The organism is Gimesia aquarii (assembly GCF_007748175.1).
GTDB classification, from domain to species: domain Bacteria; phylum Planctomycetota; class Planctomycetia; order Planctomycetales; family Planctomycetaceae; genus Gimesia; species Gimesia aquarii_A.
This window is the reverse complement of the sequence record NZ_CP037422.1, coordinates 288358-749730: the sequence shown is the minus strand read 5'-3', so window position 1 is coordinate 749730 and position 461373 is coordinate 288358. Positions and strand designations below refer to the sequence as shown.

Sequence of the window (461373 nt, the reverse complement as noted above, 5' to 3'; positions counted from 1 at the left end):
AAATCTCGTAAAACCGTAACACTATTATATCAAATGCTTTACGATTTTTTAAACTTGAAATACCCACTTAAATAAGAGAGAAAAACTGTATTATTTTGCTACACTCTCTCTAAAATACTACGAAAGGTCATTCAACAGTTTAATCAAGGGCATAAAGAGCGCAATTACAATAAAGCCCACGATTAAACCAAGAACAATTACCATCAGCGGCTCCAGCAAACTCACTAAAGCGTCCACGAGAACGGCAACCTCTTCATCATAGACGTCGGCAACTTTGTAGAGCATATTATCGAGTGCCCCTGTTTCTTCACCCACGTCTACCATATTGACCACGATATCATCGACAATCCGCGCTTCTCTTAGAGGAACCGCCATTGTTTCCCCTTCGCGGATCGCTGCATAAATTGTGTCGAATGCTTTTTGAAATACCATATTTCCGGCCGTATCACGGGCGATGATAATCGCCTCTAGAATCGGCACCCCGGAGGCAATGAGCGTTCCCAAGGTACGACACGTTCGCGCGGTCACCGACTTACTGATAATCTTCCCCAATAACGGTATGCGCAGGGCGATCCAGTCAATAACGAACGCGCCTTTTTTATTCTTCTTGACAATTTTGATAAAGATCCACAAGGCAAGAGGAATCGCCGGAAAGAGGTAAAAGTAGGAAACCACAATATCACTCATGCTCATCAACAAAAGCGTAATACCAGGCAATTCTGTACCGAAATCGAGGAAGATCTTTTTGAATTTCGGAATAATCCAATACATAATGAAACCGACGATCAAACTGGCAACGGTGATCACCGCCACCGGGTAGATCATGGCTCCCTGGACTTTCTTCTTTAAACTTTGGGCACGTTCTTTAAACTCAGCCAGTCGCTGAAGGATGACTTCCAAAGCACCACCGGCTTCACCGGCTTTCACCATGTTGACATAAAGGTTGTCAAAACACTTAGGTTGTTTACCCATCGCTTCGGAAAGCGTATTTCCAGATTCAATGTCTTCAATCACCCCATCCAGAGATGCTTTTAAGGGTCCCGGTTTTGCCTGCGCTTCTAGAATACGAAGACTTCTCAAAATCGGCAGACCTGCATCCTGGAGAGTAGAAAGCTGTCGCGTAAAGGTAGTCAACTGCTTCGGACGAACACCACCAATGGAAAAACCACCTTTTTTGGGACTGGCTTTCTTACCCCCTCCACCCTTTGCGGCACCGCCTTTTTTCTGTTTCTTGCCACGGCCTTTTTCGGCGATTTTCGTAACGAAAAACCCCTTCTCTTTAATGAGAGTCTGGGCATCTGCTTCAGTAGGCGCTTCGATGGTGTCTTTCACCTCGAGTCCTGTATTATCCATTGCCTCATATTGATAAACCGGCATGGCGTTACTCCATCAAAAATCATCTAAAAAAGTGTTTGTGTTCTGTAGCAAGCCTTAAAGCTCGACGTTACTCAATATCTTCCATCACAGTTTCTCGAACGACTTCGTCGATCGTGGTAACTCCGTCAAAAATCAATTTCAATCCTGCTTCTCGCAATGTGGTCATCCCCTGACTACGAGCCACATTGCGAATGTCATCTGTTGAAGCATCAGCGGTAATCAAATCGCGAATTTCATCAGTCACATCCATCAATTCATAGAGACCAGTTCGGCCCTTATACCCTGAGTTATTACAGGTCGCACAACCTTTCCCGTAGTAGAAACTGTATTGACGAGCCTGTTCGATCGGGAGCTGCAATTCCATTAACAATTCGTCACTAGGTTCAAACTCGGTACGACATTCCTTGCAAATGGTTCGCACCAGACGTTGTGCCTGAATGGCTTCCACTGTCGCCGTAATCAGGAAGGTTGGAACACCCATATCACGCAAACGTGTGATCGCCGAAGGTGCATCGTTGGTGTGCAATGTGCTAAATACCAAGTGCCCGGTCAGTGCACTCTGGACTGCAATTTCAGCGGTCTCGTAATCGCGAATTTCGCCAATCAAGATTTGATCGGGATCGTGACGCAAAATTGCCCGCAATACCGAAGCGAACGTGACGTCAATATCAGGATTTACAGGAACCTGAATCAGACCATCAATGTCATATTCAATCGGATCTTCCGTCGTGATGATTTTTTCCTCGATCACGTTCAACTCATTCAATGCGGAATACAAGGTTGTCGTTTTTCCACTTCCGGTCGGGCCGGTAACCAGCACAATTCCATTGGGTCGGTGAATCATTTCACGGAATCGTGTGAGCGTAACAGGATCCATACCGATCTTGTTTAAGTCCAACTGCACGACAGTTCGGTCAAGAACCCGCATAACTACGGCCTCACCAAACAGTGTAGGCAACACACTCACGCGCAAGTCGACGGGATTCCCACCCACGTTTAGTTCAATACGACCATCCTGAGGCAAACGTCGTTCTGCAATATCCAGATCCGCCATAATTTTAACACGCGAGACAATCGCGTTGGCCAAGTGACGAGGGGGGGGCACCATTTCATACAAGACGCCATCTGCGCGAACACGAATTTTGAATTCATCCTCAAACGGTTCCAAATGAATGTCACTCGCCTGATCTTTAATGGCCAACAACATGACCATATTCAGCAGTTTCCGAATGGGCGCGGCATCGGCAATTTCTTCAGAAGACGAAAGATCATAAACGTTCTTACCATCTTCTTCACCAAGTTCATCTTCAATGGTTCCAATTACATCTTCGATGCTATCTTCATGCTCAGAATAGTGACGGGCGATTGCTTCTTCGACATCATGCAGATTCGATACAGCCCCGCGAACGTCGTAACCCAGAAAATTTCTCAAGTCATCCAAGGCTGCCACGTTTTGAGGATCAGCCATAGCGACTGTCAGCACATCGTCTTTCAACGAGACAGGCATAATTTTATAAATCGATGCCATTGTTTCGGGAACAAGTTCAAGTACTTTGGGTGAGATATTCGTTTCTGCCAACTCGACGACCGGCATGCCCCACTGCTCGGCCAGAGCCTGCGTAACTTGCTCTTCGGTAACCAGTCCCATCCGAATCCCGACCTGGCCAATGACTTCACCCGGACTCTGTTTTTGTTCTTCCAGAATATCCCATAACTGATCTTCTGAGATGTATCCCAGATCAACCATGATTTGACCAAGGCGTCTTGCTGCCATGTGTGTCTACCTTCTTTACGCTTTCGCTTCGTTCTAAAATGAAGGATCAAATATTATTGCTGTGGTTATATTTTTCGACTAATCTTCAAAATCATCTTCGTCTTCATCTTCATCTTCCAATAAGCCTTTCTTGGCCATCGCAATCTTGGCTTTGAGTTCACCGGGATTGTTGGATCGCATGACAACATCTTTTTCCTCACATAGGCCGTCACGCCAAAGATTGAACAGGGCATCATCCAATAGTTGCATTCCAAATTTTCGCCCGGTCTGAATACTCGAATTAATTCGATAGGTCTTGGCTTCACGAATCAAGTTGGCAATCGCCGGCGTAACCACCAGCATCTCGTAAGCGGCCACGAGGCCCTTTGGCTTTTTAGGCATTAGTGCCTGACTGAGAATACCGATAATGGACGTCGACAACTGAGTCCGAATCTGGTCTTGCTGGTTAGTAGGAAACACGTCGATAATTCGATCCACTGTTCCTTGCGCCCCCGTTGTATGCAAAGTTCCAAATACAACGTGCCCTGTTTCCGCAGCTGTAATCGCGGCAGAAATTGTTTCGAGATCACGCATTTCCCCCACTAGAATCACATCGGGGTCTTGCCGTAAGGCACGTCGTAGTGCTTCGGGGAAAGTGGGAACATCGACCCCAATTTCGCGTTGGTTAATAGTCGACAATTTGTGGTCGTGATAATATTCAATGGGATCTTCCATCGTGATGATGTGGTGATCCATAGTATCATTCATATGATTGATCATACTGGCCAGACTGGTCGTTTTACCGCTACCTGTAGGACCTGTCACCAGAAAAAGACCACGAGGGCGCTCTAGCAGATCACCAATGACTGTGGGCAGTCCGAGCTGCTCAAAAGTGAGGAACTCATTCGGAATACGCCTAAGCACCATCGCAATATGACCACGCTGCTTGAACACAGACACACGAAATCGTGCTTTGTCACCAAATGCAAATCCGAAGTCGGTCCCTCCAACCTCCTGCAGTTCCTGCTGATTTCGCTCAGGAGTGATACTCTTCATCAATGCAACAGTATCGTCTGGCTCGAGGCTTTTCGTCTCCAGTCGGACCATACGCCCCCCAACTCGAACAACGGGTGGCTGGCCTGTCGTGATATGTAAGTCGCTCACTCTCTCTTTAACTACCGTCTCCAGTAGCTTATCAATCTGAACTGTTGCCATCCAAAGTACTTTCTGAAAACTTTTTATCTGAAAAGTGAGCTAGAACCAATTGCGATCCAAACTGAAGTCTGACACAGAAGTATTGATCATCCTTTGATTTACTTTGTTCCCTCTCCTTGAACAACCATTAACTTCTGAGTCTTCTTTTGTGATACAACTGGCCCGAATTAGGAATCTGAAAATTAAAACGATTAAACTTTAGATAAGACAGTTTAGATATGTAAAATGAAATCGCACGCCAAATCAGCGAACGTCAATGAATTATCCGGTAAACAAACTCAAAACTCAACAAAAGCCCTTAAAATAGATCAAGATCTTCACATGAGAGCTTGCATGCTTTTCGAACGAAAAACTGACAAAACGCACAAAACGGTCTACCCAAATTTGCAGCAAGAGCCCCAATTGATTATTCTAACCCTTTGGCTAATTTCATTGCCTCTGAAAGTGTGGTAATGCCCAGCAAGGCTTTATCAGCCGCGTCTTCTGCTAATGATTTCATACCGAACAAACGTGCCTGTCTTCTAATATTCTGAGAAGGCTCACTGCGAAAAGTCATTTCACGTATAGCAGAATTCATCATCATTAATTCAAAAACCGCTTTACGGCCTTTGTAGCCAGTATGTGAACATGTGTTGCATCCTTTGCCTCGATTGAAGATCGCTGATTCAAGCTGACTGGGGCTCAAACCGAGGTACTCCAATTCACCAGGATCCGGGGTATATGTCTCCACACATTTACCACAGACAACACGAACCAACCGCTGAGCCATGACCGCCATGACGCTCGAAGCAACAAGGAACGGTTGTACCCCCATGTCGATCAATCGTGTAATAGAACCGGGCGCATCGTTCGTATGAAGAGTACTGAATACCAAGTGTCCTGTCAAAGAAGCTTGAATTGCCATCTCAGCTGTCTCAACATCCCGAATCTCACCCACTAGAATCACATTAGGGGCCTGACGCAACATCGCACGAATGATTCGGGAAAAGTCCAAGCCGATATTATGTTTCACTTCCACCTGATTGATCCCTGGGAGGTAGTATTCTACTGGATCTTCTGCAGTAATGATCTTTCGGTCGGGCCGATTTAATTCACCCAAAGCACTATACAAAGTTGTAGTTTTCCCACTCCCCGTAGGACCTGTCACCAGAAAAATTCCATTGGGTCTACGAATGATGGTTTGAAATCGTCGATAGTTCTCTTCTGAAAATCCAAGATTCCGAATCCCCACTTTAATATTGTCTCGATCCAAAATACGCATCACAACAGCCTGTCCGTGATTCGTGGGAAGAATACTCACACGCAAGTCAAAGTCTTTTCCTCCAAAGGACGTTTTAATTCGACCGTCCTGTGGACGACGTTTTTCGGCGATATCCATGGAAGCCATAATCTTGAAACGGGAAACCAACGCCATCAACAATCGCCGAGGAGGGCTATCCCGCTCAATCAGAACTCCATCAATTCGGTATCGAATGCGAATGCGATCTTCGAAAGGTTCGACATGGATATCACTGGCTCGCATGTTTACCGCTTCGCTGATAATCAGATTCGCCAACCGAATTACAGGGGCGCTATCATCTTCTTCCTCTACATTGGCAGAGGTGGCCAACTCTGTGGCTGTGATATCAATGGCTGTTTCTGTAAACTCTTTCAACATCGTATCAACAGACTCAGTTTCACTTTGTCCGTAGTGTCTGTTGATCGCTGCCTGAATCGACTCGATGGGAGCCATCACAACATCGATGTCACGATTAATGATAAAACGCAGCTTGTCCAAAACCTCGTATTTCATAGGATCATGCAGCGCTATTTGCAGCGAATCTCCCTTCATTCCAACAGGAATGACCGTATTTTCCCGTGCCATTGATTCGGGAACCAATTCAATCACTGATTGGGGAATCTCAACTGACTCCAAATCGACAAATTCGTATCCATACAGGGAGGCTTGTGCCTGCGCAATGACCTCCGCACCGACGTATCCCAGCTTGACCAGAGCTTCTCCGGGAGAAATTCCCATTGAGCTGGCTAGACTTGAGGCTTCATCCAACTGAGCTGGACCTAGAAACCCATCATCTACTAACTGTTGCATCCAATCATCGGACATTCAATTTCTCCACGGAATAGAATCAGTTTCAACCCCAATAGAATCTGTTTTCCCATATCAAAGCCAGGGAATCAATTCTCAGGTTAAATCTGGTTGATAAAATTAATAGGAACTGAGGGCTGTTGGCAAACCTTCAGTAAGCTCCTCCTGCCTAATGAAAATACTTGTTACTCCTATCTCTATTGAGTTGACTGATCTCCGAATTTTCAAATAATCATTAGTGAAAGAGACTTAAGATATGTAGAGCAAGAATTGCCTATTTTTAATTTTGAGGTAGATCTCAAAGAGTGTCAAGGATGTAAATCGATATACAAAAAATACTTGAGAGAGTTTTCTCAGATCAAAGAAAAATGCCCCGGTAACGAGATCAAGACCTCTGAACATGAGCATTGTTCAAATTCGAAAGGAATGAAGCAAATCTTGCATAGCGGAAATGGTGGATTCAATTTGTGAGAGAGAATTAAAAGCCCCGGGACTGAACCGTAATGTCCCCCCATAATCCAACGACTGAATTGCACGATGGATTCGTGGTGCACAGTGTAAACCTGCTCTCGTCTGGATGCCGAAGTTTTCATCCAGGACTGATGCCAGTATCTGTGGTTCAACTATTTGACTCACTAAACTGACGACCCCCACTCGCGACTCAACCTGTTCAGGCCCCGGCACCTCGAAGTCAGGAAGCTGGCGAAAACCTTCCAGAAGGCGAGACGTTAATTCTTGTTCATGCTGGCGTAGTTGTATGACACCTTTTTCCAGAATGTATTCGAGAGCGGCCTTTAATCCAACCAGACCGGGGGCATTATGATTTCCTGATTCAAATTTATCAGATAAACTGAGTGGTTGTGTTTCTTCCTCGCTACGAGTCCCCGTACCTCCCTGGCGGAAGCTCCTCACTCGCTCAGCACTATCGGAACGAAGATAAATTAACCCTGTTCCTAATGGCCCCATCAACCCCTTATGGCCCGAGCAAGCTAGAAAATCAATCGGCATCTGGGAAACGTCCATTGGTAGATGTCCTGCTGTTTGTGCGGCATCTACAAGAAATAAAACTCCCGCTTTTTGAGCGAGCTCTCCGACTTCGCATACCGGTTGTATGGAACCGATCACATTAGAGGCATGATTCAGAATCATCAACCGCGTGTTCTCTCGGATCGCTTCACGAAAAGAAACCGCGTCCACTATGCCTTGTTGATTTGCCGGGACATAGGTCGTTTCCAACCCCCATCGTTCTTTGAGCGTCTGCAGGGGTCTGAGAACAGAATTGTGTTCCACATCTGACGTAATCACATGATCGCCGGGCTTGAGAACTCCATGAATAATAATATTCAGACTGTCCGTTCCATTAAAACTGAACGCCACTTCTTCAGGCCGAGATGCTCCCAATACCTGGGCTGCTAACTTTCGACACTGATCAATCGAGGACTGTAACTCGATTGAAGCCCGATAAGCACTACGACCAACGGGTGCTCCTACACACCGGTTATAGTGATCTACGGCTGAATAGACAGATTCCGGTTTGGGAAAACTGGTTGCTGCGTTATCTAAATAAATCGACTGCTGCTCACTCATTTTAATTTTACCAACCAGACTCTAAACAACACGTTAGCCTGTACCAGGTTTATTGTAGCGTCTCCAGGACTGTTTGAACCTCGAATCATCGCTTTGAAGCCGCTATGCTCAAATTAGACGTGATATAGAGCTTAACCGCCGATAGAGTACATTGGGCGATCTGGCTGAATAAATCGTGCCGTATTGATCTCATGTCCTTCTTTTTTAGCGGCAATGCTATTTCGTATCGCTTCAATTATTTGTTCATCGGAAGCATTCGATTGGAACAACTCCCGTATGTCTGTCTCTTCCAGGCTGAATAAACAATTCCGAAGCTTACCATCGGCGGTCAAACGAAAACGATTGCAACTCATGCAGAAGGGATTACTGATGGAGGCAATAAAACCGATTCGTCCCACTCCATCTTCAAAGACGAAATTAGAAGCGGGTGCACTTTGATCGGACTGCTTCTCTGCAACCAGAGGCATAATTCCCTGTGTGAGAATTTCTTGAATCTCATGTGCAAATAAGACCTTTTCTCGCTCCCACTGATTGTCTGCATCCAGGGGCATAAATTCAATAAAACGAATTTCTGCACCGGTTTCACGTGCCAAACGTCCAAACGGAACAATTTCCTCTTCCGACATATTACGAATCGAAACCGCATTGATTTTTACTGGATCAAAGCCAGCTGCGTGAGCTGATTGAATCCCCTCTATTACCTTCTCAAAGTCGTCACGACGAGTAATCTCTTCGAATTTCTTCGCATTTAAGGCGTCCAAGCTAATATTAATGCGCCTTAATCCAGCATCGTATAATTCTTGTGCGTATTGTGGCAGAAGAATTCCGTTTGTCGTAATCCCAATATCATCGATACCCGGGATTTCTGAAAGCATTTTAACCAGTTCGGGAATCTGTCTTCTGACTAGAGGTTCGCCGCCAGTTAAACGTATTTTATTCACTCCCATGGGGACCACGAGACGCACAAATCTGATAATCTCTTCAAATGATAAAATCTTGCTCCGATGCACAAATTGAACATTTTCAGAGGGCATACAGTAAAAACAGCGAATATTACAACGATCCGTGACGCTAATTCGCAAATTATTGTGCACACGTCCGAACGAATCGATAAGCTGATTTTGGTTTTCCATTAAAGCCTCACAAACTAAACGCACTCACTACGTCTCTCAAATCTCTACTTTCAGCCAGATCTCATATTTATTATAGCCAGTTGAAGGTATCTTCACTGCCTAATTCGTCTTGAATTCTCGATGTTCCCATTCAGATGTTCCATCTGACCAATTTTCTTTCTTCCAAATGGGTACGATTTCCTTCAAACGATCAATCAAGAAGCGACCTGCTTCAAACGCCTGTTTTCGATGAGCCGAACTAACGGCAATCGCCACACTGATCTCTCCTAAAGGCAGGTGACCGACTCGATGTTCGATGGCAACCGCATGCACGGGCCATTGTGTGCGTGCTTCTGTAATTAATTGTTGCATTGTCTTTTGTGCCATTTCGGGATAAGCCTCGTAATCCAGAGCAACCGTCTGACGACCGGCTGTCATTTCACGGACTGTGCCCAGGAATAACACCACAGCCCCACACTCATTGGAACGAACCCGTTCGGTCGTCGCGGTATAATCGATAGGCTGATCTGAAATGGAAATATAATCTGGAGTCATCATTTTTGAATTTACTAATCTGGAGTCAGTAATAAGAGAGTTCAACCACCACTAACCGGAGGAAAACAGGCGACTTCCTGCTCTGGATTCAGAATCTGACTTTCCCCTGCATAGGCATTGTCGATGGCAATCAGTAACTGGTTACTCAATGGTTGAAGCTCTGGATATTGTTCTGCAATCGCCAGCCGTAACTGTTCTACGGTCATTCCTTCAGAAATCGTCACAGATATTAATTCGCTGTTTACCAACTCCTTAGCACGGGCAAATAACTTAACATGAATCTGTTGTACTGTCATGAAACGACCAGTTTTTTCTTCTGTGGTTGCAGCTTCCACTCAATTTCCGGCATCAGGCCATACGAAAGTGCCAGCAGCTTGATCGGATGAATGGTCGGAATCCGAGTTTCCTGTTCCATCTGCATTTTGCAACTACTACACTCAGTAGCACCCGCTCTCACTCTTGTTATCTTCATATGATCGATCAACTCTCGACCGATCTGCTTTGATGTTTCAAAGGTGTCCCTGGCAAGACCATAAGTTCCCGCCATTCCCGAACAACCTTTCTCAATTGTATTCACCCTAAGCTCAGGAATCAAAGCGAGCAGATCCATAAGCGGGGATCGGGACGATAATGCCCTGGTGTGACAGGGTGTATGATAGTCCAATTCAAAATCGAGCGGCCCAAAATCCGTCCGTAAACGCCCCGATTTATGCAATTGCAGCAAAAAGTCTCCTGCTTCTGTCACTTGAGATGCAATGGCTGTACTTTCTTCATTCCGAACTAACATCGGATATTCCTGTTTGAGGCATATGGCAGCAGCGGGCTCCGAACAGATAATTTGATGCCCTTCCTTGGCAAATTCATTCAGAATTTGAATATTTTCCCTCGCCAGACTACGAGCCGCTATCAAATCCCCGGCAGAAACCATTGCCATGCCGGAAGCCAATTGATCTAAAGGCACATAAACGGAAATTTGATTATGTTGCAAGATTGCCAATAACGCATGCGCTAATTCGGGATCATGATAGTTGGCAAAATAGTCGACAAAAAAGATCACTAAATCAGGGTCTCCACCGGGCCGGGGACGTTTTGTGAATCGTTTCGGCACGGATCGCAAGAATGAGCGCCTCGAAAATAAAGGCAACTTTCGATCACGATGAATGCCCATCATTTTTTCCATCACCCAGCGTGCAGTAGAATTATTGATGGCCCAGTTCGCTGCCATCGACAGCGTACTGCCTAAGGCTCCAAAGGAATGTGCACGTGATAAAATCCAATCGGTTCGATCCAAGCCATTAGTTGATACATAAGCTGCTTTTGCCTCAATCGCCATTTGAGGTATATTGACCGTGGAAGGACAATCCAGCTGGCACTGCTTGCAGTTAAAACAGGTATCGGCCACCCTTTTGGTTTCTGTGGAAGTGAGCTGATTGGGTTGAATTTCGCCAGACAACAACCCTCGAAACAGATTCGCCTTCGCGCGAGGGGATGCTTCTTCTAATGGCTCTATGCGAAAAACTGGGCACATCCGAGATCCCGGATCCTGTCTGCGGCATGATCCACAACCGTTGCAACGGGAAGCCTCAATTTGTAGTTCTTGTGGCGACCAGTCCAGTTGTAAATCAATCAGTTCCGGAAATGTTTCAGGGACTGGTCTTAGATTTCGGATCGTCACATGGGGATCATCATTAATAATTTTTCCGGGATTGAGGAGATTATGTGGATCGAATGTATCTTTGATTTGGCGAAATACTCGATACAAATCGCCATACTGCGAACGGATAAAGGCGGTTCTGGCCAAACCGTCTCCGTGTTCGCCACTGATTGTACCATTTACAGCAAAGACGGTCTGATATAAGTCACGAGCAATACTCTCCAGGATCGGTGCGTTCTGTTGAGTCAACGCGGGAAGAAAAGGTCGCAGATGAATTTGCCCTGAAGCCGCGTGCGCATATAACGTGGCTGTGACCTGGTGACGTTGAAATACTTTCTGCGCTTTCTGTGAAAATTCATAAAGGCAATCCGGAGGAACAGCGATATCTTCGACAAAGGGCTGAGGACGTGCTTCGCCTGGTAATCGACTTAATGAAGGCACCACCTTTTGAGGTAATGACCAGAGAAAATCCACTTCATCAGCCTGATGTGTCTCCATCGCTACAACAACGCGCGAGTTCACGTTTTTCACAGCCAGGACCACGTTATGCAATCGACTCTGGACTTGTGAATCACTAAAGCCTACCTGCTCCACTAATAAAGCGGCTTCTGCTGCAGTTGAAATTAGTGAGGTAAAACGAGGGTCGGCTTCTCTTGCTAATGACAACAAGCGTCGATCCAGCAAATCACAGGCGGAAGGCTGTAAGTAAGTAATCGTTTGCACGGCACGAATTGCTGATGCCAAATCTCCAAATAACAACAGCGCAACACCACGGTGAGCCGGTAAAGGTGAAACATGCAATACCGCAGAAGAAAAAAATCCCAATGTACCTTCTGAGCCGACCAGTAAGCGCGCCAGATTCAGATGATTTCGTGTCTTGATTCCTTTTAAAAAATACCCACTGCAATTAGGAATACCGGAATTTTGTTTTTCCTGAATCAAATGTCGATTTTCAGTCAGGAGTTGGGAAAGCTTACTCAAAATCGTTCGTTTGACTTGCTCTGCACGCGCTTCAGCAGGTACTTCACCCAATAAAGGGGTACTGGTTGAAGAAGTTGTGTGAGGCTGGTTGAGAATCGAAAGACTTTCATTTCCTGCTTCAAAGCAGGTTCCATCTGAAAGCACTACTTCTAGTTGGTTAACATGATCACGGGTGGAACCAACACGTATGGCGCGCGAACCAGCGGCATCAATCGCCAACATACTGCCAATGGTTGTGACTTCCGTGTTGGAAGGATCTGGTGGAAAATACAATCCAAGTGGTTTTAAAAAACGATTGAGTTGCGCATGTACGACTCCCGGTTGAACACGCACCAGGTTATCATCCATCAACTCAAAGCCTGTCAGATAGCGTGAACAATCGACAACAATACCACTGCCTATGGCGTCACCAACTAATCCTGTTCCTGCTCCTCGCGGAATGAGAGGAACATTCATCTCATTAGCATATCTGGCGATCGCAATGATATCGTCGCGCTCGCGGGGATAAGTAATACATAAAGGAGGAACCTGATAGAGACTTGCATCACTGGCATAAATAGACAACGCCACCGGATCGCATCGCACATCACCTGTAATCAGGCTGGAAAGATCTTCTGCAATTCTTTGCTGTTGGCGGTCCAAAGTGATTCACTCTCGGGTTGAATTTCTTGCACGCGTATTGGTGAGGCTTGGCTTTGCTTCTATTCTATGCGATCAAAGTACATGGTTTGAACTGTCAATTCACCGAATCAGGCTTTGTATAATGAAATCAGGAACTCCTATGAAAGAACCCCTATAATATGAGCATTCGATAATCTTCCCCAAAACTGCCATTTCAGCTCAATTTGACCACAAAGCGAATCTCTGAGACCCTGGGAATCCAAAACACATTCAACATATCGACCGATTCAACGCTTCATCGATAGATTTCTGATCCTCTAATCTTTTTGAAAATCTGAAGTATCACGTCTCTGTTTCGATAACCATTCGCAGGCAGGTTGAGGCAAGCCTTCATGCCCTCCTTCGAAGATGGTGACACGTGCTAAACCGGAATTCCTTCTTAAATGAATGTCTCGACCATAGATTTTATCTGTCGCCTGATCAGTAGGCTGAGGAGTTTTCAATTTACTATAGTCCCAAAGTTGTTGCATCTCCTCTTTTGTAATCTGTGTCGTTCGATTTTTTTTTGCAATCGCATTAAACGCACGCAAGGTATGTGCAAAGGGTACAGAACCGGTCTTGCCATCGGTAACTCCTGCGTTCAGATCGAGAGGCAAGTCCGTTGCGTTCTCAATCCAATACAGGGGAGAACGATCGTGGTACTCTGCATCTATTTCAGACGAAGTGCCCGGTTTAGCAGTAAGCGACTTCAAAATCATGCGCGCATAGTTCTGAGGAACTCCCTCCTTAACATGAAAATGGTACCAGTCTGCTAAGTCACTGATACCAACCCAAGCCGAAGCCGCTGAAAACCGACCAGGATGATGCCCGGCCATTAACATCGTCATGTGGCCCCCTCCTGATGAACCCGCCAGATAAATCCGCGATTGATCGACTTGGTAATGCTCAATCATATAATCAATTGCATCCAGAATATCCTGCCGTGCCAATTTAGAACCGCAGGCTTCCGGCTGCTGATTTACACCTCGGAAATTGGGATGCAGATAAATCCAACCGCGCTTCACGGCTTGATCCTGCCACTTCGTATTACTCTGCTTATAGTTTCCGCTCCAGGAGTGTAGAAACACGAAGAGGGGAGTCGGAGTTGTCTTGGCCGAATCCGGTAACCAGATCAGAGACGGTTGCAGACTTTGATCCAAAGTGCTTTTGACTTTGATCAAACTCAGTGGAGGTCTATTGCTTGTCTGTGGTTTCTTGATTTGAGAATTTTTCTCAGACGCAATGAGATTCCCATTGTTTGCAACACACAGAATGAGGCAACATAGACTGACATTTAATCTCTGAATCATAAATCTACTCCGCAAATTTTGAATACTGATTATCTCTTACTTTTCTGGGGACTCATCGGTCTTCTGCTTTGCATATTCAATTTTTCCCCAGAGGTTTCCGCCCACTTTACCGTGCTGCCAGGTACCTGCATAACGCCCTTCAAAAAACATCACGCGAGAAGTAAAAGCTTTTCCCAATCCAGGAATGGTTAAATTTGTCAATGAAATAACCGGAGTGTCTCCCGCCCAATACACATTTAAAGGCATTGGTACACTGACGTCATGTTCGCCATACTTAATGCGTGCGGTAATCATCCATTGATCGCCGGATATTTTTTTTGCTGAGGCAATCTCATAACGTTCCTCACGTGGTGGCTTCCCATTATTTTTGCCATCAACGGAAAAATGTCCTACCAGAGTGGCACCAGACATTTGCTGTTCAAATTTCTTTTCGAGCATTTCCCGCTGAGTGGAATCCGCAGCCATTCCCGAGCCCAGGGACAACAATAAGACCATACTGCACATTAAACTTTTCTTTAGAAAACTCATCTTTTATGCCTCATGAATTACGTGTGAATTTTCAGAGCGAATTGAATTCGCTACGATACAACTATCCTACACCATTATTGCTTACAGGTGAATCATACGGTAGTACAATGACAGACTCTGATTTTCAATCTCTTTCTGAACCATCTGAAACTGATTCAGCCCGCCCTTCCGGTGTTCCCCCTGATTATAGTGTATTAACCCCTGCTTTTGAAAAGCTTTGTGATGTGATTGCCCGCCTACGGTCGCCCGAGGGTTGTCCCTGGGATCGTGAACAGACACTGGAATCCATCAAACCGTATACACTGGAAGAAACCTACGAGCTTTTAGAAGCCATCGATTCTGGCAATGATCAGCATATTATTGAAGAACTGGGAGATCTTCTGTTGCAAATCGTGCTCGATGCTCAGATCGCCGCTGATGAAGGCCGCTTTGATTTGACACATGTTGTCAATCGTCTGACTCAAAAGATGATCGATCGCCACCCTCATGTATTCGGTGATGTGACTGCAGAATCCCCGGCAGAGGTCCGCAAGAACTGGGATCAAATCAAAGAACAGGAAAAACAGCGCCGATCTATTTTTGATGGCCTGCCTCAAGATTTACCTGCGCTTGCACGCGCAGCACGGATAGCAGAGAAAGCAGCAAAAGTCGGATATGATTTTCCCCATCGGGATATGTTGTTTGATAAACTTCGTGAAGAGATTCAGGAATTGGCAGACGAAATTTATCCCGAGGGAAAAATACCCGATACCCCTGCAACGGTCGAAGCAGAAATTATCACAGACACGCAAATTGATGATCCAAAACTACGCGAGCGGGTCGAAGGCGAATTAGGCGATATCTTATTTGTGGTGGCCAACATCTCACGACGCTGGAAGATCAATCCGGAAGAAGCACTGCGTAAAAGTAATCGTAAATTTCAACAACGCGTACAAAAAATTGAACAGGAACTGGAAAAAGCGGGCCGCTCGATTCAGAGCGCTTCATTGCAGGAAATGGAAACCATCTACCAAAATATTAAGGTACAGGAAAAGCAAACTTCATAGAAGGATTTTGTCTCTCTCTCCTGATCTTAAAAAGGTAATTCGACACCCAGGCCTTCTTCGAGTGCCAATTGGTAAATCTCAGCTCCCATTGCCACATCTTCTACAGCCAAACCAACTGATTTGAATAATGTCACCTGATCGTCGGTCGCGCGTCCTGTCTGGCGTTCTGCCACGATTTCACACAAATCATGCATCAATCGCCAATCGGTAATCCCTTCCTCTACAGGCTGAATGAAATCTCCTGCTTCTTGCCTGCACTGCGTTATATCATCACAGACAATCACGTCAGCACGTTTGATTGTAGTACGATCAATTTCCCGCTTCGAACGGTGGTTCGAGCCAATGACATTCAAATGTGTTCCCTCATCGAGGACACGACCATCAAACAAAGGAGTTTTACTTGTGGAAGCACAAATAACAATATCTTTCTCAGCTGCTGTTTCATCTGGAGAATGGGAGGCTTTGACTTCCACATTACAAAGCTCCGTCATTTCTTCGGCAAATTCACTGCAGTTTTCATGATTGCGGGAGTAAACAGACACAAACTCAATTTTTCGTGTCTGACAAACCGCTTGCAATTGCGTGCGTGCCTGCAATCCCGAGCCGAATAAACCAACCACTTTTGAATCTGGTCTTGCCATGTACTCTGTCGCCACGCCACTGGCTGCACCTGTTCGCAACTGACCAAGAAAATCCCCCTCAATTAAGGCGCGCATCTGACCCGTTTCCTGATCGTAAATAGCAACATGAAACTGAGCCCCATCTTTAGTCGATGTATATGCTTTCCAACCAATATAACCCAAGTATTCATTGGCGGCTGACATGGTATGTAGCATAATTCCTGGTGCGCGAACGCGCTGCCGCGGCACATTGGTGGCTCTCTCAGAGGCCATTTCTTTGAAGACTTTATGGATGATCAGCAAGGATTTTTCCATGTCCATTACAGAACGAACATCGTCTTCAGTGATATATAACGCCGCCATAAACGGTTACCTTTTTCAACATTGAATCAGGATTGATGACTAGTAATGAGAGGAAACAAATCCTCTGAAGAGAAAACATACTTCTCTTATTTTTTACACGCTAACGTGAAACCGGCCGATATACAATACCAGTATCTACCTGATGATAACCAACGGCTTCGGCGACGTGACTGGCAACAACGTTGGACTCTTCTACATGCCATTCCAGCTTGGTAATCAGCTCGTCCTGCAGACGACGCGCGATCTCCAATAACAGTGACTGTCCATAGCCTTGGGAGCGTATCTCTTCCTTAACGAAGACATCCGTCAGTCCTATCACCCGCTCTTCCCACTTAGGAATGTATAGATCCAGACCAACAACAGTTGCCGAGGCAACTGCTGCTTCTCCTGATTTGGGAACGAGCTCGAAATGCAGAGTCTCCAGCCTTCCCATGCGAGTCAGCCACCACCAATTCGGAGCCTGATAGTCATCGGAAATCATCAATTGCATCTTGCGACGTATATTTACCAGATGAAACTTGATTTTAGGCTTCTGTCCGAGTAGGTCGCGTTGATAAATTCGAATCGACCCCGTAGCTTCGTAGCCAATCGCTTCAAAAAACGGCGCTGCATTTGGATCAGATAACAGGAAGCCTGAAGGACGAGTTCCACCATAGAGACCTACCAAAAATGGCGACAGTAAACCAGAAGCCCCTGCGGTAATTTCGGTTGCGCCTTTTGACCGAAGATATTCTTCTGCCCGGCGAACCAGTTCTCGACCAATGCCTTTTCGGCGGTAACTAGGGTGTACAATCAACGCGCAGATCACACCTTTGGAATAATCGAGCGCAGAATTTTCTGCATTCGTGCCGAATCCCGCCAGAACAAAACCAACAATTTCACCGTTGTCTTCAGCAACGATTAATCCATTCGGATCAAAATAAGGCTGAGAAAAGATCAACACTTCAAAGGCGTCATTGTTAAGACATTCCGCTGCTCCTCTTCCCAGCCCCGCAGAATGCCATAATTTCAGCAACTGCGGTGGGTCAGCATTATGAAACGCGCGAAACTCAGTCACAAAGTTTTCTCACAACATGTGAATGGAATTTAAAATTAGTTTTCTAAAGCAACAATAAATAAAGCCCTCTCTGGAGTAGAAGAGGGCTTTATCAGATTCACTATTTTACTTTCTTGACAGCTTCTACAATCGCGTCTGCAGTCAAACCATATTTATCGAGGAGCCCCTGAGGGTCACCACTTTCTGCAAAACAGTCGCCAACATTGACATAGGCCATGGGAACTGGAGTTGATTGTGAAACAACCATAGATACAGCCGAGCCTAATCCACCATGCGCCAGATGCTCTTCTGCAACAACAATCGCACCAGTTTCTCGGGCCGCTTTTTGGATCGCATCCACATCGATTGGTTTTACAGTATGCATATCGATCACACGTGCTGAAATTCCTTCTTCTGCCAGTTTGGTCGCGGCATCAACAGCACCTGCTACCATCAGACCATTGGCGATAATGGTTACATCGTCACCTTCACGAATTGTGTTTGCTTTGCCGATCTCAAATGTATCACCTTCTGAATAAATTTCTGCCACATTTGGTCGACCGAGTCTTAGATAGACGGGACCATTATGTTCAACCATCGCTGCTGTTGCAGCTTTGGTAGAAACAGCATCAGCAGTAACCATGACAACCACACCAGGGAGACTACAGGCCAATGAGACATCTTCTATCCCCATCTGTGAAGGACCATCTTCGCCGATGGAAATTCCCGCATGTGTTCCGACCATCTTCACATTCATGCCAGGGAACGCAATGGACATTCTGATTTGGTCATAAGCGTTGCATAAGAGAAATGCGGCAAAACTGGCAACAACCGGAATATGTCCAGTGGAAGCTAGACCTCCTGCAACGCTGACCATATTACTTTCTGCAATACCGACATTAAAACCACGTTCAGGAAAGGCTTTCGCAAAGACTTCCGTGCGAGTCGAGTTTCCAACATCGCCATCCACGGTTACAATTTCAGGATGCTTATCACCCAGATCTTTTAAAGCATCTCCAAATGCATCGCGGGTGGCTTGTCCTATTTTCAATCCACTAATTTCACCTAAATACATAATAATACGTCTCTTTATGTTTATATGTTGATTTGATTCGAACTGCTATCAGGTGTTTTCTGTTTTGGATCTGACTCCGTTCACAGAAAATCAGAAAGCTCTGACACTAAGCAATAAATGCCAGTGCTTTTTCTGCCAACTCTGGTGAAAGCGGTTTACCGTGATAGTTTAAGTCTCCCGTTTCTTCGAGTACGGGTAGAATCCCAAACCCTTTCTTTGTTTTCGAAATGATGGCCTTGGGGCGATCCGTTACTTTGGACGCAACTTCCAGAGCTTCAACAACGGATTTCTGGCAGTTGCCATCGATCGTCTGCGTATGCCAGCCAAAGGCTGCGATTTTTTCTTCAAAGGAACCCAGATCGAGCACATCTTTCGTAGCGCCGGTCTGCTGGTAGGTATTCTGGTCGATGATCGCAGTCAGGTTACCCAACTTGTACTTTTCAGCAGCAGCTAATGCTTCCCAGACCTGACCTTCTCCCATTTCGCCATCACCAATCACGACAAACACATTGGACCCGTTCTGATTCAAACGCGCTCCCAAAGCTTGCCCAATACCCAGTGACAGCCCCTGTCCGAGCGAACCTGTTGAAGCTTCGATTCCAGGAAGGCGTTTCATATTGGGATGGCCTTCAAAGGGACTCCCCAATTTTCGGAGTGTCATAACATCGTCGGTTGAGAAGTAACCCGCCTCCGCCATGGCGGCATACAAGACAGGTACTGCATGGCCCTTACTTAAAATGAAACGATCCCGTGCATCCCAAGTCGGATTCTGTGGATCATATTTCATAAAACCACCGAACCAGAGTGCATTTACCACTTCAACAGCAGACAAGCTACTGCTGGGGTGTCCGCTACCAGCTTCGGTTGTCATTCGGATAATCAGACGGCGAAGGACTTTCCCTTTTTCCTTCAACTCTTCAATCGATAAGGCATTTGCTTGAGCAGCCACGTTGTTTCCTTCAATTCTTCTAAACAAACAAACTCGCCACGCTCTGAAACATCATCCATCAATTACATTTGCCCCGCTGACTTCGCATGATTGGAAGAAGTGAGTTACCGATCTGGTATGTTTGATTCGAGCAGTGACAGCATTCAGGCGCCACGAGGCGCAAACTAAGCGCATCAATTTAATAAGGGTATGCTAACGAGCTAAGCGTTCAGCGACAACCATGTAAGCAATAGAAACCATTTTGCGGAACAGGAAAAGCCGCGGTCATTAGATTGTCTATTTTTCTTAATTTCATAAATCAATCAAAAAATTTTCATACATGATCGGGCATTTCACGTTATCTATGTAAAATACACAACTGTTTACCCGAAAAGTCTTTAAAGCCTGTCATTCTTTGACAATAATAGAACACTCTGATTCAAAATGAACATGATTTCTTCTCAAATTTTACAGAGGCTCCCCAGTAATGGCTGACAGCCTATTTACAGACCAGGAATTGCTGGCGTATCTGGACGAATCCCTTTCGGTCGAACTGATGTCTCAGGTTGAAACTGCATTAAGACAATCTGATTCACTACGTGTCCGTCTGGCTCAACTCTCTCAGCAACGTGATCACGGTGCGCATTCTGTTGGAGAAATTTGGAGAAGAAATCGCCTGAGCTGCCCTTCGCGCAGTCAATTGGGAGGCTATTTACTCGAAACACTCCCGCCTGATTATCAAAGCTATGTGGAATTCCACTTGAATCAGACAGGTTGCCGCTACTGCGGAGCGAATCTCGAAGACCTCAAATCAAGTATGTCAGCTGCTACAGCCGAGACAGAGCGCAGAAGACAAAAATATTTTCAGTCTTCAGCTGGATATCTTTCTGTCAAAAGTGAAGACAAATCATAGAAATAGAATCTGATCAGATTCAATCAAGGGGCCCAACCTCAAAGTCAGTTTCGTTGACCCAACCCGCTTTGACTTTTTCACCCTTCATAAACCGGTGATAAAAGTTACGGGTACGCGCATCCGAATATTGATAACCTTCGAATACAGCCCCTTTTCCCAAGGCACGAGGATCCTTTTGCGCGATCAACTCTTCCTGCAACTGTTGCTTCAAGGCATTTTTAATCGTCTGGAATCTTGGCAGGTCGGCTAGATTCTGTAAACACTCCGGGTCATCCTGAATGGAATAGAGTTCTTCTGCTTTTCGTCTTCCAAAGGCCCACGTCCAGAACGATTCCTGTTTCCCTGCTCTGCGAAGGTTTAAAATCGCAGTCTTCGTCGGGCTCCCGTCACAGTTGAGATACCCCGTTTCCGGATTACCGGCGGGCCAACGTCCAGGTTCATCATTCTTGAGATAGAGCATGCCCCCTTTCACAATACCACGAATCGGATACCCTTGATCAAAGGGCCTACCGATATCGTGCCGCTCTTTACCAATCAATACATGGTCACGCCTGGGGTTGATCACACCCGATTGATTTGAATGAAAAATATCCGAAAGAGATCGACCTGCCGTCGGTTGCATTCCCGTCTGTTCCCACTGTAACCCTGCTGCCTCAATAAAAGTAGGGGCGAAGTCAATGAAACTCACATAGTCATCAATCGTCCGATTTTTACCATTGATTCCTTTTTTCCACATGATCGCTAACGGCAAATGATTCGAACGTTCGTACTCCTGTCCTTTTACGCGGGGGAAAGGCATTCCGTTATCTGCAGTAACCACCACAATCGTATTGTCTAACTGATTCTGTTGCTCCAACGCTTCCAGCATACGTACGAGATGCCAATCAAAGTGTTCAATTTCATAGGCATAGTCAAGCATGTCGTTTCGAATCACTTCCGTGTCGGGCCAATATGCGGGAACACGGTCGATGTCTGTTAATTTTTTACCCGCCTTACTGACTCCGGAGCCATACTCGTATCGTCTGTGTGGTTCGAGCCCGCCATACCAGAAGCACCACGACTTTTCCTGCGGGCAATCTTTGAGAAACTGTTCGAAGTTAGCCGCGTAATCGATGGCCGAAATCCCCTTCGCTGGCGGCTTAGCCTTTAAACGATTATAAGCGGGTCCCGCAGGATTGCGACGTTTGCCTGTGGCATCGACGGCGACCCCCGGCGCCCAGCCTTTCGCTGTCCTGCCTACAAAATATCCTGCGTCAGCTAACGCTTCGACATATGTCTTGAATTCTGGTGGAAAAAAGGCCATGTGATTCCCAGCCTGTTTCAATTGCCACGAATTCCTGCCCGTTAGAATGCAAGCACGTGAGGGAGCACACTTGGCATTGGGCGTATAGGCATTCGTAAACAATAAACCTTCCCGCGCCACGCGATCAAATCCTGGTGTCTTCACCCACGAACAACCGTAGGCTCCCATATGAGGAAACGAGGCATCATCGGCAATACAAAACAGAATATTGGGACGGTTCTGCTGTGCTTCTGCCACTTTAGCAGTGATGCTTTCCGAAACAATTAAGCATAATAATACTAAAGACAGCACACGAATATCACGCTGATCCATTTCCACACGTCTCCGTAAAAGATTTTACAGGCAAAAACATTTTCCGCTTGAGAGTCAAAGAGACAACTCAACATAGAACCTTATCTTAGGATAAGCAGGGATCAGCCACAAGAAGATTCAACCGGACAGAATCAAGATCAGTCAAACTATGTAGAGTGTTAAGTACATAGAAACATCATCTAGAATTAAGCCAATCTAACTTCAACGGTTTCAACATTATCAGGCTCGTCTGTAATAGCCCTGCAGACACTATAATCACAGATTAGTTCTGGCTGAACTCGATTGGCTGAGCGTAAGGGGAAGGCTTACTACGAAGCGCATGCTGTTTCTTTTTGAGAAACGTCAATAAAAGATCGCTGCGTAGATCAACGTCGTACTCTTCTAAAATCAACTGACATAAAGTTGGTTCCAGGCTGCTTGTACTCGCCAGATTATCACAAAGATGACCTAAAGATATTTCCTGATGCAGCACATTGTAATGAATCGGATCGGATATATGCGGCGAGAAAATTCTGGAATAGAAGTTTAATAATTCGAGATGACGATGTTCACGATGAATCATAGGTTGGCTCGCGTAATAATCGCGTTTCAATTCGAGTGTTGCCATGCCATATAGCTGATCTGATTCTTTCAACATAACAGCATGCGCGCGACAAACACCGCGCAACAGTATCGAATACCCCCCTGATTCCAGTTCATAAGAAGTCACAATCGACGCCAGACAAACATAGCCGGTGTTCTGATCGCGATGAAGGTCCGCATCCGTTTTGAGATGAGATTGTTTGAAAAGCACAGCAACGAAAGACTTCTCAGTTAAGGCAGCAGCAATTAACTGGCAGTCAGTGACAGCTGTCACTCGTATCTGTAACAGAGAATGAGGCAGAAGAACTCGATCTTCCAATTTCAAAATCGGAGCGACTCCGGAAAAGCCCTTAAGATGCTGTTCTGTCAGATCACCGTGAGAAGACATTGTATATTTCTAGACCCAAATCTATTGAAAAACAATTCTCAGTCTCGCATACTGAAACGCTTGCGAGACCATCGCCGAATGGCTCGAGTTATGTCACTCAGATTAGCACCACATTTTGGGAATTGTCACGAAAAACATGGCGAAAAAACAATCAAAGCCCGCAAAGACTTCCAATTATGACGCCTCGCTTGATGACAAAAAGAAACATGCCCGCAAAATTGTACGCGGACTTGCCCGTCTGTTTCCCGATCCAGAGTGTGCATTAACACACGATTCACCATTCCAGTTACTGGTCGCCACCATTCTGTCTGCTCAATGCACGGATGAGCGTGTCAATGCAACAACGCCAACGCTGTTCAAGAAATATCCAACCGCTGAGAAACTGGCAGCCAGCAAGCAGGCTGACGTAGAAAAGATTGTGCATCCGCTCGGTTTTTTTCGTGCCAAGGCAACGAATATCCGTAAGATGGCACAAACCCTGTCAGAACAATATGCAGGGGAAGTTCCCCAAACACTGAAAGAACTAGTGGCACTGCCCGGCGTGGGTAGAAAAACAGCGAATGTCGTGCTAGGAACGGCGTTTGGAATTCCCAGCGGGGTGGTCGTCGACACACACGTCAAACGCATCACGAACATCTTTGGTTTTACCACAAGCAAAAATCCGGACATTATCGAACGCGATTTAATCGAAGTCCTGCCCAAAAAAGAATGGATCACATTTTCACATCGCGTGATTCTGCATGGCCGCGCCACATGCATCGCCCGCCGTCCCCAGTGCACAGAATGCAGTCTCTTAAAAATTTGCCCTCGTATCGGACTGAAGCCCCTATGATCATACATTTTCTGTTCAGGCACATTGTGGTACTTGGTACTGTTTCAGAAAACTCAAGTCATGACTGTTGAAAGCCACATCTCAGCGGTTTATGTTTCGTGTAACAGAGTTCTCTTCCCCAAATCCAAGTTAATGAGAAGCCCATGATTCTTACTGGTAAAGAAATCAAAGCACGCTTGGGAGAAGATATTATCATTGAACCCTATCATGAGAAATATCTGAACCCCAACAGCTATAACCTCTGCCTGCATGACGAGTTAATGGTCTATGAAGAAATCGTGCTGGATATGGCACGACCAAATCGCCTGGGAAAATATGTCATTCCCGAAGAAGGAATGGTGCTTTATCCCGGTCAACTCTATCTTGGACGGACCGTCGAACGAACGGAAACTCATAATCTTGTCCCTCTACTAGAGGGACGCTCCTCTATTGGACGACTGGGAATTTCTGTACATGCAACTGCCGGAGTTGGCGATATCGGGTTTTGTGGTTACTGGACCCTGGAAATTACCGTAGCACAACCGGTACGTATTTACGCGGGAGTGGCTATTTGCCAGATCATCTACAATACGGTCCTCGGTGATATTGTTGAGTACAATAGCGACAAATATCAGAATAACAAAGGCATTCAGCCCAGTCTGCTATTTAAGGAATTGGATCCTGCTGAAACGCGACAGATGCGACTTTCCTTCGGTGAAGACGAAGCTCAATAGAATCACAACTCATTCAATGAGAATACGTTTCGATAGATTTTCGGTTACATTGATAGCAAACTTCGGGCAAAGAAAGAAGGCGTTGCAGACGAAACTGCAACGCCTTTGAATTTTGGTTCTACTGATAATACGAAAGACTACACGTTCCAGGTATCACCGGTATTAAACAACGCTTCGAGATCGCCTTCTCCACTTCGTTCTGTCGCTGATTCCACCTGCTGATAGACGGCATCGTTGTAAGTGGGTTGATCAACACAACGGAAGACACCCATTGGCTCTGGCATTTCAGGGTGCCGCATGCTCGCCAATAGAAATGCGAGGTTCATATCCTCTGCCTTTTCATCGTGGAAAAGGAGATCGTCCGCCGTAACTCCTTTGCCCAATTCCACCACTTCAGGTTGACCATGGCTATTCAAGCGAACTCCTTTATCGCGATCCTTCCCAAAGATCAACGGCTTACCATGTTCGAGATAGATTACATTCTCTTCTTTTTTGCCCTTCTTAGAAGCAAATTCAAATGCACCTGAATTAAAGACATTACAGTCTTGATAGACTTCGACAAAGGCAGCCCCTTTATGATTGGCTGCTCGCTCAAGCACGCTACAAAGATGCTTAATATCAACATCAACCGAGCGGGCAGCAAAAGTCGCTCGCGCACCAATTGCCACAGACAGAGGATTCAAGGGACGATCAACCGATCCGAAAGGAGTACTCTTGGTTTTGGTTCCTGTAGGGCTGGTCGGTGAATATTGGCCTTTGGTTAATCCGTAAATCTGATTATTGAACATAATCACTTTCAGGTCCACATTGCGTCTGAGCACGTGCATGAAATGATTTCCGCCAATTGAGAGGGAATCACCATCACCTGTGATCACCCAGACCTGCAGATCAGGATTGGCAAGTTTCACACCTGTAGCCACAGCTGGCGCCCGGCCATGAATACTGTGCATGCCATACGTATCCATGTAATACGGAAAACGGCTTGAACACCCAATCCCCGAGACAAATACAAATTTCTCTTTGGGAATGCCCAGAGTCGGCAGTACTTTTTTCATCTGAGCCAGAATCGAATAATCGCCGCAACGTGGACACCAGCGAATTTCCTGATCGCTGGCAAAGTCTTTCGGCGAGAGGACAGGCAGGGTGACATCGACGCTCATTATTTTCTATCCTTAAACGCTATTGCTTATTTCTAATATGATTAAATTAAGTTGATGAACTAGTTTTCTTCGTTAATCAGTTCTTTAATTTTCTGTTTGACTTCACTGATCAAGAACGGCTTTCCCTGGACCTTATTCAAACCAACGGCGTCAGCCAGATAAGTACCTCGGATGATCATTCTCAATTGTCCCGTGTTTAATTCGGGAATCAAGACCTTCTTATATCGCTTGATGACATCACCCAGGTTTTTAGGGAAGGGATTCAGGTAGCGAATATGGGCATGTGCTACTGACAAACCTTCCTCAACAGACTGCTTGACTGCAGTTCGAACCGCGCCATACGTTCCACCCCAGCTGATCACAAGCAAATCTCCAGATTCGGGGCCTTCCACAATTTGCTCAGGGATATAGTCAGCAATACCAGCAATTTTATCTGCGCGAAGTGTCGTCATAAACTGATGGTTCTCAGGAGAGTAGTCCACGTTTCCGGTGACATCTGATTTTTCCAGTCCACCAACACGGTGTTCGCAACCGGGAGTTCCCGGAAGAACCCAGGGACGCGTTTTCTTTTCATTCCGCAGGTAAGGCATAAATTCCTCGCCATCCTGGGTATTCTCGTTTGAAACATTGAATGGCTTCAGTTGAGAAACATCGGGAATTTGCCACGGTTCTGCCCCGTTAGCGATATAACCATCGCTGAGCAGTATAACGGGAGTCATAAATTCCACGGCAATTCTCATCGCTTCCTGTGCCATCTCAAAACAGTCAGCCGGTGAAGCGGGTGCCACCAACGGAAGCGGGCAGTCTCCGTTACGACCAAACATGCACATATATAAATCAGACTGTTCCGTTTTTGTTGGTAGTCCTGTACTTGGACCGCCGCGCTGTACGTCAATCACAACCAGAGGCAATTCGGTAATCGCAGCCAACCCCATCCCTTCCCCCTTGAGGGCTATCCCGGGACCACTACTGGCGGTGATCGCCAGGTCTCCTGCGTAGGCAGCGCCAACCACACTTGTGATCGCCGCAATTTCGTCTTCAGCCTGGAATGTAACGACGTTGAAATTCTTCAGTTTGGAAAGTTCATGCAAAATATCGCTGGCGGGGGTAATCGGATATCCGCCGTAGAACAATTGTTTGCCAGAGAGTTTCGCGGCTGTCACAAAGCCAAACGCCAGTGCTTCGTTGCCTGTGACCTTTCGGTACTTGCCCGGGGGCAGTTCTGCCGGATCAACTCGATAATGTACGGTGATTGCTTCAGTTGTGATGCCATAATTATAACCAGCATGTAAGGCTTTCAGGTTTGCTTCCACCAGTTCAGGTTTCTTGGCAAACTTGGATTTTACCCAGTCTTCGGTTGGTGTTGCATCGCGCTGATAGAGCCAGTAGACAAGCCCCATCGCGAAAAAGTTTTTGCAGCGTTCCGCTTCACGAGGTGAAAGCCCTAAGTCTGCCACAGCATCGCGCGTGAGGCTCGTCATCGGAACTCTCTGAACCTGATAAGCGGCCAGTGAAACATCATCTTCCAGTGGATTGCCTTCATAGCCTGCTTTGGAAAGATTGCTTTTTTCAAATGCGTCTTCATTGACGATCAGCGTACCACCCCGTCTTAAATCCGCTACGTTCGTTTTCAATGCTGCGGGATTCATCGCGATCAAAGTATCGACTTCATCACCGGGTGTAAAAATATCAGAACTGGAGAAACAGATCTGGAACCCACTTACACCGCCCAAGGTCCCGGCGGGTGCGCGAATTTCAGCGGGAAAGTCAGGCAAAGTACTGACATCATTCCCAAAGACAGCCGACACGTTTGTAAATTGTGTGCCTGCCAACTGCATTCCATCACCACTGTCTCCGCAAAATCGGATAACAACAGCATCAAGTTGTTCACTGATTTTGCCATTTGAACCGGGCACGTCTGTGGTCGCCATTCTGATTTTTACTCCCCAGTTATCGCCTTAGGTCAGGCGGTAGCGTCTTTGTTGTGTGAGAAAATAATTGATAGTTGGTTAATATTTTATATTCCAGATGGTAGCAACCATAAATCAAATTCCAGGTCACAACCAACGGCTGGATTGTATTTCTTATAACGGGAAATCTGATCCATCAATCACAGATAATACCGAGTTAATGGAATACATTATTGGGTCTCTCTGGCATGAATCGGGCCGACTTACATTGCCCACAAGGAGGGAAAGACGAAGGTTTTCTCGCTTGGTTTTCATAATTCCATGAAACATTCAGTTTGGGAGGCGACCCCTTTCAATACCTTTAGAGCATTGAAGTTCTGGCTTCAGACATCCATACTTTCAAACAAAGCCTGTTCACCATCGCTCCGTCAAGCGGTAAACTCTACGCAATAGAATTATTCCTTACAATCGGCATTCTTACACCAATTTCGACACAGGGAAAGGTCTTAAACAACACATTCTTCTGTGTTTCTTAAGATTTTTCTCTATTGATGTAAAATCGTTCCTGCCATAAAAAATTATAGGCAGCAATTGCGGCTATCCTATCTAAAGTCCACAAAAACATCTAATTTGACCTCAAAGAAGCTGGTAACATCAATCATCACAGGGATTTTTGACACATTTATAATAAAGTCAGAGAGCAGAAATCACCTGATTTTTGCTCTCTGATACAGCATGAACTAAAACGCTTCAAATATTACGTTTTTGTCATGATATAAAAGTAATTCATGATGTCATGAGGCAGCTCATGTACATCGATATCATTAAAGCCTGCCTCTTTCAGCATCTGGCATGCCAATTCTTTTCCCCAACAGGTTCCCAAACCAGCCCCTCCCTGAGCCAGCGAAACGGTCATGCAGTGCATTGTTGAAATCGTATAAAACATGGGTCCCAGAGGATTGGAAATATTCATTTCGACATTGCTTGAAGCTGCGATGTCCTGCATCAGGAATGTTCCCCCCGTTCGCAAGGCGGCATTCACTTCACTCAAAACCTGAGCCGGGTTGGCCTGATCGTGAATGACATCGAATGCAGTAATCAAATCGAAGGAATTGGCAGCGTTCATTTGAGAAACATCCTGAACCTGGAAAAAGACGTTCGTTATTCCGCGCTCCTCAGCAGTCTGTTTTGCCCGACCGATGGACTCCTGCGAAAAATCATATCCTTTAAAACGACTTTCGGGATAAGCGGCAGCCATCTCTATCAGCGCCAGACCACTTCCACATCCAATATCCAATACATCAATACCGGCTTTCAATTTCTCCTCCAAACCTGGTACGAGAGGCAAAATGTATTCAAATAATCCACAGACAACTGAGTTATAACTCTCTTCTGCCATGACTTCGTGAAAACGAGAAAATTCCGTATAAGGAACACCCCCTCCTTCTCGAAAACAATCGACAATTTTGTCTTCTACCGAGCCTAGTACCGAAAACCATTGCATCGTGGTGGCGAAATTATTTGATCCCGCAGCACGTGTCAGTAAAGCCGCATGTTCAGCGGGCAAGAAATAGGTCTTCAGAGCAGGGTCATATTGAATGATCCCCCCGGTCACCATCGCCCCGAGCCATTCCCTGACATAGCGTTCGTTTAAACTGGTCTTCTCAGCAATCTCACTACTGCTGGCGTGTTCCATTTCACTCATGATGTCAAACAATCGCGCGCGATGGCCGATCGACATCATCAAAGAAAGGCTACTATGATTGACAATCTCCAGCAACTTCTGGCCAAATTCATCTGTCTGTTCCGCATCAATATTCAGATTACAATTGTTACACATGGCTCAAGCTTTTCTCCCTACTTTGTGTTAATACCGCAAATTTCATTTTCAAAAACGATTTGGCCCCTATCTAAACTTCAGAGCGAAAAACGCGCCCAAATGTTACCATTTTTTTTGAAAAAAATTCGAAGCACGCTGAAAGAAACGCCATAAACGATGGATTGTATAATACTTAAGACATAAGGGTCGGCTACTCTTCCCTATGCAAGCAGGTCAGCCCCAATGCTGTAGGATGCTAACAGCTTCATCGCTTTGGGAACCGATTTCAGGAGATGCTCACCAGACTGGAAGACTCTTTTCTCAACTCATATCTTGTGTTTATCCTGGCTGTTCTTCAAAATAAACAGCACAAATTTCCCTCCTCCCCAAAAGCTCTCTGGAACAGGAATGAGGCACACCATCATGAAAAACACTCTGCTGGCCAGCATCCTTTGTTGTTTTTGTCTCCAGGTAGTTCAGGCCTTTGCTGAAGACCACTTTCTGGTTGAGGAAGGACAAGCCCGTTCTGAAATTATCATTGCCCCAAAATCTCCACGAACTACGCGACTCGCGGCACAGGAGCTACAGAACTATATTGAAAAAATTTCAGGTGCAAAGTTGCACATTGTAACCGAACCGAGCGGCAAGGTTCCCGTCAGTATTTTCATTGGTCGAAGTTCGCATACTGACAAACGGGGCATCACCGATATGGGGCTGAAGTATGGCGCATACCGTATAGTTTCTGGTGAGAACTGGCTCGTGTTAATCGGCGACGACACAGATTTTGTCCCCATCGAACCCTGGCCACGAAGCAATAATGATATTGCAAGCGGAAAAATGCAAAAGGCCTGGGATGCAATTACCGGGGAGCACTGGGGATATCCGCATTCCCAATTATACAAGCATTACACAGGTTCCACTGGACTGTTCGGAACTCCAAACGAACAACACGTCGACAAGAACGGCAATGTGAATACGTGGGGTTTTGACGAACGTGGATCATTCAACGGGGTATGCGGTTTTTTGCGCAGCCTGGGTGTTCGCTGGTATCTGCCGGGTGATCTGGGGGAGATCGTTCCAAAGATGAAAACGATCGCTCTACCAAAAATTGATCAAATCATGCATCCTGACTTTCCACTGCGAACCATTAATTTTCGTTTCAGGGTATATGGACGAGATGCAGCGATGTGGGCAATGTGACTGGGTGTACGTCAGCCTTATGGCAGACAAGCTGCACATGGACTGGACCACATGACTCATAATGAGCAGACTTTGAAAAAACACTCTGACTGGTTTGCGCTCTATGGTGGCAAACGAGATACCCAACTCGGGAAGCGACTCAACCAACTCTGTTATTCGAACGAGCAACTATTCCAGGAAACAGTTCGCTATGTTCGCGCACAGTTTGATCATTTTGACATGGACGTGGTTTCTGTAATGCCTCCCGATGGTTACACGGCGATTTGTCAGTGCCAACTCTGTGAAGGAAAGGACACACCGCAACGAGGTTATCGTGGGGCACTTTCTGATTATGTCTGGGAATTTGTTAACCGTGTCGCGAAAGAAGTACGCAAAACGCACCCCGACAAGAAAATTTCCAACTGTGCCTACGGAACTTATACCCAACCTCCAGAAACCATTGATAAGCTGGAGCCAAATGTGCAAGTAATCATCGTAGGTGGCCGTCGTCCCACCAGCGAAGCACGGGACGAAATTCGTAGGCTGCGCGAGAACTGGAGTCAGAAGACCGACAACCCCGTTATCGTTTTCGAAAACTATCCTTTTACGGGTCGTGGCTTCTATCTGCCAGCCTATATTCCACGTGTTCTGGGTGAGAGCATCAACGCGACCAAGGGAACTTCGCGTGGTGAAGACATCTGGCTCACAATGAACTTACGAGAGAATGCTATTGGATATAATCACTTCTTAATTTACTTCACTGCGCGGATGTACTGGGGTGGTACAAAGCAAAACGCAGTCGAGATGTTCGATGAGTACTGTCAGCTTTTTTACGGTCCTGCGGCAAAAGAGACGCGGGCTTTTTTCCAATACTGCGAGGAACACTGGCGCGAAATGGAAAAAGACGGCGACAAAGCCAATCGCGCACTGGAATTATTTACTAGCGCCAAGGCCAAAGTCAGCAACGACTCTGTTTACGGCCAGCGGGTACAATTGATCGACAACTACCTCAATGGACTACGCAACAAGAGTAAGCAGCTGGCACAGAAACGGGGGCCGGTTCCCACTCTGCGGCTTGTTGGTGATCCCCGGGGCAAAGTCGTAGTAGATGGAAAGCTCGACGATCTCATCTGGCAGAAGTGCCCCACCGCTTCGACCGGTCAACTGCGAGAGCTGCAAACCGGTCGACAGCCTATCTATGGTACCTCGATCAAATCCACCTGGGTCGGGGGGAATCTTTATTTCGCAATCCGCTGTGATGAAGCGCCTGGTGAAAAACCGAATATTACGTCGACAAAAAATGAAGATCAGGCGATATGGTACGGTGATGCAATCGAAATTCTGCTGGAAACAGAGTCTCACAGTTATTACCAGATCGTCGTCAACCCGGCTGGCGCACTGGTCGACCTCGATCGTGGTACTGACAAGAACAACTGGTTCCGCTGGGACTCACAAGCTGAAGTTGCCACACACATCGCCGACGATCATTGGACAGCGGAAATCCGCATTCCCATCATCCAGGATAAAAATGACCCCTTGCATCAAGTAATCGGGCACAAACCAACCGTCAGTCTTCCCTGGTTCATCAATGTCTGCCGCCAACGGATCCGAGAAAATGGTTCAGAGTATTCCGCATTTTCCCCGACAGGAAAATCGGGGTTCCATGAGCCCTTGAAATTCGCACACTTTTATCGTGGACTGTCTCATCAATTCGAAGCCGACTCTACAGTCACTGATTACCTGGTTGCGAGCCGGGACGCAGAAAAGTTATTGCGTCAGCGAAAAATAACAGAGGCATTGTCTGCCTTTCTCACACTGGCAACAGATGAGCGACTGACTGACTTCCAGAAATCAGACACTCTGCAGCGTGCAGCGAATTGCACGCGAAGACTCAAAAATTTTGATCAAGCCGAAGAAATTGCAAATCAGATTCCTCTTGAGGCCGTAGCGAAAACGGTCCGGATGGAGAATCTTCTAGCCCAACGAAAATTTGGTGAAATCATTAATCAGTTTAGCGAAGAGAATTTTCACAAGTGGCCATTCTGGCAAGCGGGTGCAGGTGCTTTTGCGCGTGCGAGAGCTTTTGTCAGCATGAAAGCAGGAGACAAAGCAGAATCAGATCTGAAAACCGCTCTGGAATTGACATCTAACAGTCGCATACTGACGAGAATCCTGCTCACAATGGGTGGCAATCGCGAAACGAATTTACAAAACGATGCTGCTGCACTAGAAGCCTATCGACAAAACTTCGAGTCTGTCACAAGAATTGGTTCTGCAGATCAATTTCAGTCAGTTAAGGCCGCGGCACGAATTCTAACACGACAAGGCAAATTCGATGAAGCCCTGAAAACACTACGCCAAACGAATATCGAAAAACTCAACGGATTCTGGCGTCATTCGATGCTGTTAGCGCTCGGCGATACGTTGGCAGCTAACGACCAAAAGAAACAGGCTCTGCAAGCGTATGAAAAAGTGTTACAAGAAGAATCAATTTCAGCAAGACATCGGCGTGAAGCTCAGAAGCAGATTGAGCGACTAAAACAGAAATGAAACCAGCACAGATTTCATTTATGGTTTTGCTCAGGAATTGCAGCTTAATGAAGGCAGACTGGAAAGCTCCTGAGTAGTTAGATATATACAAAAAAATCGCGAGAGACTCGCGATTCGTTGATATAAAAATAACACTTGCTGATTGAGAACACCAAACAATGAATTCTGCAAAGTGTTATCTCTCAATGAGTTACAAATTCGGGGCGACACGATTCGAACGTGCGACCTCTGCGTCCCAAACGCAGCGCTCTAGCCAAGCTGAGCTACGCCCCGCAACTTATTAGAGGCACAGTTTAGAGAGACACATAGAAGGCGTCAATGGTTCTATGTCATCTCTTGCTAAAATATGCGACGTGGATTGAATGAGATTGTTTCGGTTATTAAAGACATCATCAGCATTAAGCTAAAATTTCTTTAATCAAATGTCCGTGAACGTCTGTTAGACGGCGATCCAGGCCATTATTGTAGTAGGTTAGCTTGTCGTGCTGAAATCCCAGCAGTTGCAACGCCGTCGCGTAAAAGTCCCAGACAGTCGTCGGATTCAATTCGGCCCGGCGCCCAAATTCATCGGTCGCACCATAGCTGGTTCCCCCTTTGATGCCGGCGCCCATCATCCAACAGGTAAATCCATCCGGATTATGATCGCGCCCCAGCGTTCCCGCCTGATGAGTGGGCATGCGACCAAACTCGGTCGTCCATAAGACCAACGTTTCATCCAGCAAACCGCGTTGCTTCAGGTCGGTCAGCAAAGCTGCGGTGGGCTGATCAAAAACGGGACAATGTCGTTCGTAGTCTGCTTTCAACGTTTTATGCGCATCCCAATTCAATAATCCATCCACGCCCGATGCACGCGAAGCACAATATAAGTTGATGTAACGTACACCACGTTCCAGAAATCGTCTCGCCAGTAAACAGTTGCGGGCATAAGCCGACTTTAATTTGTTCGGATCATTGGTTCCATATTGTGTATGAATCGATTTTGGCTCGGAAGCCAGGTTGGAAACTTCGGGCGCTGACAACTGCATCCGGGCTGCCAGTTCATACGCTTCAATACGCGCCTGCAAATCGGAATTACCAGGACGCTGTTCTGCATGGCGCTGATCCAGTAGTTTTAAGAACTCCCGCGTTGCCTGTTCTTCCCTCGGACTGATCCCTTTGGGAACTTTCAAATTTCGGATCGGAGATTGCGCGTTCATTACAATCGCCTGATGTTGCGCTGGTAGATACCCATTGCTCCAGTTGGCCTTTCCGTTCGGAGGTTCGCCTCGAATATCGGGAATCGCAATATACGCTGGCAGATTTTCATTTTCACTTCCCAACGCATAACCCAGCCAGGCACCGGCACTGGGATGCCCTTCGGTATCATGGCCGGTATTCATGAAAACACAACCGGGACCATGCGTATTTGTTTTTGTCGTCATCGAATGAACGAAGGCAATTTCATCAATGTGCCGTGACATATGGGGCAGCATCGTCGAACACATCTTGCCGCTCTGGCCTGCTGGTTTGAACGCCCACGGACTCTTCATCAAATTTCCATTTTTGCCTTGAAAGCTGACCAGATTTTCTTCACCCGGTAAAGGTTTGCCATGGTATTTATCTAAACCTGGTTTATGTTCCCACAGATCCATATGAGAGGCTGCTCCAGGACAAAAGATCTGCAGTACCCGTTTTGCTTTTGCAGGGAAATGTGTCTCATTCTTACCCGGCTGCCAGTCTTTCTGATTCCTGGAACCAGTCGCTTTTTTCTCAGCTGAAAGATCATTGAGCAACAGGTTCGTCAATCCGATCCCTGCGACTCCCGTGTAAACGCTGGAAAAAAATGAGCGACGAGAATGCACCTGATTCAAAAGACGTCCTGTTGTTATTTTATTTAATGGATTCAGCATTTGGATTTTTCACTTCAATCAAGATAAATCAGTTCATTCGAATTAATCATGGCACGGCAAAATGCGTTTAGACCATTTGCAGAAATCAATTTTCTGGCTGCCAACTGTTCCTGTGGAACGGGAGGCCGGGCGTACAAAAGACGAAACGCACGGTCTATCTGCCGATCCATATGTTCTGTTCCGACATCGCGCTGTAATCGGTCTGCCAGAAATCGAGAAAGATCCAGGGTAAATTGGTGGTTCATTAACGTCAGTGCCTGTAATGGTGTCGTAGTCGAATTACGTCTTGGTGCGGCAAAGGCGTTGTCAGGACAGTCAAAGTCGGTCAACAGATCAAGACGGGCTGCCCGTGCATTTTGATGATAGACGGCACGACGGTACGTTTCCGGCCCAAATTTTTCGAGAGGTACATAAGTGGCTACATTGTCCTGCAAATATTGATACAAACGAAAACCAGGCCCTCCCATTTTGAGATTCAGTTTTCCTGAGACCGAGAGCAGCGTGTCGCGAATTTCTTCACCAGAGAGACGACGCGGTGGGAATCGCCACAAATACCGAGTGTCTGAATCAATACGCGCTGCCTCTGCACGAAATGTACTGGTCTGTTGATACGTTTGCGACAGCATAATCAGTTTATGTATGGCTTTGAGTCGCCAACCATTTTCCTGAAGCCGAACAGCAAGCCAGTCGAGCAACTCAGGATGTGTGGGTCGTGTCCCCATATAACCGAAGTCGCTGGGGGTCGAAACGATGCCAGTCCCAAAATGATAATGCCAAAGCCGATTGGCAAGCACACGCGGAGTAAGTGGATTCTCTTTTGCCACAAGCCAACGAGCCAACGCAAGCCTTCTCTCTCCGTGCGGCGATTTTTCATCTAGCTGATAACCCTTGGTCACTTTGCTTAAAGTTGACATACTGGCGGGAACCACATGTTCTCCTTTGCGTTGCGGATTCCCACCCACAAACACATGAAACGGACCGTTTACCTGCCGATGATTACCTACCCACCAGGCAGGTAAAGCAGGTATCGCAGCTAATTCACGGCCTATCTGACGAATTTCTGTATCCCATTCACTGATCTGTTTCTGTTCGCCCGGTGTGACTTCAGAAACATAGAACCGCTTTCGACGATGATTCGCGTTAACGGGTTTACGATCCTTTGAGGAAGCAACTTCCTGCCAGACCTTACCATCGGTTGAGACTTCGAGTTTGTAATCGGCCAGAAACGTTGCTTTATAATTACTCATCGCCGCACCAGAGCGATCACTAGAAAATACGACACGATTGATCGTTTCAGGCTGCTTGAACTCAATGACAAGATCAGGACTACCGGCAATCCAGCAGGCACCAATCTTGCCATCAATGGTGAGATTAACATCATAGGCACCGGAAAAATCACCGGCGACACGACTGTTGGCACCTTTAGCAGTGCCTCCCTGTTTCGCAAGTGCCACATTTCGCGATGTTTCTTCCGCTGTCCAAACTTCGAATTCATCAATTCGATAACCTGTCTTTGCCGCAGGATTCGTATCGAGCCCTTCAGAAGTCAGTCGCACAAATTTTGCAGAGATTGGTGAAAAAGTGTCTTCGACTCCTGTCCGTTTGACAGACTCTCGGACCCAGAGCTTTTCATATTCGGCTGCTTTTTTTTCGGCCCGAGCATGAATCGTGCTTTGGAGTTGTGATTTCTTTTTTTGCAGTTCTGCTTTTCTGGCATTTAAAGGCTTAATTTTTTCTGCGCGTTCTTGTTGGTCTGCCTTTGTGGCAAGCACGCGACTTCCATGAAAGACACCGGAAAAGGTAGCGTACAGCGCGTAGTAATCCTGCTGCTTTACGGGATCAAACTTATGATTGTGGCAGCGACTACAGCCAACTGTCAGCCCCAAAAAGGCCTCACCCGTTGTGCGAATCATATCGTCAATCGTATTCGCGCGAATCTGAGCAGCCTGAACCGGATCCTGGTTGCCCACGTTATCGTAAGGACCGCAAACAAGAAACGTTGTCCCCACTTCTACTTTAGAATCACCTTTGCCAATCACATCACCGGCCAGATGTTCCAGCACCATTTGATCGAAGGGCTTATCATCATTGAAAGATTGAATCACATAATCTCGAAAAGGCCAGGCGTTATCGATGATCACATTACGTTCAAATCCGTTACTCTCGCCGAACCGCACCACGTCCAACCAATGACGTCCCCAATGTTCGCCGTAGCGAGGCGAATCCAGCAGACGATCGATTAGTTTCTCATAGGCATTCGGTGCAGTATCACTTTCAAAGGCAGCGACTTCTTCAGGAGTCGGAGGTAATCCGGTTAAATTATAGGTGGCCCTTCTGATCAATTCTCGTTTCGTTGCGCGAGGTGAAGGAACCAGATTTTTTTCCTGTAACCTGGCATAAACAAACCGATCGATGGCGTTTTGCTGCCATATTTTTGGCATATTTTTTAATGCTGGTGGTTCGTATTGCGCCAATGGCTGAAGCGACCACCAACTGAGATCGGCCTTCGATTTTTCTTGTAATTTCAACTGAGCAGGCCACTCTGCCCCCTGCTTGATCCAGCGGCTGAATAACGAAAATTCAGCATCTGAAAGAGGCTTACCCTCTTTGGGCATTTCCGCTTTTCCACTCTTTGAACTCACACGAATGACATCTAAAAGATAACTCTCTCCTGGTTTACCCGGTGAGAGATATGCTTTCTCTTTCAATGCTTGAATTGAATCTAATGAAAGTTCGCCTTTTTCATTCCCGGGGTTATGGCAACGAATACAATGCTCCACAATCAGCGGGGCAATCTCTTTTTCAAAATCGACTTTTGAATCCGTTTTTGGCGTTTTCCCTGAAGCAAATAAAAGCACACAAGCACTTCCAACGAGGATGCTTGCCAAACTGAAAAAGAAACATCGCATCACGATTCTCATCCTCGTCTATTCTCATTTTTCATTGCGCACTGGTTAACCTAATGACTGATTCTGAATTATGAATCTCGCTGTTGAAACAGATCACGTTCCAGCCCAATTGGAGTCTGTAGCAAATGGTCGTTCATCGCCTGGGCTGCTTTTGCCGGATCTCCGGATGCCAGTGCCTGCACAATCCGTAAATGCTCTGCATTTTCTTCCATATATGCATAGTTCTTAACTGTTTGTCGTTTGCTATGTCTGACTTGCCTTAAGGTCCGATACAATACTTTATATCGTTTAATCTCAAGAGCAAGCCGTTCGCTCCCGCACTTCTCATAAATGAGATCGTGCAGATAATCGTCCCATTCTTGTGTTGCTTCTGACCATTCAACAGTTCTCTTTGCTGCTGTTAATTCGCTGAAAGTTTGCTCTAATTTCGATAACTCATTTGGTGTAATATGACCGCAGGCACAGCGCGTTGCTTCACTCTCCAGAATCCGACGTACCTGACAAATTTCTCGCAGCTCTTTGACACCAAAACTCCTGAGCACCGCCCCACGATTAGGAAAGATTTCAACGATGCCAATCCCTTCTAACTCGATTAATGCTTCACGAACCGGGCTGGCACTTACGTTCCATTCCTTGGCTAATGATTGCACTGTCATTCTTTGGTTGGGCTGATACTCTCCCTGAAAAAATTTGACGAGAACTTGCTGTACCAAAGTTTGTCGCCGGGAACCGTGAACCAATTGTTTTGAAACTACTGAAGCCATTTGCAACCACTTCTTTTGCCAATAAAAAATTCACACAAATTATATACAATCATTTTATATTTAATATAATCAGTGACTTTATGTCAACTCATTTCATCCACAAGAACGGCCTTCGGGCCAAAAAATGCAACAGATTGTAAAAGACTGGAAAACCTCCTCTAATTTCCGGGGTTAATTCTCACACCAATACTGACTATTACTATGTACGTGCATTTGAGGTTGCATGATGACTACGATAATTGCCCGTTTTTTCATTGGGATCTTCTTATTCGCAATTCTTGTTTACTTCATACCCGAGCCTGCAAGAATCTCTGCCAAAGCACAACTTGACAGTGAATATAATTCCTCAGATATCCCAGCGATGCCAAACGATCTCAAAATCATCGACAGTATCTCCTATCGCAGAGGAAAGAAAGCCTGGAAACTGGACCTTATCATGCCGAAAGCAAGAGGGCCCCAAAAACGCCCTGCGATCGTTTTCATTCATGGCGGTGGCTGGCATGGTGGAGATAAAGGGCGTGGTTTCTTTCGTACGGGAGCCATTGAATATGCCCGTAAAGGATATGTCTGCATTAGTATAAATTATCGCTTGAGTGATGAAGCTCCATTCCCCGCATGTGTGGAAGATGTGAAGTGTGCTGTTCGCTGGCTTCGAGCCCATGCAGAGAAATATCATGTCGATCCGGAACGGATTGGCGGCTATGGAAATTCGGCAGGCGCACACCTTGTCTGCATGTTGGGGTTAGTCAAAAAAAATGCAAATATGGAAGGAGATGGTCCCTGGCAGGAATATTCGAGCCAGTTAAATGCGGTTTGCGCAGCTGCTACACCCACTGACTTTACCAACTGGCCTGGTGGCTTTGAAACGAAATCTTCACTCAGACAATTATTAAAGGCTCCTAATACGAATATTCATGAACAGGCTGCCAAAGCGTCTCCGATAAACCATGTCCACTCGAAAGCACCACCATTTCTGTTGTTTCATGGCATCCAAGATCATTTGGTTGATGTCTCTCAAGCAGATCGCTTTGTGGAAGCTTTAAAGTCAGCCGGAGCCAAAGATATTAATTATCATCGCTTTGAGGCATCTGGACATGGTGTTTTTAGTCAATGTAGAAAAGAAACTCATCGCCTGATGGAAGAGTTCTTCGCAAGAACCTTAATGAAACAGGAACGCTCACTTTCGCAAGCACAACCGTAATATTTCTTACTGTGCTGCCAATACTTGAAGTTCTTCTCCGGTAATGGGGTTCAGGCGGCGCGCCTTTGTCACCTTCCATTCCCCTCCCATTTTTTGCCAGGTTAATTCCCAGCGGGTCGGTTGACGACCGGTAATTCCACCATATGTCGCTGCCCCGTTTGCCCGAAAATGAGTCGTCGCAATTGAATTTTCTGACCTGAGTTCTGTCTCTAAATCCGTGATGCGAAGCTGGCCATCAATGGTTACCAGTTTTAGAGCAACTTGAACCATTCCCCTTAGCGCATCTGCTCGAGGACTGAAATAATCGAGTGTGGTTTTCTCTTCCTTATTCTCAAACGCATGTATCAAACCGTATAAATCAGCTTCGACGCGTTCACGTTCGGTGACAATACTTAATTCAAGAAAATAAAAACCACCCAACGCGGCAAGCATCACAACACAACCAACGAGATATCTGGTTTGATGCCTTAAGTACCATCTTATAAATAAGAACACGGCCGCAATACTGCAAATGATCATCAACGGAATTGCTGTCTCGGTAATCCACATGATATTCTCTCCTACAGAGCAGGATGGTTTTCGAGAACCGCTAAATTGTCTCGATGAATCACTTCGGAATAGGGTATGCCCCCTAAAATCGTGGCGATTTGATCCGAACGTCGCATGGCAATCTTTTCCATATCACCCGAATTGTAATTACTCAACCCGCGCGCAAATTCTTCACCTGTCGGACTGACCAGTGTTACTACTTCACCACTTTCAAATGTTCCCTCAATGGAACGAATGCCAATTGCTAACAGCGATTTTCCCCCTTCACGGATGGCTTTCGTTGCGCCATCATCGAGGTGAAACTTTCCTTTCGGCCGAATGGTGTATCCAATCCAACGTTTCCAGGCAGAAACAGTGGCTCCCTGTGCCAGGAATAATGTGCCGACATCTTCAGCCTTGAGAATGCGGTCGAGAACGCCTTCTTCTGTTCCATTTGCAATGATGACATTTTCACCTACCGCGGTCGCAGAGCGAACCGCATGCAGCTTGGATTTCATACCTCCCGTTCCCAGGGTACTACTATCGTCGGTTGCCAGCGCCAATAATTCGGGTGTCCAATCCTGAACGAGAGATATTCGGGAACTCGTTTGTAATCCCGGATCACCATCAAAGAGGCCATCCACGACAGAGAGAACCACGAGCAAGGGCTTCTTTACGAGGCTGGTCACCATTGCTGCCAGATGATCGTTGTCTCCAAATTTAATTTCATGAATGCTAACCGTATCATTTTCATTCACTATAGGAACAGCACCATACTCGAATAAAGTATGAATTGTATTGCGTACGTTTAGATAACGAGTACGGTGCTTGAAATCATTGGCCGTGACCAGTAGCTGGGCTGCGTGATACCCATGTTTTTGCAGACAACGATCATAGCGGCGGATTAGATGCGCCTGTCCCACAGCAGCAGAAGCCTGCAAATGACCAAGATCTTTAGGGCGTTCTTTAAGCCCCAAAAGTCCCATTCCTGCCCCAACCGCGCCACTAGACACAACAACCACGCGACGTCCTGTTTCCTTAATTCGGTGAATCTGCTCCGCCAGGGATTCGATCCGTTTCAGGTCGAGACTATCGTCTGCGCAAGAGAGAACGTTTGTTCCAATTTTAATAACGAGCGTTTCCGCCGTCTCGATCACTTCACGCCTTGTAAGACTCACTGTCTGCACTTTTTCCGGGAATCACAAAAAATAATTTATTCAAGCACTCCCCACCGGAGCACGATTTCTTAATACTACCATAATATAATAGTCAGTGGCTGTAAGATAGGCATTCTTCAGAGAGAGTTTGACAGTAATATGAGGCCGTTTTCGCTAAAATTCGTCTCTTTTTCACTATAGTTTCTCTAATTCAGTTTGTCTTTCCTTGGTAGCTCTGAAACAATTAACGCATAGTTCACGCGGATCACACAGATCTTCAAACCCTTTACTACGAACTAAGGCCATTTATGTCGGAACTCTTCCACGAATGTGGCATTGCTGCCGTCTATCATCTTCCCAACAGCGACCCCAGTCCTCTGGCCCCTATGGGAGACCCTGGTAAGACATCGCAACTGATCTCCCGGTTACTGCTGGATATTCAAAATCGTGGTCAGTTGGCGGCTGGCATGACGACGTTTAACCCTGCAAGAAACCAGTTAATCGATACACACAAAGACGTAGGTACCGTCACCGAAGTATTCCAACTCAATCATCAGAACGCCTTTAACAATCTGATGAAAAAGTACCAGGGTCCTGCTGCCATTGGTCATGTGCGTTATGCTACCTGTGGCAAAGATGAACGGAGCTATGCTCAACCTTTCGAACGGCATCACATTCAGAAATCGAAGTGGTTCAGCTTTGGCTTTAACGGGCAATTGGCAAACTACCAGGAACTCTGTCAGGAAATTCTGGCTGAATCCGATTTTCATCTCGCGCGAGAAACCGATACCGAAATTCTGATGCATTTGATCTCTCAGGAACTTTCGAAAGAAAATCCTGGGGAGCTCTTTGACATTCTGGGAAATCTCAGCCAACGTCTGGACGGTGCCTACAATATCGTCTTTCTGGATGCGTTAGGAAATATGTTTGTCTCGCGCGACCCGGTCGGCATTCGCCCCTTGTGTTATGCTTTTGATGGCTCCCTTTTTGCTGCGGCCAGTGAGAGTGTAGCACTGGCGAACATGGGCTTTGATGCAGACGAGATTCACAGTCTCCCCCCTGGCTCGGCAATCGTCATTCAGGATGGAAAGCTCACCATCCGTGAATATGCCAAACCGATGCAAAAAGCGCACTGCTTCTTTGAATGGATCTACTTCGCCAACGTTTGTAGTACACTCGATGACCAAAGTGTTTACATCGTTCGTAAACGACTGGGAGAAGAATTAGCTCAGCAAGAGACCGTTCCGATCGATAAAGATACGATCGTGGTCCCTGTTCCAGATACAGCAAAAGCGGCTGCAGATAGCATGGCCTTTAATTTGAGCGTTCCCAGTCTCGAAGGCCTCATTCGAAATCGCTATATTGGACGCACGTTTATCGAAGGCGCGAACCGTCAAGATAAGGTACGTGCTAAATACACGCCACTTCCTGAAGTTCTCGAAGACAAACGGGTGCTGCTTGTGGAAGATACGATCGTACGTTCAACCACGATGAAAGCGCTGATCAGCCAACTGAAAGAGCGCGGTCGAGCCCGAGAAGTTCACGTACGCGTGGCGTGCCCACCCATTATCGGCCCTTGTTTCTATGGCATTGATATGTCGACCATCAACGAGTTATTCGCCCCCCGTTTTCTACAGGGAGGTGAAATGACTCCGGAAGTGGAACAAGCGATGGCGAAGGCCATTGGTGCAGACAGCTTGAAATATCTGCCAAAGGAATCGATTGCTCGTGCCGTTGGGTTGCCTGACAATTCACTCTGTCAGGCCTGTATCGATACGACTTATCCGACTGAAGCCGGTCGCAAACTGTATCAAATCGCAGTCGAGAATTCGCAAAACGATAATGGCGATGACCCCCATCGAACCTATGACGTTTCGCTTACCAGCCCTGTCAGATCTTAATTCGATAAAGGAATGCTTAGCGTATGTCTGCCTCTCATGAGATGGAAATCCGCGTTCGCTATAGTGAAACTGACGCGATGGGTTTTCTTCACCATGGAAATTATTTCAGCTATTTCGAAATGGGCCGTACTGAGCTCTTTCGATCACAGGGAGGTAATTACCGTGAAATGGAAGAGAAAGGGTATCTGCTCGTTGTCTCAAAAATTGAATGTCGTTACAGACGGCCTGCTCGCTATGATGATGTGTTGACACTCAGAACTACACTCTCCAAAGTCACTGGTGCCAAACTGGAGCATGATTACGAACTTTTCCGCGATGGCGAATCCATTGCGGCTGCACATAGCGTAATCGCTTGTGTCGATCGCGAGGGAAACATTCAGAGGATGCCAGCCGCCCTTGAACAACTGGGCACAGAAGCCCCGTGATCAACGTGTTCTCCTATTTCATTACCTGAATCTATATACGAAAATATCCATTTTTTGGACTTTATTTCAGAAATCCTTACATGTTTATTATCAGTTCGATTTTGGGGACATCAAATAAGCTGATCTCTCGTCGCTTTGTTCAACTACTGTAGCCAATCATGATTTCCTTATTTCGTCCGCTAAATGAAAAACACGTTCTATGAAAATCCTAATCAAGGGCATCAACCAGTCAAGAGTGATGTGTCGCGAAAGTGAAGTGACACACTATGATGTCAGTTCGATATTATCTGATCACACTGCGAACGTGTTTGACAGCTTCCCAAAAATGAGTGTTGATTTTGAATGACTTCGACTTGAACACCTGAAGAAATTCAAAATACAGCGAGATTTGACAGTGATTGTATCCGCAGATGAGGAAAGGTTTATCGGAAAATAATGTTCCCGCGCGCGCGACGCAGAGTACGCAGTTTATGGGGAGTCAGCATCACGTCAAGATGAGAAAAGAAACGTTTTTAAAGGGATTTTTGTGGGATTTTATAGTCGCGAATTTGTCAAGTGAACTTAGTATTAAAGACGGTTGCGACATTCAAACAGAAATGGCAGATTTTTTAAGCCTTCGAGTCTTCAGTTTCAGTGAATACATCGGGCTCATTGAATTCTTCAATCAGTTGATTAACGGCTGTCGAAGAACCCAGGGCAAAAATACTATCGCCGGCATTGAGAATCGTCGTGCTGGGAGGGGGCATCTCAGGCTCCTGATCCAGTCGACAAATACCAATGATCATGATTCCTTTATCACTGAAGTCGGTTTCACTCAACTTTTTTCCGCAATACGGGCTACTTTCGCTGATCTGTAAATCAGCAACCTGGAATCCGCCAACATGCTTGCTGGCGACTTCAACAAAATCTTCCACGGCAGGGTGAATCATAAAACGAGCGATTTTAACTGCACCGCTGCGAAAGGGGCTCACAACACGGGTCGCTCCAGCATGCTTGATTTTTTCGCTCGCTTTATCATCACTCGCACGAGCTATAATTTGAAAATCAGGGTTGAGCATTCGCGCCGTTAATACGACATACACATTATCAGCATCACCGGGTAAAGCAGACGCCAGAGCTTTTGCGTAATCGATGCCCGCGCTTTTCAGAATAAAGTCATCGGTCGCATCACCAAAAACGTAAAACCAACCGCGTGGCTGACAAACTGCCTGTAAACGCTCTTCGTTACTGTCGATCACCACAAATGGCTTTCCTCGTTCGTGGAGGTATTCGCTGATAGTCTCCCCCATGCGACCTATGCCACACACAATGTAATGCCCACGTAAATTCGCAATTGATTTCTGCATTCGTCGTTGCTCCAACATCGAACTCATTTGTTGTCGAACGATCCACTGACCGAGCTGGGAAACGCTATAAGTAAAGATTCCCAAACCAAACATAAGATAGAAAATGATAAAAATTTTACCATTGTCACTTAAAGTAACCGGGTCTTCATACCCCACAGTCGTCGCGGTAATCACAATCATATACAGACTGTTCAACCACGAAGAACCCTCGATCAGGCGAATTCCCACTGTACCAAAAATCGTAAACCCTAACAGCAGCCCGGCAATGCGAATCACCTGCCCTACCGTCTGCTTTTGTGCTCTTACCTGATTGATGTTTGACAATGTATGAAAAAACATGCGTGAGATTTTACAGTCTGAAGAGAATTTTGGATAGAATACCAGTCTGAGTCTGCTGTAATAATAATGATTCCCCTTGCCCCAGGTCATCCAGTAAGAACTCAGCCGCCTTTAATCCGCTACGAACCGCCCCTTCCATCGTGGCAGGCCAACCGGTAGAAGTCCAATCTCCTGCGAGGTACAAACCTGACACGTCAGTCCTCTGTGAAGGGCGCAATTCTTCAATCCCTGGTTGAACAGAAAAGACTGCCTGATGCTCCGTTACCATACGGCTGTGAATCAGTTTTGCCCGTCGTGTCTCAGGCCAGATTTGGCTTAGCTCTTCGACAACTTCTGCGATAATTTCTTTCTGAGAGCGGCCCTGCCTCTCTTCACCTCGCAGATGGTGACTGGCAGAAATCACAATCTGATAATAAAAATCTGTCTCAGAAGAAGGTTGCATAATCCGACTACGGTTAAACATCCACTGTGAAAGGCAATCTACAAAAACTGCATGTGGAAGTTCTGTAATTTCCCGATCAAACCAAAGATGTACGCTGGTAATCGGAGCCGCTTCGATCTGTTCCACACTTTCCAGAGACTCGCGTCCTTTAAAAGTATCAGGTAGCAGGGACAAAACACGCTGATGAGGTACTGCAATGATGACACGCTCGCAGGAAAGATCCTGTCCATCCCGCAATTGTACGCCGACCACTTTTCCCGCTTCGATCTGAACCCGCTCAACTCCCGTTTGCAGATGAACTTTTGCCTGTTTCTGTTCCAGGCGTCTTAGAATCACATCACCATACAACTGCTCGAGTGGCACAGTGGGAATGAGGACCTGCCAATTATCGCGTGCTCTTAAAAAACCATCGACAAAAACTTTTTGTGCATGCGATAGTGAAATACGCTCCAGACTTTCACTTAAGGCACTCACCAACACCACATTCCAAAATCGATTGATTACATTTTGAGATTGCCCCTGATCAGCAAGCCATTCTGCCATCGTAGGTTCATTGTTAAAATCAACGGGAATCCGAGCCAACCGCTTGAGTCCACGGACCAATTCCATTTTTTCCTGAATCGATAAATAAGAAAGACCTCCAAATGCGGGCAGTAAATGCAAGGGTGCCGGCAGCCATGAACTCGCTGCAAATGAATTCACCTTGAACCGCGCTCTGGATTCATTAGAAGCGGAGAGATCGTTGTTAGATTTAGCAGGCCCGACAAAATAGAGTTGTTTTTCTCTACGAAAACAGTATGAGATTCCCACTGTTTGACAAAACCGGTTAAACTCTTCGCAGCAGCCCATACTAACGTGCTGACAATTATCAATGAGAGCCTGTGTCTGTTTATCCTCAAAGGAACTAGCTCTCCCTCCCAACCTGGGACGAGACTCAAATAATGAAACCGATACTCCCCGATCTGCAAGTGTGACCGCACAGGCCAAGCCGGCTAATCCACCTCCAATGATGACAGCTTCTGAGTTTTTGTCTCCCAATGACTTTTCCTGACAAACGCGATTGTTTTAAGAAAAGGATTCTACCCCGGACATTGTGTCTGTATTTCCCGTTCGTGCTGACATAATATGTGAGGATATCGAAATTAACACGTGATCCTAGGGGTGGCTCTGTTAAATCATGAAATATTTGAGGATTCAACAGATTCAAAGCCAGTCAATACGCTGGCTGCAAACCGGGAGAAACTTCATCTACCCTCCTCGTTGCTCTCTCTGTGGAAATGCAAAGATTTGTTCTGGATCGGACTGCGGTGAACAGATAGAACGAATTGCTCCACAAATAGAACAGGCCTGTGAGCGATGCGGTGCCGATGCAGGTCCGTACCTGGATACTTCGCAAGGCTGCAGTTACTGTAAAAATGAACGTTTTTTATTTTCACGTGCGATAGCTCTGGGGAAATATCAGGGCTCTCTACGTGAATTTATCTTAAAGTTGAAACAAAACCACGGGGCCCATTTGGGAGGTGATCTGGGTAATCTATTATATTACCGAAATCAACAGAAGTTTAAGAAACTCGCTACCGATTTGATCATTCCGGTTCCCCTGTATTGGACGGCACGCTTACACCGCGCTCATAATCCAGCTAGTATCATTGCAGAGGTACTCTCACACCGCTTGCAAGCAAAATACTCCGGGAATATACTCGCAAAACGGAAACGGACTGCCGCACAGGCCAGTCTGACTCCTTCGAATAGAAGAAAAAACTTAAGAGACGCATTTGAAATACGCAGAAAAAAACAGGTAGTTGGACAGACAATCTTGCTGGTTGATGATGTCATGACTACTGGTTCAACTGCGAACGCTGTGACTCGCGTGCTGCTAGATGCAGGTGCGAAAGAAATTAATGTTGCAGTGATTGCCAGGGCACCGGGTGTTTGAGTAGACAGTTCAGAATAAAAATTCTCCACACAAGACGGCAGCCGTTTTGGTGGATACAATAATTAAGGCAAGTACTTCGATGAATTCGAGTACAACTCAACCTCCCGCGGATGAGAACCAAAACAATCAGTCGGAGGCCCAAAAAATCAGGCCTAAGCACCATTTTTTTGTACGCGGACTGGCTATTAGCCTGCCTCCTATTCTGACACTGGTCATTGTGATCTGGGTCGCGGGGATTGTAAACGATTATATAATTTCTCCGACAACGACTACAGTTCGCTATTGTATTGCTTACTTCACAGATACTTCCGAGCCCAGAGATAATTTTGTGGAAGTAGAGAACCTGCCACCTCTCGAATACTGTCGAACAGATTATCTCATTAGTAAAAAACATGCCAAAGAGTTCCAGACCATAGAAAAAAATTCCGGTCCTGGCGCTGTAACTCGTAACATGGTGATCGATTATGCCTGGGTTCCATTTGGAGATCGAGCAGTACCTTATGAGGACTACCGCGAAGTAGCAAAACGAATTCGCGCCTCGGAAATGCCCACCACTGCAATGGGTCTGTATATGGAACTGGCAACCACTCGTTGGTTCAAAAGCCTGTTTAATCTAAGTGCCGTTGCGGTCATTTTAACAATTATCGCCTTGTATTTTCTGGGACGTTTTGTCACAGCTCGCATCGGTTCATGGATGGTCATCAAATTCGAAAAAGGAATACTCGCACGATTGCCAGTGGTCAGTAATGTGTATTCCTCAGTTAAACAAGTAACGGACTTTTTTTTCAACGAACGAACTGTGGACTATAGCCGTGTGGTGGCGGTAGAGTATCCCCGGCGAGGGATCTGGTCTTTGGGATTTGTTACGGGTGACAGTATGCTGGAAATGACCGTTACTGCGGGAGAACCACTGGTAGCGATTCTCATTCCGACTTCTCCTATGCCGGTGACCGGATATACGATGAGCATCCCGAAAAGTGAAGTTGTCGACTTGAATATCACTGTCGATCAAGCGTTTCAGTTTTGCCTTTCCTGTGGTGTACTTGTACCTCCCCAACAAAAAGTGACCGATGAACTACTGCGAGAGGAGTTGGGAAAACGGCTGTTAGGAGACGGAAAACTGGCTGGATTTAAAGTTCAGATTGTACCACCGGAAGCAACTCTCCAAACTCCCACTCTCGAAAGTGAACCTGCCACAGATGAAACAAAGCCAGAAGAGCCTTCGACTGATCAAACAGAGGGCCCGGAAAATCCACCACACTCAAATTGATCAGTCAGCAAGCCATGGTACTTAGTCAGTAAGAAAAAACGTTTCGTATGTTTGATCAGCAGATGTTTAAATAAGGCCTATTCAGAGATCTTCAAGTAGTTAGAAAGTCATCAATGAACCAGACGTCTCAACAACGTCCTCTGCGAATCGCAACCCGTGCCAGCCGCCTCGCCCTCTGGCAGGCACATTATATTGCAGACTTGCTAAAAAAACATTCGAGCAAACGCCCCATTGAAATTGTTCACATTACATCAGAAGGAGACCGTAACCTGACTTCTCCTTTGTCTGAGTTTGGAGGGTTGGGTGTTTTTACGAGAGAAGTCCAGAAAGCCGTTTTAGATGGCCGAGCCGATCTCGCCGTACATAGTTTGAAGGATCTTCCTACTGAACAGGCAGCAGGATTGCAACTCGCTGGCATTCCAGAACGAGGTCCTCTGTATGACGTCCTGATCTTTCCGCAGGACTCTGAGCCCCTCAGCGATGTGTCTGAACTCCCTCCCGATGCCAGAATTGGAACCGGCAGTTTACGTCGACGGGCACAGTTGCTACATCAACGATCTGATTTACAGATGCAGGAAGTCCGAGGGAATGTTGAAACGCGACTTAAAAAACTTGATGCAGGTGAATACGATGCACTCTGTCTGGCTGAAGCCGGCATGGTTCGCCTGGAGTTATTGGATCAGCGAGTATCACTTCTGTTGACTCCCCCTGAAGTTTATCCTGCGATTGGACAAGGTGCTCTGGGGATTGAATGCCGTGAAGATGACGAGGAAACCAGTTTGCTTCTCAACGAAATCTCTCATCAACTGACAAAAGCGGCTACGACAGCAGAACGCAGCTTGCTTTCCTTCTTAAGAGCTGGCTGCCATGCCCCGATTGGATGTCTGTCTCAACTCGAAGAAGATCAGCTCCAACTGGAGGCAGTCGTCCTCAGTGGTGATGGCCAGGAACGAATCACTGCCTCCGCCTCAGGTTCATTAGCAGATGCCAGGAAAATCGGTGTTGATACCGCGAAAAAATTACTCGACTCGGGCGCTGGTCGGCTTATCTCAAATAACGACGATTCTTGAATTTATGGTTTCGTATCGACAGAGATGAAGAGAGGCACGTCAAGTCAAAAAAGACACTTGTGATTTATTTCTCTAATCTTCCCAAAATGGCACTACAAGGGATGTCGATTCTCTTTTGAAAATCAGATACAATGAGAGCGAATGGACTGCCTATTATACACGTATTCAGGAAGAGCGGAAGGCTTGAGACATGGAACGTCACCCTTATCGCCCCGGTTTATCCGGGATCATTGCTACAGAAACCGAGATTTCCCAAGTTCAAGATGGCTTAACTTATCGGGGTTATCCCATTGAAGAGTTGGCTAAGGAAGCTTCATTTATTGAAGTCACCTATCTCCTTTTACAAGGTGAGCTCCCCAGCCATGAGCAATTAGCCGACTTTCAAACGTTGCTGATTGAAACAGGCAATTTACCTAAGCCCGTTATCGCCGCTATTCAGGCCATTCCTCCCCATATCGAGATGATGGAAGTGATCCGAACTGGCATCAGTTTGTTGTCACACTTCGATCCCCAAATGGAATATGGCGTTTTCATGTCTGAAGTCGCCAATGCACAATATCTTTTAGCAATGTTGCCACAGCTAATCTCTTACCGATATCAACAGGTACATAAATTAAATCCAGTCGAACCTAATTTTCATCATTCTTATGCTGGCAGCTTCTGGTATATGCTGAAAGGGGAAGAACCATCTCAATTGGAAGAGGAAGCCTTTAACGCTGCATTAATTACCTATGCTGATTATGGGTTAGCCCCTTCTACTTTTGCAGCGCGTGTGGTCGCTTCAACCGGTAGCCCCCTCTATTCAGCGGTCTGTTCTGCCATTGGTTCGATCAATGGACTATTGCATTGTAGTTCGGGAGCAGGAGTTCTGGATGCCCTGCAAGAGTCGATTTTTTCGGGCAACCCGGAAGAATGGGTCTGTCAAGAAATAGCCAAAGGCAAAAGAGTGCTCGGTTTTCAAGCATCACATCACAAACCAAGAGATCCCCGCTCAGCAGTTCTCAAAGATTACTGTTGGCAATTGGCAGATGCGCTGGGACAGAAAGAAATGGAATCTGCAGCAGATACGATCGAAGAAATCATGCTGAAAGTTCAGAAAGTTCATCCACGAATTGAGTGGCATGCCAGCCGTCTGCTGCATTACCTTGGATTTGAACCAGAACTATTTATGCCAATCTTTACCGTTTCCCGCCTGGCAGGATGGGTAGCTCATATCATTGAGCAATCAGAAAATAATCACCTTTTTCAGCCTTTGTCACGATACGTTGGTATGGACCAACGAAAATACAAACCATTGCCACTACGCAGCTGATTCTAAGTGATCAGAATAAAACAGCCGTAATAAAATAGGTAATAAAATCAGAGAACCTAACATACCACCGATCATGGCAACGCTAACCAGCGCACCAAAATAGATCAGTGGAATGAAATGTGAAAGAGTGAGTACACTGAACCCGGCCACCAGCGCGCATGTCGCAAAGATAATTGCCCGACCGACACTCTTATGAGTTCGCCGCAAAGCATCTGTAATTGATGCACCACGCGAACGTTCTCTTAGAAAGCCTGTAATAAAATGAATACTGGAATCGGTCGTGAGCCCCATTGAGACGCTGGCAATCATCGCTGTACCAATATTTAAAGGCAATCCAAACCAGCCCATTGCCCCCACTACTAATACGATGGGGAACAAGTTCGGGACCATAGAAATCATACCTATTTTCAAGCTGCGAAATGCAATCGTCATCATTGTCAGAATACTGGCACCAGCTAACAGAAAGCTAAATAACTGATCTTTCAACAAACTGTCAATCAGATAAGCCAGTAGTATAAAAATTCCTGCCGCTTTACCTGATTCTGCAGGCTTTGACTTTGAATCATTAGCCGACTGTTTGACTTCAGAACCGGGAAAATGTTTTTTAGCGAGGGCATCGACTTTGTGAATCAAGGATAACTTTTCCTCAGCAGACTGGCGTTCTAAGGCCCGCAACACGAGTCGCATTCTTCCTTTTTCGGGATTATAAAGACTGCTTTCAAAATCGGGCTGTAATTTTTTGAGCTGGTCCAGTTTGGATTTTACGGGGTCAGAGGCAAAAGGGATTTTTGGTACAAAATCGAGTGTATCAGTAATCGAAATCACCTTGGTTAACTGTTCTTTATCAGGAGGATTTACTCGTCTTAGATCTTCTGCCAAAGCCCGTACACGCTCTAAAAAAGCTTCATCCAGCTTAGAGGGAGCTGGAAAATTAACTTCCCAGGTCGAAGCGCCTCCTAGTCGCGTCTCAACAAAATCGAGAGCCTGTACAATATCACTGGATTCTCGAAAGTTTTTACTGAAATCAGTTTCAATCTGCAAACGATAAAACCCTCCCCCCGCCAATAGGACAAATAGAGAAGCAAATCCCAATAGTGTTTTTGGGTAATGTTCTGTACCAATACAGACTTTTTTCAACAATCGCTCCAGGCCACGTTCAGAGGAGTGCTTGAGTGGAGCATTCAGATAGCCTAATGAAATTCCTCCCGGTAACAAAACGATGGCTGCGAGGAGCACCATCATCGTTCCGATGGCCATCATGATTCCAAAACTTCTGACAGGTGCAATTTCACTTGAGAGTAATGAGGCGAAACCAGCCGCTGTGGTAGCACAAGTCCAAAAAATTGCTGGCAACAACTCCACCATTGTCTGTCTAATCGCTCGCGGCCGTGAGACATTGCTACGTTGCAATTCCTGAAAGTGGACAGCAACATGTGCTACAGTCGCGATCCCAATAATCGTAACCAGAGAATTGAGCATGGAACTAACCATACTCAACTGGAAGTGACCTAATACAAGAATTGCCTCAGTCCACAAAATGGAACAGATTACGACCAATAAAGGTAACATCACCCAACGCAAACGTCGAAACAATAGAAACAAAACCAGTGCCAAGAAGCCAAGGGAAACTTTAAAAAGGATCTCTCCATCCTCCTCCACATAGCGAAACATATCGTGAACCTGAATGGGTTCACCGACAACGTAAGCTGCCGGTGTATGTGCATTTGCCATCTTGCGAATCATCTGAAAGGTTTCGGCGCGGGGAACTGGAGATTCACTCTCCGGCAACAAACGCAAAACGATTGCTGTTGTCTGATTGTCATCGCCGACGAGAACCCCTCGAAATAAATCCGTTAATTCGTCTTTTTTTCGACGAATTAGAGCACGTAGGAAGAAGTTTAATCTAGGAGGAGAAAGAGCATCTGCCAGATTTTGAGATAATTCAGTATTTACCCCCGGTATCTTACTTAGTTCTTTTGCATAACGCCGAACTTCTAGTAGACCTTCCGGTTCTAATAAATCGGGCGTTGAATAAGCAACAAAGATAAATTCATCGCCTCCGAATAATGATTTGCTCTCCAGATAGTCTAGCAAGTGCTGGTCATCCTCGGCGTAGAGAGACTCAATTGATTGTTCGAAGCTAAGTTGAGAAGCCGGGAAAATAGCAACCCCGGTCAAGATCAAAGAGATCAAAAGCAAGCCCCAGCGCAGGTTGTAGAGACGGTCTACCAATGATTCAAGCCATCGCCGCGGGTGACTACTCATAAAGAAAGACCACATCCTACTGCCTGAGAGGCAATTTAACTAAAATTTTGGCCCGTTACTACGATGGAGAAATGCGCTCTGTTCTCCATTACTACTTCATAGACTCATGACGGACTATATCGCAGAGAATACATGATTTCATCTCTAAGCGGACATTTTTTACCAAGGGGACATTTTTTTCTATCTATCAAAGTCAAAAACCATTTGGAGCCTCCCCTTGTATCTTCTCTCCCAGACCTGCATACTTTAAAAATCTTCCCTTTCTGGACTCTACGGATACGTTTCGGTGACACAAACTAGACGTTGCTATTTTGCACTACTGCTGGTTCTTATTCTCGCAGGTAGTTTACGTGTAATTCTCGTCTCTTTACAGCCTGGTCAGCTACAGCAGGACCGGGACGCCTATCTTGCAATCGCCAAGAATCTGGCGTCGGGCCATGGTTATTCATCCAGTATGAGCACACAGACAAATGAGACTCTGCCGACAGCGTTTCGCCCTCCACTTTATCCCTGTTTGCTTGCGGTTATTTATTTTCTCAAAGCGGCCCCCATTGGCATTGGCATCATTCAAATCATTCTGGGAATTCTTACCGTCTGGTTGACCTGGCGAACAGCAAAATGTCTACAAATGGAAGTGGGTGGAATATTAGCTGCTGCGATTGTCGCTACCGACCCTGTTCTGCTGCAATATACTGCATATGCCATGACTGAGGTACTTTCCTCATTCCTATCGAGCCTGCTGCTGTACTTTCTGATCTCCAGTTTCTCAGCAGAAAAATCGCCAACAGATACAAAGTTGCCAGTTCCCATTTCCTTCTGGACAGGTATTGTCTGGGGGTCAGCGATCCTCTGCCGCCCCACTTATCTGGCTTTTTTCGGTGTCTGGATCGCCGCTCGATTAACGAATCCTCTTCTCCAACGATTCCAAATTGTTAAAACCCAATCATCGGTAAAACAGAAATCAGGGCAGATAACCTATCTCACACTGGGTATCATACTCACAGTCTCTCCCTGGTTGATTCGGAACCTTGTCGTCTTCCACTCTCCCATACTGACGACCACTCACGGTGGTTACACATTATTGCTGGGAAATAACCCGGTCTTCTATAAAGAGGTTGTCCAAAAACCATGGGGAACGGTCTGGTCTGGAAAAAGTTTACACACCTGGCAAAAAAGTCTGGATGAGCAAATCACTCAACAAGTACCAGCAATCAAATCAGAACAGGAACGAGACCGTTGGATGTACCAGCGCGCAAAACAAAATATTTCCAAACAACCAGAGCGATTTGTACAGTCTTGTATTCTTCGATTCAAACGTTTTTGGAATGTCTCTCCACTTACATATTCTACCTTAACCGCCAAACCTCTCATCAAATGGAGCATTGCCGGATATTATTCTCTGGTTCTCATTGGCTGTTTCGGTGGTATATTCATGGTAATATGGAATAAAGAAAAAAAATGGGCACCACTAGTTTTGCTGATATTTAGTTTTACTCTCGTCCATCTCTTCTATTGGACCAACATGAGAATGCGTGCGCCACTCGTTCCGGCAATTGCCTTGTTAAGCATATATGGCTGGTCTCAAATCGTTCGATTTTTCAAATTCGCCAGACCAAGAAAAGCCTCTCAAAATGATCGTCATAACAATAGATAGAGTAGCACTTTATCACGCATTCAGACATTGATTTGACTCGCTAACTGTTATTGACACTCTTTAAGAAAACGCCCTATAATCCGCGCCCATTTATCTTGGTACAGCAGACGAAGTTAGTGTCTTCTGACCTCGATCCGTTCCCCCCTATTTTTTGTCATTTCGACGATAGTGGGGATTCAATTCAGGCCATCCCCTTCATCAGAAGATAGACCTACTCGGTTTTTCATTTCAGGAGTGCCCGTGTCGGGCGAGATCAATCCCGTCTCTCGGTATATTTCGCACACGATCTGGCAAGCTGTTATTTTATTAACAATGCTTGGCGGCCTGGTCACGATTGCGCCTGCTCAAACAAGTTTTTTTGGTGCCCCCAAAGCCTCCTATGAGGAATCAGAATATGTTCCCCCCGAAGAAGCTCCCATCGAAATCTCTGCTGAATACTCCCAACAATGGGAGGAAGATTTTGTAGAAGTCTCGATTCTGAAAGGCAATTGTCTTATCAAACAGGGAGAGGCCGTGCTTAGAGCACGGCAGATGGTCATCTGGCATCGAAAAACTAGAAAAACCAATCGTGTTTCGATCTATCTTGAGGGAGAAGTTCGTGTTGACCTTCCGGGAGAGTCAAAGAACGAAAACAGTTTGCTGGTTAATCTGGTTACCCAAAAAGGGGTAAAAGCAGATATAAGGCGTTCATCCACAATCAAAGCCTCTCAAGATGACCCTTTATTGAAACGAGCCATCCAACGTCGTGGCACTCCACATGATCATCAGTTGAAACGTGCGCAATTTATTGTTGAAAAGCCTCCACTTGAAGGACCAGAATTAAACACCGTTCCTGCACCTGAACTCAAGGTTAACTTTCGAAGAATTCGACTATTTCCACGCAGCGCTGTCCCGTACAACGTCCAAAGTTTTCCCTCTACTCATACCGTTCCTCCTGAACAGATCTGGGTCATTACAGGTGGAGTGAACCTTTTAATTGATGGTATCGACGGTGTGGGGATGGTTGATATGTCAGCAGATCGCATCATCATTTGGACTGATGGACGTAATACACAAAACTTTAATTCTGAGATCCGTCAGTCAAAAGAAACTCCCTTCGAAATCTATCTCGAAGGTAATATTGAAATTCGTCAAGGTACCTACTTTCTCAAAGCAAACCGTGCCTTTTATGACGCGCGCGAAGAGAGAGGTGTTTTGCTAGACGCAGAACTCAAGACTCATGTTCCTGAACTGGGAGAAGATATCCGAATTCGAGCGAGCCATATCCGCCAGTTATCGAAAGGTGCTTATCTGGCTCAAAATGGCTGGGCCACAGGAAGTCAATTTGGAAAGCCCGGCTATCGTATTCAATCATCCGATATCTTTATTGAAGATCGGTACACAACTCCCTGGCTCGGTGCAGGCTCGAACGAACTTGACCCCCTCACAGGTCAACCTGTTCCCCATAAACGCGCCTGGCTCTCCAGTTCTAATAATACATTCCGTATAAAAAATATTCCGCTATTTTATCTGCCTTACATCACAAGTCCGGCTGAAGACATTTACTTCCCGATTATAGGTTTGCGTCCTGGAAACGATCGCATCTTTGGATTTCAGATTGAAAGTCAATGGGATATGTATAAGCTGCTTGGTCTTGAACGTCGACCGGGAACTAAGTGGGAAGGGCAGCTCGATTACTATTCAATTCGCGGTATTGGCATAGGACAAGCGGGAAGTTATGCAGGGGAAAACCTGCTGGGGTTTGATAATATTTTCAATGGTAATGGAGAATTGTTTTACATACATGACAGTGGTACAGATAACCTGGGTCTGGATCGCAGAGCACTCATTCCCTCTACAAAAGATCGTTACTTTCTCAACCATAGACACAGACAGGATTCTCCCTTTGGAGTCACACTGATCGCAGAAGGTGGTCTGCTCTCTGATCGAAACTTTCTGGAACAATATTTTGAATCAGAATTCGACAACGACAAAGATATCGAAACGCTGCTGCATCTGAAACAGCAACAGGAAAACTGGTCCTGGTCAATCATTGGCAGGACCAGGCTGAATGATTTTACCAATACCACAGACTGGCTCCCTAAAGGTGACCTTTATTTACTCGGGGAGCCTTTGTTCGGAAATCTATTGAGCTGGACTTCGCACTCTTCAATCGGGTATGGGAAATTAAAACCCGGTGCTCCACCTTATAACCCCACACAAGACGTGTTCACACCACTGCCTTTCATTGCCGATTCACAAGGTGTGGTCGCAATGACTCGACATCAACTTGAAGCCCCCTTCAATCTGGGCCCGATTAAACTGGTGCCTTATGTTTTGGGAGAGGCCGCGTATTGGGAAGAAGGCCTACAACAGCAAAAAATCGATCGACTTTATGGCTCAGCGGGATTGCGAGGTAGCATCTTATTTGAACGCATTTTTCCAGATGTCTATAGTTCATTTTTTAATCTTAATGGACTGGCCCATAAGATGTCACTGGAAGGGGACTACTCATTCAGTGATTCAAGTGAAGACCTGACGAACATTGCTCAATACAATGAATTTGATGACAATGCACAGGAGCGCTTTCGCCAAAGACTGGTAATCAATACCTTTGGTGGGACATTACCACCCCAGTTTGATCCTCGATTCTATGCTGTCCGAACAGGTGCTGGTCGCGGTGTAACTGATCCATACTATGAATTAGTCGATGACCAACAAGTGTTGAGAATGGCCTGGCGACATCGCCTGCAAACTAAAACTGGTCCTCCTGATCGAATGCGAATCAAAGACTGGATGACTCTTGACCTGGAAGCATCCTACTTTCCCAATCCTCAACGCGATAACTTTGGCGAAGATATCGGTTTACTCGGAGGACATTATCAATGGTTTCTTGGTGACCGCACCACATTAGCAGCAAATGCCTACTATGATTTGTTCGATGGAGGTCAACAACTTTGGGATGTTTCTTTGACCAGCCAACGTACGAATCGCTTGTCCGTCAATGTTGCTTTGCAACAAATTAAAGGAGGCGGCGGTCTAGATAGTCAAATTCTGTCTGCCTCTCTGAATTATGTCATGAGTCAAAAGTGGAGTGCCGGGATCAGCACCGCCTATGATTTAGGAGAAAACATTAACCGCGGACAAACTCTCTCGCTCACTAGAACGGGAGCCGACTTTCTCATGAGTCTTGGAATGACTTATGATCAAAGTACGGGCAATGCCGGCATCGGTTTAACCATCATGCCACGTTTTGGGAACTTCGGCGCGGGGCCAGCTGATTTTTCTTCGTTACTTGGTAATAATGCTCAATAACAGGAATTTCGACGGTGATTAAATCTCAGAATACTATAGTTAAAAAACATCGTGCAGGTTCAGCACCACGCGAAGTGACAACAAAATTACGATCTGAATGGAGGCAACGTCTTGTTGACGCCGAACGTGGTATCACATTCGGAATCCGCCTGGACAGTACGTTCTTCATACACTTCTTTACCGGGAGCGCCGTCATTGCCGGTGCCATGTTGCTAGGTTTATCGGCAACACACTGGGCAATTATTGTTCTGGCAATGACAACCGTATTGTGCGCTCAAATGTTTAACCAAGTTTTGAAATCGATCTGGAAGTTGCTCGGCAACCATTTACCGGCAGAGTCACAAAACACTTTTAAAGCAGGTACAGCCGCTGTCTGTGTCAGTATAATCGGTTCGGTAATCACGATCGCAATCATCTTTTGTTCTGCCCTCTATCGTTTGCTCTTTTAAACACAATATCTAAGTGCCAACATAGTTCCATTGCGAACCCTGTTCTCATATCAGATAATTTTAGTTCAATCCAGTTTCTTTGCTCTGAACTATTATGGTTATTTTGATGAATCTATTTCGACACATTAAATTTTTACTACTTCTCTGTGCGCTTGTCTCTGGCCACTTGCAGGCAGCAGAACCAATAAAACCAAATTCCCGCCTTCCCAAGACCACTCCCTGGGATTTGAAAGAGCTCAGTAAAGCACCAAAATTTGAATGGGTTGATCAGAATTCTTCGATTAAGTCACTAATGTATCGAGGCTTGGATTATCAGGAAAAACCAACAAAAGTCTTTGCCTATTATGGTTCACCCAAGGTAGACCCAACGAATCCATCGCGCTTTCCTGGAATCGTGCTGGTCCATGGTGGGGGCGGAACTGCGTTCAAAGAATGGGTCGAATTATGGGTCCAGAAAGGCTATGCAGCTATTGCCATGGATCTGGCTGGTTTCCAGCCTGTTGAGGGTAAAAATCCACATGATCGCAAAAATAGAACACGGCTTGCTGAGGGTGGACCAAATCAATCACATGTCGAAAAATTTGATGCTATCAAATCTGATATTTCAGAACACTGGTGTTATCACGCACCGGCCAATGTCATTTTGGCACACTCACTGATCTGCTCGTTTGCTGAAGTTGATCAAGGCCGTACGGCTGTGACGGGCATCTCATGGGGTGGCTACCTAACTTGTATTGTTGCGGGACTTGACAATCGCTTCGAGGCGGCTGTCCCCGTTTATGGGTGTGGTTTCTTGGATAATCACTCGGTTTTTGAAAAATCGATCACTAAGCTTCCCCCCAAAGACGCCAAGCGTTGGATGCAACTCTATGATCCGGGGCAATATCTGCCTGCAATTCAAATGCCAATCTTTTTTGTTAATGGCACGAATGATTTCGCATACTGGTTGAGTGCTTACCAGAAAAGTTATGAAGCCGTTCCTGAATCTACGCCGCGTAACATTCGTATTAAAGTCAACATGCGACATAGCCACCCAACTGGTTGGGCACCTCAAGAGATTGCAAAGTTCATTAATGAAAAACTCAACCACACGACAGCCTTACCGCTGGTTCAGAGCCCCGTGATGAAAGGCGAAAGAATATCAGCAGAATTGTCTCAGTCTGCCCTAGTGAAAACAGCAGTTCTGCAATACACAACCGATGATGGTCCTAACCCGGAAAGAAAGTGGTATTCAATCCCACTAAAAATTGAAGGGAGGAAAGTCTCAGGCAAAGCGCCACCAGGAAATACAAAAATCTGGTTTATCAATGTCACTGATGAAACGGGTGCGATGACATCCAGTCCTCTCATGAGGAATCTATAATATCAAGAGTCGATCTCAGGCAGCCGGGATTTGTGGAGCAATTTTCTTAGTCACATCCCCTTTTTTCTGCTTCAGGTCAAATAAACCAAAAATTTCTGCCGCAGTCAGGCTTCGCGACTCGCACGTCGTGTCACCATCTCCCAATATGGAATGAAATAACTCTCGTTTCTGCTGCAAGACCAGATCAATACGTTCTTCAATCGTATTGTTACAGATGAATTTTGTTACGATTACCTGCGTTTTCTGACCGATCCGATGGGCACGGTTAATTGCCTGATCCTCAATCGCTGGATTCCACCAGCGGTCGAACAGAAATACATAACCGGCAAACTGTAAATTGAGGCCCACAGCGCCGGTACCATAACTCATCAACAGTAAATGGGAATTCGGATCGTGCTTGAATTGATCGAGAATGGGCTCGCGTTGTTTTGTAGGAATTCCACCATGATAGACAAGAGTCCCAAAACGCGCTAACCGTTCAGCCATGAAATCCAAAGGCTTCGTCCATTGGCTGAATAAAATTGCTTTGCCACCACTAGAGGCAATCTCTTCCATGTCGGCTTCCAGTCGATCCAGTTTTGAGCTTTCCCCTGTTACCGGATCGAAATTAGTGATTTGCTTCAAACGCAGCACTAACTCAAAGACATGCTGTACGGTAATCGAATCTCCCATCTCATTCAGCTGAATCACACCATCTTTTTCAGCTGTCTCATACGCAATTTGCTGAGCGGGATTCAAATCTAAGAAGGCAGGGCGATCCAGACGGGGCGGTAAGTCGGTCATCACCAGATCTTTAGTCCGTCTCAAAATAAACTCTTTGGAAAGTACCTGGAGCTGCCGCAAATCAGGAGTTGCCCGTGGCGGAACGACTTCCATCCATTCAAATAAAGATGACATTTCTTCATGTCGATTTTCAATGGGAGTACCTGTGAGAGCCCAACTCCGTTTACGAGGTATAGAGCGAGAAATCTCTGCAGTTCGAGAGTTGCGATTTTTTATTCTTTGTGCTTCATCAAGAACGACCAAGTCGAACCGGGGAATATTCTCTTCCCCCATCGCCTCAAAATCGCGTGTCATCGATTCATAATTGGCAATCAAGATCGGTGTATTTGGCATTTCCCAAATCATTTTGCGACGATTCGAATCCCCTTGTACAATGGTAACGGGTAGTTCTTCAGCCCAAAATTTAAATTCACGCTGCCAATTGGGGATCAGTGGCTTAGGACAGAGCAATAAGATTCGTCGAACCTGACCGCTCCGCAATAACAAACGAACTCCAGTAATTGTCTGCATCGTTTTACCGAGCCCCATTTCATCAGCAAGCAATGCAGACTTTTGCGAAAACAGCCAGGCTATCCCCTCATACTGGTAAGGAAATGGTTCGAACGGCATAAGCAATTCCTGTCCCGCCAACCAGGTTTCTAATGGAGGCTGCAACAGGTAAAAGAGTCGATCTTCTAAAGACAATGCGTTTGGCGGAGGTTGTAACCTAGTTGCTTTTTTACTTTCCATGTTTTCGGAGTCTGTCGGTGTCGGCCCTTTGATTTGATTAATTTCCGACTCGGGTTCTTTTTCTTCTTTGGGAGGAATAAATTCTAAACCGTCAGGAAATGTCATACCAAAGGTTTTGACGCGTGGACGAGTCGGCTTCCATTTCGGCATCATGCCTGCCGGCTCAAGCAGGTCAACCGACGATGTTTCCACTTTGAATTTACGTGTGAGCGCGCCATTCATTCCCGAAGCAAAAACAGAAGTCGATACCGCTAACGCCATCGACTCGCAGCCGATTTGCTGCTTGAGATTATGCTTATCGGTTTGAGAAATCGGCGCTGAATTGGAAACCACTGTTTGCGGTAAAAAATGTGGACCACCAGAATGATCGAAAATGTCCTGATGATTTCCGCTATTTGGTTTTGTTTCTGAATTTTCCACGTACTCGCCTGACCTGAAACAAACTTCTTCTGAATCAATTCACATTACCAGCATGAAAATCAGATCAACGGGATGAACCCATTCTGATAGCTTCATTCAAGGCTTCGCGCACACGCTCAAAAGGTTCCCCAAGGTCGGCATCACCGGGTATTTTTTTGCTGGTATTCTCAATTGCGACTCGCCCTGCTTGATGACCGGCATCGAACCGTAGTTTGTTCTTACCTACTTCTTCGATAATAAAAGAAGCATTCTCATCCAGGATTTGCTCCACATCAGACAAAATAGCCACAGGAATCGAAATGTGTTTTTGCAATTCCATAGCCTGATCTTGCTCAACCAGAATCAAATTCGGTTTGACATTCATCTTTTGTACCAATGTCTGGCCTATTACCTCGCCAACGAGAAAAGGAACAAGTGTCGGACCATATAAAACTTCTTGTGTTCGGTTCGGTTTTACAGGAGTGGTACATTGAAACTCTAATGGCCTGCCAAAATGATTGGTGACCAGTAAACCACCAATTAATGCACCATCCGCACATTCAATCGTGGCCAGGAACCCAAGTTTCAACTCTTTACTACTACCGTCCGCTCCCATAAATCTCTCGTCTCCGGATGTCAGTTCTGTTGTTGTTGGCAATGTTCAGGTGATCCTGATTCTCATCTGAACCCTATCTCTTTCTTCAATCAGGACAGCCTACTGTATCGATATCATCGTCCTCCACATTTCATGACTTGAGTGGTTGTTGAATTGGTCATGTTAGATAGTTTCACTTTAATAACTCTTTATTTAATAACTCTTTTCGACGATTGTTCTATACTCGTTTCCAGATGATAATTTCTCTCGTAGATAGGGCTTTAGGTTGGAAAATCATTCAAGTTGCGACAGAATAAGAGATACCATGAAATAACCTTCCCTTATGCCTCTGAATGAAGCAAACAAGTAATTGTATGAATGATCCACAAAAACTGCCGGAAAATCAGAATCGCAACGTAATCGAAGCACGCCAACTGCAACGCTTACAAGGCCTTCTGAAAGAAGTCTCTGCCACGAACCCTTTCTGGAGCAAGAAGTGGGAGGCTGCCGGAGTTTCAGGTGACGCGATTCAAAACTTATCCGATCTGCAAAAATTGCCGGTTACAACCAAAACGGAATTAGTAGAAGATCATCTAGCCCACTCACCCTATGGCTCAAATCTGACTTATCCTGTAGAAAAATACACACGCATGCACCAAACATCGGGAACAACAGGTTCTCCGATGCGTTGGCTCGATACCAAGGCAAGTTGGGATTGGTTTGGTGAATGCTGGTCACAAATTTATCGCATGGTAGGACTCTATCCAGAAGATCGGTTATTTTTTCCGTTCTCATTTGGTCCTTTTGTGGGTTTTTGGGCTGCCTTTGAAGGTGCCACACGACTTGGTCATTTTTGCCTGGCGGGTGGCGGCATGGGAAGTGAAGCCAGACTGCAAATGATTCTGGATAACAAAATCACCGCGATCTGCTGTACTCCCACTTATGCTCTGCGGCTGGCAGAAGTGGCAGAATCAGAAAACATCAATCTCGCAATGAGTCGCGTGCGTGCATTAATTGTTGCCGGTGAACCGGGGGGCAACATTGAAGCGACCAAGCTACGTATTGGTCAAGCCTGGGGAGCGCGCGTCTTCGATCATTGGGGAATGACAGAAATTGGTGCACTCGGTATTGAACCTCTGGAAAATCCGGGAGGCTTAAACATTCTCGAAACTGAATGTATTGCTGAGATCGTGAACCCGGAAACTTTACAGCCAGTTGTTAAAGGGGAACAAGGAGAGTTAATCATCACTAATCTAGGACGAATCGGCTCGCCTTTGATTCGTTACCGCACAGGTGACTTAGTCTGCGAAGATACAACAGACTGCCCTTCCGGTCGCTCATTACTACGATTAAAAGGCGGCATTCTTGGCCGCGCAGATGACATGGTCATTATTCGTGGCAACAATGTATTCCCTTCGAGCCTCGAAGCAATTCTCCGCACGTTCGATCAGATCGCGGAGTATCGAATTGAAGTCCACACGATACGAGCGATGCAACATATGAAAATTGAACTAGAACCAACTGGGGCTCTTACTAGTGAGGAACAGCAAAGTCAGCTTATTACCGATGTCAGCAATACCATCAAAGATCGCCTCAATTTCCATGCAGAAGTCAGTACAGTTGCCCCCGGAGCATTACCACGTTTTGAGCTTAAAGGCCGTCGTTTCTTCAAAATCGACTGATTTCATTAATGAAGATAATAAATCGCGGGATCTTGCCAAAGAAACATGGTAGGATTCGAAGATTGTCTCACTTTGCTATAACATAAAAGTAATTCATACATCATCCATGCCTTCACTCTATTCCTGCCGGATACTCGCTATGACTGCACATCTCCGAAAGTCTTTCTTGGTTATCTTGTTTATATCTTGTTTGTTCCTCATCTCAAACAGAGCTTCTGCGGAATCAAAGGCTCCGTCGCGACCAAATATTCTGTTTCTCTTCAGCGATGATCAACGTGCTGATGCACTTTCTGCTTACGATAACCCACACATTCAGACTCCGAATCTGGATCAGCTTGTCAGAACCGGTTTTAGTTTTCGAAATGCGTTTTGTATGGGTTCCATTCATGGCGCGGTCTGCCAACCCAGCCGAGCGATGCTCAACAGTGGACGCTCGCTTTATCGTGTTCCCATGAATCTCAAAGGGGTTATTACCCTACCACAATTGTTGAAGCAGTCGGGTTACACTACATTTGGAACAGGTAAATGGCACAATCACCGCGATTCGTTTCAAAAAAGTTTTACAACAGGAACAGCTGCCTTCATTGGAGGTATGTCCAACCATTTAAAAGTTCCCGTGATGGACTTGAAAGAAGGTCAGTTTCAAAACAAACGCACTGGTGATAAATTTTCGAGTGAGCTGTTCGTCGATGCGACCGTTGACTTTTTGAACCAGCATCCAAAAGAGAAACCATTCTATGCCTACGTTGCGTTCACAGCCCCGCATGATCCACGAATGCCTCCTGCTGCGGCAATGAAAGCTTACAAAAAAAATCCCCCTCCGCTACCTAAAAATTTCATGCCACAACATCCCTTTAATAATGGCTGGATGACAGGTCGAGACGAATCGTTAACCGGTTGGCCTCGAGATCCCAAAATCGTGCAAGAACAACTGGCAGAGTATTATGGGATGATCACTGATATGGATACGCAAATAGGTCGTATCCTGAACGTCATCAAAAAAAATGGTTTCGATAAAAACACAATCATCATTTTTTCATCCGATCACGGACTGGCAGTCGGCAGTCATGGTTTACTTGGAAAACAAAATTTGTATGAACACAGCATGAAATCTCCGCTGATTTTTTCAGGACCGGGTATACCCCAAAACAAATCCAGTGAAGCACTCGTGTATTTGTACGATATTTTTCCAACAGTCTGCGATTTAACTCACACGCCCGTTCCCGCAGGAGTGGAAGGTTCTGACCTGGCTCCGATCTGGAGAGGGGATACAGACCGAGTCCGTGATTCCCTCTTCACTACCTATGAAGACTTAATGCGGGCTGTCAGAGACGATCGCTGGAAATTGATTCGCTATCCGCAAATCAATAAAACACAGTTATTTGATCTTAAAAATGATCCGCAGGAATTACATGATCTTTCCCAAAAACCAAGGGAGAAAAAACGTGTTCAGAACATGCTGGCGCTACTGAAAACCTGGCAGCAAAAAACGGACGACAAACAACCCCTCACATCCGACCATCCCAAGTCTGAAACCATTGATTTAACAGGACGAAAGCGCAAACCAGACCAACATCAACCTCGCTGGATCATAGAAAAATACTTCGATTCTGAATGAAATCCGGTTTCAGCTCATGCTATAATCAGGGTTCTTACCGAGAAATGTTTTCCATCCACAAACAATGAATTTAATCTCAATACAAACTCAAACAAAGTTTAACACAGTCTGAGGAACGACATGAAAGCTTTAATAGCAGCAGCCACTCTAACTCTGTTCATCGCTTCTACCGCAATTGCCGGAAACTGGCCTGGTTGGCGAGGGCCAACTTCAAACGGCGTCGCTCAGGGAAGCGGATATCCTGTTTCCTGGAATAGTTCAAAAAACATTCTCTGGGAAGTCGACTTTCCTGGTGTCAGTGGTTCGACTCCCGTAATCTGGGGAGACGACCTGTTCCTGACAACCACCACTGGTGGAAAAAACCGAGTCATTTGTCTGAATAAAAATTCCGGTAAGGAAAAATGGCATGTTGACTTCGGGACAGAGCGAGCGGGTAAACACAAAAAAGGAAGTGGTAGTAGCCCTTCTCCGGCCGTCGATGACGATTACCTTTTCACCTACTTCAAAAGTGGGGACTTAGCCTGTATTAATCGTGACGGAAAAATCCTCTGGGAAAAAAACCTGCAGAAGATTTATGGAGAAGACACACTTTGGTGGGACTTGGGAACATCTCCTGTTCTGACAAACGATTTGGTCGTCATTGCCTGCATGCAGAGTGATAACTCATATCTTGTTGCTTTTGATAAAGCCACTGGCAAAGAAGTCTGGAAACAAACTCGTAACCTCAATGCTCCGGAAGAAGCCAATCAGAGTTATTCGACTCCCGTTGTCGTCAGCCGCGATGGTAAAGAAATCATTTATGTCCTCGGAGCAGACCATGTGACGGCTCATGATGCACAGACCGGCAAAGAAATCTGGAGAGTCGGTGGCCTGAATCCCACTCAACATAAATACTTTCGCTCTATTTCCTCTCCTGTTGTCAGCGATGGCTATCTGATTGCCCCTTATGCACGCGGTGGCTCAATCACAGGAATCAAGTTAGGTGGAACAGGAGATATCACAAAGTCGAATGTAGCCTGGACCAACGAAGCGAAAGGGGAATTTTCGGATGTCCCTACACCAGCTGCCATCAATGGCCGTTTCTATATTTGTGCAGACAAAGGCGAGGTTCTCTGCTTTGATATCAAGACCGGAAAAAAAATCTGGGGAGGCCGTCTGCCTCGTAGCCGTCACAAGTTTAGCTCTTCACCGATTCTCGCCGATGGTCATATTTATGTTACCAGAGAAGATGGTACGACCATTGTTTTGGATCAAGGAGACCAATTCAAGGTGGAATCAGAAAATCCGCTCGAAGGTTTTGCTTTGGCAACTCCCATCTTCTCAGATGGGAAAATCTATCTAAAAATGACAGACAAGCTATACTGTATTGGAAAGAAATAACCAGTAGTTGAAAAAAATCAGAGGGACAGGCAATCAACCTGTCCCTCTTTTTTCGAACTCATTTATGTCTTAATGAACCTAAGAAAGTCAACATGGATTCTCAAAAAATCAATCGACGAAAATTTCTGGGCGAATCAATGGCAGCGACAGTCCTATCAGGGATTCGTGTCAATTCAGAGTTGTATGGTGGTGAAGACAAAAAACAGTTCCAACTCTTCTGGGGTGACTTACATAATCATAATGCCGTTGGGTATGCCAAAGGCTCACTGGAACGTTCCATTGATCTAGCTAAAGAGCATCTCGATTTTTTTGCATTCACAGGACACGCATCCTGGCATGATATGCCCAAGATGCCTGGTAACCGCCACATGAAATGGGTTAATGGATTTGAAGTCCATTCCAAACATTGGTCCAAAACGCGTCAATTGATGCAGGATGCAAGTTCAGATCAATTCGTTGCTTTTCTCGGTTATGAGTGGCATTCCAGTCAATTTGGTGACTACTGCATGATATTCCCCGAAGACCAACCCGAATTGTTCTTACCCAATCATGTCGAAAAATTACTCGACTTTGCAGAAGACAAACATGCCCTGGCAATTCCACATCATGTAGGTTACAAGATCGGCTGGCGCGGTGCGAACTTCAAACACTATCGTCCCTCAGCCTCTCCTGTTGTGGAAGTTTTTTCAGAGCATGGGTGCACGGAAACAGATCGCTCTCCTTTTCCGATGATTCGACATAGCAATGGCGGTCGTTCCGCGTCGAATATGATTGTTCCACAGTTGCAAAAAGGGATGCGGTTCGGTTTTGTCGCTTCAACTGATGATCACTTGGGATATCCTGGCGCCTACGGTGAAGGAGTGGTCGGAGTCTGGGCAGAAGACTTGTCTTCTAAATCCCTTATGGAAGCAGTCCGCGCTCGCAGAACTTATGCCGCCACCGGCGATCGAATCGCTTTGGAAGTTTCACTCAATGGTCAGCCGATGGGCAGTGATATTCCAGCAACTTCAGACCGCCAGATTGATGTGCGTGTCCAAGGTGAAGACGCGATTTCGATGATCGAACTCATTCGTAATGGGCAAGTCATTGAGCGTCATTTTCCAGAAGACCATTTAGGTGACAAACCAATGTTACCAGGTAAAGTTAAATGCCGCATTCAATATGGTTGGGGCCCCTGGGCCGATCTGGCCATGGGCCGCACTTGTTTGTGGGACATGACAGTTAAACTTGATAACGGAAAGTTCACTCGTGCTATTCCCTGTTTTCAGTCAGCTCCGTTCAGTGAAAAATTGCGAGATAAGCTCAAAATCATCTCCAATCAAGAACTAAGCCTAGATTCAAATACGACGCGTGTGAAATGCTATGGCGAGGATCCGACTAAATCCATTGTCTGTGAAATTGAGGGAACAGCGGACACAACGCTCACTTTGCACGTACGCAAACCTTATGAAGAAACCATCAGTGCCCGGCTGCAAGATCTGATTGATGATAATGTGGTTGAGTTTACGGGTGTCTTTACCAGTGAAAGTTACATTCTCCATCGACTCGTGGGACAAAGTGAATATTCGGCACAAATTCGTTGGCAAGATCAATGTAGTGACACTCAGACAACGGATTGGTATTACGTTCGTGTCACACAGTCTAACGGACAATTGGCTTGGTCCAGCCCGATTTGGGTAGGATAACTCCCTGACAATTTCTGAATGATTCATACTTCCGAAATATCATATTCTTATAGGAACCAGCATGAAATTTGCACTGCAATTAATTCTGCTCTTCAATCTAATCTTCTTCACTTACAACGTTACTTCGCTTGGAGGAGAAACGACAAAAACCGAAGCCAAGTCTGAACCAAACAACTCACTGAGGTTAATTCTTCCACCCATCATCTATGCTGTCCCTAGCATTGAAACGAATGTGTATTTTGATAATGTCTGTCTTGTCGTTAATCCCGCGAATTATGTTTTTGATGTGCACTGCAACAGAGGACATTTACAAGATGATCGTTGGACGTACACCCCAGTGGAAAAGGAAGTTGGTGATTATGCTTTCGAGTTGAATATTCTTGACCAGAATAATCAGATCATCGCCTCACAAAAATCGAAACTTCGTGTGGTTCCACAGAGTGCGGGCAAAGAAAAACCTGTAAGCTTACTCATGATTGGTGATAGTTTGACACATAATTCAATTTATCCCCAACATGTACTAGAACTAAGTAAAAAATTCCAAGGACCTTCCCTCAAGTTTGTCGGCTCTCATAACCCGAAAAATGACCCCGAAGTCAAACACGAAGGCTATGGTGGTTGGACTGCTTTTCGATTTGCAACACACTTCAAAGAAACAGCCAGAACTGGAAATTATCGAGAAAGGGGAAGCCCTTTTTTATATGCAGATGAAAGTGGCAAACCCAAACTTGATTTTCCACGCTACTGTAAAGAATTTAACGACGGAAAAGCTCCGGACGTGGTCACCATCTTTCTTGGCCCAAATGATGTCTATTCTGCTACAGATGAGACAATCAAAGAGAAAACAGACACGATGCTCACAAATCTGGATATTCTGGTAAAGATGATTCAGAGTTACAGTAATCAAACAAAAATTGGCCTCATGCTGCCCGTACCGCCGGCAGCGACTCAAAATGCGTTTGGCACTACGAATGGACGTCGTCAAACCCGCTGGCAATACAAACGAAATCAGCAATATGTCGTAGAACAAATATCAAAAATTTACCAGAACAAGCAGAATCAGCAAATTTATGTAGTACCTACTAATTTGAATCTGGACTGCGCACACAATTACCCAGCCAGAGAAGAACCCTTAAACGCACGTAATTCTGAGAAAATTCTACGCCAGAATAACGCAGTGCATCCTGCTACCAATGGATATCTTCAAATCGGTGACACTGTGTTCAGCTGGTTGAAAGAAATCTCGAAATAGACTGCTAGATTTGAAACCAGCACTTACAAAACTCGTTCGTTACTGCTGATCCAACGCGGGAAATGGAAACATTTCGGAAGGAGTACGACCTGTTTTCATAATTTCTTTAATACGGGCCACAACTTCCGGATGTTGATCGGCAACATTATGCTTTTCACCAGGATCATCCTTGAGATTGTAAAGCTCTATCTTCATTTGCGGGTTCTTTTTTCTCATCAGCTTCTGACGAACGCCTTTCCAGTCTCCCATATGAACGGATTGTTGCCCCGTATAGGACGGAAACTCCCAATAGAGATATTCATGCTGTTTCTGCTGCTGTTCTTTGCCTAATAATATGGGCAGGAAACTGATTCCATCAATGTCCGCTGGTGCTTTTGTGCCTGTCAAATCAGCGAGTGTTGGCATCACATCCCAAAATGCTGATAGATGATCGGTGACTTCTCCCGGTTGAATATGCCCTGGCCACTGTACAACCAAAGGAACGCGAATTCCTCCTTCATATAAGCTTCCTTTAAATCCACGGTAAGGTCCGGCGGATTCAAAAAATTTAGAATCAGAGCCTCCTAGTCGATTATAAGTAGGGCCATTATCAGAAGTAAAAAAAACAATTGTGTTATCTTCCAGTTTCAGCTCCTTCAATAAGGCTATAATCTGACCGACACCATCATCCATTTGAGTAATCATGCCAGCATAACCAGCCCGTGGGTGGGGATGTTTGATGTAACCACGATGTTTGTATTCTTCTTCTGGAATTTTCCCTCGATATTTGGCCAATGATGCTTCAGTAGTTTGAATTGACAAATGTGGTATCGCAAAAGGAAGATACAAAAAGAATGGCTGTTCTTGATGCTCTCGGATAAAAGCCAATCCGTTTTCTACAAACTTATCTTGTGAATGGGTATCGCCATATAATGTTCGATCATTACCGGGCAATGTTTCTTTCGTGTTATTGCGCCACAGAAATTTCGGGTAATGATTGTGAGCATGCACCTGACAATTGAATCCATAAAACAGATCAAATCCCTGTCGATTGGGATCTCCCGTTGTTCCGAAGTGCCCCAGCCCCCACTTGCCCATTGCTCCCGTGGCAAAATTCTTCTGCTTTAACATTTCTGCGATCGTCACTTCCGCATCAGGAATTGGATATTGGCCGGGAAATTCCCAGCCCTCTTTTTCCTTCATATGTTGCAGGTGCTTGGGATTGCGATTATCGCGAATGTAAGCATGTCCGGGATGTTTTCCCGTCAGTAGATTGCAGCGCGAAGGCGCGCAGACGGCATTTCCTGAGTAGAACTGGGTAAACCGAATCCCGTTCTTGGCAATCTTGTCTATGTTTGGTGTTTGAATCCATTTTTGCCCGTAACAACCTAACTCTTTATATCCTAAATCATCGGCGATAATGAAAACAATATTAGGCAACTGTTTTGAAGCTGCTTCAGTGTCGGAGGTACTCGTGAGTAAAACACAAAGCAACAAAAGGGCACATAAGATCAATTTGACAAAGCGGGTCATAAGTGGCTCCTCATCGAGTCGGTCTGACTTTGGATAGTAAGTAAAAATACATCTTATACAGCCCCGCTTATCAACTGCAAGAAAGAGTGATTCATCTTATTAGATCAACCGGCTATTATTTCAAGTCCAGCGATAGTCCTTCTGCTTTCTGAATCCATTCAGAACGAGAGAACCATCTTCGAAAAGATCCAATGTGCTATAGCCATTATTTTGCAGGCCTGACCCTTCTACCATTGCAACCATCGTACAGTAGTGAATGCCACCGATTTCTGAATATTTATTGTGGTGGCTATGACCTTGAAACACGGCCGCGACCTTGTCCGACTCTTCCAGAATTTTTCGTACAACTGACGAATTTTTGACAGCATGCGCATCAGAATCTTTCAGGTCGAGCGGTTGATGCGCAAACACGATTGTGGGATGTTCCGTTTGCTTTAACTCAGCACGTAACCACTCCAACTCTGGTTCTGGGATATTGGCATCGGTCCATTTAAAATTTCGACGACCGTAAGGAGTACCATCACTTTTAAAACAAGAGTCTAATACCACAAAATGAAAGCCATTCTGATCAAAAGAATAATATGAAGCGTTCTGCCCTACTCCCTCCAGAAATTCCACTTTCTTTAAAAGGTCAACACAGTGGTTACCCAGGACATAATGCTTAGGAAAAGGTATCGCAGAGATGGCTTTGACCACCGTCCGCAAATGCCCCTTTTCCTGCTCCAACGACTTTCCTGAATCGATCAGATCTCCATGGAAGACGACAAATTCAGGTCGCTCCGTCTTAAATCGCGTAATGACCTCATTTAGCTTGGCAATGGTTTCTCGATAGTGACGAGTGCCGGCCGCGGGTTTATCAGCATAGTGAAGATCAGTTACCAAACCAATTCGTACGACACCTCTTTGACTGGCTTCAGCTGCCCGGGTTGATAACAATCCATATGTGTTTGATGAAAGCCCTGCCAGAATCAAAGCCCCATTTTTCAGAAAAGCACGTCTTCCCAGCGACTCTGTCGGAAATAAAGGCTGTTTTTTCATCAATAATATCCCTGTCAAACATAAACCCAGTTTAGTGCGTTAAGTTATAATTTTGGCAGACATTTATGAATATTCAATGTCGAAACAATAAATTCCCAATTTGATATTATGTTGAAAAAATGAAAATATATTGAATTGACATATCGTTATATCACGATATTATATATGCGAGGAGTTAACAATATGAAATTAAAAGAAACCCCGGAGTATAATGGACCAGCGCTGGAAGAGGCCGCTGAATGCCTCAAAGTTCTGGCACATCCGGCTCGGATTCGCATTGTTCAATTGCTTTTACGGGGTCGTTATACAGTTGGTGAGCTTGCGGGAGATTGTGGCATTCCCAGTAATGTCGCTTCAGAGCATTTAAGATTGATGCAACGCTGTGGGTTCTTTGTCAGTGAGCGAGAAGGAAGAAGTGTCTATTATCAAGTTGCAGAACCACATTTAAATAAAATAATGGATTGTATTGAAGGACGCTTTTTTCAGAATTAGTATTTTTTTAAGACATATATCGTAAAATTGCGATATATCGAGGTGTCAAAATGTCAGATGTTAAAACGATCAAACCAAAAGAGTTAGCAAAAATCCATGAGAAGCAAGGCGTTAAATTAATTGACGTCCGTACGCCAGCAGAATTTCGGGAAATCCATGCGCCCATCGCCGTGAATATTCCGCTTGACAAATTGGACGCAAAGCATATTCAAGAACGGCAAAACGGAAATGGTGCAGAGCCTGTCTATGTAATTTGTCAAAGTGGAAACCGCTCTACACGAGCATGCCAGAAATTGATCGAAGCTGGCATTACGAATGTAGTCAGTGTCGAAGGGGGTACAAGTGCCTGGGATCAATTGGGACTGCCGGTGAACCGTGGAAAAAAGACAATTTCACTGGAAAGGCAAGTCCGAATTGCCGCTGGCTTTCTGGTTCTCACAGGAGCGTTGTTAGGAATGTTCGTCAATCCCTGGTTCAGTGGGCTTTCCGCTTTTGTAGGTGCCGGATTAATGTTTGCCGGTATTACAGATACCTGTGGCATGGCTCTGTTGCTTGCGAAAATGCCTTGGAATCAGGTTTCCGACAATAAACAAAAACAATGCCACGTATGAAACTCAAAAAGTAAGGGAGTTTGCGATGTATTTTCAACGCTATTATCTGGATTGTTTATCACTTGCGTCCTATCTGATTGCTGATAAACAAACGGGAAAAGCTGTAGTGATTGATCCACAACGAGATATCGAGATCTACCTGAACGATGCGAAGGAGCATGGGTTTCAGATTGAACACGTCATTTTGACTCACTTCCATGCTGACTTCATCTCAGGTCATATTGAATTACGAGAAGCAGTCGGTGCACAAATTCATCTGGGAAATAAAGCAGATGCCGAATTTCGTTTTCACCCACTGTCAGAAGGAGACGAACTTATTCTGGGGTCGGTGAAATTATCCATCCTGGAAACACCCGGGCATACTCCTGAAGGGATCTCTATTCTAGTATATAATCTGAATGAAAATCCGGATCAGCCGAAAATGGTGCTTACCGGAGATACTTTGTTTTTGGGAGATGTAGGCCGACCTGATCTATTAGCATCAATTGGAGTCACGGCAGAAGAATTAGCCAGCATGCTTTACGACTCATTGCATGAAAAAATCCTGAAACTTCCAGACGAAACACTGGTCTATCCGGCACATGGCGCTGGTTCGATGTGTGGCAAACAGTTAAGCAGTGAGTCCGTTACCACATTGGGAGAACAGCGGAAGTACAATTACGCACTACAGCCAATGAGTAAACCAGCTTTCGTTGAAATGGTCACTGCCGACCTCCCCGAAGCACCACATTATTTTGTACATGATGCCATCCTGAATCGAAAAGACAGACAAACACTCAATGAATCAATCAGTGCCGCATGGCACGCGTTTTCACTGGATGAAACCCTGAAAATGCTAAACAACAGTGTTCAAGTTATCGATGTCAGAGATGCCACGGAATTTGCTGGAGCACATCTCAAAGGAACGATCAACATTGGACTGGATGGCCGCTATGCGACTTGGGCAGGAACAGTCCTCAGAAAACAATTGCCGATTTTGGTGATTGCTGAAGATGAGGAACAGATTGAAGAAGCAATGATGCGACTGGGACGGATTGGCTTTGATCAGGTCAAAGGATTTCTAAAAGATGGCTTGAACAGCCTCAACGAGAACCCTGAACTGGTCTCACAAACAAAGCGAATTTCTGCACAAGCGCTGCATGAGTGGGACGAAAAAATTACAGTCATCGATATTCGCTCTCAATCAGAGTGGGAATCGGGACACATTTCAAACAGTATCAATATCCCATTAAATCAACTACAGGAACGATTTAATGAAATCCCCCGTGATGAAACTGTTGTAGTCCATTGCCAGGGTGGTTATCGCTCTGCAATTGCCGCCAGTCTACTCGAAAAGCAGGGGTTTGAAAATGTCGTCGATCTCATAGGTGGTTATAAAGCCTGGCTCACAACCGTTGCAACCTAATTTGATGAACGACAAAAATAACGTTCCATGATGAATAGAAAAGTCTTTGCCAGATCTATTAAAATAGGTGGCAAAGCTTTTCTGTTTATTAACGGATTTTCAAATGGTACTACTGCCTGCTTCGCGACAAAAACGACATTTTAATGCCGCAGAAGGTTATCTGCTGCTTGAGATGCCCGAACAAGCTTTGCGAGAACTTTCCCGTATTGGCTCTACTGAAAAAGATTCAGAAAAATACTATTGTCTGCTGGGCCAGGCTCAGCAACTCGCTAAGCGGTATAAAGAAGCACTAGATGCATATCAGCGCGCCTATGAAAAATCCCCAGAAAACCTGACGACTCTGATGGGAATGGCTTGGTGTCATAAAAGGACTGATCAATTACCTCTGGCTATCTCGATCATGGAAGAGGCTTATCAAAACCACTCCGATGAAGCCGTTGTGCTTTACAATTTGTCCTGCTATTTTGCGTTAGCCGGTGACAAAACCAATGCCCTTTCCTGGCTGGGCCGTTCATTACGAATGGAACCAAAACTGATAAAATTAATTGAAGAAGAATCTGACTTCGATTCACTACGCAGTGACAAAGATTTCAAATTCGTTGTAGAATCTGCTGGAGATAAAACATCACAAAATTCATAACAGAGTCGTCTCAACAGTTCTAATTGTCTCAGTGATTTAGTAGTGACTCGAAAACAAACCCACTTTTATTCTGGCAGTTCAAGGGATCGAAAGCCACAATGAAGGACGTACAACAAAGTCGATTGAAAGAGCACTGTGAACTACTCTGTAGATCCATACGGCCTGCCGAAAGTACAGAATTGGAATCAGCTCGACAGTATGTGACTCAGGAACTTGAAACATCAGGATGGAAAGTCGAGCGCCATCACTTTCAAGCTCAGGACGCAATGCTGACGACACTTGAAGGGCAAAATCTGATTGCCCGACATCCCCAACTCAGTTCGCAAAACAAACCACAATTTTGTATTGGTGCTCATCTTGATACGCGGCCTGAATCTCCCGGAGCAGACGATAACACCAGCGCTATTGCAACGTTGTTAGAACTAGGGAGACTATTGCCTTTATTTAAAGAGCTTTCCTGCAATTGGAGCGTTGAACTGGTTGCGTTTGACTTAGAAGAAAATGGAATGTTGGGTGGCGCAGAACATGCCAGTCTGCATCAACAACGACAAACCGATTTACGAGGCATGGTTTCTCTGGAAATGCTGGGTTATTGTGATTCTACCCCAGGAAGTCAGACATTACCCAGAGAATTGGTAGGGCTTTACCCGGACACCGGAGATTTCATCGCTGTCGTTGGAAACCAAAACTCAACAGCACTGATTGCCGCATTCCAGCATGGCTTGGAAAAGGTGGTAGAGTTACCTGTAGAGACACTACAAGTTCCTCAAAATGGTGAAATGCTGCAAGCAACTCGATTGAGTGACCATAGTCCGTTCTGGGACGCTGGTTACCCAGCTTTGATGATCACCGACACCAGTTTTCTGCGAAATCCACATTATCATCAACCTACGGACACTGTGGACACACTCGACTTTGAGTTCCTTACGAAGGTGGCTCAAGGTAGTTTGGAAGCGACAAAATCGATACTTCACCGTGGATATTAAATTCTCTTTCCCTAGCTTAAGCATTCTACTCGATAAAGAAAATAGAAATTAAGATGAATGATACAACTCAAGAAGAAAAAGAACTCCTGAAGATCACAGAACTTTCAAAACCACAACGCCGCGTGCTAGGTGTTTTACTGGAGAAAGCATTTACCACTCCCGATCAATACCCTCTTACATTAAAGGCAATCACAACAGGTTGCAATCAAAAAAGTAATAGGGATCCAATCTCACATTACAGCGAATCACAAGTCTTTGAAACGCTGGAGACACTTCGTGAAACCGGTATTGTGGCTGTTGTTCACTCAGAAAGTGGTCGCACTGAACGTTACAGGCATTACATGCGCCATCGATTCAATTTTACAGAACCTCAACTTGCGATATTAACAGAACTGTGGTTGCGTGGCCGTCAAACGATGGGCGAACTCCGCGGTCGAGCCAGTCGAATGGTACCAATTGAATCTTTAGAGCAACTGCGAGCAGAATTTAAGGGCCTTCTTGACCAAAACTATGTACAATCTAATGGAAGCATCGAACGTCGTGGCATTGAGGTTGATCACAACTGGTATAAAGAAAGCGAAGGGAAAAAACTGGGGTTTGAATCTTCACTCGAAAGTGAATCGGCTAAAGACGAAAGCGGCCCCCACAATCAGCCTGCCGTAAATACCTCTTCGAGTGATGAGAGCAGCTTGCTACAGATGATTGAACAACTCCAGACTGAAAATCAATCCATGAAACAACAGATTGAAATGCTGACAGAATCCGTTCAAGTGTTAAGCCAACAATTGACAGAACTAAAGCAGGAACTCGGTAGCGTATAAAAAAATCTACACAATGCAGAGTATAAATGAGGAGAAATCAACTAAAGAAACACTTCGCGAATCTAACAACAAATACCTGTCTACAAATACAGGAATAAGTCAATCGCTGTCCAATTTTGAGAAGATTGACCTTTTTTATTTAATATCCATCAACATTTGTACTGAATTCGTATAAAACCAGGATAAGAACCACTTTCGAATAAATTTCACTTAAATTTTTTTGAGGACAAAAATGCTTTCGATTTCTCGAGTTCGCCTACTACTCTGCTTGCTGATGATCACTGTCGGCTGCCAGCAGAAAGGCTCAGAACCAAGCAGTGACAATCAACCATCCTCGTCAACCGAGCAAACCGCTCAAAAAACCACAGGTGATCCCGCATCTTCGTCAGCAGAAACTGAAGGACCTTCTGAAAAGGAAAACGAAAAATCCAAGATTCCGGAACTTCCCAAAACGGTTCAAGGCAACTGGGTTTTGATGCTACCACAGCGTGAGCAGATGATGCCATTGTACCTTTATAAGATTACTCTAAATGCGACTACGAACGAAGATAAAAACAAATCCGAAGAAAAAACCGAAGCACAAGCAGTCAAAATTCTTGCTAAAGGAGCAGATGTCGCACCAGCAAAAATCGTGTCATCTAAAGTCAGTGATACTACAGTGGAATTTAACGAAAGCCTGTTAAACGATGGAAAAGAATTTCTCCGTTTGAGTTTTCAAGGAAAACTACAATTGGACCAGGGAGTGATCCTGGGAAATATTTCCTTTAACAATGAAAACTGCACACCCGCACTCTTATTGCCAACTATGGAAACGGATTTTAGCAAAATTAAAGGCCCAATGCCTTCACCTGGTGCACAGGAATTAATGCAGGCAATGCAATCTCCCGATCCATTTAAACAACTGAACGAGTTCACTCTCAAAATGAAATCCGTTCCGCTGATCATGGATGCTTATCCCACATTAATGGCGATCGCCCTCAGCCAGAAGAAAGATAAAAAAACGATTGAAGAAATTATCAGTCGTTATCTGGAAACGGCGAAACTTTGGGGGACACGACAGGAAGCGAATTCTTTAATCAGTGTTGGTTCTATGTTGGCGAGGAGTGATTCCGACTCTGATCTGGCTGTAAAGTATTTGGATCAGGCAGACAAATTGATCAAAGACGGGGTAGCGCCACTTAGTGGCTGGAAATTAGAAATGGCCTTAGCCAGAGCACGTGCTGGATTAAAGTCTGATAAACCCGAACAGATTCAGGCAGCTGGAAAGCTACTTCAGGACGAATTGAAAGAACATCCTAACAATCGTCAACTTTTAACAGAGCTCGTGACCTACGAGAAATCGCACGGTAGCATTGATAAGGCGATTGATTACCTGGGAGTTTTAGCAGGTTCTCCTCTGACAGGTCGGGAACAACAACTCATTGCTGTCTCAAAACAAAATCCTGAGGCTGTCAAATATGAACATCCTATGGATACACTCACGACACTCTGGAAAGAGAAACATGGTTCGACAGATGGCCTTGATGAATATCTCACAAAATCATTCAAACGTTTTCTTCAAAGCTTTGTTTCTAAAGAAGCTAAAGAAGTTGATTTAAAGAAGGGGAACCGCGTCTCACTAATTGAGTTGTTTACAGGGGCATCCTGTCCCCCCTGTGTTGCCGCCGACTTGGCAACGGGTGTGATTGAAGCATCTTTCCCGGACTCCAAAGTCATTGTCTTAAGATATCATCAACATATTCCTGCTCCAGACCCGCTTACGAATACTGACTCTGAAGCGCGATTCATTCTTTATAATCACCGTGGAACACCATCGACGAATTTGAATGGTCAGCCGATCTCCGGTGTCGCTGGTGGAGTTGAGCAGGTTGATTCATCTTATAAACAAATTCTGGAAGCATTGATCCCGACTCTTTCAGAAAATACCAATGTCAAAATCGATCTGTCTGCAATTGCCAAAGATGACAATCTGGAATTAAAAGCAACTGTGTCTGGGACAGAGAAAATCAAAGAGCCACTGCGCCTCGTCGCAGTACTCGCCGAAGACGAACTGCAATTTCAAGCTCCTAACGGAATCAATGTACATGACATGATTGTGCGATCAATGTTAAGCGAGCCAAATGGCTTTCCCGCCGTTGATGGTAAATTATCTCTGAATAAAACGTTGCCACTGAATGATTTCAAAGGCCGTCTCACAGATTATCTATCAGCCTTTGAAGAAAAATCAGGAGCAAACTTCACCGGTGCCCCTTTGGCTTTGGAAAAACTACACTTAGTCGTTTTTGTCCAAGGGGAACTTTCCAAAGATGTCTTTCAGGTTGCTTCAGTCCCGGTATCAGGGAAAATTACCTACAAGACTACCGGGCCAAAATCAAAATCTGAAAAGGAAAAACCTGCTACGGCACCAAAGCCAGCTGAGAAATCAAAAGAAAAAGCAGGAAAACCAGAAATAAAGCCTGAGAAAAAAGAACAGTAATTACAGCTTCTTTCACATGGTTCTTCACCAAATTAAAACAAGGCATGGAACACCCATGCCTTGTTTTAATTCAAGCCACTTTCAGCCCAGGAGACTGTTTTCTCTTTACTCTTCATCAGCAGGTGGTGTAGGAACGAGCTTATCTTCAACACCGCTGCTACTATCTTCTGCTTCTAATGACGTGTTCTCATCTGAGGTCAGTTGTGATGTCCGTGAAGGCACTGGACCGTGATGAGTTCGGCGATACTTTGGTGAGGAAAGTTTACCCATCCGTGTATCTCGCTGATCCATGATCACACGTGCTGCTTCTCGAACTTCTGCATCACTCAACCGACTCAGATTGCCTAACTCTACCAATGGTTCCAGGATTCGAGTCGCTTTTGCGACAGTGCTCTCCATCAGAACAATGTCAAGCAGCTCACGCCTCATACCGTTCATGGATGCAACTTGCTCTTTCAGTCGATCTTGTAAATCCGAAAGCACTTCTAACGTCTCAATAGCATCAACAACGCGTCCTGTCTCTGCCAGTAGCTTAGTCTGAATCGCCATCAGTGACTGCAAATTCGTATCAGCTTCTGTAATCTTTAATCTGTCATTAGTCAGAACTTTTTGTAGTGATACAAGTTGTCGCGCACTTTTTTCTGCAGCAGTAAGTGATTCTGTCTGAGCCACCATACTATCTTGCAGAGCAATCATTTTCTGACTGTTTTTACGAGCAACTTCCAACTTCCCAGACTGATCAACAATCTGCTTTTTGAATTCAATAAACTCACCAAAGGCAACCTGTGCGTCTTTAATCCCGGAAGATTGATCTAACGCCATTTTTTGAAGCTCGATCATTTCTTCTAACGTAGAAAGCGTGACTGCAGTTTGCGCTTTTTGAGAAGCCAGCTGGTCCTGCATCGCCAGCATTTCATCCAAAGTCAACCGCGCTTTTGAAGTCAAATCTTTTTGTTGAATCACATGTTTCTGAAAATCATCGATCTTCTGAAAAGAAGCCAAAGCCTGATCTGTCTGCTCAGACTCTTCATCGAGTAACACTCGCAAATCTCGAATTTCTGCTACAGTAGCTTGGGCGTTTGTGATTTGTTGGGCCTGCGAATTTAAGACCGACAACAGATTATTAACCTGCCAGGCACTGGTCTTTGCTCCAACCAGTTTGTCCATATCATTTTGTACAATAACTAATTCTGCCTGCAGTTGACCGATCTGATTCAACATCGGCCGAGCCACCATGAAATACATGCTCAATACGCCAGCAGTCACACCAATGAACATCTTGGTCCAATTAGTATGCATCGTTGATAAACGCGCATTGGTATCTAATCGATATTGTCGTTCCCCTGAACTTCTCAAGGCTCTATCTCCCAGCGTCATGATTTAACTCGGACGTAAAAATGGCGCTTCCTAAAAATTTTGACCATGCATCCTTGCAAAACCATTTATGCTGTTTTACCTAATATCGCCATATTCACTTTAAAAGTTTCTCCATTCTTCACTAAAAACCCAAAAATCAAAAAAATTTGCTTTGCTTACATACATTTCCCTCAAGTGATCGTTTACAAAAATTTTACACAACTTATTCCATGGCAAAGACAATGGAAGCTCTGAACTGTTAGATTGAAGTTTGAATTCTATTTTTTTCTTGAAGGGCTCTTTCATGCTCGATATCCAAATCGATCAAGCAACGTTGGAAGACTGTGACATTATTACCGAATTTAACATTCGTTTAGCCCAGGAGACAGAGTCCAAATCTCTGGATCAAAAGTTAGTCAGAGCTGGTGTTGTTGAATCACTCAGTAATACACGCGGCTGTCAATACTATGTTGCCCGTTATCAATCAAACGTAATAGGTCAGGTCATGTACACTCGCGAATGGAGCGATTGGAGGAACGGTGAGTTTTGGTGGTTTCAAAGTGTATACGTACATCCCGATTATCGAAGACAAGGAGTTTTTCAGAAGCTGTCTCAGCATATCGAAAATCTGGCCCAATCCAATTCAGATGTTGTAGGTCTACGACTTTATGTTGAAAAAGAGAACGGACGTGCGCAATCGACATATCAAGAACTCGGATTTAAGCTACCAGGATATCATGTAATGGAAAAGATGCTGGAACGTTGACATCTATTAGCCGTTCGTTAAATATCATTAGAATGCTCTGATTGCTTTCATTATTAGTTACAACCTCAAAACAAACTTCAGGAACGAAATGCATGTCTGAATCAAATGATCATAACTCGGAAATTCTTCTCCACAAACATACCAGGCGAGAATTTCGTGAACGGATGCAATCAGGTGAATTGAAGGCATGTATTATTCCTGTCGCAGCAACGGAACAACATCTGGAACACCTAGCAATGGAACATGATTGGAGGAGCGTCATGCTCATCGCAACCGAAGTTGCTAAAAGGCTTTCGCCGCACGTCATTGTAGCACCTTCAATGAATATCGGTATCAGCGAGCACCACATGCGACACCCTGGCACACTGTCTGCACTTCCTGGTAGTTGGCTCAGCGTCTTATTTGATACCATTCGCAGTATGCATCAAGCTGGGTTCAATCACATTCTTGTTCTGAACGGTCATGGTGGAAATATTGCCCCCTGTTTAGGTATGTGGGGGCAATTTCAACAACGACTTGAGATCAATCTACATTTTGAATCGTATTGGAACCTGTTACCTGAAGAAGTAGCGACTGCAAATCTAAAAACAAAACGCTTTCCAGGGCATGCGCAAGAATTTGAAACAGCATTTGCTCTTGCGGCATTTCCAGAAAATGTGCGTCAGGATGCCATGCGTGATCAAGAAGATCGAGAGCCTTTAGAGGCTACAGCTGAAGTGGGTCAAATTATGATTGATGAAATCATCAATCAAGTCTCTCAATATGTGGTCGGAATGATTGATGGAACGAATCTCGTGGAGATCCCCCCTTTCCACACCTAAGGAAGCGGCATTTAATTCTTATTTAGTAGGTTGGCAATACGCCAGTGCCAGTAATGCATAAGCAGTTGCCAGATTGGGGTCAGCTTCGTACCAACGTTCTGTCTTGTTGGTCCAACTTCCATTTGGCTGCTGAAGTTTCTCTAATCGAGTAATTAATTCTGCCCGCCAATTATGGACGTGGCCTTCCGCATCCTTAAATAGATTGACCTGCATTGTGTCTAAAGCTTTGGCAAAAGTATGAAAGTAATAATAAAGCCCCATCTGCCCCATGCCCGGATTTTCTTTCAGAGAATAGTGACGACGAATCCACTCTTTTGCTGCCTTGACCCTTTTATCGTCTTTATCCACACCGGCGTAGATCATGCTTTTAAGACCAGCGTATGTCATACTACCATAAGACCGCAGACCTCCGTCGGGTGTCTTGCCTGCTTGTGAAGTTCCACCGGCAGCTGGAGTGTAATAGAAACCTCCATCATTCACTTTGGATGAAAAAGGAGTTGTATTATGTTCCGATTCCAAATTTTGTGTGCGTGAAACAAAAACTAAAGCCTTCTGGATTGCCGGGTCATCAGATTTGACACCGGCTTTTCGTAATGCTTCAATGAGGTATTGTGTATTTGAAAGATCAGGTCGCTGATGACTTCCATAACCAGCACCACCAAAGGCAGTATCCGAAGATTCTATTCCTTCTCCTTCATCCCATTGTAACCCACGCAAAAACTTTTCTGCATTTTTAATGATTGTAGTGTAACGCCCATTCTGATTAGCAGCACTAAATGCCATGATTGAAATACAGGTTTCGTAATTCCGATGATTACTTTTCGCATAATAGATGCCGCCATCCTTCTTTATAAAACCCTCTAAACGCTTGAGTGCTTTAGCAACAACAGGATCACTTGCTGGAACTCCACTTTCTAATAATGCAGTTGTTACTAATGCACTTATTCCAGGCACAGTTTCTGTCGTCCACAGTCCGTCCTCTAATTGACTATTCTTCAGAAAATTGATCCCCTTCATCTGTGTTTTTTTCAACTTTTGCAAGTTGATCTCATCTTTAGCTGGTTCTTCTGCAGAAGCAATTGAAAAGAGACTTGTCAGAATAAAGGCGCACAGGCTGGTAATGTTCAATATTCGTCGATTAATTCGCATCAGGTCATCCTTACTCTCAGTTTATTCTGTTTGGTATCGTAAAAAGTATCATCGAAATTCAGGAACATGCAGAACTTGCCATATAAATACATCATGTGATCGATAGTGGCTATTGATCTGAAAGATACTTCATTGATTTGCCGGCGGGTACTTAATAATTATAGCCAGTTATGCGGTTGTCAGAAAACGATGAAATCGAGATTTCAGTAAAAAAACATGTGAGTATAGATACGAAAACGACAGTTGGTCTATAATAAGTAGTATAAACACCAGTACTTTCTGTGCTTTGTGAACTTAAACATCCCTGTATGCTCAAACATTAGCGTTTCATGATATCTACAATAACCAGCGACGAAATGGTCCCCACTTCAGCTAATTTTCCTCAGCAGAATTTTACAGCTCAGCGTGAAGTTCTCAGCTTGGAAATGAAAATTGAAACACCTGAGAATGTTGTTCTGACATATCAACTTGCTGGTCCTGCTCAACGATACATCGCCTATATAATCGATCTGGCAATTCGCTTAGCAATTTTGTTCGGAGCGATGATGGTTATAAACATGATTGGCATAGTGTTACCGGGGACAGCCATTGGGATCTTCCTGGTTATCATGTTTTTAAATACCTGGGGCTACTACACTATTTCGGAAGGCTTCTTCAAAGGACAATCTATTGGTAAGCATATTTGTGGTTTACGTGTAATTCGTGATGGTGGATATCCTATAACTTTCTGGCCGGCATTGTTGCGCAACCTCGCGCGTAGTGCAGACGCAATTATTTTCTATGGTATCGGCATCACATCCATGCTGCTGACAAGACGCTTTCAAAGACTGGGTGACCTTGTAGCGGGAACTGTAGTGATCCAGGAACGTTCGTTGAAGCTGCCTAGAAAGCCAGTGATACTCAAGAAAATTCAACCACTGAATAAAAATGACATCGGTAGTTTTGTACCACGCGATGAAGTCCTCTCCCTCATTGATGAATTTATGGGACGCCGACATGTGCTCACTTACGAACGTGGACACGCATTGGCTGGTATTTTAGCTACAAGTTTGGCAGAACGGTTAAAATATTCTGGCGATCCCCAAAAAGTGGAACAATACCCCATGGCGTTTCTTGCTTCAGTTTATCAAACATTTAGTCTTTCCAATCATCAGGAAGAAGATGAGTTCACGGTTTCTAACCAAAGTCGAATTCGAAATAGGGAGGTGAGTCTTGGATAAACACAAATTTATTCAACAGCGCCAACCACATTGGAAACAGTTTGAAGAATTTCTGATGAGTATACGAAGGGAATCGTTTACCAAACTACCTGCAGAAGAAATTTCGAAATATTCTCAACTCTTACGAGAAGTCTCCAATGATTTGGCCACGATTCGTTCTCGTGGCTGGGGACATGATTTAACTTCCTACTTGAACGATCTGGTGGCCCGCGGACATAACCTGTTTTATGGTGCACCACCTGCAAATTTATCAGGTGTATTCCATTATCTCGCTGTTGGTTTTCCTCGCCTCTTTCGAGCCAATATTGGTTACTTTCTTACTGCATGCCTCTTGTTTTTTTTACCCCTGGGTATCAGTTGGTATGTTGTGCAGAATAATCCCAGCCTGGCAACTCGCATCATTCCAGAAGAGATGATGGCTAACTTCGATCTGATGTATGGTGAAGAGAGCCCCTTAAATAATGAAGAGGAAAAAACAACAGATAGAACAGATGAGAAAGACAGTTTTCTATCTGAGGAATCCACATTCGGAGATCAAAGGGCATCAATGGCGGGATTTTATATTAATCATAATGTAGGAATTGCGTTACAGTGTTTTGCACTGGGGATTCTACTGGGAGTTGGGACGATCTACACCTTGTTATTCAATGGCATCTTTCTGGGAGCTGTTTCAGGTTATATTGTCAGCCAGGGAAATGGAGAGCGATTTTTGAGTTTTGTCATCTCGCATGGCTCATTTGAATTGACGGCGATAGCCGTTGCCGGAGGAGCGGGATTGATTTTGGGTGACGCCCTCATTCATCCTGGTCAAAGAACACGTTTTCAATCATTACAAGTCCGTGGACTCGAGGCGGTTCAAATCGCAGGAGGAGCTGCCGTCATGCTGGTTGTGGCTGCCTTGATTGAAGCGTTCTGGTCTCCTTCTGGAATATCGAACCTTGTCAAATATGTAGTTGGTAGCGGCCTTTGGATACTTGTTTTCATTTATCTGGGATTTGCAGGACGACAGGCAGATACAATTCCATTACCAGTTAAAAAAAGGGAACGAAGTAAATCCAGTGAAGTTGGTTTCAATAGGGGACAGCAGTCATGAGATTTGATCATGTCAATATTGCTCTCGTTCCCCGTAAGGCAGTCAAATGTTTGGATCTGGCAATTATGTTTTATGGACGTTTTCTAATCCCTCTTTTAAAAATTTGGGCTTTGTTTGCCATACCTGCTTGCACGTTAGTCTATCTTCTCAGCTACTATTTTCTGGTCAATCTTAGCACTGCTATTACAGTTGCCTACTTCGCAACTTCACCGTTGGGTGTGATTCTCACCTGGAATACTGCTTTATATACTTTTGGAAATCAACAAGGCTTTCGTGCTTTGAGGAATCAATTTAACCCACAATTGATCTCCTTAATCTTCCGCTGTCTGTTCGACCGAGCGATTATTTTTATCGGCCCCGCTTTGATATTTTTCTCTGATAACATATTGATTTTAGTAGGTTTTATATACATTTTTATTCCTGGAATCTGGTTGACACTACGAAGCAGTTTTCGTGCAGAACAATCTTCACTCCGTTATGCCGGGATTGCTTCACAGTCAGGGATTTCACATGATCATCGAACGAAAAATCTGATCTCACATGATTTTGGGGCACTATTTTTTCGTGGTCTCTGGTCGTTCTTTTTCTGTTACGTCCTGACTTTGATATTTTTTGTTACGTTCGATTATCTATCTTATAAATTATTAGAATTTCCAATCGTCATGGGGAAAATCCCATATCTATTTGATATTGATGCAATCGATCAGTCCTTGTCTAATATTCTGCTATTGATGACATCCGATCCACGAGTTTTAGCTGTATTGACAGGATTCATCCTGCTCGTTTATCCGATTGGTCGTCTAGCCTGGTTCTTCACATACATAGATCTGAGGGTTCATCGTGACTGCTGGGATATGGAATTACGTATGGCAGAAGTTTCTCAGAACCTCAAAAAGGGGGAGGCATTATTATGATTTATCACCTCCCATGGAATTATGGACCAGTAAGGAGATTTGTATTAAGTTTTGTTTTAATAACTTGCTTTCTATTAGATACAACCACAATATTTTCTCAGACGATTGAGAACGACTATTCCAAAGCTTTATCGCCTGACCGAACAATCATCGAACAAGATACGAGACAAATCCTCAGTCGGCCCGAATTTCGCCATCTAACCCAACAACGTGAGACAGCTTCCGATTTACCCTTTGATTGGGAAGCATTTTTAAAAGAGTCCCAGGAGCAAGAAGCTAATGCGGCCGAACCCTTCTTCTTTGCCTTCGGAGGACTATTTCTATTGATTCTATCTTATGCGTTTATCTTTTCTATCTGCTGTTTGATTTTGTATTTGCTCTATCGATCCTTTAAAGGAATCGATTACGCACGAAAAAAGAGTGATGAGCCAAAAGGAACACAACTACAAGGTGAAGTAATTATAGAACAGATTGTTTCGCCTGCAGAAAATGAAGCGTCCATCTATCTACAACGAGCAAAAAAATTCGCCAAATCCGGCGATTACCACAATGCCATCGTACAATTGCTATACGGCTCAATGAGTTTCATTGAACGATCAGGCTGGATTCGTTTCCGCAAAGGATTGACTTATCGAGATTACCTTCGAGCGGCGCGACCTCACGGCTTACCCGGTGATTCATTTCGCAAAATAATTCGTACATATGAGCCTTTAGGATTTGGTCGACGAGAAGCCACCAAAGAACATTTTGAAAGTACCTTAAACAGTTATGAAGCAGCCTTCCAGAAAAAAGCGTGAACGCAGGAACGTCGGCTGGATCTGGCTGCTCTTCCTTTGCACCCTACTTAGTCTCCATTTCTGGTTTCCGGAATTCGGCACAGGAGCAATGGATGATACATACAGTTCATCAGGCAGTGGGAAAAAAGCTTTCTTTCTGTTGTTGGAATACGAAACCAACTATACGGAACGCAATCGTGTTCCATTATCAATGCTGAATCAGTCTCTGGATTATAATGACACGCTCTGCATTTTGGGGCCAGCCAGATATCCCAGTCCTTTAGAATGGTCTATCTTACTTGACTGGGTCAATGAAGGAGGGCGGCTGATCATCTCAGCAAGTGATAAACACCCAGAGTTGGAAATCGATCCATTGGAAATCAGTGTAAGTTATCTTGATGAAACAGAACGCGAAAATATTCCTTTAGATAATATTGAAAAACAGAAGAACAAGGAAAGCCGAATTACTTTCTCTTTCGATGACAAGCATAGTCTTCTGGCTGGTAAAGCAACAACGGTATTTCCCGACGCGAAATCGATTATCTGGGAAACGAATGCCCAAGTGAATTCTAAATCAGGCCAGACACTGATTTCATTAGGAGAGACCAAACAAGCAGTTCGACTGAAACACGGGTTTGGCGACATCGTTGTAGCCGCGTCCTCCGATATTTTTTCCAATCAGTCTATGATTGATGGCGGAAGCGTTGCTGCCTTTCGACTGATCGAATCAGCGGGAATGCTTGATTATGTAGTCGTCGATGAATCTCTGAATGCTTCAGGAACTTCAAAAGTCGTGGCTTTATTGATCAATCCCACTTTTCGACCTTTAACCATACAAATATTGATAGCACTGCTGCTGTATGGATGGTGGCACAGTATCCGTTTTGGTCCTTTTCTTTCATCTCACATTCTTGCACGTCATAACATTGTCTCGCATACTGATAACGTAGGAAATTTACACTTTAAAAATGGTAATGCACATGCATTATTTCGTGCGTATGTCAAGCAACTCTTTACGGAGCTACACCTCAGGCACTTTCGCGGAGAAGAGCACCGCGTGATTGATCCAATCGCAAGACGTCTCAAACAAGATCCGGAAAAAGTCAAAGCTTTGTTAATGAAAGCAGCTAAACTTTCGAATTCAAAATCTATCACACGTCACCAAATGGGTAGTCTGATCCGCAAACTATCGAAAATTCGTCGAGCGGCTCAGCCTGGACGTTGACTCATTAAATAACCGGAATTGTTTTTGTGACCACATATTATTCTATTGCCAAAGTCAAAGATATTCCTGAAGGTGAAGGCCGCGCCTTTCACTTGGAAGGACAGATGATTGCTGTTTTCCTAAAAGAAGGGAACTACACTGCTATAAATGACTTTTGTCCTCACCAGGGAGCCCCACTTTCTACAGGGTACGTCGACGAAGAGGGAGCCGTAACTTGTCCCTGGCACGCATGGCGATTCTGTATCAAAGACGGAACGTGGCTTGATAATCCTAAATCCAAACTTCAAGTTCCCACATATCCTGTTCGTATTGAGGGAGATGAAATACAAGTGGGACTAGAGCTTCCGCCAGAAGAGACTGAAGCTCAGTGAACTCTCATAATTCGAAAGATTCCCCCGGCTCTAATACAACCGGTTCTGCTGTTGTCTGGGCTTTTATCTGCTCGGCCCAGGCCACTGCATCCTGTTCAATGAGCGGCCATGTGTTGTAGTGCATTGGAGTTACTCGTTTTGGGGAAATGAATTTAGTTGCCTTTACTGATTCCTCCGGTCCCATTGTAAAATTATCACCTATGGGTAAGATCGCCAGATCTACACCTTCCTCACCAATCAAAGTCATATCATAAAATAAGCCAGTGTCAGCAGCAAAATAAATTGTCCCCTCCGCTAATTTCAATAAAATTCCGCAAGGGCTGCCGCCATTACTCCCATCAGGTAACATGGAGCCGTGATGTGCAATCGTAAGTTTAATGGTTCCAAAATCGTATTGATGCGCTCCACCAATATGCTGGGGATGCACATTTTCCACACCTTGTTTTTGCATCCACTCTGCGATTTCAAAGTTAGCGATCACAAGAGCACTTGTCCGCTTCGCAATCTCGACAGTATCACCAACATGATCGCCGTGGCCGTGGCTTACAATAATGGCCTCTGCTGATAAGCTATCTGCTGAGATCGTGGCGCTTGGATTGCCGGTCAGAAAGGGGTCCAGCAAAATCGTTTTACCAGCAGTTTCAATTTGATAAGTGGCATGTCCCAGCCAGGTGACTTTAGTTCCCATAATGGCCTCTAACAATTGAAACGAGAAAGTTACTTGAAATTCATTGCTGCAAGATACAACAGAATCATCATCGATTTCAAGTAGCTCGCCTCACATACCGGTAGGCAAGACAAATTGAGCCAGTGAGAAAGAATACCATGCCGAAAATTGCTAATGCTCCGGAGAGGAATAACCAACCAGCTAAACCGATCAGAATCAGTATGGCACCTAGCCGAACTTGTGCAATCTCTGACTGAGAAAATCGAAATCCGTACCAGATCAATGCAAGCGAAATCAGCCCCCAAATCAAAGTCCAAAGTACAGCAGAACCAATTTCATACGTATTTTCAGATCGTAAACTAAGTGCCAACTTAGGCTGCCCGTTGATTTTTGTGAACTCAAGTTTGCGACCGTGAATGGGGAGATTAAACTTCAGAGAAATTCCCCCTGCCTGAGTCCAATCTGCTTGTTGTCCACGGCTTTCGGTATCCACTGATTGGTTAAGAATATCTTCACGCTCTAAACCAGAAAAATTACTACCAAAGCTCAGATTTGGAGATTTCGCATCTGTCAATGATTCTTCCACCTCATTTAGCTGCATCCAAAGATCATTTTTTCCTTTTTGAGACAATTTTCCAGAACGAACTTGATCATTGAACCGGGGAGTTGAAGCATTGGGTTCTGCACTTTGCTGTTGAGGAAGACCAAATGGGGACTGGATTTGCCCAGCGGCATTTTCAAAACTTTGCTTTCGCCTGAGTGCGCGACTGTCAACAGGCTTACTGGTGGCTTTCTTCTTGGTACCTTTTTTGTCTAATTCCCTTTGAAAAGAAAAGCCTCTTAATTCAGCTTTTTCTTTTGAAAGTCTTGACTTTCTGGAGAGAGTCCCTGCGGAAGGTTTTGTTTTACCCTTCACATTTTCCTGAAAAGTAACTCCCTTATTCGCTTCAAATAAAGCTGCATTATTACCAATCACTAACTGGTTAAATGTTTCATCGGAATCAAAATCAACTTGCCCATCGCCATTCATATCTCTGGAATTACCAAATAATTTTTCCTGCTGTGCCTGACGCTGTTGTTCTCTCAATTGAATTTCACCAATCTTCTGCTTGATTTGCTGGCCTTGTTGTCCTTGTCTCATTTCATTCGAATTCGGAGTATTTTTCAGTCCCTCTTCCAGTCGTTTGAGATTTTTGATCACTCGACTTCGAACACGACTACTCTTACTGCCACTATAGACGGAGTATAAATTGTCAACGTCTTTGGCAAGATTGGAAATATCGAGACTACCAGAAGAGTAAGAGCGACTATCCCTGACAGGAGTCATATTGGTACGCGGATCATCCAGCAATGCTGTAGCAGTATAATCACTGGGAACATAAACAGTCCATTTGGTCTGCGCCACAGGAATTCCATAGTCTGCATTTTCGGATGGGATCACAACCTGTGGAGGCTGCATATCAACTAGTTGTGCCTGCCATCGGAATGTGCTTTGGGACAATGGTTGTGCTAAACGGCCCGCTATAATCAACTTCACCGAAAACGATAGATCAGCCGCACTTGCCTTAGGTAAGGCAACTAGATAAATGAGATTTTTTTTAATCTCATTGTTTTGTGGATCAGGTTTTAACAGGACGGGAGCCGTTGGTCTGCCTTTGACAAAAGCACTCAAAACCTGTGTTTTTTCAGGAAGTCGAATCGCCAAGAATTGTCGCGAACGATTTCGTATTCGATAATCAGCCTGAGTCTTCCAGCTTCCGTCATTGGCCAAAACAGTGGTCAAATCTGCCAGATTTACTGCAGCGGCAGCTCCCTGATCTGCCTGAAACTGTTGTATCTGATAAATCGGTGGTTTACGGTTGCGAATAATGCGTGCTAACTCCATCGCCTGATTCGCTAGAGAATCATTGATCACTAAGGGCATTTCCTGACGCTCAACTGGAGCAATACTTTCTTGATTCAATAAAGAAAGTCGTGCCCATGAGTGATTTACGAGCATTAGAAAATGTTGTTGAGTTTCTAATTCCGTTGTTTGAGGATCAACATTGCCTCTGGTATCCATTACGCGTACTTGTGGGATCTCAATTTTACCGGAATCAGGGGGAGACAAAGTCGATTCGGCCGTAATGAAGTACGAACCTTCTACGGAATCCTGCAAATAGATCGTCCATTGGACGACTGCGCCGCCAATCACTTTCTTATCTACCTGACGAATGGATTCTCCTCGAAAGTCAAGCTGTTCCCCCAGCCATGCGGGAGTTGAAAACGAGAATACATCAGTGGCAGCGCCCTGAATCGTCCAACGTATTCCTACTGTATAACTCACTGAAACATTACCTACAGTCGTCATAACCAGCGAATTAGCAGTGACTATCGGCTGAGCGGGTGACAATTCCAAATTGATCCACTCTGGTAATTCAGCTGTAGAACGGAAAGCAAACTGAGGCAATCGAGGTTGCTGCTCTTTTAGTTCGGCTGATAAATCTTCAGGTGAAATCGATCGCCAATCTTTTAATTCCGGCGCACTTGCCAGTAAAGAATCATCACACCAGATAGCGAGATCGCTACGTACAGATGAAACTTCCAAGGGTGTCGGCATCATCACTTCTGCTTCAAGTTTGTTTGCATTTCGAGAGATTACGCCATCAAAAACCACTTCTACTTGATTTGTTTTCAATTCTTTAAATTCAAGAATCAAAACCCGCATATCATCAGCGTTCTGTTCAATGATATACCAGTCATCCAATTCTTTAGCATTCACGTTTAAAATCAGGTACGTTTCTGGGAGTTCAATTACAAATGTTGACTCAGGCGTTCCCTTTAATTGATACTTCACTCGACTGGAAAGGCTCATTTTTCGAGGAGAAACTAAAACCGCATGTTCGGCCACTGCCAGTTTTTCAGGCTGTCGACGAAAAACAGAAAAGCGAAAAATCAATGGACGTCGAGAAAAACGATAAGCCCATTGCGGTCTTAAGACCTGACTGGCAACCTTCAAAGCAGGTGAAGACGTCGCAGGGTTTTTAAATTGTCCAACATCAATTTGAATTGCACCAGCGATTTCCTCTGGACGAATTTGAAATTGTGATTCCGCATACACGCCGACAGTGCCTGTTTCATTGGTAATATTTTCAGGTGCAATTTGAGGTATATTAACAACACGGGATTGTTTGCTAACTGACAACGGATGAAAGGCGACGATATTGATTTTCGTTGAATCCTTAATATCTCGTCGTAAAAAAACCTTAACGCGGCGTTCTTCTCCGGTGCCAACCATTTCCCAGCCTCCGACATCTGGCCCATCGATTGACTGGATGCGTAAACCTTCAGAAATCTTCAAGCTGGCCTGATTTATTTCTCCTTGACGAACGCGGTAATCATATTCGTTGCGCAACACCAGACCAGCATCTTGAACGACAGTTGCCTGAGTCGACTTGCACTGCACAATCCCTTGAATTGCTCCACGTTCTTCCGCAGGTCTCCAAGCAAATTGGATTGTACCTCCCTGATCGATGGGAAGTTCCAATGTTGTTTTTCCTGAAAGCGTCTGCTTTCGATAAGAGGCTCTCGAACCTGTGATGCTGATTTGTGAGTCTTTGTCAGAAAGTTCCAGAGTGAATCTTCCGCTGGCAACCGGTTGCAAACTAATTCGGAAGCTGCCAGTGACTCCCGTCTGCCGTGCAGGAAGATCAAATTCCAGGTCCAACAGATGTAAACCTGGCTTAGAGATCACGATAGAGTAAACGTTTTCTAACCTTGTTTTTTTGGTTTTGGCTTGACGAACTAAAATTGTCGCCGATTTCCCGTCCAGAAGTGCGCTACTGATTGCTGCTTCTCCCAGAGGAAGTGGTAGCGTCGCCGGTTGATTACCAATTGTGTGGATTACCAGTCGGCCCTTCACATGCACAATTGCTTGTCCCGCTTCTGCTCCCGCTTTAACCTTAGCCGAGTAAAGTGCCTGGCTAATAACACCGCCTGATTCAGACTCTTGATTCACCCGTTGATCAGGGTGGGCTTTATTCCAGAGCTTAATAAACTCTTCACGTGAGAGAAAGATCCGCTGCGAACTCAAGGGATCTTTCCCCACTTCATAGGGAATCACTAGGTTCTGAGGCAGTTTGGGCTCTACTACAGGTTTCTTCTGTGCAAAAACAGCTTCTGGACTACATAAGAAAGATCCCAACAAAATCAACGATGTAACGGTTGCCTGTTTATCAGTCGAATGTAGGAGCGCTTTAATCTCAGACCGAAGCCGCTGATAGAACCACTCGAGGCTCCACAAAATACTAGTAAGGATTGATCCCCAAAAGACACCATCCAGTAACGATTGATACTGGGCTGAGACAAGCGCGCTACAGGTAACAGGAAGTAAAATCCCAAAGATTACCAGTGCCAGCTTTCGTCTGCAGGAAATCCCTCGAAATAACCAACTCAACCAAAGCAGACCTGCAACCACAGCCAGGAAAAATCGCCTACTTCGTTGTGACTGCTGTAATGAAATGCTAAGAGACAGTGGTTCTTGCCGAGGTGCTCCATAGTATTGGAAAGCCAATGAGTGGAACCCAACTGGTTCTGGTAATGGCGCAACAACAGACAAACGCCCGCCCAATGTTCTTGCAGGCAACGGTGATTCAAATCCGGCAACGAAGTCATTTTTCGACTGCTCTTTTGGTGCAGCAGGAGTCTCTGCAGCAGGTAATGCACCCCCACCAAGTCCACCGAGTTTCCCCTCTATCTCAATAGACGCAGATGGTTCTGGATGTTGTGATTTAGGAGCATTACGAATAATGGTATGACTTCTCACACCCTGTGGACTTTTTGCCAGAGCAGGTTGGTCCATTGGTACTGCCAATTGTGATTGATCCCGCTGAAGCCCCAGCGCTTTTTCAGCTCTTTCCGCCACTCCACTAACTCGCGATCGGCCCATACTCTCGGTTTCGATCCCATCTTGAACATTCGGAATCATTTCCATTTTGTCTTTAAGATAATAACCATCGGTTTCTGAGCCATCATCAGAACTATATGCAGCGACGGCTTGCCCTGGTTGCTCCTGCAGATTTCGTGATGAAGAGATTCTAACCAATGCACGTTTCGAATTTAATACCGGCATTAATAATAAAATCATCAGAAACAACACACAGAACCCGCCGATCAGAAATGCTATACCAGAGATACCCCCTCTACGAAAACAGTAGGTACAAATCAAAATCGCAATGCAAATAAAGAAGAGCATGAAAAGCCTGCCTACCATTTGGCGCGGCGAGAGAAGGGAAAGTTGCCGACGGATACTCTCCAGCATGCCAGGTCGGAGTAACGGTTTGGCAGGTATAAAGTCTCCTTTACTTTCTGTAATTAAAAGCTCATCTGGATAAAGTACAGACCATGATTGATTTAAAATTTCCAAAGGTTGAGTCTGTCCCGCTCCATCTACAACAGCAACCTGAGGTGGTGACTGAGAAAACTGTTGTGTTTGATCTAAAGGCCTTTGATTCACATCATACAATAACTTCAAAGTACGAGTTCCAGCACTTTGACTACCGGAGGCAACCGGAATGATAAAAGCCTTTCCCGTATTACGAACTTCCACAGGAATTCCATCTACCAGAGCAGACAATAAGAGAGCCTGATCTGGCAAAGCGACTTTCAAAGATTGGATCCCAACAGCAGAAAATGAGAGTAATACTTCGTTTTGGACTTCACCTGCATGTCCCAATAAACTTTTTAGAGCAAGCTGATGTGCTATTGCTGTAGGTACAACCGTTTGTTTGAAGCGAGTTTCTTCAGCTTTAATTTGATGACCAACTCCAACAAATCGATACGCTGCCACAATCCGTTCCCGAGGCCGATACGTTACAGGTAATTGTAGTTCAGCTGCATCAATTGACGTTAAAGGTTGTCCTCGCAGGCCCATTGTTTGAATTCTCAAACGCTGATCCCCTTCAGCTTCAAAAGCGACTTCACCATATTGTCTATCGGCGGACATGATTTGTAATTGAGGGATAGTGACAATCTCGCCTTCTTTTCGAGGCTGTTCTATTGTGACAACTAAAATTTGCTTCCCGCTTAAACGTCGGTCCATTTTGAGAGTCCAGACGAGCAGGCCATTCTGTGGTTTATCAGCCACTTGTTCGATGATTTTTCCGTCTGTTTTCATAAGTCGAAACTGAAGATCGGTTCCGACACTCTCCGGAAGTGCTACCATTAATTTTCGATAGCTACCCCGCTCCACATTGAGAGTCGTTTCAAAATGAGAGAAAAAGGTAGTTTGGTCTAGTCTTACATATTGTAAGTGACGTGCAGCTAACTGAAGCGGCTTTCGAGAAACTGTCAAACTCCCTTTATAGTTATTGTCCTGATACTGATACCCAAAACGCATTTTAGAAATTCGTTCCTGCATCGGCTCTAAATTCGTCAATCCGCTGGGAACCAGATCCCAATCACTGTCGGCATTAATGATGATAGACCCTTCCAATATTTTCGCCTGGGGTAATTCAATTTTGGGTAATTCCAGTAATTGACTACCAGAATCAGGAGGCCAGTTTTCCAGATCACGATGAGCGAGAATCACAACTTTAGCTTCAGTATTCGCAGGTAATACTTTGACGAATGGTAGCCGAATCAATTTGCTACCTGCTTCTCTGGATGATTCTTTCCAATTGGCATTTTGGTTTTGTATGGTCGCTCCGAGAATTGTCCATTCAGCGGGGATATGCATTTGAAATTCGAAGAGTGGCGCAAACAAACTTTCCACAGTCGTCACTAATTGCAAATTCATACCCTGCTCATTGATTTCAACAATTGTTGAAGCCGCCATCTGAACTTCGGACCTTTTTTCCTGTGTCACTAAGGTTATGTCAAACATCTGCTGCCAGAAATCAAAGTCCATCCCTGGGCTATTCACCGAACGTTCAGTTGCCTTTTTCATATTTGCTGAATTTTTAATAACACGGCGTCTTACACTATCGGTATTTTCAACTTGTAAACGAACTCCATAAGGATATCGAATTAAAACTGAACCAACATGGGAATTCACTTTTTCAATATGGAGGTCTGGAACGTTCCACGCTTGATCCGCTTTTGTGGTCATGACTCCACGACAGATAATTTGCAGCTCACCTTCAATCGGTTGGCGATAGTTCAAAGTGATTTCGGTTCTCTGCTGGTCTTTGACACTATCGTTTAATTCCCAAGATTCCAGTCCCGTTGATTCCACACTCACAATTTCTAGAGACTGAGGAACACTAAGAATGATTTGATCAAGTGATTGCCCATAGATACTCAATGCCGTCTGCGCCTGCCAGGCAACTTTCCCTGGACTCACCGACACACCAATTGCACTTCGGGCAAAAACCAGCGAATCGTTAGTCTGTTCATGTGTTTGTTCTGTTATCTTTAAATTGACTTGTCCAGTACCACCAATTGGAAATTCATAACCCGTTTTTTTGTTCTTAGTAGATGGTTTCAACCTTAAATCATTTACGATCAAATATTGATTTGAAGGAATTTCTAATTTGAAGCGGCTGGCTACGTTTGGCAAGAGTCGAAACTGCGCAACTTGATCGCTGCCAACAGTATTCAGTGGAGCCGACAATTTTATTACAAATTGATGTTCACCTTGTTGTTGACTGAATAACTGAAGTAAATCAATTTTTCCTGACGAACGTGCGATCATTGCTGGCTGTTGATCTAACATAGCAGATTCCACCGCCAAACCATGTAAGGGTAGATTGACTACAGTCATTTTTTGCTGAAACTGTTGAATTGAAATCGTTGCTTCGATCATTAATTGGCGATCAGAGACCGTTGCTTGATAAGTAGCGTCATGAATGATGATGTTCGAATTCGGGAGAACATTACCATCAGAGTTAACTTTAGCTTGTTTTTTTAATGCCTCATATTGGGTCCGCGGTAAGAGCACACCACTACGATCGCGCATCAATAATGCATCTAACTCATCGACGGGAATATAAACAGCCGTCTTCGGCCATTTTTTCTGATCAGAACTGGAGGCTTCTTTGTGAGCAACAGGCTTCTGCGCCAACACAGTCTGCTGCAGAACGGAATTCATGCAGACAGACATACTCAACCAACAGACTGACCAGAACAGCAAACCTCTTTTATACCGAATACGTTGCCGGGGAACCGTTATATGTTCTGAAGAATTTGTCGAATTCGAAATCATGGCGAACTCCATTGAAGTTAGTCGCTCACAGTTAGTCTCTTAAAAAGTCAACAACGCCACATATATGCAAGGTCAGGTCTTACCAATATTTACTGGACTATTTTTTGCCAGATTGATTTTGCATAAATTCATCAAATATACCCGGAGGTGGAATCACAGCGGCTGAATGACCACCGCCATCTATATTGGAACGATGTTGGATTACTGCATCTGACGAAAGTTTCTTTCCAGCTCGCAATCCTGCGAAAGCATACAAAATCCAGAGACTAAGCATTGCGACAATTCCAAAACGCGCGGCATAAACACCAACCAGCACTTTGTCTGCATCAGTTAGTGAGTAAATCGCAAGTATAAATATCAAAAAGATCAACAGAGTGAGCTTATTTTCCCAAGTCTTTTTTCGCATGACGAAGGCAATCGCAATTAGGGCACTACTCAAGACCCAGGTAGAAAAGGAAAGTTTCCACCATGAAACACTGATTTCCGGACTGTCTCCCAATCGCGAATAAGAAAACACACGGCCTTCAGTGGGAAAGTCCACCAAGGCTCCAGCAGAAGCCCCAATCCAAGAATCAAAATCGGTTCCTGATGCCTGAATCCCTCCCCTCCCAGGAATGATCCCAGATATAAAAACCTGATCATCAGGCTCAAATTCATCAGCCACACCAACCAAGGTATACTGATCAGGTACCCAAATTGCTGTTTTCAATTGCTGAACGACAACATTTTCACCATCGATTCCACCAAAAAGCGGCAAGGGCAACTTTAAATTACCACCAAATGATTCTGTAATCCTGGGAACAGATTTTGTAAATAATAAGGTGATCAAAAACGGTTGATCTGAAGACTGGTCTCGGGCAACGTTAATAAAAAACGTTGACCAACCATCTTCGCTTTGACTTTGCTCATCTTTTTCCAAAGGAACTGGTTGACCGGCTACAGTAATACTTAACGGTTCCATATTTTCTGGCAAAGCCACTTTTAACTGTTGCCTTTCACTTGATTTGATCAAATAACGACAGCGATAAGTTGAACGTCCCTCTTTAGTCACAACGACCTCAACTAGAGATTTCATAATAATCGTTTCTATGACTTCCTGAATTTTGTGTCTCGTAGATATGAGTTCCAGACTTACCGGTTGACTAAAATAACGAAATGCTAAAAAACCTTCCTTCGGTAATAATTTCAATTCGCGGATGTCAATTGGATCCAGTTGCTCTTCCAGATTTGAAGTTGAAACAGAAAGCGTTCTCGACTTCCGAACTGCAATTTCACCGTAAACCCTTGCCAGTGGAACATCACGCGAACGCTGATTTTCATTCGTTTTTTCTAACCCTAATACTTTCAATGGTTGTAAAGAGATCTTATCCAGCAAGATATCTCCTGTTTCCGATTTTGATGCCTCATTCTTTTCTTTGTCTGTATTCTCTGCTTCAGAATCTGGCTTTGCCGCAGAAGCTAACAAACCTGATGTAATGTCATAACGTACTTCGAGTGAATAACGGCCTTGGACATTTCTCTGCGTTGTTACAGTCCAGACAACCCAACCTTCAACCGCTTTTTCAGCACGACTTTTCTGCTTGATGGATGGTGCTGGAGCCGGTGATAAAGATCGAATCTGGATCAGATCAGCAATTGCTTCAGGAACAGCGAAACGAAAAGTATCCACTCCGGCATATTGAACCTGATAATCAATTCTGCTGAGTACTTCGGCAATTTGCTCTTTGACTTCGATACTGGTTGCAACATCTGCGACCAGTCGTGTCGGCTTAATTTGAATCTGAACCGGAATCTCAACTGGACGGCGATTATAATCCCAAGCAGAAGCTAATGAAGTCTTGGTAATTCTTGGGTTCGAATACGTGGCAGGCTGCGCACCAACGACATCCTGATTTCTAATAATCAACTCCATTGACTCGGGAGCATAAATGGCAACTTGACCTGTCTCCCGCTCAACGTTGATTGGCTCCGGTAATGGAACATTGACTTTTGATTCTTGCGATCCTTTATTGAAATCCTGATGCGCACGAATCTGTAGTTTCAATTTCCCCTGATATTTTTGCAGCAAAGCAACCGTTAACTGCCGCGTTTTCTTATCAAAATTATATTCTTTCAGGCCAGCCACATTTACAGAATCAATGACCAGTTTTTCTGGAACTTTTAACTGAAACGAAAAAATACCCGCTCGTTGAATGTCATAGTCTAGTTGTGCTCGCACTCGAATTTCATCTTCACCGAAAAAAAACTCGGTCAACTGATTTACAAAAATACGAGGTTTGAGTGGCTGTATACTGATCTGCAGTTTTGCTGAGGGATTGAAAAAACGATAATAAACGGCGTTGGGCCTTTGAATACTCTTGGGAATACTTGCAACTTCACTGCGAGTGACACCTTCTGTATTAGTAACAGAAAACGTCATACTTTCTCCGGGGACAATAGCAATCTGGCCGCTCTCTCTGATAACATCGAGTGCATGAATTCCACTCGTTGCTGTCTCCGATAAGCCAAGGATGTTAAATGGCTCATCTGGAATATCTTTTTCTGTATTCACTTGAATCAGCGCACCATTTTGCAACTTATTGAGGAATTCAACTGCAATGATTTGTTTGTTATCTGTTTTCTCTATTTCCCAGCTTTTGATTTTGGTGTTGGAGGAAGAAAGATCCAAAATACGATCTTTGAGAGGAACTGCAATCCGTGCACTTTGCATATCCCCTCTGAGGACCTCATATTTTAATAATGATTGTGTATTGACTAAACCATCTCGAATTGAAACCAATGTAGAATTCTCGACACTCGCCAGCAAGTCCATTTCTGGCTTTGTGCTTTCACGAGGATACCAGAGCACTGTAATCTGATTGGTTGCTCCCAATGTCGACTTAACCAAAGTGGCATCTTGAGGTGACTTAATTGGCAGCCGCACCAGTTGGGGGGTAATCTTCACAGTTTGATCTGCTTCAGGAATCTTTAGTTCCAAGGTTGTAACCCCAACCGTTGGACATTCAAACTGAAAAATGTGTCCTTCGGGGGAATTTTTTACACGCGTTAATAGTTCAATCTGCACCCGATGCTCTCCTTTTTCAGAGAGCAATAGTGCATAACTTCCATTTCCAGTGCCCCGCAAAAAAACTTTCGAATTCGTAGAGCTGACCTTTCCAATTGCAGCTTTTCCAAAACGTAATGGAACTTCTACCCAAGGATCCCCTATCACTTGAATCGTTAAATCACATTGAATACGCGCCACGTTTTCTTCAACCGTGCCAGTGTAAGAAGAACTTGTTACGACTGCTTTGACAGGAAAGTTGATACCACCCTCAGTGCCAATGCCTGCCGACTGGGACCAGAGTTTTAAATACTCCAAATACGGCATAAAAATGGTCGCTTCAGACTTGTTGAGAACGTCCTTAATGTTTTTAAAGGGGATATATATCAGATGGTCCCATTCATTTTCCTTTTCGGGTACTTTGTCTTTCGTACTGAGAACAGGCTTACCAGCATCAACTGGTGTCTGACCACGCGTGAATTCAGGTAGTCCAAGTAAGGTAGTTGCTACAAACAAAAAAAGGGAAAAACGAGGTGCCAATCTTAGATATTGCATACTACCCACCTTTTGTACATTGTCCAATACCCTGTTATCTGGTTGAGAATAGATGGCAAACAGGGCAATCGCGTAAAAAGCGTTAAATTCAGAGTTTATAGAAAACAGTATAGTTTTTTTCGTTCATTGTCTGAAAGATTGGACGTAAGTGAGACTGGGGAAATTGCGAAAAAAATAAAAATTTCTGTCAATCCGTATTTCAAACAGGGTTCTTCGAGTCTCGTCCTTTGCCCACAGTAAGAAGACGATTGAAGGACAATTCTCGAACGACTCAAAACGGATCGAATCGCTTTTCCAGATTCTGTGCACAAATTTGTAATTGAATGTTTTCAGAAGAATTAGTACTACTTAGATGTGACTCCGCACCACGGGCAGTATTACCTCTAATTAGAAGGAGCGGGTATACAGATTAAATTATCTATGTACTTAGGATTTATGAAGAAATCTCGAGAGTCCATGCTATAAATATCGTATTCATAGCAGAATTTATGCTATCGATAACCTTGGGCTCGTTTGTACCAAGACTGCTTTTTCACAAGGGAATATGATGGGGATCCTTGCGCGAGTCTTGTAGATCAAGAATTGGAAGCTGCACTTACTAAAAGGCGCGAAAAGCTGGTCTGTTCATCACAAAAAAGTAGACACTTGTTACCACAAGATTAATCAACTTGGGGTTACTGACCATTCAAAGCTTGTCCACGTTGGGTTGTTCCACCTGCTCCCTGGCTTATATCAGGTACTGCATTGAGTCCACCTGTAAGAAGAAGACCGGAGATTCCTATCTCTGCCTGCCGCAGTGCAATGAGTGACGAGACATATGACTGTGTTGCCTCAAAAAAAGTACGACGTGCTGTCAGAACGCGCAAGAATTCAAATTCTCCCTGGCGATAACCTTCATTTGTTAATTCCAGATTTTCTTTTGCGGAAGGTAAGATCTCTTTCTGAAAACGGTTAACCTGCTGGGCAGCCTGCTGATGATTTCGATAAACTGATGTCAATCGATCACGTAAGTTTAACTCGATCCGTTCTGCATCTTTTAGTGCACGATGATAGTCAGAAGATGCAATTGCAATGTTACCTTCATTCCGATTAAATATCGGCAAAAACACACCTAATTGTGCATTTACGATTTCACTCCCTGTTTGATAATCGTGCCCGACTCCTACTTGTGTTTGTAGATTTGGTTTTGCCTGTACTTGTTGTCTTTCGATTTGAGACCATGCACGTTGAACACGATAGTAGGCTGCCTGCAACTCCGGGCTCTTGCTCACTAATTCGTTATAAACAATGTCCCAGTCTGAAATGGGAGCAAACTGTTCTTCCAGGTCTCCTGTTAATCGGCCCTGCACCAGATCAGGGAGTCCGATGATATTCACCAATCGTTTCCAGGATGCTTCAAAAGCCAAAACCGCATTTTGCTGAATGATCTGCACTTCATTTAGTTGAATTTTCGATTGTAAGATATCTGCCCGACTCGCCTGTTGTGCTTTAAATAGTTGCTGAGTCACTTTTAGTCCGTCTTCAGCAACTTTGAGCAATTCGTTCGCTAGTTCAATTCTTCGTTGCGCGCCTAAGGTTTCGTAATAGCGTGAACTGACATCGTTCTTAACTCGCATCCGCTGAGCTTCATACTGCCACGACGTTTCCTGAACGTCTTTTTCTGCAACGAGTTCATTTAGTCTGAGTTTATCACCTGTAATGAACGTCTGGGAGATAAAAGCTCCCTGTCGACCCGCAGTACCCTGATCACCAATTTCGTCACCAAAATATCCCACAATTGGATTAGGTCGTTTACCAACTTGCGTTTGAATACCACATGCTTTACCGACGACAGCAGATGCCTGAGCCAACGTTGGATTATATTCGCTGGCCATCAATTCCAACTGTGTTAGTGAGTAACTTTTCTTCCCCGAACTCCAGGTTGTTCCTTTTTCTTTTGTAGGAGCAGGCGGGACTAAAGGGGTATTCAAAGCAACTCGCTCAATTTGCGACTCTGACGACCGTATATCCTGGGTTTCGTCGAATTCCTGCCATTCAGATTCCACCAGTTCAATTGCTGGCAGTTTACCAGAATAATTAGAAGCTTTTGTTTTTCTTGCGGTGGTTTTTGCGGCGAGCGGAGGCTGGGGAGATACGATGCCTGATTCTTTTTCTGCATATTGCTCGAAATGTGAACAACTTGAAAAAGGGAAGAGTAAACAAGCAAAAAAAATTAGCTTAACGGCAAAATCAGCAAATCTAACTTGCTTCTGACGACTTCTTTCACTCAAAACACCGAAAAAATCGTAATACAGCATCGCCATTGCAGTCCTTTGCAAATTCCTGATACGTAAAATAGCTTACTCAGGATATCGACAAAGTGATTGACTGAACTACCATTTAGAATGCTGGAATCAATATGAGTAGTACATATTCACGCCGCATATTATCAGTGAAAACTGTTATGGCTATTAAGGACTTTTGGTAGCTTGGCAAATATATGTCGGTTTTAATTTGCCTGTCGTTATAATCCACATATCTTTCCAATCTGGATCAGAATGATATCGCCTGATCAGTTTGCGACTGCCGAAAGTTTGGGAAGCAACGTAATTGAACGCCGCATCATTTCTTTGCCTTTTGATTTGATGGAAACATAGTAGTTACCTGGAGCTAAGATCTCAGGCGCGTAAATCTGAAAAGTATATCGTAAGTTCTCGCGCGGAACGATTTGTCCAACTCGGGTAATAATTCGTCCATTCTCTTCACAGAAATGACAATCAATCCAGATGTCTTCGTGAGGAGGATTCAGACAGCATTGCACGAGTATTAAATCTCCAACCATGAATTCCGATTTACGATCCGTGAGCCATCCGCCCACCATCCGTGTTCCGACATCAACACTGAGAAATTTGTCTTTTTGTCTCATCACTTGTTCTGGTACCAACATTTCTTCTATTAATTCAGGGGCAACTTCATGCAACGTCATTCGGCCTTCAGCTCGTCTAAGGCCATATAAGTCCAGTCGGTCTTCCACATAAATACTCAGGAACAGAACAACAACAATCCCTGCTCCCCAAGCAGCCGATGACTTCCAAGCTGTAACATGGTGCGGACGTAAACGTTCAATCCTGGCATTCAACTTAAAGAAATACTGTGCCAACCAAACACCTTGGCGATAGAAACGACGGAACTGAGCCGATAACCATCGAACATCCTTTTCCGTAAGAAAACAAAAATAAATTGAAATCGAAATCATAGGGAAGATATATAATCCAAGTGAAAACAGCGTTCCAATGTGAAAAGCCGCTCCCAAACCTAATCCAACAATTCGGCCCCACTTTTGCCAGACGATAAACACAAACACGATTTCCCAGACAAGGGCAACGTAAGACATGACTGAGAAGACGATGGGATACATCGTCAGGAAATCCCCCATAGGATGTGGATTATTATACCGTGACATTGCCCAATAACTGATTTGGTCTCCTTCGAGATATCCAGGAGTATGAAGCTTTGTCATAGCAGCTCCAAAATAAACCACCCCAATAAGAATCTGCATCAGTCTTTGTGGCCATATCTCAAACCGAGGAAGTTCATATTTGGTATACTGTGGTAACGATCGGTTTTGTCGCCTCCCTTTCAACCAACGATCAACTGACCAGATCGCACCACAATTGGATAGGGAAAGTAAAAACAAGACATGTGAAGCAATGACAGAGTACTTCGTTGCCATACTAATACAATCCATGAAACAGAAATATGTATATAGCACGACAGAAGCGATCAGGGAAAATCGGGTCATCCAGCCAATGCTGCTACAAATCAGAAAAAATCCCAGTGCTGCAAATAGTCCAACAACAACACTGCCCGGAAGAACTGGAAGAAAATCATAATAGCGAAAGATATCTGCCAGGGGAGCTGGAGCTCCATCGCTTGAAAACAATTCTCTTGAATACCTCCATCTGGTACACACAGTTCCAAATAAGATGAGAGGAACTAATATGCGTACAATGGCCAATCCAAAGGGTATTTCTTTTGCAAAAAAGAATCGATGAAAGCGATTACGAATGGAATTTTGTTGCGTTGGAATCAATTCTTTAGCATCCATGCTTGAAATCCTGTTTGATCTGACGATTCAAAAACCAACTGAAGTTGTAAAACAACAAACTGAGAGTAAATCGTTCTTAATTTCCCACGGGCGAAGCGAGATGAATGGGAACGTCGGGATCATGTTGCGGTCCCTGGGGCTCAATACGACTACCCACTGTTCCAGCAAAAAAAGGACGCCCTCGACTCATATCTGCAGTCAACCGAGGATTATCATTGATTTGTAAAAATCGCTGTCTGGTCAGCCAGGGCACATAAGTTTGTGCGACAATGCCCTCCGGTGTAATTACTTTGCGTAAACGATAATAATTTTTAAAATCCTTGGGTTCTTCATAACGCTTGTCCCAGACAGAATCTGGTAAGTTATATTTCTTACACCAGGCTTCCTCAATACACAAAATTCGAAGCATGGGCTCATGCTCGGTTTTATCGAGTGTATTCATTGCCATTCTCAACCAGGCATCACCGGTCGTATCGTAATGCCGTCGCCCCAAATCACCATAGGGTTTATAATCTCCCCACGGCCCCGGTGACAATTCATAATATTTCCCGCTTACCCCTTCCCCAACGATGTGGGTGCGAATCGAATAAGCAGACCAGCCACAGAACATATCCCAGACAATATAATACATAGCGGGATGCTGGGCTGTTCTATAGGAGAAGGTATGGCAAAAGATGCCAAACATTAAAACACCCAGATAACCGATAATGGTTAGACATGCTAATCCACGTTTGAATAATCGCATCAGAGTAGCCTTCCCTGGCTTAACAATGAGATCAGAAATTCAAAAAACCGTTGAAAGAGGCTAGAAATGGTGCATAAACGCTAATCGCATCAATGGAAATCCCCGGCTCTCTTTTGTGAGAGGCAAATATCGCCGATCTCTCAAAATAGGTCAATAGCAACCTCTATGTCCGATTTATGCTCGTAATAGAGGCCAATAGTGACTGAAACGAGAAAACAGAAAAATTCGAGTCGCCGTTACATCAGTAGAATTTTTAGAGCGATTACCAGGACAAAAACCTGCAAGCTAAGAGGAAACACCAGCTTCGGAGCCAGTTTTGATCGGAATCTGCCGAGGCTTTTCTGTAGCAGACTTATCTAGTAAAACGTTCAAGATTCCGTTCTGTACCGACGCGGTAACCTTATCTGGATCGACGGCAACAGGCATGGGAACAGATCGTTGAAACTGCCCTGCAGGTCGTTCACTCAATCGAACGGTTTGGCCGGACGTCGTGATTGTTCCCGTATTTCGTGTACCCGCAATCGTTAGCATATTTCCAGCCAGAGTGATATTGATTTCCTCAGCTGCTACACCTGGTAAATCAAACTGAACTTGAATTTGCTCTTCTAGTTCGAGAATATCTACGCGGGGTATCCAAACTGACTCACTTCCAAATAAACCGAGCTTATCCAATGCGCGTTCCCCTTGTTCAACGGCAACTCCCAGCAATTTGTCGAATTCGGATCGTAATCGCTCAATCGAAGTATTCACTCCTGATGAATCACTTTTTTTATCATGCTCAGCCCGCGGCTGTTCCCCTGTTTCCTCTTCGGTAGAAACATGAACTGGTTCGGCTTGATTCTCATCTGATTCCATCACAAATCTCCTCTTGATAGCGAATGCACTGAAAATTAGAGCTTAAATGTTGGTGCTATTCTTTCACAAGTTTCTTCACTCTTGAAGAATAATATACCGCCTTCATTGTCTCATATCTTATTCGAACTACCAGCAGAAATATTGAAAATTTCTGGCCAACTTTTCAACATCGAAACATCATCAGAATGAATTCTCTCGAAAAAGCTACAGGTAAGATCGATGGCAATTGATCATTTGATGATAACAAAAGACTGACCGAAAAATAGTATTTTCCGGTTTCGTCCAAGAGACTAATTTTCTTGGTCAACAGAGCATGAATTAGCTGCAGTCACTTCATCACCTTGTCTCTGTTGTTGATCAGAAACAGAGCAACCGCCACACTGTGAGCAACCTTCAACTCCTTCAAGATTAGACAAGCCCCCACAGGACCCTTTGATACAACGATTACTGACGATGACACCCACTGCCATTCCCAGGAAAGCAAGGACAAAAATACCAAGTGCAAGCAAGATTGTGGCCATCATGATTCGTTTTCCTCTCCCAACAATTTCTGCCAGCGTGGGGAATATCGTTCTGTAAAACCATTTTCCTCTTTTACAATAAAGTAAGCAGCGATCTCCCGCTCTTTAGCCCAATTATACCCCTCATCAGGACCTAATACCATCAGGCATGTTGCAAGTGCATCACAGTTCATACAAGTTTCTCCGACAACCGTGACTGATGCCAGAGAATGATCCACTGGATAACCTGTACGAGGATCAATGGTGTGAGAATATGTTTTGCCATTCACTTCAAAAAAATTGCGATAATTGCCTGAAGTAGCCATCGACAGATTGGAAAGTGGAACGACTTTTTGGATTTTGCGTGTCTCACTAATTGGTTTTTCTATTCCCACTTTCCAGGGGACCTGACTTTGATTGGTGCCTTTTGCGCGCATCTCTCCACCGATTTCGACCAGATAGTTTTCGATCGATTTTGAATCAAGGTATGAAGTGACGCGATCCACAGCATATCCCTTAGCAATCGCTGACAGGTCGAGGTAGACTTTGGGAATTAACTTCTTCAACGCAGGTGAAACATGCTGTAATTCAATATGCTGGTAACCAACATTCTTTCTCGCCGCTTCTATCTGACTAGATTCTGGTAATGTTCTTTTACCTGGATCGGGACCAAAGTGCCATAAGTTGACCAGGGGGCCTACCGTCATATCAAATGCGCCTGTACTCGCTTTACTTAGGTTGAGCCCCGCTTCAACGACTTTTAATACTGATGGAGAGACTTCAAACCATTGATCGGATTGCGATTGATTAAATCGGGATAACTCAGATGTCTCGATGTAAGTTGACATCTGAGCGTTGATGTTTTCTAACAGTTGATCCACTTCTTGTTTAAGCAGATCGGAGTCAACCAGATTCGAAGGCGAAGTGCAGATCGTAATATGGTAAGACGTCCCCATAGTGGAACCCTGAATCTGCAGCTTACCTGCGGAGCCTGTATGAGAACCAGACTGATCAGTTTGACATGCCGTGACAGGAAAGATCAACAGCAGTAAAACGGCAACGCGCAGAAACGGTTTGTGACAGCGACTAGCCAAAGTCATCATAGCGGATATTCTCAGGTTCGACTCCTAAGTCATCCAGCATATTCCGAACAGCGGACAACATCATTGGAGGTCCACAGATATAGTATTCACAGTCCTCAGGTGCAGGATGTTTACTTAAGTACTCATCTAGCAACACTTGGTGAATAAAACCTTGCAGACCATCCCAATTGTCTTCTGGAACCGGGTCAGACAAGGCAACGTGCATTTTGAAATTGGGGAACTTCTCTTCGAGAGCTCGGAACTCATCTTCATAAAACATTTCCCGTAAGCTACGAGCACCGTACCAATACGACACTTTTCGGTTCGTTTCACGTTCTTTGAAGAGCTCGTAGATATGTGATCGTAGAGGAGCCATACCAGCCCCCCCACCGATATAAATCATCTCCGCCTCTGTTTCCTGGATGAAAAATTCTCCATACGGACCAGAGATCGTAACTTCATCACCCGGTTTTAAGTCGAAGATATAGGAAGACATTTTACCGGGAGGTGTGCCTTCTGGTGAACGAGGAGGTGGAGACGCAACACGCACATTCAGCATGATGATCCCCTTTTCCCCCGGGTAATTGGCCATGGAATAGGCGCGAATCACTTCTTCATCTACTTTAGATTCAAATCGCCATAAGTTGAAATTATCCCAGTCTTCCTTGTATTCGTCGGGGATATCAAAATCACTATATTTAATATGATGTGGTGGTGCTTCAATCTGAATAAACCCACCGGCCTTGAAGTCCACATCCTCACCAGCAGGCAATTCAAGAATAAGCTCTTTGATGAACGTAGCAACGTTGTCATTAGACCTGACTTTACAAACCCACTTCTTAGTTTCAAAGACCTCTGGTGGAACTTCGATTTCCATGTTGCTCTTCACCGGCACCTGACAGGATAAACGGCAGCCTTCGCGTACTTCCCGGTTATTAAAATGGGAGCGTTCCGTTGGTAAAATGTCTCCCCCGCCTTCGAGCACTTTGACTTCGCATTGGGCACAGGTTCCGCCACCACCACAAGCTGAAGAAACAAAAATCTGATTTTCTGCGAGCGCACTTAATAATTTACCACCGACGGGAACTTCGATTTCTTTTTGTTCATTGACAGTAATCGTGACATTACCAGAGGCTACCAGCTTTGATTTTGCAATCAAGATAATGGCGACCAATGCTAACACGATGGCCGTAAACATGATAACGCCGAACAGAATTTCTATAATCATGATAAAACGTTGACCGCTCTAAAAATAGAATGTATTGAAGTCTTATAATTGGATTCCAGAAAACGCCATGAAGGCCATCGCCATTAATCCAACAGTGATAAACGTGATGCCCAGTCCTCGCAATCCAAGTGGTACATCGCTGTACTTCATTTTTTCTCGAATTCCAGCCAAAGCCATAATCGCCAGTGCCCAACCAACTCCCGATCCAAAACCAAATACACAACTTTCGGGGAAATTATAATCGCGTTCCACCATGAACAAGGTGCCTCCCAAAATCGCACAGTTCACGGTAATCAAGGGTAGAAAAATACCCAGCGTGTTATATAACGCAGGAAAGAACCGATCCAGAGTCATTTCCAGAATTTGAACCATGGCGGCAATCACGCCGATATAGCAGATCAATCCAACAAATGTCAGATCCACATTGGGATATCCAGCCCAGGCTAATGCTCCTTTTTTCAAAAGGTGTTGGTAGATCACATTATTCACGGGAACCGTAATCGTCTGAATTACGATGACTGCAATCCCCAAACCAATGGCGGTTTTAACATTCTTGGAAACGGCCAAAAAGGTACACATTCCCAAAAAGAAAGCCAAAGCCAGATTCTCAATGAACAAACATTTTATAAACAGGCTCAAATAATGTTCAAACATGTTATGCTTCCTCCATTTGATCGGTTTTCCAAACTCTTAAAATCCAAATGAAAATACCGATAATAAAAAACGCGCTCGGAGGTAATAACATCAAACCATTGGCCTCATACCAACCACCATCGCGACTTAATTTTAATAGCTGGATTCCAAATAAGCTGCCTGATCCAAACAACTCTCGAAAGAAGGCTACGATCATTAAAATGAGGCTATAGCCTAAACCATTTCCCAATCCATCGAGAAAACTGATACCGGGCTCATTTTTCATCGCAAAACCTTCTGCACGCCCCATCACGATACAGTTGGTGATAATCAATCCGACAAACACTGAAAGTTGCTTACTGATTCCAAAAGCAAACGCTTTCAGAAACTGATCCACCAGAATCACCAACGAAGCAATAATTGTCATTTGGACGATAATTCGAATACTGCTGGGAATCTGCAATCTAATAGAAGCCACCGCAGCATTAGAGCAGGCAGTGACTAAGATCACCGCAATACTCATCACGAGCGCAGTCTCCATTTTGGTGGTCACGGCCAAAGCAGAACAAATTCCCAGAATTTGTAATGCAATGGGATTATTATTGAAAATCGGTCCTGTCAGAACCTCTTTTTGTTTTGAATTCATTCTATTTTTCTCTCTGCTCTCGAACCTTTTCGAGATAAGGTCTAAATCCCAAATTTCCAAGCCAGAAATCTAGTAGGTGAGTCACACCGCGAGATGTAATTGTTGCTCCAGAGAGCCCATCAACTTCATGAATGGCGTCGGGAGATTCCGGATTCACAGTCCCTTTGATGACTTCAATTTCAGGTTCAAATTCCTGATTATATGCTTCTTTGCCCTTCCACTGCGCTTTCCATTTGGGGTTATCGACTTCACCACCCAAACCAGGTGTTTCTCCATGCTCATAAAACGTTAAACCTGCAATCGTGGTCAAATCAGTATCGAGTGCCAGGAACCCCCAGAGCGTCGACCAGAGCCCTTTACCTCTGACTGGTAGTACATACTGAGATAACTTACCATTTTCGTCGTTGATTAGATAAACCCAGGAATAATTTTCGCGACGTTTGATTCCTGCCAAATCTTCAGAGGATGGTATTTCCATGCTCATTTTCGGGTTATCAGCAGCCGCCTTTTGATCGTACTCCTGAGGATTAGGAAATAACTCCTTATCGTCGGTTACGACATTTCCTGTATTAAGATCGACGATGATCCCCTTGACTCGCTCATCGTAAACATCACTGATCTCCTTAGCACTCGCATCCGGTTTGATTAATCCAGCTGCAGAAAGGATATTTTTTTTACGCTCATTCTCTTTATTTGCATCCTGGCGACTGCGTAAACCGACGGCAGCTCCGGAAACGAGAATTGAACAGGCCACGCACAAAGCAGCCGATACCATAAATGTGAAACCAATTGAATCACGCGACATTTCGCGCCAACCTTCTTTTAATGTTTGCTTGAACTACGTAGAAGTCAATCAGAGGCGCGAAGACATTTCCAAACAAAATTGCCAACATAATCCCCTCTGGGTACGCTGGATTGATGACCCGAATCAGGATCGTCATTCCACCAATTAAAATTCCATAGACCCATCGCCCTGTATCAGTCATCGCTGCTGAAACCGGATCTGTGGCCATATATACCAGACCAAAGGCCAGCCCTCCTACAACTAAATGCCATTGAGGTGGCATCGAGAACATCGCATTTGTATTACTGCCAATTAACCAAAGCAGCACAGAAAGACCCATTGAGCCTGCCAAAACCCCTGCCATCACCCGCCAGGAACCAATACCTGCCAGAATCAGGAATATAGCGCCTAACAAGCAAGCAAAGGTCGAGGTTTCTCCCATCGATCCTTGAATCTGGCCCATAAAGGCCTGCATCCAGCTAATCCCTAAGCCACCGTCAGCAACAGGGTTTGTTATGGATTTCATACCAACTTCAGGATTTGCAACCGCTAACTGACCGAGTGAAGTAGCACCACTGAAGCCATCCACGGCAGTCCAGACAGTATCACCCACAATCTGAGCGGGATAAGCAAAATAAAGAAATGCACGAGCGGTTAAAGCTGGGTTCAAAAAGTTTTTCCCTGTTCCCCCAAATATTTCTTTACCAACCACAACGCCAAACGAGATTCCTATGGCGACTTGCCAAAGTGGAATCGTGGGTGGTAGAGATAAGGGAAACAGCATCCCAGTCACCAGGAAGCCTTCATTGATTTCATGACGTCGGATAATACAAAACAGACCTTCCCACATCCCACCAACGGCCATGCACACGATGTAGACTGGGAAGAAGTAAAGGGCGCCGTGTAACAGATTAGAAAGCAAACTATTCGCATCCGGGATGACTCCCAGAGAAGCCATTACAGTTCCGCGCCAACCAGGAACAGATTCTATACCCATGGTACTCATCGCAGCGTTGGCTTGATAACCGGTATTATAAAGAGCCATGAACACGCAGGGAAGCAAAGCCACGATCACCATGCTCATCATGCGTTTCAGGTCAATCGAGTCACGCACATGAGAAGCTTCATTTGTCACTTCACCCGGGGTATAGAGGAATGTGTCATTCGCCTCATAAAGTGGGTAAAGCTTCTCGAACTTCCCTCCTTTATCAAAAAGAGGGTGCACCTTATCAAGAAGATTTCGTAACGGCTTCATTTCGTAGTTTATCTTTCTTGTGTGATGCCCTTCCGATACAGAGCAAGTCAAACTTCAGCTGACTTTGACTTAAATCGGTTATCATCTAAAAACAAATATGTTTGAAGATGATAATCAGGGCTAACAACTTTTATCTATCAGGCTAATGACAGCACAGTTGAACGCATCTTAAATTTAAAATCTCCCCATATCACAAAGGGAGAACATCTATTAAAATCAACCTTCAATTTCTATCTTTGTCAGGTTCTTACGTAATAATGCTCCGTAATTATATTTCCCGGGACACACAAAGGTGCATAAAGACAAGTCTTCTTCATCAAGCTCCAGGCATCCCAGTTCTTTTGCCTGTTCTGTATCCTCCGTAATCAAGGCACGCAACAGGAACGTGGGCAAAATGTCCAATGGCATGACTTTTTCATAAGTCCCAATCGGAATCATGGCCCGCTTGCTTCCTTCTGTCGAAGTGGTAAAAGAGAATTTTTTACCCTGTCCCAGCCATGAAGAAATAAAAACGGGAACAACAGAGAACTTATTGAATCCAGGCCCCATCCATCCCAGAAAGTCTCTATGATTGCCCTCTTTAAGTCCTGTTACCTGTAAAGCATAACGGCCCAAATATGCAAAAGGACCTTCGCCAGTCCGGCCGGAAAGTGCTGAACCCGAAACCAACCGATTTTCACCATCTTCGAGATTTCCATCCGTCAGATCAGTGAGACTGGCCCCCAGAATCGTTTTCACTAATTTTGGATTTTTCACTGTAGGACCTGCTATGGAAATAACACGCTCTACAGAAAGCTTGCCTGTGGTAAACAACTTACCGATGGCAATGACATCTTGATAATTGATATTCCAAATCGTTTTCTTCTCACTGACCGGATCAAGAAAATGAACGTGTGTCCCAACAAGCCCGGCGGGATGTGGCCCACCAAATTCTTCTACGGTGACAAAATCAAGATCGCAGCCAGGTAAATTTGTTCCCGGCGCCTTGCAAAGAAACAGTTTTCCGTCGGTGAGAGTTTTCAATAACTGGAGCCCTTGTGCGAAAGCCCGAGGTTCTTCGCTAAGAATCACTTCTGGAGGTGGTGCTAAGGGGTTTGTATCGATCGCAGTTACAAAAATAGAATGTGGTGTGGCTCCTGGAACTGGCACACGACTATACGGACGCGTCCGCAAACTTGACCACAAACCAGAGTTCAACAAGTTCTCTTGAACTTGCTCACGCGTCAGATTCGCTAGCTCTTCATCTCCATAAGAGGCAAATGTTTCTTCATCTTCTCCCCCTACTTCAATCACCATACTCTGAAAGGCGCGTTTGGCCCCTCGATTGATTTCCGTTACTTTCCCAGCAACTGGAGAAGTATATATCACACCTTCCGTCTTTTTATCGCTGAAAAGCATCTGACCTTTTTTGACCGTATCACCAATTTCAACAGCCAATGTGGGCTTCATGCCAATATAATCAGGACCAATCAGAGCAATCGATCGAATTTCTGGCCCCTGTTCGATCAGAGCGGAAGGCTCACCCGAAATAGGCAGATCCAACCCTTTTTTAATTGTAATCATTGAATTATGAACCTGAAAATAACGAGTTTTTCAGAAAAACTCGTTTGAAGAGGTTTATTAAGCCATCTGGATGCTGCCCGCAGTACACACATCCTTGTTATTTCATTTTAGGCATGGAAGCACAAATACCCAAGATTTCGCGGATATTTTACACAGATTCCCCTTTTTTTGTAGTCAAAGCGAGGCACAAATTGAATCATTTTCCATTCTGTTTCAAAAAAAAGGCTTCGCACCACCAATGACTTAATCATTCAAAAATTAATGATCTTGTATTCCCAGTATAGTAGCATAACCTTATCGATTTCCCCAAGAAGGAATTACCTCTTTAACGTTGCCATGATTCCCCCTCTGCTCCCATGCGATCATTCAAATACTAGTACCAATGAAAAAAAGCCACCTGAAGAGGAAATGCCTTTCAGGTGGCTCAATGACTTGGGATCCAGAACTCATTTCTTCTCTGAGAGATCCAGCAGCTTCACATTTTTATACCAAACTTTATGACCGTGATCCTGAAATCCAAGATATCCCTTTCTAGGAAAGTCTTTCACAGCAGCCTTAAACTTATGCTTTGAACCGTCCAGCCTTTTTCCTGGTTGAGTCCACTCGTCCGCATCCAGACTGGCAACAACTTTTCCATTCACAGCGACACTAATATGTGGCCCCTGGCAGGTAATCTCAATATTGGTCCATTCACCGGGTGCGCTTGCCCGGTTCTCTGCTGGAGCAACAAGGTCATAAATCGCTCCAAAATCATGCATACCAGTCCCTTTCCCACTCAGAATCTGAGCCTCAAACCCAGTCTGAACCGGGTCTTTCAAATTACCAATGCGAAAGAAAATTCCTGAGTTGCATTCTTTCGGCATTTTTACATCACATTTGAATTTAAAATCACTAAACGGCTTGTCGTAAACGATTAGATAACCACCTGATTTATAAGGAACCAGAGCCCCATCTTCGATGGGAGCCGCAATCGGCTTGCCGTTATTACATTTCCATCCTGCATAGTTTTTCCCGTTAAACAGCAACTTCCAACCAGCGGCTTTCTCAGTAGCAGAAAGTTTATTATCAGTGGCAGAAACACTATCACCTGCCAAATCCAGTTTCGCGAGTTTCTTATTTGCTGCTCTTTCTGCTTTTTCGAGAACACTCGCAAGCGTGACCTCAGCTCCTCCCTGACGCTTACTTTCGTCGGCGGCTTCCATGAAGCTATAGATTTCCAGTGTTTCCTCTTCACTCACAGGTGGTTTACCCGAACGGAAAAATTTGACAATTTCGACCAGCAGAGGCTTGTAGCCATCGTAGCCACCGACTGCCACTTCCCCGTTCTCGCCAACAGCAGTTCCGCCATACCCTTTGGGAGTTCCCTTGCGTACACCAGAGAATTGTCCCACCCTTCCCCCAGCCCATCGTCCGACGACTTCATCACGATCAGCATTGCTGACTGTCCTTTTAACTGATTGGCAGCCTGGCCCCATCACAGTAAACAGAGTTTCTACACCATGAATTCCATACCAGAAGAGACTGGGATGTGTTTTCTCTAAAGAACAAGGGCTATGCGTACTGCATTTAGTAATCTTTCCCTCTTCACCATTTCTCAGACGCTGTGCCCCTTTCGAAAAACGAAGAGAAGACGAGGAAAACATGGGAGTGTTATATTTGCGCGAAAGCTCAAACAGTGCAACGGCATCAGTAAGTGAACCGGCAATGGGCTTATCAATAAAAACTGGTTTACCCGCTTGAAATACAGGAATCGCTTGCTCTAAATGGGGACGCCCGTCGTTAGTTTCCAGAAAAACTACGTCTACTTTCTTAAGTAGGTCGTCAATGGAATCAACAATCTCGACCCCCATTTTTTTGACGTCTTCCGTATATTTTGGAACACGAGATACGCTGGACTCAATATCGGGGCTTCCCTTCGGGTAGGCAGCGACTATCCGCACACCGGCCAGTTCTCCCTCGGGAGTTCCAGTATTAAGCATTTTCGTGAAAGCGATTGCATGGGAAGTATCGAGCCCAATAATGCCTGCCTTTAATTCTTTTTTAGCCTCTGCAGCCATCAAAGAACTGTTAAACGCCACTGACAGTACCAATAACGAAAGAGTTGTCAGGCTGAATAGCCGTTTCAAAAGTCCCGAGTTCATAATGATCCTCAATCAAGTGTGACAGGTAAGCAAGCAGGAAACTGGCAGGAAAAGCAATACCCTTTAAACAATAGTAGAATCGCTTTGGTTTCCTTATGAATGTTTATAAATTCGATTATTGCAAACTCCGATTACGAAATGCAATCAAACAAAGGCTTTGAGTCTGAAATTTCGAGTAACCGAGAGTAAAAAAATTTGAACCATCGCTAAAAGTCTTACTAAAAAACGACTTGAGACGTTTAATTCAATAAAAGATTAAAAGAAATCACATCAAAAAATATGTAATAGGGAGTTCTTGTTTCAATTGAAGCTACTTGTTCAACATCAATCTGAGTAATCCTTCCCATTCAGACTATCAACTACTGAGTGCTGCCAATCAAGCAGACCTGCTTTCATCTTCCGAAATCGCTTGGGGTCAACTTTGGAAAGATCTTTTTTCTCAGAATGGTCTTGAGCAAGATTATAAAGCGTATATTGAGACTGATTCTTTTTAGAAATCATTTTTAATAATTTATAATCACCATCAATCCAAGCTGCTGCTCCCGGTAAGTCGTCCTTTGAGTACTTTGTTTTTAGACTGGCAGCCTCCGCATCGGGAACTGGGCCTTCAGGATTCGGCTTTTCTGGCGTCTGTTGTTGTTTTAGATTAAGCAATATTTCTGTACTACGTTTGGGATGCCCTTTAGCAGGATAGGTCCAGAATCCCATTGGCTTGGAACGTGAAGTCATTTGTCCTTCTATCAGCGGCAAAAGGCTGACACCATCCAAATGAGGTTGATGTGAAACTTTCGCTCCGGTAACAGCCAGAACAGTTGGATAAATATCGATAGTCCCACAGGGTACATTGGTAACTTCCGGTTTTTGAATTTGGGCAGGCCACTCGATGATTGAAGGCACACGAATGCCGCCCTCCCAGAGATTCCCTTTCCACCCGGCAAGTCCTCCCGTAGCCTGTGAACGAGAGTCTTCTTTTTTAAATCGAGGAGGACGAGGTCCATTGTCACTGGTAAACCAGAGAAGTGTGTTTTCTGCTAACCCTAAATCTCTTAACTGTCGACGTAAATGCCCCATGGCTCGATCGACGCCGGTAATCTCGCCAAAATAGTTTTGAAAATCTGCTGACTGGTTCTGATAAAGATCTTTTAATTCGGAAGTCGCTTCATGAGGTGTATGAGGATTTCCAAACCAGATTACAGCAAGGAATGGCTTCTCCTTCATCTTTGATTGTTTGATAAACTCAAGTGCGGCATCAACGGTTACACGTGAACTCTCCCCTTTCAACTGAATCACAGTTCCATTGTGACTCATATAAGGGTCGTTTTCATAAAAATTTGGACTTGAAACCCACTCATCAAAACCACTGTTTCCAGGGGACACGGGACTATTTGCCTGCACTGATCCCAGATGCCACTTGCCAAAGTGCCCTGTCGTATATCCCGCCGACTTGACGGCTTCCGCAACTGTCACTTCCTGTGGCCTGAGTGTGTGCCCCCAACTGAAACAAGCAAATCGATTGGGATGTCTTCCTGTGAGAAAGCTCCCTCGTGTTGGCGAACAGACAGGAGCCGCGGCATAAAACCGATCAAAGCGAAGCCCACTGGCAGCCATATCATCAAGATGGGGAGTTTTGAGGATCGAATGACCATTGAAACTAGTTTCGCCCCAACCTTGATCGTCGGTCATACAAAGAATGATATTCGGACGGCTGGCTGGCTTTTGAACCGCACCTACAGAATGTGTGGCACTGCTTATGCAAAAACAACAAAACAAAATGACGATAAAAACTCTACCATGAAAATTCATATCATGCCTCTGATTTGAAAGACATCAGTGAGAAATAACCATATAGGAGATCTGCTCTATCCTGTTCCAATTTGAAGGAGGCGCCAAGGAATTTCACCCTCCCATATCGATTTTCCAGAAAGTTCTTTCATATTATTTAATAGATTGCTGAAAGTTCATACGAAGTTTATGTTTTACTCCAGGCCAGTTTTGATTAAAAACAGCTTAACCTCAGTACAAAATGCTCTAAAGCAGTTTCTGTTTTGTTTGCTACTTGATTGCATCGATCTCACCTGCTCGGCTATACTTCTGCATAACAGCTTGACCTTCCTCTGGGCTGACGTCGATTGACTGCTTTTGAGCTACCAAAAGCATAACGGCTTCACACAAAAATAGAGGAATCACTCTATCCGAATGTCAATCACGCTACACATGATTTTCAATTTCAAAAAATCAGTACAGCAAATTACATCAGAGGAACGAATTGCGAAATGAAACCGACAAAACACAATGGACCATATTTTGTCGGTGTTGATATTGGTGGCACAAACATCAAGGTTGGCATTGTAGATGACTCAGGACAAACTCTCTCGTTTTGCAAAACTAAAACCGAAGTAGTCAAAGGAGTTGATACTGGCATACAAAATCTTTATCACGCGATCCAAGACGTTTTGTCAGACTGTAAATTTACGATGGACGACGTCAAAGCAATTGGCATTGCTACACCAGGCACGATGGATATACCTGGTGGAAAACTGGTAAATCCTCCTAATCTACCAACCTGGAAAGATTTTCCGATTCGGCAGGTCATCTGCGATCATTACTCAGGGAAAAAAACGATACTTCAAAACGATGCCAATGCAGCTGCTTACGGAGAATATTGGGTAGGCGGTGCACAGAAAGCACAGAGCCTGGTTTTCTGGACGTTGGGTACAGGAATCGGCTGTGGTATCATTATCGATGAAATGATCATTGAAGGTCGACATTCACATGGAGGTGAATGCGGCCATATGATTATTCAAATGACAAATGGACGCTTGTGTGATTCGGGCCAATATGGAACACTCGAGGCATATGCAGGAGCTAAGTCTCTGGTACGTCGTTGTCAGGAGCAACTCGATTCAGGATGTGCTTCCAGCTTGAACGAACGATTGCAAGAAGGAATCAAACTGACACCACTATTAATTGCGCAGGAAGCAGAACAAAATGATGAGCTATCCAACGAACTGATTATGGATTCCGCCATGTATCTGGGAGTGGGGACAACCACACTAATGCATACCATTGACCCGGACATGGTTCTATTTGGAGGTGCTGCCACATTTGGAGGTAAGGATTCCGTATTGGGACAACGCTTTATGGACCGGATCCGTGAAGAAGTAAAAATAAGAGCGTTTAGAGTTCCATATGAAAATACCATCATTGACTTTGCAACTCTCGGATCTGACGCTGGTTATATCGGCGCAGCCGGTTGTGCTCGACGAGCCAGCCTGAAAACTGATTCACAATAAACGTCAATATTCCCAGGCGATATTGCCCGGACTTTTTTAAATAAGAATAATGAGATCCACTCAATGGCTACCGAGACACGTTTGATTCGTAACTTTTCGATCGTAGCACACATCGATCACGGAAAGAGTACACTCGCTGATCAATTACTTCTGAAGACTGGTGCAATCACTGCCAGAGAATTCAAAGCCCAAATTCTGGACGATTTACAAATTGAACAAGAGCGTGGTATTACTGTCAAAGCCCGTACGGTCGCCATTTATCATGAGTACAAGGGAGAAACCTACGAATTAAATCTCATTGATACTCCCGGACATGTGGATTTTCATTATGAGGTTTCCCGTAGTCTGGCAGCCTGTGAAGGCGCTCTGTTATTAGTCGATGCCTTTCAAGGGGTGCAGGCACAAACCGTCGCGAATGCTTATGCAGCCATTAATTCAGATTTGGCAATCATCCCCGTTGTTAACAAAATTGATTTACCAGTAACGCGCATTGATGAAGTTCTCGAAGAAGTCGAAACGGTTATCGGTCTGGATCCGACCGAAGCCTTGATGGTCAGTGCGAAAAATGGAATCGGTATTGAAGAAGTACTAGACGCGATTGTTGAACGTATTGAACCTCCCAAAGGTAAAGCCGACGCCCCCCTGCGGGCACTTGTCTTCGATAGTAAATACGACCACTATCGCGGTGTTGTTACCTACGTTCGTATCATAGAGGGCACAATTGAAAAAGGACAAACCGTTGTCTTAATGCGTGGTGGTGCAAAGCTCGACATTATAGAAATTGGTCAATTTACACCTCAGATGACGGCCGCGAAATCACTTGGCCCCGGGCAAGTAGGTTACCTGGTCAGTGGTGCCAAAGAACTGAGCCACGTACATGTGGGCGACACAATTGCTAATCCGAAAGACCTGCCACCAGAACCGTTACCGGGATACCAAAAACCACAGCAAATGGTTTTCTGTGGTATGTATCCAATTGAAGCTACAGACTTCGAAAAGTTGCGTGAAGAGTTACAAAAGCTCAGTTTAAATGACGCCAGCTTCAGTTTTGTTCCTGAAACGAGTGATGCCCTGGGTTTTGGCTTCCGCTGTGGTTTTCTGGGGATGCTGCATATGGAAATTATTCAGCAAAGACTGGAACAGGAATTTAATATTGATCTGTTGCAAACTGCGCCAAACGTAACCTATGAAATCTTAGAACGAAATGGTGACATTTTACATATCGATAACCCACAAACAGTTCCCGATGCCAGTAGGATTGAGGAATTCCGTGAGCCAATCGCTCTGGTGACATTCATCTTGCCAGCAGAAAGTATCGGCACCATTATGCAGTTATGCGCAGACCGCCGAGGAATTTATAAAAATACGGAGTACCTGGGTACTAATCGTGCACAACTGGTTTATGAATTACCTTTGGCGGAAATTGTGTATGACATGTATGACCGACTCAAAAGCGCCACGCGCGGTTATGGAACAATGGATTATGAAATCATTGGATTCCGCCCAGCAGATCTGGTGAAAATGGATATCCTCGTAAAATCGGAAAAGGTCGATGCTCTTTCCACAATTGTCCACCGCACACAATCGGAACGCAGAGGTCGTGCTTTAGTAAAACGTCTGAAAGAAGAAATCTCGAAACATCAATTTGAAATCCCGGTTCAGGCAGCCATCGGTGGAAAGATTATTGCGCGAGAAACCATTAAAGCATTGCGTAAAAATGTCACTGCGAAATGCTATGGTGGCGATATTACCAGAAAACGAAAACTGTGGGAGAAGCAGAAAGAAGGTAAAAAACGTCTTAAACAATTTGGTCAAGTCGAGATTCCACAGAAAGCATTCCTGGCAGTCCTCGATGCGACTAAGGATGAGTAACTAAGACCTAATGTTGCTCAAAAGTATGTGGGAACAAAAAGCAAGCAACACTATTGTCGTGTGTTATTCAACCTGCTCGAGTAATTCTTCCAATTCTTTTGTGCAAGCTTTCATTGAAATGACAGCCTGTTGAAAATTAGTATGCAATGAAGCGTTAGGAGCGTCCACTGCAAATTGATCAGTCGCCTGACGCAGCTTCCTCATTTTTTTTCGCAGCATTTTAAGATAGGCGTCAAGATCATCTACACGCGTTTCCAAAGCCCTTGATGTATCGAACACAGCACGAGTGATATTCATCAGCTCCGGAAAATCATCGATCTCGTCACTATGTTTGACGAAAGTACGTACCATCCAGGCATGAGCCAATAAAATCTGACAACGATCAACAACTTCTTGCTTGCTATAGGACATTAACGTAGAGGTATCTTTAATTCGAGCATCAACTATTCTGTGACATACACTTGCGAGTTACTGGGGCTCCGAAACAATCAATATATTATTGTAGTCGGGTACACCGACATTCCAAGTCGAATGAAGCTGATCGGTCTATCAGCATAAAATACAATCGCACATCCAATTTAACCATAGCGGCTTCAAAGCGATGATACGAAATCCAAACAGGCCTGGAGACGCTACAATAAACCTGGATACAGACTAAATCGCATGAGTGAAATCGTCGCCACGATAATATTCGTAAAACAGTCGACCAATTTCATCACTCAAACGAGAGAGATATTCTTTCTTGAACTTGGAAAAGGTAACTTCCGAAGTTGCTCTGGGAGCACGGAGCGGATAAGTAGAAGTAATTTCCTTGCTGTAAAGTTTTTCACCTTCCCCGTCCTCGTCCATTTCATAAACGGTCACCATTCCTTCCGCGTGACCACGATACAGATCAGAGCTGTTTTCCTCATACAAACTGTATTCATGTAATTCGACATGAATCACATAAGTCACATCAAAAGCTTCGCCGATTTCTTCGGGCTTATCCCAATCAGGATTTTCATCCAACCAAGCCCGAATACGATCTGGATTGACCACTTTCACTCCATGACTATGTAAGCGAAATGTGGTGTATTTGGCCAAGTCATTGTGAAGACCATCGAAGTTATACTGCAGTTCCAAAGGGGCATAACAAACAATGGCAACGGTCACATCCTTATCCGTCATTGATTTTTGTGTCTGAGCATCGAAGTCTGGCTCAATAGAGGGCGGGCCACCAATCAAGTACCCCAACAGGATGAAATAATTACAACCAGACATGGTCGTACATAACACCAATACCATCACAAGTTTGGTGATCGTATTAAAAAACTGTTTATGAAATCGTTGTCCGAACGAAAAAAATGTCATCGTGTGATCCTTCACAACTCCGAAATAAGTTTTGGACGCAATCTTTGGATGATTACAGGAAAAACTAGATATCAGCTCCTGTCCGATAGTTATAGAAGAAACGACCAATCTGATCTGCAATGCGATCCAAGTATTTTTTCCTGAATACTTTTGGTGATTCTGACTCAATAGACACAGGTAAGTGACTGGGATACTCGGAAGTATATTCACTGGCAAACACTTCCAAGGCTCGTTTGATTCCGTCTATCTCGCGGACTTCATATGCTGAAACAGTCCCAAATGCTTTTCCTCGTAGTAAGTTGGGGCTGTTTGGCTCTCGGTAATCAAATTCATCTATGTCGACATGAATAATATAGTCGGCATCAAAATTTTCTGCTAATTCATCAACGTTGTTCCAAACGCCGCCATTGTCATCCAGCCAGGTAGCAACCTTACCAGTATCCATCACATTCACATCATTGCGACGTAAACGATAAGTAATCTGTTCCAGCAAATCGTAATTTAAAGAGGGATAATCCGAACGAATGGATTCCGGTGTCGAACAGATGACGAGAACTTTTTTATCTTCTTCAGACAGATCAACCTTGGTGGTTCTACTGAACTCACAAGTTTGGAGCGGATCGCCAAAAAACATTTTGCCCGCCATGACGTATAAAGAGCACCCACTGGCCCCCAAGCAAACCAGTGCTAGCAAGAAGACTGACAAACAGTACTGGTTCAATGAACCTGTTTTTTTTATCTGTATTGAATTCCGCATATTTTCTGCCGTCCTTGGCATAAACCGAAATAGCTACTCAAGAAATGATTTTGGATTAAACGCGAGAGGAACTTAATTGTCACCGGGAATCCGGAAAATATATTATTTTAAAAGGCCAGCCGAAAAAACCACTCCATCAGGGTGATAGTGACTAAACCACACATCAACCAGAGTAAGCAACTTTCAGGGTTTGAGACCAACCAGAGTCGCTTATGATAAACACTGATCCAGGACCAGGGGATCATCACAAGACAAACGACTGCCAGAACCAAACCAGAAGTATTGGCCTGAGCAGACTGACGGATCTGACCTCGAACAAAATGTGAAAAGGAAGTTGTCATCCCACAACTGGGACAGGGAATGGATAATCGATTTCGTATGACACAAGGTGCAAAACCAAGTTTTTGATGGGTACCGAACCCACGTGAGTCCGGCTTTATTTGAACTGCAAGGCTAAATCCGGCAATCAAAAACAGACTCCAACCAATTAACAGCATCTGAAGTCTCCATCCAATTCGTTTTCCCGAATCAGATGCAAGAACAGCCGATAATCGTTCATTGCCTGTATTGTTTGTTGCAGGTTTTAGGTCGAAATTCATTATGAGATTGAGAGAGGCCGATGTTTAACAGTTCTCTTATTTTACTGCAAGACCATTTCAAAAAAATGTCATCCCTGAATCAAGACAAATACACAGCCTCACTGCTGAATCCCTACCTTTATTATTGGGGACCTGTCCAAACTCCTTCGTAAACTTCTACCGCAGGTCCCGTCATAAACACTTCATCTGATTCAGACCACTCTAATCGTAAGTCACCACCAGGTAAATGGATAAGCACATTGCGTTCGGTACGTCCTGTTAAGACTCCTGCAACAGCTGAGGCACACGCACCAGTCCCACAAGCCTGGGTTTCTCCTGAACCCCGTTCCCAAACGCGCATTATCATCTCGTTCTGTGAAATAATTTCGATGAATTCAGCATTGATTCGCTTGGGAAACATCGGATGGACTTCCACCTGAGGACCTATTTCATGCACCCAATAATCGGTAATCTCATCCACGAAAGACACACAATGCGGGTTCCCCATTGAAACACAAGTAACCTGAATTGTCTGATCCCCCACCTGCAAATCCGCATTCACGGGAGGATCTCCGGTGAGCAGTGTCGGAATTTCAGAGCTGTTTAAAATCGGTCTCCCCATATTCACGCGAACCTGGCTGACTCTTTGATCAATGATGTCGAGATCGAGGCTCAGAATGCCTGCACCCGTCTCAATCTTTAGTGTCTGAGACTGTACAATGCCATGATCATAAACGTACTTCGCAACACAACGAATTCCATTACCACACATTTCTGATTCACTACCATCGGCATTGAACATTCGCATCTGCGCATCTGCTTTTTCAGAAGGACAAATCAAAATTAAACCATCGGAGCCGATCCCCTTATGTCGATCACTGACCTGTTTTGCCAAATTCGGAATGTCTTGAGGAAGGATTTCTTTAAAACAGTTAACATAGACGTAGTCGTTTCCTGCTCCCTGCATCTTGGTGAATTTCATTGTAGATTTCTATTTTTGAACAAAAAAACTTGTGATTGATGAAACGAAGAAATGTTTATTCGTTTGACTTCAAACCAACAAAAATGCTTCGTCGTAATGCATTATCGCGACTTGAAAACTCTTCTTGGCTTCCGGGCAAAACATTTTCCAGCGTCGTCGCCATCATATGGAATTTCGCATCGACATCATCAGCATAATGTACCAACAAAGCTTCTGGAGTGTGAGGAGCAATCGGAGATCCCCATTCGGGTAAATTCTGATGTGCTACTATGAGATGCTCTAGACGTAATAACATTTCGGGATTGAGTCCTTCTATTTTTACAGCATGTTCGCGAACCAAATCGCGTCCTAATAAAATATGACCAACCAGGCGTCCAGCCGGTGTATACTGAGAACCATGCGGCTTATATTCCAACTCCCTCAATTTCCCAATGTCATGCAAAATAGCACCTGCAACAACTAATGATTTATTCAAAGGTGGCTGCATCTTCTGATAGTATGCCAGATACTTATCTGCCAAATAGCAAGCGGTTTTCGTTACTGACAAAACATGTTCAAGAAAGCCTCCTGTAAATGCATGATGGTTTTTGCTTGCTGCCGCGATTGTCTTGATTTGTTCTTCGTAAGCCGAAAGAATATCCAACACTAAATTTCTCAAAGGCACATCACTGATTTCTGTATTTGTGATTTCAGTCAGTTCCTGGAACATTTCCTCACTCGAAAAGCGAGATCTTTTAAAATAGAAACCAGGATCAAAACCATCCGCCTCATCGTCCGCATTAGCCAAACGAATTCGATCAATGTCTAATTGAGGACCATACTTACTCTCATCATACCGAGCACGAACTTTGTAAAATTCTCCTTCTGTCCAATTCGACTCACAATCTTCAAACCAGGTGGTGTCACTCCAAATCATTGCTGTTGCTGTAATACTGTTATCTCGGAAATGAGCGCGAAAGTACGGTTTACCATCTCTGGTTATAGATCGCTCTTTGGAAACCAGTAGAACAAAGCTGTCTGCAAACTGTCCTGGCTTCATTTCGCTCAGCAACATTACTTGGTGCGGTGAATTCATGCATCCTGTCTCAGCAACTTATAAACAATAAAAGTAGGAGGAGCTTCCATTCTAAAGCCGTGATGTAATTAGTGCAAAAGGCACTAGCATTAGAAGCAACCTCATAACAGACATTTAAGTCCAATTATGGGGCCTCATCTGCTGCACAGATTCCGAATAAGTTCAGGTATATTCATTATGGAAATATTGACATAAAATGATATTAGTATGATACTTACAAAAAACACTTAGATAAAATATCTTAGATAATAAAAGCATCTCGGAAAATATAAAACTTCTGCTATAATAGAGAGAGGTTGAAATAGAGTGAGAGGCTCGCTTTTTCCCAAATCAAAGTTTGAATTGGGGCCACTTTCTATTAATTAATAAGTATCACCAAAAAGTTAATCTACCAAACAATTTTTAAACTGGAGACTTTTTTCCATGGCTGTCACAATTACTGAAAATGCTTCCAAAGAATTGAAGCGATTTATGGAAGACCAGAAGATGGGCGATGGTTCTTTATTGAGAATCGGAATCGTTTCTGGTGGTTGCAGTGGATTCCAATATGATTTCCGCTTTGTCGATGAAATCGATGAAGAAAATGATACGGTGTCTGAACAACACGGTGTCAAAGTGGTTGTAGACAAAAAAAGCGGTCTTTACTTAGATGGTACAACCGTAGATTTCTACGAAAGCCTGGAAAAACGCGGATTTACCTTTGAAAATCCGAATGCAGTCAAATCTTGCGGGTGTGGAAGCAGCTTCTCTGCGTAATTGAGAGATGTTTTTCTCCCCATTTTATAACAGTACCTGAAATCTTCATAAATTTTGCCGAGGAGCAGAGAATGCTCCTCGGTTTTCTTTGTTTTTAGGTTGTTCTTGTTTACAGTTTAGATTTGATTATTCCACATCTATAGATCAGGCCTCATAGTAGTCTCATTTGCGGATTGCATAGTAGTCCTGTAAATTCTTCTAAAAGCCTTACCCATTAAAAAATCTATTTGATTAGAATCCTTATTCACAATGGCTTGCTATGCCAAAACCAAACGTTCATACAACTAAGGAATAAAAACAATGAAGCTGGAAGGGCGAAATGCGCTCGTAACAGGTGCCTCGCGTGGAATCGGTCGTGGCTGTGCGATTGAAATGGCCAAAGCAGGAGCAAACGTCGCAATCAATTACCGATCTCATCCTGAAGAAGCAGAGACCGCAGCAGAAGAAGCACGATCATTTGGCGTCAAAGCAATCACAATTCAGGCCGATGTCTCAGACCAACAATCTGTAGATGCTGCCGTTTCAACAGTCGCGGAAGAGTTTGGGAGCCTCGATTTATTTGTTTCTAATTCTGCTTATAGTGATCGAGAGCTGATTCTCGAAGCGGATATGGAAGGCTTCAAAAAAACCATAGATGTGACAATGTGGGGCGCGTTCTTTGGTGTCCGTGCTGCGGCACAACAAATGACGAAGCAAGGAGAGGGAGGATCTATCGTTGTGATTAGTTCTCCGCATGCAGTAATTGCAATTCCCACTTCAGCTGCCTACAACATGGCCAAAGCGGCAATTGATCACATGGCGAGAACCGCTGCCATTGAATTTGCCCCGTACAGAATCCGCGTAAACACTGTTCACCCAGGTTGGATTGATACTCCGGGAGAAAGAAAATTCTTCACTGATGAACAACTTGAAGCAGGAGCAGAAAATATCCCCTGGAAACGACTGGGGAGCCCCAATGAAGTTGGAAAGCTTGTTACATTTCTCTCCAGTGGTGATGCTGATTATATGACAGGAGGTACAACTACTATCGATGGCGGGATCAGTCTGCCCTGGTGGTCAAATCGAGCCGAAGGGGGACAATAGCCTCAGAGCAAACGGGTACATCCAATCCTTCTTTTTTAGACAAGCCAAGACCCCTAACCCCTTAATTAATAAAGACTTCAGGTTGGACTGGTCCTTTGATTCTGTATGAGCTACACTACGTCTCATCCTGAGCTACATAAGAGAACCCAAACTAAAAAAGAGTAATTTTTCAGTTAATTGGCTACAAAGCCTAATATCCAGCGCTGAAAAACGAAAATCATTTACTAAGAACATTTTATAATAACAGTGCTAGAGGGTCCTAAAATGACGGAAAGCCACAACAAAATTGAATTGAAAAATCCTGTTGTCGCTGCAATTTTAGCATTCCTTATTCCTGGTGCAGGTCACTTTTACCAAGGAAGGACATTTAAAGCAGCCATTTACTGTTTCTGTATCTTGAGTACGTTCTTTTGTGGTATGGCATTAGGAGACTGGAAGACCGTTTATTATCAGTCAGAGCCAGGTAAAAGAAACCTGGGGTATTTTGCACAAGTAGGTGTTGGCTTACCTGCACTACCCGCTTTGATACAAACTTCGCGTTATAATAAAGTTGTTTCACCGATTAGACTTGGCCAAAATGACTTTGACGCTAACTATTTTGACTCACACCCCTATCATCAGGAAATGCCCTTAGAAGCTCCTTTTGAGGGAACACTCTTAGACCGTACTGATGATGGCAAAAACATTAGTGGGCAATTAGAGGGTTCCATTAAATTAAAAACAGTTCCTGGTGAGTTTGGCACTGAAATTACCGGTGTTTTTGAAGGGACTTTGGATAATAAGCCGATCTCGGCATTAAACCTGTCTGATCCTGTAGGAATAGGTTTACCATTGGGAGGCAACCAACGACGAGTACTTGAATGTGCTGTCGTTCGAGAAGTCAATGGACGTCGGACAGACACAGGCCACATTGAAGGATCGATTCCCAGGCCCTTTTTAAACTGGTTTGAAATGCCTTTAAGTAATCAAGAACTTGATGATATCAATAAGAAGCTCGGGAAACGTTATGAATTTGCCGTCGTATTCACGTGGATCGCAGGATTGTTAAACCTACTGGTAATCTGGGATGCATTTGAAGGGCCAGCTTATGGAAGAGGTGACGAAGAAGAAGCGGCACCAAAAGACAAAGAAAAGACAAACTCGAAATGCTAGTAAACATTTCCAGACCCAAATCAGTTAATAATCACCTTTCAGAAAAACAAAGATTAATTATGTCTGTTCCATTCGTGCTAGCAAATCAGATCAATGCAGTTGTCTATCTTATTCCACTTTTAGCTGTGATTAGTCTTGTATATAATGCGACTCGGTACGAAATCCCCCAAGTGATCATTCAACGTTCAATTCGTTTTTTCTTCACTGCCATCATTATTATGGGAGCTTTGATGACTTTATTAGCACTACTTTCCTGGAACCTTTAAATTGACGGGCTACCTGCATCTAATTTCATTCAAAATGTTCATGCCAAAGCGTCTCCTGCCAGGCGATTATCATTCTACTTACTAAAAATTTCTCCTCATTTATTCATATTCAATTGCACTTTAAGCATATGTTGCACATACTCAGACGATTGCGGGGTTATGGATTCCCTTTCTGCAATAATTAGGTTGGGATTACTTTATGCAGAATAATGGATTTGCACTTACAGAAATAGTAGATCTGGCTGATCATGATGACCTTTTCGAACTATTGGATAATGAGCGTGTCTATGCCCTTTCACATCAAGGCATAACTGACGGCTTTTCCAGTGTCAAAGCGATCAGTCGCTCGACGGGGATTGAAACTCGTCGACTGTTGCAACCTCAACTTTCTCCAATAGATATCGCTGCTGTCATAGCAGAAAAACTGCAGTCGACTGTCGGATTTGAATGGGCAGACTGTCCGACAATTATGTTGTGTCATTCTCATACAAATCATGATTCTGCCCGGCAATTATGCGACGAACTTTCAAATATCCTGAGAGTACCTTCTAAGAAATTTATCGCATTAAACTACGGATGTGTCGGTTTTGTTGAGCTTCTGAAGCGTGCTGCCGAACTATTAGAAAATCTACCTGAGAGAGTCCACATTCCCCTACTCACTGTGGAAACTCCGGAACATTGGCATGATTCGTCTGACAAAGCATTCTGTGGAATCGTTTCTGCGGGAGCTACCGGGACGACGCTTTGGAAAGGTCCCGGTCACTCTTTGCTACATGTAGAAACATCTATAGAATACATTCCTGCAGAACGCCGTAAACAAGAGGTTCCTTTATTCTGGACTGAGCAAGGAGATATGTTTGATTTCCGAGGGCGTCCTGAGCATAAACTTGTAATGCACATGGATGGTGAGTCTGTTTTCCTGAACGGTGTTGACCTGATGCTGGAAGCGTGTTTGGAATCGTATGAACAAGTTGCAGGGCAAGCAGACCGGATCTTAATTGCACCGCACCAGCCCAGCGGAAAATTACTGAAAGCAATGATTGCAGCCGCACGCCAAGTCCCGATTACTGCTGATTACCTCAACAATCTACCATTTTACGGAAATTCCATTTCTTCTACGATTCCCACTATATTGGCACGTCTTGAAGAAGTGGTTTACGCGAATGATTATGCTCCAGTAAATGATGGCGATGTCATTCTTCTGCCGGCTGCGGGAATCTGCATGAACCGCCTGACAGATTCCATGTGCATCGGAAGAGCCGCCATCAAGTGGCAACCGGGGCGTTACGATAATGAGTCTTAAGCCGCATCTTGCTCTGAGATGCGTGTACCAAAGGCTTCTCGCCCTTCAATAATCGATCCTTTATCGAAGCGTTTGCCAAAATATAGCGCTTGAGCTGATTCATCACTAAGAACAGTTTCCGCATCTCCGCTTACCAGCACTTGACCGGCACTAATGATATAGCTGCGATCGGTAATGGTTAACGTTTCACGTTCGCGATGGTCGGTCAACAAAATTGAAATACCACTATCTCGTAAATCAGCAATAATGTCCTGAATGTCATGAATTGTTACCGGATCTATTCCCGTGAACGGTTCATCCAGTAAAATCAATTCAGGAGAACTTGCTAAACAACGCGCGATCTCTAAACGTCGTCTTTCACCACCTGAAAGTGTAGACGCAATCTGCTTTCTTTTTGTTGTTAGTCCAAATTGATCAAGTAAGTGATCTACAGTCTCGCGTCTTTGCTTGCGATTCAAATCCAGAAATTCGAGTATCGCATAGATATTCTGTTCGATCGAAAGTTTTACAAAAACGCTCTCATCCTGTGGCAAATATCCCATTCCCTGTCGAGCACGTTTATACATCGGCCAAGAAGTCACATCTGTTTCTTCAAGATAAACGCGTCCCTTGGTAGGAGCAACCATCCCGCATGCCATTCGAAAAGTTGTTGTCTTACCAGCACCATTCGGCCCTAAGAGCCCCACAATTTCGCCGCGTTCCACGTAAAAATCGACACCGTCGACAGCCCGTTTCCCAGGATAATCCTTTACCAAACCGACACATTCCAGCAATGCCATTGCAAACGTCCTCCTTGACGACCATTCTTTCGTTGGGGCTTCATAAATATTCTAGTAAAATCGATGATTCTGCTAAATATCGATTTCGTCTGCATTTTTTGATACCAATAGATGGCTATCGAATTCGTTTCATTCTGGAAAAATTAGGGTAAAACGGAAATGATAGCTTAGCATAAGGATCTTTGGGATAGGAACCCGGCGAAGTTTGATGATAGAAAAACCTCTTTAATGGTCCTACATTTGGTGAATAGCCACGACCATCATTCAGAAACGGAATGCCATGCGGCCAATAAATCATGAACGCTTTTCCAACCAGTGCAGAGCGAGGAACCGCGTGTCGCCGCTCGGCCTTGCGCTTATTATCCCAAAGACGACTATCTGCACTGCGCGCCGAGTTATCTCCCAGCACGAAAAACTCATCGTCTGCCATTTTCTCAAATCGTACCTGTTGACGATGATCTTCATATTGTCGACTCCATGCTGCCGGATCCCAAAGTAATTCCCAGAGGTGTGACCGATCGCCAGAATATTCCTGATTCTGATAATACTCAACAGAACGATAATAAATATCGCGTCGTAACAATAAATGAGAAACAACAAAATCAACATTGACCCCCGCAATTCCTACGGGAGCAAGATCACCATCGCGAGGTGCAGGAGAAACCGGTGGTTTATATTCTGTTTTGTTTTCCAAACTTACTTCCGAACCGTCAATCCACAAACAGAGCCTCTGATCAACATTAGCAAACATCACCGAATGTGATCCCTTCCCTTTCAAAACCGTCTCCGCAGTTGTCAGCTCAACTTCAACGGGCTTTGGGTTAGGAAAATCTTCTACATAATATAACTTTGCCTGACCTGTCTTGATATCAAAGCGCACCCGATAATGGCGATCTCCCCGCATGAGTTCAACAAAGAATTCGCCTTCGTTCGTCTGAATTTCAACATCAAAACTGACTGTCAAATCACCGACCCAAAAGGCGGCGTCATATTTAAAAATTCCCTTCGATAAGCCACCTGAATAATCATTGTAGGCTGTATAATCATTGATTAAGCGTGGTTGAGGCGGGGAGGACTGCATCGTCTGCTTAAATAGCTCAGGGTTTTCTTCAAGTAGTTCCCACTCAGATTGACGCGGGACAATATGTTGATAGCGTAACCATTGAAGATTTCTGATATCCGCAGCTAAGGAACTACCTTGGAATTGATAAGCGCGTGCTTCAGAATCAATTTCCCAGGCAGACTTTTTCAAATTCTGAAACTTCGTCTCATTGGGCGAAACCTGAGCCATGGGTGACCAGCGCTCAGGCCAATCATAATTTAAGATCTCTCTAGGTGGATAATCATCGTCGTAGACTAACTGTTGAACTGCCAGTTGTTTCTCCAAATTGTCTTTGCGAAGAATCTGAAATGGCTCTTTTTCATTTCTTCTGGCATAGACATCTCCCCGGGAAATCTGAATTTCTTCGCCAGGTAATCCAACCAATCGCTTGATGTAATTTGTCTGTGCTTCTTCCGGGTACTTAAAGACGATCACATCCCAGCGATCAGGGTCTCCAAAATCAAAAGGAAACTTATTGACGATAATCCGGTCCCCTGTAAAGGGATGCGCATTCCGAAGATCAGTATAGTATCGGCAGTTGGGACAATAAGCTCCCGTAACTTTTTTATCTGAATCATAATATCCAGATTTTCCGATCAGTTCATCACTGGCACCCACGGCGTATTTCACACCACACTCGGCACAACTCAATTCTTTATGACGACCATACAACGTTGGTGCCATTGACCCCGTTGGAATCACGAACGCTTCTGCTGAATAAGCACGAAATACAAAAGCAAATACCAAGGCAATAATGATTGACTCTAACGTATCACGAATTTCATTATGTCGGCCGCGGGCCTTTTCACTCTCATCCCTCTTTTTTTCAGTTTGTTCTACTGGAAGTTTTTTCGATTTTACTTTATCAGTTTTTTTTGCCATCTCAGACGACCTATCATTAATTCAATGAAAACTTAAGACTGCGGTTGATTATTTTCAGTTAGCCTCAGTTATTCGCTGTAAGGATCGATTTATGAAAATTTTTATGAAATTCAGGGAATTTATTGCAAAATAACCAGTATTACTGTCACTGAATATAACGAATTCGGGAGAAATCTGGAATGCGCATGTGGCCAACATGATCTCCGATTTTCACCTCTCCTTGACGTGAGGGTAAATGCACCAAAAAAGGCTTTCCCAGTAAGTATTTATAGTCTACTTTTCCATCTGACCAACTCCTGCTGTCTAATGAAACGGGACTATTGTCACCGAGTACAAAATAACTCTGGTGATCCAGTTGATAAGATTCATCGACACCATGTAGCGCCTTACCGCGTGTGTAGTGAATATCTCGGAATAGTTTTAGATTTGAAATGTAAAAATCCCCCCCATTGGCACCAAATCGAACAGGTACACGAATTTCTTTCCGCGGAGTTGCGGTCTCACCATATAAAAGCGGCTTGTAAACCAATTGCCCATCGATGGCTAACAAAACCTGACGGTCCATAACAGACATCTCAAGCAATACGGTTCGAGTCCGAAAATCACCGGAAAGATTGCCAGTACGTATCGCTTTTTTTTGACCATCTACAAATAGCGAAACCCGTCTTTGCTGAAAGTCAAAAACATTTCTAAACTTATGATGTCCCTCAAAAACTTCAATCGCAAACTCGCCCACTCCGGAATTGACTTTCAAATCACATTGAAACATGACATCGTGAACAGGAATTGCTTGTTGATTTTCGACTCCTGTATTGTAACCATAATCATCAAAGAGCGGAGATACATGCGATTTTTCATATAGTAATGCAATCGCATAACGGAATTCCTCATTTGTTGTTTGATCAAGATATTGATGACAAGTCTCTGCCGACATCGTCCCTTTACAGATCAATTTTTTTTGTTCTTCATCATATTTAATGTTCGCTAAAACCGGTTCTGGTTTTTCGACCTCTGCGGGCCACTCCTCAAGTGAAACTGATGTCACATAGTGTCCGCCTTGTCGTATCCAATGTTGGTAATTCACCCAGGCCCATTCGTTTCTGCTAGATACATTCGGTGAACTTTCATGATTTTCGTCAAAAATAAAACCATCTTCTTTAGCGATCCAAGCTCTTTTACTCCTCAAGTGATCCCCATTTGGTGACTCACACTCGTCAGGCAGTAAACGCGGTTGAAAGAAATCATCCTTAGTCGGTCGATAGTGATGATCATAAACTAGTAACCGAACAGCACGTTGAATTTTTAGATTTTTACGCTCAATTTTGCCATTGATATATAAATCACCATTTCTAACTTGAACTGACTCTCCCGGCAGACCAACCACTCTTTTTACATATGCTTGTGTTGGTTTCATTGGATTTTGAAATACAGCAACACTCCAGCGTTCTGGTGGCTTTAGATAATAAGCATGTTTGAAGACAAGTAGCTGGTCACCTTCGTTTCTTGGAACATTCGATAAATCTATCGAATGCGTACCACAGTTAGGACATGTCGCATATTGACCAGCCTGCTGAAATGATTCACCATCCGAATGTCCTTTTGCCTGAAAGCGGTTCCCTGAAACGGAATCATCATATGCGACACCATAAGTAAATGAAAAATCGCACCGAGGACAAATCACCTGTTTATGATAACCCAACAAGGAGGGTGCCATAGATCCCGTAGAAATCATATATCCTTCGGCTTGAAATGTCCTGAAGAGAATCACTGCAATCGCCAGCGAGACGACGGACTCTAACACCATACGAAACAGGTTGGAACGGCCTTCCACCTCTTCAGTTTGAGATTCGATTTGACTTGAAGGGTGGTGCATCGTGACATACAAAAAAAGAAACCAGAGTCTTCTGAAATAGTATTTCAGAAAGCAAAATCTTTAGAATCTAATGATACTAAAAGCCACAAGCCTGAGGAAATAGAGAAACACTCTCTGATGATATGATGATCGCGAATATTTAATTTTCGGTGATCCGTTCACTATTGACTGCTATGTAAAATTAACACAAGCTGGATGAAGAAAGAGCTCTTAAAGTTTCACTGACAAACAACTTATCCAACAAAGCAGAACAATAGCAACATAATCACCCAGAGTGCTCCGAGAAAATGCCATACTACCGAACAGGCATGGACTCCCCAGTGATATTCATGGTCATACTGATTGAGATACGCTCTAAAGATGATCATCCCCAGAAGACCAAAGGCGACCAGAAAATGGGCAGCGTGCAGTAATACAAAGGAAAAAAGAACACCATAGCTACTGGGATAATTGTACGCATTTTTGAGATGCTCTACACCAAGTAGGATTTCTGAGTGTTGCCGGAGAAGATGAACCAATCCTAAAGTTTGAATTACAAAAAACGCCCCACCTAAAAGAAACGTAAGATTCAAACAATTCCGAAACTGCTGTTGCTTTTCCTGCCGGACAAAATACAAAGCACGGTGAATCGAAATGCTTCCCAAAAACAGAAGAGCCGTACTCAACCAAAGAAGTGGAGGAATTACGAGAGCCACTGGTTGATGATGCTCAGCCAAGTTAACACGTACAATTATATATGCGAGTAGTCCACCCATAAAAAGCACTGCGACACTAAACAGGAAGATTGCCAAACCAAAATCTCTTTGGCTTAGCCGATCTCGAGAAGTGAATAACAGCGCAAAACGATTTCGAACAGTTCGACTCCGGAAAGTGGACATACTAACCTGCCACCGTACTTAAACGAGGAGTAGTTACTAGCGCTCATCATGAGAAGAATGAGCAAAAGCTATCTTTATTGTCACAGAGAACTTGACCAAGTTCAACATTATTTTTGAGTTGGTGCCGTTTCAGGTGCTGGTGCCGGTGCAGGCATAACAGCATTGGAAGCTTTGTCTTGCTGAAATCCTTTAACATAATCGTCGTAAGCATGTGAGTCCAGCAAAATCATACAAAGAAAGAAGGCAGCAAAGACAATTGAGAAAAAGAATGCAATTCGATTAAGAGGCTTATCGTACCATAGGTGCATAAAAATAAATACAACTAACGAAGCCTTAATCGTGGCAATCGTCATCGAAACAATGACATCTGCTCGTCCCACATCAAACTTAGCCGCTTCAACTGTGAGGACAGTTAAAGCAACCAATACTATAAAAACTCCTACTAAAACTTTGACAGGTACAATATGCACCTCACAAGTTTGAGTATCGTCTGAGTGAGTCTCGCTTTCAGCATGAGTTGACATGATGAATCATTCCGTCTCTTTTTATTAAAATAATTTGAAGCCCAAAAGCTTTCTCATTGATTGAATTAACAACATCCACTAATTGATCAGGTATAACAACGGGAATAGATAGATCCAGATTAAGTCAACCAGATGCCAATACAGGCCTACAAAATCCACGGCCCCAAAGTAATAAGTTGTAAACGCGCCATGAACAGTCCGAACAATAAGCCAACTGATAGCAATCATTCCACCTACAATATGAATTGCATGTAAGCCAGTCATACAGAAATACACACTAAAAAACGTACCAGCCAATTTGGGTTCAGGTACTTTTTCTTTTTGCTTTGCATACTCTGCGGGAATAGTTTCTGCCATCTCAATTTCTTGATCCGTCGGTTCAGCTGCATGCCCAAAATGATGATAACCAATACTGGCATATGCTCCTAACTGCATACCAATTGCTGAAACCAAAACACATCCTGCGACTGTCGCAAGTGTCTTCTTATTCGGATTTTTAATCAGTGCACCAAAGCCGATTCCGGCAAGGACAATCACTCCCCATAACACTGTAGTCATGTAAGAAAGTGTGTGCTTCGTTTTCTCAAACAAAGCATCATCACTATGATCATCTGCACTCGCATGTGCATGATCTGATGCATCTTTACCATTCGCAGCCGGTGCTGCCGCTTCGTCTCCATGTTCATGATGCTCAGGGCTCTGGTACATACCTGCCCATAAGAGGCCATGGTGTGCTTTTTCTGTGTACTCAAAGGACTTCACTCCCAGGAAGATCGCAGCACAGGCAAGTGTGGTCACCAGACAGACCAAAAGGCCTCTCGTTTGACCTAGTTGAGCACAACGGACTCCCCACGCCATTGTCAAGCTACTGAAGAGCAATACAACTGTGTTGGCTGCACCTAAAACGGTATCCAGAAACTGGCTGGCATACAGGAATACTTCAGGATGTAATGAGCGATAGACGGCGTAAAAACCAAATAAGCCGCTAAAGAACAAAACTTCCGTGACCAGAAACAGCCAGATCCCCAGCTTTCCTGTGTCAAACTGTTGCTGGTGAGAGTCAAAATGATGCGCCAAGCGGGAATCATGATGTTCATGATCGTGACTATCAACATGTTCGTCTGTGGTAGTGGTGGCCGCAGTATTCATTAAACTTCATTATCTCCTGATGCGGTCGTTGCTCCCGTCTTTTTTTCATGACACTCAACAGGAACGAAACCTTCAACTTCCTCATCGTAAACGACCGACTCCATCACGTACGGATCACCGGCATGTGGAGGATGGTCGAAGTTATTATGAGGTGGTGGCGAAGAACACTGCCACTCAAGTGATGCGCCTCCCCATGGATTTGCGGGGGCCTTCTTTCCACGATAGACTGAATAAATCAACGTAGCAGCCATCAAAGCGGAACTAATCCCTAACAGATATGCTCCCATTGTTGACATAATATGTAAATTTTGAAATTCAGGTAAATACGTATAATACCTTCGTGGCATTCCTCGAGTTCCCAAAATAAATTGTGGGAAGAACGTCAAATTGAACCCGGTAAACACACCCAGACAAGCAATCCGCCCCCAGAATTCGCTAAACAACTTACCGCTGATTTTTGGCCACCAGTGATGCACTGCCGCAAACAGTCCCACCAGAGAAGAACCCATCATCACATAATGAAAGTGAGCTACCACGAAGTAAGTATCATGTAAGTGAATATCAGTCGCCAGAGTTGCCAAAAACAAACCAGTCAAACCACCGATGGAAAAGATAAAGATAAAGGACAATCCATAACACATGGCCGTGGTAAACCGAATTGAGCCTTTATACATCGTCGTCAGCCAATTAAACACTTTAATAGCCGACGGGATAGAAACACTAAAGGTAATCGCACTGAAAATGACAGCGACTACTTTAGATTGTCCGGACACAAACATATGGTGTCCCCATACGAGAAAGCCAAATATGGCAATTGCAATACTACTGTAGGCAATAAAACGATATCCAAAAATGTGTTTGCGACTATGGACAGCGATAACCTCGCTGATTACACCCATGGCTGGTAGAATCATCACATAGACAGCAGGATGGGAATAGAACCAGAAGAAGTGCTGAAACAAAACCGGGTCACCACCTAATGCGGGATCAAAAATTCCGATGTGAAAGGCACGCTCTACTACCAACAGTAGACCGGTAATTCCAAGGACGGGTGTAGCTAATACTTGAATCAAGGCTGTTGCGTAAAGTGCCCATAAAAATAAAGGCATCTTAAACCAGGACATTCCTGGAGGACGCATCGTATGGATGGTGACAATAAAATTCAATCCGGTAAAAATGGAACTGAAGCCCAATATAAACACACCTAATAAAGCCGTGATGACAGCCGTATTTGTGGTGATACTATATGGTGTATAAAATGTCCAACCAGTATCTAGCCCACCTAAAACGATGGCGGCTACAAAAAATGCCGCGCCAAACATCCAAAGGTAAAAACTACAAAGATTCATACGCGGAAACGCAACATCTTTCGCCCCCAGCATGACCGGCAAGATCACATTTCCTATCGCGGCTGGTACACCAGGAATGATTACCAGGAATGTCATGATGGCACCATGCAGCGTAAACATCTGATTGTAAGCATCAGGGCCCATCAGAATTTTAGTCGGTGATAATAGCTCGGTTCTCAATAGAACGGCAAAGATTCCTCCAAAAAAGAAAGAAGCTGTGACGCCTATCAAATACATAACACCGATTCGTTTATGATCGAGAGTGAAAAACCAGCTTTTCCAACCTTTCGAACAGTTTAAATAATTTAATTCTCGGTATTGGACCGGTAAATTCGATTTTGGATTGGAGGAGTCAACTACAGTTGCCATCTTCCAGCCTCCTGGATAAGTTCAAATAACGTTGGATTAAAGAATCCAGAAACACAATTGAGAACCTAGTTCTCAATTTCAATTTAATTCGCTCAATTCTTACAAGTGTAATACAGAATATTTCTATTATTTTAGACTCTTGATGAATGCAATAATGGCCGTAATATCTTGATCAGTTAGTTGCCCTTTAAACGTAGGCATAATTGGTCGAAATCCGACCACGATTTTAGACTGCGGTTCGAGAATCGAGTTACGAATATAATTCGCATCTGCGATAGCTGAAGTTCCATCAGTAAACTTTCGCTCGCTTCCGAAGAGGCCTTTGAATGAGGGACCATTCTTTTTCACACCATCAATGGAATGACACTGTATACAACCTCTCGTTTTGTAAAAATATTCTCCTGCTTCCACAGGTGTCTTATTTTTATGAATATCAGCAGCAACTTTTAGCCACTTATCAAAGTCGCCACGTGTTTCATGAACGACTACTTTTGAGATCATTTCTGAATGCTTCTGACCACAATATTCAGCACACATTAAAGGATATGTGCCTGCTTTCGTTGCGTTAAACCATTGTTGTGTGTAGCGTCCTGGAACGACGTCCATTTTTGTTCGGAATGCGGGAACCCACAAACTGTGAATCACATCATCTGAGGACATTGTTAGAGTCACATTTTCACCTTTGGGAATATGTAACTCACTTTCAATCCAACCATTAGGATACTTAAACGCCCAGGACCATTTTTTGGCAACCACATCAATTTCGTAAGAAGAGTCGGGTGGCGTTCGCATGTCTAGATAGGAAGTGAAACCAATCCAAAACATAATAATGACTAGAAGTGTAGGAATCACAGACCAGGAAAGTTCGAGCATCAGGTTATGGGTGGCGGTTTTTTCTGCTTCAACTCCAGGTCGATGGCGGTACTTAAACATAAACAACGCCATTAAACCGACGATCAACACAAAGAAAAACGTGCAGACATAGAGGATAAAGAAGTATACAAAATCGCTCGATTCTGCCACTGTAGAACTCTGGGGCGGGAACCAGAACCCGGCCTCGTCATTCGCTAATAAGTTCGGGATGAATAGTTTCATCTGCATTCACACAATCAACTGTTGAGTGTTAAAAATAATAAAGTCGTTACCAAATCCAGCTCAAACACAAATATGTTTAGTAAAAGAAACCAGTTTAACTCAGGTTCCGTCTGCTGTTTTTTGTGTTTGGACTATTTCGATTTCTGTTCTGCCTTTTCGACCCCGCCAATAGGGAATCAAAACGACAGTCAGAATAAAGACGGTCGCAAAACCACCAATTTTCATAATATTGCGAGCAGTCGGGGCATACCGACCACTGTCTGCATCGTAATGGAAGCAAAACAGTAAAAAACGATCAATGGTTGAACCAATCTTACCTTCTGATGCTTCAACTAAGGCTAATTTTAATGTCTGCTCTGGAAATTGAATTCCATATAAATATCTGGAAATGCGGCCGTCAGGAGTACACACAACCAAAACAGCCGGGTGTGCAAATTCCTTGCGTTCCTCAACGTATTTGTACTGTACTCCAATTGCCTTTGCTATTTCTGTAATCGCTGGCTGATCACCACAAAGGAAGTGCCAACCGTCGCCTGTTCCCGAACGATTATATTCTTTATAGTATTTTTGCTTTGTTAAATTGGCACGCTGATATGTCTCTTTCGGATCAATACTCACGGACACGAAATCATATTGTTGACCTGTTGACCACTCTAAATCCTTAAGCCCCCTGACCAACCCTGTCAGCTGTAACGAACACAGCATCGGACAATTAGAATAGTTCAGAGAAAGAATTACGGGACGATCTTTCTTAAAATAATCCTCGAGTTTAACCCGTTTACCATTACTGTCCTGAAATTCTAATCCTAAAGGAAGACGACTATCCAGATGCTCAATCACATCGAGAGACTCGATATCCTTAGGTGCTTTTTCCATACGCTCTGCCTGCACAGGCATTACAAATAATGCCGAGAGAAAAAGAGTCAGAATAAAGGACTGTTTAGAGTTCATGGTTTCTTTGTTTTTGCTTTTGCCTGCTTCTTCTGTTCCTCTTGAACAACAATCTGCATAGCTTGGTCAATAGGTATTGCTACGATATTTTTATCCTGATCGATCCAACGATATTCAGTGAGAGCAGCTGCCTGATTGGCGAGAATACTCTCCGCATTTACTTCTGGAACATTAATTACTTTTTTTTCGTTTTCCGTCTTTGCAAATGCGTAATAAAACGCGGCAATCCCGAATACAAGGAAAAAAGTAATAATGGTTCCTACGGTCCCAACATAAGCGATCATCGTTGTATCGAGATCATCATATGCTGCTTTATGACTCGACATATTCCGTTCTCTTATTTCTAAAGGAGCCAATCTTTTACCAGACCAGCCGGTGATTAAATATTGTGAAACTTAAGTGACTCTTCTAGCCTTGGATCTCTCACCGGCATCACTGATTTTTGCCCAGCAAATTTCAGTAATCCAGCAACATAGATTCCACCAACTCCAACCGTACAACAGATATTCATTAAGATCATTGCGAAGGAAACGCCTAAGAAATCACCGCTTCCTGATTTTACATTCGGCATTACAAGCCAGAAAATATCAATCCAGTTCATGACCAGTAAGTACGCGGCCCAGAAAAACAAAGTTTTGGGATTCCGCTTCATCCAACGTGACATGAAGAATACAAACGGAATCGCAAAGTGACCGATGACCAGGATCAAAGAAATGATTCCCCAACCATGCTCTTGACGGTGAAGGAAAAATACAGTTTCTTCAGGAATATTGGCATACCAGATCAAAAGATATTGCGAAATGGCGATGTACGCCCAGAAGCAGTTGAAAGCAAACAGTAACTTACCAACATCATGTAAATGCTCAACATTGATCGGCTCTTGCAATAGACCTTTGCTACGGAGGTAAATTAAAGTGATAGCCAGAGTGCTAAAGAAACCAACTAGACCAGCAGCAAAATAATAGACTCCAAAAATTGTACTGAACCAGTGAGCGTCCAGAGACATTATAAAATCGATCGCAGCAAATGAAATCGTAAATGCATAAAGCAAAAGTGCCGGACCACTCCGCCGCTCCATCAAAAGTGTTAATTCAGGGTCACCATTTTCGTCCTGAGCAACGGACTTATTTAAAAAGAAACGTGCCAGAAATATCCAGGATCCAAAATAGATCACATATCTTAGTGCAAAAAAACCACTATTTAAGTAAGGGGCCTTGGCCTGCAAAAGGTGATCACCAGCAACATTTTTAGAACTCGCCCATTGATATAAAATATCGCTTCCAGAAAGCGTCACTAACACAATTGGCAGTACCAGGACAGCTAAAGGGATCACTCCCATTGAAATAAATTCAGAAATACGACGTAAGACAACACTCCAACCCGCGCGTGTCAATTGTTGAATCAATACAAAAAACAACGCACCTAGAGAAATGCTCAAAAAGAAAAAAGTACTTTGCAGATAAGAGAACGCGAAAAGTTCCGTTCCGTTATCCATTAAAAACCCCAACACAAATGCCACTGGCAATAGCACTGAGCATCCAAGGGCGACTTTCATAGGAAGCGGCCCCAGTTCAGCCAGTGTTTGAACGGAAACTTTATTATTTGTGTCAGATGAGGTTTGCATAACTTTTCTTGTTCACCACGGATTAAAATTCTACAAGTTGCCAGTGGAGTTTACTTTATTACTTAATGTCTCGAAGTTTTCTTTTTTCAGCTTCTGAAATCGTATCTGCGTCAATTTGATGACTCTTCTGCAACGCTTTCAAATAAAGAACTATGGCCCAACGGTCCTCAGGTGTCACTTGTGAACCATATGCAGGCATTTTGCGGACACCGTTCGTAATCGTATGATAAAGTCGCCCGATGGGAAGCTTTCGTACATTTTCTGTATGATAAGAGGCTGGTTTCACCCAGGTTCCCTGTAGTAATTCCATGGCTCTAAGCGTAACCAGACCATCACCCTCACCGCCGAGCCCATGACAGGCAGAGCAGTAAATTCGATAGCGTTCTTTACCACGAGCCATCAGTTTTTCTGTAACTGGTACCGGAAATTCTGTCACCCAAGGCAACTTGTCCAGCTTGGCTGCAACAGGATCCACTGCAGCAGGAGCGGCAGGTTTTTCTGCTGGTGCCTTCTTGTCAGTAGCCGTTTTATCGTCTGCTTTTTTCTCTTCCTGTAATGCAATCGTTACCACATCTTGATCTTCAGGAAGGTACTTCAAACCATAATAGAAAGGAATATTGTCGTCTTTGAATTGCCCACGAGGAATAGTTCCTTTGAGATTGGGACGAATTTCCCGACCATCGGGAAAGAGGTTTGTCGTATTTTGAGCCTTCAGACTGGGCTGGAAGTCCATGTCCTGGATAATATGAATCCGCGGATCTGGCGATGTTGTTGTACGTACATAAGCCACCAAACCGGCCAAGAGTAACATCACTACGCCAACCAGACTCAAGCCCAATGTGAGATTACGAGGTAATTTGGGAGATTCGGTATCAGACCAAAACTCTTCAACATTAATCGGGTTAAGTGAGTTCAAAAACTCGCCCGTATCGATCTCAGAAAACTTTGCATCTTTTGCGTCCATACTGACAAAGAACCGGTCATTTGTCACACGACGAAACGCCTCTGACTTAAAAATCGGATTGTATAGCTTTGGCAACTGATTCAAGCCCAGCATTCCCAAAAACGCACCAAAGGCAGCCAACAAAACAGAAAGTTCGAACGTAATCGGAATACTGGCGGGAATACTAAAAAGGGGCTTACCACTGATTAGGAAAGGATAATCGACAGCGTTCATCCAATATTGCATGCCAACGGCAATCGTACCACCGGTGAGCCCACAGCCGGCAACAATCCAAGGTAGAATAGTCCACTTGATCCCCATCGCTTCATCAATTCCATGAATCGGAAAAGGAGTGTGTGTATCCCACTTACGATAGCCCGCATCACGGACTTTCTTTGATGCTTCGATCAATGCATCAGGATCATCGAACTCAGCAAGTAACCCAAGAAGTTCAGGCTCTGCTTTTGCTTTTGTTTCTTCTGATTGTTCGATCGTCGTTGCCATAATTTTTTAATTCAATAATAAGTTAAGTCGTATTTGACTGACATGCTGCTAGTGTGAGTTCTGATCAATGATCACCTTTGCCATGAGGACGCGGCATTACACTTTTGACTTCTGCCATTGCAACCATAGGCAAAAATTTACAGAAGAGCAGAAACAATGTCATAAACAAACCGAAACTACCAATTAACATTAAAACATCAACAATGGTGGGTTTGAAATATCCCCAACTGGAGGGCAGAAAGTCACGACTTAGGGATGTGACCGTAATTACAAAACGCTCAAACCACATACCAATATTCACAAAAATACAAACCACAAAAATCATCCAGGGGGTGGTGCGGATTTTTTTAATCCAGAACAACTGAGGGCTGATGACGTTGCAAGTCACCATAATCCAATAGGCCCAGGCATAGGGACCAAAAGCCCGGTTAATGAAAGCAAAGGTTTCATAACGGTTACCACCATACCAGGCAATGAAAAATTCCATCGCATAGGCATATCCCACCATCGAACCTGTGGCGATAATCACTTTAGTCATGTTTTCGAGGTGACGATCAGTGAGTAAATCCTTGATTCCGCAAATCGATCTGACGGGAATCATTAAAGTCAACACCATCGCAAACCCACTAAAGACCGCACCTGCCACAAAGTAAGGAGGGAAAATTGTTGTATGCCAACCTGGTAACTGAGAAACAGCAAAGTCAAAACTAACGATGGTATGCACACTTAACACCAGTGGTGTCGCCAAAGCGGCTAGTAGAAGGTAAGCTCGTTCGTAACGATGCCAATGCCTGGAAGAGCCATTCCATCCCAGCGAAAACAAACCATAGGCAAATTGTTGAATTTTTCCTTTTGCCCGATCTCGCAACGATGCCAAGTCAGGAATCATGCCCATATACCAGAACAAAAGGGAAACTGTTGCATAAGTTGAAACAGCAAACACATCCCATAACAAAGGACTACGAAAGTTAGGCCACATTGCCATCTGGTTGGGAATTGGGAATAACCAATACGCCAGCCAAACCCGACCAATGTGAATCCCAGGAAACAAGCCTGCACAAATGACGGCAAAAATTGTCATTGCTTCTGCAGCACGGTTGATTCCAGTCCGCCAGTCTTGACGGAACAAAAATAAAATAGCCGAAATCAAAGTACCAGCATGGCCAATTCCGACCCAGAACACGAAATTCACAATCGGCCAGCCCCAGAAGACAGGACTGCGGTTACCCCAGACACCGACACCTGTGATGATCAAGTACCCCACCAGACCAAACAGCATTCCCATCAGGGAAGCCGAAATACCCAACGCCACATACCAAGCCAAGGGCGTTTTGCATTCAGCCAGTCTACAGACGGCGTCGGTCACTGTGCCATAATTGTGGGCGCCGGTCACAAGCGGTGTTCGCTTACCGGGAACTTCGATTGTTGTGTCAATTGGCTCTGCTGTTACTGAAGCCATGGCTTTTGATATCTTTACTTATAATTCTAAGGATTGGTAAATCTAACCGTTAAACTCATCTCTATTTCTTAATTACTAATGCTTTTCCGTTTTTTCTTGGTGATCAGCATCAGCGTGTTGCTCTCCATACCCATGCCCCTCTGTCGATGGTTTTGCCAAAGAAGGATGCGGATTTAATATACGGGCCAAGTAAGCGGTTCTCGGTTTGATATTCAACTCAGAGAGAACCGCATAGGATCTAGGATTTGCATGTGCTTTAGCAACAAGTGATTTCTCATTATTCAAGTCACCGAATTCAATGGCTTTTGCGGGACATGCCTGTTGGCAGGCAGTGACAATTTCACCATCTTCAATGGGACGCTGCTCATTTTTGGCTTCAATCTGGACAGCCTTAATACGCTGCACACAATAAGTACATTTTTCCATGACTCCACGATGACGCACAGTCACTTCAGGATTGAGAACCAATGCCTGTAATTTTCGATTAGGATCCTCGTAGACCTTGTTGTAGTTAAAGTAATTAAACCTTCGTACCTTGTAAGGGCAGTTATTCGCACAATAACGGGTTCCTACACAGCGATTATACACCATGTCATTTAACCCTTCGTCTGTATGCACAGTCGCAGCAACCGGGCAAACCTGCTCACAAGGAGCCAATTCACATTGCTGGCAAAACATGGGTTGAATCGAAACACCAGGATTATCAACATCATCACCGGTAAAGTAACGATCTACACGCAACCAATGCATCTCACGACTATTGATCACCTGTTCGCGCCCCACAACAGGAACATTATTTTCTGCCTGACAGGCAACCATACAGGCATTACAGCCAACACATTTTGTTAAATCGACAGACATTCCCCAAGCTTGCCCCTCATAGGAAAGCTCTTCCCATAAGGATTTCAGTTCAGGATGGTGTGTTCGCCCTTTGGCAAAACTGGGATCCTTTTTGTACTCACTGACGTCGCCTTCACGAACAAGCTGGCCAACCCGACCTTGAATTTCGCCCACACCAACAGTGTCGATACTATGATGATCTTGAGTAATCGCGAGTTCGTATTGCTTATTCGTTTTTTCAACCTTCAGTCCGGTAGCAAAATCTGTTTTCCCCTTTGACTGGAGCGCTGCAATATTTTCCCCAACCGGTGCAACATCCCGAGCAACATCACCACCGACGAGACCGGCTGCTGTTCGACCATACCCCAAGGCCACTGCAATCGAATTCGGAGCCTGCCCTGGAAGTACATAGGCTGGCAGTTCGAGCGATTTCCCATCCAAAATCAGCTTTACGACAGAACCAAATTCCACTCCCAGACTCTTGGCCGTACTGGGGGCAATAATCGCAGCATTATCCCAAGTGACTTTTGTAAGGTTGTCGGGAGTTTCCTGCAACCAACCACTGTTTGCAAATCGGCCGTCATAAACTTGTGGGCTGGGATAAAATACCAACTCAAACTCTTCGGTAGCTGCCTCAGCAGTTTTCGCTGGCGGTAGTGTCTTTGCTTTGGGCGATACAGCATCCAGTGTACTCCCCTTTAAAACACCATCATGTACCAGACGACGCCAGGAAGCGTTCACGGCCATCGGATCTAATGAACCCTTCACAGCTTCTTTAATCAATTCCAGAGTACTCGGATGTTTTTCGCCGCATAACATTGCCAGTAGTTCAACTTCTGACTTGCCATCATGCAGTGGCTCAATCAGAGGTTGTGCAACACATAGTGTCCCGTCATAAGAACGAGCATCACCCCATTGCTCAAAGGGATGCGTTTTCGGGAGGTGCCACTTACATAACAGAGAGGTCTCGTCCTCATATTCACCCAGATGAATAGAATTGGGAACTTTAGTCAATGCAGTCACAAAGTCGATATCACCGGGAGCGTTATAAGCAGGATTCCCACCAATAATCACTAACGTATCGACGGCTCCAGACTGCATTTCTGCAGTCAATTTTGCCAATGCATCAACAGAAGAAATGTCTCTCGCCAAGGGCTCTTTGGTATAGCGAATCGTTTTACCAACATTACCCAACCGCTCATTCAATGCGTGAACCTGGGCATGCAGTTCAGCAGGCTGACCTGCTCCAATCGCAACCAGACTCATTCCCTGATTGGCAACCAAATCCTCAGCCATAGCTGCGAGGACTTTTTCTGCATAACTATCACCGGCGGCTTCCGATTTCTTGCCTGACAACAAACCTTGAACCTGGTTCTCAAGCTTTGTGAGAAAGAAACCAAGATCGACAGAACGTGTTGGCAGTCGATGGTCAGCTGCGAGTCCGGTAGTTGTGAATCGACTTTCGACAGCATACAAACGATTCATTTCGCCTGCTGCAGGATCGCGGCGGGCAGCCCAATCACGTGTATGCAGCAACGCTGCCGGATGCTCAGACAGCAAGTCCTCATCCAGACAAACCACAATGTTTGCTTTACTCAAATCGAAATGTGGCCGAATCACTTCTCCGAACGCAAGCTTTGAACCAGCGTAGACATTGTCGCGAGAACAAGCGGTATAATCATACCACTGAGACTTTGGAAACAGCGTAGCAAACTTTTCCTGCAAACCTTTCCTGGCAGCCGAAGAACTTACATCAGCCAAGACACAAACCTTGGCACCACCATCTTTTTTTGCCTGACCCAAGACAGAATCGGAATACTCAAAAAACGCCTGCCAATCACGAGCGTATCGCCCACCATCTCTCCGCTCCACAACCCCTACAGCCCGATCAGGATCATATAGCGACAACGTTTCGGACTGTGCAAAAACAGAGGAAGCCCCTTTACTTTGTGGTGAATCGGGATTCCCTTCCACCTTGATCGGCCGACCATCATAACAAGTCACCAGCAGACTTTCAGCCAGCCCCCCCAACTCCATAAACGTCGCATATTTCTGCGGCATCCCAGGAATCAGACCTTCAGGGCGTGATACACTAGGAGATATCTTTTCATCTTCCCAGCGACAACCTGAGACCCCAGCCAGAGCCACAGAAGCACCCATAATCTGCAACCAGCGACGACGCGAAACCCCTTCAGGATACTCGGAAGCTGCAACTGGAAACTCTCGATCTAAAATCTCTTGAAACTCCGGCGTGGAATGCAATTCATTCAAACTTCGCCAATACTTCTTATCCACAACCGAACCCCTTAGCGGTGACACGTAGAACAATTAGTAGAAGGATTCAAATTCAACTCCTCACGAACCTTTTCACCCACCTCATGCGGATCACCATCAGGTGCCCAATCGAGTTTAGTCACAAACTCTGGTGGACGAAGGTTAGGCTCAGGATTCCGATGACACTTCAAACACCAGCCCATACTCAGCGGCTCCACCTGAGTCACCTTTTCCATCTTGTCGACTCGCCCATGACAGGCAACACAACTCACACCACGACGCACATGAGCACTATGATTAAAATAAACATAATCGGGTAAATCATGAACACGTCGCCACTGTATCGACTTACCTGTCGCTTGACTTTCGCGAACTGGTGCAAGCTTTGCACTTGTTGCATGAACGGCAACAGTATTGACGACTCCATTAGCATCAGCGCCACTATGACAGTTCAAGCAAGTAGAAGTGGGCGGAATCGCGGCGTGCCCAGCAACTTCAACAGTATTATGACAATAGCGGCAATCCAGCTTCAGCTTACCCGCATGCAAGGCATGACTAAAAGGCAGAGGCTGTTCAGGCTGATAACCCACGTCAGTAGTTTCAGGGCTGGCCCCAAAGGCTACCATTCCAATGACATACAAAACACCAACTGCACCGAGCGCACCTAGTACCGGCACAATTGTATTTGCCCATTTCGGAAATAGAAAACGATCCATTTTGAGATACCTGATGAGACCTTTCGAGCAAAACCATGACCCAAAAGTAGATAGAACCTCTGGAATTAAAATGGCTATCGACGGTCAAAGCGGACTTTTCACATTGTGATAGGGAAGAAACCCCTAATTCAGTAGGAAGGATAGATGTATGAAGAAAACTAAGCAATGCATTCTCAGAGTAATAACCATAAGATTCTTGGACTCGGGAGATCGTGGATCAGAAATTCTCAAATATGGGGACAGTTTGAAAAACTTTGCCGCTTAAGCAGTCAAGAGAACGCCAAGCAAAGACCTCCACGCCGGAATCATGCCTACCCAACTCCAAAATTTTTCACATAGCTTTATGTCAAAACAAGATTTTAATTGAACACAATTTCACCAACACATATATGACACTCTATTTTAATAATAAGCTGCTTTATCATTATTATTAATCACAAATTGACGCACATGAATCCCGGCAGCCACTAACAGAGTAATATCGAAAGCACTGGAAATGACTTGATTACTGCCATGTTCGAGTCAAGCATTCCCAAATTCAATATATGTGAATGAGCTGAGTGACCTCAATTTTGTCACAGTTTCTGGGAATATTACTTTGCCCCCTCTGTAGCCCCATAGTCTTAATACATTCAGTCCTGTAATTTGTTCTGGTGATGCCTACGCCGGCAAAATTATTGATGAAAGTGGTTCCATAGAAAAGTGGCAAGAGAAAAAAGTGAAAACTAATTCCTCCCAAAGTTAAGAGCTAAATCATATTGAACCTTCAGGCAATATCACCCCACCTCAACTATCGCAAAATATGTTTCAAGGAATCGAAGAAGCTTTCATCCTGCACCGACGATAGGCATGGATTATCATTCACTCACAGGATCGTGAAAAGCAATCTGACATGAGAGCCTTGCTAAACGAAATAGCTACTTATACCCTACTACCAACCTAATCACCGGGCTGATTCTGAAATTTCTCTTTCTTTCTTCAAACGTCAATCAATCATTACAGGCATCACATGAGCGATAAAATCCGCTGGGGTATTCTGAGCACTGCAAAAATTGGCACATTACAAGTCATTCCCGCAATGCAAAAAGGGAACTTCAGTGAAGTAACTGCAATTGCGTCACGAAATTTGGCGCAAGCAAAACAAGTCGCCTCTCAATTAGGGATTGCGCGTGCTTATGGATCTTATGAAGAACTCCTGGAAGATCCCGACATTGACGTGATCTATAATCCCCTGCCCAATCACATGCATGTTCCCTGGTCAATCAAGGCCATCCAGGCAGGTAAACATGTACTCTGTGAAAAACCGATCGGGTTATCATCCGAAGAAGGTCAAACACTACTTGACTGTGCCCAGAAACATTCTGAATTGAAAGTGATGGAAGCTTTTATGTACCGCCATCACCCTCAGTGGCAATTGGTACAAAAGATAGTGCAGGAAGGAAAAATTGGCACGCTGCGTACCATTCAATCGTTTTTCTCTTACTTTAATGATGACCCTCAAAACATTCGTAATCAATCTGAGCTTGGTGGAGGGGGCTTGATGGATATTGGCTGCTATCCGATTTCCCTTTCGCGATTCATCTTTGATGAGGAACCCAACCGCGCCTTTGGAATTGCTGAATATGACTCCACACTCAACATAGATCGATTGACTTCTGCAACCTTGGAATTCCCTAATGGCAGTTCGACATTCACATGTTCTACGCAACTTAACCCTTACCAGCGCGTACACATTCATGGTACAGAGGGAAGAGTGGAAATAGAAATTCCCTTTAATGCCCCCATCGATCGACCATGTAAAGTCTGGCTGCAAACTGGTACTGAAATCAATGAAATTGAATTGGAAGTTTGCAACCAATACACAATTCAGGGAGACTTATTTTCCCAGGCAGTCCTCAATAACACGTCTATTCCGACTCCACTCGAAGATGCTGTTTCCAATATGAAAGTCATCGAAGCAGTTGTAGAAAGCAATCGCCTTGGAAGTTGGGTCAATTTATAAGAAAAGCTGCCAATAATAGTTTAAGCTGTCTGGCAGCTCCAACCTGTTTTGTTGACCTAAAAAATAACCGAACCCGGTTAATAGCGCATACAGAGAGTACTGCCCATCCATATTTATTTTTTGCAACTGGCCCCTGGTTTTCGAATCGCTGTTACACAGGTATCGATTATTTGGGAGCAAGGACCATGATCATATTTCTTCCGCTGGCCATCGCGGGAGATTGTTCGACTTTAGACAAATCAGAAAGTTGCTCCTGAATTTCCCCTAAGATCGTTCGCCCTAGTTCGTGATGTGCATTTTCGCGACCACGAAACATGATATTAAACTTGACCTTGTCCTTCTGTTCCAGAAATTTTCGGGCACTCTTCAGCTTAAATTCGATGTCATGCTTTCCAATTTTGGGACGCATCCGAATTTCTTTGAGTTGTACATGATGTTGTTTCGTGTTTTTGCTAGTCTTTTTTTTACGCTCATACTTCAGCTTCCCATAGTCCATAATTCGACAGACTGGGGGTTTTGCATCAGAGGCGACTTCAACCAGATCGAGATTTGCATCCATCGCCAACTTTAAAGCATCTGCTGTGGGAATCACTCCTAATTGTTCCCCGTCTTGATCAACGACCCTCACCGGACTAATCCGTATCTGGTCATTAAGTCTCTGCGTTGTTTCGATTGCTTATTTCTCCTTGTTATGTAAAAAAAGGGTTTTATGTTTTGCTCAACAGGAAATGAGAACTCCCAGCAAAACACACTTGCTTAATTATAGTCTCTATGAAAAAAAGAACATCTCCTTTGAGATGCTAATTACCACAGACCAGAATCTGGGAAGATCTTCTGGCTCAACTAGATTATTATATCTTAAGTTATCTCAATCCTGAAAGAGAGACAAGTAACGCAGATTCACTATTTTTGGCGAAATTCTGATGTTTGCCAAAAAAATCCCCGTTTTAAGGAGCTTCCATATCGATTTCGGAACCTGAATCCGTTCGCTGATTTAAGGATTGCCAGCTGGTGCTTTTTAAGGGAAATCTTTGTACCTCACCAGAAAAATCACTTAAATTTCGTCTTTTCACTTCCGGAAGTGGAACAGGTTTCCAACGAGGTCCAGAATCCCGGTAATTTTTGAATGGGTCATTTTCACCTGAGCTCCCTCTGGAGGGAAATTCTGGTGTCTGATTCTGACGAGCAGACCGTAATGTGGGAGCTTCTCCCTGTAAGTCCATCGGGCGAAAGTTGATCTCTGATTGACCAATTTTTTCTGGAGCGATTTGTGAATCGGAATCTTTCATACCAAGAATGCCAGGATTGGGATTCGACTGAAACTCATCTTTTAGTCCAGGAGGGGCGCTTTGGACCACATCTGTTTGCAGTGAAGTTTGATTGTCTGCCTGGACCGATTCCAAATTTTGAATTTGATGATTCGCATCAAATTCTTCTCTGAACTCGATCGATTGAATGTCGCCTTCAACAGGAGGGGCGGCGGCTTCACCCGTCGTTCCAGGCTCTGGTGGGATAAACTTCTCAGGAACCGGTTCAGGAGCAGGTTGCAGATTCTCTTCAGGTACTTCACCAGGTACTAATAATTGAGGATAAATTCCTTGACTTAGATTTCCGGTATAAGCAGGAGCATCAACAATTGTTCTTACACGACCACGTAAACGTTCCCGCTCTGCGGCGTCCATGTAAGCTTTTTCAGGCCAGCCCCCTTCTGAGAGATAAATGTTGTTGTAAGAGAGCAATGATCCTTTTTCAAACTGAACGTTTTTGATCGCCAGAGAGTATTCCACCAACGAGCGGTAGTAGCTTCCATCCGCTTCTGCCTGACGGCGTTGTGACTCTAACAGTAAGTCCAGAGTCGCATTATCAGAATCATAAGCAGCCTGCATTGCAGCTACTTCCTGTCTGGCAGCATGTCGACGGTTGAAGTTAGTTTGCAAAACGGCATACGCACGATCTACATCTGCAATAGCATTACTTAAACTTTGTACGATCGCTCGTTCCTGCTCATGCAGAATTGCTCGATCACGTGCTAACTGTAATTCTGCAAACCGCATCGCTGCATGCGCTTGTCTTTTTCCCAAAGGCACAGAGAGTTCAAGTCCTAACTGCCATTCCTGAAAATCGCCATCGAACAGATTATTAAGTGCTCCCTCGAATCGCCCGGTTTGTGTTCCCTCTTCCAGAAAGTTACGTCCGAAGCCACGCCAACGATAACGTCCAATCAGATCTAATTCGGGTTTCAAGAAATTTTTGTTTGCTTCCAGTTCGAGCTCTCGTTTTTTGATCTGCCATCGTTGTCGACGGATCTCTGGACGACGTTCCAGAGATTCAATTAAGGTTTCTTCCCAGTCAAACTCGACGCGGGCCAGAGAAGGCTCATCTGCAGGTCGGATTAAACGACCATCATTAATAGAAATTCCCATTAACATACGCAATCGACGCTCTGCAACATACACACCGTGATTGCTTTGAAAACTTCCACCCTGACTACCATTATTAGTATGTGTTCCATTCAATAACCGACCACTTAACGCATTTTCAACTTCAGCCTGATAACGGTAATACTGTTCGCGCGCCTGAGCTTCTTTTTCCGCTTCTCCACCTCGTCGACCATTAACATACAAAGCATGAACTCTTCGCCATGTTTCTAAAGCAGAATCACGAGCCATAATTTTTGCATCGAGATCTCGATAACCAAAATAGAGATCCCAATAGGCATTCTCGACATCGCTGACAAGATCTCGAACTGATATTTCAAATTCACCCAGACTGATATCCGTATTAATTCGGGCAATGATCACACCATTTACAACACCCGGTGTGTTACTGGGACCTGCCAGCTGATTGAAGTCAACTCCCCCCCCTCGTAACAATGGGTGACGAAATTCCATTTCAATGTTGTTCTGATAAGCGTGTGGAAATTGGTTACCGGGAGAGTTGTTTGCATCGTAATCAATATAATCTCGTAGGGTAAATTCCGTTCCGGTCATGGCTCGCTTTGTCAACTGAGCTTGAATGACCATCGCATCTTGTCTTAAAAGACGAGTTCCACCACCGAAGAAGACGTTGTTGAGCGCTTTATCGTTCTTTTCAAAGAACGTACTTGCCGAAAGCGTTGTATCATAAGCGCTGAGAGCACCCTCTACTCCATAACGAGGGTCAGACTCTACAATCGCAGCATCATATTTTGTATGAACGGCTGCTGGTGTATTTAAAGCAACTCCACCAACATCACCTAAGACTTTGGAATTCTGTAATGCCAAACGCACTACTTCCTCCAAAGAGAGTTCCCAATAATCTGGCGTTGTTGAACTGGAAAGTCTGGCTGGTGCCTGTGTACCAAAAGTGTCACTTTCTTCGATTTCATCTACATTAGGATATTCGATTTGAGTAAGTGCTTGTTGGTAGAGTTCCTCGCTTTCTACAAATTCTTCTTGTAGAGAAGTCTCCAGGAAACGGCTACATCCTGGGCCCAGCATTACAATTGCTGCTAACATAAGCACAATCCGGGCCATTAAACAGTTCATTGATTAACCTTGGTCAAATTGGACCATTAATTAAAAAGCTATACACTCTCTCAACTCATCGGCATTAGACCACGTCCCCCCAAAGCAAATTTTCGATACATTCATAACATTCCGCATAATCGGACAATCAGAATATTCCCCCAAACAACCACAAACCACTTATTCATTGCTTTTCTCCCAAAATACACCACGAATAGGCACTCAATCTTGCAATACTGGGTCAAGTAGGAAATTTACACAGAAATAAAAACTATACATGAATTTCTTTGATAAGCCTCTTCTCTTTTCAGGGGTCAATCAGAGTACATCGCCCGCAACTGTGATAGTATTAACGGCAGCTATGTAAGAACTTTAAAAGTTTGCCAAGCGACTGGCTGCCAAACACACGCCGAACCTTCATTTATTCGAATCGCATGACGACTGATGAATCCTCTTCGATAGAAGACATCTGGCAGGAGATTGAAGCGCTCGTTCTCGGGCTGGCTCAACTCTCCAGAACAGGGATTTCGAGTCAAAAATTTTACTCGGAACTGCTGGATCGCGCCATGCGCGGCATGTCTGCTTCGGGTGGTCTCATCTGGATTCCTGATTCTACAGGCTCTCTAGAACTCCAAAGCTGCCTCGGATTAAACCCTGAATCAAATCCGGGCAAACCATTAAGCCAACAGTCGATTGAGCTACACCGGCTTCTACTGAGTGAAGTATTACAGGGGAACCAACCTGTAACAATTGGACCCCACTCGAGACTATCAGAGCAACATCAGGGAACGAATCCCACTGATGAAAATCTTATCCTGTGCCCCGTCGCGGTTGAGAATCATCCTGCTAGGCAGACTGGGATTTTGGAAATTGTTCATCATCCTCCGAAATCATACACAGCACAAGATGGTTTTCTGAGATTCATCAGTGCCTTATGTGAGCTTTCCGAGGATTACTGCCAGCATCAGCAATTGCAACGACTTCAAGAAATGGAAACTCTCTGGGATCAGTTTGAACGTTTCTCAGAACACGTCCACGTACATTTAAATTCTCAACAAACCGCATATATCATCGCCAATGAAGGAAGAACGTTAATTAACTGTGATCGACTCTCTGTTCTGCAACGAACCGGTAAAGAATACAACCTGATTGCGGCAAGTGGCGTGGATATAATTGAACGGCGATCAGAGTCTGTTCAACGTTTGGAAAGCTTGGTGGGTTGTATTCAATCCACAAACCGGGATTACTGGATCATGGAAGGAGGACAAAAATATCCTCCCCAGATTACAGAATCTTTACATGCCTATCTCGATCTGGCATCATCACGATCATTAATGATCATTCCACTGAAACATATTATCGAAGAACAGAAAAACGATGCGACAGAATCCAGCCAGGTGCAACATTCCACTTCAGAGCAACTTGTCCTGGGTGCGATCGTAGTAGAGCAATTTCATGATCTCGAATCCGACAATACATTGCTCAATCGTGCACTAGCCGTTTCACGTCATGGGGGGACTGCTTTATATAATGCATTACAGCATGAAAGCTTTCCTTTTTTTACTGTCTTGAAACACTGGTCGTATTCACCGATTCGCAAGAAAAATATGACATGGCGGAATGCCATTACCGGTATGGTTATTCTCACACTAATATGCGCCGTTTTGATTTTGACTCCCGCGGACTTTATGATTGAAGGTTCCGGAACACTCCAACCTGTTGACCAGCAAAATATTTTTGCTACCGCAGATGGAACCGTTGATGAAATACTCGTTCATCAGGGAGAACAAATTCTAGCAGGTGACACTCTGATTATTTTAAGAGATTCTGATTTAGAATTGGAATTCAGTCGTGTGAGAGGTGAGATTCAAACAACACAAAAGCGATTAGCAGTAATTCAGGCAGCAAGATTAGATTTGAATCCCACTGATCTTAATGCATTACAAAAAGCAAATCGCCTGACTGCAGAACAAGAAGAATTGAATGAACGTCTCAAAAGCTTGAAAGAACAACTCGTCTTACTTAAAAATCAACAAGAAGCACTAAAACTAAAAAGTCCGATTAGCGGTGAGGTATTGACCTGGGATTTACAAGAAAAATTACTGGCACGACCAGTGCAACGTGGGCAAAGACTATTAACGGTTGCTGATCTGAAAGGCCCTTGGGTTTTAAAAATGCAAGTGCTCGATTCGGAAATCGGTCACGTGCTCGAAGCCCATCAACAAAATCAGAACCCTCTCCCCGTTTCGTTTCTGCTGTTAACCGATCCAGGCCAAACCTATCAAGGAACTATAGAAAAAATCGCAGCGACAGCTGAAACGAACGAAGAAGGAATTCCAACAGTACAAGTTACAGTAGAACTGGATCATGAATCAATTACGGGCTTGAGGCCAGGTGCTTCGGTTCTCCCACAAATCGACTGTGGAAAGCGTTCTTTAGGATATGTCTGGTTCAGACGATTAATCGAAACCATTCAAAGGGAAGTGTTGTTCTTTTAACAAATCAGTATTTCATTTATTTGGTGGGATTCTCATACCAGAAAACTCCCAGGCCTTTCTTCTGATCCCGTTCCTCACAGGAAATCACATCCAAATCACCATCTTCGTCGAGATCAAGTAATTCAATTCGATCATATTTGATACCTCGCGGCCCGCTGATTTCGTGAGTCGTCCATTTAAGACCTGTACCACTTTTAGAATAACTCATCCAGAACATGCCGGATTTTGGTGGATCTGCCTTTCCACAACTGATGACGACATCTGGCTGTCCATCAAGATTGATATCACCTACTGTAACGGCTTTTCCATGCCCTGTATTTACGGGAAAAGGAAAGGCTATTTTTTTCCACTTGCGACCACTCTGATCCAGCCGACGAAACCAAAGTAATTCATCGGGAATACGTGTCACTACCAGAATATCCTTCCACCCATCTTGATCAAGATCAGCAACGTGAGCGAACATCACTTCCCGATCTTTACCACCCACCCAATGATTCTTCCATTTGGAAGATTTTGATACATTCAGAACTCCGGGATTCTCCAGCCAGCGACAGCCTCTCATCTTTCCTTTTCGATCAGTTGTTAAAAGATCTACATCACCATCACCATCCATGTCGAGTACAATGAATGACATAATCCATCCCGCAGGTGATAATGGTCTCCAGTGATAACCCGAGAGATCGCGCGGGTTTTTGCCTGCCTGATACCAGCCAATTTGTGCCCCCTTCCCTTTACCAGCGGCAACCAATTCTAACCCCGGCTTATTATCTATTTGTGCAGAGGTCGCAAACATCCACATCATTTTTTTCCTTGAAGCAGGTAATACTTCTTGCTGCCATGGTTTTTTAAATGGTTGATTATTCGAGGCCCAGTGCACAAAAATTGTCTGACTTTTGCCCTCACAGCAGCTAATGACTTCTTGTCGGCCATCATGATCCAGGTCAATCCAGGCAGCATCTTCAACCTGAGGAGTTTTTCCCACAGTAATTTTAGGCCAGAGCTCTTTCACTTTCGCCGGGCCTGGGTTGCGATAAATTCGGGTCAGGTTTCCTTCTTCCCAACCGGTGGCGATATCTGGCAAACCATCTTGGTCTGCATCCGTCAGTTTGACTCCATCTGCGCCTCGGGAAGACTGATCAATCGCATGATAAACCCACGGCTTTCCTCTTAGCGAATCGTCTGCGAATACATTTTCTGTAAAAAGAGTAATCAAAATGAAAAATATCCCGCTCAGATGTTTGTTTTCACAGCACATTGACGGAACCTTTCTTAATAATTTCGGAGTGATAATCAAATATTATCTAATATCCAGTACCTGGATCGAAACCACAATGGTAGTTCGTATCCCAAGTATTTTTTGCGAAAGTAAGCAATCATTGACAACAACATAACCCTCGATGAAATAAAGGATTTCTGGATTTTTTTGATAACAGAAAGCAGTAAATCCCGTAAGTCTTCGATAACCCCGTCATTCAGAATAATCGATAAAGTTTCTCTCGTAAGATTGCCGATCATCCTTAGGTACAGGCGATTGTACAATCTGTGATGCATGCCATCATAGAAACTACTGTGACAAAGGAATGTCACATTCAAAAGGGGGAGGAATCTGCGGATGCGCGCAGCTTTTGTGTGTATAGTCTTGACTCAGCTAACAATAGTAGGCTCAGGCTGCCAGTGCTTTAAAGCCAGCAATCTCTACTATAACCTGATCGATGATGTGAGCGACACACAAATCTATGCAGACCGTTTCTATCGTCCTACATGGGACCTCACGCGCATTGGTAAACCTGACTGGTGTTCTTCTCGGTTTAATCGTTGGTGGTGTAAGTGCTGTAGTGATTGCCGCCCACATTATATAAGCCCAGAACCAGTTACGGACTACAACAACTACCAATATAACGAGAGTGAAACTCCTGGTGAGTTAACTCCTCTTCCTGATTCTTCAATGTATGTGCCACCTGATCCATCTCCAGGTGAAACTCCAACAGAGCCGGTTCCCGAGGCGGGGCCCCATTTAGTCCCCTCAACCAGTGAGCCGTCGAGTTAGAAAATTACCCGTTCAGAACAGGCGCATGACCTAAGCAACATCTGTTGATAGTGGAAAGAAACAGGTTTAAATATGTTTAAAATGGAGATGACACAAGTGGTTCAGCGACTGACGATCCTGCTCATTAGTGTGATAAGTTCCATCCCTGTCTCAATCTCATCAGCACAAGAATTGAATTCAGAAGACCGCGACGGCCAGAGCCCGGCCCTGACGAAGTCGGCTGCCAGTCAGTATCTTTTAAAAGACACTGACCGGCAGCTGACAAAATTTCAACAGGAACAAAAACCAGCCCATCCGAGTCACAATGTTCCGAATGAAGAAGATCTTATTTCCTTGCTTAGTAAAGGCTCTTCCACTCGTTTTGCGAGAAGATCAGCCCGTTCACAGCTTCCATTGGATAAGCTCACACCTGCCAATCGAATCAATGCCGAGTATGTTCTCAAAGACATCAGCATGTTTCGCATTTTGCCAAAAATTCAATTTGATGTAAATCATTCAGCATATGCCTTCTTTATTGCTCATCCTGATGTGGTTGTGAGTATTTGGAGAGATATGAAAATATCCGATTTTCAAATGTGGCAAACAGGTCCCACATCCTACGAAATTGACGCAGGTGATGGAACGATTGGAACTTTGGAAGTCATACATCAAACCCCTACCGAAACAATGGTGCTTTGCTCCGGTGTCTATAAAAGCCCGCTGTTAGCAAAACCGATTGCCGCCAAAGCACTGCTTTATTTGGAAACTGAGTATCAACCTGGTAACGGTAAAACCAAAACTTCAGTTTCGCATCAAGCCTCAATGTATGTTTCATTTCCTTCGCAGACGGTAGAAGTGGCGGCAAAGATTCTGGCCCCCGTCAGCAATGTGATTCTTGACCGAAATTTTAAAGAAATTTCAATCTTTATGCACATGATGTCGCTCGCAATGGAACGACAACCCGGCTGGGTAGAACGAATGGCAAACCGGCTCGAAGGAGTTCTTCCCGTTCGACGTCCCCAATTACTCAAGGTGGCAGCCCGTGTCTATATTGATGGGCAGCAACGGCGAAAACCGACTAAAGCCAATCCACTTCAATCACCCCAGCCCATTAACGTACTTTCACGAAGTAATGCCAAAGCTCCACGTAAATTACCAGACAACCTTCGTGTTCAACCAGTGAACCGTGCTCAAAGTCCGATGTAGGCACACCACTTTCGTCTCTTAAGACAACTAGAGGGACACCTGCTTTCTCTGATCCGTTGGCTATCTTCTTGGTGCGCGTTTCTTATTACGAGGCCGCAACACAAAACCAATGATGCTTAACACAACGATCAAGGGAACGGCTATTTTAGGTCTGAGGGCAACTCCCACAATTGCCAGAATCAGCCCCACAAAAATCCAGGGAGACACGTTCGCCCAGGCAGCATCACGTTTTTTGGATGGTAATGCAAACCAAAACGCAAACATGAGTAACCCTACACGCATAAAGGCGCCAGTAGCTGCCTCTTTCTGAGCAAACTGTTCAACGGTGATCTGCCACTCCAAAATACCAGCCACAATCAAGCAAATAGCCGCAATCACTCCAACCAAAAGTCGATTAATGGGAATTTTTTCACCTGACATGACTTTAAGCAATCACTTTCTTCCAGGTCGGGTTCGTTGATTGAGAAAGGCACCTAATGCTAAGTGATAAGGGTCAGTCGTTCGGAATTTGAGGTAATCTACATTCACAGATCCGCATTGTCGTGACAAAGTCTCGCAAAACTCCTGATACTGTTCTAGATAACGTGCACGTAACTGGTGAGGATCTACCAATTGACGATGACCTGCTTGTTCTAAACTACGAAATTGCGTCGGTTTACTGAAGGGAAAATCTTCTTCTTCAGGTGCCACAACTTGAAATAAGAGCACTTCATGACGAGCATGTCGCAATTGCTTTAAAGTGGTTGTGAGTGCCTCAGGCTCATCAAAACAATCGGAAATCAAAACCACTAAACTTCTGCGTTTGATTAATGGAAGAACCTGATTTAAAGCAGCTGAAATCCCAGTTTCTTTACCAGGCTTTGACTGCTCCAGGATTTCCAGCATTTGGCCAAAGTTTTTGGGGTTTGCTGAAGGCTCAATGAAATCACGTTGTCCCGTATCAAACGTAATTAACCCAGTGGCATCTCGCTGACCTAGTAATAAATATCCAAAGGCCGCCGCGAGTTGACGCGCATATTCAAATTTACTTAAGGTCTTACCCGAATAAGCCATACTCCCCGAACAATCGAGTAATAAATAACATCGCAAATTTGTCTCATCTTCGAACTCTTTAACGTAATACTTTCCCGTTTTTCCGTATGCGCGCCAGTCGATATGCCTAATTTCGTCGCCAGGGTAATACTGACGATGTTCCACAAATTCCACGCTCGCCCCTTTAAAAGGGCTTTTGTGCTGCCCCATCATGAAACCTTCTACAACCAGCCGCGTGACGACATCCAATTTGCCAAATCGTGCCAGCGCTGTCGGGTCAGAAAGAGGAGCATTTTTTGATAGCATTTCGTTGTGTTTCACTAAAAAATTTGTGATTACAAAAGTGAAAGCGCAGAGAGCGATCTCTCTACGCTTTCATTTCAGTTGACTTAATCTGATTTTAACTAATCAAGTTCCTTAATAAATACGTTTCGGAAATAGAGTGTATTACCATGATTTTGTAATTCAATCTGTCCTGTCTCGTAAATGGGTTTATCGCGTTCCCAATAATTTTCCAAAACTGTGTCCGTAACCAACTTACCATTTAATTTGACAGTCACTTTGTCACCAACCATTTTAATGTAGAACGTGTTCCATTCTCCCACTGGATTATCAGCAGTCACTAAAGGTTTACTGGGATTTTTTTTATTGTTGTATAGCCCGCCTGAACCAACACCTTTAGCAGCTTTCGTTGCAGGATCCCATATCTGAACCTGGGGTGAACCGCGTAGATAAATTCCACTGTCCCCATCTTTTTTGATTTTCCAGTCTACCAGCATTTCAAAGTTTTTGTAGTCTTTATCAGTACACAGGCTCTGGCCTTTTCCATCAAAGACAAGCACGCCATCAACCACTTTCCAGTGTTCCCGCATGCTTTGATCCGCCTTCTTTTGTGCCTCAGCTAACTCTTCAGGACTCATTTTAGCACGTGTCTTGGGGCTGCCCACCAAACCCTTCCACCCAGATAAGTCCTTACCATTAAATAACGCTTTATACCCTTTGGGAGGCATATTCAGTTTTTGTTCACCGGCTACTGCTAAATTGAGAGTTGAAATTGTCATGATCATTGTTAATAGCGTTGTCACTCGTTTCAAAGATGTCATAGTCATCGCCTTTATTCAAGATTAGTATAGTTATTTTCCTGCATAGCAATTTCCTGGCTCAAATAGGAAACGCATTTCCTATCGGAAGTTACTTAATTATCGAAAGGAATTCTCTCCACATCAAGCCAGTCCTCATTGATTTCGAACCTTTCGGTTAAACTCTCCCGCTTTCTCAATTGCCGATTTGCGATTGCTCTTCGAGGAGATTAGAATAAATTCTAAACCACACATTTGATGATTCCTACGATTCCCACCTTTAGTTCTAATGAGAAAGCCACACCATGAGACGATATCTCTACGGAATGCTTTGTATCCTTTTGCTATTCTGCTCTGCGAAACAATTATCTGCTGCTTCCAAGCAGAAAAATGTCCTGGTGATCGTTGTCGATGATCAGGGCTTTCAAGCTGGTTGTTATGGAAACAAAGTCATCAAAACACCGGGTATCGATATGCTGGCCGCATCGGGAACTCGGTTTACCCGCGCCCATTGTACAACGGCCAGTTGCTCCGCCAGTCGTTCGGTGATCATGACAGGTTTATATAATCATGCCACCGGACACTACGGTCATGCCCATGGTTATAATCACTTCAGTACTTATGCCACCGTCAAATCACTGCCAATCCTACTTGAGGAAGCTGGTTACCGAACATGCTCCATTGGAAAATATCACCTGGCTCCAAAATATGTTTATGAATTTCAGGAATACCGTAATAAAGGTGTGCAGGGAAATCGTAACTCGGCAGTCATGGCGGCCAATGCAAAAGAGTGGATCATGGAAAAAGACGACCGACCGTTCTTTCTCTATTATTGTAGTAGCGATCCCCATCGTGGAGGAGGCCCGGATGGTTATTCCAATTTCAATAATGACCCCGATCATTACCCAGGCGTGACTCCCATAAAATACAAACCGGAACAAATTCAAGTGCCACCCTGGCTACCCAACCATCAGGAAGTCAAAGAGGAACTGGCTGAATACTATCAAGCAATTTCTCGGCTCGATCAGGGCGTGGTTTCTTTGATTAATACGTTAAAAGAAACGGGACACTGGGAGGACACACTCGTCATGTTCCTGAGCGATAATGGTCCTCCGTTTCCTGGCGCAAAGACAAATCTTTATCAACCCGGGATGAATTTACCATTGATTGTCCGCGATCCCAGTCAGCCCAAGCAGGGAATTACAACTGATGCGAGGGTCTCTTGGGCCGACCTGACACCGACAATTCTGGATTATTGCAACGTGACACCGAAACCAGTTCCCCGACTTCGCACTGTTGAAAATAATGGCAAACGAGTTCAAGGAAAAGGAAAACCTGTTCCTTACCAGTTTCATGGACGCTCGTTTCTGAGCGCACTTGGAAAAGAACACGCGCCTGATTTCGACGAAAATTATGCTTCACATACCTTTCATGAAATCACAATGTATTATCCGATGCGGGTGATTTTGAGTGGTAAATATAAATACATTTTCAACATTGCCCATGAACTGCCTTACCCTTTTGCGTCCGATTTATATCGATCTCCTACCTGGCAGGGCGTTTTAAAACGGGGTGACAAAATGTTCGGTCAACGAACCGTTTACTCCTATATCCATCGTCCCAAACACGAACTTTATGATGTCGTCGCTGATCCCTTTGAATCGACAAATCTCGCCTTTGAACCTGAACACCAGGAAAGGCTGATCCAAATGCAGGAAAAGCTTAAAACGTGGCAGAAAAAAACCAAAGATCCCTGGTTTCTAAAGTGGGAATATGAATGATTACTCCTAAGTTAGGGGCCGATTCTGCGTTCTTCCCATTGAATTCAGGGATTTTGCTGAAAGTTACTCGACGAAAGGGTCGATCCTCACTATAATTACAAGATATGGTAACGGTATGCCTTTACTATATTTAGGGCCTTTGAACGTTAAAGTAATGTCGGAAACGACTATTACTGACATCTCATTCTGCTCTTAATGATTTACTTATGTCCTGATGACAGGACCCATAGCGCGGGGTGGAGCAGCCCGGTAGCTCGCGAGGCTCATAACCTCGAGGTCGCAGGTTCGAATCCTGTCCCCGCCACTTATTAAAAACCTTGATGTAATTCATCTTACATCAAGGTTTTTCTTTTGCACCAGATTCCATAAGAAGACAAATACGACTTCCTCTGAAATCCCCATAATTAGTCTTGTAAATCATAAAATCGATAATAAATGCAAGAATCAGTGTGTGTTAGTAGGAGAATTGTCTTGTGCCCCTTTTTGGAGCAAGTATCCAATGGCGGCGCTGTTCTTACTGATTCGAGCAGCCACCAAGGGAGTGATGCCCTGTTTGTCAGCTAAATCAATGGGCACTCCAGCGTCCAAGAGAAGATCAATCACTTCGAGTTGTCCCATCATGGCGGCGATATGTAAGGCACTCCTCTCTCCACTTAAGGCTACCGGATCAGCTCCTTCCTGGAGCAATAATTGCGCTGTTGGCAAGTCACCAGACCAGGCAGCATAATACAATGGGTAGTCACCATGTCCATTCGCCCTGTTCACATCAGCTCCCCATTCTAAAAGTAGCCGCACCATATCTTCATCACCGTTTTCCGCAGCCATCGTCAATGGACTATGTCCGGGAATTTTCACTCCCATTCCCCAGAGTTGAAGCGTTTCTACATCCATGCCGGTTTGTAGTGCGAACCGAGCTGAAACAATATCTCCCTTTCTTACCGCAAGCAGAAATGATCGTTGAGTCGGCCAGATGCACCAGAGGGAGAGCAGTACGATGGGAAAAAAGCTTGAAATTACTGCTATCATCGACAACCAGCAACACCGCGAGCGCCACATTGCCACTAAGCCGGTAAACAGGCCCACGAGAGTTAACAATATCGAAGCCGCGAATCCCAACCATCCGCAAAACCATGTTCGGCCATAAAAGGCAACGACACTTATCACAAAGGTGGCGGCCACAGTAGCCACGATTGAAATCACTTCCCAACCAGTCACCGTCCTATCAAGCATTCTTTCTGATGTCATCTTCTTTGCCCTGTTGCATCAGAATCGACCACCAACCCGACTTTTTCACTGTATCGTTAGATTCGGCAGTCCACACTCTTAAGGCGTCATAGGATCGCTAATATCACTCATTTTTTGATGAAATCGCAATAAAAGGATCTTTTATTTTTGAAAAATGACCGGAGCATTTTTTTGATGTTATGAGGAAGTCCTGTAACGTCTTAGATGACCACTCAGCCTTTATTTCCAAGTGTTTTCTTTGAACGGCTTGCCGTTCGTTGTCAAGATTTGGAAATGATGAAAGCCGGAATTCATGCCTGAGTAACGCCAGACTACTTTCTTGTCTCTTGTAACTTCAAATAGTTTTACCTGATTTCCCTTGGCCCGATAGCTTGAGATTACAGTATTGCCATTCGGTAATCTCTGGGCTCCACAGGCGTCGTTGAACAGTTTCTCTCCCAGATCTTGATTTATTACACTCCAGACGATTTTACCTTCGGCATCTGTCTCGATGATACGATTCCCATTCGTGCAGGCAATCAGCGTGTTTCCATTTTTCAAACGGATCGCTGTAAAGGGCCAGTCTCGTTTATCACGACCACGTTCGTCTGTCATGATGACTTGAATCACCTCACCGGTTTCCGGTTTGTATTCCTTGATGGCGAAGTCTAGTAAATGCGGCGCGATATAGTTTCCATTCGGAAGCATACGCAACATCCGGGTTTGCATATGTGCGTTTTTTCTTTGACATTGTAGGGGAGTCGTCTTGAGAACATCTCCCTTACGATTGATGACAATAGCGCGCGGCTCTGGACCCAACTCCGCAATAAGAAACGTGCCGTCTGGCAAGAGTTGTACCGTGCTCGTCTCTTTTTGGCGACCCTTGTACTGAAAAACTATCTTCTTTGTTTTGCGATCGACTTCAACAACACCGCCGTTAGGAAATCCTTTTGTCCCGTAGAGTGCCAGCAATACATTGCCATTTGGTAAAACCCATCCGTCACTCGCGGGCATGTTGAATTTCCATTCTACTTTCCCGTCCTCACCAATAATGACTGCCTTATTGGCTTTACCCATACCAAGAAACGAGTGCTGGATTATAGCCTCATCGCCAGCGTAACCAGTTGATGACAATGCAAAACATGTTACAGACAAAAAAGTGAGCAGTAACAACAGACCTGATAGAGACAAGTAGCTGGGATGATTAGATCGAATGAAGATTCTTTTTAGCATGAATTTCGAGCTCCGATTGATCAAAGGATAGTCTTAGTTGAAATCTTAGTCTAACCGGAAACCAGACTGTGGGCGATGTAACCCACCAATTTGGTCACCACAATCGCGATCATCTCATTCCCAGTAGTTACCTCACTCCCGGTCCAAACTTGCCATCGAGCCTTGCCACTTCAGTTTCTCATGCCTTAAGAGCAATCAAACAAACAAGTTAACACTTCATATTCTATTAGAGTTGCCTCTGAATCATTTTCTGCGGTGTTTAAGTTTTTCGCCTTCAAGAGTCCGTTCTGTAATCAGATTCACAGACTCGATTTTGGAAGACATCGATAATGCCGCTCTCTGAGTAGATAGGTATGAAGCCCTCCCTGTTTTGAATTACTCTGAAAGTCGGCAGGAAGTTCCGATTACAAAAACAAGGATGTGATCATGAATCAAAAATGGTGGTATTATGTTTTGAGTGTTTTGCTGATTATCGTAAGTTGCGTGGTGGGATGTGTGTATCCCTATGGTTCACCACCGGAAACCTATTCTGAACCATATGCTGATCCGGCGGCTGGAAGAATGATGTTTAGTCCTGATTTAGGTGGCTCTGGCTCTTCGCATGAAGCTCCTTCTCACACACCACAACCAGCTCCACGCTCAATGCCACAGGGATCAGGAGCGAGGTAATCACAAATCAATGACAAGACTTACAAGTATGTTTGAGATCTGATCTTGGCGAGATAGACTCAGCGAATACTTACTCGTAAGGCTAACGAACGGAGACTCAATGTGTTAAACAAAGAACTGTTTTCATACGGAGAGGCTGCCTTGGTCACTGATCCTGCTACATCGACTTTCAAAAAGCCCAATGAGACGAGTATCACTGATCTATCAAAAGTGACGGTGATTATTCCCGCTCTGAATGAAGAGACGTCTTTGCCTTTGGTCCTGAGTGACCTACCCGCGGTTGGTAACGTGATTGTCGTCGACAACGGATCGACAGACCAGACGGCTCAGATCGCCGCCGCGCATGGTGCTACTGTCTTTAATGAACCGAAGCGTGGCTATGGTGCAGCCTGTTTACACGGTCTGGAAGCGCTACGGCAGTTGATTAAGTCTGGTCAACAGGCTCCACAAGTCATCGTCTTCATTGACGCTGATTATAGTGATCATCCCGACTTGCTCCCCCTTCTTGCGTCACCGATTCTGAATAATGAAGTCGATTTCGTGCTCGGCTCACGGTTACTTGGTGAAAGAGAGCCCGGAGCAATGCCACCACAAAGCCTCTATGGCAACCAATTGGCATGTTTTTTGATGCGCACACTTTTCGGAAGTGAATATACTGACCTCGGTCCGTTTCGTGCTATCAACTATCGTGCATTACTTGACCTTCAAATGATTGACGACAACTTTGGATGGACTGTCGAAATGCAAATTAAAGCCACTCGCGCGCATCTCAGAACACGAGAGATTCCAGTTCCCTATCGGCGCCGCATTGGAAACAGCAAGATTAGTGGCACATTTTCCGGTACTGTGAAAGCAGGATCAAAAATTCTCTACTTAATTGGAAAGTACGGGTTGAAGCATTGAGTGATGCCGATAGTCGACGAACGAGAGCCATTAGGGAACGGCGCAATCTGTTTATTCTAGTCTTTTGTGGAATACTGTTGTGGTTAGTTTACACACTCATCGTCTCGCTGAGTGCCAGATTCTCCTATCAGCCCCCTGGCGTCACAAGACCCATCATTGAAGTTTTCTGTTTGTTCGCTGCCGCATTTGCCATTTATCTCATGGCGTTACGTGTAGCAATTCAGGCGGGACAGCATCGGCAGTTATTACCCGTGATTGGTCTGTTTGCATTTAGCATGCGATTACTACTGCTCTTTTCGGAACCAATTCAGGAAGTTGACATTTATCGCTACATGTGGGACGGTCAAGCCACAATGCACGGCGTGAGTCCGTTTCGGTATAGTCCTCTACAAGTTCTCAATAGTTCGGCACAGCAAACCCTTGCACCAGATCTATCACAACTTGTAACAGCCAGAGACTCATCACCGGCAAATGAGGCAATCCTGAATCGAGTTCATTTTGCCGAGTTATCAACTGTGTACCCACCTGTCAGTCAAACCATCTTTGCACTTGCTGCTCTGACTACTCCCTCACATTCTAGTCTCAGTACTCATCTGATTGTGATGAAGTCCTGGATTGTGCTGTTTGACATGGCCACAATCTGGGTGTTAATCCTGATCCTTGGATTCACTGCAAAACCAGTCGGCTGGTCGCTAGTCTATGCGTGGTGTCCACTGGTACTCAAAGAGTTCGCCAACAGCGGGCATCTGGATTCAATTGCTGTCTGCCTCACAACTCTTGCTGTCTACATGATGCTGCGTGCTTTTTATAGTTCTGTCGATCAGATGGCTGCCATCAAAAACTCGAAACAAACATCTTTGTTATGGGGTATAGCTGCATCAATGATTCTTGCCCTGGCTGTGGGAGCAAAACTGTATCCTATCATTCTATCACCACTTTTGATTCTTGTATCCGTGCAGAAGCTGGGTTGGTCACGGGCAACAATGGTGGCATTCGTATTTCTTCTGGTCTCAGCAGGCGTATGCTGGCCGATGGTTTCACAGAGTGTTTCTGAACCGAGACTCGCAGCCGAGGCTGATCGTCGCCCTCTCGATTCACAATCTTCAATGCCGCCAATTCCTAACACTGAGGAATCTATCAATTCCATCGATGGCAACGCGCCACAAGCTCACGGCGAAGGGCTCACGATGTTTCTGTCTCGCTGGAAAATGAACGACTTTCTTTTTTTACTCGTGAGCGAAAACCTGACTCCCCTGGTAGAGGTTCCCACTTCTCAACGTCCGTGGTTTATTATCACTTCGGAAAATTGGCGGCAGTCTATTGTAACACAACTGGCAGCATTGACATCTCTTAGTCAGGAACAGGTTCCTTTTGCATTATCGCGTACGTTTACTGCCATTGTGTTTTTGATACTTGCAAGTTACTTTTGTTGGCGCGCGATCCGAGCAAATGAAGTAACTCATTTTTTGGAAGGAATTTTTTTGACTCTTGCCTGGTTCTGGCTGTTACTCCCAACTCAAAATCCATGGTATTGGACCTGGGCAGTTCCCTTTCTCCCCTTTACCCGTAACCGGGCATGGCTGGCCCTGAGCGGCTTAACTCTAATGTATTACCTGCGATTCTGGCTGGGATATCATTGGCCTGACCCACCAATGCCTTTCACAAACTATTCAGGAGAACATTTTTTTGACTTCGTCGTAACTTGGCTTGAGTTCGGACCCTGGTTTGTCTGGCTCGCGATGAGCTGGGCAATGAAACGATGGTGGTTTCATAAATAAAACTCTGAATCGCAATTAGAGAAGCTCAGACCTTTTCATCTGCTTGCCAGTGGGAACTGACACAGTGAGCAAGGTGCAAGCGAGCTCTATGGAGACGCACCCAGAGGTTTGACTGTGTGATGTTTAGCTCAGCACAGATCTCTTCGGTACTCATTTCTTCCATCACACTCAACATAAAAGCATCCGCCTGAGGTTCAGGTATGTGTGAAAGACACTCGCGCACTATCTGCCATAATTCCTCGCTCTCTAATCGTCTTCGTGGTTCGACGGCCCATCTCTTAGCTCCCTGACGCCAGAAACCCGACTCATCGAATAACTGATTTTCGAGTTCTGCTTCATGACCATGATCAGACACCTGCTTCAAGCGAGAACGGGAACGAATATAATCCACAATCTTGCGTTTGAGGATGCCTAGTAACCAGGCGCGTTGAGAACCTAAACCCTGAAACTGACTCTGATGTTTAATACCCGCAAGAAATGTTTCCTGCAAACTTTCCTCAGCTGCACTTACATCTCTTAAACGAGAGAATGCATACCGATAGAGGTAATCGCTGTAGGCATCGACCCACTCTGATGGATCGAGTTTCTGTTCGCAGTTTATCACCAATTCCTCCACACCAGTAAACACTCTCGAAATACGAAAACTGCACTCTAATTTTCATTTCTTGATGAGTCTGTGAATTCGATTACATTTTCCATCTAAATAGAGGCATTTCGTAAGATGTACCATAAGTCCATACTAATAAGCCGTTTGGACTGACAACCCGCCGCGAGAAACCTTTCATTTTCTAGAAATCTGGAAAAACAGTGTAAGTAATAATGAAAAGCTCCGTCACCTGAAGGTGCTGAAAAAGGACAAAACCATCGAGACAACACTCATTGTTTTGAGAAGGGAATCATTATGTTATGGACGAAAGGAAGAGTCTTGAAAACGTTCAGTAAAGAAATCATTGCTGTTCTGGTCATTACTGTCGCAATTGCTATCGTGATGATCGTCAACAGTGGAAATGTGGCGGCGGCCTCGAAAGTTTATGTTGGTCAGAACGTCTCCTCTAATGCTCAAGTTTCAATGGACCAAATCGATCATTCCAGTTGGGACATACTGCTTAAGAAATACGTCGATCACAATGGCTATGTGAACTATAAAGCCTGGCATGCGTCGTCAGCAGATCAGAAAGCATTGACGGCTTATCTTAATCAACTGTCGAAAGCAAACCCCAAGCAACCTGCCAGAAATAATGCAAAACTTGCCTTCTGGATTAACGCTTATAATGCTGTCACAGTACATGGAATCTTACGAGAGTATCCCACATCGAGTATCAGAAACCATACTGCAAAAGTCATCGGTTATAACATCTGGAAGGACCTTCAACTTGTAGTAGGCGGACAGGCAATCTCTCTTGAAGGAATCGAGCACCAGATACTCCGCAAAATGAACGAACCGCGTATTCACTTTGCGATCGTTTGCGCGTCAGTTGGTTGCCCTCGTTTGTTAAATCAAGCCTACACCGCCAGTGAAGTAGAGAAACAACTTGACGTTAATACAAAAGACTTTTTCAGTCGACCACAAAACTTTCGCTTTGATCAGCAAAACAAACGGTTCTACCTGTCTTCGATTTTAAGTTGGTTCGGAACAGACTTTGGTGCCAATCAAGCGGTTCAATTGAAAACAATCGCTCCCTGGCTACCCGATCAAACGGCGCAGAATGCTGCGAGGCAAAACTCCGTTCGTATTTCATTTCTGGACTACAACTGGAAGTTGAACGATCAAGCAAATCTAGGACGAGTTGCCGGACGTCGTTGAGTTAGACAAGGATTGAGAACATCGGAAGCTCGATAGGAAGAAATTAACATTTAATGGATCGCTATGGAGCGTCTACTCCATGTTGAACTGCAAACAGGTCACACAGTTAATCTCGAAGTCCTTCATACAGCGACTCTCAATCAGAGAGCGGTTGAGTCTCTGGGTTCATGTGGGAATGTGTGGCACCTGCCGTTCGTTTCGTCGGCTACAGAATAAACTGCACAACACAATACGCGGCAAAATCACCGAGAGCGAAACCGACTCCGAGAATCAACTTTCAGAAACTGTGCGAGAGCGAATGAAGGCTGTTGTGAGGTCGCAATTGAAAGATGATTGAACAAACAATACCAAGACAAATTGATATGAAAAGTGAAATCATTACATCAGGACAGAGTCGTACTATACGAGGAATGAACAATGAAGCGATTGAGTATTGCGGCAATCATGTGTTTCTCCCTTTTTGGAATCTGGCTGGCACTGAAACCACCAGAAGCAGCCTCTGCTCAAAGTGGGTACCGCGGGGGAAGTAGTACCAGAGAGGGAAGCAACTCGCGCAGAGGGTTTCAGAAGACCCGTCCCTTCGAAGACCGATTCTGGAACTATCTGATATCACAAAAATATGAAAACTGGGCCCCCGTTCCTGGAAAAAACGATGGATTTTCGAAAGGGGAAAGCCCCCATGGCGCTTTCTTAAAAATGTATCTCAACCGAACAGCAGGGGGAAATCCAAAGCAACTTCCGAATGGTTCAATCCTGGTCAAAGAGAACTATGGTCCAGACCAGAAGACTTTAATGGCTGTAACGGTGATGTACCGCTCCAAAGGGTACAACCCCAATGGAGGAGACTGGTACTGGGCGAAATATAATCCTGATGGAACGATCGCCCGAAAAGGAAGTGTCAAGCTTGCGGGAAAAGTTCAAGGTTGCATTGCGTGCCACAGCGAGAGCGCGGAGGGGAATGACTTTGCCTTCTTCAATGATGGATCATAAAAATAACAAAACAGGACGAACAACCATTATTAGTTGCGATTGAGTAATGTGAGAATTTTTGTTTAGTTAAAACCCTGATGTAGTAAAATTCGCTACATCAGGGTTTTTCTTTTAAACCACGACGATTGATCCTCCGTTTGCCATTCCCTGTTCAGAGTCCAGTCGTTCTGTATAATCAGATACACTTGGAATTGTATCGTCCCTCATTGGAGAAAGCATGTTTGAATGGTTGGCCAGCCCTGAGGCTTGGATTGCGTTAGCGACATTAGCAACATTAGAAATCGTTCTGGGCATCGATAACATTATTTTCATTTCGATCCTCGTCGGTCGGCTCCCTGAAAAACAACGTGACCTCGCCAGAACATTGGGTATCAGTCTGGCAATGGTGGCACGACTGATTCTGCTGTTTTCTATTTCGTGGGTGATGGGGCTAACCGAACCCTGGTTTTCAGTTCTAGAACGTGAATTCTCCGGTCGCGATTTGATATTGATAGGCGGGGGTTTATTCCTGTTAGCTAAAGCAACACATGAAATCCATAACAGTCTGGAAGGTGTTTCTCGTCACGAATCAAAGTCACCTGTTGCAGCAAGTTTTGGAGGAGTTCTGATTCAGATTGGAGCGCTGGATATCATCTTCTCACTCGATTCTGTGATTACTGCCGTCGGTTTATCAGACCATGTTTCGATCATGGCGATTGCCATCGTGCTCTCAGTCGTAGTGATGCTTGTGGCTGCAAAACCAATTGGAGATTTTGTCGATAAACACCCCACGATTAAAATCCTGGCGCTCTCGTTTCTCATCCTGGTCGGTGTGACACTCATGGTAGAAGGTTTTGATGTCCACGTGCCTAAGGGCTACATCTATTTCGCTATGGCCTTCTCTGTTACTGTCGAAATGCTCAATCTACGGATGCGCAAAAACCAAGCCGAGCCGATTCATCTTCACAAACAAATGGGTGAAGATTAAATTGAGCCTGTGATCAGTCTTGATTGTGCTTATCACGATAAGAATTCGGAGTCATTCCCGCTGTACGTCTAAAGAAGTCACTGAAACTGGCAGCATGGCTCATGCCAATGAGATGAGCTATTCGTTCCAGAGTGAAATCGGTTGTCTGCAGGAGTTCACACGCACGGTTAAAGCGAACGCGACGAATCTCTTCAGTGACGGGGCTACCCGTCTGTTCTTTGAACTCAATTTGGAATGTGCGCAAGGGAATATGAACATGATCGGCAACATCAACGACACGAATTCCTTCGCAAGCATGTCGTCGAATGTACTCCTTGGCACGGTCAATATCAGTCACAGGAGCCCGCCGCTGTCCAACCGTTGATTCGCGAACAGAAATCCGGTCGGCGGGAACCAGAACGGTTTTTCGGGCCAGACGTTTACCCTCAATCATCCGCATCAATAAACGTGTAGACTCATACCCAATCTGAAAGCTTGGAGGATGAACACTGGTAATCGGAGTCGAAAAAAGGCGAGACGATTCCGAATCGTCCACTCCAATTAACGCAATATCTTCGGGAACTGAAAACCCGAGACTTTGAATCGCATTCAGAGTCGCAATCGCATAGTGGTCATTCAGAGTGACCACAACAGCTGGCTTTGGTAACTTGGCCAGCATTTTCAGCAGATCAGGTTCCGGTTCAATCAATTCCGCTTCTTTCGTATGAGAAATAGGAAGATAGGCTTCCATTTCACAAGCTCTAAAAGAAAAACCCTGTTCCTTACAAAACTGGGCTAATGAGTTCTGTCGATGTAACGAGCCATCTGAATTCTGGTATCCCACAAATCCAACATGACTGCGTCCAATACTACGAATATGGTTACCAGCAATTTCAGCAATCGACTGGGAATCGGTAAAGACACTGAGTACCCCACTGGCAGCCAGATCACCACAAGCCATTACAATGGGAACTTTACCACGCTTGAGCCAGTCGACGAGATAATCGATTTTGCTCGAACTGGCAACGACTCCATCAACACGACCAAGCCAGGGGGGAGTCGCGTGTTCATAATCTTCAACATGGTCTGACTCGAAAAGATAATCACAAAGCCGTAAATCAGGGTGCTCGTCGGCGAACTGTAATACTCCTTTAATCACGCGATGTGATCGTACGGAGGTACGCTCAAGAAAAAGCCCGATTGCGGTCATGTTGCGCCTCATTTAATCAAACCTGCACAATGATTAGTCATTAAAACCAGTATATCGACTGCTGCGCAAAATCGTAACAACTGTTGCGCAAAATATTAAAAGAGTAAATACAATTACTTATAAACCCCTAAGTGTTTAACGGACAGAATCTTACGCCTTACTCAAATAATCAGAAGGCAACAAGACGGTAGACAATCTACTTCTGATCTCAATTAACGGACTTGTTCTTGCAATTAACCAATTCATAATCTGACTCGTGTTTTTTTGAGTAGTTTTAACAATTTGAGATTTCTACTCACCTATCATCTTTTTCATTTCAGGAGGCCAGTTTCATGTTAAGTCCCCGACCAGGAAGATCACGTGGTTTCACGCTGATCGAGCTACTCGTTGTGATTGCAATTATTGCGGTCTTGATTGCCTTATTGTTACCTGCGGTCCAGCAGGCACGCGAAGCGGCCCGCCGTTCGAGTTGCAAGAATAATCTGAAACAGATTGGGTTGGCGATCCACAATTACTATGACACACACCGGGTTTTCCCAGGTAACATTACCGAAACAGCAGGCGATCAGCGTAATACTTCATGGATTACCTTGATCCTCCCATTTATGGATCAGGCTGCCGCTTATAACCAAATGATATTCTCAGGAACTGACTGGTCGATGCAAAGTGGTGCCAATCTCAATTGGCAAGTCATGGAACAATTACGTGTGAGTATTCTCAATTGCCCTTCATCACCTATGCCTAAAACACGATCACTGACAACAAACGGAGCAACTCAAGGAATTGGAGCACCAGCAGCATTTTCCGTTCAGACTGCAGACTATGCAGGTGTCTCTGGCGGATATCACCGACCGAATACTACAACTGTTCCACCTGGAGGAGTCTGGACGGGCTATGGGTGGGACCACAAAGTCGGAATTATTATCAATATGACATCCCAGACGGCAGCGATACGGATGGCGAATATTACAGACGGAACATCCAATACAATTATGGTAGGTGAGCACTCCAGCTACACAATTCGAGACTCAGATAAAGCGAAAGTAGATGCACGTCCTTCCGCTTGGGCAGGTGGCCCCTGGGCGGCAGGCCCAGCAACTTATGCCTGGCTCGGATGGTCAGCAAACGTAACGATTCCCCGTTATGGAATTAACTATAATGGTCCAGGTTACGGTCATGAAATTCCTTATGGCGGACATAATGGTTTTCGTTCCGAGCATACAGGGGGAGCTCATATTCTACTTGGAGACGGCGCCGTTCGCTTTGTGAGTGACAGTCTCGATTTCAACACACTGCTTGCGTTGTCTCAAACTGAAGATGGTATTCCGCTGGGAGAATTTTAAATCTTACGATCGCCAGAGAACCAGATAGCGAACTCTCTGGCGATCTTTCAGTAGATTACTACACAAAATCAAATGATTCTGGAAACAGAAAGGATCATACTATGAGTCGTATACAATCGATTGGCTTAATATTATTAGTCTTGAATCTCACTGGATGTGGTGATAGTGGTCCGGAGTTAGGAGTCGTAACAGGAGTTGTATTCGAAAACGGTTCTCCCATATCGGGCGCTATGATTGAATTCTTTCCTGAAGAAGGTATCACTTCGACTGGAATCACCGACGAAGAAGGGAAATATTCTCTTAAATACAATGACCGTGTCGGAGCCGTTGTAGGACGGCACTCGGTTCAGATTACGCCTGGCATGGCAGCAATCACAAACCCGGATTTAGAATCGAATCAAGAGGCTCCTCCGATGAAGTCTCCACCGAAGACCATTATTTTGCCAGAGAAAATTACAGTGGAATCTGGTAAAAATAATATTGATCTCAAACTGCCTGGAAAAAAGTAAGCGTTGGCAAATTATATGGCAATGTGTATTTAGCAATATTGTATTCTTCGCCTGCAAAGAATACAGCCTGACGACTGGCGGAACCTGCTTAAAATAGCAGATTCCGCTTTTCTATAGCCGTTCCTGAACTCAGAAGGACTATGGTGCTTGAACCGTTGGTTCGTTGTCTTTCCATTTTGTATTGGGTAATGGTTGTGTGACTTTTCCCGTAGCCGCCCATTCAGTTCCTCGCTGTAAAGTAATCTGGAAGCCGGTCCCTTGCAGGGCAACGGTATCATGCCCCAACGTGGTATGGAACACACGACCTTTTCCATAATCGACCGTCATCATAATCGGCTCGTGCTCACCGGTCCCTCGTTCACTCGGTTCGGAATAGGCGGTCGCTAACACAGTCACATTTTCTGCCGGGCCTCTTAACTTGCCATAGACTTCATCGGCAGGATGCATCCATTCTCGAGGTAACCCTTTGACAATGGGGTGCTCAGGCTTGCGAACTTTGACGACGACAGGAATCTTCGTGCCATGTGTCCCCCCCCTGCCAGGAGTTGTATCTTTAATCCATTTGTCACCACGTAAGCGCAACATGGGGCCCGAGGTTTCATCACGACCTCCCCAACCACCGACGGCAATCATTTTGTTATATGCGGGCCAATCCGAAAAAGAATTGTCGGCGGCATGAACGACGACAAAGCTGCCACCAGAAGAAACATATTTATCAAATGCCTGTTTAACTTCTTCAGGCCAACTCTGACCATTATAGTTACTGACGACTACGTCATACTTTTTGAAGTCAGGACGCCACTTTTTCCAAAGCGCAGGTGCTTCCTGTTGGATTTGTGCTGCTTTTGTTTTCCATTCCGCAAGCTGCTTCTCGTAGTTTTTCTGTTGGCCCTCACTCAGTTTCCCCTTTGGTTTGCGCGGCTTTCTGGGAGGGCTGGGAGGCGTGGTTGAGACTTCGACTTCAAAGCGACCGGAATTCTCCAGAATCTTTTTGAGCAACGGCGTGGTCTGTTGCCATTGATGATTATTCTGTCCATCGATCAAGAGGACTGACAGCTTTTTATCAGCTTTGTCTGCCGCAAGGCAATAAACAGGGCAGATTATAATAAGAATGCATAATTTCAACACTTGTGAAAGGGATGAGCGTTTCAACGGATATCTCCTCAGAACTGATTTCGATGATTTATGTGAATATGGTTCATCTATGTCGATCTACTAGATTAAACTAACGGTTCCTCCCAGCCAAGTCACTAAAAAACTCTCTTTTGAAGTCCGGCATGAATCAAAAATAATTAACCATACTTTAGAAATAGAACACCCTTTTGAATCGCTTTAGCTTATAGCCCTGTCTCCCTGCAAAAATATCCTTATAATGAAAATAGTTCATTTCTCCCCTTTCCACATTCGCGATAGATCAAATCAAGAGTTCTATTATGAAAAATGCAGTTATCATTACGGGAGGTGGACGCGGAATTGGCGCGGCGACATCGGTACTAGCCGCTCAAAAAGGATATTCAGTTTGTGTGAATTATCGCAGCAATGAAATGTCTGCCAATGACGTCGTCTCTGAAATCCAGAAAGCGGGTGGTGAAGCAATCGCCGTACAGGCAGATATTTCTGTCGAAGCTGACGTCGAACGATTATTTCAAATTGTCGACGATCAGCTGGGAACTTTGACGGCCTTGGTCAATAACGCAGGAATTCTCGAACAACAGATGAAAATGCAAACCATGACCCTTGATCGCTGGCAGCGCATCTTCAATACAAACGTGTTTGGCAGCTTTCTTTGTGCCCGTGCTGCGGTACCGAGAATGTCGCGATCTCGCGGAGGTCAAGGAGGCGCTATTGTCAATGTTTCCTCTTTGGCAGCATATACGGGTTCTCCCTTTGAGTACCTCGATTATGCTGCATCCAAAGGTGCACTGGATACATTCACCAAAGGACTGGCTAAGGAAGTCGCGGAAGAAGGGATTCGCGTGAATGCAGTGCGTCCGGGATTCATTGCAACAACAATGCACGCTGATGGAGGCGAACCGAATCGAATCGAACGTGTGAAAGCTCAGGTACCGATGAAACGAGGAGGAACTCCTCAGGAAGTTGCCAATGCGATCGTCTGGTTGTTATCGGAAGAAGCTTCCTTCACAACAGGTGCTTTTATTGATGTCGCAGGCGGACGATAAAAAAACAGGAGAACCCGAAAACGAATTCTCCTGGTTTGAATCTTGCACGTTTAAGCCTGGCTTAAAGTGTCTTGTCACCCTTCTTCCAGTTACAGGGAACATTTTCACCTGTCTGAAGTGCATCAAGTACTCGTAGAACTTCTTCAACATTTCGTCCTACGCTTAAGCCGTGGATTGCTAACCACTGGCAGACGCCTTCCGGATCAATCAGGAAAATACCGCGAACAGCGATCCCGGCATCATCCTTCAGAACACCATAATCCCTGGAAAGCTGATGTGTGCCATCAGCCAACATAGGATATTTCAGGCCTGCCAACTGAGGATCCGCGTCGCACCATCCCTTGTGTGAATACTTGCTATCTGTGCTGGCGGTCAGAACCTGGCAATTACGACTTTCGAATTCACCGAGTGCTTCATTGAACGCAACTAATTCGGTAGGACAAACAAATGTGAAGTCCAACGGATAGAAAAAGAGGCAAACCCATTTTCCTTTGTAGTCTTCCAGTTTGTAATCTTTGAATGAATCGCTGCTACGATCATAACCCTGCAAACAAAAATCAGGAGCGGGGTGCATTACTTGAGCTGTCATTTGACTTTACTTACCTTCAAAATATTGGTGAGAAAAAATAGTATTTGTTACAAAGACGCGGACTGGTTTACCATAAAATCAATCCGCGTCGTGAGCGTCTGTTTTAGAGACCGGCTTTAATCATTGCCAGTGAACCAGGTGACTTTTCAGGATCTTTCCCCTGAGTTCCAAAAGTCGTCAGATAAAGATTACCATCTTTATCAAAAGCAATGGCCGCAGGCTTATCGAGGGCAATAATTTTTTCGGCTGTCACTTTATCGCCATCAATTTTCAGTTCAAACAGGCCTCCCTTTTTGGTGTCCACCCAGGAGAAATCAGTCGCATATAACTTTTTGGTCTTGGGGCTATACGCTAAACCGGCGATATCACTTAGACCGGTTTTCAAACTTTTGTTGAGCTTTCCTGTAGCAGGATCATAGAACGTCAACAAAGCGTCGTTGGGGACATTCATTTCACCCATCTGACCAATCACAAGTTGTTTTCCGTCCGGAGAGAATGTAATGGCAACCGGTGCATCTACATTAGTAGCTTCCTTGGTTGCGATAGTGAGTTCCAAAGGCCCCGCTTTACCATCTTTGACAACAGATTTGGCTACCCAGCCCTTGGTGTCATCTCCGTTACAAGTAACAAAGATATTTCCACCACCAACGGCAACTCCATAAAAGTTACCTTCTCCTTTAGCAGTTTTATCTCCCGCTTTGATGGGCCCCAGAGTTTGTACGGCCGTATCTTCTTTCACCCACTTCGCCAGAGGTTTGTCACCAACTTTGTAGATTCGAACGAGTTCTGAACCGTCGGGACGGCTACCATCGCCGACAACCAAATGGTCTTTATTCAAAAATGCCAAGCCCAGAGGACCGATATTGTACTTCGGGCCTTTTCCATAAACATCGGTTGGGTAACCGGCAATTTCCAGATCAACGGTTTTGCCTTTGGAGTCATAGCGATAAACACCGTAACGACTGGCAACAAACACATGGCCAGTTCCATCTTGAATAGCAATCCCGCTCGGATTTTCCAGGTTAGTAACCAGAGTTTTGACAGTCACAGCAGGCTTTTTAGGCTCTTCTTTCTTTGGTGCTTCTTTTTTGGGAGCTGGTTTTTTTGCATCTTTCTTAGGATCTTCCTTTTTAGCAGCCTCTTTTTTAGGTTCTTCTTTTTTAGCGGCTCCTTTTTTCTCATCGCCTTTTTTATCACCTTTTTCATCGGCGATCAGCAGATTACTTCCAACGGTCAGGCATAACGCTGTAAGGCAGCATGCACTTGCTTTCAAGATTAGGTGTAAATTCCACTGCATGGTGTTCATCTTCCTTTGAAAAGGGGATTTTCAATTAGTAACTTTGTCTCGTCACACTCTGTTTTAAAACAAGCGACGAAACGCTATTTTGGTAGTTCAGGTGCTTTATGCTCAGGATATTTTGAACTGGCCAAACCTTCTTTCATGAAGGTCACCAAATCATTAACTTCCTGAGGGGATAAATTCAATTTGAAAATTTCTTCATCAAGAAATTCGTTAGGAACACCACCTTTATTATAGTGTTCTACGACTTCTTTCAAAGTCTGCATGCTGCCATCGTGCATATAAGGCGCAGATCGGGCAATATCTCGTAATGTTGGCGTTTTGAAACTTCCATGATCGCCTCCCAGTTTACTAATGGCTTTTCGCCCCGTATCTGGTTCTTTGGCATCTATTCCCACACCAATATTATGAAAGGCGTTGTCGGTAAAGTTCGGTCCCGCATGACAGGCACTACAGGAAGCTTTTCCGAAAAAGAGTTTCATACCCCGTTGCGCAGATTCGGAAAGGACCTTTTTGTCACCGGCTTTAAAGCGATCATAGGGAGCATCTCCCGAGAGAATCGTACGCTCATAGGTGGCAATTGCTTTGGCGATAGTATCAGCGGTAGCGTCAGAGCCAAAAACTTTTTGAAATTGTTTCTTATAACCGGGAATGGCATTAATGCGATCGACGGCTTCCTTCAGTGTCAGATTCATTTCGATCGGATTGGCGATGGGCCCTAACGCCTGCTCTTCTAATGAACCGGCACGACCATCCCAGAAATGAAACCGGTTATAGGCAGCGTTGATCACAGTGGGAGAATTACGGCCTCCTTTTTGCCCTTTGAAACCAGTCGCGAACTGATCTGCATTGCTGTATCCCTTCTCGGAAGCATGGCAACTGGCACACGAAATGGTGTTATCACGAGATAAACGTTTGTCGAAATACAGCTGTTTGCCCAATGCAATCTTTTCCGCCGTGGGGGGATTATCTTCAGGGAACTCGATTGGAGGCAAACCAGCGGGAACTTTGATTACCTCTTCTTCTGCCTGCACTCTGGAAATGCTGCACATGAGAACCAATATTAAGGCAACGCTCGCCAAAAATGCTTGCGTCACTCTGAAATGTTTTGCGACAGCCATCATTTCTCCTCAATATATATGGCGATATCCGTGTGGTCGGAAAGCAATGTCAGTGTTAAGTGACTCACAACCCTGTAAACTACCTAGCCACACTAGAATATCTTGAGTTAGAAAATCTACCTTAATTGTTTATTTTTAGTCGCTGCGCTCAGGACTGCAAGTCTCTACTAAGGCTGATTTGAACTGAAAATAAGAATTTCACACGATTTAAGGCTAAGAGGGCGGAAAGTGCCTACCCATAACAGAGATGTGTTAGCGATGTCGGTTCCAGGAAACCGCCAGTGGAATCGTGGCAAAAGGCGTTATGGCGAGTACGAGTACTGAGGAGAGAAATAGTCTGACGATGTTTTGATCTGTTTTCCAAAACCCCCAGAAAACCAAGGGCATCAACAGACAAAACACAACTGCGGCCCAGATCGTTGTAGAATTGATCAATTCTTTTCTGTGTGCATTCAAATAAGCGATAATTGTACCACTCCAAATGCAAAAGGTCAGCAACAGAAATGAACCATGCAGGAAGCCGGTCTTCATTGACTCCGGAATCAGAACGATGCCTGCAATAAATCCAGAAAACAAAAGGCCAAAAAAAGTAAATAACACACCGGCAGTAAACCGTTGGTGTCCTGTCCAAAATAGAGAAAGCGTATTCGCGATTCCTGCCCAGAATCCAACCAACACGAGAACCGGTAATGCAATAAAAAGCACTTTTGAATCATGATTGACGAACCAGTTCCAATTGCTACTGACGAGATCAAGTCCGTAATATAAAGCCGCTATGAAGTAGCTGACCAGGAAACTAAGCAGAGCGATTACGATTACCGTCAGCACAACACACTTGATCAAATTACGAACCAAAACCGCAGAGAAGTCCTGATCTGAGAGCGGGGCGATTGCCAGATAGCCTTTCATTTCAACCATATTCCGAGTTGAAAGTGCTTCTCCGAGGATCAAAAATAGCGAGATCGCAGAAAAAAACAAAAACATCATGGTAACCACCATGGGACTTTCGTTCGCAGTCTGATTCTCCATTCCCAAAGTATTATAATACGTGAATTGAACCAGATTCAGGATCAAGGCAATACTCCCTAAAAACAAAACCAGCAAGATCGCACGGCGACAGGAATCACGCCAATGCAATTGAGCCAGCGCACTGGATTTTGAAACGGGAATGTCATCGGTTTCGTTCAACGCTCCACTCGATAATTGGTTTAGCCAGGATTCAAAACGATTCCAGTGCAGACTGGGCTCAGCAGTACTAGAGCGAACTCGGGCAAACGACACAATGCCATACACCCACGCCACAACAAACACCAATTGTAGTATGACAAATTCTGAAAGTGTAACATTACTCCAGGGAACGATTTTCTCACTGAATCCGTGTGGATAATAGCGTGAAATGAACCACCAGAACATCGCAACAATCAAACCAATCCAGAACAATAATCGTCCGAAACCCCGTGCATGCAAATTCCAGTATGCACAATGCCCAACCATCATCAGAGTGGCAATGAATAGTGTTGGACCTAAGACAGGCCAATAATCGCTGAGCCAGTTTTCATCAAAAAAGACAAGCCGATAAAGTCCATTGGTTATGAGACTGAGAATTATAACGGTGCCAATTGTGATAAACATCAGACCGCTGGCAATCGAAGCCGAAGGAAGCGGAAGACCAAAGATGAATTTCTTGACGCCCTGTAACGCTTGTAAACAAACCGAGATAAAGACAAGCCATGAAGTTGCCAGAAACGCGAAATGAAAACTAAATGGTCGAAAGGCTCCACTCTCAATAGGCCCCTCAACGAGTAGAATCAAGCCTCGCAATGCCAGAGGGCCCAAGACGAGCAGGCTAACACCAAGAAAAGCGCCCCACCAGGCTCGTTTCACAAATGTTTGCGTCACCACATAAAACATATGCGTCATGGTTTCACCCAATTTTCACTCAAATACATTCGCATGTTTTGAATATCAACTAGCAGTTTTAAAAAGAGTTTTTAGCACCTTTATCGATGTCGATTCCAGGATAAAGCCAGTGGAATCGTAGCAAATGGGGCAATAATCAATACCAATAATGCTGGAATAAAGAAGATTCCTATAATGTCATCAATTCGAGAAAGATTCGGATGTTTAAAATAGCAGGTCAGAATTGAACTCACTAACCAGAGTAGACTGGCAATCACAGCCGTAGATGCTCTAATCCGTTTTTTTTGGTATGCAACCACATAGGCTGCAATTGTGCCTCCTACTATCAGAAACGGCAGGGTGAGTAAAACACCCGCAAAAATATAGCTGTAGATGACATTTGTGCGAAAAAACCGATTTGAAACACTGGCAAGTCCCATAAAAAGACTAAAGCCCCCGAAGAATACACCAATCATTGTGTAGTAAAACCAGGTCCGGCCTGTCCAAAGTATCGAAATCATGTTCGCCACTATGATCCAGAACCCGATTACCGTATAAATGGTGTATTTCACCCACAAACCAGCGAAAGCATTCCAGTTTAGATCTCCGTTAAAAATCTCTGGTCCTTCCAAAAACATGACTCCAGCATAACTAAGTATCAGGCCCCCTTGAATCAAGAGAAGTGTCAAGACACACGCTTTGATCATGTTCCAGAACAAAGTCGCATTAAAATCATTATCGGAAAGTGGTGACATCGCCAGAAAACGTTTCATTTCTGTTCGACCTGAGGCAGAAACCCCTTCTCCAATAAGTAGCGCGACGATAACAGCCGCAATGAAACTAAACACCATTGTGACGATCACAAAGCCTTCAACCTGTCGGCTAAGGCTCGTTCCAAACTCTGCTCTAGACGTCAGGTTAACGGCTAACACAGAAATCATGAACAAGGTTCCTCCAATGATCACAGCACGATGACACGAATCGCGCCAATGCAAACGAGCTAATGAGGTCCGCTTAGAAAGAGGAATCGGTGTGCTTTCAGGGATGGCTCCGGTGAGTAAGGCGTTCCACCAGACCTGCATTTGCTGCCACTGCGGGCTGGGAACTGCGATGCCAGACCGAACTTTGGCAAACGCGCGGGTTCCCTGATACCAGGCCGCTACGCTCACCAGTTGTAACGTGATGAACTCCCAAAGCGTCACGTGACTCCAGGGAACAATCTTTGCTTGATATCCGTTGGGATAATAACGTGAGATGAACCACCAGAACATCACGACAATCAAAGTAATCCAGAAAGCGACTCGTGTAAAACTAGGTGCATAGAGACTCCAGAAAATGTAATGCCCCACCAAAATCAATGTGGTAATAAACAGCAATGGCCCCAGCAGTGGCCAATAATCGGCGAGCCAGTTTTCATCAAAAAATAGTACTCGATAGGCACCATTCGTCACTAGTTGCAATACAATCACCAAGACCACTGTCGCCAACATCAGCCATGTGGCAATCACTTTCGAAGGAACCGGCAATCCCAGGCAGATCTTTTGGCATCCCGTCAACGCATGCAAACAAACCGCGAGAAAGATTATCCAGGAGACTCCCAGGTAAGCAAAGTGATAAGCAAACATATCCTGTTTGCGATAATCGAAATTCAATCCCTGTAACCGAGTAATGATCAGAAACAGCAATGGACCTGATACCAACGTTCCCACTGCAAGCAGAGCACCAAATCGCGCCCGTTTACAGAAATCTTTTGTCGTTACATACAAGGCGGATTTCATAAGTTACACTCCGATCTCCTCTTTTCATTCATAAACTTCATCAATTTGCAGAAGATCGTTCGACCGATTTCATTCGAGCTACAAAGATTTCTTCCAACGTTGGTGCTCCCTGCTCCAAAATTTCGCAGTGCATTGCTTCCAACTCTGCTTCGAGTTCCTTTTTCTGTCCATTACATACGATCTTCCATTCTCGACCTGAACCCGACCAGGTGAGCGCACCTGTTAACTGCGGAAAATAGGGCTGTGGTTCCGGGAAGCTGACCGTGAGCTGATAGTGCGAAACCAGGACCTGATCCAAAGGACTTGCCAGCAAAATACGTCCCTGATCGAGAATGGCAATCTGATCCGAAACACGTTGCACTTCATCTAAAAGATGAGAGGAAAACAAGACCGTGCGTCCCTCATCCACGACCGTGCGAATGATGGCATCCAGAATATCTTTGCGAACGACCGGATCGAGGCCCGAAGATGGTTCGTCGAGTACCAGTAATGGTGGTCGATGTGCCAGTGCCAGTAGCAATCCGGCCCGTGCTTTTTGTCCCCGTGATAACGTAGGCACTTTTTGATTCAGAGTCAGTTCGAACATGTTTCGAAGTTCTTCGGCATAGACCGGATCCCATTTTGGATAGAAGGCACGGGTAAATTCGAACAATTCTCGAATCGACATCCATGTGGGAAGATCCCTGTTTTCTGAAAGATGTCCAATACGTCCCAGAACGCCGGGAGGATCTGCTACAGGGTCTAAACCAAATACACGTACGACGCCTTGTTGTGGCTTCAGAAATCCTAAAACATGTTTTAACATCGTTGTCTTACCGGCGCCATTTTCTCCCACCAATCCGAAGACGCAACCTTCAGGAACCGATAGATTGACTTCAGACAATGCCTGTTTTTTCCCAAAGCGACGGCTCAAATTTTGAATTTCAATAACATGCTCGGTCATTTTACACCCTCTTTGTGTGAATCAAATTTCTGGCTACGCTGACGTAGTAGCTTCAGTAGTGTTTCTTCATCGACTCCTAATTGACGTGATTCCGTCAGTAGAGCATCCATACGCTCATTGAGAATACGGCGTTTTTCTTTGTTTGATAGGGGGGAAACACCGTTCGAAATGAAAACGCCGGCACCGCGTTTTGAGATCACGACTCCTTCCGCTTCCAGCTCACGGTAAGCCCGTGCCACCGTATTCGGAGTGATTGTTAATTGCTGTGCAAGACCGCGCACAGAAGGGAGCTGCTCATGTGGTTCCAAACGCCCGGAAGCAACCAGAAACTTGATCTGATTCGTTACCTGCTGGTAATAGGGAGTACCATCCGCTTCTGATAATTGAATCTGCATTTAATCTCCTCACAATCAACTGTATCAACACAGTAATACAGTTGACTGTCGATGTCAACAACTTTTTTCGATTAATTTTTAATTCTACAATGCTTGCATTAATGACTTTGAAATATGATTCGAAACATCCTTGCGTATGCACCCTGATCTGTTCAGAATAAAAAAGACGAATGACTCGCTTTCTTATAGAACATCTCTACGAAAGTCATCCCTAATGCACAATTCAGCTAAATCCTTGCATCTAATGCTGCTCGCCTTACTGCTCTGCCCTGCTCTTTCTTTACGTACTGCATCTGCACATAAACCAAATGTGTTGTTCATCGCTGCAGATGATTTGCGGTGTGATCTGGCCTGCTACGGTCACCCTTTAGCCAAAACTCCCTACCTGGATCAACTGGCAAAACGTGGTGTTCTTTTCAAGCAAGCCTACTGCCAGCAGGCGTTATGCAATCCGTCACGGGCTTCAATCATGACCGGTCGCAGACCAGACTCTTTAAAAATATGGGATTTGCCAACCCATTTTCGCGAAGTCAAACCAGAGATTGTCACACTACCTCAGTTATTCAAACAACAGGGATATTTCACACAGAACATCGGAAAAATTTTCCACAACTGGAGGCAGAATATTCAAGGGGATCCGGCATCATGGTCTGTGCCTGCAGTCATGCATTATGCAACTCATGGCAGTGACAAACCGATTATCAGCAAAAACGAAGAGCTGCCTGTGAATCTGGCCAAAGTACTAAAAACGGAACGTCGCGATGTACCTGACTCTGCTTACTTCGATGGGCGCATCGCTGATCTTGCCGTTAGTGCCTTACAGGAACTCAAAAAGAAGGAGATGCCTTTCTTCTTAGCGGTTGGATTCTGGAAACCACATTTGCCCTTTAATCCTCCGGAAAAATACTGGAAGCTTTATGATCGGAGTCCGATTACTGCTCCTAAAAATCCCACGCCGCCCAAAAATGTTCCCCAAGTTGCCTTGCATAATGGCCGTGAACTGCTGGGAACGAAAGGTAGAAAGTTAACGACAAAAGAAGTCATCGAACTACGCAAAGGCTATCTGGCAGGGATCAGTTACCTTGATGCCCAAGTAGGGAAAGTCATTGATGAACTTGATCGGCTGGGGTTAGGTGACAACACCATCATCGTCTTCTGGTCAGATCATGGTTTTCATCTGGGTGAGCATGGTCTGTGGTGCAAGACTTCGAATTTTGAAAATGATGCGCACGTACCTTTGATGATCTCTGTTCCAAAAATGAAACAGGAGGGTACAGCTTCCAAAGCATTGGTAGAGTTACTTGACCTGTATCCCACGCTGGTCGAACTTTGCAACCTGCCTGACCCCGGCCCACTAGAAGGTAAAAGTCTCGTTCCACTACTCAATGATCCCACACAAAAGGGGAAAGCCGCGGCATACACGCAACACCCACGCCCCGCGTATTACAAAGGCAGTCCCCGATTGATGGGAGTCTCAGTCCGCACGCCCCGCTATCGATATACCGAGTGGCGGGATTTCAAAACAGGCGCAGTCGAAGCACGGGAACTTTATGACCATAGCGTGGATCCTAACGAAAACACCAACATTGCCGAATCTCCCTCCGACGATGTTCTGTTTCAAAAAGCGGTGAAACTACTAGAAAAACAATTCCCGCGCAAGAAACTGAATCGCGTGCACAGCCAATGATCGTTTCGCAGTTCCGACTCTGAAAAAAAGCAGCTCGGTTTAGATCACAACTGATTCCAATAGGAGTCGTAACTTACGAAGCTCTAAAGCGCGATCTACACCGTTCAGTAAGGATGGTAGGACTTCCACTGAAAGAAACTGATTATATTCCTCTCGTTCGAGTTGGCTGATCAATCGACTGTAATCAATTTCACCCAATCCCACGGGCACTTGAACTTGATCGCTGGTGGAATCTCTTAAATGGACGTGGCAGACATAGGGAAAAATTAAATCATAAGAAGTATTGCTGTAAGGACCACAGGTATAATAACTAGGGTCCAATGTAATGCCTAAACCTTTAACAGACTGACATAGTTCTGTCGCTGTTCGTGGGTCTTCGGTGAGCTGGCCGGTTTTTGTTTTGATCGAAAGACAAATACCATCGCGACTGGCAATTTCCAGTAGCGTTTTCAAGCGATCGATTTCGGAATTAAAAGGTGTTCCCAGAGGAGAAGAAGGAATTGTAATCTGAGCAATTCGCATCAGCTTCGCCGTTTTACACAACGATTGAAACATCTCGGGGGTAATGTCATTTTCCAGACAAAAGGCAATCGGAGTCAACCGCGTGGCTTCCCGAAAACGTGAATAGAAATCTTCCGGAGAATCGACCACCTCGGATGGCTTCAGATGATCACTCTCTTCATCCATCCAGATCTCAATTTTGTCAAATTCCAGATCCGTTAATCGTTCACAACTGACTTCGAACGATTCATCCGAAAAACAACGTGATGATGCAGCTACAAACACGCCGAACACTCCCTTGTTGGCAAATAACAAAGCAAGGTGAGCACTTCGCCACCGACGATGCCTTGCCTCAAAAACTCAAACAACAAAACAACCCACTTTAACCAGTTTACACGAATTTAGTCATAGAGTAGGAAACTATGATAATTTATCCCGGCTTTGACGATTCTGCAAGGTCGATCAGTTTTGAATATTACAGCGGTTTTCCTTTTCTGGGGGATTTTAACTATTGTTGCTCCCAAACATGCCGATAAAAGAAATAACTCGTTTGCTGATCATTGTCCGGTCTCCTAGAAGGCAATGGATGCTTTTTCAACGTTTGACATAAACGATACCAATATTTGCGAGCAAGAGTCTCTGTTTATAAGTAGACCTACTCACACTCAAATTTCAGGGGGAAAGTAAGCCAATGAAACCTCAACTGTTAGTTACAATGGCCGCTTGTTTGATTCTACCTTTAAGTGTAGGATGTACAAATAGCCAGGTTATTCGAGGTCAGTCGGCCGATGGTGAGTTCATGATGCAGCAACAAGCTGAAATGGTCAAATACCAGCAGCTGATGCATCAACAGCAGGCTGGACAACAGGCGCCAATCCAGCAAATAGGCCACAGGCACCACAGAGCATATTGTCCTCCAGGACATCGTGGCTGGAACAATGGGCATAAAAATGTCTATCACCACAAAAAACGCCCCAATCACTACCAGACTTACAAATATATTCCCCCTGCGACTGTTTATCCTCAACAAAACCAGCCTATGGGAATCGTGCAGTACCCTTATTACACACACAAAGGACCCGATGATTTCTTCCTGAAATAAGAAATCACAGTTTACTTCCAATAAACACTCAAAAGGGTTGATTGAGTTCGTTCTCAATCAACTCTTTTTTTATGCAGAGTGAAACGCTTTAGTTGGTCAGGCAGTGTGTATTTCTCTCGACTCAGAAACCAGTACAACACTCAAGACAAAATTCATACAACAATCAGGTCAACTCGACAATGGGTTTGCCTTTGGGAAGAATCGGCATTGGTCGACCGCTGTGATCGAGAAATTCATGGTTCTGGTCGATACCCAGAAAACGATAAACTGTTGACAGCAAATCGTTGGGATCCAACTTGTTATCTTTCGCGTAGGCTCCATTGGCGGTCGTAGAACCGATCACCTGCCCCATTTTCATACCACCACCTGACACTAAAACAGACATCGCACCGGGCCAATGGTCGCGTCCGGGTTGCATCACTTTCGAACGAGTTCCCTTTTGAGGATTGATTCGTGGCGTACGCCCAAACTCTCCCGAAACGATGACCATCACTTTTTCATCGAGACCCCGCTCATAGATATCTTCAATCAGAGCGGAAACCGCGCGGTCAAAGATCGGTAGCCGTCCCCGCATATCATCATACAAGTGACCGTTGACCGCATGGATATCCCAGTTTCCTGCACTACCTGGAGTACTGGGATTTTGCATCTGCATCGTTACAAAACTACTGCCGGCTTCAACCAGTCTACGAGCAAGTAATGCACGTTGTCCCCATTTGTGACGACCATATTTTTCTCGGGTCGCATCGCTTTCCTGCGTCATGTCAAAAGCGTTACGGGCTCGATCACTGGTGAGCATCTCCAAGGCACGACGATTAAATTGATCCATGGATTCTAAAGAACCGCTCTGATCCAGGTCACGACGCATCTGATCAAAGGAGGTCAATAGCAGCATGCGATCATCAAGACGATTCTTGAGCTTCTCATCCATAGTGATATTGGGAACCTGGAAATTACTCCGGTTTGGATCAGCGCCTACTACAAATGGTAATGCTGACTCTCCCAGATAAGCACTGCCTCCCCCATAGACGCGCGGTTGATTACCAATGTAATTGGGAATGCCATGATTCACATGGTCGCGCATCCGGGAGACAATCGGCCCGATTGTCGGAAACTGAGCTATAGGATCCAGTGGTCTTAATGGATCACGACCAGAAAGGAAACGCCCTGCCCCACCGGCATGATTCGCAAAGCCATGTGAGATTGAGCGAATAATCGTAAAGCGATCTGCCACTTTCGCATGCAGCGGGAGCATCTCACAAATATCCATACCCGGTACTTCAGTATGAATGGGATTGAATTCTCCACGATATTCGACGGGGGCATCCGGCTTGAGATCATAGGTTTCCATATGGCTGGGACCACCCTGCAGCCAAATCAGAATGATCGATGTATCAGGCGCCGTTTTTGCGGGCGAGGCTGCTGCAGTTCTCAGCCGCAGCAAATCTCCCAATCCTAAGCCACCTAAAGTAAGAAATCCTGCTTGCAGGAATGAGCGCCGTGATTGAGTTATCTGGAGCGAATTTGCAGAACAACTCATGGTCAAGTCCTCGGCTAGTGGTATCAGGAAGGATTGGCAGGTGGGTTCAATTCAAAACCGATTTCATTACTCGGTTATAATTTTAATAGGAAGGCCAATTCACTTAAATATCTGCTTATATATCTTAACCGTTTGTAACCAGGACTGCAAACTTTTAGTTCAAAATAGATCGCTTGACAGCTATCTGGCATCACTTAAAATCCCTGACTTCTGCGTCGCGCGCGAAACAAAACTACGATTATCTGTTATCCTGTTTTATAACCAGTAGTTACTTCAAATTGCTTCGCGCACATTGATTCGCAATATTTTAACCATCTGCTACAAGAGAAAGTCGCCTTAAACTCTTCAAACAATGAGTATAATGAAATTCGCCGCACTATAAAGTTCGGTCTGTTCATCGCGACAAAAAGTAGGATATCAACCACTTTCAGAATGGTTTCGGATTGTATGAAACGGGATTCAACTCATATCGAGGCGCCTTCATTTGCGGTAAAAAGAGTGGTTATTGAGAAGTTGTCATAGTTCACTCGGTTGAGTTGAAGATTGACTCATAGTGAAAATAGAGAGTCATGATTTTTATCATGGTTACTGAAATACACCAGTGGCCTTTGAGAAAATATTTTCTTTCAACCGGATTTTCAAACTGTTATAGTTCAGACAGCTACAAATTAATCTTTTCTTTACTACATCCAGAGGATTCATGATGAAACATCTCGTATTTGCCTGTTTCTATTGTATGACGAGTCTGGTGGTTCATCACTTCAATAGTTCTCCGATAGCCGCGGACGAAGAAGCAAAAGTCAACAGGACTCGATTTTACATTGCCGCTCAAGACGGAAAAGATGCTACGCTCTTTTTAGTACCCGGTGACTTTCATAATGTTGGCTCCCCTGCTTTCTCATCCGATGGTCAGAAATTGGCCTTTGACGGCTGGAAGTCTCAAAATGGTGAAAGCTTCTCAAATGTGCAAATCATTGTTGCGAATGCAGATGGTAGTAACATGAAAGTCATCGGACCTGGCGCGATGCCCAGTTGGTCTCCCGGTGGAAATCGAATCGCTTTTTCACAGCCTTCCCCGTATGGCGTTGCGATTATGAACGCAGACGGTTCCCAGATTAAAGTGATTCAAGAACGAGGCTGGGGAGCGCAGTGGTCACCCGATGGTCGAAAAATTGCATATAGCATTTCTGATTCGGGAAAAGCAAATATCCAGATTTATGATTTAATCGAAGAGACCAAAAGTCTGGTGTTTCCCCCAGGAGAAAGCCCTTACTCAAGCTTGTACTGGAACATGAGCTGGTCTCCTGACAGTAACTGGCTTTGTTTTAAAGGTCGTAACGCAGCTAAAAAAACATATGAAGTAGGCACTGTCAATGTAGCTGGCATGAAGGAGGGCTTCAAAGTTCATTACAAAAACAAGAAAGCCCCATCTGCTGACTTTGCATGGCACCCTCAAGGGGACAAGATCATTTTCTTCCCGAATTTAACACCAGCGGCACTCTTTCAATTCAATCCAGCGGAAGACAAAGACCCCGAGCCATTTAATACAGTGGTAAAAGGAAAAGTGAACGGTGGTGTCTGCTTCACTCCTGACGGACAGAACCTATTGTTTACCGTGAGGGGCGAAGAGTAAGCCTGAATTCAAAAAATTTGCTTAGAGATTTTTAATGATGTTGGGTTTAACGTATTGGCCGGGCGCCAAATTCATACTCGGTGCGATAATGAGTTGATCTCCGGCTTTCACCCCCGAACGGATTTCTGCATCAAAATCGTTCATCACTCCGGGTTCGACATCAACCAGAACGGTCTTATTATTTCGTACTAGAAACGCCTGCCAGTCACCCGAACCATTGCGAAAAAGCGCCGCCCGCGAAACTTTAATAGCGTCTTTCTTAATTTCGGTATAGATTTTAACGCGTACACGAAAATCGGTCCCCAAATCTCGATTTTGCTGTTTGAGTTGTTTCCAGATATCCTGGTTGAAACTGATAATGACTTTGACTCGTTGTTGTTCAACACCCAAGGATGAAATTTTCGTGAAACCTTTGGGATAGATGCGTTTGACTTTTCCCTGAACGGGCTGAGTTCCAATAGCTGGCCCTTCGATATCGACAAGAGAACCAATTTGAATATTGCCGACATATTGGGAAAGCACATCGGCCTCCACTTCCAGGTTTTCCAGTCTCCCAATTTCCAGTAGAATTTCACCGGCTGGGAGAGTCCGTTCGTTTGAATAATTTTTCGTAAGAATGGTTCCATTGATGGGGCTACGCATTGTGGCTCGTTTGCGGTCGCGCAGTAATTGCTCTAGTTGAGAGAGCGCCTCTTTTCGCTCTTCCTGTAAAACAGCTTCGGTCAGCTCTTTTTTCTCTTTGTATTTCAGAATCGATATTTTTCCAATTTGCATGGCGCTTTGAACGGCCTGTAAAGAACGCCATGTCAAAATGTCTTTCTGGTAATCGACTTCACTCTCTTTTCGAAACAAGTCGGACTCATTGAGTTCACTTTCAGAGAGTGCCTTCTTTTGATAGAGCGCGTATTTACGATCAAATTCATCTCTGGAAAACTGCCATTTCGCTTTACTGGCCTCCTGTTGTTTGCTGGCAGCTTCGACCGTCAGATCCATCGATTTGAGAAACTCATCAAACTGCATCAGAGAATTATCTTCCAGGCGGTTATCTGCCTGTTCAATGATTTTCTTTGCAAACTGTTCTACACGATATTTTGCTTTTGCAATTTCCGCATCCAGATCCGAAGTATCCATTGTCGCGACGACTTGACCTTTCGTCACTGCTTGATCTTCAGAAACGGTAATAGGCAAAATACGACCGTCTAATGGCATGGCAATGCGATAGATTCGGGGAAGAGACGTTTTCGCACGTTCTTCAATGAAGGCTTTGATCTCTCCTGTCTCCGCCACGGTGACATCAACGGGCAGGGGAGCCCCTGACAAAAAAAAGTAACTTCCCAGCCCAACCACTGCGAATACCATTATCAATATATATTTTCGGGACACAATTATTCCTTTACGTTTAATGCTTCTAACCAATCCATTTTTTGAATGGTTTTTTGTACCGGCCAATGTGCAATTAATGTGAATAGAATGCCCAGGATTACGGTATAGACCCAGCTCAGAGTATCAATCGTAAAAGGCATTCGAAATAATTCGGTATCGTAGGCAATGTTGATCCCTTTGGAGGCCCAGTAACCTGCGGGTAATCCCAGGATAATTCCCGGTAAATTAATGCAGAAACTTTCTCTTAGAAAAATCGACCCTACTTCTTTCGGTGTATAGCCCAGCACACGGAGCGTCGCGATTTCCTGTTGTCGCTCAGAGAGCGAAATCAGAGAGGCATTCAAGATGCTGCCAAAGAAAATCAAGCAAGAAAATGCAATCACAACCACAATCATCACGACCATTTGTTCGATTAAAACTTCCTGCAATTTCTCTTTCTGATCTCGAATCGAAGTGACACCCTGAACGGCGGGAACCTGCTTGAGTTCTTGATAGATTCGTCTCGTGGCAACAGGGCCAGGGTCTGTTTTTAGTTGAACGCTGGTGATAGAACTTGCTTCCCCCATCAACCGATTCAAGTATTGATAGTCAGCATACACGGTCAACCCGAGGTAGCTGTCAATGATTTTCATGACAGGAATTTGTCTGGCAATACGATCGCCTGCAACAGGAGTCATTTCGATGGAATCACCTGCCTGGATTCGGAGAATCTCTGCCAGTTTGCGCGTTACCAGAACTCCAGTCTCCGGCACAACAACGCGATTACCGGCAGTATCGCGGGGAATCGTCAGTTGTGCATTTCTGAGAATTCCCGTGATTCCGACTTTTTTTTCGTAGATTCCATTTCTCAATGTACAACCAACATGAAAGAGTGGCTCGGCGTAATCCACGCTGGGAAACTGTTGGGATTCATATAATGCTGAATAATCATGATCATCTTTGAAGGTGACGTCGACGTCGCTCAACAATAACTTATCATATTGAAAATCAAGTAATGCAAACGCGGAATCATACAGGGAGAAGGTCACCAGTAACAGCATCGCGCCAACCGTCGCGGATATCAGTCCTCCCAGAGTTCGTGTCCGATGCCGAAAAATATCGCGCAAAACGAGTTGCCAGCGGAAGTCCAGTGCATTCCAGAATGCTTGGATCTTCTCCAGCAAAATGCGCCTCGCGCGTAATGGAGGTTTGGGACGCATCGCTTCCGCGGGGGATAATCGCATCACTGATCGGACACCTCGAAAGGTCCCCAATACTGAAAAGAAGACACTGATCAACATGCCCAGTAATACGATGCGTGGATAAAGCTCATTCGTTAAAGCAGGAAACTCAAAATAATTCCGGTACTGTGCCGTCAAACCACCTGCCAGCGAATAACCAATCAGAGTTCCCAATATGCCGCCCGCCAAACCGATCAGAAGTCCAAACTGCAAAAAGTGGATAAAGACTTCTCGATTCGAATAGCCCAGCGCTTTCAAAGTTCCAACCACAGTTCGTTGTTGTTCTGCCATGCGCGACATCAGCAGGTTCAGAGCCAGAGCAGCGACAATCAAAAAAATGGTAGGTAGAATCGTCGCGCTGACCTTCAGGCCATCGATTTCGCTTTTTAAAAACCAGTGTGAAGACTGTTCCGCAAGCGGGGTTTTGGAAACCACACCGAAATCTTCCAGGTTGAGCTCAATTTGATCGAGAATCTGTCGAACTCGGTTCTTACTTTGATATTCAGGTGCAACTTGACCTAAAACTTGATTGGCGGCTCCTTCAAAACCGAAGACATCTTCTGCATAATCGTGTTTCAAATAAAACACGCCATAGCTTTCCGGTTCCGGAACAAGTCCTCCCGGGCCAATCAAATACACAAATTCAGAACTGATCGCGGTGCCGATGACAACAAGATCCTGCAGACGATTGTTGAGAATTAACTGAATATGATCACCGGGCTTCAAATGATGCGCACGGGCGAAGGCATCATTGAGTATCACCTCTTCCTGTCGTTGATCGGTAAAATAACTTCCCTGTTGAATGACAATGCGATTAATCGGCGCATTTTCATGTTCTGGCAGTGAGATGACTTTTCCTGAGAGTGGCTTTTCAACCCCCTCCAGGGAAGCCGTGACTTCAAAGATAATGCGCGGCAGGAGATTCGTAACACCGGGAATTTCTGTGAGTGTAGCAAGGTCACCTGTCGGTACTTTTTTCAGTTCGACTGAAAAATCAGCCATACGGCAGAGTCGGTAGTAACTCTGCCTTGAATATTCCAGATTGTCATAGGTTGAAGACATGGCAATGAAGCAACCAATTCCAACCGCAATGATGCTGATAATCGCTGCTAAAACTCCTTTAGCGGCGAGTAGCTCACGTAGCAATTTGTGGTGCAACACTTTCATTACCAGGTCACCTGATTTGCGGCCACAGGATGAGAGTTGACCTTCGTTTCTGCAATGGTTCCGGAACCGATGCGAATAATTCTTTCTGCCATTTCACCGATGGCGGAATTATGCGTAATGATGACAACCGTCATTCCCAGTTCGCGATTCAGGTTTCCCAATACTTCAAGAATCATGCGACCTGTGTTGAGATCAAGTGCACCCGTTGGTTCATCACACAACAGCAATTCTGGATTTTTTACCAGTGCACGTGCAATGGCAACCCGCTGTTGTTCTCCACCTGACAATTGTGAAGGAAAATGATCGGTCCGATGTTCTAACCCCACAAGCTCCAGAGCTTTATCGGGTGACATGGGAGATTCGCTGATGTCTGCTGAAACAATGACATTTTCGCGGGCTGTCAGTGTGGGAACCAGATTATAAAACTGAAATACAAAACCGATGTGCTTACGTCGATAACGGGTGAGTTCCATTTCAGTAAACTGAGATAGATTCTGTGAATAGAAATAGACATCTCCACTTGAAGGGACGTCTATACCTCCTACGATATTCAACAAGGTACTTTTCCCGGAACCGGAGGGGCCAACAATCACCAGAAATTCGCCAGGATAAATCTCGAGATCCACGTCACGCAAGACAGGAACAGAAACATCTCCTGTGATGTATGTCTTGGAAACGGATTTCAGAGAAAGGAGGAGACGGTTCTCGCTGGTTCGGTCAGAGTTAAATGCTTCAGCATCGGAGGCAGGCATGGTTGAGGTCTCGGAGCAGGTTGATATTCGTCATCGACGTTAAGCGGGTGGAGTTCCTTTTCCATCCTGAATGTACTTGTCCCTTTGTTGAGCATATTCCTCTGCCGTAATGACTTCGTCATCCGTTGCGGTGAATTCAGAAGCATTTTGCGCGTTCGTCTTTTCAAACTCTGAAAAATACCGCTTTAAGTAAGGCACACACCATCCACAACCTGTGCCGGCTCCTCCACACTCACTCAATTGACTGGCACGTCTGGGACGATGAATACGGAGGTGATTCACAATTTTTCGTTTACTGATATGAAAACAATAACAAACTTTATCGTCGAGTTTCACGGTGAATACAAATTTCGTTTTAGATAAAAGCCCGCATATTAATTGCGAACCGATTGATCAGGCTTAAAAGACGCTTCTGTTTTTTGAATATAGATTTTATTTGATTTCACAGAAAATGTGAGGGCCACTTCACTCAATACTCGCTTTAATAAATCTGAGAGTGTCGTTTTTTTAAGAGAGAATGAGATTGGAGTCTCCATCAGACGCTCATCATTTTTTACGTTTTCTGCGAACTGAAATTCGGTTCCCAGCATTTCTTCCAGTTGGCTCATCATTTGCTTCAGAGGAACTTCTGTGGGTTGGCGGAATTCCACAATGGGAATCTGGAGTGCAACATTCACATCGATTTCCAAGGCAGGTAAGGGCTGTGCCAATTGAGGCTTACGTGCGTTCAAAGGAGGTGTGTCTTCTGGCTTGGCAGCAATTAACTCCTGGAATTCCTCCTGCACCACAGGCGCGGCCGGTTTGATCGGTTCTGGCCGGACAGGGATTTCTGGTTGAGGTGCTGGTCCATTCTGTTTGGGCGTCGCGAGAGCAGGGGGCACAGGCTCGCGTTGATCAAGTTTTGAGGGTTCCGTATTGACCGATTTTTTGAGAGTCGTCTCGGAAGCCTCAATTACTTTTGCAACAGTTTCATTCCTGGATGACTGAGGAGAAGAACTCTGATCAAACAGAATGAGTAGCAGAATCAGAAAGGCTCCTGTGCCGGCAACAAGCCATGACATCAGCACAGGACTTGTAATCAGAAATCTGCCATAGCGATGTAACGAGTCCCCAAACACGCGCGCGCTTCGCAGAAGATGAGAATGATCTTTGCGAGTAGGAGTCGCACTGATCGCACTAATTGAAAATTCCCCCTCTGTAGTCTGAGTGACCTGGAGAGGCTGATCGCAGTCGGGGCAGGGAAACCTGGTATCGGCCAGCTGCTGTCTGCGCATTCTGAGCATAGCCTGACAGTGAGGACATTGAAAAGTGGTGACATCCATCAGTGATCACCCTTGGATTCAATCCGAATGGTCTTTACTTTTTAGGTGGAAACACAAACGGTGTTAAATTATTTTGCTTCGCGAAAGGTTTGCTGGTAATGGAAGCTGTCTTGTTCTTTTCATCAATGATGAGACACAATTGATCCTGATCTTTCACATTGAAGATTGCCTGTATCGCATCCAAGCCGGATACCATTCCCAAATTCATGGTCTGTGGCATATTTTTTGTATATCCGACCAGCTTCAATGCATCTCCATTCAGAACAATATTTGTTTTCGTTTCTTCAGCGATATACGCAAATGCTTCCTGTAGCGGAGTACGACGAAAATCAATTTCGATTTTTTGCTTCAACCGATCAACAATCAAGTCTGGTAATTTCGGCCCTGCTGTGGGCTTGGGTTTCGCTTTTTGGGAGAAATCAGTGCGCGTCGATTCATCCCAGGTAAGCAAACTGGCTAACGCCAGATTCGGGGCTGCTCGTTCCGGTAAGTTGCTAATCAGCTGGGCATAACGTTCTCCGGACTGCTGCTGTGTCGCTAAGCTCAAAGCTTTCAGCATCGCAGGAAATCGACCGATGACTTTCCGGCTGCCTACGGTTCCCGGGTTCATCTTTTCAACACCTGCCAGCATATCGTGTGGAAGCTGATTGAAACGATCTTTTAAGTTCGTTGCCAACTTGCCAGGACGAATCATGGTTGTGTTCCGGAATGTAAATTCCGAATAATATTCTTTTGGTCCCAGATGCATACTCCAGGCAATTGTTTCGACATCCTCGCCAATCCAATCCAACAACTCGTTCAAAAAAGGATGAACACTTTCGGGAAATAAAACGTCTTGTTGGCGACGTACTTCATCGGGATCAAATACGACTGTGAAGTGACGATCCCGGTCGGTCTGCTTCAGGATCGATTCGATTCCAGGTGTAGTACTGCTATCGTACTCGCGCGATTCCGCCATCTCGACCGCGCTGATTTCTCCGGGCGGACCGATGACATAGGTCTTATCGTCGACGATCATATAAGAATGTTTGTCACCAGCATAAACAGGAAAACTATAATCGTCCAAACGTTGGCCATCAAATTGAGCAATCAGTTCTGAGCGTTTCATTGGTTCGACTAGACGAACAACGGCCGCATACTCTGGTGGCGCGCCCGGCGTTCCTAAAATCAAGCAAAAAGTGACTTCACTAATCTGAGGAGCTTCTTTGAGACAAATTTCTTTGATTTTTTGCTCAGCCCAGACCCCAACAGGTCCCAGGCAAGCACGAAACTCTTCTCCCTGGGAGCCCTGTTCCCAAAGTTCTGCCGGCCGTAAATGGATTAAGATCTGTGTCCCTGCGGGGACATAGAGTAAACGTACCGGCTCTCCTGAAGTCGGACTTGGGATCTGTTCCTGTGTTTGATTGGTCAAAGCAACTGCAGGTTTCAGTGTCTGTGGTACAGGCTTTGGCGGAGGTGCGACAGGTTTCGCAGTCAGAGATTGTTCTATTTGAGGCCAGGCAAAGTACCCCCCGACACCAATGAGAATGACCAACCCCAGCCCGATCAATATCGAAACATTTCTGCGTTTGGCGTTTTTACGACGTAACTCACGAAGACGCTCAACGCCCGCATGGCCTGTTGACTCCAACTGTATGTTCGGAACACCAGAATCAGTAATTCCGGTATTAATGACGGGAGCCGCTGGTTCCACGGAGGGAGCAGCACTTGCCGATGTATCAAGAGGGGGTACACTATTTTGTTGTTTAACAGTGGGGGCGAGATTAACTGGTTGCAGAGTGTCTGCCGGATCATCGGGAACCCATTTGACAGACGTTCCTACAACAGGCTTCGCGGGTTGAGCCAGCTCGATTTGTACTTGTTGTTGATCAGTTACCACAGACTCTGGTTGCACAGGTTTTTCCAAAGGAGCCTGAGGGCGGGGCGGGGCGGTAGTGATCGCTTCCTTTTGCTCAACCTGATTTGGTACTGGCGCTGATTCTTTATGATTTGAAGAGGCCGTTGGTAATTTCAAAACGAAAGCATGTTTACAATTCGGACAGCGGGCCTTCTTCCCGAGTAAACTTTCATCCCGAAGTTTGAGCTTCTTTTTACATTGGGGACAAGGAACTGCAATGCTCGCCATGAATCTGCCTACAAGGTTCGTTTTACGTAAACCCAACCATATTAAAGAGTAAAGCCACATAACCAGTCCCACCACAAGAGCAGGACTTGCCTTTATCATACGTTGAATGAAGTAGGCCTGCCAAGTGTTTTTAAGCCTTGTTTTTGATTAAGCCTGGTTTCTCACTTGCTAGTGGTTTGTACTGACTTTGGATTCTAAAAGACTCAGAACCATTAGTGACTTTTCGTAGCAGGCATTCCTGACCTGCAGATTATGACGGTCGTGCGAATAAATAATCCGCTCAATCGAACTCCACCGAAACTGTAAATATCATTTTTTTCGAAATGCTCTCACGGAATTGAAGCGGCTGTTTCATCACAAAGATTGACTACTCTTCCTAGATGGAAAACCTGATTAAAAATACGTGTTCTCGGAATTCGAAAGATTGAGTGGCTAGTAAAATATGAAAAAGTTTTTTGTGTCTTATTCATATTTGAGGAGAAAACAACGTGCTCGTGACTCAAACAAAATGGTTCTCTATTCGTAGAGGCTTTACTCTGATTGAACTCCTGGTGGTAATCGCCATCATTGCGATTTTAATTGCGCTCTTATTACCCGCCGTTCAACAGGCGCGGGAAGCAGCCCGCCGAAGTTCCTGTAAGAACAACCTGAAACAAATTGGTCTGGCTTTACACAACTACAACGAAACACATACGATTTTTCCACCTGCAAGTATTACCGCGAGTAATATCGGTGGCTTTGCATTCATTTTGCCTTTTATGGAACAGTCGGCGTTGTACAATAAGTGGGACTTCAGTTTATCCCAAACGCACGCAAACAACAGAGAAGCAAACAGTACCCCTGTTATCGCATACTTTTGCCCTTCCAAGCCCCGCTCCAGCCTGAATAGCTCTTCCACTGCCTACGGCGATTATGCTTTCAGTTCAGGCACGGGACACTCGAACTCGAATTCTCATAGTAACTGGAAAGGTATGTTTAATCGAGATTCCAATACTCGACTACGCGATGTAACAGATGGCGCTTCTAATACATTTGCCGCCGGTGAAAAACGAACCGTTGAAATCACGACTCTGGTTAGTCCTCAGTATCGTTGGGGCTGGCATGCAACCCGCAATACTCAGCAAACCAGGATCAACGAAACGGTCATCCAAACATCACCAACGAGGAACTTTAACGATAACACGGCGAACTTTGGTAGTGACCATGTAGGTGGTGCTCACTTTGTGTTCGCCGATGGTTCGGTTCACTTTCTTTCTGAAAACATGGACTTTGAGCTCTACCAAAACCTGAGTGATAAAGCAGATGGGAATGTTGTTGAATTTCCCTAACCCATAAATCACATTTCTGCTTTCATTTTTTTGCTGAATGGTGGCAAAAGGGAAGTCGATTTGATGCTTTACGTGCCTCGAATCGAGCTTCCCAGTAGTCGCCCCTCTGTTCTCTCAAACGTAATACTGAAGGATGATCCAGGTATGTTACACTTGAAAATTCGTAGAATTCGTTCTATTGCATTTAGATCCACTTTGTTGATTGCGTTCGTTGCCTCTTTAATATTCACCGGTTGTGAGTCCACCTTAGACGTTCCTGAAAAACCTGCGGATAACGCCACGGTATCGGGTACGGTTACTCTGAACGGCAAACCTGTGAGCGGGGGAAACGTCGGTTTCTATTCAATGCAATTTGGAATGGCCGGACAGGCGGCACTCGATAAAGAAGGGAAATTTACTCTGTCTGAACCGATTGCGCCCGGAGACTACCAGATCTATTTTATGACCGACAATGGACAACCGTTAAGAGGAATCCCGGCAAAATATATGAGCGAAACATCCAGCGATTATAGTGTCACCGTAAAAGAGAGTAACAACCAGTTAGCGATTGATCTCAAGTCCTGATTCCGATATGTATTGGAATCGAGCCGGAAACGTTAGCTAAACAAGCCTTTGATGACTTCGCCACTCTCAACGAGTTTCACAGGGCGGCCGATGGGCGTATGCAGTTCCATGTCCGCGTTAATTTGCATCGCTTTGCACATTGAGCGGAAGAGATCATCGACCTGGACCGGGGTGTCAACAATCTCCTGACCGTTGGCATCTGTTTTTCCAATCGCTTGCCCCCCTTTAATTCCGGCACCTGCCATCAACAGGTTGAAGTTTCTGACCCAATGATCGCGTCCCGGAACAGGTGGGCGGGCGTTGATCTTGGGAGTTCTGCCAAACTCGCCCATGCAAATCACCAAGGTTTTTTCGAGAAGGCCGCGTTGTTTTAAATCGATCAAAAGTTGTGAGAGTCCCTGATCAACGTCTGGGGCGCGGCGTTCCATATTTTTAAAGACGCTATTATGCATGTCCCAGCCACCACTCCGCACTTCGACAAATGGCACACCAACTTCGACAAGCCGTCGTGCGACTAACAAGCCTTGCCCCAGTTGAGATTTACCATACGCTTCCTGCATCGCCTGGGGTTCACCTTCAAACTTGAACGCTTTCAGCCGGGGAGACTTCATCATTGAATGGGCTTTCTGGTAAAGCTTGCTCTGCTCTTTAACGAGACTCGCTGCACCGGCATCCGCGAAATCTTTTTCCTGCTGGCTCAACAGAGCCAGCCTGCGTTTCTGTCGGGAATCGGCCGTGTTATTGAACACATTAGCCGGTAACTGACCCGGACGATTAATAATAAATGGTGCCACCTGGACTCCCAGAAAACCTGAGCTTAAAGTCTGGCCAATACTGACAAAATTGGGGATATCGGATTGCGGATCACCAATCTCTTGTGCGACGACAGAACCGAAGTGTGGAAATCGCTCGATGCCCATCATGCGGTGGCCGGTATGCAGATGATAGGTCCCCCGTTCATGTGCTGCCTCTTTACCCGTCATAGAGCGGACTAACGCAATATCATTCATCACAGAAGCGATTTTTGGCCAATAATGTGCAATTTCGATTCCGGGAGTTTGCGTACTGATCTTTTTCGTTTCGCCTCCATTGGGTGTTCCCGGCTTAGGATCCCAGGTTTCCATTTGGCTGGGTGCCCCCGCCAACCAGACCAAAATGCAGGAACGGCCTTCTTTCTTCAATTCAGCGGCGTTCAACTGAAACTGGGTCAAGATCGAAGAACCAGCGATCCCCAATGCGGCAGACTGCAAAAAATTCCTTCTGGAAACGTTGCCTCGACGATTTAGATTCAGATGTAAGAGCGCATCTGTGTGCATATCATTTTCCTGCGATTTCATTACTATCGTTTAGTGCGAAATTCTGTCGAATTGACGAGTACCCAAATCAGATCATCTACAGCCTCGGCACGACTCTGAGACTCTTTCAGATAACTTAAATTCCTCTCAACTTCCTCTGTTGTCGCATGTCGGGCAAGTACGTTTAGATAAAGTGCATCCACCAATTCCTGGTCAGAAAGCTTCATTAGTTGTTTTTTAAGTTCACTTTGAGAGAGCTTCGATTGCAGGGTCGTATGATTCATCATCATTAACGCCTGCTGAATCGATCCTTCCAGCGCCCCCTGGGGCAAGGAGGGGTTCATGTCAAATACCTGCATGATTTCCTTATGTAGTTTTTTATCTTCTCCGACCAGCTTTTTTACCGAGGCGGCCACAACATCTGGCCGTAAGCGGGAAGGTCTGACTGAGGTAAACAGCTCAGACTGAGAAGAAATCGTCTGCATCTCGCGTTGATAAACTTTGGAGTTCATGATCAATCGAAAGAGCCACTTGGGATCAAAATCTTTGTATCTGAAATTGGCAGCAATGCGATTGACTACCGGCTTGTGAATGACATCACTGTCCGGTCCAAGGCTGTCAACATCGTAAAAACCATCGCCGATCAGTTCGCTCCAGATCCTGTTGACATACGCGCGGGCAAACCAGTAATTCTTGGGATTGTATGCCAAATAAGCGGCAATCGAGACACGCCGTGCGTCTGATTTCATTTTTTCATATGGTTTTTCCCCCAATAGAAATCGAGGTTTAACAACTGTTTTGACTGTTGGATCATCTTTATCAGGCATTTTGTAAGTATAGGGATGGAAAAACGCGGCCAGCTCATGAAATTGTTCCCGTTTCCAGTTATCGAAAGGATGGTCATGACACTCAGCGCATTTGATGCTGATTCCCATAAATATCCGAGCCGTCTGTGATGCCAGTTCTGTCGACTTATTTTCGCAAGCTAAGACAAAATTATTAGGACCATATTTTTGACCATAATCATTTCGGACTTTTTTATTACGCTTAGGTGTCGCCGAAATCAACATGACGGTAATGTAATCCCAGGGAGCGCCTTTGTTGAATTGTTCTGCCAGCCAGTCTTCCAAAGCTTTGGGACTGATTCGGTTTTTGTTCGCTTCGCTGTCATAAAAAATAACGGACGTCCAATAGCGAGCCCACTTACGAGCATAGGCTTCCGTCTCCAGTAACTCGTCTATCAGATTCGATCGTTTATTTGAGCTGCGACTGGAAATAAATGTTTTAATCGTTTCCGGAGTTGGTAGATTCCCAGTCAAGTCAAGGTAGACTCGTCGCACAAAAGTTTCGTCATCGATTTGCTTCGCGAAACGTTGTGTGTTTTGTCCTAATTCCAACTCCAGAGCTTTATCCAAATCGTCAGAACTAAAGCTGATTCTGCGTCCGATCCTGTGTGTAGGCATGGTTTGCCTGATATATCCCAAGAGTTGCATCTTTTGCTCCTGAGTTTTCAGGGGGGGCAGATTGAGCGCAGGAGTTTTATTCTTTCCCTTTTTTTTCTGAGCTGCTTCCAGGGAAATGGGAACAAGAATTAGACAAATCAGGGTAATAAACAGGATCAATAAGTGGGAACAGTGATAATGAAATTGACCACGTTTTAACATAATGCAACCCGCTCCCGAATGAGAATCTACGATGCTTGGCATCAGAATGGAATCAACCAAACATTTTCACGATTTACAGATAGATAGAAAGCACCACTGAATGTAGTCGCTCGTTGATGATTACGTTTAAAAATAGACAGATGAGTCACAAATCATAGATCAAAGAAGAGCGTGTTTTCGCTGAATGGACTCTCAACACTCCCAGTAGAAATACACATTCATCTATTCATGTTATCTGACTCAAATTAAAGGTAAATAGGCTTTGATGGATTCAATGAAAGACAACTTAAGTTTTTTATCCATTCATATACATTCCATCACGAGAAAAGTCCTAAAATGAAAGGATATATCATTGACCGGACCATTAACAAAAATGGGTATAAATGTATATTTTTAATTGACTAAAGTATAGTTCCATGTGTATACTTAAAAAGCAGCATTGAATGACTAGAGTTCTAATTGTGAGATGTTTCACAAAGTTTTATTTCAAGAGTTGCCACTTTTTATCGAATCACTGAGAAAGTTCCGGGTTTATATAAAGCAAAGTCATTAGACAGCTTTTCAACCATCATTGAATTATACTCAATAATAGTAACATTTTATGACTTTTAACCTATTCGAATTTACCCTGCAGAAATCAATATTTTCGTGGATTTGAGAGTTGTTTGACTAAAATTATTTACGTGTGAACTTTTTCCTATCGAATTCGTCTAATTTATACGTAGTGAATGACAGAGCTTGGTGATGAGTCACGTGAAGGACACGTTGGTTACTGAGAAAAGTCAAAATTTTAGGGTGGGAAACATGATCAGCTCAAGGTATCACAATCCGGCAATCAAGCAGTTGGCAGAACAGCAGGTGAAATACGCCCCCAGAGATGTGAAACTGGAGCAGATTTCCCGCGCTGAGGAGTTTTTAGCAAATATCGAACAGACTCAGGATTATGCTTACCCTGAAATCTGTAAGGAGATTACCACATATCGCTCCGAGATTTATCCTGACCTGGTGATTTCTGGCAAGGATGTATTCCACGATTTGCGCTGTTTCATTGAGGATCTTTCTGACAGTGCTGAGATTGATGTGGAAGACGAGCAGGAAGAAGTGCTGACGGTCCAGGACCTCAGCAAACAATTCAACATCTCCACAAAGACAGTAGATCGGTGGAGAGACAAAGGTTTGGTGAGTCGTCGGTTTCGATTCAATGGGCGTAAACGGGTTGGTTTTCTCAAGTCATCCGTAGACCGCTTTTTAGAAAAGAACCGAGGGCACATTACACGCAGCATGAATTTCAGTCAGTTGAGTGATGAGGATCGTGAAGAAATTTTACGCCGCGCACGACGCTTGGCCCGTTATGGTGGGTGTCCCGCGGAGGTCAGTCGACGTATTGCACGGCACATGGATCGCTCACCTGAGACCATTCGTTACACTTTGAAAAACTTTGATCGGGAGAATCCTGAATTGGCTATTTTTCCTAATGCTCCTGAAAAAATTACTGATCAACAAAAACGCGATATCTACAACAATTTTCGACGTGGTATCGCCGTTGAAAAGTTGGCACGCCGTTATTGCAGAACCAAGGCAAGCATTTACCGAATTATCTCGGAAGCGCGTGCGGTACGTTTGCATGCGCAAACAATCGACTACATGTTCAGCGATGAATTTGAGCTACCCGATGCCGATAAATTGATTTTGGGACCACCTCCTGAAGTCGATAAAGATAGCCAGAAAGTTCGTACTCCACCGGGATTGCCTCCTTATCTGGCGAGCTTGTATTCCATTCCTCTTTTGACAAGGGAAGAAGAGGCTTACTACTTCAGAAAACTGAACTATCTTAAGTACAAAGCGTTTCATATTCAGGAAAACCTGGATCCGAATCGACCTAAAGCACGCGATATGGACCAGATCGAAAAGCTCCTGGATGAGAGCACCGATGTGAAAAACTTTTTAATTCGCAGCAACCTCCGTTTGGTGGTGTCCATTGCGAAACGACACATCAGGCCTGGAGGAAACTTCTTCGAAATGGTCAGCGATGGCAATATGTCCCTGATTCGTGCCATCGAGAAATTCGATTATACGAAAGGAAACAAATTCTCGACTTACGCAAGTTGGGCGATTATGAAAAATTATGCACGTTCGATTCCAGCCGAATACAAGGTACTGGACCGTTTCCGAACGGGTAATGACGAGCTCTTTTTCCAATCAACAGACGAAAGGGAAAGTCAGTATCGAGAAGAGCTGATTAACCAGAAGCAACATGCAGTGATTATGAGTATTTTGGACCAGCTCGATGGCCGCGAAAAGGACATTCTGATCTATCGCTATGGCTTGAACGCTCGAAATGAACCCCAGACGCTTGAGCAAGTTGGAAATCGTTTTGGTGTAACAAAAGAGAGAATCAGACAGTTAGAGTCTCGCGCACTGAAAAAATTACGACGAATTACCCAAGTAGAACGGGTCGAAATACCTGGAATTTAAGGCAGGCTCTCAAGTCCATTTCTGTCTGGATTTGTTAGTGAGTTTCCCCCTTTAGCAGGCATGATTTGTGTAAATCATGCCTGTTTTTTCTTTTTCAGAACGATTTTTTTGATCAGTATCCGAAACAGGGCTGACTCGGGTCTCCAAAAGCGGACCGTTTCGAATGGAAAATCTTAGGCCATATAGGCATACATCATTAAGAAAAGATAACAATTTTTTTAATCAGCCTGTCATTGTCACTTGCAAGCAAGTGCCTGATTGCTATATTGAGCTGCTTACTGAGTTTTGGCGGGGAAAGTACCTCTTTAGCCAGGCGAGTCGTTCAGGTTGCATGAGGCTTGAAGCCTAATAGCTTAGTTTTTTAGGTCAGCAGGCTAGCGTAGCTCAATCGGCAGAGCATCGGTTTTGTAAACCGAAGGTTGTGGGTTCGATTCCCACCGCTAGCTCTTTTGCCATGAGCTGTGTTGTTTTGTGATGTAAAAGCAATGTGGCATTAGGCTTAATAATTTCCAGCTTCGGCTGGTTGGGAGGGGGAATTCCCGAGCGGCCAAAGGGGTCAGACTGTAAATCTGATGGCAATGCCTTCGCAGGTTCGAATCCTGCTTCCCCCAATGAGAGACAAAAGATATGTTAAGTCACAGTACCGCGGGTGTAGCTCAATGGTAGAGCCCCAGCCTTCCAAGCTGGTTGTGAGGGTTCGATTCCCTTCACCCGCTTTTTAGTATAAACGCTTTTCAGGTTATATATAAAAATTGCTGCTGTGGCTCAGTCGGTAGAGCGCGTCCTTGGTAAGGACGAGGTCATGGGTTCAAGTCCCATCAGCAGCTTATAGATTAAGAGTAAAATGTGGTTTTCAGGAGGTGTGTGCCTCTTGCGTGCGAGGGGTTACTCCTGTTTGTACCTCGCTATTTGTTTTGTTGGTTTTATTGTTTAGGCTTGATCGTTTATCAAGTTTGAAAAAGGGGTTTTATAGAGAGATGGCTAAGGAAGTCTTTGAGCGAACAAAGCCGCACGTAAACGTAGGAACAATTGGTCACATTGACCATGGCAAGACAACACTGACAACAGCTTTGCTGGCAGTGCAAAGCGAAAAGGGTCTTGCCCAGATGAAGAGTTATGCTGATGTTGCGAAGGGGGGAACCGTTCGTGACGAAACCAAGACTGTGACAATCGCCGTGAGTCACGTGGAGTACGAAAGCGAAACTCGCCACTACGCTCACATCGACTGCCCTGGTCACGCCGACTATATCAAAAACATGATTACCGGTGCCGCCCAGATGGATGGTGCGATTCTGGTAGTTTCTGCCGCTGATGGCCCCATGCCACAGACTCGTGAGCACATTTTGCTTGCTCGTCAGGTAGATGTGCCTGCACTCGTCGTCTTTCTCAACAAATGTGACCTTGTTGATGATGAAGAATTGCTCGAGCTGGTTGAAATGGAAGTTCGAGAGCTGCTGTCAAAGTATGGCTTCCCCGGCGACGACATTACCATCGTGCGTGGAAATGCCAAGGGCGCACTCGACAACCCAGGTGATGAGAAGTTTAACGCCTGTATCGGCGAGCTGATGGACGCACTGGACAGCGACATCACAGCACCAGAGCGAGAAGCAGACAAGCCATTCTTAATGGCAATCGAAGACGTCTTCTCAATCGCTGGTCGTGGAACTGTTGTGACTGGCCGAATTGAGCAAGGTGTCATCACCGTTGGTGACAAAGTCGAGATCGTTGGTCTGCGTGACACACAGGAAACCACATGTACCGGCGTTGAAATGTTCCAGAAGACCCTCAATGAAGGGATGGCTGGAGACAACGTGGGAATCCTGTTGCGTGGTACCAAGAAAGAGGATGTAGAGCGTGGACAGGTTTTGGCTGCCCCGGGTTCGATCCCTCCTCACACGAAATTTGAAGGACAGGTTTACGTCCTGAGTAAAGACGAAGGTGGTCGTCACACCCCATTCTTTAATGGCTATCGACCACAGTTTTACTTCCGCACAACAGACGTAACCGGATCGACATCATTACTGGGTGGAGCAGAGATGTGTATGCCCGGCGACAATGTAGAAGTCGAAGTGGAACTTGGTAAGCCAATCGCTATGTCTGAAGGTAGTCGTTTCGCGATTCGTGAAGGCGGCCGTACTGTTGGCTCTGGCGTTGTTACCAAAATTGTCGACTAATCAAGAGCACTGCTCTTTTTGTTAATATGGTGTCCACTTCACCTTCTGGCGGAGTGGGCACCTTAAAGTTATAGTTGGTTTTCGTATTTATTGCCCATAAGGGCATGAGGGCTGTTATGGCACGTGAATATGTTTGGCTAGAGTGTACTGAAACCGGGATGCGAAATTATCGGGTCAGTAAAGAGACGCGTGGCACAGAACGGCTTTCGCTCATGAAATACTGTCCTAAATTACGGCGTCATACTTTGCATAAAGAGTCCCGTAAAAAATAAAGTCTTGCTGGCCGGGGTTTTGTGACTGGTGTCAGATTTTTGGGTTGCTTCCGGTGGTCAAAATGTTTGGTCAATTCATGGTTTTGAACGGGTGTAGCTCAATTGGCAGAGCACTGGATTCCAAATCCAGCGGTTGGGGGTTCAAGTCCCTCCGCCCGTGTTTTTTGTTTTGTAATTGGTGCTGTAACATTCGCAAGGGGAAGTAGTTCCTTGCTGTTAAGTTTAAGTTCAAAAGAAGAGACTGACGAATTCGCGTTCGTTTCTACTCTTTGTATTATTTAGTAAATTGATCCAATGGCTAAATCCAAAACAGGACAAGCATTTTCCGCAACTTTGGTAAGTGGCGGTTTATATAAAAGGAACCAAGGTCGCCTTGTACGTCAGTTGACTGCAATCGGCCTGGTGGCAGTTGCCATCTTTGGTGCTTATTCCCTTTACAATGCATTACCATTGGCTATGTCTCCGGGAATGCAAAAGGGGATTGCGGTCGCTGTTGTGGTGATTTCAATCTGGCTGGCCTATCGTGTCGTTAATTTCCCACGTTTTGCTGACTTTTTGATCTCAGTAGAAGCCGAGATTGGAAAAGTGACCTGGGCGACCTGGGATCAGCTCTGGCGATCAACGGCTGTCGTGATTGTACTTATGGTACTACTGGCGCTTTTGTTACTGGCATTTGATATTGTCTGGCAGTGGTTCTTCCGTCTGATTCGTTTTCTTCAGATTTGATAAAGCGAAGCCTGCCATTCAGTAAATTACGGAGTTTTTTGATCTCTGCTTCTTGTATAAATTGTAATTCCTGCTCATTATGGGCGATTCCTGTTGTAAAAGTCTCTTTTAGTGTGGTTTCAACTTTAAGTTGAAAATTAGGGTAGCTGGATGTAGCGGTCCCTGTTGAAGGTGTCTCATGAGTAATGATTCGGGTTCTGAGGTTACCTCTGAGAAAACAGAGGACTCTGATAAGCGCCTTTGGTATGTGTTGAAAGTGCAAAGCAACCGGGAGAAATCCATTCGGGAAGCTTTACTTAGAGGGATTAAAAGAGACGGACTTGAAGAGTATTTTGGGGAAATCATTATTCCCACAGAAAAGGTTGTTGAAACAAAAGGTGGTAAGAAACGAGTTTTTGAAAGAAAGCTTTATCCTGGTTATCTGATGATTCAGGTCGAGTTGAATGATGATAGCTGGTATCTGGTGCGATCCACAAATGGTGTCGGCGATTTCACTGGATCAGCAGGCAAACCGATTCCCATGCAAGAGCATGAAATTTCGCGTATGCTGGGACGGGAAGAGACAAAAGAAGAATCACCTGTGAAAATCAAATTGGATTTTCAGAGTGGCGATGTTGTTAAAATTAAAGATGGTACATTTGAAGGGTTTGAAGGTACCATCGACGGAATTGATGAAGCCAGTGGCAAGGTGACTGTTCTGATTGAAATCTTCAGTCGACCTACTCCCACGGAACTGGAATACTGGCAGATCGAAAAGGTCTGAGCAATCTTCTCAAATTCGTATTAATAATAGAATCACGTTTAATAGAGTTTTGAAAGTCAGTTGAATGGCTAAACAGCTTGTTGCAGAAATCAAAGTACAAATTCCCGGTGGTCAAGCAACGCCTGCCCCTCCTGTCGGTACGGCATTGGGACCGCATGGAGTGAATATCGGTCAGTTTGTTCAACAGTTTAATGAACGTACTAAAGACATGGCCGGCACAACCGTTCCGGTTGTGATCAGTGTCTATAACGATCGCTCTTTTGACTTTGTCATGAAGAGTCCGCCAGCAGCAGTTTTACTAAAACAGGCGGCTCAAATTGCGAAGGGATCGGGTAACCCTAAAATGAATAAAGTGGGAACTGTTACCACTGCCCAGTTAGAGGAGATCGCAAAAACAAAATTTGCAGATCTCAATGCACCTAACATTGAACAGGCGGCAAAAATCATCGCTGGTACAGCCCGTAGCATGGGTCTTGATGTCGAGAACTAGTTTCGTTATTTGCACAATAGCAGTCATTCCAGCCTGCTTCTTTAAGCAGAGCAAAATCAATATAGCAACCGTTTTTCGGATAAAGAGTAATGGGAAAACAATCCAAACGAACCAAATTTTACAATGAAAAGCTGGCGGGGCTTGACTCTGTCAGTCTTGAAGAAGCAGTGGAAGCCCTCAAGTCATTAGAGAGTGATCTCCCCGCTAAGATCAAACCGATCCAGATGGACCAGACGGTAGAATTAGCTGTGCGACTGGGAGTTGATCCACGTCAGGCTGATCAACTTGTCCGTGGTTCCATTATTCTGCCACATGGTATAGGTAAAACACAACGTGTCGTTGTATTTGCCCAAGGCAGCAATTTAGAGGCTGCTGAATCAGCAGGGGCTGATGCCGTAGGCGGTAAAGATCTTGCCGACAAAATCAAAGATGGCTGGCTTGAATTCGACGTGGCCATTGCAACACCCGACATGATGGGTGTGGTAGGTCCACTAGGTCGTGTTTTGGGACCTCGTGGCTTAATGCCCTCTCCTCGCGCTGGAACAGTCACTCAGGATGTAGGCAATGCCGTGCAGGAGTACAAGGCAGGTAAGGTTGAGTTTCGTGTCGATGCAGGTGGCAATGTGCACTGTCGCGTCGGCAAAATATCATTCGAAGGAAATCAACTAGTAGAAAATATTCAGGCAATGTTGAAGTATATAGAATCACTGCGTCCTTCTTCAGTCAAAGGGGCATATGTGCGAACGATTACGGTTTCTGCGACAATGAGTCCTGGAATCGGTATTGCCGTCTAAAACTGTCAATGAATCCTGATTCATTTTTAGATACATAAATCAATTGAAACTATTATTTTCGGCATTCGATGAGCTGAAAGAGATCTAATGAGTAAATTTGTAAAAGAAATGATCATCTCTGAGATAGAATCTCGAATTGGAGAAACTCGAGATTTTGTCGTCGTAGATTCTGCAAAGTTGGATGCAATTACTGATAACAATTTTCGTCTCAAATTGCATGAAAAAGGGATTGCAGCCTTAACGGTTAAAAATTCACTGGCACGTCGCGCGTTCGCGAACGCTGGTGTGGAAGGAATGGAAGAGAGCTTACAGGGCCCTTCAACACTTGTCTGGGGTGGCGAGGATATTGTGGCTCTCTCAAAAGAAATGTCCAAGTGGGCAGAAGAAATAGAAGATCTCACTATCAAGGGTGGATCAACGGAAGGAACTTCGCTCACGTCGGATGATGTTGAAAAATTAAGTAAAAGCCCTGGTCGAATGGAATTGATTGGCGAGATCGTGTCCCGTGCCCTTGGGCCTGGTGCACAGTTGGCAGGTGCACTTTTGGGTCCTGCTGGCACTCTTGCCGGACAGATTAAGACAATCTCCGAGGGGGAAGAATCTTAAGCGAAAAGTTGTCTGATCGCTTTTGATTTGAGTGTTGAAATTTGTAACAACTGCTACTGAAATAGTGTGGCGTTGATTTGATTTACTGCTATGCGAGATTTTATTTTACGCATTCGTGCGAAAGGAAAGAGAAGATGGCGACAGCCGAAGCAACAACTGAATTTGGTGCTGAAACCAAAGAACTGGGCGACAAAATTGCTGGATTGACTTTGCTCCAGGCTAAAGAATTGGCTGATTACCTTGACGAAGTACACGGCATTAAGGCTGCCGCCGGTGGCGCTGTGATGGTAGCGTCAGGTGATGGTGGCGCTGGTGGCGGCGGAGAAGCTGCAGCAGAAAAAACCGAGTTCGATGTCATTTTGACTGGCTTTGGTGACAATAAGATCCCTGTCATTAAAGTCGTTCGTGGCGCAACTGGGCTTGGTCTGAAAGAAGCCAAAGAGCTGGTTGAAGGGGCTCCCAAGCCACTTAAAGAAGGTGTCTCAAAAGAAGATGCCGAAGCTTTGGTCAAAGAAGTCGAAGAAGCAGGTGGTACTGCTGAGGTGAAGTAAGTGGTTTTCAAAAGAAATCGAAATGATTCCGCCTGTGCTGAGAATTGACTCAGTACAGGCTGGTCAATACTGGATAAAATACCAGTAATTCGGTTTTTTTTCTGCGTGCAATTGAAGTGTTCTAAAAATGAGTTTAGAATAGGCTCTTGGGTACTGCTCGGTTTTATTAGATCGCGCAGATTGGGAATGGCTTCCAGCGTCATTCTTACTTAGAGCATGGTTTTTTGATTGCATGTACCGCTTAATGTTTGTTTTCGTAAGTTTATCTGCTTCGATCAGTTAGCGTTTTCAGTCCCATTTGGTCTAAGCAATCGACTCATTGTACTCTCTTTTGAATAGCAAAGTAGTATTGAGCGATTTATCAGGCTTTGAATTAGTCGAGCAATTCGCTTTTAATACAGCCCCGTGGCCTGTACTCTCTCAAGGTACGCGCTGCTGTTCCCCGCTATTCTTGGTTGGTGCTCTGTCAGGTCAACAAAATTACTTGGGCAGGGCATTTCCACATCTGGCACCAGGTAAGTAGAAAAGATCATCTTAATGCCGATTCCAGCACAGCGAACGATCCCCACTCAATCTGTGATTAACTTTGGTAAGATTGAGCATAGTTTTGAACTGTCTGATCTCACGCAGATTCAGACCTCTTCATATGCAAAATTCCTTCAGGCTGATAAATCGCCTCGCGAGCGAAAGAATCAGGGACTTGAAGAGATATTGCGTGAAGTGTTCCCCATCGAAAGTTATCAGGGACAGTACCAACTAGAATACGTCAAATACGAGTTGGGGAAACCACGTTATACTCCGACAGAATGTCGCCAGTTGCGATTAACCTATGGTCGACCTTTCCGAGTTTGGTTGCGTCTGGTAAAAGAGCAACCGATCGAAGAAGAAGTCTATCTTGGTGATTTGCCAGTCATGATTGGTGGTGGTGAATTTATTATCAATGGTGCAGAACGTTGTATTGTGAGTCAATTGCACCGTTCACCCGGCGTCGATTTTGTGCTCAGCTCAGAACCTGGTGAGAAGAAAGAATATTCTTGCCGCGTGATTCCAGAACGCGGTAGTTGGATCGAATTGGTTGTCGGTAAAAAAGACACTTTGGGAGTGCGTATTGACCAGAGTGGTAAATTTTCCGCCATGACTCTCCTGCGGGCGATGTCAAAAGATTATTCGTCTGATACAGATTTGGTAAAACTGTTTTATGACACCAAATCAGAAAAGATTTCCAAGGGTGCTTCCTCACAGAAACTCGTTGGAAAAGTTGTTGCAGAAGACATCGTTTATCCTGCCGGTCATGATCGCTGTGGCGAAATCATCTTGGACTGTTGCGGAACGATTACTGAAGAATTACTGGAGGAGATCTGCGATACAGGGTTGAAAACGGTGGAAGTCGTTTCAGACGTAAATGATACCCTTGTTCTGCAAAGTATTGCCGAAGATCCCACTTCGACTCATGAAGAAGCATTACTGCGTATCTATTCACGATTGCGTCCTGGTAATCCACCTCAGTTGGAACGTGCCATTGATCTGTTCCGTGAGAAATTCTTTGACGTCAATCGTTATCGTTTGGGACGCGTAGGACGCTTCAGAATTAATCGAAAGTTCAAGCAGGACGTTCCCGATACAGAGATGACTTTACGTGCGGAAGACTTCATTAATTCGATACGCTACCTGGTTCGATTACGTATCGGTGACAATACCGCATACGTTGATGATATCGACAACCTTGGTAACAGACGCTTGCGTACAATTGATGAATTAGCGGCTGATGAAATTCGCAAAGGATTTCTTAAACTCCGCCGTACCGTACAAGAACGCATGACGCAAAAAGACGTTGAAGAAATGTCTCCGAGAACACTGATCAATCCGAAAAGTGTTTCAGCAGCGATTGACTTCTTCTTTGGTCGTAGTGAATTGTCACAGGTGGTCGACCAGACGAATCCGCTATCGATGTTAACACACGAACGTCGCTTGAGTGCCTTGGGGCCTGGTGGATTGAACCGGAAACGTGCTGGCTTTGAAGTTCGCGACGTGCATATTTCTCACTATGGACGAATTTGCCCAATTGAAACTCCTGAAGGTACTAACATTGGTTTGATTTCGAGTTTGAGTATTTTCTCAAAAGTAGATGATTACGGATTTCTGGTCACACCTTATCGATTAGTCAAAAAGGGAAAGCTCACCGACGAAGTACACTGGATGCGTGCGGATGAGGAAGCTGAGGTGCATGTCGCCCCCGCGGACACTCCTGTGGAAAACGGCAAATTTGCTGAAGATCGTGTCATGGCACGTTTTCGTGATGACGTAGTATGGATCTCGGGTAACGACGTGGATTACATCGATGTCGACCCCGCACAAATGGTAGGAATTTCCGCAGGACTGATTCCCTTCCTTGAACACGACGATGCCAACCGCGCGTTGATGGGCTCCAACATGCAACGTCAGGCCGTCCCTTTATTGATTGCAGAGCCACCATTGGTGGGGACTGGGATGGAGCTTGCAGTTGCCCAGAACTCAGGTATGGTGATCCGGGCTGAGAAAGCCGGTAAAGTGACTTATGTTGATGGAAATGTCGTAGAAGTCGCTGGCAAGAAGTACTACCTGCGAAAGTATGAAGGTCTTAACGAACGAACCTGTTTGAATCAGACTCCTGCAGTCAGCGTGGGAGATTCGGTGAAAAAAGGCGAGATCCTGTGCCACAGTGCTGCAGCTGCAGACGGCTTACTCTCACTAGGGCGAAATGTGCTGGTCGGCTTCATGTCATGGGATGGATATAACTACGAAGACGCGATTATTCTTTCTGAACGTCTTGTGAAAGAAGATGTCTACACATCAATTCATATCGATGAATTTGATGTCGAAATTCGTGAGACCAAGCTGGGACGCGAAGAATTTACGCGTGATATTCCCAACGTCAGCGAAAAAGCATTAAGGCACATTGGTGAAGACGGGATCATCAAAGTAGGAACCCGCGTTCGCCAGGGAGACATTCTTGTCGGGAAAGTATCTCCCAAGGCGAAAGCAGAACTGACTCCCGAAGAAAAACTGCTACATGCCATCTTTGGACGTGCAGGGGAAGATGTGAAGAATGAATCGCTAGAAGCATCCAGTGGTGTTGAAGGCATCGTCATTCACACTGAGAAATTTGCTCGTCGGATGAGCCTTTCCGACTATGAACGCAAAAAATATGATGAAGAACTCAAGCAGGTCGAAGAGCAGGGCGATCAAGAAATCGCGGCGGCATTTCGCGAATTTTTGAAAGCCTTTGAATCTGCATTGGGGCAACCTCTGGTTGACGATGATGGACGTAAAATTCGGGACATTACAGAAGACAAGTTCATTTCTCAATACGCCCATGATTTCTTGACACATCTTGATAATCTTGATATTCGCAGCCCACAGAAAAAAGCTGACTGTCGTGCGGTGATTGAAGAGTCATGGCCTAATCTTGAAGATGTCATCGACACCTGTGACCAAAGAGTGAACAGCATGAAACGTGGTGAGGAATTGCCGAACGGCGTGCTCCAAATGGTGAAGGTGTATGTTGCTTCAAAACGGCAAATTTCTGTCGGTGACAAAATGGCAGGACGTCACGGTAATAAGGGTGTGATTTCAAAAGTATTGCCCATTGAAGACATGCCGTTTACTGAAGATGGTACACCCATCGACATTATGTTGAATCCACTCGGTGTTCCCAGCCGTATGAATGTAGGGCAAATTCTTGAAACCCACTTAGGTTGGGCAGCACAAAAACACGGATTCCGTGCTGTGTGCCCTGTGTTTGACGGAGCAATGGAATCAAAAATCCATGAGTATCTGGATACGGCAGGACTGCCTGACGACGGTAAGGCACAGCTCTATGATGGTCGTACGGGTGAAGCATACGAACAGAAAACGACGGTCGGGCAGATTTACATGTTAAAACTGCATCACCTCGTGGATGATAAAGTCCACGCTCGTTCGACAGGTCCTTACTCGTTGATTACACAACAGCCATTAGGTGGAAAAGCACGATTTGGTGGTCAACGATTTGGAGAAATGGAAGTCTGGGCACTGGAAGCTTATGGTGCTGCCTATATTCTACAAGAGTTGCTGACAGTGAAGAGTGATGATGTAGAGGGCCGTACAAAGATTTATGAATCCATGGTAAATGGTGAGAACACATTAGAGGCCGGTACGCCAGCAAGCTTTGACGTACTAAACAATGAAATTCGTGGACTTGGTTTGAATCTACAACTGGAAAAGAATCCCGCTTGATACCTTGCGACAAAGGGAGTGGTGTATCTAAGGTCAAGAGTTCGTTTTCAGGATCAATGTCTGATCATAATTAGTTCAGAAAATAAGGAGCGTGCACAGTGAGTGTTGCACAGACAGCTTACGAGCGAATTAACGATTACGGTTCAGTAAAAATTGGTTTGGCCAGTCCGCACGATATTCGGAGCTGGTCATTTGGCGAAGTCAAAAAGCCAGAAACAATCAATTACCGAACATACCGACCAGAACGCGACGGTTTATTCTGTGAGCGAATTTTCGGGCCTGAAAAGGACTGGGAATGTGCTTGTGGAAAATACCGCGGCATGAAATACAAAGGCATGATTTGTGACCGTTGTGGCGTCAAAGTGACTCACAGCCGCGTCCGAAGAAAACGTATGGGGCATATCGAATTAGCCGCACCCATCGTTCATATCTGGTTCTTCAAATCAATGCCCAGTCGATTGGGTGCGTTATTGAATATGAAAACCACCGCTCTGGAAAAGGTGGTTTACTTCCAGGACTATGTTGTCACCGATCCTGGAGAGACTCCGTTGGAAATGTGTCAGACCATGACCGAAGAAGAAGCGCGCCAGAATCAAGCCAAGTACGGACCTGGTGCGTTTGAAATCGAGATGGGTGCAGAGGCCATCAAAAAGCTTCTCATGAATCTGAACCTCGTTGAACTTTCAGAGCAACTTCGTAAAGATCTGTTTGAAACTGCGAGTCAACAGAAACGCAAAGACTATATCAAGCGCTTGAAAATTGTTGAGTCTTTAAGAGATAGTGACAACCGACCGGAATGGATGGTCCTGGAAGTGATTCCCGTGATTCCGCCAGACTTGCGTCCGCTGGTCCTTCTGGACTCAGGTAACTTTGCGACCAGTGACTTAAACGACCTTTATCGAAGAATTATCAATCGTAACAATCGTTTAAAAAAACTGGTCGATTTAAATGCTCCCGAAGTGATCGTTCGTAATGAAAAACGGATGTTACAACAGTCTGTCGATGCCTTGTTTGACAATAACCGTTGTAAACGCCCTGTACTCGGTTCCTCAAACCGACCTCTGAAATCCTTGACCGATATGATCAAAGGAAAACAAGGACGCTTTCGCGAAAACCTATTGGGAAAGCGTGTTGACTACTCTGCACGAAGTGTGATTGTGGTTGGTCCAGAGCTGAAGCTCCATCAATGTGGACTACCTAAGAAGATCGCATTGGAGCTCTTTCAGCCGTTTATCATCCGTCGTCTGAAAGACAGCGGTCACGCTGACACGATCAAGTCGGCTAAAAGAATGCTCGAACGCAAAGACGAAGACGTGTGGGATATTCTGGATGAAGTGATTCAGAACCATCCTGTGCTTCTGAACCGCGCTCCCACTTTACACCGTATGGGAATTCAGGCATTTGAACCGATCCTTGTTGAAGGAAATGCAATTCGAATTCACCCCCTTGTTTGTACCGGATTCAATGCCGACTTTGATGGCGATCAAATGGCCGTCCACCTGCCATTGTCGATTGAAGCGCAGGTAGAAGCAACGACATTGATGCTGGCAACGAATAATATCTTTAGCCCTTCCGATGGAGCACCGATTATTCGTCCTTCGCAGGATATCGTGATGGGTTGCTACTACCTCACGCTAAAGAAAACAGAGCGACGTGGAGAAGGCATGATCTTCTCCAGTGTGGGTGAAGTGCATGCTGGATTCCAGCAAGGCAAATTAGATCGCCACGCAATTATCAAAGTGCGCATGCCCTCAGATCGACGAATCAAGGGGGATGGCGCCGATCATTATAAGATGGGAGGTTTAATCGAAACGACGGTAGGACGCGTTATTTTCAACGACATCCTGCCCAGAAAAATGGCCTTCTATAACCTGACGATGAAAGGTCGTGATCTTTCCAATGTGATTTCTGACTGCTATCTGGAATTGGGTCGACGCGAAACGATTAACCTGCTCGACAAGATGAAGGAAACTGGTTTCCGGGAATCAACGTTGAGTGGTCTTTCTTTCGCAACCAGCGATTTGAAGACAGCACCCAACAAAGGAAAAGTGATTTCCGACTCAGAAAAAACAGTCCTGCAAAAAACCAAGCTTTATGAGCGTGGTTTGATTACAGCAGAAGAACGCTATAACCAGGTGCTTGATACCTGGACTCACGCACGTGAATTGATCACAAATTCCATGATGCATGAACTGGAAAATGATTATCGGGATGAAGGTCGCTATGTGAACCCCATTTACCTGATGTCGAATTCTGGTGCCCGTGGTGGTATCGAACAGATGCGTCAGCTGGGTGGTATGCGTGGGCTGATGGCCAAGCCAAGTGGTGAGATCATCGAAACTCCCATTAAGGCGAATTTCCGTGAAGGCCTGACCGTTCTGGAATATTTCAGTTCAACTCACGGTGCACGTAAAGGTCTGGCCGATACAGCATTGAAAACTGCCGATAGTGGTTACCTGACCCGTAAACTCGCCGACATCTGTCAAAACGTGGTCGTCACAGAGCATGATTGTGGTACCGCCCAAGGTATGACTCGTGGAGTTGTCTATCGAGGCGAAAAAGTCGAAATGAGTTTGACCGACGCGATTCGTGGTCGTGTCAGTCGTACCAATATCGTCGATCCAATTACTGATGAAGTGATCGTGCGGGAAAATGAACTGATTACTGTGGACATTGCCCGTCGCATTGAAGAAATGGGGCTGGAAAAAATTCAGGTTCGCAGCCCGATGACTTGCGAATCCTCATTGGGGATCTGCCGGCTCTGTTACGGTATGGACCTCTCCACAGGTTCACTCGTAGAAGAAGGCCTGGCAGTGGGTATCATTGCTGCACAAAGTGTGGGTGAACCTGGAACCCAGTTAACGATGCGTACCTTCCACATTGGTGGAACAGCCTCTCGTGAAGTGGAAGAGAACGAAATTCGCACGCGTCGTGCCGGTAAAGCGACATTCGCCCGCATTCGATCAGTTGTGAATAGCGAAGGTCTGAGCGTGGTGCTGACGCGAAATGGTGAAGTGGTGATTAACGATCCTAAAGGTCGTGAATTGGAACGCTATACCATTCCCAATGGTGCGACTCTGATGGTCAATGAAGGTGATGAGATTGATGAAGGGCAAGTCATCTGTCAATGGGACCCACACTCGATTTCCATTCTGGCGGAAGTAGGCGGGCGTGTTCGATTTGAAGAGTGTGTCGAAGGCAAAACCATTCGAACTGACAAAGACCCCAGTGGTCACGTTCGTCGTTCTATAATTGAGCATAAAGGCGAATTACATCCGCAGATTATTATCGAAGATGGTACAGGCAAGATTTTGGACTTCTATTATCTTCCTGAAAAGGCAAGCCTTGAAGTGGAAGAAGGACAACAAATTACCGCAGGTACTGTCGTCGCTAAAAACCCACGTGAATCTTCGGGTACTCAAGACATTACCGGTGGTCTGCCTCGTGTGACTGAGCTGTTTGAAGCACGTCGCCCCAAAGATCCGTCCGTTTTGGCGGAAATCGATGGTGAAGTCGAATTTGTGCCTGAGAAGAAACGCGGCAAGCGAATTGTGATTGTTCGCGGCGAAGATGGAACCGAAGTCGAACACGTGATTCCCCACGGTAAGCACTTATTAGTCCATGCCGGCGACCTCGTAAAAGCCGGCGATGCTTTGGTTCGTGGCCCACTTGTTCCACATGATATTTTGCGTGTCAGTGGAACCGAAGCCGTTCAGCAATACTTGCTGCACGAAATTCAAAATGTGTACCGTGCTCAACGTGTGACAATCGATGACAAGCATCTCGAAATCATCATTTCCCGCATGTTAAGCAAAGTACTTGTCGAAGATGTGGGCGATACGAACTTGTTGCCGGGAATTGTGCTCGATAAGCTGACTTTCCAGAAGATCAATGAAGAAACCATCGCTTGTGTGAAAGTGGTTGACTCTGGTGATACTGACTTCCAGCCAGATGACTTGGTACCACTCTCAACCATTGAAGAAGTAAATGCACAAGTGGAACTTGCCGGACAGGCTCCTGCCAGCTTTACAAAACCTAAGCCAGCGTCTGCCAGTTCACAGCTCCTTGGTATTACGAAAGCATCAGTGCAAAGTGAAAGCTTCATCTCGGCAGCCAGCTTCCAGGAAACAACGAAGGTACTTACTGAAGCTGCACTTGGTGGTCGCGTTGACTACCTTGTAGGCTTAAAAGAAAATGTCATTTTAGGTCACCTGGTACCAGCGGGAACAGGCTTCTATCAACACCAGACTGCTGAAGTTCGGATTCGCCCAGAGGCGTTAGAAGAATTAAAGGCAGAAAAAGAACGGATTCTGGCAGCTCGTATGAGCCTGTTGAATGAAGTCCAGCCTGACAAACCGGTACCATTGGGTGGCGGCCAGGAGGACATCCCACTAGGCGGTGGTCAAGATGCTGCTGAATTCAGTAGTGAAGGTGGGGTTGAAGCTCCTATGGAAAATACCCCCCCCAGCCCCAACCCATTTGATGATGAGTTGAAATCAAGTTGAACTCATTTCCTGTGAGGAGTGTCTTACAGCAGAACCGTAAATGGACTCAGCGTGAGACTTGACGGATGCAGTAAGGCGGGATACATTGTCCCGTTCCTATTGCTGGTAATAGAACTAGTTTTGACAAAAATAGCGGCCATTTGTATATATCATATTTACTAACGTTTCAGATTTGAGTGAAGATGGGTTGTCTCAATGCCAACAATTAACCAGTTGATTCGTAAACCGAGAAAAAAGCCAGTTTCCAAGAGTAAAACTCCCCTGCTGGAGGGTTGCCCTCAGAAGCGCGGTGTGTGTTTACAGGTCAAAACGGTAACTCCTAAAAAGCCAAACTCCGCCTTGCGTAAAGTCGCTCGTGTGCGACTTTCAAATGGAAAAGAGCTGACAGCCTATATTCCTGGAGAAGGTCATAACCTGCAGGAACACTCGATTGTCCTGGTACGCGGTGGTCGTGTTCGTGACTTGCCCGGTGTTCGTTATAAAGTGATCCGCGGAGTACTTGACACCCTTGGTGTGAATGACCGCCGTCAGGCACGTAGTCGCTATGGTACAAAACGCCCCAAATAGGCGTTCTTTAATAATCGATTTTCAAGTATTTGATTACATTCAGTCAGTGTTCGGTTTGGACATTGAAATTAAAGTCAGAGGAATTGTAGGAATGGGCAAGAAGTTTACAGCCAGTGCATCACAGCTCAAGCCGGATCCACGGTTTAATTCACTGTTGGCTTCAAAGTTTGTGAATTGCCTGATGCATGATGGCAAAAAAAGCGTTGCTCAAAACGTTTTTTATGCTGCCTTGGACCGCATCAAGGAACGTGTACCAGACGAGGAACCGATTGAAGTTTTCACACAAGCTGTTGAGAATGTGAAGCCAGGTATTGAAGTTCGTTCAAAACGAGTTGGGGGAGCTACGTATCAGGTTCCTACTCCCGTGAATCCGAAACGACAGCAAACCCTGGCAATTCGCTGGATTTTGGCTGCGATTCGCGCTAAAAAAGGACGCCCCATGGACGTTCGGCTCGCTGACGAGATTTTGTCTGCTCACAAGCGAGAAGGTACTGCAATGACAACACGCGAGAACATCCATCGAATGGCGGAAGCGAACAAAGCATTTGCTCACTTCGCCTTCTCTCGCTAAGGTAGTTTTTAAGATCATTCGGACGCACTGGTATGGCTTTCAGCCAATACTTCGTGCGTCTTTTTTTGTTGGTAGAGTGCGATGTATCTATAACGCGTCCAATTCAACCGTAGCGGCTCCAAAGCGACGAAACGAGATCCAAAACACTCCTGGAGACGTTACAAAAAACCTGGACACAGGCTAGTCCCGGCAGAATGGTTTGTGTTTAATAGAAACGCTACTACGAGATGATTTTACAGACAGGATTGTAGGATAAGATGTCAGCTTCAACAGAGAAAATCAGAAACATCGGAATCATTGCCCATATTGACGCGGGTAAGACAACAACTTCCGAGAGAATCTTGTTTTACACCGGCTCATCACATCGCATGGGAAATGTCGATGAAGGAACGACAATTACTGATTTTGACGAAGAAGAAGCCAAGCGGGGCATCACGATCTACTCCGCTGCGATTAGCTGCCAATGGAAAGATTACTCGATCAATATCATTGATACCCCCGGGCATGTTGACTTTACAGCCGAAGTAGAACGCAGCCTGCGTGTACTCGATGGCGCTGTGGTCGTCTTTAGCGCCATGGAGGGAGTCGAAGCACAAAGCGAGACAGTCTGGCGACAAGCCGATAAATATAACGTGCCCCGGATTTGCTTCATCAATAAGATGGATCGTATCGGCGCAAGTTTTGAACGCACCTTTCAAGAAATTGAAAAACGGCTCATCGCCAAACCAGTGGCAATGCAAATTCCCATCGGTGAAGGCTCGACCTCTGCCGATGACTCCTTCCAGGGAATCATCGATTTAATCAAAATGCAGGCTCTGTATTACGATGCAGACTCCAAAGGTTCCCAATTCGAAGCCAAAGAGATTCCGGAATCCTACCTGGAACGAGCCCAGGAATGGCGGGGAAAGCTACTGGAATCCGTTGCCGAACTGGATGACGAAATTCTTGAGCAATATTATGAAACTGAAGAGATTGCCGAGGCAGACATCCTGCGACTGCTAAGAATTGCCGCACTAAAGGGAGACTTGCAGCCGACGTTTTGCGGCTCCGCATTGAATTACATAGGAGTACAGCCGGTTCTGGATGCCGTGGGAAACTATCTCCCAAGCCCACTGGACCGACCACCCGTGGAAGGAATCAATCCTCAACCCAAAAAGAGAGGCGGCAAGGCAGGCGAATCCGAATCAAGAGGTCCCTCAGTCGATGAGCCCATGTGTGGGCTCGTCTTTAAAATTCAGGCAGATAAACATGGTGATTTATGTTTCATGCGGGTCTATTCCGGCCAACTGAAAAGTGGAAGCCGCCTGTTAAATGCCCGGACGGGTAAGAAAGAATTAATCAGCCAGCTTTGGCGCGTCCACGCTGACTCGCGTGAGAAAGTTGAGACGGACTGTATTGATGCGGGTGATATTGCTGGCGTCATTGGCCCGAAAGAAGCCGTCACCGGAGATACCTTGTGCGATATTCGGCATCCCATTCTACTGGAAAGCATCTCGTTCCCGGAAACGGTGATCTCGATGGCAGTCGAGCCCGAGTCCAGCGCTGACCGAAAAAAATTGGAAGAAACACTGCAGAAACTAGCCAGACAAGACCCCACCTTTAAAGCCACCCCCAATGAGGAAACAGGGCAAACCATTGTTTCCGGAATGGGAGAACTGCATCTCGAAGTGCTCCGAAATCGGATGCAGAAAGAATTCAACCTGAGCATCCGAGTGCATAAGCCACGCGTCAGTTATCGCGAAACGGTTTCAAAGGCCGTTGAGAAAGTAGTCGAATTCAGCCGCCCTTCTGCAGGAGGAAACCTTTATTTCAAGATTAAACTAAGGTTGGAGCCTTTTAAAGGCGATTCTTCCGTCTCCATTATCAGCAACCTCAAACCAAGCGAATTGGATCCTGCCTTCGAAAAAACGATGCTGGAAACGTTGAAAATGGGGCTGGAGGGAGGTGGGCAAGTTGGCTTTCCTTTAATGAATGTGCAATTTGTGGTCATCGATGCCCAGACCAGAGAAGGAGAAACCACAGATGTCGCCGTGGAAGCCGCGGTTTCCGAAGCGCTGCATGGCTGTATCATGGACTCCCAGATCCAACTATTAGAACCGATCATGAAAATGGAAGTGGTCACCCCTGATGAATTCCGAGGAAACATCCAGGCAGACCTTAGCGCTCGAAATGCGGCTGTGCTGAATACGGAGTGGCGAAGTGATTTGTGTGTGATGGAAGTGGAAGCGCCATTATCACAACTTTTTGGCTACTCTACCCAAATTCGTAGTCTTTCACAGGGAAGAGCTTCCTTCTCAATGGAACCATTAAAGTATGCTCCTGCCCCACCCAGCGTTTTAAAAGAGATGATTGGATAATTTTAAAGATTCCCTGTCCGCATCGCTTGGTATCTTTCAGCAGAACGGGTAACGTATCTTTTCGTTGAATGTGGACCCAAGCTCCCATTTGAACACTGCATGGTAAGCGTTCTTCTCAAGAATGTCAGAATTTGAAAAAAAGCGTTTTAAGCGTTCTTCAGGTTGTTGACAAGCGGAGAGGGTCTCATTACTATTGCTCGCTTCCTTGCACGGAGAAGGTCTCTAAGCAGGGTGAGAATCTTATTTTAGAGAAGGAAATGATTGGTGGCCGTTGCGAGTCAAGAGCGAATTAGAATTCGCATGGAAGCTTATGATCACTCCGTTTTGGATCAGTCAGCAGTAGATATTGTTGATACAGCCAAACGAACTGGTGCGATCGTGCATGGCCCTATTCCGTTGCCCACACGCATTGAACGTTACACGGTTCTTAAAGGACCGCATATTGACAAAAAATCGCGTGAGCAATTTGAAATTCGAACTCATAAGCGTTTGGTAGATATTTTGTCTCCTACAGGTAAAACAATTGATGCTTTGAATAAATTATCATTACCTGCAGGAGTTGATATTAAAATTAAGGCGTCCGCTGGCGGAAACTAGTCTATTTCAGTTTTCGTTATGATGCTCGCAGGCTTGGCAATCGTCGGGTTTGCTTGATTGGTTAGGGATCCAGCTTTTGCTGGTAATGCTATGCTTCTGGCTGTTCTGTAAGATCAGATTTCGTAGAAGCTTTGTTCCCGTTATTTAAAGGTGATGAGTATGCCTGTCGGTCTACTGGGTAAAAAGGTCGGGATGACGCAAGTTTATGATGATGGGGTCATGGTTCCTGTCACTGTAATACAGGCTGGGCCTTGTCATGTCCTGCAGGTGCGTACGGCAGACACCGATGGCTATGAAGCGGTTCAAGTTGGTTTTGAAGATAAACCTCGCCGCCTGTCCGCCCGTAGTGAGCGTGGACATGTAGCCGCACTTGATAGCAAGCGACAAAAAAAACTGAGTGAAGCAGGCATTACCACTGTTGAGAAAGCAGGCTGTGAACCCAAACGATTTATCCGTGAGTTCCGGACTGACGGTGAAGACCATGGTTGTGCCGTTGGAAATGAATTGAACGTCTCTTTATTTTCAGATGTGGCATTTATTGATGTGATTGGTACCAGCAAAGGCCGTGGTTTTGCTGGTGTAATGAAGAGACATAATTTTGCTGGCCAACGTGCGACTCATGGTGTAAAGCGAGTTCATCGCCACGGTGGTTCCATTGGCCAGAGTGCAGACCCTTCCCGTGTGATGAAGGGAACTCGCATGGGCGGTCGATATGGTGGCAAGCAGATTACGGTAAGGCATTTGAAGGTTGTGCGTGTTGATGAGGAGAATAATCTTCTCCTGGTGCGGGGGGCAGTGCCAGGACCCAATGGTGGGGATCTGATCATTCGCCATACCAATAAGTATTAGTTCTTTTGAGTGTTTGAAGTAATCAGGTAGTTCTGCCTTTATAAATGGTGTCAAAATGATTTCTGTTGCAATTCAAGATAAAGCTGGCAAAGAAGTTGGCAAATATGAGTTCGAAGCTACCGAATTGGCGGGTGGCATCAATCGTCAATTGCTGCACGATGTAGTAGTGATGTATGAGGCGAATAAAAGAATTGGTTCTTCCAAAACCAAAACCCGTGGTGAAGTGAGAGGCAGTACAGCAAAGCTGTATCGCCAAAAGGGAACAGGCCGTGCTCGTGCCGGTTCTTCTCGAACACCCGTGCGTCGAGGTGGTGGTCATACATTTGCCAAGAGGCCCAAAGACTGGTCATATCGTCTGCCGAAAAAAGCGGTAAAGCTGGCAACGCGTATGGCCATTTTAAGTAAATTTGAAGATGAGCAGGTCACACTCATTGATGAATTAGCAATGGAAGTGCCCAAGACCAAAGAAGTCACAAGCGTACTAAAAGCACTGGGATTGTCTGAGACCAGCTGTTTGCTGACAATCGACCAGCACGATCCTGTTGTCTGGAAGTCTGCTCGAAATATTGAGAAGGTGCAGGTCTCACCTGCTGCTGATTTGAACGCCTATGACGTTCTGCATCAACGGCAAATGGTTTTGACCAAGTCTGCTTTAGACCGGTTGCTTGGTCGGGCTGAAGATTAATTTAACGCGATTTGTAGTTTAATATTCCAGTTTGGATATCGAGGTTAGTTGTCATGTCGGATGGTTTAAAAAAAGGCGTTCAACTGAAGCCGTATCAGGTCGTCATCCGGCCATTGGTTACAGAAAAAGGGACTCACCTGTCTGAGTCTTATAATTCATACACGTTCGTTGTTGATAAGTCTGCTACAAAAACAGACATTAAGAATGCGGTCTCTGATTTGTGGAACGTGCGTGTAGTTTCAGTTCGCACTCAAAACAGAATTGGAAAACCGCGTCGGCATAAACACAAAATTGGTTATACCAAATCGTGGAAAAAGGCAATTGTCGAGCTTCACGAAGATGATCGAATTTCGTTCTTCTAAGAGATGTGTTTTCGATTGAGTTTGACCTAAAGATTTTTTAATGATTGGTTTCAAAGCCAAACATATTTTGAGGTGATAAATTATGGGAATCCGATACTACAAGCCAACGACACCAGGTCGGCGCGGCGCATCGGTGAGCGACTTTGCAGCGATCACTGATCGTAAGAAAGCTCCTGAGAAATCCCTGGTTAAGCGATACAAGAAAAAGGGGGGACGAAACAATCAAGGTGTGATCACTGCCCGTCACCGTGGTGGCGGACACAAGCGGATGTATCGCATGATTGATTTTCGTCGCAACAAAGATGGTGTGCCTGCCAAGGTAAACGGTATCGAGTACGATCCCAACCGATCTGCTCGGATCGCACTATTACATTATGTGGATGGTGAAAAACGATATATTCTTGCTCCAGAAGGTCTGGCTGCGGGAGACACTGTCATCAGTGGAGAAAAAGTGGAACCAAACACTGGTAACTGCATGCCTTTAGCAAGCATGCCACTTGGTTCAATCATCCATAATGTAGAAATGCAACCAGGCCGTGGAGGACAGCTCTGCCGCAGTGCAGGCACTTCAGCTGTGTTGAATGCACGTGAAGACAACTGGGCTCAGATTACTCTGCCTTCGGGAGAAGTCAGACGTGTTCCCAGTTCCTGTCGCGCCACACTCGGTGAAATTGGTAATTCCGAACATACTAAAATCGTCTTGGGTAAAGCAGGTCGAAAACGATGGATGGGGCGACGTCCTCATGTTCGTGGAACCTGTATGAACCCAGTTGCTCACCCGATGGGGGGGGGGGAAGGCCGAAACTCAGGAGGCCGCCATCCTTGTAGCCCAACTGGTAAGCTCGCCAAAGGTGGTAAGACACGAAAGAAAAGAAAAGCTTCTTCCAAAGCCATTATCAGGCGTCGTAAGTCACGTCGTTATGGCCAATTGAAGCTCTGAGACAATAGTTTAATTTTAAAAGTTTAAATATCGTTTTCGATAATTGAGGACAAATTTTATGGGTCGCTCACTGAAAAAAGGGCCTTATGTTGATGTAAAGCTTCTCAAAAAAATTGAGAAGCTGAACGAATCGGGTAGAAAAGAATCGATTAAGACATGGGCTCGGTCTTCAACCATTGCTCCGGAATTTGTAGGTCATACATTCCTGGTGCATAATGGGCGCGCTCACTTAAGCGTGTATGTCACGGAAGAAATGGTAGGGCATAAATTGGGTGAATTTTCCCAGACCCGAACCTTTCGAGGCCATACCGCCAAGAAGAAATAAACGTTTTTGTTTGTTGTTATTACGACTGTGGCAGTCGATAACGTATATGAATTATGTAATAGTGAAGTGGAGTAATCGTTATGGGACAAGTTCGAGCAACACATAAATTTGCACGAATTTCAGCAACGAAAGTTCGTCCTTTTGCGGATCTGGTTCGAGGAATGACAACTTCCGAAGGTTTGGATTCTTTAAAGTACCTTCCAAACCGGGGAGCACGTTTTCTCGAAAAAGTCATCAAAAGTGCGGTCGCCAATGCTGAAGACAAAGGTGCCCGTAACGTTGAGGGTCTGAAGATTACAGAAGCGCGCGTCGATGGCGGGCCCATGTTTAAACGAATTCAGCCCCGTGCCAGAGGTATGGCATATACGATTCGACGTCGGATGTCGCACATTCATATTGCAATTGAAGCACCAGAGCTTCCTTAAACTTGAGATACTATTTTGATTGTTGATTCGTCAACTTCGTTACTAATTATAATCAACCTGAAATACTTAAAGGATAACCTGAATCATGGGGCAAAAAGTTCGACCAACCGGATTTCGAGTCGGCGTGGTAGAAGACTGGAGAAGTCGCTGGTATGCCTCCAAGAAAGATTTTGGGGCACTGTTGGTTGAAGACCAGAAAGTCCGTAAATTTATTCAAACGAAGTATAAGTTTGCCGGTATTCCTAAAGTCGAGATCGAACGAACTCGCGATCAGGTTGTGGTGCACTTATTTACGGCTCGCCCCGGGATCATTATTGGTCGTAAGGGACAGGAAGTGGACCGGTTAAAAGCAGAACTGGAAGACCTGACTGGTCGTCGGATGGAATTGAAGATTATTGAAGTTGATAATGCACTGCAAAGTGCAGCATTAGTTGCGGAAGATATCGCTCAGCAATTATCGAAGCGCGGTAGCTTTCGTCGCACAATAAAGCGTGCCCTGGACCAGGTAATGGAAACGGGCGTTCATGGAATTAAAATCGAGCTTTCAGGTCGATTGGGTGGAGCAGAAATGTCGCGGCGTGAAAAAGCAAGCCGTGGCTCAATTCCACTCTCGACTTTGCAACGACATGTTGACTACGGATTCCGCGAGGCACACACCACCTTCGGAGTCATCGGAGTGAAAGTTTGGATCGACCTTGGTGATTATTCAGATGAGGAGAATCGCGATGGCGCTAATGCCAAAGCGGGTCAAGCACCGCAAAAGCCAAAGAGGGCGCATAAAAGGTAATGCGACACGTGGTAACACTGTTGCCTTTGGTGAATGGGGCTTACAATCTCTGGATCCTGGGCACATAGCAGCAAATACCATTGAAGCTTGTCGTATTGCAGCAACACAATATGTTCGAGGTGAAGGTAAACTTTATATCCGCATCTTTCCTCAGAAGTCGGTTACATCCCGTCCTCTGGAAACCCGTATGGGTAAAGGAAAAGGGGAGCCGGATCACTGGGTTGCCGTCATTAAGCCGGGCACAGTGTTGTTTGAATTATCGGGAGTTTCGAAAGAGGCAGCAAAACGTTGTTTTGCACGTGTCGCACATAAGCTACCAGTGAATGTCAGGTTGGTCGAACGCCGTCCTTCCATTTGAGCTGGTCAAAGACAAGTTATTAAAATTTTTATCACTTTAGTCCTGTCTTACCCTTTTGGGGTCGGACTGCAAAACATCATTGGGTTTGACTGATGACCAAAGCGAGTGAATTACGAGAGATGAATGACGAGCAATTATCATTCGCTCTGCAGGAAACACAAAAAGAGTTATTTCAGTTGCGGTTCCAAGCGGCAACCGAAAGGCTTGATGCACCGAGTAACATCAAGCGACTAAGACGTGAAATTGCACGAATCCAGACAATTCAGCGTGAGCGTGACTTAAGTCTGCAAAAGAATGCTTAATGAGGCTCGTTGAGGAAATTAAATGCGAAAAATATTAACAGGCACCGTGGCTAGCGCCAAAATGGATAAAACGTTACGGGTGGAAATCCAAAGACGATATCGTCATCCGATGTACGGTAAAACCGTTCGCGGCCGTACGGTGTGCCATGTTCATGATGAAAAAAATGAAGCACAGGAAGGGGACACTGTCGAGATTATCGAAAGTCGTCCACGTTCCAAAACAAAGCGTTGGGATATGATCCGAGTTGTGGAGAAAAAGAAAGACTAACAGTCTTTCGTAAATTGACCGCAATTTGGTGTTTTTAGTTGTACAAAGTTTAAAGATAAGGTTTACCTCATCTTTTGGGTTGATAAGGAACAGGCAAAGCCATGATTCAGATGCAAACTGATCTGGATGTGTGTGATAATTCAGGGGCCAAAGTAGCGCGCTGCATTAAAGTGCTGGGTGGTACTGGACGCCGGACGGCTGAAGTCGGCGACGTGATTGTCGTCAGTATCCAGAAGACACTGGCTGGTAGTACCATCAAAAAAGGCCAGGTCGTACGTGGCGTGATTGTCCGCACAAAGTATCCTTGTCGCCGCGATGATGGAAGTTATGTAAGATTTGACAGTAATGCGATGGTCTTACTAGATGGTGAGGGAAATCCTCGAGGAACACGTATTTTTGGCGCAGTGGCCCGTGAACTTCGAGAACGCAAATACATGAAAATTATTAGTCTGGCAAACGAGGTAGTCTGACAATGAAGATACGACGTGGCGATTCTGTGATCGTAATCACCGGAGCAGATGCAGGCGATACACCTCGACGTGTGTTGAACGTAGTAGATGGTGGTAAAAAAATAACGGTAGAAAATGTGAATCGTGTGTTTAAGCACGTAAAGCGCGGGCATCCCAAAAGTCCCCAGGGTGGACGATTGGAAGTGGAAATGCCCATCGATACTTCGAACGTGAAATTTTATTGTGAAGCGTGTAGTGCACCGACCCGCGTTGGTTATCGCTACACCAAAGATGGCAGCAAAGAACGATTCTGTAAATCCTGTAGTGCATCAGTGGGAACGATCAGCCCCGCGAAAGCAAAGTATCAGCAACAATAATCAGATTTTGTAGTTTACAGTAAGGAAGGTTGTCCGCAGCTCGGTTAACCTGAAACAAAACAATGGCAACACCAACACTATTAAAACAATATCGTGAAGAGATTGTTCCCACTTTGAAAGAAAAGCTGGGACGAACCAATATTCATTCGCTGCCACAAATTGAAAAAGTTGTGATCAGCATGGGTGTGGGTGCCGCAAATCAAGATCGAAAACGACTTGGTGAGGTTGCGGACCATTTAACTCTCTTAGCTGGCCAGAAATCACAAATCACACGTGCTCGTAAGTCCGTTGCTGGATTTAAATTACGTGAAGGACAGGAAATTGGTTGTCGGGTGACCTTAAGAGGCGCCCGCATGTATGAATTTCTGGAACGCCTGATTTCACTCGCTTTACCGCGTGTACGTGACTTTCGCGGGGTGAACCCCAAAGCCTTCGATGGTGCGGGGAATTACAGCCTTGGTTTAAATGAGCAAATGGTTTTCCTGGAAATTGATCCAGATTCAGTACATTATACACAGGGCATGAATATTACGATTGTGACTACGGCCTCTAACAATGAAGAGGGCCGTCTATTGTTAACCGAATTTGGAATGCCATTTCGTAAGTAGCCAAAATTTTAAAACATCAACCATAAAGTAGATTGTCGGAGAATAACAGTGAGGGTAGCCAGCTAATGATGACAGACCCTATTGCAGACATGCTGACACGAATTCGTAACGCACTGCAAATTGAACGGCCTTTTGTAGATATTCCTTCATCGAAAATCAAAGAAGCAATTGCAGCTGCTTTGCAACGTGAAGGGTATGTCTGGGATTATGAGGTGATTGAAAACAGTCCTCAAAATATTCTACGAGTGAATTTGAAGTATGGCCCCAATGGAGAACGGGTCATTCAGAAAATCCTTCGTGAGAGTAAACCCGGACGTCGTTCATATCAGGATTTACGGTCAATGCCAGAAGTCTTGCAAGGAATGGGAATTAGTATTCTCTCAACGAGTAAAGGCGTACTCAGTAATCGTGAAGCCAAAAAAGAAGGTGTCGGCGGCGAGTTGCTTTGTACGATCTGGTAATTCTGAGGTCATAAGGCTGGCTGATAGAGATCTGCAGCGTTTTAATTTAACTGGAATTTGAAGTTATGTCTCGAATCGGTAATAAACCAATTCCCGTTCCTGGTGGAGTGGAAGTTAAAATTGATAGCCCATCCATTTCCGTAAAAGGAAAGCATGGTGAGTTATCCTTAGATTTTCACCCCGCTATGAATGTTGAGTTAGATTCGGAAACCAATGCCATTAAAGTTTCTCGTCCCAATGACGAACGACAAAATCGTGCATTGCATGGTCTAACACGTGCCTTAATTGCCAACATGGTTCAAGGGGTTGAAACTCCCTTTGTGAAAAAACTGGAAATTCAGGGAGTTGGTTATCAAGCGACTCTGAATGGTCAAAAATTAAGCCTGCAGGTGGGATTTGCCAATACGATCGTGCTGGAAGTTCCCAAAGGAGTGATTTGTGAATTGCCGAATAACACAAATATTGTTGTGACCTCGGCAGACAAACATGCTGTAGGTCAATTTGCGGCGAATATTCGTAGCGTACGTCCGCCTGAACCTTACAAAGGCAAAGGGATACGTTATGAAGGTGAATATGTAAGGCGTAAAGCTGGTAAAGCCTTTGCGAGCTAATCGTTTTCAACAACTTGTTTGAATGTAGCTTGAGGCGGAACTGTTTTTTAAAAGATGACGGTAACATGAAATTACAAAAGACCCTGAAAAAGCAGAAGCAACGACGAGCGTTCCGTATTCGCAATACGGTTCGTAACACTGGTCGTATTCGTTTATCTGTTTATCGCAGTAACAATCATATTTATGCTCAATTAATTGATGACACCGCAGGTAATACACTGGTTTCAGCCAGTTCCAAAGACAAAAGCCTTGCCGGTGAACTCAAAAATGGCAGTAACATTGCTGCTGCCGAAAAAGTGGGTCAATTACTTGGTGAACGAGCCGTCGAAAAGGGAATTAAAGAAGTTGCCTTTGATCGTGGTCCTTATCGATATCATGGGCGCGTTGCAGCCTTGGCAGATTCTGCTCGAAAAGCAGGATTGGATTTTTAATAGAGACATCACTCAAAAAAACGAGTTGGAGAAGATATCGTGTCAAAAGAAGGTGGAAAGCAAACGCCAGAAACAGTCATCCAGATCCGTCGCTGTGCCTGCGTAGTCAAGGGGGGGCGTCGGTTTAGCTTTACGGCTTTAGTTGTCGTGGGAGACAAAGAAGGTCGTGTTGGCTGGGGATACGGAAAAGCAATCGAAGTTCCATTAGCCGTCGATAAAGCGGTTAAGCAGGCAAATCGAAGCATGATTCAAGTGCCTGTAGTCGAACACACGGTACCTCATGAAGTAGTCGGCCGTTTTGGTTCCTCAAAAGTATTATTGCTCCCAGCTCGTCCTGGTACAGGTATTATTGCTGGAGCTGGTGTGCGTGCCGTTGTGGAAGCAGCTGGAATTACAGACATTTTCACCAAGAGCCGTGGTTCTAATAACCCGATCAACGTGGTGAAAGCCACTATTGATGGACTCTCAAAATTACGAACCCGGGAAGATGTTGCACGTTTGAGAGGAGTTGAGGTCTAATGATAATTGATGATGTCCATCGCGGAATCAAAAAGCATAAAAAACGAAAACGAGTTGGTCGTGGACCGGGTTCAGGTCATGGTAAAACATCGACTCGTGGTCATAAAGGTTACGGAAGTCGTGCCGGTTCATCGCGTCGTACGAGCTTTGAAGGGGGACAGACTCCTCTGGCGTTACGCGTTGCGAAGCGTGGGTTCAATAATAAACAGTTTGCGAAGAATGTCGCTGTAGTGAATGTCTCCTCATTGGAGCAGGCATTTGAAAACGGCGCTGAAGTCACTCCTGAAGTGCTGGCTGAAAAAGGCCTGGCGAAAGGACGCTTCGATCAAGTGAAGATTTTAGGTAACGGCGATCTCAGTAAAAAATTAACTGTGACCGCTCATTTGTTTTCCCAGTCAGCTGAGACAAAAATCCAGGCTGCCGGGGGTACTGTCAGCCGAATTTTGTCATAAGTTAATAATTCAAGGACTTGATTTCAGCAATCCGCTGCGAGACAAAACATTCTGCCGTCAATCAAAGTTGATCTGACGGCCTGTATCACAAAGTGTTTGCTGAACTATGACACAAAGGACCGCCACCTATGCTCGGTAAATTATTAGTTCTGTTCAAAATTCCCGAGCTGCGTAGAAAAATCGTCCTTACACTGGGACTATTAGCCATCTATCGAATGGGATTCTGGATTGCCTTGCCATTCGTGAATCAGGCACAGCTCGCTAAAACACTGACTGACTTACAAAGTCAGGAAGGTGGAATTGGCCAGGTGATGCAGGTAATTTCTTTATTTTCTGCTTCTAATATTGGCCAGAGTACGATCTTTGGTTTGGGGATTATGCCCTACATTTCTGCCTCCATTATCTTCCAGTTGATGGGTACGGTCTATCCACCTCTGGAACGCCTCCAGAAAGAAGGGGAGGCTGGCAGAAAGAAAATTAATGAATATACACGTTACGCTACTGTCGTCATTTGCCTGGTACAGAGCTATTTTTGGATCTCCACGCTTTCGGGTGGCTTTGGCTCCGGTACCAGTTTGATCTTGGAAAAATACGATAACTTCTACTTCCATCTTGTTGCCACCATTACCATGACGACAGGCACTGTCTTCCTGATGTGGATCGGTGAACAAATTGACGCTTATGGAATTGGTAACGGGATCAGTTTACTGATTATGGCGGGGATTCTGGCCCGAATGCCTCAGGCGGGCTGGAGCTTAATCGAACCGGCGTTTGAAAAAGGAATCGCTTTAGGAACAGATACGGGAATTGACCGATTATTGATATTGGCACTGGTGTTCGTCTTCGTGGTGGTCTGGGTGATTGCGATCACTCAGGGACAACGACGCATTCCGATCCAAAGTGCAAAGCATGTTCGAGGTAGAAAGGTTTCTGGCGGCCAACGTCAGTCACTGCCTCTGCGAGTCAACCAGGCTGGTGTGATGCCGATCATCTTTGCATCCAGTTTACTGATGTTCCCTTACTTTCTGTTTCATGCCATTAGCCAATGGTCCAGCTGGCCGTTTTGGGCAATGTTGGATGAAGCATTTCAGCCCATGAGTCGTGGCTTTATTTACACAATGTCTTACGTAGTATTGATTTACTTCTTCTGCTACTTCTGGACAGCGATTACATTTAACCCCAAGGATATGGCAGAAAACTTGAAAGATTATGGTTCTTTTATCCCCGGATATCGTCCCGGAGCGAGAACTGCAGCTTACCTGGAACAGGTGATGGTTCGCATCACCTATGTCGGGGCAGCATTTCTGTCAATTGTGGCAATTATTCCTACTTTGGTGTCGACCTGGTTGGGAGTCGATTTCCTCGTGGCAAGTTTTTACGGTGGAACCGGCCTTTTAATTGTAGTTTCCGTGGTATTAGACCTTGTCAATAAAATTGACAGCCATCTGGTGATGCGGAACTATTCAGGACTACTGGAGAGCGATCTGTAAAGAATAAACAAGCAAGTCACTGTGAAAATCGCCAAAAAAGGGGTGTGTCACTTGTCGATTTGCAATTGTGAAGTTTATAATTTCCTGATTCGCTCCGCTTCGGGAATAGTACAGGTTTGTTACGAAGCCGGAGTTTGCTCATTTTACGGGCATCATAAATTAAATGACACGGGCAGCAACAGATGAGCAGTAAATCGCCTATCGTTGTCTGTCCATAATCTTGAACCAAACTTATAGAGAAATCGTAATACGATGAAAGTCCGAGCTAGTGTTAAGCGGATTTGTGAAAGCTGTAAAGTCATCAGGCGAAAAGGGCGCGTGTATGTCATTTGCTCTTCGAACCCACGCCACAAGCAGCGGCAAGGGTAATCGTCTCAAGTAGAGTCTCTGTGATTTTTATGTTATCAGTTTTTACATCCAGCGGAGTGAAATAAAATGCCTCGTATTCTCGGTGTTGATATTCCAAATGAAAAACCTGTCTATGTTTCCCTTACCTATCTGTATGGGATTGGCAGTGTGACAGCGACCGATATATGTCACAAACTGAATATCAATCCTCAGTTGAAAGCAAAAGATCTTACAGATGATGAATTAAGTCGGATTGTGAATCTGTTAGATACAGAATATTCCGTCGAAGGACAATTACGTAGAGCGACACAACAGGATATCGCTCGTTTGCGAGACATTCAGTCTTATCGTGGAATACGACATCGCCGTGGTCTTCCCGTACGCGGGCAGAATACACAAACCAATGCCCGTACACGAAAAGGTGGAAAGAAAACCGTTGCTGGTAAAAAAGGTGTTAAGGATGCCCGCCACTAGGCCACACTTCCTCGAGCCTGTTGGACTTTGTCCTGCCAAGATTACAAAAATGTGTTCATAAAAAATGGTCATCATGAGTTTTGGTGACTGCGATTATAAAATATTCGAAATATTGCATTTCAGTTTCTGATAGCACGGTGACAGAAACACCAGGAGTTTTAGAGTGGCTAAAGTCAAACGAAAAAAAGTGAAACGTCATATCACGAAAGCGGTTGCTTATATTAAAGCAACGTTTAACAACACCACTGTCACTGTTACCGATTTAAACGGAGATGTACTCTGTTGGGCAACGGCAGGAACCTCTGGTTTCAAAGGCAGCCGAAAGAGCACACCTTTTGCAGCCCAGAGAGCTGCAGAAATCTGTGCTGAAAAAGCGGCAAAATTTGGTGTCAAAGAAATGGAAATTCGCGTGAAGGGACCCGGTTCCGGACGTGAAAGTGCCATCACTGGCTTACAGTCAGCGGGCATTACGATTCGGGCGATCGAAGACATCACTCCATTACCACACAATGGTTGTCGTCCACCAAAAAAACGAAGAGTCTGAGTAAGTTCACTTCTTGTAACGAGGTGATTCACTTTTTACTTATGTAAGAAGCTTTGGGTTATAAATAACAAGAAATATGATTTGATAATCATAATTCTATTGGCTGTGTTCTTTGGAGATTATTTCAATGCGAATCCGTTGGCGAGGACTGGAATTACCAAGCCGTGTCATCCCTGACCGGGACTCAATGACATCTACTTATGGTATGTTTGTAGCCGAACCATTTGAGCGTGGATTCGGGGCAACTATTGCTAACAGTTTACGGCGAATCCTGCTTTCCAGTTTGGAAGGCAGCTCCGTCACGCGTGTTAAAATTCAAGGTGTTCAACACGAATTCACAACCATTCCTGGAGTGGTTGAAGACATCACCGAAATTTGCTTGAATTTAAAATCGTTAATCGTCAAGAATTCCAGTTCCACTTCAAAAACACTGCGAATCGAAAAACACGAGCGTGGTGTTGTAACGGGAGCTGATGTCATTACCGATGATCAGGTCGAAGTGATCAATCAAGATCTGGTCATAGCAACAATGACAGACGATGTTCCGCTTAACATGGAAATTACCGTTGAAAATGGTCGTGGTTATACTCCCGCTTCTGAACATGCAGAACACGACATGGAAGTAGGCGTCATTCCATTGGATGCCACTTTCTCTCCAGTTGTTCGTGTTCGCTATAAGATTGAAGATACACGCGTTGGACAACGTACTAACTATGACAAACTGATCCTGGAAATCTGGACTAACGGAACCGTCAAACCCGACATGGCTCTGGTCGAAGCTTCCAAGATCCTACGTAAGCACCTCAATCCCTTTATTACTTACCGAGAGCCCGGTCCAGAAATGCCACCAGAAGGTGGTCTCAAGGGTATGTTGGATACAACCGGCTATGCCCCAATTGACCTTGAGCTGGAAGAGAAACTCAACCAGAGTCTTGCTGAATTAAACCTCTCAGTACGTGCGACGAACTGTCTGGAATCCGAAGGAATTAACACCGTTCGTGATCTGGTAGGTAAGTCAGAGGACCATCTGTTACACGTTCGTAATTTTGGGGAAACCACTCTCGTCGAAGTCCGTGAGCGGCTGAGTCAGATTGGCCTACGTCTTGGTATGAAGATTCCTAATTCCTCATCACAACCGCGTTAATCTTGATGGATTCTCGCTTCGTCACAATACAATCAACGAGTCATTTACTCTTAGCAATCAGAAGAATTTTGAGTTAAGTCATGCGACACCGAATGAGAGGCCGTAAGCTAGGCCGTAACGCATCACATCGTAAAGCGATGTTCAAGAACATGGCCGCAAGCTTCATTAAGACCGTCAGAATTGACGAAGATGCAGAGAACGCTCCCAAGGTTTCCGGGCGTATTACAACGACCGTTCAGAAGGCAAAAGAACTTCGTCCGTTCATTGAGAAGTTGATTACGTTGGCGAAAAAAGCGCAGCCGCACTTAGAAAAAGCCGCACAATTTGCGACGTCTGCAGATAAAAACTCAAGTGAGTGGAAGAGCTGGCGGGAATCTGAGCAGTGGAATGAATGGAATCAGGCAATCGCACCTGCATTGAGCTACCGAAGACGGGCATTTTCTGAACTTCGCGATAACGAAGCAGTCGATATCCTGTTCGACGAACTTGCCGAGCGATTTGCTGAGCGTAATGGCGGCTACACCCGAGTTGTCCGATTGGCAACAGTTCGTCTCGGTGATGCTGGCGAGCAGGCAATCATTGAGTTTGTAGGCGAACGTGATCGAATTAAACCGAAAAAACGTAGTGCAAGTCTCGAAGAGAGTTCAGAAGCGACAACTACTGATGAAGCTGAAACCGAAACGACTGCAGAATCGGAAGCCGCCACAGAAGAAGCCGTCGAAGATTCTGCGGAAACTGCCGCTGCTGAAGACGACGCCGAAACCGAAACAGAGGATGATTCAGAGAAAGAGAAATAAGCTGCTGAAGGCTTAAATTCGTCTATTCTGAAACGAATGTTCTCGCTAAAATTGACAAGCTAAGGGTATTTCAAGATGAAAAATACTCTTAGCTTTTTTTACGCCCGCCAATGTGTTTCGGGCGAAAGAGCCCTCGGCTCATTCGACAAAAAGAGAGTTTGATGATTCTACATCACGTCGTTGTGAAGTTGTAGCAGAAAGGATTCTAGCTTGTATCCAACTTGATCGTAGCATCTCCAAGGCTGTTCAGATCTCGTAAAACAGCTTTACAATCGTTATATTTCAGTTGGACGCACTATAACACAGCATGTCAACGAAAAAACCTTTTAATTTTAGTCATGCCATGTTTGACCTGTGCCGTGATATTGCACAGCGGATGCCCGAGTTTCAGCATATTGACATGGACCGGGTTGCAGTAGCATTCGCTCAAGCACGCCGCAATGTGCCCTATGGAATGCAGGCTAAGTTAACCCCCCTGCGTTTCGAAAAGGGAGCGCTTCATACGACTCGATACGGTCGCAAGTGGACGGCGCAACGAGTTTACCAGGATCAAGAGGAAATGCTGTATATCCTGACGTTTTACCTGCCTCGCTTCTTGAACCATTCCTTCCAGGAAAAATTGATCACCGTTGTGCATGAACTGTACCATATCAGTCCTGCGTTTGATGGTGATATTCGCCGTTTGGAAGGCCACTATCACGTGCACTCACATAGTCAAAAAGAGTACGATGAGCAGATGGCGGTTTTTGTAGACCAGTATTTGAAACAGAAGCCTCCTGCAGAGCTCTTCTCATTTTTGAAATGTCGTTTTTCAACTCTACAAAAAAGACATGGTGGTGTCGTGGGATTGCAAATCCCCATTCCCAAACTGATTCCTATCGACGATTCACAAACCGCTTGAGATTAGTAACAAACCAAGCGCGCTAACAATCCAGGCTCCCCAAAAAATCGAAGCCAGACAGACTTGCTTGCCAGAGCAATGTGATCATCAATTATCTCTCAAATCAGCAATCGACATGATCGAATAGGGCTCAACGATTTTTGCTGGAATGTCGTTGTCAGGCCATGCTATAATCGCCCACTCGCGTTTAATTCAAATTTGACGAAGAGGGGAGAGGATGATGCTGCAAAAGTCAAATTCTAGCTTCAGAGTGGCCAAAAGACTGATTCTACTCACCAGTGTGATCATCTCAGCAGGCTGCGGCTCGTCTGAGGTAGCCGATCGCACAGTTGATGAATTTCAAGCCTATGCCGCTACGGCGCTGCCAAGCTTCAGCGAATCAGAATTAAAAGCGTTTGCAACGGCCGTTGATCTGAACGGCGATGGTATCATTTCCAATACAGAATTCACCAATCGATTTATTGTTCTACGAGAGTTCACAGCAAATAATTCTCCCCAACCTGATTCATCGGCTAACCCAACTGAAGGTCCAACCAATGATTTGAAAAGCGTGTCGACCGTAATTCCAGCGCTCACAAACTCGGAGCAGGCAACCGTGTTACTAATTACGGCCAACGAACTCGCAGCTGCCTGGAAGCCCTTTGCGGAGTGGAAAACACAGGGAGGTAAAGTCACAAAGATCATCACCGTTCAGAAGATTAAAGAAGACTATGAAGCTACAAATATACAAGAGAAGATCCGGCTCTGTGTACGCGATCATATTGACAGGCAAGGAACACGGTGGGTGGTTTTGGGCGGAGACAGCCTGTCTGGCGCGAATGGTCTGATTCCAGGCGGACATCGGACAATGCACGCGCAGGAACCAGAGGGCATTCCAACTGATATTGTCTACTTGAGTAAGACGAATTGGGATGCCGATGGAGATGGGGTCTATGGCGAGTGGGAAGAAGATCGCAAGGCGATTTCCTATCCCGACGGTCAGATCGGATTGGGACGCATCCCGGTGAGAACCGCTGATGATGTGAGGGCGTTTACAGAAAAAGTAATCGCTTACGAATCACGCTATCCCACTAATGATTTTGCCCGGCAAATGATCTATACCTGCACTGATAGTCCCGCCTATCCCAAAGTGCGTAGGAGCTGGGACAGTCACGTTTCCAAAGTCTGGAAGGAGGGTGAAGTCAACCGTTTCTTTTCAAAAGCGACACCGTGGGACAAGGACGACGAACCAGGGAGCTACGATCTCAGTGCTGAGAATCTGCTCTCCTTACTCAATAAGAAGACGACTGGGAAGCTGCATATCCATGGGCATGGTCATCTGCCAGCCTGGGTTCTTGAACGCTCGATGTTTACTGCAAAACACGTTGGTCAACTGAAGAATGACGGAGCATATCCACTCATCACGACAGTTTCCTGCAATACCGGCGAGTACGACTCTGAGGATGATCCATCAATCGTTGAATCCATGATTCGTCAACCCAACGGAGGAACGGTCGCAATCGTAGCTCCCATTCGAACCGGTAAACCGCACTTTCATAAGCCTTCCGACTTTCGTCTGATGGTCCTGGAGGGAAAGCTCGATGGAACAACAATGACGATGACACGGTACTGGTCTCATGGGCTAGGTAGCGGACTGACAACGGGCGAAGCTCTCATGAAGGCGAAGGCCGACATGACTGACGATGCCGTGAAGACCGCCGGTTACCATCTCTGTATTTGTGAGTTGAATCTGCTGGGTGATCCCACTCTGGATATGCGAGCGAAGATTCCACGAATGCCTCAGATCATCGTTCCAAAATCGGTGGGTCAAGGCAAACAAACGGTAAACATCACAACGGATGCACCGGGAAGTACAGTCTGCTTGTGGAAAGGCAAAGAAGTCTATGAAGTACGCGCAGCCGATGCGAAAGGCAAAACAACTTTTGACATCACAACAAAAACAACGGGAACACTGCTGGCAACGGTAAGCGGAGCCAACTTGAATCGAGTGACGGCACAAATCCAGGTGAAGTAGTCAGACAGGATTTGCGTTACCGAAAGCAAAATGACCAGGAATTGGTAGTCCGTCATTCAAAGTTGGTGGACTGCGCATGCAAAAGCCGACGATTCAATCACCCGGTTAGAATCATCGGCTCTGCAAGTGGGTAGTCTAAATCTTGGAGACTATTCAGATGCTGGTCCCGCACAGCGGATCAAGTGGTCGTGGTCGATGTAAACGACTTCTTTTGTTTGATCATGATTTGAGAAAGGAATGGGCCAGTCTGATCGAATTGTCTTGTCATAATACACGGTACACTTATAGTGACAGTGATGCTGGCGAGCAGGGCCGACCATGGGGAAGAAGCGGCATTCACCAATACGGTCAACGATAGGCTCTACAACCATACGCACATTGTTACGGGTTGTTTCAGCCAGGAACCAGACTCCGCCGCCGGTTTTGTCTGGTAATGCCCGAATGACTTCATCGGGACTTGGTGGATCAAGGCAGAAGAGAGGAGCGTGTTCACCTTCAACAGGGTCTAAAATAGGAACCTTGTCGTAGCGCTCTTCTTCCCAATATGTATCTTCAACCAGCTGGGACCAGTATGCGGTTACAGGGATTAAAGGAGTAGTACGCCAGAAAATTGAGCCGGCATATGTTACTTCGATTGCACCTTTGAGCAGCGTACATCCACTGGTATTAAGTGTTAATAAGCAGGCACAGCCCAAAAGCAAAGCACGGGTATATTGCTTCCCGATTTTGAACATCCTTCTTCCTCCGGGTGATTTTAACAAAGCTGTTATTTAATCGTAGCTTCGTATCAGTGTTAGAGAGCATCATGCTCTGGTAAGGAGATGTCATATTCTGTGTGAGAACATGACTCCATATTCTTCTTATCGGTCGGTTCGTTCAAAACTCTTGTGAAAATATGACGATTTTGACGATTTAACCGGCAAATAGTATGTCATAGAGATCTTGTTCTTTTGCAAAGACAAGCACTTCATGAAAAATGCCTTTCAGGAAACGATGCTTCCTGAAAGGCACTTGCAATGTCTTAGTCAAACAATCATTACCAGTTTTTAGGATTCATAAACCACCACCAGCGATTTGTGCGTGGTCGGAAGTTTAATTTCCATGATCCATCATCCCATTCTAATTGAGCTTCTCTCCACCCCAATGGAACTTGTGGGTAAGGATAGAAAGGTCCAATGTAAGGGAAAGCACTTGCACTATACTCGCTTGGATAAGCAACTTGTGCATAGTTTGGATATTGTGCATAAGTTGGCCAGGCACCGTTTGGTAAGTGCGGACTGTTGTAGACATTATTTGAAGCACCAATTCCAGGTTGAGGAGTCATTGCAGGAGCTCCAGCAGGACCAGGATGTGGGGCTTGATAGTTCATATAGTTCGTAGGCTGGATCATTGAACTTTGTTGTGGAGCAGCTTGTAAGATCTGCAAACGATTTTCAACGTTCCGTACCCCTGGAACTCGTTGGGCAATTTGAGTTGCCATTTGCTGTTCTTGAACGGACCCAATGGCTCCCTGTAGGATGGCAGTCCCATTTTTAAAGCGAATTTCTACATCATGAGCTGATGCCAGGACAGGTCCCAGAGATTTCGCAATTTGCTCAGCCATTTGCTGATTACTTGGAGCAGGACCCCGAGCAACCTGACCTGATACTCTCTGAATGTTTGAGACAGGCTTTTCAGCTGACTGTTCAAACTGTGCCTGGTTCAAAGATCCTTTCAAGAAGGGATCAGTAGCAGAAGCCTGTTGAATGTCCGCAGGTTTCCGGAACGGATTCAGGCTTGATTTACTGGTTTCCCTGCCTAAAGTAGGAACTTGCCTGCTCGGAGCTTCGCTGACTTCGAGCTGGTTGTCAACACGAGTGACACCCTTAATTCTAGAGATTAAGCTCGTCGCCTGTGCTTTCTGTGCAGCAGTCGGGATTTTACCCGAAAGTTTTGCAACGCCTTTATTATACTCGATTTCCATGTTGTAACCGGTCAGTCGAGCTTTTCTCAGAACGTCTGCAATTTCATTGGCGACTCTCTGATTATTAGAAAGTTTACCGGATACAGCGGTCGAGCTTGACTGTTCAGACTTCTTGCTGAAGAAATCCAAGGGCCCGGCCATTGTGATACCGGGAGTCACCGCCATGATCCCCAGCGTCAAGACCCACTTACGATACCGTTTCATGAACAACTCCGTTCCCAATTGAGTTTATGTTTTCGTCCATTAAATCATAGCTGTATCTTTTTGCCCCGTTTCACACAGTGAGTCATTCCTGCTGCGCAAACAAAACAATTAGATTGCTATCCTGATTGATCGGTTATCTTGGTCCGGTTAAATAAGTTATTCTGATTATTTCGAAGAAATTGGTTAAATGTTCTTGGGCTCTACAGAGATAAAATCCACATAAACCTCTATTTTCAATTGATTTATAACTTTTCCAAATGCTGACAAAAAAATTTCCTCTCAGTGAAACAGACAAAACAAAGTGACAATACGATCAGTATTCAACCATAAATAAGCTGACTTTACCTTACGAGAAATCACTTTCGTTTTATTGATTTGATTGGCAGATCATTGTAGCTAAATATTGTAAGTCAGAAATTCAAAAAAATGGCCTCTTCGTTCACTCAATACTTCCATGTCCGTAGTCATTCAGGAAACGAAATGGTATGCTAGTTGACTTGCTAATCCTTGCAGGATGTTCCCATTTTCACTAAAGACCTATTTTACCAAAGAATAAACAATGGCACGAAAGTCTCCCAGTCGTCTGGAAATGCGCCGTCAGGCCGAAGCAGCCGAGGCTGATGCAAAAACATCTCCCAAGAAAAAAGCCGTCAAAAAGAAAAAGGCAGTACGCAAGAAAAAAGCAACAAAAACAGAGGTTCGACGGCGGTTGTTTTGGGGTGTATTCACAGGCAGCATGAAAGAAGAATCTCGTTTTTCTTATGACCAACGAGATGCTGCTGAAGAACGTATCGAACAGTTACGTGCTAAAAACGCAAAAAAGTTGTATTTCATCCAGCCAATCAAAGAGCCTCTCGATGGTCAGGTTGTGGCGACAAAAGCTCCAGAAGACGATGCCAGTGACTTGGATGACGAAGAAGAAACTTTGAAAGTTCAAGACGAACCAGATGTCATTGATGATGATGTTGACGAGATTGATGCGATTGATGATGAAATTGAAGTCGATGAAGATATTGAGTGAGTTTGATTCTTCAAGCCGCTATCAGAAATAGAGAAAACCCCACAATTCCGGCATGAATTGTGGGGTTTTTCATTTATTGATTCTATATATAATCTGTTGTCGGAACTGGATGCCACATATTGTTGATGTCAGTTGATCCAAACTTGATAGATGTGTTCTCATCTCTTTCCATCCATGACCATTTGAATCTTAATGGCAGCAATACGATAGTCCTTGATTTAATTGGTTTTGGAGACACTTTAATCAACCTGAAAACAAGCTAGTAATAGGTTCGATATATGCAGACTTATTTGCTCGAAAAAAAGCAAAATCAGACGCTGACTGTCCTTACCTGGATCAGTATCTTTTTATTTCTTCTCAGCATTTGCGCTTGTTCTCAAAATCCTGCCAGTGAAACGGGTTCAACGGCCACATCCAAAACAGCAATTCAAGACGAGGACGTCTGGCAGGTCATTTATGTCAATTCTCAGCGAATAGGCTATGCGTATTCACAAACCCGCATTGAAGATCAGGCTGGCGTGAAAGTCATTCGAAGTCAAAGCGATTCGTTCCTGAAAATTAAGCGATTTGGGCAGGTCATTAATATGGGCACCCACTTGAAAACGACTGAAAATACAAAAGGCGAACTATTATCGTACACGTTCGAAATGAAAAATCCGCCTGCCGACTCGACCGTTTCAAAAGGAGTTGTCGAAGACGGTAAATTAAAAATAAATACTCAGGTTGCAAACAAGGTCAAACAGTCTGAGTTGAAATGGAATCCTGCGTTTCACGCCCCAAGTTATCTGGAGCGTATTTTTAAAATGTCTCAAATGAAACCGGGAGAAGAGAAATCCTTCTCAATGCTGCTGCCTGAATACAATAAAGTCACTGAAGTCAAACTTCTTGCTCTGGATTATGAAACAACGGAATTATATGGTGACCGTGATGAAAAGTGCCTGCATGTCAAAATGACGCAGTCTGCCTTACCGGGAATGATCGTCGATTTGTATGTGACTGAAGATGGAGAAATTCCCAAAACGGCAATGGACTTCCTGGGCTCATCCATGTTGACTTATACTGTGAGCAAAGAAACTGCATTGGAAGAAATTTCCGGTGAGGAACTCGATTTAGCGGTGCAAACACTGATTAAAGTCAAATCTCTCCCGCGTGCACATGACACGACAAAAGTGGTCTATAAAGTCACTCTCCCGGGTGAAGATCCGGCAAAGCTGCTAGCAACAGGCGAAACACAACAAATCAAGAGCCTTGATAAGAACAGTATCGAGTTAACAGTATCCAAAGCCCCTGTTCCCACTCAGTTCCCGAAAAGTAAAGTCGGATCAGAGTTTGTCACCCCCACTCAATTCGTTCAATCTGATGATCCGCGCATTATCAAATATGCGAAAGAGGCTGTGAAATCTGAGACAAATCCATGGAAACAGGCGCTCTTGATGGAACGTTATGTTTACAAGAATTTGAGAAAAAAGAATTTTTCGACAGCATTGGCTTCGGCAGCTGAGGTGGCCAAAAATATGGAAGGGGATTGCACCGAACACGCCGTTTTATTAGCGGCCATGTTACGAGCACAAAATCTGCCTTCTCGTGTCGCGGTAGGAATGGTTTATATTCCAAGTCGTTCCAGCTTTGGCGGACATATGTGGACGGAGGTGTTTCTGGACAATCGCTGGATTCCACTCGACGCTACTTTGGGAAAAGGGGGGATTGGGGCAGGGCACATTAAGCTCACCGATTCCAGCCTTGCGGATAATGCCCCCGCGCCGTTGACGATCTTCCTGCCTCTACTTCAAACAGTGGGTAAACTTTCCATCGAAATCATTGATTCTACCTCGAAATCGAAGTGATGAATCAAGTATGATGAATCGGAACCATTGATCTGACTCTTGTAAGTCTTACATTTTGTGGGTCAATCCGAGGGGATCCGCATTGCAATTCTTGCAATTTTGCATCGATCCAAAAAATCCGCAAAGAAATCAAGAAATGATTTCTACTTCTTTTCAGGCATTTAATCACACATTCCCCAAAATACAATCCTCTTTGGTTGGGATTGGCACGCTTACTGCTTTATCTGTGCGTTGGGTAAAGAGAGAGACCCATCGGACTTTAAAGAGTTGAGAGACTTTAAAGTTCAAGAGAAAAGAGAGAGACAATCCCACCGGCCCGTGGAGGCGGGTCAGCCCATTCTGGGCCACTCCAACACATCATCCCCATCTTAGAGCCGAGAGAATTCCCGTATTCTCTCGGCCCTTTCTATTTACAGACGGACACATACTAATGAGACAAAAATTGTTTCAAAGAAGCGCTCTTTAGAATGAGTTCGAGGAAATGAATTAAACGGCATCCGGCAAGGGAGGGAGTTCCCATTCTTCATCACTTTCATTATCACGTAACGCATTGAAGGCCGCTCGTTGCTCAGCCTCTTTTTTGGTCGAACCCCAGGCAGGTTCGTAGCGATGCGCACCAATGATAGCTGTGACCTGGAAAAATTTGGAATGATCCGGTCCTTTTTCATCCAACAGTTCATAAACCGGAGTTTCAGAGAACTTTTTCTGTGAGTATTGTTGCAGCAGACTTTTATAATTGAATCCATGCACCGAGCGAGAGGCTTTGTGATTCTCGCGTTCAATCAAGGGATCTAAAAAAGTATGCACCGGCTCAATTCCCCCATCCAAGTAGATTCCAGCGATGATGGCCTCAAACATCCCTGCCAATAACGATTCAGGCAGGGTTTCCGTCATCGCCAGACCTTTGCCCACAAAAATAAATCGATCCAGATCCTTTTCACGAGCCAGCCTGGTACAGGTATTGCGACTGACAACGGCTGACTTAATCCGGGTCAATTCCCCCTCAGGGGCATTGGGAAACTGATGATAGAGCCGTTCACAAACAATTGAGCCTAGAATGGAGTCCCCCAAAAACTCCAGGCGTTCGTTAGAATCAGTCCGGGTCTTTGCAGCAGACGTGTGAGTTAAACAGCACTTTAACAATTCCAAATCCGAAAATTGGTAACCCAGATTCTTTTGACACTCCTCCAGGAGTTGATCGATCTCTTTAGGATTGAGATCGTACAGCATAAAAGGGTCTCCTCTTACTTCATGGTATTGAGGAAAATCAAATGATCAACCAATTTTCAACGGAACGGGGCTGCAATGAGCCTTGGGGTGTATTACCTAAGTATTTGCCAATATTAACATTAGTGTAGGTAGGAGGAAAACAAAAAAATGACGTTTCATACGATTGGTTGAGAAATATTCAGGTTTTCAGGCTTTATAATCAATACTCGACACTTATAAATGAGCTCTTGAAGCTATAAAAGTGATCTTTTTTTCGAAGGGTTCCCAACAGATTAACCTCTTCCATCCGTAGTATTACTAGTTCAGCCGCTTGATGAATTAATCAAAAAGCTAAAAAGATGTGCACACATCCGGATCATGTTTTCTCGAACCGGGTTGACTTGATCTCAGCTATTTTAATCTGAAACAGAGTTTATTTTTCGAGCAATTTTGGGATTTGAGCTACGTTACTTATTTTGTATTAATTCCATAAAAGAGATAGCCATAGGCGTATCTTGACAGCCGTTTAATGTAGGAGGGTATTTACATGAAAGCGTTAACAGCAAACCGAAACTGGATGTTCGCTATGATTGGTAGCGCATGTCTGGTCGGTGCAGCAGTAGGGATGGCTCAAAAAGATTCGAGCTCAGATGTCCCTACAGCCGCAACCGTACAAGATCTTTCGAATGTATTCCGTGAAGTCAGCAAAAAAGCGATGCCTTCAATTGTTGCAATTGAAACTGTTGGTAAGACTTCAAAAGTCTCTGGTGAAAACCTGATGCCGTTTGGCGATGATTCTCCGTTTCAGGATCTGTTCCAAAATGATCCTCGATTCAAAGACATGTTTAAACAGTTTAAGAATCAGCCTCGACGGTCTCCCCGACGAATGGGATCTGGTTCCGGATTTATCATCAATAAATCGGGGCTCATCATGACAAACTCTCACGTTGTTCGTGGGGCAGATGTCGTTAAAGTCACTTTAAACGACGGTCGTGAGTTTACCGCAAGTGACATTCGTATGGACCCTCGTTCTGACATCGCAGTCATTAAAATTGACGATGCGAGTAACCTGCAAGCGATTCCCATGGGTGATAGCACTAAAATGGAAATCGGTGACTGGGTACTGGCAATCGGAAACCCATTCGGTATTGGTATGAGTGTGACCAATGGTATCATCAGTGCAAAAGGTCGTGGTCCGGGAATCAATGACCGGGAAGACTATTTACAAACAGATGCCGCAATTAACCCTGGTAACAGTGGTGGTCCACTCTTAAACCTGAAGGGTGAAGTCATCGGTGTCAACACTGCCATCTCCAGCCGTAGTGGTGGATATGATGGGGTTGGTTTTGCCATTCCTGTGAATATGGCACGATGGGTGTCTGGTCAGTTAATCGACCACGGTCAGGTGAAACGATCATTCCTGGGTGTAGGGATCCAGCCAATCAGTAATGATCTGGCAAAATCCTTTGACATCAAGGTAGGTCAGGGAGCCATCATCACTCAGGTTATGGAAGGTTCACCCGCTGAAGCAGGTAAATTGCAGACAGGCGACATCATCCTGAAATTTGCAGGAAAGGATGTATCCGGACCTCGCAACCTGCAGGGTATTGTTGAGCAACTGGTTGTTGGTAAGTCTTACGTGATGGAACTTTTGCGAGATGGCAAACGCATCACGCAGAACATCACCATGGAAGAAATGCCAAAGAGTTTCTCTGTTGCAAAAGATGAAAAACCACTGGATGGTTCTAAAAAAGAGAAATCCAAAACCAGTGTTAATGATCTCAATATTGAAGTTCAACCCTTAACAAGCGAACTGGCGAATCAGCTGGGATATTCCGACAACGTCAAAGGAGTCGTTATTACTTCTGTCGAACCTGGAAGTGCTGCTGAAGAAGCTGGTTTGATGAAAGGCATGATCATTGAAAAAATTGGAACTACTGAAGTCTCTTCAATGGATCAGTTTAATCAAGGATTGAAAGAGGCCAAAGACAAGAAGAGTGTGTTGCTGTTGGTAAGAAACAACAGTGGTGCCCGTTTTGTTGTGGTCCCGAAGTAGTTTCAGGATTGTACTCTCCTGAAAGTGTGACTGGTACAAGTCTCTGACTCTGGAGACTTGTGCCAGCACCATCAGCGGAAAGATTGTCCTCATTGATAATTCCTCACCGCATCGTATATGCGGTTCCGCGTAACGTCTCGATGGTATTCTTGGAGTGCCGTCGAGGCGTTTTTTTATAGCAAGCGGGAACTGGGAACACTGAATACAGTTGAAATCGAGATCAACTGGTGGGGAGTGATTCTTTATTTTCTGAAGGCTTTTCCGGTTGGATCTGATCACTATTAAACACGACTTCAATCAGTGTTGTGACTCCTCGATGAGATTCCGGATGATAGCCTTTGCGCATTTGTAATCTCCAGACAAGATCACCTTTTAGAGAATCAATGCCTGCTTCATCAGTGGCGACATAAGTCTCGAAACTCTGACCCGGTTTCAAATTTTGTGGTTTGGCTTCCTGGTTGATGTTCTGTCCCTTCAAATTCCATTCCCAGGATGGAGGCATGTCATAAACTAAAACACGCTCTCCGTTCGTCTTTTTTTGATCCACCCTGCTGACAAAGTTATTCGCCCGCAAATGAGAATCGGGAGTTTTCCCGGGAACACGAGTTAACAGCAGTTTTTGATCAAGGGGTTCAAAAGTCTGATCATCAGAAACATTTTCAAATCGCAAGTAGAGCTTGAGCACATCCTCAGTAGGTGGACGGGTTTTGGTTGTATCTCCCGTGTAATGTTCGAACTCAATGGGACCCCGTGTGACTCGTAAAGGAGTGACCATGATATTCCCGAAACGCCGTCCTGGCCCACCGAGTTTCAACGTATGCCCTGCCGGTAAGGTGGCGTGTTCAGGAACTAGCTGGAGTGCAATTTCGTCATTTTTTATGGGTGGTTTCAGATCGGGAAGGCTTTCCAGTTGATGCGGGTCTCCGAGGTATTTGGCATATAACAAGAGGGCCACCATGATCGTGGCAGCGATGGCATAAGTAAGCGTGAGTGTAAACAATCTCCTGGAGACCACTTTTTGTTTGCGGTAATCCTGTTGAATTTCAGGAGTTTCAGGTTCTGAACCAGCTTCGAGCGTATCCTCTGTTGTTGTCGTTTCCTCTGGAGGGGATTCTTCGGAGGTTGTTGTTTCAGTGGTCGCCTCTGGATTGATGGGTTCGGCTTGTTCCGTTGAAACAGCTTCTTCTGTTGAATCCGTTTCCTCTTCTTCATCAACGCTCGGCATTTCTGATGTGATTACCGTTGAATCATTCTCAGCGTTTTCAGAATCGTCATTGCCACCAGGGAGAAATGAAAAGTTGGTGGCTTCCCGTACCGTCTTAGTTTTGTCTGAAGAACCATTATTTCCTCCTGGAAGAAACGCAAAAGGGGACTCTACTTCGGCTTCTTCCAGAGTACTTTCTGAATTACCATTCTCTGAATCTGGTTCTGACTGACTATCAGTTACTTTGGTTTCTTCCTGATTGGAATCGAGATCGGTGGAAATAACTGATTCGCTGGATGAGCTTTCTGTTTCTGAATCGGCCAACGTTCCCTCGGGCTCCTCATTGGTAACTTCATCCAGATCTTCTGTAATCAGAACGGGTTCGTTGGTTTCAGGATCCACTTGCAGGTGCATTTGGCACAGCGGACATTCAACGACTTCTGACACGTCTTCGATTTGGATGGCCCCGCCACAGGCAGGACAAACGACTTCAATACTCATCCATTTCTCCGGTTTATTTCTTTCACACTTTATTGATTTCAATTGAATGCATGGACTAGCGAATCTGAAATTTCATCATTTCAAATCTGGTTCTCATGCACTGATCGTCTCATTCTTTGATGACAAAACGCGATGGGTGAAGTGCTAGCTGTACCCAGTCTATTCTGTCCTGAGTCTGATGGTGAAGCAAGTTCGACTGCCATTCAAAGGGGACAAAAGACAAAACCGGAACGGTCGTCCATTGCTGAATCTGTTCGGCATTGGATGACCTTGATTCATCACTGAGTTCTGGATCGACGTCGTTCAGTATGATGCCGGCAACACACAAACCCCGGTTCTGTAACGCCTCGACGGTCAAAAGGCTGTGATTTATGGTTCCCAACCCCGCTCGTGCTACAACCAAAACCGGAAATTTCAATTCTGCGGCAAAATCCACAACTAACGTATTTTCTGTTAGGGGGCAGAGAACGCCTCCGACCCCTTCCACAATCAAAAACTCAACTTGATCCTGCCACCAGAGTGCTCCTTGCCACAAAAGGTCATGGTCAATCTGTCTGCCCTCCTTGCGCGCGGCCACTGGTGGAGCCAGTGGTGCATGAAACTTTTGTGGGCAGATCCGTTCCGATGGGAATGTTTGGTTGATCGACTCTGAAAGTAATTCGATATCATTCCAGTAATAATCTCCAGAATCACCATCCTGTATACTGCCGCTACAGGCGGGTTTGTATGCACCTGTTGCGATTCCTTCAGACATTAATTGCCGGGCAATGGCGGTGGAAATATAAGTCTTCCCCACGTCAGTGTCAGTACCGAGGATCATCAAACCGGGCATATATAATGGAAAAACGTCCACAATGATTTCCTGATTTCTCAAACATCTTGTTTCTTTTATGGAACAACCGCTGGTCCCTGCTTGCGAGAGACGGAGATTCGTTTTTATTATACAGAATAGAGAAACGAAGCGACATCAGAAGAGAGGCCTGAAACAGCAAAGTCGCTTACTCTCTAGAACCTGATCCCCGATTGAAGGGGAAGCCTGTATCATTTGATTTTCGTTTATTGAGTTCAAATCCACAAATGAAGCGCAAAAGAGGATCATCTGGCGGTGCCAGTCTCGACTCACTCCTGGACACTATGACCAATGTGGTAGGCATTCTGGTCATTCTCTTAACGGTAACCCAGTTAGGGGTTGGCGAAGCCGTCGAACGTATTAAAGACGCGCTGCCGGACATTACCGATGAAGACATGGATCGTTCCCAAAAACGAGTGGAGGATCTTGATTCACTGCTAAAGCTGGAAAAGGAGCAGCTGCAGACCGTAAAAAAACTGACGGAACAGAAAAAACCCGTCAATATCGAAGAACAGAAGGCTTTGGCAGAGAAGCTGAAAAAAGAGCTGGAGAAATTAAAAGAAATTCAAATCAATATTGAAGCTCTCAAAAAGCAGATTGCTGAGCGGGATCAAAAAGTAAAGTCGATCGAGAAAATGATCGTTGAGAAGGAAACGGAATTAGCCGACATCAAAGCAAAGTTGGCTAAAACCCCCGATCCAGGCCCGACTCCGAATGCGAAAATTGTGAATCTACCGAATCCGCGTGATGCTCCTTCAGGTGCAAAGCCGATCGATTATGTTTGTCGCGGCGGTCGGATTTTACGTGTCGATATTCCGCAACTACAGTCACTGGCTTTGGCAGCAATTGCCAAAAGTCGTTTTGTGACAGCGCAAGAACAAGCTGTCGACTGTGAGAAACTTGTGAAGTTGTTTGAAAATCGAAATGTGGGGAATCGGGACTGGAGGATCAAACTCAAGCCCGCAGGTGGAGTGCCTTATCTCATTCTGGAACCACGCAAGGGTCGAGGTGATAATTCAGAACGTCTGCGAAAACCTTCGGCGTTGTTTCGCAAGTCGATTCAAAAAGTGAATCCCAATCTGTTTTATCTGAACTTTCGGGTTTGGTCAGACAGCTATGATACTTACCTGGTTGCGCGACAGTACGCCGACCAGCGGGGCGTTCTCGCGGGGTGGACTGCCTTCGATACCAATTCCGAATTTCGAGTTCCTTTAGGGGGAAATTTAAAGTTGACATGCGAAGGGTATACTCCTCCTCCCACACCACCGAAACCAGAGGTCCCCGATCTTCCCCCTCCCACTGAACGGAAACTACCAGGCACGAAAATTGATTGAGGCACTTAATCGCAAATCCTTTTTATTACAGAAGGCCTCGCACCTGTTTGCTGTTGAGGACCATCCACGATCTTCACAGGATAGAACTCTTGGCGATATCCGAAACGATAAAAAATAATTAACAAACACAAATCAGTGATCAAATTTCTGGTACGATTCAAGTGATTGTAAATCCAAAATCATCGGGCTGAGGTGTTTCCTTTGTTAACAAGGATCTACAAAGCCTTTGACCAGATTTCATTCTTTATTTTCTCTATTTTACTGGCTTTGGTAACCATAGAGGCCCCTCTATTTTAACTGATTGTTACAAAATCTGCTTTATTTTGATATCGAAGCCATCAATGGTTTTTGATCAATTAGTAACTGGAACGTTTTCTCATGCTTGCCTCAAGGGACGGTCGATTTATTATTGTGTGGCACTGAAATCAGAGCCCTGAAGGAATCACAAAGTTCCTGTCTCAACACGAGGTTGATAAGTCTGTGGTTGTAGAATCCTCTCACCAGTATTCTCTGGAAATCATTAAAGGGAAAACTAATTTTCCCATCCGCCCTGTTCAAGACAATCGCTTAACGATTGGTGCGGGGTCTTGTTGTGGTCTCCAGTTAGCCGGATCTAACATGCCAATCTTGCATACGGTGATCCAGATCGAACAGGGTAAAGCCCTGATCGAAGCCATTGCTCCTCAACCAAAACTTTTACTCAATGGAATTCCAATTCAGACATCACCTCTGTCTGATGACGATTCCATTAGCATTGGGCCCATCGAATTTGTTTTTCGTGTAGCCCGTCCACAATTATCAATGAGCACTCCCATTGCTAGATTATCTGGTTCGCCACTTGAGACGAGCGCTCATATCACTCCGGACAAAAGAGATCACTCAATGACGAATGAAACTACTCTTAAAAACCTGTCTGCATCTGAGCTTGTTGACTTGATGGAGCAGGACTTCCAATTGATCCAACAATATGAAAATCGAAGAAACCAGGGAGCTGCTGCGTTACTGTCACACGTTCATCAAATGAAAGAAAAACAGGAAGAACAGCTTCAGGATCAGGAAGTACTTTCTGAGCAGGAGCAATTAGAGCTGCTGGCTGATCTCGAAGCGATGATGGAAGAATTGACTCAATTTTCCGAAGAGCTGCAACAACGAGCTGACCAGTTAACCAACCGTGAAAAACAATACGAGTCTGCTGCCGCTTCGCTACTGGAAACCCAAGAGAAACTCGCCTCACAACTTGACCGAACTCTGGATCATGTAGGATCGATCGAGAAAGACCATAACGATGATGGCGAATCAAAACGTGCGATTGCCTAATTGAATTTTATTGCGATAAGATCCTGTGTGAGTTTGATTGACGAACTCACACAGGATCTTTTTTTATGGTTGATGTGAGTTTTGAATCAGAATTTAACGATCTCAGGATGCTTCACGAAATCGAAGTGAAGGTTTTTCGATTGTGACAATCGTATTGGGGACGACGCTTTTCATCAAAGAGACACTCGCCCCAATGACGGCATCCTGGCCGATGATGGTATCGCCTCCCAGAATGGTTGCATTCGCATAAATGACGACTCCCTTTTCGATAGTGGGATGGCGTTTCTGTTCGCGAATAATGCGACCTTCTGAGTCCTTGGGAAAACTAACCGCTCCCAACGTAACCCCCTGATAAACTTTCACATGCTCGGCAATTTCGCATGTCTCACCAATCACAACACCGGTACCGTGATCAATAAAGAACGAATGGCCAATGGTAGCACCGGGGTGAATATCAATTCCCGTCTGTGAATGTGCCCACTCCGATAACATACGAGGAATGATGGGAACATCCAATTCGTAAAGCTCGTGTGCAATTCGATAAATGGTAATCGCTTCCAGACCCGGATAGCAAAAGATGATTTCATCGGCACAGGATGCGGCCGGATCACCATCCAGGGCTGCCTGCACGTCAGTTGAAAGAGCTCGCCTGATTTCAGGAATGGTCTCCAGAAACAGCATCGTTTTCTTTTGGCCTTCTGCTTCGAAATCAATACTGGGCAGCTTTTCACAATCAGCGCCATGTGTTTGAACATACTGGTGTCTTAAGGCACGCCCTATCTGCGTTGTCAGAATATCGTGCAGAGAATCAACGATATTTCCCACATGGTAGACCACATTTCCCATATGCAGATTTTGACGGCGGCGATAACCTGGAAAGATCAATTCCTTCAGTTCCTGAGCAGCTTCGATTACTGCATCCTGACTGGGTAGTGGGCAGTGCCCTAAATGATGAATTCTGTCCAGTTCATGATAGGTCTCTACGATTCGATCGGTAATTTCAGGAAGTCGCTCTTTTTGTTGAAAATCCGTAGCCATGAGAATTTTCCCGCTCGTCAGTTTGGGTCTAATTGGATTTTGAAAACTGATATCAGTACCTATTAATTTAGGACACATCTTATCAGTAAATGTTCTTTAAATTGCCTTAAGTGACAGTCATCTTTCCTAGATTCTATGCATGCCGATAAAAGAACGACAAGTAGATAAGAGAAAAAATGCCCTCTAGTCACAAATCGGCGTGCTTATGACAGGAAATTGAGCAATTCTCACATCCGATCCATTCGGCTCAGATAATACGCTACTTACAAGTCGCAAAGTCAACGCGTCTTGATAATTGATAGATTCACGCAAGTAAAGCAGAGTTTTTGTTTTCGTCTCCTAAGTGATGAACTATCAATACGATATGTACCTTTTGTTCTGATAGTTTACCCAGTCCGAACTCATTCAATCTATTCAATCCCTCACTACGGAATGGTCGATAAACAAACTAACAAGGGGCCCCCAATATCTTCGTATCAAAACTATTGATGTGACGCGCTATCTCCAAGCAGGAAACCATTGTGAATCATTCCAACAGATTACTCCGCTGGCTTGCCCCCTCAATTCGTGAGGAACGTGAAGAATGGAAGGCGCTTCGTTTGAAATCAGAGCCAGCAGCGGTGATTGAGTCTGGTGATGCACAGTTACAAAAGCTCAGCAGCACATATCGGGAACTGAAACAGCAAAATCTGGAACTCACCGTACCCAAGCCACAACGCACGCTCATTCAGTTACAAAATCGTATTCAAGTCATTCTAGAACGTTGTCGGCTTTACCTCGGTTCTGAACCGACCCATTCACTTTGCCCCCCACAGTTACCCATTTTAGAACGAATTCTCAACTCTGTTCGAGAAGAACAACAATACATCAAACAACAATTACTGCTGAGTCAAACGGTTTTGCATTATGTGAGCCAATTCAAAGAGGCCACGCAAGAGATCTGGACAAAACCATTTTGCAGCCCGAACTACCTGTTGAATCTGTTGAGAAAAATTAAAAACGATGATGTGCATTTGACTTCCCCGGGTGAGTTTCTATTTCTCTCAATCGAAGATTTTCTAGCCGTTGCCCATGAACGGTTCTCGGATGAAGACATGCCCGTTTACATACGTGGTTTGGAAACTGCGCGATTAATTTACTTCGTCAGCAGGCAGCATGAAGACTGGCAGAAAAATGTTGACTTTCTGATGCTGGCCGGTTTATTGCACGATTTTGGCTGGTTGATGTTGAAACATCAGAATCCTGATAAAGATGCTTCTCAAAGCAAGCTCTTGCATGATGAACGAGGCGAACATCCAGTCCTGGGAGCGGCATTGCTCGGAGGATTGCGTGGCTTTCCGGGAGACTCGTCTCTATCTGAAGTGATCTCTCAACATCACGAACGGCTTGATGGCACTGGTTATCCGCGCAGGTTACACACTTATGCCTTAAACGAACATTCGCGACGCATGGCAGTGGTTTGTCGCTATCTGGAGCTGAAAAACAACCGGCGGGAGTTGACGGCCGACGGTATTCGATCTTACGACATGGAAGAGGTAGCATTTGCAGCAGCATTGCAACTTTATCGGGAAGCAAAACGTGGTGAATGGGATCAACGGACCGTCGACCATACTCTGTCAGCTCTTGACACAAATCTGCCAGAAGCATTGAGAGAAACCGACCAGAAGAATGATCTGTTTTCCCTCAAGCGTTTTCAACACTATCGCCAGGACGCATCACACACGCAGCCAATGAAACCTCATATTCATTCCAGTTCAAAGCATGAATCAGTCAAACAGGCTTCAGAGAACCAACAAGAGTCATGACGCAAAATAAACATTCTCAAAGCGAAATGACTCTAGCCGTTGATAGCTATTGGTTAGAGGCCAGGCAGCCACTTGTCTGTCTGGTATTTCTTGCGCCGTTGTTGGTGATCTATGAATTGGGGGTGATCTCCATGGGAGGGAACCAACCGGAATTGATTCGCAATGGTGCCGACTATTGGATGCGAAGCTGGCTCTCTCAACTGGGGTTCACACATACCTTTTTACTGCCTTGCCTGATTGTGGGCACACTGCTGATTTGGCACGTCTGTTGTAAATACCCCTGGAAAATTTCTGCAGAAACTTTGCTGGGAATGTTTGCGGAGAGTCTGTTGTTCGCTTTCTGTTTGATCATATTGGGGCAGGTACAGGATTTGGCTTTTCAACAATTACCCGAGCCAACGATGATGTTCATCGAACGAGAATCCGCTTCGCGCGTCGTCAGTTTTGTTGGTGCAGGCGTTTATGAGGAAGTGATGTTTCGTCTCTTATTGCTGCCTCTCTGTTATCTGCTCTTCAGAGGTATGATGCTGAAAGTACGCTGGTCTGCCGTCCTGGCGATCATTTCGACCAGCCTTATCTTTTCACTGGCTCATTATATTGGTGCCACCGGAGATCAGTTTTCTCTGTTCAGCTTCACATTTCGGACCGTAGCTGGTCTCTTTTTTGCCGGTCTCTTTTTTCTCCGGGGGTTTGGAATCACCGTCGGCGCGCATGCAACCTACGATATCATCGTCGGTGTGATGCTGGTCAGTGGTCCCTGACAGACTAATTTGAATTGGTATCTTGCCGACTACCAGAGTGAATAGTAACCACGACGACCATAGCCGGCGTTATAGCCGTATTGAAAGATCAGGCTGCCGTATAAGGTTGGCCGATAAGGCCAGATGCCACAATAGGGTCCGTAGTAACCTCCAAAGTAGCCTCCCCAGTAAGGTCTGTAACTTCCCCATAGCGGAGCATAAGTGCCCCAATAAGGTGCATACGAACCAGTATACCCATAAGGTGAGCAGTAACACGAAGAATACGAATTCCAGGCGTTACACGTCCGCCAGGGATAAAATGTGTTGTAACCAAAATACGAATATCTGGGGTAACCATTGAAACGGTAGTAAGCAGGTCGGTAATAGCGATAGCCGGCGACTGCCGCATAGGGACGATAGCGGTTGTAATATCGTCGAGCCCCAAAGCCGTAATAGCTTGAACGGGGGTAATAGGAATAGTTTCGTGCATAACGATTTGAGTAACCGTAATATGCCGAGCGATTGCCATATCGATACCGATAATAGGCAGAAGCAGAATAAGGGGTCCGATATCGAGAAACAGAGTAGGGACGCGCAGCCGACGAAACATTCGTCTCAAAGCTTGCCAGTGCACTCAGACAGAAAGAGAACAGTACTATAGATCGTAAAGAATACACTTGACCGCCCTATCACGTTACCGGTTTCCCGTCATCCATGACGTTGATCAATGAGATCCTCATAAAACGACTTGAGGATACGGATATTCAGCCCGTATTTAAATTAATTATATACGCTCTGAGGACCATTTGAAACAATTAATTTCATTAATCGCTTGCTCAGATCTGACGAAATCGACCCTAAAATTCAAACAAAGACTGGGTTTTTACAACCGCTAATTCTTCGGGAAACGTGTGAAATGCATGTATCAGGAGGCTTGTCTGGTTCGCTTCAAAATCAACGATACTTAGAGCCCCGGGAGTGATACGGCTTTCTGAAACAAAGTGATAAGCCAGATCAGCCTTTTGGGAATCCATCATATATTCTTCATGCAGATTATTAAAAACCACATAATCAAGCTCTTCTAACTGGTAGCTGACCTGATAATACAGGCCTGATTCCAATTGAGCTGATTCAGAACGACAACCACGCACCGGCTTTTCCAGCACTCGTTTCTGGCTGGGCAGGGGATTCTGAAACGAAGTCAGAATCTCACAAACGGTTTTTTCTTTGTGTTGAATACAGGCAATATGCCCCGTTTCACAGATTTTCAACACAGCAGAATAATTTTTTTGATGCACCTCTGCCAAGGCACAGGTGGTGTAGAGCTCGGGATGGATGGAACGTCCAATCAAGCGAAAGATCAAATCATTTACTTTCGGTCTGGCAGATCGGACACTCATTCTGATGGATCCCAAAAAAATATGAAAGTGGGGATTATATAAATACATAAAGATTCATTATGAGTAGTGATTCTCTACAGATTTCAGCTAATGATTTCGAATCACGGCTTAATTCTAAGCGATCAGGAGAGCAATTCCAAACAAGGTTCGGCAAGATTTTCAAACTCCCGCTCTATTTTTAAGAACGACCATTTTTAGATTGACTTTGGAGGAGACGCCCGTCTGGAAATTGATCAATTTTTATCAATACGATCTTGACTCAATTACAAATGTAATTAAACTTCCACAATTACAGTTGTAATTGAATGGAGAAACGATGACAGAACGACCTGCACTATCCAAAGGAGAAATCGAAGTCGCCCGTGCACTCTGGGAACTGAAACACGGCACAGTACGTGAGGTGTTTGAATCGTTTCCCGACTCGCGAGGCATCGATTTCACAACCGTCCAGACGTACTTGAGAAGACTGGAGAAAAAGGGATATGTCAATGTGAAGCTCGAAGGCCGAACTCGTGTTTATTCACCCCGTGTGAAACCACGTACTGTCATTCGAGAAACTGTGGATGATCTGGTTGACCGTCTCTTCGCGGGAGAAACGTTTCCTTTAATGCAACATCTGATCGAAAATCGAAACGTTAGTCAGGAAGATTTAGACGCATTAAAGACTCTACTTGATCAATTGACGGAGGAACGAAATGAATCTGAGTGAATCGACGTTCGTCCAAATTATCTGGCAGCAGTTCTGGCAATGCTCGTTGTTAGTGATTGCCGTCTTTCTGATCTGTAAATTCATCAAATTCCGGCAATCACATCTGACTTTTATATTGTGGTTGATTGTCTTACTGAAATTTATGACGCCTCCCCTATGGAGCAGTTCCAGTGGCCTATTTTGCTGGGTGCAGGGAATTCAGACACCAGAAGCATACCAAGCTCTCACAAATCAAGACCAGCACGCGCTCACTCTGACGGAATCGATTCGACAACTTATTGGCGATGATGTGCAGAAGCTGCCAGATGTAGAGACAAAAGCACCGACCGTTCAAATTACCGTTCATGATGGATCTCTGAAAAAGAATCCCATATCGAGCTTTAAAAATTCTGCTTTGAATTCTGATACCACACTCACTCAAAAAGAATGGTACTCAGCGCGCTCATTTTTCTGGTATAGCGGGGTTGTTATCTGGGGCTTCATCGCAGCGAGCATTGTGGCTGTGATGGTGATCCGTTACTGGCAATGTCGGCAAATACTGCGCACTTCGAGTATGGTTCATGATCCAGAACTGGATCAATTACTGTCGCGTCTAAGTGTGGAATTACGAGTCAAACGAAGAGTCAGGCTGTTAATCACCAAAAGCCGCATCGGACCAGCAGTGATTGGATTATTTCGCCCCACGATCATTTTGCCTCAAGCGATTGTCGATTCTCGTTCAAAGAAAGAACTGGAACCCATTTTGGCGCATGAGTTGATTCATATTCGACGGGGTGACTTATGGGTTGGTTTGTTGCAACTGACAGCCTCGATTGTGTGGTGGTTTCATCCGCTGGTCTGGTTTACGGGACGGCGTTTGAAGCTTGAAGTTGAGCAGTGTTGTGATGAAGAAGTTCTGGCAGAGTTAAATTGTGAGCCCGGCTTGTATGCAAAATGTTTGCTGGAAGTGCTGGAGTTAAAGCATACGTTGAAATCAGTTCCTGTGGTGCCGGGCGTGCGTCCGGTGGAAATTACCTCAAAACGTTTGGAGCGAATTATGAAATTGGGACAAGGATGTCAAAAGCAAACACCCTGGTGGTGCTGGATGGTTTTAATTGTTTTATCAGCAACGGTATTGCCTGGTGCGGCTTTTGTGGTTTCTGCAGCGGACCAACAAGCTGAAGAAGCGACGAAGAGCAACAATACCGATCTTTTAATCATTCAAAACAAAAGCAAGGAGAAGGAAACAAGTTCATCGAATCAAACCAGGACACAACTTCAAGATAAGAATATCTCAAGTTTGTCTTCCTCTTCGGTTCTCAAATTCTTATACGCAACAGAAGAATTACAAAATCCAAAAGCGCAAACCGTACGTGTTTATTCTATCAAAGAGTTAATGGAAAAAGGCCGCAAAGCCGTAGGTGACTCACGTGCAAAAGCTGAATTGATCGAAAAAGTCCGTTCGTTCGTAAACAAGCAGAAAAGAAAAGAGGAAATCTTACCTCAACCGAACACTCAATTCGCGAATCCATTAATGAAGAAATCGGCTGGCTCTCATTTTGCGGGAAGATTATTCATCAAGGATGATCATCTCATTGTTGTGAGTGAAGATCCAGAGGTTCAGAAACATATAGCCCAAGCGATACAAGAGCTATCTGAATCTGTTTTCTCACAGCTACAGATCAAAACAAAAATCAAATTAATTTCCGTTCCACAAACACTAATCGCAAAAATCATTGCTCAACGGAAAGAAATCAAAGTCATTGAAGTCAACAAATTTGGGCCCATGCGTGGAGCAACGAAAACGAATGATCCATTTTCGGACAGTTCAGAGATTGAAAACAAAGCCATCACATTTGAAACTCTGGTTGCCAATCGTAGTCAATCAGTGATCTATGAATTATTGGATACAAAGCGTGCTGAAGAAATCCATAAATTGATAGAAGCCACAGAAAGTACGCTGCTTTCTTCCCCTGTCATCACGATGATGAATGGTCAAACAGCGAACATCGCACAAAAAGAGAGACCGGTTTTTGAAAACCAGTTTGCGGGTGCTGGACAACGTTTTCAACTCAATACCTATGGTTTCAATCTTGATGCACGACCAATGTTCCCAGAAAAAGGTGGCAATCAAAAAACAGGTAGACTCGAATACGAAATCACATTCTCAAAAAACAAAGGTGTGGTGAAACAGAACACCATTGATTTGAATTCGAAACAACGGCAGGTCGTCGAACTTCCGATGATAAACGAATTTCGGTTTGCAGATTCAACACAGATTCAATTAGGAGAGACGCTATTAGTAGGTGGTTTTCAAATTGATCAAAACGCAAAAAATCCGCAAGTGCTTTTATTGATGATTCAGTTAGAAAAGGTCAAACCGGTCACAGATCGTCTCATGTTTGGTGTCGGTGTCAACAGCGATACCGGTGTCATAGGACATATTCTTATTGATGAGTCTAATTTTGAGGACAATTTGATCACAAAAACCTATCCGGTTGCTGATTTGGTGGTTCCTTTACCACGAAAAATCGTCACCCCTCAGAAGCTTACTCAAGCGATGATACCATCTGTCAAGCCTCGTTTTGAACCGTTAATTGAACTGATCAAGAAAAACGTCACTCCTGAAAATTGGAGAAATCAAAAAAAGCAAACTGGCTCGATCACTGTTTATCAACAAACACTTTCTCTGGTCGTCCGACACACGAAAGAAGCCCACGACCAAATTGCTGAGTTATTGCAAAAAATGAGAGCCATTCAAGACCAGATGATCGAACTCGATTTCCAACTGGTTCAAACCGATCATTTACAGAAATGGTTTAAAGAGTGGGAACGATCTGAAGTCCGGGCTCTGCAAGATCTTTTAAATCAATTGAAAGCTCAAAATTTAAAAGAAGGAATCCTTCTTGACCCACAACAAGCTGGCTTAATGAAACAAATGGCACAACGGACTGAATCCCTCAATATTCTGCAAGCCCCGAAACTCTCACTTTTCAATGGGCAGTCAATAGAATTCAATCTCAAAACGACTCTTGATTCTCAAAAAAACTCACCATTTCGAATTCAGTTACGAACTGAGCTACAGGAAAAGCAAAATCTGCGACTCTCGATGGCCATCAACGCCAATGATGCGTTGGATGTTTTATCCAACCTGAAAAGTATGACCATTCCCAACAGGAAATCTGTATTGATTGACATCACGGACCAAGTCAATCGCAGGGGTTCTGAATTTCTGCCGTTCCAGTTTTTTAGCCAAAATCAGCAGGAGCCAAAAAAACATAAACACTATTTGCTGCTGATTAGCACCTCTGTCATGAACCTATCCGGATCGAAGGAGAAGCTTAAGCTCCAGGAAATTAAACCGTAAACGCTGTGCTTCGAGGGTCACATTAACATCTCCGCGTATTGCTCTCTGATTTGAATTGATCGTATGGCGGCTACTTCTTATCTCTGGCGTTAAACAGCAAATGTTGACCATCGGGGGTGAAGCTGACGTCCCCATTGATGTTTCCCTCGACTGTGATTTCCAGTGGTTCGGGCGCTTTATCCTCAGCGGGATTAAATTTGAGTAGTTTGCGTGGTGATGTGGGAGAACCAAATACAATCATGTCTCCCTGTGGATGCCAGGCCATGTCTTGGTATGGGGAAACTTTGCTTTTAAAGTGCACTTTAAAACCTTCTTGCATTCCCGCGACATTCACTGTAGCGACCTCGTAAGTTTTATCCGCTTTTCGTCCTAGAAAACAAATCCAGTTACTATCGGGAGACCATGCCATATTCCAGTAAATCATGGAATACGGGCTTTCCCCTTCAGGAAATACATCGCTCTTTGTTTCTTCGATTAAATCATAGATTCGAAGATTTGATTTTCCTGATTTGTACACACGATAGGCAATTTTTTTGCCATCAGGTGACCACTGTGCCCCCCAACCTCCAGTTTCGATCATTTTACGATTAGAACCATCGGCATTCATGATGGCGACACCTGAGGGAGAAGGTTGAGAAAACGCGATTCGATTCCCTCCCGGAGACCAACTCGGCATCGCCCCCGGTCCCAACACTTTAAAGTCACTCCCATCCGAGTTAACAACCATAATCTGCACGTTCGAAAAGCTTTCGCCCTCCTGAGACTTCCAACCGTCAAAGGCCAATTTTTGTCCATCCGCAGAGAAGGTAGGAGAGCCGGTGTTATAGTAATCTTCTGCGACATAAAAAGCCTTGGGTTCTACACCTTCTGGAGTCGCTAAATAAAACCGGGTCCGTTTCACCACTGGCTCTTCATCTGCAACTACCTGCGGATGATCAAAACACTGAAGTACAACGCAGGTCATGCAATAGAAACACAAAATCGCAACAGATCTCATGGCAAATCCTTATTCTCACATTGTTAGAAACAGACACGTCGTGTTTTGTTGTTATAGCATCTTGAAAATGGGGTTGGAAGAAAAAACCTTCGGAACGCCACCCGTTGAAAGAGAATCTCAAGTTTCATCTGGAAATAGAACAAGAGATTGAGTTTGGATTACAAGATCAAGTTACGAACTATATAGCAAATTTAAATAGTTTCAGATAAATCGAGTAGATCGCCTTGAGGTCTGAATCTGATCAAAGTAGCCTGATGAATAGAAGGGCTTTCGTGAGTTTAAGAATGCCCGTTTATTTTTAAATCCAGGAGCAACTCAATGAAGAATTCCAGTTTTGTCAATCGCGAACTGATCTACACAACATTTATTGTGCTGGTCGTCAGTGGTTTGGCAGCATGGGCCGCCAGTAGCAAAACTGTTCCGGACGCCGAATTTGCAAAGTCAACCGTCGACTTCGGAATTGTGGTGAGCGACCTCGACAAGTCGCTTCACTTTTACAAGAACGCACTCGGGTTAAAAGAGCGTGAGCCATTCAAGGTCACAGCAGAAATGGGCGGCGATTCAGGACTTTCTGACAACCTGCCATTCAAGGTCTATCCACTGGTTCTTGAGAATGACAGTACCGCGACCAATGTGAAGCTCATGCAGTTCAAAGGAACTCCTTCTAAGAAGACCGATAATTCTTTTATCCATTCTTCCTTAGGTGTGAGCTACCTGACGATCTATGTCAAAGATACCACAGCGGCATTAGAACGGGCCAAAGCCTATGGGGTAAAGCCCATCGCCAAAGGCCCGCTTGAACTACCCGCTGGATTTCCCAAAGGCATTTATCTGACACTCTTGCGTGATCCGGATGGAAATTTGATCGAACTTGTCGGTCCGAAGAAGTAAATAAAATAGAAGACTGAATTCACAATCAGATTGATTCATGATGACACTCACTGAGTGTCATCATTTTTTTGTATTCATGCCATACTTCTTCATTTTGTTATACAGAGTCACACGGCTGATTCCCAACGTCTTGGCGGTATTGGTGCGGCTGTAATTGTTTTTAAAGAGTGCTTGCTCGATCAGCTCTTTTTCTGTAACTGCTACCTGATCCCCTAATCGATCCGAATCATTTTGTTTATGATTGATGATCACAGAAGGATCATTGGTCGGTCCAATTTGTCCCATCAGAATATGGGAAGGCAGATTCTCTTTGCGTAATATACCTTCACGACAGTAAATGACCGCTCTGCGAATCACGTTCTCCAGTTCCCGAACATTGCCAGGCCAGGGATAGGCGTGCAAGGCTTCCATGAATTCATCATCGATTCGATCAATCACAATATTATGCTTGGTTGCCATGTCTCGTACAAAACCATGGGCAAGTGTCACAATGTCAGCCTTGCGGCGTCTTAAAGGAAGAACATCAAACTTTAACATATTCAATCGGTAATAAAGATCCGGGCGAAACTTACCTTGCTCGACCAGTGGTTGAAGATCCATGTTACTTGCAACCACAAGCCGTGCCTTATTGATATGTGTTTTGTTTGACCCAATCGGCTCGAACTCGCCTGTTTCGATCACACGTAACAGCTTGACCTGTTGTTCTGGTCCCAAAACATCAATTTCGTCGAGTAGAATCGTTCCGCGTCCTGCAGCAAGAAATTTTCCGTCTTTGTCCGCGTGAGCACTAGTAAATGCCCCCCGTACATGACCAAACAATTCACTTTCGATCAAATCATTGGGCAGCGCACCGCAGGCCACATTCAAAAAGGGCTCATTCCGCCGTGGAGAAACTTCATGAACCAGACGAGAAAGATGAGTTTTACCCGCCCCGGTTTCGCCAATCAGTAACACAGTCACATCATGTTGTGCTGCAATCTCCAGTTCATTCAGCATGATTTTCATTTCATGTGAATTCGTTTCGAACTGACCAGAGATACCATCCTGGAGAGCCGGATTCGTCATCTCATGTGAAACCTGTGAACTGTTAACATCATGCATCGTATTCTGTGCAAAAGAGTCGTGAGCAGGTATTTTTCTCTCTGATGTCCCTCCATGCAGGGAATTCATTGTGACAGACTCAGATGCAACGACTTCTTCTTCCGGACTAAGACAGGAATCAATCTCTAACAATAATTCCGCTTCACTGGCAAAACCCTTGATATGTTGAATATTGGTGCAGGCTGCTCGTCGCTCCAGAATTTCAGGACACTCTTCTTCCGTCAGCATGATGATTTCAGCTTCGGGAACCATTTTCTGGATCAACTCCAGGCTTTGATCTTCCTGATGCCCCCCAGAGGCGAGGAACCGCAAGTCGGCTAAGATAAATTCGATCGCCTGTTCGCGGCAGTGACCAGTACAGTCTTCTAACGAACTACAGATGACTAAATGGAACGCTTTCTTGAAATGGGCCAGTATCTGTTGTTGAAGAGTTGAGTCTTGTGTCACCAGAATCAATGTGGGAAGTTCCATAATGGCTCTCTCTAATTCAATATTCAAAGTGGGTTCAGTCAATGGAGGCGTGTGTCTTCAGTTATGTCATCAAGAAAGTCTGTATCGTGGTCTCGCTTGACGAAGTGCTTCTGTTTTTAAACAAATTGAGTGCCAACGCGTAAAGGAAACATGACGAAAAACCTCTAAGTCTCTTCATTCAAATGCTTTACGGAAGAGTCGATTTTTTGGAGCTTCAGAATTCGGTTGGGAATGATGTGGAAAAAAAACATCATGCGTGGCTTCTGTTGAAAAAAATCAACGTCGTTTCGTCACTTCATTTGATGATTCGTTAAGATGCCTGCATACTCCGTAAAAATCTAACTGTGTATGCTATTGGATGAAGATTTCAGGATTGTTAAACTTAATAAACAGACAAACCTGAGAGGGAATTTTGAATCGAGAGGAAAGTAAAGTGGCAACCTTTGCAGTAATATTAGCAGCAGCCGGCAAAAGTACGCGGTTTCAATCGAAGGGGGCTGAGATTCTCGGTACGGGACCTCAAAAGAAACCGTTTATGGATCTGAAAGGTCGCGCTGTCTGGACCCGTTCGGCTGAGATCTTCTCGAATCGAGAAGATGTTAAGCAGTTGATCATCACGGTCGCTGAAGAAGATATCGAGTGGTTCAAACAAAAGTTTCGTCCCAATCTGGCGTTCATGGATATTGAAATCGTACCCGGTGGTAAGGAGCGTGCTGACTCCGTTCAGAATGCATTGGCGCGTGTTAAAGCAGATATCGATTATGTTGCAATCCATGATGCAGCACGCCCTTTAATTACTGATAAGTGGGTCGGTGAACTCTTCACAGCCGTTGAAAAATCGGATGCCGTCATTCCCGCCATCCGAATTTCCAGCACTTTGAAACGGGTGGGAAAGGATCGACGAATTCAAGAGACGGTCGACCGCACCGACCTCTGGGCGGCTCAAACACCGCAAGTTTTCAAGCGTCAGCTGTTATTAGACGCCTATGCTCAGGCGGGAGAGATGCAACCAACAGATGAAGCCCAACTCATCGAAAACATGGGGTACCCGGTAACGATTGTTGAAGGCTCCCCCCTCAATCAAAAAATTACGACGGCTGCTGATTTCCGGATGGCCGAAGCGCTTTTAAATGCGTTACCAAAACCGAAGGGAATCCGGGCGTTACACCCCTTTGCCGATGAAGAACCTCGGGGAATTTTGTAATCACCATCGTGAAAAGTAATGATCGCCGTCAGCGAAATGCCAATCATTGCGCGAGTATTCACTCAAAAAAACAGGCAAATCTCTACTAATCGCTTACTTTGGTAAGCAGTCTGAAATTGGGGCCGATGATATGCCCTGCCCTGACTACGCAATTTTACCCAGCGCGGGTCATCTGCTTTTTTTCTACTGAAATCGCCTCATTGCATGTTTTTTTATTGGATACGTTGTTTCAATGGGATACGGTGATTGAAAATATGACGCCTTATTATAAAGCACATCTGCTTTTCCTGACAAAATATTCTTTTCAGAGAAAAAGGAAGCGCTCATGAATACCCCCTCCGATGCAGCGGATACTCCTGAATCCGAAGCTGCCCCAAAAGCAAAAAAACAAATCAGCGCGAAACGTCGTCTCATTTCCTGGGCATTTATTGCAGTCTTGCTTATCGTGGTTTTGATTGAATGGCGTGCCAAGTCCTCACAGGCAGCTACATTTAAAAACCTCGAGGCTGCCATGGAAAACTCTGGCGATGTGGGAGAAATTCCCTTTAGACAATTAGAGTCGATCACGCAGGGGTCTCCATCGGAAGAAATCGATGAATCGGGGGCTCTCTTACGCTTACATCATTATCGTTGGAAGGGTCTTTTCAAAGTGTATCATTTGCGTTTACTCGTAGATAAGGATGAAAAGGTGATCGCCTTTGATGGACTGGCAGGAGGCGAACCCGTAGGTGGCATCCCCCGAATCTCTAAAGAGAGAATGAAAAATTTTCTTAAAAAAGAAAAAGCAGCAAATGGTGGAACCCCAGTTGAAACGGAAAGTGTTGAAGTCGTGGAGGAAGCGCCTGCTGAGACAAAAAAGCAATAGTTGGTGTCTATCTTTAGAATGATTGAAATTCAACGGCTACTAAAAAAGTCCGGGATCAAACCAGATCCCGGGCTTTCGTTTATTCTGGAAAGGTGATTACTCGTCCGTCACACAACCTTCGGAAGCGGACTTCACATTTTTGATATATTTATAGAGCGTACCCCGCGTGTATTTGAAGGGAGGCGCCGTCCATGCCTGGCGACGCTCTTCCAATTCCGCATTGGTAAGATCCACATTCAGTAAATTATTTTCCGCATCAATGGTGATCTTATCACCCGTTTTGACGAGGGCAATCGGCCCCCCTTCCTGTGCTTCCGGGGTGATGTGCCCCACAATGAATCCGTGTGAACCGCCTGAAAAACGGCCGTCGGTTAATAAAGCGACGTCTTTCCCCAGACCGGCGCCCATAATGGCAGAGGTCGGCGTTAACATCTCGGGCATACCCGGCCCCCCTTTGGGGCCTTCGTAGCGAATGACGATGACATCGCCTTTTTGAATTTTGTTTTCTTCCAATGCTTTCAGCATGTCTTCTTCAGAATCGAAAACATTCGCAGTTCCTTCAAAGACCAGACCTTCTTTTCCAGTGATCTTAGCAACCGCGCCAGTGGGAGCGAGATTTCCCTTCAAAATCTGGAGATGGCCCGACGGTTTGATGGGATTTTCTAACGTATGGATAATATCCTGTCCCTCTTTCAAACCAGGTAGTTCTGCCAGGTTTTCGGCTAGTGTTTTACCAGTGACAGTCATGCAGTCCCCGTTGATCATGCCTTTTTCTAACAGATATTTCATGACAGCAGGCGTACCACCGATTTCCTGCAAGTCGGCCATGACATACTTACCACTCGGTTTAAAGTCGGCTAATAAGGGAGTGCGATCACTGACTGACTGAATATCATCAATTGTTAATTTCACATCGACAGAACGAGCAATCGCCAGCATGTGCAGCACGGCATTCGTAGACCCTCCCAACGCAACGATGAGCACCAATGCATTTTCAAATGCATCGCGTGTCATAATGTCGCGGGGTTTTAAATCGAGTTCCAGTAGTGTTCTGATGGCAGCACCGGCTCGAACACATTCGTCTAATTTGTCGGGATGTTCTGCGGGAATCGAAGAACTGTAAGGAAGTGACATTCCCAGAGCTTCAATCGCAGATGACATCGTGTTTGCCGTATACATCCCGCCGCAGGCACCCGCGCCAGGACAACTTTTCTGTACAATCTGCTTGCGTGTTTCATCAGTGATCGTACCGGCCAGATATTCGCCATAGGATTGGAAGGCAGAAACAATATCCAACTTTTCATTGTTCAAACAACCGGGGGCGATCGTTCCACCGTAAACCATGATCGAAGGACGGTTGAAGCGTCCCATGGCAATGATACAACCGGGCATGTTTTTGTCACAGCCGGGGAGTGAGATGTTCGCATCGTACCATTGGGCGCACGTCACAGTCTCAATGCTGTCGGCAATTAAATCACGCGATTGCAGCGAATACGACATGCCATCGGTGCCCATGGAAATACCATCGCTGACCCCAATTGTGTTGAACCGGAGCCCTACCAGGTCTGCGGCTTCGACTCCTTCTTTCACTTTGGCGGCCAGTTTATTGAGATGCATGTTGCAGGAATTTCCTTCGTACCAGACACTGGAAATTCCGACTTGCGCTTTATTCATATCTGCTTCGCTCATGCCGGTCGCATACAACATGGCTTGAGAGGCCCCTTGAGAACGGGGCTGAGTGATACGAGAACTATATCGGTTTAAAATGGGTTGGGAATCGGATGACATCGACGTTCTTCCTCTGTTGTGTTTACGTTTGGATTCTTAACTGATGATTAACGACTCTGATTCAGATTCGGCATTAATCGTTTCAAGCAGGTTATTCCAACAGGAGCTTCACTCTATGCGCCACACGTTCGACACGTGGCATGACCTGTGGTTGATAAATTTCCTGATATGCTTTTTCTTCGCGGTGATTTTTCCAGGCCTGTTCGTCCTCCCAATGTTCTACGAGTACGAAGGTGGCTGGTTCTTCAGAGTAATAGACATCAAACCGCAGGCAACCCGGCTCGGTACGGGATAATCGACAGGCTTCAGTAAGCAACCCCTGAATCTCTTCAGCATCAGAGGCTTCCTTCACTGTAAGAATGACATTGAGACAAAACATGGTCGTTCTCTGGATTTCAATAAGGACTAAGTTCAATTGGGACAAAATGAGAAGCCCGGTTTGTGACTCCCACTTGTTCTAATACAGTAACACTCCGCCAGCAGAAGTGACAGTAAAGCGGGATTCTTAAACGTAAGGGAACGGTAATTCTCTCGAATCTGCCGAGGATACCGGTTGGACTAAACTATTCATAAGAACATATTTGCAACTAGTATCAGCAATGGAAAACAGGATGTTTTAAAACACACAATGTGTGAGAGTTTATCGATATCGTAAAATGCATGGTTTACTCGTCAAAAAGAGAGCCAAAACCCTTAAATACAGTCCACACTTGGATGACGGATCAATTTCAACCTGTTATCATTTGGACCATACAGAAAGGCGAATAGATGACAGAATCCTGATGTATGCTGTGATTATATGCCTCTTTTGATTCACAAAAAAGGAGTGTCAGTTGAATAAAGCAGAAACAGTGGATTGGTTGGACTGGAAGAGACTTCCGTTGTTCACTCGCTATGATTCGGAAGCGTCGTTGATTCAAGTGTGTGATCGGCTACTCGAAGAAGCAGCTCAACAGGCTAGCGGAAGTCACTACATCCAGCAATTTCTACCTCAGTTGGCAACAGAATTATCCTGCCAGTGGTGCACCCTGATCGAACGAACTCCAGAGTGGGAAACGCGATTTGAATTTGGTAGGAATGCCGCAGGAGGCTTTCCCGCTGCACTGTGTAATGAAGCATTGGACCGCGAAGCAGGCGGCTTATGTGCGGATGAGGAACGTGACGACTGGTCATTTCTGGCAGCGCCTCTCGGAGATCTGTGCCCAGGGACGATTCTCTTAGTCGGTGGTCGCGACTTAACGGCTGATTCGCTTAGTAATGTAATCGTTGTCGCGCGGGTATTAGGTTACGTACTCTCGATCGTCGAGAAGCGGGAAAAGAACCTGAGGCGCATCAGTCGCTTAGAGACCACATTACATATTGCTTCCAGCTTTTCCTCGGCTCGTGAAACTCAACCGTTATTAGAGCTGATTGCCAAAGAAGCCACACGACTCCTTGAATGTGAGAGATCGAGTATTTTCATCTGGGATCAGGAACACAAACAGGTTGTCGCTTGCCCCGCATTGGGAGTGGAAGGAAATACGCTCCGTTTGCCTGATGATGTGGGAATCGTCGGAGATGTAATTCGAACTGGTAAGACCATTCGCGTCGATGATGCCTACAACGATTCGCGGTTTGACCCCAGTGTCGATAAGTCAAGCGGCTTTCGAACGCATAACCTGTTGTGTGTGCCCCTACGAAATAACGCCGGTGAAATGATCGGTGCGTTCGAAGTCATGAACAAAGAAAAAGGGAAAGCCGACTTTAATGACGATGATGCCCAAAGCCTTGAAGAACTGGGGGTGCAGGCCGCGACAGCGCTTGAAAACACACGCGAACTCGAACAGCTTTCCCGTAGTCGTGATCAACTGACTGAACAAGTTAAACAAAAAGTGCAAGTGATTGGAAAAAGTTCTGCGATCACGGCTCTGCGATCAACCATCGAACGCCTGGCGGGTACGGACTTGCCGGTTTTGATTCTGGGTGAGAGTGGTACGGGAAAAGAAGTCGTCAGTCAATCGTTGCACTATCAGGGACCGCGGGCCAATACTCCTTTTGTTGCGGTAAACTGTGCGGCATTAACAGAAACCTTGCTCGAAAGCGAATTGTTCGGACACGAAAAAGGGGCCTTCACCGATGCCCACGAAACCCGTGCCGGCAAATTTGAACTTGCAGAAGGGGGCACACTCTTTCTCGATGAAATTGGGGACATGAGTCTGGGCGGACAGGCTAAACTGTTACGCGTACTTGAACAGAAAGTGATTACCCGTGTGGGAGGCTCGGAAACGATTCCCATTAACGTGCGTGTCGTGGCGGCAACAAATGCGAAGCTGGCTGATGCGGTTCATGAGAAAAAGTTTCGAGAGGACCTTTATTATCGTTTGAGTGTTGTCACGCTCGATCTGCCTCCCTTAAGAGAGCGTCCTGAAGATGTGATCTTATTAGCAGAATTTTTTCTCGCGCAATTTTGTGAACAAGCCAACCGACGGGTGCTCAAATTCTCAGCCGAAGCTAAAAAACGCCTGCAGGCACATCTCTGGCCCGGTAATGTGCGCGAGCTTCGTAATTTAATGGAGCGGGTCGCATTCCTGTGTGCCAGTGATCGTGTGGAGGTAGAAGACCTGGCGTTTATTCTCAGCCCTTCCCGTGATTCGGTTGTGGATATGTCATCCGATTTGAGCTTGAAAGAGGCTTCGCGCCGCTTCCAGCAGGAATACATCCGCCGTACGATTAAACGCGTGGGAGGCAACATGAGCGAAACCGCCAAATGCCTGGGTCTGCATCGTTCGAACCTGTACCGAAAAATGGGACAACTGGGGATGCATGAAGCAAACGATGCACAGGAAATTGATGACTGATTTGAATGGATCAATTTCTACGTACCGTGTGCCACACTTCGGCTTGTTATTTGGATCAAGAATACTGAGTAAGATTCACAGATAAAGTAAGCGGCTCGGCGCTAGCCGCCGGTTTTACATATCTATAGCGCGTCTAATTTAACCATAGCGGCTTCAATGCGATGATACGAGGTCCAAACAGTCCTGGAGACGCTACAATAAACCTGGATATAGACTACTAGTCGTTAAAATTGGTAGTTGATGGCTAGCGCTATTCCACAAATGAAACTGTTTCGTTCAATTTACCGAGGGCTAGCGCCCTGTCGCTCACAGGAACGTCATATTTAAATACCCCCCTAACGACTCAGAGTAATACTACCACGAAAAACAACAAAGTCACGAAACGTAGCAAAGTTCTTGATAACACGACCGATTGCCAGATGGGCAGGCTGATTTCTTAAGCTGTAAAAAAAGAGGGCTCATATAGGGAGCCCTCTTTGTAATTTAATGTTGAATTGTTGTAGAAATCGTGTTATTCACCCCGCAAGCGTTTGCCCAGTTTGGCGATTTCCGCTCCAAGTTCTTTGCGGGCAGCTCCCAGACCTTCGGGGGTCAGGTTACCTGCTTTGAGATAATCGAGCACAATATCTTCGGCTTTCATTAACTCCTTGCAGGCGTCGGCGATTTCAGAAGCGATTTCGTTGGGAATCGTCGTCACTCCATTCAGGTCGCCGTGCAGCAAGTCACCGGGATAGATGGGAATCCCCCCCACAGTCACTGGAACATTCACCTGGAGCGTGTGACAGTAGCCGTGGGCACAATTGGTGCCGTTCGTGAACGCGGGAAAGTTCAGAGCTTCCACCTGATCCAGATCGCGGCCTGCTCCTGAAGTGATAATCCCCTTCGCGCCATAAGCTTTATAGGTAGAGCACATCACTTCGCCAAAGGTGGCAGACGCTGTGGGCTCATCAATATCCTGATACACGACGACAGGAGCACCTGGCAGTGATTCGAAGGCAGCAACCTGGGCATCGAGACCAGAATAAACATCGCCACTACGCGGAGGAGCCATACTGCGAAACGTGGAAGTCAGGGCATAGCCAACCATGGGTGGCATCTTGGGAAAACAGGCTTTGATGGTATCATTCATATAACCTGTGTTGCGGGGTCGAATGTTCCAGAGCTCGATCACATTACAGACGGTGGGAGTATCATACTTGGCGAGTTCTTCAAGAGCGGCAGAGGAGAGACCTTCGGTGGTGGACATGAATTTCTTTCTGTTCAAGTTAAATTTTAGTGTTGAGGTTCATCAAAAACGGAGGACAAATTGTGTTGTGCATCGAATGGCAATTCGAAAGGACCGGAAATAATTTCCAGATCATCCCGCTGGTTGATTTCTTCCAGAAACGTTTCACTGACGACAACTTCACTTAATTCGAGTGTGTCATAAATCTGCACGATTCGACTGTTTTCAGGTGTGGTGAGCCCGATGGTCTGTAACGCCGCTTCAATGGCTTCCCGGTCGGTTTCGTAGGCCAGTGGAATCATAGCCGATGTAGGGTGACTACCAGTATTAGCGTTTATCTTAGTGATTTTCCAGTCAACGCTATCCACAGTTCGCTGAGTCGTAAATTCCGCTAATCCAATTCCTAACGCATTACCGTGTGTTTCGGCGGTAAGGCTGCGCACCATAATACGTTTCACGGCGACATTGTCATGCTCGGTTGCTGCATGATCATTGTACTTCCGACCAACGACACAGGCATCCATGCCGGACCCACTGATGTTTTTCCCAATCCGATCTACAATCAGAAGATCTGTCTTTGTGAAAGGTAGCCGCGGCAGCCAATCTTTTGCGATCGTCAACAACGCCTTTTCTCGTTCATAAAACTGTCCCGGTGGAATGGCTTCGATCAAACCGGTTTCATCATAAGAGTTTTCTACGATGGCCAGGCCACCGGCAATCGAACATTTTTCCAGAACCGACCTTCCCACCGCTTTGATGATTTCCTCAAAGCTGATATCTTCAATCGCACGATGATAGATTTTAGCACCCTCATGTTTTCCGAGACCAATGAGCATCATCTTATGCAGACCCGATTCGATATCGCCAACAAACCGCGTGTGTGGCTTCACACGCCCACATATTAAAACGTGATCTGCTTCATAAGCGTGTTTATCAAAATGGACGGGGATGCCGTGGGATGTGGTGTCGACAACCACCGTCTCCATTGATGAGCGAATCTCAACGCCCATCTCTTCTTCGGTGATACCGTATCCTGCTAAAACTCCTGCCTGTCCTTCAGCGGTTCCACCGCCGTGACTTCCCATGGCAGGTACAATAAAAGGTACCGCCTCGATAGATTTCAGGTGTTCGATCGTGGTTTTGATAATCAAAGCGATATTGGCGATGCCACGACTCCCCACTGTGATGGCAACAGTCTCTCCTGGTTTAACCACTTCCCCTAAATTGATTTTGGCTAGCTCTGCGTTGACTGCCTCGGCGACATTCTCTATTCGTGAAGACTGGAAGTTTTGGCGAACTCGGTAAAATTTGGGAAGCTCAGTAGTCATGTTTCCTGCTCTGATCTTTTAAAAGTCATTGCCATTTCGCGTTCAGGATCTCAATCCCTGTAAATTATGAAGAGTTGGTTATTGTACGAAATCAAAGTGTGTTTACGCTACATAGGAGAGCAATCGCTGATAAGATTCTCTTGAAACACTCAAATACAATGATTCATCGCCCGGCTAAATTATGTATCTCCGTGTATATCAAAGAGAAACGTCTTGTTCTAAAGCGGCAATTTCGATACCTTAAAGATTCTGATTTTCAAAGAATGAACAGCAATTCGAAGCTGGAAGTCGAACCTTGTTACTGCAGGGAAGCAGGTATGAGAAAAAATTTTGAACGGATCATTTTTGCCGTCTCTGTATGTGTGCTCGTAGGTGTGCTTTTTATTCAGGGCATGCTCTATTTAAGGAGTCTCGGTTTTTCAGAAGAACCCACACTCCTCTCTGTTGCCGTTGAGCAACCAACGACTGAAGGTCCCCAAGCTTTGCTTGAGGAACCAGTTGTTAAAAAAATCAATTTGAGATCGACTGAAAATGATCCGAAACCAGCTAAAGAAAATCTAATTCCTGTGGAACTGGCCTTAGCAGAATCCAGTCCCTTCAATGAAGAGCCTGATGAGTCAAACTCCGAGGGTCCTGTCTTGAAGTTACCGCATGCTGATGAAACCAGACAACCCCTTAATCTGGAAGCACAAAAACCAGAGTTTCCCGCGTTATTGAAACCCACACCAGCATTTCCCCAAACACCCGGTCCTTTGATGCCCCCTCTCAATGCAGAGCCGTTACAGGATTCAAAAAAATCATCCGATTCCAGAGATGATCAGATTACACGTTCGATTATCAATGAGCATCTGCCTCATGCTTCTAAAGAGGAATTAGAAATCTGGTTCGAAGAACTTCAAGGAGTACCCCACAAAGTCGCTTCGGACATGCTTTCCATTCGTAAGATGTTACAACCCAAAAGTGTACTGAACGTCCCGGAAGCTAAAGGGCATCCGTCTCTTCCAGGTCTTACAGCTGACTCAGCTCAGCAACCTGTCTCGTCACCCAGAGCAGTGTCCCCAGATCAGAGTGGTTTTATCGGCTTTTCTTCCAAGGCAGATCACGATGAACTAACACAACGTTTAAAGCCAACCGTGGATGCGCTGCGATTATCACGTGATGTGATTGTGAATAATATTGCCAATGCAGGAACCGTTGGCTTCAAACGCTCCTATGTCGAGTTTGAATCTTTGCCCTATGAGTATCTTGAGACGCCCGCCAGTGAGGAATCAAAAACAGAACCCCCAATTGCAGTTGGAATGGGAAGTCATGTTTTGCAAACTCGTATCTCACAAACTAAAGGTGAGCTGATCAAAACGGGACGCGCGCTGGATCTTGCCATCGAAGGCAAAGGCTTTCTGCAAGTGAAACTGGCAGGAAAGACCGCCTTTACGAGGTCTGGCCGCTTGACACTCGATCAACAAGGCAGACTCTGTTTAGATGGTTCGCAAAGGACGTATTCTATTGTCCCAGAAATTCGAGTGCCGAATAACGCTTATTCCATTCAGATCTCCGATTCGGGTGTTGTGACGGTAATGGTCCCTATCCCTGAAAAGCGCGAAGGAAAAGAGCAAACTGTTGGTCAACTTTCGATTGTCTGCTTTACCGATCAAAGTGAACTCGTTCCCAGAGAATCCTGCTTGTTCGAAGCGACTCCCCGTTCTGGTGCACCGCGCGTTCTCACACCAGGTACGAAAGGAGCGGGTCTGATTCGTGCGGGAGTTTTGGAAGCGTCTAATGTTTCTATTAGCGAAGAGCTTGAAGCGTTATCGCAAATCAAACAACGCCTGGACGCGTTAAAAGCAGTCTATTTGACAGAGCCCAATGAGCCGATTCAGGCTGACCTGGGCTTACCGGCTGAACGTATCGCCCAGCCTGGAGCTAAACGACTCCAGAGAGAGAACCGACCGGTCTTTAAGTAAATGATGTATGTAGTTCACTTAAGAAAAAAGTGCTTTTAGAGCATTGTGTCGGTGATAAAAACCCTCGTCAAACAGATCCAGCAGCTTAGTTTCGGTAATTAGGAATCCAAGCAGACCGCTCGGTGGTTCGAACTCCAGTCGATCAATGACCGTCACCTCGTTCTCTCCATTAGCGACAACATGATGTTCGTGGACGTAATGCTTGAGTGGCCCGGAAATCTGTTTCTCGGTATATAACTCGGGCGACTCAAACTTGATGATTTCGTGCGTCCCTTCCTGCACTTTTCCGAAGCCCTGGATTTTGAACTCCAGAATAGCACCTTGATATAATTTGTCCGGTTTGTTGGTAAACGACAAACCAGTATCGGGCGGACTGATCTTGAGAATGTTATCGGTATCGATCAGGAATTCAAAAATTTGTTCGGGAGTCCCCGTTAACTGAACGCTGGCTTCAAAGTTCGCCATAGTGTGTCTCTTTCGACATTTGCCGCTGATAAATATACTAAGTGATTACATTGCCTGTATCTAAACGTTCCAGAACACGGTTTGCAGTAAGTATCCTAGCTAACTAATTCTGAAATAACGAGTCACCATTGAGAGAGTCTCACCCGATTTTGAGTGAGGCGATATGTTCGCATAAGTTGAATTGATTATGCAGTTTTCGTCGGAAATCTTGAAACGATGCTGGTTTTTGTCGGGTCCGACGGCTTGTGGGAAGACCGAACTCAGCCTGTTGCTGGCAGAACATCTCAACGCAGAGATTCTAGCCATGGATTCGATGTCGCTCTATCGGGGCATGGATATCGGAACCGCGAAGGCCTCTCCCGCAGAGCGGAAACGCGTGCCGCATCATCTGATTGATTTGATCGATCCACACGAGAAGTTCAGTGTGGCTGACTATTTTACGGCTGCGGAAGAATGTTGCCGCCAGATTATTGATCGGGGGCGAACCCCTCTTTTTGTAGGAGGCACGGGCCTTTATTTAAGAGCGATTTTGAGAGGGGTGTTTAACGGTCCCTCTGCGGACTGGGAATATCGTCGCGAAATGGAAGCGTTCGCGGAGACCGAGGGAAACGAGGCGCTGCATCGTCGTCTGGTTGCCGTTGATCCCGTCTCGGCAGAGAAGCTACATCCGAATGATGTCCGCCGTGTGGCCCGCGCGCTGGAAGTGTACCATGTGTCAGGCATCCCACTTTCTGCACAGCATGATGAGGGGATTTTGAATCCGGAGGAATGTCCAGCAAATGTCTACTGGTTATTGCCGGATCGGGAATGGCTTTATGAGCGCATTAATCAACGTGTGGATCAAATGCTCGCCGAGAGCTTGCTGGAAGAGGTCAAACAGTTGCTGACTGCCACCAAGCCAATGAGCCGTACTGCCCGGCAGGCGTTGGGATACAAGGAATTGATTGACTATCTGGAAGGAAAGTACTCCTACGAAAGAGCCGTCGAACTGCTCAAACAACAAACACGACGCTTTGCCAAACGGCAGCATACTTTTTTCCGCAACATCAAAGAGTGCCGCGAAATTGATGTTCATCCGGAAGATCAACCGGCTGATTTGTTGGGGAAAATTTTGAACTTTAAGCAAGGTTCATAATGTTTTTTACTACCACGAAAAGCACGAACGTCACGAAAACTTATGAATTTCATAGAACTCTAATCTAAGTAATTTCTTTGTTAGAACATCTTTAAGCATGCATGATTTTATTATAAAACCATTTCTTCCAATGATCTTTATTAATCTCTTCGTATATAGATTCTGACTCAGAATCTATTTTAATTTCGTGCTTTTCGTGTCTTTCGTGGTAGTAAATACTCAAATCAATTTTGCTGTTCACAAAACAAATCGCTTCACTGTTGCTTTAGGATGACAACCAAAATTGACTAACAGTCCGAGTTTCATGTCGGTTGCTTTTAGATAGTTGAGAATCTGTGCCTGATGTTCTGAAGCGAACTCTTTTACCGCTTTGAGTTCCACAATGATTGAATCAAAGCAAATGAGGTCTGGCTGGTATGTTTGCTGAAGTAGAGCTCCTTTGTAGGAGAGTTGCAACTCTGGCTGTGCAACAAATGGTATCTTGCATACCCGTAGTTCATGTTCTAGGCATTCCTGATAAACGGCTTCCAGAAAACCGCATCCCATTTCACGATAGACCTCAAACACCGCCCCTTGAATTGCGTAGCATTCTTCTTTGAATAGAATTTCGGGCATTTGATTTTCTTTCTTTTGCTACCGCGAAAGGCACGAAATTCACGAAAAATTTGAGTGAGGTGAGAATCTCATTTTCTTGTCTTTTTAAAAATTTGCTTCAATAAACCATCATAAAAATCTCTTCAAACATTGGATTTATCAGGAACTTACTTTTTATCTTTTTCGTGCTTTTTGTGTATTTCGTGGTAGTAAAAAATATCACCAACAGTATATGAATATACATCTCCAATTTCGCTGTATCAAGCAGTTGATTGTTCGCTGAGTTGTTTTCGTGGCATGGTGGCTAAGTTGTCAGGAACTTTCTATAGTAGCTGACAGAGTAAACGTCAATTTTCTTGTTGATGAAGCTGGTCTATCTTGCCAGTGCTGCATCGCATGTATTCCCCTTAAATAAAAGTTGTATGTAATCCCATGATGACTGATGAGAAAGTATTAATTCAGGTAGGCCATAGTCCTGATCCGGACGATGCCTTTATGTTCCATGCTTTGGCAAATGATAAAATCGAGACAGGTAAGTATCGATTTACGCATGAGTTACAAGACATTGAAACACTCAACCAGCGGGCCTTCAATGCAGAACTGGAACTGACCGCCGTCAGTCTGCACGGTTACGCCTATCTGACCGATACCTATGCCATTTGCTCCTGTGGTGCCTCAATGGGCGACCAGTATGGTCCCATGGTTGTCTCAAGGGACAATTGGACCATCGATGACTTGCGGGGCAAAAAAATTGCTGTACCCGGGAAACTGACCACAGCATTTTTAACACTGAAACTACTACTGGGCGATGATTTTGAATATGAAGTGCATCCTTTCGATGAAATTCTCAATCTGGTGGAACAGGAAAAAGCAGACGCCGGTTTGATCATCCACGAAGGGCAATTAACATATGCCAATCAGGGACTCAAGCTGGTAGTTGACATGGGTCAGTGGTGGTATGAAGAAACAGGCCTGCCTTTACCTCTGGGTGCTAACGCCATCCGCAAGGACATGGGTCCGGAAATGATGGAAGAAGTGACTGCGATTCTGAAGCAGAGCATTCAGTATGGGCTGGAACACCGAGATGAAGCCCTCGATCACGCTTTGAAATATGGCCGTGATTTGAATCGGGGAAGTGCTGATAAATTTGTCGGCATGTATGTCAATGACTGGACTCTGGACTTCGGCGAACGGGGACGTGAAGCAGTAGCGACACTGCTCAACCGCGGTTATGAAGCCGGCATCATTCCCAATCCGGTCAAACTCGAATTTATTGGTTAGTCTTCAATGACGCGTGCGTGATTGAGTTATCGAGATAGAGAAGGCGGTACGTGATGAGTGAATCTTCCTCATCCCAATATTTACAAACACTGTTTGGCCTGACAGGTAAAACGGCTGTTGTCATTGGTGGCACGGGAGTCCTGGGCGGCGCGATTGCTGATGCACTGGCTCAGGCAGGCGCACATGTGGTCGTCGTGGGGCGCAATGCGGAAAGCGGCGCAAGCCGTGTACGTTCGATTGAGGAAAAGCAGGGGAGTGCCGAATTCTTCACGGCCGATTCCACAAATCGCTCCGACCTTGAAGCATTGGTTGATCACCTTAAAACAAGAGGAAAAGCAGTTGACATTCTGGTCAACGGGGCGGGAATCAATGCAGCGACTCCCTTTCTGGAAATCAGTGACGAAGAATGGGATCGCATTTTTCGCGTGAACCTGCTCAGCGTCAAGGTGGCCTGCCAGGTCTTTGGTCAGGCGATGCTCGATCAAAACATTTCTGGTTCGATAATCAATATTGCCTCTATGAGTGCCATCACTCCCTTATCCCGTGTTTTTACTTATTCTGCATCAAAAGCGGCAGTCCTGAATCTCACGCAAAATCTGGCGCGTGAATGGGCAGAACAGGGAATTCGTGTGAATGCACTTTCTCCTGGTTTCTTTCCAGCTGAGCAGAATCGAAAAGTGCTGACACCAGAGCGTGTCGCGAGTATCATGACTCATACACCGGCAAACCGTTTTGGTGATCCGGACGAACTGGCAGGGGCAGTGCTGTTACTGGCTGCCGGGAAGGCGGGAAGTTTCATTACGGGGACGAACATGGCCGTCGATGGTGGTTTTTCCTGTATGACAATTTGATTTCAGTGAAGCTGCTCGATGTAAAATCAGAGTCGCTTCAAAAGCACGAGGTTAAGGAGCACGCAGACTTGGATCCGATCCCTATTGAACCTGGTCAACGCTATCTAACCCGCATCAATCCAAAGCGCATTCCACATATTTTCACCGATGTGTTGATCATAGGTGGTGGTATTGCCGGTTCTCGCGCCGCATTAGAGATCGATCCGCGTCTGGAAACGATTATCGTTAACAAAGGGAAAGTCACTCAATCCAATAGCGCTTATGCACAAGGTGGTATCGCAGGCGTGCTGGACCCTCTGGACGATGTCACAAATCATATCGAAGACACATTGGCCGCGGGAAAGGATCTTTGTGATCGAAGTCTGGTCGAGCATGTCTGCCACGAAGCCCCTCAGCATATCCGGGAACTGATCGAGATCGGAGCCGACTTCGATACCCGGGACGGAAAAATTGCTTTAACCAAGGAAGGGGGACACAGTCATCGTCGTGTGGCACATGCATTGGGCGATGCGACGGGAAAAGAAATCATGCGCGCCTTGATCTCTGCTGTGCATAGCCGTCCCTCCGTCCAAACCTGGACGAAGACCCCTACCATCGATCTTGTGACAGAAGAAGGAAAGTGCCGTGGGGCGATTATCTGGAATCGCTATCATGGGAAAACTCTGATCTGGGCAAAACAGGTTATTCTGGCGACGGGTGGTGCGGGTTGTTTATTTCGCGAGTCAACCAATCCACCACTGGCGACCGGGGATGGACATGCTTTGGCATTTCGTGCGGGTGCCTTGCTCCAGGATATGGAATTCATGCAGTTTCATCCAACGGTGCTCTATATTGCAGGCGGTGCACGGTATCTCGTCTCAGAGGCAGTGCGAGGTGAAGGTGCCTATTTGCGCGACTGCAATGGTGTGCGGTTCATGTCGGAATATCATGCCGATCAGGAGCTAGCGCATCGAGATATCGTGAGTCGCGCCATTACAGACAGAATGCAAAAAACAGATCATTCGTGCGTTTATCTGGATTTAACCCATCTGAAAAAATCACTGATTCAGGAACGCTTTCCCAACATCAATCATGTGTGTGCGAGCTTTGGGCTTGATTTATCAAAAGATCAAATCCCCGTTCGCCCTGGTGCGCATTATATGATTGGAGGCGTGAAGACCGATCTGCAAGCACGGACTTCGGTGCCTCACCTCTGGGCCGCGGGTGAAGTCACTTCCACAGGTTTACACGGCAGCAATCGATTGGCTTCGAATAGCCTGCTGGAAGGTTTAATCTTTGGGGCGGCCGCGGGAAAAGGCGCATCCGAAGCAGCGTTGAATCAGCCCGATCAATATTCTGCCTCACTCTTGTCAGACTGGGAGAGTGAAAAAGGTTCGGACGAAGATTTAAACAGTAAAGACCTCAGAAATTCATTAGCCAGCTTAATGTGGCGCGATGTAGGGATCACACGCAGTGCCAGTACCTTACAAAACGCCAAAGACAAAGTTGATTTCTGGAGTCGTTATGTTGTCAATCGTGAATTCAAAAATTTGAGTGGTTGGGAATTACAGAACATGTTGCTGGTATCGCAGCTCATGATTTCTTCTGCCATTGAACGTAAAGAAAGTCGCGGCGTGCATTATCGTAGCGATTTCCCTCAAACCGATCCCGCATTTCAAAAACATATATCAGTCATCTCAACGCACTGATAAAATATCAGATAAGAAGGAGTTCTCATGCTACCCGGAATCAAACTGTTCGATTTATCTGGTCGTGCTGCCATTATTACCGGAGGTTCTAAAGGCTTGGGTTCCGCGATGGCGGAAGGCTTAGCCTCTGCCGGCGCAGATTTGCTTTTGATCAGTCGAAATCAAGAGGAAGTAGAAGCGACGGCGGCCCGCATTCAGAGCGATTATGGAAATCGAACCATTGGGATGCAAGCCGACGTCACAAACGCAGACCAGGTCGCCGCGATGACGGACCGCGCAATGACCGAATTCGGGAAGATCGATATTCTGATCAATAATGCGGGGATTAACACACGCGGTCCGATCGATGGATTGACGTTGGAAGAATTTCAGGAAGTGCAAAATGTCAATGTGACAGGCCCCTGGTTGTGTACCAAAGCCGTGGTTCCTCATATGAAACAGGCGAAGTACGGTCGGATTGTCAATCTAGCCAGTACCCTGGGATTGGTGGGGATGGCCAATCGCACTCCTTACACTTCCAGTAAAGGAGCCGTGGTGCAGATGACACGGGCACTCGGAATTGAACTGTGTGAATTTGGTATTACCTGCAATGCCATCTGCCCGGGACCGTTTCTCACACCGATGAACGAACCTTTTGCAGAAACGGAAGAGATCAAGAAATTCATCGTGGGCGCCGTGGCGATGAATCGCTGGGCGCGCATGGAAGAAATTCAGGGCGCTGCTATTTTCCTTTCCAGCGATGCATCGAGCTATATGACGGGCAGTATGGTCACCGTCGATGGTGGATGGACGGCGCGTTAAATGAGTTGGTGATTCAATGAATTCTGATGAGAAACCTGATTCTGTTCGTCTTACTAAAATGAATAGACGGGTTCTCATCCGCCGTGGTTTGATTGCTGCTTTGATCCTGGTCTGCATGGCAAGTGCATATTCATTTTTCCTGGTATTTCAATTTCACAGACACATCGCCACCTTTCAAAAATACAATGCAGGTCTGTTGGTAAGCTACGAGGACGATCAGGGAAACACGTCTGTAGGAATTTATGGATCGGCACCAGGGCCCTTCTTTATTCCCGCTCCGTTTAATCGATACCATCGCTCTCTGTATTCCATTTATTTACGCGATCAGCCCAATACTAACACTGAGGAGATGGACGAACTATTCCGTTTGTTTCACTATTTTCACAAACTGGAAGAATTACATTTAGAAGGGATTTTGCTCGATCAGGATAGAGCGAACTCGATTTCGAGTCTGTCGAATTTAAAGAGACTTAAACTGCAAAGATGCCAGATTGAGGAAACATGCCTGATCTCTTTATTGAAGACCAAAGAACTAACGGGGCTCAGTTTAGAGGATTCTACATTTCCGGAAGTAGAGCTGGAACAATTGAAGCAGATGCCAAATAATGAGTCGTTACAAGCTTTGAATTTGGCTAATTGCCATATTACAGATCGCACTGCAACCATTCTTTCCCAATGTCGAAATCTGGAATTCCTGGACCTGTCTGGAACGCAAATCACCGATCTGGGACTGAAACAACTCGCCCGGCTCCCTCAGCTTCGAATTTTGATTCTGGACCACACGGATGTGACTGATGCCGGGGTCGCTTACCTGTCATCCACACCGAATCTGGTTGAATTAAGCCTCAGTAATACCGGGGTTTCTGATGAATCATTGGAGACCCTAAAGAGGGATATCCCTGCCCTGAGAGTCTCTGATGACTGATCGAATGAGTCTGTAAGAGCAAAACCGGCTCTCTAATGTAGATCATTTCCCTCACTGTATTTGCAGACTAATGTGCTTAAACGGTTTAATCGGAACTCTCGGTTCCAGGCCAATTAAAAACCGATTGAATTTCCAACTCATTTGCAACTCAGGCGTATTCTCTGCCCTAATTTAATACTAACTGCTCATTGAACGCTCCAATGTCCCCTTTGAAGAAGTTTTTGAGATGAACAATCAAGCTACCAAAATATTGATCGTTGATGACTCCGATGTGGTGAGACGCATTCTTTCGAGTGCATTGACGAAAGACGGATATGAGTTGTACACCGCCGTTGATGGCGAAGATGGCAGCAATAAAGTTCGCGAAATCAATCCCGACATCGTATTATTAGATGTTGAAATGCCAGTCTTAGATGGCTTTTCCGTTTTAAAGGAAATCCGAGCGAACTACAGCGCCGAGCAAGTATCCGTGATTATGGTTACTTCACACAGTGATGGCAAAGGGATTGCTCGTGCTTTTGAAGAAGGTGCTTTTGATTACATTCCCAAGCCGGCAACCGAATCGGAGATTAAGGCCCGCGTGAGAAATGCGATTCGCGCTTTGGAATTGCTCCGTGAACAAAAAACATTAAGAAGAGAAGCGGAAACAGCCAACGAGTCTAAGAGCGCATTCCTGGCTAACATGAGCCATGAAATCCGCACTCCCATGACAGCCATTCTGGGGTATACCGAATTGCTGGAGCTGGAAGCGAAAACACATCAGATGCCGGAATTGTTTATGGACTCACTGGATACCATCAAGCGCAATGGTGGACACCTGATGGAGTTGATCAACGACATCCTGGACTTGTCAAAGATCGAAGCCGGTAAACTTGATATCGAATCGATCACCTGTTCTCCTCAGAAAATTGTCGAGGAGGTGATGGAACTGGTTCAGGTCAGAGCTGAGGCGAAAGGCTTGAAACTGGAAGCGAGTTATAAGTTTCCATTACCTGTCAAAATTAATTCAGACCCCACAAGAATCAGACAAATCCTGATTAACCTCATAGGAAACGCAATCAAGTTTACGGAAGTCGGAACGATTCGTCTTGAGACAGAACTACTGGACAATCCCGGAGAGGAACCACGGATTCAGTTTTCTGTGATTGACCAGGGAATCGGAATGACTGAGTCTCAGTTGTCGAATTTATTCCGCCCATTTACTCAAGCCGATTCTTCAACAACACGAAAATACGGTGGAACAGGGCTGGGACTCACGATCTGCAAACGACTGGCAGAAATGTTGGGTGGAGATATTTTAGTCTCGAGTGAGTATAACAAAGGCTCGAAATTTAGTGCCGCGATTCGGACGGGAAGTTTAGAAGGTGTAGAACTTATCCAACAACTTCAGAAACTCGATGAACAAGCAAATCAGGAAGAGGAACTCACTCAGTGCGCTTTTCCTCGTTTCAATGAATCGACGCTTCAGGGTAGAAAAGTGTTATTAGCTGAAGATGGCCCCGACAATCAAAAACTGATTGCCTTCATATTGAAGAAAGCGGGGGCGGAAGTCACAGTTGCTGAAAATGGAGAAGTCGCACGACAGAAAGCTGTGGAAGCCATGGAAAGCGGCGTCCATTACGATGTCATTCTGATGGATATGCAAATGCCGATTTTGGATGGTTACGAAGCCACCCGACAAATTCGCGAGCATGGCTATCCCGGGCCCATCATTTCATTGACTGCCAATGCGATGGAGGGAGACCGCGAAAAATGCATCGAGGCAGGTTGTAACGACCACCTGACCAAACCAATTGATCGCAATAAATTGATTGGTACCGTGAATCTCATCTGTCGTGCTGAGGCTGTGGCTTCATGAAAACAATTCCTGGCTAAGTAAGTAGAATCATACGCCACGCTGGCATTAGTTCACCGGTGTTGGTTCTGCATTGACTATGGTCCGCCTTGCGAAGAAGACACCCAATAGCGCCGCCACGAGTTTCGCCGTCATAGACAACAGAAATTCAATCTCCATGGCTCCCAAGAAACCGACAGTTGCCGCATCGATGATTGCATACCACACCGTAAATGTCACTGCGAACAGAAAACCATTTCGGCCAGGAAGACGTTTCGTGAACAGGTAACCCGCACCAAGAAAGAGAGCCGTTCCTGCGATGTGTGAACACCATGGCGAAATGCGCAAGGCCGCTGCTTCATAGAACTCATTTGGATGCCCTGGATTAATGAAAAATACGTAGACGAGCATCACAAGAATGGCAACCAGTACATTAATCGCCAGCAATGCGACGGCCACGCCGATGGTCTTTGCAAAGTCGATTGGTTTCATAAGCTTCGCTCCTATGTCTAGCGAATGTACTTCTCTGGTATTGTATTACAGGTGTAGTAACGTTTTTCCTGCGGAATCGCGCCGGGCGTGAACGTGCCTTCATGGACACGAGATAGAACACGTGCGATCATCTTCTTCATCATGAACCCCCAGCCAACTCGCATCATGTTTCGAGTCAGCCAGTCGATATTTTCGGCGCCACTATGCTCAAGAATCAGCATTGTCCCACCGTCCTTTGGCGATAGCGTCCAGGAAATTATCATTGGCTTGGGCCGTGGACGGTTCGGATCTTTGGGGACATGAACCCAGCTCCAGACGAGTCGTACGGGAGGCTCTGCTTCCAACACTTCACATTCCGTGACTCCCGATCCACAAAGTCCGGGGTCACATCGAAACTGAAACTTGTGCCCCACGATCGGCTGATGATCGTTCGGCTCCAGCCACTCTGCGAGCGCATGCGGATCAGTGATTGCAGCCCAAACATCCTCTGGCGGATGTGGATAAAACCGTTCCTTGCGAATCGTAATAGGCCGACGTGCCACCATTTTGAATTCCCCTTCAGTCAGGTCTTCCGCTTTGAATTTTTCTGCTTGTCGAGATACTCTCCCAAGGCGTCGAGTTTGTCGTCCCAGTATTTCTCGAAGTGTGACACCCAGTCATGTACTTCCTGTAATTTCCTTGCTTCAACTGCATAAAGCCGCACTCGACCCTTTTTTCTGCTGCGAACCAGACCGGCTTCGCGGAGGATCCTCAGATGCTTCGAGACTGCTGGCTGGCTTATCGAAAACGGTTCCAACAATTCACTGACGTTTCTTTCACCTTCGTGCGACAATCGCAGCAGCAGAGCGCGACGCGTCGGATCAGCAATTGCGGTATAGACGTCATAGGTTGGATGGGCTGATTTCATAGTCATATTATATAACTGATCGGTTATATAAAAAGAGGAGAACGTTCAAATTTCTGTAAATTTCTGAATAAATATTGGGAATCCTCTCGCAAACTCGCAGTGTTGTACTACACAACGAGAGCCGGGGTCCGTGCTTCGGGATAGATACTTCAAGGTTCTATCAAGCGAGCATGAAATCGATCCACAGGTCTTTCACTGAAGATCTTTAAGATTCCGCATCCAGCTGGCATTGCTCATCTTCAGCAGATCAGGATCTCCCGCGTTGTAGTCTGATACTGGCAATCTACTTGTTTTGGAATCGCTTTGTTTGACTAACCAAAACAAATTTGAGATCGAGCCAGAGTAGAATAATTTGAACCAGGGATCGTGACAGCGATTTCCCTAATCCAGATATTTGGCAAGTCGCTGTTTAGCTGCTTTCAACGTCGTTGAGTAAACATCCTGTAATTTGACAGGAACACCGCCTTTGGCTTTGCTGATATCAGCGGCCGTCATAAAAGTATAAATTTCTGTGGATTCTGCATTCGATACCGGAGGTTTGCCGGTACGGAAAAACTTTACCACTTCCACCAGCAATGGTTCGTAGCCACTGAAGCTGCCAATCTGTGCCACGCCTTTCGTTCCAAAGGCAGTCCCTCCATAACCACCTTGATAGCCATTATTCGCTTTGCGACGTCCTCGAAACGTACCAATTTTTCCCTCTTTCCAAGTTCCCACAGCAAGGTCTGTCTCAGGCGTATTCACGCGGATGACCGTTTCACAACCGGGGCCCATAATCGTATACATGGTTTCGACGCCATGAATTCCGTACCAATAGAAATCGGGATGTGTCGTTTCCACAGGGCAGGGGCTGTAAGCATCGCAGCCGATAATTTCACCAATCTTACCGCTACGAATTTCTTTAGCACCATCGGTATAACGTAGTGAAGAAGAACTGAAAACGGGAGTTTTAAAATGCCTGGCCGCTTCAAAGATCGCAATCACATCAGCCAGATCTCCGGCAATGGGTTTATCAACAAACAGCGGTTTACCAGCTTTTAACACAGGAATGGCCTGCTCCAAGTGCACGCGACCATCGTTGCTTTCTAACAGGACGGCATCGACTTTGGAAAGTAACTCTTCGATCGTAGGAACAATTTCGACCCCCTGCTGCTTGACCAGTTCCGTTATTTTAGGAACGCTCTCCAAACTTTCTTTGATTTCGCGACTACCGTGGGGATAAGCGGCAACCACTTTGCAAGCTTGAAACTCTTTGAATTCCGGTTTGGGATGATTCAGAATCTTTGAAAAACTACTGGAATGCGAAGTATCCAGACCAATGATTCCAATTCGTAGTGTTTTTGGATCTTCGGCATAACTGAGATGACATACGCTCAAGCAGAATATCGCGATCAATGTCCATTTGAAATTTAAGCAGCCGCACAGGAATCTCATTATTAAAATTCTCCAAATTCAGAGCCGTCGGTAAATTCCATAAACTCATACACGGCCCCATCGATGAGCACGAAAACCACTTTTAAATTCTCCATCGCCTGAAACGGTCCCAGCAGGATTTCTGCCCCTTCAATCTCCTTCTCAAGATCAGGAACTTTAAACGCGATGTGGGGTTGGTCTCGAACAGGTCCCGTGACAGGCGTGTCGGCTTCGAATCTTAGATATTCAATTTTGTAGGGGTGCTCATTGGGGTTGGTTACATAGACTTTGGTCTCAGAAACATAGATTTCATTAGGCTGTGGTTCATCAGTAATCACGCCCACATGATGAAATTGTCTCATTAAAGTTCCTTTTGCAGTATGAAATCTAATCTACCCAAACGATGTAGTTCGCTGGCATAGATTCTACTGATATCGATCAATCAGTTCAAAGGGGTAGGCAGGAAATGATGCATTAATGCAACACGATTGTCTGCCAGTATTAAGATCACTGCCAATTAGATCTGAAATGGTGAAATGTAATCAATAAAACCTTGTCATTGCCTAGTACCATCAGTCAGTATATTTTTTGTCCTTATCTATGAATAGAACCTGCGAACCAAGTTTAATCCTGATGAAAGTGACTAACTCAGTCATCAGGTGTCTTGAGTTCAACCACAAAGCAAACCGCATTGATTGAGTGATACCTACTCTAACTTGTGTGCTTTCAGTCCCCTCAATGAAAGTTTTGCCTTTTCTCTATCAAAAGTGCTACATCAAAAACGAGTTGAAATGAATAATCTGCTGCCTTTGATTATTGTCTGCTGTTCAATTGCGATTGCAATATTTTGTAAACAACTGACTTTAAAATTTGTAAAAGCCTTCAGGTTCGCATTACGCAAAGCGCCTCATAGTGTGGCGGGAGGAGTTGTGTTTTTCACATTACTGACTCTCGCTATGGAACTTTTTTTTGGACTATGTATTCACTTTCCGAATCCGATCGTTCACGACGAATATGCCTATGTGCTTGCGGCTGACACATTTGCCTCAGGTAGGCTGACGAATCCAACACATCCTCTCTGGGAACACTTTGAAAGCTTCCATATTATCCAGAGGCCATCATATCAAGCTAAATATCCTCCTGGACAAGGAGCCGCTCTTGCAATCGGACAAGTATTGTTCGGATTTCCGATAGTTGGTGCTTGGCTGGCAATGGCTGCTGCAAACGGTGCTATCTTTTGGATGCTTTGTGGTTGGGTCCCAAGAAGATGGGCCGTATATGGCGGCTTTCTCTCAACGCTCAATGCCACTTTCTTGATTATGTGGGGGCAAAGCTACTGGGGAGGTCAAGTTGCTTTACTGGGTGGTGCCCTTTTATATGGGGCTTATCCGCGTTTAAAGAAAAAGCCCCAAATTTCTACGTCGTTCATTTTGGGTGTTGGTTTAATCATACTTGCAAACAGCCGGCCTTATGAAGGGCTTTTAGCAGCATTGCCGATCGCGATTGCGCTTTTATGCTGGCTATTCGGGAAACAGAGACCTGGTTGGTCGGTTGCTGTTTCTCGAATTATTATTCCGATAGTCGCGATATTAATTCCTGCTTTTTTATGGATGGGATATTATAACTATCGTGTAACAGGAAGTATCACAACACTTCCCTATCAAGCGTGGGTCGATCAATACTATCCTACGTCAATGGAAGGGCTCATATTTTCTGCAAAAAAAGAAACTGCCAGTAAAGAGCCTCCCCGAATCATTTACGGTTATGATTCGGCCGCTCATCAAGCAGAACCCAAATTCGAACTTCAATTTACATCTGTTAAGATGAGCTTGTTTATGAAATTATTGAGGTTCGATATCACCTATACAGGCTCTTATGTAATCATTCTAATTTGTTTCTGCGGTATCGGTGCACTTTTCAGAAAACGTGAGACTTTATTTGCGCTATTGATCTCAATGTTATTGATTGTTTGCGCTGTTTCTCAGAATACATCAGGGAATCCTCATTACATCGCCCCCATTGGTTGTTTATTAATTTTGCTGCAAATCCAATGTTTGAGATATGTGTATCAGTGGAAAAGGAATTGGCGTCCTGTGGGGAAAATGTTAGTTGCCATCACGCTTGTTTTGACTGCCCTTTCAACAATCACGATGACCGCCAGTTATGCGAATCCGAATCCAACCACGGCATTCCATAGTTGGGCTACTGAAAAGCAACAAATTTTGAAAAAACTCGCCGACATGGGAGGGAAACATCTGATACTGGTTAAATACAATCGAGATCATAACATTCATCAAGAATGGGTCTATAACCGGGCTGACATCGATGAATCCAAGGTCATCTGGGCTCGTGTATTAGAGCCAGAAAAAAACAAAAAATTGATTGATTACTTTAAAGATCGATCAATTTGGATCATTGAAGTAGATCAGCCTGAAATCAGATTAATACCACTGCGTAATAAAAAAAATGAATCAGGTCTCAATATTTGATCGCCATTCATTCACACTATAACATTGGTCTCAAAACGGTAGATTTCATTTCACTGCCGTTACAAAGAAACCAGAGAATCACACCGAACTCATCACATTGACGGCCTTTTAAAAAATGAGTGACTCACAATTGCGTTGGAAAAGCGCCTGTGACACTTATTCGACTTTTAGCGATAAGTCCGTTCAAAATAATTGGTACATCATGATGCATTTTTGCAACATGATCCGCGCTTGAATACCAGAAACGATGACTACGAAATGATATTTTATCGATTGCCATCAAAAATTTCTTGTCATTACCTGTGGCACTCCGTCAGAATAATTTTACCTGCATCACTTACATGATTATTGCTGATTGAACTCCTCGCTGAATACAACCGAATCATGATTTTCACATGTTTAAGAACTATGAATCGATTTAAAAAATTGATGACGCCGTTTATTGAAGTATGATTTCTCTAACTGGCATCCTTTCATCAGCTCATTGATTAAGCAACATCTCGTCCTGCCCGGGGAATGAATCTGGCGGTAGGACTGTTTTTACTTGGAACGCCTTATGTTGGTTCCTTGAGAACAAAACATCTTAGCGTGGTAAAAATAACATCATGAATATGGCTCCTTTGACTCAAAAACTCGAACAGAGCGATCGACCGAAATCGGTTCCCAATCCATTTACCGTAATCGTCCCCTGTTTCAACGAAGTTCAGGCACTGCCTGATGCTGTCATTGAGCTGAAGAGTATTTTGTCCGAGATCGGCCCTCATGAACTCATTATCGTTAATGATGGTTCGACTGACGGTACGTGCGCTGCGCTGCAATCACTGCAAGAGTTTCATCCGGAAATCAAAGTTCTGAAACATGAGACAAATCAGGGGTATGGTGCTTCTCTCAAAACGGGTGTGCGACACGCCAGCTATGAATACATTGTCATTACCGATGCCGATGGGACCTATCCCAATGAGCGAATTGGTGATTTATTGGCGAGTATGAAAGATTACGACATGGTTGTGGGGTCGAGAACAGGTGAAAACGTAGAGTATTCTACATTCCGAAAAATCCCCAAGTATTTCTTGAAACATTATGCTTCGTGGATTTCCGGTCGCAACATCCCCGATTTGAATTCTGGTTTGCGAGTCTTTAAACGGAGCCTGGCAGAAAAGTATCTGAGTATTCTGCCTGATGGTTTCAGTTTTACGACGACGATTACAATGGCACACCTGACAAATAAATACAGTGTGCATTATGAGCCCATCAATTACTCCCGCAGAATTGGTAAATCAAAAATCCAACCAATTCGAGACACACTTCGTTTTTTACAGTTGATTATCCGCCTGGGAGTCTACTTCGCTCCTCTTAAAGTTTTTGGCCCTTTTGCAGCAATTCAGATCGTTGCCTTTATGATTTCGTTCATGTACGACATTTTTATTTTGAACAATATCACAGACAAAACCATCATGCTGCTAATGTTTAGTATGAATACAACTTTTTTTGCCCTCCTGGCAGACATGATTGATAAACGCAGCCAAAACTAACTCGTATCAAATTAGTGGACATTGCAATTGTAAAATAGAGAAATTTCATCTGTATGTCGACCAATTCTAATCCCAACAATGTAGACGCCGTGGCCAAAAAGCTCCCCTTAGAGGCAGAGCATCTTGAGGCACTTTCGCGTATGCAATCATTAACACCCTACTATCAATGGTCTATCGAGCTGGTTGCTCCCTGGCTGGGAAAAAGAGTATTAGATGCAGGGTGTGGAATTGGTAATGCAACGGAACAACTAAGTCATTATGCAGAATACGTACTCGCCGTTGATTTGAGTCCGCAAAACATGCAAGTCCTTCAACATCGTTTCGCCGACTATGCTAATGTGGAATGTGCGCAACTTGACCTCGATGAAAATATGGAGGAAATCGCGCGCAAGAAAATTGATTCCATTATCTGTTTTGATGTTTTAGAACATGTGGAAAACGATCAAGCCCTGTTAACTCAATTTTTTAAAATGGTTCAACCGGGTGGACATTTATTAATAAAAGTACCAGCGGGGCGATGGCTTTACGGTAGTGTTGATATCGCTTCAGGTCATTACCGGCGTTATATCAAGTCAGAATTAAAGCAAAAAGCAACACAATCTGGATGGCAGATTAAAAAGATACATTACATGAATCTTTTTGGTGTCATCCCTTATTTTATGAAAAGCCGAATTCTGAAAAAACAAGCGAACTTCTCGCGTACAATGTCAACTCGGCAATTAGCGAGAATTAAAAGAATGCTTCCCATCCTGAAAAAACTTGATCGATTCGTCGGGCCTCCGATAGGACAATCACTAATTTTGATTGCACAAAAGCCTTCAACATAATTGCTTTCTGACTTTAATTTTCTGCAAATCGAATGATAGTTCTGTGCAAATTTTTAGTTTCATTAATATGAAGAGCATGCGGTACATCATTCTGATTGTCGTAAGCCTGGTCACAAATCTCAGTATTGCATTTGGTCTATTTTATTTAGGGTTTGCTGAGTCGATCTCTTTTGCAGTCGCACTGGCAGTAACTTATATTCTTAATTTTTCTGGATGTCGCTGGTTTGTTTTTTTATCAACTGAAATACCTTTGCTCAAACAGTTTATTCATTTCACAATTACGAACGGTTCGTTTCGGATTCTTGAATATCTTAGTTTGCTGGCACTCAGCGCACTGGAATTTTCGAATTTCTACGTCAGAGTTTTGTTAGTATTGGGAACTTCCTTTGTGATGAAATTTTTTGTCTATGGAAAGTTTGTGTTCGGCAACATCAGACAATCTCGATAATAATGAACAGCCTCTGAATCGAGTGGTAAATTCTGAGCAGTTTACAACATCGTCATCTATCATCGATCTTTCAGCTTATCATTTTTATTAACGATTTATCATTCAACGAACAGTTCGAAAATGGAAGAGCATACAAACCCGCAATCACAGAACCAACAAGACGCGGACACTGACCATGCCACTCGCGACCGTGAGTTATTCGATCAAATTGCGGAGAAGTATTGCCGTAAAGACTTACTGACTGCAACCCGGCATGCACGCAGGCATCGTCTTTTTCAGACATTGAGATCCATCCCCATGTCCCCCAAAGCTGATGTGTTAGAAGTGGGATGCGGGGCAGGCTTCTCGGCAAAATACCTGGAGGGGCGCGTAGGTAGTTATTGCGGGGTCGACTACTCGGAAAATCTGATACATTACGCTTGTGTGCATAATTCAGGACCAGAAATCGAATTCGTAGCGGCAAATATTAAGGACTTCCAGCCGGGAAAGTCGTTTGATCTAATATTCGCGATTGGGCTTTTGCACCACTTCGACGATCTTGACTCAATGCTCAAGAGTACCGTTCAACTGCTGAAGCCGGGAGGCTGGTTCATCGCCAATGAACCACAGCCTGGAAATCCACTGGTTTCTGTTGCCAGACGAATCCGTAAGCGCATCGATACGCACTATTCTGCAGAACAGAAAGAATTGACGGCTCGATCACTTCAGGATGCCTGTGAACGGGCGAACTTGAGTTCTGTGCAAATCCTACCACAGGGTCTGTTCTCAACTCCTTTTGCTGAGGTGCCCCTCAGTCCCCAATGGCTATCCACCCCATTTTCGTATCTCGCGTGTTTTACTGATAAGATTGTAGAACGATTGCCAGCGATAGCACTTCGCAAGTTAACCTGGAATCTCATCGTCGCTGGTCAAAAACCGGAAGCTGAGTGCTAGTGAGACCTCAAACGGCGAATCGTTTCATTGATCATTCCTGTTTCCCATCAGCATACGGTTTTAACGCCAGCATGCCGCTAATGAAGTCTTGCTGGTGGCTCAGTCTGTCACTTGATTTCATATCGACTTGCTGCAAACCATCTCCGCGATACTACTATTGCGAAATCTTTTCGTGAAATAAAGCAAATATACCACAATAGTACGCTCTGAACGGTGGCATGCTTTACACATTCACCCAAAATGAAGAAACTAAATTCATATTGTGTGGCACTTAATGTGAAATTTGTGGAGAAGACAATGCAGGATTTGAAAGTGGGGATTATCGGTGCAGGGGGCATCGCAGCCAAGATGCATCTCCCTGAACTCCAGACGGTGGATGATTGTGAAGTTGTGATGTTAGCCGGCCGCAAACAATCGCGGCTGGATGTGCTCTGTCGAAAGTTCAACGTTCCACGTTCGACTCAGAACTATCAGGAGGTCATCGATGATGACAACATCAATGCGGTTGCCATTGCGTTACCTCATCCGCTGCATGTGGAATGGGGAATCAAAGCCATCAAGGCGGGCAAACATGTCTACATGCAAAAACCGCTGAGCACATCGATGGACGAAGCCGATGCCTTTGTGGAAGAGACTGAGAATCATAACCAGACCGTGCTCGCGCTGCCGTATATGTCGAATCCCCATGTGCTGGCAACCCGCGATTATATTCAAGATCAGAAACTGGGAACCATCTCTTCGGCACAGGCACGTTCAAGTCATGGGGGACCTGAAGTCTACTACGCGGGCATTCAGGAAATTCTCGAAGAGAAACCCACGGATGATCTCTGGTTTTTCGACGCCGATCAAGCAGACGTCGGCGCTCTGTTTGATATGGGTGTGTACGCGATCGCGAATCTGGTCGGCGTGGTGGGGTCTGTGAAATCGATTACCGCTAAACTCAAAACAGTGGCCAAGCCCACGCGTCTGGAAGATACCGCGTCCATGATTCTGGAGTTTGAAAATGGTGCGCTGGGCACAGCACAAACCGGATGGTGTGATGCCGCACGCACATATGAATTTTCCGTGCATGGGACAGCCGGCAAAATTGTAAGTAGTCGGCAGGCGGAATCGTTGCAGTATTTTTATCCCAGTTCCAATGTGGATGAAGACGCTCCCCTCATCGAAGAGACCATCGATTTGTCCCGCTATCCTCATCAGAATTCACATCAGCATTGGGCGACCTGTATTCGGCAGGCAATTCAACCTCCCCTGTCCAATGCCGCAACCGCCAGACATGTCACCGAAATTTTACTGGCGGCTCTGAAATCCTCACGTGAAAACCGGACAGTGGACATTACGTCCCGACTCTCCATGCTTTGACCAGATTCACAAACGGTGTCAATGGTGAGTGAATTTATGGATTTTGGCAGACACACGGGCCGGTAAGGTGTCGTTTGCGTTGTCGGTTGACTATAAATGGCTGTTGAATGTCTGATAGATTTCAAAGGCAGAATGATATCACTGCTGTTGGATTTTAAGCTCAATTGATCTTTTCTATGAATGGTGGGAGTTTCCCCGATGACGGAGCGGTCTGATCTCGTTGAAGAATTGCGCTGGAAAAAGATTCCCGTGCTCAATGACGGGTTTGTGTGTCTGGTAGATGTGATGGGTGATGACAGTTCGATTGTTCAGGCAGCCCGTGTCAGCTATGGAGAGGGAACCAAACGCGTATCAGATGACCGAACTTTGATCCGTTATTTAATGCGACATCGACACAGTACCCCGTTTGAAATGGCCGAACTCAAGTTTCTGGTGCGGGTCCCCATGGATTGCTGGCGACAATGGATTCGTCACCGCACCGCAAACGTCAATGAATACAGCACCCGCTATTCCGTGGCCATCGACTCTGCACAAACAACGCTTCCCGGCGAATGGCGCGCCCAGGCTACCAACAATCGACAGGGCAGTGATGCCCCGCTGCCAGATGAAATTGGTACCAAACTGACGGCGGAAGAAACCGAATTTCAACAGAATGCCCGTGCCGTTTACGAAGCCCGCCTGGAAGCTGGAGTGGCACGAGAGCAGGCCCGCAAAGATTTGCCATTGGCCACGTATACCGAGGCGTACTGGAAAATTGATTTGCATAACCTGATTCATTTTCTCAGTTTGCGCATGGACTCACATGCCCAGTGGGAGATTCAGGAATATTCCCGCGCCATTGGAGAACAGATTGTCAAACCGCTGTTTCCCGTAGTCTGGGAAGCCTTTGAAGATTACCGACAGGGAGCCATGTTCCTGACCCGTCTGGATAAAGGTGTGTTGGAACGTTTGATGGCCTCTGCGGCTGAGAAATCGATGGTCCCCCCTTTTTCCGAAGAAGAGTTCCTTGCGGCTCAGGATGAAACCTGGAAATCGCTCAAACGAAGTCGTGAACGAGATGAATGTCAGTCAAAATTGCAACGATTAGGGATTTTAAGGGCCGAATAGAACTATCCACGCGATCAGTTCTCAGGTTTTTCAGCGAGTATTCTGCTCTTTGACTTTGCAGAAGTAGCCTGTTTTGTTATCTTTATCGTTCCCCACCCAAAAGCGCGAGGTCTGTTGAGTGGACCCGCTTTAGCTAAAAAACGTCTGAATTCTCATCTTCGATGAGACGATGTATATTCAAATGGTTATGTTTACAAACTTTTATTGCAATCAGGAAAAGAAAAGGTGATTTGAGTGGTTAAGCTTCGGTTACGAGAAAACGAATCAATTCAGGAGGCAGTAAAACGGTTCCGTAAGATTGTTGAACACGCTGGTATCAAAAAAGAAATGCGACGTCGAGAATACTACGAAAAGCCCAGCGATGAAAACCGAAGAAATAGACGACGTGCCGAACGCCGCGCACGATTGTCCCGCTTGCAGAACAATCAGTAATCACTGTCAAAATTGACTGAGCGATCAATCAAGAGTGAATCACGCATCCTGAAACAGGATGCGTTTTTTTATGCGCGTCTCAACACAGGTGTCCTGAACCCATTTCTTCAAAAGCAGAAAACATGATATAGGATCGGACCCACGTATCCGACCACAGATAGCAGAGGGCGAACACATGGGTTTGCCCCTTGTATCTTACTGTTGACTGTCTGCAGTTCTTTGTTTTGATATGTAAACCGTAGACAGAGACGGCATGAAAGGATACGTTAAAGTTTCTACTCTATAGAATAAGAATTCTACTACTCGTTTTGGGAGTCCCGGTGATGGCATCTACGGAGACAATGCTCACAAATGAAGAATCAAAACATCCGCTTTATGCTCTGGTTAACACACGGACTGAGGCGATCATTGTGTTCGTATTTCTGATCCTCTTCAGTTTATTATCGTTGGCAACGTTTGTGATTTTATTTCGATCTGAAGTGGGACCTGGGTTAGGTCTCATTCACAGTTCTGTAGAAATGCGAATCTTTTTTATGCCTCTGCTTCGAGCCCTGGGAGCAATTTTTTTAGCCTTGGACTTGCGTCAGTATCTTCTGAGCCTGGGCGCCATACAACGTAACGAAAGCGATGCACAAGAAAAGTTAATTAAAGCGCTACGCTCCGGGTGGACCACACTCTCAGTCATTGCTTTGCTGGCCATGGCCTATGCCGCCTGGTCATTTTTACCAGCTCCTTAATATGATTTCAGGCAATTACATATGGTTATGCGCCATATACCCAGCCTAAATAATGAACCAACAGTCATCACCAAACAGACCCATTGATACGAGTGGTGTTATTACTCTACTAGTTGATTCTCTCTGTGCACTGACCGATTTTCAGTTCGAGTTGCTGGGCGCTATTTCGTATCATGTTTCCAGGCTAATTTAGTCAGATTGATCTGCAGCAGCTGGTAAGTACTTTCGCGTTCTTCTGCGGTCATGGCTTTGAAATTCGTTTTTCATGGGAAGATCCGTCATGTATGTGTTTCGCTTCATTACATTCATAACCTTGTTTTTGAGTTGGTTACATCATGCAGGATGGCGCGGGGCGGTCAACAGAAACTTTTGCGCGTTATTGTCTGAGATGTGGTTCAGAATTGAGACTTTGTGTTACTTGAACTATCGGAAAGTGTGCTCAAAGCGAGCAACTGCATACGAGACAGCGGGAACCGGTTCCTGTTGTTCCAGTGAAAAGCTGGAAAAAACCGGTCATTTGATAGTGAAGAACAGGAAGTTAAGCGCGATGTGCAGTATTCAGAAAAAACCACCTCGCGCGCGCGACGCAGAAACAGGGAGTTTCGTGAAAGGCGCGAGAGTGTCAAGTACAAATAATTCACTGAAAATCAAGGAGAAAATGGAATGAGAAGATTCCCGAAAAAGTCAAGCTTTTTTTCTCGTGAATGAAGGCACTCACTGCATGTGTAGTGATGTAGTTACTCCCGTAGATCAAAATTTGACATATAAATTAACATTGGCTTAAATGAATCTAAGAATGTTACAATCAATCACACAGTGAGAAATACTATTTCTATCCCAGATCAAACAAATAAAGAAACCCATATTCAATCAAGCTCAGTCCAACCAATTATGGAATGATGAAAGGTGCGGCGTTGTGAGTAATCGAAGTCTTGCCATGAGTGGAAGTAGACTGACGGCAGAAGAGGCGGCATCACTAGAAAAACAAGTGAATCAGGAGCCTCGCGATATTAACTCTCGTACCAAGCTCCTAGGTTACTATTTTCACAAACAACTTGAAGACCCCTCTATGCAAAAAGCACATCAAGAAAGCGTCTTGTGGTTAATACAGAACGCACCAGAATCTGAAATTCTGGCACTCCCTTTCGGATTGCTCTTCGCAAAAATAAATGCAGTCGGTTACTCACAAGGCAAGAATGCTTGGATAGATCAACTGAAACTAGATCCCGAAAATTTGCAGCTACTTGAAAACGCAGCAAAATTTTTCATGCTAACAGATCCAGAACTGGCAGAAGAATCACTGCTAAAGGCACAGTCTCTTGATAAGAACAATCCAAAATGGTCTGCTGAGCTAGGACAACTTTATTCGCTGAACATCATAAAAAAGTCTGGTAACAATGAACGTGCTGAAGCTAAAAGAGCGCTGGACCAGCTAGAAATTTCCTACAATCTATCGTCAGGTATAGAACAGGCTGCACTCCTTGCACAACTCGCTAATGCAGCCATGGCAGCTCAAGAAACTACAAAAGCCAAGGAGTACGCTGAAATCATGCTGAGCAAGGACGGCTCCGATTGGAATAGTGGAGATAATATTCATCATGGTAACATTACTCTCGGAAGAATTGCATTCGCCGCTGGTGATGTTAAAACAGCGAAGGAACATTTGTTGAAAGCTGGAAATACTTCAGGTTCACCACAACTCAATTCCTTCGGTCCCAATATGTCGTTAGCGAAAGAATTGCTTCAGGAAGGTGAGAAAGATGTGGTTCTCAAATACCTGGTGCTTTGTGCAAAATTCTGGGAGTCGGGAAAAGACCGTTTGGAGAAATGGCTGATCACTGTTAAAGAGGGAAGGATTCCAGAATCCTGGCATAAACCACGACCATGAAGTTGCAAAGGAGAACGGATAGTGCAATCTGTTATGAACAACACTAAGTGGCGTGAATTGCAAATGGCGATGTATGGGATCAAAGATTTTTGTCCAAGGTGGCGCACGCGTTGTCTTGAAAATGGCTATCTTGCGTCTTGGGACGGTGAATGGTTTTACCATTTTTCTGAGCAAGGTTATGACTGGATTGAATGGGTAGAAATCAAAACAGAGAATGCCGAAGAGGATTCAATTGTTCTCTCAGAATTGAAAAGAATCCATGTCCCCGGTCATCGAACGGAACATGGATTCAAAGTTTATGGGTATGTAAAAGAAGGTCAACCTGTTAATTATTTATAACTCTTGTGGTAACTGATATAGGACATTTTTCGCAGAGATTATGCTATGACTCGAACGACTATGACGCGAACCATTGATGCACCATTGGAAGACGTTTTCAACACCGTTGCTGACATCAGTCAGTATTCCGAAGCGGTTCCGCATATTGTTAAGATTGAGTTTCTGACGGAATCTAAAACAGGCGTTGGAACTCGCTTTCGTGAAACGCGACTCATGAAGGGCAAAGAAGCAGCGACCGAATTAGAAGTCACCGAGTACGTCGAAAATGATCGTGTGCGGATGGTGGCCGACAGTCATGGGACTGTGTGGGATTCGCTTTTTACAGTCAGATCAGAAAATGGAAAAACGAATTTAACCCTGATCATGGAGGCCAGGGCTTACAAGTTCCTGCCGCGATTGATGAACCCACTCATCAAAGGCATGGTTGCGAAAGCTGTGGGGATGGATATGGATATGGTCAAAGCGCACTGTGAAAATCAACAAAAATAAAAGGATTCAGACTTTGTTGAAACCGATACCATTAACTGGTCCCCGCGTCGTTGGCGACAGGGTCAGCCGCTTTCTCTTCTACGGCCGGAGGCGTCTGGGGTTTGTCGACCGGCTTGTAGATCATGACCATCCCTGCTCCGGCTGCGGCCAGGATCAGTCCCAGAAAAAATCGCAGATCAGGCAGCGTTTTTGTAGGATGGAAAATGGTAATTGTGGCGATGGTATTGATGATGGGAGCACCGGCAAACACAAGTGGCGCTACATAAATGGCGGCCCCTTTTCCACCTGTCGTCACCGCAAAAATCACACACAGCGCGCCGATGGCACCGGCAGTCCCCGCGGCGATGCCCCACATGATCGGACCAAAATTAAAGTTGGGAATTCCTTTAACCGTTGGATCTTTACCCAGTACAAAAATGAAGAACGCCGGAATCAAAACGGCAACCAGAAAATAGGCGACCCCCACAAACAAAAACGCTCTCAGATTACTGTGCAACTTCTGGGCAGCGACGTGAACCAGAGGAACATAAACACCCCAGGACAGCGCAGCACCCGCGACAAACAATAATACAACAGCCCATTTCGACATTATTAAAACTCCTGAGATTGTGAAAGGAGAGAGCGTTTCGAATCGTAATAAAGAGAGATCATCATGATAGTAACTTTATAGATCTCCTTCACCTGACAACCACAAAATTTTGTATGAAACAGTAAAAAGCGACTCTGTACAAACTCTTATTGCGCCCGCAAGGTAGCCAAAATAGGTGCCCTGATGGCATCAACGACAGCCAGTAATGCGGCGAGCATACCTGTGATAAGCACCGCTAAGAGAATCAAGATTCCACTTTCCCAGGGAAGATCGGCGCCTGTTGAGAGCAGATGTGGCAGCATTGCTAATAATGCCGAGACGGTTCCAGAAACGAGACCCCAGATTAATAGAAAAGCATTTTCTGAAAGTACAATCAACGCAACATTGCCGCCTGTCATTCCGACCGCTCGTAACAATGCCAATTCGCTTCGTCGTTCTACGACATTGCGCAGCATTACAGTTGCCAGCCCCAGGGTACCCAAAAGCAATCCCAGGCCTCCTAATGTCTGAAAGGTAGAGAGGTAGGTATTTTGAACAGCCAGAAAATCTGCCAGGCGATTGGCAACAAGATCGGCATCGAATCCATACTCGGTTAAACCTGTTTCGAGAACACTCGATAGTTGCGAAGCTTGCTGAGGCGGAACTTCAATCAAAAAATATTGGAACCCCGCCTGTTCAGGAAAGAGTTTTTGAAAGTGTTCTTCCGAGATCAACAACACCCCTTGAAAAATACTACCATCAAACATGCCTTTGATTTTTAATTTGTGTTCGGGCCGTTCGTCGGAAGGAATCCCTACTGTCGTTCCAATTCCTTTATGCAGGCTATACATTAACGTATTCATATCACCCAGGGCGGGAATCGAGCCATCGTCCTGTTTTTCATTCAACAATTCCCAGGGATTTTTTCCGGGGGTGTCTGCGAACTTAAAGCCGCCTCGTTCGATCAATTCTTGAGGCACTCCCAATATGGTGGGAACACTCGTTTGATAAATATTCAGGCAGCTTGCATTTTCTCCCGGTTTGACACGAAAGGGAATGACTTTCATCTCGCTCAATAATTGTTGTGTCGATTCATCATCGGGAATGTTGATTAGAGTTTTCGCGCGGCCTTCGGAAGTATTCAAATCAAAGATCAAAGGAGACGTTGATTCTGCAACGAGCGTAAAGCCACCATTCCCCGAATTGAGTTCCGGAGTCTCAACAGCCGGGTTACGATGTCCGGCAGCAACGGAGACTAACACAAACGTTGCTGATGCGATCAACGCTGTGGTTAAAACACTACGCTGTCGAAACCGACCGGCATTTCGAATTCCCAGTTTGATTAAGGCTCCTGTACCTCTGCCTTGAATTGGGATTGCCGATTCGATTCGCAGTCTGCTTGATAAAAAGGAGAGGCTGGATACCAATGCGAGCGTTCCTACCAGAAAGAAGGAAACTGTCTGCAAAGAGAAACCGGAAAAAGCTTCTGTTTGTGGAATGAGCCCGGAGACGGTCGCCAGTATCAAAACCAATGCCAGTCCGAAAGTAATTTTATAGAGATATCCAATACGTCGAGCATCTTTGGCGCTGTCTGACTCAGGCGAGTTGACACCGGAAAGCAGGCTACGTATCGAGAGCCGTTTCAGTTCTGCCATCGCGCGCCAGGTAACAAATGCGGAACACAAAACGGAAATCAGAATTCCTACGCCAAGGCTGGTGACCGTCAAATGCAGAAACAGGAAGCGTGTCCCAATCGCACCGATCCACCAGGTTTTCAAGCCATACAGCATCAACGAGGCATATCCGATGGCCGCGATGATTCCCAACACTCCCCCTAACAGAATCACTGCTAATGCTTCTTTGAAGACGACTTGTTTAACTTGTTGCGGAGTAAATCCAATTGCCGCTAAGAGTCCGATGGAGGAAACACGACGGTCAATTCCCAATTTGAATAACAGACGGATTAAAATAATGGCTGACAGGATGATGAAAAAGCTGAAGCCAATAAACAGTCCCGTGAAGTCAGTTGTCCCACTGGCAGCCATCAAACCAAAAAACTTGATGGGCTGAACCGTAAGTCCTGTTTTAAAAACATCGATCTTTGTGAGGAGTTCTGTTCCAAATCTGTCTGCTGTTTCTTTCAGTGAGCTGTCGGGCAAAGGGCTCACCCGCAGGGATGTCAGATTACCATAACGACTGTTCCATAATGTTTGCGCTGTTTCCAAAGCAACAAACGCTTTGGGGGTCGCTTTATATTTGTCCCAGTACGCTTCATCTCGTTCCGTGACCCGGTCCAACTTCATGGGGAAGGGTTGCTTCCAATCACCGAACGTATCCGCATCGGTAATGCCTTCCATATCAGGTGTCAGTTTTCGGTCAGCAGCGGGAGTTCCATCGAGGGTCACAATTCCACGAACGATAAACGCCTTTTCGACTTCCGGGAGTTCTCCTCGCGAGCCAACCACGTGATAGGTCATGCGAATGGAATCGCCGACTTTCGCTTTCAAATCGTCCGCCAACCATTGATTGAGAACAATTTCATTTTCTTTGAGAGGAAGCTTTGGTTTTTCACCTTTAAATACGAAGGGCCCAAAGGGCGCCTTTTCTGAAAAGTCGACACCGGCGACAACAGAATACATCGAGAATCGCGGCTTTTGATTTTCCTCTTTTTGCTGGGGATGACTGATTTCGTTCGCAATGTAAACCATCACCGGGGATTGATCCAGATGCAAACTATTTGCTGCTTCGAGGCCCGCCTGCTCAATTTGCGGATCCAGAATCATCTGCTCGCTTTCCAGCGAGAGATAGTGAAATGGTTCATTCGGAACGATTTTGAGATTCAAATCTTCAAGCGTCAATACGCTTTTCAACGCAGTATCCAAGTCTTGTGCCGTCTGTAATGCTTCGAACGATCTACCTGCTGTTTCAGTGTCTGAACTGAAAAACAAAGAATTCACTCGACCGGGTCGTGATTCTGGGTTACGACGCGAAGGTTTGATTTCATCCAGATCCAAAGCAGCCTGAAGTGTTTTTAATGAAAGAAACAGGTCCAGCGGCAGTTGCTGGTTAGGCAGTAGAGCCAGTCGTCCTGCTTTGGATGTTTCTGTAAGAATATCTTTGACCGTGAGAGTGATTTCGACCGACTGTTCTTCTCGCTCACCTAACAGGGAATCACGGGGGATGGCAGAGGGGAGTTCAATCCAGAGTGTGATTTCATCACCGACTGAAGCCTCTAATTGTTGTGCCACCCGTGCATTGAGTATGGCCTCGTCTCCCGTAGGAGACGGCATCTCTGTTTCATGATCCAGCAGAGACCAGAGACGTTCGTCAGTGCCAAAGATATTGACTTGGCCCACACGCAGGTGCTGATCTTTGTTGTTTTTCTCAAGACTGCCTCTAAGTACGAGCGCGGGAGCAATCGTCTTGATGTCAGCTGGTAGTTTTGCTGAGTTTTTGAGATCCGTAGCCAGTTGCTCGCGAAAGAAACGATGGCCGGAGACGACATAATCGATTTCACCCAATCGATCGAGTGTCATCTGTCTTAAGCTGCCTCGAACCGAATCACCAACGATCAAAGCTCCTCCAATGACAGCAGTAGCAGCAATGACTCCCAACAAGACGGCCAAATTTGTGCGCCAGTAATACAACAGGCTTTTGATAACAAATCGGGCTTGATTCATGGAACAAACTCTTATCGATGATTTCTAATGGGACGTTCAGTTGGTCTCCGAAACCAGCAGACCGTCACGTAATTCCAGATGTTTGGGAAACAATGTCGCCAGTTCGCGACTATGAGTCACGCAGATTAAGATCGTACTTTGCTCCTGATTAATTTCGAGCAGTAAATTGCCAATGGACTCTGCATTTTTGCGGTCGAGATTTCCCGTTGGTTCATCTGCTAATAACAAACGTGGATTGTTAATCAGTGCCCGGCAGACGGCGACACGTTGTCGTTCGCCTCCTGAGATTTGTGCGGGTCGATGATGCATGCGATCGTGCAGGCCCACTCGTTCCAGCAGATGTTTGGCACGATCTTCTGCTTCATTGGTCGTTCCCTGGTGAACCATCGTCGGGATCAAAACGTTTTCCAGAACCGAAAACTGAGGCATCAAGTGATGATCCTGAAAGATGAATCCGACATTCTGATTACGAAATTCAGCCTGCTGACTGGCATTAAGTTCAAATGGGTTTTGACCGAATTGAATGACTTCTCCTGAAGTGGGTGTATCGAGAACTCCCAGAATATAGAGCAACGTGCTTTTCCCTGAACCAGATGGCCCAGTGATCGCCAGTGCTTCGCCTTCATTGAGAGCAAAGTTCACTCCGGCGAGAATCGGCAATGACTCTGTAGCGATTGAAAATGCTTTGGTTAACTCGCGAACAATTAATGGCGCGTGGGAGTCATTCATCTTGGTTCTTGTCAAACAAACTATTCAGGGTGATCTTGGGAGTCTTCGATTTTCTTTTGAATCCACTCCGGAATTTCAATCGATTGCATAGGATTACCTCGCGTGAAATGACAACAGACCGTTTTCATTCGCCCTTTGGCAACCTTGGTTTGATCTCGCCAGAATTCGTATCCGATCGTCAGTGATTTTACACCGAGACGTTCCACAAACAAACGAATTTCAAGTTGATCACCATAATAAACGGGTGACTCAAACGAACATTTTGCTGAGACACGAGGCCAGCCCATGACAGAGCCATCCTGCTGAGTATCTACAATCGTCAAGCCCAGAGAGCGAAAATATTCGTGCTCGGCCTGTTCCATATACTTATAGAAGTTAGAAAAGTGGACAATCCCCGCCATGTCCGTTTCGTGAAATTCAACACGACGAGTTGTTTTAAAAGTACAGGACATGTAAAGCTCAACGGTTTTAGTCTTCAGGGAAGAAACGAACCAGCGTTTCTTTGCTGGGCGGCTTAGTCACTAAGGAAACCAGGATCATAGCCGTTGCGGAAGCAACGACCATCGTGGCAACAGGCATCATCCCCAGAAAAGTATAGTTGGGTTTTAAGGCATAATCGGCTTCTTTAAACAAATACAACCAGGAACCAATGGCAACCAGAATTCCCGCATACGCGCCCGGTTTTGTAAGTCTTTTCCAGTAGACAGCCGCAAAAATAATCGGGAACAAACTGGAAAATCCACTGAAACACCAGACCCCCAATGTAAAGACGCGCCGCGGTTCCAACAAGCTGCATCCATAGGTAATGGCTACCACTGAAATAATAAAGAGCCGCGCTAACAAGACAACCTGTTTATCGGAAAAACGATCTTTTCCACCATAATGGACGACAATATCTTCTGTAAACATGGTACCAATACACAAGAACTGACTGTCCAGAGACGACATGATCGCTGCCAGAATGCCGGCGGTTAAGAAACCTGCCAATACGGGCGAAGTCATCTTTTTCACCATTGCCGCCAGAACCGCATTCGCGGGGAAGTGAGGTGGAAACATCGGCGCGCCATTCAAAGTCGCAGAGGTAGCCCAGACACCTACCAGAACACAGGGAACCCATACGATCATGATAAAGAGTGGATGTGCAACCACAGGTAGTTTGAATGTCGAAGCACTTCGAGCCGTGAGCCAATGTTGAAACAAGTGAGGAAACATACCGACCGAAAGGGGTACGAAGAAATAGGTAAAGAACACCAGCTTACTCATGGGGTGAGGAGCATCTGGTGCCCAATTACTGGCCCGATAAACGCCGAGTGCTTTTTTAATCGTCCACTTTTTTCCTTTGGAAGGATCATTCGGATCCAGATCCTGGTTGGGATGCCCCACCTTATCGGCAAAAATCAACATCGCCTTCTCTTTTTCCGCATTGGCTTTACGAGGATACTCCCGTAGGTCATGGTGCGACATCAACCCCATTTTCCATTTTTCAGGAAACGGATCCGGCATCACTCGATCATCCTGCTTCAACAGGGCCTTGTTGACTTGCTCACTTGTGAGATCATATAAATTATTTTTACTGGCATAGATCGCTTCCGCTACTGTTTGCCAGTTAGGCATCCGTGGCTTGAATTCTTTGTACGCCTCTGCTTTTTGCTCAGGAGTCAGTGTAAGCGTTTTCAAAACACGTCGGGCATAGTTATATTTGGCGATTAACGTCCAACGTTTATAATTTTCGGCATATCGTTCACGATCTTTCGGGTCGACAGCCCGCATCAGTTTGGAAGGGTTCTTTTCCAGCACCGCATGACTGGCAGCATCGAGACCACCAAGTTTATTCGAAATCACGAAAAAAGTGACGACTCCCAGAACCATAAATACCAAGGTCTGAAAAGTATTCGCCCAGGCGGTTCCACGCATCCCCCCAAAAAAGACATAGATTAGAACGACCATACTAATCACAAGAGAACCAAGCCAGGGAGGGATCCCATAATCGTAGGCAGCAAAAGAGCTCTCGAACGCGCCTTCGGTAATGCTGCTGATGACCACCCCGGATGCCATCACCCCGATCAATAAATAGGGGATCACTAAGCCTACCAGAACCGGAAACAGAATGATTCCAATGCGATCACTCTCTAGTCGATCACGGAAAAATTGAATCTGAGTGGTATAACCATGTTTGTGCCCCCAGGACCAGAGTTTAATTCCCAGGAGAAAGAAACAAAGCGAGTGAATGATACCACTGGATGACGCCAGCATACCGTAAACGCCGACACCCTCTTTGTAAGCTTCACCACTTGAACCAACCAACGCAAAGGCCGTCATCGTGGTACCGAATATAGACATCAATAATAGAAAGGGACCAATCGAGTGACTGGCCAGCATGTAGTCTTTACTGGTCCCTCTAAACAACCGGCTTGAAAACAGACCCAGACACAGCAGTAAACTCAAATAGATTCCAATGATGACTAACTGTGTCATTATTCTGTTTCTCCTGTTTCCTGGGCAGGGGCGTCCTGAGCAATTTCTTCGAGATGATGTGGCCAGGCAAATTTTGTCGCGAGAAACCAGACAATGGCAGCCCCAACAGAAATCCCCGCTTGATACAACAGGGTAATGGGCATGAATCCCAAGATGAGTCTTTTGTCATCCCATAACCAGTTATCCTGGTGAAGGATGATCAGCACAACAACCAATCCATAAATGGCGTATCTCATAAGTCATCTTTTCTAAATTGACAGAGTCTTTATTACAGGCGGGTTTGCAAATGCCAGATGATAGCTGGGCTTTGGCGGGATGTAGGACCTGACAGCCCTAGTGATTCGCACTGAAAACCCATTGTGACAAATTTTCCAGGGTCTCACAACGAAACGGTTAGAATTGTGGCAAGAAACTAGCTAGATCCACTTGAAAAGATCGCGGAAGCGCTAATTTCTGTTAACAGAATTACTGTTCAGCAGATTTGAGCCTTTTTTGAAACTTCATACATAAATTCCAGACTTGCAAATGGTGGACGCCCTCTCCAGAATGGTGGCTTACGCAAAATTATTGACCTGTTCTAATTAAGTCTTTTAGAGAGGATAGGATGTTGATGTTCCGTCTTGTAGTTATCTGTTTTTTCTGTGTTTCCAGTTTCATGTCGTCCGAAGTATGGGCTCAAGCCAAGAAAGGTGACAAAAAATTTGCGATCCTGGACATCAACAAAGTAGATGAAGATTTTCATTTTCAAGGCGAATACTATGGCTTGATTGGTACAAACTGCTCCTGGTGTGGGGAGTGTGCGATGGGGCTGCAAGTGGTTGCCCGTGGAGAAGGGAAATTTATCGCATCCCTCTACAACGGAGGACTTCCCGGGAATGGCTGGGATCACTCTGAAAGAAGCGAGTTAGAAGGCACACGCAACGGGGATGAGCTCACTTTGAGAGGAGATCAATTCCAGATTGAAGTGAAAAAAGGAGGCGTGGCGGTTGTACAAGATCAAGCCGGGCATCGACTCGGTCAACTTTCCAAATACAAACGAACGAGCATCACACTTGGCGCAAAACCACCGGCCAATGCAACCGTTTTGTTTGATGGATCGTCTGTTGAGCACTTCAAAAATGGCAAGATTACGGACGAAGGCCTGCTGAGTGTCGGCACAGAACTTAAAAAGAAATATCGCAGTTTTCGTCTGCACCTTGAGTTCCGATTACCTTATATGCCCTATGCCACAGGGCAGGCTCGAAGTAATAGCGGTATCTATTTACAAAGTCGTTATGAAGTCCAGGTTCTTGATTCGTTCGGACTGGAGGGAGTCGAAAACGAATGTGGAGGGCTTTATAAACAAAAGCGTGCCGATGTGAATATGTGTTTTCCGCCCCTTTCATGGCAGACATACGACATTGCTTTTGTCGCACCTCGATTTAATGATGCCGGCAAAAAAATCAAAAACGCCTACATTACTGTATTACACAATGGCGTTCCCATTCATCAAGATTATTCGATTATTGCGAAAACAGGAGGGGGCAAGCAGGAAGGGGCCGAGCTATTCCCGATCAAGCTTCAGGACCACAGTAACCCGGTTCGTTTTCGAAATATCTGGATCGTTGATCTCAGCGACCAGCCCGATCCTGAATATTGTTTTCCCTGCCAATCACGGCTTTGTGAAGGCAGTTGCTATTAGAGAAACACCTGACAGGTGTGGCTCTAACTCGACCCCAAAAATTGAGATAAGACATTCCGAGACCGATATTTGTGTTCGCGTCTTGCCTTGTTTTTTAAAGCAGCTACAATAGGAATGCCGTTACTTAAAGTGCTGTCGACACTAGGCATGCGCTGAGAGAGTCATATTTGATTCATTCCAGTTGTTGTACTTTGTCTGGTCAAGACAAACTGGAGAGGAACAACACAGGGAAAATCTGATGGATTATTCATTTATCGCAATTCTCGCATTAGCAGTTACTTTAATGCTGTTTGTCGCTGAGATTTTCGTTCCCTCTGCAGGACTGATCGCTGTACTGGCACTTTTATGCCTGGCTGCATCAGTTTGGTCTGCCTGGATGGCCTGGTGGGATACAAGCCCTTCTATCTGGTGGACTTATATTGCCAGTGTTTTAATATTAATTCCCTCCACTCTGGGTTTTGCCGTCAAATTCTTCCCTAATACAACCTGGGGCAAAAAAATCATTCATGAGGTTCCCACACTGGAAGAAGTGACTGGCTTTCGAGAAGAAACTGAACATCTGCGTTCACTGATCGGGAAAATCGGGAAAACTCAAACTCTTTTGAACCCCAGCGGGTTTGTACTCGTTGATAATGAGAGACTTAATTGTGAGAGTCAGGGAATGATTATTGATCCTCAGGTGGATGTAGAAATAATCGCTGTGGAAGGCGCAAGACTGGTGGTGAAAGTGGCAAAACAAACCTTGGCTGAGCCTCCTCAATCAGATTCTGAAAAACCTCCATTTGATGACACAGTCGCAAACGACACTCTCGATTTCGAAGTTCCTGAAAGCTAATTATTCGAGTAGTCTCTAGCCGGCTTTCAGAAATTACTTTACAATTAGAAAATACAAATACAGGAAATAATTTGGTTTTCACAGACTGATTCCACTGGCTGACAAGAACACATGGATATCCTTTATTCTTAGGACAGGAATGCAACTATGAGCGCCTTGAACATTCTGGCTGCCGACAACAGCTCAACAATCGCCTGGATAGTGGGAGTCGTAATTTTTCTCGGTGTGCTGGTATTTTTTGCTGTCTTCGCCCGATTTGCTGGATTGTGGGTTCAATGTAAGATGACGAATGCCAAAATTTCATTTCCGAATCTGGTGATGATGACTATTCGTAAAGTGAATCCGACGATTATCGTCCGCAGTAAAATTATGGCCATACAGTCGGGCATCACTCGACACTACGATATTTCCACACGGGACCTGGAAGCCCATTATCTGGCGGGTGGAAATGTGCCTAATGTAATTCGCGCCCTCATTGCTTCTCAGCGAGCCAAGATTGAACTCGATTGGCAGGCTGCTCAGGCCATTGATCTGGCAGGAAGAGATATCCTGGATGCGGTTCGAACGAGCGTCTATCCTAAAGTCATTGATTGCCCCGACCCACGAAAAAATAATAGTACGTTAGACGCAGTGGCCGGCGATGGAATTCAGTTAAATGTGCGTGCCAGAGTGACCGTACGAACTAATCTAAAACAATTAGTCGGTGGTGCCACAGAAGAAACCGTGATCGCCCGTGTAGGACAGGGCATTGTGCAGGCTATAGGTTCAACGGAAACTTATAAAGATGTTCTTGAGAACCCAGACAAAATTTCACAGATTGTGTTGGATGAAGGTCTTGAAAAACAAACGGCTTACACAATCGTTTCGATTGATATTGCTGACATTGATGTCGGCGAGAATATTGGAGCACGCTTACAGGCGGACCATGCGGAAGCAGAAATGCGTGTTGCTCAAGCGAAAGCGGAGCAACGACGTGCTGATCAACAGGCTCGCGAACAGGAAATGGTGGCGCTCACTCAAGAAAATCGTGCACAAGTTGTTCTGGCGGAAGCCAAAGTACCGGAAGCAATTGCGCAATCATTTCGTTCGAAAAAAATCGGTTTGATTGATTATTACGAGCTGAAGAATATTCAGGCCGATACCAAAATGAGAGACACGATCGGAACCCCCGAAAGAGAAGTTACCGCGACCCCACAATAATTGATCAGGGGGGTTATCTCCCTAAATGTGAGCCGTGAGATGAGAATGAAAGACCGAGGTTAACTTATGGGTGCTCCCCTTTTCGCAGCCGACATTATTGGAATTCTCTTTGGGATCCTCTTTCTAGTGATCAGTGCGGTGAGCGCCATCAGCAACATTGCCAAGGAAAAGAACAAGCCACAGCCCGGCAAGATCAAACAAAAAGCGGCACTCCAGAATGAATTAGAAAAATTTCTGCAAGAGGCCATTAATCCCAAGCAGCAGAAAAAACAGAAACCTGTGGAAGTCGATTTTTTTGAAGAGGATGATTTCGAAATTGCGGCTCCCGTCCAACAAGCGCCTCAACGCCGCAGGCGTCAACAAAACAAGTCACAGCCTCAACGCAGGCAGTCTCAACAGGCCAGACAAAAGATGCAGCCTGTTAATAAACCAGTCGAGGCATCCAACGACTCTCAAAAATCACTTCGCGAGCGTGCCGAACTTGAAGCGCGTAAGCGACAAGAGCGTCTGGGAGGATCTGTGCGTGAGCGCATTCAAGAGAAACAGCAAACTCACGTCCAGACAAGCATACAAACAAATATCGGTGGAAACGTCAACAAGCATCTCTCAGAGAAATTTGGTTCCCTATCTGATGAACCCAAAAGGCGTGCTACCAAACGGTCGGAAGTGAAAATTAACCGATCTTTAATAAAAAATCCGAAGTCATTACGGCAAGCAATTATATTGAATGAAATTCTTTCCCCTCCTATAGCACTTCGTCGTTCCTAATTGTGGTCTTGTTCCAGGTTGTTGCTTTGATTTTGTCTTTCAGAAATCAAAGTTGAGAAAAGAGAATGAGTAAAGCAGATTCTCCTATTGAAGTATTGTTGTTTGCCAGCCCCTTTGAGGTTAGAGGTACTTCCGCTTATACACTGCGCTTAGCCCAATATATCACAGACTACGGGATTCAACCTCGTATCGTTTGTCCTGATGCGACAAAAATTGACCCTAGTATGCGGTTGAAGTTAGACATTGCAGAGTATCGGAACTTGAATGTTCCCTTGCTGGGACAACTTGTATTACGACTGGTAAAACAGGAACTGTTAAAGCACCCACCAGATTTAATTCATATCCAGTCTCGACATGTGCTTCCTCAAGGGCAGTGGCTTGCCAGACAGATCAAACGTCCTTTTCTTCTCACGGTTAACGACTACTTACAAAGCGACGAACGGCTGCGAATCGATATGCGCTGGTGCCGAGGAATTATCACTGTAAGCGATTCTGTCAAAAAAGATTTACTTGCTCGGACTGGTTTACCAGAAGACTCTGTTTTAGTCATACCCAGCGGTGTAGATGTTCCCGACCATGCTGAGCTCGCACCTGTTTTCTCTCAAGACCATCAACCCGTGATTGGTACAGCCGGACCATTAGAAGCAATTAAAGGACTCCCCTATTTCCTGGGAGCAGCCAGCCGAGTCTTGACCGTCAATCCGAATGTGCAGTTTTTGATCTCTGGTGCTGGTCCCGAAGAAGGTAACTTGCGTTACTTAGCGCGCGATTTAGAAATATCAGAAAACGTCACTTTTGTTCCTAATCTCTATGACTTTTCGATTTCACTGGCTGCCATGGATATGTTCTGTCTAGCCTCGCTCAGGCAGGGCCTGGGAACGATCATGCTGGAAGCAATGGCATTAGCAAAACCGGTGATTGCGACCGGCGTTGGAGGAATCTATTCCGTCATTCGAGACGGGGAAACTGGATTAGTGGTTCCACCTTCAAATAGTGAAGCACTCTCAAACAGCATCCTCAAACTTCTGGAAGACCCCCTTAAAGCCCGGAGGATGGGTGAGGCGGCTCGAGAATTAGTCAGACATGATTTTCATGTGAAAACGATGGTCGAAAGAACAGTCGAGCAATATAAACTGGCGCTACCAATTGCGTCTTGACCAATTGCAATATAGACTTCATTCCTTAGGATCACGCCGATTTTCTCCATACGGGAAGAATTAATGCGAGCAGAAATTATTGCCATCGGTAGCGAACTGACAAATGGAGAAAAGCTGGATACCAATAGCCAATGGTTAAGTACGCAATTAGCTGCGATCGGAATCTCGACACACTTCCATTCCACAATCGCTGATCATATCGATGAAATTGTTGATCAACTCCGAGTTGCCACGCAACGCTCTGACGTGGTATTGATCACGGGAGGACTAGGACCAACATTGGATGATCTGACACGGCAGGCGATGGCCGAATTAATGGATGTCGATCTGATTTTGGATGAAAACTCTCTCCGAGTTATTGAAAACATGTTTCAAAAGCGCTATCGCGAGATGCCTGAACGAAATCGGATTCAAGCCATGTTTCCCAAAGGTTCTGAACCAATCCAGAATCTACATGGAACTGCCCCGGGAATCTGGATGGTTGTCCCACACATAGATTCAAAAACAAATTGCTGTATCGCGGCGCTGCCGGGCGTCCCTTCAGAAATGAAACCGATGTTTCATCAGTCTGTTTTGCCCCGTCTCACCCAAGGATCGAATGTAATTCGATTTGTTCGTATTAACTGTTTTGGTGTCGGGGAATCGAAAACAGAAGAACTTCTGGGAGAGATTACCAGTCGGGGGCGGGACCCGGAGGTTGGAATCACAGCACATGAGGCGACAATCACATTACGAATCAAAGCCGTTGGTGAGTCTGTTGAGGTTTGTGAACAGAAAATTGCTGAGACAGATGCCATCATTCATGAGCGACTGGGAGACTACATTTATGGCTATGAAGATGAAGAACTAGAGCATGTCGTTGTGACCATGCTCAATGAACAACATCTCTCTCTGGCGACTAGTGAGTGCGGTACCGGAGGACTGCTGTCTTACCGTTTGACGGACGTCGCAGGCTCAAATGGTTGCTATGCAGGAGGCATGATTTTCGCAAAACACAACCTTTCCAGTCTGCAACCGAATCAAGCGGAAGACAACCATTCTGCATTTAATGCTGATGCAGCCATTACACTGGCCAAGAAAACGCAACAGCAACATGCCTGTGATTTTGCGATTTCAATTGTTTTAGATATCGATCAATCCTGGCAAGATACGGAAAATGTTCCACAGGCTTTTGTAGCTCTCGTTGCTGATGGAATTGAGTTAGTAGAAGAGATTGGCTTAACAGTGAATCGAGCGATTGCCAAAAGTCGAGTCACAAAAGTAGCACTCAATTTACTAAGAAGGCATCTGATTTCAACTATAAAGAAATAAAAATGTTTGAGACTCGCTATGCGGCCTTTAGCTCTCGTGCCTTCTGAGCCCAGAGAATCCAATTAGAGACTTCCTTAAAATTCGGTTTTTTGCCGTTACGAATAATTCTTCGCCCTGCATTCGTTTTGATAAACGATTTCACTCTTCCGAAGAGTACCTGGGGTGAAGTATGGGCGATTGTTTCCGGTTCAAAAAATCCACAGGAGACCAATATTTGAGCGTCATGACCTCGTAGTCCGGGAATACAACAAGCAAGCTTGGCCTGCTTTTTCCATTCGCGGATCGTATTTTGGTTGATATGCGAAACCTTTAATTTCTTAGAGACTACTTCTGGATTACATTCTAGAAAATCGTTGACCGTTAAAATGTCAATTTTTCCCAGTCGATTTGCAGTTTTGACGCCAATGGAAGGTGCTTCCTCGACAGGCATGGAACGATCTAAATAGAACGGCGGAATGAGTTGACTGTGAACGGTCGAGGAAGCATGCGAGTGGTCCCTACGGTAGTCTCGCCTGCCTAATAAAGACTCTCGTTCTTTTTTTTGTTCAGTCTCGTCATTTTGAGGAGGAAACTGGTTCGGAGAATTTGCTGATTGTGAGCTTGAGTCCGGTAACCTGACTGGAGGACAACCGTGTTCTTCAAACAATCGGGCCAAATGCAGATGGCAGGTAAATAACAAAAATTGCTGCCCTTTCTTTGCAACAGTATTTAATGTTTCTATCGCAGCGACTGTCCGACTTTGATCGAAATTCACAAGTACATCATCCAGAATCATAGGTAGTTCAACACCGTTATTTCGAAAGCGTTCTACCATTGCCAGCCGGATCGCCAAAAACAGTTGCTCTCGCGTTCCACTACTGAGTTTACTGACAGTTAATGTTTGCCCCTGTTGATCGTCAATTTTGGGAAACTGTTCTCCCAAAGGAGTCCAAATGTTTTTGTATTTCCCATTGGTTAATTGACTAAGGTATTCAGAAGCGATTGCAAGGGTCTCAGGCTGGCAGTTGCGTTCGTATTCTGAACGCAACTTACTCAAACCTACCGAGGAAGCTTCAGCCGAAAACCATTTTTCACTAGCCTGTCGGATTTGTTCAAGAATCTGTTCCCGCTCAAAACGTAAATGGGCGGAACTACGGTCGTTTTTAGCGTTCTGATAATCCTGTTTCAGGCGTCCCATATTTTCCGCAGTTGTCACCAGATCACTTTCAATGTCTTCCAGTTCTAAATTCAGCATTTCCAGATGCTCAGCATTTTCATCTGAATTAAAATCCATAAGATCTTCTTCAACTATCGCAAGCTCGTTTTCGGATCGACTGGCCTTTTCCAATTCGGCTTGTGCATCTTCCAGTACACTCTCAAGCTGAATGCGTTCTTCGAGTGAAACGGCTCGTTGGATAAACTCGTCTCGATTTGCCGCTCCCCCACGGATTAATAATCTCGAGCATTTGTGATTTAGTTCTTCGAGTTTTAATTCCAGAACATCTGATTCCTGGGATATTTTTTGCTCTTCTTTACGCAAGCGAGTCAGTTCTTTTTGATGTTCAGCGAACGTTTCAATCTCGGACTCCCATTGGGAAACCACTTCGAATGGTTTGTCAAACTCGTGCTGATTGCGCCCCATACGCTGCCCCAGGTCATGTACACGAGAGGAATAGGCATTGATAATTTCACCCAGGGGCTGGATACGTTTTTTTTCCTGCTGAAATTGATCAGCGTGTAAATGAACGTTAGAAACATGCTGCCACATCTGAAATGCTTCATTGATTTTCAGTGTCTCAGTTAATCCTAGTTCTTTGAGACATTCACACCATTCATGCCGTTTGCTGCTAAACTCTCGTTGAATTTCTTGAGAACGGTTTCTCAATTTCACCAGTAACTGGCGTGTTTTCTGTGTCTGTTCTTGTGCTACTTTCAACTGCTCCAGTTCACCGATCTTTAAAGCCAGTCCATGCAGCAAATCCGCACGAAGAATGTTTTCATCGTTGAAATTCAACTCGGGGATATTCTCTCGATATCGGTCAGTCGTCAGCGAATGCCCTTCGGTAATGAGCTTTAAGGAAAAATATTCATCTTCCAGCAGGCGTTCGATCTCCTGTCGCGTTTCTCTTAGATGAACGTCTAAGGCCCAACTCTTATCCTGCAAATCCTCTACTTGATCATCGACATCGACTTCAAAATGTTTTTTGATCGCCCATGTCGTTCCACCCAGAAACAATCCCGTGAGACAGTAAATCAAGCCGATGTAAATAACATCGGTTACTCCGCGCCAAGCACCAGCAATGAGTAACAGTATTCCAGCTAGTGCAAAACCGAAAAGCGTTTTTTTGGCCCAACTGGGAATCCGGGAATGTGTTTGGAGCCGCGCCAACTGCTCTTTGACGGCTTCTTGTCGAATGATGCATTCTGACTCACGCATCCGTAACTGGCTAAGACGTTCCAGATGTTTCATTCGTTCGCGTGCTTTCTGCAATTCTTCATCGATCGAATGCCCATTTAATAATCGATTCGATTGTTCCTGAAGGTGAGCTAGCGTTTGCTGGTATTTTCGCGAAACTTTTTTGTATCGCTGATGTGTATTCTTGCGTTTTCTTAACGCGATCCGATACTGATGCGCGGCATCGATGAGGCGTTGGTTGTTGTCGGGGGTCGTTTTAATATGACTGATCTCGTCAAGAGTCTGATTCGGGCCGAGATATTTTTGTAATGTGAGTTCAGCATCACGTGCCCGGGTTTCTCCTGCTTTGTACTGGCGTTCCAGATCGATGATCCAGTTTTTCTGATCAACCAGACTTTGTATGTTTGGCGCGAAGTTGAGCAGGTCGTTGTCAATTTTATTTTGTTCTGCTTCTGCACTTACTCGTTTCAGATCCACCTTTAGTTCGGTCAATTTTTCTTTAATCTGTTTTAATTCCCGATCGTAATCATTCAGCAGTGCGACGCCATCTTCTGGAAAGTCGTTGACGACTGGAAGTTGTCTCAATTTCTGATGCAGCGTTTGTACTTCCTGCCATGGCTTCCAGATACGGTCGAGAAATCGATGCCCTCGAATTTGATATTGTAGACCTTCTCTCCGTTTTTTAAGACTGTCTGATTCCGTGCATAGCATTTGCAAATCATCGGACAGACTGAAGAATCGCTGTGTTTGCTGCTCTAAGTCAGCAAGTTTCGCGTTCACATCATCAAGTTTTTGATAAAGATCGACCAGCTTTCCGGTCTTGAAGTCGGGACTCAAGAGTTGCTGCCTTGATCTCACTACCTCGCTGGAAGCATCAAGTATCGCCTGGCCTTCTGGTCCCAAAGAGAGTCCATAAATATGTTGAGCAACTTGATCGCCGTGTAGTGTTCCCAGCTCCTGCAATTCATTTAAGCCAATCGCAAATACATTTTCGAATACGCTTTCATTTACACCAGCATGCAGAGAGGCGAGCAGGTCCTGGTTCGAGAGCCCCCGCGTTTCTCCTTGAAATGAAAAGTGACCTCTATCTCTGGAATTCGTCTGACGACGAATTTCGTAGACTTGTCCTTTATGTTTAATATCCAGTAAGGCAGACCAATGAGTCGAATCTGGTACACGTGACTGCTCACGAATTCCCTCAGTCTGAAATCCATAAAGGACACTGCGAATCATTCGCATTAAAGTCGATTTACCCGTTTCATTGGGTCCATAAAAAACGTTAACCCCTGCGTTGAAGGGCGCAAGGTTCAGATCATTCCAATTTCCAAATTCGTCGATATGGATTCTGGTGATTTTCATAAGTGCACTTCCTCATCCGAAGAGATGTTAAGCCAATTGTGTCCGTTTCGGATGGCTGTATTAAAGATACGTTGCTCATTCATATTCTGAATCATTGACTCCATGCGGCGTGACCAGGTCTGGTCAAGATGCGCAACATGTGTGACTAATTGTTTCAGTGGTGTGTCTGTATCTGTTTGGAATGCTTCAAGCTGATCATGATAACGTTTTACTAAAGATGCTGACCTGCTGGTGAGTTTCGCAGTATCGGCTTGCAGTTCAAAGCATTGTTCAATTCGAACAGGCAGGTGGTCTCTGAGTTCGCTCGCGATTTCTAAACCTAAATCACTTTGATTCTCGGCTATATTCAGAGACTGAAATAGCTCGCCTGAGCCATCCCATTGCCAACGCACCATCCAGACTTTTTCAAAAACAGCATTTTGATAAGAAAAGAGAGCTTCGCGCATAAGATGCTTGAGTTGTTTTCGGGAGCATTCTGGATCTATCTGTAATTCGATCACTAACCAGCGAACGGTGGCGAGATTCAACAAGTGAAGTTCCAACTGCTCTTCTGGTTTGATTGTGACTAAAGTAACACCATTATTATCGCTTTCGTTGAAATTCAGTCCCTGAGCTACGCCGGGATGGTGAGCAATGCCTGGTTGCATTTCAAACGTATGCCGCTGAGTTCCTTTACACAATGCAATGTAATCAAAACTGACTTCTTCAAATTGATCCGATACAACTTGCGAGGGTGAGTGCTCTAATTCACAATCATGATCAGTCTTTTCCTCTGTTACCTTGGCGGGAAGAATACCAATGGAAATGGCGCGTTGATCGTGCTGATTGAACAGTTGATTTCTCTGATTCAGCTTTAAGGATTGCTCTGTTTTGTAATGAGCGGATTCCAGAACCTGCAACGTCGCGATGGTTTCATCAGCACGCATGATGTCAATAATGTCGTGATCATGCGGCGAGAGAAATGTGACGTTGCCTGGCCAATGAAATTGAGAGTGCCAGACACTCAGCGGATCGTGCTGACCTGGAAGGATAAAGACCTGAATGTTTTCAGATGCCAGTTGCTGCAAACCTTCTACGAATGAAATTTTAGCGCGAATGCTGTGATCTTCTTCGATCAAGGTATTACCTGTCAGCAACAGAAAATCAATTTCATGTTCGAGAGCAGCCTTAATCACCTGCTCGAAGGTTGTCAGCGTACAATCTTCGAGAATCATTTGTGATTCGCTGTCAACCTTCCCTATCCCCTGTGGTTGATGGTCAAGATGCAGGTTACTTGCGTGAATGAACCGGGTCGGTACGAATGACATGGCAGACTCCTTTCCGCCGCACAACCTCTTCAATTGGTGATCTGCATTACTACATTCAATGCAGGATTCAGGCGTGCTGTTAAGAAATATTTTTCGGACTGGAAGTGTACTTCACCAGCTAGTTTATGGAAAGTCGAGTCTATGGGAAAAGTGAGTAGACGCTATCGGGAACAAAGATCAAAGGAGGGAAATGCGAGGTGGTAGAAAAATGGCTTCAGACCAGAGAGCAACCAATCTAATTTCCTAACCAGGAAGGAATATCAGGATCTTGGTAAGTGTCTACCAAAGCGTGAGATACCGTCGTCACTAACTCCTGCCGTTTGACTGGTTTAGACAGAACATCATAAGCATTTGCAGCGGTGGCATCCTGTCGCAGTTCATCGGTTGCATCAGCCGTGATAAGAATACAGGGTAAGATGGCGTTGATCTCTTTCATGATCCGCACCGCTTCCAATCCTGTTAAAACGTCCATGTGCATGTCGAGCAAAACGATGTCGACCTGCCCATGTTCCACAAGTTCCACAGCCTCTTCTCCTGATTCCGCTTCAAATAACTTGAAATAGGGATTCAGGAGTTCTTTCAGGACATCACGGAAACCAGGGTCATCATCAGCGATCAGTAATTGATAAGGAGTCTGAGATTTGGCAATGACCATAATTGATCTCATCAAATAATTTCGGAAGGCTAATACACCAGGAGAAGCTTGTACTAAGCCTAGCCTAAAAATCAACTCGTGCAAATATCGATTCGATACCTCTAAGATAAGCAAATCAGATACCATTGTCAGGCTTAAATATACGAGTCATTGTAAGTCTTATGTTTTAAATACGTTAAATCAAACACTGACTGATGGACGTTTCATTTCTGACTGTGATACGACCTATTTTTCAGTAAACAAAGCACAATCGCTGTCAAAAAGGCAGCACTAATAAATTGAGCTCGAAATATCTCCCGACACCAGCTCTGGTTCCGTCTTCGTTTGTTTCTCAGAATTACTTGCTGGTTGCGGTGAATCCCCTACCGACATTTGTGAAAAGAAATGAAGCAAAGCGCTATCATACTGTTGAGGTTGTGCATTGCGACCGGCGTTATGAATGGCGTCAGGAACTGAACAGACTGTGATCCGGGAATCGTGAATTTTTCTTGTGATTAACTCAGTCATGCGAGGCACAACACTTTGATCTTTTTCTCCCACAAGAAATAATAAATCCCGGTCTCTCAAGGATGAAAGATATGGTTTCAGATTCACGTATTGGCACCCTTGACGTTTTTGAGAATACCAGAGCATGATGCGAAATGCGAAAACGACTTCCCAGGTTGGCACTAATTGAATAAACCACCTTGGTACAAATCGTTCTCCCCAGCGAATAGCATGATCCAGAAAAAGATCTTCGTTTGCAAAAGCTCCTTCGCATGCGACAAATTGAATCTGTGAGGATTGTGCAGCGACAACTAGTGCCGCACCAGCACCACGACTCATACCTAATAAGCCAAGTTGTAAGTGAGCCCATTTGGATTGGGTACGAATAAAATGAATCGCTGATTTGACATCATTGATCTCGTGTTTGGATAACCAATGAATTGCCTGGTAGTTCAGGTCGATATCACTTTCACCATGATTCCGAAAATCAAATGAGAAAACAGCAAAACCAGCCTGCAACAAAGCACGACATTGACTCAGCGCAATTGCTCCACTCGATTTAAAAGGGTGACAAAAGAGGATTAGTCCTTTAGGATCCGATTTTTTAGGAGTAGCGATGAAACCACGTAAGATCAATCCGTCAGTCGTCGAAAATTCGACATGTTCAATCTGAAATGTGTGATTTTGTTTCAAAAGATCATCGGGAGATCCAGCAAGATCAAGTCGTCCTGGCATAGGAGCGAAGAGTACTGGATAGGCAGCACGCATAATGCAATACTGTATCACCAGCTCTAAAAGAATGACAATTACTATGCACCAAAACAACCAACTCACAGCCTACTCCATGGAAGTGATCTCGCTTGTCTTGTTCCTTGACAAGCTCCCTTTGTTTACGGGTGATGTTCGAAATCTCGATTCAACGTATCGACTAAGGTTGAAAATCTTGAGCTTCAGTATTTAGATCATAGTGTAATTGTTTTGCAGTCGATCGTCATTGCCAATATTCCGGGTTCAGACTTAGCCTTCAAACTCTGAGAAAATCAGCGAAATGTTTTGTCCCCCAAATCCAAAGCTGTTTGAAAGCGCTTTTTTGACTCCCTTTTGGCGTGCTTCGTTAGGAATGTAATCCAAGTCACAATCTGGATCGGGCGTTTCATAGTTAATCGTAGGCGGGATCACATTGTCCCGAATCGCCATCAGGCAGGTGATCGCTTCCACACTTCCGGCAGCAGCGATTAAATGTCCCATCATACTCTTGATGCTGGAGACAGGAACTTGATAAGCCGTTTCGCCTAATGCACCCTTGATGGCTTTCGTTTCGACTTTATCGTTGACCGCCGTACTCGTACCATGCGCATTGATATAGTGAATATCTTCGGGGTTGGCATTTGCATGTTTCATGGCCATGTTAATACACTTGATGGCACCACGCCCGTCAGGATGAATATCGGTTACTCGATAAGCGTCTGCACTGGAACCATAGCCAACAAGCTCACCATAAATTTTGGCACCTCGTTTTTGCGCTCGTTCCAGATCTTCCAGAATCATCATGCCTGCCCCTTCACCTAGAACGAAACCATCTCGATTGCGATCGAAGGGGCGTGATGCTTTAGCAGGAGCTTCGTTATGCGTAGAAAGTGCTGTCAGTAGACTGAAGCCGGTGACTCCAAAGGGGTGAATCATGCTGTGTGCACCACCTGAGAGCATGATGTCGACATCACCACGACGAATCAGTTCAGAAGCTTCACCAATTGCCTGGCTGGACGCGGCACAAGCAGTCAAACAATTCAAGTTCGGGCCTTGTGCGTTGAACAAGCTGGCCAAGTGCCCGGCTGGCATGTTTGGTTCCTGCTCAAGTTCGAAAAGCGGATTCAGCTGTTCCAGTCCGACTTTGGTAAATTTTTCCAGATCAACTTCGCCATCATTTTGAGCCTGCGCGATGATCTTCATAAACTGATAAAAATCTTGTTGTCCTTCGCCTGCTCCCAGGTAAACACCGAAGGTCGCAGGGTCAAAATCGTCATCTAGAATTCCGGAATCTTTAACAGCCTGCGTTGCTGCACCAATGGCGTAGCGGATGTTGCGTCCGGAATGTTCAAAGCGATCCGGGTTGTCTACATAGTCTTCCAGATGGAAGTCCTGAACTTCAGCGGCAAAGCGCGTCGGAAAATTCGAGGCATCAAAATGCGTGATCTCGGAAATCCCACACCGGGACTCCTGGAGTGCTTTCCAGGTATCTTCCACAGTTTTTCCCAGGGGAGTGATTGCGCCAATTCCTGTGATAACAACACGGCGGTTCATAACTTCGAGTTCTTGTTTTAAATTGAATTTGGTAACAGCAGACGAATTACAGCGCTCTTTAACTCAGAGAGAAGTAATTCGCTGCCAGAAAGTATACTCGGCTCTTACATGCTGGAATTATGATTGTAGCTGAATTCGAATCAAGGCCTCCAGACCAAGGCCTTAAAAATAGGCTACTCATGCTTAATCTTCGCCAGTTCCCGCTTTCCCGACATCTAGAATTCCCAACAGATTCATAGAAAAAACGAAGTTTTTCTGATTGATGGCTCCGAATTCCGAATCGCTCTGATCGAGGTGAACAAAGATGATACTACCTTCTGCAACCAGTCGATCACCGGCCATGGCGGTCACATCGACTGCTCCCCCCTCATCACCGGCATTTGTGATTTTTGCCGTATAAACCAGTTGATCTCCTGGACTGGCCCAACTATGAAACGTCATTTTGGGAACTTTAGCCAGAATCACGACATGCTCAAAATCATTGATCTCGCCTAATAGAATGCCACCGGTTTGAGCCATGCCTTCGATCATCAGAGAACCAGGCATTACGGGAAACCCAGGAAAGTGATCATGCAAATGTTCTTCTGCAAGTGTAATGTTTTTTACACTCTTCGCATAAGAACCACTCTCGAATTCGATAAAGCGATCTATCCAGAACCATCTCATTTTGATGAGCCCTTTAGTTGGTAATCCCTAATACGTACCAAGTGAACTGGTCAAACTCTGGCTGCTGTTTCTGACAGTCATCAAGAATTGACAGAGTCCACAGCCCGCGAAAGCGAGCTGTGGCGACATCGCTGATTTATGTTGACCAGCCCCTTTTACTGTGTATCAGGGGAGGCGTGCTTCTAAGAAGTTGACCAGCATTTCAACCGTAAACAAATCCTGCATTTTTTCTACTTTGGGATCTGCGGTAAACGATTCAACGTCTGCATGTGGCATTTTTTCACGAAGTTCCGCAATACCTGCTTCAGTGAAAACACCATCTTTAACAAAACCAGAATCTGAAGAGGCAATGTTTTCAGGGAAGAGCTCACCACGTGGAATTTTGATATCGAAGGCCTTTTCCAGCCGAAACGCGATATCCAGAAAGTCGATGGATTCAGCTCCCAAGTCTCCCATAAGCGTCGCTTCTGGTACGACTTCATCGTCATCCAGCCCGAGTGCATCTACAAGTGTTTCACGAACTGAATCGAAGATTTCATCTCTTGTTGGCATCTCTAATTACTCCTTGATTCGACCTGATACTGGCCGATTAGTCCCGCCGACCCAGCCTGATTAAGAAACCATTCGGCAGGAAGAATAGTTTCGACAGTTTTCGATATCGATAAACAAAATTGACCCATTTCAAAAATTTATCGATAACACAATATATGTCTTACCTGAAACAGCAACGAGCTGTTTCGGACTCATTTCAATCAAATTCCACCTAAAGTTAATCCACCATCTACGGACAATGTTTGACCAGTCACGTAGGATGATTGTTCGCACGCAAAAAATAGTACCGCGTTCGCGATATCTTCCGGAAGCCCTAAACGACGCGCGGGGATATGCTTCTTGATCTGGTCACCGGCGGCATTGCGAACGTCTACGGTCATATCTGTTTCAATAAAACCGGGAGCAACCGCATTGACTGTGATCCCCCGTTTTGCCAGTTCGGTAGCCAGGCAGCGGGTAAAACCAATGATTCCCCCTTTACTGGCAGCATAGTTAGATTGGCCAGCATTACCGAACTGAGCGGCTACACTCGACATATTAATAATGCGTCCGTAGCGTTTCGACATCATCGGACGAGTAATTGCCTGACAGAAGTTAAAAACACTGGTTAAGTTAGTATCGATGACTGCCTGCCAGTCTTCTGCAGACATTGTTGCCAAAAGCCCATCTCGAATGATGCCGGCATTGTTGACTAGAATATCAACCTTTTCCCATTTTTCGATCACCTGATCGACGATAGCATCGGCCTCTGATTTATTGGCAACGTCTCCCTGAATCGCAAACGCCTCACAATCTTCTTCAGCCAGTTCTTTCACAATCTGTTCTGCTGATTCGGCACTGGATCGGTACACAAAGGCAACCTTTGCCCCTTCACGGGCCAGGGTCTGCACAACGGCTTTTCCAATACCGCGGCTTCCTCCGGTGACCAACGCTACTCTTCCTTCCAGTTTCATTCTTTTACCAATCTAATTATTTGAATGTTTCGTAATTACTTTGACAGAAATTGACTTTGCAGGCAAACCCAATTTCAGGCGGTTGTTTGCTTATTCGGATTCCAAAGCTGTCCAAATTGTGTCTGTAAATCTTTGATTCTGTCTGTATCTTTTTCTGCCATCGAAGGGTTTTTATCGCGTAAGTTAAACTGTTCCAGCACAATTCGTCCACTGACTGCAGTTTCGCCTTCCACTTCGCTGGAGGCTTTCAGTGTGCACAAATCACCATCCCACTTTTGAATGCTTAATGAGACTCGCAACTGTTTGCCTGGAGTCACAAAACTATTGAAGCGGATCGCTTTGGTTTGCTTCAGGAGGATTGTGCTATATTTGAAATCGTTTGTGTAACGCATCAACCAGGCACCGGCTTGTACAATCGATTCCACCATCAAAACACCGGGCATGACGGCAAACCCGGGGAAATGGTCCTGTAAGTATTCTTCTGCCAGAGAAAGGTTTTTGACAGCCGTAATCGACTTACCTTTTTCTAATTCCAAAATTTGATCGACGAGCGAAAATCGCATGTCTGTTTTATCTCGCTACCTGTCAGGAAGGGTGGTGTAATCAGGAAAACCGGGAAAAATAGTAGCTCATCAATTATGATGAAGCTCACCAGGAATACTGTTGTTGTCAAACCGGCTTAAATTGAGAAACCCCTATTTAGATAATCGAACCGACTCAACTTTATTCGATTCGTAAGAGTCATTGGAAACGTGGCAGTATAATTCCCTGATACCGGTTTCTCAAGCTCGTGACTCTCCTCTCAATCTTGAATTCCGATGAATTTTGTCAGTCTAGAGAAGAAGGGCCATAAGCAATTTAAAATCATACACTTACAAAAATAATTTTGCATCCGATAATTCTGAATTCTAAGACCATGAATTCTACTCCTACCTCAAAATGATGGTGTTCAAGGGCACTTCCACGATTTTATCTGCTTCTTTTTTGTATGGATCCTGAGTTTTTTGGCCACAAGTTCTCTTGGGTGAACTAGGTTTTGGTAGGCAAATTTGCAAATCATCCCCTCAGGGCACTATTCATTAGAATAGATGCCTGTTATTGATAGCAGGATTAAATCAAATGACTCAATTATTGGATATCGAACCAAAGTCCGTTTCGTCCACAGATTCCGAACAAAACACAGCCTCCTCTTCGAACCTGGTTCAGCCAATCTCATTTCGCCAGCATCTGAGGAATTCAGGCCGTTCATTAAAAATTCAAAAACGCGACCTTCACTACTCGTGGAATCGTGTACTGACTCAAACACAGACGCGCTCGGCGAAGGCGGCAACTCCTTCCGCCCCAGGGAAACCACAGGAACGAAAAACGGTAGAACGCCGCGAGTTTCCTCGTCACTCCAGTGAAGCCATCGTGCTCGCGTTCACGAAAGACGAACGTAACTTTTCTGAAGACAGTGACTGTCCTGAAAGCAAAGGCTACGCCATCAACGTCAGTCAGAATGGGATTTCATTTGCGTCGCGATCTCAGTTTCCGTTGCGTGATGAACTACAACTGCATGTCGAAGATCACCATGTGAATTTTGGTCTTGATCTAATGGCATCAGTTGTGCGTGCTGAACCCATCGATGATGAGTTGTGGCGCATTGACTGCAAGCTCCTCATTCCACTGACCGAACAGCAACTCGAGATCTTAAAAGAACACGCTCCCTCCTGCTATGCAGGATGATTCCTGCTAGTTGCCTTGTGGCGGGACTCCCAGCGACTTGCCACCATCAATGCGAAGTGCGGTACCAGAAACCATCAATGCATCTTTGCTGGCTAAATAACAAATCGCGGAAGCCACTTCTTCAGGTTGAATCATTCGATTATGCGCGGCAGCAATCGGACTGGCACGTATCATGGATTGAGTCAAACCTGCTCGATCATCTGCTTTATCGAGATCATCATTCATCATGCCTGTTTCGCCAACGGGTCCGGGGCAAACACAATTAATGCGGATGTTATCCTTTCCGTGGCAAAGCCCCAGGCTTTCGGTCAGCGCGACAATCGCATGTTTACTGATCGAATAAACGGGATCATGCGCACGGGGTAACAAGCCGGCATTGCTGGCCGTATTCACAATAGACCCGCCTCCTGTTGCCAGCATATATTTGATCGCATGCTTACATCCAAAAAATGTACCTTTGAGATTTGTATCAACACAAGCATCCCATTCAGCTTCGGTGACATCTTGAATTTGCTTAACTAATCCTATGCCGGCGTTATTGACCAGAATATTAATCGTTCCATATTGATCAACGGCCCGTTCAATCAAAGCTTGTACCTGTGATTCCCGACGGACATCGCATGTCACCTCCACAATCCCCAGTTGGGTGAACGTTTCCTTATTTTCCTCGAGATGGTTGATATCACCCACAAACACATGCGCGCCGGCTTTGGCCATCATGATGGCGGTGGCGCGTCCAATTCCATTACTTCCCCCAGTCACAACGACTGTCTGATTCTCAAAGTCATATTGATTTGTCATATTTCTTTTTTCTGCTTTCTGCACAAAAAACCGCAGCACAAAAGTGTTCAATTGTATAAATTTGAGGCCGGCAACTGATGAAAGTACTCCGTGACCTGAATTTCTGATACAAACAAAGCGTCAAAATCCCAATAAACCATATATATAAAACAACTTACAACCATTTTTATTGGGAACATAATAACCAGATTACATCAGAAATGATTGATATTCACATTGGATCTTGTGTAAAATCAAGTATTCTATGTAATGAATAAATTCACAGATTATTGATATTATTTGAGAGTCGCCGCGAATGTTTTGCGCTTCAAGGAAGTTATACAGTAGCGAGGCGGTCTTCTTTTAGCAATTTGTCTGATAAGACTTGTCGATGCAATGCATTACAGGGCGTATCACCTGTTACTTCTTATTACCGTGGAGAACAAGAAAATGCTTCGTTTTTCTAAACAACTCTGTGTTGTTTTTATTTTGGCGGTTTATGCCAGTTCATTAGCGTCCTTCGCGAATGCTGCTCCCCCAGAAAGCAGGAAAAAAGCATTTTCGACTGGTGCCTTTGATCCATTCATTGACTATATCAATGGGCAGATTCAACAAGGCTGGGTAGACAATGAGGTTGAGCCTTCAACCGTGGCTTCCGACGAGGAATGGGTACGCCGTGTGCATTTAGATCTCATCGGTCAAATCCCCTCCGCAGAAACGGTAGAAAAGTTTGTCAAGGATCGTGATTCAGCCAAGCGATCCAAGCTGATTGACCAACTGCTGGACGATCCTGCTTATGTGCAAAACTTTACAAACGTCTGGACCAATTTGCTCATCGGTCGACGTACTCCTCGACGAGTCAGCCGTAACGGTATGCAAAAGTTTTTGCGTGAAGCATTTGCCAAAAATCGTCCCTGGGACGAAATTGTCCAGGATCTGGTGACCGCAGAAGGGCATTTTGAAGAAAATGGAGCTGTCAATTATCTTTTGGCACAAATGCAGAATAATGATGAAGCGGTTCAGGTGACCGCAGCAACGACACGTTTATTCCTGGGCATACAGGTACAATGTACCCAGTGTCATAATCATCCTTTTAATGACTGGAAACAGAATCAATTCTGGGAATACAACAGTTTCTTCCGCCAGATGCGACGTGTCAACCACCGTAAAACAGACCCTAAAACAGGTCGACAGGTTGACGATTATTCCGAAGTTGTTGCTACTGGATTCAATGGCCCGGTCTACTTTGAAAAACGATCGGGACTGATGCAGGTCGCTTACCCGATTTTCGACAAGGTTAAAGTTGATCCAGATGGAAGCATAGAACGTCGTAAAGAATTTTCCAAACTGATTGTTCAGGGAGATAAACCTTTAATCGCAACTGCCATTGTAAACCGAATGTGGGGCTATTTCATGGGATACGGGTTCACTCGTCCTGTTGATGACATGGGTCCGCATAACCCTGCCTCGCATCCGGAACTGCTGGATAAGATGGCTGAAGAATTGGTCAAGAAAAAATATGACCTTAAGCAGTTGGCACGCTGGATCTGTAATAGCGAAGCGTACAACCTGACCAGTCAGCTTGGTCGTAAGAATGAAATTGACAGTCCTGAGCGAGGTGAAACTCCTCTCTTCTCACATATGTATGTGAAAAACATGACCGCTGAGCAACTCTATGACTCGTTAATTGTAGCAACCGGTGCTCACAAATCAGGACAGTCAAACTGGGAACGTGCAGAAACACAGCGTCGTCAGTGGATGCGTCAATTCATGATGGCCTTTGATACGGATTCGGGAGACGACTCCACTACATTTAATGGAACGATTCCACAGGCATTGATGATGATGAATGGGGAACTGACCAAAAATGCGATTAGTGCCGACAGGGGAAGTTACCTGAATCAATTACTACTCGAGAAGGGAAACGATCAGGCCAAAATTCGTAAAATGTTTTTGGCAACCTTAAGTCGTTATCCTGATCGTCGTGAAACAACCAGTGCTCAGAAATTACTGGCTGGCTCGAAAAATAAGCTCGCCGCTTATCAAGATCTGTATTGGGCACTATTGAATTCGAATGAATTTATTTTCAACCACTAAATCGAAACCGTATTTCGAATAGCGATAACAACAATCAACCATCTTAATCACAATAGAATCAAAAGAGGGCATTCACTATGACTATTCTCAATCCTTATGGAATGACGCGTCGGCACTTTATGAAGCATGTCGCGGGAGCAGCAACGGCAATTCCCACGATGCACTTTCTGTCTCATCTTGAAGCCAACGCGAATCAGGTTAAGAAACAGCAAAAAGCCTGTATTCTCATCTGGATGCCAGGCGGACCACCGACCATTGACATCTGGGACCTCAAACCTGGCTCCAAAAATGGGGGAGAGTTTAAGCCTATCAGTACGCAAGGTGATATGCAAATTTCAGAGCATATGCCTGCTACCGCCAAAGTAATGGGCGACCTTTCGCTGATTCGTTCCATGAGCACACGTGAAGCCGACCACGCTCGCGGGACTTACTACATGCACTCTGCTTATGTGCCTAATCCGACTGTAGTTCATCCTACGTTCGGTTCAGTCGTGAGCTATGAGTTAGGTTCTCGCCGTAAAGAATTGGAAATCCCCTCCTTCATTTCAATCGGTGGTAGCCGTGGTAGTGCTGGATTTTTGGGTATGTCCCATTCACCGTTTGTCGTATCCAGCGATGGAACGATCCAAAACGCCAAAGTTGATACGTCAGAACAACAGCGGTTAGCTCAACGGCTTGATATGCTGCAAGTTCTCGAATCAGGATTCATTAAGTCGAAACGGGGCGAATCTGCGAGTTCTCATAAGGACATCTATAAGAAGGCGGTCAACCTCATGACTTCCAAGCAAATGGAAGCATTCAAAGTGGATCAGGAACCAGCGGCATTAAAAGAAGCGTATGGAACTGGCAATTTTGGTCAGGGACTGTTGCTGGCCCGTCGTCTGGTTGAAGTCGGAGTACCCTTTATTGAAGTTTCCGCTTCGGTTGGAAGTTGGGACCTGCACCAGGGAGTCTTTGATTCATTAAAGAATCGAAACCTGCCTCAGTTAGACAAAGGAATCTCAGCACTCGTTACCGACCTGAAACAACGAGCTATGCTGGATGACGTCACGATCGTCTGTATGGGTGAATTCGGACGAACTCCTCGTATCAATCAGAATGTTGGTCGTGACCACTGGGCAGCAAGTTGGACTGCTGTAGTGGGCGGTGGTGGACTTAATAATGGTCAGGCTATCGGTAAGACTGACAGTGATGGCATTGGCATCGAAGGCAAGAGTTATCTACCAGGTGACCTCTGGGCGACAGTTGCACATTCATTAGGAATTCCTCTGGATATTGTGCATACATCGAAACGTGGTCGTCCCATGAAATTGGCCAATGGCGGAACTCCCATCAAGGAATTGATTGGCTGAGTCCCAAGTGAATCCATGTGATTATGAAACGATAAAACAGCGGAAGTTCTCAAAAGGCCCTTCCGCTGTTTTACTGTAGGCGAATAAAAAATCTAGCCTGTCTGCATTGATGAATTGAATTGGAACTATACTTGACAAGTTCGACCGATCAACCTGTTTTTCCGGATACGGATTCTGAAAATGGACGCGAGTTTATTGCGCTCTTTACGAAATCGCAAAGACGCCTCTATTTGTATATCCTGTCCATGGTTCCGCATCCGATCGAAGCTGAAGAGATTTTGCAAAACGCCAACCTGATCATCTGGAAAAAAGCACAACAATTTGAAGTCGGCACCAATTTTTTTGCCTGGGCCTGTCAAATCGCGCATTATGAAATATTGAAATTTCGAAAAAAGCGAAGTCGTGATAAGCACCAATTTAGTGATGAGTTTGTTTCTCAAGTGGCAGAGGCCGTAAAAGAAAACCAGGATGTGTTCGAGTTACGTCGAAATGCGTTAATGTTCTGTCTCGATAAATTACGTCAGAAAGATCGCGAGCTCATCCAAAAGCGATATCAGGGAAGCAACCAGGGCATGGACCTTGCCGATGAGTTGGGTCGTCCAGTGAATTCCGTTTATCAGTCTCTGGGCAGGGTCAGACGTACTTTATTCGAATGTATTAATCGTTATATAGCAGCCGAGTCCTATAGTCATGAGTAAGAAAGAAGTAAAACTGGCTGAGCTTTCTTTGCTTATGGAAGCATTATGCGAGGAGCGTCTCTCTGTTGAAGAGAAAATGCGTCTGGAAGAGATCGTCCTCTCCGATCCGGATGCGATGCAATTCTATCTGAACTACTCTCATCTTCATGGAACATTATATTGGGATCAGGCATTAGGTTCAGATGACATGATTCCTGTTGCAACGCCTGTGCCTGAAACGAAATTACCGCAACAGACTGAGGCTCCTGAAACTTCTCGTCGAACGCGAATTGGTTCGCGGCTTGTCACGGCGTGCCTGTTGGCTTTTTTTGCTGTCATTTTCATTTCGTACATCACACAAACTGAAAATCCAGAACTGGCTGAAAATCCAATCGGAGAAACAAAGTCGCCAGATAATTTAACGGTAAACATAAATAATGAGATTGTCGCGCAGCCAAACCCCAATCGTTCCATTCAGATTGACACTCTGAAACATCCGATGCTGCGTACTCAAAATGAAAAACGCGTTGATCCGTTCGATGATCGTCCTTTGATCGCCAGTAAACCAAGGCTGTTACCCCCCGCTGAGAAATTATCTCCGCGCGCCTCCGATGAAGCGATCGTTACGTTTATCAATCATCGCATACAAGACGGATGGGAAGCGGCCCAAGTTACGCCATCCACATTTGCCACTGATGAAGAATGGGTCAGGCGTGTTTATCTTGACGTCATCGGTCGTATCCCAACGGCAAAAGAAGCGGAACAGTTTTTAACATCGACTCAGCCTGACAAACATCAACGGCTCATACAGCAATTGACAAAAAATCCAACCTATGTCACCAATTGGTCGACGATCTGGACACGCCTGTTAATTGGTCGCTCTACTTCTCGGGAGATTAACCGCCATGCATTGCAAGACTTTCTGGTTGAAAGCTTTGCTGAGAACCGACCATGGAATGATATCGTCTACGATCTAGTCTCTGCTGAGGGTGATTCAGAAACGAACGGCGCGACGAACTTTCTATTGGCGCACCTGAATAATCAGGCAGTTCCTGCAACCGCCATTACCACGCGGCTCTTTCTGGGAACCCAAATCCAATGCACCCAATGTCATAATCATCCTTTTAATAATGCAACACAAAGTCAATTCTGGGAAATCAACAGCTTCTTCAAACAAACCAAAGTGGTTCGTAGTCAAAAAATGGGGAAGGACGGAAAAAAGAATACCCAGAAGTTGGAGTTAGTCTCTCTTCCGGCAAAGGGAGCCACCTTTTATGAAACTCGTAATGGCTTAATGCAGCCGGCCTACCCCAAATATGCAGGGGTCAAAGTTTCTGATGGTCCTGATGTGAATCGACGTCAGGAGTTAGCACGATTAATAACTTCAGGTAAAAACGACCAGTTAGCCCGCGCAATGGTAAACCGTATGTGGGCACACTTCTTTGGTTATGGATTTACCAGACCCATTGATGATATGGGTTATCATAATTCACCCACGCATCCCGAATTGTTGAACCAGTTAGCCAGTCAATTCATCGACAGTGGATACGATATAAAAAAACTGATTGAGTGGATTTGTTTGTCAGACGCCTATCGACTTAGTAGTCGCTTTATTGCAGAGAACGCTACGGACAACCCCGATGATGGTAGTACTCCCAACTTCAGTCGCATGTACGTGAAGCAGATGACCGCAGAACAGCTTTATGACTCTTTACAGGTCACTGCAAATCCCGCGCGTGTGGTGATCACCGATTATTCTACCGCATGGAACAAAATGCAAAAACGGGATCAATGGTTGCAACAATTTGTTTATACTCTTAACAATGAAGAAAATGACGAAACCACAACCTTTGATGGTACAATCACGCAAGCGTTGCTGATGATGAACGGTCCCCTAGTCAAACACAGTCTCGACTACAAACAGAAAGGGAGCATTTTAGGGCAGGTACTTAAGGAACATAGTCCTGATTCTAAACTTAAAAAACTCAGCATGGCTGCTCTCACACGCTATCCCACATCGCGCGAGTTATCAGAACTGAAACGTCTGGTGAAGGAACGTACCAAACAATTGATTGCTCGTAAGGTTCCTCCACAAACCGCGGTCGTACGAACCTATCAGGATATCTACTGGGCTTATCTGAATTCCAACGAATTTATTCTAATCCATTGATTGTCCGTTGTTCAGAAGACTGGCAATCCTTCCCGATCATCTTGTGATTTGATTATCAAACTGCTATAGGTAACATCTATCAATCGTTACCCCATACGCAAACTGAGTTGAGTATTTTGATGACCGATCGCTTGTTCAATAAGATTGCCGTTGTCACGGGTGCCAGTAGTGGCATTGGCCTCTCCATCGCGGAATCTTATCTCAGTGAAGGCGCAAAAGTAGTCGTCTTTTCCAGACGCATTGCACCACTGGAAGACTTAGAAACTCGTTTTCCGGCACGGACTCTGGTCGTCGAGGGGGATGTGACGAATGATGCTGACCTTATTCGATTAGCTGATGTCACCGAGCGACGGTTTGGACGTGTGGATATTCTGGTTCCCAATGCGGGTATCGCTCGTTTGATCCCTTTTGAAGAATCGTCGCGCGATGCCATCAATGAAACATTTGATGTCAATTTCCATGGCGCCGTACAGACCGTTCGCACATTGTTACCTCTATTGAGTGACTCATCGGCGGTCATCTTTATCACTACATTTTTGACTCAAGTTGGTTTTCCAGGGTTAGCAGCTTATTCTGCTTCGAAAGCTGCATTGAAGTCATTGGCCCAAACACTGGCTGCTGAACTCGGACCTCGTGGAATCCGTGTGAACTCGATTGCCCCAGGCCCCATTGAGACTCCACTTTGGGAAAGCGTGGGCCTGGATGCTGATCAACTACAATCAGTAGCAAAGAGTATTAATAGCCGCCTGATTCCACAAGCCTTTGGTAAGCCGGAGAAAATTGCAGAAGTCGCTGTGTTCCTGGCATCAGATGCTGCCAGGAATATTTATGGCCAGGAAATCGTGGTAGACGGTGGCTACACTATAGGGTAGCGATCTGGCGTGGTACCATAAAATTCATTCGTGCTGTTTCATATGTGACAGCGAAGCGATTCTTGTTTGATCTAACTCTGAGCAAAACTGGACATGCCTGCATCGCATTCGGTAATTTCACTGAGTGTTTTTTCCTGTTTCTGTGTCAGTAAAACACACAATTCACATCCCGTGGCGTACTTACCAGTCGCTTCTTGTTTCTGCCAGATGACTTTGGCAGTGGAATTGAAGAGATGCTTGCCTGCGTTGTGAACTTCTACCAGAAGAGATTCTCCAATCGAAAGTGGAATGTCAAGTAGAACGCGGATTCCATCTAACGAGACGTCATAGAGCGTTCCCTTCAATGGTTCATTTCCTGAGACACTACCCGCTCGCATTAAATTCACTTCAGTCGTTGCTTTGACTCTTGCATATTGGCGGCGTTCATTTCCAGTACGTCGATTCGTTGATTGTCTTCGATCATTCATGAGCGCTACCTGCTACAGATATTAAAGTGACTGAGCTAAACTCATTAGTATGACTTAGCTCAGAGAGTGCGAACATACTGTAGATCAAGTATAGGCCAGAATGTGCAGCTATGACTGAAAGAGTTGTGGAATCTTAAGCGATTTGGCCTACTTGTCCAGTTATATCAATTTTACGGCTTAAACAGTGGAATGATCTCATTCAGATTCTCCTGTTCACAAAGCAGAATAACTGTATCTCCCGCTTGTATTTGATCTTCGGCACCTGGAACCCGCACACAATCTTCCTTAACAACGGCAGCGATCAGCGCTTGTTTCAGCTTAAGATCTTTCAGAGGTGCCTTCGTAATCGGTGAATCATCAAATACTTCTAATTCTAAAATTGCAGAATTTCCTCCACCAATTTCAGAATGACTGATAATCGGTCCTGTCTGTACCATTCCCATAATCTGACGTGTAATGACTTCACGGGGGCTGACTGCAAAATCAATACCCAGTTTTTCAAGCACGTTCGCATAATCGGGACGCCGGACAATACTCATGATTCGGCTTGCTCCGAGTTCCTTGGCTTCAACACCACACACAATATTGTCTTCGTCTCGACCAGTTGTCGCAATAAACACATCAGCCTTGCCAACACGTGCTTCTTCCATTTCTGTGCGTCTTGTTGCATCTCCATGTAGCACTGTGATCGAATCAAGATTTCTTGAGAGAAAGTCGCAACGGACCGGATCAGATTCCAGAATCGCAACAGAATACTCTTTTTTCTGTAAGATGCGCGCGAGATTAAAACCAATATCTCCTCCGCCGGCAATAATCACGCGAAACCTTTCGGAGCGTTTGTGCTGGAACATACGATGAACTTTATCAATATGCTCTTGCGTACCAATGAGAGTCACCATTTGCCCCGCCTTGATCACATTATCTGCACCCGCGATAGAAGTATTCTGGCCATCTGAAATTAGCCCCACTCGTACCCCACTGGGAAGTTTCAAGTTCCGTAATTGTACTCCCTCTGCTTTGACACCCGGTTGTACATTCAGTACCTGAATGAGAACTTCTCCTCTGGCAAAATTCTCGACAGCAAACAAACCTGGTTCACCAATTGCCTTTGCAAGCTCAAGGGCCGTTAAATGTTCGAGACTCAATAAACGATCAATATGAAAGTGTCGCTGATAGTCGAATGTGCTCAGATTTAAATAAGCATGATTAAACACACGTGCGACACAGCGACGAGACCCCATCGCCTTCGCAAGGCTGGCCCCAACCATGTTCACTTCATCCTGACTGGTCACTGCAAGACAAATATCAGCTCCCAAGACACCAGCTTGAAACAAAATAGCAGAATCGCAGGCTGAACCGCAGATGGTTTGAACATCAACCCGTTCTTCGACCTGTTGCAAGGCATTCCGCGACTGATCGATAATTGTGACATTGTGTTGTGCAGCACAGAGCGTGTCGGCGACAAATGTGCCAACGGTTCCCGCTCCCATAATGACGATATTCATAATTGACTCTATAGAAAATTGATTTGGCTTTTAGATTCTGATTTGATCATCAACTACTTGCGCTTCGATAGCTGTTTAATGACCAGTTAAAGATGTAACGCGAGATAAATAATGAAGCCAGCGTTACAGAAACTCCCACCAGGGTAATCCACGATGGTTCTAATGCTTTCGATAACAAGAGACGTGCAGGAACTGTGACAACAAGTAAAATTGGAATCACATATGAAAATGCAAATTGAAGCAACTCCCCCGTCGGTGATCCACTGTAAATACTACGGGGATAGCGCGCGAATACCGTAATATAAAACCAGAAATCATAAAGACCCTGATTGCGGCCAAACCAGATACTGGTGCTGGCCAGAGTAATCATCAGGCTGTAAAAGAAAGCGACGCCGATCGCCAACAAAAGGCAATACATCAAAATTTGCCCTGTACCCTGACAACAAATCGTTAACAGAGAGAGCCACTGTCCTGACAGCACCAAGTTTTGAAGTTCTAAAAATGCCATTTCAATGTGTGTCAGTTCAAAGAGAGAATAGAACAAAAGTGCCCCTGCCAACAATACTTGATTCAACATTGCCAGGTTTACTTTTTCGAATGAGACCAGAAACTGCGTATCAATCGGCTTTAAAAGTACAAAATCAAGATTTCCATTTCTGATTAATTCGCTGAAATTTGCACAGTTGGGCATAAAGAATGTTTCGACGAAGGCATTGATCAACATTCCTGTTGCCATAAAAGTGAAATACTCTTCTCGTGTCCAGTCGTTGATGGAATTGACATTTCGATAAATAATATCAAACAGAATTAATTGAGCAGCAAACCAGAATCCTCGAGTGACAATCGTAATTAACAAATTTCCACGGAACGTCATTTCGCGAATCAGCGAATTCCGCAGGAATGTAATCCAAACACGCCCATACTGAGGCCGGGGGGAGTTTGCCATATCAGGAAACACTTTCTGCACTGACGTAAAATTCTTTGACTGTCATTTCTAATCCAAGACGAGTTTGCATTTTATTCGATTAAGCTTGTGTTGTCTTCTCTAGCCGCAAAATCAGAAAAATCAAACCTCTCATGATTGTTAACTTATTTTAAATGAGGGGTTTATGAAGAATGTCCCCGTGTTGTCACTCACAGGAATGAATCAGGCTCAGTCCGAAATCTAATTCAAAAACATTCATTAATTCGGAAGGAAAAACACTTTACTCCTCTTTGGCGTGTAGAATTGAAATGAGTCATTCGTTACCAGTTTTGCTGTACTTGAGGTGCAATCAATGAGCTCCCAATCTTTTTTTTCGTTCAACTCTCGTAAAATCTTCCCGATTTTTGTTCTGGCATTGTTCATCAATATGACAGGACTACATCAAGTCGCACGAGCGCAAAAAGATCCGTTTGCGACAGAGTCTGAACTAACGCCTCAAGAACAGGAAGAAGCCGCTCAGGAATTACTAAAAGGTGTTGAAAAGCTGGTACTGACACAACAGAAACGGATCGCCCGAAAAGTGATTCGTCTGTACCCCAAATCGGAATCAGCAAAGATTGCAAAATTAATTCTGGAAGAATACCGTCGATTTGATCAGATAAAAGAAAAAGAAGAGAAAGCGGATGCAGCCTGGCTTAAGCGGGTCCGAAATCACTGGTTTCATGAACGTAATCCTCTGCATGATTCTTTCTTCTTTACTGTCGTAAAAGGAACTCGAGCCTCCGCAGTCAAGATCACGAATCAATCAAAGGCGCCAGTCGTATATGAAATCAAAGGGCCTTCGATGTCATGGAACGGCCCATTTCGATTACGTGTGGGAGAGTCTCATGAATTCTTTTATTCCGCTCAAATCCGTTTCTTTTCTGACCAGGGAGTTGTCGAAAAACGTGTGACGCCTGGTCAGACTTTTCAGTTAAACGACAAGAACACTCTACATATCAATCAATAATGGAAATTCACTCAAAAATTGTGTGATGTCTCACATTAATTTGAACGCGGGTTATTGAATTCCCCTTCTGAACATCGACCATAAGCATCTATTTGAAAAACACTTAGAGAAAACAGGTCCTCTCTGTTGTTTCTCATGGTCTCCGTGGAAACTCGCCTTTTCGCTTCTCAGAAATCCCGTTATACTCTCGCTTCAATTCTATTTCACAATTTGTGAATGATCCTCTCTCCCTTTCACCAGATGATCTGACTCTCTCACCCATTACAATTAATCACGTTATCTCAGTATCTTGATGCTGTGGTTCACCATAAGGAGCCTCACAGGTGAGGTTATTTATTTTAATATCAGTACGGCTGACGCTTTCTAGTTTCCTGCTTTGTACTCTGAGCGGAAATTTATTAGCACAGCAGTTTGGTCAACAGGCATCGAGCAGCAAGCCTTTTATGGCGCCATCACCGCATGGAATGAATCAGCACCGCCGTGCCCAAACCTCCAGCTCAGCGCAGGCTTACCTGCAAAAACAATACACGCCTCGACAGGGAAATCCGGTACAACTGGGAATGCCACTTCATCAAACAGAGCCGGTTCAATCAGCTGCATACAATCAAAACATCACACAAAGTTTACCTCCCCTCTATTCACAGAATAGACCACAACAACGCAACCAATTGAATCAAATTCAGCAAGTCAGTTCGACAGAACCAATTTACCCTCCTGCTCTGGAAGCACTTGCAGACGACTCTGAACTTTCGAACCTGGGTGGCATGCCAATGTCCGAAGGCAGCTATACAGATTCCATCGACGAATTGTGTGGAGGGGGTTGTTGGGGTTGGACTGTTTTGCCGACAGATCTGCTCTATACATCTTATTTAGCAGGTCCCAAAGAGCCACGTATGGCACTCGCAATCTTGCACGAAAAAGACATTGGCTGGCAAATGGAGCTCGAAGCAGGGGCACGTGTCGGAATTTTGCGTTATGGCTCACTGAATGAAAATGTACTGGAAGGATGGCAGCTTGACGTTGAAGGGGCTGGTCCACCACGTTTAAATATGGAAGAGGAACTTGATCTGGATGCTGCAGATTTTCGAGTCGGTGTCCCCTTGACCTGGAGACGGGGAGCCTATCAGGCAAAATTTGCTTACTATCACACCAGCGCGCATGTTGGTGATGAATTCCTGGAACGGAATCCGGGCTTTCAGAGGATCAATTACGTACGCGATGCGTTCGTATTGGGGGGCGGATATTTTCCTGATCCCGATTTACGGCTCTACGCAGAAATCGGATACGCCTTCAATGTTGATGGTGGCGCGGAGCCATGGGAATTGCAATTTGGAGCGGAATTCAGCCCGGCAGAACATTCTGGACTTCGAGGTGCGCCCTTCTGGGCTGTCAACGGTTATTTGCGTGAGGAAGTCAACTGGGGTGGAAATGTCAATATGATGATTGGTTGGCAATGGCGTGGCGACCGCAACAACCATCTCTTCCGAATTGGTCTCCAGTACTTCAACGGAAAAACAATGCAGTATTCGTTCTTCCAGAATTCCGAACAGATGTTTGGATTTGGTACCTGGTACGACTTCTAGACCACGTCCCTTTTAAGCATTACAGCTTCGATATGATTCTGCTTCATCCAAATGGTTCATAAACCGGGACACAGGCTAACTAATTCGCCATCTCGGCAAACTCTGCTATAATACCTGTTTACTTTTTCATTTCAGTGAACGGTGGTTGCGGAAAGAAACAATTTCTATGGCGAAAGGGAAAGTTTATCTAGTTGGCGCGGGCCCCGGCGACCCCGGTTTAATCACTATTAAAGGAGTTGAATGCCTTAAGCAAGCCGATTTAATTCTTTATGATGGCCTCGTCAATCCTTTACTCTTGCAGCATGTTTCGTCTGAAGTCGAACGTACATGCCGCGTGGCCGTAGGTTGTAATAACCGACGAATTTTGAAGCAGGATGAAATCAACCAGCGATTGATCACCGCCGCCCGAGAAGGCAAGACCGTTGTTCGATTGAAGGGGGGAGACCCCTTTATCTTTGGTAGAGGAAGCGAAGAAGCGGTTGCGTTAAGAGAAGCAGGCATTGAATTTGAAGTGATCCCCGGAATTACAGCCGCAACTGCGGCCGCTGGTTACGCTGGAATTTCGATCACACACCGCGCACATGCCTCTGCCGTTGCGTTAATTACCGGCCATGAGAATCCAGACAAAACAGGCTCATCCTTAGATTATGAGGTCCTGGCAAAATTCCCTGGAACACTCGTATTTTATATGGGCTTGCACAAAATTAAACATATTGTCAGTTCATTAATACGGGCCGGAAAATCTGAAAGCACACCAGCGGCTGTCATAAGTCGTGGAACGACCCCGTTTCAAAAAACAGTCTGCGGTCAGCTTTCCGATTTACCAGACTCTGTGCAGAAAGCAGGTTTGATTGCGCCTTCATTGATCGTGATTGGAGAATGTGTTTCGTTGCGCGATCAAATTGCCTGGTTTGAGCAAAAGCCTTTATTTGGTCTACGAATTGGGATTACACGTCCCTGGGAACAATCAGAGACAGAAATCAAACTGGCGCTCAAAATGGGTGCGCAACCGATCCTATTACCGACCATCGAAATCAGTGGTCCAGCAGACTGGGCTCCCGTGGACAACGCAATTTCGCGGCTCGAAGAATATCAATGGCTAGTCTTTACGAGTGCGAATGGCGTCCAATATTTTCTGAATCGTTTATGGGAAACGGGCTTTGATGCCAGACAATTATCGCATCTGAAGATTGCCACGATAGGCCCTTCAACGGCCGAAGCTTTGAATGCCTTTCATCTGCGTGCAGACTTAATTCCTCCTCAGTATCGAGCGGAAGCTCTAGCCGCAGCGATGAAACCTCTGGTCGGTCAGCAAAGGATTCTCTGGGCGGGGGCCAACCGGGGACGAGAAGTTTTACAGAACGAACTGGCAACAGTTTCTGCAATCGTAGACAAAATCGTGGTTTATGAAAATCATGATATGACAGAATGGGATTCAGAAAGTATAGGCTTGCTGGAATCAGGAGAATTAGATTGGATTGGATTGAGCAGCCCCTCGATCGCCCGGAATTTTAATCGTCTTTTAACAGAGAAAGCACGTGAGCAACTTGGCAAAAAGATTAAGTTAGCCAGTATCAGTCCGGTCACGACTCAGGCGGCAAAAGAAGTCGGATTAGAAATGACAGCAGAAGCGGAAGAATATCATTGGAAAGGTATTTTTGATGCCATTCTAAAACAGGAATCCTCGATCTCAACACTGCCACCAAATGCAGAATCCACACCTGAATGAAAGTGTTAACCTTTTGCTGCTGTCAGCCAGCGATCCAGTTGATTTGCAAACGCTTGCCGATCTTTAGCGCTGAAATTGGCCGGTCCCCCGGTCATCTGACCTTCCCCCCGCAGATCATCCATTAAGTCACGAACCGCGAGCCGCTCCCCAATGTTCTCATCTGTATAAAGCGCCCCACGAGGGTTGAGAGCCTGCCCACCTTTAGCAACCACATCAGCAGCCAACGGAATGTCAGCGGTAATCACAAGATCTCCGGGCTGAGTTAACTCCACAATCCGCTGATCGGCAACATTCAAGCCTGCAGAAACAAGCAGACTGTTTATAAATTCCGAGCGCGGTATACGCAAAGGCTGATTGGCAACCAGCGTTATTTTAACTTTTGTTCGCTTCGCGGCTCGAAACAACAATTCCTTAATTTCAGTGGGACAGGCATCAGCGTCAACCCAAATTTGCATATTGAATTCCTCAATAAGTGTGCCCCTCAAACATCGTCCTCGACTCTTGATCCCTCTGAGTCTACGATGAATCTTGACTAGAATCTACCGGTCATTTTGCAGGACTCAATGATCTGAACATAAAACATTCGCAACACATTATTCGAAGTCAGGTGTTTGCGAATGACTAAAAGCAAAAGTCACTTTTTCTCACTCGAAATTTTGCATAGTCGGCACTAGTTCACATCACGATCATAAAATAACTCTTTGCCAACGGTTTGACACTCGGGATAATACATGAGTACAATCTGATTTTTAGCTCACCCCATTTTTATAGTATCACACCCTATTTCCCATAGCGCCAGGAGCCACAATGAACTTCTCAAAGAAATTATTGCTCGCCTTAATGTGTTTTGTCCCTTATGTTTTCTCCGTTGGATGCGGTGGTGGAGCTGGAAGTGACCAACCCAAACTAGGAACTGTGTCTGGAGTTGTGACAATGGATGGTCAACCGTTGGCGGATGTCATCGTCACATTCGACCCTAGTCAAGGCCGGCCATCTAACGGAAAAACAAATGGAGAGGGAAAATACGAATTGGGATATTTGCGAGATACCAAAGGAGCTGTAATCGGCTCACACACAGTAAGTATTACAACACCTCAAGAGGCACCTACGCCTCCTGGTAAAACCTATAAAGATCCAATTCCCGCAAAATACAATTCAAAAACCACGCTCAAAGAAGAGGTTAAAGAGGGAGACAATACCATTAATTTCGAACTGGTATCAAAATAGAAAACGACAACTAATATAAAATCAAATCCCTACTTTGTAATCAAGAACCAGACTTGAAAAGTGCACATAAACGCACATGGCCACAAGTCTATTCTCTACAAATATAGGGATTTTTTGTAGATAATTAGTCGTATCAATACTGTTTTCACGTTATAATTAAGTATTGAGTACATCTTATTAAAATAAGGTGTATGGGCCCTCCTTTGTTTTCAATATTCCCTCACTTCAAGTAGTTGTAACCATCTATTGTTAGCTTAATCCTGTAGTTATATTTCATTTTTCCCATCGAGAGGAATGCGCTCCAATGAGAAACATTCGACGTAAAGGCACTCTTAACTGGAAGTTCGGTTTTACACTAATTGAGCTACTGGTTGTCATCGCTATCATTGCGATCTTGATCGCACTCCTGCTACCAGCCGTTCAGCAAGCGCGCGAAGCAGCCCGACGTAGTACATGTAAAAATAGCCTGAAGCAGATCGGGTTGGCATTACACAACTATCATGAAACACACCGTGTGTTTCCTCCTGCCTATATTGATAGTCTCCCGACTTTAAACTCAGGAGCCACTGAAGCAGAGAATAAAAATGGATTAGGGTGGGGAACCATGATCCTACCCTTTATGGATCAAGCCCCTCTCTATAATAACATTGGTTCTGAAACAAACGGTTTCACTTTCAACTGGCTGGACGCAAACCATGATGGAACAATGGACGGTACTGCCGCCGATGCAATCCCATCATCTCGCGTGATTTTGCCAGTTTTCAATTGTCCTTCAGACCCGATGGACGGAATCAACAGGGACGCTGGCAGTTATGGAAAATCGAATTACCTCGCCAGCGCAGCAACCGGAGCTAATGCTAAAAATGGTGCTTTATTTGTCAATTCCAGAACAAAGATGAGAGATCTTTCTGACGGGAGCAGTAACACAATTCTAGTTAGTGAGCGCACAACAGATGGTGACCCTACAGGTTCAACTGCTTGTGGAGGTTCTCCGTGTAACTGGGCCGGTGGTCTATGGATTGGCCCCCGAAACTACACATCTCCAGCAGGATGGCACACCAGCTTAAGAGGTCTGGATGTCGCTAACAATGGTGGTGCCAGTACGATCTATATGATCAACGGCTCCACGATCAGTTGGGGACCTGCCTGGAGTGCTTCCAGTACACACGTGGGGGGGGCACACTTTCTGTTAGGCGATGGTCGCGTTCGTTTCATCTCTGAGAACATCGATCTTGCAACTTATCGTGCGCTCGTCACAATCAATGGTGATGAAGTGATCGGTGAGTTTTAATTGAATCAGAAATTCCCATCATTCATTTAGAATAAATAAATGAGCCCGGTTACTTTTTCAAGTGACCGGGTTTTGTTTGTTAATGAGTCTCTTTTTTAATAGCCAGTTTAAAAGCAGATGTTATTAGTGAATCAAATATCTTCTCAGATTGGAGCAAGGTCGATTCGTAAAAACAAAATCAGGTTGTTCATCATTGAGAAGTATCACCAAATCACGAAATGGCTCAGGCTTCTCCAATCCGAACCCTCTAACGAAGATATTGCATTGACGATCCATCATTGCAAGCTTTTGAAGGTATGGCACTCAATCACCCTACTGATTTTAAGTGCTCCGTCATCAACTCCAAGATACTGCGAGATGTCAAATACGTTTTGCTACCTCTCATTTATACTTATCTTATAGATCCCTGCACAGTGATTATTTCACCTCCCCTTGAGCCTCGTACTCTTAGAAGCATATAAGACTATTTTGTTCACTCCAGAACACCGCTCAAAAGAACGAGACCCTTAGAGTTAGATATTCAGTCGACATCGACAAAATGATAGCTCGAAACCTGTTTATTAATAAATATTAGTTATTAAATTTAATCATAGCTCTAAAAAAGACTTTATTTATAAAGTCTCTAGACAATAAATTAATCGTGTGTATATTAATGGACTGATGTATTAATAAGTATAAACAACCCTGAATAGATCATTGACATAGGCACATAACTTATTATTGCCCAATTGTAGTTTGTATTTTTCTCAGGCAACTCCTTTGATCAAACAATCTTTTTGTTCTTTTGGAACAGATATTTTCATATCAATTCTGATCTCTTATTTTATTTTTTAAAGGAAAAAGAACATGAGACGCGCTCTAAAAAATGGATTTACGTTGATTGAACTACTGGTGGTCATTGCCATCATCGCGATTCTGATTGCTCTATTATTACCAGCAGTACAGCAAGCCCGAGAGGCAGCTCGACGAAGTACATGTAAAAACAACATGAAACAACTTGGGTTGGCATTGCACAACTACCACGAAACACATCGTATTTTTCCGCCTGCCTACATTGATAATGTTCCTGCTACAAACACATCCCATTTAGCACCAAGTAACTTGAATGCACTAGGTTGGGGAACCATGATTCTCCCCTTTATGGACCAGGCACCATTGTACAATGAAGTGGGTACACAGACAGGAAATTTTGCCTTTAACTGGATGGATGGAAACCAGGATGGTACAGGAAGTGTTGCGGATGCTATCGTCGCAGCACAAACAGTTCTGCCTGGATTTATTTGCCCAACGGACCCCATGGAAGGGATCAATAAAGATATGAACAACTTTGGTAAATCAAACTATATTTGCAGCGCGTCAACCAGCGCCAATAATAGGCAAGGAGTAATGTTTGCTAATTCGACGACGAGAATGAAAACAGTAACAGATGGAACGACTAATACCATTTTTCTTCTCGAACGAACAACCGAAGACGATGGAAGCACGTCCACAAACTGTGGAGGTTCTCCCTGTACCTGGAGAGGCGCATTATGGATTGGTCCTCGACTGTCAGGAAGTACTGTTGCCTGGCACCCAGGAGTCTCTTCACTCGATGTCACCAACAGTGGTGGCGCGAATGCAACTTATCTCATCAATGGTTCTTCTGCAACATGGGGAAGTGCCTGGATTGCTTCCAGTAGTCACGAAGGTGGAATCCATATTACTTTGGGTGATGGAAGTGTTCGTTTTCTTTCGGAGAATATCGACCGACTCACTTACCTTGCCTTGGTGACCCCGAATAAAAAAGAAGTCGTCGGTGAGTTTTAATTGAATCACGAAACTTGCCCTGTTTCAGAAATACAAAAGCCCGGTTTCTTATTCTAAAGTCACTGGGCTTTTTAGATTAAGCAAGCCTTCTATTATTTTATATCTTTTCCTGCCGTTAACCGTTTTAATTCCTTCAACGCACGACCATGGTTTGGATTGAGTTCAATACATTTCTCATAAGCTGTTTGAGCCGCTTCCAAATCACCCCGATGGCGTTTAGTCTCAGCATAGTAGAACCATGCTTGCGGATCACGAGGATTGAGATCTACAGATCGCTGTATCGCTTCTTCTGCAGCGGGTAGTTGATTATTTCGAAAAGCAATCATTGCGTATAACAGCGCCATTTTTGCCTGATGATAGTCTCGTTTTTCGGTATCATTCTGCTGCTCATAATAATTCGCCAGAGTTTGATGAACCTCAATCGTGGGTGACATTTTCAAAACACGCTGTAATAGGGGTACAGCCTTTTCCATCTCGCCTGAAAGTAGATAGGCACCCGCTTTAAACTGAAGTAATTCTGCATTTTCGACTCCATGTTCTTTTAATTTCTCAATCAGCATCAGCATCCGCTCCGGGTTCTTCCGTTGGAACTCAACTTCAATCATACTCACGAGCGTCGCTTTATACTGTGGCAGGGGCCGATCCTCCAGAAGACGAAATATCTCTTCCAGTTTTTCTGCCAGATGGTCCATATCATTGCGTTTGATCAAATGGTTATAAGCCTCAACCTCTTTTTCAATCCCATGTCGGACACTGTAAGGTTGAATAAACTCGGTATTAAAATTGAGAGGGATGATCTCTAATGCACGCTCGACTTTTTCAGCCGCTTCGATCGCTTCAACTTCACGACCTGATGCTTCCAGTGCCTGCGCGTATAAAGAAAGGAAATTCAATGAATTGGGTGATTGTTCTAAATTTCTTTCGATGATTGATAATGCCGACTCAACCTGGCCCGATCTAACCAACAGCTTAGCCAATTGATAATCTGCGGGTTGGAAGTTCGCGTTCTGTCGAAATTTTTCTTCAGCTTTCGCTGCATTTTCTTCTCGTAAATAATTCCTGCCAGTTGTGTACAACACATGCTTTTTATTGGCAAAAGCGGTCGACTTGTTTCTTGACGATGCCTCTAATTTTTCATACTCCCTGGTGCTTTCTTGAGTACGGCCTGTACGCTCCAGACAAAATGCGTAGCTGGCTTGCGCTAGATCATTCGTAGGATCAAGCTTTGCTGCTTGACGAAAACAATGTTCGGCGTAGCTATAAAATCCCTGTCCTAACAAAGCCTGGCCCAATTTCATCCATTCTTTACTGGAACCTTGTTCTGCCTGATCTGCGAGTTCCCGGTAATCTGCCATCATCAGGGGATCAACATATTCCGCCTCGGGCAATAGGGGTAATGGTCGAGAAAGACGCTTTGCAATCAGATATCCACAAAATCCTAATTCTATGACGAACAGGATTAATAGAAATCGAACGAATTTGATCATGGAGCCTCCTCATGAAGATTTAACCAAGCTGCAATTCTTCCAATTCTCTGAAATGGTTTACGCAAATTGAGACCACCGGCGACGATGTCATCCTGGCCGTTTCCATTAAGATCGCCTACCGCAACCGTAACGAGATGAATGGGATTATTGTCGATCTGCCAGGTTTGAAAATTTTGCTTCCCGTCATTTTCCAGCCAGACAACGCTGGCTGTGTTGGGATCATACCAGTCGTTTGTCATACTCACGAGCACAACATCCAAATCCCCATCGCCATCAAGGTCGCCTACATCAGCCGCATAAGTCCCTCCGAGATGAGAAATTCGGTGAGGTTCAAACTTCCAATTCCCTTTGTTCTCAAACCAGAGACAGCCGTGGTAAGGCTGAGGGTAGGCATCGAGATCTTCCAGATTGTCGCCCGCAGGTAAAATTAAATCCTGATCCCCATCTTGATCAAGATCGGCACTAATCAGACCCGCGCTTCCAAGATCTAAATTAATTGTCATCCAGAGACGTCGCTTTTTGAATTTTCCTTTTCCCAGATTTTCAAAAGCCCATAACTCTTCTTCATCCTGCGAGACAATCGCCGCGATATCAAGATCGCCATCACCGTCAAGATCGGCTACGGGCACATGAATCGTTCCTGGGGCTCTCAATAGTTCGTGATCTCGAAATTGTAAGTTTCCACGATTTTCGAGCCAAAGAACGGCCCCCCGACTGTAACCAAAAACGGCCACCGCTAAATCCAAATCACCATCGCCATCAAAGTCTCCCGGCTGCACATCCGCGACGCGCCTGACGTCATCCAGGATAACGTGCCGTACATACTCATTCTCTTTTCGTTCGTAGAGCTCAACGCGACCAATGACACGGTCATCGGGAAGTAGATTTCCCAAGATGGAAACAATAATATCCTGATCTCCATCTTGATCGATGTCTACAACGGTTGCATGTGCAGGCGCTGCTAAGTCACGGAGCAGGACTTCTTCCTGCCAGGTTTCCTTTCCCTGATTCGTAAAGAGAGACACAGTACCTCTCCCCGCATCACAGGCAATCACATCGTTGTGCCCATCACCGTTGAAATCTAAAATTTGTACGTTCGTGATGAGGGGTAACCCGACTGGTTTTGGCCCCACCGTGACTCTTTTGAACTTCAACGGAGATTCAGGATAGGAAGTTCCACCAGAATAGATCTCCGGTGGCTCGCCAAGTGAAGGCAATCCAGGCAAAGTACGCCAGGTTACAATCGGAATCAGAATGATCAAGCAGATCAATATGATGCTACGAGCTTTTAAGGACATTAATGATCCGTCAATTTTTGCAGGAAGTTAAGGTGGTCAATCGAAAGTGGTAAAGCAGATCGCGTCTCCCATCTTCAATCATATAAAGCAGAAACAATAAGGCAATGTGCTAAAAACACTTAGAGCTGTGTTTTTTCTTGATTGATGAGGGACAGAACATCGAACTAAAGAGTTCTCAGCATTTACCAATATCGCCATGTCAAATAATGATCTCTTTTCCCTATTATAATATTTTATGTATTAAAGTGTTCTATTTTCGATTCGATCTCGGAGAGCCGTTATTGGGTACGAATCTCTTTCAATGCTAAACCCACTTGCTGAATTTCGAGATTCGATTCCAGCGGCGGTTGTTTTTGCATCATATCCTATTGGATTTTTCTCCATTCTCCCTGCTTAAATTGAACTTGACACCGCCGCGCCCCTGACGAAATTACTCACTTCTGCGTCGCGCGCGCGAGTGAAAAATTTTGGGATGCTGAATTTAAATTCTCCTGATGATGTTATCACTATAAAACCAGCTCCTTTGAGCAAGAATTTCGTTGGCAAGCTAGAAACCGGTTCCCAATTTTCACTGCTAATAGTACCCAATTTGACCCTGCAAGAGCATAATTCAGCGATCCACTGGTCACGAAAGTACCAACCCTCAGACAAAACTGCGCAAATATCAAACTTGACCAACCTGCGCCATTCGCAATGATAATCACATCTCAACCAACAAACCTTTCCCCACCTCAAAAGAAAAGGAAACAAATGAAAAGCCAAACACCACATGACAGATCCTCCTTGAAAGTAATCAAATAAAGCATACCAGGCAGCCGCAATAAAGCACTGCAACTGCAGCAGCACAAAGACCGCCCAATAGATTCTATCTGAAAGACACGAACATATCAGAGATGAAGATTGTGCAGGTGTTGTATGAACTGAATGTCAAAGCATTGAGATCCAGAATTCATTTTCGTGAGTTTCGTGTATTTCGTGGTTACAGCAACTCATTTTTTATGAGGGTAATGAAATGGAAAAGAGTTAGGGGGGAAGAGTCACCTGGAACCGAAAATGCTCTTTTATTTTCTGCTGTGAAGTAATCGTGTTTTTGACACCGTGGTATTTAGTGCTTTCAACGCTAATAAGACCGTTTTACCAGATAAAATGTTCCGGACAGCTTAAAATTCGCCTGCATAGCAAGAGGTGGTCAGTTTGCGGATGAATGCTGGTTCAACGATGCGATCAATCTGCCGAAGAAAGTGGTGTTCTGGGACGAACGACTCCAGATCAATGATCGTCCTGGTCCTGGGTTCAAAGACATGCAATCCTTGCATCAGTGTCTCCATGATCGAAAACAGGGAGATTGGACAACAAAGCGAACTTACTCATAACGCCAAAACACACCACAGATCAAGATCAATCACACGTTGAACCAGTTTTATCAAACAGACTTTTTCAACAAGCCCCACCGTTTTCTGATCATGCTGCACAATCAGTTTCATACTTTGTTGTGTTTTTCCATATCAGCGCAGTATTGCTATAATATAGTCTATAGTTCACTCGGTTCGTCGCGTTTCGAAACACGTAAAATAAGGGTGACGATTCCGCAGATCAGTAGCAGGAGAATACCGATGGACCCCAGTTTCTGTGAGATGAAATCGACCATCGAAGTTTCGGAATTCGTCGAGGCTCCCCATGAACCTGGTGCTGCCTGAGGTGGTGTGTCACGCCTCGCGACATGGATTTTCAATGAGGACAGGAATTTCTCAGCATCAGGATCCGTGCGGACGTCCTTGCCAAAACCCATTGCCATGAGCTTGTATACCTTGCCGTTGATCGCAATGATATTTTGACTCATGATCAGTTCGGGGGTAAAATCCTGACTCTGGTTGGTGATGGTGAAGAGTTCGTAGCCCTGGCGCATTTCGCTGGTTGAATTGAGGATCTGACCTCCCATTTCCCCAGTGATTCCTTGCTCTATCGAGGATTGCCGCAGTGGCGTATTGGGTGGGATTTGCACTTCAGCAATCATGAGGGTTAAAGTCTCATCTGTTGAGGCCCAGATGATGGAAACAGGGGGCTGGGACTCGGTTTCGACAAAACGGGACTCGTCCGGCACGGTCACCGAGATCACGCCGTCGGCTGACTTCCACTCTTCTGCGGAGACACTCGAAACGAGAAGGCAAACGGAGGCGAAGGTTTTGAGTAGCGAATGCATGGCTAATGTCTTTATCCGAAATATCCCATATGGGTTGAGCTTGGAACCGATCCAGACTCGCAACCTTCTCGATTATAACAACAACACCTCCCGAGTCTAATTTGGTTGGATTTTTCGATACCTTTCCCGTCTTTCAGCCCGATCAATCCGGGGGGAACCCGAGTTACTACATCTTCAAGTCAAACCTGTTTACAAACTGAAGCGAAAACGACCGAGCGTGTTGAAAAACCCTTGTTTCATCGGAGAGCATAAAAGGCATAAAAGGGGTCAGGTCTTTTTTAATCCTGGCTGTATTCTGTTATAATCCTTGTATGCCCCGTACGAAACAAATTTGTCCTGCCGATGAAGTGTTTCATGTGCTCAATCGCTCTGTGGCGCGGATGACGCTGTTCGAGAAGCCGGACGATTATGCTGCTTTCATGCGGGTCGTTGAGGAAACGTGGGCAAAGATACCGCTACCGATCTATGCCATGTCCGTAATGCCTAACCACTGGCACTTTGTGGTACGTCCCCAGACAGATACCCAATTGACGGAATTCTTTCAACGACTCACCGTCACCCATACCATGCGCTGGCACGCGCACTATTCAACGGGGGGAACCGGTCACCTGTACCAGGGACGCTTCAAGTCGTTCCCGATTCAATCAGACGAGCATTTGCTGACGGTGATGCGCCATGTCGAAAAGCATAAAAGGGGTCAGGTCTCTTTTAATCTTGGCTGTAATCTGTTATACTCCTTGAATGCCTCGTACGAAACGAATTTGTCCTGCCGGTGAAGTGTTTCACGTGCTTAACCGCTCTGTGGCGCGGATGACGTTGTTCGAGAAGCCGGACGATTATGCTGCATTCATGCGGGTTGTTGAGGAAACATGGGAAAAGATTCCGCTACCGATCTTTGCCATGTCGGTGATGCCTAACCACTGGCACTTTGTGGTACGTCCCAGGACGGATACCCAATTGACGGAATTCTTTCAACGACTCACCGTCACCCATACCATGCGCTGGCACGCGCACTATTCAACCGGGGGAAGCGGTCACCTATATCAGGGACGATTTAAATCGTTCCCAATTCAGTCAGACGACCATTTGCTGACAGTGATGCGTTATGTCGAACGCAACCCGCTGCGAGCGAATTTGGTCAAACGTGCCGAGGAGTGGGAGTATGGCTCCGCCTGGGCACGACAACAAAAGGGAGATACGCTCGCGTGGCTGACAAAGCTCAAAAATCCACCGCTACCACGCCAATGGCGGTCACTGGTTAACAAACCACAAACGGACGCCGAACTGGCTGCCGTCAGAAAATGTATCACTCGCGGCACACCCTTTGGCGATGACAAATGGACCAGCAACACAGCTATCCGATTGTCCCTCGAAAGCACAACTCGCCCCCGCGGAAGACCCAGAAAAGAGTCCTGACTCCTTTTTACTTAACCGGTAAGTGCACTTTACACTGTTATTTTTCACCTGCTCTGTCTTCTAAGTCCACGGTCTGGGGAACCCACGTATCTCGTTTTGAAGTGCGCAGGAGTTGTCACAAGGTATCTCGTTACTATAATTTTGAATGTATAGAATCAGAGGGCGGCAAAAGGGGATTTTCATCCACCTCACTTTACTATTCTGAATCCGTCTGCTCTAAATTTGACAGGCCTTTGGGATTACATGAATCAAACACAGTTTTCTATCTTGAATTGAGAACTCAATTCCATGAATACTTATGTAAATATACTTATAACGATTCTTTGCGGATTAACTTTGTTGTCAGGCTGCAGCGAGAGCAAGTCTACTCAAAAAGCATCTAAGAGAAACTTGGCGCCGCCGGTTCCAGTCGTGAATGCGAGCGAGCTCCTGGAACTCGTGCTGAGCTCGAAAGAACCTGTACTTGTGGAATTCAGCGTTATGTCCGGTTGTTTTCGTTGTAACGATATGCGACCACAGGTCCAGCAATTGCTGGGTAATCTCGAGGGACGCGCGGAAGTTGTACGCTTGGATTTTCATTCCAACCAGGCTCTTGCAGCCTCGCTCGGCGCAACCGTTTGCCCCAGCTATGTGTTCTTTTCCAATGGTAAACCGCTTTGGACTCAGAATTATCCAACTTCGGGTGGACTACTCAACAACAGAGTTTTACAACAGCTAACCAGCAATTCGCAATCTCAGTCGGAACCTCGATCAAAGGAAGATTCCACATCGTTCTGATTCGTTCATTAATAGATGGCCTCAATCACGCGATATCTTCTCAATTTCAACCTTATCGCCTCTCAGGACCTCGGACCATTGAATCGTTACATTGAGTGGACGACGACAGTACCATTCAAACCTGCCCCCTTTTTATTAGTATTTTAAAACGGTCGAATTACGAGACGGTGGATGATCCGCATCGAACTCGTCCGGCAGGCTGTAAGATGACGGTGCCGGCTTCACTCGGACTGCAATTAGTCGATGGAGGTGCTTGAAGTATCGGCGATCTGGATCGCTGAACGTAATCGGTGCTGCGTAGTGGTGCATACCCAACTAACATGGCAATTCCGGCAAACGATCCTTTCCAAAGAGAAAATGAAATTTCGAGAAAAACTCTGCCACATCGAATCAACCGATGACGCGATCCCTCACCATCTGCTAAAATCATCCCGCCGCAAAGCGGCTTCTTTAAACAATCCGTGGCACACGGAGACACGGGCCGCGCGATTTCTGAATTCAACATCCATCACAGCGACTCGGTGAACTTTTTCATTATGCCCATAGAAAACCTAGAAGGAGTGGAGAGAATGACTGAGGAGCATCCGAACGTCGCTCTATTAAAGCAACTTGACCCTGGAAATGTAGCCGGAACCGCCGACGTATTTGCGGAAGACGTCGTTTGGCATTTCTTCAATCCACTCCTGCCAGATATGCAAGGCGACTATGTCGGTCGAAGCGGAGTTCAAGACTTCTTCGAACAAATGGCAAAGCAGACTGATGGCACCTTTAGGGTCAACCCGGTCTCTGTCACTGCGGTCGGAGATGAACTGCTGGTAACGCAGAGCAAAAACACGATGGTTATGAAAGACCAGCAGATAGAAATTGACGTGGTTGTGGTGTGGCGTATCGTTGATGGCCGTATTTCAGAAGTCTGGGACATCCCGTCCGTTCATCATGCACAGACTTCTCAAGCGTAAGAGTCTCGTAGGACCTCGGACCACATAACCGTTACTTTGAGCGGACGACAAAGAAACATCCGTGCGTCATTTCAACGCACATTCTTTTAATTAATTAGAAGATTTGCTTGACAACGAATTTTATGCTTGATAATATCATCTAATTAATTAGATGTTCTCTTTTTACAGAATCTGTCAAAGCCTAGTCAACGACAGCTTTCTTTTGATGGCTCCAATCACCCTCTTCGTGTCACAGGAAAAGACAATGGCTCGTCCCGTATCAGAACATCCCACAGCACTTGAACTCGAGATTCTTAAAATTTTGTGGGATGATGCACCCCTTCCAGTCCGCGATGTTCGCGCCAAGCTCGAATCAGAGGCACAACGTCCGTTGGCACATAGCTCTGTGATCACGATTCTCAATATCATGCACCAAAAAGGATATTTACAAAGGCAAAAGCAAGGGAAATCGTTTTTATTCTCACCAAACGTGCAGAAAGAAAATATTGCCGGCAACATTATGGGAGATTTATTGTCCCGACTCTTTGACGGTTCACCTTCTGCGATGATGCTCAATCTTCTCGAAACAGCCGAGGTCGATTCAGACGAACTCGCTGCACTACGAAAACTGATTACCCGCAAGGCAAAGGAGCAGTCGAAATGATCTGGCAAAATTTCATCGATCCTGCATTGAGTACGAGAATTTGTCTGACGTTAGTACATTCTGTCTGGCAAATGGCGGCACTGTTATTCATTGTCTGGTGCAGCGGCTTGATCTGGAAAAACCGAACTGTTGAAACCAGCTATACCATGAATGTAGCAGCGCTGCTTGTCGGCCTGCTGGCACTACCAATTACGTTTCTTATGGTGGATGTGGTTGACGTTCCTGAACAAGCTAACGTGAGCATAAAAGCAACTGCAGATTCTCCAGCAACACCACCTAGTATGACACCTGATAAGACAGCCATGGCTCCTACCGCAAAATCACAAGCAACCGGACTACCATTGGCACATAACAAACCAACCGGAAGCACTTCCACCAGCGATGCTGCTCTCGCCACACATTCATCGAACGGGAAATTATTCGGATGGTTGCAGTATATGCCCTGGGTTGTTGCCTTCTATCTTGCGGGTGTCGTTATTATGCTGGCACGATTAGGTTTAGCAATGATCAAAGCAAATCAGCTTGGTGCGCAAGCAATGGTTATCAAAGAAGGACCGCTTGTCGAATCATTGCAATCGTTAGCCAATCAATGGTCCATGAAAATCGTTCCCACATTGGCCTATACTGAACAGATCATGATCCCAACCGTCATCGGACTGATTCGGCCAATGATACTGATTCCGGCTTCCATCCTAAGTGGGCTGACGACGGGGGAACTGGACATGTTTCTAAAACACGAATTGGCTCATGTCAGACGCTATGACATGTGGGTCAATTTACTGCAACGGCTGGCAGAGACCATCCTGTTTTTCAACCCGGTTCTCTGGTATCTCAGCCGACGCATCAGCACGTTACGTGAATTTTGTTGTGATGAGATCACCTGTCAGGAAGATACGGAGCCTAATTTTGAACAGCGCGTGCAATATGCAACAGCACTGTTACGAGTTGTTGAGCTTTCCAATCCTAATTTTGTCATCAATCCTGACCTTGCATCGCTGGCAGCCAGTGGCCGCTCCCCTTCCGAAGTAAGGCGTCGCGTGGCAAGACTCTTCGGGGAGCCACTGCGAGAGCCCATTCGATTTTCTCGAAGTATGGCGTTATCAATTGCCGCGACAGCTTTGTTACTTGTATGTGGTCCCACACTCTGGTCCACCTACGCTAAAGTTAACCAGTCTCCAGAACCTATTCCGCAAAAAAATAAGATCGCAACCACTGACAAATCCACAAAGCCATTTTCCTTTGGCAGTAAAGTGGAAGTTTTATCGATCGGCACATATAACGAAAAACCACAGCGCTGGTGGAATTCTAAAGGCACTTTACTACCTTCTGTTCCCTATCACATACAAGGTGCGCAAGTCGCAGTCAGCGAGAACCAGATTGGTCGACAACTGGTATTTCGAATTTCCAACCTCCCCACTGGTTGCTCTGTCAAATGGAAACTATCCAACACAGGTTCGTCCGCGAATGGTGAAGTCGTTCTCGATGGAGTGGAAAGCCCACCCGGCTATCGTTCACAAATCTTCAACACTCGCAAAGGAACGAAATCATTTGATCTGAGTGTTGGAGTCGCCAGTAGTCAGTGGACGACAGTCAGTGAAGCAAACTCCTATGCCAGTTCTACCGCTACAAGAGATAACCAGGGCATTATTTTTTCGGGAGCATTTATTAAGAAAAATCCTAACACTAAAAAAGAAGAGCTCGTCACAGTTGTGACACACAGTTTACAAAAAAGTGACGTTCGTGTGATCGCCGTTGATTCCCAGGGTAAAACCCATACTGCTTCAAAATCTGCGCAACAGTACGCAGGTGGCACTGCACCCGTTCATCAGACAAGGTGGTATTTCAGAAATCTTGAACTGAAAAACTTCGACCACTTCGAATTTCAGAAACGTGAATTCGAATGGGTCGAATTGAAAGACTTGCCACTTTACCCTTCGGAAACTAGTAACACGCTATCCGAGAAAAAAACGACTCAGGAAAACAGCGAAACATCGACTCCAGTGAAGCATGTTACTCCCGAAAAGTTACCGATCGTTGTAGCAAAACATGTTTTGTTACTGAATGGAAATCAGATCATCACCTGGAATGAACTCGAACAGAAATTTGCGGCGATGCCTGATCCCTCATCAGTCAGACCCGCATTTTACATTACCAGAGGGGCCACGGAAGCGGGTCTATATAAGACAACAAAAGCAAAAATCTGGGAGTTGCATCGTAAATTTAAACTCGGTGGCCATAGCGAAGGGAGCCTTTGGCCACGGACCGATTTTCGATATGACCACATTAAAACGGTTGACGATCTGCGACCTGATCCTGCCCTAAAATTCACGGGCACAATTCTCAACTCAAAAGGAGAACCAGTGGAAGGGGCCGAAGTGGTATTGATCAAACCTGTCGACAAGTCGATCTCTTACAAAACCTACCATATGGCCCTCGTACAGGGACGAATCCGCAACCGACTTGAGCATATTATGACCCTTTCAGACTCGAATGGTCAGTTTGAGTTATATCCGCCAAAGAACCCGTGGTATTACATTGTTGCCTTACATCCCAAGGCAGGTTTTTCTCTCAACAGAAGCGATTGGATTCTGCCAGACAAAAAACTCAAGCTGTTGCCCTGGTCGGGATTAAAAACAAATATAGATGAAGTGCCGAACGAAACACAAACCGTGTCTCTCAGGACACAAATAGAGGCAACAGAAGCCTGGCCGGAAATCATATTGAACCAATATTGGAGCGACCTGCCCAAATCGGTTCAAACAGAGGGCTTTCAGTACCAACACATTCCACCGATCAATCGAACAACGATCTCTCGTAGTTTTCGCGGTCAGGACGGGGGAAGCTTTTCGATACCCGGCGCATCCGTCAGCCTGTTGCCTGGAGAAATTCGAGAGCTTGGCCTGGGACCGCTCTCCAAACAACAAAGCCTGCAACTGAACAGGATGCGCGAGTCATCTCGTAAACGCCGTGAACTTATTGATAAAAAACTCAAGGGCCAGAAAAAGGTGAAGAAAGAATAAATGATTCAATCTCGCACAGCCGCCCATTGCTGATCCAGAATTTTGGGCGAAATTTTGAGAGCCGTTCCCAGTTTCTGCGCAAAGAGTGAGATGCGATATTCTTCCAGCATCCAACGAAACTTAATTAACTGCGGATCGATAATCTCGCGTTCATGGTGTTGTCGGGCACGTTGCGAATATTGTTCGAAGTAACGTGAAATACTGCGGATATTACTGAGATCGCGTTTCAAACCAGCACCTCCCAGTTTTCCCAGACGAATTTCGATGCCCTCAAGGTATCGTGGAAACTGCTGTAACCAGGGATAAGGTGTGCTGACCAGAAAGCGATCGTTGATCATCGCTTTCAATTGTGCCCGCATGTCATGCAACGGTTCATTCCAGGCGGGGACTTTGGTTTTCTCCAGAGTCATCTTGATACGATGATACTTTTCAAGTAACTCAGGCAATAGGCTGGCTAAATCTTGTGCCGCTACGGGAATTTGATTACGCCATTCTTTGACTAACTTTCGATATTGTGCTTCGCTGCGCGGAAGCCGTTCTTTCTGTCCAAACAAAGTGCGTTCTGCCAGTAGCTCAATTAACTGTGCTTTGAAATTGATTCCACCGATGGAAGTCGCGTACAGCGTCATCTGACTCAGGCCGGGCAAGTGATCCACCTGCGATTTCAGCTTGCGATGTTCGGCGAGGACAAACAAGCGTCTCAGCCCGAAGCGTGTTTCATAAGCAGCTCGCTCGGGGGCATCACGTAAACAGAGGGCAACCGACTTTCCTTCGTCCAGTAAACTCGGAAAACCGGTGAGTGCAAGATGATTGTGTTGAACCTGAACCTCTGCGGGAAAGTCACCGAACGTCCAGTCTGTTAATCCACTCTGACTCCAATGATCATCGGAAAGCGAAGAAAAACTGTCGGCCGCTTTGGAACCAAATTCCTGACGCAACTCTGTCAAATTACGCTTGCTGGCAATGGTCTCTCCCTGCTGATCAAGCACGCGGATATTCATCTGCAAGTGATGCGGTAAACGCTGAATTTCAAACTGATCGGCCGTGATCGGTTCACCCGAAATCTGTGACAGCATCTCGGCCACCGTCTCTTCAAACGACCCCTTGCCGAACTCCAGCTTGCTGACCACCTGTCGTGCCGTTTCAGGAGCCGGTACCAGCATACGACGCACCGACTTCGGTAACGCCTTGATCATCGCGGCGACTTTTTCTTCCAACAGACCGGGCACCAGCCACCCCAATCGATGCGGAGAAAGCTGATTCAAACTCTCCTGCGGTATCGAAACCGTCACACCATCTTCTTCAGCGCCAGGCTCCAGATGATATTCCAGCGGGAACTGCATTTTCCCCATGTTGAGTGCATTGGGAAATTCTGTTTCGTCGACATCCTGAGCTTGTTCTTCGAAGAAATCTTCCAGTCGCATGTTGAGCAGCGTCGGCGTTTTGCGGCTGGCAGCCTTCCACCACTTTTTTAAACTGACACCATCGAAGACATCCGCGGGGATTCGCTCATCATAAAACGCGAACTGCTGTTCCTGCGAGGGAATCAAATCGTAACGCCGCGACTTAGCCTGCTGTTGCTCGAGCGCTTCCAGAAAATTCTGATTGTGAGTCAGAAAATCGATCTGCAGACTGATGTCTCCTTCGACCAGACCGTATTGCAGTAACAACGTCCGCGATTGATCGGGCTCGATTTTTCCATAGTGCACGGAACGTCCGGAAACAATCGTGAGTCCGAACAGGGTCACTTTTTCTGTTGCAACTGCTGAGGCAGCGTCTCCATTCCAACGTGGATCACTCCAGCTTTTTTTCACCAGATGAGCGGCCGCGGGCTCGATCCAGTTGGGGGAAATTTTCGCAACCGTGCGTGCATAACGTTTGCTGGTCTCAATTAGTTCCGCCGAGATAATCCACTTCGGTTTTTTCTCAAAGACTCCCGAACCGGGCCAGAGAAAATATTTTTGTTGACCCGATCCCGTGTATTCGTTCGTATCCGAGCGCATGGCGATATTCGAAAGAAAACCGGGTAACAGAGCGCGGTGGATGGATGCGGAATCATCCTTACGGGGATGGATTTTTAAACCTGTCTCTTCCACCAGTTGTCTCAACTGACGAAAGATGTCCGCCCACTCCCGTAATCGATTATAAGACAGAAAATTCTGCACACATGCCTTGCGCAGTCGACTCTGCGAAAGATCCTCTTTCAACTTGTGATAAAAGTCCCAGAGTTTGAGATAACTGAGAAAATCAGAATCAGGGTCGCGGAATGGCAAATGGGCTTCATCGGCTGCCTGCTGTTTGTCAATAGGTCGCTCGCGCGGATCTTGCAGTTCCAGAGCCGCCGCGATAATCAGGATTTCATGTAGACAATTTTCATCGTGAGCCGCTAATATCATCCGGGCAATGCGTGGGTCAACGGGTAAGCGACTCAGTTGCCTGCCGATGTCAGTCAATCGATAATGCGAGTCGATCGCCCCCAGTTCAAACAACGTATTGTATCCATCGCGAATGGCGACCGGCTTGGGGGGATCAATAAAGGGAAACTCTTCAATGGCTCCCAGCTTCATCGTCAGTGTCTGCAGAATGACGGAAGCCAGATTGGTTCGCAGAATTTCCGGTGGCGTAAATTCGTCACGGCTGTTAAAGTCGGTTTCACTATAGAGTCGAATACAAATCCCGGGTGCGACGCGACCACAGCGTCCCGCCCGCTGATTCGCTGACGCTTGCGAGACCGCTTCAATGGGCAGACGCTGTACTTGCGAGCGACTCGAATAACGACTGATGCGCGCCAGACCGGTATCAATCACATACCGAATGCCGGGCACCGTGATCGACGATTCGGCAACGTTGGTCGCGATTACAATCCGCCGATACGAGGAGGGGCGGAAGACCTTGTTCTGTTCCGCCGTCGACAGCCTGCCATATAAGGGCACAATTTCGGTCTGACGCGCCCCATCGTCGCCGATGATCGAACGGCCTCGCAGAAGCTTGGCCGTCTCGCGGATATCCCATTCCGTTGGCACAAAAATCAGAATGTCGCCCTCATCAATGGCCGCTAGCTCGTTGACCGCTTCTGCCAGCAACGATTGTTCGTCGGCACCATTCCCCTGTGACTTTGATTGATTTTGTGCCTTTGGTTCTGCATCGAGAGGACGATAGCGAATTTCCACCGGATACGTTCTGCCGGACACATTCAGGATTGGTGCTGGTTTGCTCTTCGTTGAAAAATGTTCGCTGAAGCGATCTGCGTCGATGGTGGCAGAGGTGATAATCACCCGCAGGTCTTTACGTTTGGGAAGCAGACGTTTCAGAAACCCGAGTAAAAAATCAATGTTCAAGGATCGTTCGTGGGCTTCGTCAATAATAATCGTATCGTATTGATTCAAGAATCGGTCGGTCTGTGTCTCCGCCAGCAGAATCCCGTCGGTCATCAACTTAATATAGGTATTCGGATTCGTTGTGTCCGTGAATCGTATCTTAAAGCCGCAGGCGGTTCCCTGTTCGCGTCCCAGTTCTTCAGAGATCCGCGCACAAACCGAACGAGCGGCGATGCGGCGGGGTTGCGTGTGACCAATCAAACCGCCAATACCACGCCCCATTGACAGCAAGAGCTTGGGAAGTTGCGTCGATTTTCCCGACCCGGTTTCGCCACAAACAATGACGACTTGATTCTCTTCAATCGTGTGTTTGATTGTCTTTAATTCTTCATGAATCGGCAGGCTCTTGTCAAAGGTAATCTGTGGGCACTGCTTCAAACGCGCCGCGCGACGGTCCATGGACTTTTTCAGTTCGTCGCGCAGCCGCTTCAAATTTTTATCGAACGGCTTCTTGCTTTTTTTCGCCTGTCGAATCGATCGCAGCCGTTGTGAAAACCGAAACTGATCTCCGACCATCGCCTGTTCAATCGAAGCCGGCATTTCCGACAGCGCAGCATCCACACTCTCACCGGCAGAACCAGCGTCAGCAGCAGCAGAATGAGAATCACCGCGGGACATTAGACAACATCGAAGCAAAAGAGACATAACAAGATGGAGAAATAAGGACCCGCATTATGAAACGAAAGTTCGGCAGCGCGAAGGGTTTAGGGAGAGATTTGTGAGATTACCGGTTTGAACGGGTCCAAAGAGGCGATTATGACGGCTGTATTTATGCTATCTTGATTGAGTTGGTTCAGTTTTGTCATCCCAATCATGGACAACAATCTGTCCCTAACTGTATCAATTGTGCGGCAACCCTTTGCAGATCGGGTTCGATGATTTCGGGTGACCTGGCGAGTGGATAGAGCTGGGCGCCCGGTCGGGAAACGAAGGCCCCGCGCCAGCCGGCCCAGAGGGCACCGGCGATGTCCCAGCCGTGGGCGGCGATCAGCATGCAATCCTCCGGTTGGACTTTCATTTTGCGGGCCGCCCATTTGTAAACGTGAGTATGCGGTTTGAACATCTGGAGTTCTTCAATACTCAATCGTGATTCGAATAGATCATTTAGCCCCGCATTTTTCATTTGTGCATCGACGCCGGCCTGAGAGGAATTCGTCAACGTTACCATACGATAGCCTGCCTGCTTTAATTGCGTAAGTGCTGGCTTTACATCCGGATGTGGGGGCAGGGAACGAATAGGAGCAATCGCCTCTCTGGCCGCTTCCTCGGAAAGTTCGATCCCGTGGTTGCGGGCCACCATCTGTAGTGTGGCCGCGCCGATCACGCCGAAGTCGTCGTAATGATCGCCGACTGTCGCGACCAGAGAATGTTGTAGCATGGTGGTAAACCAGAGTGGCAACAGATCAGCGCGCCCATTGAGCGCTTGCGCGACACTCTCTTTCATCGCTTCCAGATCCAGCAACGTTTCATTGACATCAAAGAACAGGCACTTCGGCCGCGTGTTCGCAGGCGAAGCTGGCTGATCCTGCGCCGTTGCCAATGCGGGCAACATTCCGGCAGCAACTCCGGCACTGGTCGCCAGAAAATTACGACGGCTGTTATCAGATGCATTTGCTGAATCGGAATCCTGGCCAGGCAACATCCTTTCGTCCTTTCTCTGATGATGGAATCAAAACGATTTCATATTCGAAATCAATCAGCACAGTATGGCATTTTTCCTACATTCCTTCCAGACTATATCAGGCTTCCTGATAAATAACATGCGTTGGACATGGATTTTTACTACCACGAAAGACACGAAAAAGCACGAACAATAGTGACCCCCAGCGAACTCTGGGATTTGTTTTTCCATCTATTTTTATAAGTGAAAATCGTCATTCGCGTTACCGAGTGCTAGCGCGCTGTCGCTCACAGAATTTTGTGTCTTTCGTGGTAGTCATGATTCTTTTTCTTTAGACAAATGCGCTTTTGCACTTCTCCATTTTCAGCTAGAGATGGTGAGCGCTATTCGGTAGAGTGTTGTTTGCCGTTCCTTGCTGAGCTTTGTTTTCACTTGTGGGGAGAAATTCGTCATGCCCATCATTCCTGTATTTAAACGAGGGCTCCCTTTGTCGAGTGGGTCTAATCATGCTCAACGGCACACAGGGGTCAAGAGAAACTTATGCGCCTTAATGTCTCGGAAGTGGTACGAAATCGCCGTTTGGTTTGGTCTATGGTTTCAGAAAGCGTGTTCAAAAGGAGTGACTCGATACGAGACATGGGGAACCGGTTCTGGTGTTTCAGGTGAAAATGTGGAAAAAATCATGCTTTTTTGGATGCACAAACTGAGGTGGTGCGCCATGTGCAGTTATCCAAAAAACGTGCCTCGCGCGCGCGACGCAGAATCAGGGAGTTTCAAGAACAGCACGATGGCGTCAAGTGCAAAATCTTCACTGGAACCAGCGATACGACTACCGCATATTATTTTTTTATTACGGTATCACTTTTGGTAAAATAATTTCAAGAACCGACGAAACCGATCGAATCTTCAGAGCACATGCTTCAATTTTTTAATAAGGATGAATCAAAATGGACTGGAATGCAATCTGGGAGTACTTTGGTAATTTCAACGATCGGGAGTTTTTTCGGATTTTCGTGATGGCCTGCTTCGTGATTGGAGTCCCACTGACAATTGGTATTGCTGCGAGAACCGTTGGCTGGTCAGTCAAACAGATTCGTTATTGTCAAAAGTTGATTGATGAAAATTCGAGTGCAGACCGTGTTACTTGATCGATGCTCTTCAAATGAAAGAGTCGACAGTGATCATAACGATGATGATCACACCGATGGCCATTTTCCCAACGACACCGAGAATCCGACCGATGAACGCCGCTCTTCCAATTTCCTGGCGGTCGACATCTTGATTCCCTTTCCAGACTTCTCCCAGATAGGCACCCATGTACGCACCCACGCTTCCTCCTAATATGGCTCCCATGATTGTTCCCAACGGTGGTACAATGGGTGTGGCTAATCCAGCACCTAGTATGCTACATAAAAATGTACCTAACAACGAAAGAATCATCGCCCGCCGGCTGGCTCCTTTTTTGGCAGCTCCCGCAGAACCGCCGAGCATTTCAACCAGTTCGCCCAGACCGGCGAGTGCGACCGCTATGAGTAACACAGTCAGCGAAATCCCGTTATTTTCCTGAACTGGCATGAAAACGTAAAACAACGCAGACAGAAAGACAACAACCCAGTTTCCCGGCACCAAAAACAGAATCGAAACCCATGCCGTTATATTCGCTAACAGTAAGAGTGTTGCCATCAGGTAATAGAAGGTGACTGGCAGTAAGTCATAGAGCCATTCAAATGACATAGGGACTAACCCGAAATGTTTAACTTGGTAAATGAAGGAGTATTGCAAGAAGTTTATTGATTTGCAGTACATTTCGTAATCGTTCTTCGTCAATCGTCATGAAATATTATGGAATGCAAAAAAAAGACGAATGTTGGCAGATAGATCGAGGTTAGTTTAATAGAGAGTACTCCATATTGGTGCTGAATATGTACTTTTGAACACATTTAGAGGTCGACTGAGCAGACAATGATTGTATTTGTCTGGATTCAGGGGTAAAATTTTAAGTTTGATAAGCCATTGATGGACGAAGATTCTTATAATAATCCATGATGATTAATGTTCGTGTGGGAATGGATCATTCTCACATCGCTTCTACTATCAAGGGCATTAACACACTTAAGTAAGTGCTGAGATGGTCACTGTTTCAGCCTAATCCAAGGAGCAGGTCGTGAGTATCGTCAATCCTACCAGGGACGTCCATGTCGAGGAAATTGTAGACGTTGAATCCCGAAACTGGTTGAACATGAAAGAAGTACCTGCCTGGTTTATCAGCCTGGGCGTGCATCTGGTGATCTTGTTCATTCTCGCGAGCATCACACGAATTACGTTGCTCGATTCCGAGAACGCGATCATTTCTTCCATCGAAGAAATCAATCCTGATGTTTATAAACTCGATCCGACCATCCAGGACGTTGTTGGAACTGCCGGTGATACGACAATGCTGTCACCTTCGATGGCCGCTGCTCCTGAAACGTCCCGAGAGCAGCAGGAAGCGCTGAAAAGTCAACTCGAAAACGAAATTGAAACCCCTGAACCCATCTTTGACGATGCATTGACTCAACCTGCCAAGGAAGAGTTGACGGCGGCCGTCGAAGTCACTGGTGAAACAGACCGCCCAGGTGGTGTGGCAGGAGCAATCGACCGTCTGACATTAGAAATTGCTGCCGCTGCCAAAGAGAAGAAATTACTTGTCGTCTGGTTGTTTGATGTTTCACCTTCAGTAACCAAGCGTCGCAATCAAATCGCAGACCGCTTCGAAAATGTCTACAAACAGTTGGGAATCCTCGAAGCCGCGGAAAATGAAAACACGCTGAAAACAGCGGTAGCCGCCTTTGGTGCCAAAACTGAGATCATCACAAAAGATCCCGTGAGTGATGTGAAAGAAGTGGTCTCCAAGATTCGCTCAATTAAGGAGGACATGACAGGCGACGAAAATGTGTTTGGCGCTGTCCAGATGGTTTCAAAACGCTGGCTTTCCTATAAAAGGCAAGGGCGTCGCAACATGATGATCATTGTTGTGACTGACGAAGCGGGAACTGACGCCGAACAAAATCTCGAAGATGCCATTATGTTAACAAAACGAAATGGGATTAAGTGCTATGTAGTCGGCAACGCCGCACCGTTTGGCCAACGCGATGTGATGACAAAGTTCGAAATTGAGCCTGGTGTTTTCGTAGATGCTGTATCGGAGACTGGACCAGAGACAATCGCACCTGAGCGGATTAAACTGCCATTCTGGGGGACGAGCGCTTATGACATCCGTCAGCTTTCCTCCGGCTACGGTCCCTATGGTTTGACACGACTCTGTGCGGAAACGAATGGCATTTTCTTTATTACCCAGGATACAACGGAGAAGGGTGCCAAATTTGAATCGGCTGACATGCGAGATTATCACCCCGATTATATTTCGATTCGTGATTACGATAAACGCGTGCGTATGAATATGGCGAAAGCATCTTTGGTGCGGACTGCGATGGCGACCCGCGCTTCAAAACGCAGGCTGCCAATTCCCACTTTGAGATTCGCAGCCAACAATGACAACGTGCTCAGACAGGCAATCACGGCGGCTCAAAAGCCAGTCTCAGAACTGGATTACGGTTTAAACGAATTACAGGTTATGCTGGAACAAGGATTGAATGACCGTAAAAAGATTACTGAACCGCGCTGGCGCGCCAATTACGATCTGGCGTTAGGTCGGGTATTGGCAATGCGTGTGCGGACCTTCGGCTATAATACGGTTTTGGCAGAAATGAAAAGCAATCCTAAAGCCTTCGAAAAGAAAGGAAATAACTCCTGGCAACTGGTTGCCGCGAAAGACGTGCGTTCCAGTCCCTCTGTACGAAAACTCGCTAAGCGGGCTAATGAACTTCTGAACGGCATCATCGATGAGCATCCTGGAACCCCCTGGGCTTATCTGGCTGCCAAAGAACTCAACACACCTTTAGGTTGGACCTGGAAGGAATTCAAACAAAATCTTGACTCAAGCGGCAATCGAGTCAGGACACAGAACCCACGTTTTGCTGAAGACGAACGTAAGAGACGTGAGGCGCTCAAAAAACGAGGAGTGAAAGGGAACCAGCCACTCAAAATCTGACCGTCAGAATTGTCTTTATAATATAGCTTTAAGTGTTAACAATCAAAGAAATATGATCAGGAGTCCACTCTCCGGGTCCATTATTCATATCAATTTATCAAGAATCACATCAACTTTTTTTGTCTGTTGATGTGAAGCTGGTGCTGATTCTAAAAAAGATCGCTCAGCAAGAAAAAAGCAGGCACAAGGGGATATTACTGATGGCTCACGCGCGAGACTATTCAGCTTTTTTCACATCTTTAATCGTACACGCGGTGATTCTGCTGGGTATGGCGATGATCCATCACCAACTTACCGATAATCAGCCCGAGGTCGCGATTGAAACGATCTTTGATGATGAACGAGACCAGGCAGAATTCGAACAGGTTCTGGAAACGAATTTAACCATTTCTGAAAACCTGAGTGTCACGTCGGGGGGAACGGTTTCGACTAATGTAGGTGCCTCGACTGCCCCTGCTATCTCCTCGCAAAAGATTGAAAAGTCAGAGAGCTTGAAGGAACCTGAAATCAAGATCAGTGCCGGTGAGATTACGGCACCCGGTGATGATATTTTGGGTGAAGACCTTGGCGTTGGTGAAGTGACCGGTGAAGTGGGAGCCGTCGTTGATGGATACGGCACCGCGATGAGCCGCATCTCCAAAGAGCTCATCCGTATCATGCGTGAAGAAAAAATTCTGGTCGTTTGGCTGTTTGATGAATCCGGAAGTATGAAAGACGACCAGAAAGAAATTCGCGACAATTTTAACAAGATCTATGGCGAGTTGGGAATCGCCGTCAAACAGGATGCTAAGATTCGCTCCCGTGATCAAACATTACAAACAGCCATCCTCAGCTTCGGTGCGGCAGTGCATGTTCACACTGCCAAGCCAACCACAGATTTGAAGGAAATTCAAGAAGCGATCACTAAAATTCCCACCGATGAATCCGGGCTGGAAAACATGTGCCAAACGGTTTCAGCCACGATTGACAAATATAAGGTCATGGCAAATAGAACAAAACGCAGACTGTGTATCGTTCTTGTCACTGATGAATCAGGCGATGATGGCGCTGCGGTAGAAGAGGTGATTACGCGAGCTAAACGTGTCAAAACACCGATTTATATCTTGGGGCGGGAATCAGTTTTTGGTTATCCTTATGCACGCCAAATTTGGAGAGATCCCAAATACGACCTGCCGTTTTGGATTCAGATCAACCGTGGACCAGAAACAGCATTTCCCGAATCGTTACAGTACGACGGCCTGCACGGGCGCTGGGACGCCTTTTCTGCCGGTTTTGGCCCTTATGAACAAGTACGAATTGCACGTGAGACAGGCGGCATTTTCTTTGTCTTACCCGGTAAAGAAGGCACCCTGGCAGGATCTGGAAGTAATCAGGCACGTCAATTTCGTTTTCAGGACATGAAAGAGTATCAACCTTTACTGCTATCCCGTCGTGAATACGATGCATCACGCAGCGCCAGCAAGTTTCGTACGGCGATCTGGAAAGTGATCGTGACCATGAATCCGCATCTGGACAAACAGTTGAATATCAGAGAACTCTATTATCCCGTCAAACAGAAAGAGTTCTATGCAATGGGAAGTAAAGAGGTTCCCAAAGCCATTCGCGCGATGGGACTATTACAAAAATCGGTTGATATTCTGGAATCAGTTAAGCCTTTACGGGCTCAGGAAAAATCGTCTCGCTGGCGAGCCGCCTATGACCTTACACTTGCGCAATGCCTGGCATATCGTGTGCGTCTCTTCCAGTTTTGCTTAGCCATGGATCAGCATGCCAAAAAGATGCCTCCTGTTTCAGAGAAAAAAAACAATGTCTGGAATGTAAGACGTGACAAAAAAATGCTGCCACCAGATCCTGAACAGGTCAAACTAACTAAAGTCAGTGTTGAAAAACTGGATGAGCAATTAAAGAAAGCGGAAGCCCAATACAAACTGGTCATGAAAGAACATCCGGGAACACCCTGGGCACAAAGGGCCAACTTTGAGATGCGTCAGGGATTTGGAATGACCTTTAAAGATGGTTTCCGCGATCCTCGTTATGTTTCGAAACGAAAAGAAATCAAAGTTCCCAAGTTTTAAGGGGAGACGAATTACTTAAGATTCTTAACTCATGACAGGGCACTTTCGGAAATCTTTTCACGGAAGTGTCCTGTTTGCTTTTATACATTGTGATGTCTACGTAGCATATAGAGAGAAATCACATTACATAAATAGCACACTCAATTTCAGGAGTTTTCAACAAGATGAAGATGTACCGCGATCATAGTTATTTGAATGCTTTCACGGGAGTGATGGCTGCTCTCCTGTTCTCCTCCATTCTGGGAAGTAGCGCTGCCCATTCCGGCGAAAATAAACCTGAGACGGAAGAAGGTTGGATTAGCCTGTTTAATGGAAAAGATCTTACAGGTTGGGAAATTGCCGAGAATGGTCCCTGGAAAGTCGAAGATGGCAAAATTGTAGTGACCGGTAAACGCTCACACCTCTTCACAAAAGATGAGTTCAAGAACTTCGAATTCAAAGCAGACGTGATGACAACACCAGGCAGTAACTCCGGCATTTTCTTCCATACAAAATTCCAGGAAGAAGGCTGGCCTAAACACGGCTATGAATCACAAGTGAATGTCACACACAAAGACCGCGTGAAGACTGGTAGTATTTATAATCGTGTGAAGCTGTTTAAAACACCCGCGAAAGATAATGAATGGTGGACGCAACACATTATCGTCAAAGGTCGGCACGTTGTTGTTAAAATTAATGGAGAAACTGTGGTCGACTATACTGAGCCCGAAGGCGCAACCGGTTATCCTTCACTGGGAGAAAAAGGTAAATTTGCCTTACAGGCGCACGACCCCAAAAGTGTTGTTTATTACAAAAACATTCGTGTCAAACCATTGGCGGACTAAAATCAGCGGCAGTTACCTGATTCTATCTTTCGAGCCCTCGAATAACACGAGGGCTTTTTTCTTCAAATTTGATTGAGTAAAGCAGTGTAAAGTGAAACTGGGATACAATACTAATGGCCTGGCCTTCCATCGCTGGGATGACGCTATTCGGTTGATCGCTGAGACTGGATATGAGTCTGTCGCCATCACAGTCGATCATTATACTCTCAATCCGTTTGCAGCAGATCTTCCAGAGCAGTTACAGGAAATGCAAACGCTGCTGAAACAATTTCAACTTTCTTCTGTGATCGAGACGGGTGCCCGTTTTTTATTGAATCCACGCGCAAAGCATGAGCCCACTTTGCTGAGTGCTGCACCTGAGGAACGTGCGAGACGCATCGATTTTTTAAAACGCTGTATCGATCAGGCCGCTTTTTTGAAGTCTGACGCAGTCTCCTTCTGGGCAGGTCAACTTAAAGAAGAGATTTCTCGTGAAGCCGCTCTAGAACGTCTGGCAGAAGGATGCCAGGAGGTGATTGAGTACGCGGCCGAAAAACAAGTCAGACTTGCTTTTGAACCCGAACCGGGAATGTTGATCGAAACGTTGAACGATTTTAAAGAGTTAACAAAGCTCATCGATCATGACTATTTTGGCTTGACGGTTGATATCGGACATTTACAGTGTATGGGCGAAACGCCCATTAGCCAACATCTCACTCCCTGGGCAAATCGAATTTTCAATATCCACATTGAAGATATGATCGTTGGAATTCACGATCATTTACGCTTTGGTGAAGGAGAGATCGATTTTGTTGATGCCATTTCTGGTCTACAGGACATCAATTATTCTGGAGGGATTCATGTGGAATTAAGTCGACATAGCCATATTGCGCCTGATGTTGTTAAAGAATCGTTCTGTTTTCTTCGAGATTTATTAGAAACGCATTGAACCCAAAGAACAGCGATTCCAGAACTCTTTATCTGCCAATAGAGTCTCTTTGCGTGTACTGCGTTGTGCTGATTATAAGGATTATGTCTATTAAATCAGCCTCACTTCAGTCACCTTACGCCAGCTTACGATAAAAAGAAGAGTCACGAAAATAACAGAACTGCTGTTGGTTTTATACTCATACAAAAAAGAAAAACCAATACAAAGCAAATCGATTTCTGTTGATCTTCTCACTCTGTTTCAATCATAAGTCAGCATGACATCTTCGATTTCTAAAACATTCGATCTACTGTCACAAAGCAGAAATTCCCATGCTGTGAATGCTTTAATTCTGGCTTTGGATGTTGAAGATCAAGCGATTAGAGAGTTGGCAGTCGCTGCTTTGCTTGAGCAACAAAGCACAAGGGGACTGGTGGAGGTCATTCGCCGGTGTGCCACTCTTACTCCCGACATTCGAAAATTGCTGGAATCACAATCAGATGCGCTAGAGGCTGCCATCAAACAATGCTTGCTGCATGGAAATCGCGAACTTCAGTATTGTGGATTGTCATTTGTACGGAGTACAAATGACTTCAGACAGATTCCAGCACTGGTTTCGTTATTTGAGAACAAACGTCTGATTAATCATCAACCGGATTTGACGACACAAACACTACGTTCACTTGTCGGCAAATTGTATGAATATTTTCTAGACACTTCTGCAGACTCAATCTATTCCCGTTCATTTCTGAGAAATGCGCAGAATATAAGAAGGGATAATTTGAATGCTCTGTTGTTGGCAGCTGAAAATTTTCAGGAATTTGATCGCCCTGAAGAGATTGTCGAAAGCCTACTCATTCTGGGCAATGTAAGTGATTCAGCAATCAGAAAAGTATTGTGGCATTCCAATACAGAAACAAAGCGACTTGTAGAGAAGGTCTTAAAAGACAGCAAACACATCGGCGTGATGCAGTTGATTTGTGATTTCACTGAAGTCAATTATCCAAATCCTAAAGCATTAGAAGCTATTTCAGAGCGTGAGGATCCGGAGTTTATCGCTCATTTATTGCGCTGGTTACCTGAGCGACCTTCAGAACTCCAACAAACGAACTTCAAGCAAATTCGGACAATAAACTGGCTGAGAGCAGACAAACAGGAATTCTGGAAAATACCAAGCAATCTGCAACCTGCTGTGATTAGGTTAATCAGTCTACTCGATTTGGATGTGGCTAGCAAAAAACAAGCCCAAAAATGGATGTTACAAAATGGTACGCCTGAAGCAAAAGAAGCTGCGATTGGGATTCTGAGAAATCTTGATTCTTCAGAAGTGACCGAAATGGTGTTAGAAAGCCTCGAGTCGGAAGACCCGGTTCAACAGGCGTGGGCCACATGTCAATTACGCACGCAACATGTTCCCGATGCGATCAATTTGTTGATTACGAAGCTAGACAGTCCATTGCAAGAGGTAAGAGAAGCAGCCCGGCAAGAACTTGGCAGTTTTGATGTAGAATATGTGTTAGAACATTTTGAGGAGTTTAATACTCATATCTGTTCTGCTGTTGGCAAACTGTTACAGAAATTAAATCCCCAATGTACACGAGAATTCAGCCGTGCTCTTGCGCACCCTTTAAGAAAACGACGAATTCAGGCAGCGCGTTGTGTACAAATCTTGGAATTGCATGACCAGGTGATTCCTGCACTGGCTGCATTGGTGGAAGACACAGATGACCTGGTACGCAGAACCAGTGCCGAAATTTTGTCAACACTGGGAAGTCCCGCAGCCAAACAAGCCTTAATTCCTTTAATCACGGATGATAACTCACGTATTCGAGAAATCGCGATTAAGGGCTTAAGGTCAAAAAAGAACGCAGAGCAACCTACTCAATAATCAAATGGGACCATTGAATGATGATTGAATTTGTTTCCATTCTGGCGGCAGGACATACCGATGAAGTTTCACGGGCATTTCGGAATCGTGGGCTTTTACAGGAAAACTGGTTGTTCATTTCCATTGCCATTGTTGTCGGTATGGTCTGGCTTGCTCTTTTTTTATGGGAAAAAATTCAGTTACAACGCAAAGCAACTGCCGATACGCCTCAAGGATTGTTTTATGATCTATGCAAGACTCACCGATTGAATCGTACTGATACGAACTCCTTGTTCAAAGTGGCTTCAGAAAACTATGCTGATCAGCCAGCAATGATTTTTATCGACCCAGGTATTCTCAACGATTATATCGGTGAAGCAGGTTCCGATAGAAAGTATTATGAAACGCTCGCAGAGAGACTGTTTTAAGAAGTTAGATGTGATAACTCTCAGCATTCGGTCTTTCGGCCACATAATAATAACTCAAGATATCATGTGGTAGTTCGTGAACTTCGATACCTGCAAACCCAATATCTTCGAGTGTCTGGCACATCATTTCTTTCTCCCATCCAGCACTGCCTTTTCCTCTGGAAGCTGTCATCCAACGCATATTGGAAACGGCAAATCGATGAAGCGCCATTGGGATGTTCTGAATTTGATCGAGGTTGCTCGGAGTCGCAATATCCTGAATTAATACAATTCCCCCCGGCCGTAATGCAGCAAAAGCTTCATCCAAAACCTGAAAAGGATACTCCTGATAGTGTAATACGTCAAATGCTGTAATCAGATCAAATGAGTTAATTGCATGGATCTGTGAGATATCCCGATTGATGAAAGTGATATTTTCAATATTTCGTTCGTTCGCTATTCGATTTGCGCTTTCGATCAACTCTTCGGAATCATCGTATCCCACAAATCGGCTCTTTGGAAAGATAGCCGCCAGTTCCAGCAATGTTGATCCACTTCCGCAGTCCAATTCCAACACATCAATTCCTTCACAAAGCTGCATAATCAAATTGGGGACCAATGGAAGTACATATTTAAACAATCCGTTGATAGCCGATTTCGACTGTTCCTCGTCCATTTCTGACTGCAAGCTTGCAAATAGAGAATGAGGTATGCGATCTCCTTCGCGAAAAGATTTTACGATCTCATCTTCCAATTTGCTGAAGATCGAAAACCATTGCATGTTGACCGCATAGTTTTTTGAATCGGTAGATCGCGTTAACCAAACGGCATGTTCTGGCGGCAACCGATAGGTTTTAAACATGGAATCGTATTCTAGAATGCCACCTGCCACCATAGTGGTTAACCATGCGCCGACATAATGTTCGAATAACCCTGCTCGATCTGCTATCTCCTGACGTGTGGCTGTCTCCGTACCCTCCAATGTATCAAAGAGCCCGGTACGATGACCAACTGAAATCATCAAAGCCAAACTACTCTGATTGATGATCTCTTGAAGCTTTTGCTCAAAAAGTTCTATGCGTTCTAAGTCACTTGTGAAATGGCATGCAGTGGTCATCTAAATCGTCCCTTTTGAATCATTGAATTGTTACCAACTACTTCACCAAGCGCAGTGGCGGCCAGAGTGTTACTCACCATTTGCAAAAATAGGTAAAATAAATCAAGCTTTGTATTGAGGACCAGGCCGTAAAATAAATACAGACCGTAAGTTGTGTTTTTGAAATGAGATATATGAATAAATGCACATCATCAAAAGAAGGGGGCTAATTTTTTTGGATCTTAAAGCGGACAACACCTGTTTTGTTCTCTACAATGAAGTAGCGAACATTTCTTGTAAGTTGACCCTATAACTACGATGACCGAATCGTCAAAACGGTGATCATAGTATGGTGCCTGTAGCGGGAAACAGATAAAGTTAGGTTGGAGCGTCTTTATGTTTCGTCAATTAATTCTCCCCGCCGCTGTCGTGGTGATTGCATTGGCGGGGATCGGCGCTTTTCTTGTGAATACAGAAAAATCGAATAACGCCATCGCGGAGAAAAAAGCGACATCACCATCACTCGCTGAGCTTCAACCTGAATTGGTGTTAAACGAGCGCGAGCAGCAGTTGAATGATATCAATCTGATTCTCGCTAGCCGTGTCCCTGACCTTATCAGCGGTAATGCCCAACAAATACAACGAGAAGCAACACCCTGGCTCGATCCTGCTTTGGATGATATCTACCAGCAATTAGAAAATCTAAAATTATCAATTCGTTTTCCCTATGACGAAGAGACATTTGCCATCTGGGTAGGTAACCCATACAAAGTTGTAGAAGGGAAAAAAGTCTATCAACATTCGGAAGTTCTAAAAAAAGCAGTCCCTCTGATCAATCAGATACCTTTCCCTGTAAGAATTTGGTTTTATGGGACACGGGATCAATCGAATCCTGAGTTGGGTGAATGTATTGAATCACTTGCTGACATTACCAATTTGGGCGGCATCAAGTTTTCTTATTGCCGCATCAATGAAAGAGGTTGTGCCGCGCTTCGAACCCTTCCAAATTTGACAAACCTTGAGATATTACGATCTTCTCTGAATGATGCAGGGTTTAATCAGATCGTGCAAAACAAGAAATTACGCCGTCTGCATACGACTTTCGGAACTCAAAAAATCTCATCAAAGACAGTGGAAAAAGTCACTGAATTACCAGAGTTAGAAAATCTCAAACTCATTGTTTCGCTTGATCCTCAAAGTGCAGCCTCTTTTTGGAAAAAGCTGGCAGCATGTAAAAATTTAGTCGATCTGGAAGTCGACTGTGGATCTGTGACACGAAAAATCATGGTCGATTTCTTGAAAAAAGGAGATCATAAAAAACTTCAGAAGTGGAAAATCTATGGAGTATTCCCTCGCAAAGAATTGGCAAATGCATTGGCAATGGCACCAAATCTGGAAGAACTTCATTTCCCCTCTGGAAGTCTGTCTGACACAAGCTACCTGCTTGAACAATTATCAAAACATCATCCACATATGAAATCGTTGTCGATTGGTTGGTCTGGCGGAGAGAATTTTTTAAAGGGAGATGAGGCACGTACTGCTTTCAGTCAATTGGCCCGCTTTCCCCATCTGGAGACATTTTTCGTACCAATCTTGTTGCCAGATCCAGAAGCCTTGCAACCACTGACCAGGCTTAGATATCTTGAAAGTTTTTATTGCAAAAACCTAAATCTGAATCAGGCAACACTGTTGGAACTGGCTCAGATGCCAAGTCTTAGAAAATTGACGGTGGATTCTCTTGAATTTGGTCAAGAGGCCGGGCACCTTTTGCCCTGGTTGTCGAAAGTGAAACAGATTGAAATCAACAATCCAACCACACTCACTGATAAGCGATTGAGCCTACTTGCAACAATGCCCCGCCTGACAGAATTGAAATGGTGCGATATTGGCATCAAGGAGCCGATTCCTCTCACAGATACAGCGCGTTCCCGCTTTCAATACATCAATTTTAATGTTTGCGAAAAATGAAGTTTGCTATTCCTCCGCTTCATTGAACAAAAGCAATAAGAACCGTGGATATTGAGAATACAGTGATCTTTATTAAGGGTTCTTCATTGGTATTTTTTGCCAGTCGAGTTCATCGATTCGCTTGAGCTCTCCTTCGATGTCGGTTCCCGTGTAAAACGAAAACCAGCCCTTCACACGCGTGGTTTCTCCAGGAGCACAATCGGGAAAGATCGGATCGGAGTGCAGGCAGGGACATTTCTGATTGCCCCAGGGTTTAAAGCAGGGACTCCAGGCCATAATCATCCAATGGTTACCCGTTTCGGACCGGCAGGCAGCATAAGGCGCGCGAAACAATTTGTTGTCATTGCTCTGCTGCGCGAAACCCTTTGCCATTTTCAACATGGCACAATTTTGGACACGCAAATTCGTCAATGGCTGATCAGTTCCATTCTTTAGCAACATATCCATCAGGACCGCATCCTGTCGAGGCACAACAACGGTCGTAAATTCAATTCCGTTGGGCAGCTTACGAGTCATTGAAAGTGTACCACTATCATGTCGTTTCCATTCCAGAGGTTTCATCGCAATATTTTGCTTCGACCAGATGGTCGGCACATGTGTATGCGCCAGATAAGTGAGCCCCAGGTTCGACCAGATCGCTTCAGGAATATCCAGCACCACGTAACTATGCTGATCCCAAGGCGTAAAAACTGAAATCTTTGTTTCCCGTTGCGGGTCGATAGCCCCTTCCAGAAACCCAATCCGTGGATGCCGCCCGCCGGGATATGGTTTGACGAGTAAAGGCGTTTTAGGATTTTGCTCCGTCTTAGGATGAGGCTTTAAATCAAACCGTTTGATAGCAGCATTGATGTCTGATTGATCCATGCCAGTTGCCTGCTGAATTTCATCCACTGTGAAGTGATGGAACACAACCATATTCTCCAGCCAATATTTCAGTTCTGCTTCGTTTGTTGGTTTTCGTGCATTAGAAACAGCATCTTCCGCTTGCGTAACTGTCAAACCAAATATGATGATGAAAATTGAGAATATGGTAGAATAAAATTTTCGCAACATTAGAGCACCTTCCTTCATGATGTATCAAACAAATTCGATCAACACACAGTTTACATCAAATTCCTGAGAAACATCCACAATTTTGTGGCCACAAATCCCCGTTTTGACACTAACAAAACTGATAATCGAAAGAGTAAGACGAATTACAGTTGTATCGGATCGGCAAGCTCAATTTTTTTTCAGTTTGCAAAGAGAACACTCCTAAACTTATGAAATACTGCGTTTCGATTGTTATAAAGTTCCGAATTACAGATCTCCTTCTAAATCCCCCATCTCTATAGACACAACCAGCCAAACCCCCTAGAATCTGCCGGTTTTTCATTCTCCCCCCACACTGGAAGCATCGGCCCTACTCAATGAATTCACAGCAGACAGCAGCCCCCCTCGTTGAAACTGACGATGCAAACCTTAAGAGTGAATCTACTGAGTCGGTGCAATCAGGCAAATACTCAGCGTGGGATTGGGCAACGATCGGCTGGGTGGTAATGATTCATTTAGGATTGTTGGCGGCTCCCTTTTATTTTACCTGGACCGGATTGTTCACGTGTCTGTTTCTGGGTTGGTTGACCGGTGGCATTGGGATTTGCATGGGTTACCATCGACTGTTAACGCATGGCAGTTTTCAGACTTATCCCACTCTGTTTCGACTGATTGGTTTGATCGGATTGCTGGCAGGGCAGGGACCGCCGATTCAATGGGTGGCCAATCACCGTAAACATCATTTACACAGTGATCAACCTGAAGACCCGCATTCGCCACGCGAGGGACGTTGGTGGAGTCATATTCTCTGGCTGGTTCCGCATCATAGTGCTGAAGAAGTCACGGCGACACATGAACGCTTCGCCCCCGATCTGCTCAAAGATCCTTTTATGCGTTTCTTGCAGAAAACATTTCTATTCTGGCATATTGGCTTCGGTGCGCTTCTGTATGGCATTGGTTACGCAGTAGGTGGTTCAGAGACTGCGATCAGCATGATCGTGTATGGCATGTTTGTGCGCTTGTTTTATGTGTTACATGCCACCTGGTTTGTGAATTCTGCTACGCACATCTGGGGCTACCGTAATTATGAAACAACCGATGACAGCCGGAATCTGTGGTGGGTCGCTTTACTCACGTATGGAGAAGGCTGGCATAATAACCACCACAAGTATCAACGCATGGCGAAGAACGGTCATCAGTGGTGGGAACTCGATATGACCTACTATGCAATTCTGACACTCGAAAAACTGGGGCTAGCCTGGAAAGTCGTCAAGACACCACCGCCTAACGACCAGGAGTCAATCATCAAAAAGCCACAATTTGCGCGTGAGCATCTAACCATTCGACGGTAATCAAATCGCCCACCTGTTACGGTCCCATACAATAAAGGATCTCATACCGTTATTCTGACTTTCAAAAGATATCCAACTGAAATCCGGGGCGATGATTTTTTGGTTGCAGTCGTTGAGCTTCTTTGAGGACAAACCTGGGATCCATGAAGGGGTCGTAACTGATGTCCTGCCAAAGTACATTGCCAGAGTGGTCTATGATGAATGTGCCATGCAGTGGCTGCTTTTCGAAGTCATCATAGGCATGGAAGGCTTTGAAAACATCGAGCTTCGCATCTGAGAACAGCGGGATGGGGAGATCGCCTTTATCGTAATTCTTGATTGATGTTTTCAATCCGTCTAATTTATCGGTACTAATCGCCATAATAGGAATGCCCGCTTTTTTGAACTCCTCTACCATCGGCGCAAATGCCTGCAACTGTTCGGCACAATGCAAACAACTATATCCAAGATAAAAAATCAAGACATGTGGTTTGCCGCGAAACTCCTCTGAGCTACGTATTTTCCCAGTAGCATCTTGCAGTTTCCAGGATGGAGCTGGCGAAGGTTTCCAGCGAAATGGACCTAGCGTGTTCAGGTCAGGCCGATCTCCTACATCGGTAGCAACCTTTTTCTTACTTCCCCTGTCTTCTGTAAAACACAGGTCTTTCTTGATGAGTGCTAAACGCTCGTAGAGGAAAGATTTCAGATTGAATAATGCCAGATTCTTCGCTAGCTGATCAATCGACGTTAACATTGTCGTTAACTTTCTAAACTCCTGTTTCGCAGCTTCTTTCTTCCCTGATTGCCATAATAAATCAACGAGTACCGCTTGAGGTTGAACTTCGTTTTTGTGAGAGTCAATCAGCTTTCGCAGTGCTTTTTCTGCCTTTTCCTGTTCACCCGACTTCCATAACACAGAGATCAAATAGACTTCATCCACACCGCCCGCTTTTTTTAATAGTTTGTGACCAAGTTTAAAATCACCTTTGGCGATTGCCTGATGACCTTTGAGGGCATTAATGTTTCCTTCCCGTCTTTTGATTTTCGATAGAAAGGGTTTGCTCGCTTTTTCAATCGCGGTTTTGATTGATTTATTAATTTTTGTTGATTTGCTCACTTTAGATTGGCCTGGTTTCAGTGCGACAATCGGCCCTTTGATGAGAGCAGCCCTGGCTTTTTTCTCTGCGGCTTGTTCGGCCTGTTTCTGATCTTTTTTCAGTATATCCAGCCGTTTCTGCAACTCTGCCAATTGGTCGTCACCTTCTTTGACTTTTTTCATCTGGTAGTAAGCCAGTCCCAGGTAACGCAGGCGTTTGATCTGCTCTTCTTCCAAATCTGTGGGAGCCAGATAATGCGTACCACTCAAATGAATCAGTTCATCCCATAATTCAAAAGTTCTTAGTACTTGGAACAAACGCATGCGTCCGTACTTAGCACTACCCCGCTTTTTGAGTGTGTTGTATTTGGGGTGCTGTGGCAGATCGATCATGTTCTTCGCCAATTCAACGGCAGGATGAATACGGCCAAGAAAAATCAAATTGCGGATCAACCACTCATTGTTATGAGCATAATTATGAATCTGGTCGGGCATGACCCTATCACGCATCATATGGGCATGATCCACGCGAGCTGATGCTTCCTGTTGCCAGACGGCATCTTCATATCGTTTGAGTCGGGAATAGATATGTCCCGGCATATGCCACATGTGGGCAATGCTGGGAGCAGACTGACCGCAACGTGCTGCTGAAGTGAGCGCCTTTTCCGGCTTACGATAATCCCAGAGATGAATGCGATAATGATGTGTGGGGTGCATCGGATTGACGTCAAAAATATCCTGCAGTAAAGCCTCTGCTGCGATATAACTTGTACTGGAAGAACGTGTGTTATAAAGATGAACTGCCAGAAATGCCTTGGCTTCCAGATCATCCGGATATTCCAGAATCAGGTTTTCCATCGCTTTGGTATACGCCTCATTCCGTTGTTTGGATTTTTTCTTGTCGGCCTTGATATAGGATTCGAGGGCTTTGATATACAATTTTTCCCGTGGGCTGGCTTTATTAATACGTTTGTTTGCTTCTTCAATAAATCCTTTAGCCCGTTTTGAATTCTTCAGGTTACACATGGCAGCCCCCCAAAAGGCCATGGCGCAATCAGGGTCTAAGGAAGCAGCATGTCGGAATGAACGTTCTGCCTCCAGATACCAGAAACCGTGCAATTGTCCTAATCCCTGGTCAAGAAATTTCTGAGCCTCAGGGTTCTTGACCGTCACATCAAAGTGCACATCGCCAGTCCCTCCCATGATGTAAGCCTTACGACGGGGGCCTTCATTAAAAACTTCCCCGTGATAGGAATGACCGGCCAGAACTTCTTCTGTTTCTTTTTTATTATCCGTCGCTTCTGCTTTGTCGGCACTCCAGGCAGTTGAACAGGGGATACAAAACAGTAATGTGACTACCAAAGCAAAGTATTTTTGGTTGTGAACCAAAGTGAGCGGAAACTTATTTAACATAGTCATTAACGCTTTAGAGTTAGAGGAACGGAACCACTATTGAGAGAATGTTCAAATATTAATTTTACTACGCCCCTTTTCCAATTGTCGATAGACAAGGATCATTTCGAAGCACAGTTATGTAAATGCCCCGTCTCACTATTCACTATGACGAAAAAAAAGACACCAAATCTGAATTTACTTGCCTCTCAGTTTTGTACAGTGTAGCATAATCCCATTATGGTCCGCGTTGTTTTTACACCTAATCTGGAACGTCATTTATCTTGTCCTGAAGCAACAGTTTCCGGAGATTCGGTGCGCGAAGCATTGGATGCTGTGTTTGAGACCGATCAACAATTGCGGGGATATATCCTCGACGATCAGAGTCGGCTACGTCAACATATGGTAATTTTTGTTGATGGCAAAACGATTGTTGATCGAGTTCACCTGAGCGATTCCATTTCACCCAATAGTGAAATTTATGTAATGCAAGCACTTTCTGGCGGCTAAATAAATATAGATGAACTACAAAAGACTAAACAAACTGAAAGAGACATCCCATGAGTTCCCAAATTCATATTGCCACGCGCAAAGGGTTATTTCAACTTGATCGCAGCTCCTCGGGCTGGTCACTTGGTCGACATGATTTTCATGGAGAACATGTTTCGATGGTATTAAAAGACCATCGAGACGGTACAACTTATGCCGCTCTTAACCACGGTCACTTTGGAGTGAAGCTGCATCGCAGTAATGACGATGGAAAGAATTGGGAAGAATGTGCCGTGCCCGTTTATCCCGAAGGAGCAACAATCGGTGCTGGTCCTTTCTCAACAGACGGCAAGCCTAAGCCGGCCAGTTTAAGTGAAATCTGGGCGTTGGAACCAGGAGGTCCAGATCAACCAAATCGGCTCTGGTGCGGTACGATCCCGGGAGGCTTGTTTCGCTCTGACGATTGTGGTTCCAGCTGGCAATTGGTTGAATCATTTTGGGATCTGCCCGAGCGTCAACACTGGTTTGGAGGTGGGAAAGACGATCCCGGGATTCATTCTATTTGTGTTCATCCCGAAAATAGCCAACAGGTGGCAGTATCGATCTCCTGTGGAGGCGTTTGGGTGACTAAAGATGATGGTGCGAGTTGGACCTGTAAAGCCGATGGCATCCGTGCAGAATATGTTCCCCCTGATCAGGCCTATGATCCTAATATTCAAGATGTACATTGTCTCGTTCAATCACCATCACATCCCGATTTCTACTGGGCTCAACACCATAATGGTGTGTTTCGCACTACTGATGGTGCCAATTCCTGGCAAGAGATTACAACGATTCAACCTTCCGGGTTCGGGTTTGCCGTCGCCGTCCATCCCAAACAACCAGATATCGCCTGGTTTGTACCGGCAATCAAAGATGAATGTCGCATTCCCGTTGACGGTAAATTTGTGATTGCCCGCACCACCGATGGTGGTTTGACTTCTGAGGTTCTCACGAATGGTCTGCCTCAAGAGTATGCATATGATATCGTTTATCGGCACGCGTTGGACGTGGATCAAACGGGTGAGTGTCTCGTTACAGGTTCCACAACGGGTAACCTCTGGATTTCAGAAGATGGCGGCGATTCCTGGCAGACGATCTCGACGACACTCCCTCCCATCTATTGCGTGCGGTTTGCAAAATCTTAGCGCATTGATTCTGAAGATTGGACCACTGAAGCTTCTAATCCTGTTTTTTGAGTGCCTGTTCAATCACACGAGCTGATTCTTTGCCTTGTGCAGTCGCGCCGGCGGAATTGAAGTGAACATTGCCCGGTTTCGTCCACCATTTTTTGTGGTATGGTTTCGTCAAAGCATAAAGGTCGTTGACCATAATCTCAGGATGATCCATGAGGACTTTCATGGCAATTTGATTATACTTTGCTGCATCGCCTGCAATGCGACCAGCTTCACCTTCAGGGACAGGGGTCGTTGTCACGAAAATGAGTTTTGCTTTGGGTGCTAATTTTTTGAGATAAGCAATGATAGCACGTAGATTCTTTTCGTAATCCGCGGGAGAAGTGACTTGCTTGCCATTTACACGATCCAGTTTTTTCCCACTCATATACTTCAGATCGTGCAGGCCAACATTAAAATGAATGACATCCCAATCGAAGTCCCAATGTCCTTTTAGATTCTTATCTTTCATTGTCGTATGCATGGTTTTCATTTTATTGATGAAAGACGAAGAATCACCACCGTTACAATACAGACGATATAAGTTGGCTTTGCCCTTGAGTGCATCACGGGTGGCATCGGTATAGGCGATGGAAATCGAATCGCCATACAACAAAACATTCGGAAGTTTGGAGTTATTTTCGACAAATTGAAACGCAGGGCGTTTATTAAAACGGGGTGATCGAACCAGTTTTTTCCAGGCTTCTTCAGCTTGTTTTTCAGCAAACACAGTGTGTGTCAAAGTAAGTAGACAGATTGTGAACAAGGGAATCAGCTTGGAGAGTTTCATGGTGGGTCTTCTTCAAATTAAGGAGTGATATGCAGCTAATCTTCGATTTAAGAATTTATAATAACCGTTCATTTTGACGTATTACAATCAATATCAGCAAGCTTTTTCGTTCAGATTATTCATAAATCGTAGCATCTGAGTAAAAAAGTAACTATAAATGAGTCTGTACTGGGGCGGTAACTGTAAACGAATCAATTTATATCTTTCCAAAGTATTTTGCTCATTCCGAGGGAGTGCTCATATGAGAGTTTGCTGTCTGTTGTGCCTTCTGTTTTTGTTTGGCTGCGAAAAAAAGAACCCTGAAGAGTCAGTCGTTGTGGTCGAGGTTGAACAGGGAGAAACTGCTCCTCTTCCTGCTGAATCTGATGGTGAGCTCCCAATGGCTGGCATGGGAATTATGGTAGGCGAGGTCACACCAGACAGCGCCTTAGTACAGGTACGGTTAACAGAGACTGACAAACTGGTCAACCGCGATGTCAAAGGCATGCCGGGCTTCGTCAAATTTATATTGCAACCTATATCAGAAGAAATATCAGATACAGCGAAGGGGAGTACTCAAATCGTAAAAGCGATAGCCGATCATGACTTTATCGCACGCGCTTCCTTTACAGATTTACCAGCAGGAACGGAGTTCGAATGCACGACTGAAATTGGCTCAGCAGAAGATCAGCTCCATTCTGGCCCGACAGCCCGATTCAAAACGCTACCCGGAGCGAGTCAGGCAAAGCCAGTAGAATTTGTGGTTGTAACTGGAATGAACTATGCGAAGTTTCACGGCGACGATCGTATCGATAAAAAACAACACTTGATAGAAAATAACACAAAGCTCCCTCAGCCCTACTCAGGTCCCGATAAACACTTGGGTTATCCGGCGTTAGAGACGATCTTGAAATTAAAGCCCGATTTCTTCATAGGCACCGGTGACAATGTTTATTATGACACTCCCGATAAACCGCGGGCGGAAACGATTCCCGAATTACGACAGAAATGGCATGAGCAATTCGTGCAGCCTCGCTATCGTGACCTGTTCGCTGCCGTGCCCACTTATTGGGAAATCGATGATCATGATTATCGCATCGATGATGGTGATAATACGGGCGATCATCGGCCTTCTCCGGATGAAGGTCGAGCGATGATGCTGGAACAACTACCCGTCGCACCAATGGATGACAAGGATGCTAAAACATACAGGACCCATCGGGTTAGCAAGGATTTACAAATCTGGCTGCCGGAAAATCGTATGTATCGTAGTCCAAATGCGATGAAAGACGGTCCTGGAAAAACGATCTGGGGCGATGAGCAAAAAGCATGGTTGAAAAAAACATTAAAAGAGAGTGACGCGACATTCAAACTCTTAATTTCACCTACTCCAATGGTTGGTCCCGACGATTTACGAAAGACGGACAACCATTGTGATATCGGTGGATTTCGTCATGAGCGTGATGAATTTTTTAAATGGCTGAAAGAGAACGGTTTGGATCAGCAGAACTTCTTTATTGTCTGCGGTGATCGACACTGGCAATATCACGCCACTGACCCCAGCGGGTTTGAAGAATTTTCCTGTGGTGCGCTGGTCGATGCCAATTCTCGCTTAGGTCGCAAACCCGGTGATCCCAAATCAACTGATCCGAAAGGGCTCATCAAACAAGCTTACTCTCAAGATCCACGCTCCGGTGGATTCTTGCTGGTGAAAGTAACTCCGGCAGAGAAACAATCACCGGCGACACTTTCTTTTGTGTTTCACGATGAGAAAGGGAAAGTATTGTACCAACACAACAAACCCCACAGCAAGAAATAGCAGCCCTTATTCCCGAAAGTCTGTATCAGCCGTTTTGAGATCAAGTTCTTTGATCCAGACATTTCGATAGCGTACATCATGTCCTTCACATTGGAGCTTAATTCCACCGGGAGTATCAGTAATTCCAAATCCGTTATTATTTCCACCATCCAGTCCAGAATTGGGCCCCCCCCAGACTTTGTTGATCGTTACGTTCTCATGCACCTTCTTACCATTGAAATACATTGAAACGAGCGGTTTTTCGACCAGTTTACCATCTTTGAAACGGGCAGCGCGAAACGTAATGTCGTAAGCGTTCCATTTCCCTGTTCCGTTATAAGCATGATAAGGTGATTCGGTACGGTTAATGACAGCCCCCATACCATGCTTCGTTTTATCACCATCCAAAACTTGAATTTCATAGCGGTTCTGTAAATAGACTCCACTATTGCCACCTGGTTTCATCACTAGAAATTCAACATGTAGACGGAAGTCACGATATTTCTTTTTCGTCACAATGTCGGCTGTTCCATATTTTCCTCCCGCAGCTGCTGGATCATCGGTCATTACAACCGTACCCGTATCGACAGGGTCTTCAACAATTTTCCACTTGATAGGAAGAGAAGAACTAAAGCGTGGTCCTTTCCAATAGGTCCACTTTTGATCCAACGTTTCCCGACTACCATCCAGGAGAATTTCAGCGTCGCTGGGAACCTTGGCAGAAACACCGATTTCAGCGAGTGCAGAGGACCAAGCCGTAACAAAAATCAATGGCAATAGACTAAGAGCAAAAGGCGTGAGTCGCATGATGGTTCCTCATTATTGACATGTAAATAGAAGCTCACATTATGTCGTTTTTATTTGATCAGAACAAACCACTTCGACCAGAGCCAAGCCTCTGATCTTAAAAGATCAATCGTTCCAACTTAGAGACAATGAGCACAACATTGTATCGAATTAATAAATTGAAGAAAAAAAATATTTTTGAAGGATTCTAAGAAATTGAGAGACACTTGGAACGAAGTTGGGTGGTTAGATTACTAGTTCAAATAAGTATTTCTTATTCAAAATTAAGTGTGACCACTGATCTTTTTGAGCTACATATTTTGTAAATCGCTCAATAAATGAACACAGTAACACTATTTTATGCCCTCGATTTTAAAAATATCATGACTTTTGTTGTTACTTTTGGGCATTTAATGAAGTAATCTAAATAAATATTATATGAGTATTATTATGCATCTAAGAATCTGCATTATTGGTGCTTTAGCGTTTCATTTAAGAGTTTCCACTAACAAGGTCCCTCCAGAGTAGTTTACCTCTTTTCTCACGGCAAATTTACGCTCGATTTTTAATTTCCATTTTTACCGAAAGACATTTCCATGTTTAGCAGGCACATTCCACGCAAACGTGGCTTCACCCTCATTGAATTATTAGTGGTGATTGCCATTATCGCAATTTTAATTGCATTGTTACTACCGGCGGTTCAACAGGCACGGGAGGCGGCTCGCAGGAGCACCTGTAAAAATCACCTGAAACAAATTGGTCTGGCATTACACAACTATCATGACACTTTTTTGCGTTTTCCGATTGGCGAACAGAGCCCTGTTTGGAGAGCCAACTGGCGTGCGCCCATTCTTCCTTACCTGGATCAAGCCCCCGCATATAACCAAATGAATTTTTCAATTGGTACGTCAACGATTGGATTTGCTTCTGCAGGAAGTTCGGGTTATGGATATGGTACAGGAGCGGGTACGAATGAAATTCTGAAAACCTTACGGGTTCCCGTTTATAATTGTCCCTCTTCTCCTCATTCCAATGCGGCAAATGACAGCGCGAATGTCAAAAATAATAGTGAATTAGGTCAGACGATGGACTATGTGGGAATTGCAGGTGCCACTCCCGATCCTTCAGGAGCTACAACAACCGTTTGCTCTGCAGCGTCTGCCGGTTATGGTGCGGGGCAATTTTGCAGTAATGGTCTGTTAGTACCCAATGATTCGTTTCGAATGCGCGATATCACTGATGGAACATCCAACACGATTATTGTGGGTGAACAATCTGGCCAAGTGAATAATCAGGATTCTCGTTCCAACTACTATGGTGGGTGGAGCGGGATTACAAATTCTTCGAAAGTAGCATCATTACTAGATGGTTCCACCTGGGGTTCCGGTACCACAACAGTTAAGTATTCCATCAACAGTTTTTGGAATTCGGGTGCAGGCGATGAGGCGTACCGAACCTACGGTCCTAACACAATCCTGGGATCTTATCACACCGGTGGTACGCATGTTTTGCTGACAGACGGGGCAGTTCGTTTTCTGTCTGACAATCTTGACTTCTCTACCTTGGCAAATCTCTGTTCCAAGAGTGATGGCCAAGTGCTCGGTGAATTTTAATGAATCAAAGTGCAAAAGTACTTATTTATTAACCGTAAAAATTCAAAGTAAGGACTCCAGACCTAATACGCCTGGGGTCTTTACTTTTTGATACGACAACTTCTAGATGATGGGATAAAATTGAATGATGGTTAAAATAGATCTCTTTCGACGTTGCAGTATGTTGGCATTTGCAATTCTTTTTTTCAGTCTGACGATGATTGGCTGTGGTGGGGCTGATGATACGAAAAAACGTGGTTACGTTACAATCACTGTTACCCATAATGGCTCTCCTGTGACTGAGGGAGAAGTACGTATGATGATCACGGGCAAAGGGGAAGCGGCTGTCGGCCTCTTAAACGAATCAGGACAGGTAGAGCTCGAAGAAGTTGTACTCGGAAATTACAATGTGGCAGTTGCCCCCCCTGAGTTGGCAACACCCGATAACCCGGCTCCCGAGAAAGAGTATCCGAATCTTCCGCAAAAATATCGCGACATCAGTAAAAGTCCGCTCAAAGCGGAGGTAAAAGCGGGTAGCAATGAGTTTACTTTTGATTTAAAAGATTGAAACTCTCGTAACGGGCTCCTTAATGATGAAACCCCGAGCCTTTTGTTTCCGGTCTGTGGTTGGGTTGAGAAGCAAAAAAGTCGATGGCATGTTGCATATCGAGGAGTAGCATGTCTGCCATGTCTCTCGTAAAGCCTTCTTTGCAAACGCAACGCAGTACTGCCAGGTCTTCACGGTTTTTAGGGAATGTATAAGCGGGGACCAGCCAGCCACGCTCTCGTAATTTATTCGAGATATCAAATACGCTGAAGTTTGCTTTCTCATTCGTAGTGAAGGCAAAAACAGGGATCGAACTTCCGTCTGAAATTAATTGGAACGGTCCCAGTTCTGCAATTCCTGAAGAAAGATGCAAGGCGACATTTTGTGACGCTTGATGAATACTGCAATAACCTTCATGTCCCAGTCGCAAAAAATTGTAATATTGTGCGACGACTTGATTCCCAGGTCGTGAAAAGTTCAGAGCAAAATTTGGTAAGTCGCCGCCGAGATAGTTACAGTGGAAAACTAACTCTTCAGGGAGTTCTGTTTTATCTCTCCAGACAATCCAACCAACTCCGGGGTAAACCAGCCCAAATTTATGCCCGGATGTGTTGATCGATTTCACAAGCGGGAGTCTGAAATCCCATTCCAAATCTGGTTGTAAAAAAGGAGCAACAAAGCCGCCACTGGCTCCATCAACATGAATGGGAACATCCCAGCCGTTTTGCGCATTCAGTTCTAAGAGTGCGTCATTGACTTCTTTCACATTTTCGTACCTGCCGTCAAAGGTACTACCCATAATAACCACAACTCCGATTGTATTTTCATCAACCAGTTTCAACGCTTCCTCTGCGTTCAAACAATAACGGTCTCCTTCCATGGGAACAAAACGTGGTTCAATCTCCCAGTAACGGCAAAATTTTTCCCAACAAACCTGCACATTGATGCCCATCACCATATTCGGCTTATCTGCTGATTTTCCTTGCGCTTCGCGACGTTTACGCCAATTCCATTTTAACGCCATACCTCCCAGCATAGACGCTTCACTGGACCCAATCGTTGAACAGCCTACTGCTTCTTCTTCTTGCGGCGCGTTCCATAGCTTAGCCAGCATATTGGTACACCGTAATTCAATTTCAGCGGTTTGCGGATACTCGTCTTTATCGATCATATTTTTGTCGAACGTTTCCGACATGAGCTGCCGTGCTTCATCTTCCATCCACGTGGTGACGAAGGTGGCCAGATTGAGCCGCGAGTTTCCGTCCAGCATCAATTCATCACGAACTAAATCATAGGCAATTTTAGGAGGGAGCCCTTGTTCGGGCATCCGGTACTTAGGAACGGGTTCACTGATAGACCGACTACCATAAGCGGGAGTCAACATTGAATCTGGATCGGTATCGCTTAAGTTCTTTTTGCCATGCAGCATGAAGCTCTCCCTACTGGACTTTCATAACGAAAAACGAAATGGAACCGTTATAGTAATGTCTTATGCAGGGATTTGAATGAAGAATTCACAAAGGATCAACTTTTCTGCAAACTTTGTGTCGTGCAGCCAGCCGTACATTGGCCAATGATATCGAGCTTATCGTTATTTAAGTAGCAATAACGATTGATCCAGACACCATCAGGGCTGATCTCTGCCGCCACCTGCATTCTGGCATGGAAGTCCTCTGTCGGTCCATATCCATGTGCGAGAGCATAAATAGGCATCGGTTTAGCTAATTTTCTAGCTGCCGAAATTTTTCGTTCCTGTGCATGTGGCCCCGTTAAATGAGGTTCATCAGGCCCAGGATAATAAATATCCTTTAATTGCGCCGGCGGTTCAGAATCAGCGATGTCAAGCAACTTGAATAACGCACGGACTAATAAAGATTCGGAGAGTCCCGGATTTGCTGCCAGTAGTTGATCACCATAAGACCGCAAGATCATCGACCAGTGCATACCATAAAGCTTAACGCTTACAGAGTTACAATACTTTGTGACTAATGAATAATTCATTCCGGAAATGAGAGACCAGGGGGGAGGGAAGGCACTAGGAGCGAGTTCAACTTCCGTATTACTTACTTCGTTCATTGTCGCACGGAAACCTGCCAGCAATTCTTTTGAAAGTTGTGCTTTCATCAACAGCATTGCAGCCGCTCCGGGATAATGCTGATTTAACCAAGCTGTGAAATTCGTTGATTGATTCGCTTCGAAGAGTATGGCCTCCAAGTCATCGTTTGTTAAGCCACCATGTAACTTTTGATATAACGCCAGCGAATCAGTTTGCATCTGATCAAACTGAAATCCCAATCGACATGCAGCCTGCTTGGCATGCGCGCTAAAATCAAAGAAGGCCGAGTCCAGAAAGTAAGGTGGATATTCCGGCCAGTCAAAACGTAAGCCATCAATTTCAGGATAGCGGTTGAGTAGGTCCCGAATCAACGCATGTTGATATTCAATGATATGCGGGCTCGCCAGACTTCCGTTGTTGGCAACACGTTTGCGTGGCAAAGAACCATCGGGCAAGCGGGGAATATCTTCCTCACGAGGACCACCAAATTGAACGCGATACCCTGGTGGAATAGCAGCCTGGACTTGAAAGTAAACTTCAAGCCCACGCGCCTGAGCAGCTTGTATAAAGTCAGCGACAACGTGTCCTTCACGTCGTGTAAGCTCGTCAGGTTCGGCTGGCTGGTACCGTAAACCTGCATAGAGAGTCTTATCGGGAACAAAACTAGGGGCTGTTTTAACCCAGAGCTCCCTTTTCCCTTCCCAGAGGGGACGATCCAGCAGGCGAACTTTGCCGGCTCCTGCATCAGCGGGTGGTTCACGTACTCCTGTCTGCTCATCGGCTAGCTGCATTACATAAGGAGAGGTAGAGACCGCCGTGACTCCCGCTCTCTGTGTAAGATTATCAAGAACAGTCTCGATACCTTCGTACTGTAGATATTCTGGTAATACAGTCACTCCGATCTGTCGCTGCTGACTCATGATTTCCTCGCAATGGTGCAGAATGAAAACTCAGAGTCTATTAATCTTATCGCTTCAAGGGGAAATTCCTCCACCCCGGAACGCTGTTTTTTATTGACTTTCTACAGAGCCAGGTAGCTTGTCACAAAATGCCACTAAAATGAAAGTCGCAACGGGACCAAATAACAGAGAAATGAGAAACCATGCTAGTCCACTTCGATTTTTGCCCTGTGCTAATCCGGCATTGATTAAAGCCAGCGACCCCCATCCAACAAGATAGCCAGGTTCTTGGGGAATCTGTGCCGCAACGAGCATGAGTGTTACTCCTGATGGATCAAATTACATTTTAACCGAAGTACAGTAATTTACTCAGTAATGATATCGTTGACAGTACCACCACTGGGAATCATAGGCAGAACATGTTCTTGATAACTGCAAATGACATCCAGGAGATAAGGACCATCTGAAGACAGCATTTCGGCGAGTGCTTCCGGGTACTCTGCTTTGGAGCGTACCTGCCGTGCCTGCAAACCAAAGCCTTTTGCAATGGAGACAAAATCGGGATACGTCGCTTCGGCATGTGAGCCATCGCCCTTACCCTCTGCTTCCGGGTGATGCACGGGACCGAGATAGGTATGAGCTCGACGCCCATCCATGAAACGATCTTCCCATTGAACCACCATTCCCAAATGCTGATTATTGAGCAGCAGGATTTTGACAGGCAACTTTTCTGTATGGAGAGTTGCCATTTCCTGCACGTTCATCAACATGGATCCATCGCCGTCAATGTCGACAACCAAATCGTTCGGGAACTGCGCTTGAACCCCCATCGCAGCGGGTAAGCCAAAGCCCATGGTTCCCAAGCCAGAACTGCTAAGCCAACGGCGGGGCTTCTGAAACTTATAGAATTGAGCCGCCCACATTTGATGCTGTCCCACACCTACGGTGATGTAAGGATCTTTCGCTTTAGTTTGATTACAAAGTTCGTGAATCGCATACTGCTGCGAGAGTACATCGCCGAGTTCAGGGTACTTCAGCGGGTACTTTTCTTTCCACTCGTTCACCTTTGCCAACCATTGATCAACTTCAGGCAGATCATCATCGGTGATGGTGGCATTCAATGCTTCCAGAACATTTTTCAGATCAGCATTGATGGGAATGTGTGCTTCCTTGTTTTTATGTAATTCGGAAGGATCGATATCAACATGCACAATCTTGCCATGTTTGGCAAACTCTTCCAGTTTTCCGGTGACACGATCATCAAAACGCACGCCGAACGCTAATAACAAATCAGCTTCATTAACAGCATAGTTCGCATAAACCGTGCCATGCATGCCAAGCATGTCGAGGCACAAGGGATCGTCTCCCGGAAAAACACCCAATCCCATTACAGTGGTTGTCACCGGAATTTGTGTACGATGAGCGAACTTGATTAGTTCTTCAGACACATCTGAAATAATCGCGCCGCCACCAACATAGAGAATTGGTTTTTTTGAACGTTTAATGGCTGCCAGAATCTGACGAATCTGTTCGGGAGCTGCCTTTCTCAATTCCGGTCGATAACCGGGCAGGTAGGTTTCGGGATCGTAGTCTGGCTCTTCATCGAGTGTGGCCAATTGACAGTCTTTGGGGAAGTCGATCAGAACCGGTCCGGGACGACCCGTATTGGCAATAAAAAATGCCTCTTTCACAATTCGGGCAACGTCATTGACATCGGTCACCATATAGTGGTGTTTGGTAATTGCACGTGAGATTTCCACCATGGGAGTTTCCTGAAAGGCATCACTTCCAATGACTGCCTGAGGAACCTGCCCGGTAATAGCGACCATGGGAATACTGTCGAGTTTGGCATCTGCCAGAGCTGTTACCAAATTAGTCGCGCCAGGTCCACTGGTCGCCATACAAACGCCAACCTCACCCGTGGTACGGGCAATTCCCTGCGCGGCGAATCCGCCCCCTTGTTCGTGGCGGGGAAGGATAGTTCGGATGTCTTCCTTATTTTTGATCAATGCTTGATGAAGTGGCATGCTACAGCCACCGGGATAAGCAAAGATGGTCTTCACGCCCTGCCGAATCAATGCCTGAACCAGAATCTCAGCTCCATTGATTGTCTTAGTTTGCGTATTTTTTTCGTTGGCAGTGGCCACTGTCTCACCCTTCTGTTTCGATGGTCTCTAATATTTCGTTTTAATGATCTAAAAAATCCGTCGTTTGGTCCTGTCACAGAGCCAGATCGACGATCGATCAACATCTCTTGTTTTCCATAACGATTTATCATGTAGACGCACCTTGTACGCCTGATGTTCGTTCTGGAATTCAAAGAACTGCTTTAAGCACCTAATTCTATCTTCTCTCAGGTGTAATAACGAGTCATTTCCTGCGCAGAATCCAATTTTCATACAGACACATTCACTTTAAGACTTTTGCGAATACAGTTTACGAAACCTGTTTCGATTATGCGGGTTAAGCGACACATTAACGAACTTTAGACGGACATTTATGATTTGAAGGTACAAATCAATAAACAATTAATCACATAAGTCTATTCACTGTATAAGATTAAGGTTTTTCCATTCTTATCCAAACTCTCTGTCTCTTAGTCAATAGTGCCTTTAAACACCGCGAGTCTGAGTAAGTTTGGCATGAACCCCGTGATAATAAGATCCCCCAGCCAATATGAATCGACCAGGGGGATGATTACCTGAGTGAGGGGTTGTGTTTTGTTTAAAGCCTAGCGATCTGCACGCCAATCATAGCGACCATAATTGTAGTCGCGCTGATACAGGTTATATCTGTGTCCATAGTCAAAACGGTGATCGAAACGATTGCCGTTGTGTGGAAACGAACCATAATTCGTTCGATAATACGAAGGGAAATAGGATGGTGCTGTTCCACAGCGAAAATAGTTTGACCGGCGGTTTGGCTGGTAGTCGTAATTGCTGAAGTTACGGTAACGATTTAAGTCGTCACGGCTATGGAATGAATCATAGTCATTCCAGTTTCGATAGCTGGAACTATTGTAGTGTCGAGCTTGCGATTGGTTTGGTTGATAGTAAGGTGTTGCTGCAAAGCTCGTATTGCTAACCAAAGCAATTGTGGCCAATGCAGTGAACATGATGGTAAAGTGTTTCATCATTATCTCCCTTAATGTATCCGTTTTTTGAAAGTGGCTTATTATCTTTGATAAATGATTAGTAAAGCATTTCGTATGCCAAAATCAAACATTGAAACGTAAACCTTTCAAATAAAACAGCTTATAGAATAATATAAAACCGAATAAAACCACAGAATGTTGTCACTTATTCAACAGAACGAACATTTTTACAATCATTTTGACACACAATGCTCCTGAATGACCTCATAAAGACAACTTGATCAAAGTAGTGGAATTAGCAGAGGTCATTTGGCCGTATGGAACAGGAAAGCAATGGCTAATGTGCTTGAGGAAGTGTTAAATAGCGGGAGCCAGCCTGTAAGCCGGGTTATGTCGAGAGTGGCCATTTATCTGGGACAACAGTTGCCTGCTGCCTCGCGCGACCGACCCGAGAGTCATACCGGATCGGGCCGATCCGTGTGCTGGCAAGCCAGCACTGCTCCCTGCTTGGTCTTGCACCCGGTGGGGTTTACCTAGCCAAACCGGTCACCCGGCCTGCTGGTGCGCTCTTACCGCACCGTTTCACCCTTACCTGCCTGGAAACCAGGCGGGCGGTTTGCTTTCTGCTGCACTTTCCCTATCCTTGCGGACGGTGGGAGTTACCCACCACCGTGCCCTGTGGAGCCCGGACTTTCCTCCACGAATCCCGAGGAATTCGCAGCGACCACTCAGCCGACTCCCGCTACTGAATTGACCAGTATAGGCGACTGAGGTTGCTTGAAGTATCCCCAAAATCTGACTTTTCTTGAGAGAAAGGCTTTATTATGGCTGACCAACGGTATAGATTAATAGCGTGCGGGCAAACAAAGACATCTCGGAATCGTAAGACAATGAACGCTCCAGGAAACTTCGAATGTTAGGTGAGTTAAACCCTTGTGGAGGTGGCGACCCAATTCCGCTACTTTCCGAAGTCCTGCTTATTGGCCGCCGTAGTCGATGTGATATCACGTTGAAGTTCCCCAATGTTTCTTCACATCATTGCCAATTGGAGTTTATCAACGGCTATTGGCGTGTGCGGGATATGAACAGCCGCAACGGGATTAAAGTCAATGGCGAGCGGTGTGACATGAAATGGTTACTTCCCGGAGATCAACTTTCGATTGCCAAGCACGAATTTGAAATCAATTATACTCCTCAATCCGATGAACCACCGCCTGAAGAAGATGACCCCTTTGAATTGAGCCTGATGGAAAAAGCGGGCCTGGTGAGCCCTGAATCCCGACCGCGTCGACCGATGGCACCTCCCGCCCACAAGCCAAAAGAGATTGAATTACCTCAAGATGAATCGGAAATGACCGAGGACGAACTCGGTTTGAAGTTTCTCATTGACCTGGATGACGAGCAGAGTGATTCATGATCCATTTCCAACAATGGCTACGGAGCCGAGTTTGTTGTGGCTAAGAAAAAAGGGAAAAAAATCCGGGTTGCGTTTAAGAAAAATCGCCAGAAGAAAGTCCGAAAGAATAAACTCTCCAGCCACCGAGTCGATGAGCAAATCGATTCTCAATACATGGATGCAACCGAACGGCTATCAGGTAAAGGCGACCTGACTCGTCACCGTACCGTGATGGGAGTGGAACAGGAAACCCAAGACGGCACCGCGATCGTTATCGACATTGACGAAAGTACCTGTCTCAAAGGTCGTGTTATCCAGTCTCAAGGATTGAACTCAATCGTACAGTCAGAAGAGGGTACTCGATATGACTGTACGGTCCGGCGGCTCGTCAGAACTATGTCACGCGATGACCGCAATGCTGTGGTTGCTGGTGACCATGTTTTAATTAGGCCAGAAGGAGATGAAAATCAGGCTGTCATCGAACGTGTAGAGCCAAGACGCTCTTCTCTCTCAAGAGGTAGTAAACGCCGGGAGCATATCCTCGTCAGTAATATCGATCAAGCAGTGATTGTTGTTTCTGCCGATGACCCTCCTCTTAAACCCTCACTCATCGACCGCTTCCTGATTAGCTCAGAAAAGGGCAATATTCATTCCATCATTTGCATCAACAAAATTGATCTCGTTGATCCTATCGAATTTCAACCACTGATCGGCGTGTATGCTCAGATGGGTTACGACATCGTGTTAACAAGTATTGTCGATGGGACAGGGATTCCGAGACTCCGCTCATTGCTCAAAGGGAAACAATCTGTATTTTCTGGACAAAGCGGTGTCGGAAAGTCGTCTTTACTGAATCAGATTGACAGTCGGTTAACTTTGGAAACTGCTGAGATCAGCCAGGAGAATCGGAAAGGGCGACATACAACACGCTCAGCAGTCTTACTGGAAATCGAAAGTGGGGGTTGGGTCGTAGATACGCCAGGTATTCGGCAGTTAGAGTTATGGGATGTGATTCCGGAAGAGGTCGAAGGCTTCTTTCGTGACTTTTGTCCCTTTATCCCACAATGTCGCTTCCCGGATTGTTCGCATACACACGAAACCGGATGTGGTGTGAAACGTGCGGTCGCCAATGATTTCATATCCCGGCAGCGCTACCAAAGCTATTTGAAAATTATTAGTGGCGATGAACCGCGGCCCGTTTATCATCAAACGTGACAGAGACTAACTCTCTACCCGTTCATAGATACAGGAAATTATTTTCTGTGGTCGATCAGTTGATCCTTAATACCGACTTGCGTAGACTCAAAGAGGCTGCTTTGTAAAGTTTGTTAATGATCAAGCCTGCCAATACTGTTTTTGCTCTCCTGCCTGATTACCTCCAACATCAAAAGTCTTACTCATGAAATCCAAATTCGTTTCCATGCTTTGTTTGATTCCGCTTCTACTACTCGGTTTTTATCTGCTTTCAGATGACAATTCCCGAATTTTGTTGAGTCAAGAACAAGTCGTGAAGAGTAAGCAAACTAGTTGTAAGACTGTGCTCGACTACGGCGTACGCGGTGATGGTAAAACAGACGACACAGCGGCCATACAGAAGATGGTGAATGCCTCTGCTGGCTCATTGCGATTTCCGCGTGGCCTCTATCGATTGACGAAACCAATTGTCATTGATTTAAACAAAATCGGTCCGACTTCTATTTCGGGTGACGGAACGGCAACGATTTTAATGGAAGGTGCCGGACCTGCTTTTTTGTTTAAAGGAACTCATGGCGGCACGGCAAGTCCGAAAACTGTAAACCCAGTTGTCTGGGAAAAAGAACGGACGCCGATGGTGGATGGCATCGAAATCGTGGGAAAACACCCGGAGGCAATTGGAGTTGCTGCGACGAAGACAATGCAGATCACGATTACACGGCTGGTTGTAAGACGTGCCTTACACGGAATTCATTTGTACGAACGAAATCGAAATGTTGCCATTGACGACTGTCATCTGTATGAAAATGAAGGAGTCGGAATTTATCTAGACAAGCTGAATTTGCATCAGGTCAATATTTCTGATTCGCACATCAGTTACAACAAAGGTGGTGGGATTGTTGTTCGGGAAAGCGAAATTCGTAATATTCAGATTGGAAATTGCGATATTGAAGGCAACATGGGGCAAGAAATCCCACCAACGTCCAATATTTTGTTCGATGTCTCTAAGGGCTCTTTGCGAGAAGGAGCTATTTTTGGTTGTACGATTCAACACACACATAATGCACCTGATTCTGCCAATGTACGTTTCATTGGCAATGGTCCGCAAGATCCGCGAAAGGTAGGAAACTTTGCGATTGCCGACAATTCCATGAGCGATGTCGCTGTCAACATTCACCTGAAACATGCCCGTGGTGTGACGATTACCGGCAACACACTGTGGCAGGCCTATGAACACAATCTGTTGATTGAAGATTCTTCCTATATCGTATTGGGAGCAAATCTACTCGACCGCAACCCTGACTACCGAGCCAAGACAAAAGATGCCAATGTCTTCCAGGACTGTAGCGACTGCACCTTGAACGGTTTGAATATCAGAGAAACGCGGGAAGTCACAGCGGGCTTGATTCTTGAAAATTGTGAGAGAATGAACATCACAAACTGCTCCTTGCGCGAGTGCGAGAACGGCGGTATTCTCTTTAAGAATGTGAAGCAGTCTCGCATCTCCGACTGTTTGATCACCGAGGGCTCCAACCACTTTGCAATTCGCGTGAACGGAGGAGGCCAAAATCAGGTCACTGACAATCTGGTATCTGGCACTGTCGAGATTGAAGAGGGCACAACCGCCACAAACAATAATGTCTCGATCAAATGAGTTGGTTACGAGTCCTTTAAGCAAGCGACGAGGATTCACCAGGCAGAATGCCCGCCATGAGATTCCCGGCTGACCGTCCCGATTCAAATCGCATGAGCACGATGCGAATGGCGGCAGTGATGGGAACCGCGAGAATGGCGCCGATTGGTCCCCAGAGCAGTGTCCAGAAGGAAAGCGCCAGCAGAACGGTTACGGGGTGCAGTTCGAGGCCTTCTCCCATGATTTTAGGTTCAATGCCATTCCCGATTATCATTTGAATGGCACCGGGAATTAAGATCACACCGGCAATCGTCCAGGGACTGCCAGAAAACTGTGCAAAAGCAACAGGGATTGGTAATAAGGTTGCGATTAAAGATCCTACAGAAGGAATAAAATTCAATAGGAATGTCAGAATTCCAAAGACGAACGCCAGCTCTAAGCCAAACAATGAAAGTGTAATACCGACAAGCGTACCGGTGATCAGAGAAATGATGAGTTTGGTTGAGATATAACTGCGAATCTTTTGTTCGATTTCTCGGTAAAGTACGTTCTTGATGACAGCATGAGGATTACGTCCTGCCAGCAAAAAGATCACAAAAATCGCAACGAAAAATGAGGTGGTTGTAAAACTGAGTGCCGTTTGCATGGTACTAAAGGCAATTGATTTCAAAGCATCTTTCATATATGCGGTCGTTTCCTTTTGTAGCTTATTCAAATCGATGCCCATTTTGTCGAACCAACTGGTCTCCGATTTTTCTGCCACTACCGGTGGAGCATTTTCAATAGAAGACGGAGCGGCTTCAGAAGATTCTTCCTCAGGCGAATCTTCACTATTGTTATTGGATGACTCATCAGAATCACTGACTTCTTTCGCTGTATTGAAAGCCGAGCTAATAAAAATCCCTAAATTTTTGCTGTATTGACTTTCTGCTTTTTGAATCACTTGCTGTGTCGAGTAGATCAAAGCCAGACAGAGTAAAAATCCGGACGACAATACGAGCAAAAGTGTGGCGGAAATCGCAACGATATGAGGCAGCTTCCATTTCAATACGAGCAAATCAACCAGGGGCGTCACGATCGTCGCAATAAAAATGGCGATGACGAACGGAATCAAAACAGCTTTCGTGATATAGAACACAAAGGCAATTGCGAAGATCGTGAGCAGCATTAGACAGCCCGTAATCACACTGGTCTGTTCATCCGACGGTTTCAATGAAGTTGACATGAAGAGTGCCCCTTGCCGCTATGTGATTCTGAAGCAGAAGTCCACTCACAATCCTTTTGAAATGACCGTCAGAGAACCTGCAACATTTTTAAGTGTGCCCAAAGTATGTGCACCATAGACGGAAAAGTAAAAGCTGCAAAGAGAAAAACCTGACCTAACGACTGATTTGTCGCATGTAACGCAGAAATTGTTGATTGAGGCGTTCAAGATCATCACCAAATATGGATTGGAAATCCTTGAGTCGATCTTCTGGAGTCGACCAGATGAGAGGCTTTCTGTCTGCGACCAGACGCAGATATGCTTCATACTGCTTGCGCTTGGTTTTGATGAGAAAGTAGGAAAATGCCCAGGCTTCTGCATAGGCATCGAGCATCGTTTCCGGATTTTGGAAGCGTTGATCCGTCATGATCAGGGTTTGAAGTGAGTCAGCAGTTCTACGTGAGCGTGCGAAATTTTGAAATTGCCTCAGTCGCCAGGGATTCGGCTTCCCGATTGTCCGCCAACCCGTTTTACTCCGCAAATCAGGTGTTTCAAAATACGTTGCCATCCCCTCAGTCAGCCAGAGGGGGTTGTCGGCAAACCGAGTATGCAAACCCACATTGAAAGCTATCTGATGCGTACATTCATGGATGATGGTTGCCATATTAAAAGGAGACTTCCGTAATTTTTTCAATATGTCAGCATCAGTGAATGCGGGTCGTTCGTTGGGAGCGGCTGTTAAATCATAAAGCACCATCCGATTCGATTGAATTGAATAAAATCCGTGCACCGCGGAAGCACCTTCACCTAAAATCTGACTCGCATATTGTTCAAAATTGGCACGGTCTTTAAAAATCACCGCGATCATCGGAACTTTGGGATCATGGAGAGGGAGCTCTTTGCTGTGCCACTGATTGTGCAGTACTTTATATAAGCGTTCAAAGAGAGAACCGCACCATTTTGAGTAACGTTTCCCTGCTTGACTACAGATGATAAAGTGCTTGGTTTGAGTCACTACAAAGTCGGTACCAAATTCCGCAACAAGTTGCTGTTCGAGTTCGGGAAGTTTGAGTGGTGTAAAATTTTGATCGAGCTGCCGCCTTTGTTTGAGTTGCTTTGGTGTTGCTGTCAGCAAGCGACCATCGCGGGTCAACATCACAACGCCACCATCCTGGGCTTCAAGAACCTGCGCTGCTTGAATTGTGTTTTCCTGCCCCTGGTTATCGAGATAAGTAAACTGATACAGGGGTTGCTCTGATTTCCCAGTTGAATCATTTTTGGCGGATGTCTGCGCATAAGTGAGATGGCTGTTGAGAGTACTGCCAAGCCAGAAGCATATAATTAGTAAGAGCAGAGTTTTTCTGGCGATGTATACCAGGAAAATCATTTTTAAGTCTCTCCACTCCATATCAGTCTTTCTGCGCAGAAGATCATTGGATACTTCCAGAATAGGGGAGAGAGGGGTTGATGTCGATCCCTATTTTTTTGCCAGCTTGTCTTTTCCCTTAGTATCGGTAAGTGTCAAATAAAGCACGTTTGATGCATAGTTGGTCGTAATTGAGAACGTAATTCCTACGCGGGCCATTGCTGCAAATGGGAACCGTTTGATGGGTGCTGCTTTTTTGGAAGCTTCCAATACGAGAGTTCCTTCAAGAGTTTTGCCAGCAAGGCGGGTTTTACTTTTTTTCGAAAGTGTCACTCCTGGTGGTAGCTGTTCACCAAACTTCGAAGTGAAATACATAAATGAAGTCGCAAGAGTAACAGGATCTTTATAAACTTCACTGCGTTTAATTTTAACTTTGATTTCAGCCGATTCGCCCGGCTTTAATACGATCTCGCTAGGAGTGGCAGTGACTTCGAGCAGATCAAGAGGTTTCGTCACTCCCACAATCGATGTATTGATTGGCCAACGTGCCTGTCCACCTCCACCCGATTGAATTTCACAGGTAATTCGACCATAACGAACGGCTTCAATTTCTTTCCCATCGGGACCGGGAAGTTTTGCTTTTCCAGAAATTTTCACCAGTGAGGCATTGATGGGAGCATCTTTAGCCGCTTTGAGAATCAGACCACAATCATTCACACCGGGGGGTAGTGTCACTGGTTCCAAGGTCACTCCCTTGGGAAGTCCTTCGATGTTCATTTCAATGGGACCATTGAAACCATTTAAACGCTTGACTCGGCCAAACCACATCATATTCGTTCCAGGAGCAATTTGTGCGTAGTAATATTCGCCGTACACTTCAAATTCGGGTCCACTCAATTCACCAGATAAATGGTAAGCGAAACGTTCTCCGCCTCGATCATGCAGATCCCGGACCGTCACAGTATAATCTCCGTCCGCGGGTGCTTTAAAATAGAATTCTGAGTCTTTCGTCTGTAAACCATCATCAGATTCTGTTGTGGCGCTACCATTGACAAAAATGCGTTGTACCTTGCCTTTCGTATCTTGCACTTCCATGACACAGTCTAACGGCAGATCAATACGGTTCGACATCAATTTAAAAAAGTAATACTGGTCTTTTTTTGCTTTGAACTTATAGAAGTGTGTCTGCTCTGCTTCGCTGAATTGTGCACTAACTCCAACAGGCAGTGTCAGAGGTAAAGCAGTTTTTGATGAAATGTTAGTACCGCGTGCAGAGACTTGGGGATGCTCACTGATCAGAGTCCAGATAGAATTCGTCTCACCAGCCGGTGTTTTGAACGTGCGCCTGGCCCAACCCGTTTCTTTGACATCTGTCGCAGAGAACTTGACTTTATTGTTGCCTTTCAGCGCATGCCCCTGCAGCTCTACTTCAGTAGTCTTTCCCTTCTGAACGGCTAAAGGAAATGTGTGATATACAAACGGGGTCTCACTGAATTCAATACAGTAGGCGTATTTTCCAGTTCCCTTATAACGGGCGTCACGAATTTCAAAGACGTACTCACCATCGGCGGGTAGCTTAATAGTGATGAGTGAATCTGATTTAATGAAGTTATCGTTTTGAGCCACAATTTGTTTCTGCGGTCCATATAAAGTCAGAATGGAATCCATTAGATACACGCCTGAAGTCTGCATCGTATGAATGGCTTCTGTGACACGCTGTGCATAGACCTGCAACGTAATTTCTTGTCCCTTTTTGCCGGCGAACTTATAGCAATCAAGATCTTCTGTTTTTTCACAAATACCACAAATCGTAGAAGGGAAGGTGACAACTTGTGCGGTGTCAAACGTATTGTTGTCTTTCTTTTCTACTTCTTCGATGACAGGGTAGGGGGTTACCAGTAAATGAGATACACTGGAAACAGCCTGATCAGTGGCAACTCGGCATTCATAAACGCGCGTGGGTTGATTTTTGGGAACTTCGATATCAAATGCAAAAGGAGTTCCTACAGATCCTCGACCACGGCGGGGAGCTGCCTTCGGCTTCGGTTCGGCAAAGGTCATCTTAATTCCCGGCTGATCGAAAAAGACAGAGTGTGTTCCATCCAGTGTATAGCTGGTATGCAGCTGAATTTTGCGTTTGTCCCCCTGTTGAACAGCGGCCGGCTTCATAGCCACCAGTTGACGAAAACCGATTTTTGATGGCGGCGGTGTTTTCTTCTTATCAGCGGCATTCACTGAGGAATGCTGAGATGACATGCAGAAAAACAGGCTCAAAGTCAGTATCGAGTAAGCTATGCAACGCATCGGCTTGTCCTACAGAAGATCATTTAAACAGATTGCCAGAGAAAACAGTGAACCCCTCAAAGCTCAAGTGAAAAGGGGCGATCACTGTCAAAAATGCGAGGAGTGAATTTATTGGAAATTAACCCATCAATTCCGGAATGGGTTGGCCTTCGTTCACAACTAAAGGACGACCATCTTCAGGGGAGATAAAGTAATGGTGCAGATTGACTCCCAATTTTGTATAGATGGTTGCTGCAACATCTTGAGGATAATATTCTTTCCCGACCGGGCGTGAACCGATGTCATCGGTAGCGCCAATTACCTGACCCGCTGGAGTTCCCGCTCCAATCATCATCATCGTGGATGCGGTTGCCCAGTGATCTCGTCCGGCGGCTGAGTTGATAACGGGAGTCCGACCAAAATCAGTCAGCCAGACAACCAGCGTGTTATCAAGCATTCCACGTTGCTTTAAATCGAGCACCAGCGATGTCAATGCCCGGTCAAAGGGAGGCAGTGAACGACGCAGGGATTTAAAGTTATTTGTATGTGTGTCCCAACCACCGCTGCTGACGGTAACGAATCGTGAACCTGACTCGATCAGCCTGCGGGCCAAGAGGCAACTTTGACCCAGATAGTGACGGCCGTACTCATCGCGGGTCTTCGCAGATTCCTGATTGAGATCAAATGCCTTTTGGGTATCAGCAGATGTGATCATACTAAAAGCATTTTTATAATGAGCATCCGATGCTTCAAAGGCATTTTGATTTTTGTCAGCCTGACGCTGTAAAGTATCGATCGCCTGTAATGCTTGTTGTCGACGTTTTAGACGGTCGACGGTAATTCCCGATGGTGGAGAAATATCTCTTACGGTGAAGTTTTTGGAGTTGGGATCACCGGGAATTTCAAACGGGTTATATTGCAGTCCCAGATAGCCACCCAGTCCACCGTTGAATCGACGATCCACATGATTGCCAATTTGAATATGCGGAGGAATATTCGTTTTGAAGCCCTTGGTTTTCGCAATCACGGCACCGTAACAGGGATATGTCACAGAGGCGTTGAATTTATGCCCTGAAAGCATAAACGCGTCTGCCGTTGAGTGGGAACCATTTTTGGGGTTCAGGTTCCGCATGATGGCCACTTCATTGGCGTGTTTCGCAAACAGAGGTAACTGATCCGAAAACTGATAGCCGGGCAGGGCGGTGCTGATCGCAGAAAAATCCCCACGCACATCAGCAGAGGCATTGGGTTTGGGATCGAAGGTATCGTGATGGCTGGTTCCGCCACGTGTCCAGATCAGAATGCAGTTGGTATCGTTTTTAGGGTCACTCAATGCACCAGATTCAGCGTTCGATGCATGAGCCTGACCACGCATCACAGAATCCAGGGTGATTCCAAACGCACTCAGCGCACCAACTTCCATCAGGAATTGACGACGGCTACCGGTTTCACAGTTTGAAACATTTTGTGGGAAAAGCTTCAGCATCAGAAACTCCTTTAATTTATGGTAGGATCCCGTGGTTGGCAGGTGTATTTGTAGGAGGGACAATCTGACGATTGTTCGTGATAGTACTTTAGTAAGTTAACTATCATAATTGTAACCGTTTATATAAGGTAGGCAAATATAAAATCGGTTACAATCCAGGAAATAAATAAGTTGGAAATGGCCAATCAGAAAATTCATTTCTTGAAGGCATTAACTTATAGCGGTAAAATAAGCATGGTAGACCATTATTTGTTCCATAGTGTAATAGAGAACAGATCCTTTCTTAACATGGACTCAAATAAAAAATATTGCTAAAAAACGTAGGTTTTTTTTGATTTCCTTCTATTATTTAGTATATTTAAGTATAAATGGCTATTTATGTTAGGCCATTATTTTCCCACCTGAAACCACACTCGACCTACCAACCCTGCCTCGATAAGGCGATGACCTGAGACTCTGTAGTCTTTTCAGATTAGATATATTTCAGCGAAGACTGTTGTCCTTCTATCCGAAGACTACCTAGCAAAAGCGAGTTGATCTCATGACGGACTGGAAGACTCACGTGAAGATAAAACAGAAATTCAACAGACTTTTGATTGTTGTTGCAGCAATGACAGTCTGCCCATTGATTTCATATGCAGCCGATCAACCACTTCAGGTGTCACCCGAAAAAATAGAATTGTCAGGACTGTTGGATTATTTTCAGATTCAAGTCTCTGTTTTGAACAATGGGAAAATTACTCAAGATCTGACCCATCAAGTCAAATACACAAGTTTGACTCCAAAAATTTTAGAGGTCAACACGGAAGGTCTGGTGCGCCCTGTTGGCTTCGGAAAAGGCCGTATCCAAATTCAACATGCTGGCAAGAAAGATGAAGTTTCCGTGGAAGTCAAAGCCCGACCGAATGGAAAGAATGCCAGTTTTGTAATGGATGTCGTTCCGATATTGAACAAAGGAGGTTGCAGTCTGGGGGGTTGTCACGCCTCACAGTTTGGTAAGGGCGGATTTAAATTATCTTTGTTCGGATATGCCCCGGAACAAGATTATCCGGAAATCGCGCGTGATAATCGGCAACGCCGAATTTCCATTTTACAACCTGAAAAAAGTCTCATATTGCAAAAGGCCTCTATGGCAATCGCGCATGGTGGAGGTAGACGATTTGCCAAAGACTCATACGAATATCGTATTCTTCACACTTGGATTTCGGAAGCAGTCACGGAAATTGATGATAAGGAAGCCAAAGTCGTCGGTATGGAAGTAACGCCTATTTCGCGACGCTACAAAAAAGGGGACGTACAGCAACTGCGTGTCATCGCAGAATATAGTGATGGAACAAAACGGGATGTCACTGCGCAGGCTCAATATGACAGTCTGGTGGAAACGATAGCGACAGTCACTCCACGAGGTAAAATGGAAATTCAGGGATCAGGTCAGACAGCGGTCATGGTCCGTTATATGGGTCAGGCCAAACTTTCAACGATTATTTCCCCGTATAAAACGAAGGTCAATCTGGCTGATTTCAAACCACATAACTTTATTGATGAACTCATCAAAAAACGGTTTGATGAGCTTGGACTTGAGCCTTCACCTGTCTGCAGTGATGAAGTCTTTATTCGCCGGGCGTTCGTCGATTCCATCGGTACATTACCTTCACCGGAAAAAGTAAAAACGTTTCTGGCCTCGAAGGCACCTGATAAACGGAGCCAGCTGATTGATGAATTACTTGGTCTCACCGGTGATCCCGCGCGTGACATCTACGTCGAACCATGGAGCGCGTACTGGGGGATGAAGTGGGGTGACCTTCTGCGAAATAATCGTAATAAAGTGGGCGACGGTGGAATGTGGGCATTCTCCAACTGGATTCGTCAATCATTACGCGAAAATAAGCCTGTTAATGAATTCGTGAACGAAATTATTACGGCTCAAGGATCGATTTATCAGAACGGTCCTGCCAACTATTTCAAAATTGCAAGTAACCCCCAAGATCTCGCAGAAGCCACCGCGCAGATCTTTTTAGGAGTTCGTATGCAATGTGCCAAGTGCCATCACCATCCCTTTGAAGTCTACAGCCAGAAAGATTATTACAGCCTGGCGGCATTCTTCACACGTGTTGGCAATAAGGCAAGCGTCGATTTTGGAGCACTGGGTCAGGATACGATCATCAAGGTAAAAAATAGTGGCTCAATTCGACATCCTCGTACAAGAAAGACCATGCAACCCACCCCCTTACTGGGTGAACCAATTGATGTTTCCTCCTACCGCGATTTCCGACGTCCGTTAGCACGTTGGATTACGAGCCCTGGTAACCGTCTCTTTTCAAGAAATATTGTAAACCGATTCTGGTCTTACTACATGGCAACCGGATTTGTTGAACCCATCGATGACATGCGAGAAACCAATCCGGCTTCTAATCCGGAACTGCTCGAAGCATTGGCTGATCATTTTGTGGATTCCGGTTATAACTTAAAAGAGTTGATGCGCGTCATCATGAATTCACGTGCTTATCAGTTGTCTTCAGAACCTCGTCCAGAAAATGCAGCAAACACTCGTTTTTACACACACTTTAATGTAAAGCGATTATCGGCCGAAGTAATGCTGGATGCCCTCGATGATTTGACAGGTGCTCAGGAACGGTTTAGCGGTGTGCCGCAAGGTACAAGAGCGATTGAGCTACCCGACCCCAATTATACTTCCTATTTTCTGGACACTCTGGGGCGACCAAAGCGTGTCATTACTTGTGAATGCGAACGAACGAGCCAGCCAAATCTGTCTCAGGTTTTGCAGGTTGCCAATGGGCAATTAATTAACAGCAAACTCGCAGTGAAGAACGGACGTATTGAACAGTTTTTGAAAGCGAAAACAGCCGACCATGACGTCTTCACCGAAATGTATTTGGCAGCATTCAGTAGATTTCCGACCAAACAGGAACTGGCAAGCTGTGATGCGGTCGTCAAAGCTTCCAAAAATAAACGGGAAGGATATCAGGACGTAATGTGGGCACTCTGTAATAGCCGAGAATTCCTGTTTAACCACTAAAAGCTCTGATGTAGCAGAAATTCAGGCGTGGGAATTCTAGCCCACTCCTTAAGAAGATATGAAACCGGGTTTACTTTTCAATCTGCTTTTTCTTAAGTTCAGCTTGTTTGCGGTAATATTCTGAAAGAATTTTTCCTTCGTATCTGGCAAATTCCCAGGCGGGCCAGCGAGGTGCTTCTGCTTGAACTTCTTTGTAAATTTCCTGCATCTGCTGTTTCATCTGTTTCAGGATTTCTGGCTCACTTTCAGAACGATCGGTTGTCTCGGCGATATCATCCTTGATGTAATACAGCTCAAATCCGGTAAGCTTTGCACGTTTCAGGTCGTCAATTTCTTGAGCCGAAATACCACCGGAGGGTTTGGGAGTCGGTACGTCCAGTCGAGCCAGTAGTTTCCAGTCACCATCTCGGATTGCCACCTTTAGTTCATTGCGCGACCGATTGAACTGCCAATACAGGGGCTTTGTGCGTTTGACTGGCTCTCCTTTGAAAAGTGGTAAAATGCTGGCTCCATCCAGTACACGGTCACCTGGAACGGGGATATCGGCAACCGCACACAATGTTGGGAGGATATCAACACCACTCACGGGAACATCGCTCGTTGTGCCAGATTCAACCTGTGTCGGCCACTGGATAATGCCGGGAACACGAATCCCACCTTCGTAGGTGGCTCCTTTTTTATCGCGTAAAGGCCCGGAAGATCCGTGCGGATGGCGTCTCGTAATTGCGGGGCCATTATCGCTGGTAAAAATGATGAGTGTATTCTCGCGTAGTTTCTGGTCGTCTAATGTTTTCAAAATGCGACCAAAGGCGTCGTCCATCTGAGTGACATTGCCATGATGTGCAGGCAGTGTCGAGCCTTTGGGAGCGGAATAGAATTTGGTAAATCGCTCTGCACTGGCAATCGGTTCGTGTGGTTCGTGAAAACAGACAAACATGAAGAATGGTTTCTCCTTGTCTCGTAATTCTGTTAACCAATGCTCTGCTTCATCAGCTACAAGCTGTGCGGCGTAACCTTTCTGATTCCCTACCGGCTTTCCATTTCTCACAAAATTAAAGGGATTTTTGTGAGTGGGCAGCGCGTTATTTTGAGTGGCAAACCAGTGGTCGAATCCATGATCTGACGGCTGGGGTTGTCCTACCATATTAAACATGCCGTTCAAATGCCATTTACCAGCGTGACATGTCGCGTAACCCGCCTGCCGTAACAGTGTAGCAATTGTGATTTCCTGCTTGCGGACATGCATGGGGGAGTACATGGGAATCCAGTTATAGACTCCAACTCGGAAGGGAGTGCGGCCCGTCATCAAGCCAGTTCTTGAAGGAGAACAATTTGGATGCGCTGAGTAGCAACTGGTCAGCGTGAGCCCCTCTTTGGCAAAGCGATCAATGTTCGGACTTTTGATAACGGGATGACCATAGCATGCCAGATCCCCATATCCCAGGTCATCACATAGTACGACCAGAATATTGGGACGTTGCTGTGGTGAATTCTGAATCGTCGCTTCTGCTGAAAGCAAATTCGTTGTCAATAACAGCGTGAAAATAAATCCGAGGGAATAATTTATGAGTTGCATATCAAAATGCCTTTCTGGATCCGCAGTTCGTATCGCTTAACTTAAGGGACAACACAGAATCTATTTTACAACATCCTCTTAAGTCATACTTAAAAGAAAACGACTCAGAAAAGCAACTCTATCAGAAAATCAATAAAAAAAGCCCCTTACACGATGATTTGTGTAAGGGACTCTAGGTTTCACTTTTTAATATGAGAAGACAATAGCCCTGATTCTCAGATCTGGCTGAGTCTATTCATTAAATTTCATCCAGTTGACGACCGTCTGACGCTTTACCGGCATTATTTCCTTTGAGTTCGCCTGTGGCTGGATTATAGATCCAACCGACAATCTCAGTACCATCTTTGGCAGATTCATCGGGAGTTGTACCAGCAACATCTGAGACAATCATAATGCCACTACCACCTGTGAATGGATTAGGAGGAATGTTACCAATGAGGTAGGGACCAAATGGTTTTGTTCCCACAGCACCTGTCGTGCCATCTTTGTCGCTGGAAAGCAACAAGGCGTTACGGAAATCATCAGTATCAGTTGAACCATCGGCAGGGTATTTGCCGTTGTGTTGATACTTATATAATTGGATTTGGCTTCGCAAAGTCTGCAAATCCTGAAGGAACGATGACTCTTTGGCATCGTCACTTGCTGAAGTGAATTGTGGTAAAACGGTGGCAGCCAGGATACCTAAAATCACGACTACAATTAGAACTTCGACAAGTGTAAAACCTGCTCGTTTGATATTTTGTTGTTTTGTTTTAATCATTGTCTTCTCCGAGATTAACAAATGTGCCTGCGACATCGTCTGATATTATTGAATTATGGGGTAGTTCCAGGTTTTACTTACTCATCAGGAAACCCGTTGAACCCCGGAATGTTTCAGAAATCAGACACATTTTCAAATTCGTAGTTTGAAATATGAATCGGATCCCCCTTCAAGCTGACCTGCTCAGTGGGACACTCTGAGCGGCCATCGAAAATCTATGTTTTTTGTGAAGGTAGTCAATTTAATTTTAGAAGAATAAGAGGTTCATCTGTTGTTTTGTAACGGATAAAACGATTGAACCGATTCTGAGTGCCCATTTTGAATAAAAAGTGAGAAAACGGATGCGGAATTGAATCATTTCTTATTTAGTTAAATGATTTCGAAAGTTTGTTTTGTTAAATTCTTACGAACATATCTCTTTCAGTTGTCTCTGAAGTGCTACGAACCACAAAGAAGCTGATTCGAGGTGGAAAGGGCTTCGGCAGATTAAACCATACTTGCACATTGCAATGGGAATTCTATTTGCGAGGTGTTGTCCCATAAATGCGGGTGGAGTCACCTGGTCGGGACATTTACGATGGAAATGTAATGCGAAAGAAGACTTTGTGGATCGTTATGTCGACACTTACGATATTGATTGGAATCATTTTACTTTTTGCTTGTGGAATTGGCTATTACGTCTATGTATGGCTTCAAGTCAGTCCAATTGTGGTGGCTCCAGATGCAAACGAGGCGGAGCGTCTCGCTGCCGTGGACCGCTGGCTTGATAAGCAGTTTGAGAAACATAAGTCCAACGGCGGCGTTTTGATCGTTCGAGAAGGGCAAGTGTTATTGTTGAAGACCTGTGGATATACCGATCACACTGCGACACAACGATTAAACGCTCACACCGCGTTTCGACTTGCGTCTGTCTCAAAGCAATTCACGGCGGCTGGTATTCTGCGTTTAGCCGAAATGAGTTTGTTGAATCTGGATGATCCGGTCGCGAAGCACCTGGATGGATTCGTGAGTGACAAGGTCACAATTCGTCATTTACTCAACCAGACATCCGGGATACCGGACGTTTACATGGATCTCGCTGAGGAGCATCGGAAAGAACTCGGCGAAGTACTGACGATCTCAAACGTGGTTGAGTTAGTGAAGCAATATGGTGAATTGGAACATCAACCCGGCGACGTGATGAAATACAGCAATACCAATTACGTTCTGCTCGCCGGGATCATCGAATCGGCTTCGGAAATGAGTTTTGAGCAGTTCATGCACAAAGAGTTGTTCAAGCCACTCGGCATGAACGACACACGAGTGTGGAACTTGTTATCGTCCGAACGCTCTTCCAATCAGGCGAGCGATTTTGATCAAGTCGATGAAGATCGGACACCGGTCGAAACGACTTGGATAGACGGTGTTGCCGGTGACGGTGCCGTTTTCTGTAGTCTTCATGATTTTGTGATCTGGGACCAATTCTGGGAAGGTAACCCTCTCATTTCGGATGAACTGCTGAATCAGACGGTTAAACCCCCTAAGCTGAACGATGGTACAAAGTCGGACTATGGTTTTGGATGGATCGTCGAGCAAAAACGCCACTGGCACAATGGTGCGTGGCTAGGTGCTAACACATACTTCGTTCGATATCCGGGAAGTAAATGTTGTTTGGTCGTGCTGGATAATTCGTCAAACATCAGGCTGGACACAGTTGTAAGCCACCTCGAAGAAGCTCTGATGCCAATACTGGCTAAGGACGAGTAGTTAAACACAACATCGCTTTAGCCATGTTTGGGAAGTTCTGGATTATCTCTAGCGTGTTAATTGCATTCGTTATTGAACACCGGCATATTTAGCTCGCGATAATGTATAATGTTTTTCTATGTTCTTTGTTTATTTTTATATGGTTTGAGGTTAATAATCCTTCATATATACTCATTGGAAAAAATAAGATTGCCATTTATGAGTTCATTAATAAAATTCACCATTATTTTGATACTGTTGCAGCAATTTGTATGGGCTGATTCCATTGTACAATGTGATTTCACCAGGCAATTTCAAGTCCAACTTAAGAAAGGCTCTGCAATTGGTGAAGCGAGTCTGCGCGAACATACCATCGTCTGGTATCCTCCAAACAAAAAATATTACCTGCTCGCAGATGTCATCCCTTTAAGTAGCAAACATCATCCCAATACCTACGAATCAGAAATCCATCTTTTTTCAAGCAAAGATTTATCAATTTGGAAGCATCACGGTGTTGCCATCACGAAAGGAAAGAGGGAAGGGGACTTTGATCGTCACGGTGTCGCGAGCCCCGTTATGGCTACATTGAATAACGGAATCATCTACTGTCCCTATAGTGCGCGGAAGACAGAAACATTTACTCAACGAAGTGTGGGTTTAGCGTATTCAAGTTCAGACCCCGAAAACATTCCCTGGAACAAAACAGCTCAACCTATTTCAGATCTTCCGGGAGAAGATGACGACGTAGCAATTATTAAGGAAGAAAAAGGGGCCAACTTTCACCTTTATCATCGCAGTACCGGACCTGAGGGATATCAGATCGTGCATAGTGAATCGACAACCCCTCTCATAGAATCTTCCTGGCCGAAAGCAACTCCTGTTGCAAAACGGCCGCAGACGGTTCGAGCGCAAGAACTGACGGGGGTGATTCTCATTGATCGTCTCTACCACTTATTAGTGATCGAGCATTTATACAAAGGTGGAGTGAAAATTGCCCATTTGGCTTCACACAATCCGGCAGGTCCATTCCACGCTTTCCAGAAAAACCAGAGATATCTCAAGCCGAGCAATCAACCGAAACGAGCTATTTACAGCGGCCACATTACTCCCGTAATGAAAGACGGACGCATCAGTGCCTTTTTCTGGACGGCACATCAACAGGGAAAGCGGTACGGACTCATCGGTCATCCTGTACTAAAAAAGCTAACTCCCTAAGTTGCCGATCCATTCGAATCACAATGAGTCCTGTATCGATAATAAAATAAAAAACAGGTCAGCAGAAAAAATTCTACTGGCCTGTTGGTGGTTATCATTGGAAGCGTCTTACTTAATGAACGCGTTGCCCTGGAACGGCGCCTTCATCTGGGGTCAGCAGAAAGACGTCTTTTCCTCCAGGGCCCGATGCCAGAACCATGCCTTCGCTGATTCCAAATCTCATTTTGCGTGGTTTCAGATTAGCACAACAGATCACCAGACGTCCTATCAGTTCTTCAGGATTATAGGCACTCTTAATTCCGGCAAACACATTGCGACGTTCATTACCTCCCAAACTTAAAGTAAGCTGCAGCAGCTTATCAGCTTCGGGAACAGAGTTCGCAGACACAATCCGTGCCACGCGCAAGTCGACTTTGACGAAATCATCGATCGTACATTCTTCTGACATTGGCTCCTGCTCCAGGGCTGCTCCACTGTCATTCCATTGAGAAGCGGCTTCTTCCTGAATCGCCGCCTCAGCTTCTGCTTTTACTTCATCGGTCATTGCTTGTACCTGTTTTTCTTCTATACGTTTAAACAAATGTTGAAATTTATTGACGGGAACTCCCGTCAACGGAGTTTGTGCCTGCCCCCAATTTGTGATGGGGTCATTCAACAATTCACCGGTTTGTGCGGAGAGCCTGGGAAGTACGGGAGTCAAATAGATGATAATCTGGCGGAACAGATTTAAAGCGATCGTACAAATATCCTGCAGTTCCTGTTGCCGACTTTCGTCTTTTCGCAACTCCCATGGTTTTTGATCTTCGACAAATTTATTAGCGCGATCCGCCAGAGCGAGAATTTCTCTCATAGCCCCATTGTAATCACAGATTTCGTAGGCGGCGGCGATCGTCTCACTGCGACTGGCCGCATATTCGAATAGATCACCATCATCCGGATAAGTCGCGGATAAACCGGTTTTAGCAACAAACTTGGCGGAACGACTTGCCAAATTGACAACTTTCCCTACCAAATCAGAGTTCACTTTCTGAACAAATTCCTCAAGATTCAAATCGAGGTCGTCCAGTCTTGGTCCCAACTTGGTTGCATAATAGTAGCGCAGGCAGGCAGGATCGAGATGATTCAAATAGGTCGCTGCTTTGATAAATGTCCCTTTGGACTTGGCCATTTTCTCACCATCCACAGACAGAAACCCATGAATGTGAACCTTCTCTGGCAAATTAAAGCCGGCGGTTTTGAGCATGGCCGGCCAGAAGAGGGTATGGAAGTAAGTAATGTCTTTACCAATGAAGTGATGAACTTCAGTTTCCGGATTTTTCCACCAGAGGTTGAAGTCTTCTCCTGTTTTTTCGCACCATTCGAGTGTGGACGCGATATAACCAATGGGTGCATCAAACCAGACATACCAGTAGTTGCCGGGACTGTCGGGGATTTCAAAACCGAAATACGGTTCGGGTCGTGAAATGTCCCAATCACGAAGCGGGTCTCCCAAAAAATGTCCTTTGAGATAATTGGCTACTTCGCTTTGCAGGTGCTGGCCGGATTGTGTCCATCCCTCGAGGAATCCATGCAAATCTTCGATGCGGACAAACAAATGATTGGCCGTTCGGACTTCGGGTGTGGTATTGGAAAGTGTGCTGATAGGATCAGTCAAGTCGGCGGGGGTGTACGTACTGCCGCATTTATCGCAGTTATCTCCGTATTGATCGGTGGCCTTACATTTGGGGCAAGTACCTTTCACAAAGCGATCTGCCAAAAACGTATTTTCCTGAACATCGAATAATTGCGTGACTTCCTTCTCATGCACCAGGCCAGCTTCAAGAAGCGCAGACCAGAATTCATGGCATAGTCGACGGTTCTGCTCGCTGTTCGTGCTGCCGTAGTTATCGAATTCAATATTGAACCCGGAGAAGTCAGCGACATGTTTTTCTCGCACATCAGCTATCAGTTCTTCTTCAGAACGTCCTTCCTGTCGCGCACGAATCATAATCGCCGTACCATGGGTATCATCGGCACAGAAAAAGCGACACTCATGGCCGCGCAGTTTTTGGAATCGAACCCAGATATCGGTCTGGATATATTCCACGAGATGGCCAATGTGAATATCACCGTTAGCATAAGGCAAAGCGGCGGTGACTAAAATACGACGTTGGGTCATGATCATTCCGGTAATTTGACTCAAGGATTTAGATGAACAATGTTGTAGTTAGACACTAAAAATAGGGATGGGTTCAGAAGAGGATGTTCACTTTGTCCCCACTGAAAACGATCGCTGTGTCTTACAGAATGCTGGTATTTCAGAGGCCGTTGATTGTACGTTGGCAGACAGGATCTCGCAATCCAGCCAGAAATACCCCCAAATGCAATCTCTTAAGAGTTAGGACAGTGAATTTTCAGGGAGACATTGCCATTAAAGGTCCCTTGGATAAATAAAGTGATCTGACGAGATCCTGTTGGCTGACAATACCGACTTGTACGCCATTCTGATAAACAGCACCATAGGCAGAAGAGGAATTTCTCAACAGATAAAGGGATTCAAGCATACTAAACTCGGCCTGCAAACGTGGCATATTATAAACAGCGGGAACAATGGGAGCAGGTGACGTGATTAGATCGAGTAATTTAATATAAGCCGTCCATTCACTCTGATTGTCACGGGCACGAACCGGAATGAACGCCAGTTGGTTCATTCTCGCTACCTGGATCACCTGGTCCGCATCTGTCGTGCGGGTGACTCCTTTGATCCTGGATTGTGGAATCATGACTTTTCTCACTGATTGTGCGGCTGTGTAAAACATACCACGTGTCAATTCTTTTTGTGAGTTACTCAGCAGGCCTTCAAGGTGGCCTTCTTCCAAAACCTTGGCCAACCGTTTACGTCCCAAGACCAGTTGTGCCGGTTTATTTCGATCCGGCGAAAACCGTTCCAGAAATTGAGAAATGGCAACCAGAGGATAACTAATCATCCAAAATGCGCGATAAAAGAAATCAAACCAGCGGCTATAACGTTTCAATAACATTGAGGGAGCTCGAAAATATAAGTTTTTGGGAACGAGCTCACCAAAAATAAAGATGACCGGTGTCAATAAAATTGTTGTGATGATTTCGGCGGCGCCTCCCGATTGCTGATACAATTCTGCAATACCAAGCGAGATCGCAATCGTAGTTAAGTCGTTAGCAAGATTGTTCCCAATTAATGTTGTCGCCACAAAATAGCTGGGATTTTGTGCAAACCAACAGAGTCGTTTTGCAATCGGATCTCCATGGTTCGCGTCAATGTTCAGGCGCAAGAAACTGACACGGTAGAAGCCTGTTTCTGAACCACTGAAAAGTGCCGACAGACGCAGGCCGATTAAAAATAATGCCACAGCACCAAAAAGAGGAAGCCAGTTCAACTTTAATACAAACCTTCAACACAATAATAAAAATAAATAAGACGCTTTCCCAGTGGATGCGTTTTGCAAGCTGCGATGAATTCTCTTGATTCCGAGTCATTCTTGCAAGAGGTGCTCTGATTCTGGACTCCAAAATCCCTTGATATTTTCAGCCGCCAGAAATCTGAAGACTTACATTTCCTCGATCTATGACCTATGTTTTAGTGACAACATTTCTTCCCAGACTCTTCAACTTGTCAAAAGAGCCAAGCGTGAGGCTTTTCAAGACCCGGCAAGTTTGAAGTCTTGATCCTAAGTCAATTCAAAATAAGAATTTAGTGTGTTTTCTCGATAAGTAAGAAGTCTATGAAAGTTCAACAGTTTTTAGATCATCACGGTATTAAAGAAAATCCATTTGGGCAGGAAGACGCGCAAAGCGATCATGTTTTCAAGGAATTCTGTCTGAATGGGACTCATCATCCGGTGTGGGATAAAATTTTTTCCAATCCCACCAATCCCTCCACATCTGTGGTATTTGGAGAGAAGGGAGCCGGAAAAACGGCCATTCGGATGCAGATGATCGAACAATTGCAAAAGCATAATACGGAACATCCAGAAAACCGTGTGTTTGTCATCGAGTACGATGATTTCAACCCCTTTCTGGATTGCTTCAGGGAACGCTATTCGGGCAGGAAACGACGTCCTGAACGACTACTCTCGTATTGGCGAATGTGGGATCATATGGATGCCATTCTTTCTCTGGGGACCACGCAATTAATTGGTCAGATGATCGCTCCCAAAGATTCAGAAAAAGATAATATCAATTCCGTTTCGAAAGCACAGAGTTCACAGTTATCTCATTTAGAAAAACGAGACCTGTTATTACTGGCAGCCTTTTATGACAATAGCCTGGATATGCCAGCGGTACAGCGTTGGAATCGTTTGAGACGAAGGCTGAAATTCCGTTATTGGAAGACCGAATGGGAGCGTGGCCTCGGATTTTTAGTAACTCTCACCACTGTTGGTCTCGTGTTCTATCTGGGTAATTGGAAAGATTTCGGGCAATGGTGGATCTGGCTGATCATGTTTGCGGGTTGGGCACCCTGGTTATGGAGACAAACCACTTTGCTGTGGAAAGCGTGGCGCGTCACGCGTGAAGTTCGGGTATTTGATCATCTGCCGAATGCTTTAAGAAAAATTCTCTCACGTATTGAACGCAGAGAACTCGCGGGGCAACCCATACCCTACCGTGATCGGAGCGATGATCGTTATGAACTGCTGACAAAATTCCAGACAATCCTCAAAAAGTTGGGTTTTGCTAACATCATTATTTTGGTTGACCGTGTGGATGAACCTCAACTTGTGAATGGTTCTGCTGAACGAATGCGAGACCTGCTTTGGCCGATGTTTGACAACAAATTATTAAAACATCCGGGCGTGGCTTTCAAACTCCTGTTACCCTCCGATGTGGTTTATTATCTACAGCGCGAGGAAAAGGAATTTTATGAACGCTCGCGCCTTGATAAACAGAATCTGGTCACATCTTTGGATTGGACCGGGGAATCTCTTTTCGACGTCGCCTGTGATCGCGTATGGGCGTGTGCTACGGATCAAAGTAGTAAGCCATCCGTTCGAGATTTTTTCGATGATTCGATTTCTGAGCAAGAATTAATTGCTTTATTTGCTCAATTGAGAGTCCCGCGTCATTTGTTTAAGTTTCTTTACCGATTGATTGTGGATCACTGTAATCGCTATACGGTTGATAATCCCAGTTGGAAAATCAACCGGGAAACATTACATAAGGTACTCAGCCTGTTTCAGCGAGATCTGGACGCCTTTGACCGAGGGATGGGAACAGGTTGAAAATGGTCAGAGGTTGCGATAGCTTAGAAGAAAGAAAAACCTAAGCTATCAACCTACTGGAATGATCTTCATGCAAACCAACCTCAACCGACGAGAATTACTGGCGGCAACAGGAACTGCCCTGGCTGCCGGATTTTCTACCACCACCTATGCTTCCACGAGCCCTGCTCGTAAACGTAGTACAGCCGAGCCATTTGGCTACTGTTTCAATACCAGTACGATTCGAGGTCAGAAGCTGGGAATTGTTGAACAAATCGATCTGACAGCCAAAGCCGGTTACGATTCTATTGAACCCTGGATGCGTGATATCGACGTGTATGTCCAACAGGGTGGTTCCTTATCCGACTTACGAAAACGCATCAAAGATTCTGGCTTGACTGTCGAAAGTGCCATCGGTTTTGCGCAATGGATCTTGGACGATGATCAGAAACGTCAAAAAGGTCTGGAACAGGCCAAGCGGGATATGGATACACTGCGTCAAATTGATGGAGTTCGTATCGCCGCTCCTCCTACCGGCGCCACCAAACAGAGTGACCTCAATTTGTTTGAAGCAGCAAAACGTTATCGCGCATTATTGGAACTCGGCGATCAGATGGAAGTGGTACCTCAAGTAGAAGTCTGGGGATTTTCAAAATCACTTTCACGCTTAGGCGAATCAATGTTTGTTGCCATTGAAAGTGGACATCCCAAAGCCTGTTTATTACCTGATGTCTACCACATTTTTAAGGGAGGCTCCGATTTTGCAGGCCTGGGTTTATTGAGTGGATCGGCCGTGCAAGTCTTTCACGTAAATGATTATCCCGCCAATCCTCCTCGTGAAACTATGAACGATTCGCACCGTGTTTACCCTGGTGATGGAGTGGCTCCCTTGTCGGAAATTTTCCGTTCCATGCATCAAGCCGGGTTTCGTGGTGTTTTGTCGCTGGAATTATTCAACAAGGAATACTGGCAGCAAGATCCCCTCGTCGTCGCCCAGACAGGCCTGAGAAAAACCAAAGAAGCTGTGTTAAGAGCGAAACTAGATCAACAAACCAAAGCTGATTGAGACGTGAAACGCATAGCCCTCTTATTTGAGTTTGGTTCATTGAATGGGGGCGAACACTCTATGCTCGCCGTACTTTCTCAGCTGCATCAATGTTCATTTGAATTCAGTGCGTTCTGCCCTGCAGACGGCTTGTTACATTCACAGCTTGCGCAGTTAAACATAGAATATCATCCCATTTCATTTCATAATGAACGAGGGCGGCGTCTGTCGCGTGAAGAGTTGGCCTTACAAATTGTACCGATTTTGAAATCAGATGCTTTTGATTTGCTGCATGCCAACAGTCTTTCCATGTCGCGGCTTACAGGTGCGCTGACTGAACAGATTCCTGTTCCCTGTTCAGGACACTTACGCGATATCATCAAACTCAGCAAAGCGGCGATACGGGATTTGAATCAGAATCAACGTTTAGTCGCGGTATCCGAGGCAACAAAAAAGTTTCACATTGCCCAGGGCCTTCAGCCGGAAAAAGTAACGGTCTGCTATAACGGTGTGAATACAAATCGCTTTCAACCACGTCCTGTAACGGGAATTCTCAAACAGGAACTAGGACTGAAAAATGATGATCGACTCTGCTTGACCATTGGCCAAATCGGCTTACGCAAGGGCCAGGATATTTTGGCACGAGCAGCCACCATTCTGGCAGAGCGGGGACACCAGAACTTACATTTTCTGTTAGTCGGAGAGAGGCACTCTCAAAAACAGGAGAGTATCGACTTCGATCAAGCAGTCAGTACGGCATTCGAAACCCCGATTTTACAAGGCCGCCTGCATCGCCTGGGATACCGGGAAGATATTGATCGATTAATGAACGAAGCCGATTTGTTAATCCATCCGGCCAAACAGGAACCTCTAGGCAGAGTCTTGCTGGAAGCTCTTGCCAGTGGGTTACCAATCGTGACGACTGATGTTGGTGGAACCAGAGAGATTGTGCAGCATGAAAATTCTGCACTACTCGTTGCAGCAAACGACCCCGCACAATTAGCAAAGGCCGTTGAACAGAGCTTGAACGATCAGGATCTATTAAAGAATCTGGCATTCGCTGGGCGACAGCGCGCATTGGAACTTTTTACCCAAGAACGCGCCAGCCAGCAAATCGAACAATTCTGGTATCACTCGTTCCGTTCATAGATAATTATCGGCGGTTTGGCAGATCGTACTCTTTTTGAATCCTGCGCGAATGCGAATTGATATGAATTGAGAGACGGATGAAAAGGAGTGAATATGTCATGAACAAGTTTGATAACAACGAAAATGAGACTGTGAACTAGGAACTAGTTAGCTGTAAGCACTACCCGATTCACAAAAACAAGTGAGGTTATCACTAAAAATTAATTACTGGGAGAAAGGGGTGCACTAAAAAATTCTTTCTCTCTCTCGCGCGCGACGCAGATCACGCAATTTAAGCAGGCGCAGCTGAGAGTCAATCGCAAAATCAATACTGGTTTTTATGGCCCAAAAAGAGTTTTCCGGGAGACTTGAGCAAGTCAACCCTGTTTTGTTTGAAAGACAAATACGACAAGTGTTCCCTGTTAAATCAAATGACTAATGCCTATCGATGTGTATCACTAGTATGAAACTCTTCCCAACGTTTCCAGGCATAATCCCATTCCATCCAGAGTCTCAATACCGACCAGAGTGTACGCATTTTGTTGACATGTTCCGGTGGGAGTTTTGATTGTGCTTCCATTGCGTCTTGTGTAGCTGACTTCAATCCCCAGTGCTTTGCCAGTTCTCGACAGAGATTGTCAGCAGTAAGATCAATCTCGGCTTCTTCTGAGACAAACCCAGCAGCATCAGCCATAACGAACAACTCAAACAACTGACTTCGATAGGGATCAAGTTCGAGTGGCCTGGTTTCTGCTTCCGCATCTTTGACCAGTTTGGCAACGCGTTGAATAATATCATTGGCTAATGCCTGGGAAGCAGAAGAGACATTGTTGACAGGGTCATTAGACATAATTCAGAGTTTACTCCCTCTGTCGCTCAAAACTAGCAGTGGATTCAAAAACAAAACACACCTTGAACGAGTTGGCCAAGGTGTGTTTAGAGAATATCGAAATTAGTATGCTTGAGCAACCACCGTTGATTTATGGCAGAAGGAAAACAAGACCAGTTGCTGTAAGTCCTTGAGTAATGGCAGCTTTAGTATTCCAGGGAATTCCGTTGATGCGTTTAGGAGTGTATCCACCCGGACGATAGTATCCCAATGGATAAATCTTTTTACGGATCGGATCGATACTCATTTTGTATGGTAGTGCGAGTAATTGACCTGTGAACCGTCCCATGGATACAAAAGGCTGAACCAAATCTTTTCGTGAAAGACCGTATCGTTCCAGGTTGGGATCTTCAAAATAGAGTGGGTTGTAGTTGAGATTGGAAGCTTCCCAGGTATAAATACTTTCTGAGAAATTGCGTCCCTGATAAGGTTCGCGACTTAATTCAAATTCTCGGGGACAATCCAGAATGGTTTCTCCCCCGCTTTCATTGATTTTACAGGGTTTCCCATCAGGTCGGGGACAGAGGTTTCGACACGGCTCTTTTTCGGCAATTTGAGGATCCGGCTCATAATCAAAGAATGGTTTGATGCCCGATATTTTTTTTAACAAGTGTGGTACTTCATCTTCCAGGTCTTCGGTTGAAAGCAGCAGGTCATCAGACTGAGGAGCCGCTGCGGCGTCTTCATATTTCTTTTGGTTTTGTGTTGTGACAAAATCTGATCCACTTGTATTGGGAAATATCGGAACCGTATTATCCGGTTGTTCAACAGGAGTCACAGTTTCTGTGCTGTTGAATTTTAGATTGGTAGTTGACGTGTCAGTAACAGGTTGTTTTTCTTCTAGACCGATCGTTTTGAAGGATTCATCTGGAGTACTAACATCGGTCAATGGTGCATCACTGTTTTGATCAGGAATTGGCTTGAAACCAGTTGAGTCAGGTAGAGTCGTTTCTGACTCAGAGGTGGTATCAGGAAGATCATCAGGAATCTGTCGAAATACGGGTACGAATTCCATTTCGTTGGAATTCTTGTTTGATCTACGTTGTTCTTTACGCGCTTTTCTATTTTGTTTTTTGAGCTCACGTTTGCTTTCTCGTGAGATCGACTCCCAGCGTTTTTCTGCTGAGCGACCTTTCAACTCTTCCCATGTTTGAGCAGACGCTCCTGGTCGCGAGGAAAACGGATCTGCTGAAATGAAGGGATCATCAGCAATAGCAAACGGACCCATTCCGAGCGTGAGTACTGTAGCAATGAGCCATCGTAGCCGAGCATTATTCCATTGGTAAATGTTCGGCCGTGTAATTTGGTGCTTCCTGAGTGACTGAAATATCATGCGGATGGTTCTCCCTAACCGTTGCTGCAGAGACTTGAATAAATCTGGCCTCTGTTCGCATTTCCGCGACGGATTGGACACCTAAATATCCCATTCCTGCCCGAAGTCCTCCTACAAGCTGGTAGAGCAGATTTTGAAGTGGCCCTTTATAAGGGACACGTCCTTCTACTCCTTCAGGAACGAGTTTTTTAGCAGAGTCCTTTCCATCTTGTTTGATTGAACTTTGGCGGTAACGTTCGCTACTGCCTTTAACCATTGCCCCCATTGATCCCATACCACGATAACGTTTAAAACTACGTCCTTGATATAAAATCAACTCGCCCGGACTCTCATCCAGACCTGCAAGTAATCCTCCTAACATTACCGTATGAGCACCGGCTGCCAGTGCCTTGGCGATGTCGCCACTAAAACGAATTCCCCCGTCGGCGATCACGGGAACTCCCGAACCTTCCAATGCTTTTGCCGCATTGGAAATGGCCGTTAACTGGGGAACTCCCACACCTGAGATAATTCGAGTTGTACAAATTGATCCAGGTCCAATTCCGACTTTGACGGCATCCGCTCCCGCATCTGCCAAATCACGGGCACCTTGTTCTGTAGCCACATTTCCAGCGACGACATCGATGTCCCATCGGTCTTTGATTTCTCTCACAGTCTGCACAACATTGCCAGAATGGCCATGAGCACTATCAACAACCAGGAGATCAACCCCTTTCTCAATCAGTAAAGCGGCTCGCTCAAAATCAAATACACCCACGGCAGCCCCAACTCGTAGCCGACCTCTTGAATCTTTCGAGGCCAGCGGGAACTGCATCGTCTTGTCGATGTCTTTGATCGTAATGAGCCCCTTCAGTTGATAATTTTCGTCAACCAGCAGAAGTTTCTCGACCTTATTTTCCAATAATATCCGTTGAGCCTCTTCAAGCGTCGTATCTTCCGCAGCCGTTACAAGCTTTTCTTTCGTCATCACTTCAGAAATTCGGGTTTCAGGTGAATCAAGAAACCTTAAGTCCCTACTCGTCAAAATCCCCGCAAGTTTCCCATCTTTCGTGACAGGTACTCCACCAATATTTCTGCGCTTCATTATTTCGGCAGCTTCTGCCACTGTCGCTTCCGGTGGTAGTGTCACAGGATCCACAATCACACCATGCTCGCTCCGCTTCACCAGATCTACCTGCATAGACTGTTGTTCGGGAGTCATGTTTTTATGGATAATGCCAACCCCTCCCTCTTGTGCCATCCCAATGGCCATATCGCTTTCGGTAACGGTGTCCATAGGACTGCTGATGATAGGAACATTGAGAGGGATATTTTTAGTGAGCTGGCTGGCAACACTGACTTCTGAAGGCATGACTTCACTATAAGCAGGTTGTAACAGTACATCATCAAATGTGATTCCCTGACAGATAATGCGATCTTCCATTGGTCCTCTCCTTACGCGTCTCTTTAATTTATTTCTTATTCTATTTTTTAACTATCAGATTAATTTTCAATCAACGATCTCTAAGATAAATCCTGAATCAGCATTGAATTCTTAAACGTTTGCTTTCTGTGTAACTTGCTCATGAAATGCGTTCGCTAATTCAATCAAGCTAGGAACGGTAAGTTCTTCCGCGCGTGTTTTTTCTTTCACGATCCCATGCTCTAATAAAATAGAATCCACTTCAGACTTAGATAGTTGCTTGCTATACATGCTAACGAGTGTACTACGCATCAACTTTCGTCGGTGCTGAAACACGCGCCTCAGAAAATCCTGGAAGAAAACTCGATCTCTAATCTTTTTCTTGAGTGGTGGATTCGGAGTTAATTGCACGATGGCGGAATCGACTTTCGGTCGAGGCCAAAATACAGTGGGGCCTAACTTTTTGAGAAGCTTGACGAAACATTGTGACTGTAACCAAACCGACAAGGCACCGTAGTTAGAAGTCGAAGGTTTGCAGGACATCTTCAATCCAAGCTCATATTGAATCGTAACCACCATGCGATCCCAGGGAAGGTCAGAAGCCACGAGGTTGGAGACAATGGGAGTTGCGATATTGTAAGGCAGATTAGCCACAAGCTTGAGACGACTACCAGGATTTGCCTCTCGTTGTTCATCAATCGCAGATAGCACCTGAGGCGACAGGTTATTTTTATTTTTTAATGCGTCGCAATTGAGCAGTGTGACATTTTGGTAGTTTTGAATGGCTTCACTCGCCAGCGTATACATATTCTGATCATATTCGACTGATATAACATGTTTTGCCTGCTGGGCCATAAAGGTCGTCATTCCTCCGGTTCCCGTACCAACTTCCAGCACAATGTCGTTCGGTTGAATATGGCCATGATCGACAACGTACTCAATAATATTCAGATCTATCAGAAAGTTTTGTCCCAAATCAGAGCGCGGGTTAAAACCATGCTGCTCAAAAAGCTGCATTAAATATGATCGAGTCTGCCTATCATTGTCTTTCATTGAAACCATCAAGTTTTAAGGGAATCAGTTTTTGCACATACTTCCCGAGTATATCCGTTTCGATATTCACAACACTGCCAATCTGTTTTTGACCTAGTGTGGTTACTTCCAGTGTATGCGGTATTAACGCGATACTGAAAGTAGCAGGTTGGCATTCCACGATGGTCAAACTAATTCCATCTACTGTGACCGATCCTTTAGGTACCATTTGCAGGGAAAGTGCTTCAGGTACTTCAAACCACATGGTGATCCACTCACCATCCCTGTCTATGGACTTGATCGAACCAACGCCGTCGACGTGCCCTTGAACAAAATGGCCTCCCAAGCGACCATCGGCTGCCAAAGGACGTTCAATATTAACCTGGTCACCCTGTGATAACAGTCCCAAGTTAGTTTTCTCAAGGGTCTCTGCCCCTGCCTGAAACTTAAGAGTACCCGAGTTAATTTCAACAACAGTCAGGCAGCATCCATTAATGGCCACACTATCACCAATGTGGGCATCATTCGTGATGAGCTCCGAAATCTCAAGAGTTAAATCGATAGCAGAGCCGTTCTTTTCTAATAATTGAACGGTACCCCGATCCTCGACCAGTCCCGTAAACATCGGTGGCAGTACCTTTGGGGTTCGATAAATAAGGGGATAAAACGTGTTAGTGTCTCAGATTTGTTTTGATTTGTATAGTCGCCCAGAGATAACTTCTCCCCAAAAAGCATGAATTGGCGCGGAAAACGCGAAATAACAGAATAAAACGGGGATCGCCAATTCGCGGACCAGGAAAATCAATGCAAAGGAAAAAACCAACTGAATGACGTGTCTTCGACTACGTTGACCTGTGAACAATTGATTAAACACATGGGCATACTGAATCCGTGTAACCATCAAAGCGGCTACTGCCAGCGTAATCCAGGGGAGCGACATTTCAACAGCTGGTATCAGCCATAGAGAGACTGTCTGTGCAAATGATTCCGGTTCGGAATCTTCAGCCAACCTCTGAAGCCCTCGCATCGCAATGGGAAAAGAGGCAACAGTTCCTGCTGCAGCCGGCGATGGGAGCCCGCTAAAGCCTTCATGAGTGTCGTCTTCATCCGTTTCCACATTAAATCGAGCTAACCTTAGAATCGTGCAGACAGCAAACAGGAGTGCAATCACCCACAATAACCGCGGATGGTACTCGGTTCTGAACTGAACCATTTGTAGCATTAGAAATGCGGGGGCTATTCCGAAGCTAATGGCATCACACAGGCTGTCGAGTTGTGCTCCAAATTCACTCGTCTGATTGGCCCAGCGGGCAGCACTGCCATCCAGTGCATCAAACAGCATCGCCACAAAGATGAGAACCGCTGCAACAAACAGATGCTGATTATCAAACGAATTGTATATTCCGGGGGAAGTTCCCAAGATACGGGTTAATCCACCTCCGTTGGCAGCCTGACCGAGGTATTCCGGACCGACTTTTGCCGCATAAGTAATTGCACCAAATCCACAGGCGGCATTACCCAACGTTAACAACGTCGGAAGTACAGCAATCAGTTTACGCTTCTTCATTAATTTCCTCGGCAACTGACGGATTCTTGTCATGAGATGATGCATATCGTGCCAGAATCGTAGAACCGGCCTTCAGTTTATCACCTGGCTTTGTCAGAATTTCTAACCCTTCCTCTTTAGGAAATACAATTACAGTTCGTGAACCTAACTTAATCATTCCAAACTGATCTCCCTTACGTAATTTGTCTCCCGGTTTCAGTCGGCATACAATACGTCGGGCTATCGCTCCGGTAATTTGCTGAACCAGCATGGGTCTGAGGACAGGATGTGGCGTTTGTAAATAAATTTCTAACCGCTCATTTTCACGAGCCGATTCAGCGCGCAGGGCATTCAGGCATTTACCTGGTTTATAGGCAAGTTTAATAATTTTACCTGTTACAGGCATGCGGTTAATGTGGACATTAAAGATGGAAAGAAATATTCCAATTTCAATCGCTGGCCCGCCAATGAAATCATGATGCTCTATTTCTTCAATCGTATCAAAAGTACCGTCGGCAGGAGAAACAATGAGCTCGTCACCTTCAGGAACGACACGCTTGGGATTTCGAAAGAACCAGACGATTTCCATACCGAATAAACACAACGTCAAAACCAGTAACCAGACAATCGCTGTAAGAAATCCTGGAAGTTGGCTTGTGAGAATAAGTCCTATACAAAGGAGGGCACTTCCAAAAAACAGAATCGAAAGTACAATCAGTTCTGCCAGACCTTCGCGGGCAAAAGGGAGTCGACTTCGGTAAGCGAAAGGATCATCATTCTTATCCCAGTAGTAGCCTCCTTGATTTTCGTAATATTTTAGATCACGTGGATCAAGTACATCATGTGGACAAGGATTAAAATCACCTTTGCGAGTGTTTTCCATTTGATTTACATAGCCACGACGAAACGTCTTCAACCAAAATCGGCGCCAATTTCCCCACAACATTTCTAAATTGATAATGATTCCTCCCCCCGGCTGTATTGTTTTTAGCTGGGGGTCCATCGATTCCACAGGAAGTTCCACATACGATTTTTGATCCGTGTTCTGTTTTATGTTTGGAGAAGTCGAACTCATAAGGAGATTTTTTCAGTCGGTCTGTAGTGCAAATAGGATTCAAGAGTTGTTTTACTGAGAGCATAGGCTGGAACTCGAACACTCCAGTTTAACATGATTAATCCCGGCTGACGAGATTGGGCTCTGATCCGAGGTATTTTTAATTCGTTTTCGTTAGGATTCTTTATTTGAATCCAAAAAACTCATTCAATGCGTTTCTTTTCTGTGGCTGTCGTAAAATAACAGAAACATTCCTGGTTTATTGATATCCTGTGTTCAATTTGCATCTGTAGGCCTGGTCATGCTTTCGATGATTTATCGAACCAGTTATTTTCCTGGGTCGCTGAAAGATTCATACAATCTAAACTCAGTCATTTGAGCTTGTACTTAATTTCTGCTAAAAATGTGATTCTTCAGTTAAATTACATCAATAAATGTTGATACGTTGCCAGTTCAACAGATCAAGTTTGTCTATTAGAAGAATTTGAGGAAACACATACGATGAGTATTGCCATTAGTTCCGTTCATGCCCGTGAAATTCTTGACAGCCGCGGGAATCCCACAGTTGAAGTGGATATTGAGTTGGAAGATGGAACTGTAGGTCGGGCTGCCGTCCCCAGCGGAGCCAGCACGGGAATGCATGAAGCCTGTGAATTGCGTGATACGGAGCAAAAAGACCGATATCTCGGCAAGGGTGTTCAACAAGCAGTCCAGAATGTAAACACAGAGATTGCGGACGTGCTTGTCGATTTGGATGCTTGTGATCAATTACTGATTGACCGAGTGATGTTAGATCTGGATGGCACTGAAAACAAATCTCGCTTAGGAGCTAATGCAATTCTAGCGTGTTCATTAGCCTCCGCCCATGCCGCTGCACATGCTTCTGATCTACCATTGTTCCGTTATCTGGGTGGAGTCGGTGCAAATCGGCTACCTGCTCCGATGATGAATATTATTAACGGTGGTGAGCACGCCAGCAATGGAATTGACCTGCAGGAATTTATGGTGATGCCACTGGGTTTTGACAACTTCAGTGACTCGTTGCGTTGTGGAACGGAAATTTTTCACTCTTTGAAAAAAGTACTTTCCTCAAAAGGGCTGAGTACAGCCGTCGGAGACGAAGGAGGATTTGCACCTGATCTCCCTAACAGTGAAGACGCAATCGATGTTATTTTAACAGCAATCGAACAAGCGGGTTATAAAGCCGGCGATCAGGTGAAGATTGCCTTGGATGCTGCATCGACTGAGTTCTATAACGCCGAAACGGGAATCTATACTGTGGAAGGGCGAGAATTCGATTCCGCAGGCATGGTTGACTTCCTGGCTGGATGGGTTGAGAAATATCCGATCTGTTCTATTGAAGATGGTTTGGCAGAAGACGACTGGGATGGTTGGAAAGCTTTGACAACTCGTCTGGGCGACAAAGTCCAACTGGTAGGCGATGACTTGTTTGTAACGAATCCCAAACGATTACAGAGGGGTATCGATGAGGGAGTTGCTAATAGTATTCTGGTTAAAGTCAATCAGATTGGAACGCTGTCTGAAACAATCGAAGCCGTTCAGTTAGCGGGTCGAAATGGTTACACAGCTGTAATGAGTCACCGTTCTGGCGAAACTGAAGACACGACGATCGCGGATCTCGCCGTGGCTTTGTGCACCGGTCAAATCAAAACAGGTTCTGCAAGTCGAACAGATCGTATTTGTAAGTACAATCAATTACTGAGAATCGAAGAAATTCTGGGAGCTGAGGCCACATTTGGTGGAACAATTTCCTGAACTCTCTAGTTACTGATCAATTAATTCTGCTTCCCTTCGAGTCATCGGAGGGAAGTTTTTTTTGTGCATTTCAGCAATCGGAAAATTAGTAACAAAGAGAACAATCGATCTAATTTATCGGTTGATGAAGAGTCTTACCCCACTATGTCGATTTTTATTCAAGAGAGGGAAATGTGAGGTCGCGTCGTGCATTTTTAATTTAGAACAAAGCCGGGTTTTAGTATTGTGTTTGGCAGAGAGAATCAGAATGAGGAATCCAGTTTTGGCTGGATCATTTCGCTCATATTCTGGATCTTTCTATTTATTGCTGCCAGCTTATTTGCTTCGATTGTATTAGCTCCTCGTTATTTGTCTTATTTGAATTTGCGAAACGAATATCATGCGAATCAGGTACGGTTAGTCACTTTAGAAAACCAAGTCGAATACCTGAGGCAAGTAGCCCATTCACTAGAACATGATTCTGAATTTCGTTCTGAAGTAGCCCGTGTAGATTTTGATGCCGTTCGTCCTGGAGAAGAGCGAATTGCTGTCGAACCAAATCTGGCATTAGATATACCTGAATGGAACCCGAATCATAAGATTCCTTTAACCAACGGGTTTTGGTATCTACCAATTTTAAAAGTACTTAGTGAAAATCAGAAGGTTCGCTCATCCATATTGCTGATTGCTGCAACGATTGTTGTTTTATCATTCACATTCTTGCATGAATCTCAATCACGACAGTTGGAGACTATAACTAGATCAACACGAAACATGGTCGGATTCGTGCTTTCGAGGTATCGAATCTCAGAAGAATTCCTTGAAGAAGAGGGGAGAGAATAAATCAAAGTGATTTTATCAGTCACATTATACCGAATTTGCGGATGATGCTATGTAATCCGCCTTCGGCGATTCTGCCCATTTTACACAAGACCCTTGTTGTTCGGATTAGGTCTGGAATAGCTGCGAGTGGGAGCAAATCTCCTACAAAACAAGTCGTTGAATTTAAAATCATCTTGGCTGATATGATCAAATGACGATTTCAGACAATAGAAGCATTTAAGACTATTCATCAGTGAAGGGCATCACGGAATGGAACGGGAGTCAGAGACTGCTATTTCATTATTAGCAGAATTCAGGCTAAGACGTTGGGCGCGGATGCATTATGTTTCATCTCACCAACGAAAAAATTCATGGAATCCCATTGTTTTAGATGAGATGAGAATAAAGGATCTAGAGATGGAAAAAACCACAAAAGAGAATAGTATGAAAGCGCGCGTTTCATCTATGTACGTGCCACTAGCTCCCGATGTAACATCTCGGATTGATGAAGCACACAACGAAATCTCAACTCCCCATATCTTAAAAATTCAAGATGCACCATCTCGTCAGTTTCCTACAACATCTAATGAGCTGCTAAGCGAGTAATCCTTTTCGCTTTATTTTCTGGGGCCGACATAATCTTCAACAAAGGCATCCAGCAGTAAAACATCCAGCCGATCCATTTGTTCTGACTTTTCATCACCAAACTTGTGCGGTGGTTCATAGTCGGCAGCGGCGGTGATTCTGATCCGTTTTGGGGCAATCCCTTTCTGAATCAAGTACGCCATCACATGACGACCACGGTCATACGTTAATACAAGTTTATCTTTTATTGGCGAATCCGCTGGCAGCGCTTCTGTTGAAGTGTGAGACCTCAATTCAATTTTATTTGGTTTACCAGCCAGCTCTGGGACAATTTCATCTAACTTTTCTTTACGCTGCTGATTCAGTTTAATCTCAGTCTGGTTATAAAAGAGTTGTTTTCCGACTCTGAGAGGAACACCCTCTCGTGTTCGGTACACTCTGACATCTTTTCCTTGAATGGAACGCGTCTTGATACCGCCTCGTCCTCTCTCTGGGCTATCCGTATAGGCACCTAACAGGCTCATTTGTTCAACAAGCGAGTTCATCGGAAAATACTTGCCAGGGGGTGCCACGGGCCCCGTACGGTAACCGGTGTATTTCTGAATGGATTCCAGAATGGACCGATACTTTTCATCGTTGACGATTTCGCTCAGAGAAACCAACATGATGAAAAAAGTCAAAAGTAGTGACATCATGTCACCATAAGTGACCACCCATTCCGGAACTCCCGGTGGACCATCATCTTCCATGATAATGTACTCCTAGAGCGGTTTTTTAAGTTAGGTTGCCTACCGGCAGAAATTGCCGACGGATAAAAGATTTATGGTTCCTATATATTCTGAATCGTCACTGCAGCCAGTTCAACTTACCGGATTTTTCTCAAACGACTCGACTTCCAAGGCATTTTATGAAGAAAACAAGGTGTTTCCGGCCTCATAACAAACAAATCAAGAGTCACAAAATGTTCCTCAGTTCATTGACGAATATAATAAATATATACAACATTAGGATTTAAGAACGAAATAAGAAAACCCCAGTCTATAAACAACCAGGCTCTCAGTCTGGCGTATCTGGCCCAAAAAAGGAAACACTCAAAGGATGTCGAACCCTCTCATAGTTCAGCAGTCTGAGTTTCTCGCGTTATGCGATCAAATTTTGGACGCAGGCATCGTTGCATTTGATACAGAGTTTGTTTCAGAGTTTACCTATCGTCCAGAACTCTCTCTGTTACAGTTTGCCTTGAATGGTCATACCGTTGCCGTCGATCCTTACCAGGTAAAAGATTTATCCCCCTGGTGGGATATTATGACGAACGAGTCTACGACAGTGGTCGTACATGGCGGACGTGAAGAGGTTCGATTTTGTCGACATTTTTCCGGGAGCAAGCCAAACAAGCTGATTGACTTACAAATTGCCGAGGGATTGAGATCTCGAAGCTTTCCCATTTCTTACACAGCATTAGTTGCGCGCGTACTCAATGAAAAAGCAGGAAGTAAAGAGACTCGCACAGACTGGCGCCGTAGACCGCTCACACAGCAGCAAATTAAATACGCCTTAGACGATGTAAAGTATGTACTGAAGATCTGGAGAATACAGGAAAAGGAATTAAGGGATCTGGGTCGAGTTGAGTGGGCAGAAGCCGAGTTTCAGCGGATGATCGATGAAGTGAATTCCGAATTCCACCGTGAAAACTGGCGGCGCCTTTCTGGACTTCATAAATTAAAGCCTCGCGAACTGGCCATCATCCGGGAATTATTTGATTGGCGAGATGAAGTGGCTCAGGAAAAAGATCAACCCGCACGCAGAATCTTGCGCGACGATCTATTAATCGAGTTGGCCCGTCGGAAACCAGCCACAACTCAGGATCTGATTGCCACTCGTGATTTAAATCGTAAAAACATGTTCAAACTGGCCCCAGAAGTCGTAGAACGTATCGCCAAGGCACAGCAGATCCCCAATGATAAGCTTCCTAAACTTGTGGAGAATCCGAATACTCAGCAAAATCAAGATGAACAAGTTATCGGAAAGCTATTGGGTATTGCTTTGGCAAATCGTTGTGCAGAGATGAATGTTTCTCAAACACTCGTCGGAACCTCAGCCGACTTAAGACACCTTGTTCGCTATCATGTCTATCGGGAACATAGTGAGGAAAAACCACGTTTGATGGCTGGTTGGCGCGCTGATGTCTGTGGCGAGCTACTGACAGACGTGCTCGACGGTAAAATTTCCATGCGTGTTGCAGATCTTGAATCTGATCATCCTTTGCATTTTGAACGACAAGATTAAAAATAGTCTTTCACTAAACTGATGATTACAAAGAAAAGGCGAACAAATGAAACAGCTTCTTTTAATAATTATATTTCTGACATCTGTTTCAAAAGTCTATTCTGCAGAACTCGCACCGGAAGAAGATTATCAGAATCTGGAAGGAATATGGATCAGAAACGATCAGGATTCGAAAGGAGGGCCCCTCAGAGTAGAACAGGAGATCAAACAAAAAATTTCCACTCTGAAAGTCTATGACCGCAATGGTCAGTTAATTCATTCACATCAAGCAAAATTCCAATTGCAACGCATGACCGACGTCAACGTGTTCACGTATTATGATCTAGAAGTTTTAGAAGGACCGAACAAGGGTAAGAAACTAAAGACGCCTCAATCGTTTGTATACCGCGTAAGAGACGGTCAATTTATTCAGGCTGAAGGTCTTTTAAGAAATGATAAAAGACCTTTGAGAACGCTAATCTGGTGGAAAAAGAAATCACCTGAGCCGCCACAAGATGTCTGAGTAACCAGGAACACTAGAGTCGATATTGATAACATCACTCTCAACACTATTTATTTAATATACGTTCCGACTCCTTAAGATGCTTTTCAAATTTTTCCTGATCACGATTCTCTTCTTTGTTTGCATTATCAATCATAGGATACAGATAATCTCTCCCCGCCCAGAGTAAGTGTTGCAAATGCGGGCGATCAGAACTTGCGCTTGTTTCTAGTTCCTCAATAACCGGTGTCAGTTCCGTCTTCGTTTTACTTTTGAAGCTACTATATTCAGATTCACTGGCGTTCTTCTGTTGAAGCGCAAGAAATTCTTTGTATACACCCTGAAATTTTTCTAGTTCTGCATGCCCACCCGGTCCAAACAAACCACCAAGGGGTACAAAGTAGAATATAGCCACCAAAACGATCACAGCCGCCGCACCACCGAGAATCTCTGGCTTCATCAGTGGGCCTAATGCTTCAAGTGGGTTGGATCGCGCAACTTTGATCTGCGGTTTCGGACGTGCGGGAGTTGGAGGTGTCGCAGGATGCGTGCTTGCTGGCATTGTCGGAGGAGCGGGAGTCACCACCGCTTCTTTCACCGGCTCTGCAGCCGGTTTAGATTCCTGCTCTTTCGATTCTTCAGCAGTTGCCGCTTCATCAACCGTTTCTGGATTTGCTGGTTTTTTCAATTGCAGTGCTTCAATTTGCCAAGCCTCAAACCACTCGCCTTTTCGACCTAGTTTGATTAAGTCCGTCGACTCGATGCGAGCTTGCTCTGCCCACAATTTTATCTTATGGGCTTCAATGGGGCCGTATCCCATCCCTCCCAGTTTACAGAACCATTTTTGTCGCGAACGTACTTTGAGAATCGGCGGTTTGGCTGGCTCGTTAGCTGCAGTTGATTCTGAAGGTATTTCTGCAACTTGTTCTTCATTGATAGTATCAGTTGATGCTTCGACCGTACTCTCGGATTCCGCATCTTCCGAGTCTAACATATCTACATTATTACCAGCGGAACTTAGGAAGACGACAGTCCGCGCAGGAATCCATTCTGGCTCTTCCGAAGATTTAACATCATCATTCGGCGCTAGCTCACCATCAAGTAGAAGTTGCATCAGGTCATCTGCAGACATGGGTCCCAATTCTTGATTCAGAATTCGGCAAAACCACTGAATGTTTTGATGCTTGCTTCTGACAGCTTCGAGTGTGGCAAAACGAGGGAGCTGTGATTCGAGTTCAGAAGAGAGTTTGTCTTCTTCTTCAATAATCGAAAATCCATCCAGGCTGGGAAGATCTTCCACTTCCTTAACCCCATAGGAAGAGTCAACAATGGAAAACTCATCAAGTGAAGGCATCTCATCGATTGGTGAGGAAGAACTATCAGAATCTTCGTCAAATAATCCACCGATTTCCTGTGCAGGAAACCAGTTCCCAGACTCTCCATTCTTTATCTCCATTTGAGGTTTTAATTTGCCTTGATGTGCCATGGCAAATAATTCTTCAAATGAAATTGGCCCACAAGTTTCGTCTGATTGCTTATAATACCAGCTATCCAATGCCATTTTTCTGAAACACTCTTCGTTGGATCAAAGTTGATTGAAGTTTGATATTGGTGAAAACAACACAAAAAATTGCGTTTCCTGAGTATTATTTTAACTGGAATAGTGGGGCACAGCTCTATGCTTTCTACTGTGTTTTTTGCAAAAACCAATAAAAAGCGCCATAGAAGCAATCAATCGAGCCGCACATTGAAGAAGTATTCAGATGTATTTAGGTTTAATCGACCAATACTCGAACGTTATCGATCAAATATCGGGCCGCTATTTTACACCCTGATAGTGGCTAAGTGATTTTAGGAGAGATACGATTAAGGCTTCACCGTGGCTGGTTTTCGTTTTAGAGTTAGTAGAGCCATAAAAAATACGAATAAGGTGAAGAAACAGCAGATTCCAGCAAACCAGTCACCATATTTCGTGTAGAGGCTTGTTCGATGGTCGAGTGGAATTGTATCGATGACAACCGCATTCATTGATTTATTCCAACGACCTGTTTTGGCATTCACAAATGTGGTACGTCCTTGATTATCGCCATCGATAAAGACATCTGGCTCAATAATCATACCATCTCCATCAATCACTGCCGAGATGCCAGTATTCACGGCTCGTACCATGGGCGTTCGATTTTCAACACAACGGAAGGCTGCTGTAATCAAATGTTGATCCAGTTCACTCGAGCCATGAAACCATCCGTCATTTGTCAGATTGACAAGACAGTCGATCGATTTGCCCGTTGAGTTGGGTTCAGATGACTGATTCATCATCGTGCGTACGAGATGCGGTACCGTATCTTCGAAACAGATAATCGGAGCAAAATTCCAATTTTGATATTCGAAATTGGCAATATGTTGCCCTGGATCAATACCAAAGGAGGCACCATAGGGAGTAAAATATTGTAAGAATGGTAGTGTGTCTCTCAAAGGTAAATATTCACCAAAGGGGACTCGGTGGACTTTATCATAACGTGAAACGAGACCATAGTCAGGACGTACAAAGACGGCGGAATTAAAGTGCTCCACTTTAGAATCTCCAGCAGCAATGGTATCCAGACCAATTACCAGAGCTGCATTGGCTTCCTGACTCATGTTACTGAGTGCTTTCCGGACAGATGGTTCATTCCATTTTTCTAAAGGTATTTCGGGAGCGATCTTTTGTAATTCCTGATTAGTTTTTCCGTTACGCTCGATTAAGGGCCAACGGAACATTGTTTCCGGCCAGATGATTAGGTCGGGCTGATAGCGAACCGCTGCACCCATTAAAATCTGATGCTTCAAATAGATTGACCGCCACTCACCAGGATCATGTTTAACAGATGTCGGAAAGTTACCTTGAATTAATGCTGTACGTGGTCCCTCTTGAAATGCAGCCTGTGAGCGACGAACGTATCCGTATCCCAGAACAGCAAAAAACAGACTCAGGCAAACTGCAGTCTGAATGATATGTTTTAAGCCAGTCTGATCCAGGCTCTGCTCCTCAGCATTAAGTTTCATCGGAAACAGTTTGAATCGTCTCATGAGAGAAGCGGGTACCAGATCTGCGAAACAGGCTGCTAACAGCACTACCAAAAAGCTCACTCCATAAGCACCTGTAATATCACTGATCTGGATGAGTTCGATCCAGCGATATTGCGTATGTCCGATGTAGTACCACGAGAACCCGGTAAGTAAGTAGGCGCGCATATATTCCAGCCCAACCCAAATGACGGGAGCAGCTGCCGGTAATGGAATGCGAAAACGATGGACGGCAGTGCGTGTGAGCACAACGAATACAGGAAAATAAATTGCGACATATACCGCTAGTGCAAACCAGGCGATATACATGGTGGGGTCACCTAACCTCATCCACTGAAATGACACAAGGGTGAATAAGAACCCAGAACAATAGATTACCGAATACATAAAACGTGTCTTACGTGGAATTCTCACGAGAAGCAAAAGTGGAATCAGGCAAACCCATCCCAGCGGACCAATATCCAGAGGAGTAAAGCTGGCCCACATCAGACAGGCAGTGAGCCCCGACATCAGCCAAGCGCCTAAAGCTGGGGCTGGAGAGGTGCGCGCGGTATTGATGATTTTTTGAATGTCCTTCCCCAAAGGGAAACCATTCTGCGAATCTTCTTTCGAAGGCACATCTTCAGACACGGGAGATTTTTCCGTCGATGAGTGATCAGAGTGAGAATTTTCAAACGTCAGGGTGCTAAAGGCCATGATTTCCGTCCTTGGAATCTGATCTTAAAAATTGGGTTTTATAAAAACCTCAGTGAGTGAAACGTCATGTTTCATCTAAATCTGTACTACTTACTACGCCACTTTCACGATCCAGAATAGGGCCATTCCGGAAAAATGGCCTAATTTTGACTCTGATCAAGGTGATTTTTACTGAAAACAGTCATTTCAGAGTAGATCAATTCTGGGAGAAACTGCTGCTACCATAAAAAAGTATCAACCTTATCACCTGCTTGGTAAAGCTGATTTCCAGCAGGAAACAAAGCGACGGCATTCGCGTTTACCGTTGAACGTAAGTCGGCTGAACCTAAGGTTTTCAGGGGAGAAACAATGGCTTCACCATCTTTCCACTCAACCTGAGCGGGGTGATACGTCGGACGGTTTCCTTTAGATTGAAATTCGAGTTGCAAACGAGCTTGCACAGGAACCGCTTCTGGTGTGGGAAAACCCATGAATTGTCGAATCGCCAATTTTACAAATAATTCAAAGCAAACCATGCTACTGACCGGGTTTCCGGGTAATCCAAAAATATAACAGGGAGTTCGGTTTGCTTCCTCAAGAATTCCAAACCAGAGTGGTTTTCCCGGCTTCAAATTTACTTTATGAAACACCTGTCGCACGCCAGCTGCCTGTAGTTCCGAAGGAACCAAGTCTAGTGTACCTGCAGAAACACCACCTGAGAGTAAGAGAAAATCGCTCTTTAAACCTTCAAGAATTTTTTCTCTTAAATGATTTCGTTCATCACGTGCGATTCCGAGGGGAATCGCATTTGCCTGTGATTGGAAAATTTGTGTGTGTAACATGATTTCATTTGAGTTACGGATCTGTCCCGGTTGAGGTGGTTGCTCTGGTGGAACTAGTTCGTCGCCGGTTGCCAAAATCGCAAGACTTGGAGCACGCCGCACAGAAACAATGGGACTACCTGTTTCTGCTAAGGCTCCTATTTCCTGAGGCCTGAGAAATGTCCCCGCTTCAAGCACAGTGGCACCGGCTTCGAGTACAGAGGATCGATAGAGCATATTTTTTCCGGGAGTTACCAGAGATGTTTCAATTTGTACGGTCTGTTGCTTTTCATTAAGTATACAATGTTCAATTTGAACGACAGCATCTGCTCCTTCAGGAAGGGGAGCGCCTGTCATAATTTGCGATGTTTGTCCCGCTTGGAGAGGTAACGTTGGAACACTGCCAGCATAGATTGTTTCCTGGATTTGCAGTGTTGCCTCACCGGTCGGTAAATCAGCACTTCTGACTGCAAACCCATCCATCAAAGCTTTATCAAATGGGGGAACGTTCACATCACTGACGGTTCCCTCAGCAAGTACGCAGTGATAGGCTTCAAGCAATGAACACTGATGTGGGGTAACTGGCTTTACCGTTTGCAAAATCAGGTGAAACGCCTCTTGAACACTCAGCATGCTAGATCTCTTCCTTTACTGTTCAAGAATTAGTTAGTTGTTCTGCTGGAAGTTGCAGGAAGTTTTTCAATAGTGCGACTCCCTCCATGGTAAGAAAGCTTTCAGGATGAAATTGAACCCCATGCACAGAATACTTTTGATGGCGGATTCCCATGATTTCTTTGGGATGCCCTGCTTCTTCAACCCAGGCACTGATTTCAAGCTCGTCAGAGAAAGACGCCTCTGGAACGATCAAACTGTGATATCGTGTTGCTTGAAAAGGAGAAGGAAGATTTTCAAAAACACCAGTTCCATCATGGTGAACCAGCGATACTTTTCCATGCATCAGCCGATTCGCGCGGATGACTTTTGCACCAAATACTTCAGCAATACATTGATGTCCCAGGCAAACGCCAAGAATGGGAACTTTTCCAGCGAAATATTGAATCAGCTCTTTGGAAAGCCCTGCCTCGCGAGGAGTGCAAGGGCCCGGAGAAATAATAATCTTTTCCGGGGAGCGCTGTTCCACTTCTTCAATCGATGTCTGATTGTTACGAACAACCTGTATATCCAATGAAGGATCTATTTCCCCAAACCGTTGGACAAGGTTATAGGTAAAAGAATCGTAGTTATCGAGAACAAATAGCACGGTACACCTTACAGCTTGTGAGCTTAAATCAAATCACATATTTGATGGAAGCCTTATCATAGTCAACTAAAATCAGAAAAGCGACTTGTTAGAAATAACCATTTTATGAGTCACTTAAATACATGATAAATTACGATTTAATGAGATTCAGCACAGAATTCAAATACCAAGACATTTGAATGAGAACGCTGCTTCACAATGAAGACAAGATATTTACTGCATTGTTCTTAATAAACTTGATGTTGACTGAAAACAGTAAAAATTGTTATTAACACCGTCCATCTCTAAACTTCCTACAAGGAAAATATGTCCTTTTGTATACACCGCTTGTTTGATGATATATTTTGATTAGGAACTCACAACTTCAGGAGTTAAAGGTTGGGCTCCAGGATGAAGCCAAATTGGCTGCAGAAATTTAGAGTTACACAACGCCAGATCTTTTGGATGATGGTATTTTTGCCGATTTTTTGTGCGATATACTATCTATCGTTTTGGCTGCGCTTTGAAAGCCACCTCAATGTTGATGGTGTATTAGGGGAAAATGGCTTTCGGATGTTTCGGTCGACTGTCTTTTGGGCCGTCGGTTTAAAAACGTTTACATTCTGGGGTAGTGGTGTTTATAAAATTCGAAGCCGCTACATTACAGTACTGGATCTGGCTAATCTTGCCAAAGCAGTCACGCTGAGCTCAGCCGGTTTGGCGCTAGTCGATTATTTGATTTTTCCTAATATCATGATCCCCCGTTCGGTATTTCTAATTGACTGGGGTTGTACCATTTTGACTGTTTGTGGATTTTGTGCCGGAATTCGCATGGTTCAAGACAGCAGTCGTATTTTTCGCCAGCAGAGTGACTGCAAGCCAGCGTTTATTATCGGCGCTAATGAATCTGGTGCTTACTTGCTTCGAACTATTGAGCGGAATAAAAAATCATGTCTGAAAGTAGTCGGTTTTCTGGACGATCATATTAACCGAATTGGAACGCGAATTAATGGGGTTCCCGTTCTTGGATCTTTGCAGGAGATGTGTTCTCTGGCACAAAGATATGGAGTTTCAGACATTCTGCTACCAGCTGATGAAATTCCGGGTATGACAGTGCGTCAACTTGTTGAGGATGGTAATTCTGTAGGGATTCAGGTTCAAGTACTCCCCAGTTATCAACAACTTCTGTCTGGTAACGTCGAAATGAAACCACGTCCGGTTTGTATTGAAGACTTGTTAGGACGAGAACCTGTTCAACTCGACATGCAAAATATATCTGATTGGATGGATGAGCGTGTCTTGATGGTAACCGGTAGTGCAGGAAGTATTGGTTCAGAAATTTGCCGTCAGCTATTGCAATTTTCTCCCCAAAAACTGATTCTGGTAGACCGAACAGAGAACAGTCAGTTCTTTCTGGAACGTGAATTATCTAAATTGGGATACAACGGACGATTCGATGTTGTGATCGCAGATATTAATGACTCAAAGCGAATGCGAGCCGTCATGCGAGAGTATCAGCCTGATATTCTCTTTCACGCAGCAGCTTATAAACATGTTCCACTAATGGAAAGTAATCCGGGAGAAGCGGTTAAAAACATCGCACTCGCAACAAAACATCTGGCAGACCTGGCAGAGGAATTTGAAGTTGGCACTTTCGTGATGATTTCATCCGACAAGGCCGTCAACCCAACCAATGTAATGGGGGCCAACAAACGGATTGCTGAACTCTATGTTCAATCACTGGCTGCAAAATCAAAGTGCCATTTTGTGACGGTCCGATTTGGGAATGTTCTAGGATCAGCAGGCAGTGTTGTGCCAATTTTTACACAACAAATCCAGAATGGTGGCCCCATTTCGGTAACCGATGCCCGAATGCAACGTTACTTTATGACGATTCCTGAGGCCTCTCAATTAGTCATTCAGGCAGGTGCTATGGGGCGCGGTGGAGAGATTTTTGTACTCGATATGGGAGAACCGGTTCGTATTATTGATCTGGCTGCAGATCTGGTTCGATTATCAGGTTTGAAATTAGGCGAAGATATCGAAATTGAATTTACTGGATTGCGTCCTGGCGAAAAGCTTTACGAAGAATTACATATCGATGGAGAGAAGCACGTACCTACGTGCCATCCTAAAATTATGGTTGCCGAGAAAGTCCATTTCAGTGAACAATTCATTCACGAAGCATATCAACGACTTGCTAACTTCACTGAGCAACCTTCGGATCTGATTCTGCAAGAAATCCAGAGAATTCTACCAGAATTTCAATCTAATTATATTAAGCCTGGCCAAGACGGTTTCAAAAGAGCCGCTTAATCTGTACTGGGGTCCGTGCTTACAATATCACAATGAATAGCACATGTCTTTAAAATGGTCGGACGATTTCTCCCGCGACCAAAGAGCTTCCCATCACTATATTACAGCCTGATCGAAACCATAGATTCGATTGTTGTTTTGATAATTAAGACACTCATTCCGGTTATAGTAATTACATAACCCAAAGAGCCTGCAAAAAGACTATCTTTTTTTCAGACGAGTGGAAAGTCGTGAGCTAGAGTTGCTGTGTACGGATGGGCTGGATGCGCCGGACGTACCCAGTGATCTGTATTTGTTTCCTCTCACAAAGATGGTCCCATGAGTACTCGAAATCCTCGTTATGTTCGCCGCTACGTCGTCACTGTTTTTGTTTTGGTGATATTAGCACCGTTTCTCATTTATGGTGCGCATCAAAGCGTCGAAAGCATGTGTATTGCCCCTGAAAAGTGGGCACCGCCTTTCATGAAATCGCGGCTCGACTATGATCGGTTTATGAAGGACTTTGAAAGTAACGACCTGATCTTAATTAGTTGGCCTGGTTGCTCTGTAGATGATCCGCGACTCCTCAAATTAGAAGAAGCTTTATACGCACCGCGCACTACGGATTTTGGAGAGACACATGCTTCATTGTTTGACCGCATTGTCAGCGGAGCAGGAACCGTAAAAAGTTTAACGTCTCCTCCACTCAAACTCTCCCAAGATGAAGCAGTAGCGCGTTTGGAGGGAGTCTTGGTTGGTAAGAACCATAAAGACAGTTGCGCGGTTATTATTCTGACACACCGTGGAAATGAGTTACGTAAGCAATCAATAGAACATGTCCTTAATGTAGCAGAAGAAGTCTGTCAGTTGCCTCGAGAAGATTTTCACATCACAGGCCCTCCTGTAGATGGTGTTGCCATTGATCGGGCGAGTATTCACAGTGTGAATCTGTTTGGCGCTTTGTCTGCTATTCTAGCAACTGGTTTGTGCTGGCTTTGTATCCGTTCCTGGATGCTCACGGGAACGATCCTGCTGGCAGGTTTGTTTGGTCAGGGACTCGTACTCGCAATGGTCTATTTCATCGGAGCTCATCTGGATGCCGTTTTGATTATTATGCCATCACTGGTTTTTGTACTTACCATTTCAGCGGGCGTTCACTTAGTAAACTACTATTACGATGAACTGTTTGCGACGAGTGCCAAGTCTAAGGTCGAAGCAAAAACAGCGGTTCAGAATGGTTTTTCCAAAGGTTGGAAACCGTGTCTACTGGCTGCTATCACTACAGCCATTGGACTGGGATCGTTAATGGTCAGCCAGATTTTTCCTATCGCGCTATTTGGTCTTTTAGCTTCTTTAGGTTTAGTAATCACGCTGTGTGTCCTGTTGCTGATCTTACCGGGAGCAATGCAGCTATGGCCACCACAGCAAATCTTGAAGTACAATCAGGAAGGTCAAACTAAGACGACTCCAAAATATTTTACCAGAATCTCATCCTGGATGGAAAAATTACCGAAGTGGCTTGAACGGTATTCTGTTCCTGTTTTCCTGTCAGCATTAATGCTGATGGCCATTTCGGCTTATGGCTTACTTTCTATTCGATCTTCAGTTGATGTTCCTTCGCTGTTTCCAGAAGGAAGCCAGGTCCTGAAAGATTACCAGTTCAACGAAGATCGAATGGGCCCATTGATTCCTGTTGAAGTCGTTATAGAATTTGGTCCTGAGTGTAAGAAAACATTTTTGCAAAGACTGCGGATCATCGACAATATTGAAAAAACAATAAAAGATATCGATGGATATACAGGCACAATGTCGGCAGCGACATTTGGTCCAAACCCAGTCAAACATAATGGCTTTGAATCAATCTTTAGAAAAGTTGTCACAAATAAAAAGCTGGAAGAAAACCGGAAGGCGATCGTGAATTCCGTATATCTGTCGGATACCGATGGTAAAGAATCGTGGCGAATCAGTGCGCGGGTTCCCGCGCTCGATAAAATTGACTATGGGGCTGCTTTAAATAAACTAAAAACGACTTTGCAGCCCGAACTTGAAAAGTATGGTGAACAGGGTGTGCAATTGACGGCATATTACACCGGAATTATGCCTTTGATTCATACAGTTCAGCAATTGATTCTACAAGATCTCACCCGGAGCTTTACGACTGCTTTTATACTGGTGGCTCTGGTCATCATAATTGTACAACGTAGCCTCTGGACTGGATTATTGAGCATGCTACCCAATATTTTCCCCATAGTCGTTGTTTTTGGTTTGATGGGTTGGCTGGATATCCCATTGGATATCGGAGCAGTAATGACTGCCAGCGTCGCCCTGGGAATAGCCATTGATGACACGTTACATTTCCTGGCATGGTTCCGTAGAGAAAAGTCGTTGAACCGTTCCAGTGAAGAAGCAGTTCGCTCTGCCTTGAAACACTGTGGACGGGCGATGATTCATACAACGTTTATTTGCGGACTGGGATTACTTGTATTTGGATTTAGCGATTTTATCCCTACACAACGCTTTGCCTGGATGATGTTAGCACTACTCACAACCGCATTGATTGGCGACTTGTTATTCCTGCCTGCAATGTTGATACAGCCTTTTGTGAAGCACATCCAGTTCGCAAAACAAGGCTTGTCCAATAAACTGAGCGTTACTTCTTCACCACTTTCTATAAAGTAATCTGGAGCCAAGTGGGTCAATGCACGTCGAGATTGGCGTGCTGCCCCATCTGCTGAAGCGTTTGACGGCGTTGATTAATGCGATCCACCAATTCAACTCGTTGCTGTTCATGGTGTTTTTCAACACGTTTTTGAGCTTGATAAAAATAACGAACGGCTGTCTTCAGGTCCTGGCTGGACTCGCGATAAGTGGAATAAAGCTCCTGCGATCTTTGTATTCCCAGGCCAGTAGTTAATATGTCATCTTCGAATGATAGAAAGATTCGTGCGCTACCTGGATCTCCCTGACGTGCAGAACGCCCCGTCAATTGTCGATCGATACGTGCAGATTCATGTAGTTCTGAACAAATCACATGCAAACCACCACTTTTGATTACTTCTTGGTCAAGAATGATATCAGTACCACGGCCAGCCATGTTAGTCGCAACAGTGATTCGACCAGGCTGTCCCGCCTGCTTAATGATGGCGGCTTCATTCTCATGATTCAACGCGTGCAAAACTTCATGGTCCAGTCCTGCTTGCAAAAGTTGTGCTGATAATTGATTAGACAGATTAACAGAACGAGTACCGATCAGCACAGGCCTTCCTCGACGTTGCATTGCAATAGTTTCACTAACAATGGCGGCCCATTTTTCTTCTGCTGTCAAAAACACCTGCTCGGCGAGTACTTGACGTTTCGAAGGAAGATTCGTGGGAATTTTTATCACAGGAGTATTATAGATTTTCTTTAGTTCACCGGCTGCTGACTCTGCAGTACCCGTCATACCCGCCCTCCTTGGATAACGCGAGAATAATTCCTGCACCGTCGTTTGCGCACCCACTTTTGTGGGTGATGTGATATCGAGCCCCTCTTTCGCTTCAATTGCCTGATGAATGCCATTCTGCCACATTCGACCTTCAGAGATACGTCCGGTAAATTCATCGACTATTGCAACTTTTTCATCTCTGATCACATAATCGCGGCCCTTCTGGAAATAGTTCTGAACCCGTAATGCTCGTTCTGATGAAAGATAAGCAGTTCCTGTATCAAGGCCAGAAGGCGCATCATGCTGTAATAACATTTCACGCACAATGCGGCGCCCCGCTTCAGTCAATTCCATTCCGCGCTGTGGTCCATGAGCAATGTAATGGACCTCTTCTTTCAGTTTACCAACATGATTGGCACTCCATTCGCAGGCAACCGCCAATTGTTCTTCTTCGATTGCATTGGTTTGTCCTATGATCAATGGCGTTCTCGCCTCATCAATCAAAATACTGTCTGCTTCATCTATAATCACCATGTAAGGCTGACGAGAATTCAAAAACTGTTGTTCTCTTTGTTGATCTCGCTGGCCGAATAACTGCCGACGTCGAGAAGAGATAATTGTATCAAACTCCGGAGAAGCAAGCAGATCTCGTAAGTAATCAAAGCCAAATTCTCGCGCAGTTCCATAAGTAATGTCACACTCATATGCGGCCTGGCGCTCTGATAGCGAAGAGGTAGTTGTTATTACTCCCACTGTCATTCCCAGTGAGTGATAGACAGGACTTAACCAATTAGCATCGCGCTTGGCGAGATAATCATTGGCCGTTGCAATATGAATTCCATGATCGAGTAGCGCATTCAAACAAAGCGTTAATGCAGCAGTCAAAGTCTTACCTTCGCCCGTCTGCATTTCAGCAATCGCGCCTTCATGCATGGCAAACGCACCCAAATATTGCACTGAATAAGGTGTCATACCCAGGTGCCTTTTCATTTGCTCACTGACAACGGCAAAGGCTTCTGGCATTATTTTTGTAAGCGATTCACCACTTTGTGCACGATAGCGAAGTGAATGCCATTCGTCAAAAAGCTGAGAATCGGAGTAGGATGAGAGACCCTCTTGCAGGATTTGAATCTGCTCAATGATATCCCACCAGGGTGCAGGAATTTCATTTTCTCCGGTCAGGAGAAATACGCGAAGCCGTTCAGTGAGTGAGCTGATGAAATTCACCACAATAACCACTAATATTCGTAAAAAAGTTAATTGTGAATTGATTTGTACATTCTAACTAACCGGCAAGGCCGTTTCGATCCTTTTTATCAGACAGCCTGAGGGAAGCTAAAGAATGCAAAGAATATGTGGACTTTAATCAACGCAATCAACAAATCCCTGTGGTTTTTGAGCAACATATCGAGGGAAAGACGTGTGATTTCAGGAATTCAGACAGCTTTTCTTAGAAAAGGCATCTTTCATGCCATCTGAAGTGACAAATCGAGTGAGCGGAGATTAATCAAAGAGTCATAACCACAAAGCCATTAGCTCAAAGTGGTGCTGAGCAAGTATATAGATTAGAGCAATTTCTTCTGTCGAGGATTTTGCTTACTCTTAGAAGAACTCTTTTTCGTGGCTGTTTCCGACTCTTGGTTGTTGAGACGTTTCCCATTTTTAGTAGAAGGGGCGCTGACTAGAGGATTCTCCTGACCATCCAGAGGTTGTCCCACCACAATTTCAGCCAGACGTTGTTGAGCTCGCGCGCCATATTCTTCCGAAAGCTCAAAACCAATAAACTGGCGGTCTAACTTTTTGGCAACAGCCAGCGTAGTCCCGCTACCAGAAAAAGGATCAAGTACAACTTCTTCCGGATGCGAGCAGGCTCGAATGATGCGGCCTAAGAGTTGTTCCGGCATTTGACAGCCGTGCCAGCCTTGACGTTCTTTAAATGTCCCATTGATACGAGGAAAATACCAAGTATCCTCGTCAGCTTGAAAACTCTCGGGAATATCTTGTGGCCTTAAAATCCAGGTATCATCGGGAAGCCGTCCATTGGGATTGGCCCGCTTATCACCATAGACGAGTTGACGAGCAGAGGGAATTCGAATCGAAGGATTATCGGCATTGAACGTAAATCGCTTGGAATCTTTGACCATGTGAAATAAGTGCGCATGCGAACGACTAAACTTATTTTTACAATTGACTCCAAAAGTATAATACCAGATAACCCAACTGCGACAGGTCAATCCCAATTCACGCTGCATCATGACTTTGAGTTCAGCAGCATATTCATCACCAATAGCCAGCCAGAACGTTCCATCCGGCTTTAATAATCGAACAACTTCAGATATCCAGAGCGAACACCAATCGAGGTACTGTTCGCTTTCAAGACGATCTTCATACTGATCATATTCATAGCCGATATTGAAGGGAGGATCAGCGAATGCCAAATCAATGGACTCCGCTTCGAGTTCCTGCATACCTTCAATGCAGTCCTGAATATGTATCTGATTGATGTTTGACATGTGCGGTAATGATGACTGCGGAATTTTAGAATCACTAATTTTTTCTACGAATGCGTTTGTAACGAACATTGCAGCCAATCGCAATGGTTTCCTTCATTTCCGGCTCCTTCCCCTTTAAAGCAGCCTCGATGGCCAATGAGACATATTGTTTTTTAACCTTGCTGGCGTCGGTAGCGTCATCCATAGCTCCCATGTAGATGACGTTCCGCGCTTTGTTTAAAACAAAAAATTCAGGTGTGCGGGTGGCTCCGAATTCCTGTCCGATTTTTTGAGATGCATCAAATAAGTAGGGGAATACGAATTGTTTTTTTTCGGCCTGTTCTTTCATCTTCTCCAGACTGTCTGCGGGGACCAGATTCACATTAACTGCAATGACCGCGACCGGAGAATCTTTGGCTGCGTACTTTTGGGCCAAGCGATTCAGTCGGTCTTCGTAGTCAACGGCATAAGGACAGCTGTTGCAGGTAAACGCGATCACCAATACCTCTTTGTTCTTAAATGAATCGCTGGAATACAACTTCCCATCGGTAGCAGGCAGTTTGTTCCAGGCAGGAGCCTGATCTCCCACACTGAGCACAGGATTATATTTACCCGCAAATAATTCTGCGTTTGATGAGCAAATGAAACAAATTGAAATCAACAGAAGTGAAACAAACTGTCGTGAAGCAGCTATCATTTCCAACCTCGAGAAATAAATCAGACAAAAGTCGTTCTAATACAAGATACACTGATCACCAGGGAACCTCATAATTCACACGTTTAGCTAGCTCTTTCAATAGAGTGGCATGGTCTTGATGGACATGCAAGCCTTCTTTAAGTACACGCTCAGTCTGTTCCCACTCCAATTCTCCAGGTAACCTGACCCGGTCATGTTCTTCAGCAGGGCTCAACTGGCGAATGGCTTCTGACGCAGAATTCAGTTCTTCATGAAATCGCTCTTCTGAAACAAATTGTTTAAGGTCAATCACATAGAAAAAATGTTCTGATCCTTCGATCTCAGGGGCTTTTGTTTTGTTGATAGGCAGCCTCCCTCCAGTCAACGCACCGGTAAGAATCGAGCTGATCATAGCTAATCCATATCCACGGGGCCCAGCTGCGGGGAGAAGCGTTTTGGCTGCTGTCGTATCAGTCGTTTCATTGCCCTCCTGATCCAGAGCATAACCGGGTGGGATCGGTAAACCATAGATGGCCAGTGTATCCAGCTTTCCCCATGAGGTTTTGGCGCAAGCCATATCCAATACAAATGGAGCCCCTTCTCTTGTGGGAACTCCCCAGGAAATGGCGTTATTCGCAGTAGCTCCTTGTGTACTTCCATGAGCGGCCACGGTCGCTCTACCAGTATTTGTCGTGCAATAACCAATCATACCAGCTTCGACCGCCATTAACACATAAACGGCAGCGGCCCCAAAATGATGGCTGTTGTGAACGGTAACGGTTCCCGTACCTACTTCAGACGCTTTTTTAATCGCCAATTCCATCGCACGTGTTGCGGCAACATGCCCCATGGCATTACTACCATCCAAAACAGCAATCGCAGGAGTTTCAATGGTTGTTAAAATTTGTGCACGAGGATCGATATCACCCATATCCATCGCTTCAAGATAACGCTCTGCTGTACGGCTCCCATGCGAATGTATGCCACGCAGATCGGCTTCAATCAATCGGTCTGCTACAACCTCTGCCTCAACTTCAAACATCCCCATCCGCACAAAAATTTTGACAAGTAATTCCTTAAGCGGTTCCAGGGGAATCAGAACTTCCTGGGATCGATCCTGAGGAGGCGCAAAATGATCCAACGACATAGTGATTTGCTCTCAATAGAGGGTGCTATGCTTACACATATCAAATTGAATTAGTTAATGACAAACAGATCGTTCAAATAATAGACTAACGTTAATGATCGACTGTTTCGACTCTGAGAGGGGCTGCCGTGCAAACTTTTGACAATTCCTTGTCTGTATTTTCTCAGTCATTCTACTTTGCCGATAGATCCACTCTCACGATCTCTTTATCATTCCTGGCGAAGACACTTTTTAAAGCAAAGGCTGGGTGAGACCAGATAGTCATTCTGCGTTGAACGCGACGCGTGGGTTCAATCAATTTGGCGCGGCTGATTTCTTCATAGCCCTTTGGAGTCAAATTAGCAATAATTAAATCACCTTGTTCATTGTGTAAAAAGTAGCGATCTTCATGCGGGATAATGAATGCATTCCACCAGCGCCCCTTACCGGTCGCTTTTTCAGTTTCCCAGAGACGTCGGCCATTACTCGCATCGAGACACCTTAGTTGACCATAGCTGCAAACGCCGTAGATATGGGCCCCATTGAAAACGGGAGTCATCATGATGGGATGCAAACCATCGGTATTTTTTTCACTGTCACTGTTTCCTGACCATACAATCTTGGCGTTCTTCCCATCATCAGAGACTTCAATCATACGGGGACCATTATAAAAACTGGCGACAAAAAGGCGGTTACCTACTTTCCGAGGAGTTGCAATACTGAGTCCAGAGCGAACACCATAAGGAACCTCCCAGATGAGTTTACCGGTTTCCGGTTCTAACGCAGAAACGGCCGTTGGATGCCAGACAATCAGTTCTCGTTTCCCACCAAACTCAAAGATGGTCGGTGGTGCATAACCGACAGTGGGATCACTGAGTGAACGCCAGAGTTCTTTACCGCTTGCCTTATCAAAACTGACTACAAGCGAATTCTGTTTACCACCAACGAGCATAATGAGCTGTTTTCCATCAATCAGTGGTGAAGCTACCATTCCCCAGATTGGGAGCCTGGTACCATAATCTTCAACAAAGTTTTTGCTCCAGAGCACCTTGCCATTTTGT

The 461373-nt window shown here is 45.1% G+C and carries 376 protein-coding genes, 7 tRNA genes, 1 other RNA gene and 1 pseudogene (1 of these 385 only partly in view); 200 read left to right on the top strand and 185 right to left on the bottom strand.

What is annotated here, in order from left to right; all coding sequences use genetic code 11:
- Nucleotides 1-117: 117 nt before the first annotated feature.
- The 11 genes from V202x_RS03100 to V202x_RS03050 form a co-directional block, all read right to left on the bottom strand.
- Entirely contained in the window at nucleotides 118-1377 is a 1260-nt protein-coding gene (locus V202x_RS03100; protein ID WP_145171101.1) for a type II secretion system F family protein, read from the bottom strand.
- A 67-nt stretch (nucleotides 1378-1444) separates the two neighbouring features.
- A complete protein-coding gene (locus V202x_RS03095) occupies nucleotides 1445-3151 on the bottom strand; it encodes a GspE/PulE family protein (RefSeq protein WP_145171099.1) in 1707 nt (568 codons plus the stop codon).
- Nucleotides 3152-3229: 78 nt separating this feature from the next.
- A complete protein-coding gene (locus V202x_RS03090) occupies nucleotides 3230-4345 on the bottom strand; it encodes a type IV pilus twitching motility protein PilT (RefSeq protein WP_145171097.1) in 1116 nt (371 codons plus the stop codon).
- A gap of 406 nt (nucleotides 4346-4751) precedes the next feature.
- Nucleotides 4752-6449, bottom strand: coding sequence for a GspE/PulE family protein (locus tag V202x_RS03085; protein ID WP_145171095.1), 1698 nt, complete (start codon nucleotides 6447-6449; stop codon nucleotides 4752-4754).
- A 393-nt stretch (nucleotides 6450-6842) separates the two neighbouring features.
- A complete protein-coding gene (locus V202x_RS03080) occupies nucleotides 6843-8018 on the bottom strand; it encodes an aminotransferase class V-fold PLP-dependent enzyme (RefSeq protein ID WP_145171093.1) in 1176 nt (391 codons plus the stop codon).
- 131 nt (nucleotides 8019-8149) lie between these two features.
- Entirely contained in the window at nucleotides 8150-9151 is a 1002-nt protein-coding gene (gene moaA / locus V202x_RS03075) for a GTP 3',8-cyclase MoaA (RefSeq protein ID WP_145171091.1), read from the bottom strand.
- 99 nt (nucleotides 9152-9250) lie between these two features.
- Nucleotides 9251-9685 (bottom strand): molybdenum cofactor biosynthesis protein MoaE, encoded by a 435-nt coding sequence (locus V202x_RS03070; protein WP_145180331.1) that lies wholly within the window; start codon nucleotides 9683-9685, stop codon nucleotides 9251-9253.
- Between the two features lie 41 nt (nucleotides 9686-9726).
- The gene (locus V202x_RS03065; RefSeq protein WP_145171089.1) at nucleotides 9727-9981 is read right to left on the bottom strand and encodes a MoaD/ThiS family protein; all 255 of its coding nucleotides are present in this window, start codon (nucleotides 9979-9981) and stop codon (nucleotides 9727-9729) included.
- A complete protein-coding gene (locus V202x_RS03060; protein WP_145171087.1) occupies nucleotides 9978-12962 on the bottom strand; it encodes an anaerobic glycerol-3-phosphate dehydrogenase subunit C in 2985 nt (994 codons plus the stop codon). The genes V202x_RS03065 and V202x_RS03060 overlap by 4 nt, the downstream gene beginning before the upstream one ends.
- 296 nt (nucleotides 12963-13258) lie before the next feature.
- Nucleotides 13259-14290, bottom strand: a complete 1032-nt coding sequence (locus V202x_RS03055) for an alpha/beta hydrolase family protein (RefSeq protein ID WP_145171085.1) — start codon at nucleotides 14288-14290, stop codon at nucleotides 13259-13261.
- A 36-nt stretch (nucleotides 14291-14326) separates the two neighbouring features.
- Complete coding sequence (locus tag V202x_RS03050) at nucleotides 14327-14818, bottom strand: hypothetical protein (RefSeq protein ID WP_232098807.1); 492 nt, start codon at nucleotides 14816-14818, stop codon at nucleotides 14327-14329.
- A 5-nt stretch (nucleotides 14819-14823) separates the two neighbouring features.
- On the opposite strand from V202x_RS03050, the gene mazG reads away from it, so the two are divergent.
- Complete coding sequence (gene mazG, locus V202x_RS03045; RefSeq protein WP_232098806.1) at nucleotides 14824-15864, top strand: nucleoside triphosphate pyrophosphohydrolase; 1041 nt, start codon at nucleotides 14824-14826, stop codon at nucleotides 15862-15864.
- A gap of 26 nt (nucleotides 15865-15890) precedes the next feature.
- Here mazG and V202x_RS03040 read toward each other — a convergent pair whose 3' ends face one another.
- The 4 genes from V202x_RS03040 to V202x_RS03025 form a co-directional block, all read right to left on the bottom strand.
- Nucleotides 15891-16847, bottom strand: a complete 957-nt coding sequence (locus V202x_RS03040; RefSeq protein ID WP_145171083.1) for an ornithine cyclodeaminase family protein — start codon at nucleotides 16845-16847, stop codon at nucleotides 15891-15893.
- A 100-nt stretch (nucleotides 16848-16947) separates the two neighbouring features.
- Entirely contained in the window at nucleotides 16948-17904 is a 957-nt protein-coding gene (locus tag V202x_RS03035; protein WP_145171081.1) for a GNAT family N-acetyltransferase, read from the bottom strand.
- A 100-nt stretch (nucleotides 17905-18004) separates the two neighbouring features.
- Entirely contained in the window at nucleotides 18005-18958 is a 954-nt protein-coding gene (locus V202x_RS03030) for a transketolase family protein (RefSeq protein WP_145171079.1), read from the bottom strand.
- Nucleotides 18959-19064: 106 nt separating this feature from the next.
- Nucleotides 19065-19907: a transketolase gene (locus V202x_RS03025; RefSeq protein WP_145171077.1), complete on the bottom strand. Its 843-nt coding sequence runs from the start codon at nucleotides 19905-19907 to the stop codon at nucleotides 19065-19067.
- 466 nt (nucleotides 19908-20373) lie between these two features.
- On the opposite strand from V202x_RS03025, the gene V202x_RS03020 reads away from it, so the two are divergent.
- Nucleotides 20374-20799 (top strand): hypothetical protein, encoded by a 426-nt coding sequence (locus V202x_RS03020; protein WP_145171075.1) that lies wholly within the window; start codon nucleotides 20374-20376, stop codon nucleotides 20797-20799.
- Nucleotides 20800-20818: 19 nt separating this feature from the next.
- Here the strand turns inward: V202x_RS03020 and V202x_RS03015 are convergent, their stop codons facing one another.
- Together V202x_RS03015 and V202x_RS03010 are read right to left on the bottom strand one after the other, a co-directional pair.
- Nucleotides 20819-22414 (bottom strand): sulfatase, encoded by a 1596-nt coding sequence (locus V202x_RS03015; protein WP_145171073.1) that lies wholly within the window; start codon nucleotides 22412-22414, stop codon nucleotides 20819-20821.
- A gap of 262 nt (nucleotides 22415-22676) precedes the next feature.
- Nucleotides 22677-23384 (bottom strand): LON peptidase substrate-binding domain-containing protein, encoded by a 708-nt coding sequence (locus V202x_RS03010; RefSeq protein WP_145171072.1) that lies wholly within the window; start codon nucleotides 23382-23384, stop codon nucleotides 22677-22679.
- 136 nt (nucleotides 23385-23520) lie between these two features.
- Between V202x_RS03010 and nth the strand changes: the two genes are divergently transcribed.
- The gene (nth, locus tag V202x_RS03005) at nucleotides 23521-24216 is read left to right on the top strand and encodes an endonuclease III (protein WP_144981507.1); all 696 of its coding nucleotides are present in this window, start codon (nucleotides 23521-23523) and stop codon (nucleotides 24214-24216) included.
- 143 nt (nucleotides 24217-24359) lie between these two features.
- A complete protein-coding gene (dcd, locus tag V202x_RS03000; RefSeq protein ID WP_145171070.1) occupies nucleotides 24360-24929 on the top strand; it encodes a dCTP deaminase in 570 nt (189 codons plus the stop codon).
- 137 nt (nucleotides 24930-25066) lie between these two features.
- On the opposite strand, the gene V202x_RS02995 is transcribed toward dcd, so the two are convergent.
- The 3 genes from V202x_RS02995 to V202x_RS02985 form a co-directional block, all read right to left on the bottom strand.
- Nucleotides 25067-26089, bottom strand: coding sequence for a 2-oxoacid:ferredoxin oxidoreductase subunit beta (locus V202x_RS02995; protein ID WP_145171068.1), 1023 nt, complete (start codon nucleotides 26087-26089; stop codon nucleotides 25067-25069).
- Between the two features lie 59 nt (nucleotides 26090-26148).
- Nucleotides 26149-28020: a 2-oxoacid:acceptor oxidoreductase subunit alpha gene (locus tag V202x_RS02990; protein WP_145171066.1), complete on the bottom strand. Its 1872-nt coding sequence runs from the start codon at nucleotides 28018-28020 to the stop codon at nucleotides 26149-26151.
- A gap of 736 nt (nucleotides 28021-28756) precedes the next feature.
- Nucleotides 28757-29839: a class I SAM-dependent methyltransferase gene (locus tag V202x_RS02985; protein ID WP_145171063.1), complete on the bottom strand. Its 1083-nt coding sequence runs from the start codon at nucleotides 29837-29839 to the stop codon at nucleotides 28757-28759.
- Nucleotides 29840-30241: 402 nt separating this feature from the next.
- Here V202x_RS02985 and V202x_RS02980 point away from each other — a divergent pair, with 402 nt between their 5' ends.
- Together V202x_RS02980 and V202x_RS02975 are read left to right on the top strand one after the other, a co-directional pair.
- A complete protein-coding gene (locus tag V202x_RS02980; protein WP_145171061.1) occupies nucleotides 30242-31018 on the top strand; it encodes a hypothetical protein in 777 nt (258 codons plus the stop codon).
- Nucleotides 31019-33547: a DUF4838 domain-containing protein gene (locus tag V202x_RS02975; RefSeq protein ID WP_315851541.1), complete on the top strand. Its 2529-nt coding sequence runs from the start codon at nucleotides 31019-31021 to the stop codon at nucleotides 33545-33547. It begins immediately after the preceding gene.
- 198 nt (nucleotides 33548-33745) lie between these two features.
- Here V202x_RS02975 and V202x_RS02970 read toward each other — a convergent pair.
- The 4 genes from V202x_RS02970 to V202x_RS02955 all read right to left on the bottom strand — a co-directional run bounded on the left by V202x_RS02970 (nucleotide 33746) and on the right by V202x_RS02955 (nucleotide 39109).
- Nucleotides 33746-33820: transfer RNA gene (locus tag V202x_RS02970), tRNA-Pro, on the bottom strand.
- 125 nt (nucleotides 33821-33945) lie between these two features.
- Nucleotides 33946-35436 (bottom strand): DUF1501 domain-containing protein, encoded by a 1491-nt coding sequence (locus V202x_RS02965; protein WP_145171057.1) that lies wholly within the window; start codon nucleotides 35434-35436, stop codon nucleotides 33946-33948.
- A 14-nt stretch (nucleotides 35437-35450) separates the two neighbouring features.
- Nucleotides 35451-38345, bottom strand: a complete 2895-nt coding sequence (locus V202x_RS02960) for a DUF1553 domain-containing protein (RefSeq protein ID WP_197993190.1) — start codon at nucleotides 38343-38345, stop codon at nucleotides 35451-35453.
- A gap of 68 nt (nucleotides 38346-38413) precedes the next feature.
- A complete protein-coding gene (locus tag V202x_RS02955) occupies nucleotides 38414-39109 on the bottom strand; it encodes a GntR family transcriptional regulator (RefSeq protein ID WP_145171053.1) in 696 nt (231 codons plus the stop codon).
- Nucleotides 39110-39332: 223 nt separating this feature from the next.
- Here V202x_RS02955 and V202x_RS02950 point away from each other — a divergent pair, with 223 nt between their 5' ends.
- Nucleotides 39333-40310: an alpha/beta hydrolase gene (locus tag V202x_RS02950; RefSeq protein WP_145171051.1), complete on the top strand. Its 978-nt coding sequence runs from the start codon at nucleotides 39333-39335 to the stop codon at nucleotides 40308-40310.
- Between the two features lie 6 nt (nucleotides 40311-40316).
- Here V202x_RS02950 and V202x_RS02945 read toward each other — a convergent pair whose 3' ends face one another.
- Both V202x_RS02945 and proB read right to left on the bottom strand, forming a co-directional pair.
- Nucleotides 40317-40859, bottom strand: coding sequence for a hypothetical protein (locus tag V202x_RS02945; RefSeq protein ID WP_145171049.1), 543 nt, complete (start codon nucleotides 40857-40859; stop codon nucleotides 40317-40319).
- An 11-nt stretch (nucleotides 40860-40870) separates the two neighbouring features.
- Nucleotides 40871-42016, bottom strand: a complete 1146-nt coding sequence (gene proB, locus V202x_RS02940) for a glutamate 5-kinase (RefSeq protein ID WP_145171047.1) — start codon at nucleotides 42014-42016, stop codon at nucleotides 40871-40873.
- 287 nt (nucleotides 42017-42303) lie between these two features.
- Here proB and V202x_RS02935 point away from each other — a divergent pair, with 287 nt between their 5' ends.
- Together V202x_RS02935 and V202x_RS02930 are read left to right on the top strand one after the other, a co-directional pair.
- On the top strand, nucleotides 42304-43896 hold the full coding sequence (locus V202x_RS02935; protein WP_145171045.1) for an amidophosphoribosyltransferase: 1593 nt from the start codon (nucleotides 42304-42306) through the stop codon (nucleotides 43894-43896).
- Between the two features lie 23 nt (nucleotides 43897-43919).
- Nucleotides 43920-44321, top strand: coding sequence for an acyl-CoA thioesterase (locus V202x_RS02930; RefSeq protein ID WP_145171043.1), 402 nt, complete (start codon nucleotides 43920-43922; stop codon nucleotides 44319-44321).
- A 608-nt stretch (nucleotides 44322-44929) separates the two neighbouring features.
- Here the strand turns inward: V202x_RS02930 and V202x_RS02925 are convergent.
- Entirely contained in the window at nucleotides 44930-46006 is a 1077-nt protein-coding gene (locus V202x_RS02925; protein ID WP_197993189.1) for a potassium channel family protein, read from the bottom strand.
- Nucleotides 46007-46016: 10 nt separating this feature from the next.
- Nucleotides 46017-47486, bottom strand: coding sequence for a hydroxysqualene dehydroxylase HpnE (gene hpnE / locus V202x_RS02920; RefSeq protein ID WP_145171039.1), 1470 nt, complete (start codon nucleotides 47484-47486; stop codon nucleotides 46017-46019).
- Nucleotides 47487-47625: 139 nt separating this feature from the next.
- On the opposite strand from hpnE, the gene V202x_RS02915 reads away from it, so the two are divergent.
- The 4 genes from V202x_RS02915 to V202x_RS02900 all read left to right on the top strand — a co-directional run bounded on the left by V202x_RS02915 (nucleotide 47626) and on the right by V202x_RS02900 (nucleotide 52036).
- Complete coding sequence (locus tag V202x_RS02915; protein WP_145171037.1) at nucleotides 47626-48384, top strand: ComF family protein; 759 nt, start codon at nucleotides 47626-47628, stop codon at nucleotides 48382-48384.
- 79 nt (nucleotides 48385-48463) lie between these two features.
- Complete coding sequence (locus V202x_RS02910) at nucleotides 48464-49654, top strand: DUF502 domain-containing protein (protein WP_145171035.1); 1191 nt, start codon at nucleotides 48464-48466, stop codon at nucleotides 49652-49654.
- A gap of 113 nt (nucleotides 49655-49767) precedes the next feature.
- On the top strand, nucleotides 49768-50724 hold the full coding sequence (gene hemC, locus V202x_RS02905) for a hydroxymethylbilane synthase (protein WP_145171033.1): 957 nt from the start codon (nucleotides 49768-49770) through the stop codon (nucleotides 50722-50724).
- Nucleotides 50725-50914: 190 nt separating this feature from the next.
- Nucleotides 50915-52036, top strand: a complete 1122-nt coding sequence (locus tag V202x_RS02900) for a citrate/2-methylcitrate synthase (RefSeq protein WP_145171031.1) — start codon at nucleotides 50915-50917, stop codon at nucleotides 52034-52036.
- Here the strand turns inward: V202x_RS02900 and V202x_RS02895 are convergent.
- On the bottom strand, nucleotides 52025-54301 hold the full coding sequence (locus tag V202x_RS02895; RefSeq protein WP_145180325.1) for an efflux RND transporter permease subunit: 2277 nt from the start codon (nucleotides 54299-54301) through the stop codon (nucleotides 52025-52027). The two genes, V202x_RS02900 and V202x_RS02895, sit on opposite strands and share 12 nt — an antisense overlap.
- A 286-nt stretch (nucleotides 54302-54587) precedes the next feature.
- Between V202x_RS02895 and V202x_RS02890 the strand changes: the two genes are divergently transcribed.
- The 4 genes from V202x_RS02890 to V202x_RS02875 all read left to right on the top strand — a co-directional run bounded on the left by V202x_RS02890 (nucleotide 54588) and on the right by V202x_RS02875 (nucleotide 61061).
- Nucleotides 54588-55955, top strand: coding sequence for a glycosyltransferase family 39 protein (locus V202x_RS02890; RefSeq protein ID WP_145171028.1), 1368 nt, complete (start codon nucleotides 54588-54590; stop codon nucleotides 55953-55955).
- Between the two features lie 240 nt (nucleotides 55956-56195).
- Nucleotides 56196-59249, top strand: a complete 3054-nt coding sequence (locus V202x_RS02885; RefSeq protein ID WP_145171026.1) for a hypothetical protein — start codon at nucleotides 56196-56198, stop codon at nucleotides 59247-59249.
- Between the two features lie 14 nt (nucleotides 59250-59263).
- Complete coding sequence (locus V202x_RS02880) at nucleotides 59264-59698, top strand: diacylglycerol kinase (protein ID WP_197993188.1); 435 nt, start codon at nucleotides 59264-59266, stop codon at nucleotides 59696-59698.
- Nucleotides 59699-59804: 106 nt separating this feature from the next.
- Nucleotides 59805-61061, top strand: a complete 1257-nt coding sequence (locus V202x_RS02875; RefSeq protein ID WP_145171022.1) for an alpha/beta hydrolase family protein — start codon at nucleotides 59805-59807, stop codon at nucleotides 61059-61061.
- A 15-nt stretch (nucleotides 61062-61076) separates the two neighbouring features.
- On the opposite strand, the gene V202x_RS02870 is transcribed toward V202x_RS02875, so the two are convergent.
- Nucleotides 61077-62993, bottom strand: a complete 1917-nt coding sequence (locus V202x_RS02870; RefSeq protein WP_145171020.1) for a DEAD/DEAH box helicase — start codon at nucleotides 62991-62993, stop codon at nucleotides 61077-61079.
- Nucleotides 62994-63057: 64 nt separating this feature from the next.
- A complete protein-coding gene (locus V202x_RS02865) occupies nucleotides 63058-63630 on the bottom strand; it encodes a hypothetical protein (RefSeq protein ID WP_145171018.1) in 573 nt (190 codons plus the stop codon).
- Between the two features lie 311 nt (nucleotides 63631-63941).
- On the opposite strand from V202x_RS02865, the gene V202x_RS02860 reads away from it, so the two are divergent.
- From V202x_RS02860 to V202x_RS02840, 5 genes are all read left to right on the top strand, one after another.
- Complete coding sequence (locus V202x_RS02860; protein WP_145171016.1) at nucleotides 63942-65249, top strand: phenylacetate--CoA ligase family protein; 1308 nt, start codon at nucleotides 63942-63944, stop codon at nucleotides 65247-65249.
- Nucleotides 65250-65388: 139 nt separating this feature from the next.
- Nucleotides 65389-66867: a sulfatase-like hydrolase/transferase gene (locus V202x_RS02855; RefSeq protein WP_145171014.1), complete on the top strand. Its 1479-nt coding sequence runs from the start codon at nucleotides 65389-65391 to the stop codon at nucleotides 66865-66867.
- A gap of 120 nt (nucleotides 66868-66987) precedes the next feature.
- Nucleotides 66988-68247, top strand: coding sequence for a PQQ-binding-like beta-propeller repeat protein (locus tag V202x_RS02850; RefSeq protein ID WP_145171012.1), 1260 nt, complete (start codon nucleotides 66988-66990; stop codon nucleotides 68245-68247).
- A gap of 92 nt (nucleotides 68248-68339) precedes the next feature.
- A complete protein-coding gene (locus V202x_RS02845) occupies nucleotides 68340-69932 on the top strand; it encodes a hypothetical protein (RefSeq protein ID WP_145171010.1) in 1593 nt (530 codons plus the stop codon).
- A gap of 61 nt (nucleotides 69933-69993) precedes the next feature.
- Entirely contained in the window at nucleotides 69994-71184 is a 1191-nt protein-coding gene (locus V202x_RS02840; RefSeq protein ID WP_145171008.1) for an SGNH/GDSL hydrolase family protein, read from the top strand.
- Between the two features lie 39 nt (nucleotides 71185-71223).
- Here V202x_RS02840 and V202x_RS02835 read toward each other — a convergent pair whose 3' ends face one another.
- Entirely contained in the window at nucleotides 71224-72696 is a 1473-nt protein-coding gene (locus V202x_RS02835) for an arylsulfatase (protein WP_145171006.1), read from the bottom strand.
- Nucleotides 72697-72816: 120 nt separating this feature from the next.
- Entirely contained in the window at nucleotides 72817-73734 is a 918-nt protein-coding gene (locus V202x_RS02830) for a metallophosphoesterase family protein (RefSeq protein ID WP_145171004.1), read from the bottom strand.
- A 183-nt stretch (nucleotides 73735-73917) separates the two neighbouring features.
- Between V202x_RS02830 and V202x_RS02825 the strand changes: the two genes are divergently transcribed.
- The 7 genes from V202x_RS02825 to V202x_RS02795 all read left to right on the top strand — a co-directional run bounded on the left by V202x_RS02825 (nucleotide 73918) and on the right by V202x_RS02795 (nucleotide 81165).
- Complete coding sequence (locus V202x_RS02825; RefSeq protein WP_145171002.1) at nucleotides 73918-74226, top strand: ArsR/SmtB family transcription factor; 309 nt, start codon at nucleotides 73918-73920, stop codon at nucleotides 74224-74226.
- Nucleotides 74227-74276: 50 nt separating this feature from the next.
- Nucleotides 74277-74837, top strand: a complete 561-nt coding sequence (locus V202x_RS02820) for a rhodanese-like domain-containing protein (protein WP_145171000.1) — start codon at nucleotides 74277-74279, stop codon at nucleotides 74835-74837.
- A 25-nt stretch (nucleotides 74838-74862) separates the two neighbouring features.
- Nucleotides 74863-76242 (top strand): MBL fold metallo-hydrolase, encoded by a 1380-nt coding sequence (locus tag V202x_RS02815; RefSeq protein WP_145170998.1) that lies wholly within the window; start codon nucleotides 74863-74865, stop codon nucleotides 76240-76242.
- Between the two features lie 103 nt (nucleotides 76243-76345).
- Nucleotides 76346-76882: a tetratricopeptide repeat protein gene (locus V202x_RS02810; protein ID WP_144981243.1), complete on the top strand. Its 537-nt coding sequence runs from the start codon at nucleotides 76346-76348 to the stop codon at nucleotides 76880-76882.
- A gap of 98 nt (nucleotides 76883-76980) precedes the next feature.
- Nucleotides 76981-77868, top strand: a complete 888-nt coding sequence (locus V202x_RS02805; RefSeq protein WP_145170996.1) for a M28 family peptidase — start codon at nucleotides 76981-76983, stop codon at nucleotides 77866-77868.
- 53 nt (nucleotides 77869-77921) lie between these two features.
- The gene (locus V202x_RS02800; RefSeq protein ID WP_145170994.1) at nucleotides 77922-78689 is read left to right on the top strand and encodes a DUF480 domain-containing protein; all 768 of its coding nucleotides are present in this window, start codon (nucleotides 77922-77924) and stop codon (nucleotides 78687-78689) included.
- Nucleotides 78690-78921: 232 nt separating this feature from the next.
- On the top strand, nucleotides 78922-81165 hold the full coding sequence (locus tag V202x_RS02795) for a hypothetical protein (protein ID WP_145170992.1): 2244 nt from the start codon (nucleotides 78922-78924) through the stop codon (nucleotides 81163-81165).
- A gap of 105 nt (nucleotides 81166-81270) precedes the next feature.
- On the opposite strand, the gene V202x_RS02790 is transcribed toward V202x_RS02795, so the two are convergent.
- Nucleotides 81271-82521, bottom strand: a complete 1251-nt coding sequence (locus tag V202x_RS02790; protein ID WP_145170990.1) for a hypothetical protein — start codon at nucleotides 82519-82521, stop codon at nucleotides 81271-81273.
- A gap of 304 nt (nucleotides 82522-82825) precedes the next feature.
- Here V202x_RS02790 and V202x_RS02785 point away from each other — a divergent pair, with 304 nt between their 5' ends.
- Together V202x_RS02785 and V202x_RS02780 are read left to right on the top strand one after the other, a co-directional pair.
- On the top strand, nucleotides 82826-83287 hold the full coding sequence (locus V202x_RS02785) for a GNAT family N-acetyltransferase (RefSeq protein WP_145170988.1): 462 nt from the start codon (nucleotides 82826-82828) through the stop codon (nucleotides 83285-83287).
- A gap of 92 nt (nucleotides 83288-83379) precedes the next feature.
- Nucleotides 83380-84108 (top strand): creatininase family protein, encoded by a 729-nt coding sequence (locus V202x_RS02780; RefSeq protein WP_145170985.1) that lies wholly within the window; start codon nucleotides 83380-83382, stop codon nucleotides 84106-84108.
- An 18-nt stretch (nucleotides 84109-84126) separates the two neighbouring features.
- Here the strand turns inward: V202x_RS02780 and V202x_RS02775 are convergent, their stop codons facing one another.
- On the bottom strand, nucleotides 84127-85257 hold the full coding sequence (locus V202x_RS02775) for a prenyltransferase/squalene oxidase repeat-containing protein (protein ID WP_232098804.1): 1131 nt from the start codon (nucleotides 85255-85257) through the stop codon (nucleotides 84127-84129).
- A gap of 329 nt (nucleotides 85258-85586) precedes the next feature.
- On the opposite strand from V202x_RS02775, the gene V202x_RS02770 reads away from it, so the two are divergent.
- Genes V202x_RS02770 through V202x_RS02745 form a run of 6 tightly spaced genes read left to right on the top strand, consistent with a single transcriptional unit; the run spans nucleotide 85587 to nucleotide 90856 of the window.
- Entirely contained in the window at nucleotides 85587-86477 is an 891-nt protein-coding gene (locus V202x_RS02770) for an RDD family protein (RefSeq protein ID WP_145170983.1), read from the top strand.
- The gene (locus V202x_RS02765; RefSeq protein WP_145170982.1) at nucleotides 86470-87570 is read left to right on the top strand and encodes a stage II sporulation protein M; all 1101 of its coding nucleotides are present in this window, start codon (nucleotides 86470-86472) and stop codon (nucleotides 87568-87570) included. The genes V202x_RS02770 and V202x_RS02765 overlap by 8 nt, the downstream gene beginning before the upstream one ends.
- Complete coding sequence (locus tag V202x_RS02760; RefSeq protein WP_145170980.1) at nucleotides 87567-88484, top strand: hypothetical protein; 918 nt, start codon at nucleotides 87567-87569, stop codon at nucleotides 88482-88484. The genes V202x_RS02765 and V202x_RS02760 overlap by 4 nt, the downstream gene beginning before the upstream one ends.
- Nucleotides 88481-89281, top strand: coding sequence for a DUF4129 domain-containing protein (locus V202x_RS02755; RefSeq protein ID WP_145170978.1), 801 nt, complete (start codon nucleotides 88481-88483; stop codon nucleotides 89279-89281). The genes V202x_RS02760 and V202x_RS02755 overlap by 4 nt, the downstream gene beginning before the upstream one ends.
- Nucleotides 89253-90485, top strand: coding sequence for a DUF4350 domain-containing protein (locus V202x_RS02750; RefSeq protein ID WP_197993187.1), 1233 nt, complete (start codon nucleotides 89253-89255; stop codon nucleotides 90483-90485). The genes V202x_RS02755 and V202x_RS02750 overlap by 29 nt, the downstream gene beginning before the upstream one ends.
- 26 nt (nucleotides 90486-90511) lie before the next feature.
- A complete protein-coding gene (locus V202x_RS02745; protein ID WP_145170974.1) occupies nucleotides 90512-90856 on the top strand; it encodes a Rieske (2Fe-2S) protein in 345 nt (114 codons plus the stop codon).
- Nucleotides 90857-90860: 4 nt separating this feature from the next.
- Here the strand turns inward: V202x_RS02745 and V202x_RS02740 are convergent, their stop codons facing one another.
- The 17 genes from V202x_RS02740 to V202x_RS02660 all read right to left on the bottom strand — a co-directional run bounded on the left by V202x_RS02740 (nucleotide 90861) and on the right by V202x_RS02660 (nucleotide 120625).
- The gene (locus V202x_RS02740; RefSeq protein WP_145170972.1) at nucleotides 90861-91544 is read right to left on the bottom strand and encodes a metal-dependent hydrolase; all 684 of its coding nucleotides are present in this window, start codon (nucleotides 91542-91544) and stop codon (nucleotides 90861-90863) included.
- A gap of 76 nt (nucleotides 91545-91620) precedes the next feature.
- Nucleotides 91621-99705 carry a hypothetical protein gene (locus V202x_RS02735; protein WP_145170970.1) on the bottom strand — a complete coding sequence of 2695 codons (8085 nt, stop codon included), beginning with the start codon at nucleotides 99703-99705 and terminating at the stop codon, nucleotides 91621-91623.
- Nucleotides 99706-99802: 97 nt separating this feature from the next.
- Nucleotides 99803-103303, bottom strand: coding sequence for a prepilin peptidase (locus V202x_RS02730; RefSeq protein ID WP_145170968.1), 3501 nt, complete (start codon nucleotides 103301-103303; stop codon nucleotides 99803-99805).
- Nucleotides 103304-103977: 674 nt separating this feature from the next.
- Complete coding sequence (locus V202x_RS02725) at nucleotides 103978-105606, bottom strand: TolC family protein (protein WP_145170966.1); 1629 nt, start codon at nucleotides 105604-105606, stop codon at nucleotides 103978-103980.
- 248 nt (nucleotides 105607-105854) lie between these two features.
- The gene (locus V202x_RS02720) at nucleotides 105855-107390 is read right to left on the bottom strand and encodes an HTTM domain-containing protein (protein ID WP_145170964.1); all 1536 of its coding nucleotides are present in this window, start codon (nucleotides 107388-107390) and stop codon (nucleotides 105855-105857) included.
- 76 nt (nucleotides 107391-107466) lie between these two features.
- Nucleotides 107467-108135 carry a hypothetical protein gene (locus V202x_RS02715; RefSeq protein ID WP_144981189.1) on the bottom strand — a complete coding sequence of 223 codons (669 nt, stop codon included), beginning with the start codon at nucleotides 108133-108135 and terminating at the stop codon, nucleotides 107467-107469.
- A gap of 285 nt (nucleotides 108136-108420) precedes the next feature.
- On the bottom strand, nucleotides 108421-108990 hold the full coding sequence (locus V202x_RS02710; RefSeq protein ID WP_145170962.1) for an Hsp20/alpha crystallin family protein: 570 nt from the start codon (nucleotides 108988-108990) through the stop codon (nucleotides 108421-108423).
- Nucleotides 108991-109280: 290 nt separating this feature from the next.
- A complete protein-coding gene (nqrM, locus tag V202x_RS02705; RefSeq protein ID WP_197993186.1) occupies nucleotides 109281-109514 on the bottom strand; it encodes a (Na+)-NQR maturation NqrM in 234 nt (77 codons plus the stop codon).
- Nucleotides 109511-110593, bottom strand: a complete 1083-nt coding sequence (locus V202x_RS02700) for an FAD:protein FMN transferase (RefSeq protein ID WP_232098801.1) — start codon at nucleotides 110591-110593, stop codon at nucleotides 109511-109513. Before V202x_RS02700 ends, nqrM begins: the two co-directional genes overlap by 4 nt.
- Entirely contained in the window at nucleotides 110577-111770 is a 1194-nt protein-coding gene (nqrF, locus tag V202x_RS02695; RefSeq protein ID WP_232098800.1) for an NADH:ubiquinone reductase (Na(+)-transporting) subunit F, read from the bottom strand. Before nqrF ends, V202x_RS02700 begins: the two co-directional genes overlap by 17 nt.
- Nucleotides 111771-111842: 72 nt before the next feature.
- Nucleotides 111843-112454 (bottom strand): NADH:ubiquinone reductase (Na(+)-transporting) subunit E, encoded by a 612-nt coding sequence (gene nqrE, locus V202x_RS02690; protein WP_145170958.1) that lies wholly within the window; start codon nucleotides 112452-112454, stop codon nucleotides 111843-111845.
- A gap of 1 nt (nucleotide 112455) precedes the next feature.
- A complete protein-coding gene (locus V202x_RS02685; protein WP_145170956.1) occupies nucleotides 112456-113079 on the bottom strand; it encodes an NADH:ubiquinone reductase (Na(+)-transporting) subunit D in 624 nt (207 codons plus the stop codon).
- A 1-nt stretch (nucleotide 113080) separates the two neighbouring features.
- Nucleotides 113081-113884: a Na(+)-translocating NADH-quinone reductase subunit C gene (locus V202x_RS02680; RefSeq protein WP_145170954.1), complete on the bottom strand. Its 804-nt coding sequence runs from the start codon at nucleotides 113882-113884 to the stop codon at nucleotides 113081-113083.
- On the bottom strand, nucleotides 113874-115118 hold the full coding sequence (locus tag V202x_RS02675) for an NADH:ubiquinone reductase (Na(+)-transporting) subunit B (protein ID WP_145170952.1): 1245 nt from the start codon (nucleotides 115116-115118) through the stop codon (nucleotides 113874-113876). Before V202x_RS02675 ends, V202x_RS02680 begins: the two co-directional genes overlap by 11 nt.
- A 216-nt stretch (nucleotides 115119-115334) precedes the next feature.
- Nucleotides 115335-116681 carry a Na(+)-translocating NADH-quinone reductase subunit A gene (locus tag V202x_RS02670; protein WP_145170950.1) on the bottom strand — a complete coding sequence of 449 codons (1347 nt, stop codon included), beginning with the start codon at nucleotides 116679-116681 and terminating at the stop codon, nucleotides 115335-115337.
- 446 nt (nucleotides 116682-117127) lie between these two features.
- Nucleotides 117128-118822, bottom strand: coding sequence for a family 16 glycoside hydrolase (locus V202x_RS27340; protein ID WP_197993185.1), 1695 nt, complete (start codon nucleotides 118820-118822; stop codon nucleotides 117128-117130).
- Nucleotides 118823-119146: 324 nt separating this feature from the next.
- On the bottom strand, nucleotides 119147-120625 hold the full coding sequence (locus V202x_RS02660) for a sulfatase-like hydrolase/transferase (protein ID WP_145170948.1): 1479 nt from the start codon (nucleotides 120623-120625) through the stop codon (nucleotides 119147-119149).
- 470 nt (nucleotides 120626-121095) lie between these two features.
- On the opposite strand from V202x_RS02660, the gene V202x_RS02655 reads away from it, so the two are divergent.
- Nucleotides 121096-122115, top strand: a complete 1020-nt coding sequence (locus tag V202x_RS02655; protein WP_145170946.1) for an ROK family protein — start codon at nucleotides 121096-121098, stop codon at nucleotides 122113-122115.
- A 63-nt stretch (nucleotides 122116-122178) separates the two neighbouring features.
- A complete protein-coding gene (gene lepA / locus V202x_RS02650; protein WP_145170944.1) occupies nucleotides 122179-123987 on the top strand; it encodes a translation elongation factor 4 in 1809 nt (602 codons plus the stop codon).
- 63 nt (nucleotides 123988-124050) lie between these two features.
- Here lepA and V202x_RS02645 read toward each other — a convergent pair whose 3' ends face one another.
- The 6 genes from V202x_RS02645 to V202x_RS02620 form a co-directional block, all read right to left on the bottom strand.
- The gene (locus V202x_RS02645; RefSeq protein WP_145170942.1) at nucleotides 124051-124398 is read right to left on the bottom strand and encodes an amidohydrolase; all 348 of its coding nucleotides are present in this window, start codon (nucleotides 124396-124398) and stop codon (nucleotides 124051-124053) included.
- A gap of 243 nt (nucleotides 124399-124641) precedes the next feature.
- The gene (locus V202x_RS02640) at nucleotides 124642-125337 is read right to left on the bottom strand and encodes a hypothetical protein (protein WP_145170940.1); all 696 of its coding nucleotides are present in this window, start codon (nucleotides 125335-125337) and stop codon (nucleotides 124642-124644) included.
- Nucleotides 125338-125401: 64 nt separating this feature from the next.
- Nucleotides 125402-125983, bottom strand: a complete 582-nt coding sequence (locus V202x_RS02635; protein WP_145170938.1) for a hypothetical protein — start codon at nucleotides 125981-125983, stop codon at nucleotides 125402-125404.
- A 218-nt stretch (nucleotides 125984-126201) separates the two neighbouring features.
- On the bottom strand, nucleotides 126202-126591 hold the full coding sequence (locus tag V202x_RS02630; RefSeq protein ID WP_197993184.1) for a DUF2752 domain-containing protein: 390 nt from the start codon (nucleotides 126589-126591) through the stop codon (nucleotides 126202-126204).
- 223 nt (nucleotides 126592-126814) lie between these two features.
- Nucleotides 126815-127654 (bottom strand): diaminopimelate epimerase, encoded by an 840-nt coding sequence (gene dapF / locus V202x_RS02625; RefSeq protein ID WP_145170935.1) that lies wholly within the window; start codon nucleotides 127652-127654, stop codon nucleotides 126815-126817.
- Nucleotides 127655-127709: 55 nt separating this feature from the next.
- Nucleotides 127710-128729 (bottom strand): 3'-5' exoribonuclease YhaM family protein, encoded by a 1020-nt coding sequence (locus V202x_RS02620; RefSeq protein ID WP_145170933.1) that lies wholly within the window; start codon nucleotides 128727-128729, stop codon nucleotides 127710-127712.
- A 423-nt stretch (nucleotides 128730-129152) separates the two neighbouring features.
- Between V202x_RS02620 and V202x_RS02615 the strand changes: the two genes are divergently transcribed.
- The 5 genes from V202x_RS02615 (at nucleotide 129153) to V202x_RS02595 (ending at nucleotide 133289) form a co-directional block, all read left to right on the top strand.
- On the top strand, nucleotides 129153-129485 hold the full coding sequence (locus V202x_RS02615) for a HesB/IscA family protein (RefSeq protein WP_145170931.1): 333 nt from the start codon (nucleotides 129153-129155) through the stop codon (nucleotides 129483-129485).
- Between the two features lie 300 nt (nucleotides 129486-129785).
- Nucleotides 129786-130568, top strand: a complete 783-nt coding sequence (locus V202x_RS02610) for an SDR family NAD(P)-dependent oxidoreductase (RefSeq protein ID WP_144981137.1) — start codon at nucleotides 129786-129788, stop codon at nucleotides 130566-130568.
- Between the two features lie 264 nt (nucleotides 130569-130832).
- Nucleotides 130833-131720 (top strand): DUF6677 family protein, encoded by an 888-nt coding sequence (locus tag V202x_RS02605; protein WP_145170929.1) that lies wholly within the window; start codon nucleotides 130833-130835, stop codon nucleotides 131718-131720.
- A gap of 59 nt (nucleotides 131721-131779) precedes the next feature.
- Nucleotides 131780-131986 carry a hypothetical protein gene (locus V202x_RS02600; protein WP_145170927.1) on the top strand — a complete coding sequence of 69 codons (207 nt, stop codon included), beginning with the start codon at nucleotides 131780-131782 and terminating at the stop codon, nucleotides 131984-131986.
- 199 nt (nucleotides 131987-132185) lie between these two features.
- Complete coding sequence (locus tag V202x_RS02595) at nucleotides 132186-133289, top strand: hypothetical protein (RefSeq protein WP_145170925.1); 1104 nt, start codon at nucleotides 132186-132188, stop codon at nucleotides 133287-133289.
- Here V202x_RS02595 and lptB read toward each other — a convergent pair.
- From lptB to V202x_RS02515, 15 genes are all read right to left on the bottom strand, one after another.
- On the bottom strand, nucleotides 133286-134068 hold the full coding sequence (gene lptB, locus V202x_RS02590; protein ID WP_145170923.1) for an LPS export ABC transporter ATP-binding protein: 783 nt from the start codon (nucleotides 134066-134068) through the stop codon (nucleotides 133286-133288). The genes V202x_RS02595 and lptB overlap by 4 nt on opposite strands.
- A 115-nt stretch (nucleotides 134069-134183) precedes the next feature.
- Complete coding sequence (gene lepB, locus V202x_RS02585) at nucleotides 134184-136052, bottom strand: signal peptidase I (protein WP_145170921.1); 1869 nt, start codon at nucleotides 136050-136052, stop codon at nucleotides 134184-134186.
- A 145-nt stretch (nucleotides 136053-136197) separates the two neighbouring features.
- On the bottom strand, nucleotides 136198-137925 hold the full coding sequence (lepB, locus tag V202x_RS02580) for a signal peptidase I (RefSeq protein WP_145170919.1): 1728 nt from the start codon (nucleotides 137923-137925) through the stop codon (nucleotides 136198-136200).
- 233 nt (nucleotides 137926-138158) lie between these two features.
- On the bottom strand, nucleotides 138159-138803 hold the full coding sequence (locus V202x_RS02575; RefSeq protein ID WP_145170917.1) for a heme-copper oxidase subunit III: 645 nt from the start codon (nucleotides 138801-138803) through the stop codon (nucleotides 138159-138161).
- A 107-nt stretch (nucleotides 138804-138910) separates the two neighbouring features.
- Entirely contained in the window at nucleotides 138911-139327 is a 417-nt protein-coding gene (locus tag V202x_RS02570) for a cytochrome C oxidase subunit IV family protein (RefSeq protein ID WP_145170915.1), read from the bottom strand.
- A 78-nt stretch (nucleotides 139328-139405) separates the two neighbouring features.
- Nucleotides 139406-140476 carry a cytochrome c oxidase subunit 3 gene (locus V202x_RS27335; RefSeq protein ID WP_197993183.1) on the bottom strand — a complete coding sequence of 357 codons (1071 nt, stop codon included), beginning with the start codon at nucleotides 140474-140476 and terminating at the stop codon, nucleotides 139406-139408.
- Nucleotides 140476-142194, bottom strand: a complete 1719-nt coding sequence (locus V202x_RS02555) for a cbb3-type cytochrome c oxidase subunit I (protein ID WP_145170912.1) — start codon at nucleotides 142192-142194, stop codon at nucleotides 140476-140478. The genes V202x_RS27335 and V202x_RS02555 overlap by 1 nt, the downstream gene beginning before the upstream one ends.
- 126 nt (nucleotides 142195-142320) lie before the next feature.
- The gene (coxB, locus tag V202x_RS02550; protein WP_232098798.1) at nucleotides 142321-143289 is read right to left on the bottom strand and encodes a cytochrome c oxidase subunit II; all 969 of its coding nucleotides are present in this window, start codon (nucleotides 143287-143289) and stop codon (nucleotides 142321-142323) included.
- Between the two features lie 99 nt (nucleotides 143290-143388).
- Nucleotides 143389-144240 (bottom strand): SCO family protein, encoded by an 852-nt coding sequence (locus V202x_RS02545; RefSeq protein WP_145170908.1) that lies wholly within the window; start codon nucleotides 144238-144240, stop codon nucleotides 143389-143391.
- Nucleotides 144237-144566 (bottom strand): hypothetical protein, encoded by a 330-nt coding sequence (locus V202x_RS02540; RefSeq protein ID WP_145170906.1) that lies wholly within the window; start codon nucleotides 144564-144566, stop codon nucleotides 144237-144239. The genes V202x_RS02545 and V202x_RS02540 overlap by 4 nt, the downstream gene beginning before the upstream one ends.
- A 53-nt stretch (nucleotides 144567-144619) precedes the next feature.
- Nucleotides 144620-145864: a quinol:cytochrome C oxidoreductase gene (locus tag V202x_RS02535; protein ID WP_145170904.1), complete on the bottom strand. Its 1245-nt coding sequence runs from the start codon at nucleotides 145862-145864 to the stop codon at nucleotides 144620-144622.
- 58 nt (nucleotides 145865-145922) lie between these two features.
- A complete protein-coding gene (locus tag V202x_RS02530) occupies nucleotides 145923-147311 on the bottom strand; it encodes a quinol:electron acceptor oxidoreductase subunit ActD (protein WP_145170902.1) in 1389 nt (462 codons plus the stop codon).
- A 64-nt stretch (nucleotides 147312-147375) separates the two neighbouring features.
- A complete protein-coding gene (gene nrfD / locus V202x_RS02525) occupies nucleotides 147376-148770 on the bottom strand; it encodes an NrfD/PsrC family molybdoenzyme membrane anchor subunit (protein WP_144981092.1) in 1395 nt (464 codons plus the stop codon).
- A 75-nt stretch (nucleotides 148771-148845) separates the two neighbouring features.
- Nucleotides 148846-151905: a TAT-variant-translocated molybdopterin oxidoreductase gene (locus V202x_RS02520; protein WP_145170900.1), complete on the bottom strand. Its 3060-nt coding sequence runs from the start codon at nucleotides 151903-151905 to the stop codon at nucleotides 148846-148848.
- Nucleotides 151906-151916: 11 nt separating this feature from the next.
- Nucleotides 151917-152600, bottom strand: coding sequence for a cytochrome c3 family protein (locus V202x_RS02515; RefSeq protein ID WP_145170898.1), 684 nt, complete (start codon nucleotides 152598-152600; stop codon nucleotides 151917-151919).
- A 1009-nt stretch (nucleotides 152601-153609) separates the two neighbouring features.
- Here V202x_RS02515 and V202x_RS02510 point away from each other — a divergent pair.
- Entirely contained in the window at nucleotides 153610-154602 is a 993-nt protein-coding gene (locus V202x_RS02510; RefSeq protein ID WP_145170896.1) for a Gfo/Idh/MocA family protein, read from the top strand.
- Between the two features lie 166 nt (nucleotides 154603-154768).
- Here V202x_RS02510 and infC read toward each other — a convergent pair whose 3' ends face one another.
- Nucleotides 154769-155275, bottom strand: coding sequence for a translation initiation factor IF-3 (gene infC, locus V202x_RS02505; protein WP_144990642.1), 507 nt, complete (start codon nucleotides 155273-155275; stop codon nucleotides 154769-154771).
- 274 nt (nucleotides 155276-155549) lie between these two features.
- Nucleotides 155550-158129, bottom strand: coding sequence for a TolC family protein (locus V202x_RS02500; RefSeq protein ID WP_232098793.1), 2580 nt, complete (start codon nucleotides 158127-158129; stop codon nucleotides 155550-155552).
- Nucleotides 158130-158488: 359 nt separating this feature from the next.
- On the opposite strand from V202x_RS02500, the gene V202x_RS02495 reads away from it, so the two are divergent.
- The gene (locus V202x_RS02495; RefSeq protein ID WP_145170893.1) at nucleotides 158489-160606 is read left to right on the top strand and encodes an efflux RND transporter periplasmic adaptor subunit; all 2118 of its coding nucleotides are present in this window, start codon (nucleotides 158489-158491) and stop codon (nucleotides 160604-160606) included.
- A 16-nt stretch (nucleotides 160607-160622) separates the two neighbouring features.
- Here V202x_RS02495 and V202x_RS02490 read toward each other — a convergent pair whose 3' ends face one another.
- Nucleotides 160623-161819, bottom strand: a complete 1197-nt coding sequence (locus tag V202x_RS02490) for an FG-GAP repeat domain-containing protein (protein WP_197993182.1) — start codon at nucleotides 161817-161819, stop codon at nucleotides 160623-160625.
- Between the two features lie 399 nt (nucleotides 161820-162218).
- On the opposite strand from V202x_RS02490, the gene V202x_RS02485 reads away from it, so the two are divergent.
- Nucleotides 162219-162653, top strand: coding sequence for a hypothetical protein (locus V202x_RS02485; protein ID WP_145170889.1), 435 nt, complete (start codon nucleotides 162219-162221; stop codon nucleotides 162651-162653).
- A gap of 96 nt (nucleotides 162654-162749) precedes the next feature.
- Entirely contained in the window at nucleotides 162750-163838 is a 1089-nt protein-coding gene (locus V202x_RS02480; protein ID WP_145170887.1) for a hypothetical protein, read from the top strand.
- Between the two features lie 60 nt (nucleotides 163839-163898).
- Here V202x_RS02480 and V202x_RS02475 read toward each other — a convergent pair whose 3' ends face one another.
- The 3 genes from V202x_RS02475 to V202x_RS02465 form a co-directional block, all read right to left on the bottom strand.
- Nucleotides 163899-164258: a hypothetical protein gene (locus V202x_RS02475; RefSeq protein ID WP_145170885.1), complete on the bottom strand. Its 360-nt coding sequence runs from the start codon at nucleotides 164256-164258 to the stop codon at nucleotides 163899-163901.
- Between the two features lie 12 nt (nucleotides 164259-164270).
- A complete protein-coding gene (locus tag V202x_RS02470) occupies nucleotides 164271-165176 on the bottom strand; it encodes a DUF58 domain-containing protein (RefSeq protein ID WP_145170883.1) in 906 nt (301 codons plus the stop codon).
- A 98-nt stretch (nucleotides 165177-165274) separates the two neighbouring features.
- Nucleotides 165275-165973 carry a DUF1080 domain-containing protein gene (locus V202x_RS02465; protein ID WP_232098790.1) on the bottom strand — a complete coding sequence of 233 codons (699 nt, stop codon included), beginning with the start codon at nucleotides 165971-165973 and terminating at the stop codon, nucleotides 165275-165277.
- Nucleotides 165974-166254: 281 nt separating this feature from the next.
- Here V202x_RS02465 and V202x_RS02460 point away from each other — a divergent pair, with 281 nt between their 5' ends.
- The gene (locus V202x_RS02460; protein WP_145170879.1) at nucleotides 166255-167730 is read left to right on the top strand and encodes a sulfatase; all 1476 of its coding nucleotides are present in this window, start codon (nucleotides 166255-166257) and stop codon (nucleotides 167728-167730) included.
- Nucleotides 167731-167960: 230 nt separating this feature from the next.
- A tRNA-Met gene (locus V202x_RS02455) sits at nucleotides 167961-168034 on the top strand.
- 140 nt (nucleotides 168035-168174) lie between these two features.
- Here V202x_RS02455 and V202x_RS02450 read toward each other — a convergent pair.
- The gene (locus V202x_RS02450; protein ID WP_145170877.1) at nucleotides 168175-168975 is read right to left on the bottom strand and encodes an ankyrin repeat domain-containing protein; all 801 of its coding nucleotides are present in this window, start codon (nucleotides 168973-168975) and stop codon (nucleotides 168175-168177) included.
- Nucleotides 168976-169194: 219 nt separating this feature from the next.
- On the bottom strand, nucleotides 169195-170187 hold the full coding sequence (locus V202x_RS02445; protein WP_145170875.1) for a hypothetical protein: 993 nt from the start codon (nucleotides 170185-170187) through the stop codon (nucleotides 169195-169197).
- A 426-nt stretch (nucleotides 170188-170613) separates the two neighbouring features.
- Between V202x_RS02445 and V202x_RS02440 the strand changes: the two genes are divergently transcribed.
- The 3 genes from V202x_RS02440 to V202x_RS02430 all read left to right on the top strand — a co-directional run bounded on the left by V202x_RS02440 (nucleotide 170614) and on the right by V202x_RS02430 (nucleotide 173537).
- The gene (locus tag V202x_RS02440) at nucleotides 170614-170856 is read left to right on the top strand and encodes a hypothetical protein (protein ID WP_145170873.1); all 243 of its coding nucleotides are present in this window, start codon (nucleotides 170614-170616) and stop codon (nucleotides 170854-170856) included.
- A gap of 102 nt (nucleotides 170857-170958) precedes the next feature.
- Entirely contained in the window at nucleotides 170959-171759 is an 801-nt protein-coding gene (locus V202x_RS02435; RefSeq protein WP_197993181.1) for a glycosyltransferase family 2 protein, read from the top strand.
- A 77-nt stretch (nucleotides 171760-171836) separates the two neighbouring features.
- The gene (locus V202x_RS02430) at nucleotides 171837-173537 is read left to right on the top strand and encodes a hypothetical protein (RefSeq protein WP_145170871.1); all 1701 of its coding nucleotides are present in this window, start codon (nucleotides 171837-171839) and stop codon (nucleotides 173535-173537) included.
- Between the two features lie 25 nt (nucleotides 173538-173562).
- Here the strand turns inward: V202x_RS02430 and V202x_RS02425 are convergent, their stop codons facing one another.
- Nucleotides 173563-174141, bottom strand: coding sequence for a sigma-70 family RNA polymerase sigma factor (locus V202x_RS02425; RefSeq protein ID WP_197993180.1), 579 nt, complete (start codon nucleotides 174139-174141; stop codon nucleotides 173563-173565).
- Between the two features lie 297 nt (nucleotides 174142-174438).
- Here V202x_RS02425 and V202x_RS02420 point away from each other — a divergent pair, with 297 nt between their 5' ends.
- From V202x_RS02420 to V202x_RS02405, 4 genes are all read left to right on the top strand, one after another.
- Nucleotides 174439-175341 (top strand): DUF547 domain-containing protein, encoded by a 903-nt coding sequence (locus V202x_RS02420; protein WP_197993179.1) that lies wholly within the window; start codon nucleotides 174439-174441, stop codon nucleotides 175339-175341.
- A gap of 79 nt (nucleotides 175342-175420) precedes the next feature.
- The gene (locus V202x_RS02415; protein ID WP_145170867.1) at nucleotides 175421-175678 is read left to right on the top strand and encodes a hypothetical protein; all 258 of its coding nucleotides are present in this window, start codon (nucleotides 175421-175423) and stop codon (nucleotides 175676-175678) included.
- An 80-nt stretch (nucleotides 175679-175758) separates the two neighbouring features.
- Complete coding sequence (locus V202x_RS02410; protein ID WP_145170865.1) at nucleotides 175759-176331, top strand: cytochrome P460 family protein; 573 nt, start codon at nucleotides 175759-175761, stop codon at nucleotides 176329-176331.
- Between the two features lie 217 nt (nucleotides 176332-176548).
- A complete protein-coding gene (locus V202x_RS02405) occupies nucleotides 176549-177298 on the top strand; it encodes a TerC family protein (protein WP_145170863.1) in 750 nt (249 codons plus the stop codon).
- Nucleotides 177299-177311: 13 nt separating this feature from the next.
- Here the strand turns inward: V202x_RS02405 and V202x_RS02400 are convergent, their stop codons facing one another.
- The gene (locus V202x_RS02400; protein ID WP_197993178.1) at nucleotides 177312-178487 is read right to left on the bottom strand and encodes a substrate-binding domain-containing protein; all 1176 of its coding nucleotides are present in this window, start codon (nucleotides 178485-178487) and stop codon (nucleotides 177312-177314) included.
- Between the two features lie 332 nt (nucleotides 178488-178819).
- On the opposite strand from V202x_RS02400, the gene V202x_RS02395 reads away from it, so the two are divergent.
- Together V202x_RS02395 and V202x_RS02390 are read left to right on the top strand one after the other, a co-directional pair.
- Nucleotides 178820-179830: a DUF1559 domain-containing protein gene (locus tag V202x_RS02395; protein ID WP_145170859.1), complete on the top strand. Its 1011-nt coding sequence runs from the start codon at nucleotides 178820-178822 to the stop codon at nucleotides 179828-179830.
- Nucleotides 179831-179931: 101 nt separating this feature from the next.
- Entirely contained in the window at nucleotides 179932-180339 is a 408-nt protein-coding gene (locus tag V202x_RS02390) for a carboxypeptidase-like regulatory domain-containing protein (RefSeq protein WP_145170857.1), read from the top strand.
- Nucleotides 180340-180477: 138 nt separating this feature from the next.
- Here the strand turns inward: V202x_RS02390 and V202x_RS02385 are convergent, their stop codons facing one another.
- Nucleotides 180478-181491 (bottom strand): ThuA domain-containing protein, encoded by a 1014-nt coding sequence (locus V202x_RS02385; protein WP_232098787.1) that lies wholly within the window; start codon nucleotides 181489-181491, stop codon nucleotides 180478-180480.
- Nucleotides 181492-181772: 281 nt separating this feature from the next.
- On the opposite strand from V202x_RS02385, the gene V202x_RS02380 reads away from it, so the two are divergent.
- The gene (locus tag V202x_RS02380) at nucleotides 181773-182519 is read left to right on the top strand and encodes an SDR family oxidoreductase (RefSeq protein ID WP_145170855.1); all 747 of its coding nucleotides are present in this window, start codon (nucleotides 181773-181775) and stop codon (nucleotides 182517-182519) included.
- 61 nt (nucleotides 182520-182580) lie between these two features.
- Here V202x_RS02380 and V202x_RS02375 read toward each other — a convergent pair whose 3' ends face one another.
- The 7 genes from V202x_RS02375 to V202x_RS02345 form a co-directional block, all read right to left on the bottom strand.
- Nucleotides 182581-183108 carry a peroxiredoxin gene (locus tag V202x_RS02375; protein ID WP_145170853.1) on the bottom strand — a complete coding sequence of 176 codons (528 nt, stop codon included), beginning with the start codon at nucleotides 183106-183108 and terminating at the stop codon, nucleotides 182581-182583.
- Between the two features lie 103 nt (nucleotides 183109-183211).
- Entirely contained in the window at nucleotides 183212-184405 is a 1194-nt protein-coding gene (locus V202x_RS02370) for a hypothetical protein (RefSeq protein ID WP_145170851.1), read from the bottom strand.
- An 83-nt stretch (nucleotides 184406-184488) separates the two neighbouring features.
- Nucleotides 184489-185532 carry a cytochrome-c peroxidase gene (locus V202x_RS02365; protein ID WP_232098785.1) on the bottom strand — a complete coding sequence of 348 codons (1044 nt, stop codon included), beginning with the start codon at nucleotides 185530-185532 and terminating at the stop codon, nucleotides 184489-184491.
- Nucleotides 185533-185781: 249 nt separating this feature from the next.
- Nucleotides 185782-187449: a hypothetical protein gene (locus V202x_RS02360; protein WP_145170849.1), complete on the bottom strand. Its 1668-nt coding sequence runs from the start codon at nucleotides 187447-187449 to the stop codon at nucleotides 185782-185784.
- An 80-nt stretch (nucleotides 187450-187529) separates the two neighbouring features.
- Nucleotides 187530-189206 carry a hypothetical protein gene (locus V202x_RS02355; protein ID WP_145170847.1) on the bottom strand — a complete coding sequence of 559 codons (1677 nt, stop codon included), beginning with the start codon at nucleotides 189204-189206 and terminating at the stop codon, nucleotides 187530-187532.
- Nucleotides 189207-189246: 40 nt separating this feature from the next.
- The gene (locus V202x_RS02350; RefSeq protein WP_145170845.1) at nucleotides 189247-190149 is read right to left on the bottom strand and encodes an ABC transporter ATP-binding protein; all 903 of its coding nucleotides are present in this window, start codon (nucleotides 190147-190149) and stop codon (nucleotides 189247-189249) included.
- Nucleotides 190146-190544, bottom strand: a complete 399-nt coding sequence (locus V202x_RS02345; protein ID WP_144981002.1) for a GntR family transcriptional regulator — start codon at nucleotides 190542-190544, stop codon at nucleotides 190146-190148. The genes V202x_RS02350 and V202x_RS02345 overlap by 4 nt, the downstream gene beginning before the upstream one ends.
- Before the next feature lie 214 nt (nucleotides 190545-190758).
- On the opposite strand from V202x_RS02345, the gene V202x_RS02340 reads away from it, so the two are divergent.
- The gene (locus V202x_RS02340) at nucleotides 190759-192231 is read left to right on the top strand and encodes a sulfatase (RefSeq protein WP_145170843.1); all 1473 of its coding nucleotides are present in this window, start codon (nucleotides 190759-190761) and stop codon (nucleotides 192229-192231) included.
- Between the two features lie 39 nt (nucleotides 192232-192270).
- Here the strand turns inward: V202x_RS02340 and V202x_RS02335 are convergent, their stop codons facing one another.
- Nucleotides 192271-193017 (bottom strand): sugar phosphate isomerase/epimerase family protein, encoded by a 747-nt coding sequence (locus V202x_RS02335; protein WP_232098783.1) that lies wholly within the window; start codon nucleotides 193015-193017, stop codon nucleotides 192271-192273.
- Nucleotides 193018-193423: 406 nt separating this feature from the next.
- Here V202x_RS02335 and V202x_RS02330 point away from each other — a divergent pair, with 406 nt between their 5' ends.
- Nucleotides 193424-193834 (top strand): hypothetical protein, encoded by a 411-nt coding sequence (locus V202x_RS02330; protein ID WP_145170839.1) that lies wholly within the window; start codon nucleotides 193424-193426, stop codon nucleotides 193832-193834.
- Between the two features lie 163 nt (nucleotides 193835-193997).
- Here the strand turns inward: V202x_RS02330 and V202x_RS02325 are convergent, their stop codons facing one another.
- Nucleotides 193998-195374 carry a DUF1501 domain-containing protein gene (locus V202x_RS02325; RefSeq protein WP_145170837.1) on the bottom strand — a complete coding sequence of 459 codons (1377 nt, stop codon included), beginning with the start codon at nucleotides 195372-195374 and terminating at the stop codon, nucleotides 193998-194000.
- Nucleotides 195375-196074: 700 nt separating this feature from the next.
- Between V202x_RS02325 and V202x_RS02320 the strand changes: the two genes are divergently transcribed.
- Nucleotides 196075-197007, top strand: coding sequence for a TolB family protein (locus tag V202x_RS02320; protein WP_232098780.1), 933 nt, complete (start codon nucleotides 196075-196077; stop codon nucleotides 197005-197007).
- A gap of 21 nt (nucleotides 197008-197028) precedes the next feature.
- Here the strand turns inward: V202x_RS02320 and V202x_RS02315 are convergent, their stop codons facing one another.
- From V202x_RS02315 to V202x_RS02290, 6 genes are read right to left on the bottom strand one after another with little or no spacing between them, the layout of a single operon-like run.
- On the bottom strand, nucleotides 197029-198390 hold the full coding sequence (locus tag V202x_RS02315; protein ID WP_145170835.1) for an efflux RND transporter periplasmic adaptor subunit: 1362 nt from the start codon (nucleotides 198388-198390) through the stop codon (nucleotides 197029-197031).
- Between the two features lie 2 nt (nucleotides 198391-198392).
- A complete protein-coding gene (locus V202x_RS02310; protein ID WP_145170833.1) occupies nucleotides 198393-200777 on the bottom strand; it encodes an ABC transporter permease in 2385 nt (794 codons plus the stop codon).
- The gene (locus tag V202x_RS02305; RefSeq protein WP_145170831.1) at nucleotides 200777-201529 is read right to left on the bottom strand and encodes an ABC transporter ATP-binding protein; all 753 of its coding nucleotides are present in this window, start codon (nucleotides 201527-201529) and stop codon (nucleotides 200777-200779) included. Before V202x_RS02305 ends, V202x_RS02310 begins: the two co-directional genes overlap by 1 nt.
- A gap of 39 nt (nucleotides 201530-201568) precedes the next feature.
- Complete coding sequence (locus V202x_RS02300) at nucleotides 201569-201865, bottom strand: bacterioferritin-associated ferredoxin (protein WP_145170829.1); 297 nt, start codon at nucleotides 201863-201865, stop codon at nucleotides 201569-201571.
- Nucleotides 201866-201903: 38 nt separating this feature from the next.
- The gene (locus V202x_RS02295) at nucleotides 201904-202851 is read right to left on the bottom strand and encodes a DUF4974 domain-containing protein (protein ID WP_145170827.1); all 948 of its coding nucleotides are present in this window, start codon (nucleotides 202849-202851) and stop codon (nucleotides 201904-201906) included.
- A 34-nt stretch (nucleotides 202852-202885) separates the two neighbouring features.
- Nucleotides 202886-204976, bottom strand: a complete 2091-nt coding sequence (locus V202x_RS02290) for a hypothetical protein (protein WP_145170825.1) — start codon at nucleotides 204974-204976, stop codon at nucleotides 202886-202888.
- Nucleotides 204977-205464: 488 nt separating this feature from the next.
- On the opposite strand from V202x_RS02290, the gene V202x_RS02285 reads away from it, so the two are divergent.
- A complete protein-coding gene (locus V202x_RS02285; RefSeq protein WP_145170823.1) occupies nucleotides 205465-206304 on the top strand; it encodes a DUF1559 domain-containing protein in 840 nt (279 codons plus the stop codon).
- A 63-nt stretch (nucleotides 206305-206367) separates the two neighbouring features.
- On the top strand, nucleotides 206368-206868 hold the full coding sequence (locus V202x_RS02280) for a hypothetical protein (protein ID WP_145170821.1): 501 nt from the start codon (nucleotides 206368-206370) through the stop codon (nucleotides 206866-206868).
- Between the two features lie 32 nt (nucleotides 206869-206900).
- Here the strand turns inward: V202x_RS02280 and V202x_RS02275 are convergent, their stop codons facing one another.
- Together V202x_RS02275 and V202x_RS02270 are read right to left on the bottom strand one after the other, a co-directional pair.
- Complete coding sequence (locus V202x_RS02275) at nucleotides 206901-208184, bottom strand: DUF1501 domain-containing protein (protein WP_145170819.1); 1284 nt, start codon at nucleotides 208182-208184, stop codon at nucleotides 206901-206903.
- Nucleotides 208185-208207: 23 nt separating this feature from the next.
- Entirely contained in the window at nucleotides 208208-209827 is a 1620-nt protein-coding gene (locus V202x_RS02270) for a DUF1549 domain-containing protein (RefSeq protein ID WP_197993177.1), read from the bottom strand.
- An 804-nt stretch (nucleotides 209828-210631) separates the two neighbouring features.
- On the opposite strand from V202x_RS02270, the gene V202x_RS02265 reads away from it, so the two are divergent.
- The 46 genes and pseudogenes from V202x_RS02265 (at nucleotide 210632) to V202x_RS02040 (ending at nucleotide 248450) form a co-directional block, all read left to right on the top strand.
- Nucleotides 210632-212302, top strand: a complete 1671-nt coding sequence (locus V202x_RS02265; RefSeq protein ID WP_145170815.1) for a sigma-70 family RNA polymerase sigma factor — start codon at nucleotides 210632-210634, stop codon at nucleotides 212300-212302.
- Between the two features lie 373 nt (nucleotides 212303-212675).
- Nucleotides 212676-212748, top strand: a tRNA-Thr gene (locus V202x_RS02260).
- 83 nt (nucleotides 212749-212831) lie between these two features.
- Nucleotides 212832-212913 (top strand) — tRNA-Tyr (locus V202x_RS02255).
- A gap of 34 nt (nucleotides 212914-212947) precedes the next feature.
- Nucleotides 212948-213018, top strand: a tRNA-Gly gene (locus V202x_RS02250).
- A gap of 38 nt (nucleotides 213019-213056) precedes the next feature.
- A tRNA-Thr gene (locus V202x_RS02245) sits at nucleotides 213057-213129 on the top strand.
- 150 nt (nucleotides 213130-213279) lie between these two features.
- Nucleotides 213280-214476 carry an elongation factor Tu gene (gene tuf / locus V202x_RS02240; protein WP_144980955.1) on the top strand — a complete coding sequence of 399 codons (1197 nt, stop codon included), beginning with the start codon at nucleotides 213280-213282 and terminating at the stop codon, nucleotides 214474-214476.
- A 116-nt stretch (nucleotides 214477-214592) separates the two neighbouring features.
- Complete coding sequence (gene rpmG / locus V202x_RS02235) at nucleotides 214593-214748, top strand: 50S ribosomal protein L33 (RefSeq protein WP_144980952.1); 156 nt, start codon at nucleotides 214593-214595, stop codon at nucleotides 214746-214748.
- 87 nt (nucleotides 214749-214835) lie between these two features.
- A tRNA-Trp gene (locus tag V202x_RS02230) sits at nucleotides 214836-214908 on the top strand.
- 134 nt (nucleotides 214909-215042) lie between these two features.
- Nucleotides 215043-215474, top strand: a complete 432-nt coding sequence (secE, locus tag V202x_RS02225) for a preprotein translocase subunit SecE (RefSeq protein ID WP_145170813.1) — start codon at nucleotides 215043-215045, stop codon at nucleotides 215472-215474.
- A gap of 178 nt (nucleotides 215475-215652) precedes the next feature.
- Nucleotides 215653-216237, top strand: coding sequence for a transcription termination/antitermination protein NusG (gene nusG / locus V202x_RS02220; protein WP_145170810.1), 585 nt, complete (start codon nucleotides 215653-215655; stop codon nucleotides 216235-216237).
- Between the two features lie 64 nt (nucleotides 216238-216301).
- On the top strand, nucleotides 216302-216727 hold the full coding sequence (gene rplK / locus V202x_RS02215) for a 50S ribosomal protein L11 (protein WP_145170808.1): 426 nt from the start codon (nucleotides 216302-216304) through the stop codon (nucleotides 216725-216727).
- 89 nt (nucleotides 216728-216816) lie between these two features.
- A complete protein-coding gene (gene rplA / locus V202x_RS02210; protein WP_145170806.1) occupies nucleotides 216817-217521 on the top strand; it encodes a 50S ribosomal protein L1 in 705 nt (234 codons plus the stop codon).
- 87 nt (nucleotides 217522-217608) lie between these two features.
- Nucleotides 217609-218127, top strand: coding sequence for a 50S ribosomal protein L10 (gene rplJ, locus V202x_RS02205; protein WP_145170804.1), 519 nt, complete (start codon nucleotides 217609-217611; stop codon nucleotides 218125-218127).
- Nucleotides 218128-218261: 134 nt separating this feature from the next.
- The gene (gene rplL / locus V202x_RS02200; RefSeq protein WP_145170802.1) at nucleotides 218262-218678 is read left to right on the top strand and encodes a 50S ribosomal protein L7/L12; all 417 of its coding nucleotides are present in this window, start codon (nucleotides 218262-218264) and stop codon (nucleotides 218676-218678) included.
- A 537-nt stretch (nucleotides 218679-219215) separates the two neighbouring features.
- Nucleotides 219216-222932, top strand: coding sequence for a DNA-directed RNA polymerase subunit beta (gene rpoB, locus V202x_RS02195; RefSeq protein WP_145170800.1), 3717 nt, complete (start codon nucleotides 219216-219218; stop codon nucleotides 222930-222932).
- A 98-nt stretch (nucleotides 222933-223030) separates the two neighbouring features.
- Nucleotides 223031-227437: a DNA-directed RNA polymerase subunit beta' gene (rpoC, locus tag V202x_RS02190; protein WP_145170798.1), complete on the top strand. Its 4407-nt coding sequence runs from the start codon at nucleotides 223031-223033 to the stop codon at nucleotides 227435-227437.
- 195 nt (nucleotides 227438-227632) lie between these two features.
- Entirely contained in the window at nucleotides 227633-228004 is a 372-nt protein-coding gene (gene rpsL / locus V202x_RS02185) for a 30S ribosomal protein S12 (RefSeq protein WP_144980923.1), read from the top strand.
- 91 nt (nucleotides 228005-228095) lie between these two features.
- Nucleotides 228096-228575 carry a 30S ribosomal protein S7 gene (rpsG, locus tag V202x_RS02180; RefSeq protein ID WP_144980920.1) on the top strand — a complete coding sequence of 160 codons (480 nt, stop codon included), beginning with the start codon at nucleotides 228096-228098 and terminating at the stop codon, nucleotides 228573-228575.
- 257 nt (nucleotides 228576-228832) lie between these two features.
- Complete coding sequence (gene fusA, locus V202x_RS02175) at nucleotides 228833-230932, top strand: elongation factor G (protein WP_145170796.1); 2100 nt, start codon at nucleotides 228833-228835, stop codon at nucleotides 230930-230932.
- Nucleotides 230933-231196: 264 nt separating this feature from the next.
- The gene (rpsJ, locus tag V202x_RS02170; protein ID WP_145170794.1) at nucleotides 231197-231529 is read left to right on the top strand and encodes a 30S ribosomal protein S10; all 333 of its coding nucleotides are present in this window, start codon (nucleotides 231197-231199) and stop codon (nucleotides 231527-231529) included.
- A gap of 159 nt (nucleotides 231530-231688) precedes the next feature.
- Nucleotides 231689-232378: a 50S ribosomal protein L3 gene (rplC, locus tag V202x_RS02165; RefSeq protein WP_197993176.1), complete on the top strand. Its 690-nt coding sequence runs from the start codon at nucleotides 231689-231691 to the stop codon at nucleotides 232376-232378.
- Nucleotides 232379-232433: 55 nt separating this feature from the next.
- On the top strand, nucleotides 232434-233063 hold the full coding sequence (gene rplD / locus V202x_RS02160; RefSeq protein ID WP_145170792.1) for a 50S ribosomal protein L4: 630 nt from the start codon (nucleotides 232434-232436) through the stop codon (nucleotides 233061-233063).
- Nucleotides 233064-233116: 53 nt separating this feature from the next.
- Entirely contained in the window at nucleotides 233117-233425 is a 309-nt protein-coding gene (gene rplW / locus V202x_RS02155) for a 50S ribosomal protein L23 (protein WP_144980908.1), read from the top strand.
- A gap of 82 nt (nucleotides 233426-233507) precedes the next feature.
- A complete protein-coding gene (gene rplB / locus V202x_RS02150) occupies nucleotides 233508-234365 on the top strand; it encodes a 50S ribosomal protein L2 (RefSeq protein WP_145170784.1) in 858 nt (285 codons plus the stop codon).
- A gap of 58 nt (nucleotides 234366-234423) precedes the next feature.
- Nucleotides 234424-234690: a 30S ribosomal protein S19 gene (rpsS, locus tag V202x_RS02145; protein WP_145170782.1), complete on the top strand. Its 267-nt coding sequence runs from the start codon at nucleotides 234424-234426 to the stop codon at nucleotides 234688-234690.
- 80 nt (nucleotides 234691-234770) lie between these two features.
- Nucleotides 234771-235115: a 50S ribosomal protein L22 gene (gene rplV / locus V202x_RS02140; RefSeq protein ID WP_144980899.1), complete on the top strand. Its 345-nt coding sequence runs from the start codon at nucleotides 234771-234773 to the stop codon at nucleotides 235113-235115.
- Between the two features lie 85 nt (nucleotides 235116-235200).
- Nucleotides 235201-235902: a 30S ribosomal protein S3 gene (gene rpsC / locus V202x_RS02135; protein ID WP_145170780.1), complete on the top strand. Its 702-nt coding sequence runs from the start codon at nucleotides 235201-235203 to the stop codon at nucleotides 235900-235902.
- Nucleotides 235841-236260: a 50S ribosomal protein L16 gene (gene rplP, locus V202x_RS02130; protein WP_144980893.1), complete on the top strand. Its 420-nt coding sequence runs from the start codon at nucleotides 235841-235843 to the stop codon at nucleotides 236258-236260. Before rpsC ends, rplP begins: the two co-directional genes overlap by 62 nt.
- Before the next feature lie 92 nt (nucleotides 236261-236352).
- Nucleotides 236353-236562, top strand: a complete 210-nt coding sequence (gene rpmC / locus V202x_RS02125) for a 50S ribosomal protein L29 (RefSeq protein WP_144980890.1) — start codon at nucleotides 236353-236355, stop codon at nucleotides 236560-236562.
- 22 nt (nucleotides 236563-236584) lie between these two features.
- Nucleotides 236585-236818: pseudogene (rpsQ, locus tag V202x_RS02120) on the top strand (30S ribosomal protein S17); the annotation flags it as partial.
- A gap of 113 nt (nucleotides 236819-236931) precedes the next feature.
- Nucleotides 236932-237300, top strand: a complete 369-nt coding sequence (gene rplN, locus V202x_RS02115) for a 50S ribosomal protein L14 (protein ID WP_144980884.1) — start codon at nucleotides 236932-236934, stop codon at nucleotides 237298-237300.
- Between the two features lie 2 nt (nucleotides 237301-237302).
- On the top strand, nucleotides 237303-237656 hold the full coding sequence (gene rplX / locus V202x_RS02110; protein ID WP_144980881.1) for a 50S ribosomal protein L24: 354 nt from the start codon (nucleotides 237303-237305) through the stop codon (nucleotides 237654-237656).
- Between the two features lie 62 nt (nucleotides 237657-237718).
- Nucleotides 237719-238264, top strand: coding sequence for a 50S ribosomal protein L5 (rplE, locus tag V202x_RS02105; protein ID WP_145170777.1), 546 nt, complete (start codon nucleotides 237719-237721; stop codon nucleotides 238262-238264).
- A gap of 65 nt (nucleotides 238265-238329) precedes the next feature.
- A complete protein-coding gene (gene rpsH, locus V202x_RS02100; RefSeq protein ID WP_145170775.1) occupies nucleotides 238330-238725 on the top strand; it encodes a 30S ribosomal protein S8 in 396 nt (131 codons plus the stop codon).
- Between the two features lie 65 nt (nucleotides 238726-238790).
- Nucleotides 238791-239336, top strand: coding sequence for a 50S ribosomal protein L6 (rplF, locus tag V202x_RS02095; protein ID WP_145170773.1), 546 nt, complete (start codon nucleotides 238791-238793; stop codon nucleotides 239334-239336).
- A gap of 65 nt (nucleotides 239337-239401) precedes the next feature.
- On the top strand, nucleotides 239402-239767 hold the full coding sequence (gene rplR, locus V202x_RS02090; RefSeq protein WP_144980868.1) for a 50S ribosomal protein L18: 366 nt from the start codon (nucleotides 239402-239404) through the stop codon (nucleotides 239765-239767).
- A 39-nt stretch (nucleotides 239768-239806) separates the two neighbouring features.
- Nucleotides 239807-240286: a 30S ribosomal protein S5 gene (gene rpsE / locus V202x_RS02085; protein WP_145170771.1), complete on the top strand. Its 480-nt coding sequence runs from the start codon at nucleotides 239807-239809 to the stop codon at nucleotides 240284-240286.
- The gene (gene rplO, locus V202x_RS02080; protein WP_145170769.1) at nucleotides 240286-240738 is read left to right on the top strand and encodes a 50S ribosomal protein L15; all 453 of its coding nucleotides are present in this window, start codon (nucleotides 240286-240288) and stop codon (nucleotides 240736-240738) included. Before rpsE ends, rplO begins: the two co-directional genes overlap by 1 nt.
- 128 nt (nucleotides 240739-240866) lie before the next feature.
- The gene (gene secY, locus V202x_RS02075) at nucleotides 240867-242228 is read left to right on the top strand and encodes a preprotein translocase subunit SecY (protein WP_144980859.1); all 1362 of its coding nucleotides are present in this window, start codon (nucleotides 240867-240869) and stop codon (nucleotides 242226-242228) included.
- A gap of 252 nt (nucleotides 242229-242480) precedes the next feature.
- Nucleotides 242481-242597, top strand: coding sequence for a 50S ribosomal protein L36 (gene rpmJ / locus V202x_RS02070; protein WP_144980856.1), 117 nt, complete (start codon nucleotides 242481-242483; stop codon nucleotides 242595-242597).
- Nucleotides 242598-242663: 66 nt separating this feature from the next.
- Nucleotides 242664-243050, top strand: a complete 387-nt coding sequence (gene rpsM, locus V202x_RS02065) for a 30S ribosomal protein S13 (protein ID WP_145170767.1) — start codon at nucleotides 242664-242666, stop codon at nucleotides 243048-243050.
- Nucleotides 243051-243213: 163 nt separating this feature from the next.
- Complete coding sequence (rpsK, locus tag V202x_RS02060) at nucleotides 243214-243594, top strand: 30S ribosomal protein S11 (RefSeq protein ID WP_144980850.1); 381 nt, start codon at nucleotides 243214-243216, stop codon at nucleotides 243592-243594.
- Nucleotides 243595-243721: 127 nt separating this feature from the next.
- Nucleotides 243722-244738 carry a DNA-directed RNA polymerase subunit alpha gene (locus V202x_RS02055; RefSeq protein WP_197993175.1) on the top strand — a complete coding sequence of 339 codons (1017 nt, stop codon included), beginning with the start codon at nucleotides 243722-243724 and terminating at the stop codon, nucleotides 244736-244738.
- Between the two features lie 80 nt (nucleotides 244739-244818).
- Entirely contained in the window at nucleotides 244819-245535 is a 717-nt protein-coding gene (locus V202x_RS02050; protein ID WP_145170765.1) for a bL17 family ribosomal protein, read from the top strand.
- 307 nt (nucleotides 245536-245842) lie between these two features.
- Entirely contained in the window at nucleotides 245843-246436 is a 594-nt protein-coding gene (locus V202x_RS02045) for a putative metallopeptidase (RefSeq protein WP_144980844.1), read from the top strand.
- A 217-nt stretch (nucleotides 246437-246653) separates the two neighbouring features.
- Nucleotides 246654-248450 carry a C25 family cysteine peptidase gene (locus V202x_RS02040; protein WP_145170763.1) on the top strand — a complete coding sequence of 599 codons (1797 nt, stop codon included), beginning with the start codon at nucleotides 246654-246656 and terminating at the stop codon, nucleotides 248448-248450.
- Between the two features lie 149 nt (nucleotides 248451-248599).
- On the opposite strand, the gene V202x_RS02035 is transcribed toward V202x_RS02040, so the two are convergent.
- Both V202x_RS02035 and V202x_RS02030 read right to left on the bottom strand, forming a co-directional pair.
- Nucleotides 248600-249184 (bottom strand): hypothetical protein, encoded by a 585-nt coding sequence (locus tag V202x_RS02035; protein ID WP_144980838.1) that lies wholly within the window; start codon nucleotides 249182-249184, stop codon nucleotides 248600-248602.
- 302 nt (nucleotides 249185-249486) lie between these two features.
- Nucleotides 249487-250617 (bottom strand): BON domain-containing protein, encoded by a 1131-nt coding sequence (locus V202x_RS02030; protein WP_145170761.1) that lies wholly within the window; start codon nucleotides 250615-250617, stop codon nucleotides 249487-249489.
- A gap of 559 nt (nucleotides 250618-251176) precedes the next feature.
- Between V202x_RS02030 and V202x_RS02025 the strand changes: the two genes are divergently transcribed.
- Both V202x_RS02025 and V202x_RS02020 read left to right on the top strand, forming a co-directional pair.
- Nucleotides 251177-251638 (top strand): hypothetical protein, encoded by a 462-nt coding sequence (locus tag V202x_RS02025; RefSeq protein ID WP_145170759.1) that lies wholly within the window; start codon nucleotides 251177-251179, stop codon nucleotides 251636-251638.
- A 278-nt stretch (nucleotides 251639-251916) separates the two neighbouring features.
- Nucleotides 251917-253482, top strand: a complete 1566-nt coding sequence (locus V202x_RS02020; protein ID WP_145170757.1) for a transglutaminase-like domain-containing protein — start codon at nucleotides 251917-251919, stop codon at nucleotides 253480-253482.
- Nucleotides 253483-253968: 486 nt separating this feature from the next.
- Here the strand turns inward: V202x_RS02020 and rnc are convergent, their stop codons facing one another.
- Entirely contained in the window at nucleotides 253969-254712 is a 744-nt protein-coding gene (gene rnc / locus V202x_RS02015) for a ribonuclease III (RefSeq protein ID WP_145170755.1), read from the bottom strand.
- A 526-nt stretch (nucleotides 254713-255238) separates the two neighbouring features.
- Here rnc and V202x_RS02010 point away from each other — a divergent pair.
- Nucleotides 255239-256747 carry a Do family serine endopeptidase gene (locus V202x_RS02010; RefSeq protein WP_145170751.1) on the top strand — a complete coding sequence of 503 codons (1509 nt, stop codon included), beginning with the start codon at nucleotides 255239-255241 and terminating at the stop codon, nucleotides 256745-256747.
- Between the two features lie 220 nt (nucleotides 256748-256967).
- Here V202x_RS02010 and V202x_RS02005 read toward each other — a convergent pair whose 3' ends face one another.
- Nucleotides 256968-258452 (bottom strand): hypothetical protein, encoded by a 1485-nt coding sequence (locus tag V202x_RS02005; RefSeq protein ID WP_145170749.1) that lies wholly within the window; start codon nucleotides 258450-258452, stop codon nucleotides 256968-256970.
- A 109-nt stretch (nucleotides 258453-258561) separates the two neighbouring features.
- Nucleotides 258562-259305, bottom strand: a complete 744-nt coding sequence (gene bioD, locus V202x_RS02000; protein WP_145170747.1) for a dethiobiotin synthase — start codon at nucleotides 259303-259305, stop codon at nucleotides 258562-258564.
- A 224-nt stretch (nucleotides 259306-259529) separates the two neighbouring features.
- Here bioD and V202x_RS01995 point away from each other — a divergent pair, with 224 nt between their 5' ends.
- The gene (locus V202x_RS01995; RefSeq protein WP_145170745.1) at nucleotides 259530-260636 is read left to right on the top strand and encodes a hypothetical protein; all 1107 of its coding nucleotides are present in this window, start codon (nucleotides 259530-259532) and stop codon (nucleotides 260634-260636) included.
- 618 nt (nucleotides 260637-261254) lie between these two features.
- A complete protein-coding gene (locus V202x_RS01990) occupies nucleotides 261255-261953 on the top strand; it encodes an FHA domain-containing protein (RefSeq protein ID WP_145170743.1) in 699 nt (232 codons plus the stop codon).
- Nucleotides 261954-262055: 102 nt separating this feature from the next.
- Here the strand turns inward: V202x_RS01990 and V202x_RS01985 are convergent, their stop codons facing one another.
- The gene (locus tag V202x_RS01985; protein WP_145170741.1) at nucleotides 262056-262991 is read right to left on the bottom strand and encodes a serine O-acetyltransferase; all 936 of its coding nucleotides are present in this window, start codon (nucleotides 262989-262991) and stop codon (nucleotides 262056-262058) included.
- A 521-nt stretch (nucleotides 262992-263512) separates the two neighbouring features.
- On the opposite strand from V202x_RS01985, the gene V202x_RS01980 reads away from it, so the two are divergent.
- Together V202x_RS01980 and V202x_RS01975 are read left to right on the top strand one after the other, a co-directional pair.
- A complete protein-coding gene (locus V202x_RS01980; protein WP_145170739.1) occupies nucleotides 263513-264796 on the top strand; it encodes an HD-GYP domain-containing protein in 1284 nt (427 codons plus the stop codon).
- The gene (locus V202x_RS01975; protein WP_145170737.1) at nucleotides 264793-265557 is read left to right on the top strand and encodes a CPBP family intramembrane glutamic endopeptidase; all 765 of its coding nucleotides are present in this window, start codon (nucleotides 264793-264795) and stop codon (nucleotides 265555-265557) included. Before V202x_RS01980 ends, V202x_RS01975 begins: the two co-directional genes overlap by 4 nt.
- A gap of 29 nt (nucleotides 265558-265586) precedes the next feature.
- On the opposite strand, the gene V202x_RS01970 is transcribed toward V202x_RS01975, so the two are convergent.
- Together V202x_RS01970 and V202x_RS01965 are read right to left on the bottom strand one after the other, a co-directional pair.
- A complete protein-coding gene (locus V202x_RS01970) occupies nucleotides 265587-266213 on the bottom strand; it encodes a hypothetical protein (RefSeq protein WP_145170736.1) in 627 nt (208 codons plus the stop codon).
- Nucleotides 266214-266393: 180 nt separating this feature from the next.
- Complete coding sequence (locus tag V202x_RS01965) at nucleotides 266394-266936, bottom strand: DUF2617 family protein (RefSeq protein ID WP_197993174.1); 543 nt, start codon at nucleotides 266934-266936, stop codon at nucleotides 266394-266396.
- A 316-nt stretch (nucleotides 266937-267252) separates the two neighbouring features.
- Between V202x_RS01965 and V202x_RS01960 the strand changes: the two genes are divergently transcribed.
- Both V202x_RS01960 and V202x_RS01955 read left to right on the top strand, forming a co-directional pair.
- Entirely contained in the window at nucleotides 267253-267645 is a 393-nt protein-coding gene (locus V202x_RS01960) for a BlaI/MecI/CopY family transcriptional regulator (protein WP_145170732.1), read from the top strand.
- The gene (locus tag V202x_RS01955) at nucleotides 267632-270991 is read left to right on the top strand and encodes a M56 family metallopeptidase (RefSeq protein WP_145170730.1); all 3360 of its coding nucleotides are present in this window, start codon (nucleotides 267632-267634) and stop codon (nucleotides 270989-270991) included. Before V202x_RS01960 ends, V202x_RS01955 begins: the two co-directional genes overlap by 14 nt.
- A 70-nt stretch (nucleotides 270992-271061) precedes the next feature.
- Here V202x_RS01955 and V202x_RS01950 read toward each other — a convergent pair whose 3' ends face one another.
- Entirely contained in the window at nucleotides 271062-271988 is a 927-nt protein-coding gene (locus tag V202x_RS01950; RefSeq protein ID WP_145170728.1) for a TolB family protein, read from the bottom strand.
- A 318-nt stretch (nucleotides 271989-272306) separates the two neighbouring features.
- Between V202x_RS01950 and V202x_RS01945 the strand changes: the two genes are divergently transcribed.
- Nucleotides 272307-272879, top strand: a complete 573-nt coding sequence (locus V202x_RS01945; RefSeq protein WP_145170726.1) for a VOC family protein — start codon at nucleotides 272307-272309, stop codon at nucleotides 272877-272879.
- A 60-nt stretch (nucleotides 272880-272939) separates the two neighbouring features.
- Here V202x_RS01945 and V202x_RS01940 read toward each other — a convergent pair whose 3' ends face one another.
- On the bottom strand, nucleotides 272940-274451 hold the full coding sequence (locus V202x_RS01940) for a sigma-54 dependent transcriptional regulator (RefSeq protein ID WP_145170724.1): 1512 nt from the start codon (nucleotides 274449-274451) through the stop codon (nucleotides 272940-272942).
- A gap of 433 nt (nucleotides 274452-274884) precedes the next feature.
- Between V202x_RS01940 and ispD the strand changes: the two genes are divergently transcribed.
- Entirely contained in the window at nucleotides 274885-275655 is a 771-nt protein-coding gene (gene ispD, locus V202x_RS01935; RefSeq protein WP_145170722.1) for a 2-C-methyl-D-erythritol 4-phosphate cytidylyltransferase, read from the top strand.
- A gap of 325 nt (nucleotides 275656-275980) precedes the next feature.
- Entirely contained in the window at nucleotides 275981-276520 is a 540-nt protein-coding gene (locus tag V202x_RS01930; RefSeq protein ID WP_145170720.1) for a hypothetical protein, read from the top strand.
- A 96-nt stretch (nucleotides 276521-276616) separates the two neighbouring features.
- Here the strand turns inward: V202x_RS01930 and ilvD are convergent, their stop codons facing one another.
- Nucleotides 276617-278308: a dihydroxy-acid dehydratase gene (gene ilvD, locus V202x_RS01925; RefSeq protein WP_145170718.1), complete on the bottom strand. Its 1692-nt coding sequence runs from the start codon at nucleotides 278306-278308 to the stop codon at nucleotides 276617-276619.
- Between the two features lie 91 nt (nucleotides 278309-278399).
- The gene (locus V202x_RS01920) at nucleotides 278400-278687 is read right to left on the bottom strand and encodes a putative quinol monooxygenase (protein ID WP_144980771.1); all 288 of its coding nucleotides are present in this window, start codon (nucleotides 278685-278687) and stop codon (nucleotides 278400-278402) included.
- A gap of 454 nt (nucleotides 278688-279141) precedes the next feature.
- Between V202x_RS01920 and V202x_RS01915 the strand changes: the two genes are divergently transcribed.
- Entirely contained in the window at nucleotides 279142-281145 is a 2004-nt protein-coding gene (locus tag V202x_RS01915; RefSeq protein WP_145170716.1) for a sigma-54-dependent Fis family transcriptional regulator, read from the top strand.
- Between the two features lie 511 nt (nucleotides 281146-281656).
- On the opposite strand, the gene V202x_RS01910 is transcribed toward V202x_RS01915, so the two are convergent.
- Together V202x_RS01910 and V202x_RS01905 are read right to left on the bottom strand one after the other, a co-directional pair.
- Nucleotides 281657-282391, bottom strand: coding sequence for an RraA family protein (locus V202x_RS01910; protein ID WP_145170714.1), 735 nt, complete (start codon nucleotides 282389-282391; stop codon nucleotides 281657-281659).
- A 26-nt stretch (nucleotides 282392-282417) separates the two neighbouring features.
- Nucleotides 282418-283698 carry a lactate racemase domain-containing protein gene (locus V202x_RS01905; RefSeq protein WP_145170712.1) on the bottom strand — a complete coding sequence of 427 codons (1281 nt, stop codon included), beginning with the start codon at nucleotides 283696-283698 and terminating at the stop codon, nucleotides 282418-282420.
- Between the two features lie 317 nt (nucleotides 283699-284015).
- Between V202x_RS01905 and V202x_RS01900 the strand changes: the two genes are divergently transcribed.
- Nucleotides 284016-285659, top strand: a complete 1644-nt coding sequence (locus V202x_RS01900) for a flagellar hook-basal body protein (RefSeq protein WP_197993173.1) — start codon at nucleotides 284016-284018, stop codon at nucleotides 285657-285659.
- Between the two features lie 18 nt (nucleotides 285660-285677).
- Here the strand turns inward: V202x_RS01900 and V202x_RS01895 are convergent, their stop codons facing one another.
- Nucleotides 285678-286124 carry an SRPBCC family protein gene (locus V202x_RS01895; RefSeq protein WP_144980757.1) on the bottom strand — a complete coding sequence of 149 codons (447 nt, stop codon included), beginning with the start codon at nucleotides 286122-286124 and terminating at the stop codon, nucleotides 285678-285680.
- Nucleotides 286125-286311: 187 nt separating this feature from the next.
- Between V202x_RS01895 and miaA the strand changes: the two genes are divergently transcribed.
- Nucleotides 286312-287259: a tRNA (adenosine(37)-N6)-dimethylallyltransferase MiaA gene (miaA, locus tag V202x_RS01890; protein WP_145170708.1), complete on the top strand. Its 948-nt coding sequence runs from the start codon at nucleotides 286312-286314 to the stop codon at nucleotides 287257-287259.
- 237 nt (nucleotides 287260-287496) lie between these two features.
- On the opposite strand, the gene V202x_RS01885 is transcribed toward miaA, so the two are convergent.
- The gene (locus V202x_RS01885) at nucleotides 287497-287874 is read right to left on the bottom strand and encodes a GxxExxY protein (protein ID WP_145170706.1); all 378 of its coding nucleotides are present in this window, start codon (nucleotides 287872-287874) and stop codon (nucleotides 287497-287499) included.
- A gap of 411 nt (nucleotides 287875-288285) precedes the next feature.
- Here V202x_RS01885 and V202x_RS01880 point away from each other — a divergent pair, with 411 nt between their 5' ends.
- From V202x_RS01880 to V202x_RS01855, 6 genes are all read left to right on the top strand, one after another.
- Nucleotides 288286-289134 carry a menaquinone biosynthesis family protein gene (locus tag V202x_RS01880; protein WP_145170704.1) on the top strand — a complete coding sequence of 283 codons (849 nt, stop codon included), beginning with the start codon at nucleotides 288286-288288 and terminating at the stop codon, nucleotides 289132-289134.
- Between the two features lie 53 nt (nucleotides 289135-289187).
- Complete coding sequence (locus V202x_RS01875; protein WP_145170702.1) at nucleotides 289188-289985, top strand: SDR family oxidoreductase; 798 nt, start codon at nucleotides 289188-289190, stop codon at nucleotides 289983-289985.
- 68 nt (nucleotides 289986-290053) lie between these two features.
- On the top strand, nucleotides 290054-291673 hold the full coding sequence (gene nadB, locus V202x_RS01870; RefSeq protein WP_145170700.1) for an L-aspartate oxidase: 1620 nt from the start codon (nucleotides 290054-290056) through the stop codon (nucleotides 291671-291673).
- A gap of 27 nt (nucleotides 291674-291700) precedes the next feature.
- On the top strand, nucleotides 291701-292474 hold the full coding sequence (locus V202x_RS01865; RefSeq protein ID WP_145170697.1) for an SDR family NAD(P)-dependent oxidoreductase: 774 nt from the start codon (nucleotides 291701-291703) through the stop codon (nucleotides 292472-292474).
- A 16-nt stretch (nucleotides 292475-292490) separates the two neighbouring features.
- Nucleotides 292491-293399 (top strand): leucine-rich repeat domain-containing protein, encoded by a 909-nt coding sequence (locus V202x_RS01860; RefSeq protein ID WP_145170695.1) that lies wholly within the window; start codon nucleotides 292491-292493, stop codon nucleotides 293397-293399.
- A 226-nt stretch (nucleotides 293400-293625) separates the two neighbouring features.
- Nucleotides 293626-295257 carry a response regulator gene (locus V202x_RS01855; RefSeq protein ID WP_145170693.1) on the top strand — a complete coding sequence of 544 codons (1632 nt, stop codon included), beginning with the start codon at nucleotides 293626-293628 and terminating at the stop codon, nucleotides 295255-295257.
- Nucleotides 295258-295302: 45 nt separating this feature from the next.
- Here V202x_RS01855 and V202x_RS01850 read toward each other — a convergent pair whose 3' ends face one another.
- The 5 genes from V202x_RS01850 to V202x_RS01830 form a co-directional block, all read right to left on the bottom strand.
- A complete protein-coding gene (locus V202x_RS01850; RefSeq protein WP_145170691.1) occupies nucleotides 295303-295725 on the bottom strand; it encodes a hypothetical protein in 423 nt (140 codons plus the stop codon).
- 17 nt (nucleotides 295726-295742) lie between these two features.
- On the bottom strand, nucleotides 295743-296270 hold the full coding sequence (locus V202x_RS01845; RefSeq protein WP_145170689.1) for an SRPBCC family protein: 528 nt from the start codon (nucleotides 296268-296270) through the stop codon (nucleotides 295743-295745).
- 17 nt (nucleotides 296271-296287) lie between these two features.
- Nucleotides 296288-296638 (bottom strand): ArsR/SmtB family transcription factor, encoded by a 351-nt coding sequence (locus V202x_RS01840; RefSeq protein WP_232098775.1) that lies wholly within the window; start codon nucleotides 296636-296638, stop codon nucleotides 296288-296290.
- Between the two features lie 375 nt (nucleotides 296639-297013).
- Entirely contained in the window at nucleotides 297014-298066 is a 1053-nt protein-coding gene (locus V202x_RS01835) for a Gfo/Idh/MocA family protein (RefSeq protein WP_145170685.1), read from the bottom strand.
- Between the two features lie 2 nt (nucleotides 298067-298068).
- Complete coding sequence (locus V202x_RS01830; protein WP_145170683.1) at nucleotides 298069-298407, bottom strand: VOC family protein; 339 nt, start codon at nucleotides 298405-298407, stop codon at nucleotides 298069-298071.
- Between the two features lie 429 nt (nucleotides 298408-298836).
- On the opposite strand from V202x_RS01830, the gene V202x_RS01825 reads away from it, so the two are divergent.
- The 12 genes from V202x_RS01825 (at nucleotide 298837) to V202x_RS01770 (ending at nucleotide 310628) form a co-directional block, all read left to right on the top strand.
- Complete coding sequence (locus tag V202x_RS01825) at nucleotides 298837-300534, top strand: hypothetical protein (protein ID WP_145170681.1); 1698 nt, start codon at nucleotides 298837-298839, stop codon at nucleotides 300532-300534.
- A 605-nt stretch (nucleotides 300535-301139) separates the two neighbouring features.
- Nucleotides 301140-302066 (top strand): glycosyltransferase family 2 protein, encoded by a 927-nt coding sequence (locus V202x_RS01820; protein ID WP_197993172.1) that lies wholly within the window; start codon nucleotides 301140-301142, stop codon nucleotides 302064-302066.
- A 53-nt stretch (nucleotides 302067-302119) separates the two neighbouring features.
- The gene (locus V202x_RS01815; protein WP_145170679.1) at nucleotides 302120-302893 is read left to right on the top strand and encodes a class I SAM-dependent methyltransferase; all 774 of its coding nucleotides are present in this window, start codon (nucleotides 302120-302122) and stop codon (nucleotides 302891-302893) included.
- 76 nt (nucleotides 302894-302969) lie between these two features.
- The gene (locus tag V202x_RS01810) at nucleotides 302970-303341 is read left to right on the top strand and encodes a hypothetical protein (RefSeq protein WP_145170677.1); all 372 of its coding nucleotides are present in this window, start codon (nucleotides 302970-302972) and stop codon (nucleotides 303339-303341) included.
- Between the two features lie 120 nt (nucleotides 303342-303461).
- Nucleotides 303462-304274: a class I SAM-dependent DNA methyltransferase gene (locus tag V202x_RS01805; RefSeq protein WP_145170674.1), complete on the top strand. Its 813-nt coding sequence runs from the start codon at nucleotides 303462-303464 to the stop codon at nucleotides 304272-304274.
- Between the two features lie 297 nt (nucleotides 304275-304571).
- Nucleotides 304572-305636: a Gfo/Idh/MocA family protein gene (locus V202x_RS01800; protein ID WP_197993171.1), complete on the top strand. Its 1065-nt coding sequence runs from the start codon at nucleotides 304572-304574 to the stop codon at nucleotides 305634-305636.
- Between the two features lie 198 nt (nucleotides 305637-305834).
- Entirely contained in the window at nucleotides 305835-306743 is a 909-nt protein-coding gene (gene thyX / locus V202x_RS01795) for an FAD-dependent thymidylate synthase (RefSeq protein ID WP_145170670.1), read from the top strand.
- Between the two features lie 234 nt (nucleotides 306744-306977).
- Nucleotides 306978-307175 carry a 30S ribosomal protein S21 gene (gene rpsU, locus V202x_RS01790; protein WP_144980715.1) on the top strand — a complete coding sequence of 66 codons (198 nt, stop codon included), beginning with the start codon at nucleotides 306978-306980 and terminating at the stop codon, nucleotides 307173-307175.
- A 323-nt stretch (nucleotides 307176-307498) separates the two neighbouring features.
- Complete coding sequence (locus V202x_RS01785) at nucleotides 307499-307912, top strand: hypothetical protein (protein ID WP_145170668.1); 414 nt, start codon at nucleotides 307499-307501, stop codon at nucleotides 307910-307912.
- A 988-nt stretch (nucleotides 307913-308900) separates the two neighbouring features.
- Nucleotides 308901-309800 carry a tetratricopeptide repeat protein gene (locus tag V202x_RS01780; RefSeq protein WP_145170666.1) on the top strand — a complete coding sequence of 300 codons (900 nt, stop codon included), beginning with the start codon at nucleotides 308901-308903 and terminating at the stop codon, nucleotides 309798-309800.
- A gap of 21 nt (nucleotides 309801-309821) precedes the next feature.
- Nucleotides 309822-310139 carry a DUF6678 family protein gene (locus tag V202x_RS01775; protein ID WP_232098773.1) on the top strand — a complete coding sequence of 106 codons (318 nt, stop codon included), beginning with the start codon at nucleotides 309822-309824 and terminating at the stop codon, nucleotides 310137-310139.
- A 45-nt stretch (nucleotides 310140-310184) separates the two neighbouring features.
- A complete protein-coding gene (locus V202x_RS01770) occupies nucleotides 310185-310628 on the top strand; it encodes an SRPBCC family protein (protein ID WP_145170664.1) in 444 nt (147 codons plus the stop codon).
- Nucleotides 310629-310659: 31 nt separating this feature from the next.
- Here the strand turns inward: V202x_RS01770 and V202x_RS01765 are convergent, their stop codons facing one another.
- The 6 genes from V202x_RS01765 to V202x_RS01740 all read right to left on the bottom strand — a co-directional run bounded on the left by V202x_RS01765 (nucleotide 310660) and on the right by V202x_RS01740 (nucleotide 318316).
- Nucleotides 310660-311217: a hypothetical protein gene (locus tag V202x_RS01765; RefSeq protein WP_145170662.1), complete on the bottom strand. Its 558-nt coding sequence runs from the start codon at nucleotides 311215-311217 to the stop codon at nucleotides 310660-310662.
- Between the two features lie 146 nt (nucleotides 311218-311363).
- A complete protein-coding gene (locus V202x_RS01760; protein ID WP_145170660.1) occupies nucleotides 311364-314876 on the bottom strand; it encodes an ABC transporter permease in 3513 nt (1170 codons plus the stop codon).
- 36 nt (nucleotides 314877-314912) lie between these two features.
- On the bottom strand, nucleotides 314913-315605 hold the full coding sequence (locus tag V202x_RS01755) for an ABC transporter ATP-binding protein (RefSeq protein WP_145170658.1): 693 nt from the start codon (nucleotides 315603-315605) through the stop codon (nucleotides 314913-314915).
- 20 nt (nucleotides 315606-315625) lie between these two features.
- Nucleotides 315626-316057 carry an acyl-CoA thioesterase gene (locus V202x_RS01750; RefSeq protein WP_145170656.1) on the bottom strand — a complete coding sequence of 144 codons (432 nt, stop codon included), beginning with the start codon at nucleotides 316055-316057 and terminating at the stop codon, nucleotides 315626-315628.
- A 16-nt stretch (nucleotides 316058-316073) separates the two neighbouring features.
- Entirely contained in the window at nucleotides 316074-318080 is a 2007-nt protein-coding gene (locus V202x_RS01745; protein WP_145170654.1) for a sodium:solute symporter family protein, read from the bottom strand.
- Entirely contained in the window at nucleotides 318080-318316 is a 237-nt protein-coding gene (locus V202x_RS01740; protein ID WP_145170653.1) for a DUF3311 domain-containing protein, read from the bottom strand. The genes V202x_RS01745 and V202x_RS01740 overlap by 1 nt, the downstream gene beginning before the upstream one ends.
- Nucleotides 318317-318690: 374 nt before the next feature.
- Here V202x_RS01740 and V202x_RS01735 point away from each other — a divergent pair, with 374 nt between their 5' ends.
- The 6 genes from V202x_RS01735 to V202x_RS01710 all read left to right on the top strand — a co-directional run bounded on the left by V202x_RS01735 (nucleotide 318691) and on the right by V202x_RS01710 (nucleotide 325032).
- Nucleotides 318691-319761, top strand: coding sequence for a DUF1080 domain-containing protein (locus tag V202x_RS01735; protein WP_145170651.1), 1071 nt, complete (start codon nucleotides 318691-318693; stop codon nucleotides 319759-319761).
- Nucleotides 319762-319999: 238 nt separating this feature from the next.
- Nucleotides 320000-320596, top strand: a complete 597-nt coding sequence (locus V202x_RS01730) for an NfeD family protein (protein WP_145170649.1) — start codon at nucleotides 320000-320002, stop codon at nucleotides 320594-320596.
- 147 nt (nucleotides 320597-320743) lie between these two features.
- Entirely contained in the window at nucleotides 320744-321796 is a 1053-nt protein-coding gene (floA, locus tag V202x_RS01725; RefSeq protein ID WP_197993170.1) for a flotillin-like protein FloA, read from the top strand.
- A 66-nt stretch (nucleotides 321797-321862) separates the two neighbouring features.
- Nucleotides 321863-322564, top strand: a complete 702-nt coding sequence (locus V202x_RS01720) for a hypothetical protein (protein ID WP_145170647.1) — start codon at nucleotides 321863-321865, stop codon at nucleotides 322562-322564.
- Nucleotides 322565-322629: 65 nt separating this feature from the next.
- Entirely contained in the window at nucleotides 322630-323721 is a 1092-nt protein-coding gene (locus V202x_RS01715) for a glycosyltransferase family 4 protein (protein WP_145170645.1), read from the top strand.
- A gap of 63 nt (nucleotides 323722-323784) precedes the next feature.
- Complete coding sequence (locus tag V202x_RS01710) at nucleotides 323785-325032, top strand: CinA family nicotinamide mononucleotide deamidase-related protein (RefSeq protein ID WP_145170643.1); 1248 nt, start codon at nucleotides 323785-323787, stop codon at nucleotides 325030-325032.
- A 16-nt stretch (nucleotides 325033-325048) separates the two neighbouring features.
- Here V202x_RS01710 and V202x_RS01705 read toward each other — a convergent pair whose 3' ends face one another.
- The 9 genes from V202x_RS01705 to V202x_RS01665 form a co-directional block, all read right to left on the bottom strand.
- The gene (locus V202x_RS01705; protein WP_145170641.1) at nucleotides 325049-328786 is read right to left on the bottom strand and encodes a DUF4332 domain-containing protein; all 3738 of its coding nucleotides are present in this window, start codon (nucleotides 328784-328786) and stop codon (nucleotides 325049-325051) included.
- Complete coding sequence (locus V202x_RS01700; protein ID WP_145170639.1) at nucleotides 328783-330093, bottom strand: exonuclease SbcCD subunit D; 1311 nt, start codon at nucleotides 330091-330093, stop codon at nucleotides 328783-328785. Before V202x_RS01700 ends, V202x_RS01705 begins: the two co-directional genes overlap by 4 nt.
- 235 nt (nucleotides 330094-330328) lie before the next feature.
- Nucleotides 330329-330760 carry a response regulator gene (locus V202x_RS01695; protein ID WP_232098771.1) on the bottom strand — a complete coding sequence of 144 codons (432 nt, stop codon included), beginning with the start codon at nucleotides 330758-330760 and terminating at the stop codon, nucleotides 330329-330331.
- A 258-nt stretch (nucleotides 330761-331018) separates the two neighbouring features.
- Nucleotides 331019-332068: an alpha/beta hydrolase gene (locus V202x_RS01690; protein WP_145170637.1), complete on the bottom strand. Its 1050-nt coding sequence runs from the start codon at nucleotides 332066-332068 to the stop codon at nucleotides 331019-331021.
- 183 nt (nucleotides 332069-332251) lie between these two features.
- On the bottom strand, nucleotides 332252-333535 hold the full coding sequence (gene fabF / locus V202x_RS01685; RefSeq protein ID WP_145170635.1) for a beta-ketoacyl-ACP synthase II: 1284 nt from the start codon (nucleotides 333533-333535) through the stop codon (nucleotides 332252-332254).
- A gap of 183 nt (nucleotides 333536-333718) precedes the next feature.
- Complete coding sequence (locus V202x_RS01680; RefSeq protein WP_145170633.1) at nucleotides 333719-334201, bottom strand: 3-hydroxyacyl-ACP dehydratase FabZ family protein; 483 nt, start codon at nucleotides 334199-334201, stop codon at nucleotides 333719-333721.
- Nucleotides 334202-334366: 165 nt separating this feature from the next.
- The gene (locus tag V202x_RS01675) at nucleotides 334367-334753 is read right to left on the bottom strand and encodes an acyl carrier protein (protein ID WP_144980659.1); all 387 of its coding nucleotides are present in this window, start codon (nucleotides 334751-334753) and stop codon (nucleotides 334367-334369) included.
- 200 nt (nucleotides 334754-334953) lie between these two features.
- Nucleotides 334954-335706: a 3-oxoacyl-[acyl-carrier-protein] reductase gene (gene fabG, locus V202x_RS01670; RefSeq protein WP_145170631.1), complete on the bottom strand. Its 753-nt coding sequence runs from the start codon at nucleotides 335704-335706 to the stop codon at nucleotides 334954-334956.
- Nucleotides 335707-335780: 74 nt separating this feature from the next.
- Nucleotides 335781-336269 carry a 3-hydroxyacyl-ACP dehydratase FabZ family protein gene (locus V202x_RS01665; protein ID WP_145170629.1) on the bottom strand — a complete coding sequence of 163 codons (489 nt, stop codon included), beginning with the start codon at nucleotides 336267-336269 and terminating at the stop codon, nucleotides 335781-335783.
- A 556-nt stretch (nucleotides 336270-336825) separates the two neighbouring features.
- On the opposite strand from V202x_RS01665, the gene V202x_RS01660 reads away from it, so the two are divergent.
- The gene (locus tag V202x_RS01660) at nucleotides 336826-337431 is read left to right on the top strand and encodes a PilZ domain-containing protein (protein ID WP_145170627.1); all 606 of its coding nucleotides are present in this window, start codon (nucleotides 336826-336828) and stop codon (nucleotides 337429-337431) included.
- Nucleotides 337432-337437: 6 nt separating this feature from the next.
- Here the strand turns inward: V202x_RS01660 and V202x_RS01655 are convergent, their stop codons facing one another.
- Nucleotides 337438-338232 (bottom strand): SDR family NAD(P)-dependent oxidoreductase, encoded by a 795-nt coding sequence (locus tag V202x_RS01655; RefSeq protein WP_145170625.1) that lies wholly within the window; start codon nucleotides 338230-338232, stop codon nucleotides 337438-337440.
- 429 nt (nucleotides 338233-338661) lie between these two features.
- On the opposite strand from V202x_RS01655, the gene V202x_RS01650 reads away from it, so the two are divergent.
- The 5 genes from V202x_RS01650 (at nucleotide 338662) to V202x_RS01630 (ending at nucleotide 345379) form a co-directional block, all read left to right on the top strand.
- Nucleotides 338662-340308: a DUF1549 and DUF1553 domain-containing protein gene (locus V202x_RS01650; protein ID WP_145170623.1), complete on the top strand. Its 1647-nt coding sequence runs from the start codon at nucleotides 338662-338664 to the stop codon at nucleotides 340306-340308.
- 77 nt (nucleotides 340309-340385) lie between these two features.
- The gene (locus V202x_RS01645; RefSeq protein ID WP_144980641.1) at nucleotides 340386-341660 is read left to right on the top strand and encodes a DUF1501 domain-containing protein; all 1275 of its coding nucleotides are present in this window, start codon (nucleotides 340386-340388) and stop codon (nucleotides 341658-341660) included.
- 131 nt (nucleotides 341661-341791) lie between these two features.
- Nucleotides 341792-342358 (top strand): sigma-70 family RNA polymerase sigma factor, encoded by a 567-nt coding sequence (locus tag V202x_RS01640; protein ID WP_144980637.1) that lies wholly within the window; start codon nucleotides 341792-341794, stop codon nucleotides 342356-342358.
- A complete protein-coding gene (locus tag V202x_RS01635) occupies nucleotides 342351-344507 on the top strand; it encodes a DUF1549 and DUF1553 domain-containing protein (RefSeq protein ID WP_145170621.1) in 2157 nt (718 codons plus the stop codon). Before V202x_RS01640 ends, V202x_RS01635 begins: the two co-directional genes overlap by 8 nt.
- A gap of 119 nt (nucleotides 344508-344626) precedes the next feature.
- Nucleotides 344627-345379: an SDR family NAD(P)-dependent oxidoreductase gene (locus V202x_RS01630; RefSeq protein WP_145170619.1), complete on the top strand. Its 753-nt coding sequence runs from the start codon at nucleotides 344627-344629 to the stop codon at nucleotides 345377-345379.
- 71 nt (nucleotides 345380-345450) lie between these two features.
- Here the strand turns inward: V202x_RS01630 and V202x_RS01625 are convergent, their stop codons facing one another.
- The 3 genes from V202x_RS01625 to V202x_RS01615 form a co-directional block, all read right to left on the bottom strand.
- Complete coding sequence (locus V202x_RS01625; RefSeq protein ID WP_145170617.1) at nucleotides 345451-345846, bottom strand: PilZ domain-containing protein; 396 nt, start codon at nucleotides 345844-345846, stop codon at nucleotides 345451-345453.
- A gap of 170 nt (nucleotides 345847-346016) precedes the next feature.
- Nucleotides 346017-347351, bottom strand: a complete 1335-nt coding sequence (trkA, locus tag V202x_RS01620; RefSeq protein WP_145170615.1) for a Trk system potassium transporter TrkA — start codon at nucleotides 347349-347351, stop codon at nucleotides 346017-346019.
- A 49-nt stretch (nucleotides 347352-347400) separates the two neighbouring features.
- Nucleotides 347401-348297: an ABC transporter permease gene (locus V202x_RS01615; RefSeq protein ID WP_145170613.1), complete on the bottom strand. Its 897-nt coding sequence runs from the start codon at nucleotides 348295-348297 to the stop codon at nucleotides 347401-347403.
- Between the two features lie 331 nt (nucleotides 348298-348628).
- On the opposite strand from V202x_RS01615, the gene V202x_RS01610 reads away from it, so the two are divergent.
- The 3 genes from V202x_RS01610 (at nucleotide 348629) to cobA (ending at nucleotide 352597) form a co-directional block, all read left to right on the top strand.
- A complete protein-coding gene (locus V202x_RS01610; RefSeq protein WP_145170611.1) occupies nucleotides 348629-349285 on the top strand; it encodes a hypothetical protein in 657 nt (218 codons plus the stop codon).
- Nucleotides 349286-349608: 323 nt separating this feature from the next.
- Nucleotides 349609-350868 (top strand): DUF1207 domain-containing protein, encoded by a 1260-nt coding sequence (locus V202x_RS01605; RefSeq protein WP_145170609.1) that lies wholly within the window; start codon nucleotides 349609-349611, stop codon nucleotides 350866-350868.
- 166 nt (nucleotides 350869-351034) lie between these two features.
- Nucleotides 351035-352597: a uroporphyrinogen-III C-methyltransferase gene (gene cobA, locus V202x_RS01600; protein ID WP_145170607.1), complete on the top strand. Its 1563-nt coding sequence runs from the start codon at nucleotides 351035-351037 to the stop codon at nucleotides 352595-352597.
- 5 nt (nucleotides 352598-352602) lie between these two features.
- On the opposite strand, the gene V202x_RS01595 is transcribed toward cobA, so the two are convergent.
- Entirely contained in the window at nucleotides 352603-353052 is a 450-nt protein-coding gene (locus V202x_RS01595) for a YaiI/YqxD family protein (protein ID WP_145170605.1), read from the bottom strand.
- A 352-nt stretch (nucleotides 353053-353404) separates the two neighbouring features.
- Between V202x_RS01595 and V202x_RS01590 the strand changes: the two genes are divergently transcribed.
- From V202x_RS01590 to V202x_RS01580, 3 genes are all read left to right on the top strand, one after another.
- Nucleotides 353405-353824 (top strand): hypothetical protein, encoded by a 420-nt coding sequence (locus V202x_RS01590; protein WP_232098770.1) that lies wholly within the window; start codon nucleotides 353405-353407, stop codon nucleotides 353822-353824.
- Between the two features lie 304 nt (nucleotides 353825-354128).
- The gene (locus tag V202x_RS01585) at nucleotides 354129-355115 is read left to right on the top strand and encodes a DUF1559 domain-containing protein (protein WP_145170603.1); all 987 of its coding nucleotides are present in this window, start codon (nucleotides 354129-354131) and stop codon (nucleotides 355113-355115) included.
- 846 nt (nucleotides 355116-355961) lie between these two features.
- Complete coding sequence (locus tag V202x_RS01580) at nucleotides 355962-356921, top strand: DUF1559 domain-containing protein (RefSeq protein ID WP_145170602.1); 960 nt, start codon at nucleotides 355962-355964, stop codon at nucleotides 356919-356921.
- Nucleotides 356922-357013: 92 nt separating this feature from the next.
- On the opposite strand, the gene V202x_RS01575 is transcribed toward V202x_RS01580, so the two are convergent.
- The 4 genes from V202x_RS01575 to V202x_RS01565 all read right to left on the bottom strand — a co-directional run bounded on the left by V202x_RS01575 (nucleotide 357014) and on the right by V202x_RS01565 (nucleotide 361906).
- Nucleotides 357014-358408 (bottom strand): tetratricopeptide repeat protein, encoded by a 1395-nt coding sequence (locus tag V202x_RS01575; RefSeq protein WP_145170600.1) that lies wholly within the window; start codon nucleotides 358406-358408, stop codon nucleotides 357014-357016.
- Nucleotides 358405-359706, bottom strand: a complete 1302-nt coding sequence (locus V202x_RS01570; RefSeq protein ID WP_145170597.1) for an FG-GAP repeat domain-containing protein — start codon at nucleotides 359704-359706, stop codon at nucleotides 358405-358407. Before V202x_RS01570 ends, V202x_RS01575 begins: the two co-directional genes overlap by 4 nt.
- 1160 nt (nucleotides 359707-360866) lie before the next feature.
- Nucleotides 360867-361022 (bottom strand): hypothetical protein, encoded by a 156-nt coding sequence (locus tag V202x_RS27330; RefSeq protein WP_197993169.1) that lies wholly within the window; start codon nucleotides 361020-361022, stop codon nucleotides 360867-360869.
- 215 nt (nucleotides 361023-361237) lie between these two features.
- The gene (locus V202x_RS01565; RefSeq protein WP_145170594.1) at nucleotides 361238-361906 is read right to left on the bottom strand and encodes a hypothetical protein; all 669 of its coding nucleotides are present in this window, start codon (nucleotides 361904-361906) and stop codon (nucleotides 361238-361240) included.
- A gap of 311 nt (nucleotides 361907-362217) precedes the next feature.
- Between V202x_RS01565 and V202x_RS01560 the strand changes: the two genes are divergently transcribed.
- The 7 genes from V202x_RS01560 (at nucleotide 362218) to V202x_RS01535 (ending at nucleotide 368721) form a co-directional block, all read left to right on the top strand.
- Entirely contained in the window at nucleotides 362218-362682 is a 465-nt protein-coding gene (locus V202x_RS01560) for a transposase (protein ID WP_145170592.1), read from the top strand.
- 10 nt (nucleotides 362683-362692) lie between these two features.
- On the top strand, nucleotides 362693-363322 hold the full coding sequence (locus tag V202x_RS01555; RefSeq protein ID WP_232098768.1) for a transposase: 630 nt from the start codon (nucleotides 362693-362695) through the stop codon (nucleotides 363320-363322).
- A gap of 411 nt (nucleotides 363323-363733) precedes the next feature.
- The gene (locus V202x_RS01550; RefSeq protein WP_197993168.1) at nucleotides 363734-364099 is read left to right on the top strand and encodes a thioredoxin family protein; all 366 of its coding nucleotides are present in this window, start codon (nucleotides 363734-363736) and stop codon (nucleotides 364097-364099) included.
- 357 nt (nucleotides 364100-364456) lie between these two features.
- On the top strand, nucleotides 364457-364624 hold the full coding sequence (locus V202x_RS27325; protein WP_197993167.1) for a hypothetical protein: 168 nt from the start codon (nucleotides 364457-364459) through the stop codon (nucleotides 364622-364624).
- Between the two features lie 44 nt (nucleotides 364625-364668).
- Nucleotides 364669-365058: a nuclear transport factor 2 family protein gene (locus V202x_RS01545; protein ID WP_145170585.1), complete on the top strand. Its 390-nt coding sequence runs from the start codon at nucleotides 364669-364671 to the stop codon at nucleotides 365056-365058.
- A gap of 244 nt (nucleotides 365059-365302) precedes the next feature.
- Nucleotides 365303-365701, top strand: coding sequence for a BlaI/MecI/CopY family transcriptional regulator (locus V202x_RS01540; RefSeq protein WP_145170583.1), 399 nt, complete (start codon nucleotides 365303-365305; stop codon nucleotides 365699-365701).
- Complete coding sequence (locus tag V202x_RS01535; protein ID WP_145170581.1) at nucleotides 365698-368721, top strand: M56 family metallopeptidase; 3024 nt, start codon at nucleotides 365698-365700, stop codon at nucleotides 368719-368721. The genes V202x_RS01540 and V202x_RS01535 overlap by 4 nt, the downstream gene beginning before the upstream one ends.
- A gap of 5 nt (nucleotides 368722-368726) precedes the next feature.
- Here the strand turns inward: V202x_RS01535 and hrpA are convergent, their stop codons facing one another.
- Both hrpA and V202x_RS01525 read right to left on the bottom strand, forming a co-directional pair.
- Entirely contained in the window at nucleotides 368727-372716 is a 3990-nt protein-coding gene (hrpA, locus tag V202x_RS01530; RefSeq protein WP_145170579.1) for an ATP-dependent RNA helicase HrpA, read from the bottom strand.
- A gap of 193 nt (nucleotides 372717-372909) precedes the next feature.
- On the bottom strand, nucleotides 372910-373740 hold the full coding sequence (locus V202x_RS01525) for a haloacid dehalogenase type II (RefSeq protein WP_145170577.1): 831 nt from the start codon (nucleotides 373738-373740) through the stop codon (nucleotides 372910-372912).
- Between the two features lie 430 nt (nucleotides 373741-374170).
- On the opposite strand from V202x_RS01525, the gene V202x_RS01520 reads away from it, so the two are divergent.
- The gene (locus tag V202x_RS01520) at nucleotides 374171-374590 is read left to right on the top strand and encodes a hypothetical protein (RefSeq protein WP_145170575.1); all 420 of its coding nucleotides are present in this window, start codon (nucleotides 374171-374173) and stop codon (nucleotides 374588-374590) included.
- Between the two features lie 76 nt (nucleotides 374591-374666).
- The gene (locus tag V202x_RS01515) at nucleotides 374667-374867 is read left to right on the top strand and encodes a hypothetical protein (RefSeq protein ID WP_145170573.1); all 201 of its coding nucleotides are present in this window, start codon (nucleotides 374667-374669) and stop codon (nucleotides 374865-374867) included.
- Nucleotides 374868-374877: 10 nt separating this feature from the next.
- On the opposite strand, the gene V202x_RS01510 is transcribed toward V202x_RS01515, so the two are convergent.
- Nucleotides 374878-375453: a DUF456 domain-containing protein gene (locus tag V202x_RS01510; protein WP_197993166.1), complete on the bottom strand. Its 576-nt coding sequence runs from the start codon at nucleotides 375451-375453 to the stop codon at nucleotides 374878-374880.
- 430 nt (nucleotides 375454-375883) lie between these two features.
- On the opposite strand from V202x_RS01510, the gene V202x_RS01505 reads away from it, so the two are divergent.
- The 6 genes from V202x_RS01505 (at nucleotide 375884) to V202x_RS01480 (ending at nucleotide 383910) form a co-directional block, all read left to right on the top strand.
- The gene (locus V202x_RS01505) at nucleotides 375884-377809 is read left to right on the top strand and encodes a vWA domain-containing protein (protein WP_145170569.1); all 1926 of its coding nucleotides are present in this window, start codon (nucleotides 375884-375886) and stop codon (nucleotides 377807-377809) included.
- Nucleotides 377810-378009: 200 nt separating this feature from the next.
- Nucleotides 378010-379884, top strand: a complete 1875-nt coding sequence (locus V202x_RS01500; protein ID WP_145170567.1) for a VWA domain-containing protein — start codon at nucleotides 378010-378012, stop codon at nucleotides 379882-379884.
- Between the two features lie 170 nt (nucleotides 379885-380054).
- Nucleotides 380055-380708: a DUF1080 domain-containing protein gene (locus V202x_RS01495; protein WP_145180291.1), complete on the top strand. Its 654-nt coding sequence runs from the start codon at nucleotides 380055-380057 to the stop codon at nucleotides 380706-380708.
- 91 nt (nucleotides 380709-380799) lie between these two features.
- Nucleotides 380800-381636 carry a sugar phosphate isomerase/epimerase family protein gene (locus V202x_RS01490; protein WP_145170565.1) on the top strand — a complete coding sequence of 279 codons (837 nt, stop codon included), beginning with the start codon at nucleotides 380800-380802 and terminating at the stop codon, nucleotides 381634-381636.
- 256 nt (nucleotides 381637-381892) lie between these two features.
- Nucleotides 381893-383503: a HEAT repeat domain-containing protein gene (locus V202x_RS01485; protein WP_145170563.1), complete on the top strand. Its 1611-nt coding sequence runs from the start codon at nucleotides 381893-381895 to the stop codon at nucleotides 383501-383503.
- 17 nt (nucleotides 383504-383520) lie between these two features.
- A complete protein-coding gene (locus tag V202x_RS01480; RefSeq protein ID WP_145170561.1) occupies nucleotides 383521-383910 on the top strand; it encodes a hypothetical protein in 390 nt (129 codons plus the stop codon).
- Between the two features lie 4 nt (nucleotides 383911-383914).
- Here the strand turns inward: V202x_RS01480 and V202x_RS01475 are convergent, their stop codons facing one another.
- Nucleotides 383915-385006, bottom strand: coding sequence for a class I SAM-dependent methyltransferase (locus V202x_RS01475; RefSeq protein WP_145170559.1), 1092 nt, complete (start codon nucleotides 385004-385006; stop codon nucleotides 383915-383917).
- 375 nt (nucleotides 385007-385381) lie between these two features.
- On the opposite strand from V202x_RS01475, the gene V202x_RS01470 reads away from it, so the two are divergent.
- Nucleotides 385382-386953, top strand: coding sequence for a hypothetical protein (locus V202x_RS01470; protein ID WP_145170557.1), 1572 nt, complete (start codon nucleotides 385382-385384; stop codon nucleotides 386951-386953).
- A 72-nt stretch (nucleotides 386954-387025) separates the two neighbouring features.
- Here the strand turns inward: V202x_RS01470 and V202x_RS01465 are convergent, their stop codons facing one another.
- On the bottom strand, nucleotides 387026-388006 hold the full coding sequence (locus V202x_RS01465) for a hypothetical protein (RefSeq protein ID WP_145170555.1): 981 nt from the start codon (nucleotides 388004-388006) through the stop codon (nucleotides 387026-387028).
- A 356-nt stretch (nucleotides 388007-388362) separates the two neighbouring features.
- On the opposite strand from V202x_RS01465, the gene V202x_RS01460 reads away from it, so the two are divergent.
- Nucleotides 388363-389337 carry an acyl-CoA desaturase gene (locus V202x_RS01460; RefSeq protein WP_145170553.1) on the top strand — a complete coding sequence of 325 codons (975 nt, stop codon included), beginning with the start codon at nucleotides 388363-388365 and terminating at the stop codon, nucleotides 389335-389337.
- Between the two features lie 61 nt (nucleotides 389338-389398).
- Here the strand turns inward: V202x_RS01460 and V202x_RS01455 are convergent, their stop codons facing one another.
- On the bottom strand, nucleotides 389399-391825 hold the full coding sequence (locus V202x_RS01455; protein WP_145170551.1) for a peroxiredoxin family protein: 2427 nt from the start codon (nucleotides 391823-391825) through the stop codon (nucleotides 389399-389401).
- A gap of 219 nt (nucleotides 391826-392044) precedes the next feature.
- Between V202x_RS01455 and V202x_RS01450 the strand changes: the two genes are divergently transcribed.
- The gene (locus tag V202x_RS01450) at nucleotides 392045-392314 is read left to right on the top strand and encodes a MoaD/ThiS family protein (RefSeq protein WP_144980513.1); all 270 of its coding nucleotides are present in this window, start codon (nucleotides 392045-392047) and stop codon (nucleotides 392312-392314) included.
- 50 nt (nucleotides 392315-392364) lie between these two features.
- Complete coding sequence (locus tag V202x_RS01445; protein WP_145170549.1) at nucleotides 392365-393480, top strand: WD40/YVTN/BNR-like repeat-containing protein; 1116 nt, start codon at nucleotides 392365-392367, stop codon at nucleotides 393478-393480.
- A gap of 34 nt (nucleotides 393481-393514) precedes the next feature.
- On the opposite strand, the gene V202x_RS01440 is transcribed toward V202x_RS01445, so the two are convergent.
- On the bottom strand, nucleotides 393515-394297 hold the full coding sequence (locus V202x_RS01440; protein WP_145170547.1) for an SGNH/GDSL hydrolase family protein: 783 nt from the start codon (nucleotides 394295-394297) through the stop codon (nucleotides 393515-393517).
- 241 nt (nucleotides 394298-394538) lie between these two features.
- On the opposite strand from V202x_RS01440, the gene V202x_RS01435 reads away from it, so the two are divergent.
- Nucleotides 394539-396095, top strand: a complete 1557-nt coding sequence (locus V202x_RS01435; protein WP_232098766.1) for an alkaline phosphatase D family protein — start codon at nucleotides 394539-394541, stop codon at nucleotides 396093-396095.
- Between the two features lie 6 nt (nucleotides 396096-396101).
- Here the strand turns inward: V202x_RS01435 and V202x_RS01430 are convergent, their stop codons facing one another.
- Nucleotides 396102-396881, bottom strand: a complete 780-nt coding sequence (locus V202x_RS01430; protein WP_145170545.1) for a DUF1080 domain-containing protein — start codon at nucleotides 396879-396881, stop codon at nucleotides 396102-396104.
- A gap of 575 nt (nucleotides 396882-397456) precedes the next feature.
- On the opposite strand from V202x_RS01430, the gene V202x_RS01425 reads away from it, so the two are divergent.
- Together V202x_RS01425 and V202x_RS01420 are read left to right on the top strand one after the other, a co-directional pair.
- Nucleotides 397457-398473, top strand: a complete 1017-nt coding sequence (locus V202x_RS01425) for a DUF1559 domain-containing protein (RefSeq protein WP_145170542.1) — start codon at nucleotides 397457-397459, stop codon at nucleotides 398471-398473.
- Between the two features lie 124 nt (nucleotides 398474-398597).
- On the top strand, nucleotides 398598-399020 hold the full coding sequence (locus tag V202x_RS01420) for a hypothetical protein (RefSeq protein ID WP_145170540.1): 423 nt from the start codon (nucleotides 398598-398600) through the stop codon (nucleotides 399018-399020).
- A gap of 19 nt (nucleotides 399021-399039) precedes the next feature.
- Here V202x_RS01420 and V202x_RS01415 read toward each other — a convergent pair whose 3' ends face one another.
- The 6 genes from V202x_RS01415 to rnpB form a co-directional block, all read right to left on the bottom strand.
- The gene (locus tag V202x_RS01415; RefSeq protein WP_145170538.1) at nucleotides 399040-400428 is read right to left on the bottom strand and encodes a glutamate decarboxylase; all 1389 of its coding nucleotides are present in this window, start codon (nucleotides 400426-400428) and stop codon (nucleotides 399040-399042) included.
- Nucleotides 400429-400523: 95 nt separating this feature from the next.
- Nucleotides 400524-401975, bottom strand: coding sequence for a hypothetical protein (locus V202x_RS01410; RefSeq protein WP_145170535.1), 1452 nt, complete (start codon nucleotides 401973-401975; stop codon nucleotides 400524-400526).
- A 90-nt stretch (nucleotides 401976-402065) separates the two neighbouring features.
- Nucleotides 402066-402269, bottom strand: coding sequence for a hypothetical protein (locus V202x_RS01405; RefSeq protein ID WP_145170533.1), 204 nt, complete (start codon nucleotides 402267-402269; stop codon nucleotides 402066-402068).
- A gap of 50 nt (nucleotides 402270-402319) precedes the next feature.
- Nucleotides 402320-404101: a biosynthetic-type acetolactate synthase large subunit gene (gene ilvB / locus V202x_RS01400; protein ID WP_145170531.1), complete on the bottom strand. Its 1782-nt coding sequence runs from the start codon at nucleotides 404099-404101 to the stop codon at nucleotides 402320-402322.
- 584 nt (nucleotides 404102-404685) lie between these two features.
- On the bottom strand, nucleotides 404686-405090 hold the full coding sequence (locus V202x_RS01395; protein ID WP_145170529.1) for a hypothetical protein: 405 nt from the start codon (nucleotides 405088-405090) through the stop codon (nucleotides 404686-404688).
- 321 nt (nucleotides 405091-405411) lie between these two features.
- Nucleotides 405412-405788, bottom strand: an RNA gene (rnpB, locus tag V202x_RS01390) — RNase P RNA component class A.
- A 173-nt stretch (nucleotides 405789-405961) separates the two neighbouring features.
- Here rnpB and V202x_RS01385 point away from each other — a divergent pair.
- The 3 genes from V202x_RS01385 to V202x_RS01375 all read left to right on the top strand — a co-directional run bounded on the left by V202x_RS01385 (nucleotide 405962) and on the right by V202x_RS01375 (nucleotide 409292).
- A complete protein-coding gene (locus tag V202x_RS01385; protein ID WP_145170527.1) occupies nucleotides 405962-406465 on the top strand; it encodes an FHA domain-containing protein in 504 nt (167 codons plus the stop codon).
- A 36-nt stretch (nucleotides 406466-406501) separates the two neighbouring features.
- On the top strand, nucleotides 406502-407659 hold the full coding sequence (gene rsgA / locus V202x_RS01380) for a ribosome small subunit-dependent GTPase A (RefSeq protein WP_145170525.1): 1158 nt from the start codon (nucleotides 406502-406504) through the stop codon (nucleotides 407657-407659).
- Between the two features lie 184 nt (nucleotides 407660-407843).
- Entirely contained in the window at nucleotides 407844-409292 is a 1449-nt protein-coding gene (locus V202x_RS01375; RefSeq protein ID WP_145170522.1) for a right-handed parallel beta-helix repeat-containing protein, read from the top strand.
- A 16-nt stretch (nucleotides 409293-409308) separates the two neighbouring features.
- Here V202x_RS01375 and V202x_RS01370 read toward each other — a convergent pair whose 3' ends face one another.
- The 4 genes from V202x_RS01370 to V202x_RS01355 form a co-directional block, all read right to left on the bottom strand.
- Nucleotides 409309-410496, bottom strand: coding sequence for an AI-2E family transporter (locus tag V202x_RS01370; protein ID WP_145170520.1), 1188 nt, complete (start codon nucleotides 410494-410496; stop codon nucleotides 409309-409311).
- Nucleotides 410497-410650: 154 nt separating this feature from the next.
- The gene (locus V202x_RS01365) at nucleotides 410651-411862 is read right to left on the bottom strand and encodes a DUF1570 domain-containing protein (protein ID WP_197993164.1); all 1212 of its coding nucleotides are present in this window, start codon (nucleotides 411860-411862) and stop codon (nucleotides 410651-410653) included.
- A 90-nt stretch (nucleotides 411863-411952) separates the two neighbouring features.
- Complete coding sequence (locus V202x_RS01360; RefSeq protein ID WP_145170516.1) at nucleotides 411953-414145, bottom strand: hypothetical protein; 2193 nt, start codon at nucleotides 414143-414145, stop codon at nucleotides 411953-411955.
- A 118-nt stretch (nucleotides 414146-414263) separates the two neighbouring features.
- The gene (locus V202x_RS01355) at nucleotides 414264-415610 is read right to left on the bottom strand and encodes a DUF1501 domain-containing protein (RefSeq protein WP_145170514.1); all 1347 of its coding nucleotides are present in this window, start codon (nucleotides 415608-415610) and stop codon (nucleotides 414264-414266) included.
- A 562-nt stretch (nucleotides 415611-416172) separates the two neighbouring features.
- On the opposite strand from V202x_RS01355, the gene V202x_RS01350 reads away from it, so the two are divergent.
- Entirely contained in the window at nucleotides 416173-418647 is a 2475-nt protein-coding gene (locus V202x_RS01350) for a DUF1549 and DUF1553 domain-containing protein (RefSeq protein WP_232098764.1), read from the top strand.
- Between the two features lie 70 nt (nucleotides 418648-418717).
- Here the strand turns inward: V202x_RS01350 and V202x_RS01345 are convergent, their stop codons facing one another.
- Nucleotides 418718-420223, bottom strand: coding sequence for a sulfatase-like hydrolase/transferase (locus V202x_RS01345; RefSeq protein WP_145170510.1), 1506 nt, complete (start codon nucleotides 420221-420223; stop codon nucleotides 418718-418720).
- A gap of 238 nt (nucleotides 420224-420461) precedes the next feature.
- Nucleotides 420462-420983 (bottom strand): type II secretion system protein, encoded by a 522-nt coding sequence (locus tag V202x_RS01340; protein WP_145170508.1) that lies wholly within the window; start codon nucleotides 420981-420983, stop codon nucleotides 420462-420464.
- A 588-nt stretch (nucleotides 420984-421571) separates the two neighbouring features.
- Here V202x_RS01340 and V202x_RS01335 point away from each other — a divergent pair.
- On the top strand, nucleotides 421572-422729 hold the full coding sequence (locus tag V202x_RS01335) for a serine hydrolase domain-containing protein (RefSeq protein WP_197993163.1): 1158 nt from the start codon (nucleotides 421572-421574) through the stop codon (nucleotides 422727-422729).
- Nucleotides 422730-422927: 198 nt separating this feature from the next.
- Nucleotides 422928-423923, top strand: a complete 996-nt coding sequence (locus V202x_RS01330; RefSeq protein ID WP_197993162.1) for a family 43 glycosylhydrolase — start codon at nucleotides 422928-422930, stop codon at nucleotides 423921-423923.
- A gap of 112 nt (nucleotides 423924-424035) precedes the next feature.
- Here the strand turns inward: V202x_RS01330 and metG are convergent, their stop codons facing one another.
- Both metG and V202x_RS01320 read right to left on the bottom strand, forming a co-directional pair.
- A complete protein-coding gene (gene metG / locus V202x_RS01325; protein ID WP_145170502.1) occupies nucleotides 424036-426081 on the bottom strand; it encodes a methionine--tRNA ligase in 2046 nt (681 codons plus the stop codon).
- Nucleotides 426082-426316: 235 nt separating this feature from the next.
- Nucleotides 426317-427318 carry a CNNM domain-containing protein gene (locus V202x_RS01320; protein WP_145170500.1) on the bottom strand — a complete coding sequence of 334 codons (1002 nt, stop codon included), beginning with the start codon at nucleotides 427316-427318 and terminating at the stop codon, nucleotides 426317-426319.
- A gap of 345 nt (nucleotides 427319-427663) precedes the next feature.
- On the opposite strand from V202x_RS01320, the gene V202x_RS01315 reads away from it, so the two are divergent.
- The 3 genes from V202x_RS01315 to V202x_RS01305 all read left to right on the top strand — a co-directional run bounded on the left by V202x_RS01315 (nucleotide 427664) and on the right by V202x_RS01305 (nucleotide 431333).
- Nucleotides 427664-429160 carry a hypothetical protein gene (locus V202x_RS01315; protein WP_145170498.1) on the top strand — a complete coding sequence of 499 codons (1497 nt, stop codon included), beginning with the start codon at nucleotides 427664-427666 and terminating at the stop codon, nucleotides 429158-429160.
- Between the two features lie 70 nt (nucleotides 429161-429230).
- Nucleotides 429231-430205, top strand: coding sequence for a sugar phosphate isomerase/epimerase family protein (locus V202x_RS01310; RefSeq protein ID WP_145170496.1), 975 nt, complete (start codon nucleotides 429231-429233; stop codon nucleotides 430203-430205).
- A gap of 3 nt (nucleotides 430206-430208) precedes the next feature.
- Complete coding sequence (locus V202x_RS01305; protein WP_145170494.1) at nucleotides 430209-431333, top strand: glycosyltransferase family 4 protein; 1125 nt, start codon at nucleotides 430209-430211, stop codon at nucleotides 431331-431333.
- A gap of 421 nt (nucleotides 431334-431754) precedes the next feature.
- On the opposite strand, the gene V202x_RS01300 is transcribed toward V202x_RS01305, so the two are convergent.
- The 7 genes from V202x_RS01300 to V202x_RS01270 all read right to left on the bottom strand — a co-directional run bounded on the left by V202x_RS01300 (nucleotide 431755) and on the right by V202x_RS01270 (nucleotide 438589).
- Nucleotides 431755-432162: a hypothetical protein gene (locus V202x_RS01300; protein WP_145170492.1), complete on the bottom strand. Its 408-nt coding sequence runs from the start codon at nucleotides 432160-432162 to the stop codon at nucleotides 431755-431757.
- Between the two features lie 130 nt (nucleotides 432163-432292).
- Nucleotides 432293-433534, bottom strand: a complete 1242-nt coding sequence (locus V202x_RS01295; RefSeq protein ID WP_145170490.1) for a hypothetical protein — start codon at nucleotides 433532-433534, stop codon at nucleotides 432293-432295.
- Complete coding sequence (gene guaB / locus V202x_RS01290; RefSeq protein WP_145170488.1) at nucleotides 433473-434957, bottom strand: IMP dehydrogenase; 1485 nt, start codon at nucleotides 434955-434957, stop codon at nucleotides 433473-433475. Before guaB ends, V202x_RS01295 begins: the two co-directional genes overlap by 62 nt.
- A gap of 111 nt (nucleotides 434958-435068) precedes the next feature.
- The gene (gene rsmA, locus V202x_RS01285) at nucleotides 435069-435953 is read right to left on the bottom strand and encodes a 16S rRNA (adenine(1518)-N(6)/adenine(1519)-N(6))-dimethyltransferase RsmA (protein WP_232098762.1); all 885 of its coding nucleotides are present in this window, start codon (nucleotides 435951-435953) and stop codon (nucleotides 435069-435071) included.
- 22 nt (nucleotides 435954-435975) lie between these two features.
- The gene (locus tag V202x_RS01280) at nucleotides 435976-436593 is read right to left on the bottom strand and encodes a riboflavin synthase (protein ID WP_145170484.1); all 618 of its coding nucleotides are present in this window, start codon (nucleotides 436591-436593) and stop codon (nucleotides 435976-435978) included.
- Nucleotides 436594-436647: 54 nt separating this feature from the next.
- Nucleotides 436648-437535, bottom strand: coding sequence for a CDP-diacylglycerol--serine O-phosphatidyltransferase (gene pssA, locus V202x_RS01275; RefSeq protein ID WP_145170483.1), 888 nt, complete (start codon nucleotides 437533-437535; stop codon nucleotides 436648-436650).
- Nucleotides 437522-438589, bottom strand: coding sequence for a phosphatidylserine decarboxylase (locus V202x_RS01270; protein WP_232098760.1), 1068 nt, complete (start codon nucleotides 438587-438589; stop codon nucleotides 437522-437524). Before V202x_RS01270 ends, pssA begins: the two co-directional genes overlap by 14 nt.
- Before the next feature lie 480 nt (nucleotides 438590-439069).
- Here V202x_RS01270 and eno point away from each other — a divergent pair, with 480 nt between their 5' ends.
- From eno to V202x_RS27320, 3 genes are all read left to right on the top strand, one after another.
- Nucleotides 439070-440344, top strand: a complete 1275-nt coding sequence (eno, locus tag V202x_RS01265; RefSeq protein WP_145170481.1) for a phosphopyruvate hydratase — start codon at nucleotides 439070-439072, stop codon at nucleotides 440342-440344.
- Nucleotides 440345-440569: 225 nt separating this feature from the next.
- The gene (locus V202x_RS01260) at nucleotides 440570-441166 is read left to right on the top strand and encodes a hypothetical protein (protein ID WP_145170479.1); all 597 of its coding nucleotides are present in this window, start codon (nucleotides 440570-440572) and stop codon (nucleotides 441164-441166) included.
- 396 nt (nucleotides 441167-441562) lie between these two features.
- A complete protein-coding gene (locus V202x_RS27320; protein WP_197993161.1) occupies nucleotides 441563-441751 on the top strand; it encodes a hypothetical protein in 189 nt (62 codons plus the stop codon).
- Between the two features lie 11 nt (nucleotides 441752-441762).
- Here V202x_RS27320 and V202x_RS01250 read toward each other — a convergent pair whose 3' ends face one another.
- Nucleotides 441763-442479 carry a flagellar motor protein MotB gene (locus V202x_RS01250; RefSeq protein ID WP_145170475.1) on the bottom strand — a complete coding sequence of 239 codons (717 nt, stop codon included), beginning with the start codon at nucleotides 442477-442479 and terminating at the stop codon, nucleotides 441763-441765.
- A 349-nt stretch (nucleotides 442480-442828) separates the two neighbouring features.
- On the opposite strand from V202x_RS01250, the gene V202x_RS01245 reads away from it, so the two are divergent.
- Nucleotides 442829-444016 (top strand): ribonuclease D, encoded by a 1188-nt coding sequence (locus V202x_RS01245; RefSeq protein WP_145170473.1) that lies wholly within the window; start codon nucleotides 442829-442831, stop codon nucleotides 444014-444016.
- 46 nt (nucleotides 444017-444062) lie between these two features.
- The gene (locus V202x_RS01240) at nucleotides 444063-444518 is read left to right on the top strand and encodes a hypothetical protein (RefSeq protein ID WP_145170471.1); all 456 of its coding nucleotides are present in this window, start codon (nucleotides 444063-444065) and stop codon (nucleotides 444516-444518) included.
- Between the two features lie 46 nt (nucleotides 444519-444564).
- On the opposite strand, the gene V202x_RS01235 is transcribed toward V202x_RS01240, so the two are convergent.
- The 4 genes from V202x_RS01235 to V202x_RS01220 all read right to left on the bottom strand — a co-directional run bounded on the left by V202x_RS01235 (nucleotide 444565) and on the right by V202x_RS01220 (nucleotide 450320).
- Entirely contained in the window at nucleotides 444565-446058 is a 1494-nt protein-coding gene (locus tag V202x_RS01235; RefSeq protein WP_145170469.1) for a DUF4339 domain-containing protein, read from the bottom strand.
- A gap of 305 nt (nucleotides 446059-446363) precedes the next feature.
- The gene (gene lnt, locus V202x_RS01230) at nucleotides 446364-448259 is read right to left on the bottom strand and encodes an apolipoprotein N-acyltransferase (protein WP_145170467.1); all 1896 of its coding nucleotides are present in this window, start codon (nucleotides 448257-448259) and stop codon (nucleotides 446364-446366) included.
- 218 nt (nucleotides 448260-448477) lie between these two features.
- The gene (gene glp / locus V202x_RS01225) at nucleotides 448478-449692 is read right to left on the bottom strand and encodes a gephyrin-like molybdotransferase Glp (RefSeq protein ID WP_145170465.1); all 1215 of its coding nucleotides are present in this window, start codon (nucleotides 449690-449692) and stop codon (nucleotides 448478-448480) included.
- 22 nt (nucleotides 449693-449714) lie between these two features.
- The gene (locus V202x_RS01220) at nucleotides 449715-450320 is read right to left on the bottom strand and encodes an anthranilate synthase component II (RefSeq protein ID WP_145170463.1); all 606 of its coding nucleotides are present in this window, start codon (nucleotides 450318-450320) and stop codon (nucleotides 449715-449717) included.
- 552 nt (nucleotides 450321-450872) lie between these two features.
- On the opposite strand from V202x_RS01220, the gene V202x_RS01215 reads away from it, so the two are divergent.
- Complete coding sequence (locus tag V202x_RS01215) at nucleotides 450873-452615, top strand: polysaccharide biosynthesis protein (RefSeq protein ID WP_197993160.1); 1743 nt, start codon at nucleotides 450873-450875, stop codon at nucleotides 452613-452615.
- A 318-nt stretch (nucleotides 452616-452933) separates the two neighbouring features.
- Complete coding sequence (locus V202x_RS01210; protein WP_145170459.1) at nucleotides 452934-455273, top strand: efflux RND transporter permease subunit; 2340 nt, start codon at nucleotides 452934-452936, stop codon at nucleotides 455271-455273.
- Between the two features lie 16 nt (nucleotides 455274-455289).
- On the opposite strand, the gene V202x_RS01205 is transcribed toward V202x_RS01210, so the two are convergent.
- The 5 genes from V202x_RS01205 to V202x_RS01185 all read right to left on the bottom strand — a co-directional run.
- Entirely contained in the window at nucleotides 455290-457245 is a 1956-nt protein-coding gene (locus V202x_RS01205) for a translocase (protein WP_197993159.1), read from the bottom strand.
- A 338-nt stretch (nucleotides 457246-457583) separates the two neighbouring features.
- On the bottom strand, nucleotides 457584-458600 hold the full coding sequence (locus V202x_RS01200; protein WP_232099052.1) for a DNA-methyltransferase: 1017 nt from the start codon (nucleotides 458598-458600) through the stop codon (nucleotides 457584-457586).
- On the bottom strand, nucleotides 458566-459207 hold the full coding sequence (locus V202x_RS01195; protein WP_232098759.1) for a thioredoxin family protein: 642 nt from the start codon (nucleotides 459205-459207) through the stop codon (nucleotides 458566-458568). Before V202x_RS01195 ends, V202x_RS01200 begins: the two co-directional genes overlap by 35 nt.
- Nucleotides 459208-459262: 55 nt before the next feature.
- A complete protein-coding gene (locus V202x_RS01190; RefSeq protein ID WP_145170455.1) occupies nucleotides 459263-460333 on the bottom strand; it encodes an Ldh family oxidoreductase in 1071 nt (356 codons plus the stop codon).
- A 172-nt stretch (nucleotides 460334-460505) separates the two neighbouring features.
- Nucleotides 460506-461373: the 3' portion of a PQQ-binding-like beta-propeller repeat protein gene (locus V202x_RS01185; RefSeq protein ID WP_145170453.1), read on the bottom strand. It continues 443 nt past the right edge of the window; 868 of the gene's 1311 nt are visible here — the last part of the coding sequence; its start codon lies off the right edge, out of view; it ends in the stop codon at nucleotides 460506-460508.

What these genes read in the sequence shown, in the direction of transcription:
- V202x_RS03100 (WP_145171101.1), bottom strand. Translation starts at nt 1,377, where the DNA reads ATGCCGGTTTATCAATATGAGGCAATGGATAATACAGGACTCGAGGTG.
- V202x_RS03095 (WP_145171099.1), bottom strand. Translation starts at nt 3,151, where the DNA reads ATGGCAGCAAGACGCCTTGGTCAAATCATGGTTGATCTGGGATACATC.
- V202x_RS03090 (WP_145171097.1), bottom strand. Translation starts at nt 4,345, where the DNA reads ATGGCAACAGTTCAGATTGATAAGCTACTGGAGACGGTAGTTAAAGAG.
- V202x_RS03085 (WP_145171095.1), bottom strand. Translation starts at nt 6,449, where the DNA reads ATGTCCGATGATTGGATGCAACAGTTAGTAGATGATGGGTTTCTAGGT.
- V202x_RS03080 (WP_145171093.1), bottom strand. Translation starts at nt 8,018, where the DNA reads ATGAGTGAGCAGCAGTCGATTTATTTAGATAACGCAGCAACCAGTTTT.
- moaA (WP_145171091.1), bottom strand. Translation starts at nt 9,151, where the DNA reads ATGGAAAACCAAAATCAGCTTATCGATTCGTTCGGACGTGTGCACAAT.
- V202x_RS03070 (WP_145180331.1), bottom strand. Translation starts at nt 9,685, where the DNA reads ATGACTCCAGATTATATTTCCATTTCAGATCAGCCTATCGATTATACC.
- V202x_RS03065 (WP_145171089.1), bottom strand. Translation starts at nt 9,981, where the DNA reads ATGACAGTACAACAGATTCATGTTAAGTTATTTGCCCGTGCTAAGGAG.
- V202x_RS03055 (WP_145171085.1), bottom strand. Translation starts at nt 14,290, where the DNA reads ATGATTCAGAGATTAAATGTCAGTCTATGTTGCCTCATTCTGTGTGTT.
- V202x_RS03050 (WP_232098807.1), bottom strand. Translation starts at nt 14,818, where the DNA reads ATGAGTTTTCTAAAGAAAAGTTTAATGTGCAGTATGGTCTTATTGTTG.
- mazG (WP_232098806.1), top strand. Translation starts at nt 14,824, where the DNA reads ATGCCTCATGAATTACGTGTGAATTTTCAGAGCGAATTGAATTCGCTA.
- V202x_RS03040 (WP_145171083.1), bottom strand. Translation starts at nt 16,847, where the DNA reads ATGGCGGCGTTATATATCACTGAAGACGATGTTCGTTCTGTAATGGAC.
- V202x_RS03030 (WP_145171079.1), bottom strand. Translation starts at nt 18,958, where the DNA reads ATGTATTTAGGTGAAATTAGTGGATTGAAAATAGGACAAGCCACCCGC.
- V202x_RS03020 (WP_145171075.1), top strand. Translation starts at nt 20,374, where the DNA reads ATGGCTGACAGCCTATTTACAGACCAGGAATTGCTGGCGTATCTGGAC.
- V202x_RS03015 (WP_145171073.1), bottom strand. Translation starts at nt 22,414, where the DNA reads ATGGATCAGCGTGATATTCGTGTGCTGTCTTTAGTATTATTATGCTTA.
- V202x_RS03010 (WP_145171072.1), bottom strand. Translation starts at nt 23,384, where the DNA reads ATGTCTTCTCACGGTGATCTGACAGAACAGCATCTTAAGGGCTTTTCC.
- nth (WP_144981507.1), top strand. Translation starts at nt 23,521, where the DNA reads ATGGCGAAAAAACAATCAAAGCCCGCAAAGACTTCCAATTATGACGCC.
- dcd (WP_145171070.1), top strand. Translation starts at nt 24,360, where the DNA reads ATGATTCTTACTGGTAAAGAAATCAAAGCACGCTTGGGAGAAGATATT.
- V202x_RS02995 (WP_145171068.1), bottom strand. Translation starts at nt 26,089, where the DNA reads ATGAGCGTCGATGTCACCCTGCCTGTCCTCTCGCCGAAAGACTTTGCC.
- V202x_RS02990 (WP_145171066.1), bottom strand. Translation starts at nt 28,020, where the DNA reads ATGGCGACCACAGACGTGCCCGGTTCAAATGGCAAAATCAGTGAACAA.
- V202x_RS02985 (WP_145171063.1), bottom strand. Translation starts at nt 29,839, where the DNA reads ATGTGTAACAATTGTAATCTGAATATTGATGCGGAACAGACAGATGAA.
- V202x_RS02980 (WP_145171061.1), top strand. Translation starts at nt 30,242, where the DNA reads ATGAAAAACACTCTGCTGGCCAGCATCCTTTGTTGTTTTTGTCTCCAG.
- V202x_RS02965 (WP_145171057.1), bottom strand. Translation starts at nt 35,436, where the DNA reads ATGCTGAATCCATTAAATAAAATAACAACAGGACGTCTTTTGAATCAG.
- V202x_RS02960 (WP_197993190.1), bottom strand. Translation starts at nt 38,345, where the DNA reads ATGCGATGTTTCTTTTTCAGTTTGGCAAGCATCCTCGTTGGAAGTGCT.
- V202x_RS02955 (WP_145171053.1), bottom strand. Translation starts at nt 39,109, where the DNA reads ATGGCTTCAGTAGTTTCAAAACAATTGGTTCACGGTTCCCGGCGACAA.
- V202x_RS02950 (WP_145171051.1), top strand. Translation starts at nt 39,333, where the DNA reads ATGATGACTACGATAATTGCCCGTTTTTTCATTGGGATCTTCTTATTC.
- V202x_RS02945 (WP_145171049.1), bottom strand. Translation starts at nt 40,859, where the DNA reads ATGTGGATTACCGAGACAGCAATTCCGTTGATGATCATTTGCAGTATT.
- V202x_RS02935 (WP_145171045.1), top strand. Translation starts at nt 42,304, where the DNA reads ATGTCGGAACTCTTCCACGAATGTGGCATTGCTGCCGTCTATCATCTT.
- V202x_RS02930 (WP_145171043.1), top strand. Translation starts at nt 43,920, where the DNA reads ATGTCTGCCTCTCATGAGATGGAAATCCGCGTTCGCTATAGTGAAACT.
- V202x_RS02925 (WP_197993189.1), bottom strand. Translation starts at nt 46,006, where the DNA reads ATGTTTTTTCATACATTGTCAAACATCAATCAGGTAAGAGCACAAAAG.
- V202x_RS02915 (WP_145171037.1), top strand. Translation starts at nt 47,626, where the DNA reads ATGAAATATTTGAGGATTCAACAGATTCAAAGCCAGTCAATACGCTGG.
- V202x_RS02910 (WP_145171035.1), top strand. Translation starts at nt 48,464, where the DNA reads ATGAATTCGAGTACAACTCAACCTCCCGCGGATGAGAACCAAAACAAT.
- hemC (WP_145171033.1), top strand. Translation starts at nt 49,768, where the DNA reads ATGAACCAGACGTCTCAACAACGTCCTCTGCGAATCGCAACCCGTGCC.
- V202x_RS02900 (WP_145171031.1), top strand. Translation starts at nt 50,915, where the DNA reads ATGGAACGTCACCCTTATCGCCCCGGTTTATCCGGGATCATTGCTACA.
- V202x_RS02895 (WP_145180325.1), bottom strand. Translation starts at nt 54,301, where the DNA reads ATGAGTAGTCACCCGCGGCGATGGCTTGAATCATTGGTAGACCGTCTC.
- V202x_RS02875 (WP_145171022.1), top strand. Translation starts at nt 59,805, where the DNA reads ATGAATCTATTTCGACACATTAAATTTTTACTACTTCTCTGTGCGCTT.
- V202x_RS02860 (WP_145171016.1), top strand. Translation starts at nt 63,942, where the DNA reads ATGAATGATCCACAAAAACTGCCGGAAAATCAGAATCGCAACGTAATC.
- V202x_RS02855 (WP_145171014.1), top strand. Translation starts at nt 65,389, where the DNA reads ATGACTGCACATCTCCGAAAGTCTTTCTTGGTTATCTTGTTTATATCT.
- V202x_RS02850 (WP_145171012.1), top strand. Translation starts at nt 66,988, where the DNA reads ATGAAAGCTTTAATAGCAGCAGCCACTCTAACTCTGTTCATCGCTTCT.
- V202x_RS02845 (WP_145171010.1), top strand. Translation starts at nt 68,340, where the DNA reads ATGGATTCTCAAAAAATCAATCGACGAAAATTTCTGGGCGAATCAATG.
- V202x_RS02840 (WP_145171008.1), top strand. Translation starts at nt 69,994, where the DNA reads ATGAAATTTGCACTGCAATTAATTCTGCTCTTCAATCTAATCTTCTTC.
- V202x_RS02835 (WP_145171006.1), bottom strand. Translation starts at nt 72,696, where the DNA reads ATGACCCGCTTTGTCAAATTGATCTTATGTGCCCTTTTGTTGCTTTGT.
- V202x_RS02830 (WP_145171004.1), bottom strand. Translation starts at nt 73,734, where the DNA reads ATGAAAAAACAGCCTTTATTTCCGACAGAGTCGCTGGGAAGACGTGCT.
- V202x_RS02825 (WP_145171002.1), top strand. Translation starts at nt 73,918, where the DNA reads ATGAAATTAAAAGAAACCCCGGAGTATAATGGACCAGCGCTGGAAGAG.
- V202x_RS02820 (WP_145171000.1), top strand. Translation starts at nt 74,277, where the DNA reads ATGTCAGATGTTAAAACGATCAAACCAAAAGAGTTAGCAAAAATCCAT.
- V202x_RS02815 (WP_145170998.1), top strand. Translation starts at nt 74,863, where the DNA reads ATGTATTTTCAACGCTATTATCTGGATTGTTTATCACTTGCGTCCTAT.
- V202x_RS02810 (WP_144981243.1), top strand. Translation starts at nt 76,346, where the DNA reads ATGGTACTACTGCCTGCTTCGCGACAAAAACGACATTTTAATGCCGCA.
- V202x_RS02805 (WP_145170996.1), top strand. Translation starts at nt 76,981, where the DNA reads ATGAAGGACGTACAACAAAGTCGATTGAAAGAGCACTGTGAACTACTC.
- V202x_RS02800 (WP_145170994.1), top strand. Translation starts at nt 77,922, where the DNA reads ATGAATGATACAACTCAAGAAGAAAAAGAACTCCTGAAGATCACAGAA.
- V202x_RS02795 (WP_145170992.1), top strand. Translation starts at nt 78,922, where the DNA reads ATGCTTTCGATTTCTCGAGTTCGCCTACTACTCTGCTTGCTGATGATC.
- V202x_RS02785 (WP_145170988.1), top strand. Translation starts at nt 82,826, where the DNA reads ATGCTCGATATCCAAATCGATCAAGCAACGTTGGAAGACTGTGACATT.
- V202x_RS02780 (WP_145170985.1), top strand. Translation starts at nt 83,380, where the DNA reads ATGTCTGAATCAAATGATCATAACTCGGAAATTCTTCTCCACAAACAT.
- V202x_RS02775 (WP_232098804.1), bottom strand. Translation starts at nt 85,257, where the DNA reads ATGCGAATTAATCGACGAATATTGAACATTACCAGCCTGTGCGCCTTT.
- V202x_RS02770 (WP_145170983.1), top strand. Translation starts at nt 85,587, where the DNA reads ATGATATCTACAATAACCAGCGACGAAATGGTCCCCACTTCAGCTAAT.
- V202x_RS02760 (WP_145170980.1), top strand. Translation starts at nt 87,567, where the DNA reads ATGAGATTTGATCATGTCAATATTGCTCTCGTTCCCCGTAAGGCAGTC.
- V202x_RS02755 (WP_145170978.1), top strand. Translation starts at nt 88,481, where the DNA reads ATGATTTATCACCTCCCATGGAATTATGGACCAGTAAGGAGATTTGTA.
- V202x_RS02750 (WP_197993187.1), top strand. Translation starts at nt 89,253, where the DNA reads ATGAAGCAGCCTTCCAGAAAAAAGCGTGAACGCAGGAACGTCGGCTGG.
- V202x_RS02740 (WP_145170972.1), bottom strand. Translation starts at nt 91,544, where the DNA reads ATGGGAACTAAAGTCACCTGGCTGGGACATGCCACTTATCAAATTGAA.
- V202x_RS02735 (WP_145170970.1), bottom strand. Translation starts at nt 99,705, where the DNA reads ATGATTTCGAATTCGACAAATTCTTCAGAACATATAACGGTTCCCCGG.
- V202x_RS02730 (WP_145170968.1), bottom strand. Translation starts at nt 103,303, where the DNA reads ATGCAATATCTAAGATTGGCACCTCGTTTTTCCCTTTTTTTGTTTGTA.
- V202x_RS02725 (WP_145170966.1), bottom strand. Translation starts at nt 105,606, where the DNA reads ATGGCGATGCTGTATTACGATTTTTTCGGTGTTTTGAGTGAAAGAAGT.
- V202x_RS02720 (WP_145170964.1), bottom strand. Translation starts at nt 107,390, where the DNA reads ATGGATGCTAAAGAATTGATTCCAACGCAACAAAATTCCATTCGTAAT.
- V202x_RS02715 (WP_144981189.1), bottom strand. Translation starts at nt 108,135, where the DNA reads ATGCGATTATTCAAACGTGGATTAGCATGTCTAACCATTATCGGTTAT.
- V202x_RS02710 (WP_145170962.1), bottom strand. Translation starts at nt 108,990, where the DNA reads ATGGAATCAGATGAGAATCAAGCCGAACCAGTTCATGTTTCTACCGAA.
- nqrM (WP_197993186.1), bottom strand. Translation starts at nt 109,514, where the DNA reads ATGATGGCCACAATCTTGCTTGCACTTGGTATTTTTGTCCTTGCTTTC.
- V202x_RS02700 (WP_232098801.1), bottom strand. Translation starts at nt 110,593, where the DNA reads ATGATGACTTTGGCTAGTCGCTGTCACAAACCGTTTCTGCGCGTTGCC.
- nqrF (WP_232098800.1), bottom strand. Translation starts at nt 111,770, where the DNA reads ATGTTTACGGCCATCGTGTTAGCATTGGTCGCCATTATCTTGATTGCA.
- nqrE (WP_145170958.1), bottom strand. Translation starts at nt 112,454, where the DNA reads ATGTTTGAACATTATTTGAGCCTGTTTATAAAATGTTTGTTCATTGAG.
- V202x_RS02685 (WP_145170956.1), bottom strand. Translation starts at nt 113,079, where the DNA reads ATGAATTCAAAACAAAAAGAGGTTCTGACAGGACCGATTTTCAATAAT.
- V202x_RS02680 (WP_145170954.1), bottom strand. Translation starts at nt 113,884, where the DNA reads ATGTCGCGTGATTCAATTGGTTTCACATTTATGGTATCGGCTGCTTTG.
- V202x_RS02675 (WP_145170952.1), bottom strand. Translation starts at nt 115,118, where the DNA reads ATGAAGCCGTTACGAAATCTTCTTGATAAGGTGCACCCTCTTTTTGAT.
- V202x_RS02670 (WP_145170950.1), bottom strand. Translation starts at nt 116,681, where the DNA reads ATGATTACAATTAAAAAAGGGTTGGATCTGCCTATTTCGGGTGAGCCT.
- V202x_RS27340 (WP_197993185.1), bottom strand. Translation starts at nt 118,822, where the DNA reads ATGAACTCGGGACTTTTGAAACGGCTATTCAGCCTGACAACTCTTTCG.
- V202x_RS02660 (WP_145170948.1), bottom strand. Translation starts at nt 120,625, where the DNA reads ATGAATTTTCATGGTAGAGTTTTTATCGTCATTTTGTTTTGTTGTTTT.
- V202x_RS02655 (WP_145170946.1), top strand. Translation starts at nt 121,096, where the DNA reads ATGAAACCGACAAAACACAATGGACCATATTTTGTCGGTGTTGATATT.
- lepA (WP_145170944.1), top strand. Translation starts at nt 122,179, where the DNA reads ATGGCTACCGAGACACGTTTGATTCGTAACTTTTCGATCGTAGCACAC.
- V202x_RS02645 (WP_145170942.1), bottom strand. Translation starts at nt 124,398, where the DNA reads ATGTCCTATAGCAAGCAAGAAGTTGTTGATCGTTGTCAGATTTTATTG.
- V202x_RS02640 (WP_145170940.1), bottom strand. Translation starts at nt 125,337, where the DNA reads ATGACATTTTTTTCGTTCGGACAACGATTTCATAAACAGTTTTTTAAT.
- V202x_RS02635 (WP_145170938.1), bottom strand. Translation starts at nt 125,983, where the DNA reads ATGGCGGGCAAAATGTTTTTTGGCGATCCGCTCCAAACTTGTGAGTTC.
- V202x_RS02630 (WP_197993184.1), bottom strand. Translation starts at nt 126,591, where the DNA reads ATGCTGTTAATTGGTTGGAGTCTGTTTTTGATTGCCGGATTTAGCCTT.
- dapF (WP_145170935.1), bottom strand. Translation starts at nt 127,654, where the DNA reads ATGAAATTCACCAAGATGCAGGGAGCAGGAAACGACTACGTCTATGTT.
- V202x_RS02620 (WP_145170933.1), bottom strand. Translation starts at nt 128,729, where the DNA reads ATGAATTCACCGCACCAAGTAATGTTGCTGAGCGAAATGAAGCCAGGA.
- V202x_RS02615 (WP_145170931.1), top strand. Translation starts at nt 129,153, where the DNA reads ATGGCTGTCACAATTACTGAAAATGCTTCCAAAGAATTGAAGCGATTT.
- V202x_RS02610 (WP_144981137.1), top strand. Translation starts at nt 129,786, where the DNA reads ATGAAGCTGGAAGGGCGAAATGCGCTCGTAACAGGTGCCTCGCGTGGA.
- V202x_RS02605 (WP_145170929.1), top strand. Translation starts at nt 130,833, where the DNA reads ATGACGGAAAGCCACAACAAAATTGAATTGAAAAATCCTGTTGTCGCT.
- V202x_RS02600 (WP_145170927.1), top strand. Translation starts at nt 131,780, where the DNA reads ATGTCTGTTCCATTCGTGCTAGCAAATCAGATCAATGCAGTTGTCTAT.
- V202x_RS02595 (WP_145170925.1), top strand. Translation starts at nt 132,186, where the DNA reads ATGCAGAATAATGGATTTGCACTTACAGAAATAGTAGATCTGGCTGAT.
- lptB (WP_145170923.1), bottom strand. Translation starts at nt 134,068, where the DNA reads ATGGCATTGCTGGAATGTGTCGGTTTGGTAAAGGATTATCCTGGGAAA.
- lepB (WP_145170921.1), bottom strand. Translation starts at nt 136,052, where the DNA reads ATGGCAAAAAAAACTGATAAAGTAAAATCGAAAAAACTTCCAGTAGAA.
- lepB (WP_145170919.1), bottom strand. Translation starts at nt 137,925, where the DNA reads ATGCACCACCCTTCAAGTCAAATCGAATCTCAAACTGAAGAGGTGGAA.
- V202x_RS02575 (WP_145170917.1), bottom strand. Translation starts at nt 138,803, where the DNA reads ATGTCCACTTTCCGGAGTCGAACTGTTCGAAATCGTTTTGCGCTGTTA.
- V202x_RS02570 (WP_145170915.1), bottom strand. Translation starts at nt 139,327, where the DNA reads ATGTCAACTCATGCTGAAAGCGAGACTCACTCAGACGATACTCAAACT.
- V202x_RS27335 (WP_197993183.1), bottom strand. Translation starts at nt 140,476, where the DNA reads ATGAATACTGCGGCCACCACTACCACAGACGAACATGTTGATAGTCAC.
- V202x_RS02555 (WP_145170912.1), bottom strand. Translation starts at nt 142,194, where the DNA reads ATGGCAACTGTAGTTGACTCCTCCAATCCAAAATCGAATTTACCGGTC.
- coxB (WP_232098798.1), bottom strand. Translation starts at nt 143,289, where the DNA reads ATGAAACTATTCATCCCGAACTTATTAGCGAATGACGAGGCCGGGTTC.
- V202x_RS02545 (WP_145170908.1), bottom strand. Translation starts at nt 144,240, where the DNA reads ATGAACTCTAAACAGTCCTTTATTCTGACTCTTTTTCTCTCGGCATTA.
- V202x_RS02540 (WP_145170906.1), bottom strand. Translation starts at nt 144,566, where the DNA reads ATGTCGAGTCATAAAGCAGCATATGATGATCTCGATACAACGATGATC.
- V202x_RS02535 (WP_145170904.1), bottom strand. Translation starts at nt 145,864, where the DNA reads ATGCAAACCTCATCTGACACAAATAATAAAGTTTCCGTTCAAACACTG.
- V202x_RS02530 (WP_145170902.1), bottom strand. Translation starts at nt 147,311, where the DNA reads ATGGCAACGACGATCGAACAATCAGAAGAAACAAAAGCAAAAGCAGAG.
- nrfD (WP_144981092.1), bottom strand. Translation starts at nt 148,770, where the DNA reads ATGGCTTCAGTAACAGCAGAGCCAATTGACACAACAATCGAAGTTCCC.
- V202x_RS02515 (WP_145170898.1), bottom strand. Translation starts at nt 152,600, where the DNA reads ATGGATCGTTTTCTATTTCCGAAATGGGCAAATACAATTGTGCCGGTA.
- V202x_RS02510 (WP_145170896.1), top strand. Translation starts at nt 153,610, where the DNA reads ATGAGCGATAAAATCCGCTGGGGTATTCTGAGCACTGCAAAAATTGGC.
- V202x_RS02500 (WP_232098793.1), bottom strand. Translation starts at nt 158,129, where the DNA reads ATGAACTGTTTAATGGCCCGGATTGTGCTTATGTTAGCAGCAATTGTA.
- V202x_RS02485 (WP_145170889.1), top strand. Translation starts at nt 162,219, where the DNA reads ATGCGCGCAGCTTTTGTGTGTATAGTCTTGACTCAGCTAACAATAGTA.
- V202x_RS02475 (WP_145170885.1), bottom strand. Translation starts at nt 164,258, where the DNA reads ATGTCAGGTGAAAAAATTCCCATTAATCGACTTTTGGTTGGAGTGATT.
- V202x_RS02470 (WP_145170883.1), bottom strand. Translation starts at nt 165,176, where the DNA reads ATGCTATCAAAAAATGCTCCTCTTTCTGACCCGACAGCGCTGGCACGA.
- V202x_RS02465 (WP_232098790.1), bottom strand. Translation starts at nt 165,973, where the DNA reads ATGACATCTTTGAAACGAGTGACAACGCTATTAACAATGATCATGACA.
- V202x_RS02460 (WP_145170879.1), top strand. Translation starts at nt 166,255, where the DNA reads ATGAGACGATATCTCTACGGAATGCTTTGTATCCTTTTGCTATTCTGC.
- V202x_RS02450 (WP_145170877.1), bottom strand. Translation starts at nt 168,975, where the DNA reads ATGACATCAGAAAGAATGCTTGATAGGACGGTGACTGGTTGGGAAGTG.
- V202x_RS02445 (WP_145170875.1), bottom strand. Translation starts at nt 170,187, where the DNA reads ATGCTAAAAAGAATCTTCATTCGATCTAATCATCCCAGCTACTTGTCT.
- V202x_RS02440 (WP_145170873.1), top strand. Translation starts at nt 170,614, where the DNA reads ATGAATCAAAAATGGTGGTATTATGTTTTGAGTGTTTTGCTGATTATC.
- V202x_RS02420 (WP_197993179.1), top strand. Translation starts at nt 174,439, where the DNA reads ATGTTATGGACGAAAGGAAGAGTCTTGAAAACGTTCAGTAAAGAAATC.
- V202x_RS02415 (WP_145170867.1), top strand. Translation starts at nt 175,421, where the DNA reads ATGTTGAACTGCAAACAGGTCACACAGTTAATCTCGAAGTCCTTCATA.
- V202x_RS02410 (WP_145170865.1), top strand. Translation starts at nt 175,759, where the DNA reads ATGAAGCGATTGAGTATTGCGGCAATCATGTGTTTCTCCCTTTTTGGA.
- V202x_RS02405 (WP_145170863.1), top strand. Translation starts at nt 176,549, where the DNA reads ATGTTTGAATGGTTGGCCAGCCCTGAGGCTTGGATTGCGTTAGCGACA.
- V202x_RS02400 (WP_197993178.1), bottom strand. Translation starts at nt 178,487, where the DNA reads ATGACCGCAATCGGGCTTTTTCTTGAGCGTACCTCCGTACGATCACAT.
- V202x_RS02395 (WP_145170859.1), top strand. Translation starts at nt 178,820, where the DNA reads ATGTTAAGTCCCCGACCAGGAAGATCACGTGGTTTCACGCTGATCGAG.
- V202x_RS02390 (WP_145170857.1), top strand. Translation starts at nt 179,932, where the DNA reads ATGAGTCGTATACAATCGATTGGCTTAATATTATTAGTCTTGAATCTC.
- V202x_RS02380 (WP_145170855.1), top strand. Translation starts at nt 181,773, where the DNA reads ATGAAAAATGCAGTTATCATTACGGGAGGTGGACGCGGAATTGGCGCG.
- V202x_RS02375 (WP_145170853.1), bottom strand. Translation starts at nt 183,108, where the DNA reads ATGACAGCTCAAGTAATGCACCCCGCTCCTGATTTTTGTTTGCAGGGT.
- V202x_RS02370 (WP_145170851.1), bottom strand. Translation starts at nt 184,405, where the DNA reads ATGCAGTGGAATTTACACCTAATCTTGAAAGCAAGTGCATGCTGCCTT.
- V202x_RS02365 (WP_232098785.1), bottom strand. Translation starts at nt 185,532, where the DNA reads ATGATGGCTGTCGCAAAACATTTCAGAGTGACGCAAGCATTTTTGGCG.
- V202x_RS02360 (WP_145170849.1), bottom strand. Translation starts at nt 187,449, where the DNA reads ATGACGCATATGTTTTATGTGGTGACGCAAACATTTGTGAAACGAGCC.
- V202x_RS02355 (WP_145170847.1), bottom strand. Translation starts at nt 189,206, where the DNA reads ATGAAATCCGCCTTGTATGTAACGACAAAAGATTTCTGTAAACGGGCG.
- V202x_RS02350 (WP_145170845.1), bottom strand. Translation starts at nt 190,149, where the DNA reads ATGACCGAGCATGTTATTGAAATTCAAAATTTGAGCCGTCGCTTTGGG.
- V202x_RS02345 (WP_144981002.1), bottom strand. Translation starts at nt 190,544, where the DNA reads ATGCAGATTCAATTATCAGAAGCGGATGGTACTCCCTATTACCAGCAG.
- V202x_RS02340 (WP_145170843.1), top strand. Translation starts at nt 190,759, where the DNA reads ATGCACAATTCAGCTAAATCCTTGCATCTAATGCTGCTCGCCTTACTG.
- V202x_RS02330 (WP_145170839.1), top strand. Translation starts at nt 193,424, where the DNA reads ATGAAACCTCAACTGTTAGTTACAATGGCCGCTTGTTTGATTCTACCT.
- V202x_RS02325 (WP_145170837.1), bottom strand. Translation starts at nt 195,374, where the DNA reads ATGAGTTGTTCTGCAAATTCGCTCCAGATAACTCAATCACGGCGCTCA.
- V202x_RS02320 (WP_232098780.1), top strand. Translation starts at nt 196,075, where the DNA reads ATGATGAAACATCTCGTATTTGCCTGTTTCTATTGTATGACGAGTCTG.
- V202x_RS02310 (WP_145170833.1), bottom strand. Translation starts at nt 200,777, where the DNA reads ATGAAAGTGTTGCACCACAAATTGCTACGTGAGCTACTCGCCGCTAAA.
- V202x_RS02305 (WP_145170831.1), bottom strand. Translation starts at nt 201,529, where the DNA reads ATGCCTGCCTCCGATGCTGAAGCATTTAACTCTGACCGAACCAGCGAG.
- V202x_RS02295 (WP_145170827.1), bottom strand. Translation starts at nt 202,851, where the DNA reads ATGGATGTCACCACTTTTCAATGTCCTCACTGTCAGGCTATGCTCAGA.
- V202x_RS02290 (WP_145170825.1), bottom strand. Translation starts at nt 204,976, where the DNA reads ATGGCGAGCATTGCAGTTCCTTGTCCCCAATGTAAAAAGAAGCTCAAA.
- V202x_RS02280 (WP_145170821.1), top strand. Translation starts at nt 206,368, where the DNA reads ATGCTTTACGTGCCTCGAATCGAGCTTCCCAGTAGTCGCCCCTCTGTT.
- V202x_RS02275 (WP_145170819.1), bottom strand. Translation starts at nt 208,184, where the DNA reads ATGCACACAGATGCGCTCTTACATCTGAATCTAAATCGTCGAGGCAAC.
- V202x_RS02270 (WP_197993177.1), bottom strand. Translation starts at nt 209,827, where the DNA reads ATGTTAAAACGTGGTCAATTTCATTATCACTGTTCCCACTTATTGATC.
- V202x_RS02265 (WP_145170815.1), top strand. Translation starts at nt 210,632, where the DNA reads ATGATCAGCTCAAGGTATCACAATCCGGCAATCAAGCAGTTGGCAGAA.
- tuf (WP_144980955.1), top strand. Translation starts at nt 213,280, where the DNA reads ATGGCTAAGGAAGTCTTTGAGCGAACAAAGCCGCACGTAAACGTAGGA.
- rpmG (WP_144980952.1), top strand. Translation starts at nt 214,593, where the DNA reads ATGGCACGTGAATATGTTTGGCTAGAGTGTACTGAAACCGGGATGCGA.
- secE (WP_145170813.1), top strand. Translation starts at nt 215,043, where the DNA reads ATGGCTAAATCCAAAACAGGACAAGCATTTTCCGCAACTTTGGTAAGT.
- nusG (WP_145170810.1), top strand. Translation starts at nt 215,653, where the DNA reads ATGAGTAATGATTCGGGTTCTGAGGTTACCTCTGAGAAAACAGAGGAC.
- rplK (WP_145170808.1), top strand. Translation starts at nt 216,302, where the DNA reads ATGGCTAAACAGCTTGTTGCAGAAATCAAAGTACAAATTCCCGGTGGT.
- rplA (WP_145170806.1), top strand. Translation starts at nt 216,817, where the DNA reads ATGGGAAAACAATCCAAACGAACCAAATTTTACAATGAAAAGCTGGCG.
- rplJ (WP_145170804.1), top strand. Translation starts at nt 217,609, where the DNA reads ATGAGTAAATTTGTAAAAGAAATGATCATCTCTGAGATAGAATCTCGA.
- rplL (WP_145170802.1), top strand. Translation starts at nt 218,262, where the DNA reads ATGGCGACAGCCGAAGCAACAACTGAATTTGGTGCTGAAACCAAAGAA.
- rpoB (WP_145170800.1), top strand. Translation starts at nt 219,216, where the DNA reads ATGCCGATTCCAGCACAGCGAACGATCCCCACTCAATCTGTGATTAAC.
- rpsL (WP_144980923.1), top strand. Translation starts at nt 227,633, where the DNA reads ATGCCAACAATTAACCAGTTGATTCGTAAACCGAGAAAAAAGCCAGTT.
- rpsG (WP_144980920.1), top strand. Translation starts at nt 228,096, where the DNA reads ATGGGCAAGAAGTTTACAGCCAGTGCATCACAGCTCAAGCCGGATCCA.
- fusA (WP_145170796.1), top strand. Translation starts at nt 228,833, where the DNA reads ATGTCAGCTTCAACAGAGAAAATCAGAAACATCGGAATCATTGCCCAT.
- rplC (WP_197993176.1), top strand. Translation starts at nt 231,689, where the DNA reads ATGCCTGTCGGTCTACTGGGTAAAAAGGTCGGGATGACGCAAGTTTAT.
- rplD (WP_145170792.1), top strand. Translation starts at nt 232,434, where the DNA reads ATGATTTCTGTTGCAATTCAAGATAAAGCTGGCAAAGAAGTTGGCAAA.
- rplW (WP_144980908.1), top strand. Translation starts at nt 233,117, where the DNA reads ATGTCGGATGGTTTAAAAAAAGGCGTTCAACTGAAGCCGTATCAGGTC.
- rplB (WP_145170784.1), top strand. Translation starts at nt 233,508, where the DNA reads ATGGGAATCCGATACTACAAGCCAACGACACCAGGTCGGCGCGGCGCA.
- rpsS (WP_145170782.1), top strand. Translation starts at nt 234,424, where the DNA reads ATGGGTCGCTCACTGAAAAAAGGGCCTTATGTTGATGTAAAGCTTCTC.
- rplV (WP_144980899.1), top strand. Translation starts at nt 234,771, where the DNA reads ATGGGACAAGTTCGAGCAACACATAAATTTGCACGAATTTCAGCAACG.
- rpsC (WP_145170780.1), top strand. Translation starts at nt 235,201, where the DNA reads ATGGGGCAAAAAGTTCGACCAACCGGATTTCGAGTCGGCGTGGTAGAA.
- rplP (WP_144980893.1), top strand. Translation starts at nt 235,841, where the DNA reads ATGGCGCTAATGCCAAAGCGGGTCAAGCACCGCAAAAGCCAAAGAGGG.
- rpmC (WP_144980890.1), top strand. Translation starts at nt 236,353, where the DNA reads ATGACCAAAGCGAGTGAATTACGAGAGATGAATGACGAGCAATTATCA.
- rplN (WP_144980884.1), top strand. Translation starts at nt 236,932, where the DNA reads ATGATTCAGATGCAAACTGATCTGGATGTGTGTGATAATTCAGGGGCC.
- rplX (WP_144980881.1), top strand. Translation starts at nt 237,303, where the DNA reads ATGAAGATACGACGTGGCGATTCTGTGATCGTAATCACCGGAGCAGAT.
- rplE (WP_145170777.1), top strand. Translation starts at nt 237,719, where the DNA reads ATGGCAACACCAACACTATTAAAACAATATCGTGAAGAGATTGTTCCC.
- rpsH (WP_145170775.1), top strand. Translation starts at nt 238,330, where the DNA reads ATGATGACAGACCCTATTGCAGACATGCTGACACGAATTCGTAACGCA.
- rplF (WP_145170773.1), top strand. Translation starts at nt 238,791, where the DNA reads ATGTCTCGAATCGGTAATAAACCAATTCCCGTTCCTGGTGGAGTGGAA.
- rplR (WP_144980868.1), top strand. Translation starts at nt 239,402, where the DNA reads ATGAAATTACAAAAGACCCTGAAAAAGCAGAAGCAACGACGAGCGTTC.
- rplO (WP_145170769.1), top strand. Translation starts at nt 240,286, where the DNA reads ATGATAATTGATGATGTCCATCGCGGAATCAAAAAGCATAAAAAACGA.
- secY (WP_144980859.1), top strand. Translation starts at nt 240,867, where the DNA reads ATGCTCGGTAAATTATTAGTTCTGTTCAAAATTCCCGAGCTGCGTAGA.
- rpmJ (WP_144980856.1), top strand. Translation starts at nt 242,481, where the DNA reads ATGAAAGTCCGAGCTAGTGTTAAGCGGATTTGTGAAAGCTGTAAAGTC.
- rpsM (WP_145170767.1), top strand. Translation starts at nt 242,664, where the DNA reads ATGCCTCGTATTCTCGGTGTTGATATTCCAAATGAAAAACCTGTCTAT.
- V202x_RS02055 (WP_197993175.1), top strand. Translation starts at nt 243,722, where the DNA reads ATGCGAATCCGTTGGCGAGGACTGGAATTACCAAGCCGTGTCATCCCT.
- V202x_RS02050 (WP_145170765.1), top strand. Translation starts at nt 244,819, where the DNA reads ATGCGACACCGAATGAGAGGCCGTAAGCTAGGCCGTAACGCATCACAT.
- V202x_RS02045 (WP_144980844.1), top strand. Translation starts at nt 245,843, where the DNA reads ATGTCAACGAAAAAACCTTTTAATTTTAGTCATGCCATGTTTGACCTG.
- V202x_RS02040 (WP_145170763.1), top strand. Translation starts at nt 246,654, where the DNA reads ATGATGCTGCAAAAGTCAAATTCTAGCTTCAGAGTGGCCAAAAGACTG.
- V202x_RS02035 (WP_144980838.1), bottom strand. Translation starts at nt 249,184, where the DNA reads ATGTTCAAAATCGGGAAGCAATATACCCGTGCTTTGCTTTTGGGCTGT.
- V202x_RS02030 (WP_145170761.1), bottom strand. Translation starts at nt 250,617, where the DNA reads ATGAAACGGTATCGTAAGTGGGTCTTGACGCTGGGGATCATGGCGGTG.
- V202x_RS02025 (WP_145170759.1), top strand. Translation starts at nt 251,177, where the DNA reads ATGGCACGAAAGTCTCCCAGTCGTCTGGAAATGCGCCGTCAGGCCGAA.
- V202x_RS02020 (WP_145170757.1), top strand. Translation starts at nt 251,917, where the DNA reads ATGCAGACTTATTTGCTCGAAAAAAAGCAAAATCAGACGCTGACTGTC.
- rnc (WP_145170755.1), bottom strand. Translation starts at nt 254,712, where the DNA reads ATGCTGTACGATCTCAATCCTAAAGAGATCGATCAACTCCTGGAGGAG.
- V202x_RS02010 (WP_145170751.1), top strand. Translation starts at nt 255,239, where the DNA reads ATGAAAGCGTTAACAGCAAACCGAAACTGGATGTTCGCTATGATTGGT.
- V202x_RS02005 (WP_145170749.1), bottom strand. Translation starts at nt 258,452, where the DNA reads ATGAGTATTGAAGTCGTTTGTCCTGCCTGTGGCGGGGCCATCCAAATC.
- V202x_RS01995 (WP_145170745.1), top strand. Translation starts at nt 259,530, where the DNA reads ATGAAGCGCAAAAGAGGATCATCTGGCGGTGCCAGTCTCGACTCACTC.
- V202x_RS01990 (WP_145170743.1), top strand. Translation starts at nt 261,255, where the DNA reads ATGCCAATCTTGCATACGGTGATCCAGATCGAACAGGGTAAAGCCCTG.
- V202x_RS01985 (WP_145170741.1), bottom strand. Translation starts at nt 262,991, where the DNA reads ATGGCTACGGATTTTCAACAAAAAGAGCGACTTCCTGAAATTACCGAT.
- V202x_RS01975 (WP_145170737.1), top strand. Translation starts at nt 264,793, where the DNA reads ATGACGCAAAATAAACATTCTCAAAGCGAAATGACTCTAGCCGTTGAT.
- V202x_RS01965 (WP_197993174.1), bottom strand. Translation starts at nt 266,936, where the DNA reads ATGAGTGTCCGATCTGCCAGACCGAAAGTAAATGATTTGATCTTTCGC.
- V202x_RS01960 (WP_145170732.1), top strand. Translation starts at nt 267,253, where the DNA reads ATGACAGAACGACCTGCACTATCCAAAGGAGAAATCGAAGTCGCCCGT.
- V202x_RS01955 (WP_145170730.1), top strand. Translation starts at nt 267,632, where the DNA reads ATGAATCTGAGTGAATCGACGTTCGTCCAAATTATCTGGCAGCAGTTC.
- V202x_RS01950 (WP_145170728.1), bottom strand. Translation starts at nt 271,988, where the DNA reads ATGAGATCTGTTGCGATTTTGTGTTTCTATTGCATGACCTGCGTTGTA.
- V202x_RS01945 (WP_145170726.1), top strand. Translation starts at nt 272,307, where the DNA reads ATGAAGAATTCCAGTTTTGTCAATCGCGAACTGATCTACACAACATTT.
- V202x_RS01940 (WP_145170724.1), bottom strand. Translation starts at nt 274,451, where the DNA reads ATGGAACTTCCCACATTGATTCTGGTGACACAAGACTCAACTCTTCAA.
- V202x_RS01930 (WP_145170720.1), top strand. Translation starts at nt 275,981, where the DNA reads ATGAATACCCCCTCCGATGCAGCGGATACTCCTGAATCCGAAGCTGCC.
- ilvD (WP_145170718.1), bottom strand. Translation starts at nt 278,308, where the DNA reads ATGTCATCCGATTCCCAACCCATTTTAAACCGATATAGTTCTCGTATC.
- V202x_RS01920 (WP_144980771.1), bottom strand. Translation starts at nt 278,687, where the DNA reads ATGTTTTGTCTCAATGTCATTCTTACAGTGAAGGAAGCCTCTGATGCT.
- V202x_RS01910 (WP_145170714.1), bottom strand. Translation starts at nt 282,391, where the DNA reads ATGTCCACCACCGAAGGTCTCTCCTCTGCCGCTCTTGAAGAACTCGCC.
- V202x_RS01905 (WP_145170712.1), bottom strand. Translation starts at nt 283,698, where the DNA reads ATGACTACTGAGCTTCCCAAATTTTACCGAGTTCGCCAAAACTTCCAG.
- V202x_RS01900 (WP_197993173.1), top strand. Translation starts at nt 284,016, where the DNA reads ATGAGAAAAAATTTTGAACGGATCATTTTTGCCGTCTCTGTATGTGTG.
- V202x_RS01895 (WP_144980757.1), bottom strand. Translation starts at nt 286,124, where the DNA reads ATGGCGAACTTTGAAGCCAGCGTTCAGTTAACGGGGACTCCCGAACAA.
- miaA (WP_145170708.1), top strand. Translation starts at nt 286,312, where the DNA reads ATGCAGTTTTCGTCGGAAATCTTGAAACGATGCTGGTTTTTGTCGGGT.
- V202x_RS01885 (WP_145170706.1), bottom strand. Translation starts at nt 287,874, where the DNA reads ATGCCCGAAATTCTATTCAAAGAAGAATGCTACGCAATTCAAGGGGCG.
- V202x_RS01880 (WP_145170704.1), top strand. Translation starts at nt 288,286, where the DNA reads ATGATGACTGATGAGAAAGTATTAATTCAGGTAGGCCATAGTCCTGAT.
- V202x_RS01875 (WP_145170702.1), top strand. Translation starts at nt 289,188, where the DNA reads ATGAGTGAATCTTCCTCATCCCAATATTTACAAACACTGTTTGGCCTG.
- V202x_RS01865 (WP_145170697.1), top strand. Translation starts at nt 291,701, where the DNA reads ATGCTACCCGGAATCAAACTGTTCGATTTATCTGGTCGTGCTGCCATT.
- V202x_RS01860 (WP_145170695.1), top strand. Translation starts at nt 292,491, where the DNA reads ATGAATTCTGATGAGAAACCTGATTCTGTTCGTCTTACTAAAATGAAT.
- V202x_RS01855 (WP_145170693.1), top strand. Translation starts at nt 293,626, where the DNA reads ATGAACAATCAAGCTACCAAAATATTGATCGTTGATGACTCCGATGTG.
- V202x_RS01850 (WP_145170691.1), bottom strand. Translation starts at nt 295,725, where the DNA reads ATGAAACCAATCGACTTTGCAAAGACCATCGGCGTGGCCGTCGCATTG.
- V202x_RS01845 (WP_145170689.1), bottom strand. Translation starts at nt 296,270, where the DNA reads ATGGTGGCACGTCGGCCTATTACGATTCGCAAGGAACGGTTTTATCCA.
- V202x_RS01840 (WP_232098775.1), bottom strand. Translation starts at nt 296,638, where the DNA reads ATGACTATGAAATCAGCCCATCCAACCTATGACGTCTATACCGCAATT.
- V202x_RS01835 (WP_145170685.1), bottom strand. Translation starts at nt 298,066, where the DNA reads ATGAGATTCCTGTGCGGCTGCTTAAATTTCAAATGGACATTGATCGCG.
- V202x_RS01830 (WP_145170683.1), bottom strand. Translation starts at nt 298,407, where the DNA reads ATGAGACAATTTCATCATGTGGGCGTGATTACTGATGAACCACAGCCT.
- V202x_RS01825 (WP_145170681.1), top strand. Translation starts at nt 298,837, where the DNA reads ATGAATAATCTGCTGCCTTTGATTATTGTCTGCTGTTCAATTGCGATT.
- V202x_RS01820 (WP_197993172.1), top strand. Translation starts at nt 301,140, where the DNA reads ATGAATATGGCTCCTTTGACTCAAAAACTCGAACAGAGCGATCGACCG.
- V202x_RS01815 (WP_145170679.1), top strand. Translation starts at nt 302,120, where the DNA reads ATGTCGACCAATTCTAATCCCAACAATGTAGACGCCGTGGCCAAAAAG.
- V202x_RS01810 (WP_145170677.1), top strand. Translation starts at nt 302,970, where the DNA reads ATGCGGTACATCATTCTGATTGTCGTAAGCCTGGTCACAAATCTCAGT.
- V202x_RS01805 (WP_145170674.1), top strand. Translation starts at nt 303,462, where the DNA reads ATGGAAGAGCATACAAACCCGCAATCACAGAACCAACAAGACGCGGAC.
- V202x_RS01800 (WP_197993171.1), top strand. Translation starts at nt 304,572, where the DNA reads ATGCAGGATTTGAAAGTGGGGATTATCGGTGCAGGGGGCATCGCAGCC.
- thyX (WP_145170670.1), top strand. Translation starts at nt 305,835, where the DNA reads ATGACGGAGCGGTCTGATCTCGTTGAAGAATTGCGCTGGAAAAAGATT.
- V202x_RS01785 (WP_145170668.1), top strand. Translation starts at nt 307,499, where the DNA reads ATGGCATCTACGGAGACAATGCTCACAAATGAAGAATCAAAACATCCG.
- V202x_RS01770 (WP_145170664.1), top strand. Translation starts at nt 310,185, where the DNA reads ATGACTCGAACGACTATGACGCGAACCATTGATGCACCATTGGAAGAC.
- V202x_RS01765 (WP_145170662.1), bottom strand. Translation starts at nt 311,217, where the DNA reads ATGTCGAAATGGGCTGTTGTATTATTGTTTGTCGCGGGTGCTGCGCTG.
- V202x_RS01760 (WP_145170660.1), bottom strand. Translation starts at nt 314,876, where the DNA reads ATGAATCAAGCCCGATTTGTTATCAAAAGCCTGTTGTATTACTGGCGC.
- V202x_RS01755 (WP_145170658.1), bottom strand. Translation starts at nt 315,605, where the DNA reads ATGAATGACTCCCACGCGCCATTAATTGTTCGCGAGTTAACCAAAGCA.
- V202x_RS01750 (WP_145170656.1), bottom strand. Translation starts at nt 316,057, where the DNA reads ATGTCCTGTACTTTTAAAACAACTCGTCGTGTTGAATTTCACGAAACG.
- V202x_RS01745 (WP_145170654.1), bottom strand. Translation starts at nt 318,080, where the DNA reads ATGACACAGTTAGTCATCATTGGAATCTATTTGAGTTTACTGCTGTGT.
- V202x_RS01740 (WP_145170653.1), bottom strand. Translation starts at nt 318,316, where the DNA reads ATGAGATACGCCATTTATGGATTGGTTGTTGTGCTGATCATCCTTCAC.
- V202x_RS01735 (WP_145170651.1), top strand. Translation starts at nt 318,691, where the DNA reads ATGTTCCGTCTTGTAGTTATCTGTTTTTTCTGTGTTTCCAGTTTCATG.
- V202x_RS01730 (WP_145170649.1), top strand. Translation starts at nt 320,000, where the DNA reads ATGGATTATTCATTTATCGCAATTCTCGCATTAGCAGTTACTTTAATG.
- floA (WP_197993170.1), top strand. Translation starts at nt 320,744, where the DNA reads ATGAGCGCCTTGAACATTCTGGCTGCCGACAACAGCTCAACAATCGCC.
- V202x_RS01720 (WP_145170647.1), top strand. Translation starts at nt 321,863, where the DNA reads ATGGGTGCTCCCCTTTTCGCAGCCGACATTATTGGAATTCTCTTTGGG.
- V202x_RS01715 (WP_145170645.1), top strand. Translation starts at nt 322,630, where the DNA reads ATGAGTAAAGCAGATTCTCCTATTGAAGTATTGTTGTTTGCCAGCCCC.
- V202x_RS01710 (WP_145170643.1), top strand. Translation starts at nt 323,785, where the DNA reads ATGCGAGCAGAAATTATTGCCATCGGTAGCGAACTGACAAATGGAGAA.
- V202x_RS01705 (WP_145170641.1), bottom strand. Translation starts at nt 328,786, where the DNA reads ATGAAAATCACCAGAATCCATATCGACGAATTTGGAAATTGGAATGAT.
- V202x_RS01700 (WP_145170639.1), bottom strand. Translation starts at nt 330,093, where the DNA reads ATGTCATTCGTACCGACCCGGTTCATTCACGCAAGTAACCTGCATCTT.
- V202x_RS01695 (WP_232098771.1), bottom strand. Translation starts at nt 330,760, where the DNA reads ATGAGATCAATTATGGTCATTGCCAAATCTCAGACTCCTTATCAATTA.
- fabF (WP_145170635.1), bottom strand. Translation starts at nt 333,535, where the DNA reads ATGAACCGCCGTGTTGTTATCACAGGAATTGGCGCAATCACTCCCCTG.
- V202x_RS01680 (WP_145170633.1), bottom strand. Translation starts at nt 334,201, where the DNA reads ATGAGATGGTTCTGGATAGATCGCTTTATCGAATTCGAGAGTGGTTCT.
- V202x_RS01675 (WP_144980659.1), bottom strand. Translation starts at nt 334,753, where the DNA reads ATGCCAACAAGAGATGAAATCTTCGATTCAGTTCGTGAAACACTTGTA.
- fabG (WP_145170631.1), bottom strand. Translation starts at nt 335,706, where the DNA reads ATGAAACTGGAAGGAAGAGTAGCGTTGGTCACCGGAGGAAGCCGCGGT.
- V202x_RS01665 (WP_145170629.1), bottom strand. Translation starts at nt 336,269, where the DNA reads ATGCGATTTTCGCTCGTCGATCAAATTTTGGAATTAGAAAAAGGTAAG.
- V202x_RS01660 (WP_145170627.1), top strand. Translation starts at nt 336,826, where the DNA reads ATGACTCAATTATTGGATATCGAACCAAAGTCCGTTTCGTCCACAGAT.
- V202x_RS01655 (WP_145170625.1), bottom strand. Translation starts at nt 338,232, where the DNA reads ATGACAAATCAATATGACTTTGAGAATCAGACAGTCGTTGTGACTGGG.
- V202x_RS01650 (WP_145170623.1), top strand. Translation starts at nt 338,662, where the DNA reads ATGCTTCGTTTTTCTAAACAACTCTGTGTTGTTTTTATTTTGGCGGTT.
- V202x_RS01645 (WP_144980641.1), top strand. Translation starts at nt 340,386, where the DNA reads ATGACTATTCTCAATCCTTATGGAATGACGCGTCGGCACTTTATGAAG.
- V202x_RS01635 (WP_145170621.1), top strand. Translation starts at nt 342,351, where the DNA reads ATGAGTAAGAAAGAAGTAAAACTGGCTGAGCTTTCTTTGCTTATGGAA.
- V202x_RS01630 (WP_145170619.1), top strand. Translation starts at nt 344,627, where the DNA reads ATGACCGATCGCTTGTTCAATAAGATTGCCGTTGTCACGGGTGCCAGT.
- V202x_RS01625 (WP_145170617.1), bottom strand. Translation starts at nt 345,846, where the DNA reads ATGAATGATCGAAGACAATCAACGAATCGACGTACTGGAAATGAACGC.
- trkA (WP_145170615.1), bottom strand. Translation starts at nt 347,351, where the DNA reads ATGAATATCGTCATTATGGGAGCGGGAACCGTTGGCACATTTGTCGCC.
- V202x_RS01615 (WP_145170613.1), bottom strand. Translation starts at nt 348,297, where the DNA reads ATGGCAAACTCCCCCCGGCCTCAGTATGGGCGTGTTTGGATTACATTC.
- V202x_RS01610 (WP_145170611.1), top strand. Translation starts at nt 348,629, where the DNA reads ATGAGCTCCCAATCTTTTTTTTCGTTCAACTCTCGTAAAATCTTCCCG.
- cobA (WP_145170607.1), top strand. Translation starts at nt 351,035, where the DNA reads ATGGCGAAAGGGAAAGTTTATCTAGTTGGCGCGGGCCCCGGCGACCCC.
- V202x_RS01595 (WP_145170605.1), bottom strand. Translation starts at nt 353,052, where the DNA reads ATGCAAATTTGGGTTGACGCTGATGCCTGTCCCACTGAAATTAAGGAA.
- V202x_RS01590 (WP_232098770.1), top strand. Translation starts at nt 353,405, where the DNA reads ATGAACTTCTCAAAGAAATTATTGCTCGCCTTAATGTGTTTTGTCCCT.
- V202x_RS01585 (WP_145170603.1), top strand. Translation starts at nt 354,129, where the DNA reads ATGAGAAACATTCGACGTAAAGGCACTCTTAACTGGAAGTTCGGTTTT.
- V202x_RS01580 (WP_145170602.1), top strand. Translation starts at nt 355,962, where the DNA reads ATGAGACGCGCTCTAAAAAATGGATTTACGTTGATTGAACTACTGGTG.
- V202x_RS01575 (WP_145170600.1), bottom strand. Translation starts at nt 358,408, where the DNA reads ATGATCAAATTCGTTCGATTTCTATTAATCCTGTTCGTCATAGAATTA.
- V202x_RS01570 (WP_145170597.1), bottom strand. Translation starts at nt 359,706, where the DNA reads ATGTCCTTAAAAGCTCGTAGCATCATATTGATCTGCTTGATCATTCTG.
- V202x_RS27330 (WP_197993169.1), bottom strand. Translation starts at nt 361,022, where the DNA reads ATGCAAGGATTGCATGTCTTTGAACCCAGGACCAGGACGATCATTGAT.
- V202x_RS01565 (WP_145170594.1), bottom strand. Translation starts at nt 361,906, where the DNA reads ATGCATTCGCTACTCAAAACCTTCGCCTCCGTTTGCCTTCTCGTTTCG.
- V202x_RS01560 (WP_145170592.1), top strand. Translation starts at nt 362,218, where the DNA reads ATGCCCCGTACGAAACAAATTTGTCCTGCCGATGAAGTGTTTCATGTG.
- V202x_RS27325 (WP_197993167.1), top strand. Translation starts at nt 364,457, where the DNA reads ATGAAATTTCGAGAAAAACTCTGCCACATCGAATCAACCGATGACGCG.
- V202x_RS01545 (WP_145170585.1), top strand. Translation starts at nt 364,669, where the DNA reads ATGACTGAGGAGCATCCGAACGTCGCTCTATTAAAGCAACTTGACCCT.
- V202x_RS01540 (WP_145170583.1), top strand. Translation starts at nt 365,303, where the DNA reads ATGGCTCGTCCCGTATCAGAACATCCCACAGCACTTGAACTCGAGATT.
- V202x_RS01535 (WP_145170581.1), top strand. Translation starts at nt 365,698, where the DNA reads ATGATCTGGCAAAATTTCATCGATCCTGCATTGAGTACGAGAATTTGT.
- hrpA (WP_145170579.1), bottom strand. Translation starts at nt 372,716, where the DNA reads ATGTCCCGCGGTGATTCTCATTCTGCTGCTGCTGACGCTGGTTCTGCC.
- V202x_RS01525 (WP_145170577.1), bottom strand. Translation starts at nt 373,740, where the DNA reads ATGTTGCCTGGCCAGGATTCCGATTCAGCAAATGCATCTGATAACAGC.
- V202x_RS01520 (WP_145170575.1), top strand. Translation starts at nt 374,171, where the DNA reads ATGCCCATCATTCCTGTATTTAAACGAGGGCTCCCTTTGTCGAGTGGG.
- V202x_RS01515 (WP_145170573.1), top strand. Translation starts at nt 374,667, where the DNA reads ATGGACTGGAATGCAATCTGGGAGTACTTTGGTAATTTCAACGATCGG.
- V202x_RS01510 (WP_197993166.1), bottom strand. Translation starts at nt 375,453, where the DNA reads ATGTCATTTGAATGGCTCTATGACTTACTGCCAGTCACCTTCTATTAC.
- V202x_RS01500 (WP_145170567.1), top strand. Translation starts at nt 378,010, where the DNA reads ATGGCTCACGCGCGAGACTATTCAGCTTTTTTCACATCTTTAATCGTA.
- V202x_RS01495 (WP_145180291.1), top strand. Translation starts at nt 380,055, where the DNA reads ATGTACCGCGATCATAGTTATTTGAATGCTTTCACGGGAGTGATGGCT.
- V202x_RS01485 (WP_145170563.1), top strand. Translation starts at nt 381,893, where the DNA reads ATGACATCTTCGATTTCTAAAACATTCGATCTACTGTCACAAAGCAGA.
- V202x_RS01480 (WP_145170561.1), top strand. Translation starts at nt 383,521, where the DNA reads ATGATGATTGAATTTGTTTCCATTCTGGCGGCAGGACATACCGATGAA.
- V202x_RS01475 (WP_145170559.1), bottom strand. Translation starts at nt 385,006, where the DNA reads ATGACCACTGCATGCCATTTCACAAGTGACTTAGAACGCATAGAACTT.
- V202x_RS01470 (WP_145170557.1), top strand. Translation starts at nt 385,382, where the DNA reads ATGTTTCGTCAATTAATTCTCCCCGCCGCTGTCGTGGTGATTGCATTG.
- V202x_RS01465 (WP_145170555.1), bottom strand. Translation starts at nt 388,006, where the DNA reads ATGTTGCGAAAATTTTATTCTACCATATTCTCAATTTTCATCATCATA.
- V202x_RS01460 (WP_145170553.1), top strand. Translation starts at nt 388,363, where the DNA reads ATGAATTCACAGCAGACAGCAGCCCCCCTCGTTGAAACTGACGATGCA.
- V202x_RS01455 (WP_145170551.1), bottom strand. Translation starts at nt 391,825, where the DNA reads ATGTTAAATAAGTTTCCGCTCACTTTGGTTCACAACCAAAAATACTTT.
- V202x_RS01450 (WP_144980513.1), top strand. Translation starts at nt 392,045, where the DNA reads ATGGTCCGCGTTGTTTTTACACCTAATCTGGAACGTCATTTATCTTGT.
- V202x_RS01445 (WP_145170549.1), top strand. Translation starts at nt 392,365, where the DNA reads ATGAGTTCCCAAATTCATATTGCCACGCGCAAAGGGTTATTTCAACTT.
- V202x_RS01440 (WP_145170547.1), bottom strand. Translation starts at nt 394,297, where the DNA reads ATGAAACTCTCCAAGCTGATTCCCTTGTTCACAATCTGTCTACTTACT.
- V202x_RS01435 (WP_232098766.1), top strand. Translation starts at nt 394,539, where the DNA reads ATGAGAGTTTGCTGTCTGTTGTGCCTTCTGTTTTTGTTTGGCTGCGAA.
- V202x_RS01430 (WP_145170545.1), bottom strand. Translation starts at nt 396,881, where the DNA reads ATGCGACTCACGCCTTTTGCTCTTAGTCTATTGCCATTGATTTTTGTT.
- V202x_RS01425 (WP_145170542.1), top strand. Translation starts at nt 397,457, where the DNA reads ATGTTTAGCAGGCACATTCCACGCAAACGTGGCTTCACCCTCATTGAA.
- V202x_RS01420 (WP_145170540.1), top strand. Translation starts at nt 398,598, where the DNA reads ATGATGGTTAAAATAGATCTCTTTCGACGTTGCAGTATGTTGGCATTT.
- V202x_RS01415 (WP_145170538.1), bottom strand. Translation starts at nt 400,428, where the DNA reads ATGCTGCATGGCAAAAAGAACTTAAGCGATACCGATCCAGATTCAATG.
- V202x_RS01410 (WP_145170535.1), bottom strand. Translation starts at nt 401,975, where the DNA reads ATGAGTCAGCAGCGACAGATCGGAGTGACTGTATTACCAGAATATCTA.
- V202x_RS01405 (WP_145170533.1), bottom strand. Translation starts at nt 402,269, where the DNA reads ATGCTCGTTGCGGCACAGATTCCCCAAGAACCTGGCTATCTTGTTGGA.
- V202x_RS01395 (WP_145170529.1), bottom strand. Translation starts at nt 405,090, where the DNA reads ATGATGAAACACTTTACCATCATGTTCACTGCATTGGCCACAATTGCT.
- V202x_RS01385 (WP_145170527.1), top strand. Translation starts at nt 405,962, where the DNA reads ATGTTAGGTGAGTTAAACCCTTGTGGAGGTGGCGACCCAATTCCGCTA.
- V202x_RS01375 (WP_145170522.1), top strand. Translation starts at nt 407,844, where the DNA reads ATGAAATCCAAATTCGTTTCCATGCTTTGTTTGATTCCGCTTCTACTA.
- V202x_RS01370 (WP_145170520.1), bottom strand. Translation starts at nt 410,496, where the DNA reads ATGTCAACTTCATTGAAACCGTCGGATGAACAGACCAGTGTGATTACG.
- V202x_RS01365 (WP_197993164.1), bottom strand. Translation starts at nt 411,862, where the DNA reads ATGATTTTCCTGGTATACATCGCCAGAAAAACTCTGCTCTTACTAATT.
- V202x_RS01360 (WP_145170516.1), bottom strand. Translation starts at nt 414,145, where the DNA reads ATGCGTTGCATAGCTTACTCGATACTGACTTTGAGCCTGTTTTTCTGC.
- V202x_RS01355 (WP_145170514.1), bottom strand. Translation starts at nt 415,610, where the DNA reads ATGCTGAAGCTTTTCCCACAAAATGTTTCAAACTGTGAAACCGGTAGC.
- V202x_RS01345 (WP_145170510.1), bottom strand. Translation starts at nt 420,223, where the DNA reads ATGCAACTCATAAATTATTCCCTCGGATTTATTTTCACGCTGTTATTG.
- V202x_RS01340 (WP_145170508.1), bottom strand. Translation starts at nt 420,983, where the DNA reads ATGATTAAAACAAAACAACAAAATATCAAACGAGCAGGTTTTACACTT.
- V202x_RS01335 (WP_197993163.1), top strand. Translation starts at nt 421,572, where the DNA reads ATGCGAAAGAAGACTTTGTGGATCGTTATGTCGACACTTACGATATTG.
- V202x_RS01330 (WP_197993162.1), top strand. Translation starts at nt 422,928, where the DNA reads ATGAGTTCATTAATAAAATTCACCATTATTTTGATACTGTTGCAGCAA.
- metG (WP_145170502.1), bottom strand. Translation starts at nt 426,081, where the DNA reads ATGACCCAACGTCGTATTTTAGTCACCGCCGCTTTGCCTTATGCTAAC.
- V202x_RS01315 (WP_145170498.1), top strand. Translation starts at nt 427,664, where the DNA reads ATGAAAGTTCAACAGTTTTTAGATCATCACGGTATTAAAGAAAATCCA.
- V202x_RS01310 (WP_145170496.1), top strand. Translation starts at nt 429,231, where the DNA reads ATGCAAACCAACCTCAACCGACGAGAATTACTGGCGGCAACAGGAACT.
- V202x_RS01300 (WP_145170492.1), bottom strand. Translation starts at nt 432,162, where the DNA reads ATGTCTAATGACCCTGTCAACAATGTCTCTTCTGCTTCCCAGGCATTA.
- V202x_RS01295 (WP_145170490.1), bottom strand. Translation starts at nt 433,534, where the DNA reads ATGATATTTCAGTCACTCAGGAAGCACCAAATTACACGGCCGAACATT.
- guaB (WP_145170488.1), bottom strand. Translation starts at nt 434,957, where the DNA reads ATGGAAGATCGCATTATCTGTCAGGGAATCACATTTGATGATGTACTG.
- rsmA (WP_232098762.1), bottom strand. Translation starts at nt 435,953, where the DNA reads ATGCAGCTTTTTGAGCAGCATGGTTTTAACCCGCGCTCTGATTTGGGA.
- V202x_RS01280 (WP_145170484.1), bottom strand. Translation starts at nt 436,593, where the DNA reads ATGTTTACGGGACTGGTCGAGGATCGGGGTACCGTTCAATTATTAGAA.
- pssA (WP_145170483.1), bottom strand. Translation starts at nt 437,535, where the DNA reads ATGAAGAAGCGTAAACTGATTGCTGTACTTCCGACGTTGTTAACGTTG.
- V202x_RS01270 (WP_232098760.1), bottom strand. Translation starts at nt 438,589, where the DNA reads ATGAGTTCGACTTCTCCAAACATAAAACAGAACACGGATCAAAAATCG.
- eno (WP_145170481.1), top strand. Translation starts at nt 439,070, where the DNA reads ATGAGTATTGCCATTAGTTCCGTTCATGCCCGTGAAATTCTTGACAGC.
- V202x_RS27320 (WP_197993161.1), top strand. Translation starts at nt 441,563, where the DNA reads ATGGAAAAAACCACAAAAGAGAATAGTATGAAAGCGCGCGTTTCATCT.
- V202x_RS01250 (WP_145170475.1), bottom strand. Translation starts at nt 442,479, where the DNA reads ATGGAAGATGATGGTCCACCGGGAGTTCCGGAATGGGTGGTCACTTAT.
- V202x_RS01245 (WP_145170473.1), top strand. Translation starts at nt 442,829, where the DNA reads ATGTCGAACCCTCTCATAGTTCAGCAGTCTGAGTTTCTCGCGTTATGC.
- V202x_RS01240 (WP_145170471.1), top strand. Translation starts at nt 444,063, where the DNA reads ATGAAACAGCTTCTTTTAATAATTATATTTCTGACATCTGTTTCAAAA.
- V202x_RS01235 (WP_145170469.1), bottom strand. Translation starts at nt 446,058, where the DNA reads ATGGCATTGGATAGCTGGTATTATAAGCAATCAGACGAAACTTGTGGG.
- lnt (WP_145170467.1), bottom strand. Translation starts at nt 448,259, where the DNA reads ATGGCCTTTAGCACCCTGACGTTTGAAAATTCTCACTCTGATCACTCA.
- glp (WP_145170465.1), bottom strand. Translation starts at nt 449,692, where the DNA reads ATGCTGAGTGTTCAAGAGGCGTTTCACCTGATTTTGCAAACGGTAAAG.
- V202x_RS01215 (WP_197993160.1), top strand. Translation starts at nt 450,873, where the DNA reads ATGTTTCGGTCGACTGTCTTTTGGGCCGTCGGTTTAAAAACGTTTACA.
- V202x_RS01210 (WP_145170459.1), top strand. Translation starts at nt 452,934, where the DNA reads ATGAGTACTCGAAATCCTCGTTATGTTCGCCGCTACGTCGTCACTGTT.
- V202x_RS01200 (WP_232099052.1), bottom strand. Translation starts at nt 458,600, where the DNA reads ATGTTCGTTACAAACGCATTCGTAGAAAAAATTAGTGATTCTAAAATT.
- V202x_RS01195 (WP_232098759.1), bottom strand. Translation starts at nt 459,207, where the DNA reads ATGATAGCTGCTTCACGACAGTTTGTTTCACTTCTGTTGATTTCAATT.
- V202x_RS01190 (WP_145170455.1), bottom strand. Translation starts at nt 460,333, where the DNA reads ATGTCGTTGGATCATTTTGCGCCTCCTCAGGATCGATCCCAGGAAGTT.